Origin of the sequence: Kitasatospora sp. MMS16-BH015 (assembly GCF_002943525.1) — a bacterium.
Classification (GTDB): domain Bacteria; phylum Actinomycetota; class Actinomycetes; order Streptomycetales; family Streptomycetaceae; genus Kitasatospora.
The window spans coordinates 2807449-3268821 of the sequence record NZ_CP025394.1; the positions used below are offsets into that span (position 1 = coordinate 2807449).

Annotated in this window: 343 protein-coding genes, 7 tRNA genes, 9 rRNA genes, 1 other RNA gene, 3 pseudogenes and 1 riboswitch (2 of these 364 cut by a window edge); of the genes and pseudogenes, 136 read left to right on the forward strand and 227 right to left on the reverse strand. The window is 72.4% G+C overall.

Annotation, left to right across the window (positions count from 1 at the left end; all coding sequences use genetic code 11):
* Together CFP65_RS12175 and acnA are read right to left on the reverse strand one after the other, a co-directional pair.
* On the reverse strand, positions 1 to 171 hold the 5' end (the start) of the coding sequence (locus CFP65_RS12175) for a maleylpyruvate isomerase family mycothiol-dependent enzyme (protein WP_104816121.1). It extends 453 nt beyond the left edge of the window; only the first 171 of its 624 coding nucleotides appear in the window; the start codon lies at positions 169 to 171; the stop codon falls past the left edge of the window.
* A 72-nt stretch (positions 172 to 243) separates the two neighbouring features.
* Positions 244 to 2904 carry an aconitate hydratase AcnA gene (gene acnA, locus CFP65_RS12180; RefSeq protein WP_104816122.1) on the reverse strand — a complete coding sequence of 887 codons (2661 nt, stop codon included), beginning with the start codon at positions 2902 to 2904 and terminating at the stop codon, positions 244 to 246.
* A 1423-nt stretch (positions 2905 to 4327) separates the two neighbouring features.
* Here acnA and CFP65_RS12190 point away from each other — a divergent pair.
* Both CFP65_RS12190 and CFP65_RS12195 read left to right on the forward strand, forming a co-directional pair.
* Entirely contained in the window at positions 4328 to 4738 is a 411-nt protein-coding gene (locus CFP65_RS12190; protein ID WP_104820816.1) for a type II toxin-antitoxin system VapC family toxin, read from the forward strand.
* Between the two features lie 351 nt (positions 4739 to 5089).
* Positions 5090 to 5626 carry a superoxide dismutase gene (locus tag CFP65_RS12195; protein ID WP_104816123.1) on the forward strand — a complete coding sequence of 179 codons (537 nt, stop codon included), beginning with the start codon at positions 5090 to 5092 and terminating at the stop codon, positions 5624 to 5626.
* 94 nt (positions 5627 to 5720) lie between these two features.
* Here the strand turns inward: CFP65_RS12195 and argF are convergent, their stop codons facing one another.
* From argF to CFP65_RS12210, 3 genes are all read right to left on the reverse strand, one after another.
* Entirely contained in the window at positions 5721 to 6722 is a 1002-nt protein-coding gene (gene argF / locus CFP65_RS12200) for an ornithine carbamoyltransferase (protein WP_104816124.1), read from the reverse strand.
* Between the two features lie 259 nt (positions 6723 to 6981).
* Positions 6982 to 9741, reverse strand: coding sequence for a polynucleotide kinase-phosphatase (locus CFP65_RS12205; RefSeq protein WP_254552353.1), 2760 nt, complete (start codon positions 9739 to 9741; stop codon positions 6982 to 6984).
* Positions 9738 to 11588 (reverse strand): 3' terminal RNA ribose 2'-O-methyltransferase Hen1, encoded by a 1851-nt coding sequence (locus CFP65_RS12210; RefSeq protein WP_168219594.1) that lies wholly within the window; start codon positions 11586 to 11588, stop codon positions 9738 to 9740. The genes CFP65_RS12205 and CFP65_RS12210 overlap by 4 nt, the downstream gene beginning before the upstream one ends.
* Before the next feature lie 248 nt (positions 11589 to 11836).
* Between CFP65_RS12210 and dapD the strand changes: the two genes are divergently transcribed.
* Positions 11837 to 12826: a 2,3,4,5-tetrahydropyridine-2,6-dicarboxylate N-succinyltransferase gene (dapD, locus tag CFP65_RS12215; protein ID WP_104816125.1), complete on the forward strand. Its 990-nt coding sequence runs from the start codon at positions 11837 to 11839 to the stop codon at positions 12824 to 12826.
* A gap of 429 nt (positions 12827 to 13255) precedes the next feature.
* Here the strand turns inward: dapD and CFP65_RS42485 are convergent, their stop codons facing one another.
* The 9 genes and pseudogenes from CFP65_RS42485 to CFP65_RS12260 all read right to left on the reverse strand — a co-directional run bounded on the left by CFP65_RS42485 (position 13256) and on the right by CFP65_RS12260 (position 24797).
* Positions 13256 to 14467, reverse strand: coding sequence for a DUF6099 family protein (locus CFP65_RS42485; protein ID WP_158702147.1), 1212 nt, complete (start codon positions 14465 to 14467; stop codon positions 13256 to 13258).
* A 433-nt stretch (positions 14468 to 14900) separates the two neighbouring features.
* Positions 14901 to 15215: pseudogene (locus CFP65_RS40770) on the reverse strand (nucleotide pyrophosphohydrolase); the annotation flags it as partial.
* A gap of 228 nt (positions 15216 to 15443) precedes the next feature.
* On the reverse strand, positions 15444 to 16733 hold the full coding sequence (locus CFP65_RS12230; RefSeq protein ID WP_104816127.1) for an AAA family ATPase: 1290 nt from the start codon (positions 16731 to 16733) through the stop codon (positions 15444 to 15446).
* A 348-nt stretch (positions 16734 to 17081) separates the two neighbouring features.
* Positions 17082 to 17906, reverse strand: coding sequence for a putative RNA methyltransferase (locus tag CFP65_RS12235; protein ID WP_104816128.1), 825 nt, complete (start codon positions 17904 to 17906; stop codon positions 17082 to 17084).
* Positions 17907 to 18112: 206 nt separating this feature from the next.
* Positions 18113 to 18544: a fic family toxin-antitoxin system, toxin component gene (locus tag CFP65_RS12240; protein WP_104816129.1), complete on the reverse strand. Its 432-nt coding sequence runs from the start codon at positions 18542 to 18544 to the stop codon at positions 18113 to 18115.
* Positions 18541 to 18783 carry a toxin-antitoxin system HicB family antitoxin gene (locus CFP65_RS12245; RefSeq protein ID WP_104816130.1) on the reverse strand — a complete coding sequence of 81 codons (243 nt, stop codon included), beginning with the start codon at positions 18781 to 18783 and terminating at the stop codon, positions 18541 to 18543. The genes CFP65_RS12240 and CFP65_RS12245 overlap by 4 nt, the downstream gene beginning before the upstream one ends.
* A 434-nt stretch (positions 18784 to 19217) precedes the next feature.
* Positions 19218 to 20480: a sodium:proton exchanger gene (locus CFP65_RS12250; RefSeq protein WP_104816131.1), complete on the reverse strand. Its 1263-nt coding sequence runs from the start codon at positions 20478 to 20480 to the stop codon at positions 19218 to 19220.
* A gap of 376 nt (positions 20481 to 20856) precedes the next feature.
* Positions 20857 to 22197, reverse strand: coding sequence for a class I SAM-dependent RNA methyltransferase (locus CFP65_RS12255; protein WP_371682528.1), 1341 nt, complete (start codon positions 22195 to 22197; stop codon positions 20857 to 20859).
* 485 nt (positions 22198 to 22682) lie between these two features.
* Positions 22683 to 24797, reverse strand: coding sequence for an APC family permease (locus CFP65_RS12260; RefSeq protein ID WP_254552354.1), 2115 nt, complete (start codon positions 24795 to 24797; stop codon positions 22683 to 22685).
* Between the two features lie 283 nt (positions 24798 to 25080).
* Between CFP65_RS12260 and CFP65_RS12265 the strand changes: the two genes are divergently transcribed.
* Complete coding sequence (locus tag CFP65_RS12265; protein ID WP_104816132.1) at positions 25081 to 25749, forward strand: TrkA family potassium uptake protein; 669 nt, start codon at positions 25081 to 25083, stop codon at positions 25747 to 25749.
* Positions 25749 to 26420: a TrkA family potassium uptake protein gene (locus CFP65_RS12270; protein ID WP_104816133.1), complete on the forward strand. Its 672-nt coding sequence runs from the start codon at positions 25749 to 25751 to the stop codon at positions 26418 to 26420. The genes CFP65_RS12265 and CFP65_RS12270 overlap by 1 nt, the downstream gene beginning before the upstream one ends.
* Before the next feature lie 115 nt (positions 26421 to 26535).
* Here CFP65_RS12270 and CFP65_RS12275 read toward each other — a convergent pair whose 3' ends face one another.
* The 18 genes from CFP65_RS12275 to eccD all read right to left on the reverse strand — a co-directional run bounded on the left by CFP65_RS12275 (position 26536) and on the right by eccD (position 49903).
* A complete protein-coding gene (locus tag CFP65_RS12275) occupies positions 26536 to 27345 on the reverse strand; it encodes a DUF3159 domain-containing protein (protein WP_254552355.1) in 810 nt (269 codons plus the stop codon).
* Positions 27346 to 27347: 2 nt separating this feature from the next.
* On the reverse strand, positions 27348 to 27752 hold the full coding sequence (locus CFP65_RS12280; RefSeq protein WP_104816134.1) for an OB-fold nucleic acid binding domain-containing protein: 405 nt from the start codon (positions 27750 to 27752) through the stop codon (positions 27348 to 27350).
* Positions 27753 to 27849: 97 nt separating this feature from the next.
* Entirely contained in the window at positions 27850 to 28530 is a 681-nt protein-coding gene (locus CFP65_RS12285) for a response regulator (RefSeq protein ID WP_104816135.1), read from the reverse strand.
* On the reverse strand, positions 28527 to 31127 hold the full coding sequence (locus CFP65_RS12290; protein WP_104820822.1) for a sensor histidine kinase KdpD: 2601 nt from the start codon (positions 31125 to 31127) through the stop codon (positions 28527 to 28529). The genes CFP65_RS12285 and CFP65_RS12290 overlap by 4 nt, the downstream gene beginning before the upstream one ends.
* A gap of 340 nt (positions 31128 to 31467) precedes the next feature.
* Entirely contained in the window at positions 31468 to 32538 is a 1071-nt protein-coding gene (locus CFP65_RS12295; protein WP_158702148.1) for a hypothetical protein, read from the reverse strand.
* 16 nt (positions 32539 to 32554) lie between these two features.
* Complete coding sequence (locus tag CFP65_RS12300) at positions 32555 to 33202, reverse strand: SigE family RNA polymerase sigma factor (protein WP_104816137.1); 648 nt, start codon at positions 33200 to 33202, stop codon at positions 32555 to 32557.
* Positions 33203 to 33340: 138 nt separating this feature from the next.
* Positions 33341 to 33457, reverse strand: a 5S ribosomal RNA gene (gene rrf, locus CFP65_RS12305).
* An 84-nt stretch (positions 33458 to 33541) separates the two neighbouring features.
* A 23S ribosomal RNA gene (locus CFP65_RS12310) occupies positions 33542 to 36662 on the reverse strand.
* Between the two features lie 279 nt (positions 36663 to 36941).
* Positions 36942 to 38463: ribosomal RNA gene (locus CFP65_RS12315) — 16S ribosomal RNA — on the reverse strand.
* The 16S, 23S and 5S rRNA genes sit together here, the layout of an rRNA operon.
* 464 nt (positions 38464 to 38927) lie before the next feature.
* Complete coding sequence (locus CFP65_RS12320; protein WP_104816138.1) at positions 38928 to 40613, reverse strand: ribonuclease J; 1686 nt, start codon at positions 40611 to 40613, stop codon at positions 38928 to 38930.
* Positions 40614 to 40782: 169 nt separating this feature from the next.
* Positions 40783 to 41682 carry a 4-hydroxy-tetrahydrodipicolinate synthase gene (gene dapA, locus CFP65_RS12325; protein ID WP_104816139.1) on the reverse strand — a complete coding sequence of 300 codons (900 nt, stop codon included), beginning with the start codon at positions 41680 to 41682 and terminating at the stop codon, positions 40783 to 40785.
* Between the two features lie 237 nt (positions 41683 to 41919).
* Positions 41920 to 42654 (reverse strand): FAD-dependent thymidylate synthase, encoded by a 735-nt coding sequence (thyX, locus tag CFP65_RS12330; RefSeq protein ID WP_104816140.1) that lies wholly within the window; start codon positions 42652 to 42654, stop codon positions 41920 to 41922.
* Positions 42655 to 42685: 31 nt separating this feature from the next.
* Positions 42686 to 43141 carry a tetratricopeptide repeat protein gene (locus CFP65_RS12335; protein WP_104816141.1) on the reverse strand — a complete coding sequence of 152 codons (456 nt, stop codon included), beginning with the start codon at positions 43139 to 43141 and terminating at the stop codon, positions 42686 to 42688.
* A gap of 10 nt (positions 43142 to 43151) precedes the next feature.
* Complete coding sequence (gene dapB, locus CFP65_RS12340) at positions 43152 to 43898, reverse strand: 4-hydroxy-tetrahydrodipicolinate reductase (protein ID WP_104816142.1); 747 nt, start codon at positions 43896 to 43898, stop codon at positions 43152 to 43154.
* 30 nt (positions 43899 to 43928) lie between these two features.
* A complete protein-coding gene (locus CFP65_RS12345; protein ID WP_104816143.1) occupies positions 43929 to 45281 on the reverse strand; it encodes a pitrilysin family protein in 1353 nt (450 codons plus the stop codon).
* Positions 45282 to 45369: 88 nt separating this feature from the next.
* Entirely contained in the window at positions 45370 to 47577 is a 2208-nt protein-coding gene (locus CFP65_RS12350; RefSeq protein ID WP_104816144.1) for a polyribonucleotide nucleotidyltransferase, read from the reverse strand.
* 446 nt (positions 47578 to 48023) lie between these two features.
* Entirely contained in the window at positions 48024 to 48314 is a 291-nt protein-coding gene (gene rpsO / locus CFP65_RS12355) for a 30S ribosomal protein S15 (protein WP_104816145.1), read from the reverse strand.
* A gap of 131 nt (positions 48315 to 48445) precedes the next feature.
* Entirely contained in the window at positions 48446 to 49903 is a 1458-nt protein-coding gene (gene eccD, locus CFP65_RS12360; protein ID WP_104816146.1) for a type VII secretion integral membrane protein EccD, read from the reverse strand.
* A 368-nt stretch (positions 49904 to 50271) separates the two neighbouring features.
* Between eccD and eccCa the strand changes: the two genes are divergently transcribed.
* On the forward strand, positions 50272 to 54225 hold the full coding sequence (gene eccCa / locus CFP65_RS12365) for a type VII secretion protein EccCa (protein ID WP_104816147.1): 3954 nt from the start codon (positions 50272 to 50274) through the stop codon (positions 54223 to 54225).
* Between the two features lie 426 nt (positions 54226 to 54651).
* Complete coding sequence (locus CFP65_RS12370) at positions 54652 to 56061, forward strand: APC family permease (protein WP_104816148.1); 1410 nt, start codon at positions 54652 to 54654, stop codon at positions 56059 to 56061.
* Between the two features lie 81 nt (positions 56062 to 56142).
* Here CFP65_RS12370 and mycP read toward each other — a convergent pair whose 3' ends face one another.
* The 4 genes from mycP to eccB all read right to left on the reverse strand — a co-directional run bounded on the left by mycP (position 56143) and on the right by eccB (position 59986).
* Positions 56143 to 57402 (reverse strand): type VII secretion-associated serine protease mycosin, encoded by a 1260-nt coding sequence (gene mycP / locus CFP65_RS12375; protein ID WP_254552356.1) that lies wholly within the window; start codon positions 57400 to 57402, stop codon positions 56143 to 56145.
* Between the two features lie 144 nt (positions 57403 to 57546).
* Entirely contained in the window at positions 57547 to 57840 is a 294-nt protein-coding gene (locus CFP65_RS12380; RefSeq protein WP_104816150.1) for a WXG100 family type VII secretion target, read from the reverse strand.
* A gap of 86 nt (positions 57841 to 57926) precedes the next feature.
* Positions 57927 to 58232: a WXG100 family type VII secretion target gene (locus CFP65_RS12385; protein WP_104816151.1), complete on the reverse strand. Its 306-nt coding sequence runs from the start codon at positions 58230 to 58232 to the stop codon at positions 57927 to 57929.
* A 182-nt stretch (positions 58233 to 58414) separates the two neighbouring features.
* Positions 58415 to 59986 (reverse strand): type VII secretion protein EccB, encoded by a 1572-nt coding sequence (gene eccB, locus CFP65_RS12390; protein WP_104816152.1) that lies wholly within the window; start codon positions 59984 to 59986, stop codon positions 58415 to 58417.
* A gap of 340 nt (positions 59987 to 60326) precedes the next feature.
* Between eccB and eccE the strand changes: the two genes are divergently transcribed.
* The 3 genes from eccE (at position 60327) to CFP65_RS40775 (ending at position 64664) form a co-directional block, all read left to right on the forward strand.
* Positions 60327 to 61589 (forward strand): type VII secretion protein EccE, encoded by a 1263-nt coding sequence (eccE, locus tag CFP65_RS12395; protein ID WP_254552358.1) that lies wholly within the window; start codon positions 60327 to 60329, stop codon positions 61587 to 61589.
* Positions 61589 to 62353 carry a hypothetical protein gene (locus CFP65_RS12400; protein WP_104816154.1) on the forward strand — a complete coding sequence of 255 codons (765 nt, stop codon included), beginning with the start codon at positions 61589 to 61591 and terminating at the stop codon, positions 62351 to 62353. The genes eccE and CFP65_RS12400 overlap by 1 nt, the downstream gene beginning before the upstream one ends.
* Positions 62354 to 62579: 226 nt before the next feature.
* The gene (locus tag CFP65_RS40775) at positions 62580 to 64664 is read left to right on the forward strand and encodes a MinD/ParA family protein (RefSeq protein ID WP_104816155.1); all 2085 of its coding nucleotides are present in this window, start codon (positions 62580 to 62582) and stop codon (positions 64662 to 64664) included.
* A gap of 159 nt (positions 64665 to 64823) precedes the next feature.
* Here the strand turns inward: CFP65_RS40775 and CFP65_RS12410 are convergent, their stop codons facing one another.
* The 11 genes from CFP65_RS12410 to rimP form a co-directional block, all read right to left on the reverse strand.
* Entirely contained in the window at positions 64824 to 65765 is a 942-nt protein-coding gene (locus CFP65_RS12410; RefSeq protein ID WP_104816156.1) for a bifunctional riboflavin kinase/FAD synthetase, read from the reverse strand.
* Positions 65766 to 65830: 65 nt separating this feature from the next.
* On the reverse strand, positions 65831 to 66214 hold the full coding sequence (locus CFP65_RS12415) for a hypothetical protein (RefSeq protein WP_104816157.1): 384 nt from the start codon (positions 66212 to 66214) through the stop codon (positions 65831 to 65833).
* Positions 66208 to 69246 carry a S1C family serine protease gene (locus tag CFP65_RS12420; RefSeq protein WP_104816158.1) on the reverse strand — a complete coding sequence of 1013 codons (3039 nt, stop codon included), beginning with the start codon at positions 69244 to 69246 and terminating at the stop codon, positions 66208 to 66210. Before CFP65_RS12420 ends, CFP65_RS12415 begins: the two co-directional genes overlap by 7 nt.
* A gap of 292 nt (positions 69247 to 69538) precedes the next feature.
* The gene (truB, locus tag CFP65_RS12425; protein WP_104816159.1) at positions 69539 to 70444 is read right to left on the reverse strand and encodes a tRNA pseudouridine(55) synthase TruB; all 906 of its coding nucleotides are present in this window, start codon (positions 70442 to 70444) and stop codon (positions 69539 to 69541) included.
* Positions 70434 to 71546 carry a bifunctional oligoribonuclease/PAP phosphatase NrnA gene (locus tag CFP65_RS12430; RefSeq protein ID WP_104816160.1) on the reverse strand — a complete coding sequence of 371 codons (1113 nt, stop codon included), beginning with the start codon at positions 71544 to 71546 and terminating at the stop codon, positions 70434 to 70436. Before CFP65_RS12430 ends, truB begins: the two co-directional genes overlap by 11 nt.
* A 2-nt stretch (positions 71547 to 71548) precedes the next feature.
* Entirely contained in the window at positions 71549 to 71986 is a 438-nt protein-coding gene (rbfA, locus tag CFP65_RS12435) for a 30S ribosome-binding factor RbfA (RefSeq protein WP_104816161.1), read from the reverse strand.
* Between the two features lie 150 nt (positions 71987 to 72136).
* On the reverse strand, positions 72137 to 72433 hold the full coding sequence (locus CFP65_RS12440; protein WP_104816162.1) for a DUF503 domain-containing protein: 297 nt from the start codon (positions 72431 to 72433) through the stop codon (positions 72137 to 72139).
* A 133-nt stretch (positions 72434 to 72566) separates the two neighbouring features.
* The gene (gene infB / locus CFP65_RS12445) at positions 72567 to 75731 is read right to left on the reverse strand and encodes a translation initiation factor IF-2 (protein WP_104816163.1); all 3165 of its coding nucleotides are present in this window, start codon (positions 75729 to 75731) and stop codon (positions 72567 to 72569) included.
* Between the two features lie 208 nt (positions 75732 to 75939).
* Positions 75940 to 76230, reverse strand: a complete 291-nt coding sequence (locus CFP65_RS12450) for a YlxR family protein (protein ID WP_104820823.1) — start codon at positions 76228 to 76230, stop codon at positions 75940 to 75942.
* Positions 76231 to 76300: 70 nt separating this feature from the next.
* Entirely contained in the window at positions 76301 to 77314 is a 1014-nt protein-coding gene (nusA, locus tag CFP65_RS12455; RefSeq protein WP_104816164.1) for a transcription termination factor NusA, read from the reverse strand.
* A gap of 52 nt (positions 77315 to 77366) precedes the next feature.
* Positions 77367 to 77921 carry a ribosome maturation factor RimP gene (rimP, locus tag CFP65_RS12460; protein WP_104816165.1) on the reverse strand — a complete coding sequence of 185 codons (555 nt, stop codon included), beginning with the start codon at positions 77919 to 77921 and terminating at the stop codon, positions 77367 to 77369.
* Between the two features lie 256 nt (positions 77922 to 78177).
* Between rimP and CFP65_RS40780 the strand changes: the two genes are divergently transcribed.
* Together CFP65_RS40780 and CFP65_RS12470 are read left to right on the forward strand one after the other, a co-directional pair.
* Complete coding sequence (locus CFP65_RS40780; protein ID WP_104816166.1) at positions 78178 to 79185, forward strand: ferritin-like domain-containing protein; 1008 nt, start codon at positions 78178 to 78180, stop codon at positions 79183 to 79185.
* A gap of 200 nt (positions 79186 to 79385) precedes the next feature.
* The gene (locus CFP65_RS12470; protein ID WP_104816167.1) at positions 79386 to 80129 is read left to right on the forward strand and encodes an aminoglycoside phosphotransferase family protein; all 744 of its coding nucleotides are present in this window, start codon (positions 79386 to 79388) and stop codon (positions 80127 to 80129) included.
* Here CFP65_RS12470 and CFP65_RS12475 read toward each other — a convergent pair.
* The 5 genes from CFP65_RS12475 to dxr form a co-directional block, all read right to left on the reverse strand.
* Positions 80102 to 80686 (reverse strand): GNAT family N-acetyltransferase, encoded by a 585-nt coding sequence (locus CFP65_RS12475; RefSeq protein WP_104816168.1) that lies wholly within the window; start codon positions 80684 to 80686, stop codon positions 80102 to 80104. The genes CFP65_RS12470 and CFP65_RS12475 overlap by 28 nt on opposite strands.
* Positions 80687 to 80820: 134 nt before the next feature.
* Positions 80821 to 81696, reverse strand: coding sequence for a GNAT family N-acetyltransferase (locus CFP65_RS12480; protein WP_104816169.1), 876 nt, complete (start codon positions 81694 to 81696; stop codon positions 80821 to 80823).
* 124 nt (positions 81697 to 81820) lie between these two features.
* Entirely contained in the window at positions 81821 to 82981 is a 1161-nt protein-coding gene (ispG, locus tag CFP65_RS12485) for a flavodoxin-dependent (E)-4-hydroxy-3-methylbut-2-enyl-diphosphate synthase (RefSeq protein WP_104816170.1), read from the reverse strand.
* Positions 82982 to 83125: 144 nt separating this feature from the next.
* Positions 83126 to 84433 carry an RIP metalloprotease gene (locus tag CFP65_RS12490; RefSeq protein ID WP_104816171.1) on the reverse strand — a complete coding sequence of 436 codons (1308 nt, stop codon included), beginning with the start codon at positions 84431 to 84433 and terminating at the stop codon, positions 83126 to 83128.
* Positions 84434 to 84469: 36 nt separating this feature from the next.
* Positions 84470 to 85699 (reverse strand): 1-deoxy-D-xylulose-5-phosphate reductoisomerase, encoded by a 1230-nt coding sequence (dxr, locus tag CFP65_RS12495; protein ID WP_104820824.1) that lies wholly within the window; start codon positions 85697 to 85699, stop codon positions 84470 to 84472.
* 74 nt (positions 85700 to 85773) lie between these two features.
* On the opposite strand from dxr, the gene CFP65_RS41790 reads away from it, so the two are divergent.
* Complete coding sequence (locus CFP65_RS41790) at positions 85774 to 85899, forward strand: hypothetical protein (protein WP_256387271.1); 126 nt, start codon at positions 85774 to 85776, stop codon at positions 85897 to 85899.
* Here the strand turns inward: CFP65_RS41790 and CFP65_RS12500 are convergent.
* The 5 genes from CFP65_RS12500 to CFP65_RS12520 form a co-directional block, all read right to left on the reverse strand.
* Positions 85880 to 86281, reverse strand: coding sequence for a hypothetical protein (locus CFP65_RS12500; protein WP_104816172.1), 402 nt, complete (start codon positions 86279 to 86281; stop codon positions 85880 to 85882). The genes CFP65_RS41790 and CFP65_RS12500 overlap by 20 nt on opposite strands.
* Before the next feature lie 94 nt (positions 86282 to 86375).
* Positions 86376 to 87344, reverse strand: coding sequence for a hypothetical protein (locus CFP65_RS12505; protein ID WP_104816173.1), 969 nt, complete (start codon positions 87342 to 87344; stop codon positions 86376 to 86378).
* Between the two features lie 292 nt (positions 87345 to 87636).
* Complete coding sequence (locus tag CFP65_RS12510; RefSeq protein WP_104820825.1) at positions 87637 to 89079, reverse strand: aldehyde dehydrogenase family protein; 1443 nt, start codon at positions 89077 to 89079, stop codon at positions 87637 to 87639.
* Between the two features lie 293 nt (positions 89080 to 89372).
* On the reverse strand, positions 89373 to 90938 hold the full coding sequence (locus tag CFP65_RS12515) for a PucR family transcriptional regulator (protein WP_104816174.1): 1566 nt from the start codon (positions 90936 to 90938) through the stop codon (positions 89373 to 89375).
* A 171-nt stretch (positions 90939 to 91109) separates the two neighbouring features.
* The gene (locus CFP65_RS12520; RefSeq protein ID WP_104816175.1) at positions 91110 to 93068 is read right to left on the reverse strand and encodes an ATP-binding protein; all 1959 of its coding nucleotides are present in this window, start codon (positions 93066 to 93068) and stop codon (positions 91110 to 91112) included.
* A gap of 546 nt (positions 93069 to 93614) precedes the next feature.
* Here CFP65_RS12520 and gabT point away from each other — a divergent pair.
* Positions 93615 to 94955 carry a 4-aminobutyrate--2-oxoglutarate transaminase gene (gene gabT, locus CFP65_RS12525; RefSeq protein WP_104816176.1) on the forward strand — a complete coding sequence of 447 codons (1341 nt, stop codon included), beginning with the start codon at positions 93615 to 93617 and terminating at the stop codon, positions 94953 to 94955.
* A 397-nt stretch (positions 94956 to 95352) separates the two neighbouring features.
* The gene (locus tag CFP65_RS12530; RefSeq protein WP_254552359.1) at positions 95353 to 96117 is read left to right on the forward strand and encodes a phosphatase PAP2 family protein; all 765 of its coding nucleotides are present in this window, start codon (positions 95353 to 95355) and stop codon (positions 96115 to 96117) included.
* Between the two features lie 95 nt (positions 96118 to 96212).
* Here the strand turns inward: CFP65_RS12530 and CFP65_RS12535 are convergent, their stop codons facing one another.
* Positions 96213 to 96518, reverse strand: coding sequence for a DUF2218 domain-containing protein (locus CFP65_RS12535; protein ID WP_254552360.1), 306 nt, complete (start codon positions 96516 to 96518; stop codon positions 96213 to 96215).
* Positions 96519 to 96906: 388 nt separating this feature from the next.
* Between CFP65_RS12535 and CFP65_RS12540 the strand changes: the two genes are divergently transcribed.
* Complete coding sequence (locus CFP65_RS12540; protein ID WP_174805526.1) at positions 96907 to 97437, forward strand: MarR family winged helix-turn-helix transcriptional regulator; 531 nt, start codon at positions 96907 to 96909, stop codon at positions 97435 to 97437.
* Between the two features lie 91 nt (positions 97438 to 97528).
* Here CFP65_RS12540 and CFP65_RS12545 read toward each other — a convergent pair whose 3' ends face one another.
* The gene (locus CFP65_RS12545) at positions 97529 to 98515 is read right to left on the reverse strand and encodes an EamA family transporter (RefSeq protein WP_104820827.1); all 987 of its coding nucleotides are present in this window, start codon (positions 98513 to 98515) and stop codon (positions 97529 to 97531) included.
* A gap of 183 nt (positions 98516 to 98698) precedes the next feature.
* Here CFP65_RS12545 and CFP65_RS12550 point away from each other — a divergent pair, with 183 nt between their 5' ends.
* Positions 98699 to 99676, forward strand: coding sequence for a LysR family transcriptional regulator (locus CFP65_RS12550; RefSeq protein WP_104816179.1), 978 nt, complete (start codon positions 98699 to 98701; stop codon positions 99674 to 99676).
* On the opposite strand, the gene CFP65_RS12555 is transcribed toward CFP65_RS12550, so the two are convergent.
* Together CFP65_RS12555 and CFP65_RS42070 are read right to left on the reverse strand one after the other, a co-directional pair.
* Positions 99657 to 100451 carry a ZIP family metal transporter gene (locus CFP65_RS12555; RefSeq protein ID WP_104816180.1) on the reverse strand — a complete coding sequence of 265 codons (795 nt, stop codon included), beginning with the start codon at positions 100449 to 100451 and terminating at the stop codon, positions 99657 to 99659. The two genes, CFP65_RS12550 and CFP65_RS12555, sit on opposite strands and share 20 nt — an antisense overlap.
* Before the next feature lie 341 nt (positions 100452 to 100792).
* A complete protein-coding gene (locus CFP65_RS42070) occupies positions 100793 to 102352 on the reverse strand; it encodes a restriction endonuclease (protein WP_158702149.1) in 1560 nt (519 codons plus the stop codon).
* Here CFP65_RS42070 and CFP65_RS12565 point away from each other — a divergent pair.
* Positions 102341 to 102772, forward strand: a complete 432-nt coding sequence (locus CFP65_RS12565) for a hypothetical protein (protein WP_158702150.1) — start codon at positions 102341 to 102343, stop codon at positions 102770 to 102772. The genes CFP65_RS42070 and CFP65_RS12565 overlap by 12 nt on opposite strands.
* Before the next feature lie 256 nt (positions 102773 to 103028).
* On the opposite strand, the gene CFP65_RS12570 is transcribed toward CFP65_RS12565, so the two are convergent.
* From CFP65_RS12570 to CFP65_RS12625, 11 genes are all read right to left on the reverse strand, one after another.
* Entirely contained in the window at positions 103029 to 105077 is a 2049-nt protein-coding gene (locus CFP65_RS12570) for a hypothetical protein (RefSeq protein WP_158702151.1), read from the reverse strand.
* A gap of 612 nt (positions 105078 to 105689) precedes the next feature.
* Complete coding sequence (locus CFP65_RS12575) at positions 105690 to 106337, reverse strand: YigZ family protein (RefSeq protein WP_104816184.1); 648 nt, start codon at positions 106335 to 106337, stop codon at positions 105690 to 105692.
* Positions 106338 to 106687: 350 nt separating this feature from the next.
* Complete coding sequence (locus CFP65_RS12580) at positions 106688 to 107977, reverse strand: aldolase/citrate lyase family protein (RefSeq protein WP_158702152.1); 1290 nt, start codon at positions 107975 to 107977, stop codon at positions 106688 to 106690.
* Positions 107978 to 108170: 193 nt separating this feature from the next.
* Positions 108171 to 109850 (reverse strand): DUF2637 domain-containing protein, encoded by a 1680-nt coding sequence (locus CFP65_RS40795; RefSeq protein WP_254552361.1) that lies wholly within the window; start codon positions 109848 to 109850, stop codon positions 108171 to 108173.
* 165 nt (positions 109851 to 110015) lie between these two features.
* The gene (locus CFP65_RS12590; protein WP_104816185.1) at positions 110016 to 110678 is read right to left on the reverse strand and encodes a response regulator transcription factor; all 663 of its coding nucleotides are present in this window, start codon (positions 110676 to 110678) and stop codon (positions 110016 to 110018) included.
* Positions 110630 to 112042 carry a histidine kinase gene (locus CFP65_RS12595; RefSeq protein WP_254552362.1) on the reverse strand — a complete coding sequence of 471 codons (1413 nt, stop codon included), beginning with the start codon at positions 112040 to 112042 and terminating at the stop codon, positions 110630 to 110632. The genes CFP65_RS12590 and CFP65_RS12595 overlap by 49 nt, the downstream gene beginning before the upstream one ends.
* A gap of 276 nt (positions 112043 to 112318) precedes the next feature.
* Positions 112319 to 112435, reverse strand: a 5S ribosomal RNA gene (rrf, locus tag CFP65_RS12600).
* An 84-nt stretch (positions 112436 to 112519) separates the two neighbouring features.
* A 23S ribosomal RNA gene (locus tag CFP65_RS12605) occupies positions 112520 to 115641 on the reverse strand.
* Between the two features lie 281 nt (positions 115642 to 115922).
* Positions 115923 to 117444: ribosomal RNA gene (locus tag CFP65_RS12610) — 16S ribosomal RNA — on the reverse strand.
* Between the two features lie 560 nt (positions 117445 to 118004).
* Positions 118005 to 118685 carry a nucleoside/nucleotide kinase family protein gene (locus CFP65_RS12620; protein ID WP_104816187.1) on the reverse strand — a complete coding sequence of 227 codons (681 nt, stop codon included), beginning with the start codon at positions 118683 to 118685 and terminating at the stop codon, positions 118005 to 118007.
* 146 nt (positions 118686 to 118831) lie between these two features.
* On the reverse strand, positions 118832 to 119839 hold the full coding sequence (locus tag CFP65_RS12625; RefSeq protein WP_104816188.1) for an LD-carboxypeptidase: 1008 nt from the start codon (positions 119837 to 119839) through the stop codon (positions 118832 to 118834).
* 509 nt (positions 119840 to 120348) lie between these two features.
* Here CFP65_RS12625 and CFP65_RS12630 point away from each other — a divergent pair.
* Positions 120349 to 121455, forward strand: a complete 1107-nt coding sequence (locus tag CFP65_RS12630; protein ID WP_104816189.1) for an ABC transporter substrate-binding protein — start codon at positions 120349 to 120351, stop codon at positions 121453 to 121455.
* Positions 121456 to 121751: 296 nt separating this feature from the next.
* Positions 121752 to 122534 (forward strand): hypothetical protein, encoded by a 783-nt coding sequence (locus tag CFP65_RS12635; protein ID WP_104816190.1) that lies wholly within the window; start codon positions 121752 to 121754, stop codon positions 122532 to 122534.
* A gap of 22 nt (positions 122535 to 122556) precedes the next feature.
* Here the strand turns inward: CFP65_RS12635 and CFP65_RS12640 are convergent, their stop codons facing one another.
* Positions 122557 to 123048, reverse strand: coding sequence for an NUDIX hydrolase (locus CFP65_RS12640; RefSeq protein WP_104816191.1), 492 nt, complete (start codon positions 123046 to 123048; stop codon positions 122557 to 122559).
* A 101-nt stretch (positions 123049 to 123149) separates the two neighbouring features.
* Between CFP65_RS12640 and CFP65_RS12645 the strand changes: the two genes are divergently transcribed.
* Positions 123150 to 124028, forward strand: coding sequence for an ATP-grasp domain-containing protein (locus CFP65_RS12645; RefSeq protein WP_104816192.1), 879 nt, complete (start codon positions 123150 to 123152; stop codon positions 124026 to 124028).
* Between the two features lie 66 nt (positions 124029 to 124094).
* Here the strand turns inward: CFP65_RS12645 and CFP65_RS12650 are convergent, their stop codons facing one another.
* The 3 genes from CFP65_RS12650 to CFP65_RS12665 form a co-directional block, all read right to left on the reverse strand.
* A complete protein-coding gene (locus tag CFP65_RS12650) occupies positions 124095 to 125444 on the reverse strand; it encodes an MFS transporter (RefSeq protein WP_158702153.1) in 1350 nt (449 codons plus the stop codon).
* A gap of 480 nt (positions 125445 to 125924) precedes the next feature.
* Positions 125925 to 129776, reverse strand: a complete 3852-nt coding sequence (locus CFP65_RS12660) for an ABC transporter ATP-binding protein (RefSeq protein ID WP_104816195.1) — start codon at positions 129774 to 129776, stop codon at positions 125925 to 125927.
* A 453-nt stretch (positions 129777 to 130229) separates the two neighbouring features.
* Positions 130230 to 130886, reverse strand: coding sequence for a TetR/AcrR family transcriptional regulator (locus tag CFP65_RS12665; RefSeq protein WP_104816196.1), 657 nt, complete (start codon positions 130884 to 130886; stop codon positions 130230 to 130232).
* Positions 130887 to 131013: 127 nt separating this feature from the next.
* On the opposite strand from CFP65_RS12665, the gene CFP65_RS12670 reads away from it, so the two are divergent.
* The 4 genes from CFP65_RS12670 (at position 131014) to CFP65_RS12685 (ending at position 137457) form a co-directional block, all read left to right on the forward strand.
* Positions 131014 to 132723 carry a carboxyl transferase domain-containing protein gene (locus tag CFP65_RS12670; protein ID WP_254552363.1) on the forward strand — a complete coding sequence of 570 codons (1710 nt, stop codon included), beginning with the start codon at positions 131014 to 131016 and terminating at the stop codon, positions 132721 to 132723.
* Positions 132724 to 132847: 124 nt separating this feature from the next.
* Complete coding sequence (locus CFP65_RS12675; protein ID WP_104816197.1) at positions 132848 to 135145, forward strand: biotin carboxylase N-terminal domain-containing protein; 2298 nt, start codon at positions 132848 to 132850, stop codon at positions 135143 to 135145.
* Between the two features lie 71 nt (positions 135146 to 135216).
* Positions 135217 to 136152 (forward strand): hydroxymethylglutaryl-CoA lyase, encoded by a 936-nt coding sequence (locus CFP65_RS12680; protein ID WP_104820831.1) that lies wholly within the window; start codon positions 135217 to 135219, stop codon positions 136150 to 136152.
* 114 nt (positions 136153 to 136266) lie between these two features.
* On the forward strand, positions 136267 to 137457 hold the full coding sequence (locus CFP65_RS12685; RefSeq protein ID WP_104816198.1) for an acyl-CoA dehydrogenase family protein: 1191 nt from the start codon (positions 136267 to 136269) through the stop codon (positions 137455 to 137457).
* 240 nt (positions 137458 to 137697) lie between these two features.
* Here the strand turns inward: CFP65_RS12685 and CFP65_RS12690 are convergent, their stop codons facing one another.
* Positions 137698 to 138249 (reverse strand): universal stress protein, encoded by a 552-nt coding sequence (locus CFP65_RS12690; RefSeq protein WP_254552364.1) that lies wholly within the window; start codon positions 138247 to 138249, stop codon positions 137698 to 137700.
* Between the two features lie 653 nt (positions 138250 to 138902).
* Between CFP65_RS12690 and CFP65_RS12695 the strand changes: the two genes are divergently transcribed.
* From CFP65_RS12695 to CFP65_RS12725, 6 genes and pseudogenes are all read left to right on the forward strand, one after another.
* Positions 138903 to 139772: an HAD family hydrolase gene (locus CFP65_RS12695; RefSeq protein WP_254552365.1), complete on the forward strand. Its 870-nt coding sequence runs from the start codon at positions 138903 to 138905 to the stop codon at positions 139770 to 139772.
* 1402 nt (positions 139773 to 141174) lie between these two features.
* A pseudogene (locus tag CFP65_RS12705) lies at positions 141175 to 142305 on the forward strand (helix-turn-helix domain-containing protein); the annotation flags it as partial.
* Positions 142306 to 142973: 668 nt separating this feature from the next.
* Positions 142974 to 143576, forward strand: a complete 603-nt coding sequence (gene orn, locus CFP65_RS12710) for an oligoribonuclease (RefSeq protein WP_104816200.1) — start codon at positions 142974 to 142976, stop codon at positions 143574 to 143576.
* A gap of 127 nt (positions 143577 to 143703) precedes the next feature.
* Positions 143704 to 143779: transfer RNA gene (locus CFP65_RS12715), tRNA-His, on the forward strand.
* Positions 143780 to 144006: 227 nt separating this feature from the next.
* Positions 144007 to 144453 carry a DUF4442 domain-containing protein gene (locus tag CFP65_RS12720; RefSeq protein WP_104816201.1) on the forward strand — a complete coding sequence of 149 codons (447 nt, stop codon included), beginning with the start codon at positions 144007 to 144009 and terminating at the stop codon, positions 144451 to 144453.
* Between the two features lie 444 nt (positions 144454 to 144897).
* Positions 144898 to 145656, forward strand: a complete 759-nt coding sequence (locus CFP65_RS12725) for a hypothetical protein (protein WP_104816202.1) — start codon at positions 144898 to 144900, stop codon at positions 145654 to 145656.
* Positions 145657 to 145704: 48 nt separating this feature from the next.
* Here the strand turns inward: CFP65_RS12725 and CFP65_RS12730 are convergent, their stop codons facing one another.
* Complete coding sequence (locus tag CFP65_RS12730) at positions 145705 to 146664, reverse strand: fused MFS/spermidine synthase (RefSeq protein ID WP_104820834.1); 960 nt, start codon at positions 146662 to 146664, stop codon at positions 145705 to 145707.
* A 93-nt stretch (positions 146665 to 146757) separates the two neighbouring features.
* The gene (locus CFP65_RS12735; RefSeq protein ID WP_254552366.1) at positions 146758 to 147267 is read right to left on the reverse strand and encodes a hypothetical protein; all 510 of its coding nucleotides are present in this window, start codon (positions 147265 to 147267) and stop codon (positions 146758 to 146760) included.
* Positions 147268 to 147704: 437 nt separating this feature from the next.
* On the opposite strand from CFP65_RS12735, the gene CFP65_RS12740 reads away from it, so the two are divergent.
* Positions 147705 to 149195, forward strand: a complete 1491-nt coding sequence (locus tag CFP65_RS12740) for a transcriptional regulator (protein WP_104816203.1) — start codon at positions 147705 to 147707, stop codon at positions 149193 to 149195.
* 23 nt (positions 149196 to 149218) lie between these two features.
* Here CFP65_RS12740 and CFP65_RS12745 read toward each other — a convergent pair whose 3' ends face one another.
* Positions 149219 to 149860: a histidine phosphatase family protein gene (locus tag CFP65_RS12745; RefSeq protein WP_104816204.1), complete on the reverse strand. Its 642-nt coding sequence runs from the start codon at positions 149858 to 149860 to the stop codon at positions 149219 to 149221.
* Positions 149861 to 150138: 278 nt separating this feature from the next.
* Here CFP65_RS12745 and CFP65_RS12750 point away from each other — a divergent pair, with 278 nt between their 5' ends.
* The 7 genes from CFP65_RS12750 (at position 150139) to CFP65_RS12780 (ending at position 156813) form a co-directional block, all read left to right on the forward strand.
* Positions 150139 to 151356, forward strand: coding sequence for a hypothetical protein (locus CFP65_RS12750; protein WP_104816205.1), 1218 nt, complete (start codon positions 150139 to 150141; stop codon positions 151354 to 151356).
* The gene (locus tag CFP65_RS12755; protein WP_104816206.1) at positions 151353 to 152957 is read left to right on the forward strand and encodes a hypothetical protein; all 1605 of its coding nucleotides are present in this window, start codon (positions 151353 to 151355) and stop codon (positions 152955 to 152957) included. Before CFP65_RS12750 ends, CFP65_RS12755 begins: the two co-directional genes overlap by 4 nt.
* Complete coding sequence (locus tag CFP65_RS12760) at positions 152957 to 154333, forward strand: AAA domain-containing protein (protein WP_174805527.1); 1377 nt, start codon at positions 152957 to 152959, stop codon at positions 154331 to 154333. The genes CFP65_RS12755 and CFP65_RS12760 overlap by 1 nt, the downstream gene beginning before the upstream one ends.
* A 161-nt stretch (positions 154334 to 154494) precedes the next feature.
* Complete coding sequence (locus CFP65_RS12765; RefSeq protein ID WP_254552367.1) at positions 154495 to 154899, forward strand: hypothetical protein; 405 nt, start codon at positions 154495 to 154497, stop codon at positions 154897 to 154899.
* A 116-nt stretch (positions 154900 to 155015) separates the two neighbouring features.
* Positions 155016 to 155603 (forward strand): bifunctional DNA primase/polymerase, encoded by a 588-nt coding sequence (locus CFP65_RS12770; protein ID WP_371682408.1) that lies wholly within the window; start codon positions 155016 to 155018, stop codon positions 155601 to 155603.
* Between the two features lie 69 nt (positions 155604 to 155672).
* Positions 155673 to 155746 (forward strand) — tRNA-Lys (locus tag CFP65_RS12775).
* Positions 155747 to 155814: 68 nt separating this feature from the next.
* Positions 155815 to 156813 (forward strand): hypothetical protein, encoded by a 999-nt coding sequence (locus tag CFP65_RS12780; RefSeq protein ID WP_104816207.1) that lies wholly within the window; start codon positions 155815 to 155817, stop codon positions 156811 to 156813.
* A gap of 52 nt (positions 156814 to 156865) precedes the next feature.
* Here CFP65_RS12780 and pgi read toward each other — a convergent pair whose 3' ends face one another.
* Together pgi and CFP65_RS12790 are read right to left on the reverse strand one after the other, a co-directional pair.
* Positions 156866 to 158524 (reverse strand): glucose-6-phosphate isomerase, encoded by a 1659-nt coding sequence (gene pgi / locus CFP65_RS12785; RefSeq protein ID WP_104816208.1) that lies wholly within the window; start codon positions 158522 to 158524, stop codon positions 156866 to 156868.
* 267 nt (positions 158525 to 158791) lie between these two features.
* Positions 158792 to 160372 carry a Na+/H+ antiporter gene (locus CFP65_RS12790; RefSeq protein ID WP_174805528.1) on the reverse strand — a complete coding sequence of 527 codons (1581 nt, stop codon included), beginning with the start codon at positions 160370 to 160372 and terminating at the stop codon, positions 158792 to 158794.
* Between the two features lie 163 nt (positions 160373 to 160535).
* Here CFP65_RS12790 and CFP65_RS12795 point away from each other — a divergent pair, with 163 nt between their 5' ends.
* Positions 160536 to 161456, forward strand: coding sequence for an NADP-dependent oxidoreductase (locus CFP65_RS12795; RefSeq protein WP_104816210.1), 921 nt, complete (start codon positions 160536 to 160538; stop codon positions 161454 to 161456).
* A 52-nt stretch (positions 161457 to 161508) separates the two neighbouring features.
* Positions 161509 to 161582 (forward strand) — tRNA-Lys (locus tag CFP65_RS12800).
* 72 nt (positions 161583 to 161654) lie between these two features.
* Here CFP65_RS12800 and CFP65_RS12805 read toward each other — a convergent pair.
* Positions 161655 to 163343: a chitinase gene (locus tag CFP65_RS12805; RefSeq protein ID WP_104816211.1), complete on the reverse strand. Its 1689-nt coding sequence runs from the start codon at positions 163341 to 163343 to the stop codon at positions 161655 to 161657.
* A 102-nt stretch (positions 163344 to 163445) separates the two neighbouring features.
* Between CFP65_RS12805 and CFP65_RS12810 the strand changes: the two genes are divergently transcribed.
* Positions 163446 to 166739, forward strand: coding sequence for a S41 family peptidase (locus CFP65_RS12810; RefSeq protein WP_371682409.1), 3294 nt, complete (start codon positions 163446 to 163448; stop codon positions 166737 to 166739).
* 199 nt (positions 166740 to 166938) lie between these two features.
* On the opposite strand, the gene CFP65_RS12815 is transcribed toward CFP65_RS12810, so the two are convergent.
* Together CFP65_RS12815 and CFP65_RS12820 are read right to left on the reverse strand one after the other, a co-directional pair.
* Positions 166939 to 167145 carry a hypothetical protein gene (locus CFP65_RS12815; protein ID WP_104816213.1) on the reverse strand — a complete coding sequence of 69 codons (207 nt, stop codon included), beginning with the start codon at positions 167143 to 167145 and terminating at the stop codon, positions 166939 to 166941.
* Positions 167146 to 167219: 74 nt separating this feature from the next.
* Positions 167220 to 169217, reverse strand: coding sequence for a hypothetical protein (locus CFP65_RS12820; protein ID WP_158702154.1), 1998 nt, complete (start codon positions 169215 to 169217; stop codon positions 167220 to 167222).
* Between the two features lie 398 nt (positions 169218 to 169615).
* Between CFP65_RS12820 and adhE the strand changes: the two genes are divergently transcribed.
* From adhE to CFP65_RS12840, 4 genes are all read left to right on the forward strand, one after another.
* A complete protein-coding gene (gene adhE, locus CFP65_RS12825) occupies positions 169616 to 172279 on the forward strand; it encodes a bifunctional acetaldehyde-CoA/alcohol dehydrogenase (protein ID WP_104816215.1) in 2664 nt (887 codons plus the stop codon).
* A 126-nt stretch (positions 172280 to 172405) separates the two neighbouring features.
* Entirely contained in the window at positions 172406 to 174673 is a 2268-nt protein-coding gene (gene pflB / locus CFP65_RS12830; RefSeq protein WP_104816216.1) for a formate C-acetyltransferase, read from the forward strand.
* Between the two features lie 16 nt (positions 174674 to 174689).
* Positions 174690 to 175466, forward strand: coding sequence for a pyruvate formate-lyase-activating protein (pflA, locus tag CFP65_RS12835; RefSeq protein WP_104816217.1), 777 nt, complete (start codon positions 174690 to 174692; stop codon positions 175464 to 175466).
* 18 nt (positions 175467 to 175484) lie between these two features.
* Positions 175485 to 176297: a malonate decarboxylase holo-ACP synthase gene (locus CFP65_RS12840; RefSeq protein WP_104816218.1), complete on the forward strand. Its 813-nt coding sequence runs from the start codon at positions 175485 to 175487 to the stop codon at positions 176295 to 176297.
* A gap of 9 nt (positions 176298 to 176306) precedes the next feature.
* On the opposite strand, the gene CFP65_RS12845 is transcribed toward CFP65_RS12840, so the two are convergent.
* The 4 genes from CFP65_RS12845 to CFP65_RS12860 form a co-directional block, all read right to left on the reverse strand.
* On the reverse strand, positions 176307 to 178355 hold the full coding sequence (locus CFP65_RS12845; RefSeq protein ID WP_104816219.1) for a phosphocholine-specific phospholipase C: 2049 nt from the start codon (positions 178353 to 178355) through the stop codon (positions 176307 to 176309).
* Between the two features lie 227 nt (positions 178356 to 178582).
* Positions 178583 to 179236 (reverse strand): pentapeptide repeat-containing protein, encoded by a 654-nt coding sequence (locus CFP65_RS42075; RefSeq protein WP_104816220.1) that lies wholly within the window; start codon positions 179234 to 179236, stop codon positions 178583 to 178585.
* Positions 179237 to 179326: 90 nt separating this feature from the next.
* Positions 179327 to 180505, reverse strand: a complete 1179-nt coding sequence (locus CFP65_RS12855; RefSeq protein WP_104816221.1) for a low temperature requirement protein A — start codon at positions 180503 to 180505, stop codon at positions 179327 to 179329.
* A gap of 393 nt (positions 180506 to 180898) precedes the next feature.
* The gene (locus CFP65_RS12860; RefSeq protein ID WP_104816222.1) at positions 180899 to 182614 is read right to left on the reverse strand and encodes an ABC transporter family substrate-binding protein; all 1716 of its coding nucleotides are present in this window, start codon (positions 182612 to 182614) and stop codon (positions 180899 to 180901) included.
* A gap of 371 nt (positions 182615 to 182985) precedes the next feature.
* Here CFP65_RS12860 and CFP65_RS12865 point away from each other — a divergent pair, with 371 nt between their 5' ends.
* The 3 genes from CFP65_RS12865 to CFP65_RS12875 are packed head-to-tail and all read left to right on the forward strand — an operon-like array spanning position 182986 to position 186989.
* The gene (locus tag CFP65_RS12865) at positions 182986 to 183969 is read left to right on the forward strand and encodes an ABC transporter permease (protein ID WP_104816223.1); all 984 of its coding nucleotides are present in this window, start codon (positions 182986 to 182988) and stop codon (positions 183967 to 183969) included.
* 12 nt (positions 183970 to 183981) lie between these two features.
* The gene (locus CFP65_RS12870; protein WP_104816224.1) at positions 183982 to 184938 is read left to right on the forward strand and encodes an ABC transporter permease; all 957 of its coding nucleotides are present in this window, start codon (positions 183982 to 183984) and stop codon (positions 184936 to 184938) included.
* Positions 184935 to 186989, forward strand: coding sequence for an ABC transporter ATP-binding protein (locus CFP65_RS12875; protein ID WP_104816225.1), 2055 nt, complete (start codon positions 184935 to 184937; stop codon positions 186987 to 186989). The genes CFP65_RS12870 and CFP65_RS12875 overlap by 4 nt, the downstream gene beginning before the upstream one ends.
* Positions 186990 to 187030: 41 nt before the next feature.
* On the opposite strand, the gene CFP65_RS12880 is transcribed toward CFP65_RS12875, so the two are convergent.
* Complete coding sequence (locus tag CFP65_RS12880; protein WP_104816226.1) at positions 187031 to 187831, reverse strand: sirohydrochlorin chelatase; 801 nt, start codon at positions 187829 to 187831, stop codon at positions 187031 to 187033.
* 197 nt (positions 187832 to 188028) lie between these two features.
* Here CFP65_RS12880 and nirB point away from each other — a divergent pair, with 197 nt between their 5' ends.
* From nirB to CFP65_RS12925, 9 genes are all read left to right on the forward strand, one after another.
* The gene (gene nirB, locus CFP65_RS12885) at positions 188029 to 190581 is read left to right on the forward strand and encodes a nitrite reductase large subunit NirB (protein ID WP_104816227.1); all 2553 of its coding nucleotides are present in this window, start codon (positions 188029 to 188031) and stop codon (positions 190579 to 190581) included.
* Complete coding sequence (gene nirD / locus CFP65_RS12890) at positions 190581 to 190931, forward strand: nitrite reductase small subunit NirD (protein WP_104816228.1); 351 nt, start codon at positions 190581 to 190583, stop codon at positions 190929 to 190931. The genes nirB and nirD overlap by 1 nt, the downstream gene beginning before the upstream one ends.
* Before the next feature lie 70 nt (positions 190932 to 191001).
* Positions 191002 to 192114, forward strand: a complete 1113-nt coding sequence (locus CFP65_RS12895; protein ID WP_254552369.1) for an MFS transporter — start codon at positions 191002 to 191004, stop codon at positions 192112 to 192114.
* Positions 192111 to 194411 (forward strand): molybdopterin oxidoreductase family protein, encoded by a 2301-nt coding sequence (locus tag CFP65_RS12900; protein WP_104816229.1) that lies wholly within the window; start codon positions 192111 to 192113, stop codon positions 194409 to 194411. Before CFP65_RS12895 ends, CFP65_RS12900 begins: the two co-directional genes overlap by 4 nt.
* Before the next feature lie 5 nt (positions 194412 to 194416).
* A complete protein-coding gene (locus tag CFP65_RS12905) occupies positions 194417 to 195031 on the forward strand; it encodes a 4Fe-4S dicluster domain-containing protein (protein ID WP_104816230.1) in 615 nt (204 codons plus the stop codon).
* 134 nt (positions 195032 to 195165) lie between these two features.
* Complete coding sequence (locus CFP65_RS12910) at positions 195166 to 195735, forward strand: ubiquinol-cytochrome c reductase iron-sulfur subunit (RefSeq protein WP_254552906.1); 570 nt, start codon at positions 195166 to 195168, stop codon at positions 195733 to 195735.
* A complete protein-coding gene (locus CFP65_RS12915) occupies positions 195732 to 196103 on the forward strand; it encodes a DUF6755 family protein (RefSeq protein ID WP_104816232.1) in 372 nt (123 codons plus the stop codon). Before CFP65_RS12910 ends, CFP65_RS12915 begins: the two co-directional genes overlap by 4 nt.
* A gap of 53 nt (positions 196104 to 196156) precedes the next feature.
* On the forward strand, positions 196157 to 197575 hold the full coding sequence (locus tag CFP65_RS12920; protein WP_104816233.1) for a NarK family nitrate/nitrite MFS transporter: 1419 nt from the start codon (positions 196157 to 196159) through the stop codon (positions 197573 to 197575).
* Positions 197576 to 197653: 78 nt separating this feature from the next.
* Positions 197654 to 197727 (forward strand) — tRNA-Lys (locus CFP65_RS12925).
* A gap of 92 nt (positions 197728 to 197819) precedes the next feature.
* Here the strand turns inward: CFP65_RS12925 and CFP65_RS12930 are convergent.
* Genes CFP65_RS12930 through CFP65_RS40175 form a run of 3 tightly spaced genes read right to left on the reverse strand, consistent with a single transcriptional unit; the run spans position 197820 to position 201791 of the window.
* Positions 197820 to 199175, reverse strand: a complete 1356-nt coding sequence (locus tag CFP65_RS12930; RefSeq protein WP_104816234.1) for a hypothetical protein — start codon at positions 199173 to 199175, stop codon at positions 197820 to 197822.
* Positions 199156 to 199500 carry a hypothetical protein gene (locus tag CFP65_RS12935; RefSeq protein WP_104816235.1) on the reverse strand — a complete coding sequence of 115 codons (345 nt, stop codon included), beginning with the start codon at positions 199498 to 199500 and terminating at the stop codon, positions 199156 to 199158. The genes CFP65_RS12930 and CFP65_RS12935 overlap by 20 nt, the downstream gene beginning before the upstream one ends.
* Positions 199497 to 201791 (reverse strand): lantibiotic dehydratase C-terminal domain-containing protein, encoded by a 2295-nt coding sequence (locus tag CFP65_RS40175; RefSeq protein ID WP_217368158.1) that lies wholly within the window; start codon positions 201789 to 201791, stop codon positions 199497 to 199499. Before CFP65_RS40175 ends, CFP65_RS12935 begins: the two co-directional genes overlap by 4 nt.
* A gap of 578 nt (positions 201792 to 202369) precedes the next feature.
* Between CFP65_RS40175 and CFP65_RS12945 the strand changes: the two genes are divergently transcribed.
* Both CFP65_RS12945 and CFP65_RS12950 read left to right on the forward strand, forming a co-directional pair.
* Positions 202370 to 203152: a sensor histidine kinase gene (locus CFP65_RS12945; RefSeq protein ID WP_104816237.1), complete on the forward strand. Its 783-nt coding sequence runs from the start codon at positions 202370 to 202372 to the stop codon at positions 203150 to 203152.
* Between the two features lie 18 nt (positions 203153 to 203170).
* Positions 203171 to 203776 (forward strand): response regulator transcription factor, encoded by a 606-nt coding sequence (locus CFP65_RS12950; protein ID WP_104816238.1) that lies wholly within the window; start codon positions 203171 to 203173, stop codon positions 203774 to 203776.
* A 127-nt stretch (positions 203777 to 203903) separates the two neighbouring features.
* Here the strand turns inward: CFP65_RS12950 and CFP65_RS12955 are convergent, their stop codons facing one another.
* The 6 genes from CFP65_RS12955 to CFP65_RS12980 form a co-directional block, all read right to left on the reverse strand.
* Positions 203904 to 204572, reverse strand: coding sequence for a response regulator (locus CFP65_RS12955; protein ID WP_104816239.1), 669 nt, complete (start codon positions 204570 to 204572; stop codon positions 203904 to 203906).
* A complete protein-coding gene (locus CFP65_RS12960; protein ID WP_104816240.1) occupies positions 204572 to 205798 on the reverse strand; it encodes a sensor histidine kinase in 1227 nt (408 codons plus the stop codon). The genes CFP65_RS12955 and CFP65_RS12960 overlap by 1 nt, the downstream gene beginning before the upstream one ends.
* A gap of 121 nt (positions 205799 to 205919) precedes the next feature.
* Positions 205920 to 208244: a TOMM precursor leader peptide-binding protein gene (locus CFP65_RS12965; protein WP_104816241.1), complete on the reverse strand. Its 2325-nt coding sequence runs from the start codon at positions 208242 to 208244 to the stop codon at positions 205920 to 205922.
* Positions 208241 to 208666, reverse strand: a complete 426-nt coding sequence (locus CFP65_RS12970) for a hypothetical protein (protein WP_158702155.1) — start codon at positions 208664 to 208666, stop codon at positions 208241 to 208243. The genes CFP65_RS12965 and CFP65_RS12970 overlap by 4 nt, the downstream gene beginning before the upstream one ends.
* Positions 208667 to 208890: 224 nt before the next feature.
* On the reverse strand, positions 208891 to 209742 hold the full coding sequence (locus CFP65_RS12975) for an alpha/beta fold hydrolase (RefSeq protein WP_254552370.1): 852 nt from the start codon (positions 209740 to 209742) through the stop codon (positions 208891 to 208893).
* Complete coding sequence (locus CFP65_RS12980; RefSeq protein WP_104816243.1) at positions 209739 to 210470, reverse strand: DUF998 domain-containing protein; 732 nt, start codon at positions 210468 to 210470, stop codon at positions 209739 to 209741. The genes CFP65_RS12975 and CFP65_RS12980 overlap by 4 nt, the downstream gene beginning before the upstream one ends.
* Positions 210471 to 210574: 104 nt before the next feature.
* On the opposite strand from CFP65_RS12980, the gene CFP65_RS12985 reads away from it, so the two are divergent.
* Positions 210575 to 210648: transfer RNA gene (locus tag CFP65_RS12985), tRNA-Lys, on the forward strand.
* 238 nt (positions 210649 to 210886) lie between these two features.
* Here the strand turns inward: CFP65_RS12985 and CFP65_RS40805 are convergent.
* Together CFP65_RS40805 and CFP65_RS12990 are read right to left on the reverse strand one after the other, a co-directional pair.
* Positions 210887 to 211012: a phospholipase domain-containing protein gene (locus tag CFP65_RS40805; RefSeq protein ID WP_371682529.1), complete on the reverse strand. Its 126-nt coding sequence runs from the start codon at positions 211010 to 211012 to the stop codon at positions 210887 to 210889.
* A 229-nt stretch (positions 211013 to 211241) separates the two neighbouring features.
* Positions 211242 to 212619, reverse strand: a pseudogene (locus CFP65_RS12990) (alkaline phosphatase family protein); the annotation flags it as partial.
* Positions 212620 to 212994: 375 nt separating this feature from the next.
* On the opposite strand from CFP65_RS12990, the gene CFP65_RS12995 reads away from it, so the two are divergent.
* A complete protein-coding gene (locus CFP65_RS12995) occupies positions 212995 to 215391 on the forward strand; it encodes a transglycosylase domain-containing protein (RefSeq protein ID WP_256387272.1) in 2397 nt (798 codons plus the stop codon).
* Between the two features lie 100 nt (positions 215392 to 215491).
* Positions 215492 to 216529 carry a DMT family transporter gene (locus CFP65_RS13000; RefSeq protein WP_104816245.1) on the forward strand — a complete coding sequence of 346 codons (1038 nt, stop codon included), beginning with the start codon at positions 215492 to 215494 and terminating at the stop codon, positions 216527 to 216529.
* Positions 216530 to 216587: 58 nt separating this feature from the next.
* Here CFP65_RS13000 and lepB read toward each other — a convergent pair whose 3' ends face one another.
* The 3 genes from lepB to CFP65_RS13015 form a co-directional block, all read right to left on the reverse strand.
* Positions 216588 to 217547, reverse strand: a complete 960-nt coding sequence (gene lepB / locus CFP65_RS13005; protein ID WP_104816246.1) for a signal peptidase I — start codon at positions 217545 to 217547, stop codon at positions 216588 to 216590.
* Positions 217548 to 217677: 130 nt separating this feature from the next.
* Positions 217678 to 218028 (reverse strand): hypothetical protein, encoded by a 351-nt coding sequence (locus CFP65_RS13010; protein ID WP_104816247.1) that lies wholly within the window; start codon positions 218026 to 218028, stop codon positions 217678 to 217680.
* Between the two features lie 282 nt (positions 218029 to 218310).
* Positions 218311 to 218655: a chorismate mutase gene (locus CFP65_RS13015; protein WP_104816248.1), complete on the reverse strand. Its 345-nt coding sequence runs from the start codon at positions 218653 to 218655 to the stop codon at positions 218311 to 218313.
* Between the two features lie 297 nt (positions 218656 to 218952).
* Between CFP65_RS13015 and CFP65_RS13020 the strand changes: the two genes are divergently transcribed.
* Positions 218953 to 219378, forward strand: coding sequence for an OsmC family protein (locus CFP65_RS13020; protein ID WP_104816249.1), 426 nt, complete (start codon positions 218953 to 218955; stop codon positions 219376 to 219378).
* A gap of 338 nt (positions 219379 to 219716) precedes the next feature.
* Positions 219717 to 221960 (forward strand): bifunctional diguanylate cyclase/phosphodiesterase, encoded by a 2244-nt coding sequence (locus CFP65_RS13025; RefSeq protein WP_254552371.1) that lies wholly within the window; start codon positions 219717 to 219719, stop codon positions 221958 to 221960.
* A 118-nt stretch (positions 221961 to 222078) separates the two neighbouring features.
* On the opposite strand, the gene CFP65_RS13030 is transcribed toward CFP65_RS13025, so the two are convergent.
* The gene (locus tag CFP65_RS13030; protein ID WP_254552910.1) at positions 222079 to 223128 is read right to left on the reverse strand and encodes an LLM class flavin-dependent oxidoreductase; all 1050 of its coding nucleotides are present in this window, start codon (positions 223126 to 223128) and stop codon (positions 222079 to 222081) included.
* 677 nt (positions 223129 to 223805) lie between these two features.
* Here CFP65_RS13030 and CFP65_RS13035 point away from each other — a divergent pair.
* Entirely contained in the window at positions 223806 to 224405 is a 600-nt protein-coding gene (locus tag CFP65_RS13035; RefSeq protein ID WP_104816251.1) for a DedA family protein, read from the forward strand.
* A 380-nt stretch (positions 224406 to 224785) separates the two neighbouring features.
* Positions 224786 to 226057: a hypothetical protein gene (locus CFP65_RS13040; RefSeq protein WP_104816252.1), complete on the forward strand. Its 1272-nt coding sequence runs from the start codon at positions 224786 to 224788 to the stop codon at positions 226055 to 226057.
* Between the two features lie 201 nt (positions 226058 to 226258).
* Here CFP65_RS13040 and CFP65_RS13045 read toward each other — a convergent pair whose 3' ends face one another.
* From CFP65_RS13045 to CFP65_RS13075, 6 genes are all read right to left on the reverse strand, one after another.
* A complete protein-coding gene (locus tag CFP65_RS13045) occupies positions 226259 to 227227 on the reverse strand; it encodes an alpha/beta fold hydrolase (protein WP_104816253.1) in 969 nt (322 codons plus the stop codon).
* A 144-nt stretch (positions 227228 to 227371) separates the two neighbouring features.
* The gene (locus CFP65_RS13055; protein WP_104820842.1) at positions 227372 to 228487 is read right to left on the reverse strand and encodes a branched-chain amino acid ABC transporter permease; all 1116 of its coding nucleotides are present in this window, start codon (positions 228485 to 228487) and stop codon (positions 227372 to 227374) included.
* 122 nt (positions 228488 to 228609) lie between these two features.
* Positions 228610 to 229479: a branched-chain amino acid ABC transporter permease gene (locus CFP65_RS13060; protein WP_104816254.1), complete on the reverse strand. Its 870-nt coding sequence runs from the start codon at positions 229477 to 229479 to the stop codon at positions 228610 to 228612.
* Positions 229479 to 230378 carry an ABC transporter ATP-binding protein gene (locus CFP65_RS13065; RefSeq protein ID WP_104820843.1) on the reverse strand — a complete coding sequence of 300 codons (900 nt, stop codon included), beginning with the start codon at positions 230376 to 230378 and terminating at the stop codon, positions 229479 to 229481. The genes CFP65_RS13060 and CFP65_RS13065 overlap by 1 nt, the downstream gene beginning before the upstream one ends.
* A 155-nt stretch (positions 230379 to 230533) precedes the next feature.
* Entirely contained in the window at positions 230534 to 231274 is a 741-nt protein-coding gene (locus CFP65_RS13070; RefSeq protein WP_371682530.1) for an ABC transporter ATP-binding protein, read from the reverse strand.
* A gap of 218 nt (positions 231275 to 231492) precedes the next feature.
* A complete protein-coding gene (locus CFP65_RS13075) occupies positions 231493 to 232695 on the reverse strand; it encodes a substrate-binding domain-containing protein (protein WP_371682531.1) in 1203 nt (400 codons plus the stop codon).
* 558 nt (positions 232696 to 233253) lie between these two features.
* Between CFP65_RS13075 and CFP65_RS13080 the strand changes: the two genes are divergently transcribed.
* The 4 genes from CFP65_RS13080 (at position 233254) to CFP65_RS13095 (ending at position 239952) form a co-directional block, all read left to right on the forward strand.
* The gene (locus tag CFP65_RS13080; RefSeq protein WP_104816257.1) at positions 233254 to 234012 is read left to right on the forward strand and encodes a CoA transferase subunit A; all 759 of its coding nucleotides are present in this window, start codon (positions 233254 to 233256) and stop codon (positions 234010 to 234012) included.
* A 329-nt stretch (positions 234013 to 234341) separates the two neighbouring features.
* Positions 234342 to 235073 carry a 3-oxoacid CoA-transferase subunit B gene (locus CFP65_RS13085; protein WP_104816258.1) on the forward strand — a complete coding sequence of 244 codons (732 nt, stop codon included), beginning with the start codon at positions 234342 to 234344 and terminating at the stop codon, positions 235071 to 235073.
* A 720-nt stretch (positions 235074 to 235793) separates the two neighbouring features.
* A complete protein-coding gene (locus CFP65_RS13090; RefSeq protein WP_254552375.1) occupies positions 235794 to 237863 on the forward strand; it encodes a cellulose synthase catalytic subunit in 2070 nt (689 codons plus the stop codon).
* Positions 237864 to 237984: 121 nt separating this feature from the next.
* Complete coding sequence (locus CFP65_RS13095; RefSeq protein ID WP_104816259.1) at positions 237985 to 239952, forward strand: kelch motif-containing protein; 1968 nt, start codon at positions 237985 to 237987, stop codon at positions 239950 to 239952.
* A 7-nt stretch (positions 239953 to 239959) separates the two neighbouring features.
* On the opposite strand, the gene CFP65_RS13100 is transcribed toward CFP65_RS13095, so the two are convergent.
* From CFP65_RS13100 to CFP65_RS13115, 4 genes are all read right to left on the reverse strand, one after another.
* On the reverse strand, positions 239960 to 241087 hold the full coding sequence (locus CFP65_RS13100) for a glycoside hydrolase family 6 protein (RefSeq protein ID WP_254552376.1): 1128 nt from the start codon (positions 241085 to 241087) through the stop codon (positions 239960 to 239962).
* Between the two features lie 194 nt (positions 241088 to 241281).
* A complete protein-coding gene (locus CFP65_RS13105; protein ID WP_104816261.1) occupies positions 241282 to 241995 on the reverse strand; it encodes a uracil-DNA glycosylase in 714 nt (237 codons plus the stop codon).
* A 139-nt stretch (positions 241996 to 242134) separates the two neighbouring features.
* The gene (locus CFP65_RS13110) at positions 242135 to 243286 is read right to left on the reverse strand and encodes a low temperature requirement protein A (protein WP_104816262.1); all 1152 of its coding nucleotides are present in this window, start codon (positions 243284 to 243286) and stop codon (positions 242135 to 242137) included.
* A 208-nt stretch (positions 243287 to 243494) separates the two neighbouring features.
* The gene (locus CFP65_RS13115; RefSeq protein ID WP_104816263.1) at positions 243495 to 244274 is read right to left on the reverse strand and encodes an HAD-IIA family hydrolase; all 780 of its coding nucleotides are present in this window, start codon (positions 244272 to 244274) and stop codon (positions 243495 to 243497) included.
* A gap of 359 nt (positions 244275 to 244633) precedes the next feature.
* Between CFP65_RS13115 and CFP65_RS42080 the strand changes: the two genes are divergently transcribed.
* The 4 genes from CFP65_RS42080 (at position 244634) to CFP65_RS13135 (ending at position 248315) form a co-directional block, all read left to right on the forward strand.
* Positions 244634 to 245668 carry a lytic polysaccharide monooxygenase gene (locus CFP65_RS42080; protein WP_104816264.1) on the forward strand — a complete coding sequence of 345 codons (1035 nt, stop codon included), beginning with the start codon at positions 244634 to 244636 and terminating at the stop codon, positions 245666 to 245668.
* 65 nt (positions 245669 to 245733) lie between these two features.
* Positions 245734 to 246801: a Gfo/Idh/MocA family oxidoreductase gene (locus tag CFP65_RS13125; protein WP_104816265.1), complete on the forward strand. Its 1068-nt coding sequence runs from the start codon at positions 245734 to 245736 to the stop codon at positions 246799 to 246801.
* Positions 246802 to 247035: 234 nt separating this feature from the next.
* Positions 247036 to 247332, forward strand: a complete 297-nt coding sequence (locus tag CFP65_RS13130) for a DUF6412 domain-containing protein (RefSeq protein WP_104816266.1) — start codon at positions 247036 to 247038, stop codon at positions 247330 to 247332.
* Between the two features lie 263 nt (positions 247333 to 247595).
* Positions 247596 to 248315 (forward strand): YidC/Oxa1 family membrane protein insertase, encoded by a 720-nt coding sequence (locus CFP65_RS13135; RefSeq protein WP_104816267.1) that lies wholly within the window; start codon positions 247596 to 247598, stop codon positions 248313 to 248315.
* A gap of 5 nt (positions 248316 to 248320) precedes the next feature.
* On the opposite strand, the gene CFP65_RS13140 is transcribed toward CFP65_RS13135, so the two are convergent.
* The 3 genes from CFP65_RS13140 to CFP65_RS13150 form a co-directional block, all read right to left on the reverse strand.
* Positions 248321 to 248995, reverse strand: coding sequence for a hypothetical protein (locus CFP65_RS13140; RefSeq protein WP_104816268.1), 675 nt, complete (start codon positions 248993 to 248995; stop codon positions 248321 to 248323).
* 537 nt (positions 248996 to 249532) lie between these two features.
* Positions 249533 to 250582 (reverse strand): adenosine deaminase, encoded by a 1050-nt coding sequence (locus tag CFP65_RS13145; protein ID WP_256387273.1) that lies wholly within the window; start codon positions 250580 to 250582, stop codon positions 249533 to 249535.
* Positions 250583 to 250715: 133 nt separating this feature from the next.
* Complete coding sequence (locus tag CFP65_RS13150; RefSeq protein ID WP_254552919.1) at positions 250716 to 252023, reverse strand: DUF445 domain-containing protein; 1308 nt, start codon at positions 252021 to 252023, stop codon at positions 250716 to 250718.
* A gap of 213 nt (positions 252024 to 252236) precedes the next feature.
* Here CFP65_RS13150 and CFP65_RS38890 point away from each other — a divergent pair, with 213 nt between their 5' ends.
* On the forward strand, positions 252237 to 253514 hold the full coding sequence (locus CFP65_RS38890) for an acetylhydrolase (RefSeq protein WP_158702156.1): 1278 nt from the start codon (positions 252237 to 252239) through the stop codon (positions 253512 to 253514).
* On the opposite strand, the gene CFP65_RS13160 is transcribed toward CFP65_RS38890, so the two are convergent.
* From CFP65_RS13160 to CFP65_RS13180, 5 genes are all read right to left on the reverse strand, one after another.
* Positions 253502 to 254803 (reverse strand): nucleotide sugar dehydrogenase, encoded by a 1302-nt coding sequence (locus CFP65_RS13160; RefSeq protein ID WP_104816269.1) that lies wholly within the window; start codon positions 254801 to 254803, stop codon positions 253502 to 253504. The genes CFP65_RS38890 and CFP65_RS13160 overlap by 13 nt on opposite strands.
* 87 nt (positions 254804 to 254890) lie before the next feature.
* On the reverse strand, positions 254891 to 256042 hold the full coding sequence (locus CFP65_RS13165) for a glycosyltransferase (protein WP_158702157.1): 1152 nt from the start codon (positions 256040 to 256042) through the stop codon (positions 254891 to 254893).
* Positions 256043 to 256102: 60 nt separating this feature from the next.
* Positions 256103 to 257056, reverse strand: a complete 954-nt coding sequence (locus tag CFP65_RS13170) for an ATP-binding cassette domain-containing protein (protein ID WP_104816271.1) — start codon at positions 257054 to 257056, stop codon at positions 256103 to 256105.
* A gap of 25 nt (positions 257057 to 257081) precedes the next feature.
* Complete coding sequence (locus CFP65_RS13175) at positions 257082 to 257930, reverse strand: ABC transporter permease (protein ID WP_254552377.1); 849 nt, start codon at positions 257928 to 257930, stop codon at positions 257082 to 257084.
* Complete coding sequence (locus tag CFP65_RS13180) at positions 257923 to 258732, reverse strand: ABC-2 family transporter protein (protein ID WP_104816272.1); 810 nt, start codon at positions 258730 to 258732, stop codon at positions 257923 to 257925. Before CFP65_RS13180 ends, CFP65_RS13175 begins: the two co-directional genes overlap by 8 nt.
* Before the next feature lie 149 nt (positions 258733 to 258881).
* On the opposite strand from CFP65_RS13180, the gene CFP65_RS13185 reads away from it, so the two are divergent.
* Both CFP65_RS13185 and CFP65_RS13190 read left to right on the forward strand, forming a co-directional pair.
* Complete coding sequence (locus tag CFP65_RS13185) at positions 258882 to 261221, forward strand: transglycosylase domain-containing protein (RefSeq protein ID WP_104816273.1); 2340 nt, start codon at positions 258882 to 258884, stop codon at positions 261219 to 261221.
* A 146-nt stretch (positions 261222 to 261367) separates the two neighbouring features.
* Positions 261368 to 264208 carry a BTAD domain-containing putative transcriptional regulator gene (locus CFP65_RS13190; protein ID WP_158702158.1) on the forward strand — a complete coding sequence of 947 codons (2841 nt, stop codon included), beginning with the start codon at positions 261368 to 261370 and terminating at the stop codon, positions 264206 to 264208.
* Positions 264209 to 264400: 192 nt separating this feature from the next.
* On the opposite strand, the gene CFP65_RS13195 is transcribed toward CFP65_RS13190, so the two are convergent.
* On the reverse strand, positions 264401 to 264703 hold the full coding sequence (locus CFP65_RS13195; RefSeq protein ID WP_104820848.1) for a co-chaperone GroES: 303 nt from the start codon (positions 264701 to 264703) through the stop codon (positions 264401 to 264403).
* Between the two features lie 193 nt (positions 264704 to 264896).
* A complete protein-coding gene (locus tag CFP65_RS13200) occupies positions 264897 to 265244 on the reverse strand; it encodes a DUF3618 domain-containing protein (protein WP_254552378.1) in 348 nt (115 codons plus the stop codon).
* A gap of 136 nt (positions 265245 to 265380) precedes the next feature.
* Between CFP65_RS13200 and bcp the strand changes: the two genes are divergently transcribed.
* Positions 265381 to 265854, forward strand: coding sequence for a thioredoxin-dependent thiol peroxidase (bcp, locus tag CFP65_RS13205; protein WP_104816275.1), 474 nt, complete (start codon positions 265381 to 265383; stop codon positions 265852 to 265854).
* Positions 265855 to 265950: 96 nt separating this feature from the next.
* On the opposite strand, the gene CFP65_RS13210 is transcribed toward bcp, so the two are convergent.
* The 4 genes from CFP65_RS13210 to CFP65_RS13225 all read right to left on the reverse strand — a co-directional run bounded on the left by CFP65_RS13210 (position 265951) and on the right by CFP65_RS13225 (position 272364).
* On the reverse strand, positions 265951 to 266964 hold the full coding sequence (locus tag CFP65_RS13210; RefSeq protein ID WP_104816276.1) for an ABC transporter permease: 1014 nt from the start codon (positions 266962 to 266964) through the stop codon (positions 265951 to 265953).
* Entirely contained in the window at positions 266961 to 268520 is a 1560-nt protein-coding gene (locus CFP65_RS13215) for a sugar ABC transporter ATP-binding protein (RefSeq protein ID WP_104816277.1), read from the reverse strand. Before CFP65_RS13215 ends, CFP65_RS13210 begins: the two co-directional genes overlap by 4 nt.
* 34 nt (positions 268521 to 268554) lie before the next feature.
* Complete coding sequence (locus CFP65_RS13220) at positions 268555 to 269601, reverse strand: substrate-binding domain-containing protein (protein ID WP_104816278.1); 1047 nt, start codon at positions 269599 to 269601, stop codon at positions 268555 to 268557.
* Positions 269602 to 269871: 270 nt separating this feature from the next.
* A complete protein-coding gene (locus CFP65_RS13225; RefSeq protein WP_104820850.1) occupies positions 269872 to 272364 on the reverse strand; it encodes a chitinase C-terminal domain-containing protein in 2493 nt (830 codons plus the stop codon).
* A 246-nt stretch (positions 272365 to 272610) separates the two neighbouring features.
* Between CFP65_RS13225 and CFP65_RS13230 the strand changes: the two genes are divergently transcribed.
* Positions 272611 to 273279, forward strand: coding sequence for an HNH endonuclease signature motif containing protein (locus tag CFP65_RS13230; protein WP_104816279.1), 669 nt, complete (start codon positions 272611 to 272613; stop codon positions 273277 to 273279).
* Between the two features lie 59 nt (positions 273280 to 273338).
* Positions 273339 to 273423: transfer RNA gene (locus CFP65_RS13235), tRNA-Leu, on the forward strand.
* Between the two features lie 78 nt (positions 273424 to 273501).
* Here CFP65_RS13235 and rdgB read toward each other — a convergent pair.
* From rdgB to CFP65_RS13255, 4 genes are all read right to left on the reverse strand, one after another.
* Positions 273502 to 274104: an RdgB/HAM1 family non-canonical purine NTP pyrophosphatase gene (gene rdgB / locus CFP65_RS13240; RefSeq protein ID WP_104816280.1), complete on the reverse strand. Its 603-nt coding sequence runs from the start codon at positions 274102 to 274104 to the stop codon at positions 273502 to 273504.
* A gap of 22 nt (positions 274105 to 274126) precedes the next feature.
* The gene (locus tag CFP65_RS13245) at positions 274127 to 274516 is read right to left on the reverse strand and encodes a hypothetical protein (protein WP_104816281.1); all 390 of its coding nucleotides are present in this window, start codon (positions 274514 to 274516) and stop codon (positions 274127 to 274129) included.
* A gap of 182 nt (positions 274517 to 274698) precedes the next feature.
* Positions 274699 to 275433 (reverse strand): ribonuclease PH, encoded by a 735-nt coding sequence (gene rph, locus CFP65_RS13250; RefSeq protein ID WP_104816282.1) that lies wholly within the window; start codon positions 275431 to 275433, stop codon positions 274699 to 274701.
* A 96-nt stretch (positions 275434 to 275529) separates the two neighbouring features.
* Positions 275530 to 275820 (reverse strand): PTS glucose/sucrose transporter subunit IIB, encoded by a 291-nt coding sequence (locus CFP65_RS13255; RefSeq protein ID WP_104816283.1) that lies wholly within the window; start codon positions 275818 to 275820, stop codon positions 275530 to 275532.
* A gap of 244 nt (positions 275821 to 276064) precedes the next feature.
* On the opposite strand from CFP65_RS13255, the gene CFP65_RS13260 reads away from it, so the two are divergent.
* From CFP65_RS13260 to CFP65_RS13285, 6 genes are all read left to right on the forward strand, one after another.
* Complete coding sequence (locus CFP65_RS13260; protein ID WP_104816284.1) at positions 276065 to 277351, forward strand: PTS transporter subunit EIIC; 1287 nt, start codon at positions 276065 to 276067, stop codon at positions 277349 to 277351.
* A 263-nt stretch (positions 277352 to 277614) separates the two neighbouring features.
* The gene (locus CFP65_RS13265) at positions 277615 to 278862 is read left to right on the forward strand and encodes a PTS transporter subunit EIIC (RefSeq protein ID WP_104816285.1); all 1248 of its coding nucleotides are present in this window, start codon (positions 277615 to 277617) and stop codon (positions 278860 to 278862) included.
* Between the two features lie 223 nt (positions 278863 to 279085).
* Positions 279086 to 280351 (forward strand): PTS transporter subunit EIIC, encoded by a 1266-nt coding sequence (locus CFP65_RS13270; RefSeq protein WP_104816286.1) that lies wholly within the window; start codon positions 279086 to 279088, stop codon positions 280349 to 280351.
* A gap of 166 nt (positions 280352 to 280517) precedes the next feature.
* Complete coding sequence (locus CFP65_RS13275) at positions 280518 to 281129, forward strand: hypothetical protein (protein WP_104816287.1); 612 nt, start codon at positions 280518 to 280520, stop codon at positions 281127 to 281129.
* A gap of 150 nt (positions 281130 to 281279) precedes the next feature.
* Entirely contained in the window at positions 281280 to 283433 is a 2154-nt protein-coding gene (locus CFP65_RS42085) for an RICIN domain-containing protein (RefSeq protein ID WP_305778251.1), read from the forward strand.
* Between the two features lie 65 nt (positions 283434 to 283498).
* Positions 283499 to 284074: a hypothetical protein gene (locus CFP65_RS13285; protein WP_104816288.1), complete on the forward strand. Its 576-nt coding sequence runs from the start codon at positions 283499 to 283501 to the stop codon at positions 284072 to 284074.
* Positions 284075 to 284081: 7 nt separating this feature from the next.
* Here the strand turns inward: CFP65_RS13285 and CFP65_RS13290 are convergent, their stop codons facing one another.
* Both CFP65_RS13290 and CFP65_RS13295 read right to left on the reverse strand, forming a co-directional pair.
* Complete coding sequence (locus CFP65_RS13290) at positions 284082 to 284828, reverse strand: MBL fold metallo-hydrolase (RefSeq protein WP_104816289.1); 747 nt, start codon at positions 284826 to 284828, stop codon at positions 284082 to 284084.
* 156 nt (positions 284829 to 284984) lie between these two features.
* On the reverse strand, positions 284985 to 285179 hold the full coding sequence (locus tag CFP65_RS13295; RefSeq protein WP_104816290.1) for a MerR family transcriptional regulator: 195 nt from the start codon (positions 285177 to 285179) through the stop codon (positions 284985 to 284987).
* Positions 285180 to 285378: 199 nt separating this feature from the next.
* Between CFP65_RS13295 and CFP65_RS13300 the strand changes: the two genes are divergently transcribed.
* The 8 genes from CFP65_RS13300 (at position 285379) to CFP65_RS42095 (ending at position 300142) form a co-directional block, all read left to right on the forward strand.
* Entirely contained in the window at positions 285379 to 285777 is a 399-nt protein-coding gene (locus CFP65_RS13300; protein ID WP_371682410.1) for a type II toxin-antitoxin system PemK/MazF family toxin, read from the forward strand.
* 178 nt (positions 285778 to 285955) lie between these two features.
* A complete protein-coding gene (locus CFP65_RS13305; RefSeq protein ID WP_158702159.1) occupies positions 285956 to 288385 on the forward strand; it encodes a non-ribosomal peptide synthetase in 2430 nt (809 codons plus the stop codon).
* Between the two features lie 69 nt (positions 288386 to 288454).
* Complete coding sequence (locus CFP65_RS42090; protein ID WP_104816293.1) at positions 288455 to 293029, forward strand: non-ribosomal peptide synthetase; 4575 nt, start codon at positions 288455 to 288457, stop codon at positions 293027 to 293029.
* A 47-nt stretch (positions 293030 to 293076) separates the two neighbouring features.
* Positions 293077 to 294477 carry an FAD-binding oxidoreductase gene (locus tag CFP65_RS13315; protein WP_217368160.1) on the forward strand — a complete coding sequence of 467 codons (1401 nt, stop codon included), beginning with the start codon at positions 293077 to 293079 and terminating at the stop codon, positions 294475 to 294477.
* A 40-nt stretch (positions 294478 to 294517) separates the two neighbouring features.
* Positions 294518 to 295573 (forward strand): amino acid--tRNA ligase-related protein, encoded by a 1056-nt coding sequence (locus CFP65_RS13320; protein ID WP_104816294.1) that lies wholly within the window; start codon positions 294518 to 294520, stop codon positions 295571 to 295573.
* A 108-nt stretch (positions 295574 to 295681) separates the two neighbouring features.
* The gene (locus CFP65_RS13325) at positions 295682 to 296413 is read left to right on the forward strand and encodes a thioesterase II family protein (RefSeq protein ID WP_104816295.1); all 732 of its coding nucleotides are present in this window, start codon (positions 295682 to 295684) and stop codon (positions 296411 to 296413) included.
* A gap of 1 nt (position 296414) precedes the next feature.
* The gene (locus tag CFP65_RS13330) at positions 296415 to 297242 is read left to right on the forward strand and encodes an SDR family oxidoreductase (RefSeq protein WP_104816296.1); all 828 of its coding nucleotides are present in this window, start codon (positions 296415 to 296417) and stop codon (positions 297240 to 297242) included.
* Positions 297243 to 297277: 35 nt separating this feature from the next.
* On the forward strand, positions 297278 to 300142 hold the full coding sequence (locus CFP65_RS42095; protein ID WP_104816297.1) for an amino acid adenylation domain-containing protein: 2865 nt from the start codon (positions 297278 to 297280) through the stop codon (positions 300140 to 300142).
* A 149-nt stretch (positions 300143 to 300291) separates the two neighbouring features.
* On the opposite strand, the gene CFP65_RS13340 is transcribed toward CFP65_RS42095, so the two are convergent.
* Complete coding sequence (locus CFP65_RS13340; protein WP_104816298.1) at positions 300292 to 301137, reverse strand: sugar phosphate isomerase/epimerase family protein; 846 nt, start codon at positions 301135 to 301137, stop codon at positions 300292 to 300294.
* Positions 301138 to 301386: 249 nt separating this feature from the next.
* On the opposite strand from CFP65_RS13340, the gene CFP65_RS13345 reads away from it, so the two are divergent.
* Complete coding sequence (locus CFP65_RS13345) at positions 301387 to 301575, forward strand: MbtH family protein (RefSeq protein WP_104816299.1); 189 nt, start codon at positions 301387 to 301389, stop codon at positions 301573 to 301575.
* A gap of 64 nt (positions 301576 to 301639) precedes the next feature.
* Here the strand turns inward: CFP65_RS13345 and CFP65_RS13350 are convergent, their stop codons facing one another.
* From CFP65_RS13350 to clpS, 10 genes are all read right to left on the reverse strand, one after another.
* Positions 301640 to 304546: a condensation domain-containing protein gene (locus tag CFP65_RS13350; RefSeq protein ID WP_104816300.1), complete on the reverse strand. Its 2907-nt coding sequence runs from the start codon at positions 304544 to 304546 to the stop codon at positions 301640 to 301642.
* Entirely contained in the window at positions 304546 to 305823 is a 1278-nt protein-coding gene (locus tag CFP65_RS13355; protein ID WP_104816301.1) for an MFS transporter, read from the reverse strand. The genes CFP65_RS13350 and CFP65_RS13355 overlap by 1 nt, the downstream gene beginning before the upstream one ends.
* A 149-nt stretch (positions 305824 to 305972) precedes the next feature.
* Positions 305973 to 307256, reverse strand: coding sequence for a helix-turn-helix domain-containing protein (locus CFP65_RS13360; protein ID WP_104816302.1), 1284 nt, complete (start codon positions 307254 to 307256; stop codon positions 305973 to 305975).
* 151 nt (positions 307257 to 307407) lie between these two features.
* Positions 307408 to 308376, reverse strand: coding sequence for a PLP-dependent cysteine synthase family protein (locus CFP65_RS13365; RefSeq protein WP_104816303.1), 969 nt, complete (start codon positions 308374 to 308376; stop codon positions 307408 to 307410).
* An 80-nt stretch (positions 308377 to 308456) separates the two neighbouring features.
* Positions 308457 to 308735: a MoaD/ThiS family protein gene (locus tag CFP65_RS13370; protein ID WP_104816304.1), complete on the reverse strand. Its 279-nt coding sequence runs from the start codon at positions 308733 to 308735 to the stop codon at positions 308457 to 308459.
* A 107-nt stretch (positions 308736 to 308842) separates the two neighbouring features.
* Complete coding sequence (locus CFP65_RS42490; RefSeq protein WP_371682411.1) at positions 308843 to 308959, reverse strand: putative leader peptide; 117 nt, start codon at positions 308957 to 308959, stop codon at positions 308843 to 308845.
* 183 nt (positions 308960 to 309142) lie between these two features.
* Entirely contained in the window at positions 309143 to 309574 is a 432-nt protein-coding gene (locus CFP65_RS13375) for a Mov34/MPN/PAD-1 family protein (RefSeq protein ID WP_104820853.1), read from the reverse strand.
* A gap of 33 nt (positions 309575 to 309607) precedes the next feature.
* On the reverse strand, positions 309608 to 311053 hold the full coding sequence (locus tag CFP65_RS13380; RefSeq protein ID WP_104816305.1) for an amino acid permease: 1446 nt from the start codon (positions 311051 to 311053) through the stop codon (positions 309608 to 309610).
* A gap of 75 nt (positions 311054 to 311128) precedes the next feature.
* Entirely contained in the window at positions 311129 to 311704 is a 576-nt protein-coding gene (locus tag CFP65_RS13385; RefSeq protein ID WP_104816306.1) for a DUF2017 domain-containing protein, read from the reverse strand.
* Positions 311705 to 311761: 57 nt separating this feature from the next.
* Positions 311762 to 312055, reverse strand: a complete 294-nt coding sequence (clpS, locus tag CFP65_RS13390) for an ATP-dependent Clp protease adapter ClpS (protein ID WP_104816307.1) — start codon at positions 312053 to 312055, stop codon at positions 311762 to 311764.
* Positions 312056 to 312206: 151 nt separating this feature from the next.
* Between clpS and CFP65_RS13395 the strand changes: the two genes are divergently transcribed.
* Positions 312207 to 313520, forward strand: coding sequence for a nicotinate phosphoribosyltransferase (locus tag CFP65_RS13395; RefSeq protein ID WP_104816308.1), 1314 nt, complete (start codon positions 312207 to 312209; stop codon positions 313518 to 313520).
* Positions 313521 to 313674: 154 nt separating this feature from the next.
* Positions 313675 to 314265, forward strand: coding sequence for an isochorismatase family protein (locus CFP65_RS13400; RefSeq protein WP_104816309.1), 591 nt, complete (start codon positions 313675 to 313677; stop codon positions 314263 to 314265).
* A gap of 59 nt (positions 314266 to 314324) precedes the next feature.
* Here CFP65_RS13400 and CFP65_RS13405 read toward each other — a convergent pair whose 3' ends face one another.
* Positions 314325 to 315353, reverse strand: coding sequence for a hypothetical protein (locus tag CFP65_RS13405; RefSeq protein WP_104816310.1), 1029 nt, complete (start codon positions 315351 to 315353; stop codon positions 314325 to 314327).
* A gap of 315 nt (positions 315354 to 315668) precedes the next feature.
* Between CFP65_RS13405 and CFP65_RS39710 the strand changes: the two genes are divergently transcribed.
* Positions 315669 to 316121, forward strand: a complete 453-nt coding sequence (locus tag CFP65_RS39710) for a hypothetical protein (protein ID WP_168219562.1) — start codon at positions 315669 to 315671, stop codon at positions 316119 to 316121.
* Between the two features lie 606 nt (positions 316122 to 316727).
* Positions 316728 to 317171, forward strand: coding sequence for a hypothetical protein (locus CFP65_RS13410; RefSeq protein WP_158702160.1), 444 nt, complete (start codon positions 316728 to 316730; stop codon positions 317169 to 317171).
* 28 nt (positions 317172 to 317199) lie between these two features.
* Here the strand turns inward: CFP65_RS13410 and CFP65_RS13415 are convergent, their stop codons facing one another.
* The 7 genes from CFP65_RS13415 to CFP65_RS13445 form a co-directional block, all read right to left on the reverse strand.
* On the reverse strand, positions 317200 to 317508 hold the full coding sequence (locus CFP65_RS13415) for a hypothetical protein (protein WP_104816312.1): 309 nt from the start codon (positions 317506 to 317508) through the stop codon (positions 317200 to 317202).
* A gap of 21 nt (positions 317509 to 317529) precedes the next feature.
* Positions 317530 to 318063: a DinB family protein gene (locus CFP65_RS13420; RefSeq protein WP_104816313.1), complete on the reverse strand. Its 534-nt coding sequence runs from the start codon at positions 318061 to 318063 to the stop codon at positions 317530 to 317532.
* Between the two features lie 110 nt (positions 318064 to 318173).
* Positions 318174 to 318359 (reverse strand): hypothetical protein, encoded by a 186-nt coding sequence (locus tag CFP65_RS13425; RefSeq protein WP_104816314.1) that lies wholly within the window; start codon positions 318357 to 318359, stop codon positions 318174 to 318176.
* Positions 318360 to 318453: 94 nt separating this feature from the next.
* Positions 318454 to 319881, reverse strand: a complete 1428-nt coding sequence (locus tag CFP65_RS13430) for a S8 family serine peptidase (protein ID WP_104816315.1) — start codon at positions 319879 to 319881, stop codon at positions 318454 to 318456.
* A gap of 88 nt (positions 319882 to 319969) precedes the next feature.
* Complete coding sequence (locus tag CFP65_RS13435; RefSeq protein WP_104816316.1) at positions 319970 to 321352, reverse strand: WXG100 family type VII secretion target; 1383 nt, start codon at positions 321350 to 321352, stop codon at positions 319970 to 319972.
* A 7-nt stretch (positions 321353 to 321359) separates the two neighbouring features.
* Complete coding sequence (locus CFP65_RS38895; protein WP_158702161.1) at positions 321360 to 321866, reverse strand: WXG100 family type VII secretion target; 507 nt, start codon at positions 321864 to 321866, stop codon at positions 321360 to 321362.
* Positions 321867 to 322023: 157 nt separating this feature from the next.
* On the reverse strand, positions 322024 to 322704 hold the full coding sequence (locus CFP65_RS13445; protein ID WP_254552379.1) for an endonuclease V: 681 nt from the start codon (positions 322702 to 322704) through the stop codon (positions 322024 to 322026).
* Positions 322705 to 322965: 261 nt separating this feature from the next.
* Here CFP65_RS13445 and CFP65_RS39715 point away from each other — a divergent pair, with 261 nt between their 5' ends.
* Positions 322966 to 323208 (forward strand): hypothetical protein, encoded by a 243-nt coding sequence (locus CFP65_RS39715; protein WP_168219563.1) that lies wholly within the window; start codon positions 322966 to 322968, stop codon positions 323206 to 323208.
* A 22-nt stretch (positions 323209 to 323230) separates the two neighbouring features.
* On the opposite strand, the gene CFP65_RS42100 is transcribed toward CFP65_RS39715, so the two are convergent.
* Together CFP65_RS42100 and CFP65_RS42105 are read right to left on the reverse strand one after the other, a co-directional pair.
* Positions 323231 to 323923, reverse strand: coding sequence for an RDD family protein (locus CFP65_RS42100; protein ID WP_104816320.1), 693 nt, complete (start codon positions 323921 to 323923; stop codon positions 323231 to 323233).
* Between the two features lie 120 nt (positions 323924 to 324043).
* Positions 324044 to 325738, reverse strand: a complete 1695-nt coding sequence (locus tag CFP65_RS42105; RefSeq protein WP_158702163.1) for an RDD family protein — start codon at positions 325736 to 325738, stop codon at positions 324044 to 324046.
* Positions 325739 to 326095: 357 nt separating this feature from the next.
* On the opposite strand from CFP65_RS42105, the gene CFP65_RS13465 reads away from it, so the two are divergent.
* On the forward strand, positions 326096 to 326512 hold the full coding sequence (locus CFP65_RS13465) for an SsgA family sporulation/cell division regulator (protein ID WP_104816322.1): 417 nt from the start codon (positions 326096 to 326098) through the stop codon (positions 326510 to 326512).
* Between the two features lie 110 nt (positions 326513 to 326622).
* Here CFP65_RS13465 and CFP65_RS13470 read toward each other — a convergent pair whose 3' ends face one another.
* The 4 genes from CFP65_RS13470 to CFP65_RS13485 all read right to left on the reverse strand — a co-directional run bounded on the left by CFP65_RS13470 (position 326623) and on the right by CFP65_RS13485 (position 332083).
* Positions 326623 to 327999: a glycosyltransferase 87 family protein gene (locus CFP65_RS13470; RefSeq protein WP_254552380.1), complete on the reverse strand. Its 1377-nt coding sequence runs from the start codon at positions 327997 to 327999 to the stop codon at positions 326623 to 326625.
* A 129-nt stretch (positions 328000 to 328128) separates the two neighbouring features.
* Entirely contained in the window at positions 328129 to 329673 is a 1545-nt protein-coding gene (locus tag CFP65_RS13475) for a cellulose binding domain-containing protein (protein ID WP_104816323.1), read from the reverse strand.
* 269 nt (positions 329674 to 329942) lie between these two features.
* Entirely contained in the window at positions 329943 to 331301 is a 1359-nt protein-coding gene (locus tag CFP65_RS13480; RefSeq protein ID WP_104820855.1) for a HAMP domain-containing sensor histidine kinase, read from the reverse strand.
* Between the two features lie 77 nt (positions 331302 to 331378).
* The gene (locus tag CFP65_RS13485; RefSeq protein ID WP_104816324.1) at positions 331379 to 332083 is read right to left on the reverse strand and encodes a response regulator transcription factor; all 705 of its coding nucleotides are present in this window, start codon (positions 332081 to 332083) and stop codon (positions 331379 to 331381) included.
* A 145-nt stretch (positions 332084 to 332228) separates the two neighbouring features.
* Here CFP65_RS13485 and CFP65_RS13490 point away from each other — a divergent pair, with 145 nt between their 5' ends.
* The gene (locus CFP65_RS13490) at positions 332229 to 332774 is read left to right on the forward strand and encodes a hypothetical protein (RefSeq protein ID WP_104816325.1); all 546 of its coding nucleotides are present in this window, start codon (positions 332229 to 332231) and stop codon (positions 332772 to 332774) included.
* Here CFP65_RS13490 and CFP65_RS13495 read toward each other — a convergent pair.
* Positions 332771 to 333322, reverse strand: a complete 552-nt coding sequence (locus tag CFP65_RS13495; protein ID WP_104816326.1) for a VOC family protein — start codon at positions 333320 to 333322, stop codon at positions 332771 to 332773. The genes CFP65_RS13490 and CFP65_RS13495 overlap by 4 nt on opposite strands.
* Before the next feature lie 182 nt (positions 333323 to 333504).
* Between CFP65_RS13495 and CFP65_RS13500 the strand changes: the two genes are divergently transcribed.
* Complete coding sequence (locus CFP65_RS13500; RefSeq protein WP_104816327.1) at positions 333505 to 333987, forward strand: Lrp/AsnC family transcriptional regulator; 483 nt, start codon at positions 333505 to 333507, stop codon at positions 333985 to 333987.
* A gap of 22 nt (positions 333988 to 334009) precedes the next feature.
* Here the strand turns inward: CFP65_RS13500 and CFP65_RS13505 are convergent, their stop codons facing one another.
* From CFP65_RS13505 to CFP65_RS13525, 5 genes are all read right to left on the reverse strand, one after another.
* Positions 334010 to 334801: a S16 family serine protease gene (locus CFP65_RS13505; protein WP_104820856.1), complete on the reverse strand. Its 792-nt coding sequence runs from the start codon at positions 334799 to 334801 to the stop codon at positions 334010 to 334012.
* Positions 334802 to 334928: 127 nt separating this feature from the next.
* Positions 334929 to 335078 carry a hypothetical protein gene (locus CFP65_RS38900; protein ID WP_158702164.1) on the reverse strand — a complete coding sequence of 50 codons (150 nt, stop codon included), beginning with the start codon at positions 335076 to 335078 and terminating at the stop codon, positions 334929 to 334931.
* 49 nt (positions 335079 to 335127) lie between these two features.
* Positions 335128 to 335778 (reverse strand): IclR family transcriptional regulator, encoded by a 651-nt coding sequence (locus tag CFP65_RS13515; RefSeq protein ID WP_104816329.1) that lies wholly within the window; start codon positions 335776 to 335778, stop codon positions 335128 to 335130.
* Between the two features lie 334 nt (positions 335779 to 336112).
* Positions 336113 to 336766, reverse strand: coding sequence for a response regulator transcription factor (locus tag CFP65_RS13520; RefSeq protein ID WP_305778252.1), 654 nt, complete (start codon positions 336764 to 336766; stop codon positions 336113 to 336115).
* 170 nt (positions 336767 to 336936) lie between these two features.
* Positions 336937 to 337719, reverse strand: a complete 783-nt coding sequence (locus CFP65_RS13525; protein WP_104816330.1) for a sensor histidine kinase — start codon at positions 337717 to 337719, stop codon at positions 336937 to 336939.
* Positions 337720 to 337921: 202 nt separating this feature from the next.
* On the opposite strand from CFP65_RS13525, the gene CFP65_RS13530 reads away from it, so the two are divergent.
* Entirely contained in the window at positions 337922 to 338398 is a 477-nt protein-coding gene (locus CFP65_RS13530; RefSeq protein ID WP_254552381.1) for an SsgA family sporulation/cell division regulator, read from the forward strand.
* 61 nt (positions 338399 to 338459) lie between these two features.
* Here CFP65_RS13530 and CFP65_RS13535 read toward each other — a convergent pair whose 3' ends face one another.
* On the reverse strand, positions 338460 to 340289 hold the full coding sequence (locus tag CFP65_RS13535; protein ID WP_104816331.1) for a DEAD/DEAH box helicase: 1830 nt from the start codon (positions 340287 to 340289) through the stop codon (positions 338460 to 338462).
* A 384-nt stretch (positions 340290 to 340673) separates the two neighbouring features.
* Here CFP65_RS13535 and CFP65_RS13540 point away from each other — a divergent pair, with 384 nt between their 5' ends.
* The gene (locus CFP65_RS13540) at positions 340674 to 341093 is read left to right on the forward strand and encodes an SsgA family sporulation/cell division regulator (protein ID WP_104816332.1); all 420 of its coding nucleotides are present in this window, start codon (positions 340674 to 340676) and stop codon (positions 341091 to 341093) included.
* Between the two features lie 106 nt (positions 341094 to 341199).
* On the opposite strand, the gene CFP65_RS13545 is transcribed toward CFP65_RS13540, so the two are convergent.
* From CFP65_RS13545 to CFP65_RS13560, 4 genes are all read right to left on the reverse strand, one after another.
* Positions 341200 to 343716: a DUF2156 domain-containing protein gene (locus CFP65_RS13545; protein ID WP_104816333.1), complete on the reverse strand. Its 2517-nt coding sequence runs from the start codon at positions 343714 to 343716 to the stop codon at positions 341200 to 341202.
* Positions 343713 to 345053, reverse strand: coding sequence for an esterase family protein (locus CFP65_RS13550; protein ID WP_104816334.1), 1341 nt, complete (start codon positions 345051 to 345053; stop codon positions 343713 to 343715). The genes CFP65_RS13545 and CFP65_RS13550 overlap by 4 nt, the downstream gene beginning before the upstream one ends.
* 31 nt (positions 345054 to 345084) lie before the next feature.
* Complete coding sequence (locus CFP65_RS13555; RefSeq protein WP_104816335.1) at positions 345085 to 345702, reverse strand: class F sortase; 618 nt, start codon at positions 345700 to 345702, stop codon at positions 345085 to 345087.
* A 62-nt stretch (positions 345703 to 345764) separates the two neighbouring features.
* Complete coding sequence (locus CFP65_RS13560) at positions 345765 to 348269, reverse strand: phosphatidylglycerol lysyltransferase domain-containing protein (protein ID WP_104816336.1); 2505 nt, start codon at positions 348267 to 348269, stop codon at positions 345765 to 345767.
* A gap of 289 nt (positions 348270 to 348558) precedes the next feature.
* Here CFP65_RS13560 and CFP65_RS13565 point away from each other — a divergent pair, with 289 nt between their 5' ends.
* The gene (locus CFP65_RS13565; RefSeq protein WP_168219596.1) at positions 348559 to 349836 is read left to right on the forward strand and encodes a hypothetical protein; all 1278 of its coding nucleotides are present in this window, start codon (positions 348559 to 348561) and stop codon (positions 349834 to 349836) included.
* A 15-nt stretch (positions 349837 to 349851) separates the two neighbouring features.
* Here the strand turns inward: CFP65_RS13565 and CFP65_RS13570 are convergent, their stop codons facing one another.
* Positions 349852 to 351291 (reverse strand): MFS transporter, encoded by a 1440-nt coding sequence (locus CFP65_RS13570; protein WP_104816337.1) that lies wholly within the window; start codon positions 351289 to 351291, stop codon positions 349852 to 349854.
* Between the two features lie 88 nt (positions 351292 to 351379).
* Positions 351380 to 351694 carry a multidrug efflux SMR transporter gene (locus CFP65_RS13575; protein WP_104820860.1) on the reverse strand — a complete coding sequence of 105 codons (315 nt, stop codon included), beginning with the start codon at positions 351692 to 351694 and terminating at the stop codon, positions 351380 to 351382.
* A gap of 61 nt (positions 351695 to 351755) precedes the next feature.
* A riboswitch (guanidine-III (ykkC-III) riboswitch) is annotated at positions 351756 to 351817 on the reverse strand.
* Between the two features lie 239 nt (positions 351818 to 352056).
* On the opposite strand from CFP65_RS13575, the gene CFP65_RS13580 reads away from it, so the two are divergent.
* Positions 352057 to 352131 (forward strand) — tRNA-Cys (locus tag CFP65_RS13580).
* Positions 352132 to 352274: 143 nt separating this feature from the next.
* Here CFP65_RS13580 and CFP65_RS13585 read toward each other — a convergent pair.
* The 9 genes from CFP65_RS13585 to CFP65_RS13620 all read right to left on the reverse strand — a co-directional run bounded on the left by CFP65_RS13585 (position 352275) and on the right by CFP65_RS13620 (position 363247).
* Complete coding sequence (locus CFP65_RS13585; protein WP_104816338.1) at positions 352275 to 353801, reverse strand: WXG100 family type VII secretion target; 1527 nt, start codon at positions 353799 to 353801, stop codon at positions 352275 to 352277.
* 1 nt (position 353802) lies between these two features.
* Positions 353803 to 354138, reverse strand: coding sequence for a hypothetical protein (locus CFP65_RS13590; protein ID WP_104816339.1), 336 nt, complete (start codon positions 354136 to 354138; stop codon positions 353803 to 353805).
* A 142-nt stretch (positions 354139 to 354280) separates the two neighbouring features.
* Positions 354281 to 355645 (reverse strand): S8 family serine peptidase, encoded by a 1365-nt coding sequence (locus tag CFP65_RS13595; RefSeq protein ID WP_104820861.1) that lies wholly within the window; start codon positions 355643 to 355645, stop codon positions 354281 to 354283.
* A gap of 200 nt (positions 355646 to 355845) precedes the next feature.
* Positions 355846 to 358173, reverse strand: coding sequence for a xanthine dehydrogenase family protein molybdopterin-binding subunit (locus CFP65_RS13600; RefSeq protein WP_104816340.1), 2328 nt, complete (start codon positions 358171 to 358173; stop codon positions 355846 to 355848).
* On the reverse strand, positions 358170 to 359510 hold the full coding sequence (locus tag CFP65_RS42495) for a (2Fe-2S)-binding protein (protein ID WP_371682412.1): 1341 nt from the start codon (positions 359508 to 359510) through the stop codon (positions 358170 to 358172). The genes CFP65_RS13600 and CFP65_RS42495 overlap by 4 nt, the downstream gene beginning before the upstream one ends.
* Positions 359507 to 360376 carry a xanthine dehydrogenase family protein subunit M gene (locus CFP65_RS39975; RefSeq protein ID WP_174805638.1) on the reverse strand — a complete coding sequence of 290 codons (870 nt, stop codon included), beginning with the start codon at positions 360374 to 360376 and terminating at the stop codon, positions 359507 to 359509. Before CFP65_RS39975 ends, CFP65_RS42495 begins: the two co-directional genes overlap by 4 nt.
* A 300-nt stretch (positions 360377 to 360676) precedes the next feature.
* Positions 360677 to 362275, reverse strand: a complete 1599-nt coding sequence (locus CFP65_RS13610; protein WP_104816341.1) for a beta-N-acetylhexosaminidase — start codon at positions 362273 to 362275, stop codon at positions 360677 to 360679.
* A 72-nt stretch (positions 362276 to 362347) separates the two neighbouring features.
* The gene (locus CFP65_RS13615; protein ID WP_168219597.1) at positions 362348 to 362620 is read right to left on the reverse strand and encodes a DUF3039 domain-containing protein; all 273 of its coding nucleotides are present in this window, start codon (positions 362618 to 362620) and stop codon (positions 362348 to 362350) included.
* Positions 362621 to 362677: 57 nt separating this feature from the next.
* A complete protein-coding gene (locus tag CFP65_RS13620) occupies positions 362678 to 363247 on the reverse strand; it encodes a YqgE/AlgH family protein (protein ID WP_104816343.1) in 570 nt (189 codons plus the stop codon).
* Between the two features lie 280 nt (positions 363248 to 363527).
* Here CFP65_RS13620 and murA point away from each other — a divergent pair, with 280 nt between their 5' ends.
* Complete coding sequence (murA, locus tag CFP65_RS13625) at positions 363528 to 364880, forward strand: UDP-N-acetylglucosamine 1-carboxyvinyltransferase (RefSeq protein WP_104816344.1); 1353 nt, start codon at positions 363528 to 363530, stop codon at positions 364878 to 364880.
* 77 nt (positions 364881 to 364957) lie between these two features.
* Here murA and CFP65_RS13630 read toward each other — a convergent pair whose 3' ends face one another.
* The 10 genes from CFP65_RS13630 to ftsE form a co-directional block, all read right to left on the reverse strand.
* Entirely contained in the window at positions 364958 to 365239 is a 282-nt protein-coding gene (locus tag CFP65_RS13630) for an HU family DNA-binding protein (protein WP_104816345.1), read from the reverse strand.
* A gap of 523 nt (positions 365240 to 365762) precedes the next feature.
* Positions 365763 to 367238 (reverse strand): NAD-dependent malic enzyme, encoded by a 1476-nt coding sequence (locus CFP65_RS13635; RefSeq protein WP_104816346.1) that lies wholly within the window; start codon positions 367236 to 367238, stop codon positions 365763 to 365765.
* A 368-nt stretch (positions 367239 to 367606) separates the two neighbouring features.
* A complete protein-coding gene (locus CFP65_RS13640) occupies positions 367607 to 369898 on the reverse strand; it encodes a UvrD-helicase domain-containing protein (protein WP_104816347.1) in 2292 nt (763 codons plus the stop codon).
* 130 nt (positions 369899 to 370028) lie between these two features.
* Entirely contained in the window at positions 370029 to 371171 is a 1143-nt protein-coding gene (locus CFP65_RS13645) for a uroporphyrinogen-III synthase (protein WP_104816348.1), read from the reverse strand.
* Positions 371172 to 371368: 197 nt separating this feature from the next.
* Positions 371369 to 372700, reverse strand: a complete 1332-nt coding sequence (locus CFP65_RS13650; RefSeq protein WP_174805529.1) for a NarK/NasA family nitrate transporter — start codon at positions 372698 to 372700, stop codon at positions 371369 to 371371.
* 191 nt (positions 372701 to 372891) lie between these two features.
* Positions 372892 to 373263: a transfer-messenger RNA gene (gene ssrA / locus CFP65_RS13655) on the reverse strand.
* Between the two features lie 125 nt (positions 373264 to 373388).
* Complete coding sequence (smpB, locus tag CFP65_RS13660; protein ID WP_104816350.1) at positions 373389 to 373868, reverse strand: SsrA-binding protein SmpB; 480 nt, start codon at positions 373866 to 373868, stop codon at positions 373389 to 373391.
* Positions 373869 to 373938: 70 nt separating this feature from the next.
* Complete coding sequence (locus CFP65_RS13665) at positions 373939 to 375048, reverse strand: S41 family peptidase (RefSeq protein ID WP_104816351.1); 1110 nt, start codon at positions 375046 to 375048, stop codon at positions 373939 to 373941.
* 100 nt (positions 375049 to 375148) lie between these two features.
* The gene (ftsX, locus tag CFP65_RS13670) at positions 375149 to 376060 is read right to left on the reverse strand and encodes a permease-like cell division protein FtsX (protein ID WP_104816352.1); all 912 of its coding nucleotides are present in this window, start codon (positions 376058 to 376060) and stop codon (positions 375149 to 375151) included.
* A 50-nt stretch (positions 376061 to 376110) separates the two neighbouring features.
* Positions 376111 to 376800, reverse strand: a complete 690-nt coding sequence (gene ftsE, locus CFP65_RS13675) for a cell division ATP-binding protein FtsE (protein WP_104816353.1) — start codon at positions 376798 to 376800, stop codon at positions 376111 to 376113.
* A 272-nt stretch (positions 376801 to 377072) separates the two neighbouring features.
* Between ftsE and CFP65_RS13680 the strand changes: the two genes are divergently transcribed.
* Positions 377073 to 377267 (forward strand): hypothetical protein, encoded by a 195-nt coding sequence (locus CFP65_RS13680; RefSeq protein ID WP_104816354.1) that lies wholly within the window; start codon positions 377073 to 377075, stop codon positions 377265 to 377267.
* Between the two features lie 218 nt (positions 377268 to 377485).
* On the opposite strand, the gene prfB is transcribed toward CFP65_RS13680, so the two are convergent.
* The 3 genes from prfB to CFP65_RS13695 all read right to left on the reverse strand — a co-directional run bounded on the left by prfB (position 377486) and on the right by CFP65_RS13695 (position 382046).
* Positions 377486 to 378598, reverse strand: coding sequence for a peptide chain release factor 2 (prfB, locus tag CFP65_RS13685; protein WP_104816355.1), 1113 nt, complete (start codon positions 378596 to 378598; stop codon positions 377486 to 377488).
* Between the two features lie 30 nt (positions 378599 to 378628).
* The gene (locus CFP65_RS13690) at positions 378629 to 379933 is read right to left on the reverse strand and encodes a serine/threonine-protein kinase (protein WP_104816356.1); all 1305 of its coding nucleotides are present in this window, start codon (positions 379931 to 379933) and stop codon (positions 378629 to 378631) included.
* Between the two features lie 199 nt (positions 379934 to 380132).
* Positions 380133 to 382046: a serine/threonine-protein kinase gene (locus CFP65_RS13695; RefSeq protein WP_104816357.1), complete on the reverse strand. Its 1914-nt coding sequence runs from the start codon at positions 382044 to 382046 to the stop codon at positions 380133 to 380135.
* A gap of 315 nt (positions 382047 to 382361) precedes the next feature.
* Between CFP65_RS13695 and CFP65_RS13700 the strand changes: the two genes are divergently transcribed.
* Entirely contained in the window at positions 382362 to 385076 is a 2715-nt protein-coding gene (locus CFP65_RS13700) for an FHA domain-containing protein (protein WP_104816358.1), read from the forward strand.
* Between the two features lie 158 nt (positions 385077 to 385234).
* Here the strand turns inward: CFP65_RS13700 and CFP65_RS13705 are convergent, their stop codons facing one another.
* The 3 genes from CFP65_RS13705 to CFP65_RS13715 all read right to left on the reverse strand — a co-directional run bounded on the left by CFP65_RS13705 (position 385235) and on the right by CFP65_RS13715 (position 392805).
* Positions 385235 to 390175, reverse strand: a complete 4941-nt coding sequence (locus CFP65_RS13705; RefSeq protein ID WP_104816359.1) for an NAD-glutamate dehydrogenase — start codon at positions 390173 to 390175, stop codon at positions 385235 to 385237.
* A gap of 311 nt (positions 390176 to 390486) precedes the next feature.
* On the reverse strand, positions 390487 to 392034 hold the full coding sequence (locus CFP65_RS13710) for an aldehyde dehydrogenase family protein (RefSeq protein ID WP_104816360.1): 1548 nt from the start codon (positions 392032 to 392034) through the stop codon (positions 390487 to 390489).
* Between the two features lie 111 nt (positions 392035 to 392145).
* Positions 392146 to 392805: an HAD family hydrolase gene (locus tag CFP65_RS13715; protein WP_104816361.1), complete on the reverse strand. Its 660-nt coding sequence runs from the start codon at positions 392803 to 392805 to the stop codon at positions 392146 to 392148.
* A 68-nt stretch (positions 392806 to 392873) separates the two neighbouring features.
* On the opposite strand from CFP65_RS13715, the gene CFP65_RS13720 reads away from it, so the two are divergent.
* A complete protein-coding gene (locus tag CFP65_RS13720) occupies positions 392874 to 393410 on the forward strand; it encodes a GNAT family N-acetyltransferase (protein ID WP_104816362.1) in 537 nt (178 codons plus the stop codon).
* Positions 393411 to 393431: 21 nt separating this feature from the next.
* Here the strand turns inward: CFP65_RS13720 and CFP65_RS13725 are convergent, their stop codons facing one another.
* The gene (locus tag CFP65_RS13725; RefSeq protein WP_104816363.1) at positions 393432 to 393809 is read right to left on the reverse strand and encodes a hypothetical protein; all 378 of its coding nucleotides are present in this window, start codon (positions 393807 to 393809) and stop codon (positions 393432 to 393434) included.
* A 209-nt stretch (positions 393810 to 394018) separates the two neighbouring features.
* Between CFP65_RS13725 and CFP65_RS13730 the strand changes: the two genes are divergently transcribed.
* Entirely contained in the window at positions 394019 to 395326 is a 1308-nt protein-coding gene (locus tag CFP65_RS13730) for a YhgE/Pip domain-containing protein (protein WP_104816364.1), read from the forward strand.
* A 49-nt stretch (positions 395327 to 395375) separates the two neighbouring features.
* Here CFP65_RS13730 and CFP65_RS13735 read toward each other — a convergent pair whose 3' ends face one another.
* Both CFP65_RS13735 and CFP65_RS13740 read right to left on the reverse strand, forming a co-directional pair.
* Positions 395376 to 395879, reverse strand: coding sequence for a hypothetical protein (locus CFP65_RS13735; RefSeq protein ID WP_104816365.1), 504 nt, complete (start codon positions 395877 to 395879; stop codon positions 395376 to 395378).
* A gap of 73 nt (positions 395880 to 395952) precedes the next feature.
* Positions 395953 to 397005: a patatin-like phospholipase family protein gene (locus tag CFP65_RS13740; RefSeq protein WP_104816366.1), complete on the reverse strand. Its 1053-nt coding sequence runs from the start codon at positions 397003 to 397005 to the stop codon at positions 395953 to 395955.
* 349 nt (positions 397006 to 397354) lie between these two features.
* Between CFP65_RS13740 and CFP65_RS13745 the strand changes: the two genes are divergently transcribed.
* Positions 397355 to 397897, forward strand: a complete 543-nt coding sequence (locus tag CFP65_RS13745) for an Rv3235 family protein (protein ID WP_104816367.1) — start codon at positions 397355 to 397357, stop codon at positions 397895 to 397897.
* Positions 397898 to 398027: 130 nt separating this feature from the next.
* Here CFP65_RS13745 and secA read toward each other — a convergent pair whose 3' ends face one another.
* Positions 398028 to 400757: a preprotein translocase subunit SecA gene (secA, locus tag CFP65_RS13750; RefSeq protein WP_104816368.1), complete on the reverse strand. Its 2730-nt coding sequence runs from the start codon at positions 400755 to 400757 to the stop codon at positions 398028 to 398030.
* 252 nt (positions 400758 to 401009) lie between these two features.
* On the opposite strand from secA, the gene CFP65_RS13755 reads away from it, so the two are divergent.
* Positions 401010 to 402188 carry a winged helix-turn-helix domain-containing protein gene (locus tag CFP65_RS13755; protein ID WP_104820862.1) on the forward strand — a complete coding sequence of 393 codons (1179 nt, stop codon included), beginning with the start codon at positions 401010 to 401012 and terminating at the stop codon, positions 402186 to 402188.
* 1 nt (position 402189) lies between these two features.
* Here the strand turns inward: CFP65_RS13755 and CFP65_RS13760 are convergent, their stop codons facing one another.
* Positions 402190 to 402939, reverse strand: a complete 750-nt coding sequence (locus tag CFP65_RS13760; RefSeq protein ID WP_217368161.1) for a response regulator transcription factor — start codon at positions 402937 to 402939, stop codon at positions 402190 to 402192.
* Between the two features lie 153 nt (positions 402940 to 403092).
* The gene (hpf, locus tag CFP65_RS13765; protein WP_104816370.1) at positions 403093 to 403785 is read right to left on the reverse strand and encodes a ribosome hibernation-promoting factor, HPF/YfiA family; all 693 of its coding nucleotides are present in this window, start codon (positions 403783 to 403785) and stop codon (positions 403093 to 403095) included.
* 317 nt (positions 403786 to 404102) lie between these two features.
* Between hpf and CFP65_RS13770 the strand changes: the two genes are divergently transcribed.
* The gene (locus CFP65_RS13770) at positions 404103 to 404843 is read left to right on the forward strand and encodes a ComF family protein (RefSeq protein WP_104816371.1); all 741 of its coding nucleotides are present in this window, start codon (positions 404103 to 404105) and stop codon (positions 404841 to 404843) included.
* Here CFP65_RS13770 and CFP65_RS13775 read toward each other — a convergent pair.
* Genes CFP65_RS13775 through mtrA form a run of 3 tightly spaced genes read right to left on the reverse strand, consistent with a single transcriptional unit; the run spans position 404831 to position 409443 of the window.
* Entirely contained in the window at positions 404831 to 406684 is a 1854-nt protein-coding gene (locus CFP65_RS13775; protein WP_104816372.1) for an LpqB family beta-propeller domain-containing protein, read from the reverse strand. The two genes, CFP65_RS13770 and CFP65_RS13775, sit on opposite strands and share 13 nt — an antisense overlap.
* Complete coding sequence (gene mtrB, locus CFP65_RS13780; protein ID WP_371682413.1) at positions 406659 to 408707, reverse strand: MtrAB system histidine kinase MtrB; 2049 nt, start codon at positions 408705 to 408707, stop codon at positions 406659 to 406661. Before mtrB ends, CFP65_RS13775 begins: the two co-directional genes overlap by 26 nt.
* A gap of 58 nt (positions 408708 to 408765) precedes the next feature.
* Positions 408766 to 409443 (reverse strand): MtrAB system response regulator MtrA, encoded by a 678-nt coding sequence (gene mtrA / locus CFP65_RS13785; RefSeq protein ID WP_104816374.1) that lies wholly within the window; start codon positions 409441 to 409443, stop codon positions 408766 to 408768.
* Positions 409444 to 409647: 204 nt separating this feature from the next.
* Here mtrA and CFP65_RS39980 point away from each other — a divergent pair, with 204 nt between their 5' ends.
* From CFP65_RS39980 to CFP65_RS13815, 5 genes are read left to right on the forward strand one after another with little or no spacing between them, the layout of a single operon-like run.
* A complete protein-coding gene (locus tag CFP65_RS39980) occupies positions 409648 to 411144 on the forward strand; it encodes a hypothetical protein (protein ID WP_158702165.1) in 1497 nt (498 codons plus the stop codon).
* Between the two features lie 4 nt (positions 411145 to 411148).
* Positions 411149 to 411838: a DUF4129 domain-containing protein gene (locus CFP65_RS41800; protein ID WP_104816377.1), complete on the forward strand. Its 690-nt coding sequence runs from the start codon at positions 411149 to 411151 to the stop codon at positions 411836 to 411838.
* Positions 411835 to 413061 (forward strand): DUF4350 domain-containing protein, encoded by a 1227-nt coding sequence (locus CFP65_RS42110; protein ID WP_104816378.1) that lies wholly within the window; start codon positions 411835 to 411837, stop codon positions 413059 to 413061. The genes CFP65_RS41800 and CFP65_RS42110 overlap by 4 nt, the downstream gene beginning before the upstream one ends.
* A complete protein-coding gene (locus CFP65_RS13810; protein ID WP_104816379.1) occupies positions 413058 to 414035 on the forward strand; it encodes a MoxR family ATPase in 978 nt (325 codons plus the stop codon). The genes CFP65_RS42110 and CFP65_RS13810 overlap by 4 nt, the downstream gene beginning before the upstream one ends.
* Before the next feature lie 25 nt (positions 414036 to 414060).
* A complete protein-coding gene (locus tag CFP65_RS13815; protein ID WP_104816380.1) occupies positions 414061 to 415371 on the forward strand; it encodes a DUF58 domain-containing protein in 1311 nt (436 codons plus the stop codon).
* A gap of 431 nt (positions 415372 to 415802) precedes the next feature.
* Here the strand turns inward: CFP65_RS13815 and rrf (CFP65_RS13825) are convergent.
* From rrf (CFP65_RS13825) to CFP65_RS13845, 4 genes are all read right to left on the reverse strand, one after another.
* Positions 415803 to 415919: ribosomal RNA gene (rrf, locus tag CFP65_RS13825) — 5S ribosomal RNA — on the reverse strand.
* 86 nt (positions 415920 to 416005) lie between these two features.
* Positions 416006 to 419126, reverse strand: a 23S ribosomal RNA gene (locus CFP65_RS13830).
* A 279-nt stretch (positions 419127 to 419405) separates the two neighbouring features.
* Positions 419406 to 420927, reverse strand: a 16S ribosomal RNA gene (locus tag CFP65_RS13835).
* A 573-nt stretch (positions 420928 to 421500) separates the two neighbouring features.
* Positions 421501 to 422505: a stage II sporulation protein M gene (locus tag CFP65_RS13845; RefSeq protein WP_104816383.1), complete on the reverse strand. Its 1005-nt coding sequence runs from the start codon at positions 422503 to 422505 to the stop codon at positions 421501 to 421503.
* 177 nt (positions 422506 to 422682) lie between these two features.
* On the opposite strand from CFP65_RS13845, the gene CFP65_RS13850 reads away from it, so the two are divergent.
* Positions 422683 to 423561 (forward strand): RDD family protein, encoded by an 879-nt coding sequence (locus tag CFP65_RS13850; protein ID WP_104816384.1) that lies wholly within the window; start codon positions 422683 to 422685, stop codon positions 423559 to 423561.
* A gap of 9 nt (positions 423562 to 423570) precedes the next feature.
* On the opposite strand, the gene CFP65_RS13855 is transcribed toward CFP65_RS13850, so the two are convergent.
* Complete coding sequence (locus CFP65_RS13855) at positions 423571 to 424203, reverse strand: hypothetical protein (RefSeq protein ID WP_104816385.1); 633 nt, start codon at positions 424201 to 424203, stop codon at positions 423571 to 423573.
* Positions 424204 to 424312: 109 nt separating this feature from the next.
* Between CFP65_RS13855 and CFP65_RS13860 the strand changes: the two genes are divergently transcribed.
* Complete coding sequence (locus CFP65_RS13860; RefSeq protein WP_254552382.1) at positions 424313 to 424834, forward strand: SigE family RNA polymerase sigma factor; 522 nt, start codon at positions 424313 to 424315, stop codon at positions 424832 to 424834.
* Positions 424835 to 424842: 8 nt separating this feature from the next.
* A complete protein-coding gene (locus CFP65_RS13865; RefSeq protein WP_158702166.1) occupies positions 424843 to 425844 on the forward strand; it encodes a hypothetical protein in 1002 nt (333 codons plus the stop codon).
* Between the two features lie 76 nt (positions 425845 to 425920).
* Here the strand turns inward: CFP65_RS13865 and ahcY are convergent, their stop codons facing one another.
* From ahcY to CFP65_RS13895, 6 genes are all read right to left on the reverse strand, one after another.
* On the reverse strand, positions 425921 to 427369 hold the full coding sequence (gene ahcY, locus CFP65_RS13870; protein ID WP_104816388.1) for an adenosylhomocysteinase: 1449 nt from the start codon (positions 427367 to 427369) through the stop codon (positions 425921 to 425923).
* A gap of 285 nt (positions 427370 to 427654) precedes the next feature.
* Positions 427655 to 428623: a cation diffusion facilitator family transporter gene (locus tag CFP65_RS13875; protein ID WP_104816389.1), complete on the reverse strand. Its 969-nt coding sequence runs from the start codon at positions 428621 to 428623 to the stop codon at positions 427655 to 427657.
* A 120-nt stretch (positions 428624 to 428743) separates the two neighbouring features.
* A complete protein-coding gene (locus CFP65_RS13880) occupies positions 428744 to 429943 on the reverse strand; it encodes an SIS domain-containing protein (protein WP_104816390.1) in 1200 nt (399 codons plus the stop codon).
* 30 nt (positions 429944 to 429973) lie between these two features.
* Positions 429974 to 430156, reverse strand: coding sequence for a Trm112 family protein (locus tag CFP65_RS13885; RefSeq protein WP_104816391.1), 183 nt, complete (start codon positions 430154 to 430156; stop codon positions 429974 to 429976).
* A 119-nt stretch (positions 430157 to 430275) separates the two neighbouring features.
* Positions 430276 to 431664, reverse strand: coding sequence for a phosphomannomutase/phosphoglucomutase (locus CFP65_RS13890; protein ID WP_104816392.1), 1389 nt, complete (start codon positions 431662 to 431664; stop codon positions 430276 to 430278).
* A gap of 122 nt (positions 431665 to 431786) precedes the next feature.
* A complete protein-coding gene (locus CFP65_RS13895) occupies positions 431787 to 432149 on the reverse strand; it encodes a DUF3499 domain-containing protein (RefSeq protein ID WP_254552383.1) in 363 nt (120 codons plus the stop codon).
* Between the two features lie 130 nt (positions 432150 to 432279).
* Here CFP65_RS13895 and CFP65_RS13900 point away from each other — a divergent pair, with 130 nt between their 5' ends.
* On the forward strand, positions 432280 to 432729 hold the full coding sequence (locus CFP65_RS13900; protein WP_104816394.1) for a metallopeptidase family protein: 450 nt from the start codon (positions 432280 to 432282) through the stop codon (positions 432727 to 432729).
* A gap of 39 nt (positions 432730 to 432768) precedes the next feature.
* On the opposite strand, the gene CFP65_RS13905 is transcribed toward CFP65_RS13900, so the two are convergent.
* The 3 genes from CFP65_RS13905 to CFP65_RS13915 all read right to left on the reverse strand — a co-directional run bounded on the left by CFP65_RS13905 (position 432769) and on the right by CFP65_RS13915 (position 438935).
* The gene (locus CFP65_RS13905) at positions 432769 to 434460 is read right to left on the reverse strand and encodes a DUF5719 family protein (protein WP_104816395.1); all 1692 of its coding nucleotides are present in this window, start codon (positions 434458 to 434460) and stop codon (positions 432769 to 432771) included.
* A gap of 3 nt (positions 434461 to 434463) precedes the next feature.
* A complete protein-coding gene (locus CFP65_RS13910) occupies positions 434464 to 438357 on the reverse strand; it encodes a glycosyltransferase family 2 protein (RefSeq protein ID WP_104816396.1) in 3894 nt (1297 codons plus the stop codon).
* Positions 438358 to 438662: 305 nt separating this feature from the next.
* Complete coding sequence (locus CFP65_RS13915) at positions 438663 to 438935, reverse strand: WhiB family transcriptional regulator (protein ID WP_104816397.1); 273 nt, start codon at positions 438933 to 438935, stop codon at positions 438663 to 438665.
* Between the two features lie 813 nt (positions 438936 to 439748).
* Between CFP65_RS13915 and CFP65_RS13920 the strand changes: the two genes are divergently transcribed.
* The 5 genes from CFP65_RS13920 (at position 439749) to CFP65_RS13945 (ending at position 444551) form a co-directional block, all read left to right on the forward strand.
* On the forward strand, positions 439749 to 440294 hold the full coding sequence (locus tag CFP65_RS13920; RefSeq protein WP_254552945.1) for a cysteine dioxygenase family protein: 546 nt from the start codon (positions 439749 to 439751) through the stop codon (positions 440292 to 440294).
* A gap of 36 nt (positions 440295 to 440330) precedes the next feature.
* Positions 440331 to 441296, forward strand: a complete 966-nt coding sequence (gene cofD, locus CFP65_RS13925) for a 2-phospho-L-lactate transferase (RefSeq protein WP_104816399.1) — start codon at positions 440331 to 440333, stop codon at positions 441294 to 441296.
* A 38-nt stretch (positions 441297 to 441334) separates the two neighbouring features.
* Positions 441335 to 442675, forward strand: a complete 1341-nt coding sequence (locus CFP65_RS13930) for a coenzyme F420-0:L-glutamate ligase (protein ID WP_371682532.1) — start codon at positions 441335 to 441337, stop codon at positions 442673 to 442675.
* A 182-nt stretch (positions 442676 to 442857) separates the two neighbouring features.
* Complete coding sequence (locus tag CFP65_RS13935) at positions 442858 to 443787, forward strand: DNA-3-methyladenine glycosylase (RefSeq protein ID WP_254552384.1); 930 nt, start codon at positions 442858 to 442860, stop codon at positions 443785 to 443787.
* A gap of 347 nt (positions 443788 to 444134) precedes the next feature.
* A complete protein-coding gene (locus CFP65_RS13945) occupies positions 444135 to 444551 on the forward strand; it encodes a cupin domain-containing protein (RefSeq protein ID WP_104816401.1) in 417 nt (138 codons plus the stop codon).
* Here CFP65_RS13945 and CFP65_RS13950 read toward each other — a convergent pair.
* Complete coding sequence (locus CFP65_RS13950; RefSeq protein ID WP_104816402.1) at positions 444521 to 445531, reverse strand: peptidoglycan recognition protein; 1011 nt, start codon at positions 445529 to 445531, stop codon at positions 444521 to 444523. The genes CFP65_RS13945 and CFP65_RS13950 overlap by 31 nt on opposite strands.
* A 103-nt stretch (positions 445532 to 445634) precedes the next feature.
* Here CFP65_RS13950 and CFP65_RS13955 point away from each other — a divergent pair, with 103 nt between their 5' ends.
* The 4 genes from CFP65_RS13955 to CFP65_RS41805 all read left to right on the forward strand — a co-directional run bounded on the left by CFP65_RS13955 (position 445635) and on the right by CFP65_RS41805 (position 451142).
* Entirely contained in the window at positions 445635 to 446426 is a 792-nt protein-coding gene (locus CFP65_RS13955; protein ID WP_104816403.1) for a TIGR03089 family protein, read from the forward strand.
* 37 nt (positions 446427 to 446463) lie between these two features.
* Positions 446464 to 447750: an LCP family protein gene (locus CFP65_RS13960; protein ID WP_254552385.1), complete on the forward strand. Its 1287-nt coding sequence runs from the start codon at positions 446464 to 446466 to the stop codon at positions 447748 to 447750.
* Between the two features lie 102 nt (positions 447751 to 447852).
* Positions 447853 to 449280 carry an LCP family protein gene (locus CFP65_RS13965; protein ID WP_254552386.1) on the forward strand — a complete coding sequence of 476 codons (1428 nt, stop codon included), beginning with the start codon at positions 447853 to 447855 and terminating at the stop codon, positions 449278 to 449280.
* A 221-nt stretch (positions 449281 to 449501) separates the two neighbouring features.
* Entirely contained in the window at positions 449502 to 451142 is a 1641-nt protein-coding gene (locus CFP65_RS41805) for an LCP family protein (RefSeq protein ID WP_104816405.1), read from the forward strand.
* A 185-nt stretch (positions 451143 to 451327) separates the two neighbouring features.
* On the opposite strand, the gene CFP65_RS13975 is transcribed toward CFP65_RS41805, so the two are convergent.
* Positions 451328 to 451963, reverse strand: a complete 636-nt coding sequence (locus tag CFP65_RS13975; protein ID WP_104820865.1) for an acyltransferase — start codon at positions 451961 to 451963, stop codon at positions 451328 to 451330.
* Between the two features lie 73 nt (positions 451964 to 452036).
* The gene (locus CFP65_RS13980; protein WP_104820866.1) at positions 452037 to 453077 is read right to left on the reverse strand and encodes a glycosyltransferase family 2 protein; all 1041 of its coding nucleotides are present in this window, start codon (positions 453075 to 453077) and stop codon (positions 452037 to 452039) included.
* Between the two features lie 184 nt (positions 453078 to 453261).
* Between CFP65_RS13980 and CFP65_RS13985 the strand changes: the two genes are divergently transcribed.
* Positions 453262 to 454836, forward strand: a complete 1575-nt coding sequence (locus CFP65_RS13985) for an LCP family protein (protein ID WP_158702167.1) — start codon at positions 453262 to 453264, stop codon at positions 454834 to 454836.
* Positions 454837 to 454960: 124 nt separating this feature from the next.
* Here the strand turns inward: CFP65_RS13985 and CFP65_RS13990 are convergent, their stop codons facing one another.
* Both CFP65_RS13990 and CFP65_RS13995 read right to left on the reverse strand, forming a co-directional pair.
* Positions 454961 to 457528 carry an ABC transporter permease gene (locus CFP65_RS13990; RefSeq protein ID WP_104816407.1) on the reverse strand — a complete coding sequence of 856 codons (2568 nt, stop codon included), beginning with the start codon at positions 457526 to 457528 and terminating at the stop codon, positions 454961 to 454963.
* Positions 457529 to 457542: 14 nt separating this feature from the next.
* Positions 457543 to 458328 (reverse strand): ABC transporter ATP-binding protein, encoded by a 786-nt coding sequence (locus tag CFP65_RS13995; protein WP_104816408.1) that lies wholly within the window; start codon positions 458326 to 458328, stop codon positions 457543 to 457545.
* A gap of 501 nt (positions 458329 to 458829) precedes the next feature.
* Here CFP65_RS13995 and CFP65_RS14000 point away from each other — a divergent pair.
* Positions 458830 to 460248 (forward strand): LCP family protein, encoded by a 1419-nt coding sequence (locus CFP65_RS14000; protein ID WP_104816409.1) that lies wholly within the window; start codon positions 458830 to 458832, stop codon positions 460246 to 460248.
* A 176-nt stretch (positions 460249 to 460424) separates the two neighbouring features.
* On the opposite strand, the gene CFP65_RS14005 is transcribed toward CFP65_RS14000, so the two are convergent.
* On the reverse strand, positions 460425 to 461373 hold the 3' portion of the coding sequence (locus tag CFP65_RS14005; protein WP_104816410.1) for an acyl-CoA dehydrogenase family protein. The gene runs 209 nt beyond the window's last position; 949 of the gene's 1158 nt are visible here — the last part of the coding sequence; its start codon lies off the right edge, out of view; the stop codon is at positions 460425 to 460427.

Consider the following 461373-nt stretch of genomic DNA (forward strand, 5'->3'; position numbering starts at 1 on the left):
GAAGCCCGGCGGCGTCATCCGGGCCGTGGCGGCCAGGTGCGCCAGGGTGTCCCGCACCGACCGGCCCGCGCAGAGCGAGGGGGTGCGCCACTGCTCGGGGGTCAGCTGCTCGACATCGGCCAGCAGCGCCCGGCGCTCGGCATGGATCAAGGCCCACGGGTCCGTACTCATACCCTCGTGGTAGCACGCCGAGGGCCGGCCCGCTCTGGGAGCGGACCGGCCCTCGTCTGTCTAGCTCTGCACTCAGCCGATCAGGCTGCGCAGCACGTACTGCAGGATGCCGCCGTTGCGGTAGTAGTCCGCCTCACCGGGGGTGTCGATGCGCACGACCGCGTCGAACTCCGTGCTCGTGCCCGCCGGGCCGACGGCCTTGACCTTGACGGTCTTCGGGGTGCGGCCCTCGTTCAGCTCGGTGACACCGGTGAACTCGAAGGTCTCCTCGCCGGTCAGGCCCAGCGAGTCGGCGTTCTGGCCGGCCGGGAACTGCAGCGGCAGGACGCCCATGCCGATCAGGTTCGAGCGGTGGATGCGCTCGTAGGACTCGGCGATGACGGCCTTGACGCCGAGCAGCGCGGTGCCCTTGGCGGCCCAGTCGCGGGAGGAGCCGGAGCCGTACTCCTTGCCGGCCAGGACGACCAGCGGGATGCCGGCAGCCTGGTAGTTCTGCGAGGCGTCGTAGATGAACGACACCGGCGCGTCGGCCTGGGTGAAGTCGCGGGTGTAGCCGCCCTCGGTGCCCGGCGCGATCTGGTTGCGCAGGCGGATGTTGGCGAAGGTGCCGCGGATCATGACCTCGTGGTTGCCACGGCGGGAACCGTACGAGTTGAAGTCGCGCTTCTCCACACCGTGCTCGGTGAGGTACTGCGCGGCCGGGGTGCCCGGCTTGATGTTGCCGGCCGGGGAGATGTGGTCGGTGGTGACCGAGTCGCCCAGCTTGGCCAGCACGCGGGCACCGGCGATGTCGGTCACCGGGCTCGGGGTCTTGGCCATGCCCTCGAAGTACGGGGGCTTCCGGACGTAGGTGGACTCGGTGTCCCACTCGAAGGTGTTGCCGGTGGGGACCGGGAGCGACTGCCAGCGCTGGTCGCCCGCGAAGACGTCCTGGTAGCCCTTGTCGAACATCGCCTCGTCGATGGAGCCGGCGACGGTGTCGGCGACCTCCTGCTCGGACGGCCAGATGTCGGCGAGGAAGACGTCGTTGCCGTCGGCGTCCTGGCCCAGGGCGTCCCGGGTGATGTCGATGTTCATGTTGCCGGCGAGGGCGTAGGCGACCACCAGCGGCGGGGAGGCCAGGTAGTTCATCTTGACGTCCGGGTTGATCCGGCCCTCGAAGTTGCGGTTGCCGGAGAGCACCGAGACGACGGCGAGGTCGGAGGCGTTGACCGCGGCCGAGACCTCCTCGGGCAGCGGGCCCGAGTTGCCGATGCAGGTGACGCAGCCGTAGCCGACCAGGTTGAAGCCCAGCTTCTCCATGTACGGGAGCAGGCCGGCCTTCTCGTAATAGTCCATGACGACCTTGGACCCGGGGGCCAGGGTGGTCTTGACCCAGGGCTTGACGTGCAGGCCCTTCTCCACGGCCTTCTTCGCCAGCAGGGCGGCGCCCAGCATGACGGAGGGGTTGGAGGTGTTGGTGCAGGAGGTGATCGAGGCGATCACGACGGCGCCGTTGTCGATCTCGTAGGACGAGCCGTCGGGGGCGGTCACCGCGGTGGGCTTGCTGGCCTCGGCCGAGTAGGTCGGCAGCGCCTCGGCGAACTTCGCGGCGGCCTCGGCCAGGACCACGCGGTCCTGCGGGCGCTTCGGGCCGGAGATCGACGGGACGACGGTGGAGACGTCCAGCTCGAGGTACTCGGAGTAGACCGGCTCGACCGACGGGTCGTGCCAGAGGCCCTGCTCCTTGGCGTACGCCTCGACCAGGGCGAGCTGCTGCTCGTCACGGCCGGTGAGCTTGAGGTAGTTGATGGTCTCGGCGTCGATCGGGAAGATCGCACAGGTCGAGCCGAACTCCGGCGACATGTTGCCGATGGTGGCGCGGTTCGCCAGCGGGATGGAGGTGACGCCCTCGCCGTAGAACTCGACGAACTTGCCGACCACACCGTGCTTGCGCAGCATCTCGGTGATGGTGAGCACCAGGTCGGTGGCGGTGGTGCCGGCCGGGAGCTGGCCGTTGAGCTTGAAGCCGACCACGCGGGGGATCAGCATGGAGACCGGCTGGCCGAGCATCGCGGCCTCGGCCTCGATGCCGCCGACGCCCCAGCCCAGCACGCCCAGGCCGTTGACCATGGTGGTGTGCGAGTCGGTGCCGACGCAGGTGTCGGGGTAGGCCTGGCCGTTGCGGACCATGACCGTGCGGGCCAGGTGCTCGATGTTGACCTGGTGCACGATGCCGGTGCCCGGCGGGACGACCTTGAACTCGTCGAACGCGGTCTGGCCCCAGCGCAGGAACTGGTAGCGCTCCTTGTTGCGGCCGTACTCGATCTCGACGTTCTGGGTGAACGCGTCCTTGGTGCCGAACTTGTCGGCGATGACGGAGTGGTCGATGACCAGCTCGGCCGGGGCCAGCGGGTTGATCTTCGCCGGGTCGCCACCCAGCTCCTTGACGGCCTCACGCATGGTGGCGAGGTCGACGACGCACGGCACACCGGTGAAGTCCTGCATGATCACGCGGGCCGGCGTGAACTGGATCTCCTCGCTCGGCTCGGCCGAAGCGTCCCAGTTGCCGAGGGCGCGGATGTGGTCGGCGGTGATGTTCGCGCCGTCCTCCGTGCGGAGCAGGTTCTCCAGCAGCACCTTGAGGCTGTACGGCAGCCGCTCGGAACCCTCGACGGCGGAGAGCTTGAAGATCTCGTACGACTCGTCGCCCACCTGCAGCGAGCTGCGGGCGTCGAAGCTGTTCGCGGACACGACTGACTCCTTCTAGGTGCTTCGTGCGGTGCGTGGGGTTTGGGCGGACCACACGATCCGAGCCGATCCGGACGGCCGACGGCATCCGCTGGTAAGGTAACCCTTACTTGACTCGCACCGACCGGACTCGGCCGGGCGGAGCTGGATGACGTGCGCCTCTCGGCAAGTATCTTGACGTCAAGATAAACCCTAGCGCGGAGTTATCTCGATGTCGAGATAAACCATAGTGCATGCCCGTGTGAGTGTGGCGTCAGGCATGCCCTCGTGTGGGGCCCGCCGGCTTCTCTGTCAGCTCGACCTGGCCGTGCATCCACTCCTGACTCCGTCCTGACTCCGTCCTGGCCCGGCTTTCGCCCCGCGCGCGGTCTGCGGTCGGTTCGCCGGGGCCGGGGCCGCCCGGGTCCGGTCCGGCCGGGTCCGGTCCGCTCGGGTGGGGTCCGCCCGGGCGGGGTCCGCTCGGGTGGGGGTCGCCTGGGTCCGGTCCGCCCGGGCGGGGTCTGCTCGGGCCAGGGTCCTTTGGCTCCGGTCCGCCCGGGCGGGGGTCGCTCAGGCTCAGGGCGGGTCCGTTCCGGCGCGGCCGTCGCGTCGTCCTCCCCCACTCTCCCCCGACCGTCCGGCGTTGTCCCGCCGGGGCGGATCGCCGGAAACCGTCCGTAACGCGGGGCAGGGGGTCGGCGTCAAGTTCGCTGGACGCGGCGGACCGGCCGCGCGGCGGAACTCGGCCGGCACCTGGCCGCACCCTCCGGGGGGACGAGTGATCAGGACACTACGGCGACGGTCCACGGCAGCGCCATCCTCGCGGGCGCAGACACCTCGGCGGACCGGCCCTACACCGAATCCGTCAACGTCTCCTTCCGCACGGGCTACCGCCCCGGCCACGACCAAGGCCCGACGGACCCCTGGACGGGGACCGCCATCAGCCTGAAACAACCGCTGGACCACCTGCTCGACTGCGACCACCCCGGTCCGGACGGCTACCGCTCCTGCTCCGCGACCCGGCTGCCGGACGGCAGCCGGGTCCGCGTGAGCGAGGAGGTCACCGGCTACGGCATGGTCAGCCGTGACGCCTGGCTGCTCCGGCCGGACGGCACCCTGGTGGTGGCCTCCGCCGATCGCCTCACCTACCGCTCGGGCGAAGCCTCCGCCACCTCGCCCACCGCGCCGTCGCCCACCGCCCCGACCATCACCTTGGACCAGCTGAAGACGGCGGCGACCACCGTCGAACTCCCAAGCCTCTGTACCGGCGGACTCCGCCGCCAAGGCTCTCCAGCGGGTCTCGCCGCACCTCGACGGCGGCAACGTGACCGCTGCCCTCCCTCAGGCCAACCAGAACTGACGCCCCACCGGCGGGCGGCACCCGCCTCCCCACTACGGTGGGGAGGCCACCCATTCCGTGCCCGGCCGCCTCGCTTCGGAGACCACCGTGATCGTCGTCGACGCCTCCGCCCTGGTGCTCTCCCTCGCCGACCACGGCGCCCGGGGCGACGCTGCCCGCGCGGCCCTGGCCGCGGACCAGGACTGGGCCGCCCCGGAACACCTGCTCATCGAGGTGATGCAGTCCCTGCGCGGGCGCTACCTCGCGAAGGAGAACACCGCAGAGGAGGTCGCCACCATCGCGGCCACCCTGCCGAACCTGGTCTTCCACAAGGTAGCCCTCGGCCCGCTGCTCCCCCGGGTCTGGGAACTCAAGGACAACCTCACCCCGGACGACGCCGCCTACGTTGCCGTCGCCGAATCCCTCGGCGCCCCACTCATCACGGCCGATCTCCGCCTGGCCCGCGCCAGCGGGCCCCGCTGCGAGATCCGCGGCCTCGTCCGACCGGCCACAGCCTGAGCCGGCACGTGGGGTTCCGCCTGAGCCGGCGTCTGAGCCGACGCTCGGGGCTCCGCCCGCGCCGCCCTCGTTCTCCTCCGCCGCCCAGGACCGGCCCGTACGAAGAGCGGGCCCGCCCCACCCGAACGGACCGCTCGTCCGGGTGACTTCCCGGCACGGCACACCGCCCGACATCAGGCCGGACCACCACGGTGGGCGTTGGCCCTCCGCCAGACCCCAACGGTCGAACCGTCAGCCGCGCCACCAACCTCGGCCTCCCCCGGAGCTGTCGGCCACCAACCGGGCGACCATCCGTAGGAACGGCAGCGGGCCGCTCACACGCCTGCCCGCTCCTCGAAAGGCCCCACCGCCATGGCCCTGCCGCTGTCCGTCCCGGCCGCCCTGCTGCCGCTCGCGCTGCTGCCCTCGCTCGCCGCGCCCGCCACCACGGTGGACGCGGTCTTCGAACCGGCCTCGGCCTTCCTGCCGGCCACCGCGATCAGCTACGCCCAGGACCTCGTCCCCTACGGCTCGCGGGTGCACGTCCGGGTGGTCCGGGTCGACGGCCACACCGCGGTGGCGCTCCAGCTCTCCGGGGTGGCGCCCGGCCGCGTCTTCCCCGTGCACGCCCACACCGGCCGGTGCGGCGCGGCCCCGGCCGACTCGGGCCCGCACTACCAGGACCAGGCCGACCCGGTGCAGCCCTCCACCGACCCGGCCTACGCCAACGGCTCCAACGAGGTGCGGCTGGCCGTCAGCACCGACGCCCAGGGCACCGGCAGCGCAGACACCACCGTCGCGTGGACCTTCCGCGACGGTGGGGCCCACTCCCTCGTCCTCCACGCCGGCACGCCGTCGGGGGACCACGCCGCCGCCGACCGGGTCGCCTGCGTGAACGTCGGCTTCTGAGCCCCGGGGCGCTCCCGCTCCGCCCCGGGGGCGCCCACCCACAAGCGCCTCGCCTTCCGCCAGTGGGGCCGGGCCCTGAACCCAGGTGGGGGACTCAGGCGCCCAGCGTGGCCACCAGCACGGCCTTGATGGTGTGCAACCTGTTCTCCGCCTGGTCGAAGACCACGGAGTGCGCCGACTCGAAGACCTCGTCGGTGACCTCGAGCTCCGACATGCCCGTGGCCTCGTACATCTGACGCCCGATCGCGGTACCGAGGTCGTGGAAGGCGGGGAGGCAGTGCAGGAACTTGACGGCCGGGTTGCCCGTCGCCCGGATCGTCTCCATCGAGATCTGGTACGGCTTCAGCAGGTCGATCCGCTCGGCCCAGACCTCCTTGGGCTCGCCCATCGACACCCACACGTCGGTGTAGAGGAAGTCGGCCCCGGCGACGCCGGCCGCCACGTCCTCGGTCAGCGTGATCCGGGCACCGGTCGTCTCGGCGAGCGCCCGGGCCGCCTTCTGCACGTCCTCGGTGGGCCAGAGCTGCTTGGGCGCGACGATCCGGATGTCCATGCCGAGCAGCGCACCGGTGACCAGCAGCGAGTTCCCGGTGTTGCAGCGGGCGTCGCCGAGGTAGGCGAGGGAGACCTCGCCGAGTGGCTTCGCGCTGTGCTCCTGGATGGTCAGGACGTCGGCGAGCATCTGGGTGGGGTGCCACTCGTCGGTGAGCCCGTTCCAGACCGGGACCCCGGCGTAGGCCGCCAGCTCCTCGACCACCTCCTGACCGTGCCCCCGGTACTCGATCCCGTCGAACATCCGCCCGAGCACCCGGGCGGTGTCCTTGATCGACTCCTTGTGCCCCATCTGCGAACCTGCGGGATCCAGGTAGGTGGTGGTCGCCCCCTGGTCGTGCGCCGCCACCTCGAAGGCGCACCGGGTGCGGGTGGAGGTCTTCTCGAAGATCAACGCGATGTTCTTGCCCCGGAGCCGGGGCTGCTCCGTGCCGGCGTACTTGGCGGCCTTCAGCTGCGCCGAGAGGCCCAGCAGGAAGCGGAACTCCTGCGGAGTGAAGTCGAGCTCCTTGAGGAAGTGCCTGTTCCGAAGGTTGAACGCCATGCCGGGCTCCTGAGTACGAGAACTGGACGGACACCGAGACGGATGCCGAGGCGGGCACCGAGAAAGGGAAGTGTATACGACACTACGAATTTCTATGCACCGTCTCCTTTCCCCTCCCGGTTACTTTCCCAGCTCGCCGCCCAGACCTCCCATCCCTACCTGCCCCCATCCCTATCCCTACTTGTCCCTACGTGTCCCCCCTCCAGACCCGACCCACGTCCCGGCTCGCCGCCCGCCATGGACCTCCGCCACCAGGCGTCTACAGCCGGGGGTCGACGGGCTCCGACTCCAGTGCCAGTACGGCGAACACCGCTTCGTGCACCCGCCACAGCGGCTCCCCGGCCGCCAGCCGGTCCAGTGCCTCCAGGCCCAGGGCGTACTCCCGCAGGGCGAGCGAACGCTTGTGGCCGAGGAAGCGCTGGCGCAGCTGGTCCAGGTACCGGGTGTAGTCCGGACCGTAGATGATCCGCAGGTACTCCCGGCCGCGCACCTTGATACCCGGCTGGACCAGCCCGCCCTGGCCACCCTTGCCGGTCGCGCCGCGCACGAGCGAACCGAGCGGCTTCACCACCATGCCCTCGCCACCGGCGGTGGTGAGCCCCTCCCACCAGGCCACGCCGGCCCGGACGGACTCCTCGTCCGAGGTGTCCACCAGCAGGCGACCGGTGGTCTGGAGGATCGGCGCAGCCGGGTCGTCGGCCTCGACCAGGCGGTCGATCCAGGCCAGGTGCTCGTCGTGCGGGCGCACGGCGAGGTTGGCACCCTCGGCCGCCAGCACCTGGAAGGGCGCCAGGCGGATGCCGTTCAGACCCTCCGTCGGCCAGCAGTACCGGCGGTACGCGGCGGTGAACGCCTCGGCGTCAGCCGCTCGTCGCCGTTGACGCTCGGTCAGCTCGCCGAGGTCGAGACCCCGGGCGACGGCCTGGTCCAGCGCGGTCAACACCGTGGGCAGCGCCGCGCCGGCCGCGGCACCGACGGAGGCGTACTGCCGCCGGAGCAGCTCGACGGCCTTGAGCGACCAGGGCATCAGCTCGGCGTCGAGCAGCAGCCAACCGGTGGCGAGCTCCTCGAACAGTCCGGCCCGCTCGGCGGCAGCCCGGACCCGTTCCAGCACGGCGTCGGTCAACTCCTCGTCGTTGAGGAAGGCCCGGCCCGTCCTGGTCCAGATCGCGCCGGGGCCCGCCACCCCGAACCGCTTCTCCAACGCCGCCGGATCCCTGGCGACCAGTACGACCGCCCGCGAGCCCATGTGCTTCTCCTCGCAGACGACCTGCCGCACGCCGTCCTCCCGGTAGGCGGCGAACGCCTCTTCCGGGTGCTCCAGGTAACCCTCCCGCCGGGAGGTCGCGCTGGGCGCCATGGTCGGCGGGAGATAGGTGAGCAGCCTCGGGTCGAGCGCGAAGCGGCTCATCACCTCCAGCGCGGCCGCCGCGTTCTCCTCCCGGACGGAGATCCGGCCGTGCAGGGTCGTGTCGACCACCCGCCGCCCCGCGACGTCGGCCAGGTCGAGCGGACGACCCTCCCGACTGCCGGGGGCATCGCTGTGCAACGGCCGGACCGGGGCGTACCACTCCTGCTCGGCCTCGACGCTGACCAGCTCGCGCTCGGGGTAGCGCAGGGCGGTCAGGCTGCCGCCGAACACGCAGCCGGTGTCAAGGCAGATGGTGTTGTTGAGGAAGCTCGCGCTGGGCACCGGGGTGTGCCCGTAGACCACCAGCGCCCGGCCCCGGTACTCCTCCGCCCAGGGGTAGCGCACCGGCAACCCGTACTCGTCCGTCTCGCCGGTGGTGTCACCGTAGAGCGCGTGCGAGCGTACCCGGCCGGAGGCCCGGCCGTGGTACTTCTCCGGGAGACCGGCGTGGCAGACCACCAGTCGACCCCCGTCGAGCAGGTAGTGGCTGACCAGGCCGCGGATGAACTCCCGGACCTGCCGGCGGAATTCCTCGCTCTCCCCCGCGAGCTGGTCGATGGTCTCCTGGAGCCCGTACGAGACGGTGACCTTGCGGCCGTCCAGCCAGCGGCCGAGCTTGTTCTCGTGGTTGCCGGGGACGCAGACGGCGTGGCCGGCCGCAACCATCCCCATGACCAGGCGCAGCACACCGGGGCTGTCGGGGCCCCGGTCGACCAGGTCGCCGACGAAGACGGCGGTACGGCCCTGCGGAGGCACCGCGTCGATCGGGCGGCCCTGCTCGTCCCGGCCGAGGGTGTAGCCGAGCCGGGTGAGCAGCGTCTCGAGCTCGGCCCGGCAACCGTGGATGTCTCCCACGATGTCGAACGGGCCGGTGAGGTGGCGCAGGTCGTTGAAACGCTTCTCCAGGACCACCTCGGCGGCGGCGACCTCGGCCTCGCCCCGGAGGATGTGCACCTTCCGGAAGCCCTCACGTTCCAGGCCCTTGATCGAGCGGCGGAGCTCGCGCTGCTGACGCGGGATCACGTGCGGGGGCAGCTGACGGTCCAGCCGGTGCCGGTTGCGCTCCGCGCAGACGGCCGGCGGGATGTCCAGCACGATCGCGATCGGGAGCACGTCGTGCTCGCGGGCGATCCGGATCAGCTGCTTGCGCGCCTCGGGCTGCACGTTGGTGGCGTCCACCACGGTCAGCCGCCCGGCGGCGAGTCGCTTGCCGAGGATGTAGTGGAGCACGTCGAATGCGTCGGCCGAGGCCGACTGGTCGTTCTCGTCGTCGGCCACCAACCCACGGCAGAAGTCGGAGGAGACCACCTCGGTGGGCTTGAAGTGCGCCCGCGCGAAGCTGGACTTGCCCGCCCCCGTGGTGCCGATCAGCACCACGAGCGAGATGTCCGTAACGGCCAGCACCCGCGCCCGGACCGCCTCCGCCGTAGCACCGGCGGTCTCGGTGGTCTCGGTCCCGGGCGGCCCGGCGGTGGTCGCGCCGCCATCGGTCGCGTCAGGTCCGATCGAGTCATGTTCGATCGCGTCAACCGTGGTCTCCGCCTGGACTTGGGCATCGACGACCTCGTCCGGCTCCGGCGCTTCGTACGCTCTGGTCTCCTCGGTCATCGAGTCACACTCCCTTCGGTCACGGCGGATGCGGTGGTGCTACCGGCCGGTGCGGCGGCGGATTCGATGGTGGATTCGGTGGTGGTCACTGCAACTGCCCCGGCGACGGTCACAGCGGCCTGGGGGGCGGCTATGGCAGCCCGGGACTCAGCCACGCCCTTGCGGAACAGCGCCAGTTGGGTGGGGGCGCCCACCTCTTCGTCGTGGGGGCCGACCGGCCGGAGGGTGACGGTGTACCCGTAGGAGCGGCCGACCCGTTCGGCCCAGGCCCGGAAGGTTGCCCGGTCCCACTCGAAGCGGTGGTCGGCGTGCCGGACCTGCCCGGCCGGCAGGCTCTCCCAGCGGACGTTGTACTCGACGTTCGGCGTCGTCACGACCACGGTCGTCGGGGCGGCCGAGCCGAAGACGGCGTACTCAAGGGCGGGCAGCCGGGGCAGGTCGACGTGCTCGATGACCTCGGAGAGGACCGCGGCGTCGTACCCCTTCAGTCGGCTGTCGGTGTAGGTGAGCGCACCCTGGACGAGCTTGACCCTGGCGGCCATCCGCTCCGGCATCCGGTCCAACCGCAGGCGTCGGGCGGCCACCGTCAGTGCCTTCACCGACACGTCCACTCCGAGTACCTCAGTCACCCGGGTCTCCTTGAGCAGCGCCTCGACCAGCTCACCCTGCCCACAGCCGAGGTCGAGCACCCGCCCGGCGCCGGTCTCGGCCAACGCCACCAGGATCGCCCGTCGCCGCTGCGCCGTGAGGGATTCGGGCTTCCCGTCGAGCCGCGGGTCCGTGGCGTCCGACGTGTCGGGCTCCGTCGCCATGGCTGTCATCTCCTCTCTCACCTCCTCACCACGATCGTCGGTGGTGGCGCTCGCGGCACCACTACGGGCCGTGCTCGGCGTCCTGCCCTCGTCACCGACACCATCACCGTCACCGTCAGGCGCCGCCGCAGCGCCTGCTGCCCTGAGCGACTCGGCGGCCAGGTCAGCCAAATCCTCGTCAGCGAGCGACTCGGCCACCGCGTTGTCGAACTCCTCGGCCTCCCGGTCGTCCGCCTCGGCAAGCCTGGCCAACTCCAGCCTGGCCATCGCGGTCCGGGTCAGCGACCAACGACGAGCCAGGTACCGACGGGTGATCAGCGCCAGCTCCGGGTGCTCCCCGAGCCAGCCGCCACCGGCCGCGAGCAGCTTGTCCACCTCGTCCGGCGCGACCCAGTAGTGCTTGGAGCCGTCCAGTACGGGGAGCAGGACGTAGAGCTGCTGGAGGGCCTCCGCCAACCGGACCGTCCCTTGGAGCTCGACCCGGACGTACCGGGACGGGCCCCACTCCGGGAACGCCTCGTCCAGCGGGACGGGCTCCGCCGTCACCTGCCAGCCGAGCGGTTCGAAGAGCCGCCGCACCAGCGCCGCCGGGCTGCCGTCCGCCTGCACCTCAGCGCCCTCTCCTGCGGCCTTCACCGGTACTGCGGGTAGCGAGACCCGCAACGGCAGTGGCTGCTCGGCGAGGCCGGGCCGGTGCTCGCAGACCCCCTTCATCGCCGTACGGAACACCGTCCGCAGCGCGACTGCGAGCAGCGAGGACGCGGCGTAGGGGCGGTCGTTGACGTACTGGGCGAGCGCGAAGTCGGGCGAGCCGCCGCGCCCCTTGCCGCGGCCCCTGCGGACGAGCGCGATCGGGTCGATGTCCAACAGCAGGGCCGCTGTACAGGCCGTCTCGGTCGCCTCGGGGTAGAAGACGTGCGCTTCACCGTGCGAGGTGTCGAACCGCTGGACTCGGTCGGGGTGCTTGTGCAGCAGAAAGCCCAGGTCAGTGGCTGGGCGCTCGGCCGTACCGGTGGTGGAGATCGAGATGAACACCTCTCCGAGTATTGCCGAGCGGCACCACGGACGGTAACGGGTTTTCGTCCCGCCCTCGGGCCGTGAGGGCCCGTCTGCGGAGTACCCGGACCCGCTTGCGGGCTGCGCGGACCCGCCTTCGGCGACCGACCGGCGGCCGCCGGCCCCGCTCGCCGCGCCGCCGGCGGGCGGGCTCGGGACCCGGGCAACGGTGTCCGCACGGTGAGCGTGTTCGGCACCGGGCCCTGGGATTCGTTAACGTGCACGATGTGACTGCTGAAACCTCCACCCTCGCAAGCGGCGCTGTCGCCTCCGGCCTGGCGACCATCGCCGCTGACGGCACCGTCCTCGACACCTGGTACCCGGCGCCGAAGCTCGTCGCCGAGCCCGGCCCGGCCGGCACCGTGCGGCTGACCGCCGCCGAGGCCGACGCCGACCTCGGCCAGGGCGCCTCCGAGGCCCTGCGTGCGGACGCGCGTCGGGGCGTCGAGGTCGTCGCGGTGCGCACCACCATCGCCTCCCTCGACGAGAAGCCGATCGATGCGCACGACGCGTACCTGCGGCTGCACCTGCTGAGCCACCGTCTGGTCCGTCCGCACGGCCAGAGCCTCGACGGCCTCTTCGGCCTGCTGGCCAACGTCGCCTGGACGAGCATCGGCCCGGTGCCGGTCGACCAGGTCGAGCGCGCCCGCCTCGCGGTCCGAGCCCAGGGCGGCCAGCTGGCCGTGTACGGGATCGACAAGTTCCCGCGGATGACCGACTACGTCGCCCCGTCCGGTGTCCGGATCGCGCACGCGGACCGCGTCCGCCTCGGTGCCCACCTGGCCGTCGGCACCACCGTCATGCACGAGGGCTTCGTCAACTTCAACGCCGGCACCCTGGGCACCTCGATGGTCGAGGGCCGGATCAGCGCGGGTGTCGTGGTCGGTGACCACAGCGACATCGGTGGCGGCGCCTCGATCATGGGCACCCTCTCCGGCGGCGGCAAGCAGGTCGTCTCGGTGGGCGAGCGCTGCCTGCTCGGTGCCAATGCCGGCATCGGCATCTCCCTCGGCAGCGACTGCGTCGTCGAGGCAGGCCTGTACGTGACGGCCGGCACCCGAGTGACCACCCCGGACGGCAAGATCGCCAAGGCGGTCGAGCTCTCCGGCCAGGACAACCTGCTCTTCCGCCGCAACTCCCAGAGCGGCGCGGTCGAGGTCATCGCCCGGTCCGGCTCGTGGGGCGGTCTCAACGCCGAACTGCACGCTCACAACTGATCTCCTCTCGTTCCGGCGACACGGCCACTCCGTGCCTCTGGTTCTTTGATGTGCTGTCGGGAATCCCTCGGACTCGGGCCTCCCGAGCCCTTTCGACTCCCTTCCGCCGGCCCCTGGTTTCGTCGCTTCCGTGACGGGCCGGGGGTTTCGGCTATCCGGCAGCCCGCCGCTGGCACCGCCCTGTTCGAGTCGGCGGGACGGCCCGCACTGCTGGTGCTGACACGACCGTCTGCTCGTACTGCACTGCTACGGCCGTCCGCGCCGCTAGCCGAGCCGTTCGGCGCGCCGCAAACCCGAGGTCACTCCTGCGGCTGACCCCGGCGAGGGTTGGACCTCTACGAGTGGTCCGCCGTGACCAGGTGAGAAGCCGCTTCGTTGCACCACCGGGGCGGGTGGCCCGGGCGGCTGCCCGGTCACTGCCCTGACTACTCACACCGCGCTACCGAGCTGGAGGGGCCCCCTCATGTCCGAGCCCTGGTCCGAGACACCCGCTGTCCCCCGCGAGACCCCCGGCGTCCTCCCGGCGCCCACCGCGGCACCCAAGAGCCTGCTCGAACAGATGCAGGACCTGCTCAACTCCGTCAACGCCGACCTGGCCGGGCTCGACGCCGACCTGCAATCCTCCGGCACCAGGGCTGTCGAGGGCCGGGGACAGGCTGACAGCTCCGCCGGCCCCGCGACCTCCGGCTGGTAGCCCCGTCCCTTGACCGGCGGGCTGAGCGTCACCAGCAGTATCGGTACTCCGCCCTCGGCTCCCCGCTCCACAACCGGCCCGGGCCTCGAACGGCCCGGGCCCGGGCCTCGGCCCGCGGCGACCACCGTCGCCTCGTCGTCGTCCACCAGCGAGTCCGAGCCCGACTCCGAGGCCGAGGCCGAGCTCGAAGCCACTTCCGCCTCCGGTGTCGAGTCGGCGTCCTGCTCAAGATCCGGAGCCAGCTCCGAGTCTGAATCTGGTTCCGGATCAGCCGCCCGTGCGCCAGTCCGCGTCTTGCCGACGTCTGTGGTCTCGGCTTCCTGCCCACCGAGATCGTCCAAGCCCCTGGAGCGGCTGAGGTCCTCGATGGAGTCGAGGTCGACGAGATCGTCGAGGTCCAGCTCGTCGAGACCCAGCTCCGAGCGACCATAGAGGGCGGCAGCAGCCGTTTCGTCCGGCTGGCCCCTACGGACCGCTCTCATCAGCTCGGCCACCAGGTCTTTGCACTCGGAGCCGGCATCCACGCCGTCGATGCACCGCCAGTAGAGGCCCTCCCCTTCGGCGCCACAGGCCAGCACCACCAAGGAGTCAGCCACTTCGTGGAGCAGCCGCTCCAGCTCGGCCAGCACCGGGGCGAGCTCACCAAGCTCGGTCATCCGCCCCGCCCGCCCCTGGCCGCTCCAATCGGCCCGGTGCCAATCCGGCTCCGGTTCAGCATCGTCCGCCACGGCCATGGTCGGTTGGTCCACCGAGCTGACGGCGTGCGCGCCCGCTTCACAGAGCAGCTGGCCGAGCGCACCGAGCTCTCCCTCTTCGGCCTCGGCGATCCGGGCACCGATCAGCTCGGTGAGCATCCCGGTCTGCCAAGCCTCCGTCAGTACGTCACCCACGCTTCGGGCCTGGGCCAGAGCATGCCTACCGGTCTTGATCAGTCGCAGCGCTTCCATCTCTCGCCGCTCCCTTCGCTCACGTCGTGGCCGCCCTCGCGGACGGCTTCGTGGCCGCCCTCTCAGGCGGTCGTTCACGGCGTAAGCGTGCTGCGCGACCAAGCTTCGCGCAGCAACCAATTGAAAGCTGTGGACAACCCCGGCCTGTGGACAACCCTTGTCCCCCACATGGCCTACGGGGAGACACCCATTCGGCCTCCAAGGGGTGCTAGCCCACCCCAGTTATCCCCAGGTCTGAAAGAGTCCTCGGCCGAACCGGCCAACCTCAGTCATCCTCGTCACCACCGGCGCTAGCACCGGTATCGGTACCGGCGCCGGTGCTCGCGCCGGTACCGGCCCCCTTACCGGCACCGGCCCCCTTGCCGGCACCGGCCACCACATCAGTACTGGCTACCGCATCAGTACCGGCCGCCGCGCCGGTAGCACCCTCCGGCCCCCGCTTGGGCACCGGAAAGCGAAGCTCGTTCCGCTCGATCTTCTCCGCCAGCGCGACCACCGGATCCACCCCCACGGCCGTGCAGAACTGCAACAGGTACGCCAGTACGTCCGCGACCTCGTCCCGCACCCGGTGGGCGCGGTCAGCATCCGCCATCACGGCTGCGGCCTGCTCGGGAGTGAGCCACTGGAAGATCTCCAGGAGCTCTCCGGCCTCGACGCTCAGCGCCGCAGCGAGGTTCTTGGGGAGGTGGTACTGCTGCCAGTCCCGCGCCACCGCGAACTCGGTCAAGCGCTCCTGCAAGGCGCTCAGCGCGTCGCTCCGCCCGGCAGCCGCCGGCCGCGCTGCGCCCGCCCTCGCTGCTCCTGCCCACGCGGCCGGCTCCACCGACTCCGACCGCCCCGCCACCTCGATGTCCGTCTCTCGCTCGCTCACCCCCAAGGTCTACCGCACACGAGCCACCAGCTCACAGCCCCGGACCAGCCAAGGAGGCCCCCGTGCACACACCCAGCGCACCGACCACCCCCACCCGACGCCTGGTCAACTTCCCACTACCCCGGCCGCCTGGGCCGGCACCCGAGGCGTCTCCGGCCGCAGCACGCTGTGCCCGGTCGCCGGGTCCCTACGGCACTCGACCAACTCGATACCGCCGACCTCACGCGCAGCCGTCGGTTCCTGCAGAGCGCCGAGCAGCCGGACATCCTCCCGATCGCACACCTCCCGCGCGACCCGCAGCAGGGCGGCGACCTGGTCCGCCGCGAGGCCAGCCCCGAGGTCCTCGGCGAGCACGGTGAGTTGCCGGTGCGCCGCGGGCACCTCCACGGCCGGATCCACGTCCAACACACCCGCGCCGGTCAGCAGCACCGCCGCGAAGGCGAGCAGCCGCAGCATGCCGTCCGAGGCCTGGTCGGCAGTGGTCCGCCCGAGGACCCCCTCGTCGAAGACGGCCATCAACTGCTGACGTGCCTCCGGGCCACGGCGCGCGACGTCCAGACCGAGCAAGGGGTGCGGCGCAGCGGCCTGAACGGCCTTGAGCAGCTTCCCGTAGCGCCGGGTGCACTCGCCCTTCAACCGGGCCAGCACCGGCGAGATGTTGGCAGCCGTACCGAGCAGCCGCGCGTCGTTCTCGTGCTCCACCCAACCACGCATCTGCGCCGGCTCGGGGTGCAGCGGGAAGACCTCCCGCAGCGCGGTGAGCAGGTGCTCGCTCGCGGCGAGCACCATCCGCTCGCCCGCTGACGACCCAGCCACTCGCAGCGGGATCTGGCTGGTGATCAGCGAGCAGCTCGGGAAGGGCGCGCGGATGTCACCCTGCCGGGTGTCGTTGTGCCAGGTGACGTTGATCCGCCCGCGCGCCACGTCCTGCTCCCCGGTCTCCATGAGGGTCCGACCGTCGCAGGTCAGCCACTCCCGGGCCACCCGCACGGGACCGTCGGTGCGGACCACCAGCTCCAACCGGATGGGCCCGGCCGGGGAGCGCACGGTGCAACCGAGGATGATCGCGTTGCGGCCGTGCGGTACACAGCCCACCAGCCCACCCCGCACGGGCGTGGCGAGCGGGCCCGAGGTGCCGCCGACGCCATCGAGTGAAGGTGCGATGGGCTCGCCGAGCGCGAGGCGGGAGAGCACCGTCAGCGAGTCCATCGCATTGGACTTCCCCACCCCTGACGGCCCGTAGAGGACGGTCAGGGGAGAGAGCGGCAGGGAGGTCCGGCGGTACGACTTGAAGGAGGTGAGTCTCAGCTCCTCGACAGCGGGGCGGAAGACGGGACGGGTGGCGGGCGGCTGGGTTTCCCCCGACCGCAGGCCGGGCGAGGCTTCGCTGGTCACCCGGGGGACCTTAGCCGCCGTCGGAGGAGGCGAAACGTGCCTTCTCGCCAGGTTCATCCCATCGAGTCCCGGCCTGATCCCCTGGTCAACGCCGGTAATGCGCCTTACCGGCCAGGTCTCCGGGAGAGACGGTTCAGCAGACCCAAGCCACCGGGCTGCGGCGCGACGAGACCCGTGCGCGTGAGGTGGGTCCCGGGGAAGGCGACGACGCGGCAGGGGGTCAGCCGATCACCCGGTCGGGGAGGGCAGGTAAGCAGACAAGGAAGCGGCGGGTGGCGGGAAGGCGTGCGACGGAAGGCGGATGACGGAAGGCGTACGCCGGAACACGAGCGAGCAGGCACCGACGGTTCAGCGGGTGTAGGTCGTCACCCGCACCGCACCGGTCACCGACACCGGCTCACCCAACTCGGCGAGCGCCGCCGCCAGCCGCCCAGCGTCGGTGTGCCAGGCGTTCGGCCCCATCGCCACCACGGCCGCTGCCTCCGCCTGCGAGAGGGCCAGCCGGAAGTCGACCTCGACCTGCTCCGTCCGAGTGAGCCAAGGCCCGAGCTTCTCGTCGATCCGGCGGTCCTTGTCCTCGTCGACCGAGAGCAGGCCGAGCGCTGACACCAGTTCAGCCAGGTGACGGGAGGTCGGCGAGACCACCAGGAGCCGGCCACCCGGTCGGAGGATCCGCTGGATCTCCGGGCCGTTGCGCGGTGCGAAGACGTTCAGCACCAAGTCGGCGCAGCCGTCCTGGAGCGGCAGCGGGCGCCAGGCGTCGCAGACCACGGCACCGATCCTCGGATGGGCCTTGGCCGCGCGCCGCAGCGCGAACTTGGAGATGTCGAGCGCCGCACCGACCCCGCCGGTGTGCTCCAGGACGTGCGCCAGGTAGTGGCCGGTACCGGCCCCGAGGTCTGCCACCAGACCGTCGACCGGTCCGCCGGCGGCACCGGCCAGGGCTGCCACGATCGGCTGGTAGTGCCCGGCTGCCAGGAAGTCACTACGGGCGGCCACCATCTCGGCGGTGTCGCCGGTACCGGTGTGCGCATCGCCGGGCAGCAGGCTGACATACCCCTGCTTGGCCTGGTCGAAGCTGTGGCCTGCGGCGCAGCGCAGCGTCCGCCCGTCGAGGGCGAGCCGCTGGGTGCAGTGCGGGCAGGCCAGGTATCGCTCGATGTCCTGCAGCAACGTCAGTCGTTCCTCGCGTGGGGATGTGAACCCCCAGGGTACTCAGCGCATCCGTACCGCTCCCGCGCCCCCGCCGGTACCGCGCGCCCGGCCTCCACGCCACGATCCGCCCGGCTTCGGGTGATCACGCCCCCCGCGGAGGCGCCCCCACACCGAGGCGACCCTAATCGGAGGCGACCCTGCTTTGAGGCGACCCCGCTCGGAGCTCAGTCCGCGTCACCCTCCTCCCCGTCGTCCTCGCCACTCACCTCCTCGTCCTCCGGATCGTCCACCACCCAGGCGGCGAGGCGCTCCGCCACGCCCCCGACGCCGAGCTTGCCCTCGCGGATCGCCCGGGCCAGACTGCGCACCTCACGCGCCGTGGTGGCGACGGAGCACCCGCTCGCCGACAGGTAGGCGTAGGCGACGGCGGTGGCGAACAGCTCGTTGTTGCGTTCCAGTGCGGGCACCCGGATGAGCTGGTGCATCAGCGCCGCCGCGCGATCATGCGGCTCTGGGTAGACCGCGATGTCGAAGATGTCGGCCTGGTGACGGGCGACCGCGGCGAGCAGCGATCCGTAGTCGGTGACCTGCGGATCGCCCGGGGTGTACTGCTCGGCCGTCATCAGCAGCCAGGAGAGGTCGACCTCAAGTTTCAACGGCGCACGTCCTGGAGTTCGGCTTGGCCGCGCTCGCCGAACTCGGCGAGGAACGCCGTCTCGTACTCCTTCATGAACTGGGCCGCCTTCTCCACGAACAGCCGCCCCGACTCGCCCATGTCCTGCTGGACGAGCCGTTCGATGTACTGATTCATGCTGATCCCCTGCTGCTCCGCCCGCTCGCGGGCCATCTCGGCGGTGGTGGCGTCCACCCGGACATTCAGCTGCTTCTTGGCCATACTTCAAGCTAGCGCCGAGGTGCTAGCACAACAAGGGCGCATTCCAGCCTCCCCGCGCCACACACCCCCGACCGCGCGCTCTTCCCCCATACCCCGTACGTCACCGCGTACCCACACACCGTGGCCCCCGGCCGGCTCCACCTCCACATCCCCAACCCCGCGAACCCCGCTGACCCCCTACCGACCGCCATCGCCTCCACCTCGGCCAGCCAGCCCGCTCAGCCGCCGGGATCAGCCGCCGGGCACTCCCAGGCGTACCAGGGCACCCTCCAGCCACCTTCACCGCCGAACGAGTGAAATCGCCACTCTTCAGCATGAGCCTGCTTGACGCCCCTTCCCTTCGAACGTGCGTCGCCCTACGGTGATCTCAGATGACTCTCTGCGATCGATCCCGGGCTCGCTATCACCATCCGTAGGCACCGCCGGCACCACGACTAGTGGGGGTCCCCCTCCACCCGACCAGTCACCGCCACCGCAGTGGGTTTCAGCTCAGCCCACTTCCTGGTAAGCAGCACGACCGCCAACGCCAAGTACACATAACTCAGCGCCAACCGTGCGTTCTCTCCCGGCAGGACGAACTGCACCACAAAGAGACCGAACAGCAGCCCCGCCTTCCACGACAGGAACCGCAGGTCCAACAGCAACACCACGGCCAGCACCGTCTGAGCCGCAGTCAGCATCACCTCGTCCACCTGCCGCTCGACCAACGGCAGGGACCAGCCACCTCCACCCACCCCGTACGCCAGAGGGAGACAGGCAATGAGCAGCGTCCACTGATTGACCTTGCTGGAGAGCAGGGCGCCAAGACCGTCATCAGCGCGCAGCCGCCACGCGAACACCACCGCGACGATCAGCTCAGGTGCCTCCGAGGCCAACGGCGCCAGCCACTGCACCAGCAGGAACCGGTCGATGCCCAGCGAAGCGCCGGCGTCCACCAGCGAGGTGGCGAACGGCTCGGCGCAGGCGAAGACCACCCCCGCAGCCACCAGGAAGACGCACACCGTGGTCAGCTTCCGCCGCCCGGCCGGAAGTTGGGCCAGCCGGGCCGGCACCCCGACCAGCTCCTCCTCGTCCGTCTCGCTGCACCGCCCGATCCGATACAGATAGGAGCCGTACCAAGCGATCAACACCACGGCCACCACCCACGAGATCTCCCGCGTCAGTGGCATCACGAAGGCGAAGAGCGCCGCCGCTCCCAGAAAGGCCACATCGATCCGGCGGTGCTCCCGGAGCACGATCCCGGGCCGCTTCCCGGCTCGCCGCGCGGAGAAGTACGCCGCCAGCGCCACCAGTGGCCAGCCCACGCCCACCAGTAGCCGGTTCGCGCCCGTCATGTTGGCGGCAGCGTAGGCCGCGTACTCCGGCTTGCTGCCTGCGGTGTAGGCGAAGTACAGGTCGACGGCGTACTCCGGCAGCACCGCGATGAATGCGAGCAGGGCCAGTGCGAGCGGCCCGGAGATGTCAGCTCGAGCCGTCTCGGCCGCCCACATCAGCAACAGTGCAGCCGCCAGCACCCCGATCCCGAAGACCACCATCCCCGGCACCGGTTCCAGGTGCACCCCCGCCAGCCGCAACCCGACCGCAGGAGCCGCCCCGACACAGGCCACACCGATCCGCAGGGCCGTCGTCCGCCGACTGGGCGGTTCCGCCGACGGCACCTCCGCCTCCACCGTTCCGACCTCGGGCGCCGCACTCATCAGCCGACCTCACAAGCCTTCCTGGCCCCAGCTCGCCACAGCAGCAAACCCGCACCACCACAGCAGCAGCTCCCACCGACCATCGCCGGTACCAGGAGGCTAGGCGCCCCACCCCCACCACGCCCGCCGCAATAGACCGTTCAGCCCCCGCCCCTACTCCCCCATCCCCCGGGTTCGCAGCCCCGGTTCCCAACCCTGACCACCCAGCTCCCAACCCCGGCCATCCGCCTTCCCCGCGCAGTCCTCAAACGGCAGAGCGGGCGGCCCCGGCCGGGAAACCCCCAGCCGACACCACCCGCTCGTCCACCAGCTCGTCCACCAGCTCGTCCACCAGCTCGTGGACGTCACGCCGCCGTTGCGGCGGCGGTTGCTCCGGTCAGCCCTTCACCGGCTCCAGGATGGCCACGCACTCGAAGTGGTGGGTCATCGGGAACAGGTCGAAGGCCCGCAGCGAGACCGGCCGGTAGCCGTGCTCCTTGAAAAAGCCCAGGTCCCGGGCGAGTGCCGCCGGGTCACAGGCGACATACGCGATCCGCCGCGCCGAGAGTCCGGCGAGGTGGCTGACGGTCTCACGGCCGGCACCCGCGCGGGGCGGGTCCAGGACGACCAGGTCGGTCGAGGTGATGCCGGTCCGGGGCAGCAGGGTCTCGACCTTGTCGCACTCGATCCGGACGTTCTCCAGGGCCGCCAGGTTGTGCCGGGCGTCGACCACGGCCTGCTTGTTGGACTCGATGCCGAGGACGGCACCGTCCTCGCCGACCCGGTCGGCCAGCGCACCGGCGAACAGCCCGACGCCGCAGTACAGGTCGAGCGCGTTCTCGCCCCACTGCGGGTCCAACCCGGCGAGCACGGCGTCCACCAGGGTGTCCGGCGCCTCCGGGTGGATCTGCCAGAAACCGCCGTTGCTGACCCGCCAGGTCCGCCCGGCCGCCCGCTCACGGACGAAGGTACGGCCGTGCACCTGGTGGAAGTTGTCCTGCTCGTCGATCCGGGCGATCGCCACCGGCTTGTCCAGCTCCACCAGCGGCAGCTGCTCACCCGGCACCGGGGTGAGGATGAGCTGCCGGTCCGAGGAGCCGGAGGAGGCGATCACCTCGACGGAGCTCAGCCCCGTCCAGTCCTGGGTCTCCAGGCCCAGCTCGGCCACGCCGGCCGAGGCGATCAGGCACTGGTCGACCGACTGGATCTCGTGCGAGCGGTGCTTGCGCAGCCCGAGCTCGCCGCTCTCCGGGTCGACCGCGTACTGCACCCGGCTGCGCCAGCGCGGCACCTCGCCCGCCGGGAGCTTGCCCCCGACCGGCTCGACGCTGCCGTCCCAGCCGGCCTCGGCCGGGGTCAGCCCGGCGAGCTTGGCCAGCTGCTCGGTCAGCACCTGTCCCTTGAGCTTGCGCTGCCCGCCCGGCGTGACGTGCTGCCAGTCGCAGCCGCCGCACTTGCCCGGTCCGGAGAACGGGCACGGCGCAGCGATCCGGTCCTTGGACGGGGTCAGCACCTCCACCGCGTCGGCGCGAAGGAAGCGCGACTTGGTGGTGCCCTCGGTGACCTCGACGATCACCCGCTCGCCCGGCAGCGTGTGCCGGACGAAAAGGACCCGGCCCTCGTGCCTGGCGACACAGTGCCCGCCGCCGTGCGCGACCGGCCCGACCTCGACCTCGTAGCGCTCGCCGACCAGCGGATCACCGGCAGGCACCCGCAGCACCGGCTGCGCGGTCCGCACCGCCTTCGGCGGCCGGACCCCCTGCTTGCGCCCCGCCCGGGCCTGCTGCCCGCCCCGCCCCCGGCCCGCACCGGCACCGGCACCGGCACCGGCACCCGAGCCGGCAGCAGCACCGTCGCCAGCACCCGCAGCCTTCTTCGCCCGACCACCCGCACCGGAACCAGAAGCAGCGCCGGCACCTGCACCGGAGCCCTTCCCCGCCCCGGCGCCGCCACCCGAACGTCCGCCCGAACCCGGACGGCCATCCGCCCCAGCACCGCCGCCCGAGCGGCCGCCCGAGCCGGCCGCCCCCGACGGGGCAGCCGTCTCGCCCGGCGCCAGCGGAGCGGTCTGCGCGGTGTAGCCGTCCCGGTCGGTCGCGGCCGGACGGGCGGGCTTGGCCCCCCAGCGCGGCCGGGCGACCTGCCCGGGCTTGGTGCCGGACTTGCCGGGCTTCGCGCCGGACTTGCCCGACTTACCGGAGGGGCGGGGCGGGGTGTTGCGGCTCACGAGGATGCGTCCTTGCTGCGGTCGGCGGTGCCACTGCGGTCAGCGGCGGAGTCCGGAGTGCCCGGGCCGCTCGAGGTGCCAGATGCACCCGAGCCGCCCGAAACCCCGACCCGTACATTCTGCTGCCTCGGCTCACCACGCCGCACCGCGCCCGGAGCCGACCACGCCTTCTGCGGCTGCCGCCGCTCGGAGGACTCCAGCTGCCACGGCACCGAGGTGACCATCACGCCGGGCTTGAAGAGCAGTCGCCCCTTGAGCCGGAGCGCGCTCTGGTTGTGCAGCAGGTGCTCGTACCAGTGCCCCACCACGTACTCGGGGATGTACACCGAGACCACGTCGCGCGGGCTGCTCCGGCGCAGGTTCTTGACGTACTCGAGCACCGGACCGGTGATCTCGCGGTACGGCGAGTCGAGCACCTTGAGCGGCACCTCGATCCCCCGCTCGTCCCACTCCTTGCGCAGGGCGGCGGTGTCGGCCGGGTCGACGTTGACGGTGACGGCCTCCAGCGTGTGGGCCCGCGCCAGGCGGGCGTACGCGAGGGCGCGCAGCGCCGGCTTGTGCAGCTTGGAGACCAGGACGATGGCGTGCACCCGGGTGGGCAGCACCACGTCGTCCGGCTCCTCAGCGGCGACCAGCTCGGCCGAGACCCGGTCGTAGTGGCGGCGGATCGCCTTCATCATCACGAAGAGCACCACCATGGTGGCGATCGCGATCCAGGCGTGGCTGATCTTGGTGACCAGCACCACGATCAGCACGGCCATGGTCATCACCAGGCCGAAGGTGTTGATCGCCCGGCTGCGCTGCATGTGCAGGCGCTTCTTCGAGTCGGTCTCGGTCCGCAGCAGCCGCGTCCAGTGCCGGATCATGCCCGACTGGCTCATGTTGAAGGAGACGAAGACGCCGACGATGTAGAGCTGGATCAGCCGGTTCGGGTCGGCGCCGAAGGCCACGATGAAGAGGATCGCCGCGACGGCCAGCAGGATGATGCCGTTGGAGAAGGCCAGGCGGTCACCGCGGGTGTGCAGCTGGCGCGGCAGGTAGCGGTCCTGGGCCAGGATCGAGCCGAGCACCGGGAAGCCGTTGAAGGCGGTGTTCGCGGCCAGCACCAGGATCAGCCCGGTGACGCCGGCGATGAAGTAGAAGCCCGGGGTGAAGTTGGAGAATACGGCCTCGCTGATCTGGGCCAGCGCGGTCTTCTGGTGGTAGTCGGCGGGCGCGCCCAGCAGTTGCTCGGCCGGGTTCTCCGCCATCTGGGTCCCGGTCAGGTGGGCCAGGTAGATGATCCCCATGAACATCGCGACGGCGATGGTGGCCATCATCAGCAGCGTGGTCGCCGCGTTCTTGCTCTTGGGCTTGCGGAAGGCCGGCACGCCGTTGCTGATCGCCTCGACACCGGTCAGCGCCGCACAGCCCGAGGAGAACGCCTTGAGCAGCAGGAAGACCAGTGCGAAGCCCGCGAGCGAGCCGTTCCCCGGCGTCGCCTCCAGGTGGAAGCCCGCGCTCTCGGCGTGCATCTGCGCCCCGAAGCCGAAGTGCCGCACCAGCCCGTAGAGCAGCATCCCGATGACGCCGGCCATGAAGGCGTAGGTCGGCACGGCGAAGGCCGTGCCCGACTCGCGGACCCCGCGCAGGTTCATCCCCATCAGCAGGACCACCAGCGTGACGGAGAGCCCCAACTCGTGCCCGCGCAGCGCGGGCACCGCCGAGACCACGTTCGCCACGCCGGAGGTGGTGGAGACCGCCACGGTGAGGATGTAGTCGACCATCAGCGCACTGGCGACCACCAGGCCGGAGTTCGGCCCGTGGTTGACGGTGGCGACCTCGTAGTCGCCGCCACCGCTCGGGTAGGCGTGCACGTTCTGCCGGTACGAGGCCACCACCGCCAGCATGACGACGGCGACGACCACCCCGATCTGCCAGGAGAAGTGGATGGCCGAGGCCCCCGCCAGTGACAGCGTGAGGAGGATCTCCTCGGGCGCGTAGGCGACGGAGGACAGCGCGTCGGAGGCGAAGACGGGCAGCGCGATCCGCTTCGGCAGGAGCGTCTCTCCGAGCTTGTCGCTGCGGAGGGCGCGCCCGATCAGGATGCGTTTCGGTAGGTCGGCAGGCATAGGCACGTTAAGGAATCGTAGAGGCTGTTCTCCCGGGCGCCGACCTCCGTACCCACCTTTCATTCAGGCGCCTCCCAGACCGCGGTGCCCACCTTCGTCGGGACTGCGTTCGAGCGGTCGGCTAGCGTGTCGGATGATGAGCTTGTGGGCAACACCCTTGTTGCCCCGCCGCACCCGTCCGAGGGCGCGGCTCGTAGATCACCCCGTGACGCGGGGTGCGGAAGGCGGATGAACGGTGTTTGCGCAGGTCATGACCCCGACGGATTGGGTGAGGTAGCGTCCCGTGCACATCGTCATCATGGGCTGTGGGCGCGTGGGCTCCGCCCTCGCGAGAGCGCTCGAGAAACACGGCCACTCGGTGGCCGTCGTCGACCAGGACCCGACGGCCTTCCGCCGGCTGGGCGCCGGGTTCAACGGCCGCCGCGTCACCGGTGTCGGCTTCGACCAGGACACCCTGCGCGAGGCGGGCATCGAGGAGGCCGGCGCCTTCGCCGCCGTCTCCAGCGGTGACAACTCCAACATCATCGCCGCGCGGGTGGCCCGGGAGAACTTCGGCGTCGAGCACGTCGCGGCCCGGATCTACGACCCCCGCCGCGCCGAGGTCTACCAGCGCCTGGGCATCCCGACCGTGGCCACCGTCCGCTGGACGGCCGACCAGATGCTCCGCCGCCTGCTGCCCAGCGGCGCCGAACCGCTCTGGCAGGACCCGAGCGGCTCGATCCAGCTGGCCGAGGTGGCCTACGCCCCGTCCTGGATCGGCCACAAGCTGAGCGCGCTGGAGGAGGCCTCCGGCGCCCGCATCGCGTTCCTCACCCGCCTGGGCGAGGGCGTCCTGCCCACCCCCCAGATGGTGGTGCAGGAGGGCGACCTCGTGCACGTCACGCTGCGCCGGGCCGACCAGGCTGCGGTCGAGGCGGCCTTCGCGCAGGGCCCGCAGGAGGGTGAGCACTGATGCGAGTCGCAATTGCCGGAGCCGGTGCCGTCGGCCGCTCAATCGCGGGCGAGCTGCTGGAGAACGGCCACGAGATCCTCCTGATCGACAAGAACCCGAACTCCATCTCGGTGGAGCGGGTGCCGATGGCCGAGTGGCTGCTGGCCGACGCCTGCGAGATCACCTCGCTGGACGAGGCCGCGCTCCAGCGCTGCCACGTGGTGATCGCCGCCACCGGTGACGACAAGGTCAACCTGGTCGTCTCCCTGCTGGCCAAGACCGAGTACGGCGTCCCCCGTGTGGTCGCCCGGGTCAACAACCCGAAGAACGAGTGGCTCTTCAACGAGTCCTGGGGCGTGGACGTCGCCGTCTCCACCCCGCGCCTGATGTCCGCGCTGGTCGAGGAGGCCGTCAGCGTCGGTGACCTGGTCCGCCTGATGCGGTTCAGCCAGGGCAACGCCAACCTGGTCGAGCTCACCCTGGCCGCCGACACCGAGCTGGTCGGCACCCGGGTCGGCGACGTGCCGTGGCCCACCGACACCGCCCTGGTGACCATCATCCGCGAGGGCCGCGTCCTCGTCCCGGGCAAGGACGACACCCTGGAGGGCGGCGACGAGCTGCTCTTCGTCGCCGCCCAGGAGCGCGAGGAGGAGCTGGAGAGCCTGCTCTCCGCCGTCTCCGGCGCCCAGTAGCAGCCCAACAGCAGCACGGCAGCAGCCCCGGCAACAGCCGCGTAGCACTGCAGCCCAAGTACGAGGGCCGTACCCGGGAGACCGGGTACGGCCCTCGTGCGTTGCGGGGCGGGCGCTACTCCTCCTCGACCACGGCCTTGATCGGGGCCGGCGCCTTGAGCAGGATCCGCCAGGTGACGTACATGGCGAGCGCGAGGGCCGGGATGCCCAGGGCCGTCTTGAGCCAGCCGAGCAGCGTGGTGTTGTGGGTGAAGTAGAGCGGGAAGAGGATCACCGGCTTGATGCCCATGATCACCACCCAGGCCCAGGTGGCCTTGGTGTACGCCTTCAGCCGGCCCGGGTTCTGCGTGCGCCAGGTGAACATCTCGCCGGTCACCGGCCCGAGCATCAGCCCGACCAGCGGCCAGCGCACCAGGGCCGAGACGGCCAGCGCGACGCAGTAGCCGACGTTGTAGAGCAGGCCGGGCAGGTAGAAGTTCTCCGCCTTGCCGGTCTTCATCGAGATCCAGGCGCCGATCGCCACCCCGAAGACCCCGCTGAAGGCGTGCTGGATGGTCTCCCGGCGCAGCAGCCGCAGCACCACGAAGACGCCGGCCAGGCCGAGCGCCGCCCAGGCGGCCGTGGACACCTGGTGGGTGATGTTGAAGGTCAGGATGAAGACCAGGCCGGGCAGGGTCATGTCGACCATGCCCCGGATGCCGCCGAAGGCCTGCATCACGGTGTCCGCGGCCTCCTTGGAGGCGGCGGCCTCGCGGGCGGCGGCCTGCTCGGGGGTCTCCAGGACGGTTTCCGCAGCCCCGGGGGCTCCGGGCGCCCCGGTGTGCTCGACGGCCTCGGACATCTCGACAGCGTTCCCCTCGATCGTCCCGACCACCGAGGTCTCGGCGGTCTGGGCGGCGCGGTCGCCGCCGGGCAGGTTGCTCACGCTCACTCGCTCCCGTGTCCGGCCGGACGCAGCTCGTAGCGCGGGTTGAAGAGCACCCGGCGCCCGCGCGCGTGGCTGATCCGCCCGCTCGCGACGAGCCGGCGGCCCGGCTCGATTCCCACGATCGAGCGACGGCCGAGCCAGACCACGTCCAGCGCGTCGCTGCCGTCGAAGAGCTCCGCCTCCAGCGCCGGCACCCCGGCCCGGGGCCGGAGCGTCACCGTGCGCAGCGTGCCCGCGACGGTGACCAGCTCGCGGTCCCCGCAGCTGGCGATCGGGGTGCAGCCCGACTCCGCCGCGTCCTGGCGCAGCTCCTCGGCCTGGAGCTCCTCGGTGGAGGAGGTCAGCCGGCTGAACATCCGCCGGAAGCGGCCCTGCGGCTGGTCGCTGCTGTTGTCACCACTCATGCCCGAAGGGTACCGGTTCCGGGACGGACGGTGGCAGGTGCGAACGGCCGTCCGGTGGGCCCGGAGAGCCCCTGCGGACGGCCACCGACCCGGCCGGTCAGGCCTCGAAGCGGTAGCCCATGCCCGGTTCGGTGATGAAGTGGCGCGGATGCGAGGGGTCGGTCTCCAGCTTGCGGCGCAGCTGGGCCAGGTAGACCCGCAGGTAGTTGGTCTCGGTCCGGTACGCGGGCCCCCAGACCTCCTGGAGCAGCTGGGTCTGGCTGACCAACCGGCCGGCGTTGCGCACCAGCACCTCCAGCAGGTGCCACTCGGTCGGGGTGAGCCGGACGTCGGCGCCCTCGCGGTTGACCTTCTTGGCCGCGAGGTCGACGGTGAAGGTCTCGGTGGTCACCACCGAGTCGTTCTCCCCCGCCACCGGTTCGGCCCGGCGGACGGCGGCCCGCATCCGGGCCAGCAGCTCGTCCATGCCGAAGGGCTTGGTCACGTAGTCGTCCGCGCCCGCGTCCAGCGCCTCGACCTTCTCGTCGGAGGCGTGCCGGGCGGAGAGCACGATGATCGGCACCCTGGTCCAGCCGCGCAGGCCCCGGATCACCTCGACGCCGTCCATGTCGGGCAGCCCGAGGTCCAGCACCACCACGTCGGGGTGGCGGGCGGCGGCCAGCTCCAGGGCGCTCGCGCCGTCGTGGGCCGCGTCCACCTCGTACTTGCGGGCCTTGAGGTTGATCACCAGGGCGCGGACGATCTGTGGCTCGTCGTCCACGACGAGGACCCGGGTCATGCGGGTTCCGCCTTTCGGTCGTTGGGCTGTCGGGGGTGGTCGGGCAGGGTGACGGCGGGGAGGGTGACGACCATGGTCAGCCCGCCGCCCGGGGTGTCCTCGGCCGCGACGGTGCCGCCCATCGCCTCGACGAAGCCACGCGCCACGGCCAGGCCGAGGCCGACCCCGGCCCCGCGCGGGGCGTCGCCGTACCGCTGGAAGGGCGCGAAGATCCGTTCGCGCGCCTCCTCCGGCACGCCGGGCCCCCGGTCCACGATCCGGAGCTGGACCCGGCTGCCGCCCGAGGAGCCGGCTCCGGCCACCGGTGCCGCCGGCACGGTCAGCTGCTCGGCCTTCACCAGCACCCGGACACCCTCCGGGCTGTACTTGACGGCGTTCTCGATCAGGTTGGCCAGCGAGCGCTCCAGCAGCCCCGCGTCCGCGTGGATCATCGGCAGCGTCTCGGGCACGTCCAGCTGCACCGACTCCAGCGGCACCCCGCCGAGCGCGAAGGGCACCACCTCGTCCAGATCGGTCTCCTGGATCAGCGGGGTCACCGTGCCGGTCTGGAGCCGGCTCATGTCGAGCAGGTTGTTGATCAGGTGGTCGAGCCGGTCGGCGCCGTTCTCGATGCCCTCCAGCAGCTCGGCCTCGTCCGCCTCGTCCCACTCCACGTCCGCCGAGCGGAGCGAGCTGACGGCCGCCTTGATCCCGGCCAGCGGCGTGCGCAGGTCGTGCGAGACGGCGGCCAGCAGAGCGGTGCGGATCCGGTTGCCCTCGGCCTCCCGGCGGGCCGCCGCGGCCTCCCCCGCCAGTCGGCGGCGCTCCAGCAGGACGGCCGCCTGGGCGGCGAAGGCACCGAGCAGGCGCCGGTCGGCGGCGGGCAGCACCCGGCCGCGCAGCACCAGGGCCAGGTGCTCGCCCACCGGCACGTCCACGTCGCCCTGGTCCGGCCGGGCCGGCGGCTGCGGGCCGCTCGCCGCCGCCGTGTGCCAGGGCGAGAGCTCGTCGGGCCGCTCCAGCAGCGCCGCCGCGTCCTGCTGGAAGGTCTCCCGGACCTGTTCGAGCAGCGCCGTCAGCAGCCCGTCCCCGCTCGGGACGCCGCGCAGCACGGTGCCGGCCAGCGCGCTGAGCGTCTGGGCCTCGGTCTGGCTGCGGGCAGCCTGATGGGTCCGTCTGGCCGCCAGGTCGACCACCGAGGCGACCGAGATGCCGACCGCGGTGAAGATCGCCACCGCCAGGATGTTCTGCGGCGCCGAGATGGTGAAGGTGTGCAGCGGCGGGGTGAAGTAGTAGTTCAGCGTGGCCGAGCCGACCAGCGCCGAGGCGATCGCCGGGAAGAGCCCGCCGATCAGCGCCGCGCCGACCGTCACCGACAGGAAGAGCAGCATGTCGGTGGAGAGCCCGAGCCCGTGCAGCTGCACCAGCAGCACCGCGAGCAGCGGCGGCCCGGCCACCCCGATCAGCCAGCCGGCCACGGTACGGGTCCGGCCCAGGTCGGTGACCTTGCGGATCGGCACCCGGCCGCGCCCCTTGGCCGCGTGCTCGTGGGTGACGATGTGCACGTCGATGTCGCCGGAGTCCCGGGTGACCGTCGCGCTCACCCCGGGCCCGTAGATGTACTGCCAGGCCGCCCGGCGGCTGCTGCCGAGCACGATCTGGGTCGCGTTGACCCCCCGGGCGAAGTCCAGCAGCGCCGCAGCGGGGTCGTCCCCCAGCACGGTGTGGAAGCTGCCGCCCAGGCTCTCGAGCAGCGCCCGCTGCTCGATCAGCGCTTGCGGGGAGCCCGAGCCGGCCATCCCGTCCGACCGGGCGATGTGCACCGCCAGCAGCTCGCCCCCGGAGCCCCGGGCCGCGATCCGGGCCGCCCGGCGGATCAGCGTCGCCCCCTCCGGCCCGCCGGTCAGGCCCACCACGATCCGTTCCCTGGCCTGCCAGGTGCCCTCGATGCCCTGCTCGGCCCGGTACCGCTGGAGGTACTCGTCGGCCCGGTCGGCCGTCCAGAGCAGCGCGAGCTCGCGCAGGGCCGTCAGGTTGCCGGGCCGGAAGTAGTTGGCGAGCGCCGCGTCCACCTTCTCCGGCGCGTACACGTTGCCGTGCGCGAGCCGCCGCCGCAGCGCCTGGGGCGACATGTCGACCAGCTCGACCTGGTCGGCCCGCCGCACCACCTCGTCCGGCACGGTCTCGCGCTGGCGCACCCCGGTGATGCCCTCGACCACGTCGCCCAGCGACTCCAGGTGCTGGATGTTGACCGTGGAGACCACGTCGATCCCGGCCGCCAGCAGCTCCTCGACGTCCTCCCAGCGCTTGGCGTTCCGACTGCCCGGCACGTTGGTGTGGGCGAGCTCGTCCACCAGCGCCACCGCCGGGGCCCGGCGCAGCACCGCGTCCAGGTCCATCTCGGTGAAGAGCGCCCCCCGGTGGGTCAGCTCCTGGCGCGGTACGGTCTCCAGCCCCTCGGCCAGCGCCGCCGTCAGCGGCCGGTGGTGGTGCTCGACGAAGCCGACCACCACGTCGGCGCCCCGGCTGACCCGGCGCTGGGCCTCGGCGAGCATGGCGTACGTCTTGCCGACCCCGGGGGCCGCCCCGAGGTAGATCCGCAGCCTGCCGCGTGCCATGCGCACCATTCTTGATCCAGCCCGGGAGCTCCGCCCCCGGACACCAGTTCGCTGGTTTCGAGACTACGGCCTACCGGCCGGATATCCCCTGATCAGAGCAGTGAAGTGGCAGTTTTAGCAGCTTTTTGACGGTAAAGAACGCGAGACCGCCTGCGACCCCGGGGGTGGCCCGCCGGGCTGCGGAGTCCCCTGTGCTCCGCAGAACGTCAATGCCCCGCCCCCGGGGTCACGAAGGCGATCTCGCATCTTTGACGCGTGTCACGGGGGAAAGGTTGCACCCTCGGACCAAAAATCTGCAGATTTCTGAGAGGCGCCTGAGAACGGGGAGGTTCCGCCCCGTTCAGCCCCTGGTCGGTGCCCCTTGCAACGGCGTCGCGGACGGCGAGGCCGTGGGCGTGCTGCCCGGCGTGCTGCCGGCCCTGAGCTTCCGGGCCTGGTCGGCCAGCTGACCAGCCGCCTGGCGGAACGCTCCCTGGACGCTCACGTCGGCGGTCGGCTTGTCGCCCAGCCGCTCCACCATCATCACCACCAGCCGGTTGCCGACCACCTGACCGGTGATCTCCTCCACCAGCACGCGGTCGCTCTGCAGCCGCACCGCCACCGCGTTCGGCGTCCGGTCCTCCACGGTCCAGCCCGAACCGTCCGTCGTGCAGGCCCCCGCACTGGCCACGCCGGCCCCGGCGCTGGCAGCGGCCGCCGGCGAGTCGTACTCCACCAGGTACTGCTGCGCGAACGCACCCTGGCCGGCCAGCCCCGAGTACCTGAACTCCCAGTGCCGCAACGCGCCCGACCGCTCCACCAACGCCGCCGCGCACCCTTCGGAGATCGACAGCGGCACCGCTGACGCCCCGTTCGCCCGCTGGTCCGCCGCGGACAGCGGCGGCGCGAGGGGCGGGGCGAGGGGCGTGCCGGAAGCGGACGGCGAGGCCGAGGAGGCAGCCGAGGCCCCACGGTCGAGGACCGCCGTCGGATTCTCCGTCAGCCGCGTCCACGGACCGTACAGAGCCGCCGCCGTCGGCAGCTGCTCGGTCGGCAAGAGCATCGAGAACCCCGCCTGATCCAGCAACAGCCCCTGGGGCGTCGGAGTCGCCGCCGCGCTCCCCGAGGAGAGCGGCGCCGGGCCGGGCAGCTCGATCACCGGCGAGAGCGTGTGCTCGGCGCCCGAGCCCGAGGTCGACACCCCCGTGTCCGAACCGCCGGAGAACAGGCTCCAGCCGAGCAGCAGACTGCACGTCACGGCGCCCGTGAGCACCGTGATCCCGCCGTGCCGCAACCGTCGGCGCCGCGCCGCCCGCCGCACCAACTGAGCCGCCGGCGGGGGCCGCAGACCGGTGGTCAGCTCGGCCCGGACGCCGCTGAACATCTCCTCGAGTCGCGCCGCACTGATCGTCGGCCGATCCAGCTCGTCCATGATGAGTGTCGTCCTCTCAAGCATGAGCGTTCGCCGTCTCGGTCAACGCCGTCCCGACCGGACGAGTTTCCTTCCCCCCTCGTCGAGTATCCGCCCGGGCCGCCGACACCTTGGCCGGCTCGACCTTCCCGGACGCCGCACCCACCGGAGCCGCCTCCGTCGCCGGACCGCCCTCGGCCTCCTCGCCCAGCAGCAGCGCCAACGCCTGCCGCCCCCGGTGCAGCCGCGCCTTCACCGTCCCGACCGGCACGCCCTCCTCGGCGGCGATCTCCGCCACCGACCTACCCCCCATGTGATGCAGCACCAGCGCCGACCGCTGCGCCTCCGGCAACTTCCGCAGCGCCTCGACCAACGCCACCGACTCCGGCCCCGGCTCGGGCACCGGACTCGCCGCCCCGTGCCGCACCCAGCTCCGCAACGCCGTCCTGGTCCGCCGCCACCGACTGATCGCGATCCGCTGCCCGGTCAGCCTGATCCAGGCCACCGGGTTCTCGTACTTGGTGAGCCGGTCCCAGTGGTCCCAAGCTCGGACGAACGCCTCCTGGGCGGCGTCCTGCGCCTCCCCCAGGTCACCCGTCAGCGCGTACAGGTGCGCGACGAGATGACCGTAAGCACTCTCGTAGAACGCTCTGAACTCGTCCTCAGCCCCGCGGTCACCGCCCATGACGCGTCAGTGTGCCTTGGACCGGCTCAGGTGGCAACCGTTCGTGTCGTATCTCTTGGATTTAGGCCCGAACATCATCTTCCGGAAACGCAAAGAAGCCCCATCCGGTCTCCCGGATGGGGCTTCTCCACAATGATTGTTCGGCGGCGTCCTACTCTCCCACAGGGTCCCCCCTGCAGTACCATCGGCGCTGTGAGGCTTAGCTTCCGGGTTCGGAATGTAACCGGGCGTTTCCCTCACGCTATGACCACCGAAACACTATGAAACTATCCGACCGCACCACACTCTCCATGAGCATGGGGTCGTTGTTTCAGAACAACACAGTGGACGCGAGCAACTGAGGACAAGCCCTCGGCCTATTAGTACCGGTCAGCTCCACCCATTACTGGGCTTCCACATCCGGCCTATCAACCCAGTCGTCTACTGGGAGCCTTACCCTCTCAAGGAGGTGGGAACATTCATCTCGAAGCAGGCTTCCCGCTTAGATGCTTTCAGCGGTTATCCCTCCCGAACGTAGCCAACCAGCCATGCCCTTGGCAGGACAACTGGCACACCAGAGGTTCGTCCGTCCCGGTCCTCTCGTACTAGGGACAGCCCTTCTCAATATTCCTACGCGCACAGCGGATAGGGACCGAACTGTCTCACGACGTTCTAAACCCAGCTCGCGTACCGCTTTAATGGGCGAACAGCCCAACCCTTGGGACCTACTCCAGCCCCAGGATGCGACGAGCCGACATCGAGGTGCCAAACCATCCCGTCGATATGGACTCTTGGGGAAGATCAGCCTGTTATCCCCGGGGTACCTTTTATCCGTTGAGCGACGGCGCTTCCACAAGCCACCGCCGGATCACTAGTCCCTGCTTTCGCACCTGCTCGACCCGTCGGTCTCACAGTCAAGCTCCCTTGTGCACTTACACTCAACACCTGATTGCCAACCAGGCTGAGGGAACCTTTGGGCGCCTCCGTTACTCTTTAGGAGGCAACCGCCCCAGTTAAACTACCCACCAGACACTGTCCCTGATCCGGATCACGGACCCAGGTTAGACATCCAGCACGACCAGAGTGGTATTTCAACGATGACTCCACCATGACTGGCGTCACGGCTTCACAGTCTCCCACCTATCCTACACAAGCCGAACCGAACACCAATATCAAGCTATAGTAAAGGTCCCGGGGTCTTTCCGTCCTGCTGCGCGAAACGAGCATCTTTACTCGTAATGCAATTTCACCGGGCCTATGGTTGAGACAGTCGAGAAGTCGTTACGCCATTCGTGCAGGTCGGAACTTACCCGACAAGGAATTTCGCTACCTTAGGATGGTTATAGTTACCACCGCCGTTTACTGGCGCTTAAGTTCTCAGCTTCGCCGTGACGAATCACGACTAACCGGTCCCCTTAACGTTCCAGCACCGGGCAGGCGTCAGTCCGTATACATCGCCTTACGGCTTCGCACGGACCTGTGTTTTTAGTAAACAGTCGCTTCTCGCTGGTCTCTGCGGCCGGCCCCAGCTCACGGAGTAAATCCGATCACCAGCTCCGGCCCCCCTTCTCCCGAAGTTACGGGGGCATTTTGCCGAGTTCCTTAACCATAGTTCACCCGAACGCCTCGGTATTCTCTACCTGACCACCTGAGTCGGTTTGGGGTACGGGCCGCCATGAAACTCGCTAGAGGCTTTTCTCGACAGCATAGGATCATCCACTTCACCACAATCGGCTCGGCATCAGGTCTCAGACTATTGTTGTGCGGATTTGCCTACACAACGCCCTACACCCTTACCCCGGGACAACCACCGCCCGGGCTGGACTACCTTCCTGCGTCACCCCATCGCTCAGCTACTACCCTGTTGGGTCAGCGGCTCCACCACGTCCCTTCGTCCGAAGACTCCGGGCCGGCTTCACGGCTTTAGCATTCAGAGGTTCGCCGTTGGCGCTTCAAAGCGGGTACGGGAATATCAACCCGTTGTCCATCGACTACGCCTGTCGGCCTCGCCTTAGGTCCCGACTTACCCTGGGCAGATCAGCTTGACCCAGGAACCCTTGGTCAATCGGCGCAAGAGTTTCCCACTCTTGTATCGCTACTCATGCCTGCATTCTCACTCGTGAACCGTCCACAACTGGATTCCTCCGCTGCTTCACCCGGCACACGACGCTCCCCTACCCATCACAGCCCCCGTTGGGGGTATTGCTGCAATGACACGACTTCGGTGGTGTGCTTGAGCCCCGCTACATTGTCGGCGCGGAATCACTTGACCAGTGAGCTATTACGCACTCTTTCAAGGGTGGCTGCTTCTAAGCCAACCTCCTGGTTGTCTCTGCGACTCCACATCCTTTCCCACTTAGCACACGCTTAGGGACCTTAGTCGGTGTTCTGGGCTGTTTCCCTCTCGACCATGGAGCTTATCCCCCACAGTCTCACTGCCACGCTCTCACTTACCGGCATTCGGAGTTTGGCTAAGGTCAGTAACCCGGTGAGGCCCATCGCCTATCCAGTGCTCTACCTCCGGCAAGAAACACGTGACGCTGCACCTAAATGCATTTCGGGGAGAACCAGCTATCACGGAGTTTGATTGGCCTTTCACCCCTAACCACAGGTCATCCCCCAGGTTTTCAACCCTGGTGGGTTCGGTCCTCCACACGGTCTTACCCGCGCTTCAACCTGCCCATGGCTAGATCACTCCGCTTCGGGTCTTGGGCGTGCAACTCAATCGCCCTATTCGGACTCGCTTTCGCTACGGCTACCCCACACGGGTTAACCTCGCTACACACCGCAAACTCGCAGGCTCATTCTTCAAAAGGCACGCAGTCACGAGACACACAGCAAGCTGCATGTCCGACGCTCCCACGGCTTGTAGGCACACGGTTTCAGGTACTATTTCACTCCGCTCCCGCGGTACTTTTCACCATTCCCTCACGGTACTATCCGCTATCGGTCACCAGGGAATATTTAGGCTTAGCGGGTGGTCCCGCCAGATTCACACGGGATTTCTCGGGCCCCGTGCTACTTGGGAGAAGCTCAAGCGAGCCGTACAGATTTCGTCTACGGGGGTCTTACCCTCTACGCCGGACCTTTCGCATGTCCTTCGACTATCCATACGGTTTCTGACTCGCCCAACTGCCGGCAGACAGCTGAAGAACTTTCCCACGACCCCACATTGGCAACCCCTGCCGGGTCTCACACCAATATGGTTTAGCCTCATCCGGTTTCGCTCGCCACTACTCCCGGAATCACGGTTGTTTTCTCTTCCTGAGGGTACTGAGATGTTTCACTTCCCCTCGTTCCCTCCACACACCCTATGTGTTCAGGTGCGGGTGACAGCCCATGACGACTGCCGGGTTCCCCCATTCGGAAACCCCCGGATCAAAGCCTGGTTGACGACTCCCCGGGGACTATCGCGGCCTCCCACGTCCTTCATCGGTTCCTGGTGCCAAGGCATCCACCGTGCGCCCTTAAAAACTTGGCCACAGATGCTCGCGTCCACTGTGCAGTTCTCAAACAACGACCAGTCCCCCACCCTCGACCCGCACAAGGCGGCTCTCAAGTGAGACCGGCGATCACTGAAGCAACGACATCAAGCCGTTCCCTCAGGACCCAACAACGTGCCCGACCCACCAGACTCTGGATACGCTTTCCACGCCGAAGCAGTACTAACGAACCATCACCCAGTGTGCCGAATAGTCAACGTTCCACCCATGAGCTAGCACTCGAAGACATTCGCTCCGAGCTGCTGTGTGCTCCTTAGAAAGGAGGTGATCCAGCCGCACCTTCCGGTACGGCTACCTTGTTACGACTTCGTCCCAATCGCTGGTCCCACCTTCGACGGCTCCCTCCCAAGGGTTAGGCCACCGGCTTCGGGTGTTACCGACTTTCGTGACGTGACGGGCGGTGTGTACAAGGCCCGGGAACGTATTCACCGCAGCATGCTGATCTGCGATTACTAGCAACTCCAACTTCATGGGGTCGAGTTGCAGACCCCAATCCGAACTGAGGCCGGCTTTTTGGGATTCGCTCCGCCTCGCGGCATCGCAGCCCTTTGTACCGACCATTGTAGCACGTGTGCAGCCCAAGACATAAGGGGCATGATGATTTGACGTCGTCCCCACCTTCCTCCGAGTTGACCCCGGCAGTCTCCTGTGAGTCCCCATCACCCCGAAAGGCATGCTGGCAACACAGAACAAGGGTTGCGCTCGTTGCGGGACTTAACCCAACATCTCACGACACGAGCTGACGACAACCATGCACCACCTGTATACCGACCACAAGGGGGCGACTATCTCTAGCCGTTTCCGGTATATGTCAAGCCTTGGTAAGGTTCTTCGCGTTGCGTCGAATTAAGCCACATGCTCCGCTGCTTGTGCGGGCCCCCGTCAATTCCTTTGAGTTTTAGCCTTGCGGCCGTACTCCCCAGGCGGGGAACTTAATGCGTTAGCTGCGGCACCGACGACGTGGAATGTCGCCAACACCTAGTTCCCAACGTTTACGGCGTGGACTACCAGGGTATCTAATCCTGTTCGCTCCCCACGCTTTCGCTCCTCAGCGTCAGTAATGGCCCAGAGATCCGCCTTCGCCACCGGTGTTCCTCCTGATATCTGCGCATTTCACCGCTACACCAGGAATTCCGATCTCCCCTACCACACTCTAGCCTGCCCGTATCGAATGCAGACCCGGGGTTAAGCCCCGGGCTTTCACATCCGACGCGACAGGCCGCCTACGAGCTCTTTACGCCCAATAATTCCGGACAACGCTCGCACCCTACGTATTACCGCGGCTGCTGGCACGTAGTTAGCCGGTGCTTCTTCTGCAGGTACCGTCACTTGCGCTTCTTCCCTGCTGAAAGAGGTTTACAACCCGAAGGCCGTCATCCCTCACGCGGCGTCGCTGCATCAGGCTTTCGCCCATTGTGCAATATTCCCCACTGCTGCCTCCCGTAGGAGTCTGGGCCGTGTCTCAGTCCCAGTGTGGCCGGTCGCCCTCTCAGGCCGGCTACCCGTCGTCGCCTTGGTGGGCCGTTACCCCACCAACAAGCTGATAGGCCGCGGGATCATCCTGCACCGCCGGAGCTTTCCACCAACCCCCATGCGGAGGAAGGTCATATCCGGTATTAGACCTCGTTTCCAAGGCTTGTCCCAGAGTGCAGGGCAGATTTCCCACGTGTTACTCACCCGTTCGCCACTAATCCACTCCGAAGAGCTTCATCGTTCGACTTGCATGTGTTAAGCACGCCGCCAGCGTTCGTCCTGAGCCAGGATCAAACTCTCCGTGAATGTTTTCCGGACCAAGCCGGGTGACACTCGCGTTGAGCGGCACGGCAACCACCGGAATAGGGTGATCCCGCGCACTGCGTCCTCGCTGTGTTTTGTTACTAAAGGAATCTCCAACCCCGATCCCGAAGGACCAAGGCCGGGGATGTCAACATATCTGGCGTTGACTTTTGGCACGCTGTTGAGTTCTCAAGGAACGGACGCTTCCTTCGAGCCGCCTTCCGGCGAGGCCCTCCGGGCTTCGTTCTTTCGTGTTTCCCAGCTTACCAGATGTTTTCCGCGCGATTTCCGCCGGGCTCTTTCTGGTTTGCTTTCCGCCTTTCGGCGCTCCCGAACTCTATCAGAGTTCTTCGGCCGCTTTCCCGCTCTTCCATTCGAGTCAATCGAATTTCGGAGCGAGACCCACCGGCCGTGGGGCAACCCGGAGAACATTACGCACCGGGCCACCCCACGTCAAACCGGGTGGATCAGACCTCGACGACGACCGGCAGGATCATCGGGCGGCGGCGATAGTTGTCCGCGACCCACTTGCCGATCGTGCGGCGGACCAGCTGCTGGACCTGGCGGACCTCGAGGACGCCGTCGCTCGCGGAGCGGGCGAGTGCCTCCTCCAGCTTGGCGACGACGGGCGCGAAGGCCGCGTCCTCGATGCCGGAGCCGCGGGCCTGGATGGTGGGGCCGCTGACCATCTTGCCGCTGTTGGAGTCGACCACGACGAAGACGGAGATGAAGCCCTCCTCGCCGAGGATGCGGCGGTCCTTGAGCGAGGCCTCCGTCACGTCGCCGACCGAGGAGCCGTCGACGTAGACGTAGCCGGCCTGGACCTTGCCGACGATCTTGGCGACGCCCTTGTCCAGGTCGACCACCACGCCGTCCTCGGCGATGACCGTGCGGTTCTTCGGGATGCCCGTCTTGATGCCGAGGTCGGCGCAGGCGCGCAGGTGGCGCCATTCGCCGTGGACCGGCATCAGGTTCTTGGGCTTGCAGATGTTGAAGAAGTACAGCAGCTCGCCGGCCGAGGCGTGGCCGGAGACGTGCACCTTGGCGTTGCCCTTGTGCACGACGTTGGCGCCCCAGCGGGTCAGGCCGTTGATGACGCGGTAGATCGCGGTCTCGTTGCCCGGGATGAGCGAGGAGGCCATGATCACGGTGTCGCCCTCGACGATCCGGATCTGGTGGTCGCGGTTGGCCATCCGGGAGAGGGCGGCCATCGGCTCGCCCTGCGAGCCGGTGCAGACCAGGACGACGTCCTTCTCGGGGAGGTCGTCGAGGGTCTTCACGTCCACGATCAGGTTGCCGGGCACCTTCAGGTAGCCGAGGTCACGGGCGATGCCCATGTTCCTGACCATCGAACGGCCGACGAAGGCGACCTTGCGGCCGTACTCGTGGGCCGCGTCGAGCACCTGCTGGATGCGGTGCACGTGGCTGGCGAAGGAGGCGACGATGATCCGGCGCTCCGCGTTGGCGAAGACGTTCCGCAGGGCCGCGGAGATGTCGCGCTCGTGCGGGATGAAGCCGGGGACCTCGGCGTTGGTGGAGTCCACCAGCAGGAGGTCCATGCCCTCCTCCGCGAGCTTCGCGAAGGCCGGCAGGTCGGTCAGGCGGCCGTCCAGCGGGAGCTGGTCCATCTTGAAGTCACCGGTGGCGACGACCATGCCGGCCGGGGTGCGGATGGCCACGGCCAGCGCGTCCGGGATGGAGTGGTTGACGGCGATGAACTCGCAGTCGAAGGGGCCGATGCGCTCGCGCTCGCCCTCCTTGACCTCCAGCACGTAGGGCCGGATCCGGTGCTCGGCGAGCTTGGCCTCGATCAGGGCGAGGGTCAGCTTGGAGCCGATCAGCGGGATGTCCGGGTTCTCCCGGAGCAGGAACGGGACGGCACCGATGTGGTCCTCGTGCCCGTGGGTCAGGACGATGCCGTCGATCTTGTCCAGGCGGTCCCGGATGGACGAGAAGTCCGGCAGGATCAGGTCGATGCCCGGCTGCTCGGCCTCGGGGAAGAGGACGCCGCAGTCGACGATGAGCAGCCGGCCGGCGTGCTCGAAGACCGTCATGTTGCGGCCGATCTCGCCGAGACCGCCGAGCGGCGTGATCCGCAGCGCCCCTTCCTTGAGGGCGGGGGGCGTGCCGAGTTCGGGATGCGGGTGGCTCAAAGAACTCTCCTCACGACGCACGCCGTCTGCGGCAGAGGGTCCTCCCCTGAAGACATGTGGCGTGCGTGCTTTCGTTGGTTGCCTGCTTACCGGGTCTACTCGCGCCTTCCGTCCGGTCCAGCGGCGGCCCGGTGGGGGCCGGCGAGCCGGGGGCGCGCACGTCTCGTCGTTACAGGTGTACCCCGCCGGCGGCGAGATCCTCCTTCAGGCGGGCGATCTCCTCGGGCGTGGCGGAGACCAGCGGCAGCCGCAGCGGCCCGGCCGGGTGGCCCTGGAGGCCGAGGGCGGCCTTGCTCAGGATGACGCCCTGGGTGCGGAACATCCCGGTGAAGACCGGGAGCAGCGACTGGTGGATCGCGGTGGCCTCGGCCACCCGGCCCGCCGTGTACGCCTCGATCAGCGCGCGCAGCTGGGCGGCGGCCACGTGGCCGACCACGCTCACCACGCCGGCGGCGCCGACCGAGAGCAGCGGGAGGTTGAGGATGTCGTCGCCGGAGTACCAGGCCAGGCCGGAGCGGGCGATCGCCCAGGAGGCGGCACCGAGGTCGCCCTTGGCGTCCTTGTTGGCGACGATCCGCGGGTGCTCGCCGAGCCGGACCAGCGTCTCGTGGCTGATGGCCACCCCGCTGCGGCCGGGGATGTCGTACAGCATCACGGGCAGCCCGGTGGCGTCGGCCACGGCTGTGAAGTGCTGGTACAGGCCCTCCTGCGGGGGCTTGTTGTAGTACGGGGTGACCACCAGCAGGCCGTGGGCACCGGCGGCCTCGGCCTGCCGGGCGAGCTCCAGGCTGTGGTGGGTGTCGTTGGTGCCGCAGCCGGCCACGATGTGCGCCCTGTCCCCTACCGCCTCCACCACGGCGCGGACGAGCTGGGCCTTCTCGGCGTCGCTGGTGGTCGGGGACTCACCGGTGGTGCCGTTGAGGACGAGTCCGTCGTTGCCGGAGTCGACCAGGTGCGCGGCCAGGCGCTGGGCGCCGTCGAGGTCGAGCGCGCCGTCGGGCGTGAAGGGGGTCACCATCGCGGTGAGGACCCGGCCGAAGGGAGTCTGGGGGGTGGAGGTCGGAGCCATGGGTCCAAAACTACTCGTACGGGACGGGTCGACACCCAGGGCGGTCCAGGGTTCGGACAGCCGGGGGCTCCGCGAACCGGCCGTGGGCGCGGGAAAGGGGGCCGGACATGGGATTCCGGTGCTGCGTGCTCGGGGGTTCAGGCAGCACCGGAATCCTTGTCCTGAGGTTAGGGAGCGGCCAGGCGCGCTGCAATCCAGACATGCCAGAAGAGCCGCCCATATGCCAATCGACCCAGGTCAGGGAGCGACGCGACCGTGCTCGTTGAAGGCCGCATGGGTGAGGGGCATGAGCTTGGCCCACTCCTCCTCCATCGCCTCGGCGACCATCTCGATCTCCCGCTGGGGGAAGGACGGCACCTTGGCGTTCTCGGCCTTGGTGCGCAGCGAGAGGAAGTGCATCAGCGAGCGGGCGTTGCAGGTGGCGTACATCGAGGAGAACAGGCCGACCGGGAGGACGGCGCGGGCCACCTCGCGGGCCACGCCCTCGGCGAGCATCGCCTGGTAGGACGCGTAGGCCGCGGTGTAGGCCGACTCCATCTGCTCGGCGACCACGGCCTGCTGCTTGTCGGTGCCGTCGACGAACTCGTACCGGCCGGGGCGGCCCTGCTGGACGAGCTTGCGGTCGGCGCCGGGGACGTAGAAGACCGGCTGCAGCTCGCGGTAGCGGCCGGACTCCTCGTTGTAGGACCAGCCGCTGCGGTGCCGGTGGAACTCACGGAAGACGAAGATCGGCGCACTGATGAAGAAGGTCATCGAGTTGTGCTCGAAGGGGGTGCCGTGGCGGTCCCGCATCAGGAAGTTGATCAGGCCCTTGGACTTCTCCGGGTCCTGCTGGAGGGCCTCCAGGGACTGCTCGCCCGCGGTGGAGACCCGGGCGGCCCAGATCACGTCGGAGTCCTGGGCGGCGCTGCGGACCAGGTCGACGGTGACATCGCTGCGGAAGGTGGGGGCCTGCTCGACTGCGTCGTTCACGCGGTTGTTCCTCAGGTTCGGCGGCACGTAACTAGACACCAAGGGTAGAGCCCGTGGCGTGCAGCTTGATCGCGTGCTGCATGGTCTTGCGGGCGCGGGGCACGTCGCCGGCGTCGGCGTAGGCCACCGCGAGGCGGAACCAGACCCGCCAGTCGCCGGGGGTGGCCTCGGCCTCGGCCTGGCGGCGGGCGAAGACGGCGTCGGCGCTGGCGCGGTCGATCCGGCCTCCGCTGGTGCGCTTGAGCTCGTCCACCGGGAGGCCGCCCTCGGCCTCCAGCTCGCGGGCGAGCTGCTCGCTGGCCCTGCCGAAGCGGACGGTCTGGCGGAGGAACCAGACGCCGATGGCCGGGATGACGAAGGCGCAGAGGCCGATGCCGATGCCCAGCGGCTTGCCGGTGGCGATCAGCTGGACGCCCTCGCCTATGCAGATGAGGGAGACCAGCAGCAGGACGCCGGAGAGGATGAAGAAGCCGGTGCGCGAAGTCATCAGAGGGGTCTCACAGGTCCAGGAAGTGCTCGAGGCCGAAGGTCAGCCCCGGGGTGTCGACGACCTTGCGGGCGCCGAGCAGGATGCCGGGCATGAAGCAGCTGTGGTGCAGCGAGTCGTGCCGCAGGGTGAGCGTCTCGCCGGTGTCGCCGAGCAGCACCTCCTGGTGGGCCAGCAGGCCGCGCAGGCGGACCGAGTGCACCGGCACGCCGTCCACGTCGGCGCCGCGGGCGCCGGGCAGGCCGTGGGTGGTCGGGTCGGTCTGCCGGGGCAGGCCGGCCTCGGCGCGGGCTGCCGCGATCAGCTGGGCGGTCCGGGCGGCGGTGCCGGAGGGGGCGTCGGCCTTGTTGTTGTGGTGCAGCTCGACGACCTCGACGGTCTCGAAGTACTTCGCCGCGGTCTGGGCGAACTTCATCGCGAGCACGGCGCCGATGGAGAAGTTCGGCGCGATCAGCACGCCGACCTCGGGCGCGGCGGCCAGCCAGCCGCGCAGGGTGGCCAGCCGCTCCTCGGTCCAGCCGGTGGTGCCGGTGACCACGTGGATGCCGTTGGCCACGCAGTACTCGAGGTTGGCCATCACCGCGTCGGGGTGGGTCAGCTCGACGGCCACCCGGGTGCCGGCCTCGGTGAGCGCCGCCAGCTTGTCGGCCCGGCCCAGGGTGGCCACCAGGTCCATGTCCTCGGCCGCGCCGACGGCCTTGACGGCCTCCGAGCCGATCCGGCCGCTCGCGCCGATGACGGCGACACGCAGGGTCATAACAGGGGTCCCTTCGGCGAGTGGAGTCGCTCAGGCGAGCAGGTCGGCGAGCTTGGCGGCCCGCTTGTCGGTGATCGGGCCGATCAGGGCCAGCGAGGGGCGGTGGGCGCCCAGCACGTCCCGGGCCACGGCGTGCACGTCCTCCAGGGTGACCGAGGCGATCTTCGCCAGCATGTCGTCCACCGAGAGGTGGTGGCCGTAGGCCAGCTCGGCCTTGCCGATCCGGTTCATCAGCGAGCCGGTGTCCTCCATGCCGAGCACGGTGGAGCCGGAGATCTGGCCGATCGCGCGGCGCAGCTCCTCCTCGGTGATGCCCTCGGCGACCACCTTGGCGAGCTCCTCGCGGCAGATCCGCAGCACCTCCTCGACCCGCTTGGGCTGGCAGCCGGCGTAGATGCCGAACAGGCCGCTGTCGGCGTAGGAGGAGGAGTACGAGTAGACCGAGTAGGCCAGGCCGCGCTTCTCCCGGACCTCCTGGAACAGGCGCGAGCTCATGCCGCCGCCGAGGGCCGCGTTGAGCACGCCCATCGCCCAGCGGCGCTCGTCGTGCCGGGGCACGCCGGGCACGCCGAGCACCAGGTGGGCCTGCTCGGTCGGGCGGTTGAGCACCTCGACCTTGCCGGCCGTGCGCAGCGCCTTGACGCCGCGGCGGGCCTCGGCCGGGTGGCCCTCGGACTTGGCCAGCACCTCGGCGAAGGCCTTCTCGACCTGGCGGACGACCTTGGCGTGGTCGAGGTTGCCGGCGGCGGCGACCACCAGGTGCTCGGGCTTGTAGCGGCGCTTGTAGAAGCCCGCGATCTGGTCCCGGCTGAGGTTGGTGACCGTCTCCTGGGTGCCCAGGATCGGGCGGCCGAGCGGCGAGGAGCCGTAGATGACCTGGGCGAACAGGTCGTGCACCACGTCGCCCGGGTCGTCCTCGGCCATCGCCATCTCCTCGAGGATGACGCCGCGCTCGGCCTCCACGTCCTCGGGGCGGATCAGCGAGCCGGTGAGCATGTCGCAGACCACGTCGATGGCCAGCGGCAGGTCGGTGTCGAGCACCCGCGCGTAGTAGCAGGTGTTCTCCTTGGCGGTGAAGGCGTTCATCTCACCGCCGACGGCGTCCAGGGCGGCCGAGATGTCCAGCGCGCTGCGCCGCTCGGTGCCCTTGAAGAGCAGGTGCTCCAGGTAGTGCGTGGCGCCGTTCAGGACGGGCGTCTCGTCGCGCGAGCCGACGCCGACCCAGATGCCGAAGGTCGCCGAGCGGACCGTCGGCAGCGTCTCGGTGACGACCCGCAGGCCGCCGGGGAGCACGGTCCGCCGGACCGTGCCGGCGCCGTCGACGCCCTTGAGCAGCGTCCGGGTGGTGCCGGGGCGCTGGTGTGCTGCCGAGGCCTGAGCCACGAGGTGTTCCTCTCGAAAAAACAAAGACAACAGGGTGCGGCCCGTACGCCGCGAGGGGCGTACGGGCCGCGGAGAGTCAGTCAGGGACTCACTCGGAGGCGGCCTCGCCGCCCTCCTCGCCCTCGACGACCGGGATCAGCGAGAGCTTGCCGCGCGGGTCGATCTCGGCGATCTCGACCTGCACCTTGGCGCCGACGCCGAGCACGTCCTCGACGTTCTCCACGCGCTTGCCACCGGCGAGCTTGCGGATCTGCGAGATGTGCAGCAGGCCGTCCTTGCCCGGCATGAGCGACACGAACGCGCCGAACGTCGTGGTCTTCACCACGGTGCCCAGGTAGCGCTCGCCGACCTCCGGCATGGTCGGGTTGGCGATCTGGTTGATCGTCGTACGGGCAGCCTCCGCCGAGGGACCGTCGACCGCACCGATGTAGATGGTGCCGTCGTCCTCGATGGTGATGTCCGCGCCGGTGTCCTCCTGGATCTGGTTGATCATCTTGCCCTTGGGGCCGATGACCTCACCGATCTTGTCCACCGGGATCTTGATGGTGATGATGCGCGGCGCGTTCGGCGACATCTCGTCGGGCGCGTCGATGGCCTCGTTCATCACATCGAGGATGTGCAGACGGGCGTCCTTGGCCTGCTTGAGGGCGGCGGCCAGGACGGAGGCCGGGATGCCGTTCAGCTTGGTGTCCAGCTGGAGGGCGGTGATGAAGTTGCGGGTACCGGCGACCTTGAAGTCCATGTCACCGAACGCGTCCTCGGCGCCGAGGATGTCGGTCAGCGCGACGTAGTGCGTCTCGCCGTCGATCTCCTGGGAGATGAGGCCCATGGCGATGCCGGCGACGGCGGCCTTGAGCGGCACACCGGCGTTCAGCAGCGACATGGTGGAGGCGCAGACCGAGCCCATCGAGGTGGAGCCGTTGGAGCCCAGCGCCTCGGAGACCTGGCGGATCGCGTAGGGGAACTCCTCGCGGGTCGGCAGCACGGGCAGGATCGCCCGCTCGGCCAGCGCGCCGTGGCCGATCTCGCGGCGCTTCGGCGAACCGACGCGGCCGGTCTCGCCGACCGAGTACGGCGGGAAGTTGTAGTTGTGCATGTAGCGGCGACGCGTCTCCGGGGAGAGCGTGTCGAGCTGCTGCTCCATGCGGAGCATGTTGAGGGTGGTGACGCCCAGGATCTGGGTCTCGCCACGCTCGAACAGCGCGGAACCGTGCACGCGCGGGATGGCCTCGACCTCGGCGGCCAGGGTGCGGATGTCGGTGACGCCGCGGCCGTCGATGCGGACCTTGTCCTTGATGACGCGCTCGCGGACGATCTTCTTGGTCAGCGCGTTGTAGGCGGCGCTGATCTCCTTCTCGCGGCCCTCGAACTCCGGCAGCAGCTTCTCGGCGGCGATCGCCTTGACACGGTCCAGCTCGTTCTGGCGCTCCTGCTTGCCCGCGATGGTCAGCGCCTTGGCCAGCTCGCCCTTGACGGCGGTGGTCAGCGCGGCCAGCACGTCGTCCTGGTAGTCCAGGAAGACCGGGAACTCGCCGGTGGGCTTGGCGGCCTGGGCGGCCAGCTTGGTCTGCGCGGCGCACAGGACCTTGATGAACGGCTTCGCGGCCTCGAGACCGGCGGCGACGACATCCTCGGTCGGCGCCTCGGCGCCGCCCTCGACCAGCTTGATGGTCTTGTCCGTGGCCTCGGCCTCGACCATCATGATCGCGACGTCGCCGTCCGGCAGGGTGCGGCCGGCCACGACCATGTCGAAGACGGCGTCCTCGAGCTCGGTGTGGGTCGGGAAGGCCACCCACTGGCCCTTGATCAGCGCGACGCGGACGCCGCCGATCGGGCCGGAGAACGGCAGGCCGGCCAGCTGGGTGGACGCGGAGGCGGCGTTGATGGCCACCACGTCGTACAGGTGGTCCGGGTTGAGCGCCATGACCGTCACGACGACCTGGATCTCGTTGCGCAGGCCCTTGACGAAGGACGGGCGCAGCGGGCGGTCGATCAGGCGGCAGGTGAGGATCGCGTCCTCGGAGGGCCGGCCCTCACGACGGAAGAACGAGCCGGGGATGCGGCCCGCGGCGTACATCCGCTCCTCGACGTCCACCGTCAGCGGGAAGAAGTCGAAGTGCTCCTTCGGCTGCTTGGAGGCGCTGGTGGCCGACAGCACCATGGTGTCGTCGTCCAGGTAGGCCACGGCGGAGCCGGCGGCCTGACGAGCCAGGCGGCCGGTCTCGAAACGGATGGTACGGGTGCCGAAGCTGCCGTTGTCGATGACGGCCTCGGCGTAGAACACGTTCTCTTCCACCTGGAAGATCTCCTCTTTCGTACGTCTCCCGAGGAGCGCCCCTGCGCTCACCCACCTGCGGCCCGGGCAGTCTGGGCCGGTCTTCGATCGAAGCCCCCGGGCCGTCCGCTGTGGGGACTCCCGGCGGCCACTACCGAGGACCGGCGCCTCTCGGCTGCGGCGGTCGCGTGTGGACGCTCCTCCGGATGCGGGCGGCTTCCGTTTGAAGCCTTCGGCCCGCTGGGGTGATGTCGTGCTGCCTCACGTCTCGCGGCGTCGTGTCACACGGCGCCAAGAGCGGGCATGCCCCTCACCTTACAAATTCACACCCTACTCAGCGCGTCATTACCACGCGTGTGGAGTGCGCTTCCCGGGTCGTCCGGCATGTGGTCATGTCGCGGCCGGCGTCCCGGGGATGCAGCGAAGGGCGGCTCCCCGGAGAGGGGAGCCGCCCCAGCGCGGCGGTCTTAGCGGGCGCCGCCGGCGGCACCGCGACGGATGCCCAGGCGGTCGACGAGCGTACGGAAGCGCTCGATGTCCTTCTTGGCCAGGTACTGCAGCAGGCGGCGACGCTGGCCGACCAGGATCAGCAGGCCACGACGCGAGTGGTGGTCGTGCTTGTGGAACTTGAGGTGCTCGGTCAGGTCCGAGATCCGGCGGGACAGCATCGCGACCTGGACCTCGGGGGAGCCGGTGTCGCCCTCCTTGGTGCCGAACTCGGCGAAGATCTGCTTCTTGACAGCGGCGTCGAGGGCCACAGCAACTCCTTCAGTGGTGATCCGAGCGATCCTGGTCTACGGCACAGGATCTGAGAGGACTCGGTGTCGTACGCGGCGGGCGCGACCCGGGGGCCGCAGCACACGCCAAGAGGCAAGGGTACCAGCCGGGCTCAGCCGGTCGCGCCGCGGATCAGGCCGTACACGTCGAGCACGGCCAGCGCCAGCGGCACCAGGGCGATCAGCGTGAGGCCGTCCACCATGTCCAGGATGCGGCCCCAGAACGGCGAGACGCCCAGCTTGGGCACGATCAGCGCGATCGCGGTGAGGATCGCGGCGCCGGCCGCGATCGAGACGGCCAGCCAGACGGTGCGCATGTCCGCGGAGGTGCCGCCGGCCGCCTTGATGATGAAGAGCGGGGTGTGCAGCGAGAGGCCGACGATCAGCAGGGCCAGGCCGGCCAGGCCGGCGATGACCAGGCTGAAGACCTGCGCGGTGTAGCGGAACAGGCGGGCCCGCAGCATGGTGGCCAGGCCCAGGCTGAGCGCCAGCAGCTCGGCGTACATCCGGTCGCTGAAGCCGAGCACCACGCAGGCGCCGACGATGGTCGCGGCGCAGCCGCCGACCAGGCCGACCAGCACCTCGTGGCCGCGGCGGGCCTGGTGGGCGATCCGCTCGTACTGGACGGCCTCGGCGCGGCCGCTCTCCTCGGTGTAGGCGGTGCCGCGGGTGCGGGTCTGGCCGGGGGCGCTGAAGCCGACGGGCAGGCGGGCGAAGCGGGCCGAGAGGGCCGGCAGGAAGCCGATCACCGAGATGGCGGCCACACCGGTGACGGCGGCGATGTTGGTGGCCGGGGTGTCCGAGAGCAGCACGGCGGCGAAGGTGGCCAGCGTGCCGGCCACGGCCAGGAAGGAGGAGGAGACGAAGACCGAGTCCTTCTCCGGCAGCAGCCCGACCAGCAGGATCGAGACCACCAGCACGGCCACGCAGCCGACCAGCAGCTGGAGCCGGCCCGGGCCGTCGCCCACGTGGGCGACGGGCATGATGCCGGTGCCCGCGATCAGGGTGTGCGGCAGGGCGCCGAGGCCGAGCGCGAGCCCGGCGTCGTGGTCGCCGTAGACCCGGGCCCGGACGGCCGCGAAGGCCACCAGGGTGATCGCCGTCACACCGGAGAGGATGCCCGGCAGGCTGTGCATGTCGTGCCGCAGGTCGGAGTACCAGAGCGCGAAGCCGAGCAGCGCGAGCAGCACGCCCGCCCCGATCAGGCCGAAGCCGCGCATCAGGTCGGTGTTCCAGAACCGGCGGTCGGCCTCGACGGCGCTGGCGATCGCGTCGGCCACGTCGTCGTAGACGGCCGCGGACAGCGACTCGGCGAACGGACGCAGGCTCAGCAGGTCGCCGTCGCGCACCTGCTGGGCGGCCAGCGGCAGACCGCTGTCGAGCACGGTGCCGTCGCGCCGGACCAGGTGGAACCCGGTCGGTGCCCCGTCCACCTGGGTCTGGCCGGACAGCCGCAGCACCTCGGGGTAGACGTCCGCGAGCGGCACGTCCTCCGGCAGTGCGACGTCGATCCGGCTGTCCGGTGCCACGACGGTGACCCGGCAGAATCCGGTCGTTGCGTTTGCGCTCACCGGCGCTCCCCCTTGTTGACTGTGCCTGTACGTCAGCTCTCGCCCGACCGCCCCGGAACTGACACGGGCCGGCCAACAGTTGGCGCGGCGTTACCCTACCGCCCGGTGCGGCGCGCGTCCCTACGGGGCGGGGGATTACCGGTTCGGCCCTTTCGCGCACCCCCTCGGACAGGACCGGTCGGAAAGCGAAACCACCCCGTGCTGGATGTATCGGGGCCGACCAGTAGGATCGGCGCCTGCGCAAGGCGTACGGGGGCGGTTCAGCGCGAACACCCGGGGGCGCCTGCGGTCGACGGAGCGGGGGCGGCGTCAGTTCACAGGGCGACCTCACCCGCACGTATCCCAGTTGCGTGAGGGCTGATGCCGTAGTGAGCGTTGTTACTGTCAAGCGTCCGGCGCGGGCCTATCCGCCCGCCGTGCCGGACGAGCCGGTGGAGTTGGTGCCGCCGCCCGAGCTGCCCCGGTCGGGCGCCGAAGACTGGATGATGTCGCTGCTGCCCCTGCTCGGCATGGGTGGCTCGGCGGCGTTCTTCTTCTCCCCCGGTGCCCAGGGGCCGATGAAAATGATGGGCGTCCTGATGGTCGCCTCGACGGCCGGCATGGCCGTCGCGCAGATCGTCAAGGCCCGCAAGGGCGGCAACGCCGGCACCGCCGACGAGCGCCGGGACTACCTGAAGTACCTCCAGCAGATGCGCCGCCAGGTCCGGCGCACGGCGGAGCGCCAGCGGGGCGCGCAGCTCTTCCTGCACCCCGAGCCGGACCAGCTCTGGTCGATCGTGGCCGAGGGCCGCCGGCTCTGGGAGCGCCGGCCCACCGATCCGGACTTCGCCCAGATCAGGCTCGGCCAGGGACCGCAGCAGCTCTCCACCCCGCTGGTCGCACCGCAGACCGCGCCGATGGACGAGCTTGAGCCGCTGGCCGCCGAGGCGATGAAGAACTTCCTCACCTCGCACGGCACCCTGCAGGACCTGCCGCTGGCGGTCTCGCTGCGCGCCTTCTACCACATCACCGTCTGCGGCGACCCGGACACCGTCTACGGCAACGTCCGGGCGATGATCGCCCAGCTGACCACCCTGCACTCCCCCGACGACCTGATGCTCGGCGTGGCCGCCGCGCCGGGCGCGGTGGACGAGTGGGAGTGGGCCAAGTGGCTGCCGCACACCCAGCACCGCAAGGAGAACGACGGCGCCGGTTCGCGCCGTCTGATCGCCACCGAGCTCGGTGAGCTGGAGGCCCTGCTGGCCGACCAGCTGGCCGGCCGCAAGGGCTTCTCCCGGGATTCGGCCCCCTCGCCGGACCAGCCGCACCTGATCGTGATCATGGACGGCGCCGCCGTGCCGCCGGACTCGCTGCTGGCGGGGGCCGAGGGCGTCGAGGGCGTCACCGTGATCGAGGTCGTCCCGGGCGACCTGGACGAGCCGAGCGGGCACCTGATCGTGACCGTCACGCCCGACGAGCTGCTGCTCGAATCGGCCTCCGGCGCTTCCTACTCGGGCAAGCCGGACACCCTCTCCTCCTGGCAGTCCGAGGCGCTGGCCCGTCAGCTGGCCCCCTTCCGGGCCTCGGTGGGCGGCGACGACGGCGACCCGTCGCTCGTCTCGATGGACTTCACCGAGATGATGAACACCGGTGACCCGGGCGCCTTCGACCCGGCCCGGCACTGGCGGCCCAAGCCGATCTCCGAGAAGCTCAAGGTGCCGCTGGGCGTCGGCCAGAACGGCGAGTACGTCTGGCTGGACCTCAAGGAGGCCTCGCTCCAGGGCATGGGCCCGCACGGCATGTGCGTCGGCGCCACCGGTTCCGGCAAGTCCGAGGTGCTGCGCACCATCGTGCTCGCGCTCGCGGTGACGCACTCCTCCGAGGTGCTCAACCTGGTGCTCGCCGACTTCAAGGGTGGTGCCACCTTCGCCGGCATGGCGGAGATGCCGCACACCGCGGCCGTGATCACCAACCTGGAGGGCGAAGCCACCCTCATCGACCGCATGCGCGACTCCATCGAGGGCGAGATGAACCGCCGTCAGGAGCTGCTGCGTTCGGCGGGCAACTACGCCAACATCAACGAGTACGAGCGGGCCCGCGCCGCCGGTGCCGCGCTCGACCCGCTGCCCTCGCTGCTGATGATCATCGACGAGTTCTCCGAGCTGCTCACCGCGAAGCCGGACTTCATCGACCTGTTCATCCAGATCGGCCGGATCGGCCGTTCGCTCGGCATGCACATGCTGCTCGCCTCCCAGCGACTGGAGGAGGGCAAGCTCCGCGGTCTGGACACCTTCCTCTCGTACCGCCTGGGTCTGCGCACCTTCTCGGCCGCCGAGTCGCGGGCCGCGATCGGCGTGCCGGACGCCTACCACCTGCCGCCGATCCCCGGTGTCGGGTACCTCAAGTTCGGCTCCGACGTGATGGAGCGCTTCCGCGCCGCGTACGTCTCCGGCGCCTACCGCCCGCCGGGCCAGGTGCTGGCCAGCGGCGGCCGCAGCGTCACCGCGCAGCCGGTGCTGTTCACCGCCGCCGAGGTGGAGATCGTCGAGCAGGTCGTCGAGGAGGTGATCGAGGAGGTCGAGGAGATCGACGACTCGCTGCTCGACACCATGCTGGACGTCTTCGTGCAGCGCATGATCGGCCAGGGCCCGCCGGCCCACCAGGTCTGGCTGCCGCCGCTGGACGCCGCGCCCAGCATCGACCAGCTGGTGCCGCCGCTGCAGGTCACCGCCGAGCGCGGGCTCACCTCGCCCGAGTTCGGTGCGCTCGGCCGGCTCGTGGTGCCGGTCGGCATCGTCGACAAGCCGCGCGACCAGCGCCGCGACGTGCTCTACCAGGACTACTCCGGCTCGGCCGGTCACGGTCTGATCATCGGTGGCCCCCGCTCGGGCAAGTCGACGATGATCCGCACCACCGTGGCGGGCTTCTCCGTCACCCACACCCCGGCCGAGGTGCAGTTCTACCTGCTCGACTTCGGTGGCGGCGGCTTCCAGGCGCTGCAGGGCCTGCCGCACGTCGGTGGGGTCGCCGGCCGTCTGGACGTGGACAAGGTCCGCCGCTCGGTCAGCGAGGTGCAGGGGGTGCTCAACCGCCGCGAGGAGCTCTTCCGCACGGCCGGGATCGACACCATCGCCACCTACCGCACCCGCAAGGCGGCCGGCCAGCTGCCGGACGAGCAGTTCGGTGACGTCTTCCTGATCATCGACGGCTGGCTCACCTTCAAGCAGGAGTTCGAGGCGCTGGAGCCGGTCATCTCCGACATCGCCCAGCGCGGTCTCGGCTACGGCGTGCACGTGGTGATCACCGCCGCCCGCTACGCCGAGGTGCGCCCGGCGCTCAAGGACCTCCTGCTCAACCGCACCGAGCTGCGGCTCGGTGACGCGATGGAGTCCGAGATCGACCGCAAGGTCGCGCAGAACGTCCCGGCCGGCCAGCCCGGTCGCGGTCTGACCTCCGCCAAGCTGCACTTCCTGACCGGTCTGCCCCGGCTCGACGGCTCCTCGGAGATCGAGGACCTGGCCGACGGCGTGGCCGACCTGGTCGCCCAGGTGGACGCCGCCTGGCAGGGCCCGCGCGCCCCGCAGGTCCGGATGCTGCCGGCCGTGCTCGACGGCAACTCGCTGCCCAAGGGCTTCGAGCACCCCGAGCTGGGCATCGCCTTCGGTGTCGACGAGGTCGAGCTCGCGCCGACGTACCTCAACTTCGAGACCGACCCGCTGTTCATCGTCTTCGGTGAGAGCGAGTCGGGTAAGTCGGCCGTGCTGCGCATGCTGATCAAGCAGATCACCGAGCGGTACACCCCGGAGCAGGCCGGCATCGTGATCGGCGACTTCCGCCGCTCGCTGCTCGGCGTGGTGCCGCAGGAGTACCTGGTCGAGTACGCGGCGGCGGCGCCCGCCATGACCTCGATCGTGGACATGCTGCGCGGCGCCTGCTCGCGCCGCCTGCCCGGCCCGGACGTCACCCCGCAGCAGCTGCGCGACCGCAGCTGGTACAGCGGCAAGGACATGTTCGTGATCGTGGACGACTACGAGCTGGTCGCCACCGCCTCGGGCAACCCGCTGGCCCCGCTGGCCGAGTTCCTGCCGTTCGCCCGTGACATCGGCCTGCGCGTGATCATCGCCCGCAGCGCCGGTGGCGCCGGCCGCTCGCTCTTCGAGCCCGTCATGCAGCGCATGCGCGAGCTCGGCGGGCAGGGCTTGCTGCTCTCCGGCGACAAGGGCGAGGGCGCGCTGCTCGGCACCGTCAAGCCGCAGCCGCTGCCCGCGGGCCGCGGTGTGTTCGTGTCGCGCCGCATCGCGGCCGGCCAAATGGTCCAGACCGGTTGGCTGCCGACGCCCTGACCCGCGTGACCCTCTGTGACGAAAAGGCCCGGATCCGTCGGATCCGGGCCTTTTCGCGTACCGAATGCCGAAATGTTATCGACTTCTTTACGGCGCCTAGCTGCGGTTCTCGTTGTCAATCCCCCCTCCGGCGGGTTACTGGCACCGCCGGGGCGTCCCAGTGCCCCACCGGGGCGTCACCTTCGAATCAGTGGCGCAATATTCTGTTCACCTTCGATTCATATGCCATCGACCCAGGGTGGGCGCAGCGCCTCCGTACCGAACCAGCCGCTCCGCAACGGATTCCGCAGCGTTTCGCGCGTTGACTCGACCATTTCCGCAAGGTTCCATGGCGGCTCGGGAGCGACAGGACCAAGACGACGGAACGCTTCGGAGGCGATACCGCTCCCTCCCCCATGAACCGCATCAGAGTCGATCGGAACGCGCATGACCGACACGCTTCGCCCGCCAGTCACCGTCGCCCCCACGGCGGACGCGGGCACCACCGAGGCCCCTCGGAAGCTGAGCCGCTCGCTCGGCGTCGTCGGTGGCACGCTGCTCACGCTCTCCTGCGTGACGCCCGCGTCATCGCTGTTCGTGATCGTGCCGACGCTCTTCAACACCCTGGGCACCGCGACCGCGATGAGCATCGCGATCGGTGCCGTGCTCTGCATCGCGGTGGCGTTCTGCTACTCCGAGCTCGGCACCCTGGTGCCCAGCGCCGGCGGCGAGTACGCGATGGTCGGCACGCTGGCCGGGCGGTTCGCCGGGTGGCTGGTCTTCATCCAGTCCTTGATCGTCGTGATGATCGTGCCCTCGGTGATCGCCCTCGGCACCGCCGACTACCTGGCGCCGATCGTGCACATCGACCCGAAGGTGGCCGGCGCCGCAGTGATGCTGGCCGCCACCGTGGCCGGCCTGCTCGACCTGCGGGCCAACGCCTGGATCACCGGCGTCTTCCTGGTGCTCGAGGTCATCGCGGCCGGCGTGGTCTCGGTGCTCGGCTTCGCGCACAGCCAGCGCGGCGTCTCCAGCATGCTGCACGGCGTGGTGGCCGACTCCAGCGGCGCCGCCGGCCCGGTCGGGATGGGCGCGATCCTGGCCGCGATGGGCACCGCGCTCTTCGTCACCCAGGGCTTCTCCACCGCGGTCTACCTCTCCGAGGAGCTGGAGAACCCGCGCAAGAACGTCGCCCGCACCGTGCTGTGGACCCTGGCGCTCTCCGCCGTGGTCATCCTGGTGCCGGTGGTCGCCATCACCATGGGCGCCCCGGACCTGGCCACCCTCACCGGCGGCGACATCTCCGGCCTGGTGGCCGGCTGGAGCGACTCCGCGCTCGGCACCTTCATCAGCCTCTGCATCGCGCTGGCCATCATCAACGCCGGCATCGTGATGGTCATCCAGAACTCCCGGGTGCTCTTCGCCTCCGGCCGCGACAAGGCCTGGCCCGAGCCGATCAACAAGGCCTTCGGCACCCTGAACCGCTTCAACGCCCCCTGGATCTCCACCCTCGCGGTGGGCGTGCCCGGTGCCGTGCTCTGCTTCGTCCCCAACGACAAGCTGATCGGCATCACCGGTGTCGCCGTGGCCGCGCTCTACCTGCTGGTCGCCGTCGCCGCGCTGTTCTCCCGCCGGGGCCACCACAAGCACGCCCCGGCCTGGCGCCAGCCGCTCTGGCCGGTGCTGCCGGCGCTGCTGGTCCTCGCCCTCGGCTACACCCTGTTCCAGCTGGACACCGAGTCGCTGGTCTGGACCGGCGTGATCACCGCCCTCGCGAGCCTCTACTGGGTCTTCTACCTGCGCCCCCGGCAGGACACCCGCTGGGTGATCACCCTGCCCGAGGACGAGCAGGTCTGACCTCCCGGACCTGACGAAGCGGCCCCCACCATCGGTGGGGGCCGCTTCTTCGTGCCGTCGGGTGCGCCCGCGGGGGCAGTCTCAGCCGCCCTCGCCGCTCCGCGTCTTGCGGCGGTCGCGCAGCACCACGGAGCCGCCGCCCAGGCCGGCCACCGTCAGCAGGCCGACCGCGACCACGTAGAGCGCGGTGCGCCGGTCGCGGTCCTGCTGGGTCTCGGCCAGGCCGAGCGGCATGGCCACGATGCGGGCCGAGTCGATCTGCACCGCCGCGTCCGGGGTCGGCTCGTCGGCCGGCTCGGCGGTGCTCTGCACGGCCTTGACCGGGTCGACCACGCCCCAGCCGGTGTAGTCGTTGCGGTCCCGCCCGTTGCGCTCGGCGGTCTGCTCGATCCGGGTCCGGATCTGGCGGGGCGTCCACTTCGGGTACTTCTGCTTCAGCAGGGCCGCCACGCCCGCCACGTAGGGCGAGGAGAAGCTGGTGCCGTTGTCCACGCACTGCCCGTGCACCCGGGCGGTGGAGAGCATGTCGACGCCGGGCGCGGCCACGCCCACGAAGGAGCCGTACTGGGAGAACGAGGCCCGCTCGTTGTTGCGGTCGGAGGCGCCGACGGCGAGCACGGTCGAGAAGGCGGCGGGGTAGGTCTCCCCCTCCAGGCCGTCGTTGCCGGAGGAGGCCACCACGACCACGCCGGCCGCCTCGGCCTTCTTCAGCGCGTACTCCAGGTCGTCCTTGCCGTCGAACAGCTTGCCGCTGGAGTCGGTGCCCCGGACGTCCTGGGAGATGTTGATGACCCCGGCGCCCAGCGCGACGGCCCTGTTGATCGCCTGGACCAGGTGCGGCACGTCGCCGTTGCCCTCGGCGTCGTTCTGCCGGATGGCGATGATCTGCGCGCCCGGGGCCAGGCCCACGAAGCCGGTCTGGGCGAACGGACTGGCGGCGATGATGCCCGCGACCTTGGTGCCGTGGCCGACCGGGTCGCCGATGCCGCTGCCGTTGTCCTCCTTGCCGTCCTTCTTGATGTACGCGCCGCCGTCGATGACCTTGCCGGCGCCGGCCAGCTGCGGGTTGGCGTTGTCCACCCCGGTGTCGATGACGGCCACCTTGACGTTGGTGCCGTCGATCGGCTTGCGCTCGTTCACCGGGAGGCTGGTGTCCGGGAGCCAGAGCTGGTTCAGCAGCACCCGCTGCAGGGACCAGGGCACGCCCTGGACGTCCAGCGACGGCACGGCGCACTCGGCGGCGGCCGAGACCACCAGCGGCGTCCAGCGCGCGGTGCTCTTAGCCGAGTCGTCCGCGTAGGCGGGCCCGGCCGCCAGGCCGCCGACCACCCCCAGCGCCACCAAAGCCGCACCCGATCTGCGGTACCCACCCAACGACGGCACTGCTACTTCCCCTCCTGGTCCACCCGTGTGCGGTGCCCGGCCGCAGCCATGCACCAAGGGCGGGCGCCCGCACGGACGCCCGCCCTGTCGAGCCGTCGAGGCTCAGCCCCAGAGGCCGGCGTTCTTCTGCTCGGTCGCCTGGTAGCTCTGCGCCGCGTTGTCGAGCGAGGACGCGATCTGGCCGAGCGCCTGCTGCAGGTCGGCGGCCTTGGCGTCCCACTGCGCCTGGCGGGCCTGGTAGCCCTCCTGCGCAGCACCCTCCCAGCTGGCGGCGATGCGGGTCACGCCGGCCTTGAGCTCGTCCAGCTGCTGCTGGATGCGCGAGGCGGTCTGACGGACCTCGCCAGCCGCGTTCTGGATGGTGGAGAAACTAACGAGAATGTGGCTGTCGGACATGTCTGTCTCCTGTTCGATGTTGAAGCTACGTGTGGTGGATCGCTACGAGCGCCGAGCGGTGGAGCGGAGCTCCGCCGTCACGAGGCTCAGAACCCACCCGCGTGCGACATCGAGGACTGCTGCTCCTGCTCGGTGGCGGCGTACAGCTTGGTGGTGGCCTCGATGGCCTGCTTGATCTCGTCGAGGACCTTGTTCAGCGCCGTCGCGTCCTCGTTGAAGCGCGCCTGGAGCTGGCCGTACGCGGTGGCGGCCGCACCCTGCCAGCCGCTCTTGATCTCGTCGACGAGGGTGTTGAGACGCTGAATCTCACCCTGGACCTGCGCGTTCACCTCACCGATGCGGTTCGCGAACGCGTTCATTTCCTCAGCGGTCGTCTTGAACTGGCCAGCCATAATCCACCGTCCCCCATGAGACAGACTTCCTGACGGATGGTCCTGGCACGGCCCACCCGTCCGACGCCACCGGTGTGACGCCATCCAGCACTGTAGCTGCCGTGCGCAGGTCACCCAACACCGGGAGCAAGGTAGTTACCAGACCATGACACCGGCCTGCACTCCTGCCCCCTGAGCCACCGTCAGTAGTTCTGCGGCTTGGCCGCTGCGTTCACGTCCAAGACCGGGCCGGCGGGCACCAGGGCGGCCCAGGCGTTCGGCACCATGACCGGCTGGATCTTGTCGTAGCCCAGCCGGGCCTGCGCGCCGTCGCCCTGCTGGGGCGCCTGCTGCTGCCCGGTCGTACCGGTGCTCTTTGCCCCGTCGGCGGTGTTGGCCTTGAGCTGGTAGCGCAGGCCGGTCTCGGTGAGCAGGAAGTTGCTGCCCGAGCCGTTCTGGCCGCCCTCGGAGGCGCGGAAGACCAGGCCGGCGCCGGGCGAGACGTGGGCGCTGGAGGAGCCGCTGGCCACCTCGGCCGGGTACTGGGCGTCGGCGAAGACGGACTGGGCGGTGTTGCCGCTGTCGTCCATGCTCTCGAAGGTGGAGCAGAGCACCGTGCGGCCCTGACCGTCCGCCAGCACGTTCACCGGGTGGCCGGAGGGCTTCTCCCTGGGCAGGTCGCCCTTGGGCTTGAGCATGGTCTGCGAGTCGACCTGGCTGGCGTACTTGCCGTAGTCGGTCTGGCTGAGCTGAGCGGGCTTCACCTCGGGGACGTCGCCGTACAGCACGGCGGCCGCCGGGCTCTTGCCGATCATGTAGGCCTGGAACGGCGAGATCTCGAACAGCTGGTCCTTGCCGACCGCGTAGAAGCTGGTGCCCTGGTAGGTCAGCACCCGGCCGACGTACTGGTCGTCGGGGTTGGTCAGCTTGAGGCTGGAGGCCACCTTGCGGCCGGTGTACCCGGGCACCACCGGGTAGTCGATCCGCTCGCCGTCCTTCAGGGTGTCCAGCCACTCCTTGGTGACCTGCTGCGGCTTGGCCGCGCCGAACACCGCGCCGGCCAGCGCCAGGCGGTCGCCCGCGCTGGTGTCCACCCGGCCGATCGCGTGCTTGAAGCCGCCTGAGTCGACCAGGTACCAGGCACCGCGGTTGGCCGTGGTGTCCGGCTCGGCGACGAACAGCCACTCGCCCGCGGCCAGCTTCTTGCCCGGCTTCTCGAGCTGGGCGGCCTCCTTGTCGACCGTCACGAAGACCGACTGGTTGATGGTGGCCTGGGTGTTGTCCGAGCCCGCCTTGTCGCAGACCGACCACTTCTTGGCCGCGGCCGCCACGTCCGGGGTGGGCAGCTTGTCCGGGGCGTACGGGATGCCGATGGTCGGGCCGTGGTTCTTGTACGCGTCCAGCACGTTGTCGGCGACGATCACGATCTTCGCGTTGGCCGGGGTGACCAGGCGGGCCGAGGCCATGTTGAGCACCTGGTGGAGCTGCTTCTCCTTGGTCACCGGGTCGACCAGCACCACGTAACGGGTCGTCGAGTCGCGGCCCTGGATGATGTTCTTGGTGTCGTCCCAGCCCTGCGGGGCGGTCGGGCTGACCACCCCGAGCATGCCGAAGCCCGCCACCAGCACGGCCGCGACCACGACGCTCGGCAGCACGGCCTTGACCGGGCGCGGCGCGTCCTCGTCGTTGCCGCCCCCGCTCGGCTGGAGGAAGGCTCCCACCATGCGCTTGCGCGCGAAGGTGTAGGCGTTCAACTCGTCCCGGCGTGATGCCATGATCGTCGTCTCCCCTGTTGTGACGTCACGCGCGCCCGGGCTCCGGCACCTGTGCGTACGTCAGCACGATTCATCCCTGCATGAGTCTGCCACCCGACGGGCGGAACGTGGAGCCAACCCTCTACGATGCGGCAGCAGACGGTGAGTACCGTAGCGGCCCAGGTTCGCCCACCGGCCAACCGGGCTGCGACAACCGATTCAAGAGAGGGTCACTCGGGGGATGCCAAGCCAGACCGCTCCAGAGCGACGCAGTACCGGGCACGGCCGCCGCGGCGGCCACTCAGGGGGCTCCGGACGACGTGCCCAGCCCGCCCAGGGAAGCCCGACCGCGCCGGTCCAGGTGAAGCTCCACCCCCGCCCCGGCCTGCTCGGCTCCCGGCTCCAGCTGCAGCAACTCGTGCTGCTGGAGGTCGCGGTGGCCCTGGTCGCGGCCGGCTGGGCGATCAGCCCGGCGGTGGCCGCGATCTGCGTGGTGCCCGCCGTCCTGCTGCTGGTGATGGCCCTGCTGCCGCTCGGCGGCCGCAGCCTGCCCGAGGCGCTGCGGGTGCGCGCCGAGTACAACGCGCGCCGCAAGCGCTCGGCGGCCAACGTGCCGCCGCCCGGCACCGACCCCGCGCTCGCCCCCGTCCTGGAGGTCGAGCCCGCGCTGCGCACCTGCACCCACGCCACCGAGACCGACCTCGGCGGCGGGCGCCCGATGCGCCGCGAGACCGGCATGGTCGGCGACGGCACCTTCCTCACCTCCGTCCTGCTGGTGCAGGCCAAGGACCAGCCGCTGCGCCCGCACCGCACCGCGCTGCCGCTCCCGCTGGACGTGATCTGCTCGGCGCTCGAGGTGGACGACATCACGCTGGCCTCCGTCCAGCTGGTGCAGCACACCCAGCCGGCCCCCGCGCCGCACCTGCCCGAGCAGTCGCTGGCCGCCCGCGCCTACCACCAGCTGCCCGACGGCCTGGCCACCCCCGGCCTGCGGCTCACCTGGGTCGCCCTGCGGCTCGACCCGGAGCGCAGCGCCACCGCCGTGCTGGCCCGCGGCGGCGGCGAGGAGGGCGCCCGCAAGGCGCTCCAGCGCGTCACCGACCAGCTGGCCGGGCGCCTCAACGGGGCCGGCTTCACCGCCAACGCGCTGGACGAGCGCGAGCTGATCGCCGCCCTCTCGATCTCCACCTGCGCCAACCCGATCGCGGTGGCCGGCCGCCAGGGCACCGGCGGCGGTGGCGGCACCACCCGCCGCACCCAGGAGAGCCGCAAGTTCTGGCGGATCGACGACCGCTGGCACGGCACCTACTGGATCTCCAAGTGGCCGCAGCTCGGCCGCCCCGGCGGCGCCCCGGGCCGGATCGCCGCCCCCGACCTGGTCAACCTGGTCACCGGCACCCCCGCGCTGGCCAGCACCTTCAGCCTGACCGCCACCGCCGGCACCGGCGGCTCGCTCGCCATCCAAGGGCACGTCCGGGTCACCGGCCGCAGCGAGAGCGAGGTCGACCAGGTCGGCCGGCTCGTCGAGTCGCGCGCCCAGCACGCCGGGGCCGGCCTGACCCGCCTCGACCTGGAGCAGGCCCCCGGCCTGCTCGCCACGCTGCCCCTGGGAGGGACTTCCTGATGGCCTATCAGACCTACCCCACCCACGCCCCCGAGCCCGGCACCGAGCCGGGCCGCACCCCGCTGCTGCGCCCCGGCTTCGGCCTGCGCGGCCCGCGCCGCGAGCGCCACGTGCTGGCCCGCGAGGACCTGGCGGCGCTCTCCTTCCCGGTCGGCGACGACGGCGTGGTCATCGGCGTCGACCCGCAGCAGCAGCCCGCCGTGCTCGGCCTGTTCCGGCCCAACCCGTACGAGCTGGTGCTGGTCGGCGGCATGTGGACGGCCCAGATCATCGCGCTGCGGGCCGCCGCCACCGGCGCCCGGATCGCCGTGGAGACCGGCCGCCCGCAGGCCTGGGCCCCGATGGCCCAGGCGGCCGGCGGCGGCCAGCCCTGCGTGACGATCCACCAGGCCGGCCGGCTCGGCGCCCAGGGCGCCTCGGTGGCCTCCCCCGTCCTGGTGGTCCGCGACCTCGGTGCCCGTCCGCCGCGCAGCCGGCTCTCCGCCGCGCCCTGGCAGACCACCCTCACCGTGCTGCCCTACCTCGGCCCGAACGCCAATCGGGTGCTCGGCGCCGCCGATCTGGTCGGCATCCAGCGGGTCTCCCCGCAGGAGGCCGAGCTGCTGGCCCGTCTGCTCTCGCTGGGCGACCAGGAGGTGGCCGCGCTGCCAACTCTCGGCGACAACATCACCCTCTGGGCGACCCGGATGCGCCGCCAGTTCGTGATGACCAACCCCGGTGAGGCGGAGGCCCAGGTCCTCGGCCTCGCCCGACGGATGGACTGACGGCCCGACGGGCTGACCGGTCACCACCTGGCGTGCGACGACGCCCGTGCACCCCGGCCGGCGGCGGCCAGGGGCGCACGGGCGTCCTGCTCGTCCGCCCCGGGGCGTGCGGCCACCGGGGCAGCGGCGGTCGGACACCGCCTTCAGTCGGCCTTGATTGACGGCCTAGTCTTGATGTCGGCAGCACCGCGAACGAACACAGCGGCCGCAACACGAGGGAGCCCAAGTGAGCAGCGATCGGGACGGCGTCTACGTCGGCGACAACGCGGCGGAGGACGACGACGACTGGTCGGACACGCCCGACTACTCGCCCCCGTCCTGGTACACCCAGAGCTCCACCCCGCCCGCCCAGCAGGCCCCGGCCGCCCCGGCACCCGCGCCGGCGCCCGCTCCTGCCCCGGACCCGGTCGCGCCCGCCGCCGGCACCCCCGTCCCGGGCTCCCCGGTGACCCCGGCCGCCGGCACCCCGCTCTGGCCCGCGCCCGGCGAGGCTCCCGCCCCCGCCGCACCGGCCCCCGGGCCGGTCGAGACCCAGGCCCCGGCGGCGCCCGCAGCTCCGACGCACCTGGAGACCGCGGGTGCGGCCGCACCGGCCGCTCCCGTCGGGGGCACGCCGGCTGCCGGTACGCCCTCGCCGGCGACCCCGGCCGCCGGCACCCCGGTCTGGCCCGCGCCCGGCGAGGCTCCCGCCGCCCCGGTCACGCCCGCGGCCCCCGCTCCCACCGCCCCGGCCGCGCCCGCCGCGCCGCAGCCCGCCGCGCCGCAGCCCGCCGCCCCGCAGGCGGCCCAGCAGCCGCCGGCCCAGGGTGCGGCCCCCGCCCAGCCGTACCAGCAGCAGACCCCGCCCGCGCCCTGGCCGCCGCAGGCCGGCCAGCCCGGCGCTCCGCTGCCCGGCGGGGTCGGGCCCACCGGCGTCGTCCCGGTGCCGCCGGTCTCCGGTGCCCAGCAGCTGCCCCCGCAGGCCGTGCCGCAGCCCGGCCCGCAGCAGGGCCAGCCGGTCGACCCGCGCCAGGGCGGCTGGCCGCAGGCCCCGCAGCCGGGCGCCTACCCGCCGCCCCAGCAGGGCGGCGGCTACCCGCAGCAGGCGATGCCGCAGGCCCCGCAGGCCTTCCAGCAGCAGGGCGGCCCGCAGCAGCAGGTCGCGCACGGCGCCGCGCTCGGCTACACCGCCGCCGTGGAGCTCTCCTCCGACCGCCTGCTGCGCGGCCAGCCCAAGCAGCAGAAGGAGTCGCGCTTCAAGTTCGGCGGCAAGGCGGCCGAGGCCGACCGGGCCCGCAAGCTGGAGATCATCCGCACCCCGGTGCTGAGCTGCTACCGGATCGCCGTGATCAGCCTCAAGGGCGGTGTCGGCAAGACCACGACCACCACCTCGCTGGGCGCGACCCTGGCCACCGAGCGCCAGGACAAGGTCATCGCGATCGACGCCAACCCGGACGCCGGCACCCTCGGCCGCCGGGTCAAGCGGCAGACCGGCGCGACCATCCGCGACCTGGTGACGGCCATCCCGCACCTGCGCAGCTACATGGACGTCCGCCAGTTCACCTCGCAGGACCTGCACTCGGGCCTGGAGATCCTGGCCAACGACGTCGACCCGGCCGTCTCGACCACCTTCAACGACTCGGACTACCGCCAGGTCATCCAGGTGCTCGGCCAGCACTACCCGATCATCCTGACCGACTCCGGCACCGGGCTGCTCTACAGCGCGATGCGCGGGGTGCTCGACCTGGCCGACCAGCTGATCATCGTCTCCACCCCCAGCGTGGACGGCGCCAGCAGTGCCTCCACCACGCTGGACTGGCTCTCCGCGCACGGCTACGCCGACCTGGTGCAGCGCTCCATCACGGTGGTCTCCGGAGTCCGCGAGACCAGCAAGATGATCAAGGTCGAGGACATCGTCGCGCACTTCCAGACCCGCTGCCGCGGGGTCGTCGTGGTGCCGTTCGACGAGAGCCTGGCGGCCGGCGCCGAGGTCAACCTCGCGATGATGCGGCCCAAGGTCCGGGACGCCTACTTCGAGCTCGCCACCCTGGTCGGCGAGGACATCGCCCGCGCCCAGCACGCGGCGGGCGGCGGCTGGCAGCAGCAGCCCCAGCAGGGCGGCTACCCGGGCTACCCGGGCCAGCCCCAGCAGGGCTACCCCGGCTACCCCCAGCAGGGCGGCTACCCGCAGCAGGGCGCTCCGTGGGGGCAGCAGCCCCCGCAGCAGCAGTACCCGCCGCAGCAGCAGGGACAGGCACTCCCGCAGGAGTGGTCCCAGCAGGGACAGCAGCAGCAGCCGGGGTACGGCTACCCGCCCACCCAGCAGCAGTAGCACCACCAGGGGCGCGGGGAACGGCGCGGCCAACCCTGCAGCTCCTGCTGTCTTACATCGATGCCCACTTGCACTATCCGTTGACGGTGCAAGTGGGCATCTCTGCGAGCTGACGAGGCGCGCTTCTTCCGCTTCGCGCAGTTCCCCGCGCCCCTGGCTTTACGCCCCAGTGAGGTCGCGAGCCTGCTTCACGTCGTCGGCCATCCGGTCGAGCAGAGCCTCGATCGAGTCGAACTTCTCCATGCCGCGCAGGTAGGCGAGGAAGTCCACGGCCACGTGCAGGCCGTACAGGTCCAGGCCGACCCGGTCGATCGCGTAGGCCTCGACCGTGCGGGCGGTGCCGTCGAAGGTCGGGTTGGTGCCGACCGAGATGGCGGCCGGCATCCGCTCGCCCGCCGCCGTCAGCCAGCCCGCGTAGACGCCGTCGGCGGGGACGGCGCTGTGCGCCACCGAGTCCACGTTGGCGGTGGGGAAGCCGAGCTCGCGGCCGCGCTGCGCGCCCCGGACGACCTCGCCCTCGACCCGGTGCGGACGCCCCAGCACCTCGGCCGCCGCCGCCACGTCCCCCTCGGCGATCAGCCGGCGGACCAGGGTGGAGGAGAACGGCTCGCCGCCGCCCGCCGCACCGCGCACCTTCAGGTCGATCACCTCGACCTCGAAATCCGCCGCCCGGCCGAGCTCGGCCAGCAGGCCGACATTGCCCGCCGCCTTGTGGCCGAAGCGGAAGTTCGGGCCCTCGATGACCAGCCGCGCCTCGAGCGCGTCGACCAGCACCTGCTGCACGAACTCCTCGGGCGACTGCTGGGACAGCTCCCGGGTGAAGGGGATCACCAGCACCGCGTCCACCCCGAGCTCGGCCATCAGCTCGGCCCGCCGCGGCTGCGGCGCGAGCAGGGCCGGGTGGCTGCCCGGCCGCACGACCTCGCTCGGGTGCGGGTCGAAGGTCACCACGACGGCCTTCGCGCCCAGCTCGCGGGCGCGCTCCACGACCCGCCTGATGATCAGTTGGTGGCCTCGGTGCACACCGTCGAACGATCCGATGGTGACGACGCTGCGCCCCCAGTCCCCGGGGATCTCCTCCAGGCCAAGCCAGCGCTGCACCCTGACCGCTCCTCGTTCCGTACGTCGCGCACCCGCTGTGCGCTCAAACGCTCCTACCCGAACCCCTATAGCGTGCCATGCGCCCGTCCCGGCTTCGGCACCGGAAGGCCAGCTGCGCGCGGCGGGCGCTGCGCGGGCAGCGGGCCGGCCGGTCCGGCGGCTCCGCCGTCCGCCCCGCGCTCGGCCTCGGCGGCGGCGTACTGCGGGTCGCGGCCCTCGGCCACCAGCTCCCGCATCCGGGCCAGCAGCGGCCCGCCGCCCGGCTCCGGCTCCTCGGCCGGCCACTCCGCGAGCAGCCGGGCGAAGGCCGCCGACCGGCCCGCACTGCGCACCAGGGCGGCATCCAGCGGCAGTCCGCCGACCGCCAGCCGGCGCACCAACTCCCTCACCCGGCGCGGCTCGTGCTCCTCGCAGGTCTCGGCGGTGCGCTCCAGCACGGCGGTCAGCACCAGCGGGTCGCGCTCCCCCGCCAGCAGACCGTCCAGCGTGCTCGCCCGGGGGCGGGGCCGGGGCGGGCCAGCCGCGCCGCGAAGGCCCGGCGCACGGCCGGGGGCTGGCCACGCAGCGGGGCCAGCAGCGGGGTGACCCGGTGGCCCCGGGCCAGCAGCCGGTCCGCGTAGGCGGCCAGCCGGTCGGCCCGCTCGGGGTGGTCGGCGAGCAGTTCGGCGGCCAGCAACAGGCCCTGACGGACCGTCGCCGGGTCCTGGGCCTCGGCCAGCAGGCCGAGCGCCTCGGCCACCGCCCCGCCCGGCTCGGCCAGCCGCTCGCGCAGCGCCGCCAGCACCGGCTCCGGCTCGGCCGCCAGTGCCGGGGCCAGCGCCTGGGCGGTGACGAACGGGTCGTCCGCCCGGTACGCGGCCAGCGCCCGGGCCAGGTGCCGGGGGCGGCTCTCCGGGTACCGCAGCAGCAGCGCCAACGCGGCGCCGTGCAGGGCGGGTTCGCCCTCCCGGGCGAGCAGGGTGGCGGCGGCGAAGCGGAGCAGCCCGCCGCCCGAGCCGCTCGCGTACGGGGCCGCCCGGAGCCCGTGCACGGCCGCCGCGACGTGCCGCTCCGGGCGGGGGTCGTGGCTCCAGCGGTCCACCGCGCGGCAGAGCGCGGAGGGCTCCTCGACCGCCAGCAGCGAGAGCAGCGCGTCGGCCCTCGGGTGGGCCGCGTCGACCAGGCACTCCGTCAGGTTGTCCAGGGCGAGCCGGCGGTGGGCGTACAGCAGGTCGTGTGCGATGTCGGCGACCGTGGCGCCGGGGCGCTCCGCCGGGCGGCTGTCGTCCTCGAACCAGCCGCAGAGCAGTGGCAGCACCCCGGCCGGATCGGCCACCAGCAGCTCGGCGGTGGCGGCCCGGAAGCTCTGCTCGGGGCCGTCGGAGCGCACCAGCCGCCGCAGCAGCCCGAGCCGGTCGGCCAGGCCCAGCGGCAGCCCGGCCCAGAACGCCGGGCCGAACTCGCCTCCGCGCTCGCCCCGCTCGGCCAGCAGGCCGAGCAGCTCCAGGTGCTCCCCGGGCTCCGGCAGCCCGGCCAGCACCACCGCGAGCAGCCGCCCGGCCCACCACTGGCCCTCGCTCCCCGGTTCGGCCCCCTCCAGCGCCCGCCAGAGCCGCCGCAGCCACCAGTCCAGCGCCCGCGGCTCCCCCGCCACCCGCCGCAGCGCCGCCACCACCGGCCCCACCCGGTGCCGCGGCACCCCGTGCGACCGGGCTCCGCCCGCACCCGGCACCCCCCAGGCGTGCCCCACCCCGTCGGCCCCGGCCGGCGAGCCGGCCCGGTCCGGCTCCTCCCGCTCGGCCAGCAGCAGCCGCAGGGCGCCGTCCAGGTCCAGGTGCAGACCCTGGAGCCACTCGGCGAACTCCTCGTGCGCCAGCCGGTAGCCCGAGCCCGCCGGGACGAAGACGCCCTCGGCCAGCACCGCCGCCGCCCAGCCGCCCTCCTCCGGGAAGAGGCCCTCGAAGGCGGCCCGGCTCAGCCCCCCGTGGCCGACGGCGAGCATCAGCCGGGCCGATTCGTGCAGCCTCCCGGCCACCACCGCCGCCAGCCGCCGCACCTGCCCGGGCCGCTCGGCGGCCGGGCGGACCGCCCCCCGCCGGTGCGCCCCCGGCGGGCGGACCTGGGTGCCCGCCGCGAGCCGCCGGGCCACCCGCAGGCAGCAGAGGTCGAAGTGCCCCGCGAACAGCTCGCCCCGCCCGGGCGCCGGCCCCCGCACGCCCTCGCTCTGCAGCCCGCCGGCCAGCCGTAGCGCCAGCGGGTGCGGCGCCTCGGCCGGGCCGAGCCAGCCGCTCGGCAGCCCGTACCGCCGGGCGGCCCGGTCGGCCGCCTCGGCGGGCAGCGGGCCCAGGCCGTGCGGCCGGGCCTCCGGCAGCGCCGGGGCCAGCCGCTCCCACTCCTGGGGGCCGCAGGCCAGCAGCAGCCGGGCCCCCACCTCGGCCAGCCAGTCCCGGCAGGTGGTGAACCAGCGCTCGGTGAGCGCCGCCTGGGCCTCCTCGGGCGCGTCCAGCACCACCAGCAGTGGACGCCCGGCCGCCCCGCAGATCCGCGCCACCTCGTCCGGCTCCGGCGCCGCCACCTCCAGCAGCTCCGCCGCCCGGGCCAGCGCCCGGGCCACCGCCGGCACCGGCGAACCGTCCCCGGAGGCCAGATCGGCCCCCCGCAGCCAGAGCGTCGGCAGCGGCTGCCGCCCACCCGCCCGCCGCACGGTGAGCGCCGCCAGCTCGGTGGTCCGCCCGCTGCCCGCCGCGCCGACCAGCGCCGTCACCGCGCACTGCGGCTCCTCCCCGGTCAGCCCGTCCGGCCGGTCCACCCGGTCGGCCGCCAGATCGGCGATCCGCCCCGGCCCGGCCACCGCCGACCCGAGCTGCACCGAGGCCAGCTGGAGCACCCCCGCCAGATTGAGCGCCCGCCCGTACGCGGGCACCGTCGCCGCGTTACGGGCCAACAGCTCGGCCACCCCGGCCCCGCGCAGCGGCACCGCCGGTACGCCCTGCTGGTGCCCGCTGCGCAGCCCCGGCGCGACCACCGCCAGCACCGCCCCCGTCCCGGCGTCCAGCACCGGCGCCCCGGCGGTGGGGGGCGCCCCCAGCTGCGGCAGGTCCAGCAGCAGCGCCCCCTCCACCAGGTGGAACACCCCCTGCCACGGGTACACCGCCGCCCCGCCCGCCAGCACCCCGCCCTGGCTCAGCGCCGGCTCCTCGGCCTCCGCCCGCAGGTACGGCACCGCCACCAGCGGCCCGCCCGCCCCCACCACCGCCAGCGGGGGCACAGGCAGCCCCCCGACCCCGTCCGTCCGCAGCACCGCCAACCCGTACTCGGGCCACGGCTCGACCCTGCCCTCCCCCAGCACCCGGGTCTGCCCCCCGGGCACGTGCAGCACCACCCGCTCCAGCCCGGCCACCACCTCGTGCGCCGTGACGACCGTCCCCGACAGGTCGGCGACGAACCCCAGGCCCCTGACCCGCCCGTCCGGATCACACACCCGCACCACCGCGAGGCCCATCCACCCGCCTCCCACACCGCCGGCCACCTGACCACGCCGCCCGGGAGCCTGCCCTCACCCTCCGCCCACCCACACACCCCCTCACTCATCCGGGTGAAGTACACGCGCCAGGGGCGCTTTTCAGGGGCGCGGGGAACTGCGCGAACACGGAAGAAGCGGCCGGAAATCGCTCCGCAGTGAGCCAGTTGCACACGAAAAGGGGCGCGGGGAACTGCGCGACTGCGGAAGGCTCCGGTCTGGAGTCTCCCGACTTCGCGCAGTTCCCCGCGCCCCTGGCTAGTGCAACTACCGGTCAGCCGACGAAGACGGCCACCGGCTTCGCCTTGCCGCCGCTCTCCTCGATCAGGGCCAGGAACGTCCCGTCCGGCCCGAAGACCGCCACCGGACCGTCGGCGCCCAGCCCGGGCGCGGGCAGCCGCATGCCGTTCGACAGCAACTTCGCCTGCTCCGCGTCGATGTCCCAACGGGGGAACGCCGCGGCCGCCGCCTCGGCGATCGGCAGCACCTCGAGCTTCTCCTCGAGCTCCTCCAGCGTCCGAGCGCTCTGCACCTCGTACGGCCCCACCTTCGTCCGCCGCAGCGCCGTCAGGTGCCCGCCGACGCCGAGGTCGGCGCCCAAGTCCCGGGCCAGCGCCCGGATGTAGGTACCGGAGGAGCACTCCACCGTGACGTCCAGGTCGATCACCGGGGTGCCGTCCTCCGCCACCGCCGAGCGCTGGTCGTGGACGGTGAAGGAGTGGATGGTGGTCGGCCGGGCGGGGATCTCGAACTCCTCGCCCTCCCGTACCCGCGAGTACGACCGCTTCCCGTCGATCTTGATGGCGGAGACCTTCGAGGGCACCTGCATGATCTCGCCGGTCAGCTTGGCGATCCCGGCCTCGATCGCCTCCCGCGAGACGCCGGAGGCGTCCGTCGAGGAGGTCACCTCGCCCTCGCGGTCGTCGGTGACGGTGTCCTGGCCCAGCCGGACGGTGGCCTCGTAGGTCTTGGCGGTGAGCATCAGGTGCCCGAGCAGCCGGGTGGCCCGCTCGACCCCGATGACCAGCACGCCCGTCGCCATCGGGTCCAGCGTGCCCGCGTGGCCGACCTTGCGGGTGCCGGCCAGCCACCGCAGCTTCGCGACCACCCCGTGCGAGGTGATGCCCTCCGGCTTGTCGACGATGACCAGGCCGTCCGGCCCCGTGCCCTTACGCTTCATCGGTACTTTCCGTGCAGATGTGGGAGAGGAGTGCGGTGCGGAAGCGCCGGACCACCGCCGGCACCTCCTCCCGCACGGCGAACCCGGCCGCGAACCTGTGCCCGCCGCCACCGAGTTCGGCGCAGGCGGCGGCCACGTCCACGGCGCCCTTGGCGCGGCAGGAGCCGCGCAGGGTGCCGTCCGGGTCCTGCTTCAGGACGAGGGCCACCTCGGCCTCGGCGGGGCGCCGGAGCACGTCGATCAGGCCCTCGATCTCCTCGACCGTGACGCCGAACAGGGCCAGGTCCTGGTATGGCACCCAGGTCCACACCAGGCCGCGGCCGCCGGCGGCTTCGGGCTCGTAGACGGCCCGGTCGAGGGCGGCGGCGAGCACCTTGAGGTAGCCGAAGGAGGAGGTGTCCCAGAGGCGGCGGGAGATCAGGTCGTGCCGGATGCCGGTGGCCAGCAGGCGGCCCGCGAGCTCATGGGTGGCCGGGGTGGTGGCGGCGTACTTGAAGGAGCCGGTGTCGGTGGCCACGCCGGTGTAGAGGCAGGTGGCGAGCGCCTGGTCCAGCGGCACGCCGAGCCGCCGCAGCAGCTCGTCGACCAGCACGGCCGTGGCGGGGGCGCCCGGGTCGATCAGGCGGTGGGTGCCGAAGCCGGGGTTGGAGGCGTGGTGGTCGAAGACCACCATCGCCTTGGCCGCGAAGGCCTTGGCGTGCAGCAGCCCGAGCCGAGACTCGGCGGCCACGTCGAAGCAGAGCGCCAGCTCGGGGGCGTCGGGCACCTCGGCGGCGGGCACCAGCAGCTCCTGGCCGGGCAGGAAGCCCAGCGACTCCGGCACGATCTGCGGGTCGTCCCCGAAGGAGACCCGCACCTCGTGGCCGAGCGAGCGCAGCGCGAGCCCGGCGGCCAGCGCCGAGCCGAGGGCGTCGCCGTCCGGGCTGATGTGGCAAATCAGGTCGATCGAGGCGGCCGAGCCGATCAGCGCGACCACCCGCTGCCACTCCAGCTCGAGGCCGGAGGGCGGTTCGGTACGAGGGCCCGGAAGCACCGCGAGGGCACCCTCCACCGTGTCGGTGGTGGGTGCCCCCTGGCCGGTTCGGACCGGCTCCGCGGTCATGCTTACTCGTCCTCGTCGTCAGCCTTGGGGGTGCGGTACGGGTCCGCGTCCCCGGCGTAGCTGGCTCCGGCGGCGGCCGTGCGGACGGCGGCGTCGGAGAGCCGGGCCTTGTCCAGCAGGTCGTCGATGTTCTTCGCGTTGTCCGGCAGGGCGTCCGCCACGAAGGTCAGGGTCGGGGTGAACCGCACCCCGGTCTGCCTGCCGACCTCGGAGCGGAGCACGCCCTTGGCGCTCTCCAGCGCGGCGGCCGAGGCCTCGCGCTCCAGCTCGTCACCGTAGACGGTGTAGAAGACGGTGGCCTCGCGAAGGTCCCCGGTGACCCGGGTGTCGGTGATGGTGACGTAGCCCAGACGCGGGTCCTTGACCCGCCGTTGCAGGGTCTCGGCCACGACCACCTTGATGCGGTCGGCGAGCTTGCGCGCCCTTGCGGTGTCGGTCACGTTGCCTCCTCGTGCAGTGAGCGCGGTACCCGGGCGAGAAGTCCGCCCGGTGGGGCCCACGCCCCAAAATACCCGCCCGCGCCCAGCCTTGTGGGCGCTGTCGGTCCTCGTCGGTGTGACGGTGGTGACGTACCACCACCGCCCCCGCTCTCAATCATCGTCGTCGCCGTGGTAGCGCCTCCTCGCGGAGAGCAACTGCACCTCGGGGCGGCCGGCGACGAGCCGCTCACAGCTGTCCAGGACCTCGGTGACGTACCCGGCCTCGCCGGATACCACCGCCAGGCCGATCTCGGCCCGCCGGTGCAGGTCCTGGTTCCCGGTCTCCGCAGCGCACACGCTGTACTTGCGCTGCAGTTCGGCCACGATGGGCCGCACGATCGAACGCTTCTCCTTGAGCGAGTGGACGTCGCCGAGGAGCAGGTCGAAGGTGAGTGTTCCCACGAACATGTATGACAGGTCACGCCGACCTGAAGGCCTCGTAGAGATCCCCCTGGGGGGAACGTACGGCGACCCTACACAGCGAGACCGGGGCCGGTCGACGGGTTAACAGCACCCGTCGACCGGCCCCGGCTGACGCTACTTACGAGCGCGGCTTCTCGCGCATCTCGTAGGTCTCGATGACGTCCTCGACCTTGATGTCGTTGAACGACCCGAGGGTGACACCGGCCTCGAAGCCCTCGCGCACCTCGGTCGCGTCGTCCTTGAAACGACGCAGACCCTCGATGGTGAGGTTCTCCGTGATGACCTTGCCATCGCGGATGAGGCGGGCCTTGGCGTTGCGGCGCAGCAGGCCCTCGCGGACGATGACACCCGCGATGTTGCCGAACTTGGAGGAGCGGAAGACCTCGCGGATCTCCGCGGAGCCGAGGCGCACCTCCTCGTACTCGGGCTTGAGCAGGCCCTTGAGCGCCGCCTCGATCTCCTCGATCGCCTGGTAGATGACCGAGTAGTACCGGACGTCCACGCCTTCCTTCTCGGCTGCGGTACGGGCACGGCCTTCGGCGCGCACGTTGAAGCCGATGATGATGGCGTCCGAGCCCATCGCCAGGTCCACGTCGGACTCGGTGATGGCACCCACACCGCGGTGCAGGACCCGGAGCTCGACCTCCTCGCCCACGTCCAGCTTGACGAGGGCGTCCTCGAGGGCTTCCACCGAACCGGAGACGTCACCCTTGATGATGAGGTTGAGCTGCTCGATGGAGCCGGCGGCGATCGCCTTGTCCAGGTCCTCGAGCGAGATCCGGACCCGACGCTGCGCGAAGGCGGCGTTGCGGTCGCGGGCCGAGCGCTTCTCGGCGATCTGGCGGGCGGTGCGGTCCTCGTCGACGACGATGAAGCTGTCGCCGGCGCGGGGCACCGAGGTCAGACCGAGCAGCAGGACCGGACGGGACGGACCCGCCTCCTCCAGGTTGTTGCCGTTCTCGTCGAGCATGGCGCGGACGCGGCCGTAGGCGTCGCCGACCACGATCGAGTCACCGACGCGGAGGGTACCGCGCTGGACGAGGACGGTCGCCATGGCGCCGCGGCCCTTGTCGAGGTGGGCTTCGATCGCAATACCCTGCGCGTCCTGCTCCGGGTTGGCCCGCAGGTCGAGCGAGGCGTCGGCGGTCAGGACGACCGCCTCGAGCAGCTGGTCGATGTGCAGACCCTGGCGCGCGGAGATGTCGACGAACATGGTGTCGCCGCCGTACTCCTCGGCCACCAGACCGAACTCGGTCAGCTGACCGCGGACCTTGGTCGGGTCGGCGCCCTCGACGTCGATCTTGTTGACCGCGACCACGATCGGCACACCGGCGGCCTTGGCGTGGTTGAGCGCCTCGACCGTCTGCGGCATGACACCGTCGTTGGCCGCGACCACCAGGATCGCGATGTCGGTGGACTTGGCACCACGGGCACGCATGGCGGAGAACGCCTCGTGACCCGGGGTGTCGAGGAAGGTGATCGGGCGCTCTTCGCCGTTCACGACCGCCGACACCTGGTAGGCACCGATGTGCTGGGTGATGCCACCGGCCTCGCCCGCCACCACGTTGGACTTGCGGATGGCGTCGAGCAGGCGGGTCTTACCGTGGTCGACGTGACCCATGACGGTGACGACCGGCGGACGGGCCACCAGCATCTCCTCGTCGCCCTCGTCGGCGCCGAAGTCGATGTCGAACGACTCGAGCAGCTCGCGGTCCTCGTCGTCCCGGCTGACGATCTCCAGGACGAAGCCCATCTCGCCGGCCAGCAGCTCGAGGGTCGCGTCGGAGACCGACTGGGTCGCGGTGACCATCTCACCGAGGTTGAACATCACCGAGACGAGCGCGGCCGGGTTGGCGTTGATCTTCTCCGCGAAGTCCATCAGCGAGGCACCACGCGACAGGCGGACGGTCTGTCCGTTGCCGCGGGGGAGCATCACGCCACCCACGGACGGGGCCTGCATGGCCTCGTACTCCTGGCGACGCTGACGCTTCGACTTGCGGCCACGGGCCGGGCGACCGCCCGGGCCACGACCGAAGGCGCCCTGCGTGCCACCACGGGCACCCGGGCCGCCGGGACGGCCGCCGAAGCCACCGGGACGCGGGCCGCCGAAGCCGCCGCCGCCACCGGCACCACCCGGACGCGGGCCGCCGAAGCCGCCGCCACCGGCCGGGCGCGAGCCCGGACCGGCCGGACGACCCTGGAAGCCGGGACGGGCGCCACCGGCACCCGGGCCGCCGGGACGGCCGCCGGGGCCACCCGGGCCACGGCCGCCGGGGCCCGGACGCGGGCCGGCGCCCGGAGCGGGACGCTGCGGCATCATGCCCGGGTTCGGGCGGGGCATGCCGGACGGGCTCGGGCCACCGGGGCGCGGGCCGGCCGGACGCGGCATCCCGTCGGGACGCGGGGCACCGGGGCCACCGGGACGCGGCGCGCCACCGGGACCGGCGGCGGGACGCGGACGGTCGCCACCGGGGCGCGGGGCGCCACGGTCGGCACCCGGCCGTGCACCGGCGGTCCCATCGGGACGGGGGCCGCGGTCGCCACCGGGACGCGGCGCGCCACGGTCGGCACCCGGGGCACCGGCGGGACGCGGACGGTCGCCACCCGGACGGGGACGCTCGCCGGCGGCACCGGGAGCACCCGCGGGACGCGGACGGTCGCCCGGGGCGGCCGGACGACGGTCGCCGGGGCGGCCCATGCCGGTCGCGCTACCCGAGGTGAAGGGGTTGTTGCCCGGACGCGGGCCGGCCGGACGCGGGCCCGGACGGGCGCCGGAGCCCGGCGCGGCAGCGGCCGGACGGGCCGGCGGGGTGGCCGGACGGGCGGGGGCCTCGCCGGCCGGGGCCGGGGAGGAGAACTCGGCCGCCGGAGCAGCCGGGGCAGCCGGACGGGCCGCCGGGCGCGGGCCCGGGGTCACGGCGGGCTTCGGCGCGGCGGGCGCGGCCGGAGCGGCGGGAGCCGCAGCGGCGGGCGCGGCCGGAGCCGGGGTCGGACGGGGACCCGGGGTCGCGGCGGGGCGCGGACCCGGGGTGGGGGCACCCGGCTTGGGTGCGGAGGCACCACCGGCCGGCTGGGGCGCCGCGGGCTTGCGCGGGCCAGGCTTGGCAGCGGAACCACCCGTAGGGGCCACTCCCAGCGCGTCAGTCAACTTGCGAACGACCGGCGCCTCAATCGTCGAGGACGCCGAACGGACGAACTCACCGAGCTCGGTGAGCTTGGCCATGACGGCCTTGCTCTCCAAGCCAAGTTCCTTGGCGAGCTCGTATACCCGGACCTTAGCCACTTCACTCCTGTCTATGAGTCCGGGGCAATCGTCCGCCGGACTGTCGCTACTTCATGGGCGAACCCATCGCGTACTCATCGCGTACTCATCGAGTGCTCATCGCAATCTCGACCTACTTCCAACTCGCGAGGTATTTGATGTGGCGCGCGGCGCGCGACGATGCGCGAGCCGAGCTGTCTTCTACGGTGGTGCTTGTGCGTCTGAGTGATCAGAACGCCGAGGTGCCGCCTGCCTGTTCCACGTACGCACGGAGCACGTCCGTACCGAGCGCGCCCTGGAGCCGGAAGGCCCTGGGGAACGCCCGGCGGCGTACCGCGAGATCAAGGCAGGCCAAGTCGGGGTGCAGATGCGCGCCCCGGCCGGGCAGTGCGCCGCGGCCGTCGGGGACGCACTCGCCCTCGATGGCCACGACACGCAACAGCTGGTGCTTGGCCGCGCGCTTGCGGCAGCCCACGCAGGTGCGTTCCGGGCATGCTCGGACATGCGTCCGGCCAGACAACCTCAAGTCTACCCCTCCGAAGGGACCTGGCGCCGCCCCGTATGATCCGGCCGGGCGGCGCGTGGACGTACTACGCGTCGGCGGAGCCCTCGACGGGGCCGCCGTCGGCGGGCTCGGTGTCCGGTCGGATGTCGATCCGCCAGCCGGTCAGACGGGCGGCGAGGCGGGCGTTCTGCCCCTCCTTGCCGATCGCGAGCGAGAGCTGGTAGTCCGGCACGATCACCCGGGCGGAGCGCTGCGCGTAGTCGACGATCTCCACCTTCGTCACCCGCGCGGGGGACAGTGCGGCGGCGACCATCTCGGCCGGGTCCTCGGACCAGTCGACGATGTCGATCTTCTCGCCGTGCAGCTCGGCCATCACGTTGCGCACCCGGCCGCCCATCGGGCCGATGCAGGCGCCCTTGGCGTTCAGGCCCTGGCGGCGCGACCAGACCGCGATCTTGGTGCGGTGGCCGGCCTCACGGGCGATCGAGGCGATCTCCACCGAGCCGTCGGCGATCTCCGGCACCTCCAGGGCGAAGAGCTTCTTCACCAGGTTGGGGTGCGTACGGGACAGCGTCACCGAGGCGCCGCGGACGCCGCGGCGCACGGCCACCACGTAGCAGCGCAGGCGGGTGCCGTGGCGGTAGTCCTCGCCGGGCACCTGCTCCTGCGGCGGGAGGATGGCCTCCAGCTTGCCGATGTCGACCAGGATGTTCTTCGGGTCGTTGCCCTGCTGGACGACACCGGTGACGATGTCGCCCTCCTTGCCCGCGTACTCACCGAAGGTCTGGTCGTCGGCGGCGTCCCGCAGGCGCTGCAGGATGACCTGCTTGGCCGTCGAGGCGGCGATCCGGCCGAAGCCGCTCGGGGTGTCGTCGAACTCCTTCGGCTCGACGCCCTCCTCCAGCTCCGCGGCGTCCTCCAGGGCCCAGACCGTCACGTGACCGCTCTTGCGGTTCAGCTCGACCCGCGCGCGGCGGCGCGAGCCCTCGGTGCGGTGGTACGCGATGAGGAGGGCCGACTCGATCGACTCGACCAGCAGCTCGAACGGGATGTTCTTCTCGGTGACCAGCCCACGCAGGGCGCTCATGTCGATGTCCACGGCTACGCCTCCTCTTCCTTCGTCTTCTTCGTGCAGTTGATCATTTGCTCTGTCACTCGTCGTCTTCGTCGGAGGCGTCGTCGACAGTGTCTTCAGCGGACTCCACCGCTTGCAGGACGTGCTCGTCCTCCTTGCGGTTGAACTCGACCTGCACGCGGGCCCGGGCCACCTCGGCGAACTCCAGGCGGCGCTCCTTCGGCTTGCCGCGGCCCTTCACCGGCTGCACCTCGACCAGCGCGCCGTCCTCGTCGCTCTCCAGCACCCGGGCGACGATCTCGCCGCCGTCCACCAGGTGGATCTTCGCCAGCCGGCCCTCGGCCCGGGCCCAGTGCCGCGGCAGCGCCAGCGGGCGCTCGGCGCCGGGCGAGCCGACCTCGAGCACGTACGGGGCGTCGCCCATCAGGTTGGAATCGTCGAGCGCCTGGCTCACCAGGTGGCTGAAGTCGGCGACCGCGTCCAGGTCCACCCCGCCGTCGGCGTCCACGTCGACCTGCACCTGGCGACGGCTGCCCTGCTGGGTGACCTTCACGTCCTCCAGGTCGAGCCCCGCCGCAGCGGCCAGGGGCTCCAGCAATTCGCGCAACCGGTCGGTGGGGTTGGTGCTCATCCGGGTGACTCCTCGGCCGCGTGTGCTGTTGTCGGAAGGTGCAGCCCCCTCCCCTGGACGCGTCCAGGTCACGGCGGCTCGGCGGAAATCCTAACCGGTCGGGCGCCCAACCGCCGATTCCACGCAAACCGGACACACCGAGGGCCCGGCGCGGGGCGGCGTCGGCGCTTTCTGTAATGATGCACGGCGGGAGGGGGCCCGGCGGCTCCCACGCCCCAGCCGCCCCTCGACCCCCACCCCACACCGGAGCGTTCCGATGCTGTCGCCCAACCGGCGGACCTTCCTGGCCCTCGGCGTACTCACCGGTGCCCTGGTGGTCAGCGGCTGTTCCGGCGGCAGCGGCGGGGGTGGTGGCGGTGGTCACAAGGCCGACCCGGACCTCCCGCTGCGGGCCCGCGCCGTCGCGGCCACCGACACCCTGCTGGCCGGCTACGACGCCGTCCTGGCCGGCCCCGGCGCCGCCCAGGCCGAGCAGCTGAAGGCCCTGCGCACGGAGGTCGCCGCCCACCGCACCGCCCTGGCCACCGGCCTGCCGGCCCCCTCCGGCACCGCCGCGGCCTCCCCCAGCGCGCTGCCCGCCGCGACCGGTACCGGCACCGCCCCCGGCAGCGTCGCCGCACTGGCCGCCCTGGAGCACAGCACCGCCGAATCCCGGCTGGCCGACCTCGACGCCGCCTCCCCCGCGCTCGCCAAGCTGCTCGCCGCCGTCGCCACCTCCGACGCGCTGCACGCCGCCACCCTGGGCGACCAGTCCCCCGTCACCGCCCCCAAGGCCGACGCCCCCACCGCGGGCCCCGCCGCCTCCGCCTCCGCAGCCGCAACCACCTCCGCCAAGGCGGCCCCCAAGCCCTCCGCCGAGGCCACCGCCCTGCAGACCGCCCTGGCGGCCGAGCACGCCGCGGTCTACGGCTACGGCGTTATCGGCGGTCACCTCCCGGCCGGCGCCCAGCGCGAGGACGGCCACGCCTCCTACGCCGCCCACCAGGCCCAGCGCGACGCCTGGCAGCGCCTGCTCGCCGACGGCGGCGCCACCCCCACCGCCGCAGCCGCCGGCTACCGCCTGCCCACCGCCGTCACCAGCCCCGCCACCGCCGCCGACCTCGCCGTCCACATCGAGGCCCAACTCACCGCCGTCTACGCCGACTTGGTCGCCGCCACCACCGGCCCCCTGCGCCAGACCGCCGCCGAGGCCCTGCGCAACACCGCCTTCCGCGCCCGCCACTGGGGCGGCGCCCTGCCCGCCCTGCCGGGCGTGATCGGGTAGGCGACCAGGGGCGCGGGGAACTGCGCGAAATCGGAAGAAGCCGCCCAGCCAGCGCAGCCCGAGAGCCAGTTGCACCGTCAACGGACAGTGCAACCCGTTCACCTCGCAAGAGTGCGGCCACGCCCCCGGCCGGCCGCGCCGTTCCCCGCGCCCCTGAGGTGGTGCAACACAATGGTCAGAGGATCGACGGAGAGGCCGGCATGCTGGACGAATGGCTGGTGCGCTGGCAGCTGACCCTGGATCGGGTCTGCGTGCCCGGGCACCGAGGGGGCGTCACCGCCCTGGTGCGGCAGGCCGACGGCACCCCGGCCGTCCTCAAGCTGGGCCCGGCCGAGCACGAGGCTGCCGCACTGCGCCGCTGGAACGGCCAGGGCGCGGTCCTCCTGCTCAAGGCCGAGCCAGGAGCCCTGCTCCTGGAGCGCCTGCACGCCGACATCCCACTGCGCTCCCTGGCCGAGCCCAAGGCCGTGCTGGAGGCGACCAGCCTGCTGCGCCACCTCTGGGTGGAGCCGGACGGGGAGCACGTCTTCCCCGAGCTCGCCGAGCACCTCGGCCCGCTGGTCGAGGAGGCCCGGGAGACCGCCGAGGAGCTGCTGGCCGGCCAGGCCGAGCGGCTGCTGCTGCACGGCGCGCTCGACCACGGCCACGTGCTGGCCGCCGACCGGGCGCCCTGGCTGGCGATCTCCCCCGACCCCGTGATCGGTGAACGCGCTTACGACCTGGCCTGGTTGGCGCTCGACCGGCTGGAGACGCTGATCGGCTCCCCCGGCCCGAAGGGCGCGGCCAGGCGCCGGATCACCCGGCTGGCCGAGGCGGTGGAGGTGGACCCGGACCGCCTGCGCGGCTGGACCCTCTACCGGGCCACCGCCACCGGCCTGCGCCACCTCGGCGCCGACCAGGACCGCCTGGGCGAGCTCTACCTGGAGTTCGCGTCCTGGCTCTGAGGGGCGGCACCGCTGGGCGCGCCGAGCAGCGGCAGCCGGGCGCCCATCACCGCGTACGGCCGCACCGTGTTCGGGAACCGCACCGGCCGGGCCAGGTCGCGGTAGCCGAGCGAGCGGTAGAGCCGCCGGGCCGGGGTCTCGGCGTCGATCGCGGAGAGGATGCTGCGCGGCTGCCCGGAGCCCTCGCAGAGGCTGCGGATCAGCCGGGTGCCCAGGCCGCGGCCCTGGTACTCGGGGAGCACGTGCAGCTCGGTGACGGCGAACACGTCGTCCAGCCAGTCCCCGTGGCCCTGGGCCTCCAGGTGGGGCTGGATCACCGTGCTCCACCAGTGCTCGCGCTGGTTGGGCATGCCGTAGCCGAAGCCGACCAGCCGACCCTCGCTCAGCGCGCCGAGTGCCCGCACCCCCGGCTGCAGGGCGTGCCGCCCCACGATCTGGAGGCGGACGGCGACCTCCTCCGGGGTCAGCCCGAAGGCGATCGCCTGGACGTCCAGGGCGTACGGCGCCCAGGCCGCGAGGTCGATGGCCTCGATCGTCACCTCGGTCAGCTGCTCCATGCCCCCGGAGGTTACTACCCCGGAGGCCGGTCGGGGCCGACGAAACCGCAGAAAGGCCGGGTTGTCCCGGCCGCCCGGCCGCCTGCCGGACCACCCGCCCGAGCTGCCGCTCAAGCCCCCGGTCAAGCCCCCGGTCAGAACAGCACGCTCATGAAGGCGCCGACCTCGTGGAAGCCGACCCGGCGGTAGGCCGCCCGGGCCCGGACGTTGAAGTCGTTGACGTACAGCGAGGCGACCGGCGCCACGTCGGCCAGCGCGAAGTCGAGCACGGCGGCCATCCCGCCCTCGGAGATCCGCTGCCCGCGGTGCTCGGGGGCGACCCAGACGCCCTGGATCTGACAGGCCCCGGCGGTGACGGCGCCGATCTCGGCCTTGAAGACCACCTGACCGGCCTCGTCGAACCGGGCGAACGAGCGCCCGGCGCCGACCAGTTCGGCCACCCGGGCCTGGTAGAGCAGGCCGCCGTCCCCGGCCAGCGGGGAGATGCCGACCTCCTCGGTGAACATCGCGACGCAGGCGGGCATCACCGCCTCGACCTCGCCCCGCCGCACCCGGCGCACCAGCGGATCGGGGGCCACCTCGGTCGAGCGGCTGGAGGTGGCCATCAGCGGCTGGTGGGCGCGGACCTCGCGGGCCGGGCCCCAGCTGCGCTCGAGCAGCGCCCAGAGGGCGGCGGTGGGCTCGGCCGGGCCGACGATCGAGGAGCAGCGGCGGCCCTGCCGGCGGGCCCGCTCGGCGAAGGCCCGGACGGCCTCGGGGCCGGCGCCCACCAGCACCAGGTTGGCGCCGGCGTAGCAGAGCGACTCCAGCCGCCCGTCTGCGTCGAACCAGCCCCACATCTCGCCGCCGAGCCGCCAGGGGTCGAGCCCGACGGCCTCGACCCGGGTGGCCACGAAGGCGTTGGCGACCGGGTCGCGGTGCAGCACCTCCAGGGTGTCCACCAGGTCGGCGGCGTCGAGGACCCGGGTGGTCGCCAGGGCGCGCGCGACCTGGAAGGGGCCGGGGAGCATCACACCTCGATCGAGCACAGGCACCTCACCAATCAAAGCTCTTGCCGCACCCTACTCCGCCCCTCCCCCGGAGCAAGGGTTCGGGGCCGTCCGTGGACGGACGGCCCCGAACTCGGCGGTGGAATCAGCCTGCGGCGATGACCGTGGGCTCGCCGGACTCGACGCCCTCGGCCTGCATCGCCTCGGCGAGCTTGAGCGCCTCTTCGATCAGGGTCTCGACGATCTTCGACTCGGGGACGGTCTTGATGACCTCGCCCTTGACGAAGATCTGGCCCTTGCCGTTGCCGGAGGCGACGCCGAGGTCGGCCTCGCGGGCCTCCCCCGGGCCGTTCACCACGCAGCCCATGACGGCCACGCGCAGCGGCACCTCCATGCCCTCCAGGCCGGCGGTGACCTCCTCGGCGAGCTTGTAGACGTCGACCTGGGCCCGGCCGCAGGACGGGCAGGAGACGATCTCCAGGCCGCGCTGACGCAGGTTCAGCGACTCCAGGATCTGGATGCCGACCTTGATCTCCTCGGCGGGGGGAGCGCTCAGGGACACCCGGATGGTGTCGCCGATGCCCTCGGCCAGCAGCGCACCGAAGGCGACCGCCGACTTGATGGTGCCCTGGAAGGCCGGGCCGGCCTCGGTGACGCCCAGGTGCAGCGGGTAGTCGCAGGCGGCGGCCAGCTGGCGGTAGGCGTTGATCATCACGACCGGGTCGTTGTGCTTGACCGAGATCTTGATGTCGCGGAAGTCGTGCTCCTCGAAGAGCGAGCACTCCCAGAGCGCGGACTCGACCAGCGCCTCGGGGGTGGCCCGGCCGTACTTCTCCAGCAGGCGCTTGTCGAGCGAGCCGGCGTTGACGCCGATCCGGATCGGCACGCCGGCGTCCTTGGCGGCCTTGGCGATCTCGCCGACCTTGTCGTCGAACTGCTTGATGTTGCCCGGGTTGACCCGGACGGCCGCGCAGCCGGCCTCGATCGCGGCGAAGACGTACTTCGGCTGGAAGTGGATGTCGGCGATCACCGGGATGCCGGACTTCTTCGCGATGACCGGCAGCGCGTCGGCGTCGTCCTGGGTCGGCACGGCGACCCGGACGATCTGGCAGCCGGAGGCCGTCAGCTGCGCGATCTGCTGCAGCGTGGCGTTGATGTCGGCGGTCACCGTCGTGGTCATGGACTGCACCGAGACGGGCGCGTCGCCGCCGACCAGGACGTTGCCGACCTTGATCTGCCGGGAGACCCGGCGGGTGGCCAGCGGCTTGAGCGGCAGGGACGGAATACCGAGCGAGATCGCGGTCATGTGCGCAGGGTTCCCCAGATCAGGTGATGGGCCGGCCGGTGGCTCGGGCCGGAACGGGCGGCCGTGGGCGGCCGGACCGGCCTCCCACGGTACGCCACGCCCGGTGGCGGGAGCACATTCGATCGACCACTGTCCCCTTTCGGGTCAGTTGATCTTCACGGGGTTGACGATGTCGGCGACCATCACCAGCGCGGTGAAGCAGATGAAGATGCCCGCCACCACGTACGCCAGCGGCATCAGCTTCGCCACGTCGAACGGGCCCGGGTCGCTGCGGCGGAAGAGCTTGGCCGCGTGGCGGCGCAGCGACTCCCAGAGCGCACCGGCGATGTGCCCGCCGTCCAGCGGCAGCAACGGCAGCATGTTGAAGAGGAAGAGCGAGAGGTTGATGCCCGCGAGCAGCTGGACCATGAAGGCGAGCTGCTGGGTGGCCGGGAGGTCCATCGCGAACACGTCACCACCCAGTCGGGCGGCGCCCACCATGCCCATCGGCGAGTCGGCCGGGCGCGGGTCGTGGCCGACGATCGCGTGCCAGAGGCCGGGGATCTTGCCGGGCAGCGCGGCCAGCGAGGTGATCCCGTGCTTGGCCATGTCGGTCATCTGGGTGGCGCTCTCGCCCAGGCTCAAGTGCCGGACGCCGATGGCGGGCGAGAAGCCCAGGAAGCCGGCCGTGACGGTCTTGCCGTCGATCGGGCGGCCGTCCTTGTCCACGGCGGCGACGGTGTTGCTGGTGATGCCGGCCGTGAGGCTCTGCTGCTGCCCGCCGCGCTCGATCACGATCGTCACCTGCTTGCCGGGCGACTTGCGGATGTCGGCCTGGAGCTGGGTGTAGGTGGAGATCGCGTCCCCGTCGAAGGAGACGATCCGGTCGCCGGCCCGCAGGCCGGCCGCGTTGGCGGGCGACTTGGGCGCGTCGGCCGGGCAGACGTCGGTGCGGGCCGTGGCGGCCGGGACGACGCACTGGCTGACCGTGGAGACGGTGGGCACCGTGGTCTGGTAGCCGATGCCCATGAACCAGGCCAGGTAGAGCGCGACCGAGAGCACCAGGTTCATGAACGGCCCGGCGAACATCACGATGACGCGCTTCCAGGGCTTGCGGGTGTAGAAGAGCCGGTGCTCGTCCCCGGGCTGGAGCTCCTCGTAGGAGGCCTCCCGGGCGTCCTCGATCATCGAGCGCCAAGGCGAGCTGGAGCGCTTCGTTATCCGGCCGTCCGCCCCGGGCGGGAACATCCCGATCATCCGGATGTACCCGCCGAGCGGGATGGCCTTGATGCCGTACTCGGTGTCGCCCTTCTTGCGCGACCAGATGGTCTTGCCGAAGCCGACCATGTACTGCGGCACCCGGATGCCGAACAGCTTGGCCGTGGAGAGGTGGCCCAGCTCGTGCCAGGCGATCGAGAAGAGCAGCCCGACCAGGAAGAGCAGGATGCCGAGCACCCACATCACCATTGCCACCGCTCAGCCTCCGTCATCCCGCTCCGGTCCATCGATTCAGCCTGCGGCGAGCTGCCGCGCACGGGCCCGGGCCCAGCCCTCCGCGTGGAGGACGTCCTCCACCGTCAGGGAAGTTCCCGAGGCGGGGGCGCCGTGCTCGGCGACCACCTTGGCGACCGTGTCCACGATCGCGGTGAAGGCCAGGCGCCCCTTGAGGAAGGCGTCCACGCACTCCTCGTTGGCGGCGTTGAACACGGCCGGGGCCGTCCCGCCGAGCGTACCCACCTCGCGGGCGAGCGCCACGGCGGGGAAGGCCTCCTCGTCCAGCGGGAAGAACTCCCAGGTGGCGGCCTTGGTCCAGTCGCAGCCGGGCGCGGCATCCGGCACCCGCTCGGGCCAGCCGAGGCCCAGCGCGATCGGCATCCGCATGTCCGGCGGGCTGGCCTGGGCCAGCGTGGAGCCGTCCGTGAACTCCACCATCGAGTGGACGACGGACTGCGGATGGACCACGACCTCGATCCGGTCGAAGGGGATGTCGTAGAGCAGGTGGGCCTCGATGACCTCCAGGCCCTTGTTGACCAGGGTGGCCGAGTTGACCGTCACCACCGGGCCCATCGCCCAGGTCGGGTGGGCCAGCGCGTCCTCGACCGTGACGGCGGCCAGCTCGCTCTTCGTCCGCCCCCGGAACGGGCCGCCGCTGGCGGTGACCACCAGCTTGCGGACCTCCGCGCGGGTGCCGCCCGCCAGCGCCTGGAAGAGCGCGGCGTGCTCGGAGTCCACCGGCACGATCTGGCCGGGCCTGGCCACCGCCTTGACCAGCGGGCCGCCGACGATCAGCGACTCCTTGTTGGCCAGCACCAGCACCCGGCCGGCCCGCAGCGCGGCCAGCGTCGGGCCGAGGCCGATCGAGCCGGTGATCCCGTTGAGCACCGAGTGGCACTCCAGCCCGGCCAGCTCGGTGGCGGCCTCCGGGCCCGCCAGCAGCGTCGGCAGCGCGCGGCCTCCGGCCTTCGCGACGAGCGCCTCGCGCAGCGCGGGCAGCGCGGCCTCGTCGGCCACCGCGACGGTGTGCACGCCGAGCGCGAGCGCCTGCTCGGCCAGCAGCTCGACCCGGCCCCCGGCCGCCGAGAGGGCGACCACCTTGAACCGGTCGGGGTTGCGGAGCACCACGTCGATCGCCTGGGTGCCGATCGATCCGGTCGAGCCGAGGATGACCAGCTCCCGGGGACCGCTCGGGTCGGCGACCTTCGGAGTGAAGCGGGTGTGGGGGTGGGCGAGCTCGTTCATGGAGCCCATTGTGTCCTGCCGCACGGCCTCCGGTGTAGCGACCCCGCAGACTGCTCCGCCACCTGTTCCGCCACTTGCGCTACCGCCTGCTCTACCACCTGATCTACCGCCAGGTGCCGGTGTCGCCGACCTGGGCGCCCGGCAGTGTGCCGGAGGCCCGGGAGGAGCTCTCCACCGTCGTCAATTCGTCACCATCGTGACCTGCCAGTGCCGTCCGCCGAGCGTGCTGGCCAGCTCGGCGGTGCCGCGCCGGGCCGCCCGGAAGACGCCCGGGGTGACCCCGAGCGGGGCGGTCAGCCGGGCGGTGCCGACGGGCGCCAGCACGGCCCGGTCCGAGCTGACGGGCGCGGACCAGCGGCCGGCGGCGTCCCCGGTCAGGAACACCCCGACCTGGGCGCCGAGGGCCAGGCAGTACCGGCCCCCGTCCTGCTCGCCGAGCGTCCCGGCGGTCTGCGGCACCACGGGCTCCGGCAGGGCCCGGCAGGCGGGCGGAGGCGTGGCGGGGGCCGCCGGGGCCGCCGGGGCCGTGGGCGCCGCGCAGGCGGCCAGCAGCAGGAGCAGCGGGAGGAGGGTTCTGCGCACGGGCGGCCTTCCACGGTGGACCGGGGGCGTGCGGACTCGGCCGCACGCCCCCGGGTACGGGCTCAGTGCTGCTGGAACGGGCTGCGCCGCGAGCTCAGTGCTGGTTCGACGCGCTGGTGTACGCGCTCACGCAGCCGCCCGCGCCGCCGCCGAAGTTGTTGCTCCAGAGCGACTGGACCGCGAAGTTCGCGCCGTTCATGCCGACCACGGTCGAGGCGCCCTGCCCGCTGGAGATCCAGGCGCACTTGTCGCCGTTCTCCGCCCCCGCCGAATCCAGCCAGCCGCTGCTCGGCGCCGGGTCGGTGACCGTCTCGGCGTACTCGTGCCCACCCACGATGGTCACCCCCTCGTTGGTGGTGTCGATGCCCCCGCCGGAGACGAAGCCGGCGCCGCAGCCGCTGCCCGCGTCCGGCACGTACGGCATGTTGGTGTACGGCAGGTCGCCGCCGCCCGAGGCCGTGGTGTGGTCGTGCCAGGCGCAGTACTGGGTCTTGAAGCCCTGCGGGACGATGCCGTGCGGCACGTCCACGATGATCTGCACGTTGTCGCCCGAGACGCCGAAGTGCGCGGCGGCCCGGACGGCCTCGGCGGCGATCGCCGACTGGCCCGGGCGGTTGGGCGCCTTCACCCCGCTGTCCAGCCAGGTGCCCGCGACGGGGTTGCTCGCGGGGTGGCCGACCGCCGTGCCGGCGCCGTTGCACTGGGTGGTGCCGACGGCCACGCCCTGGCAGTACTGGGTGACCGAGTTGGACCAGGTGTCGCCGGAGCCGTAGGCGTGCTGGAAGAAGGAGAGCTGCAGCGGGGCCAGGCCGGCGGGGTCGTTGGTGATCGTGGAGCCGCTGCCCCACTGGCTGCCCCAGTAGACGATGTAGATCTTCGGGTCGGTGACGATGTTGCCCCCGCCGTAGGCGAGGTTGCCGCCGGTGGCGGCGGGCACGCCGCCGTGGGCGTGCATCGCGTGGCCGGCGGTCTCGGGAGGCTGCGCCCCGGCGGGGGCGGCACAGAGCGCGGCCGCGGCCAGGGCGGCGGCGGGCGCGGCGAGGTACTTGAGCGAACGCAGCAAGGCATAGCCCTTCGACTGAGGGTGATCGAAGAACGCGCTGATCCGTGGGGGTGGCCCGGTGGGTGTCCGGGGCGCGGCCGAGCGTAGTGAGGCTGACGAGTGGGGGTCAAGAGAACCAACGAGTAGGAAAATCAAGGGAGTTGAGCCCTGTACGCATGACGGAGCCCCCGTCTCCGCAGGGCGGTGACGGGGGCTCGGCGCAGGTCTGGTCAGCCTGGTCCGGCTGCCCCGAGGACCTCGGAGGATCCCAGAGGACTCAGAGGACTCAGAGGACTCAGAGCGCTCAGAGCGCTCAGAGGGAGAGGCCGGTGAGGACCATGACCTTCTCGTAGGTGAAGTCGTCCATCGCGTAGCGGACGCCCTCGCGGCCGACGCCGGAGTCCTTGACGCCGCCGTACGGCATCTGGTCGGCGCGGTAGGACGGGGCGTCGCCGATGATCACGCCGCCCACCTCCAGCTCGGTGTGGGCGCGGAAGGCCAGCTGCACGTCGTGGGTGAAGACACCGGCCTGGAGGCCGAACTTCGAGTCGTTGACCAGGGCGAAGGCCTCGTCGGTCGACTCCACCTTGTGCAGCGAGAGCACCGGGCCGAAGACCTCGGCGGTGGCCAGGATCGCGTCCTCGGGCAGCTCGGTGAGCACGGTCGGCGCGTACTGCGCACCCTCGCGGGTGCCGCCGGTGAGCACCTTGGCGCCCTTGGCCACGGCGTCCTCGACCCAGGACTCGACGCGCTTGGCGGCGTTCTCGTCCACCAGCGGGCCGACGTCGGTGGCGTCCTCGGACGGGTTGCCGGTGACCTGCTCCTTGACCTTGGCCACGACCTTCTCGACCAGCGCGTCGTAGACCGAGGCGTCGGCGATCACGCGCTGCACCGAGATGCAGGACTGGCCGCCCTGGTAGTTGGAGAACATCGCGATCCGGGTGGCGGCCCAGTCGAGGTCGGCCTCGGAGGAGTAGTCGGCCAGCACGACCGCCGCGGCGTTGCCGCCGAGCTCCAGGGTGACGTGCTTGCGCGGCACCGAGTCCATGATCTGGTAGCCGACCTTGTCCGAACCGGTGAAGGAGATCACCGGCAGACGGTCGTCCTGGACCAGGGCGGGCATCTTCTCGTTGGCGACCGGGAGCACGCTCCAGGAACCGGCCGGCAGGTCGGTCTCGGCCAGCAGCTCGCCCAGCACCAGCGCGGAGAGCGGGGTGGAGGGGGCCGGCTTGAGGATGATCGGGGCGCCGACGGCGATCGCCGGGGCGACCTTGTGGGCGACCAGGTTGAGCGGGAAGTTGAACGGGGCGATGCCCAGCACCACGCCGCGCGGGAAGCGGCGCACCACCGCGAAGCGGCCCACGCCACCCGGGTCGGTGTCCAGGCGCATGGTCTCGCCGTTGGTCCGGCGGGCCTCCTCGGCGGCCCAGCGGAACACCGAGGCGGCGCGGCCGACCTCGCCACGGGCCCACTTGATCGGCTTGCCGTTCTCGGCCGTGATCAGCCGGGCGATCTCCTCGGCGCGCTCGGTCAGCCGGCGGGACACGTGGTCCAGCGCGGCGGCCCGGACGTGCGCGGGGGTCGTGGCGAAGACCGGAGCCGCGGCGACGGCGGCGTCCAGCGCCTCCTCCACCTGCGCGTCGGTGGGCACGCTGACCTTGCCGACCAGGCTGCCGTCGAACGGGTGGTGGACCTCGAACTCCGTCTCGCCGCTCGCCCGGCGGCCGGCCAGCCAGAAGTCATGAGTGGTGGTCACGGTCACACCGGCCCTCTCGTCTGCGCCCCACGCGGGTCGTGAAGCCTCGGACCCAACGGTAGGGCGGAGCACCCGTCAGACGGATTGGACACGGTGGAGTGGTCACTCGTGTGACTTCGCCAAGTTGCAGAAAGCAGGGGCGCGGGGAACGGCGCGGCCCACCCCGCACTCTGCCGCTGTCTTACCTGCATGCCCTCGTTGCACTATCCGTTGACGGTGCAACTGACTGCGCGGGCGAGATGGCGACTCCGCTTCTCCCGACCTCGCGCAGTTCCCCGCGCCCCTGACCGTGCCTACTCCTCCCCGGCGCGGAGCGCGAGCCAGAGCTCCATCCGGACGTCCGTGTCGTCCAGCGAGCGCCCCAGGAGTTCCTCGACCCGCCGCATCCGGTACCGCAGGGTGTGCCGGTGCACGCCGAGGTCGGCGGCGGCCGCGTCCCACTGGCCGTGGCGGGAGAGCCAGGCCCGCAGCGAAGCGACCAGGTCGCCGCGCGAGGTGCGGTCGTGCTCGCGCAGCGGGCGGAGCAGGCCCTCGGCGAAGGCCGTCACGGCCTCCTCGCCGAGCAGCGGCAGCAGCGAACCCGCGCCGACCTCCTCGTGGTCGACCGAGCGCTTGCCGCCGCGCAGCGCCACCGCCAGGGCCCGCTCGGCCTGGGCGAAGGCCACGCCGGCCTCCTCCAGGGTGGTCGGGGCGGAGACGCCGACGGCCAGGCCCTCGTGCTCCTCCACCGCGCCGAGGCAGGCGCGGTGCGCGGCGCCGTTGTCGGCGGCCAGCACCACCAGGCGGGCGCCGTGCGGGCCCTCCTCGCGGGAGACCAGCAGCTTCTCGCCGACCCGGCCGCCGGCCTGCTCGGCCCGGTCGCCCAGCTCGCCGACCGCCTCGGTGGCGTCGGTGCCCGGGGCGGCCCCGGCGACCAGCACCCGGACGGTACCCTCCGGCAGCCCGCCGAACAGGCCCGAGGCGACCTGCCGGGCCGTCGGGACCTCCCCCGCCAGCACCATGCCGAGCAGCGCCGCGCCCATCCGCTCCTCGGCCTGCCGCAGCTCGCGGGAGCGCTCCAGGGTGAGGGTGAGCAGCGCCACGGCGGCGTTCAGCACGTACCGCTCGGTGGGGGTGATGCGGTCCTCGGTGCCGACGGCCAGGAAGCCGCGGGCCCGGCGGTCGGCGCCCAGCGACTGGACCACCACGTAGTCCTCGTCCGCGGTGTCGATGCCCGGGGAGCGGCCCTGCAGCGCGGCGCTCGACGGGGCGGGGCGACGGCGCAGCCGGTCGACCTCGGCCGCGAGCCGGCCCGCCCGGCGGGCGGCCCAGTCGGGGGCCACGGCAGAGAGGGCGCCGGAGCCGTCGTAGAGCGCGGCCCAGCCGCCGAGGCGGGCGGCGAGTCTGCGGACCACCGCGGTGGTGCCGTCCTTGCCGAGGGCGGCCCGGGTCAGCTCCTCCTGGGCCTCGAAGCTGGTGGTGACCGCCTCGTACTGCTCGGCGGCCAGCGCGGCCGAGACCGACTTGCTGATCGCGATGAACGGCGTGGCCTCCGGCACCCGCAGCAGCGGCAGGCCGCGCTGCGCGGCGGCGTCCACCAACGGCTGCGGCACCTCGGCGTGCGAGAGCCCGACCCCGAGGCCCAGCCCCACGACCCCCGCGTCGGCCAGCCGGTGCACGTACGCCTGCAGGCTCGCGGCGCTCTTGCCCAGCTTGATGCCGGTGGTGAGCAGCAGCTCCCCGCCCTCCAGGAAGGGGGTCGGATCGTCCAGCTCACTGGTGTGCACCCAGCGGACGGGCCGTTCTAGATGGTCCGCACCGGCCAGGACGGTCAGGTGGAGCGAGCTGTTGCGGACGACGGAGGCGAGAGTGGGGGGCATGGCACCTTCGATGGTTCGACCTGGTCGCCCCGTTGCGACCGGCGAGGGCTGAGCGTCTCCCCACCATTATGGACGCGCCGGACAACCGCCGGGACCGAATCCTCCGTAGCGGCGCCCTTACCCTCAGCTCCGCGGCCTCTCAGCTCCGCACCCTCTCGGCTCCGCAGCCTCTCAGCTCCGCAGGTCGACCAGGACGGGTGGCACCTGCTCACCCGCCACCGTGGTCAGCGAGATCACCGCGTGGCCGGTGGGCAGGGCGTGGGCCAGGTCGGAGGGGGACCAGCGGTGGCGCTCCACGTCGCGGGTGGTGATGCTCTCGGTCTGGGCGGTGGTGCCGGAGAGGGCCTTGCGGCCGGCCCGGCCGAGCTTGCGGAGGAAGCCGCCGGAAGTGTCGGGGGCGTGGGTGACGGCCTTCTCCTGGACCAGGTGGGTGCCCCAGGCCTCGGAGAAGAGCCGGCCATCCCAGGGGGCGATGCCCGGGAAGGCCATCCGGCAGCCGACCGCGCCGAACAGCGGGGCGCGCAGCGCCTCGGGCAGGTCCACCAGGGTGCGCAGCAGCAGCACCGCCCCGGCATTGGCCCCGCGCAGCCGCTGCAGGCCCCGCACGATCGGCGCGTCCACCGCCGCCGAGGCGTCGTCCACCACCAGGCCGGCGAAGAGCGAGCGGTCGGTGCGCACGGCGGTGGCCTGCAGGAACTGCCCCACCACCAGCCGGGCCAGGATCCGGGCCGCCTCCGGGTGGCTCTGCTCGGGCAGCTTGACCCGCACCCGCAGCGGGTGGTCCAGCGCCCGCATCGCGAAGGCGGGCCTGGCGCCCTCCCCGGCGGCGAACTGCCCGGCGAAGGCCGGGCGGTCGAGCAGGGCCAGGCGGTCGGCGAGCAGCGCGCCGGGGTCGTCGGCCCGGCCGCGCTGGCGCTCGCGGTGGTGCAGGTCGGGCTCGTGCTCGGCGTACCGGCCGGCCTTGCGGAGCGTCTCGGCCAGCACGGCCCAGCGCTCGGCGCCGTCCTCGCTGCCGCCCAGCAGCTCGCGCAGCTCGCGGACCCCGGGGTAGCGGCCGTAGGCGGCGTGGAACGGGCCGACGGTCTGCTGGAGCGCGATCCGGGCGCTCTCGGCGCGGGGGGCCAGCTCGTCGGGGAGCAGGGCGTCGGCCAGGCGGGCGGCAGCCTCGTCCACCTCGCGGGCGGCGCCGTAGAGGTCGAGCCCGTAGGCGGTGACCGGGTCGCCGGGGGCGATCACCACGTCGTACCAGGAGTCCGGGCCGAGGTTGGCCTCGGCGGCGCCGATCACCACGGCGCAGGCGGTGCCGGCCAGGGCCTGGAGGCAGAGCGCCTCGGCCACCGGGCGGGCCAGCCGGGCGGTCTTGCCGGTGCCGGCCGGGCCGACGGCGAGCAGCGAGGTGGCGAGCAGCGCGGGGTCGAGGGCGAAGCCGGCCGCGCGGTGGGCGGGCGGGTTCTTCACCACGTCCTGGGCGGTGCCGAGCCGCACCTGACGGGTCAGCAGGTCGTGCCCGGCGCCGCGGCCGGGCAGGTCGCGGGCCTCGGAGGGGTGCGCGCAGGCGGCGGCGCCCCGGGCGGCGACCTCGGCCAGGAACTCGGGCAGCCGGGCCGGTTCGCCGAGCACGCCCTCCCAGGCGCGCTGGATCCGGACGTAGTCCACGTCGCCGACGGCCGCCGCGTCCAGCGCGGCCGCGGCCTGCGGGGCGCCGCCGTGGCGCAGCCCGTACCAGGGGTCGGTGACCGGGGCGGGGGCGGGCGTCTGCGCTTCGGCGGGCTGCTCGTGGGTGACGGCGCGGGCGAGCAGCGGGGCGACCCAGCGCCGCCAGACCTCGGGCCAGCGGCCCATCCGGCCGAAGAAACGAATCGCCAGGATCACCGCGCCCAGCTGGAGCACCACCACCAGCAGGGTGGCCGGGGCCTCGGAACTCGGCGCCGGGATGCCGAACAGACTCATCAGGTAGTAGACGAGCACGGGGGCATAGAGCGCAGCCGGCCAGGCCACCAGCAGGTTGAGCGCCGCGCGCAGCAGCAGCGGCCCGGCCGGCACCTCGGCGTCCTTGCTCCGGGCCGGGTCGAGCGGACGGTAGCCGTAGCGCAGCACGCCGGGCGCGGCCTCCGGGCGCGGGGCGTACACCCAGCCGGCCAGGTCGAAGCCCGCTCCGAAGCCCGCTCCGGTGCCCGGTACGGCCCCGGGTACGGCGCTCGGTGCGGCCCCGGGCTGGGGCCCGAGGGCCCGCTGCGGCGGCAGGCCGCCCGGCCCGCCGTGCCCGCCAGGACCGCCAGGACCGCCAGGACCGCCAGGACCGCCAGGACCGCCAGGACCGCCAGGACCGTGACCGGCTTCCCCCTGAGCGCCCTGCCCCCGACCGGCCTGCCCCTGACCGGCCTGCCCGGCCTGCTGACCGTACGCGCCGTCCAAGCCCATCCCTGGCCCCGCTCTCTCGACACCCCGGCCGCCCGCGCGCCCCATGCGGCCCCGAAGCGGCAGATACCCACGCCGCCCTCGCGGCGACACGCCCGCGCTCAATCTAGTGGAGGGGAGGGCCCTGGCAGCCGATCTCCACCCGCTGGCCGCGCCGGACAAGTCGGACGGGCTACTGCTACCTAGTGGCGCATGCCCGGCGCCGGTACCCGGCCGTAGCCTTCGAAGGACGACGCCTTGAGAAATCTGGAGAACACCATGAGCGCTGTTACGCCGCTCCCGCAGGAGCGCCGCCTGGTCACCGCCGTGCCCGGCCCGAAGTCGCAGGAGCTTCAGGCCCGCAAGCTCGGCGCGGTGGCCGCCGGTGTCGGCACCACCCTGCCGGTGTACGTGACCCGCGCCAACGGTGGCGTGCTGGAGGACGTGGACGGCAACTCGCTTATCGACTTCGGCTCCGGCATCGCCGTGACCAACGTCGGCAACAGCGCCGAGGCCGTCGTCGCCAAGGCGAGCGAGCAGCTGGCCGCCTTCACCCACACCTGCTTCATGGTGACCCCGTACGAGGGCTACGTCGCCGTCGCCGAGCAGCTCAACGAGCTGACCCCGGGCGACCACGACAAGCGCACCGCCCTCTTCAACTCGGGCGCCGAGGCCGTCGAGAACGCCATCAAGATCGCGCGTGCCTACACCAAGCGCACCGCCGTCGTGGTCTTCGACCACGGCTACCACGGCCGCACCAACCTCACCATGGGCATGACGGCGAAGAACATGCCGTACAAGCAGGGCTTCGGCCCGTTCGCCCCCGAGGTCTACCGCGTGCCGGTGGCCTACCCCTACCGCTGGCTGACCGGTGCGGAGAACTGCGCCGCCGAGGCCGCCGCGCAGGCGATCGACATCATCAACAAGCAGATCGGCGCCGACAACGTCGCCGCCATCGTGATCGAGCCGATCCAGGGCGAGGGCGGCTTCATCGAGCCGGCCAAGGGCTTCCTGCCGGCCATCGTCGAGTACGCCAAGGCGAACGGCATCGTCTTCGTCGCCGACGAGATCCAGACCGGCTTCTGCCGCACCGGCCAGTGGTTCGCCTGTGACGACGAGGGCATCGTCCCGGACCTGATCACCACCGCCAAGGGCATCGCCGGCGGCCTGCCGCTGGCCGCCGTGACCGGCCGCGCCGAGATCATGGACGCCGCGCACGCCGGTGGCCTGGGCGGCACCTACGGTGGCAACCCGGTCGCCTGCGCCGCCGCGCTGGGCTCGATCGAGACCATGAAGGAGCTCGACCTCAACGCCAAGGCGCAGCGCATCGGCGAGGTCATGCTCGGCCGCCTGCGCGCCATGGCCGAGAAGTTCGACGTGATCGGCGAGGTCCGCGGCCGCGGCGCGATGATCGCCGTCGAGCTGGTCAAGCCGGGCAGCAAGGACCCGAACCCCGAGTTCACCGCCGCCGTCGCCAAGGCCTGCCACGCCGAGGGCCTGGTCGTGCTGACCGCCGGCACCTACGGCAACGTGCTGCGCTTCCTGCCGCCGCTGGTCATGCCGGAGCACCTGCTCGTCGAGGGCCTCGACATCATCGAGAACGCCTTCGCCACGGTCTGAGTCGTGTCCCGGGCCGTGGCCCGGGCCGTGGCCTGAGTCGTGGCCCGAGAGGGTGGTCCGAGCCCCGCGCAGCTACGTCTGTGCGGCTCGGGCCACCCTTTCGTACAGTCGTACTCCGCATCGGCTCCACCCGGTGAAGATGCTGTGCGAAAGCTCTGAAGTCCCTGGGAGTCGCAGCGCTCCTGACGTACCTTGGTAACAGATGGACAGCGAGCTGACACCCTCAGCGACACCGGCCGTCGCCCCGTCAGGGGCGGTGGCAGCCGAGGACCGATCGACCGGCCGTCCGGCCCACACCCCCCGGGCCACGCGGATCGGCGATCTTCCCAGCCGCCCTGGAGCTCTCCCCCCTGCTCCAGGGCGGCTCTCACATGCCCGGGCACAGCCCTGGCTGCCGGTGCTGCTGCTCGCCCTGCTGGTGTTGATCTCCTGGCAGGTCGCCGTCCACGGGCCACTGCTCGACCTGGACCTGCACGTCCGGTCCTTGGTCCACTCGACCCGGCTGAGCCTGGGCGGCCAACTGCCCCCGGGCGCCACCGACGCCGGCCTCGGCCACCTCCGTCCGGCCCACCCCGGCCCCGACGGCTTCTGGCTGGACCGCCTCGGCCGCGGCCTCTCCGACCTCGGCAACACCATCCCGGCCATCCCCGTCCTACTCGCCGCCGGCGCCCTGGCCGCCTGGCGGCACCGCCGCACGGGCCTGCGCCGTTGGTGGCTCCCGCTGCCGACGGCCGCCGTCACGGCCCTGCTCATCCCCGCCCTGGTGATCCCCGCCAAGAACTGGTTCGCCCGCCCCGGCCCGCTCGGCACCCCGCTGCACCCCGGCGAGTGGGGCTGGTACCCGTCCGGCCACACCGCCACCTCGGCCATCGCCTACGGCACCGCCACCTTGCTGCTCTGCCGGGCCTTCCCCGGCCCGGCCCTGCACCGCCGGCTGACCGCCCTCACCGCCCTGGCCTGCCTCGGCGTCGGCTGGGGCCTGGTCTGGAGCGACTTCCACTGGCTGCTCGACGTGCTGGCGAGCTGGTGCCTGGCGGGGTTGCTGCTCTGGACCCTCGCCCGCGCCACGGCCCCGGGCGGCCTCCTCAGCCCGGCCGGCCCGGCGAGCCAGGTACGGCCCCCGGCCGATCCGGACGCGACGCCGCCGCTGCCCGGGGCCTGACCGCTGCCCCCCGAGACCTGACCGCTGCCGACGGGCCACCCGCGCGCAAGCCACTCACCCTCGGCTCGCCCGCCCTCGACCCGCGCGCCCTCAGGTCACTCACCCTCGTGACGGTGGACCAGGCCGGGCTCGCCGCTGTCCCGCTGCCACTCGACGACCAGCTCGTCCCGGGCACCGAAGCGGACCAGGTGACGGCCCACCACGTCCTCCAACTGCGCCAGGTCGGCCGCCTCGCCCTCGACGGCGAGCGCCAGCACGCCCGGCTCGGCCACCAGGGTGGCCGTCCCGGCACGGAAGGCGACCTCGCCCCGACCGGTCTCCTCCGACCAGCTCGCCTCGACCTTGCGGCCGAGGTGCGCGGCCAACTGCTTGCCGTACCGCGCGGGGCGGTCGGTACTCACACGGGCTTCCGAACGGGCCATCGTGATCACTCCTGAATCGGTTCGTACGACTGTCTCTGCTGCACCGGCTGTCACTGCCGTCTTTACCTCACGCTAGCCCAGATACTGAGCTAAGCTCAAGGTGTCATTGACTCTGCATATCCGTCCGCCCATCCGCCCACACGCCCATCCACCCGTGGCCCACCGAGCCGTCCGCCTGTGACTCGCGCGCCCGTCCGCCCATTGCCCCACGTACCCACCACCCCGCGTACCCGCTGCCTCGCCCCGCCCGCCGGTGCGCCACCGACCGGCCCCCGGCCCGACCGGGGCGGGTAGCCTGGGCCCACCTCTCCCCCGGCCACCGCGGCCGGGGTCGTCCGCAGCCCAGCCCAGCCCGGGAGCCCCGACCATGACCACCCCGCCGCCCGAGACCGCCGCCGAGCTCGCCGACGCGCTGACCCGGGCGATGAAGCGGATCCGGCGGCAGACCATGTACCGGCTGGAGCCGTACGGGATCACCCCGGGCCAGGCCCGCGCGCTGCGGATGCTCGCCCACAACCCGGGCTGCAAGGGCAGCGAGGCGATCCGGCTCAGCGCGCTGGCCGAACGCCTCCACATCGCGCCGCGCTCGGCCACCACCGTGGTCGACGCCCTCGAAGAGGCCGGCCTGGTCGAACGGACGCCGGACCCGGCCGACCGCCGCGCCGTCCGGGTCACCCTCACCGAGGCCGGCCACGCCGCCCTCGAACGGATCGGCCGAGTCCGCCACGAGGTGGCCCAGGAGTACTTCGGCCCGATTGCCGGCCCCGAACAGGAGGCTCTCCTCCGGGCCCTCCGCACCGCCGAACTCGCCCACGAGGCCCGCCAGACCGGCGATCGGACCCCCGTCCCGATCGCCGCTCCGGCCACCTCCCCGGCATCGGCCGCCGACCTCGGCTGACACCCGCTCATCCCTGGACCGTCTGCATCCGCTGCGCCTCTCCGTCCCGCTCCGTTCCGTTCCGCTCCGTTCCGCTCCGTTCCGCTCCACGTCAGCGAGCCCGCAGCGCGACCCCGCCGACAGTTCCGTTGGCGGCCCCGGCCTGGGCTCCACCCTCGGCCTGACGGTCCCTCGAGCGCCGTGCCGGCGCAGCCATCCACCCCGGTCGGGCCAGACCGGCCATCAGGCCCGGCCGCAGCGCGGTCAACCCGATGCCGAGGACGACCAGGGCGGCTGCGCCGCCGGCCAGCGGGCTGATCCGCTCGCCGAGCAGCAGCCAGGAGGAGGACATCCCGAAGACCGGCACCAGCAACGAGTACGGCGCGACGGACGAGGCGTCGTAGGTGCGGAGCAGGAAGCTCCAGGCGACGAAGCCGAACAGGGTGGCCCCCAGGCCGACGAAGGCGATCGCGCCGAGGCCCGAGAAGGTGATGCCGGCCAGTGCGTGCAGGTCGGCCGAGGGACCCTCGACCAGCAGGGAGAGCGCGAGCAGCGGCAGCGGTGGGACGACGCTGACCCAGACCATCCAGCGCAGGGCATCCGGCGGGGCGGCCCGCCGGGTGAGCACGTTGGAGAGGCCCCAGAACACCGCCGAGACGATGACCAGCACGAACGCGCCGATCGGCCCGCCGATGCCACGGTCCACGGCGGCCAGGCAGATCCCGCCGAAGGCGATCGCCAGGCCCAGCACCCGACGGCCGCCCGGACGCTCGCGCAGCATCACCGTGGCGAACAGCGCCGTGAAGATCGCCTGACTCTGCAGCACCAGCGAGGAGAGCCCGGCGGGCATCCCCGCGTGCATGCCCAGGAAGAGCAGCCCGAACTTCACCACCCCGAGCGTGCAGCCGACCAGCAACACCCAGCGCCAGGCCACCCGAGGCCGGCCGACGAAGAAGACGGCGGGCACCGCCACGACGGTGAACCGCAGTGCGCAGAAGAGCAGCGGAGGGAAGTTCTCCAGGCCCACGTGGATGACCACGAAGTTGAGGCCCCAGACGGCGGCGATCAGGACGGCGAGGGCGATGTGACGCGGCGTCATGGCGCCGGTGGCGGACCGGGCGGTGCCGGACCGGGCGGGCATGGCGGTGGCGGGTGAGCTGCTGTTCCGTGGCATGTGACGAGCATCCCGGAGTACAACCGTGTAGCACCAGCGATGATTACTGAAGGCCATACTTCAGCATCACTACACAGTGACCGCCTCCGGCTGGCTACCATCAGGGTCATGATGGATCTCGGTCGACTGCGGGCGCTGCGCGCGGTGGCGGTGCACGGTTCGGTGGGCGGCGCGGCGGCGGCGCTGGGCTTCACGCCCTCGGCGGTCTCCCAGCAGATCTCCAAGCTGGAACGGGAGACCCGCACCGTGCTGTTGGAACGGCAGGGCCGGGGCGTGGTGCTGACCGACGCGGCCCAACAGCTCGCCAACACCGCGCAGCAGGTGCTCGCCCTGGTCGAACAGGCCGAGGTGACGCTGGAGGAGCAGCGCGGGCAGGCCGTCGGCCGGCTGATGGTCGCGACCTTCGCCACCGGCGCGCGGGGCCTGCTGCCCGGAGCCCTCGCCGAGCTGCGAGAGACCTGCCCCGAACTCGACGTCCGCCTGCTGGAGACCGACCCCTACCTCGCGGCCGAACTGGTCGCCCGGGGCGAGGTCGACCTCGCGCTGGTCCAGGACTGGCCGACCGTGCCGCTGCCGGTCCAGGACGGGCTGGCCCGGCTCGACCTCGGGCCCGACCCGGTCGACCTGCTGCTCCGCGAGGAGGACCCGCTGGCGGCCCTCACCGTGGTGCCGGTGGCCCGCCTCTGCGGACGGCGCTGGATCAGCGTGCCGCCGGGGAACATCTGCCACGACTGGCTGGTCCGCACCATGCGGGAGGCCGGCGAGGAGCCGGACGTCCACTACCAGGTCGGCGAGTTCGAGACCCAGATCGCCCTCATCGCGGCCGGCCTCGGCGTCGGCCTGGTCCCCCGGCTCGGCCGCGGCACCCTACCGCCCGGGGTGGTCGCCCGCCCGGTGGTGCCCGAACCCGCCCGCCGCGTCTTCCTCCTCTGGCGCAGCCAGGCCTCGCGCCGCCCGGCCATCACGGCCGCTCTGTCCGCCGTCCAACGCCACTGGCAGCCCCGCCCGACCGCTCCAGCCGTTCCAGCCACTCCAGCCGTTCCGGCAACGCCTGAGCACACCCGCCTCAGCCCGCGAAACCGATGACCAGCCAGAGGAAGCCCACGCCCAGCAGGGTGCAGAGCAACGTCGAACGGGACGGGTGGGGGCTGTGCGCCTCCGGCAGGATGTCGGAGGTCGCCAGGTAGAGCAGGAAGCCGGCGAAGAACCCGAGGTAGAGCCCCAGCACGTGCTCGGGGATGGTGAACAGCAGCGTGATCCCGGCCCCGGTGACGGGCGCCAACGCATCCGCCCCGAGCAGGGCCAACGCCCGACGCCGGTCGTTCCCGTACATCCGGGTGATCGTGTACGTGTTGAACCCGTCCGCGAAGTCGTGCGCCACGACGGCGATCGCCACCACCGTGCCGACGGTACTGCCAGCCTGGAAGGCCGCACCGATCGCGAACCCGTCCATCAGGCTGTGCCCCACCAGCGCACCGGCGGCCGCCAACCCGACCCCCTGCCGTCCGTGACTGTGAGCGTGACCATGGCCGTGACCGTGCCCATGGCCGTGGCTCTGTGACCGGCCGTGAGTGTGCTCGGCGTACTCGTCCTCGTGACTGCGGTGGATCGCCACCGCCCGCTCGATGATGTGGATGGTCAGGAAGCCCGCCGCGAACATCAGCAGCGCCTGCGGGACGCCGTGGATCTCGTCCGGCGCGGCGTGCAGGGCCTCCGGCAGGAGGTCGAAGGCGACCACCCCGAGCATCAGCCCGGCGGCGAACCCCAGCACCAGGTGCCGCCGGTCCCCGGTCCGCTGGGCGACGAAGCCGCCGATCAGCGTCATCATGAACGCTCCGGCGGCGACGAGTATCGCCGTCATCCACTTCCCTCCCGCTGCTTCCCTGACCGCCCCGGCCACCGGCCGTCGGTCAGCGGCCCCCGGAAGCTCCGGCTGCCGCCTGTACGGCAAGCCTCTGCGGCTCGCCCGACCATCGCCCCTGGGCCGGGGCCGTCGGAGTGACGAGTAACTGAAGCAGACCGGCAGACAGCACCGCAGGTCGGGGGGTGGGTCAGCCCACTCCGAGGCCACCCGGCACGACCGAGCAGAACTGCCTGGCTCCCGGACATCGGCGCCCCGGAACAGGCCGGTCGGGGCCGGTCGGGGCCGGTCGGGATCGCGGGAATCAAGCTGACAGGTTGACGGGTTGACGGGTCGACGGGCTATTCGGCGGGGGTGAAGGGCAGGCCGAGGTGGGTGCGGGTCAGCTCCTGGACCCCGTTGCCGTCCACGAGGTGGATCTGCTCGTAAGCCGGCTCGGCCGCCAGGTCGAGGGCCTCCTCGCTGAAGTGGCCGCAGGTCAGGCGCAGGCCACGGTCGGCGCCCTCCTCCGCCACGGCCTCCGCGAGGGTCTGCAACTCCTCGGAGCCGACCGGTGCGGCCCCGCGCGAAGCCCAGACCACCCAGCGCCCGGGAAGCGCACTGCCCCTGGCCCCCTCGCCGGTGGCCACCAGCCCGGCCTGCCCGCGCAACCGGACGCTCCACTCGGCCAGACCGCCCCTGGTCAGCAGCTCCCGGACCAGCTGGGCGAACTCGTTCGAGGACAGCTCGGCCGCCGACGGCACGGCCATCCCGGCCGTACCGCTCGGCTCGACCTGCGCCAGCCCGTACGGGTCGGGGGTCACCACGGCAGCCAGCTCCCGCAGCCTGACCAACGCCTCGTCCTGCTCGGCGGCGGCGTAGACGCCCTGACCGTCCGCCTCTTGCCCCGGTACCTGCCCCGGTACCTGCTCCTGTCCCCGGCCCTGCCCCGGCTGATCGGCTCCCCCGGTCAACGTCTCCTCGGCGGGGAACAGCCGGGTGCGGGCGAGGGCATTGCGATCCGCGTCAACGCTGAGCAGGCAGACCGGCTCGGCTGAGGCCACTCCCCCGGCGACCGGAGCGGCCGTCGCGACGGCCGCCGGACCGGGGCGCAGCCAACCGTTGAGGACCACCCCGGCCAGGATGTCCTCGGTGTCCACGGCGTCGACCGCCTGGAGGGCCCGCAAGGCCAGCCGAGCGGCCAGCCGGAGGTAGTCGGCAGCCCGGTCGGCAGCCGGACGGGGGATGGGCGTGATCTCGCCCTCCGGCGAAAGCCGGTAGCCGGACAGCGAGGGCACCACGTCGAGCGACGGCAGGTCAAGGTCGAGCACGGCCGTGCGGGTGAGCGGACGGAAGACTGCCCGGCAGGGGGCGGGCAGGTCCTGGGTCGCGCCCTCGGCGGCGGCGAGGGCACGCTCCAGCAGGGACTCGACGGCGGCAGGCTCGGCCAACCGGTAGGCCCGCCGGCACTCCTCCAAACTCTCGTTGTACTCCCGGACGGCCCGGGCCCGGGCCTGCTCCATCTCCTCGTGCGCCTGCCGGGCCGCCTGCTCCCCGCTGTCGGCCGCCTCGGCCTGGCGTGCCCGCCACTCCCGGAGGTCCCGCTGATGGCGCAGCCGGGCCGCGGCCAGCTCCCGCTGGTAGCCGGAGTCGAGCAACCGCCGGGACGGGGCCTCGTCCGGGTCGGCCAGCTCCGGCTGCGCCGGAGCGTAGTCGGCCCACCGAGGCTCGGCGCCCGCAGCGGAAGCCTCCTCACCATGCGGGTAGGGGCGCGGCTCGTAGCTGCGCAGCTGGCTCTCGAAGTCCATCGCGGAGACGGGCAGGGCGGCTCGACGGAGCAGGTCCGCCAGGCGCTCGTGCTCGGCCTGGACGGTGAGCGTCCGATGGTGGGTCAGTGCGGCGGCCCGCCCGTGGGCCGCCACGCCCGCGTCCGGCTCACCGAGACCCGGCTTCCTGCCGGCGCCACCGCCCACCGGACCGCCGTCCGCCAGACCACCACCCAGCAGACCACCATCCGAAAGACCACCACCCGAAAGACCACCGTCTGCCGGACTGTCGCCTGCCGAACCATCACCTACCGGGCCGGCGACGCCGGACTCGTCGAGGGCACCAATCGAGCCGGCGGCGTCGGCCTGGCCAAGCGGGCCGGTGAGGCCGGTGGGGGCGGAGACGGCCTGACCTGGGAGCTGGGCGGTCGGACCGTCGGCAGCTACCCTGGGCACACCGGGGGCGTCCTGGTCCGTACGCGGCTCCGGGACGTCGGCCCCCAGGTCTCGGAAGACCGAGGCCAGGAAGCCGGGCTGGAGCACCGCGGCCGTACCGTCCGGCTGACCCTCGGATGAGTGCTGCATCGGCGGTCGTTCCCCCAAGCTCGTCCGGTGTGCTCGCCGGGCCACACGGCCTGGCCCGGGCTTCATTCTCCACCGTACGGGCACTCCGGAACCGTCTCTCCGACCTTTCCTCCCTCCATTTGTGATTCTCCGTCGATTCCGGGCTCAACCGCCTTGCCGTCAACTGCGATTCGGCTAGCGCGCCCTGTCCGCTCGCTGCCTTCTCGTCACCTCCTCCCCCGCTCTGCGGCGTCTCTATTGCCCTTGCTCAGTTCGTGCGGGTGTTGGTCAGGTGCAGTCCGATGTAGCCGACGTAGATCCGGCCGCTGCCCGAGCAGTCGTCCAGGTAGTGCAGGCGGGGGGCGGTGCGGCCACCACCGATCCGCAGGTGTGCGCCCATGAACGCGCGCCGTGAGGAATCTACGCACGCCGGTACCGGGAGCATCCGCTCGCGCTTCCACTTGGTGTGGCTCTCGACCGTCCGGGACTCCCCTCGGACGGCCTTGCGCGGCGGGAAGCGGTGGCACCCGGGTGGTGTGTGCTCGCACCACTGCTTGAAATCCCCGTGCGCCTCACCACGGACAGCGGCGCTGGCGTACTCCTGCAGGGCCGTCAGCCCCTCCCAGGTGAGCTTCGCCCACCCCGTACCCGCGTACTGGCCGTCCAGTGCCAGGGCCTCCTTCTGGTCACCGGTGAACTCCAGTAGCGGGAACTCGTCGAACCGTCCGACCAGATCACCGAAGCTGGCCGGCGCATCGTCGTCCTGCTCCACCCCGTCCGCAGCGAGCCCGCCGAACCCGTCGGGACCAAACCCCTCAAGGCCGAAGAGCTCACCACCGAGCGGCTCGGCGCCGTACGCCTCAGCGGCGAAGCCACCGAGAGCGGGCGCACCGCCGCCGAACGCTCCAGACGTCAGCGGATCGGTGGTGAAGCGGAGCAAGTCTGCCGCTTCGACCCCGGTCATGGCACGCAATTGATCGGTGAGCGAGCGCACTTGGGCGTTGATCGCACGCAGTGCGGCGTGCTGCTCGGCGCTCTCCGCCCGCAGGCGCTGCTCCCGGCGACGGGCCAGGAGCAGACTGCGTTTGATGCGCTGGAGCTCGTCAGCCCGGACCTGCCGCTCGGCCTGGTCGGCTCGCCCGAGGTGGTCGGTCAGCTCGCCCTGCGCGCCCTGCTCGCCCGGACCGCTCGAGTCCGACAGAACCGTGGACTGGGTGTGCGCTGCGGCCAGCGAGTCGGTGCCCGGCTCCGCCACTGAGGGCAGCGCTCGGTCAGACCGTGGGCCGGGCAACTGCACTGTCTGGCCAGCTGCATCAGAACGGCCGACCTGACCAGGCCTGTCCGAGTGACCGGACTGCGCGGCCGACCCGGACGGCTCGGACGGCTCGGACGGGGCAGCCGGATCGGACAGTGCGGGCTGTGGGCGACGCTTGGACTCCGGCGGTGGCTGGAGGACCGGAACAGCGGCAAGCAGGGGCGGCAGCGGGAGCTCGGCGGCGGCCCGGCGCGGCTCGCGGGCGATCAGCGCGGCGGCCCGGCGGACGTCGTCCTCGATCCGGTGCCTGGGCATCACCGGGTGCCGTGAACTGTCCGCCCGGGAGGCGGGGTCGATCTCCGGCAGGTAGGTACGCACTGCTCCGCCGTAGACCTTGTGGTACTCCAACGCGACGTTGAAGTGCGGAAGCGCCGCATGGTCGAGAACGTAGAGGGCGGCCAGGCCGGTGAGGTGGCGCATCAGCGGGTGGACCACGCCGGCCAGCCAGGTGTCGAGCTGGGCGGCGGGCGGGACGCTGGCGACGACTGTGGGCAGGCTGCGGTCCGGGTCGCAGAGCTCGTCGATCAGGGCGTCGACCTCGGCCGGGGTGACCAGTCGGGGCAGCGGCTCGATCGCGGCGGTACCGTCCGTGGCGTCGATCAGCGTGAGGAGCGTGCGGGCCAGTTCGGGGACTGGAGCTCGCCCGGCCGGGCGAGCTCCCGCTCCGGCCGCGAGGTGCTCGGCTTCCACCCTGACCCAGGTCGGCTGCTCCGGCTCCCTGCGCGCCGGGGGCTTGCTTCGCTGCCGGCCGACGCTCGGGGTGCTCGGCCCGCCGACGGTCGCGGCGGCCCCCGTCGGACTGCCGGCGGGAGGACCGGCGGCCACCGGAGTGGTGGGAGAAAGACTGGTGGCAGCGGCAGCGGCAGCAGCAGCGGCAGCAGCAGGAGGCGGGCCGGTGGCGATGGTGATGGTGAGCTGGTGGGTGCCGTGCGGCACCGGGGTGCGGAGGCGACGGCGGGCATAGCGGCCCGGGGTGGCAGCCCGCTCGGGCGGGGCACCCACGTCAGGAGGGTCACCCACCTCGGGTGGTTGTTCGGGATCGGGGGGATCCAGCCGGAGCTCGCCGCTGTCGCGGTCGAGGAGGATACGCGGGCCGGGGCGGAACCGCTCTGCGCCCGGCGTGGCTGCGGCGGGCGGGGGCTCTTCGACCCCTTCCTGCTTCAACCAGGCGGTCAGCAGCTGATCGGCCAGGGCGACGACTTCGGGAAATGGACGCTGGGTGGTGACCGTCGTGCGGTAGGGCTCCGAATTGCCGAAATGACCTGCGGCGTCAGGGCTCTGACCGGGGGACGGAGTGTATGCCGATGTCATGCGAGGTACCTCCCGTGGGGTGGTGGGTGGGGTCTGAATTCCTCCATCGATGGGGTCGAGACTGTGGCTCCCGCTCCGGGAGACCGGGTGGGATTCCTTGTCGAGAAAACGCAAGAGCCCGGAGGGGAAGTTCCAACTCCGGGCATGGTTAATTCGTTCGGGTGTCACTCGGGCTTCTGCCGCCCGACGAATCATCGGATCCGCTACCGTCCCGGCAGGGGCACCCTGCCAAGCCGACGCCCGCGCGGCGGTCGGTGCGACGCGTGTCCGCCGCCGTGCTCGGGCGGACGCTCCGAGCCATGGTCAGACGAGGGCCTCGACGTAGCTGCGCCCCGCTTCGATCGCCTCCGCAGCGCCCCCGGTGACCTCGGCGAGCCAGGCGTGAAAGGCGGTCACCTCAGGCTCCGGCACACCGACTTCGATCAGCACACCGGTGGGCTCGTAGGAGAGCCCCCGCACCACGTGCCCGGCTGCTCGGAGGTCGTTCTCCAGTCGTCCGGCCCTGGTGTGGTCGGCGGAGACCGCCAGCAGGGTGACCGGCCGCCGCTCCAGCAACCCGATGGCGTCCACCGCCTCGGACACCGCGCTCCCGTATGCCCGGACCAGTCCGCCGGCACCGAGCTTGATCCCGCCGAAGTAGCGGGTCACCACCGCGACCGTGTCGGTCAGCCCGCGCCGGCGCAACACCTCCAGCATCGGCACCCCGGCCGTACCGCCGGGCTCGCCGTCGTCGCTCGACCGCTCGCGCGGGCTCTCCCCGCCGACCACGAACGCGGTGCAGTTGTGCCGGGCATCCCAGTACTTCTTCCGGATGCCCGCGATGAATGCCTGGGCCTCGTCCTCGTCTGCCACCCGAGCGAGGTGGCAGATGAACCGGGACTTCTTGATCTCGAGTTCGTGGGTGCCGGAGCCCCGGACGGTGAGGTACGGCTTCGCGCTCGGCTCCGACATCGCGCGGTGATCTCCAGACGTACGGGAAGAAGGCTGGCTACGGACGTGATCGCCCCCGCCAGCCTAACCGGCCCCACCGGCCAGCTCCGCCGACCCGTTCCGAGCCCGTCCAGATCGACACCGGACGCCCGACGCACCAGACCCCGGGAGCGCCGACGCCGCCGGCCTACCCGGGCACCGCGACTCGGCGGCTCGCAGGCTCGCAGGCTCGGCGGCGCCACGCGACCGTCGACCCGCGGCACCCCGGTGCGGCAATGCCCCCGGTCAGGCAGTGGAGCCTAGTCCAGCTCGGCTGAGCTCAGCCGAGCTGGGGCTCAGCCTGGCCCGGCGGTCCCGCCTCCCGAACCTGCTCAGCGACCGGCCAGGGCGTCGAGCTCGACGCGGCTGAGACCGGTGAGCTCGGTGACCTCGGCGGAGTCGACGGCGCCGCAGTCGAGGCCGCGCAGCAGGTACGCGCTGAGCGCCTTGGCGGTGGCGGGCTCGTCCATCACGTCGCCGCCGGCCTTGGCCACGTAGGCGGTCAGGCGGGCGGCCGCGGCGTGGAGGCCCTCGCGGTAGAAGGAGTAGACGGCGACGTAGCGGGTGGGCAGGTGGGCCGGGTGCATGTCCCAGCCCTGGTAGTACGCCCGGGCCAGCGAGCGGCGGACCAGGTCGTGGTGGAGCTTCCAGCCGGCGTGGACCTGCTCACGGCCACCGGTCGGGATCACGTTGGTCGAACCGTCCGAGAGCCGGACCCCGGTACCCGCCGCAGCCACCTGCATGACGGCCTTGGCGTGGTCGGCGACCGGGTGGTCCATGCTCTGGTAGGCCGCACTGACACCGCAGGAGGCGCTGTAGTCGAAGGTGCCGTAGTGCAGACCGGTGGCGCGCCCCTCGGCGGCCTCGATCATCCGGGCCACCGTCGCGCGGCCGTCGGCACCGAGGATGGCCTGGGTGGTCTCGATCTGGATCTCGAACCCGATCCGCTTCGCGGGGAGACCGGCCCGCGCCTCGAAGTCCTCCAGCAGCCGGACCAGCGCCGTGACCTGCTCGACGTAGGTGACCTTGGGCAGCGTGAGCACCAGGCCCTCGGGCAGGCCGCCCTCGGCGATCAGGGTGGCGAGGAAGAGCTCCAGGGTGCGGATGCCCCGGGCGCGGACCGCCGCCTCCATGCACTTGATCCGGATGCCGATGTACGGCGGCGCGGTGCCGTCGGCGACCGCAGCGGCCACCAGGCGGGCGGCCCGGACGGCGGCCTCGTCCTCCTCGGCGTCCGGACGCGGGCCGTAGCCGTCCTCGAAGTCGATCCGGAGGTCCTCGACCGGCTCGCGCTCCAGCTTGGCCCGGACCCGGGCATGCACCTCCGTGAGCAGTTCGTCGGCCGGAACACCCAGCGCCGCGGCCAGCTCGGCCGGCGTACCCGCATGGGTGTCGAAGACCTCCAGGGCCTCCCGACCCCAGGTCTGCACGGTGTCGGCGGCGAAGACGTCCGCCGGAACGTAGACGGTGTGCACCGGCTGACGGGTGCTCGGCTCCCCCGGGTAGCGGCGCGCCAGCTCGGCGTCGACGGGCGCCAGCAACGCGTCCACGGCGGCCCGGGCCTCGGACGAGAAGGACACTCCACCCTCGGACTTGGTACCGTCCACCTCGGCCTGGGACATCCTGGGACCCTCCATCACGCCACGGCTCTTCAACAATTTGTTGATGCCTGCTGGAGGTGAAGGTAACCTCGCAGGGCCCGGCCGTCAATGGCCGCCCACGTGCCGGACCACTGTCACCCTGCGGCCGCACCCACTGTGAAATTGTCCTCCGCCCCCGCTTTCAGCGCAGGGGCGCCGCGCCTCGTTCCGCTGCTCAGTCGCGCCCGCTGGCGACGTACTGGCGCTGCAGTCGCTCCCAGATCCGCCCCAGCTCGGACGGGCTCACCGAGCCGTCGGGACGGGTGCCCACCACCCCGTACTCGGTGGTCAGGTACTCGGCGAGCGCGGCGACGTCCGGCTGCCGCTCGTACTGGTCGATGTAGCTGACCAGCGCGGCGAAGCAGACCTCCGGGTCGAGCGGCGCGGCGACCGGGTGCCGGTCTTCGGCGTGCGAGGAGGCCGTGTGCTCCACGCCCTGCTGCGCGGCCCGGTGCTCGGCCGACTCCCCGTTCAGCGCCGCCGCTTCCTCTTCGAGTTCGAGGGCGACCGCTTCGGCGAAAGCCTCCTCGGTCCCGAGGTAAGGCTCGTTGTCCTCCTCCGCCACGGCCACCACCTGCCGTGCGCCCTCCGGGGCGAGCTGCTCGATCCGGACGGGGCGCGGACCCACCGGACGCGGCCGGACTCCACCGGGCACCGCACCTGCCGGAACGGGCGCCGGCATCCCGTGCTCGGGCGCCGCCGTCACGGGCGCACCCGCCATCGGAGCCCCCGCACCCTGTCCGCCGGTCAGCGCCCCATCGGCGGGGACCCCACCGGACACCTGCTCGCCCGGGCGCGACACGCGCGGCGGCTTGAACCAAGGCGACGCCTGCCCGGGCACCCTGGACTGGTACCCGTGCTGCGCCTGCTCCTGCTGCGTCCGGGCCAACCAGACGTTGAGCTCGGGCTGCGGCTGCGCCGGTGCCGCCGCGCCCTCCTCCTCATGCGAGGGCTCTTGTGCGTCCCGCAGTCGGACGGCGGCCAGCTTCGCCAGGGTGGGGACGGCCACCGCCGCCGTCACCGGGGCCTGGTCCACCGGCACCTGATCGCCCGTCGTGGGCAGACCTGCATGGCCCGACTGAACCTGCCGACCGACAGCGCCGGCGGCCTGGGGCAGCCCGCGCGACTCGGACCGACTCGCGCCCGGCGGAGTGGCCTGGGTCGGGGCCGCCTCCAACGGTCCGTCGATCCGGTCCAGGATGCCGGGATCGAGCGGCACGCCGTACTTGGCGAGCTTGAGCGGGAGCAACGCCTGGAACGGCGCCGACCGGCGCCAACCACGCCCGTACCGGAACCGCAGCTGCGCCCGGTACACCAGGCGGTTCTGCTCCAGCCGGACCGTCTCGTCGTAGGAACGCAGCTCCCAGAGCTTCATCCGACGCCAGAGCCGGAAGGTCGGCACCGGTGAGAGGACCCACCTCATCAGCCGGACGGACTCCATGTGCCGGTCCGCTGTGATCGCCGCGATCCGGCCGACAGCGTGCCGGGAAGCCTCGACCACGACCACGAAGAGCACCGGGATGACCGCGTGCATCGCCATCCCGAGGGCGTCGCCCCAGGAGGCCGCGGCGTTGAACGCGATCGTGGCCGCCGTCAGCAGCCAGGCCGTCTGACGCAGCAGCGGGAACGGTATTCGGAGCCAGGTGAGCACCAGGTCCAGCGCCAGCAGGACGACGATGCCGGCGTCCACGCCGATCGGGAAGGCATATGAGAAGGCGCCGAACCCCTTCTCCATCGCCAACTCGCGCACGGCGTTGTACGAGCCGGCGAAGCCGATGCCCGAGATCAGACAGGCCCCGGCCGCGACCAGCCCGAGCAGAGCCCGGTGGGCGCGGGTGAGGGATGGACGTGCCATTCGTTGATCAACCCCTGGGATTCGGCAGGTGCCGTACGTGTGCACGGTGCGGCCCAATCCACCTGCGTCGCCGCACCGGATCAGCGCCAGATCACCGCGTCCGCGACCGTCTCGGCCCACCGGATACTACTCGCACACGGGTTTGGCAATCGACTCAGCCCAGGGCTAGCGAGGCTGGGGCGGCGTGCCGTTGAGGTGCGCCAGCACCGCGAGAACACGGCGGTTGGCGTCCTCGGCAGGAGCCAGTTCCAACTTGGTGAAGATATTGGCAATGTGTTTGGCCACTGCCCCGTCACTGACCATCAGTCGAGCACCGATCGCCAGGTTCGAGCACCCCTCCGCCATCAGCTCCAGCACCTCCCGCTCCCGGGGCGAGAGCCGCTGCACCGGCTCCGACCCGGACCGGCTCTGCATCAGCCGGGCGATCACATCCGGATCCATCGCGGTACCACCGGCCGCCACCCGCCGCACCGCGTCGATGAACTGGTCGGCGTTGAACACCCGGTCCTTCAGCAGGTACCCGACCCCGCCGGAACCGTCGGCCAGCAACTCCCGTGCGTAGAGCTGCTGCACGTGCTGCGAGAGCACCAGGACCGGCAGGCCGGGTATCTCCCGTCGTGCCGCGAGCGCGGCCTGGAGACCCTCGTCGGTCAGGGTCGGCGGCAGCCGGACATCGACCACCGCCACGTCAGGCCGGTGCTCCAACAGCGCCTCGAGCAGCTCGGGACCCGTCTCGACCGCCGCCGCGATGGTGAACCCGTGCGCCTCCAGCAGCCGGATCAGACCCTCTCGGAGGAGGTAGAGGTCCTCGGCGAGGACAACACGCACGGCAGCTCCATCGTGATCGTCGTCGGGCCGCCCAGCGGACTGCTGAGCGAGAAGACCCCGTCGAAAGTCGCCAGCCTACGTTCGATCCCGCGAAGACCGCTTCCTCGCTCCGGAGCCGCGCCACCTCGGCCGTCGTCCGTCACGGATATTCGCAGCTGGCCGGCGCGGAAGAGGATGTCCACCCACACCTGCCCCGCGCCAGAGTGCTTCGCCGCGTTGGCCAACAGCTCGCTCACGCAGAAGTACGCCGCCGACTCCACCGGTGGCTCGGGACGGGCCGGCAGACTGACCGTCACCTCCACCGGCAAGGCGCTGTCGAGTGCCAACTCCCTTACCGCGTCACCGAGACCACGCTCGGCCAGGACCGGTGGGTGTATGCCCCGGACGAGGTCACGCAGCTCCTGCAGGGCTCGCGCCGACGACTGACGGGCCTCCGCCAGCAACGACCGAGCCGAGGAAGGGTCGGTCTCCATCAGGTGCTCGATGGTGCCGAGCGTCATGCCGATGGCCACCAGGCGCGCCTGCGCGCCGTCGTGCAGATCCCGCTCGATCCGGCGGAGCTCGGCGACCTGACTACCCACCGCATCGGCCCGCGTCGTGGTGAGGTGCTCGACCCGCTTCGTGAGTCGGACCTTCTCCTGCTTCGCAGAACTCTCCGGGTCCAGCAGCCGGCACGCCCACTCGCTGTGCATCCGAACGGCATGCGGAGCCACCAACAGCCCGAGCACCGCCACCCCCGCCCAGAAGATCGCCTGGACGAAGTCCTCGGGCGATCGCCCGAAGTAGGACCTCGCCAGACTGATCGTCATCTGCAGGCCGCCACCCACGAGCAGCCCGACGCTCGGCAGCGCCAACACACCCGCACTGACCGCGTTGCCAGCCAACCACCTGACATCGCGCCAAGTCGCCGGATCCGACACCCGCGTACGAGCGAGCAGGACCGACTCGGCCACCCGCTTGTCCCGGAAGTAGGAGTGTCCGGTCCACCAGTGCCCCCGCTCGTCCTGCACCAGCCCCGGAACCGAACGGTGGTACTCCCGCAGAAGCAGCCCGGACCACGCGGCAGCACGACTACGAGTGATCGCCGCATGCTGACGGCTCCACCAGAAGAAGGCGAGTGGCCAGGCCAGCAGGCCGGCGACCCCCAACAGCCCCGCGAGCGGCCCGCGGCCGAGGCCACCGGTAGCCACCGTGGCCGCAGCCAGGAGCCCGCTGTAGAGAAGGACCACCGGACCGATGCCGGCCTGGAGCAGGACGAGCGCGCACCGCCACTGCGCCTGGAGACCCATGAGCAGGCGTTCCCATGCCTGCTCGGCCCGCTGCACGGCAACACCCGGCTGGGCCACCTGACTCACCATGTCCATCTCCACACCTCAACCTCGTGGCAACTCACAGCTGCGCGTGTACTTGATCTGGCGCTGACTTGATCTGACGCCCGATCTGGGCACCAGTCTGTCCGCTGACGACCGAGTAGGCAGTGGCCCCTGGGCCCGACTTTGAGGTGGACCTAGGTCTACCTGTGAGCGGGTCATAGCTGGAGGGTGAGGTCGAAACCTTCTGGTGCTGCCGGCAGCTCATAAGCCCTGTAAACGCAAAGAAGCCCCATCCGGTCTCCCGGATGGGGCTTCTCCACAATGATTGTTCGGCGGCGTCCTACTCTCCCACAGGGTCCCCCCTGCAGTACCATCGGCGCTGTGAGGCTTAGCTTCCGGGTTCGGAATGTAACCGGGCGTTTCCCTCACGCTATGACCACCGAAACACTATGAAACTATCCGACCGCACCACACTCTCCATGAGCATGGGGTCGTTGTTTCAGAACAACACAGTGGACGCGAGCAACTGAGGACAAGCCCTCGGCCTATTAGTACCGGTCAGCTCCACCCATTACTGGGCTTCCACATCCGGCCTATCAACCCAGTCGTCTACTGGGAGCCTTACCCTCTCAAGGAGGTGGGAACATTCATCTCGAAGCAGGCTTCCCGCTTAGATGCTTTCAGCGGTTATCCCTCCCGAACGTAGCCAACCAGCCATGCCCTTGGCAGGACAACTGGCACACCAGAGGTTCGTCCGTCCCGGTCCTCTCGTACTAGGGACAGCCCTTCTCAATATTCCTACGCGCACAGCGGATAGGGACCGAACTGTCTCACGACGTTCTAAACCCAGCTCGCGTACCGCTTTAATGGGCGAACAGCCCAACCCTTGGGACCTACTCCAGCCCCAGGATGCGACGAGCCGACATCGAGGTGCCAAACCATCCCGTCGATATGGACTCTTGGGGAAGATCAGCCTGTTATCCCCGGGGTACCTTTTATCCGTTGAGCGACGGCGCTTCCACAAGCCACCGCCGGATCACTAGTCCCTGCTTTCGCACCTGCTCGACCCGTCGGTCTCACAGTCAAGCTCCCTTGTGCACTTACACTCAACACCTGATTGCCAACCAGGCTGAGGGAACCTTTGGGCGCCTCCGTTACTCTTTAGGAGGCAACCGCCCCAGTTAAACTACCCACCAGACACTGTCCCTGATCCGGATCACGGACCCAGGTTAGACATCCAGCACGACCAGAGTGGTATTTCAACGATGACTCCACCATGACTGGCGTCACGGCTTCACAGTCTCCCACCTATCCTACACAAGCCGAACCGAACACCAATATCAAGCTATAGTAAAGGTCCCGGGGTCTTTCCGTCCTGCTGCGCGAAACGAGCATCTTTACTCGTAATGCAATTTCACCGGGCCTATGGTTGAGACAGTCGAGAAGTCGTTACGCCATTCGTGCAGGTCGGAACTTACCCGACAAGGAATTTCGCTACCTTAGGATGGTTATAGTTACCACCGCCGTTTACTGGCGCTTAAGTTCTCAGCTTCGCCAACCCGAAAGTTGACTAACCGGTCCCCTTAACGTTCCAGCACCGGGCAGGCGTCAGTCCGTATACATCGCCTTACGGCTTCGCACGGACCTGTGTTTTTAGTAAACAGTCGCTTCTCGCTGGTCTCTGCGGCCGGCCCCAGCTCACGGAGTAAATCCGATCACCAGTTCCGGCCCCCCTTCTCCCGAAGTTACGGGGGCATTTTGCCGAGTTCCTTAACCATAGTTCACCCGAACGCCTCGGTATTCTCTACCTGACCACCTGAGTCGGTTTGGGGTACGGGCCGCCATGAAACTCGCTAGAGGCTTTTCTCGACAGCATAGGATCATCCACTTCACCACAATCGGCTCGGCATCAGGTCTCAGCCTTAATGAGTGACGGATTTGCCTATCACTCGGCCTACACCCTTACCCCGGGACAACCACCGCCCGGGCTGGACTACCTTCCTGCGTCACCCCATCGCTCAGCTACTACCCTGTTGGGTCAGCGGCTCCACCACGTCCCTTCGTCCGAAGACTCCGGGCCGGCTTCACGGCTTTAGCATTCAGAGGTTCGCCGTTGGCGCTTCAAAGCGGGTACGGGAATATCAACCCGTTGTCCATCGACTACGCCTGTCGGCCTCGCCTTAGGTCCCGACTTACCCTGGGCAGATCAGCTTGACCCAGGAACCCTTGGTCAATCGGCGCAAGAGTTTCCCACTCTTGTATCGCTACTCATGCCTGCATTCTCACTCGTGAACCGTCCACAACTGGATTCCTCCGCTGCTTCACCCGGCACACGACGCTCCCCTACCCATCACAGCAGGCGTTGGCCCTATAGCTGCAATGACACGACTTCGGTGGTGTGCTTGAGCCCCGCTACATTGTCGGCGCGGAATCACTTGACCAGTGAGCTATTACGCACTCTTTCAAGGGTGGCTGCTTCTAAGCCAACCTCCTGGTTGTCTCTGCGACTCCACATCCTTTCCCACTTAGCACACGCTTAGGGACCTTAGTCGGTGTTCTGGGCTGTTTCCCTCTCGACCATGGAGCTTATCCCCCACAGTCTCACTGCCACGCTCTCACTTACCGGCATTCGGAGTTTGGCTAAGGTCAGTAACCCGGTGAGGCCCATCGCCTATCCAGTGCTCTACCTCCGGCAAGAAACACGTGACGCTGCACCTAAATGCATTTCGGGGAGAACCAGCTATCACGGAGTTTGATTGGCCTTTCACCCCTAACCACAGGTCATCCCCCAGGTTTTCAACCCTGGTGGGTTCGGTCCTCCACACGGTCTTACCCGCGCTTCAACCTGCCCATGGCTAGATCACTCCGCTTCGGGTCTTGGGCGTGCAACTCAATCGCCCTATTCGGACTCGCTTTCGCTACGGCTACCCCACACGGGTTAACCTCGCTACACACCGCAAACTCGCAGGCTCATTCTTCAAAAGGCACGCAGTCACGAGACACACAGCAAGCTGCATGTCCGACGCTCCCACGGCTTGTAGGCACACGGTTTCAGGTACTATTTCACTCCGCTCCCGCGGTACTTTTCACCATTCCCTCACGGTACTATCCGCTATCGGTCACCAGGGAATATTTAGGCTTAGCGGGTGGTCCCGCCAGATTCACACGGGATTTCTCGGGCCCCGTGCTACTTGGGAGAAGCTCAAGCGAGCCGTACAGATTTCGTCTACGGGGGTCTTACCCTCTACGCCGGACCTTTCGCATGTCCTTCGACTATCCATACGGTTTCTGACTCGCCCAACTGCCGGCAGACAGCTGAAGAACTTTCCCACGACCCCACATCGGCAACCCCTGCCGGGTCTCACACCAATATGGTTTAGCCTCATCCGGTTTCGCTCGCCACTACTCCCGGAATCACGGTTGTTTTCTCTTCCTGAGGGTACTGAGATGTTTCACTTCCCCTCGTTCCCTCCACACACCCTATGTGTTCAGGTGCGGGTGACAGCCCATGACGACTGCCGGGTTCCCCCATTCGGAAACCCCCGGATCAAAGCCTGGTTGGCGACTCCCCGGGGACTATCGCGGCCTCCCACGTCCTTCATCGGTTCCTGGTGCCAAGGCATCCACCGTGCGCCCTTAAAAACTTGGCCACAGATGCTCGCGTCCACTGTGCAGTTCTCAAACAACGACCAGTCCCCCACCTTCGACCCGCACAAGGCGGCTCTCAAGTGAGACCGGCGATCACTGAAGCAACGACATCAAGCCGTTCCCTCAGGACCCAACAACGTGCCCGACACGATCAAGACCAACCAACCCGTTCCACGCCGAAGCAGTACTTGGAGAGGTGACCCTCATCGTGCCGAATAGTCAACGTTCCACCCATGAGCAACCGTGCGAGACATTCGCTCGCAACCGGCTATGTGCTCCTTAGAAAGGAGGTGATCCAGCCGCACCTTCCGGTACGGCTACCTTGTTACGACTTCGTCCCAATCGCTGGTCCCACCTTCGACGGCTCCCTCCCAAGGGTTAGGCCACCGGCTTCGGGTGTTACCGACTTTCGTGACGTGACGGGCGGTGTGTACAAGGCCCGGGAACGTATTCACCGCAGCATGCTGATCTGCGATTACTAGCAACTCCAACTTCATGGGGTCGAGTTGCAGACCCCAATCCGAACTGAGGCCGGCTTTTTGGGATTCGCTCCGCCTCGCGGCATCGCAGCCCTTTGTACCGACCATTGTAGCACGTGTGCAGCCCAAGACATAAGGGGCATGATGATTTGACGTCGTCCCCACCTTCCTCCGAGTTGACCCCGGCAGTCTCCTGTGAGTCCCCATCACCCCGAAAGGCATGCTGGCAACACAGAACAAGGGTTGCGCTCGTTGCGGGACTTAACCCAACATCTCACGACACGAGCTGACGACAACCATGCACCACCTGTATACCGACCACAAGGGGGCGACTATCTCTAGCCGTTTCCGGTATATGTCAAGCCTTGGTAAGGTTCTTCGCGTTGCGTCGAATTAAGCCACATGCTCCGCTGCTTGTGCGGGCCCCCGTCAATTCCTTTGAGTTTTAGCCTTGCGGCCGTACTCCCCAGGCGGGGAACTTAATGCGTTAGCTGCGGCACCGACGACGTGGAATGTCGCCAACACCTAGTTCCCAACGTTTACGGCGTGGACTACCAGGGTATCTAATCCTGTTCGCTCCCCACGCTTTCGCTCCTCAGCGTCAGTAATGGCCCAGAGATCCGCCTTCGCCACCGGTGTTCCTCCTGATATCTGCGCATTTCACCGCTACACCAGGAATTCCGATCTCCCCTACCACACTCTAGCCTGCCCGTATCGAATGCAGACCCGGGGTTAAGCCCCGGGCTTTCACATCCGACGCGACAGGCCGCCTACGAGCTCTTTACGCCCAATAATTCCGGACAACGCTCGCACCCTACGTATTACCGCGGCTGCTGGCACGTAGTTAGCCGGTGCTTCTTCTGCAGGTACCGTCACTTGCGCTTCTTCCCTGCTGAAAGAGGTTTACAACCCGAAGGCCGTCATCCCTCACGCGGCGTCGCTGCATCAGGCTTTCGCCCATTGTGCAATATTCCCCACTGCTGCCTCCCGTAGGAGTCTGGGCCGTGTCTCAGTCCCAGTGTGGCCGGTCGCCCTCTCAGGCCGGCTACCCGTCGTCGCCTTGGTGGGCCGTTACCCCACCAACAAGCTGATAGGCCGCGGGATCATCCTGCACCGCCGGAGCTTTCCACCAACCCCCATGCGGAGGAAGGTCATATCCGGTATTAGACCTCGTTTCCAAGGCTTGTCCCAGAGTGCAGGGCAGATTTCCCACGTGTTACTCACCCGTTCGCCACTAATCCACTCCGAAGAGCTTCATCGTTCGACTTGCATGTGTTAAGCACGCCGCCAGCGTTCGTCCTGAGCCAGGATCAAACTCTCCGTGAATGTTTTCCCGTAATCGGGAGGGACACTCGCGTTGAGCGGCACGGCAACCACCGGAATAGGGTGATCCCGCGCACTGCGTCCTCGCTGTGTTTTGTTACTAAAGGAATCTCCAACCCCGATCCCGAAGGATCAAGGCCAGGGATGTCAACATATCTGGCGTTGACTTTTGGCACGCTGTTGAGTTCTCAAGGAACGGACGCTTCCTTCAAGCCGCTCTCGCAAGCTCTCCGGGCTTCGTTCGTTTCGTTCTTTCGTGTTTCCAGCTTAGCAGATGATTTCCGCTTCGCTTTCCACTCGGTTTTCCCTGCCGGTCTGCGACCTGACGGCCCGTCCGACGTTTCAAACCTTAGCCGATCCCCGCTCCGAAAAGCGAATCCGACCGCAATCCGATAAACGCACACGACAATTCAAGCTGAGGCGTGTCAGAAGACACGACTCCGCTGAGCAGAAGTGGTGGTTCAGGAGGATTGGCCGCTCCGGGACCGTCCGCGCTGATGCGTGTCCGGTGCTCCCTGCCAAGCGACCAGGTAACACTACTCCCCATCAAGGGTGGGGGCAAATCATCCTGGCAAGACGTCCAGGCGGACCACCCAATCGCAGGTGGCTCGCAGCGCCTTCACGGCCTCGCCGTTGGGGTGGTCGTTGGTGCTGACGCGTCGTCGGGCCGTCGCGGGGTCGTCCCCGGAAGCCAGGTGGCGCTGGAGGAGACGCTCCTCTCGGGCGTCGTCGTCGGCCTCGACGTACCAGAGGGCGTGCAGGAGCGCGCGTGCCTCGGGCCAGGGGGTCTCGGTGTTGGCCAGGTAGTTGCCTTCGGTGACCACCAGGCGGGTGTGCGGGTGGATGACGTGTCGTGCCGCGACCGGCTCGTCGAGCGTGCGGTCGAAGTCCGGGGCGTAGATGTCATGGAACCGCTCGTTGGTGACCCGACGCAGCAGGGCCAGGTAGCCCAGGCCGTCAAAGGTAGTGGTAGCACCCTTGCGAGCTCGTAGGCCCAGGCGGTCAAGTTGCTGATTAGAGAGATGGAAACCGTCGAGTGGCAGATACGCGGCGGTCTCCGGGCCCTCCACTCGGTTGATCTGGGCGACCAGGTGGTGGGCCAGCGTCGACTTGCCGGCTGCGGGTGGGCCGGTGAGACCGAGTAGGACTCGTCCGGTGCGAGCTCCCTGTCGCCGGAGCAGGGCCAATATGTCGTCCACCAGTGAGGCCGAGGAGAAGGAGGGGGTGGTGGAGACAGCATCCATCGCGGCGGCGGTGTGAGCAGAAGGAGTACTGGAGGTATCAGAAGTACTGGAAGTACCAGTCTGGGCAGAGGCGCTGGAGGGAGGAGAGGCAAGCGACGGCGATGATGCCGTGGGACCGTCCGCGTTCATGGAGCGCACCTTACTCATCAGGCAACGGCATCGGCAGTGCGCCGAGAGTCGGCGAGGGCAGGGAGGTCGAAGGTCAGGGTGCCGGCATCGGCATCGAGGTGGGCCGGTACACCGAGCGGGACGGTGAGAGCGGCCGGCCCGTGGCCGAAGCCCAGCTCCCAGATGACCGGGACGCCAAGCGGTGCGAGGCATTCCTTCATCAGAGCGCGGACCTCCGACGGTGTGCCACAGCCTTCCCAGGAGCCAAGGGCGATCCCCCTGACTCCGTCGAGGGCGCCGGTGCGGATCAGCTGGGTGAGGATGCGGTCGAGCTGGTAGGGGTGTTCGCCGATGTCCTCGAGCAGCAGGATCATGCCGGCGAAGCTCGGGCGGGCGGTCGGGGTGCCCCGGTCCGAGGCAAGGACCGAGGCGCAGCCACCCGCCGTGATGCCGTGGGCGCGTCCGGAGATGAGTGGTGCGGCGGTGGGCGAGGTCAGGATCGTGGTCTCGGCCGGGCTGAAGAGCGTGCGCCTGAGGTGGTCGGCCAAGGCGTGATCGGTGGCGAAGGCCTGGGCGGCGACCATCGGCCCGTAGAGAGTGGCTACGCCCAAGCGCTGGGCAACGGTCTCGTGCAGCGTGGTGACGTCGCTGAAGCCGACCAGGGCCTTGGGTGTGGCCGGGCGGAGCCGGTCCCAGTCGATCAGGTCGACCATGCGCTGGACACCGTAGCCACCCCTGGCGCAGATGACGGCGGCGATCGTCGGGTCGAGCCAGGCCCGCTGGAAGTCAGCAGCGCGGTTCTCGTCCGAGCCGGCCAGGTAGGCGGCGGTCGGGTGGGCGTCGAGAAGGTGCTCGCTCGGTACGACCTCGAGGCCCCAGTCCTCGAGGATGCGGACTCCGGCGGCCAGGCGTTCTCGGTCGATCGGTCCGCTCGGAGCGATGACCGCCACCCGATCCCCCGGGGCGAGGGCGTGCGGACGGCGCAGCGCGGAGGGCCGACCGGCCACCGGGCTGGAGCCGTGTGAGGAAGTGGGAGTGGGCGGCATCGTCGGCCTCCTCCTTCGGTGCGGTGGCGAATGGGTTGTCTGGTGAGGGAGGTGGTGAGGTGCCGGCGCGACGGCCGCGAGCAGTCGGGCGGGGCAGGTCAGGTGCCTGCTGGTCCGGACAGTCGCCCTGGCGTCCTGCCGCTGCTGCCGGTCGGAACGGACAGTCGGGAGGACGAGGGGAATCGGGATTGCCGAGCAAGGAGGTGCGGGTGGTGTCCGGGGCAGCCTGGGCGGTCGTGATGGCGCAGCTGTTCACGGTAGCCGCGTTCTTGGCGGGTCGAGAAGGGCCAGGGTCGCCGCAGCGGCGGTGAGGGGAGCGTGGACCAAGGGGCGAGTGAGGCGAAAGGGGTCGGGTGGGAGGAGATGGAGGATCGATGTCGAACACGGAAGCGGAGGTCGAAGTGAAGGCGAGGTGATTTGTGACTGTTTGGGCCGTGATGGGAAGGCCTGGCGGATGGTGAGATAGGTTTGCCTTACCTAAGTTCGTTCTCGATCCGAGGAGCTCCCCCATGCCCGTCCCCAGCGCCTCCCGCCGCACGTTCCTCTCCGTCGGGCTGACCGGCGGTGCGGTGCTCGGGTTCGGCGGACTGCTCACCGCCTGCGGTTCGAGCTCCGGGGGTGGCAGCGGGAGTGTCCAGGGAAGCGGTGGCAGCGGAAACGGCAGCGGTGGGAAGAGCGGGAGTCAGAAGTCGATCGCCCAGGGCGGGGACGACTTCGCCGCCGTGATCGAGAAGATGAAGGGGTTCGGCACCGATGCCGACGCCGGGGTGTTCCCCAGGACGATCCGGCACGCCATGGGCAGCACGGAGATCCCGCAAAGGCCCACCCGGGTGGTCGTGCTGGACACCGGTGAGCTGGACAACGTCGTCTCGCTCGGGATCCAGCCGGTGGGTGTCGCCTACACCGACGGGTCGAAGACGATGCCCGGTTACCTCAAGGGGCAGGCCGGCAGCCCGGCGGCGGTGGGCACGATTTCGAGCCTCAACCTGGAGGCGATCGCCGGGCTCAAGCCCGACCTGATCCTCGGCAGCCAGCTCCGGGCCCAGGACCAGTACGCCGCGCTCTCGAAGATCGCCCCGACGGTCTTTTCGATCCGGCCCGGGTACCCGTGGAAGGAGAACTTCACGCTGAACGCGACCCCGTTCGGATTGGAGGCGGAGGCCAAGGCCAAGCTCGACGACTACCGGAGCCGGGCGCAGGCGCTCGGAGCGCAGCTGAGCTCGAAGCTCGGTGGCAAGCTGCCGACGATCACACCGCTGCGGTTCATGCCGGGGCGGATCCGGCTCTACGCGGAGTTGTCGTTCATCGGCACGTTGCTGGCCGACATCCCGTTGGCGCAGCCGAAGATCGAGCAGGTCAAGGAGCTGGCCGTGGAGGTGAGTCCGGAGCAGATCGACAAGGCGGACGCCGACTGGATCTTCTACGGGGTCTACGGCTCGCCCAGCGCCACCAGTCAGGACGCCGTGCTCGGTGGCGCGCTCTGGCGGACGCTCGGCGCGGTGAAATCGGGTCAGGCCCGGCCGGTGGCTGACGAGACCTGGTTCCTCGGGCTCGGGGTGATGGCGGCTGACGCGGTGTTCGCCGATCTCGCCGGCTTCGTCGCGCCCGGGGTCTGATCCGGAGCGGACAGACCGGCCCGGCGGGCCGCGCGGACGGGTCAGGCGGAGGGTCGGGGCGGCAACGGGCCGACGGGGGCCGTCCGTGGACGTTCGTTGGCAAAGGCAGCCCCATGGGCTCGTCAGGCTTGGGTCAGGGCTTGCGCGGTATGCAGAACACGAACGGCCCTTTGGCAGCAAGGGTTCTGCGGGCGTCAGCGGCCGCTGGAGACGGGTTCGGGAGCGGGCTCGACCCTTGGCCGACACCCGCTTCTACGGGAGGATCATCCGAAAGACATCTCGGAGGGCCCACACCGATGACCACGCTCGACCGGACCGCGCGGGACGACTCCAGGGGGGAGTCGTCCTCAGCCAGCTCGCGCGGGTTGGATGCCGAGGCCGTCACCGCGGCCAACCTGCTGTCGGGCCTGGCCACCCGATTGCGCGCGGCGTACGAGCGCGGGGCGGACATCGACGGGCTCGCGGTGGCCTCCCATCAGTCTCCGGCCGAGGTCCGGGAGTTGCTTCGATCGGCCGGGGTGCTGCTGCCGCCGGACGACCAGGACCCACAGATGCCACCGGCCTTGGAGCAGCTCCGACGGGTCCGACGGCCGACGCCGTCCCGGCGGCTCAGTCGGCTGCACCCGAAGGGCGACGGACCCGAGGGTACGGCCGCGCTGGCCGGGAGCTGGCCGGGCACGACACCCGCCACGGCGACGGTCGTCACCGTCACCACCCAGGTGGCCGGCGCGGCGGACGTGGCCGACTCCGCCGTCTCCGCCCCGCTGGGCATCCTGATCGGCGCCTCCCCCAGCTACACCGAGCCACCCGGCCAGCCCGAGCAGCGGGCGCCGCGCCGGGTGCAGGCCCAGGTGGTCCGGGTCGGTCGCGGCACCAGCCTGGTGGTGCTCCCCTCCTGGCGCGCCGCGATCGCGGTGTCGGTGCCGACCGAACTGCTGCTGCGCGAGACCGGGCTGCCCTCCGAACAGCTCCCGGGAGCCCGGCTGACCGTACGGATGAACCCGGAAGCGATGCACGACCGCGAGCTCGACCTGGCCGAGTGGCGCCCCGAACCCGCCGCGCGACGGACCTCCCGCTAGCGCCGCCGAACAGGCGGCGAGGTCAGGAGCGGTTCGGGATGTACCCCAGGTGGACGGGTGCGGTGCCGGTGGGCCACTGCTGCCGGGCTGCGGCGAGCAGGGTCGGCAGTTGTGGGGGCCAGAGGGCGTCGGCGTCCGGAGCGGTGAGTTCGGGCTCGGTCCACCAGCTCCAGCCGAGGATGCGGTCGGTCTGGTGGGCCTCGCTCAGGTCGCCGATGGGCGCGCGGTGGGGGCCGCGGGTCAGGTAGACGTGTTCGTGCTGGCGGACCGGGGTGCCGTGCCAGGTGAAGTCGTGCTCCCAGGTGCAGAGCAGGACGCCCGGGGCGAGGTCCTGCCAGCCGGTCTCCTCGGCGAGTTCGCGACGGGCGGCCTGGTCCGGGGTCTCCCCCGGCTTCATCCCGCCGCCGGGCGGGGCCCAGTGGACGCCGACCTCCACGTTGTCCGAGCGGAGCAGGAAGACGGCACCATCCGGCGCCAGGACGACGGTTCGCGCTGCCTGTCGGGGAGTTCGCATCCGGCCACCCTCCCAGAGCAGCGCAGCGGTGTCACTCGTCGGTGCGCGTCCGGGCGGCGATCGGCCCCGGTCGGACCGGTCGCCGCCCTACGCTGTGCCGCATGCCCGTACCGGTGATCCTGCTGCCCTCCGACCCGTTGGCCCCCAAGCGGCCCGATCCCCACTACGTGTGGGAGGCCCAACTGGTCCGCGAACTCGGCGGCCAGTACGTCCTGCTGGACCACGACGCACTGACCGCCGGCGCCGTCGCGGAGGCCGTGTCACGGGTGCCGAGGGGCACCGGGCCGCTCTGGTACCGGGGTTGGATGATGCCGACGGGCGCGTACGCCGCGCTCGCGGCGGAGCTGTCCGGCCGGGACTGCACCCTGCTGACCTCGCCGCCCTCCTACGCCGACGCGCACGAACTGCCCGGCTGGTACTCGGTGTTCGAAGGTGCGACACCCACGAGCACGTGGGCACCGGGCGGTGCGCCCGGGCCGGCGGCGTTGGCCGAGTTGGCGGCCCGGCTGGGCGGACGCGGCCCGGCCGTGGTGAAGGACTACGTGAAGTCGCGCAAGCACGAGTGGGCCGAGGCCTGCTACGTACCGGACCTGGCGGACCTGGACGGCCTGGCCCGGGTGGTCTCCCGGTTCGTGGCCCTGCAGGAGGACTCGCTCACCGGCGGAGTGGTGCTGCGCCGGTTCGAACACTACGTGCGGGACGAGGTCGGCCGGGCCGTGGAGGCACGGGTCTGGTGGCTGGACGGCGAGCCCGTGCTGACCGGTCCGCACCCCGACTGCCCCGGCAGCGATCCGGAGCCCGACCTCACCGAGGTGCGGCCGTTGGTCCGGCGGCTGGGCTGCCGGTTCGTCACCACCGACCTCGCGCAGCGGGCCGACGGGGGCGGTTGGCGGGTGGTCGAGGTGGGCGACGGTCAGGTGAGCGACCTGCCGCGCGGGGTGGACGCGACCGGGCTGTTGGCCTCGCTCATCGCCGCGTAGCGGTGAGGGTGACGGCTCGAGAGCAGAAAGGGGGGCAGAAAAGGGGTACTGCGGTGAGCGAGGTGGTCACGGGGTGACGGCGCTCCGGTGGGTGTGGAGACGGCCGAGTGCCCGGACCGGCAGGCCGGCTGCCGCAACGGAAGTGGGTTCAGGGGCTGGCTCGGGGACTGGTTCGGGGGGATTGGCCTGGCCGGTCTGACGGGGGATGAAGGGGTGGGGTGCCGAGAGCCGGTGTTCGGGCTCGGCCGACGGTTCGGCGGAGCGGCGGGCGACGGCGGTGAGGGGGACGGCGACCGCCGCGAGCAGCCCGTCGAGGGCCAACCCGGTGGCCGGGAACCCCGCCGTGCCGGCCAGCGCCGCCCCGGCCACCGGACCGCAGGCGACTCCGAGCGAGGAGGCCGCCCCGACCAGCACCGCCCACCGACCGGCCCGGTCCAGTGCGGCGGCGAGGCCGAGCAGATGGGTCAGGACGAGCGGGTACACCGAGTTCCAGAGCACCTCGCCGGTGGCGAACGGCACCGGCATCTGCGCACTGCCGGCGGTGGCCACGCAGAGCGCGATCACCGCCGTCCCGGCGCCGATCGGCACCGCCCGGCCCAGACGGGTGCCAAGGGCGGCCGCCGCGAGCACACCGAGCAGTCCGCCGCCGAGCGCGGCCGCGAAGACCAGCCCGAGCGTGGACTCGCTCAACCCCACGCGGTGCAGCCCGATCTGACTGCTCACTCCCCAGAGGGCGTTCTGTGCCATGGACCAGGCGGCCATGCCGAGGGCGAGGGCCGTGCCGGCGGCACGGCGGGGCAGGTGGGACGGGCACGGGAGAGACGGACACGGGAGAGACGGACACGGGAGAGACGGACGGAGGTCGGCGGGCTGGTCGGGGTCGCGCGTCCCACGGGAAGGGCTCGGGTGAGGAGGGGTGCCCGGGAGGCGGCCGAGGGTGGGGAGGGTGGCCGCGCCGTAGGTGGCGAGGGCCGCGAAGGGCAGGGCGTGGCCGCCCGGGAGGTGGGGCAGGGCGAGGAAGAGGCCGGCGGCGGTGGCCGAGGCGGCGAGCAGGCCGTGGGCGGAGAGGCGGTGCGGTTGGTCGGCCGCGGCGATGCCGACGCCCGCGACGGCGGCCACCGTGCCGGTGCCCAGGCCGCCGAGCAGGCAGCCGAGGATCAGGGGCGGCAGGCTCGGGGCGACGGCGGCCAGGGCGAAGCCGAGGATCAGCAGGGTCAGGCCGGCGCGGGCCAGGCGGCGGGCGCCGATGGTACGGACCCGCGTGGCGAGCAGCAGTCCGGCGCCGGCCGAGGCGAGCAGGAGGCCGCTGCCCACCGCGCCCGCCTGAGTGGCCGTCACCCCGAGGTCGGTGACCACCCGCGCGACGACCACCGGGAGCAGGTACGCCGGGAGGTAGCCGACGGAGAACAGTGCCACCAGCGCCAGTGGGAAGGCCGGGCGGGCGGTGGCGACCGGTCGGGCCCGGTGCACGCCCGTCCGCCGGACGCGCCGCCGCAACGACCCGGTCGGCCTGCCAGCCCTGCCCCGGTGGGAGCTGTCCGGACGGGACACGTCGACGCTCAGCGAGACGGACCGGGGCGCTGCGGAACGGGATGCGCCCGACCGCGACGAGGCGGAGCGCGCTGCGGTGGAGCGGGGAAACCTCGGGCGGGCCGTCCGGGAGTGGAGTGGGGCGGCCGGGGTGGGGAGTTGGTGCGCTGGTGGGCGCCCCGTCTCGCGGGAGCGCGAGGACATGGGGGTGGCCTCTCGACCGGGGGCGGTGCGGGGGATGCGCCCGGTGGAGGCCGGGTGTGCACGCACTGTCTACCAGCCCGCCCGGGCCCCTGGTGAGGGGTTCCGGGCGGGTCTGCGCAGTTGGGGCCCAGCCGATATCGCTCCGTGATCGAACGGCCCTGGTCAGGCCTGGTGGTGAGCCCCGTGGGCATCGCCTACGAAGGCGGCCCAGAGCTTGGCGTACGCGCCGCCGCGCGCCAGCAGTTCCTCGTGCGCGCCGTCCTCCACCACCCGGCCGTGGTCCAGTACGACGATCCGGTCGGCGCGCTGAGCGGTGGTCAGGCGGTGGGCGATCACCAGGGTGGTCCGGCCGCCGCTGAGCTGGTCGGCGGCGTGGTTGACGGCGGCCTCGGTCGCCAGGTCGAGGGCGGCCGTGGCCTCGTCCAGGAGCAGCACGTCCGGGTCGACCAGCTGGGCCCGGGCCAGGGCGATCAGCTGGCGCTGGCCGGCCGAGAGGTTGCGGCCGCGGCCGGTGACCTCGTGGTCGTAGCCGTCGGTCAGGCCGGTGATCATCTCGTGCGCGCCGACCGCCTTGGCCGCCGCCTCCACCTCGGCTGCGGTGGCCGTCGGCCGCCCGTACGCGATGGCCTCGCGGACCGTCCCGGCGAAGAGGTACGCCTCCTGCGGCACGACGCCGAGCCGGTGCCGGTACCCGGCGAGGTCGTACCGGGTGACGTCGGTGCCGTCGACCCGGACGGTGCCGCCGGTCGCGTCGTAGAACCGGGCGACCAGCTTGACCAGCGTGGACTTGCCCGCGCCGGTCTCGCCGACCAGGGCGACCGTCTGCCCGGCCGGCACGTGCAGGTCGATGCCGGAGAGCACCTCCGGGCTGCCCTCGGCCCCGCCGTTGTAGGCGAAGCTGACGTTCTCGAAGCGCACCTCGCCGCGCAGCTTCTCGACCGCGACCGGCTCCGCCGCGTCCGGGGTGCTGGAGGGGGTGCGCATCAGGTCCCGGATCCGGCCGAGGCCCACCGAGGCCTGCTGGTAGCCGTCGAAGATCTGCGAGAGCTGGTTGACCGGGGCGAAGAACAGGTCGATGTAGAGCAGGTACGCCACCAGGGCGCCGATGGTGAGGGTGCCGGAGTCGACCCGCGAGGCGCCGACGATCAGCACCAGCGCGGCGGCCACGCTGGAGAGGAACTGCACGAACGGGAAGTACAGCGAGATGTACAGCTGCGCCCGGACCCGCGCGTTGCGGTACTCGAGGCCGGAGGCGAGGAAGCGCTCGGTGTTGGTCTCCTGGCGGCGGAAGGCCTGGACGATCCGCATGCCCGCGACGTTCTCCTGGAGGCTCGCGTTGACGGTGCTGATCAGGTCGCGGGAGATCTGGTACTGCTGGGTCGACTTGCGGCGGAACACCAGGGTGGCGATCACCAGCGGCGGCAGCACCGCGAAGACCACCAGGGCCAGCTCCGGGTCGATCACCAGCAGCGCGACGAAGATGCCGAAGAAGGTCAGCAGGCTGACCACGGCGGTGACCACGCCGGTCTGCAGGAACGAGGAGATGGAGTCCACGTCGGTGGTCATCCGGGTCATGATCCGGCCGGAGAGCTCGCGCTCGTAGTAGTCGAGGCCGAGCCGGTTGAGGTGGGCGAAGATCTTGAGGCGGAGGGTGTAGAGCACCCGTTCACCCGTCCGACCACTCACCCGGGTCTCGGCGCTCTGCACCAGCCAGTCGAGCAGCACCACGACGAGGGCGGCCAGCGCCGCCACGGTCACCCCCGACATCGCGGCCTTGCTGACGCCGTCGTCGATGCCGTGCCGGATCAGCACCGGGATCGCCAGGCCGGCGGCGGCGTCCAGCGCGAGCAGCACCAGGGCGAGGCCCAGCTGGGCCCGGAAGGGGGCGAGCAGGCGGAGCAGGCTGAAGTCGCGGTCGGCGGCCTCCGCCTCGGCGACCGGGATGTCGGGCGTGTCGGTGGCGGGCGGAAGTGCCGCGACCTTGGCCAGCAGGTCGGTGTCGGCGCCGCCGGTGGCGGCCTTCTTGGCCTTCGCGGCCTCGGCCGACCTCGTCGCCGTCGCCGCCTTGGTCCCCTTCGTGACCGGCTCGACCGGTGCGGCACCGGCGGTGCCCGGGGCGGTCAGGCCGCCGTCGGGGTCGGTGATCAGCGCGCGGTACTGGGGACATCGGGCTTCGAGTTCGGCGTGGGTGCCGAGGTCGATCAGGCGGCCGTGCTCCAGCACGGCGATCCGGTCGGCGAGCTGGAGGGTGGACTGCCGGTGGGCGATCAGCAGGGTGGTGCGGCCGGCCATCACGGCGCGCAACGCCTCGTGGATCTCGGCCTCCACCTGCGGGTCGACCGCCGAGGTGGCGTCGTCGAGCAGCAGCAGGCCGGGGTCGCTGAGGATCGCCCGAGCCAGGGCTATTCGCTGCCGCTGGCCGCCGGAGAGGGTGAGCCCCTGCTCACCGACCTTGGTGGCATAGCCATCCGGGAGCTCCCGGATGAAGCCGTCGGCCTGGGCGGCGCGGGCCGCGGCCAGGATCTGCTCCTCGGTGGCGTCGGCCCGGCCGTAGGCGATATTGGCGCTGACCGAGTCGGAGAAGAGGAAGCTGTCCTCGGGCACGATGCCGATCGCGGCGCGCACCGAGTCGAGGGTGAGCTCGCGCAGGTCGTGGCCGTGCAGCCGGACGGCGCCGGCGGTCGGGTCGTAGAACCGCGAGACCAGCTGGGCGACGGTGGACTTGCCGGAGCCGGAGCCGCCGACCAGGGCGACCGTCTCCCCCGGTTCGAGGCGCAGCGTGAACTGCTGGAGCACCAGCGGCCCGTCGGCCGCCCGCTCCGCGCCGTACCGGAAGTCCACGTGGTCGAACTCCAGCGCGGCGGAACCCGCCGGGGCGGCGGTGGCGAGGTCGACGGCGCCGGGGCGCTCCTGGACGTACGGGCGCTCGTCCACCAGCTGGAGCACCCGCTCGACACCGGCCCGGGCCTGCTGGCCGACGGTGATCACCATGGTGAGCATCCGGACCGGGCCGACCATCTGGGCGACGTAGGTGGAGAAGGCGACGAAGGTGCCGAGCGATACCTGCCCGCGCACGGCCAGCCAGCCGCCGAGGGCCAGCACCGCGACCTGGCCGAGCGGCGGGATGGCCTGCATGGCCGGGGTGTAGCGGCTGTTGAGGCGGATCGAGCGGAGCCGGGAGCCGTAGAGCCCGCGCGAGGCGCGCTCCAGCTTGGCCCGCTCCTGAGCCTCCTGGCCGAAGCCCTTGACCACCCGGACGCCGCCGACGGCCTCGTCGACCACGCCGGCCACCACGGCGGCCTCCTGCTGGGCCGCCCAGGTGGCCGGGAAGAGCTTCTTGCGGCTCAGCGTGACGAACCACCAGAGCGCCGGGCCCATCACCACGGCGACCAGGGTCAGCGTCGGGGAGAGCCAGAGCATGACCAGCACGGACATGCCGAACATCAGGAAGTTGCCGGTCATCATCGGCAGCATCGAGAGCAGTCCGTTGACCAGCTGGAGGTCGGAGGTGGCCCGGCCGACCACCTGGCCGGTGTCCAGCGAGTCCTGCCGGGCGCCGTCCAGCCGGGTGAGCGAGCGGAAGAGGTCGGCCCGCATGTCGTGCTGCACGTCGAGGGCCAGCTGTCCGCCGTAGTAACGGCGGACCTGGGTACAGAGGAAGACCACGGCGGCCGCGAGCAGCAGGGCGACGGCCCACGGGGTGAGCGGGCGGGTGTGGCTGGTGATGACGTCGTCGATGATCACCTTGGTGATCAGCGGGACGACGGAGGTCACGGCCATGCCGATCAGCGAGGCGCCGAAGGAGAGCAGCACGTTGCGCCGGTAGCGCCAGCAGTAGCCGAACAGGCGGCGGAGCCACCCGGCGGCCTCGGGCGGGGCGGTGGGCGTCGGACGGTCGGACGGCGGGGTGGTCAGCGGCGTGGCCGGCCGGAGCTCCGAGGCGCGGTCGGAGACGTTGCCGGGGGCGCCGGTGCCTTGGGCAAGTTCGGCCGTAGATCCTTGAGTCTCAGGCATATTTAGGGATACTAACCATTCCGTCAGGGCCAGTCCACGGGCCCGGAAACGGACCGGCCGCCCGGGCCGCCGGAGCGGACCGGGACGCGGCGGGTCGGTCCGGAGCGGGCCGTGGACACGCGAACGACAGTGGACACGTAGACAAGCGAACAGCGCGGCGAGGTGCGAACTTCCCCGGCGGGGCCACTCCGCGACTACTCCGTCAGCCTCCCGCGCAGCGAGACCCGGGCGCACCGGGCCACCGGACCGGCCGACTCGGCACTTGGTCCTAGGCCCGGACTCTCCGACCGGCCGGTCGGACCGGCGACGCGGGAGCCGGAGGCGGCACGCCGACACGACGGATCTGCGCGGCGCGGGTGGCGCGGGTGGCGTGGCTGTCGTCGCTGTCGTGGCGCTGGCGGCCCGCTTGGCGCGCCGCGGGTGGCCCGGCTTGGCGCGGCGCGGGCGACGGGTTCATGCGGCGCGGGTGGCCCGGTCGGCCGATTCGGCGGCGGCCGCGAAGGCGCCCTGGGCGAGGTCGTGCAGGAGGGCTGCCATCGCCTCGCGGCGAAGGCCGCCGCGGTCGCCGTCGGTGGAGGTGGGGGCGGCGCTGTGCGGGGTCGAGTTGAGCAGGCCGAAGACGGCGTGGACGGCGGCGCGGGCGGTGGCGGCGGCCTCGGGGGTGGCCAGCGGCGGGAAGGCCTCGCGGACCACCTCGACCCAGAGCTCCACGTAGCCGCGCTGGAGGCGGCGGACCCGGCGGCGGTCCTCCTCCTTCAGGTGCAGCAGCTCGCGGTCGTGCAAGATGATCAGGTCGCGGTCGTTCAGCGCGAAGTCGACGTGGCCGCCGATCAGGGCGTCCAGCGCGCCGGTGGCGCTCCCGGCCTCACCCACTCGGCGGCGCCCCTCCTCCAGCAGACGCTCGCTGATGCCGACGAGGAGATCGGCGAGCATCGCGTCCTTGCCGGAGAAGTGCCGGTAGAGGCCGGGGCCGCTGATGCCCACGGCCTTGCCGATCTCGTCCACCCCCACACCGAGGAAGCCGCGCGCGGCGAACAGCCGGGCGGCCTCTCGGCGGATCTGGTCGCGGCGAGGGAGCGCGGACGCGGAGGCAGGCTGACCGTTCGACATGACATCCATCGTAGACACCTGGGTTATCGACCGTTAACCTGGTAGCACGAGTTAACGCTCACTAACTTGGTCGGCGGACCACCCGTCCGTCGGCTCAGCTGGCTCCGAGGGCAAGGGAGCTCTTGGGATGGTCCCCACCTTTTCCGGCACGGTCGTGAACCCGGCCGCCGGCCCGCAGCCGGCCTTCGGCGCCGCCCCCGGCGGGTACGACGCCGCGGCCGCACCGGCGCCCCGGTTGGAGAGCTCGGCCGACCCCGGCTCGGCGGCGTACGCGGCGAACACCGCCGCCCACAGGGCCCTGGTCGCCGAACTCCGGCAGAAGCTCGCGACGGCCGCCGAGGGCGGCGGTGCCAAGGCCCGGGCCCGGCACACCTCGCGGGGCAAGCTTTTGCCGCGCGAGCGGGTGGACACCCTGCTCGACCCGGGCTCCCCGTTCCTGGAGCTGGCCCCGCTGGCGGCCGACGGCCTCTACGACGGTGCCGCCCCGGCGGCCGGCGTGATCGCCGGGATCGGCCGGGTGGCCGGGCGCGAGGTGGTGGTGGTCGCCAACGACGCCACCGTCAAGGGCGGCACCTACTACCCGATGACGGTCAAGAAGCACCTCCGCGCCCAGGAAGTGGCGCTGGAGAACCGCCTCCCCTGCCTCTACCTGGTGGACTCCGGCGGCGCCTTCCTGCCCATGCAGGACGAGGTCTTCCCCGACCGCGACCACTTCGGGCGGATCTTCTACAACCAGGCCCGGCTCTCCGCCGCCGGCATCCCGCAATTGGCAGCCGTGCTCGGCTCCTGCACGGCGGGCGGCGCGTACGTGCCCGCGATGAGCGACCAGGCCGTGATCGTCCGCAACCAGGGCACCATCTTCCTGGGCGGCCCGCCGCTGGTGAAGGCGGCCACCGGCGAGGTCGTCACCGCCGAGGAGCTGGGCGGCGGCGAACTGCACTCCCGCACCTCCGGCGTGACCGACCACCTCGCCGAGGACGACGCGCACGCGCTCTCCATCCTGCGCACCATCGTCTCCGGGCTCGGCCCGCGCACCCCCGCCCCCTGGCCGCTCACCCCGGCCGAGCCCCCGGCGGTGGACCCGGCCGGGCTGTACGGCGCGGTGCCGGTCGACCCGCGCACGCCGTACGACGTCCGCGAGGTGATCGCCCGGATCGTGGACGGCAGCCGCTTCGCCGAGTTCAAGGCCGAGTACGGCGCGACCCTGGTGACCGGCTTCGCCAAGATCCACGGGCACCCGGTCGGGATCGTCGCCAACAACGGCGTGCTCTTCGCCGAATCGGCCGTCAAGGGCGCGCACTTCATCGAGCTCTGCGACCAGCGCGGCATCCCACTGCTCTTCCTGCAGAACATCACCGGCTTCATGGTCGGCCGCCAGTACGAGGCGGGCGGCATCGCCAAGCACGGCGCCAAGATGGTCACCGCGGTGGCCTGCACCCGGGTGCCGAAGCTGACCGTGGTGATCGGCGGCTCGTACGGCGCGGGCAACTACTCGATGTGCGGCCGGGCCTACTCGCCCCGGTTCCTCTGGATGTGGCCGGGCGCGAAGATCTCGGTCATGGGCGGCGAGCAGGCCGCCTCGGTGCTCGCCACCGTCCGCCGGGACCAGCTGGAGAAGCAGGGCGAGGAGTGGCCGGTCGAGGCGGAGGAGGAGTTCAAGCGCCCCGTCCGCGACCAGTACGAGCGGCAGGGCAACGCGTACTACTCCACCGCCCGGCTCTGGGACGACGGCGTGATCGACCCGATGGACACCCGGGCCGTGCTCGGCCTGGCCCTCAGCAGCTGCGCCAACGCCCCGCTGGCCGAGCCCCGGCCGTACGGCGTCTTCCGGATGTGACCGGTCGGCCGGCCAAGGGACCTGACGGCCCGTGGGCGGCCGGCCCGTCCGCTCCTCCCCCCTCTTCCTGCCCCACCCCTTGCCCCGCCCCCACCCTCGTCCTCGCCCTGGAGGGACGCCTCCCATGTTCGACACTGTTCTGGTCGCCAACCGAGGCGAGATCGCGGTACGGGTGATCCGGACCCTGCGCCGGCTCGGCGTCCGGTCGGTCGCCGTCTTCAGCGACGCCGACGCCGAGGCTCCGCACGTGCGCGAGGCCGATGTCGCGGTGCGACTCGGCCCGGCCGGGCGCAGCGACAGCACCGCGGTGGAGACCTACCTGCGCACCGAGCAGATCCTGGACGCGGCCCGCCGCACCGGTGCCCAGGCGATCCACCCCGGCTACGGCTTCCTCGCCGAGAACTCGGCCTTCGCCCGGGCCTGCACCGAGGCCGGGCTGGTCTTCATCGGCCCGCCGCCGGCCGCGGTGGAGCTGATGGGCGACAAGATCAACGCCAAGGAGGCCGTGCGCACCGCCGGTGTCCCGGTGGTGCCGGGCAGCCAGGGCGGCTCGCCGACCGACGCCGAACTCACCGCGGCGGCCGAGGAGATCGGCTACCCGGTGCTGCTGAAGCCCTCCGCCGGTGGCGGTGGCAAGGGCATGCGGCTGGTCCGCGACCCGGCCGACCTGCCGGCCGAGCTTGCGGCGGCGCGGCGCGTCGCCCGGACCTCCTTCGGTGACGACACGCTGCTGCTGGAGCGCTGGGTGGACCAGCCCCGGCACATCGAGGTGCAGGTCCTGGCCGACACCCACGGCCGGACCGTCCACCTCGGCGAGCGCGAGTGCAGCCTGCAGCGCCGGCACCAGAAGCTGATCGAAGAGGCTCCCTCCGTCCTGTTGAACCCGGAGACCCGGGCCGCGATGGGTGCGGCCGCCGTCCGCGCCGCCGAGGCGTGCGGCTACACCGGGGCCGGCACGGTGGAGTTCATCGTGCCGGGCATCGACCCGTCGGGGCCGACCCCCGAGGGCGTCCTGGACTTCTTCTTCATGGAGATGAACACCCGGCTCCAGGTCGAGCACCCCGTCACCGAGCTGGCCATCGCCGTGGGAGCGGACACCCCCGACCCGCAGCGGCTCGACCTGGTCGAGTGGCAGCTGCGCGTCGCGGCGGGCGAGCCGCTCTCCTTCGAGCAGTCGGACCTCTCCTTCCTGGGCCACGCGATCGAGGCCCGGATCTGCGCCGAGGACCCGGACCGGGACTTCCTGCCCACGGGCGGGCGCATCCTGGCGCTGGACGAGCCGCACGGCCCGGGCATCCGCGTCGACTCCGGGGTCGCCGTCGGCAGCGAGATCGGCAGCCTGTACGACCCCATGGTGGCGAAGGTGATCGCGTACGGGCCCGACCGCCCGACCGCGATCCGCCGCCTGCGCGCCGCACTGGCCGAGACCCGGGTGCTCGGCGTGACCACCAACGCCGGATTCCTCCGGCGGCTGCTGGCCCACCCGGACGTCGTCGCCGGTCGGCTCGACACCGGCCTGGTCGAGCGGACCGTCGAGGAGCGGCCGGAGCTGTTGGCCTCGCCCGCGGCGGTGCTGACCACCACGGTTGACGGTGAAAGGGCTGCCGAGGGTGCTGCTGATGGTGTTGCCGCCGAGGGGGGTGCTCCTTCCGTTGCGTCCGGTCTGGAACTGCTCTACTACGCCGCCGCGCTGACGCGGCAGCTGGCGCTGGCCCCGGCGGCCTCGGCCTCGGGGTGGACCAACCCGTTCGCCGTGCCCTCGGGCTGGCGGCTGGGAGGCGAGGCAGCCTGGACCCAGCACCGGCTGCGCCTCCCGGGACACGATCCGGCCACCGTGTCCGTCCGGCCCACGCGAACTGACAACACGTCAGACACCTTCGATATTCCCGCCGATGCCACCTCCCTGCTGGAGATCCGGCTGGGCGACGGGCCGGTCCGCACCGCCCGGGCCGGCCGGACCCCCGGCCGGCTCCACCTGACCGTCGACGGCCTGCAGACCACCTTCGCCCACGCCGCCGACACCACCCCCGGCGCCGCCGGTGCGGCGGGCGGCGCGGTGACCTGGCTCGGCATCGACGGCGACGCCTGGGCCGTCCACCCGCACGACCCGGTCACCGACCGGTCGGCCGCCGGCGGCGCCCACCACGGCGCCCTCACGGCCCCGATGCCGGGCACCGTGACGGTGGTCAAGGCCGCCCTCGGCGAGCAGGTGCGGCGCGGGCAGGCCCTGCTCGTCCTGGAGGCGATGAAGATGGAACACGTGATCACCGCGCCGCACGACGGCACGGTCACCGAGCTGCGGGCCACCGCCGGCGGCACCGTGGCGATGGAGGAGGTGCTCGCCGTGGTCACCCCTGCCGAGGAGCCCGCCGCGGACGCCCCCGCCGAGGCGGCCAAGGCCGGTCAGGAGGTGTCGTCGTGACGGACCACCAGGAGAGCGGCACGGCCGCCGAGGTCACCCGCGAGCCCGACGCGCTCGACCTGGGCCTGCCGATGGCGGTGCGCGCCGACGGCCTGCCCGCCCGGGTGCGGATCCACGAGGTGGGCGCGCGGGACGGGCTCCAGAACGAGAGCTCGCTCGTCCCGGTCGAGGTGAAGGCCGAGTTCATCACCCGCCTGGTGGCGGCCGGCCTCGGCACCGTCGAGGCGACCAGCTTCGTCCACCCCAAGTGGGTGCCGCAGCTGGCCGACGCCGAGCAGCTGGTGCCGCGCCTCGACGGCCTCCGCCAGGCCCACCCCGGGCTCCGGCTGCCCGTGCTGGTGCCGAACGAGCGCGGCCTGGACCGGGCGCTCGACCTCGGCGTGACCGACATCGCGGTGTTCGCGAGCGCCACCGAGACCTTCGCCCGCCGCAACCTCAACCGCTCGGCGGAGGAGGTGCTGGAGATGTTCCGGCCGGTCGTGGACCGGGCCGCGCAGGCCGGGGTACCGACCCGCGGCTACCTCTCGATGTGCTTCGGCGACCCCTGGGAGGGGCCGGTCCCGGCCGCCCAGGTGGTCGACTTCGGGGTGCGGCTGCTCGAACTCGGCTGCACCGAACTGAGCCTCGGCGACACCATCGGCGTCGCCACCCCCGGCCAGGTCACCGAGCTGCTGGACGGCTTCGTCCGGGCCGGGGTGCCGGTCGAGCGGATCGCCGTCCACTTCCACGACACCTACGGGCAGGCCCTCTCCAACACGCTGACCGCGCTGCGTTCCGGCGTGACCACCGTGGACGCCTCGGCCGGCGGCCTGGGCGGCTGCCCCTACGCCAAGAGCGCCACCGGCAACCTCGCCACCGAGGACCTGGTCTGGATGCTGCACGGCCTCGGGATCGAGACCGGGGTCGACCTCCGCTCCCTGGTGGCCACCAGCTCCTGGATGGCCCGCCAGCTCGGCCGCCCCAGCCCGTCCCGCGCCGTCCAGGCCCTCGCGGGCACCACCGACTGACCTCGCGTCGCGCCCTCGGCCGACCGCACGCTCCCACCCTCGGGCGCCCCCCTCAGCGCCCCCGCTCTCCCGTCGCGGCACGGCCGCACGGGCCTCGCACCCAGGAGACTGACCATGCTCGACCACCGCTTGGACGCCGAGTACGAGGATCTGCGCCGCACCGTCGAGGAGTTCGCCCAGGACTTCGTCGCGCCGAAGATCGGCGAGTTCTACGAGCAGGGCGAGTTCCCGTACGAGATCGTGCGCGAGATGGGGCGGATGGGCCTGTTCGGCCTGCCCTTCCCCGAGGAGTACGGCGGCATGGGCGGCGACTACTTCGCCCTCTGCCTCGCCCTGGAGGAGCTGGCCCGGGTCGACTCCTCGGTCGCGATCACCCTGGAGGCGGCCGTCTCGCTGGGCGCGATGCCGATCTACCGCTTCGGCACCGAGGAGCAGAAGCGGGAGTGGCTGCCGAAGCTGACCTCCGGCGAGATGCTCGGCGGCTTCGGCCTGACCGAGCCCGAGGGCGGCTCGGACGCCGGCGCGACCCGGACCACGGCCCGCTACGACGCGGAGACCGACGAGTGGGTCATCAACGGCACCAAGTGCTTCATCACCAATTCGGGCACGGACATCACCGGCCTGGTCACGGTGACCGCACTCACCGAACCGATCGCTCGTTCGAGTGAAGACGGCGGAAAGGTCTCGCCCACCCGCGAAATCTCCTCCATCATCGTGCCTACCGGGACCCCGGGGTTCCAGGTGTCGAAGAAGTACTCGAAGGTCGGATGGAATGCATCCGACACCCGCGAACTGTCCTTTACCGAATGCCGTGTCCCCGCCGCCAATCTCCTCGGAGAGCGCGGTCGTGGATATGCCCAATTCCTGCGGATCCTCGACGAGGGCCGCATCGCCATCGCCGCCCTGGCCACCGGCCTGTCCCAGGGCTGCGTCGACCAGTCCGTCCAGTACGCCAATGCCCGCCGGGCCTTCGGCCGGACCATCGGCGCCAACCAGGTGATCCAGTTCAAGCTCGCCGACATGGAGACCCGCGCGCACATGTCCCGCATCGCCTGGCGGGACGCGGCCTCCCGGCTGCTGCACTCCGAGCCCTTCAAGAAGGAGGCTGCCATCGCGAAGCTCTACTCCTCCGAAGCAGCCGTCGACAATGCCCGCGAGGCCACCCAGATCCACGGCGGCTACGGCTTCATGAACGAGTTCCCGGTCGCCCGCATGTGGCGCGACTGTAAGATCCTGGAGATCGGCGAGGGCACCTCGGAGGTTCAGCGCATGCTGATCGCCCGCGAGCTGGGCATCACGTCCTGAATTTCCCGCCCTGAATTCCCGGGCATCAATTCCCGGGCAATCGGCTCCCGGGCGATCGGCTCCCGGGTGCCGATCGTCCGGATCCGCTGGTCGGGATCCGGTGGTCGAATACCGAGGTCGGGTGTGGCGGCGGCAGCAAGGCCGCTCCGCCGCCGCACCTGACCCGGGGGATCGCTCCCTGGCCCGGGGCATCGCTTCCTGGTCCGGGCGCTCGCTCCCCGATCCAGGGGCTCGCTCGCGCTACGGGATGACGATGACCGGGCGGTTGGCCCGGCGGGCCAGCCGGCCGGAGACCGAGCCGAAGAGCTTGCCGAGGATGCCGTGCGTGGAGCCCACCACGATGGCGTCGGCGGCGTACTCCCGGCCGACCTCCTCGATCTCGTGGCAGATGTCGCCGCCGCGCTCGACCAGGATCCACGGCACGCCCGACAGGTAGTCGGCGCAGGCCAGTTCGAGGCCGAGGATCTCCGTGCGGTGGTCCGGCAGGTCCACGAAGACCGGGGGCTCGCAGCCGGCCCAGACGGTCGTGGGCAGTCGGTTCGCCACGTGCACGATCACCAGCCCGCAGCGGGACCGGCGGGCCATCCCGACCGCGTACGCGAGCGCGCGCTCGCTCGACAGCGAGCCGTCGAACCCGACCACCACGCCGTGCTGGAACACCGGGTCGCAGGCCCGCAGGGCCTGTCCCTCGAGCACCGGGTCACCGGCGCCGCCGGCCTCGCCCCGGGCGGCACCGCCACTCCCACCGACCCCGCCGGACCTGCCGACCGTCGACCCCGTACCGTCCGTCACCGCACCCTCCGTGCGCTCTTCCCCAGGGCTGCCCTTCCGCTGTCGTGGGCGCCAGCCGCGGCGCACCACGTCGCGGACGAACGCGGCCGCAGGCCGCCGGTCTCGCGGGTCAGCGGGGGGAAACTCCTCGACCGGCCTGGCAGCATCCGCTCCGGCCGACTTGGGGGGCTCAAAACCAGCCATGGCTCAAAGCTCTTCGAGTGAGATGGGCCGACAGGAAAGGACGACGCTGCCCAGGCAACAGGTCCACCCATGACATCGAGCCGGTCTCCGCCGAGCACCACCGAATGCGACCTGTTCCTTTCAGAGTACGACGGGGGCGGGGTCCAGCCCAGCAGTGAGCCTCGAATCGCTCATCTATCCCGCGATCGGAGGATGCGCGCGCCGCCCGTTTCACGCCCCGTTCCGGGCGCTGTGCGCTCGCCCGTCCGAGGAGTTCCCTGGAGCTTGACCGAGGCCGCCGATTCGCGCAACAGGGCAGACACACAACGTGATCCGACTGTCATCCACCAGCCACCCCGCGCGCCCACCGGCGAAACCCTCGACCAGCCCGCACCTCCCGTGACGCTCCGCTTTCGGCCACTTACGGCAGTTCGGGCCGTCAGCTGGCAAATGCCTCATGCATAGGCGGGCCCGCTGGCACCATGCAGCGCATGCCGCTGCTGCTGCTGGACCTCGACAACACCCTCCTCCCCCGGGACGCCGCGTTCCTCGGGTGGGCCCGGGACTTCCTGGCCGACCACCGGTTGCCCGCCGACGAGCTGAGCTGGTTCGCCACCCTCGACGGCGGCGGGTACGTCCCCCGCTCCACCGTGCTCGGCGCCGTGAAGCGGCGCTACGAGCTGGACCACTCCCTCGAGTTCCTGCTGGCCCACTACCGACGGGGCATCAACTCGCACATCCAGTGCCCGTCCTCGCACATAGCCGCACTCCGGGCCGCCCGGGCCGCCGGTTGGACGATCGGCATCGTCAGCAACGGCGGCACCCGGCCGCAGTTGGAGAAGATCCGCCGCACCGGGCTCGCTCCGCTGGTCGACGGCTGGGTCATCTCCGAAGAGGCCCGATGTCTCAAGCCGGACCCGTTGATCTTCGAGATCGCCGCCCGCCGGTGCGGCTACCCGCTGACCCCCGACTGGACCTCCCACGCCTGGATGATCGGCGACCACGCCCCCGCCGACATCGCCGGCGCCGAACTCGCCGGCCTCAGCAGCGTCTGGCTCCATCACGGCCGCCCGTGGGCCGAGCCCGGCTACCGCCCGACGTTCACTGCCCCCGGACTACCGGAGGCGGTCGGCCAGGTGCTCGCCGCCCGCCCCGCCCCGGGTGCCCGCTCGCTCGCCCGAGCCCGCTCGGCGGTGGCCGGACGTGCGGGCCAGGGGACACCTACGGGTACGGGTACGGGTACGGGTGCGGTGCTGAGTGCAGCGGCCGGCGGCGCCGAGGGCTTAGCCGTCCGCTTGGGCACCGGCGCCCGCCTGAACTCGGGCGGCACCGGCGCCGGGCTCCGCGCCGTGGCTCCGTAGCCCCGCGCACGCCGACCCGACCGGGCCCGACCGGCACCGGCCAGCGCGGCCTCCGCACCGAGCGGCCAGCACGAGGTGACCGGCGCCGAACGATCAGCGCGGGGCGCGGCAACAAAGTGACGAGCCGACCCGGACATGGACCCCCGTGGCGACCCACCTGGCAACTTCCGGGGCGACTTTCGGGGGCGACTCTCCGGGGTCGGCCGAGGGACGCCGGTCGGTGGGGCATCGGTGCCGACGGCGACGGGTGCACCGATGGCCAGTTCGAGTCGGCGTGGCGTAGGGGGGTGGCTCGGGGCGGCTGCTCCCTGGGAGGGCCGGAAAGGCCGTGACAGAGCGCTTTGGGGGCTCGCGGAGGCGCACGCCGCTACCTCGCGCGCCCTCCCGCGAACCGCTCATTTTCAGTCAATCTCGCTTCGGACAAGTCAGGTTGGGGAAAGCTCCAGCCCAGACGCCTTGTCGGGGATCGACTTGTCACACAGGCGTCCGGTGGGTCGTGCAACAACAAGCCACCGTTCCTCAGGCCCCCTTCCCAGAGGGGTCGACGGGTGCCACGCTTCGTGATCGAATGCATCACGCCAAATTGCCATGTCGACATAGCGTCGGATGGTGAACTTGTCACAACGGGAACGGTCCACCCGATAGATTCGATCTTGGCGAGCAGTGCGGCACCACCACACCACACCACCGAGGGGGCTGGAACGCCTTGAGCAGGGTGAGCAGGAGCGACACGGGTCCTGACGGGAGCCAGTCACCGACCGGCCCCGTGAGCCAGGCCCCACGAAGCGCCGGACCCGGGCCGCGCGTGGAGAACTCCTCGGCACACAGACTGAACTCGCCTTCCAGCCACCAGACTTCAGTCCCGCTCGGCGGCAAGCCCGGCGGCCCGCTCAGCTCCCCGACCGGAGGTTCGGCCATCGCAGCCGCTCAGCCGCCCACTCCGCACGGCAGGCCTCACCTGCCGACCCATCAGCAGGCTTACGGCCAGCCCCCGGTACACCACCAGCCCCACCCGCTGGGCCACGGTTCCTCGTCCGGTGGCCCGCACCACCCCGCCGCACTCTCCCAGCAGTCGGCCCACCTCGGCCAGGGCCATTCCGGCCAGGGGCACGCCGCGCAGAGCCAGGCACTGCAAGCCCACGCAGCTCAGGCCCACGCAGCTCAGGGCCACACGACTCAGGCGCACGCAGCGCAAACGCACCTCGGCCAGGGCGGTTTCGGCACGGGCGGCTTCGGGCCGGGCAGCCTCGGACAGAGCGGCCTGAGCCAGGGCGGCTCGGGGCTGGGCGGCTCCGCCCAAGGCGGCGGGCCCGGTCAAGCCGGCTACGGGGCAGGCGGGTTGCTGACCGGTGCGGCGACGGCCGGTTCGGCGGGGGCGAGCGGTGGGGCCAGTGGCCCCGGTGTGCTGACCGCGCCCCGGAAGCTCTCCGGGCGGCGGCGCCGGGAGACCGTGGCCGTATTGATCTTCGGTGGGGCGCCGATCTTCGAGAGTTCGATCCCGCTCTCCGTCTTCGGGGTGGACCGCCAGGACGCGGGCGTGCCCCGGTACCGCCTGCTGGTCTGCGCCGGTGAGGACGGCCCGCTGGCCACCACCGGCGGCCTCACCCTGAGCGCCCCGTACGGCCTGGAGGCGCTCGCCCGGGCCGGGACGATCGTGGTGCCCGCCTGGCGTTCGATCTCGCAGCCGCCCCCGGTCGAGGCGATCGCCGCGCTGCGCAAGGCCCACCACGAGGGGGCCCGGATCATCGGCCTCTGCACCGGTGCCTTCGTGCTCGCCGCCGCCGGCCTGCTCGACGGCCGCCCCGCGACCACCCACTGGATGTACGCGCCGACGCTGGCCAAGCGGTACCCCCGGGTGCACGTCGACCCGCGCGAGCTCTTCGTCGACGACGGCGACGTGCTGACCTCGGCCGGCACCGCCGCCGGCATCGACCTCTGCCTCCACGTGGTCCGCAGCGACCACGGCGCCGAGGCCGCCAACGCGCTCGCCCGCCGCCTGGTGGTGCCGAGCCGACGCGGCGGCGGAGGACAGGCCCAGTACATCGATCAGTCTTTACCTGAAGAGATCGGCAACGACCCGCTCGCCGAGGTCGTGACCTGGGCCCTGGAGAACCTCAACCAGCAGTTCGACGTAGAGGTGCTGGCGGCCCGCGCGTACATGAGCCGTCGCACCTTCGACCGGCGGTTCCGCACGCTCACCGGCAGCGCGCCGTTGCAGTGGCTGATCACCCAGCGGGTGCTCCAGGCACAGCGGCTGCTGGAGACCTCGGAACTCTCGGTGGACGACGTGGCGCGCCGGTGCGGCTTCCGCTCGCCGGTGGCCCTGCGCGGTCACTTCCGGCGGCAGCTCGGGGTCTCCCCCGCCACGTACCGGACCAGTTACCGGGCGCGGCGGCCGGTGCCGAGCGCGGCCGTGCCCGCGCAGGCGCTCTCGGGCGAGCGGCAGGCCGGGCTGGTCGGTGCCGTCGGCGCGGGCCTGGGCCTGTCCGGGGCGGCCGCATCGGCCGGCGGCGCCGGGCTGCCGGGCAGCGGCGGTCCGGGCGTCGGGGCAGCCGGTCAGGGCGGCGTGGTCTCCGGTGCCGTCGGACCGGCAGGCGCCAAGGGCCAAGGCGGTCAGGGACGCGGCCGGGCCCTGGTGCCCCCGCAGTCCGGCCCCGGGGCCCGGCGCCGCGGTCCGGAGTCGGAGGGTCGGCCCCCGGCCGGCCAGCACTCCGCCGGTCAGCAGCACGCCACCGGCCACCCGGCCGGCCATCAGGTGAGCGGGCATCAGTCCGCGAGCCCGGTGGGGGCCGGTCCGTTCGGCGACGGGCACCCCGGCGGCGAGCACCCGACCGGGGGCCACCCCGGGCAGCTCGGCGCGCCGTACGCGGGCTCGGGGCACCCCGGGGTCGGGCGCGGCCTCGGCGCGGGTACCGGCCCGGGGTCCGGGCCGACGGCCGGTCGGGTGGGCGAGCAGTCCGGCGAGCCCGTCGAGCGGCAGGCCGGAGAGCAACAGGCCGTCGAGCACGCCGTGGCCGAGGAGGAGGGCCACGGTCAGCCGACGGCCCGTGACCTGGGGCAGGGCCACCGGGCGGACGGAGCCGTCCAGTCCGGCGGTCGCAGCGGTGCGGGCAGCACCGGGGCGGCCGGGGCGACGGAGCGGCCCGCCGATGACGGGCGGGAGCTGTCGGGTACCCGGGATCGCGCCGTAGGGTGAGTGGTGTGAACGACCGTTTGGTATGGATCGACTGTGAAATGACGGGGCTCGACCTCGACCGGGACGCCCTGGTCGAGGTCGCGGCCCTCGTGACCGACTCCGATCTCAACATCCTCGGCGAGGGTGTCGATGTGATCATCCGACCCCCCGCCGAGGCGGTGGAGGGGATGCCGGAGTTCGTCCGCACCATGCACACCACCTCGGGGCTCCTCGACGAGCTCGAGCACGGTGTGACGCTGGCCGAGGCCGAGGCGATGGTGCTGGCCTACATCCGGGAGCACGTGCCCGAGGCGGGGAAGACCCCGCTCTGCGGCAACTCGGTGGCCACCGACCGCGGCTTCCTGGCCCGGGACATGCCCGCCCTGGAGAGCCACCTCCACTACCGGATCGTGGACGTCTCCTCGATCAAGGAGCTGGCCCGCCGGTGGTTCCCGCGCGCCTACTACAACAGCCCACAGAAGGGCGGCAGCCACCGCGCCCTGGCGGACATCCGCGAGAGCATCGCGGAGCTCCGGTACTACCGCGAGGCCGTCTTCGTCCCCCAGCCCGGCCCGGACACCGACTCCGCCCGGGCGATCGCGGCGAAGTACCAGCTGCCCTCCTCCTGAGTCCGCGCCGGGCGCCCGTCGTCCGGCCGGCAGCCCCTGACCGGGGCTGAGCTCGAAACCCTGGCGCGAGCACCCGCTCCGATCCTGTAGAGTTCTTCTTGTCGGAGCGGGAACGCCCCGAAAGATGGTGGGTATAGCTCAGTTGGTAGAGCACCTGGTTGTGGTCCAGGTGGCCGCGGGTTCGAGTCCCGTTACTCACCCCAACAGCCTTGTGGGGCTGGTCTTCAAGAGACCAGCCCCACAAGGCTTTTCTGCGTCCGTGCGGCGGGCTCCGACCCAAGGGCAATCGGAGGCCGGTCAGTTCGACCACCGGCGGGTGTGTCCCGCGTCACTCTACGATCGACGCCCGCACCACGGCTCCCGGTGTGACTCCGGCACGAATTGCCGCCACCCCCTTCCCAATGGGCTACCAGCCAGTAACATCGTCCGCATGACCACACCTTCGATCGGGCAGCTGCTCGACTCCACCGTGCCGATGGCCCACACCCTCAAGCTCGAGTACCTGGAGACCAGCGCCGAGCGGGCGGTGCTCCAGCTGCCGGACCAGCCGGAGTTCCACAACCACGTGGGCGGCCCGCACGCCGGTGCGATGTTCACCCTGGCCGAGTCGGCGAGCGGCTGCATCGTGCTGGCCGCCTTCGGCGACCAGCTCTCGCGCGCCGTGCCGCTCGTGGTGAGCGCCGAGGTCGCGTACAAGAAGCTGGCGATGGGCGTGGTCACCGCCACCGCCACCATCGGCCGCCCGATCGAGGAGGTCGTCGCGGAGCTGGACAAGGGCGAGCGGCCCGAGATCCCGGTCACCGTCGAGATCACCCGCGCAGACGGCGCCGTCACCGGCGTGCTGACGATCCTCTGGACGCTGCGCCCCAACTCCTGAGCCACCGCCCTCCGGCGGGGCCCTGCCCTCCGCACCGGGCAGCGCCGCACGCAGTACCCGAAGAGCCGCCGCCCGGCTCGGGTCCCCCACCGACGGGCCCGGGCCGGGCGGTCCTCCCTAGGGCGAGCTCCGTTGCGACGGCCCTTCCGTAGGACGAGCTCCGCTACGACGGCCCTCGGTACGCCGGCTCCCCGCGGACGGCCTTCCGAAGCACGGCGGGGCTCGCACGCCTCCCGTCGCCGTTCGGCGGCCGGACACCGGCAATCGACCGAAAACCGCTCCCCCACCGCGGTGCACCGTGGACAGGCCACTGAGAAGCCCACAGGACCGGGGTGCCTGGACCGGGCGGGCGTTAGGCCCGGGCGGGTGAACGGTGACACCCCGTCATCACCCGCGTCACTCCCCGGCGTGACTTCACCCCGTGGGCGCTCGTTCTCTCCTCACGTGCGAGCCAATCACGCGACCGAGCCCGAAGCCACCGCCGCCCCGAGCGTCGGCCGCCCGGGCGGCCGGCTGCCCCGCCCCCGAGCCCTGGCGGCCGGTGGCGCCGTGCTCGCACAGGTCTGGGGGCTGGGCTTCGGCCTGTGCCCCGCGTACGCGGCCGTCGGCGACCCCACCACGGACCTGGTCAGCCGGGCCGACACCCCCGCCCTGCTCGACCAGCTGACCTCCGACGCCGTACCGCTGGTGGAACGCCAGACCGAGCCGGTCGGCCGGGTGCTGCACGAGCGGATCCGACAGGGCGGCCTCCCACTGCCCGGCCAGGCCACCACCGTGCCGGACGCCTTCGCGATCGCGGCCGTGCTGCTCCCCTCGGTGCCGCCACAGCCACGGGGTGACGACCCCGCCCGGGCCTCCCGTTCGCTGCAGACCGGCTCCGACAGCCGTCGGCCCACCGACCAGGCAGCCGCCGCACCGCGTACCGGCGAGGGTGCGGGCACCCAGGCCGACCCGGCGGTCGGCGCACCGGCACCGACCTCCGACGGGGCGCCGAGGCCGGCGGCCTCCCCCGTCCTGGTGCCCGCGCAGTACCCGGTCGGGTCGGTCGGGCCGGCCGGGCCGCAGGACCTCACCCTGGCCACCACCGCCACTCCGGTGGAGCGCGGCGACGACTACACCGCCGTCCTGGTGCCGATCGCGGCCGGCCTGCTGCTCACCGGCGCGGCGATGTACAAGCACCGGGGACTCCCCCGGGGTCACTGAAAGCCAGGACTGCGTCAGGCCCGCACCGAGCCGGCCAACGGAAGACGGTCAGCGGAAGACGGTGGGCGGGGGCGCCGGGGACGGGGCGGCCGTGGCGTCGGTGGCCGGGGTGGCGCCGGCGGTGAAGTCGGCCAGGGCGCGGCCGTGTTCAAGGCGGCCGAGGTAGGAGTCAGAGGCGACCCGGCGGCCCAGTTCCTCGATCGGGAGAGGTTGGTGGGCGGCGGCCAGGATCAGGTTGCCGAAACGTTTCCCTCTGAGCACGGCCGGGTCTGCCACCAGGACGACCTCCGGGAAGACCGCCCGTAGGGTGGCCACCTGGGAGCGGGCGAAGGCAAGCGGGCCGCCGTCGGCGATGTTGACGGCGTACCGGCCGCCGGGGGCGAGCGCCCGGGCGGCCAGGCCGGCGAACTCCAGGGTCGCGCAGTGGGCCGGCACCCGGGCTCCGGCGAAGACGTCGACGATCACCAGGTCGACGCTGCCCTCCGGGGTGCGTTCCAGCACCGCGCGGGCGTCCGCGCCACGCACCTTGATCTGCCAGCCGCGCTCCAACGGCAGCTCCGCGCGGACGAGTTCGGTGAGCTGCTGGTCGATCTCGGCCACCTGCTGGCGGGAGCGCGGCCGGGTGGCCGCCACGTACCGGGCCAGGGTCAGCGCGCCGCCGCCGAGGTGCAGGGCGGTGATCGGCTTGCCGGGGGCGGCCGCGAGGTCTATCAGGTGGCCGAGGCGGCGCTGGTACTCGAAGCCCAGGTGCGCCGGGTCGGCGAGGTCCACCAGTGACTGCGGGGCGCCGTCCACCAACAGCGTCCAGGCCTGCGGACGGTCGCGGTCGGGCATCAGCTCGGCGAGCCCGGAGGAGACTGGCCGGGCGAGGGGGCCCTGGGCGTGGGTGCGCGGTCCGTCGGCGCGGACCTCTTCGGTGCGGGCACCACGGCCGTTGCGGGTGGCCGTACCGGTGGTCGTCGGTGCCGGCTCTTGACGGCCTCGACCGGCCCGGTTGCTGCGTCCCATGGCGACCATTATCGCCCGGACGTTCGATCGCACCCGCGCTGAGCTGGCAGGCAGGGGCGAGGACGGGCTGCGTACGGGGAGGAGCGGGGAGGGTCAGAGCAGCGGGCCGAGGCCGCCGGCGGTGAGGGTGCAGGCGGCCTCGCAGAGGGCCGAGCGGAGCACCCAGGCGTCGGTGGGGCGAACGGCGGCGCCGGGGCCGGCCGGGGGCATGACCCAGAGCGGGTCGGTCGGGGAGAGGGCGGGGGCGCCCGCGGTACAGGTACTGCCCGGGAGGTGCCAGCGGTCGACCGTGCCGGCCGGGACGAGGAAGGCGATGGCCGTGCCGCCCGCGCTCTGCAGGACGGAGCCGCAGGCGCGGCGGAGTCGGAGGATGTCGACCGTCTCCAGGCCGTGCCGGACCGAGACGGTGACGGTGTCGTACCGCTCCTGGGCGAGCCGGCCGACCGGGAGCGGCGGCCCGACCGGAGCGGTCGGGGAGACGGGCGGGGCCACCTCGCGGCGGGCACCGCCCGGATCGGAGAGTGCGCGCTGCATGGCCGGCACGGCGAGGGGGAACGCGCCCGCGAAGGCCGGACGGCTGAACTGCGGCACTCCGATGACCATGGAACTCTCCTGCCACCTCGTCAACTCGGAGGCCGCCCCGCTCGATCGGGTGGGGGTGCGGGTGGTGGCCTCCACGTATCAGGACAACGCCGATGGTGCCCGCGAGGCCACGGGGAGCCGTACAGCAAGCCATGGCATTTCATGGCGGAACTCGGCAACAGCGCCCGATACCTACCGGTTTGACCCCACATGATCCGGGAACTCGCTGTGGTCGATCGGTGACTCCGGGTACTGTCACCGGTCAGCAGTCCCCCCGCAGCACCAGGCTCATCCACCGCACCCACGGTCTTCACCGGACCACAGCAGGATCGGCGCCAACAGGCCGCCAACAGGCACGGACTCGGAGCGCAGACATGGCAGCCACGAGATCAGCCGGGTCCCCCCAAGCACCCGGACCTGTCCCCCCGCAGTCGACCACGCCCGCCCCCAACACCGCGATGCGCCTCCTCCGCGGGGACCTCTCCCCGGGCGAGTTCGCCACCGCGATCCGGCGGGCGGCCCGGGAGATCGGCGAGCACGTGTCCTGCGACGCCCGGTACGTCGGCCGCGTCGAGACCGGCGAGATCCGCTGTCCGAACTACGCGTACGAGCGGGTCTTCCGGCACATGTGGCCCGGCCGCTCCCTGACGGACCTGGGCTTCGCACCCCGCACCGAGGTCCGGCGCCGCGCGGCGGCCGGCGGCCCGGCCACGGGGGCCGGCCCGGCCACGGGTGCCGGTCCGGCCTCCGGTGCCCCCGGTATCGGCGCGCTGCTGCCCCACGAGGCGCTGCGGCTCAACGATCCGCACCATCCTGACGAGGAGAACGACGACGTGCGTCGCCGTACGTTCCTGAACAGCGGCCCCACCGCCCTGGCGGCGGTGATCGGCCTGGACGGGCCGGCCCGGGTCGCGTCCCCCTTCGCCCCCGGCCTCCCGGCCCCGGGCGCCCTCGCCCCCACCGGCGCCTCCCCTTCCGGTCTGCCGGCCGCCGACGACGCCTCCCCCGGCACCCTGCTCGCGCTCCGCCGGCCCGCGCCGGCCCGGCGCAAGGTCGGTGCCGCCGAGGTGCTCAGCGTCGAGCAGGCCGTCCGGGACATCCGGCTGCTCGACGACGCCCGCGGCGGCGACGCGCTCTTCGAGCTGGCCGGACAGTCCCTGCGCAACGCCTACGTGCTGCTGAACGACGGCGACTACGGCCGGGCCACCGAGAAGCGGCTCCAGGCCGGGGCGGGCGAGCTGGCCATCTCGGTCGGCTGGCTGGCCCACGACTCCAACCGGCTGGGCGACGCCCGCTCCTTCTACTCCGAGGCGCTCGCCACGGCCCGGATGGCCGACGACTCGGCCCTGGAAGCGCACGTCTTCTGCAACAGCGCCTTCCTGGCCCGGGACGCCGGCCGGCCCCGCGAGGCGCTGCGCGCCGCGCAGGCCGGGCAGTCCGCCGCCCGGCACCTCGACTCGGACCGGCTGCTCTCGCTGCTCGCCCTCCGGGAGGCCGGGGCCTGGGCCCTGCTCCAGGACCGGGGGGCCTGCGAGCGGTCGCTGGGCCGCGCGCACACGCTCTTCGAGCGCGGCGAGTCGGAGGCCGATCCGGAGTGGATGTCCTTCTTCGGCGAGGCCGAGATCGCCGGGCTGGAGGCCCAGTGCTGGTCCGCGCTCGGCGAGTGGGACCGGGCCAGCGAGCGGGCCGAGCGGGCGATAGCGCTCCAGGGCAGTCAGTTCGTCCGGAACCGGGTGCTCTACACCGCCGAGCTCGCCCACGACCGGCTCGGCCGGGGCGACCTCGCCGGGGCCGCCCACCACGCCTCGACGGCGGTGGCCCTGCTCGGTGAGGTCCGCTCGGCCCGGATCCGCGGCATGCTGGCCGACACCGCCCGCCACCTGCGCCCGCACCACGCGGTGCCCGAGGTCGGGGCCTTCCTGGTCCGGTTCGAGGAGGCGGCGGCGTAAGGCCCGTCTTCGGGCCCCCGGGGTCAGCCCTGGAGGTGGCTGGTGTCGTTCCAGATCTCGACGGCGGGCAGGCCGTACTCCCAGGAGAGGACGGAGAGTGCGGCCGTGCCGAGCTTGAAGCGCTGGGCGTACTCCGGCGCGAGGCCGAGCCAGCGGGCGGTGAGGATGCGCAGCAGGTGGCCGTGGGCGAAGACCACCACGTCCTGGTCGGCGCAGTGCATGGTGGTGGTGTCCGGGTGCGGGGTGCCGTGGTCCTCGTTGAGGTCGGCGAGGAAGCCGTCCACCCGGGCGGCCACCTCGGCCAGCGTCTCGCCGCCGGGCACGCCGTCCCGCCAGATCAGCCAGCCGGGGTGGTCGGTGGCGCGGATGTCGGCGCCGGTGCGGCCCTCGTACTGGCCGTAGTCCCACTCCAGGAGCTCGGGCCGCTCGATCGCGCGGTCGCCGAGCCCGGCCAGCTCGCAGGTCTCCTTGGCCCGGGAGAGCGGGCTGGTGTAGACCACCGCGCCCGGCAGCCCCTCCCACGGCGCCTTGGCCAGCCGCTCGCCGAGGGCGCGGGCCATCGCGCGGCCCTCCTCGGTGAGCGGGATGTCGGTGCGGCCGGTGTGCTGGCCGCTGGCCGACCAGGCGGTCTCGCCGTGGCGGACGAGCACGATACGGGCGGGCATGGAGGTCTCCTCGCAGCTGGGGTGGCGGTGGTGCCGAGGGGTCGTACCGAGGGGTGGTGCGGCGGGCGGGCTCACCGTCGAGTGCCAGTTCCCATGATCGCGCACCACGGGCCGGCGCCGCCCCGGCGGTCCGGAATCAGTGCGGCCGGGGGCCGGGTCGGCGCCGCCCGTGGTCCGACGATCCGCCCGGCCGTGCCCCGTCCTCCCGGGCCGGGCGGGGCTCGTTCGGGGCGTATGGCCACGGAGTGTCAGCGGTGGATGCGACACTGGGCCGCACCATGAACGTCTCGCACCTCGGGCAGGCCGACCCGCTTGCGCAGCGGCTCGCCGTCCTGCGCGGCCCGGCGCCGCAACGCAGTCTCGATGCCCGTGCTCTCGCCGCGCTCGCCGCCAATCCGGGTTGCCGCCGTCGGGCCGTGCTCGACGCCGTCGGCGTGGACAAGGCGGCGGTGGCGCAGCGGCTGGGCCGCCCGGCGCCGTTCGGGCAGTCGCCGTTCGCGATCTCCCGAGGCAACGTCTTCGAGCGGCGGCTCAAGGAGAACGGGTACGCCGCACTGCTCGAACCGCTGCGGCGCCACCTCGCGCTGCCGGGAGCGCTGCCGGCCGAGGCCGGGCCCCCGCTCGCCGTACCGGACCTACTGCCGAGCGCCGGCCCGGCGGTGCGGGCCGAGCGGACCAGGCAGGCGCTGGCCGAGGCCGCCGCCGATCCGACCGGGTGGACGCTGCTCGACCACCCGATGCTCCGCCTGGTGGTGGCCGGCAGCCCGGCCTACCTGGAGCCGGACGCGGTGCTGGTGCACGGCGGCCGCTGCACGGTGGTGGAGATCAAGTCCTTCCCGATCCTGGACGGCGCGGCCGATCCGGCCAAGGTCGGCGCCGCCGCCCGGCAGGCCGCCGTCTACGTGCTGGCGCTGCAGGAGACGGCCGCCGCGCTGGCCGGGCGGGAGCCGAGCCGTTCGCCGTACGCCACCGCCGAGCTGCCTGGCAGCCCCGAGCCAAGCGTGCTGCTGGTCTGCCCCAAGGACTTCGGCAACCGTCCGACGGCCGCCGTGGTCGACGTCCGCCGCGAGCTCGCCTCGACCCGGCGCCGGCTCACCCGGCTGACCGGGATCGACCAGCTGCTCGCCGCGCTCCCGTCCGGCACCACCTTCGACCTCGCCCCGGACGAGGCGGGCGCCCCGACCCGGCCCGCCGAGGCGCTGGCCGAGGCGGTCGAGACGGTGCCCGCCGCCTACCGTCCGGACTGCCTCTCCACCTGCGAGCTCGGCTTCCACTGCCGGGCGCAGGCCCGGTGCAGCGACTCGGTGGGCCAGCTCGGCCCCGGCGTCCGGGGCGAGCTGGGCAGCATCGACACGGTGACGGCCGCCCTGGCGGCGGCCTCGGGGCAGACCGCCGAGGGCGAGGACACGGACGAGGCCGCCGAGCGGCTGGCGTACGCGGCGGCGCTGCGGGCCGAGGCGCTGGCCTCGGCCGCCGGCGTGGAGGGGGCGGCATGAGCCTGCTCGGTACGCTCGCCCGGCTGGAGGCGGTCCGCAGCGGCCGGGCCGAGCCGACGGCCACCGTGCTGCACCGGCACCTGGCCGAGCGGCCCATGGTGGTGGTGCCGTTGGCGGCGGCCGGCGAGGCGGGGGCGCCACTGGCCGTGATGCTGGGCACCGACCGGGCGGCGCCCCGGCTGCACCTGGTGCCGCAGCCGCTCAACCGCACCCAGCGGTTCGACTTCCTGGCCCGGTTCGCCGCCGAACTCCTGCCCTACCTGGAGGAGTTCGGCACCGAGGTGGAGCAGCGGGAGGGCTCGGAGACCGACCGGGAGACCGGCGAGAAGAGCCAGGTCTTCCGTGAGCTCTGCCTGGATGCCCCGCAGTTGATCGTGCCGAACTCGGCCGCGATCCGGCACCTCGCGCTGATCGGCCGGTCCACCCGGTTCCGCCGCACCGCCGAGGACGCCGATCCGGGCCTGTACCCGGCGCCGACCCGGGTGCCGCTGCTCGGGCGCTGGTTGACCCATCTCACCGAGCGGGCCCAGGTGCCCGGCTCCAGCCTGCTGCTGCCGATGACGGGCCTGCTGGGCCGGCACTGGGCGACCGGGCAGAGCCACCTGGAGGACCAGCACCTGGCCGCCCAACTCGCCTGGCACCACCCGCCGGTGGGCCTGACCGGCGCCGAGGCGGCCGAGCTGGCCGAGAGCGGGCGGGACGAGCTTGGCCAGCTGCTGCACCCGCCGGCCGGGCCGACCACCGATCCGCGCTTCGACGAGGCCGTGCTCGCCCCGGCGATCACCCGGCACGATGCGGCGCTGGCCGCCGCGCAGGCGGCCGACCCAGGCCGGCGCGACCGGGCCGAGCTGCAACTCAAGGTGGCCGCCGAGCAGTTGACCACGGCCCTGGAGAGCGTCCTGTTGCCCACCTGGCGGGACGTCTGGGCCGGGCTCGACCTGCTGCGGGCGCTGCCGCGCGCCGCGCACCTGGCCGAGCGCTGGGAGAGCGACCGCTGGTCGTACACCGGCCACCGGGACAGGTTGGCCGCCGGCGAACCCCCGCAGCCGAAGCAGGACGACGCGGTGACGGCCGCCCGCAAGCTGGCCCAGCGCGAGCGGGAGCAGACCCGGGTGGACGTCCAGGAGGCGCTGGACGACCCGCTCGCGATGGCGGAGTACCGGCTGGCCGGCGAGGCGTTCAGCGGTGCGGTCGAGGAGGTGGTGCCGGAGTACGACACCACCGGCCGCTCGCCGAAGCCGCGCCCCCTGGTCACCGTCCGGACGGCCGACCGGCCGCACGCCGATCTCGGCCGCGAGGTGCACCGGGTCGGCGGCCCCACCGCCCAGCGCGCGGAGATCGTCGCCGTGACCGGCGGCGAGGGGGGCGGCAGCCTGGTCACCGTCCGGGTGCTGAGCGGCATGGGCCGGAAGAAGGAGCCGGAGCCCGGCAGCCTGCCCGAGCCGGGCGAGACGGTGACGTTCACCCTGTTCGAGCTCGCCCCGCGCCAGTCGGCCCCGCTGCCCGAGCCGGAGGAGACGCCGTGGACGCACGGCGGCCCGCCCGGGGCGCTGGCGGAGCAGACCGGCCCGGCCGTGCTCGCGAACGAGGAGTGGGAGTAGTGGCGGAGCTCACCGAGGAGCAGCGGGCGGAGGAGGGCTGGTCCCCCGGGGCGGCGGCCGATGCCGCCGTGGCCGGGATCCTGGCCGCGGTCTCGCGCCCCGCGCCCGGCGCGCCGCGCGGGGTGGTGGTCGATTCGCCGCCCGGGGCGGGCAAGTCGACGCTGGTGGTCAAGGCGGCCCGGGAGCTGGTGGCGGCGGGCGAGCGGCTGATGATCGTCGCGCAGACCAACAGCCAGGTGGACGACCTGGTCGACCGGCTCGCCGCCAAGGGCCCCGACCTGCGGATCGGCCGGCTGCACGCGAGCGACTCCCGCCCGTCCGCCGAGGCCCTGCGCCACCCCGGCGTCACCCCCTCCGCGAAGGTCGCCGACCTGTTGGAGCAGGACGTGGTGATCTCCACCGCCGCCAAGTGGCAGTGGGTGAAGGCCGAGGCCCCCTGGCGGCACGCGATCGTGGACGAGGCGTACCAGATGCGCTCGGACGCACTGCTCGCGGTGGCCCGGCTGTTCGAGCGGGCGCTGTTCGTGGGTGATCCGGGCCAGCTCGACCCCTTCACCGTGGTCGGCACCGAGCAGTGGGCCGGGCTCAGCTACGACCCGTCCAGCAGCGCGGTGGTCACCCTGCTCGCGCACAACCCGGCGATCCGCCCGCACCGGCTGCCGGTCTCCTGGCGGCTGCCGCACTCGGCGGCCGGGCTGATCTCGGACGCCTTCTACCCCTACACCCCGTTCCGCTCCGGCACCGGCCCGGGCGAGCGGCGCCTGACGGCGACCGTCCGGCCGGACGGCTCGGCCGTGGACGCGGCGATCGAGGAGGCCGCCGAGCACGGCTGGGCCCTGCTCGAACTGCCCGCCCGCCGGTCGGTCCGGACGGATCCGCAGGCGGTGGCGGCGGTGGCGGCCACCGTCCGGCGGCTGCTCGACCGGGGTCTCACCGCCCACTCCGAGCTCGGCGCCCAGCCGGTCGGCCCGGAGCGGATCGCCGTCGGCACGGCCCACCGCGACCAGGCGGCGGCCGTCCGGGCCGCGCTGGTGGGGCTCGGCGTGCCGGTGGACGAGACGGCCGGCCCGGCCGTGACGGTGGACACCGCCAACCGGCTCCAGGGCCGGGAGTACGACGTGACGGTCGTGCTGCACCCGCTCTCCGGCCGCGCCGACGCGACGGCCTTCCACCTGGAGACGGGCCGGCTCTGCGTGCTCGCCTCCCGGCACCGGCACGCCTGCATCGTGGTGGCCCGCGAGGGCATCGCCGAGGTGCTGGCCGAGCACCCGGCGGCGGAGCCGGTGTCGCTGGGCGTCACCGTGCAGTTCCCGGACGGCTGGGAGGCCAACCACGCCGTGCTCGAGCACCTGGGGCGGCACCGGATCCGGCTCTGAGGCGCCCGGGCACCACCACAGGGGCGTGCGGCGGGGGAATAGCGCCCGCCTGCGCACCGTTCCGTTACCGGCTGCCGTGGCGCGACAATGGACGGCGGCCCTGTCTGGCTGCCCGGGCACACTCGGGCGGCCTGAAGCCGCGACCTCGGAGGTGCCCGCACATGCCCGACCGCCAACCCCCGCTCTCCGACCAGGGCGGCAGCCCCGCCGCACCGGCCGTCCCGGGCTCTGGCACCCCCGTCCGCCGGTTCCGCCCCGCCCAGCTGCTCTTCGAGCCGCAGGCCGACACCCCCGAGCCGGAACGGTTCTTCAACCTGGAGTCCATCGACGACCCGGCCGAACTGCTGCGCCGTTCCACCGAGTTGACCCTCGCCTTCCGCGCCGCCGCCGACCGCGCGGCCGACTTCCAGGCCGTGGCCGCCGCCCAGCTGGCCGATCCGCGCCGCTTCGACGCCCTCTCCCCCGCCGAGATCGCCGACCGCGCCGACTGGACCCCCGACTACGCCGTCCGGATGGTCGAGCACGGCCGTGGCCTGCTGAAGCAGCAGCGCAACCCCGAGCACTGAGCCCGCACCCCCGGGGTGCCCGCCCGGCCGCTCGATCGCCACTGGCATATGCGGGTGGGAAGGGTACGCCCCTCCCCCCGCCGGTGTCCGGCAAACCGGGGTTTCGCTCCGCTTCGGTGGCGCCGCGCGCCACGCTGCTGGGCGTGGACATCTGGACGTATCAATCCGTGGAGTACGTCACCGTCGCGGGCGAGGCCTGGCTCGCCTCCGCGAGCGAGTACCCGCGCAGCATGCGAGCCCTCTGGCACTCCCGCCCGTGGGCGCCCACCGTCCTGCCCTGCGGGCGTGTCTTCGACGTGATCAGCATGCCCTCGCTGTTCGGGCGCCGGGTGCTGGACGAACTCTGGGCCTCCGGCCCCGGCTGCGGCCCGGTGGCCGCGTACCGGGGTCGGACGCTGCTGTTCGTGCAGCCCGGCGCGGCAGCGCGGCTGCGCACCCTGCTGGCCTGGGAGGAGTGGGCCCGGGAGGTGCCGCCCCTGCTCTGCCACGGCCGGGGCGACGCCGTCACCGTCCCCCCGGTCCAGCGCATGGTCGACGCCCCGGACTCCCCCGGCCAGGGCGCCGGCCGCTGGATCGTCGCCCCCGACAGCAAGGACCCCTGGCTCCCGGGCGCCGCCGTAGTCCTCTGGGCCGCCGTCCGCGCCGCCCGCACCCGCCCCACCCCCCAGGTCCCGGCCGTCCCCCAGCCCTGCCCCTCCGCCTGACCCCGCCCCCGGCAGGTATTCGATTTTGGCTGCACCCGGAGCCACTGCTAGAGTCTCCTCTGTCAGCAGGCGCCGCTAGCTCAGTTGGTTAGAGCAGCTGACTCTTAATCAGCGGGTCCGGGGTTCGAGTCCCTGGCGGCGCACAGACAGGCCGAAGGCCCTTCGCGAAAGCGGGGGGCCTTCAGTCGTTTGCGGAGACGGGGGAACAGGGATGACCGCTGGGCGGAAGTTCGCCGATGCCGAGGGGCTGGCTCCGGTGGTGCGGGAGGTGTTCGGGACGGATCGGCGGATCAGTGGGGTGGAGCGGCTGGTCAAGGGGACGAAGAAGGGGGTTTACCGGGTCGGGCTCGACGACGGGACCAGCACGATCGTCTACGTCTGGAGTGCCGACGAGGACTACTGGGACGGGCTGCTGCCGGAGGGGCACGACGACCCGGCGAATCCGTTCGCCCATGCCTCGGGGCTGGACTTCTTCGAAGGGGCCACCCGGCGGCTGGCGGCCGTGGGGGCCCGGTCGCCGCGGCTGCTGCTGGCGGACCGGAGCAGGCGGCTGTACCCGGAGGACATCGCCGTCGCGGAAGACGTCCGGGGCGGCACGCTGGAGGCGCTGCTGGAGCGGGATCCGGCGGCGGGGCGGCGGACGCTGGGGCAGTTGGCTCAGATGCTGCGCGGGATGCACGCATACCGGGGGCCGGCCTTCGGGCGGGTGGCCTGGATCGACGGCGGGGGCGCACCGCCCTCGCAGAGCTGCGAACGGGCTTACCTGGAGCGGTCGTTGACGCACATCGCGACCGCCGTGCCGCGCGACGCCCGGGCGGCGGAGGGCGAGGGGCAGCTGGTGGAGAAGCTGCACGCGCTGTACGAGGCGCTTGAGCCCCGGGCCGAGTTCGGCGTGGTGCACGGCGAGCTGTGCGCCGAGCACACCCTGGTCGGGCCGGACGGGGAGCCGGTGATCATCGACATCGAGGGGTTGATGTACACCGACGTGGAGGTGGAGCACTGCTGGATGCGGATGCGCTTCGGCCCGCACTACGAGGCCCTGCGCAACCCGGACTTGGACCCGCGACGGCTCGCGTACTACCAGTACGTGATGCACCTGGACCTGGTCGGCGGCCCGCTCCGGATCGCCGAGGGCGACTTCCCGGACCGCGACTGGATGCTCGGCGTGGCGGACCACCACCTCCGGCAGGCACTGGCGTACCGGGTGTGAGACCGGCCCCTCGCCGGGCGGCGAGGGGCCGGACCAGAAAGCCTACCGACCGTCAGCGATTGCGCAGGGAGCGGTAGTTGGCGACCAGGGCGGCGGTGGAGCCGTCCAGGGTCTCGGTGCCCTCGCCGGTGAGCAGGATGGGCTCGATCCGCTTGGCCAGCACCTTGCCGAGCTCGACGCCCCACTGGTCGAAGGAGTCGATGTTCCAGACCGCGCCCTGGACGAACACCTTGTGCTCGTACAGGGCGATCAGCTGGCCGAGCACCGAGGGGGTGAGCTCGGCGGCCAGCACGGTGGTGGTCGGGTGGTTGCCCTTGAAGGTCTTGTGCGGCACCAGGTGGGCCGGGACGCCCTCGGCGGCGACCTCCTCCGGGGTCTTGCCGAAGGCCAGCGCCTGGGTCTGGGCGAAGAAGTTGGCCATCAGCAGGTCGTGCTGGGCGGTGAGGGCCGGGGAGAGCTCGGCGGTGGGCCGGGCGAAGCCGATGAAGTCGGCCGGGATCACCTTGGTGCCCTGGTGCAGCAGCTGGTAGTAGGCGTGCTGGCCGTTGGTGCCGGGGGTGCCCCAGACCACCGGGCCGGTCTGCCACTCGACCGGGTCGCCCGCGCGGTCCACCGACTTGCCGTTGGACTCCATGTCGAGCTGCTGGAGGTAGGCGGTGAACTTGGAGAGGTAGTGCGAGTACGGCAGCACCGCGTGCGCCTGGGCGTCGAAGAACGCGCCGTACCAGACCCCGAGCAGGCCGAGCAGCAGCGGCACGTTCTGCTCCGCCGGGGCGGTGCGGAAGTGCTCGTCGACCAGGTGGAAGCCGTCCAGCATCTGCCGGAAGTTCTCCGGGCCGATCGAGATCATCAGCGACAGGCCGATGGCCGAGTCGTAGGAGTACCGGCCGCCGACCCAGTCCCAGAACTCGAACATGTTGGCCACGTCGATGCCGAAGTCGGCCACGCCCGCCGCGTTGGTGGAGAGCGCGACGAAGTGCTTGGCCACGGCCTCCTGGCCGGCGCCCAGCTGGTCGAGCAGCCAGCCGCGCGCGGAGGTCGCGTTGGTGACGGTCTCGATGGTGGTGAAGGTCTTGGAGGCGACGATGAAGAGCGTCTCGGCGGCGTCCAGGTCGCGGACGGCCTCGTGCAGGTCGGCGCCGTCCACGTTGGAGACGAAGCGGACCTCGATGCCGCGGTCGCTGTACGGGCGCAGCACCTCGTAGGCCATCGCCGGGCCGAGGTCGGAGCCGCCGATGCCGATGTTGACCACGGTGCGGATCCGCTTGCCGGTGTGGCCGGTCCACTCGCCGGAGCGGACGCGGTCGGCGAAGGCGGCCATCTTGTCGAGCACGGCGTGCACGGCGGGCACCACGTTCTCGCCGTCCACCTCGATCACGGCGCCGCGCGGGGCGCGCAGCGCGGTGTGCAGGACGGCGCGGTCCTCGGTGATGTTGATCTTCTCGCCGCGGAACATCGCGTCGCGCAGCCGGGCGACCCCGGTGGCGGCGGCCAGCTCGCGCAGCAGGCCGAGCGTGTCGTCGGTGACCAGGTGCTTCGAGTAGTCGACCAGCAGATCGCCCACCCGCAGCGCGTACCGGGTGCCGCGCTCGGGGTCGGCGGCGAAGAGCTCGCGCAGGTGCCGCTCTCCGAACTCCGCACGGTGCTTGGCCAGGGCGTCCCACTGCGGCAGCTGGTTGAGCTTGGCGCCGCCTGCCTGGGTCTGCGACATGTCGGTGTCTCTCCTTGGGTCGTCCGGTGCGCCCGCCCGGTCTGTGGTCCGGTGCGGCGCGGTCGGTCGGTGCGGGTACCGGTACGGCGGTGCGGAGGGTCGCGCGAGGCCGGGCCGGGCAAGGGGGCGCACTGCCGACTCCGTTGACGGCCGCTGCCCGGGCGCCAGCCTACGCGTCCTGGCGTGCCGTCAGCGGACACCTCGACGGACGGCGGGCGCATCCAGTCAGGTCAGCGGCGGGCCGGGTCGGGTCAGCCACCGGGCGGGTCAGCGGCGGGCCGAGCGGAGGTCGAGCCCGCGCAGCACCTCGTCGACGATCTCCGGGTCGGCGCCGGGCTCGGTGCGGGCGCGCAGCACCTCGCGGCGGCCGGCGGCGATCATCTCCTGCTCGATCTTGGCGGCCTCCCGCCACTGGACCAGGCGCAGCTTGGCCTCGGCGGCCTCCTGCTCCTCGTACTTCTCCGGGCAGAGCCGGGCCAGCCGGTCGTGCTGGCGCTCGCGGAGGCGTTCCACCATCTCGGCGGGGAGCTTGTCCTGCTCCTCCAGCTCGGCGAGGCGGTGCAGCCCGGCCTTGGCCGAGCGCCACCAGAGCTGCTTGACCGCCGCCTCGTGGTGGTCCTGGCTGTCGTCCAGGCGCAGCCGCCGGACCAGCCAGGGCAGGGTGAGGCCCTGCACCAGCAGGGTGAAGAGCACCACCCCGAAGGCGACGAAGACGATCTCGCTGCGGCCGGCGAACGGCTCGCCGCTGTGCAGCGCGTACGGGATGGCGAGGGCGAGCGCCACGGTGGCCACCCCGCGCATGCCGGACCACCAGAGCACGACCGTCTCCTGCCAGGTGAGCGGGGTGTCCTCCTCGCCCTTGGTGACCCGCTTCGAGATCCAGGAGGCCGGCAGCAGCCAGGCCAGCCGCACCAGCACCACGGTGGCGATCACCCAGGCGGTGTCGCCGAGCATGTCGCGCCAACTGCTGCCCACGTCCCGCAGCACGGTGGCCAGCTCGAGACCGATCAGGCCGAAGGCGACGCCGGTGATCAGGATCTCGACGATCTCCCAGAACGCGTTGCCGACCAGCCGGTACGAGACCTCGTCGGCGTCGGCGGCCCGGTCGGCCAGGTAGAGCGCGCAGACCACCACGGCCAGCACCCCGGAGCCGTGGCCCTCCTCGGCCAGGGTGTACGCGGCGAAGGGCACCAGCAGGTTGAGCGCGACCTGCTGGGTGGGGTCGTCCAGCATCGCGGCCAGCTTGGTGGTGAGCCAGCCGAGCACGATCCCGATCACCACCGCGACCACGGCCGAGAGCACGAACCGCAGCAGGGCGTGCGGCACCGAGAAGTCGTGGCTCACCACCGCGTCGATGGCCAGCGAGTAGACGACGATCGCCGTCACGTCGTTGAACAGCCCCTCGCTCTCCAGCACCGCCACCAGCCGCCGGGGCAGCCCGATGCTGCCGGCCACCGCGACGGCAGCCACCGGGTCGGGCGGCGAGACCAGCGCGCCGAGCGCCACGGCCGCCGCCACCGGCAGGGTCGGGGTCAGCCAGTGGAACACCCCGGCCACGGCGGTGGTGGTCACGATCACCAGGGCCACCGCGAGCAGCAGGATCGAGCGGATGTTGGCCTTGAAGTACCCGACCGAAGAGCGCCGGGCCACGGCGAAGATCAGCGGCGGCAGCACCAGCGGCAGGATCAGGTCGGGCTCGATGGTGACGTCCGGGATCTGCGGCACCACCGCCATCACCAGGCCGAGCACCGTCATCATCACCGGTTGCGGCACGCCGGTGCGGCGGGCCAGCGGCATCGTCACCACCGAGGCGAGCAGCACCAGGAAGAGCAGGGACAGCTGGGCCACGTCCGGACGTCCTCTCAACGGAATTCGGGGGATACCGACGTCGGGCCCAGGATAAATGTGACAAAACGTCATGTTGGGGCGGCTCGCCGCAGACGGTTGACCTCAAGCCGACTTGAAGTTGCAGACTGGTGTCCGAAGAGATAACCGACGGGGGAGAGACCTGATGCTGGCTTCGCTGTTCCGTACGCCGGGTGGGCCCGAGGTGCTCGAACTCGCCGAGGTACCGGTGCCCGTACCCGGGCCCGGGGAGGTGCTGGTGCGGGTGCTGGCGGCCGGGGTGCAGCCGGCCGACGCGGCGGTCCGGCGCGGGTGGAGCCCGCCGGGCACCACCGTCGAACTGCCCGCGATCCCCGGCAACGAGTTCGCCGGGGTGGTCGAGCGGCTGGGCCCGGGCAGCCACGGCTGGTCGCCGGGGGACGAAGTGCTCGGCTTCCGGCTGCTCGGCGGGCACGCCCAGTACGTGACCGCGCCCGCCGACCAGCTGGTGGCCAAGCCCGCCACGATGAGCTGGGCCGAGGCCGGCTCGCTCTCCGCCTCCGGCCAGACCGCCCACGTCGCCCTCACCGAGCTGGGCGTGGGCCCCGGCGACACCCTGCTCCTGCACGGTGCCTCCGGCGGCGTCGGCACGGTGGCCGTCCAGCTCGCCCGCCACTGGGGCGCCACCGTGATCGGCGTGGCCAGCGCCCCCAACCACGACCACCTCCGCGCCCTCGGCGCCACCCCGGTCGCGTACGGCCCCGGCCTCGCCGACCGCATCCGCGCCGCCGCCCCCACCGGCGTCACCGCCGTCCTGGACGCGGCCGGCCACGGCTCCCTCGACGCCTCCCTCGACCTCGGCGCCCCACTCGACCGGATCGGCACCATCGTCGACTACCCCGCCGCCCTGCGCCTCGGCCTCCGCACCCTCCGCGGCCCCCGCACCGCCACCCGCCTCGCCGAACTCACCGACCTCCACACCGCCGGCGCCCTCCACCTCACCATCGCCGCCACCCTCCCCCTCTCCCGGGCCCCCGAAGCCCACCACCTCGTCGAAGCCGGCCACACCCGCGGCAAGCTCGTCCTCACCCCCTGGCCGACCGGGTGACCTCGATTTCTGCTTTCGCCCGCTGACCAGGTAATGTTCTCGACGTCAGCAAGCGCCGCTAGCTCAGTTGGTTAGAGCAGCTGACTCTTAATCAGCGGGTCCGGGGTTCGAGTCCCTGGCGGCGCACAGACAGACTGAAGGCCCTTCGCGAAAGCGGAGGGCCTTCAGTCGTTCATCAGGACCGTGAGCCTGCTTCGGTCAGCCGAAGTAGCTGTGGAAGGTGTTCGAGAACTCCTTGCCGCCGTACTGGTCCCAGTTGATCGACCAGGTCATCAGGCCGCGGAGGCTCGGCTGGGGGCCGCTGAGGGGGACGTAGGTGCCGCAGTTGGTGGCCTTGGTGAGGCAGTCGAGGGCCTTGTCGACCTCGGTGGGGGTGACGTAGCCGTTGCCCGCGTAGGAGTTGGCGGGCATGCCGATGGCGAGCTGGGAGGGGGCCAGGGGCGGGAACATGTTGGCGGTGTTGCCGGCGACCGGGAAGCCCTTGAGGAGCATGTCGGTCATCGCGACGTGGAAGTCGGCGCCGCCCATCGAGTGGTACTGGTTGTCGAGGCCCATGATCGAGCCCGAGTTGTAGTCCTGGACGTGCAGCAGGGTGAGGTCACCCCGCATGGCGTAGATCACCGGCAGGAACGCCCCCGCCCGCGGGTCCTGGCCGCCCCAGGGGCCGGAGCCGTAGTACTGGTAGCCGAGCTGGACGAAGAAGGTCTCCGGCGCCATGGTCAGCACGAAGCCCGAGCCGTACCTGGCCTTCAGGGCCTTGAGCGCCGAGATCAGGTTGACGATCACCGGCGTGGTCGGGTTCTTGAAGTCGGTGTCGCCGGTGTTGAGCGAGAGCGAGTGGCCCTCGAAGTCGACGTCCAGGCCGTTCAGGCCCCACTTGTCGATGATCGCGGAGACCGAGGAGACGAAGGCGTCCCGGGCCGCCGTGGTGGTGAGCTGGACCTCGCCGTTCTGGCCGCCGATCGAGAGCAGCACCTTCTTGCCCTTGGCCTGCTTGGCCGCGATCGCCGCCTTGAAGTCGGCGTCGGACTCGGCCGTCGGGCACTCGGTGGTGGAGCAGCGGTTGAAGTGGATGGTGCCGGAGGTCACCGAGTCGGGCTCGCCGAAGGCGAGGTCGATCACGTCCCAGCTGTCCGGCACGTCCGCCATCTTCAGGTACCCGGCGCCGTTGGCGAAGCTCGCGTGCAGGTAGCCGACCAGCGCGTGGGCGGGCAGCCCGCCGGAGGGCGGCGGGGTGGTGGTCGGCGAGGAGGAGGGGGACGAGGACGGGGAGGAGCTGGGCGAGGAGGACGGGGACGAGGAGGGCGAGGAGGACGGCGAGCTGGACGGGGAGGGGGAGGCCGAGGTGGACGGCGACGGGGAGGGGGACGGGGCGCCCGGGCCGTCGAGGGAGACGTCGTCGGCGTAGTAGGTGCCCTGGCCGTACCAGCCGTGGGTGTAGACGGTGGCCGTGGTCTGGGTGGCGGTGGTGGTGAAGGTGGTGGAGAGCTTCTGGTAGGCGCCGCCGGTGCCGGGGGTCCAGGTGCTGCTGCCGCCGTTGACGCCGAGGTAGACGTAGGCGCCGTTGACGTAGGCGCTGAGGGTGTAGGTGGTGTTGGGGGCCACGGTCACCGTCTGCGAACACTGGGCGGAGTCACTGGCCGAGGCCGCGCCGGCCAGGGCGTAGCTGCCGCTGTGGGCGTGGCCGGTGACCACGCTGCCGGTGGCGCCGGTGCAGCTCCAGGGGGCGAGGGAGCCGGATTCGAAGCCGCCGTTGGTGAGGAACTCGCCCGCCGAGGCGGAGGAGGCCAGGCCGAAGCTGAGGGCGACGGCGCCGGTGGCGGCCAGCGCGAAGGCGGTGCCGGCCGCGAGGGCCGATCTGGGAGTGCGCAGGTGGGAGGTACGCATGTGGGGGTGTGCTCCTGCCGAGAGTTGTGGGGGAACGTCCGACACGTGGTGGGGGAGCCCGGCTGGACTAGACCACTGAAGCGAAGAGCCAACACCGTGTCAATGGGGATGTCAGGTGCTGAGCAGCCGTCAGGCAGACCTCCGGTTGCGGCCCGCCAGGGCCCACCGCACCGTGGAGTGGTGACCGCACCCGCCTACCTGAGGTACCCCCACCTGCGCGACGGGCTGCTCACCTGCACCGCCGAGGACGATGTCTGGGCCGCCCCGCTGCACCCGGACGGCAGCGTCGGCCGGGCCTGGCGGGTCAGCTGCGACCGCACCCGGGTCAGCCACCCCCGCCTCTCCCCCGACGGCGCCACCGTCGCCTGGACGAGCTGGCAGACCCTCACCCCGGAGGTGTTCACCGCGCCGGTCGACGGCGGTGAGGCCGTCCGGCTGACCTACTGGGGCAGCCAGGACACCCGGGTGCGGGGCTGGCTGCCGGACGGCGAAGTGCTCGCCGTGACCTCGTACCACGAACCCTTCGCCCACTACACCTGGGCGTACGCGCTGCCCCCGGACGGCTCCCCCGGCCACCGGATGCCCTGGGGGCCGGTCAACGACGCGCAGGCCGACCGCGAGCACACCGTGCTGCTGACCGCCGCCGCCCCGCACGAGCCGAGCGCCTGGAAGCGGTACCGGGGCGGGGCCACCGGGCGGCTCTGGCGGGACACCACCGAGCTGCTGCCGGGGCACCGGGGCCACCTGGCCTCGCCGATGCCGGTGGGCGGCCGGATCGCCTTCCTCTCCGACCACGAGGGCGTGGGCAACCTCTACTCCTGCCGCCCGGACGGCTCCGACCTGCGGCGGCACACCGACCACGCCACCTACTACGCGCGCGAGGCCGCCACCGACGGCACCCGGGTGGTCTACCAGCACGCGGGCGACCTCTGGCTGCTCGACAGCCTGGACTCCCCCGCGCCGCGCCGCCTCGACGTGCCGCTCGGCGGCACCCGGGCCGGGCGGCGGCCCTACCCGGTGGCCACCGCCGGGCAGGTCAAGGACCTGATCTGCGACTACACCGGCCGGGCCAGCGCGATCACCGTCCGGGGCAGCCTCTACTGGCTCACCCACCGGGACGGCCCGGCCCGGGTGATCGCGGACACCCCCGGCGTCCGGGCCCGGCTGCCCGTGCTGCTCGGCGCCACCGGCCGGCTGGCCTGGCTCACCGACGCCGAGGGCGCGGACGCCGTCGAGCTCGCCCCGCTGCCCGGGCGCGGCGGCGCCGACGGCCCGCACCGCCGGTTCGCGGCCGGCGAGCTCGGCCGGGCCCTGGAGCTGGCCGCCTCCCCCGACGGGCACACCCTGGCCGTCACCTCCGCCGACGGCCGACTGCTGCTGGTCTCGGCCGAGGACGGCGAGGTCCGCGAGGTCGCGGCCTCCGCGTACGGGCCGGTCACCAGCCCGGCCTTCTCCCCGGACTCGCGGTGGCTCACCTGGTCGCAACCGGTGGCCGGCCGTTCGCTTCGCAGCATCAAGTTGGCCCGGGTGGACGCGCCCGCGCTGCACCTCGACGTGACCGGCGGACGGTTCGAGGACGAGCACCCGGTCTTCACCCGGGACGGCCGCTTCCTGGTCTTCCTCTCCTGGCGCGGCTTCGACCCGGTGCACGACGTGCACACCGGCGACCTCTCCTTCCCGCTCGGCTGCCGCCCCTACCTCGTCCCGCTGGCCGCCGACACCCCCTCCCCGTTCGCCTCCCCCGCCGAGGGCCGCCCGCCGGTGGGCCTCGACCCCGAGGAGGCGGGCGGCGACGGCACCGTGACGGTCGAGCCGCAGGGTCTCGCCGAACGGCTGGTGCCCTTCCCGGTGATGGCCTCCAAGTACTCGGCCACCACCCCCGTCCGGGGCGGCGTGGCCTGGCTGCGCTGGCCGATCTCCGGCGCGCTCGGCGAGACCTTCGTCAACCCGGCCGACACCTCCGGCCGCCCCTCCCTGGAGTACTTCGACCTCGCCCGCGGCACCCGCTCCACGGTGGTCGACAAGCTCGACGGCTTCTCCGTCTCGGGCGACGGGAGCTGCGTCGCGGTCTTCCACGCCGGATCCCTGATGCTCCATCAACTGCCCAGCGGTGGATCGCCTTTGTCGGTCGACCTACGGCGGATCAGCCACACCGTGCACCCGGCGGCGGAGTGGCGGCAGTCGTACCACGAGGCGGCCCGGATCGTCCGGGGCGAATTCTGGGACGCCGGGATGTGCGGGCTGGACTGGGACGCCCTGGTCGCCCAGTACGAGCCGCTGCTCGACCGCATCGCCGGGCCGGACGACTTCGCCGACCTGCTACGGGAGTTGCTCGGCGAGCTCGGCACCTCGCACGCCTATGTGACCCCCTCGCGGCGCGGCGAGGGCCCCCAACCGGTGCAGCAGGCCCTCGGGTTGCTCGGCGCCAACGTCCACCGCTCCCCGGACGGACGGTGGTTGGTCCGACGAATCCTCCCTGGTGAGTCCTCCGACCCCCGGGCCCGGGCCCCGCTCGCGGGCTACGGCCTGCGCGACGGCGACGAGTTGCTGGCCATCGCCGGGCGCCCGCCGGACCCGGTCCGCGGCCCCGCCCCCCTGCTCGCCGGTGCCGGCGGCTCCACCGTCGAACTCACCTTCCGGCGCGGCCCCGGCGGCCCGTCCCGGCGGATCGCCGTCACCCCGCTCACCGACGAGCGCCCGATCCGCTACCAGGACTGGGTGGTCGGCCGCCGCCGCCTGGTCCGCGAGTACAGCGACGGCCGGTGCGGCTACCTGCACATCCCCGACCTGGGCGGCTCCGGCTGGGCCCAGTTCAACCGCGACCTGCGTCGTGAACTCGCCTTCGACGCCGTGGTGTTGGACGTGCGGGGCAATGCGGGCGGCAATGTCTCGGAGCTGGTGCTGGAGAAGCTCTCCCGGCGCGTCCTGGCCTGGGACTTCGCGCGGGGACGGCTGCCCGTCCGCTACCCGCGGGACGCCCCGCGCGGCCCGGTGGTGGCCCTCGCCGACCACGCGACCAGCTCCGACGGCGACGTGATCATCGCCGCCGTGAAACTGCTCGGCCTCGGCCCGGTGGTCGGCACCCGCACCTGGGGCGGCGTGGTCGGCATGACCGGCCGCCACACCCTGGGCGACGGCACCCAGATCTCCGTCCCCAAGAACGCCTCCTGGTTCACCGGCGGCACCGGCTGGAGCATCGAGAACCAGGGGGTATCCCCCGACGTCGAGGTCCTCCGCACCCCCCACGACTGGGCCCGCCGCAGTCACCCCGACCTCATCGAAGCCGTCCGCCTGGCGCTCCACCTCGCCGACACCCACCCCCCGGCCACCCCGCCTCCGGCGGACACCCCACGGCCGGATCTTCGACGCCCACCTCTGCCACCCAGGAACAGGTAGGGGCGCGGGGAACGGCGCGGCCAGCCATGCACCTCCCGCTGTCTTACGCAGATGCCCACTTGCACTATCCGATGACGGTGCAAGTGGGCATCTGTACGGCAGTGCGGCGAGTTCACTGGCTGGTGGCGCAGTTCCCCGCGCCCCTAGATAGTGCAACCGCGCCCCGGATGGACAGCACCACCGGTCCCTGGGCTGAGGATCAGTCCCAGGGATCGCCTTCGGCGGTCATGTCCGCCGCTGCCTGGCGGTCTTCCTCCGTCATGGCGGTGCCCGCCGCCGGTGGGGCGGAGCGTTCCACGCCCGGGGCGAAGGCGTCCGCTGCTTCGTCGTGGGCGAGGGCCGCGCGTTCGGTCGGGTCGGCTGCCGGCTGGTGGGAGCGGCCCAGGAGTCGGTCCAGGATGCCCATGTCTCCTCCTCGTGCTGCGTCGGGCTACGGGCACCCCCCACTGTCACACTACGCCGCAGGGGGTGCCACCGGGCTCAGCCGAGGGTGGCGGTCTGGCCGCCGTTGTCCAGGCGGCCGGTGAGGCGGACCGGGCCCGGGCCCGGTCCGTGGGCGGGGAGGGCGAGCGGATGGCCGTCCGTCCGGGTCTCGGGCAGGGGGTAGCCGGCGGCGCCGGTCACGGCCACCACCTTGCGGCTGCCCGCGACCAGCAGGTACGCCGTGCCGGAGCGCGCCCGCCACCAGGTGGCGCCGAGCACGTTCTGGTCGAAGCGGCTGCAGGCGCGGCTCTCGGCGGCCTCCGCCGTCCGGATCGGGGCGGCGGTGCCGGGCGGCAGCAGCTCGGTCGCGGCGGTGCCGCCGCCGTCCCAGCGGTCGCTCCGGAGGCAGACCCAGGTGGCGGGGCCGGCGTTCTCCGGGAGGGGCTGCTCGGCGAAGACCCAGGCGTTGACGGCCTTGGTGCCGGGCTGGGCGGTGGTGAGGGTGCAGGCGGTGCGGGCCCAGGTGAGCAGGGCGTCGGTGCCGGTGGCCTCGCGCGGGGCGCGGGCCGGGCCGGCCTGCGGGGGCGGGGTGTAGGTGAGGTGGACGGGCAGCAGACCGCCGAGGTCGGCGAGCAGGAAGGCGTGCTGCTCGGCCACCACCGGCGAGGAGCGCAGCTGCAGCACCTGCCTGGCCGCACAGTCGGCGGCGCCGGCCGGGACGGGGGCGGTGAGGCCGTCCGGGTGCGGCAGGGCTGCCGCCGGCTGGTCGGGGCGGCGCAGGTCGCGGGTCTCGGCGGTGTCCACCCAGGGGGCCAGCAGCAGGCGGGCGCCGGCGGCCGTGCGGTGCAGCACCACCGCGGCGGCCGTGGTGACGTCGGCCTGGTCGGTGCGGGCCAGGGCCAGCCCGGGGCCGGTGGTGGCGCCCTCGGTGTAGCGGGCCAGCCGGCCCTCGCCCTGGAGCAGCACCACCGTCTCGCCGTCCACCCGTCCGGCGTAGAGCAGCCGGGGTGGACCGGCGGGCGGGCCGGGCGGGGTGCCGGGTGCGACCTCGGCACCGGCCAGGCCGGTGGCCCAGGCGCGGCGGGCCCGGTCGACCAGGGCGTGGTCGGTGCGGAGTTCGCCCCGGGCGGGCCAGACCTCGAAGTCCAGGCGGGCGGTGTGCCGCCAGGCGTCGGGAGCTGCCATCACCGGCGCGGCGAGCGCGGCCGGCCCGGCGGCCGGGGGCGGCGGGAGCGGGTGGGCCGGGCCGGTGCCGGCGCCGGTGCCGGTGCCGGTGCCGGGGAGGAGCAGCACCGCGGCGAGGGCGGCGGCGCCCAGGGCGGTGAGGGAGCCGCGTATCCGGAGCCGACGCCGCATCAGGTCGGCCGGCTGGGCCCGGACGGCGCAGGGGTCGAACTCGGCCGATCCGTTGAGCACCCGGCCGGCCTCGGGGTGCGCGGTGAGCAGCAGCTCGGCCTCGGCCAGCGCTCCGGCGGGGGCCGGGGCCCCGGCCGCGGCGAGCAGCCCCAGCACCTCCGTCTCGGTCAGCCCGGCGGTCAGTCGCAGCCCGCAGGCCGCCCGCCCGGCCGGCGACAGGCGGGCCAGGGCCTGGTCCACCGTCAGCGCCTCGGCCTCCCCGGCCTCGGTGTACAGCCGCAACCCCCACACCTGCGGCAGCCCCACTCCCCGCCCCCGGGCCACCCGCAGTGCCCGCCGCACCACCCGCCCGCGCACGGCCGCCACCACCTCGGCCTCACCGTCGAAGCCGGCCGCCGACCCGTCCGGGACCTCGACCTGCCCGTCGACCGGAACGACCGGAGCAATCGGAGCGGCCGGAGCGATCGGAACGGCCGCTCGCCGGCCGCCGGCCGGGCCGGCCAGGGAGCGCTGGACGATGCGGTGGGCGGCGAGCACCCGGTGGTGCCGGTCGCCGCTGCCGGCCAGCACCAGGTAGGCCAGCCGGGCGAGTTCGCGGTAGTGCGCGACCAGCACCGCCTCCCGCTCCGCCAACCGGGCCCGCCGCCCCCGCCCGGCCCGCAGCCGGAACCCCCGACCGGTACCCCGCCGCTCGGCCATCCCCCACACCTCACTCCCCCGGGACCACCCGGGCACGCCGCCGTCCGAGGCCGCCCGGTATCCGCCGGCGGCCCACCGCCGTGGCCAACGAAGCGATCATGGGATGGTCACTCCGCCCCCGGGCACCCCACCCACCACGCGCCGCCCGCCCCGACCCGCACGCCGCCCCCGCGACGCGGCCGCCGGCGGCCGCCTCACTCGGACGGGCGAGCCGCACCCCGCCCCCGCCCCGCGCGGTGATGTCCGTACGGCCGCCGGGGGTTGAGACTTTGGTCCCCGGGAGAGGCGCCGTAGGGCCGTAGCGGCCTCATCCGGTGCGGACGGAGGGTGGAGCTGTCAGCCGGTCCCGGCAGCGCCGCCGGGCCGCACTCCGCCGCCGACCCCCCGAGGTGAGCGAAATGGCCCGCCAGCAAGCCCCGACCGCAGCCGCGACTCCCGTCGACACGCCCGTCGACACCCCTTCCGAGGCCGCGTCAGCGGTCGACCTGCTGGTGCGGAACGGGCAGAAGGCCCTGCAGGAGTACGCCGGGTTCACCCAGGAGAAGGTGGACCACATCGTCAGGAAGGCCTCGCTGGCCGCGCTGGCCGCGCACACCAGACTGGCCGTCATGGCGGTGGAGGAGACCGGCCGCGGGGTGTTCGAGGACAAGGCCGTCAAGAACATCTTCGCCTGTGAGCACGTCACCCACTCGATGGCCGACATGAAGACGGTCGGGGTGGTCCGCCGGGACGAGATCGACGGGATCGTCGAGATAGCCGAGCCGGTCGGCGTGGTGGCGGGCGTGACGCCGGTGACCAACCCGACCTCGACCACGATCTTCAAGGCGCTGATCGCGCTGAAGACGCGGAACCCGATCGTCTTCGGCTTCCACCCCTCCGCACAGCGCTGTTCGGCCGAGGCGGCCCGGATCGTCCGGGACGCGGCGATCGCCGCGGGGGCGCCCGCGCACTGCGTGCAGTGGATCGAGCAGCCCTCGATGGCGGCGACCGGCGCGCTGATGAACCACCCGGGGGTGGCCACCATCCTGGCCACCGGCGGCAACGCGATGGTGCGGGCGGCGTACAGCTGCGGCAAGCCGGCGCTGGGCGTCGGGGCGGGCAACGTGCCCGCGTACATCGAGAAGAGCGCGGACCTCAAGCGGGCCGTCAACGACGTGGTGCTCTCCAAGTCCTTCGACAACGGGATGATCTGCGCCTCCGAGCAGGCCGTGATCCTGGACCAGGAGGTCTACGGGCCGGCGCTGGCGGAGTTCAGGAAGCTCAAGGCGTACCTGGCCACCGAGGCGGAGAAGGCCAAGCTGGAGGAGTACGTCTTCGGCGTCACCGGCGAGGACCGGAACTGTGCGGGCGCGAAGCTGAACGCGGCGGTGGTCGGCCAGAGCCCGGTGAAGATCGCCGAGGCGGCGGGCTTCGAGGTGCCGGCCGACACCTCGATCATCCTGGTGGAGGTCGGCGAGGTCGGCGAGGACGAGCCGCTGACCAGGGAGAAGCTCTGCCCGGTGCTGGCCGTGCTGAAGGCGGGCACCCGGCGCGAGGGGCTGAAGCTGGCCACGCAGATGGTGGAGTTCCACGGGCTGGGCCACTCGGCCGCCGTGCACACCGAGGACGAGGCCTTCGCCGAGGAGTTCGGCCACGCCGTCAAGGCCTGCCGGGTGATCTGGAACGCGCCGAGCTCGCAGGGCGGCATCGGTGACGTCTACAACGCGTTCATGCCCTCGCTGACCCTGGGCTGCGGCTCCTACGGCCACAACTCGGTCTCGGGCAATGTGAGCGCTCTCAATCTGGTCAACATCAAGCGGATCGGGCGGCGCAACACCAACATGCAGTGGTTCAAGATCCCGCCGAAGGTCTTCTTCGAGCGCAACTCGATCAAGTACCTGGCCGACATGCGGGGTGCCCGCAAGGTGGTGATCGTCACCGACCGCACGATGGTGGAGATCGGGCACCTGGAGCGCGTCCGCGGCATCCTGGGCCGCCGCACCGAGCCGGTCGAGATCCGGGTGATCGACTTCGTCGAGCCGAACCCGAGCATCGACACGGTGGAGAAGGGCGCCGAGCTGATGCGCGGCTTCCGGCCGGACACCATCATCGCGCTCGGCGGCGGCTCGCCGATGGACGCGGCCAAGGTGATGTGGCTGATGTACGAGCACCCGGAGACGGTCTTCGCGGACCTGAAGGAGAAGTTCTTCGACATCCGCAAGCGCGCCTTCACCTTCCCCGACCTGGGCGAGAAGGCCAAGCTGGTCTGCATCCCGACCACCTCGGGCACCGGCAGCGAGGTGACCCCGTTCGCGGTGATCACCGACTCGGAGACCGGCCAGAAGTACCCGCTGGCGGACTACGCGCTGACCCCGAGCGTGGCGATCTGCGACCCGGCGCTCACCACCCACCTGCCGAAGGCCGTCACCGCCGACTCCGGCTTCGACGCGCTGACGCACTGCATCGAGACCTACGTCTCGGTCTACGCCAACGACTTCACCGACGGGCTGGCCCTGCAGGGCATCAAGCTGATCTTCGAGAACCTGGAGCAGGCGGTCGTCGACGGCCCGAACTCCCCGGTAGCCCGGGAGAAGATGCACAACGCCGGCACCATCGCCGGCATGGCCTTCGGCTCGGCCTTCCTGGGCGTGGTGCACGCGATGGCGCACACCCTGGGCGCCACCTTCCACGTGGCCCACGGCCGCACCAACGCGGTGCTGCTGCCGCACGTGATCCGCTACAACGGCTCGGCGCCGACCAAGGTGACCAGCTGGCCCAAGTACCGCAGCTACGTGGCCCCGGAGCGCTTCCAGGCGATCGCGCAGCTGCTGGGCCTGGAGGCGGCCACCCCGGAGCAGGGCGTGGAGTCGCTGGCCCGGGCGGTGGAGGAGCTGCGCGACAAGGTGGGCATCCCCGCCTCCTTCAAGGCGGCCGGCGTGGACGAGGGCGCCTTCCTGGCGGCCCTGCCGCAGCAGGCGATGAACGCCTACGAGGACCAGTGCGCCCCGGCCAACCCGCGGATGCCGATGATCGCGGACATGCAGCAGCTGATGCGCCAGGCCTACTACGGCGACCAGGTCTGAGCCGACCGGCCGGGGACCGAGTGACCTTGGTCCCCGGCTTTCGGGACTTTCCGAGCCCATGTGACTTTGTGAATCGATTCACAATGTACGGGTAGGGCATCGAGACGAGGCGGGAGCAGCAACACCATGAGCACCCAGCAGTTCGAGAAGACCGGCAGCGGCGCCTGGGAGGGCTTCAAGGGCGGTCTGTGGCGGGACGCCATCGACGTCCGCGACTTCATCCAGCAGAACTACACCCCGTACGAGGGCGACGCGGCCTTCCTGGCCGGCCCCACCGAGCGCACCACCGAGGTCTGGCGGCAGATCACCGCCCGCTTCCCCGAGGAGCGCGCCAAGGGCGTGTACGACGTCGCGTACGACATCCCCTCCACCATCACCGCGCACGCGCCGGGCTGGATCGACAAGGACCGCGACCTGATCGTGGGCCTGCAGACCGACGCCCCGCTCAAGCGGGCGATCATGCCCTACGGCGGCTGGCGGATGGTGGCCGGCGCGCTGGAGACCTACGGGTACCCCGTCTCCCCCGAGCTGGAGAAGGTCTTCACCGAGTACCGCAAGACCCACAACGCCGGGGTCTTCGACGCCTACACCCCCGAGATCCGGGCCGCCCGCAAGGCCGGCGTCGTCACCGGGCTGCCCGACGCCTACGGGCGCGGCCGGATCATCGGCGACTACCGCCGGGTGGCGCTGTACGGCGTGGACCGGCTGATCGAGGTCAAGCGCGAGGAGAAGGCCGAGCTGGACGCGCTGCCCAGGGAGCCGGGCCGCCTGGAGGAGGTCATCCGCCAGCGCGAGGAGATCTCCGAGCAGATCCGGGCGCTGGACGAGCTCAAGCAGATGGCCGCCGCCTACGGCTACGACATCGCCGGGCCGGCCCGCACCGGGCGCGAGGCCATCCAGTGGCTGTACTTCGCCTACCTGGCCGCCGTGAAGGAGCAGAACGGCGCGGCGATGTCGCTGGGCCGCACCTCCACCTTCGTGGACGTGTACCTCCAGCGGGACATCGAGGCGGGCACCCTGACGGAGTCCGAGGCCCAGGAGCTGGTCGACGACTTCATCGTCAAGCTGCGGATCGTCCGCTTCCTGCGCACCCCCGAGTACGACGAGCTGTTCTCCGGCGACCCGACCTGGGTCACCGAGTCGATCGGCGGCATGGGCACCGACGGCCGCCCGCTGGTCACCCGCACCTCCTTCCGCTACCTCCAGACGCTCTACAACCTCGGCCCGGCCCCCGAGCCGAACATGACCGTCTTCTGGAGCCCGCAACTGCCCCAGGGCTTCAAGGAGTTCTGCGCCCAGGTGTCGATCGACACCTCCAGCGTGCAGTACGAATCGGACGAGCTGATGCGCCCGCGGTTCGGCGACGACACCGCGATCGCCTGCTGCGTCTCGGCGATGGCCGTGGGCAAGCAGATGCAGTTCTTCGGCGCCCGGGTCAACCTGGCCAAGACCCTGCTCTACGCGATCAACGGCGGCCGGGACGAGAAGTCCGGCGCCCAGGTCGGCCCGGAGACGGGCGCGCTGACCGAGGAGGTGCTCGACTACGACGCGGTGCTGGCCAAGTTCGACCAGCAGATGGAGTGGCTGGCCGAGACCTACGTCCACGCCCTCGACGTCATCCACTACATGCACGACCGCTACGCCTACGAGCGGATCGAGATGGCCCTGCACGACCGGGACGTGCGCCGCACGATGGCCTGCGGCATAGCCGGCCTCTCGGTGGCCGCCGACTCGCTCTCCGCCATCAAGCACGCCACGGTGCGGCCCGTCCGGGACGAGACCGGCCTGGCCGTGGACTACGTGATCGAGGGCGAGTACCCCGCGTACGGCAACAACGACGACCGGGCCGACTCGATCGCCGTCTGGCTGGTCGAGGAGTTCATGAAGAAGGTGCGCAAGCACCCGACCTACCGGAACGCCGAGCACACCCAGTCGGTGCTGACCATCACCTCCAACGTGGTCTACGGCAAGAAGACCGGCTCCACCCCGGACGGCCGCCGGGCCGGCGAGCCCTTCTCCCCCGGCGCCAACCCGATGAACGGCCGGGACAGCCACGGCTACGTGGCCAGCGCCCTGTCGGTGGCCAAGCTGCCGTACGAGCACGCCGAGGACGGAATCTCACTGACCAACACCGTCACCCCCGACGCGCTGGGCCGCACCCCCGAGGAGCGGGTGCGCAACCTGGCCGGCGTGCTGGACGGCTACATGGCCGGCGACGGCTTCCACATGAACGTCAACGTGCTCAACCGGGACACCCTGCTGGACGCGATGGAGCACCCGGAGAACTACCCGCAGCTGACCATCCGGGTCAGCGGCTACGCGGTCAACTTCGTCCGGCTGACCCGCGATCAGCAACTGGACGTGCTGAACCGCACGTTCCACGGCTCGCTCTGACCGGAAGGTGACTGCCATGGCCGTCCTGCTCGGTACCGACATCCCCCTCGGCGCGCCCGACGCGCACACCGGCTCGGTGCACTCCTGGGACCTGTCCACCGGCCTGGACGGCCCCGGCACCCGGTTCGTCACCTTCCTGGCCGGCTGCCCGCTGGCCTGCCTCTACTGCCACAACCCCGACACCATGTCCATGCGGGGCGGCCGCCGGGTCTCGGCAGACGAGGTGGTCGCGGAGGCGGCGAAGTACACCACCTTCATCCGGGCGGCCGGCGGCGGGGCGACCGTCAGCGGCGGCGAGCCGCTGCTCCAACCCGCCTTCGCCGGCGAGCTGTTCCACCGCTACAAGCACGAACTCGGGCTGCACACCGCCCTGGACACCTCCGGGTTCCTGGGCGCCCGGGCGAGCGAGGAGCTGCTCGCCGACGTGGACCTGGTGCTGCTTGACATCAAGTCCTGGGACCGCGAGCTCTACCGGCGGCTCACCGGGCAGGAGTTGGCGCCGACCCTGCGCTTCGCCCGGCGGCTCGCCGAGCTGGGCAAGGAGGTCTGGGTGCGGTTCGTGCTGGTGCCCGGGCTGACCGACCCGGCCGAGAACGTCGAGGGCGTGGCCGCCTTCGCCGGCTCGCTCGGCAACGTCTCCCGGGTGGACGTGCTGCCCTTCCACAAGCTGGGGGCGGCCAAGTACGAGGCGCTCGGCAAGGACTTCGCCCTCGCCGACACCCCCTCGCCCACGCCCGAGCAGGTCGCCGCCGCGCGCGCGATCTTCGCCGGGCACGGGCTCCACGCGATCTGATTCGAGAGGTACCCCGCCATGCCCACCGCCGCGCCGCGCCGCCGCTCCCGCCGGGAGCACCTCACCGAGGACCAGCTGGGCCGCCCCCGCCGGGTGGTCGGGCCGGTCACGGCGCTGGACACCCGCACCCCCACCGCGCACGACCTGCTGCTGCTGCACTGCCCCGACTCGCTGCGCCGCAGCGTGGCCCGGCACGAGCCGATGCCGGACTGGACCAAGGCCGTGCTGCGCGGCAACCCGTGGGTGACGGTGCGGCGCGCGCCGGTGCTGGCCGGCGGCCCCGCCGGGGACCGGCCGGTGCGCTGCCGCCGGGACGTCACGGCGGCGCCGGAGAGCTGGATCCCGATCGCCCTGCGCGGCGCCGAGCGCGAGCAGCGGGCCACCGGCTACGCCCCCCGCTCGGCCGTGGCCGTCGCCCTGCGGCCCGAGCAACTGCCCGGCCGCCTGGCGCAGTTGCCCGAGGAGCGGCGCGAGCACATCCCGGCCCTGGCGGCGCTGCCGAAGGTCGGCGAGATCATCGGCGACTACCGGCTGATCTGGGGCCCGATCGGCGCCGTCGGCTGCGAACTCGCCACCGGAGCACCGGCGGTGGGCCCGACCAGCCCGCTGCGGCTGCTGCTGCGCAGCCCGATGCCGCTCAGCCGCCGGGACGCCCTGCTGCTGCGCCGTGCCCTGCGCAAGCTGCCGGTCTGGGTGGAGGCCGAGCTGGAGACCAGGCACGGAGCCGTCTCGCTGGCCGAGTACTCGACCTCCCCGCAGGTGATCACCCTGCACACGCCCGACGGCCCCCGTGTGGTCGCCGATCCCTGGTACGCCACGGGAGCCGCCTGAGCGGGTCGTTCAGCCGCTGATGCTGGGCGCGCCGGTCTCCAGGTGGCCGGTGAACCGCTGCGACCAGGTGGAGTCGGAGCTCACCGTCACCGTGAAGTCGTACCAACCGTTCTGGTACGCCACCGCGTTGAAGTAGTCGCTGGTGGTGGCGCCCGGCTGGACGGTGTAGGTCCAGGTGCCGGTGCGGTACTGGTTGGAGGTGACGGTGAAGGTCACCGCCGAGGTGCCGGTGTTGGCCAGGGCGAACCAGAGCGCGAGCTTGCCGGTGTCCGGGGCCGGGGCGTAGGAGGCCGTGCAGGCGGCGAAGCGGCCCGCCTGGGTCAGGTCGCCGGTGAAGCGGCGCAGGAAGCGGTTCGGGCCGACCACCGTGAGGTCGTACTTGCCGTTGCCGAAGCCGTTGGTGCCGCAGTTGAAGAAGTCGGTGACCGGGCTGCCGGAGTCCACGGTGTACTGCCAGGGGCCGCCGCTGCGGTAGGCGTTGGCGTACGCGGCGAAGTGCGCGGAGTTCGCCGCGCCGTCGTTCGCCATCTTGAGGTAGACGTGCATGACCCCGCTGGTGTTGGTGTCCCAGTGGTCGAGGTTGGCGTTCGGCTGGTACGGCAGCGCACGGGCCGGGCGGGTGCCGGGCTCCTGCGCGGGCAGCGCGTTGTTGGCCGGGGAGGGGTTGGACATCGGGCCGCAGGTGGCCAGGCCGATGGTCTGCGAGGTGTCGGGCAGCGCGGGCATGCCGTACACCGGGCTGGTGAAGTCGAAGACGCCGGTCAGGTCGCCGCAGACCTTGCGCCGCCAGTCGCTGATGTTGACGCACTTGGCCGGCTTGCCGATGGCGGCCGTCCACTTCTCCAGGAAGCGCAGCACCGAGGTGTGGTCGAAGACCTCGGAGTTGACCCAACCACCGCGCGACCAGGGCGAGATGGCGATCATCGGGACGCGGAAGCCGAGGCCGATCGCGGTGCCGTTGTAGTACTCGCCCGCGACCCCGGCGGCCGGGGAGGGCGGCGGCACGTGGTCGAAGAAGCCGTCGTTCTCGTCGTAGTTGAGGAACATGATCGAGGAGTTGAAGACGTTCGGGTCCGCGTTCAGCGCGTCCATCACCAGGTGCACGAAGTGCGCGCCGTCCTCCGGGGTGGCGTACGGGTGCTCGGAGGACTGCTGGTCGGCGACGATCCAACTGACCTGCGGCAGCGTACCGTTCAGCACGTCGGCGCGGATCGCGGCGGCGATGTCGTCGGGGGTGCGGCCGGTGACCTTGGGCACCGAGCCCATGCCCTTGACGGCCAGCGCGCTGCCGGCCGGGGCGGAGGAGAACTGGGTGAAGTACGCGAGCGCGTTGTCGCCGAAGTTGTCGGCGGCGTTCTGGTAGACCTTCCAGCTGACCCCGGCGGCCTCCAGCGCCTCGGCGTAGGTCTGCCAGCGCAGGCCGGACTCGTCGCCGCCGTCGTAGGCCGGGCCGCCCGCGGTGCCGTTCGGGTCGATCATGCCGGACCAGTGGAAGGTGCGGTTCGGGCCGGTCGCGCTCAGCGTGGAGCAGTGGTAGGCGTCGCAGATGGTCCAGTTGTCGGCCAGCGCGTAGTGGAACGGGATGTCGCCGCGCTGCAGGTAGCCGAGGGTGCGGACGGTGCCCTTGGCGGACACCCAGGAGTCCATCTTGCCGGTGTTCCAGGCCTTGTGCTGGTCGGACCAGGCGTGCGAGAGGTCGCCGTTGCACTGGGCGGTGGTCTCGGGCGAGCCCGAGGCGCCGCTGGGGTTGAAGGCCCAGGGGTACTGGCGGGAGAAGAGGCCGTTCGGCTGGTTGAAGACGCTGTAGCCGCCCGCGATCTGGATCGCGCTGCGGTCCGCGAAGCCCCGGACGCCCTTGAGGGTGCCGAAGTAGTGGTCGAAGCTGCGGTTCTCCTGCATCAGGATGACGATGTGCTGGGCGTCCGCGATGGTGCCGCTGGTGCCGAGCGTCACCGCCGAGGCCGGGGCGGCCCCCTCGGTGACCGATCCGGCGACCGCGGCGCCCGCCGCCGCGCTCGCCGACAGCGCCATGAACTTTCTCCGACTGAGCTCGGACATCCGCCAGCCCGTCCCTTCGCGATAGGGATGTTGTGCACACACGTTGTGTCCACGCCACCCGACGCGGAGCATCTTTGCGCAGGCCCGGCGGGCTGACCATAGGTCGGGAGGAAGGCTTGGCGAGCTGTTCGCCCACGCTTCGCACGGCGACGGGCAGGTGAACGGCGGGGAGGGCCGCTGAGCTGGCTTCCTTCACAGCGGCGGGCAGAGGGAGGCCCGACCCGGCCTCAGGAATCCTTGACGGTGATCCCCAGCGCCTGGGCGAACTGCGGAGCCAGCTCGAAGAGTTGTCCGGTGCCGATGGTCGCGCCGCGCAGGCCCTGCGGGCCGTCCGGCAGGCCGAGCCGGACGGCCCCGCGCAGGTCCACGTTCTTCAGGGTGGCGCCGTTCAGCCGCACCTCCTCCAGCGTGGAGCCGGGCACCGAGACATCGGTGAGCTTGGCCCCGCCGAAGTCCACGTCGCGCAGCAGGCAGTCCTCGAAGACCACCTCGCGCAGCAGCGCGCCGCGCAGGTTGACCGCCTCCAGCTTGCACTGGCGGAAGACCACCCGGCGCAGCGCCGCCCCGTACCCGGAGATGCCCGCGAACACACTGGCCAGCACCGCGCTGTCCTGCCAGTCGCTCTCGGCCAGCTCCACCGCCACCCAGCGGGCGCCGTGTACCCAGACCTCGTTGAACCGGGCCTGCCGCAGCTTGGTCTGCTGGAGCTCGACCCCGGTCAGCGCGCACTCCAGGAAGCTCGCGCCGTTCGCCCGGCCCTCGAAGGCGAGGCCGTCGAAGTGGGCGGTGTCGTAGCTCTCGTCCGGGCGCAGCGGCCCGGCGTGGGGCTGGAGCAGGTGCGCGTACGGGAGGTCGGCGAGCTGGTCGGGGGCGGCGGGCACGGGCGGTCTCCTTCGAAGGGGCGGGTACCCCTCAGTCTCACCTGCGGGTCCGACAACGGGCCTGGCCGGCCCCGGGTGCGGCCGGCCCGGTCAGCCCCGGGCGCGGCGGGCGCGGAAGGTGAGCCCGGCGGCCACCGCGGCGGCGCTGACCAGGCCGGTCGGCAGCACGGCGTGCTCGCCGGCCGCCGTGCAGGCCAGCGTGGCGGCGGCGGCCAGCGGGAGCACCGCCTGGGCGGCGCCGGTCTTGACGTGCCGGGCGTGCAGGACCCAGACGGTGAGCAGGTAGAGCGCGGTGGGCACGGTGACGGTGGCGGCGGCCACCGTGCCGGAGACGTGCGCCTGGCCCACCGCGTGCTCCACCGCCACCTCAAGGCCGGAGCCGATCGCGGCGGCGCCCAGGAAGACCAGGTAGTGGCCGTAGCCCCAGACGAACGCCTGGCGGTTGGAGCGCAGGTGGTCGTGGATCGGCTCGGCGAAGTAGACCCACCAGGCGCTGAAGCAGATCAGCAGGCCGCCCGCCGCGACGGCGATCAAGCGGCCCAGCGCCTCGTGCTCGTCGAGGCCGGACTGCACGGCCACGGTGGCGGCGGCCACCGTCTCGCCGAGCACGATCAGGGTGAAGAGGCCGTACCGCTCGGAGATGTGGTGCGGGTGCCAGCTCGTCTGGGTGCGCCGCTCGGCGATCACCGGCACGCTCAGCTCGGCCACGATCATCACCAGCGCGGCCACCGTCCGCCCGGCGCCGTCCGGCACCAGCAACAGGGCGGGCCACCAGCCGAGTTGGCAGAGCGCGACGCCGCCCGCGTAGCGCAGGGTCATGGTGCGCTCGGGCCCCGCGCAGGCCTGGGCGGCGCGCAGCCACTGGGTGACCAGGGCCAGCCGCATCACGGCGTAGCCGATCACGAAGAGCGCGTAGTCATGGCTCTCGAAGGCCCGCGGCACCCCGGCGGCGAGGATCAGCACGCCGGCGATCTGCACCAGGGTGGTGACCCGGTAGGGCACGTCGTCCACGTCGTAGGCGGAGGCGAACCAGGTGAAGTTCATCCAGGCCCACCAGATGGCGAAGAAGCTAAGCAGGTAGCCGGGGATGCCGACCCCGTAGTGGCCCTCGGCCAGCGAGCCGGCCAGCTCGCGCCCGGCCTGGCCGACGGCGACCACGAAGCAGAGGTCGAAGAAGAGCTCCAGCGGGGTGGCCACCCGGTGGTGCTCGGCCCGGTCGCGGGCGGTCATCCGCCGGACGGTTCGGAACGCGGCTGGGTCGCTGGTCATCGGGTGCCTCCACGGCTCGGGATCAGAGGTGATCCTGGCACCGGAGAGGCCCGCTGGCACGTAACCGGGGGTGCTCGGCGGGGGCGGGTTGCGCCCGATCTGCCCGGCTGTCAGCCAGCGTTGACGTGGCAGTGCGCGAACCGGGTGACACGGTGGGCCAGCCGGGCGGCGGCGGCCGTGCGCGCCGCCGCCCGCCGGTTAGATTCCTCAGCGGACACGAGGACGCGGGCGGTCCGCGGGCACCGTGCGGAAGGTCAAGACCGGCGATGGGGTGCAGGGGGGCGGTTGTCCACCGCCCCACTGCACCCCGTCGCCGGCCTCGTGATCACCGCGCGGCCCGCCGCGCCGCCGGTCGTCCGTCAGCTCGACGGGCGCGCGGCGCGGCGGATTCGGTCACTTCTGCCAGCCGACCTTGAGGATGTCGGTGTCGGCCAGGCTGCCCGCCCCGAAGTTGGCCAGGCCCTTGCGGACGGCGACGATGCTCGGGCGCTGGTAGAGCTCCAGGGTGTGGCCGAGCTCCCAGATCTTGGCGTCCGCCTGGTTGTAGAGCTTGTCGGCGGCCTTCGGGTCGAGGGTGCCGGCGGCCTGCTTGAGCAGCGAGTCGATCTCCGGGGTGCTCAGCTTGGAGTAGTTGCCGAACACGTTGTCGCCCTCGGGGGCGCGGAAGTTGGCCACACCCGTGGAGAGCGGGAAGGAGCCGGTGTTGCGCCAGCTGGCCAGGTCGAACTTGCCCAGGTTGACGTACTTGGTGAAGTACTCCTTGCTGGCCACCTTGTCCACGTCGAGCTTCACGCCGATCTGGCCGAGCATGTTCTGCACGGCGGTGGCGATGTCGCTCTGCGCCTGGGTCGAGCCGTCGCTCATCACGTAGTGCAGCTCGAGCTTCTGGCCGTCCTTGGTGCGCGGCTGCCCGGCCCCGGCGTCCTGCCAACCGGCCTTGGTCAGCAGGTCCTTGGCCGCCGCCGGGTCGAACTTGGCCCAGTCGCCGGAGTTGTTCTGGTACCCCGACTGGTTGGTCATGTAGAGGTGGTTGTCCAGCGGCTTGAAGGTGACCGGCACGCCCTGGTTGGCGATCTTGATCAGCGAGCTGCGGTCGATCGCCTTGCCGAGCGCCTGGCGCACGCCCTGGTCGGCCAGCGGGCCGTTGCCGCCGAAGGAGATGTGCACCTCGTCCCACGGGGTGCCGGTGCGGATCACGCCGTCCTTGGCGTCCTTGAGCTGGCCGTAGGCGGTGGCCGAGCCGGCCCCGGCGTAGTCCACCTCGTTGTTGAGGAAGGCCTGGGTGATCGCCGGGGCGTCCAGCACCCGGTAGGTGATCTTGTCGAGCTTGGGCTTGGGGCCCCACCAGTCCGGGTTCGGCACCAGGGTGATGGTCTGGGCGCTCTTGTCCAGCGCACCGATCTTGAACGGGCCGCCGAAGACCGGCACCTTCTCGATCCAGCCGGTGTTGAAGGTGTTCGGGTCGGTCAGCCCGGAGGCCGGCAGCAGCGGGTTGAACAGGTTCTGCCAGTCCGCGTACGGCTTGGCGAAGGTGACCTTGACCTCCTGGTCGTCGGCCCCCTTCTCGACACTGGCGATCTGCTCGTACCCGGAGGAGTCGGCGATGTTGTACGCCGGGTTCTTGCCGTTGGAGGTCTCCCAGACGGCCTTGAAGTCCTGGTAGCCGATCTGCTTGCCGTCGGACCACTTGGCCTTCGGGTTGACCTTATACGTGACCACCTGGGGCGACTGCGAGGTGACCTCCGCCGAGACCAGGTACTCGGGCGTCGGGTGGAAGACGCCCTTGGCGTCCGAGTGGAAGAGCTTCGCCTCCAGGTAGCCCATGGCCTCGACGGCGTCGCCGTAGCGGCCGTCCACCTGGTACGGGTTCCACTGGGTGATCCACTGCTGCAGCGGCTCGCGCAGCTCGCCGCCGTCCTTGATGTTTTCCAGCGGCTGCGGGTTGTTGTCCTCCGCGTCCTGGGTGGGCACCACGTTCTTGGCCACATCCCCCGAGCCCGAGCTGCCGGAGCTGCACGCGGTGACGGTCAGCGCCAGCGCGATGGCGAGCACCGCGGCCCGGCCGAGACCCCGGGCCGTGGCCGACCGGGCTGTGGTGGATGCGTCCATGAGGGGTGCCCCCAAGTTGGTGTCGTGGATTCGGGGTCGCCAGGTGTGGCGACTGTTGAGCATGGGCAGCCAAGTGGGTGCCTACGCGAGCAGAACGTAACAGCGCTTCAACCGCTCCACCAGGGTCCTGAGTTCACTTCTGATCGAAACGAAACACCAGGAAACGTCACCGCAATACTCCGTCAGTAACCGACTGATTCACTCTGACCTGCGGGTTTCTGTGCGACAACGGATCACCGGCCGTCCGACCCCTGGACGACCGACCGTCCGGTCGCGTAGAACTGCTGCCCGAAGTTGTGTCAACTCCCCCATTTGCGAAGGCTTGTGATCATGTCTCCCAGGTACACGAACCGTCTTCCGGGCGGTAGGCGGTGATCCGGTACCTGGCCAAGCGCTTCGGTTACTACCTCGCGCTGATGATCGTCGCCATCTTCCTGGCCTACGCCCTCTCCTCCTCCGCGCTCGGTCCGCGCACCTACTTCGAGGCCAAGCAACCCCGGCCCTCCGCCGCCTCGGTGGACCGCCAGCTGACCGCGCTGAACATCAACGACCACACCCCCGTGGTCGAGCGGTTCGGGATCTGGGCCAAGGACCTGGTGGTGCACGGGGACTTGGGGCGCACCATCCACAACACCTCGGTGAACGAGGACTTCGGCCGCCGGATCTGGGTCTCGCTGCGGCTGCTGCTGGTCGGCAGCGTGCTCGGCATGGTGCTCGGGGTCGCCGCCGGAGCCTGGAGCGCGGTCAAGCAGTACCGGATCTCGGACCGGACGATCACCCTGGTCTCCTTCGTGCTGCTCTCCACCCCGGTCTTCCTGCTCGCACTCTTCCTCAAGAACGGCGCGATCGCCGCCAAGGACGCCACCGGGCACGAGGTGATCCCGTTCACCGGCTACGAGACCCCCGGGCTGGCCGGCGGGATCGGCGCCCACCTGGCCGACTGGTCACTGCACCTGCTGCTGCCGACCCTCTCGCTCGCCCTCGGCGGCCTGGCCGTCTACAGCCGCTACCAGCGCGGCACCATGCTCGACGTGCTCGGCTCCGACTACCTGCGCACCGCCGAGGCCAAGGGGCTCACCCGCAATCAGGCGCTGCTCAAGCACGGGCTGCGCACGGCGGTGATTCCGATGGCCACCATGTTCGCGTACAGCTTCCTGGGGATCCTGACCGGCGCGGCCTTCACCGAGACCATCTTCGGCTGGCACGGGATGGGCGAGTGGTTCATCCAGGCGATCAACGAACAGGACGTCAACTCCGTGGTCGCCGTCAACCTGTTCGCCGCCGTGGTGGTGCTGGCCTCCGGCTTCCTGGCCGATGTGCTCACCGCCGCACTCGACCCGCGTGTCCGGTACTGAGAGGGCCCCGCCATGACCGCCGTGCTCACCGAGGCCCCCCTGCCCGCCGCCCCCGTGGCCGCCGCCCCCGGCCGGCTGCGGATCGTGCTGCGCCGCCTGCTCGCCGCCAAGGGCGTGCTGGTCGGCGGGGTGATCGTGCTGCTGCTCTTCCTGCTCGCCTTCGGCGGGCCGCTGATCACCAAGTGGGACTACGCCACCCCCGACTACCTCGCGCTGCGCCAACCTCCGTCCGCCGAGCACTGGTTCGGCACCAACGGGCTGGGCCAGGACGTGTTCGCGCAGACCGTCCGCGGTCTGCAGAAGTCGCTGGTCATCGGGCTCCTGGTGGCCGTCTTCTCCACCGTGGTCGCCTCGCTGGTCGGCGCCTGCGCCGGGTACTTCGGCGGCTGGACCGACCGCGCGCTGACCTTCCTGGTCGACCTGCTGCTGGTCTTCCCGAGCTTCCTGATCATCACGATCATCTCGCCCAAGCTGAAGGGCGCCGGCTGGGTGGCCTTCGTCTTCCTGCTGGCCGCCTTCAACTGGATGATCACCGCCCGGGTGATCCGCTCGATGACCCGGTCGCTGCGCGAGCGCGAGTTCGTCCGGGCCGCGCAGTTCATGGGCGTGCACAGCTTGCGGATCATCGTCCGGCACATCCTGCCGAACGTCGCCTCCTTCCTGATCACCGACGCCACGGTGGCCGTCGGCGGGGCCGTGATGAGCGAGACCGCGCTCTCCTACTTCGGCTTCGGCGTCCGTTCCCCCGACGTCTCGCTGGGCACCCTGCTCGCCGCCGGCACCGACCAGGCCCCGGTCTTCCCCTGGCTGTTCTACTTCGCGGCCGGCCTGCTGGTGCTCTTCGTGCTGGCGATCAACCTGATCGGCGACGGGCTGCGCGACGCCCTCGACCCCACCACCGAGGCGGCCCGGCCGGCCCGTACCGCTCGCACCGCTCGCACCGCCCGGACCGTTCGGAGCACGAAGTGACCACCGACCTCGACGCCGCCGTCGACCTGCTGACCGTGAGCGAGCTGACCGTCGACTTCGGGCCGGCGCCCGCCGTGCGCGGGGTCGACCTGCGGCTGCGGCGCGGCGAGACGCTCGGCATCGTCGGCGAATCCGGCTCCGGCAAGTCCGTCACCGCGCTGGCCGTGCTCGGCCTGCTGCCCGGCACCGCCGCCGTCAGCGGCTCGGTGCAGCTGGAGGGCCGCGAGCTGGTCGGCCTGCCCAACAAGGAGATCGCCAAGATCCGGGGCAACAAGGTGGCGATGGTCTTCCAGGACCCGCTCTCCGCCTTCACCCCGGTCTACCGGATCGGCGACCAGATCGTCGAGGCCCTCCGGATCCACCAGCGCCTGGACAAGGCCGCCGCCCGCACCCGGGCCGCCGAACTGCTCGACCTGGTCGGCATCCCAGACCCGCAGCGCGCCCTGGACAGCTTCCCGCACGAGTTCTCCGGCGGCATGCGCCAGCGCGCGATGATCGCCATGGCGATCGCCAACGACCCCGACATCCTGCTCGCCGACGAGCCCACCACCGCCCTGGACGTCACCATCCAGGCCCAGGTGCTCGAGGTGCTGCGCCGGGCCCAGCGCGAGACCGGCGCCGCCCTGGTGCTGGTCAGCCACGACCTCGGGGTGATCGCCGGGATGGCCGACCGGGTCGCCGTGATGTATGCCGGGCGGGTGGTGGAGACCGCCCCCGTGGACGAGCTCTTCGCCCGCCCCCGCCACCCGTACACCCTCGGCCTGATCGGCGCCGTCCCCCGCCTGGACGCCGGCGGCGGCCCGCTGGTGCCGATCCCCGGCACGCCGATCCCGCTGGCCGAGCTGCCCGGCGGCTGCCCCTTCGCCGCCCGCTGCCCGCTGGTCGAGGACCGCTGCCGCACGGTCGAGCCCCCGTTGACCGGGGCAGGCGACCACCTGGCCGCCTGCGTCCGCGCCGAGGAACTCGCCGAGCGGGCGCCCGCCCCCGGCGAGGTCTACCCGCTGCCCGTGGTGCCGCCGCCCGCCGTGGCCGCCCCGCGCGCGGAGCGCTCCGCCGTGCTCACCGTCACCGGCCTCGGCAAGACCTTCCCGGTGCTCAAGGGCTCCGTCTTCAAGCGCAAGGTCGGCGAGGTCTACGCCGTGGACGGCGTGGAGCTGGACATCCGCCAGGGCGAGACGCTCGGTCTGGTCGGCGAATCCGGCTCCGGCAAGTCCACCACCCTGTTCGAGATCCTCAACCTGGCCGCCCCGCAGACCGGCCGGATCGAACTCCTCGGCCAGGACACCGCCGGCCTGGACCGCGCCGCCGCGCACCGGCTCCGCTCGGACCTGCAGATCGTCTTCCAGGACCCGATGGCCAGCCTGGACCCCCGGATGCCGGTCAGCGACATCATCGCCGAACCCCTGCTCGCCCAGCGCGCCCCGCGCGAGCTGATCACCCAGCGGGTGCCCGAACTGCTCCGCCAGGTCGGCCTCGACCCGGCCCACGCCGGCCGCTACCCGCACCAGTTCTCCGGCGGCCAGCGCCAGCGGATCTCGATCGCCCGCGCCCTGGCCGTCCAGCCCAAGCTGCTCGTCCTGGACGAGCCGGTCTCCGCATTGGACGTCTCCGTCCAGGCTGGCGTGCTCAACCTGCTCCAGCAGCTCAAGGCCGAGCTCGGCCTGGCCTACCTCTTCGTCTCGCACGACCTCTCGGTGATCCGCCACCTCTCGGACCGGGTCAGCGTGATGTACCTCGGCCGCACCGTCGAATCCGGCACCGTCGCGTCCGTCTTCGCCGCACCCCGCCACCCCTACACCCGCGCCCTGCTCTCCGCCGTCCCCCTGCCCGACCCCGCCGCCGAACGCGCCCGCGAGCGCATCCTGCTGGCCGGCGACCCGCCGTCCGCCACCACCCGGCACACCGGCTGCCGCTTCCGCACCCGCTGCAACGTCTACGCCGCACTCGACGCTTCGCGTCGGACTCTCTGCGAGGAGTCCACCCCGGCGCTGGAGCAGGCTGACCCGGGAGTCGACCACGCCGCAGCCTGCCACTTCGGTGAGTTGCAATAAGGGGCGCGGGGAACTGCGCGAAATCGGAAGCGGCGGACGCGTCATCTCGCCTCGGTAGCCAGTTGCACCGTCAACGGATGGTGCAACTGGGCATCCGGGTAAGACAGCAGACGCTGCATGGTCGGCCGCGCCGTTCCCCGCGCCCCCAATAGGTAGCGTCGCAGGACCAGCCTGGCGATCAAGGGATGGTCCGCCAGCGGTGCGCCCACCGCCCACGCTCCCGAGTCCGCCAGGGATTCCGTGAACCGGCCGGGGGCCAGCAGGTGCGTCGCGATGCTCACCCGCCCGTACCCCTCGGCCCGCAGTTCGGCCATCGCCTCGGCCACCGACGGCCGGCCGGGGCCGCTGCAGGAGCAGTAGCCGAGCCGTACCGGAGTGTCCCGGAGGAGCCCCCGCAACTGCGCCGCCGCCTGCCGCGCGCCGTCATTGCCACCCTCCCGCGCCGACCCCGCCGCCGCGACCACCACCGCCTCACTCGCCCCGCCGGCCGTCTCCTCGGCCTCCCGCAGCCGTCCGTAGAGCGCGACCGCGACCGCCCCGGCGCCGCTCAGGCCGGGCGTCAGCACGGCCCGGTCGCCGACCAGCGCCGGCAGGTCCACCCGCCGGTGGTAGCCGTCGCCGAGCAGCACCGGCACCACCACCGCGGGCCCGCCCAGCGAGTCCAGCACCTCGGCCGGCCCGGGCCGCCGCACGTCCAGGTACCCGACAGCCGGCAACTCCCCCAGCCACGCGCCGAGTTGCCCGCGCAGGCGACCGATCACGGCCTCCGCCCCGGCCGCCGCACTGCCGTGCACCGCCAGCACCAGCGGGGGCGCCTCCGCCACCAGCCCGAGCTCCGTCATCAGTCCGCTCCTCTCCGTCCGCTCCTCTCCGTCCGCCTTCCACGCTAGGCAGCCCCCGGCCACCCCGGGAGACGCCACCGGCCACCAGCCGCCGGGCCGAAAGTCCCTGCTGATCGGGCCTTTCACTCACTCCCGGGGCCCGGCCGGCGAACGTAGCGTCGAGCACAGCCAGCAATGCCACCGGAGGAGCAGCCGTCATGACAGAGACCCTGGTCGTCGTCGGACACGGAATGGTGGGCCAGCGCCTGCTGGAAGCCATGGCCGAGCGCGGGGCCTTCACCGACAGACGCTGGCAGGCCGTGGTGCTCGCCGAGGAGACGACCCCCGCGTACGACAGGGTGCAGCTCTCGGCGAGCTTCACCGGCACCACGCCCGAGCAACTCACCATCGCCGAGCCGGAGTTCTTCACCGCCCACGGCATCGAGCTCTGCCTGGGCGAGCCGGCCGCCCGGATCGACACCAGCACCCGCACGGTCACCACCGCGCAGGGCCGCGCCGTCCGGTACGACGCCCTGGTGCTGGCCACCGGCTCGTACCCGTACGTGCCGCCGGTGCCCGGCGCCGACGCGGCGGGCTGCTTCACCTACCGCACGCTGGCCGACGTCGAGGCGATCACCGCCCACGCGGCCGGGGCGAGCACGGGCGTGGTGGTCGGCGGCGGGCTGCTCGGCCTGGAGGCGGCCGGGGCCCTGCGCAGCCTGGGGCTGCGCACCAGCGTGGTCGAGTTCGCACCCCGGCTGATGCCGCTGCAGGTGGACGAGGGCGGGGCCGCCGCACTGCGGGCCACCATCGAGCGGATGAGCGTCTCGGTGCACACCGGGGTCGGCGCCGCCGAGGTGGAGCGCGACGAGGCCGGGGCCGTCCGGCGGCTGCGGCTGAGCGACGGCAGCAGCGTCGAGGCGGAGCTGGTGGTGTTCTCGGCGGGCGTCCGCCCGAGGGACGGACTCGCCCGTGCGGCCGGCCTGCTGGTGGGCGACCACGGCGGGGTCGCGGTGGACCGGTACTGCCGCACCACCGACCCGGCGGTGTACGCGATCGGCGAGTGCGCGCAGACCTGCGACGGCAAGGTGTACGGCCTGGTGGCCCCGGGTTACCAGATGGCCGAGACGGTGGCCGCGCGGCTCTGCGGCGACCGGGAGTCGGCCTTCACCGGCGCGGACACCGACACCAAGCTCAAGCTGCTCGGCGCCGACGTGGCCAGCTTCGGCGACCCGTTCGGCGAGGACGAGCACACCGTCCGGGTGCTGTTCTCCGACTCCCGCGCGGGCGTCTACAAGAAGCTGGTGCTGGGCGCGGACGGCCGGCTGATCGGCGGCATCCTGGTCGGCGACGCCGCCGCCTACGGCTCGCTGCGACCGCACGCGGGCAGCGAACTCCCGCTGCCGGCAAGCCCGGAGAGCTTCCTGCTGCCCGCCGGCGGCGAACCGCTGCCCGGCGCCGACCTCCTGCCGGAGGAGGCGGCGGTCTGCAGCTGTCACAACGTGACCAAGGGCGCCGTCCACCGGGCGGTGGCCGAACACGGGCTGACCGACCTGGCCGGGGTCAAGCGCTGCACCAAGGCCGGCACCGGCTGCGGCGGCTGCGCGGGCACCCTCCAACAGCTGCTCGACGGCCTCGGGGTCGAGCAACTCCCGGGCCTGTGCGAGCACTTCGCATTCTCCCGGAGCGAGCTCTACCAGCGGATCGCCACCGAGCGGCTGACCTCCTTCGAGCAGATCGCCGCCCGCCACGGCAGCGGCGACGGCTGCGCCGTCTGCAAGCCGGTGGTGGCCAACATCCTGGCCACCCTCTCCCCCGAACTGGGCCTGGCCCATGTGCTCGACCCCGGGCAGGCCGGGCTCCAGGACAGCAACGACCGCTACCTGGCCAACCTGCAGAAGGACGGCAGCTATTCGGTGGTGCCGCGCATCCCGGGCGGCGAACTCACCGCCGAGCAGCTGATCGTGATCGGCGAGGTGGCCCGCGACTTCGGGCTCTACACCAAGCTGACCGGCGGCCAGCGGATCGACCTGTTCGGCGCCCGGGCCGATCAACTGCCTGCAATCTGGCGGCGGTTGGTGGCGGCCGGGTTCGAATCCGGGCACGCCTACGGCAAGTCGCTGCGCACCGTGAAGTCCTGCGTGGGCAGCCGCTGGTGCCGGTTCGGCCAGGGCGATTCGGTGCAGCTGGCGATCGACCTGGAGCTGCGCTACCGGGGGCTGCGCACCCCGCACAAGATCAAGGGCGGGGTCTCCGGCTGCCTGCGCGAGTGCGCCGAGGCCCGCGGCAAGGACCTCGGGGTGATCGCCACCGCCAACGGCTGGAACCTCTACGTCGGCGGCAACGGCGGCACCACCCCGCGCCACGCCGACCTGCTGGCCGCCGACCTGAGCACCGAGGAGCTGATCCGGCTCACCGACCGCTTCCTGATGCACTACGTGCGCACCGCCGAGCGGCTGGAGCGCACCGCCGCCTGGATCGAGCGGGTCGGCCTGGAGTCGGTGCGGCGGGTGGTGGTCGAGGACGCCGAGGGCACCGCCGCCGAGCTGGAGGCCCAGCTGGCCCGCCACGTCGCGGCCTACCGCGACGAGTGGGAGGCCGTGCTGGCCGACCCAGCCCGGCTGCGCCGCTTCGCCCCCTTCGTGAACGCCCCCGCCGACATCGCCTTCACCGACCCCACTTCCGCCGACCCCACTTCCGCCGACCCCACTTCCGCCGACGGCGCCCCGGCCGCCGCCACCCCGTCCACCCCCGAACTCCAGGAGAGCTGATGCGCACCACCGACCTCGTCCAGCTCCGCACCCCCACCGACGGCTGGGTCACCGTCTGCCGCTACGCGGCGCTCGAACCGGCCTGCGGGGTGACCGCCCTGCTCCCGGACGGCGGCCAGGCCGCGGTCTTCCGGCTGCCCTCCGGCGAGGTGCTGGCCGTCGGCAACCGCGACCCGTTCTCCGGTGCCGGCGTGATCGCCGACGGCATCACCGGCAGCGTGGACGGCGTGCCGATCGTCGCCTCCCCGATGCACAAGCAGACCTTCGACCTGCGCACCGGCCACTGCCTGGACGACCCCGAGCGGGCCCTGCCCAGCTACCCGACCCGCCTGGTCGCCCCGGCCGGCTGACCAGGTGACCCTTCACCCGGACGGCCCGTCCGGAGCGCGGGCCCGACGGGCCGTCAGTAGCGTCCGGGCCATGGATCCGACCACCCCCACCGACGCGCTCGGCGCCGATGAGACCCTCGGCGCCGGGCCGCCGGAGGCCCCGCCCACCCCGGGCCGCTCCGTCGCCACCAGGGCGAGCCTGTGTGCTGCCGGGGTGGCGGCGCTGCTGCTGGTGGCCATCGTGCTCGGCAGCCGGGGCCTGCGGGACTTCGACTCCGCCCTGGTGCCCTACACCGTGGCCACCGTCTTCCTCGCCTTCGGCGTGACCTACCGGTACGTGGTGTGGATCTCCGCGCCCGGCGCCCGCCGGCTCTTCCGCCAGGGCTGGCGCACCGCCCTCTCCTGGCAGAACCTGCGCTCCACCCCCACCGCGCTGCCCCGGCTGGCCGTCACCTACCTGGGCTTCCAGAAGTTCCTCGGCGCCCGTTCGCACGCCCGCTGGGCCGCCCACCAGCTCATGTTCTGGGGCTGCCTGCTGGCCGCGGCCATCACCTTCCCGCTGACCTGGGGCTGGTTCACCTTCACCGCCTCCAGCGCCACCGGCCCCGGCTACGCGATGCGGATCTGGGGCTTCAAGGTGCTCGGCTTCGACTCCGGCAGCTTCTTCGGCTGGGCCATGTACCACGGCCTCGACCTCGCCGCCGTGCTGGTCATCGCGGGCGCCGGCTACTTCCTCTGGCGCCGCACCCGCGACCGCGAGGCGATCACCGGCCAGCGCTTCGGCTACGACTTCCTGCCGCTGCTCGCCCTGATCACCATCTCGGTCACCGGCCTGCTGCTCACCTTCTCCACCGTCGCCCTGCACGGCGGCGGCTACGAGTTCCTCGCCCTGCTGCACATGGCCTCGGTGGTGTTCACCCTGGTCTACCTGCCCTTCGGCAAGTTCTTCCACATCGTGCAGCGCCCGGCCGCCGTCGGCATGCAGCTCTTCAAGTACGTCTCCCGGCGCGGCCCGGAGGCCGAGGTGCGGGTCTGCCGCCGCTGCTCCGAGCCGATCGACACCGCCGCCTACGTGGACAACCTCCGCGCCACCATGCGCGACCTGCGGCTCGACTTCGACGAGTGGGCCGAGTACTGCCCGCGCTGCAAGCGGGCGCTGCGCGGCAGCGCCTACCTCTCCCAGGTGAAGCGAGGCTTCAAGTGAGTGACCGGTTCGACCGGGTCGACCCGGTGATCGCCCCGCCCGGCACCCGGCGCTTCCGCGACGCGGGCGGCCTGCCCGCCGACCGCTGGCGGGCCGACCAGACCGGCGAGCGCCTGGTGCCCACCCACTGCTGCTTCTGCGGCGTGCAGTGCGGGATGTACCTGCGGGTCAACGGGGCCGGCCAGGTCTTCGGCGTCGAGCCGCGCAACCACGACATCAACCGGATGCGGCTCTGCCCCAAGGGCATCAACGCCTACCAGCAGGTCAACCACCCCGACCGGCTCACCGCCCCGCTGCTGCGCCGCACCCGCACCGAGCCGTTCCGCGAGGTGACCTGGGAGGAGGCGCTCTCCTACACCGTCTCGGAGATCCGCCGGATCCAGGGCGAGCACGGCGCGGACTCCTTTGGGCTGCTCGGCGGGGCCAGCCTCTTCTCGGAGAAGACCTACCTCGTGGGCAAGTTCGCCCGCGTGGCACTGAAGACCCGGCACGTGGACTACAACGGACGGCTCTGCATGGTCAGCGCGGCCGGGGCCAACAAGCTGGCCTTCGGCATCGACCGGGCCGGCAACCCGTTCTCGGACATCCTGCAGACCGACTGCCTGCTGATCGCCGGCTCCAACGTCGGCGAGTGCTTCCCGGTGATGACCCAGTACGTCTGGGGCGCCCGGGACCGCGGCGCCAAGCTGATCGTGGTCGACCCGCGCGAGACGGCGGTGGCCCGGACGGCCGACGTGCACGTGGCGCTCAAGTCCGGCACCGACTCGGTGTTCTTCAACGCGCTGCTGAACGTGGTGATCGAGGACGGCCTGACCGACGAGGCGTTCATCGCCGCGCACACCACCGGCTGGGCCGAGGTCAAGCAGACCGTCAAGGCCTACCCGCCCAGCCGGGCGGCCGAGGTCTGCGGCATCCCGGAATCCCAAGTCGTCCAGGTGGCAAGGATGTTCGCCACCGCACACCGGGCGATGGCCTGGCACGCGCGCGGCATCGAGCACCACACCCAGGGCGTGGAGAACTGCCTGAGCGTGATCAACCTCTGTGCCGCCACCGGCAATCTGGGCGAACCCGGCCGCGGCTACGGCACCATCACCGGCCAGGGCAACGGCCAGGGCGGCCGCGAGCACGGCCAGAAGTCCGACCTGCTGCCGGGCGGCCGCTCGATCAGCAACCCCGAGCACCGCCGGCAGATCGCCGAGATCTGGGGCATCGAGGAGGCCGAACTCCCGAAGGCCGGCACCTCGATGATGGAGATGGTCTGGCAGATGCAGCGCCGCGAGATCCGCGGCCTGATCGGCCTGTGCAACAACCCCTTCGTCTCACTGCCCAACTACGCGACGGTGAAGGACGGTTACGACACCCTGGAGTTCCACGCCCAGCTGGACTTCTTCCTCTCCGAGACCGCCGCCAACGCCCACGTGGTCTTCCCGGTCACCACCTGGGCCGAGGACGAGGGCGTGATGGCCAACGCCGAGGCCCGGGTGGTCAAGCACAACAAGGCCCAGGAGCCCCCGCCGGGCGTGCGCACCGACACCTGGGTGCTCTGCGAACTGGCCCGCCGGCTCGGCGTCGGCGAGAAGTTCGACTTCCCCGGTTCGCGCGAGCTCTTCGACGAGCTGCGCCTCGCCTCGGCGGGCACGGTGAACGACTACTTCGGCATCACCTACGAGCGTCTGGAGCAGACCGGCGGCATCGCGTGGCCCTGTCCGACCCTCGAACACCCGGGCACGCCAAGGCTGTTCGAGGGCGGCAAGACGTACCACCCGGACGGCAAGGTGCACCTGCAGACCGTCGAGTGGCACCCGCCGGCCGACCCGTACAGCGAGGAGTACCCGATGACGCTGACCACGGGACGGACCGTGGCGCACTTCCTCTCCGGCAACCAGACCCGCCGGCTCGGCGCCCTGGTCGAGCAGACCCCGCGCCCCTGGGTCGAGGTGCACCCCTCGCACGGCTTCCGCAACGGCGACCCGGTCCGGGTGGTCACCCGGCGCGGCAGCCAGGTGCTGCCCGCCCTGGTCACCGAGGCGATCCGGGCCGACCACGTCTTCGTCCCGTACCACTGGCCCTACCCGGTGGCCGCCAACGCGCTCACCGTGGACGCGCTCGACCCGCGCTCGAAGATCCCCGAGTACAAGGTCTGCGCCGTCCGGATCGAGCGGGCCGCCTCGCTGGACGAAGTCCCCGCGCCGCCGACCCCACCGGGCCGCACGGCCTACCCGGAGGCCCAGGCCTCCCGCACCGACCCGCTGCCGCCGACCTCCCCCCAGGGGCGCGGCACCGCCGAGAGGGGCTGAGGCCCGTGCTGGGCAGAACCATCTTCATCGACCCCGGCCGCTGCATCGGCTGCCAGGCCTGCGTCTCGGCCTGCCGGGAGTGCGACTCGCACCGGGGCAAGTCGATGATCCACCTCGACTACCCCGACGAGGGCCACTCGGTGGCCTCGCTCCCCTCGGTCTGCATGCACTGCGAGGACCCGGTGGCCCCCTGCGCCGAGGTCTGCCCGGCGGACGCCATCCTGATCACCGCCGACGGGGTGGTGCAGCAGGCCGACGCCACCCGGTGCATCGGCTGCGCCAACTGCGTCAACGCCTGCCCCTTCGGCATCCCCAAGATCGACCTGGACGCCAAGCTCCAGATGAAGTGCAACCTCTGCTACGACCGCACCGCCTACGGCCTGGCCCCGATGTGCGCGACGGTCTGCCCGACCGGGGCCCTCTTCTACGGCACCCTGGAGGAGCTCCAGGCCGAACGCCCCGGCGTGGACGTCTCCACCGCCTTCGCCTTCGGCCCGGTGACCGTCCACACCGGGGTCGCCATGGTGGTGCCCGCCGAGCAGCGCACCAGCGTCCCCGGCGGCCTCCCGATCATCGAGGTCAACGGGCGCCCCACGCCCGGGAACGGAGCCCCCGCGTGAACGGCGCACCACCCTCGGACACTCCGGACGGGCTCCCCGGACTCCCCGGACTCCCTCACGAGCATGCCGAACTCCCCCTCGGGAATGTCGGACTCCCGCTCGGTGATGCCGGACTCCCGCCCGACCAGGCCGCGTTGGTCGACCGGATCAGCGCCGATTCGCTGACCACCCGGCGGGACTACCTGCGGATCGTGGCCACCGTCTCCGGCGGCCTGGTGGTCGGCTCCACCATGGTCGCGGCCGGGGTGCTGCACCGGCACGGCGACGGCAGCGCGCCGCCGCTCCGGGTGGCCGAGAAGCTGCCCCCGGGTGAGGCCGTGGCCTTCAACTACCCCGGCGAGCACGACCGGGCGATGGCCATCCGGCTGGCCGACGGCACCCTGGTCGGCTACTCCACCGTCTGCACCCACCTGGCCTGCGGGGTGCTCTGGCGCAAGGAGCGCGGCACCGAGGGCGAGCTCTACTGCCCGTGCCACGAAGGCGTGTTCAGCGCCCGGACCGGCGAGGTGACGGCCGGCCCGCCGCCCCGCCCGCTCCCCCGGGTGGTCATGGTCGAGGACGGCCGGGGCGCCGTCTGGGCGATCGGCACCGCCCGCTCCGGCGAGAGCGACGAGAGCGGCCTCTGCCGCCAACTGAACGACCGCGACCCAGACTTGGCGGCCCGGGCCGGCTGCAACGCGATCCGCCGCGGCGGTGCGTCGTGACCACTCCGGATCCGGTGCACTTCCCGCCCGACTACCACCCCGGCAGCGACGAACCCCGGCTCAACCGCCCACTGTCCGACCGCTACCCGCAGATCCGCTCCACCAGCGGCTACGGCGACCCGCGGATCCGCCACACCGGGCCGGGCCTGGGCGCCGGCGGCGAGCACGAACCCGAGCGCTCGGCCGTCCTGACCGCCAGGGTGCTGCTGGTCATCACCATCGTGATCGGCCAGCTCTGGGCGCTGACCGTGGCCACCAACGCCTGGATGAAGGGCGACACCAGCACCGCCTGGTGGTGCACCGGCTTCTCGGCGGCCTCCTTCCTGGTCGTCCTGCTGGCCTGGTGGATCTCCCCCCGCGACCGCTGACTCCACCCGCATTCCTGGCACCACCCGCCGAACTCCTACCGAGGCAGGCCGAGTTGAGCACCACCGAAGAGAAGGCCCCCGACCACCGCCGGGAGAACTACGGCCCCGGCCGGACGATCTCCACCTGGGAGCCGGAGGACCCGGGCTTCTGGGCCGCCACCGGCAGCAAGGTCGCCAACCGCAACCTCTGGGTCTCCGTGCCCGCCCTGCTGCTCGCCTTCGTGGTCTGGCAGGTCTGGTCGGTGACGGTCGTCCAGCTGAGCAAGGTGGGCTTCACCTTCAGTGAGTCGCAGAAGTTCTGGCTCACCGCCATCCCGGGCCTGACCGGCGGCACCTTCCGGCTCGTCTACACCTTCGTCGGCCCGGTGGTCGGCCAGCGGCGCTGGACCACCTTCAGCACGATCATCCTGATCGGGCCGCTGCTCTGGCTGGGCTTCGCGGTGCAGGACACCTCGACCCCGTACTGGGTGATGGTGGTGATCGCGGCCCTCTGCGGCATCGGCGGCGCCAACTTCGCCTCCTCGATGGTCAACATCGGCTTCTTCTACCCCAAGGCCCGGAAGGGCAACGCCAACGGCATCAACGGCGGCCTGGGCAACCTGGGTGTCAGCGTGGTCCAGCTGGTGGCCCCGATCGTGATCACCGCGGGCATCCTCGGCCCGCCGGCCGGCGGGCCGCAGAAGCAGAAGGACGGCACCGAGGTCTGGCTGCAGAACGGCGCCTTCCTCTGGATCCCGCTGCTGGTGGTGATGACGCTGGCCGCCTGGTTCCTGATGAACGACCTCAAGGTGGCCGCCGCCCCGTTCAGCCGCCAGAAGATCATCTTCCAGCGGAAGCACAACTGGCTGATGACCGTGCTCTACGTGGGCACCTTCGGCTCCTTCATCGGCTTCGCCTCCGCCCTCCCGAACCTCATCAACAACACCTTCACCCCGATCAACTCCGCCTACTCCGCCACCAAGTACGCCTGGGTCGGCCCCTTCATCGGCGCCCTCACCCGCTGGCTCGGCGGCTGGCTCGGCGACAAGGTCGGCGGCGCCCGGTGCACGATGATCTCCTTCGTCGGCATGGCCGCCTCGATCATCGTGGTGATCAACGCGCTCCCCTCCGGCGGCGACAACGGCAACTTCTGGGTCTTCTACGCCGGCTTCCTCTGTGCCTTCCTCTTCTCCGGCATCGGCAACGGCTCCACCTTCCGCCAGATCCCGGTGATCTTCCTCAACCAGCACCGCACCGCCGCCGGCCCCGACCCGCAGGCCCAGGAGGAGGCCCGCCACCAAGCCGAGATGGAGGCCGGCGCCGTCACCGGCTTCTCCTCGGCGATCGCCGCCTACGGCTTCTTCTTCATCCCCGCGATGTTCGCGCTCTTCCCCGTCACCAGCTCGCTCTGGGTCTTCGTCGCCTTCTACGTGGTCTGCCTGGGCGTCTGCTGGTGGTTCTACGCCCGCCCGGGCGCCGAGGCCCCCAGCTGACCTCGGTCACCTTCCGTGCTGACCCGGTGACGATTCGGAGATCCAGCCGAAGTCGCGTACAGTCTTCCAGGTCAGCAGGCGCCGCTAGCTCAGTTGGTTAGAGCAGCTGACTCTTAATCAGCGGGTCCGGGGTTCGAGTCCCTGGCGGCGCACAGACAGGCTGAAGGCCCTTCGCGAAAGCGAGGGGCCTTCAGTCGTTCCCGGCTTCGGTCGTTCCCGGGCCTCGGTCGTTACGAGCCCTGGGTCAGTCGGCGTGGTGGCAGCTGTAGGCCTTCGTCCGGCCGGCGGCCGGGGTGTGCTCGACGATCAGGCCCGGACGGGCGCCACGCCCTATCCCCGCGCCGGTGTGCACCAGCTCGGCGACCACCAGCGCGGCCAGCAGATCCATGTCCACCGTGCTGCTCGCAAGCCCGGGCGCCCCGGCCACACAGGCGGACCGCCCGCGCCGATCGGCGTGGCAGACCACGCACTCGAGCTCGCCCTCCGGTGTCCACGGCCCAATCGACACCGTGCCGCCCCAGCTCAACACCGGCAGCCGGGCCCCGACGGCTCGGCCGGCAGCTCGGCCGGCGGCACCATTCTCGGCTTCGAGCCCCTCGGACCGATCCGCCACGGGCGGCGCCGCGCCGTCGACCAGCACCAGCAGCTGCTCGGCGCCCTCCTCCGTGGCGGGCCAGCCGAGCGCCAGCTCCCGGACCAGAGCCCGGGCCAGTGGTGAATCGCCGACCACCACCGGGCGGAGCTGCCGCCAGGCCGCGAGGGATTCGGCGCCGGAGCCGTGCCGCCGGGTGGTCGGAGCCCAACGGCCGCAGAAGCGGAGTGCCCCGGCGGTGACGTCGGTGTCCACGAAGGCGGTGCGCTGGGCCGCCGCCAACTCGGGGTCGGCCGTCTCCCAGAGGCCGAGCGTGTGCAACAGCTCCGCCTCGGCGGCCTCGGCCTCCCGCTGACCCAGCAGTATCTCGCCGAGCCGGGTGCCCGCCTCGCCGCTGAACCGCCAGGTGCGCGGGCCTCCGACCACCACCGAACCGCTCGAGTCGTACTGCACCCCGAGCCCGGCGGAGGGCCGCCCCTGCACGGCCGGGGAGAACTCCTCAGCCGCCGGCTCCGCCTCTTCCTCCGGCGGGAGCGGCAGCACACTGGGCCACCGCGGGGCCGGGACGGAGGGCGTCAGCCGGGGCGGGACCGTCGCCGACGGCGCGCCGCTGCCCGGCCGCTCCGCCGAACCGGGCTGGGCGGGCCGCGCCTGACTCGGTTCGGCGAAGCGTGTCCGGTGGGGGCCGGACACCGCCCGTAGGGCAGCGGGCGGGGTGGTGTCGCAGCGCGCGGCACCACCGGTGGTGGAGATGGTCTTGGTACCGGAAGCGCCCGGGGCAGCGGGCTTGGCACTGCCGGGAGCAGCGCCGCCCGGCTTCGCTGCCGACCTGGCGGCGGAGGGCTGCGCGGTGGGCTTGCTGACGGTGGGCTTGCTGACGGCGGACTTGGTCACGGCAGGCTTGGTCACGGCAGGCTGGGCCGGGGCGGGCTTCACCGGCGTGGCTGCGGGGGCCGTGGTGGTGGCAGCGCCGGCGGCCGTCAGGTGGTCAGCGGAGATCAGGGACACCGTGGCCTCCTCGCAGGCTCAATCCGTCCAGGTCGAAGGCGTACCACTCCCCCGGGGCACCGGTCAGCCGCCGGAGCAGGCCGGCCACCACGGCCGCGTGGTGCGGCAGGGCACCGGTCGGCACCGGAGCCGCCTCCTCGACCAGCGCCACGTCACCGGCCAGCAGCCAGCCGGCCCGCTCGACCACCGCGTGCCGGGCCTCGGCCCGCCGCTCCCGGTCGACGAAGCAGTGCCCGGCGGCGCGCTCGACCAGCAGGGCGCGCAGATCGGGGTTCGGCACCACCACGGTGGCGGTGGGCCTGGCGGTGGGCCGGATGGTGATCATGCGGCCGCCCCCAGGGCCACCAGGCACAGCGGCTGAGTCGGCCGACCACCGCCGCCCGAGGCGAGCGCCAGCTCGTCGTACCCGCCGCAGACCGTGACGGCCCGCAGCTCCAGCGCGGCTGCGGTGAGCAGCAGGCTCTGTGTCAGCCGGCCGGCCTCCAGCAGGGCCGAACGGGCTCCGCGCGGGCCGTACCGGAGGGTGCTCACCCCGGTCTCGGTGCCGAGCATCAGCAGGACCGGGGCCTGCTCCGCCGCCGTCGGCCGGTGCCAGGCCGGGCGCGGGGCCGCGTACGGCGCGGTGGAGAGCAGGGCTGCGGTGTCCACCGCCGGACGGGGCGAGAGCAGGTGCTCGCCCGGGAGGTAGCGGTAGCTGCCGGCGGGGATCCCGGACACCCGCCGGACCACTACATCGAGAAGGAGGGGGTGGGTGGTCGCTCCCACCCCCGACCGCTCCGGGCCGGGTGCTGCCGGCCCGGAGACGGCCCCGGCCGCGAGGCCGAGCAAAGTGGCCAGGCGGGCCGGGTCCAGCTCGCCTGTGCAGACCCCGGGCTCCCCGTCGGCCTCGCCGCCCGGGCCGCCCTGACCGGCGCCCCCGAGCAGCGCGAGCAGCTCGGGCAGGGCCGGGGCACCCATCAGCGCCACGTCCACCGCGGGGAGCGGGACGGGGCGGAGGCGGGGCGGGGCGGAACGGTGCGCGGGGCGGGGGACGGCGTGGAGCGGAACGGGGGTGAAGTGCTCGCCGGCCGCGTAGGTGTGGTCGGACTCTCCGGCGGCGGGCGGGACGGGGGCGTACGACCGGCGGCCGGCGACCACGGGGTGATCGAAGACCGGCCATTCGAAGACCGTGTGATCGAAGACCGGGCGGCGGGCCGGATCGGCCGGACGGTGGACCGGGCGGGGCGGGAAGGCCGAGTCGGTCTGGCGGTGGGCGGTGTCGGCCGCGCGGTGCGCGGTGCCGGCCGATCGGTGGGCGGTACCGGCCGCACCGTGCGCGATGTCGGCCGCACGGCGGGCGGTGTCGGCCCGGTCCTGCGGGTGGCCGGCTCGGGCCGGGCCGTCGACCAACGGGCGGTCGAGTGCGGGGCCGGAGATGGTCGGGCCGGAAACGGCCGGGCCGGCGGGCTCGCCCTCGGCGTGGGCGTGGGCGGTGTGCTCCGGAGCGGACCGGTGCGGGCGGGCGCCGAGGGACTCGCCGAGGGACTCCCGGTGCACCTTGACGGCCTTGAGGAACTCGCCGGTGGCCCGGGCGGTGCGGACCCCGGGGAGCGCCGGGCCGATCGGCTGGTCGAAGCTGGTCAGGGAGCCGGAGAGCGTCAGCCCGGCGAGCCAGGTGAGGAAGGACTCGTCGGCCACCGAGACGCCGAGCCGGTTGGCCAGCATGTGCCACTGGCCGGTCAGTGCGGGCCAGGGGCCGGACTCCTGGCCCCGGCCGGGCTCCGCAGCGCGGGCGCCGAGAGCGCCCGGGGTGCCAGGCATGCCGAGTGCACCGGGCGCACCGAGCACCTGCAGCCGGCGGGCGTAGTCGTGCACGGCGACGGCCCAGCGGCCGGCCAGCCCGGTGGGGCGGCCCGCCTCGGCGCGCAGCCGGGCGACCGTGGCCCGGAACCGCTCGGGCTGCTGCTCGTACTCCTGCTCCGCCCGGGCGCGGGCCGCCGGGACCTCCACCCGGGGGGCGCCGGGGCGGGCGGCGGCGGCCAGCGCGTACCGGCGCAGCGCGGTGCCGACGGTGGTCTCGTCGAAGCCGGCGTCGATCAGGCCGGCCACGTGGCCGGCCAGCAGGGTCAGGGCGGTGCCGGTGCGGGAGGCGCCGGCGATGATCGCGGGGAGGGCCTCGGCGGCGATCTCGCTGGAGAACTGGAACATGTCCTCCCCGAGCGGCATCGCCTCGGGGCCGCCGTACCGGGCCGTCTCCGGTCGGTAACCCGGGCGCAGCACGGTGCCGGTCGGCTGCCAGCCGATCGCCTCGGCGGAGCGCCGGGTGCCGGGCCGGAAGCCGCCGCTCTGGAGCGGGAAGGAGGGGAAGGGCTCGGTGCCGGGCAGTGTGCTCGTCCTGGCCGCCAGCCGCTCGGCCACCCCGTCCGCCAGCCCCGGGAGGGTGTCGCGCAGGCGCAGCCGGATGTGCGGGCCGCCCTCCCAGTACCGCAGGGCGAACCAGCCACTGGCCAGACCCGCGTCAGTGGCGCGGCGGCCTTCCTCGGCTGCCGCGAGGTACAGGTGGTCGGCGGTGCTGCGGTCGCCGTGCGCGAAGACGTGCAGCGACTCCCACTCGGGCGCGATCGTGGTGGTGGACATGGGGCTTCCTCTGGAACGGCACAGGAGCGGACCTCTAGACCTCCAGGTCCTGGCCGGCGAAGCCGATGCCGCGGGGGAGAACGGCATCCGGAGTGGTGACTGATCGCCACCCCTGACGGGAAATGACCCGACGGGGAATTCAGGAGATCAGGATCCGCTCCCTTCGATCGACCGGTGGCATATTTTTCGCACTCCATCTCCGCATTCGTCAACCTTTTGCGAAATAGACGTGACAACTGTCAGATGAGCCCGGTGACAGACCATCCAAACCTCATGGGGGACCCATGACAGTTGTCATGACACCCAGGGGCACCAGGGGCGATAACCTCCCTGCAGCACACCAGAGTTACCGCTAGCACCCGGAGCGTCATGACAACTGTAACGACGCATCAGCGACAAGTAACCCTGGGCGTCCGCATACCGGGCCGAATAGGATCGCAGCGGTTCCACCCGCCGACGCGTGCAGAACGGAGCATCGTCATGACGTCAACGACCCCAGCGCGCGCCGGGAGAAATTCATCGCGGCCCCCGAATTCCCCCAGCCCCCTGGCCTCCCACAGCCGACCCGGGCGGTGACAGTGGCACGTTACGCACTCTGGCCCTTCCGCCCCGCCCCTTCGGCCGCCCTCGCCGGTGCCGCCGCCTCCGGTGTCACTGCGGGCGGCGTCACCGCAGGCGGGGTCTCCACGGCCACCTCCCCCAGTCTGGCCGGGAAGCTCGATCAGACGGACCGTCGGCTGAGCGCGCTCAGCACCCGGCTCCGCGAGGTCCAGGCGGCCGGCGAGCACGCCCAGCTCTTCTCACTGGAGCACGAGTTGCGGGCCGCCCTGCACGAGGTGCGGTTCACCGCCCCGGGCTACCGCCCGGTGTCGCTCAGCGCCGCCCTGGTGCGGGCGGCCGACACCCTGCGCGCCGTGGGCATCGAGCTGGACATCGCCGCCGCTCTGGAGACGGCCTCCGCCTGGGTCGCTGGCGCGCCCGGCTGGAGCCCGCAGGCCTGTGACGCGCTGGGCTGGGTGCTGCGCGAGTGCACCGCCAACATCCTGCGGCACAGCACCGCCCACCGGGCCTGGATCTCGCTCTCGCCGACGGCCGACGGCCTCCGCCTCGCGATCGGCAACAACGGCGTCCCCCGGCGCCGCGGCGGCCCGGAGCGGAGCGGTTTCGGCGAGGAGCGTTCCGGCAGCCGGCACCGGCCCCTCGGGCCCGGTAGTGGGAGCGGTATCCCCAGTATGCTGGCCCAGGTCTCGGTGATGGGCGGCACCCTGCGGGTCGACCGTAGCGACTCCCGCTTCGAGCTCGTCGCGGTCGTGCCGACCACCCCCCGGTCGGGGGTGCGGGCGACGGCAGGGAGTGTCTGACGGAGAAGGGGGCGCCCAGTGATCACAGTGGTTCTGGCGGACGATCAGCGCATCATCGCCGACGCCTTGGGCCAGTTGCTGGCCCAGGAGGACGACATCGAGGTCCTCGCCGTGGTCGGCGACGGTGACCAGGCCCTCGCGGCGATCCGTCAGCACCGGCCCGCAGTGGCCCTGTTGGACATCGACATGCCCAAGCAGGACGGCCTCACCGTGACGGCCCAGGTCAAGCAGGAGCTGCCGCAGATCAAGGTGGTCATCCTGACCTCCTTCGGCCAGCCCGGCTATCTCACCCGCGCGCTCAACGCCCAGGCCGACGGCTTCCTCGCCAAGAACTCCCAGGTCGAGGAGATCATCGACACGGTCCGTCAGGTGGCCGCCGGCCGCCGGGTGATCGACCCGGCCCTCGCGGTCACGGCCCTGACCGCCGCGCCCAATCCGCTCACCGGCCGGGAGCGCGAGGTGTTGGAGGCCGCCGAGCACGGCGCCCCGCTCTCCGACGTGGCCTCCCGGCTGCACCTGGCCCACGGCACCATCCGCAACCACCTCTCGGCGGCCATGGCCAAGACCGGCACCCGCACCCGGGTCGAGGCCGCCAAGGCCGCCCGCGAGCGCGGCTGGCTCTGAGCGGCGGTCAGCGCGGTCAGGCCTGACCGTCCAGCCCGACCGAGCGGGGTCTGACGGAGTCCGGCCCGACCGGGTGGGGCCCGACCGGAGTCCGGCCCGACCGGGTGGGGCCCGACCGGAGTCCGGCCTAGGAGATCCAGCCCGCCTCGCGGGCGATCCGGATCGCGTCGATCCGGTTCCGACCGCCGACCTTGACCACGATCGAGGTCAGGTAGTTGCGCACCGTCCCCTCGGAGAGGTGCAGGGCCCGGGCGATCTCGCCGACCTCGGCTCCCGGCGAGGCCAGCTGGAGCACCTCGCCCTCACGCGCCGTCAGCGGGCTCTCCCGGCTCTCCCAGACCGACATCGCGAGCTGCGGGTCGATCACCCGCTGCCCGGCGGCCACCGAACGGACGGCCGCAGCCAACTGCTCCGGCAGCGCGTCCTTGAGCAGGTACCCGCTCACCTGGGCGTCCAGCGCCCGCCGCAGCGTGCCCGGTCGGCCGAGGCTGGTCAACATCAACGCCCGGCAGGACGGCAGCTGCTCGGCCAACTGCGCGGCGGCGGCGAGGCCGTCCATCCCGGGCAGGTCCACGTCCAGCACGGCCACGTCGGGCCGGTGCTCCAGGGCCGCGGGCAGGATCGCGTCCCCGCGGTCCACGTCCACCACGACCTCGATGTCCGGCTCCAGCTGGAGCAGCGCGATCAGCGCACCGCGCACCATGTGGGCATCCTCGGCCAGCAGTACGCGCAGCTTGCGCCCCTCGGCCTCCGGGGCCGCGGCGGTCTCGGGTACGGCGCTACCGGGCCGCACCATCAGACCGCCACCTTCCGGGAGAGCCTGCGCAGCGCTCTGAGCGGCTGGATGTCCAGCCCCACCGCCTCGGGCGCAGCCTCCACCGGGACGGTGGCCACCAGGTGGAACCGCCCGTCCGGGCGCAGCCCGGCGCTGAGCGTGCCGCCCATCGCGCGGACTCTCAGGGTCAGGTTGCCCAGGCCGCTGCCACCGTGCGGGTCGACGGTGGCCACGCCCGGATCCACGCCGTCGTTGACGACCGAGAGCTGGACGGTGTTGTCCTCCTGGACCGCCTCGATGGTGCAGGAGCGCACCCGGCTGTGCCGCAGCAGGTTGGTCATGCCCTCGCGCAGTACCGTCGCCAGCACGGTGTCCACCGCCGGCGGCAGCTCGCCCACCGAGACGGTCAGCGCGGCGTCCACCTCGGCGGCCCGCAGCACCTCCCGCGCCGATGCGCACTCCTGCACCAGCGACATCTCCCGGTACCCGCTGGCCACCAGCCGGACATCGGCCAGCGCCTGCCGCGAGATGTCCAGCACCTCGGACACCTCCTCGCGAGCCCGGTCCGGGCTGGCGGGGAGCAGACGGCGGATCAGCTCGCTCTTGAGCGAGATCGCGGAGAGGCTGTAGCCGAGCAGGTCGTGGAGATCGCGGGCGAATCGCAGCCGCTCGTTGGAGACGGCCATCCGGGCGAGTTCACCACGGGTCTCGTGCAGCACTGTGACGAGTTCCGCCAGTCGGGAGATCCCGTACACGACAAGACCGCTGAGCCAGGTGGACTGGCCCATATAGACCGTGTCCACCACGCTCATTCCGGCGATTCCGCCGTAGACCATCATGCTGAGACCGGTCAGGCCGTAAAGGGTCCAGGCCCAGCGGGCAGGCAGGATGAGCAGGAAGGATCCGGCCAGGAACGAGCCCATGCCTCCCCAGCCGCGGTGGAAGACGATGAGCGGCAGGAAAGTCAGCAGGGCCTGGCTCCCCAGGCTCAGGGTTTTGACCCGCACCGTCGCCTGGCGCATTCGAGGATTCGAATGGAGGAGCTGGAGCATGAAAATGACCAGCACCCCCACCATGCCGGCGATAATCGTCGGAATATCCCGAATGAAGGTCAGGATATTGAGGTAGGTAATGACGAGATAAGCCACGAGAACCGCGTAGAGCATCCCCCGGGCAAGCTTCGGAGCGAGCACCTCCGCCGTGTCCGCCAGACGCTGCGGCGGCTGGGCGGGCTGACCATCCCTCATACCGGCTCCCATGGGTCCTACTCGACTCCGGACGGAGCATATGACATCGACCCCGCTCAAGGAAAGGATGATATCTCTATCCTTTCCGCCCCCTGACCAGGGAACTCGGTGCGAGCTGCGGCTAGACAAAAAGCGGGATCGGATTGAGCTCCTCGAAGGGTGTGGCGCTCTTCACGCGGCCGAGGGCCAACGGCACGTCGTAGAGCCGGCCGGGGGCGAAGCGGGCCCAGAAGTGCCGCAGGCCCGGAACGATCACCCGGACCACCGGCAGGCCTATGTCCGGCCTGGTTTGGTCGAGCACCAACAGTTCGAGGCCATGGCGGCTGAGCAGCTGTATCGCGCCCTCGACGTCGTCTTTCAGGTCCGTGGTCCGCCGACACTCCCAGGCCTCCGGGCCGCGAGCGGGGACGCCCTCGTCCGACCGCAGGTACGGCTGGCGGGCCACCGTCGCGGTCCGCCACCAGGCGACCGCGGTGCGGTCCTGCACGGCGTACCCGCCGTCGCGGGCTGTGGCATCCGCCACAGCGGGAAGCAGTTGGTTCAGCTCCGTCAGCGCCCGGCGCAGCGCCACGGCCGGATCGAGGTGTGCACCGAACCCGAAGATCACGTCCTCGGCCGGCTGGTCCGTCCGGCGGGAGAGTGCCGCCATCACCGGGATGCCCAGGTCGGCGGTGAGGTCGAGCACCCAGACCTCGCGGCCCATCCCCCGGTGGCCCGCGCGCATGGCGGGCAGCCACGACTCGGTGGCCGCGAAGGCGTCCAGGTCCACGGCGGGCTGCCGGGTGCGGTTGTACCACCAGAGGGCGACGGCATCCCGCTCGACGAGCTCCAGGAAACCCTGCAGCACCGCATCCTCCAGGCTGGCCCCCGCCGCGTTGCCGTTGGAGTCGGCCACCGGCAACCCCTCGTCGGGGGCGGTGGCCGAGTAGTAGAGGAGCGAGGACGGCACCAACCGGCGCTCGCCGGCCGTGAGCGACCAGACCGGAGTCCAGTCCACCACGCGCTGCTCGTCGAACGGTTCGGGCACCTGCTGGAACGAGGAGTCGGCGTGCTCGGCGTTCCACTGGGCCCGGCCGGAGTGCTGGCGGTCGTGGAAGAGCTGGATCCGAGCCGGGTGGACCGCGGACTTGCCGAGCTCCCGGTAGCTGGCGCGCACCACCGGCTCGTCGCCGTGCCAGGATCCGCTGTAGCGCTCGACCGCCTCGCAGAGCGCACTCACCCGGGCCTCCTCGTCGGTCAGCCCCTTGCCGCCGGAGAGGGAGCGCAGGCCACTGCGCAGGCCGCCGAGCGTGCCGGGGGCCAGGGCCAGGTTGTGGCCCGAGAGGTAGCTGTGGGCGAACTCCGGGCTCCGCGGGTCACGGCGGAGCTCCCGGACCACCCCGGTGATCGGGTCGACGAGATGACCGTAGGCCGCCAGCATCTGCCCCGGGGTCAGCGCGCGGTGACCGTTGGCCGCACCGGGCGCCTTGGGCCGACTGGTGAGCACCACGGGCCGGCGGACCAGACGGGCCACCAGGGCGCCGTCACCGCACTCGGTGCACTGCGGGCGACGGGTGACGGGATGAGAGCTGCCGGCAAGGGTGAGGGTGTCGAGGGCGTACACGGCGTCCTGGCCTTCGTAGCGCAGGCCGCTCAACCACTTGGCGGCTTCCAGTACGGCGGTCTGCACCCCGATGGCGCGACCGGCGGCCAGCGAGGCCTCCGCGCGCGGAAGCGGCGCGCCGCCCGCGCCGGGCGGGCTCGCCGGAGCAACGGGCGGCTGACGGAGGTCGGCATGCAGGAGCGGAAGCTCGGAGCGGCGGTGACCACGCAGCCGGTTGGCGAGGCAGTGCCAGCAGGCGCTCTCCCCCGGCCGGAAGATCGGTCCGATCCACGGGTCCGGTCCGGTCGGACGAGCCAGCAGCCACGGTCGGCGGGCGGCACGCTGACGAGCGTCGATCTCGGCGAGCGCGGGATCGAGGTAGTCGTTGCAGAGCATCAGGGTGAGCGCGGCGGACCGGCCTTGGACGAGCCTGAGCCCGGAGTCACGGCAGGCCTGCTCGACGGCCTCCTGGTCGATCCCGCCGAGCGTCACCACCCGGATCCCGTCGCGGGCCAGGTCTGCTGCGGCCTGACCGCCGTTCAACCCCGCCAGGTCCCAGTAGGCCTCCGCCGCAGGATCGACGGTGTCCGTCCTGGTCCGCACCAGCCCGGTCTCGACGAGGGCCCGGAGCCCTTTGATCGCTTGGTCGGCTGAGAGCCGACCCGCGACGGCCGCGAGGATCTCGACTCCGGTGCGGGTGCCGTCCAGGAACGGCGCGAGGATCTCGACCTCCGGACCGCGCAGCGCGGTGACCGAGCGGGGCGAGACGAGGTAGGTCGCCTCGCCAGGCACCACGCGGACGCGCAGGTGCGCCTTGAAGCCGAGGCGCGCCTCGCCGGCCGCCCCGGCCCCGACCGCAGTCATGCGGCGCGCTCGACGCCCGGCGCCCCTTCGACGCGGTTGCAGAGGCAGAACATGGTCACCGTGTTCGGATCGGGCTCGTCCAGTTCCTCGATCACGAAGCCGACGCCGGTGCGGGCGGTCCCCTCCACTGTCCGCACCGGCGTTCTGCGACCCGCATCCCGGCGGACGGCCAGGACCGACGCGCCGGTGATGCCCAGGTCGTCGAGGAGCAGGTCCTCGAGGTCCTGGTCGAGCCGGTCCAGGTCGCGCGGGACCCGGCCGGTGATGCCCAGGTCGTCCAGCTGCGGGTCGTCGAGCGTCAGGACGCTCGAGGACCCCAGCTGTGCGGACAGGGCATCCAGCACGTCGGACGCATCAGGGGCATACCGATGTGTAGCCTTCGCCGCCCGGGCAGAGGCTGCGGTGGGCGTGTTGGCGTTCATATGTAAATCCCCCAGATGGCGGTGGCCTGTCGGGTAGCGGGCCGTTGTCTCTGTGCTCGTGGAGAGTGTTCACGACGGACGGCCTCGATCACCAGTTCATGCGTTCACCAGTCAAGTATGAATTCTTCATACTCCAATCGGCTACAGACCGTAACCGCTGCCGCCTGCGGGCTGCCAAACTGTCGCCTTCCCGGGCGGCCCGAGGGCCTGCTCCGACGACTGTCTCAGGAACCGTCGAGCACCGCGCGGGCCACCAGGTCCGGCCGGTCGTACATGACCAGGTGACCGGCCGGGGCGGCCACCCGGAAGGCGGCGCCGAGCAGGTCGGCCAGTTCGCGCTGGCGGGTGAGCCAGCGGGCGGCGGCCCGGGTGCCGCGGCCGCGGTCGGCGGCCAGCACGGTGACCGGGACGGCGGGCAGGGGGGCGTGGGTGCGGAGGGCGGCGAGCTCGGCGGCCACGTCGAGGTAGCCGGCGTTCTCGCGCAGGGCCGCGCGCAGCGCCCGGGTGGGGCGGTAGCTGCGGCGGACCAGGGCGGCGGGGGCCGGGGCGGTGCGGCCGACGGTGCTCAGCGCGGCCACCAGGCGGCGGCCGGGCGGGCCGAGCAGGTACGGGAGGGCGAGCGCGCCGGCGGTGGCCGCCGCCGCCCGGGCCGCCAGGTCGCGCGCGGCGGGGGCCGGACGCGGACGGGGGCACGGCTCCGCACTGGCGTCCACCAGGACCAGCCCGGCCGTCCGGTCCGGGTACAGCCGGGCGAAGGCCTCGGCGTGGAAGCCGGCCAGGGAGTGGCCGACCACCGTGCAGCGGCCCGGCAGACCGAGCGCCGTCAGCAGCCGGGCGATCCGGTCGGCCTCCCCGGCGGCGGTCGGGGCCGCCCGTCCTGGGGCACTCAGGCCGTAGCCGGGGCGGTCGAAGCGGACCACCGTGCGGTGCGGTGCGAGCAGCGGCACCACCGGCTCCCAGTCGAACCAGGCCATCCCCAGCCCCGCGCTCAGCACGCAGACCGGCCCGCTCCCCTCCGCCCGCACGTGCAGGGCCCGGCCGTCCAGCCGGACGAACCGTTCGCCCGGTCCGTTCACCGGGTGCTCCGGACGGTCCCCGCACTCCGTGGGCTCCGAGCGGCCGCGTCGCCACGGGCGGAACCGACCGCCGGCGCCAGGACAGCCAGGCTGACGGCGACCAGCAGGACCTGCAGCCGCTGTCCGGCACCGAGCGACCAGGTGCCCCGGCCCGCCTGGAAGGCGGCGATCGCGGCGAGGCTCCAGCCGGTGGCGAGCAGCTCGGCCCCGAGCAGCCAGGGCCCGAGGCGGGCGAACCGGGGCCACCAGCCGTAGCGGCGCGCGGCGATGGTGAGGGCGGTCAGGGCGGCGAGTGCGCCGATCATGGCGAGGGTGCTGCTGACCGCGTGCGCGGTGTGGGTGGCCGGCACCAGGCCCGCCGTCTCCCGGGCGGCGCACTCCGGGTCCAGGGTCGGCTTGCAGCTGAGCGGCAACCGGGAGTCGGCCACCGTCGCGGCCCCGAACAGCGCGAGCGCCGACCACCCCGTGGTCGCCCAGGCCCGCCGCTCCAACCCCACCAACGCCAGCACGGCCGCCACCAGCACCGCCGCCCCCGCCACCAGATCCGTGGCCCGGAAGAGCCCCCCGAGCGGCTGGTCCTCGGCGGCCAGCTCACTGACGTACGCCTGCACCGGATCGAGCCCGGTCCCGATCACCACCTCCAACACCCACGCGGTGTACGCGAGCGCACTGACCGACAGCAGGACGGCGATGACCCGCGACTGCGGGCTCGCGGCGGCGCGGCGCATCACCCCCTCACCCTAAAGCCGCCAACCAGCACAAACCGGTCACCCCTCGGACGACGTGGCGCATGGCACCCCTTCGGACCGTGTATTGTTTTCCAGGTCAGCAAGCGCCGCTAGCTCAGTTGGTTAGAGCAGCTGACTCTTAATCAGCGGGTCCGGGGTTCGAGTCCCTGGCGGCGCACAGACAGACTGAAGGCCCTTCGCGAAAGCAGAGGGCCTTCAGTCATTCCCGGCCACTCACCGGGTCAGCCCGAACCAACCGACGCCGCCCCTGACCGACCCGCCCCGCAGCGACTCGGGGTCCGGGGTTCGAGTCCCTGGCGGCGCACAGACAGGCCGAAGGCCCTTCGCGAAAGCGGAGGGCCTTCAGCCGTTCCCGGCCACTCACCGGGTCAGCACGGGTCGCTTTGTCGACATCCTCACGGCTGGAGGCGGCCCGCGAAGCGGCGTTCGAAGCCGTCGGCGGCGGTGACGGTGTAGTCGTAGCGGTCGGCCGGGGTCGGGGGCAGGGTGGTGGTGAGGGTGGCGCCGGGGGTGACGGTCAGGGTCTGGGCGGGCTGGCCGGTGGCGGGGTGCGCCCGGGGCGGCGTTGGGGGCGATGGTGAAGGTGGCGGGCTGGGCGCCCTGGTTGGTCAGGGTGAGGTGGAGGGCCTGGGGGTGTTCGACGGAGCCGGCCTCGGGGTGGGGCTTGGCCGGGTCGGACCAGGTGCGGACGTCGCCCTTGAAGCCGCGGAGGAAGCCGTCCGGCCCGTGGGCGTCGATGTCGTAGGGGCCGCCGCTCACGCCGAGGGCGCTGAAGTAGTCGGTGACCTGCCCGCCCACCGGGAGGGTGTACTGCCAGGCGCCGAATGCGCGGAAGTTCACCGTGTACATCGAGATGCCGGCGCCGAGCCGGCCCAGGTTGTCGAGGGTGATCCAGAGCAGGCCCTTGGCCGGATCGGTCCGGGAGGAGGAACCGAATCGGTAACCGAGCGGCAGTGACGGCCGGTCACCCGGCTCGATCTCGGGGGCGTGCTGGACGAGCGGCGGAAAGAGCGGCGGGAGCACTTTCTTGTCCTGCTCGGCGAGATCGGCGAGCAGTTTCCCGGTGTCGGGGAGCGCCGGGAAAGTGCGATTGCTGACGGTGAAGTCGAATGCCAACATCAGATCGCCGCACACGGTGCGGCGCCAGGCGGAGATGTTGGGCTCGCGCACCCCCGTCCAGTTCTCCAGGAATCGCAGCACCGAGGTGTGGTCGAAAACCTCCGAACAGACTTTGCCGCCCCGGCTCCACGGCGAGATGACGATCATCGGCACCCGCGGCCCGAGCCCGATCGGCGCGCCGCCGATGAACTCGTCCGGCGTGCCGGCCGGCGCGGTCGGCGGCACCACGTGGTCGAAGAAGCCGTCGTTCTCGTCGTAGTTGAGCAGCACGACGGTCTTGGCCCAGACCTCGGGGTGCGCGGCCAGCGCCTGCAGCACGTACGAGGAGGTGAAGTCGGCCCCGGCGGCCGGCGGGTGGTTCGGGTGCTCGGACTGCGCCTCTGGGGCGACCACCCAGCTGACGGCGGGCAGCCGTCCGGCGGCCACGTCCTGGGCGAAGTCCTCGGCGCCGCGCCGGGCCATGCCGTTGAGGTACAGCGGGGAGTCGGTCGGGGCGGTCTGGAAGGACTTGAACCAGGCCAGGGCGTTGTCGTCGTAGTTGTCCTGCTGCTGGTAGACCTTCCAGGAGATGCCCGCCGCCGAGGCCGTGCGGGTCGACGGTGCCGGACCAGAGGTAGAGCCGGTTCGGGTCGGTGGAGGCCATGGTGGAGCAGAAGTACTGGTCGCAGAGGGTGAAGGCGTCCGCGAGCGCGTACTGGAACGGGATGTCCTGGCGGCGGTAGTAGCCCATCGTGTACCAGGTCTTGGCGGAGATCCAGTTGCTGTACCGGCCATTGGCCCAGGCGCTGTGGGTGCCGCCCCAGGAGTGGTCGAGGTCGAAGATGCGCTGGGCGTCGCTGGTGGCGGTGTCCAGGTGCCAGGGCAGCAGGGTGGTGCCGCCGACCGTGCCGAGCATCCGCTGGTGCAGCACGTCGGAGCCGCCGGGGAAGCGCACCCGGGAGGTGTCGCCGTACCCGCGCACGCCGTTCAGGGTGCCGAAGTAGTGGTCGAAGGAGCGGTTCTCCTGCATCAGGACGACGACGTGCTCCACGTCGTCCAGCGTGCCGCGCGCGGCCGGGGCGGCGAGCGCCTACTGGAGCGTGCCGGGCAGCACGCCGACGCCGAGCGCGGCACCGGAGGCGACGGCCGAACCCAGCAGGGCGCGGCGGGAGATCGGGGACATGAGGGTCTCCTGACGAGAGCTCAGTTACCGGGGAGTAGGGATGATTCCAGCGGCACGTGAACAGGGGAAGGCCTCCGGACGGCCGTCGAGCTGTACGGACAGGTCGGCCGGATCCCGCCGCCGAGGGGCGCGCCCCGCCCTCGGACGGAACGGGACAAAGGTCCCTAACGGGTGACAAGTCGCTCAGGCAGGCTGGCACGGACCGCCATGGATCCGGAACGCGTGAGCAACCGTCACGGGGCTCGCTGGAAAGGCCCGCTGTTGCCCCGCCGCCCCTCGCCCCGCTCCCTCCCGTCCTCTCCCCGCGACCGTGCCCGCAGCACGGGCCGGGCCGGGTCCACGAGTGCGGCCGGCCGACGCGCCCGGCGCCGGGCCCGCCTCGCCCGGCGGACCGGCTGGCGGCGGCTGGTGCCGACCTGGCGGATGACGCTCGGCGGGCTGGTGACGGCGGTGCTGCTGGGGATGACGCTGTTCGGGCTCGGGATCGCCTTCGTGCAGGTGCCCGACGCCCACGCGGCGGCCGTGGCGCAGAGCAACACCTGGCTGTACCGGGACGGCAGCGTGCTCGCCCGCACCGGTGAGACGGACCGGCAGATCGTGCCGATCGACCGGATCTCCCCGGCCGCGCGCGAGGCCGCGCTGGCCGCCGAGGACCGAAACTTCTACCACGAGGGCGCCGTCAACCTGAAGGGCCTGGCCCGGGCCGCCTTCACCACCGCCACCGGCGGCGGCACCCAGGGCGGCTCGACCATCACCCAGCAGTACGTGAAGAACACCTATCTGACCCAGAAGCAGACCGTCACCCGCAAGGTGCAGGAGCTCTTCATCTCGCTCAAGGTGGACGCCACCAAGAGCAAGGACGAGATCCTCGCCGGCTACCTGAACACCTCCTACTACGGCCGGGGCGCGTACGGCATCCAGGCCGCGGCCCAGGCGTACTTCGGCGTGGACGCGGCACGGTTGGACGCCGCCCAGGGCGCCTACCTGGCCGCGCTGCTGAACGCACCGAGCGCCTACGACGTCTCGACCGCGACGGCGGCGGGCAGGCAGAACGCGCTCGACCGGTGGAACCACGTGCTGGACGCGATGGTCAAGGAGGGCTGGCTCCCGGCGGGCGACCGGGCCGCCGCGGCCTTCCCCCAGGTCCGCGAACCGCAGAGCCCACCCGGTCTCTCCGGGCAGGCGGGCTACCTGGTGCGGGCGGCCACCGACTACCTGACCTCGCACGGGATCGTCAACGAGGCCGCGCTGGCCCAGGGCGGGTACACCGTGCGGCTGACCGTCGACCCGCAGCGCGAGCAGCAGCTGGAGACGGCGGTCAAGGCGCAGCTGACCGACCGGCTCGACCCGGCGCAGCGGAGGAAGGACGCCGACGCGCAGGCCGGGGCCGTCTCGGTCGACCCGAGCACCGGCGAGGTGCTGGCCCTGTACGGCGGCACGGACGCCACCAAGCACTGGATCGACAACGCCACCCGGCGGGACTACCAGGCCGGTTCGACCTTCAAGGCGATCGCGCTGGCGGCCGCGCTCGACAGCGGCGCCAAGACCCAGGGCGGGCAGCGGATCACCCCGTCCACGGTGTACGACGGCACCAGCGGCCGTCCGGTCCGCGGCGGCACCGGCACCCCGTACGCCCCGCCGAACGAGGGCGGCCGCAGCTACGGACCGGTCACCCTCCGGCAGGCCACCGACTGGTCGGTGAACTCGGCCTTCGCCCAACTCGCCCAGGACACCGGGCTGGAGAAGGTGCGGCAGACGGCGGTGGACCTCGGGCTGCCGGCGAGCACCCCCGGGCTGACGGCCGACCCGGCCATCCCGCTGGGCGTCTCCACCCCGAGCGTGCTCGACCTGGCCGGGGTGTACGCCACCCTCGACCACGGCGGCCGACGGATCGAGCCCCGGCTCGTGGCCGAGGTGCGGCACGGCGGCGAGGGGCTCAGGCTGCCGCAGCCGGCCACCACCCGGGCCGTCTCCGAGCGGACCGCCGCCGAGGTCACCGACCTGCTGCGCGGGGTCGTCGACGATCCCGGCGGCACGGGCTACCGGGCCAAGGAGCTGGGCCGCCCCTCGGCCGGCAAGACCGGCACCACCGACGACTCGCGGTCGGTCTGGTACGCGGGCTACACCCCCGAACTGGTCACCGTCGTCGGGCTCTTCGGCCAGGATCCGAAGACCGGTGCTCAGGTCACCCTGGACGACGTGGGCGGCACCGGGAGCGCGGCGGGCGGACGGTACCCGGCGCAGATCTGGACCGCCTACATGAAGGCGGCACTGGACGGACAGCCCGTCACGCCGTTCCCGAAGGCCCCCGCCGACCCGGCCGCCTCCTCCCCCTCCCCCACCGCCGACCCGTCCGCCACCGGCGCCACCCCGAGCCGCGGCCCGAGCCCGAGCTCCTCCGCGACCGCCTCCTCGCCCGCCGGCACCGGCACCGGGCGACCGGCGACGCCGCCCGCGCCCTCCGCCACCCCCACCGGCGACCGGCCCACGCCCACACCGACCCCTTCCTCCTCGCCTTCGAGCTCGCCGCCCCCGCCCCCGTCGCCCTCCCCCTCGCCGTCCGGATCGCCCTCCCCCGGCCCCTCCCCGTCGGGGGATCCGGACCGTGCGCGGGGGTGAACCGGTGCAAGGTCCGGGCCGGACAGTGACGGCGGCCAACCAGGACCAAAGGGCGAGATTGCCCCTTACTGGGATGTCGACAAGCTGACAGAATGCGTCGATGCACAGCTCACCCTCCCGCCCCCGGGGCCAGGTGCGGGCGCTCGGACTGCCCCTCGCGCTGGTCTCGGCGTTCGCCTTCGGCGGGTCCGGCACGGCGGCCAAACCGCTGATCGAAGCCGGGCTCTCACCCCTGCACGTCGTCTGGCTCCGGGTCACCGGCGCAGCCGTGGTGCTGCTCCCGCTGGCCTACCGGCACCGGGCCGTCGTGAAGCAGCGCCCCTGGCTGCTGCTCGGTTTCGGCCTGCTGGCGGTCGCCGGAGTCCAGGCCTGCTACTTCGCGGCGATCTCCCGGATCCCGGTGGGGGTCGCGCTGCTGCTGGAGTACTTCGGCCCGCTGCTGCTGCTCGGCTACATCAAGTTCGTCCAGCGGCGGCCGATCACCCGGGCCGCCGCGATCGGCACGGGCGTGGCGGTGGCCGGGCTGGCCTGCGTGGTCGAGGTCTGGCACGGGCTGAACTTCGACCCGCTGGGCGTGCTGTTCGGCCTCGGCGCGGCCTGCTGCCAGGTCGGCTACTTCGTGCTGGCCGACGCCGGACGCGAGGGCGAGCACCCGGTCGACCCGCTGGCGCTCAGCGCCTACGGGCTGCTGACCGGGGCCGTGGTGCTCACCGTGCTCACCCGCCCCTGGGAGGCCGACTGGGGTCTGCTGGCCGGCCGGGCCGTGATGAACGGGCACAGCCTGCCCGCCCTGATACCGGCGGCTTGGATGGTGCTGATCGCCACCGTGCTCGCCTACCTGACCGGGGTCGTCTCGGTCCGCCACCTCTCCCCGCAGGTCGCGGCCGTGGTGGCCAACCTGGAGGCCGTGGTCGCGGCCGTCTCCGCCTGGTTCCTGCTCGGCGAACACCTCGGGACGGCCCAGGTGATCGGCGGGTTCCTGGTGCTGCTCGGCGCCTTCGCCGCCCAGACCAGCAAGCCCGCCGCCACCACCGCGGATGCGGCGAGCGCCACGGGCGGGGTGGGCACAGCGAGCGTGGCCGAGGACGGCGGGGCGCTGGACGCCGTGGCCGGCAGCGGGAGCGCTCGGCGCGACTGACCTCGGTCGGGCGGCCCCGGTCCCGGCTACGCCAGGCAAGCTTCCGGAGTGGTACCCGTCAGCGACCGGTGGCCCCGAACCAGTCCAGGTGGTTGAGCGGCCAGACCACGGCCGAGACCGGGCCGACCACGTCGGTGACCGGGACGGCGCCGCCGGCCGGGCCCTCGCGGTGGTACCGGGAGTCGGCGGAATCGCTGCGGTGGTCGCCCTCGACCCAGACATAGCCCTGCGGGACCTTCACCGGGCCGAAGTCCAGGCCGGCGCAGGAGTCGTCGCCGACGTGCAGGTACGGCTCGGCGACCGGGTGGCCGTCCACCCGGAGGGTCTTCGCATTGCACTGCACGGTCTCGCCGCCGGTCGCGATCACCCGCTTGACCAGGTAGTTGTCCCCGCTCGGCGGCAGCAACCCGATGAAGCTCAGTGCCTCACCGACCGGCCCGGACGAACCACCCGCCTGCGGCGGGAGCCAGCCACCCGGGTCCTTGAACACCACCGGCTCGCCCGCCTTCGGCTCCCAGCCGAACAGCGGGGCCAGCTTGTTCACGGCCACCCGGTCGCCGATCCGCAGGGTGTTCTCCATCGAACCGGACGGGATGGTGAACACCTGGAACAGACAGGTCTTGATCAACAGTGCGGCGGCCAGCCCGGCGGTCACCATCACCGGGAACTCCGCCCACCACGGCCACCGCCGCCGACCACCCTGCCCGCTCCGCCGCGCGGCGCGGGCACGCCAGAACCCACGGACCGACCGCCGCGCCGCCCCCGGCTCACCGTGGCCACCCTGGACATGGCCGGGCTCAGCACGGCCGGCCTGCTCCGAGGGGGCGCTCTCGTACTCCTGGCGGGCGGCCCCACCGTGGTGCGCGCCCGGCGCCGTCCCGGTCGGCCCGACCCACCCGCCGTCCGGCGGGTCCTGCTGTCCCGGCCGGTCCTGCCGGTCCTGCCGTTCCTGGTCGGCCGATCCCTGCGCCGCTCGCCCCTGACCCACCAGCTCGTGCCCCACGCGCTCGTACCCCACCAGTTCCCGATCCGCTCGCAGCTGCGGCGGTCCGTACGACTCCTGAACTGGACCGTACCTCTCCTGCCTGAGTACTTCCTCGGACGGGCGTCCGCCCGGGGCGCCGTCGCCCTGCTCCGGTCGCACCGGGTCAGGCCGCCTGCGAGCCGGAGCGGACCGCGTCCCGAGCCGGCTGCCGACGCCTGATCACGACCACCGAACCGACGCCGCCGGCCAGGGCGGCGAGTGCGGCACCCGTACCAGCCGCGTCCCAGTCCGCCACGGCGAACGGGACGCTCTCGCCGACCGCGGCGAGCCGGCTGACCCCGGCGGAGACCTCCGCCACCGGGCTGTGCCCCGCGAACCCCGCCAGACCGGCGGCGCCCGCCGCGACGGCTGCAGCCCCGAGGACCGCCCCACCCGCGCGCCGAGGCCCGCCGGTCCGCCCGCCGGTCACCCTGCCGTTCTGCCGCGTGCTGCTCCGCTGCTGCTTGCGTGCCATCACTGCACCGCCTCTCCTGTGACCGCGGGGCGAACGCCGACCGGCCGTCCTGGCCGGGGCACACCACGGTCGATCAGATCCGACGACCTGGGGAAGACAGCACGCTAACCCCGCCACGAGACGGCACGAAATCAGACATTTAGCTGCTACACACACCTCACGGGCACTGCCCGGGGTCGCCCGCCCGCGTCACCGCTTCACTCCTTCGAGCGAGATCCGGCCCCGGCGCGGAACCGCACTGCCGCGCCACTCGGGAGCGCGTCTGTCCAGGAGCGCGTCTCTTCAGGAGCGCGCCATCGCCTCGTGGTGGCGGATGACCTCGGCAATGATGAAGTTCAGGAACTTCTCAGCGAAGACCGGGTCGAGGTGGGCCCCGGCCGCGAGTTCCCGCAGGCGCCGGATCTGGTCGCGCTCGCGCTCCGGGTCGGCCGGGGGCAGCTTGTGCTCGGCCTTGAGCTTGCCGACGCGCTGGGTGGCCTTGAAGCGCTCGGCCAGCAGGTGGACCACGGCGGCGTCGAAGTTGTCGATGCTCTCGCGCAGGCAACGCAGCTCGTCCCGGACGTCGGGGGCGACCTCGTCGAGCGAAGTGTGCGCGGCGGCGGCGGAGTTCGTGGGCTGATCAGTCATCGAAAGGGCTCCGGGGCTTGCTGAGTGAATGGCACCCGGACGACCCACGGGCCGGGCTCGGGCCCCGGCAAATCTAACAGGGGCACCCCGGCGGACTCCCCATATTCACCTGCCCGTCCGGCATGTGGACGGGAGGCCGCTCCCCGGTGCCCGTCGGGCGTGGTTCACCGACCGCGGGTCGGCGAACCGCCGGACTACCCGGGAACGGGGGCCACTGGCCGTAGGCTGGCCGGGCACGGCCGGACGTGACGAAACGTGACGAAGCAGCAGTTCCCCCAACTCAGGAGGTACCTGATCGTGGCAACCACTCGCACCGCACGCACTGCTTGGGAAGGCAACCTGGTCGACGGCAACGGCCTGGTGACCTTCGCGTCCTCGGGGATCGGCGAGTACCCCGTCTCCTGGCCGTCCCGCGCGGAGGCGGCGAACGGGAAGACCAGCCCGGAGGAGCTGATCGCGGCCGCCCACTCGGCCTGCTTCTCGATGGCCCTGTCGCACGGCCTGGCCGGCGCAGGCACCCCGCCCACCAAGCTGGACACCCAGGCCGACGTCACCTTCCAGCCCGGCACCGGCATCACCGGCATCCACCTGACGGTCACCGGCCAGGTGCCCGGCCTGGACGAGGCCGGGTTCGTGAAGGCCGCCGAGGACGCCAAGGCGAACTGCCCGGTCAGCCAGGCCCTCACCGGCACCACCATCACGCTGACCGCCCAGCTGGCCTGACCCGTCACCCGTTCGGGAGACCCGTGTCCGGCGCGTGCCCCCGAGTGCGCGCCGGACACTCACACGCAACACAAAAGCGCACAGCCGCTCGAAATGCGCACCTACTCGCGCAGTTGCTCACGCGTTTACTGACGAAACCTGGCGAATCACCCTGGCGGCGGTCGCCCCGACTCAGAGCGCGTCCTATGATCAGCCCCAGTGCCCTGTGCTCTGCCGGACTTTCCAGTTGAACGTTCCCGCACTGCTTTCCGGGCCCTTCGCACAGAGCGGGATGCCGGTGGGTGCCGCAACACGGTCGGCCGGCCGGGACTAGCGTCAGCAACGGACGGGAGTGTGCCGTGCCGGGCCGGAACGAGGGGGCCGACGCACATCACCGGCGCGCCCTGAACGACGGCCACGCGCCCGCCGCCCCCGAGCAGACGCCGGCCGCCGCCGCGGTCGCCCCGAGCGGCTTGATCGACGGCTCGGCGGACAGCCCGGCGGACAGCTCGGCCGACGGCCACGAACGCGAGCCCGCCGAGCCCGGCACCGTCGGCGGACGCGAGCACCACGCCCACCCGACGCTCGACCGGCACCCGGCCACAGAGCCCCTCGGCCGATCGGCCGCCGGAGCCACGGAAGCCGCCACCACCGCCGAACCCGCCGCCCCGGCCGGGCCCGCCCGGCAGCACCCGGGCCACCCCGGCCCCGTTCCGGGGGCCTTCACCGGGCTCTCCGACCTCCCCGACTCGGTCTGCCCGCTCTGCTCGGCACCGACCGAAAGCGGCACCGAGCAACTCCTCGCCGCCCTCCGGGCCAGCGAGTCCCGCTTCCGCGCGGCCTTCGCCGACGCGGGGATCGGGATGCTCCTGGTCGGCCCGGACGACCTGATCATCGAGGCCAACCCGGCCTTCGCGGCGATGATTGGCCATGAGGTGCCGGACCTGGTCCGGACCCACATCCACGAGATCATCGACCCCGAGGACACCCCGCGCCGGCTCTACCGCGAACTCGTCCGGGGCGAGCGTGACCGCATCCGGGTCGAGAAGCGCCTCAAGCACCGCGAGGGACGCGAGATCTGGAGCAACGTGACGATCTCGCTGATCCGCGACGGCTCCGGACGCCCGCTCTACACCCTGGCCATGGTCGAGGACGTCACCGAACAGCGCATGCTCGGCGACCGCCTGGCGTACCAGGCCATACACGATCCGCTCACCCGCCTCCCGAACCGCGCGCTCTTCTTCGAGCAGCTCAACGCGGCCTTCGCCAGGACGGCTGACGAATCGTCAATCCCACCGGGGGCCGCCACCCCCGGCACCTTGCCCACCACGAACGGCGACTCGTCCAACCCTCGCCGGGTCGGGCTCTGCTACGTCGACCTGGACGGCTTCGCGGCCATCAACGAGACACTGGGGCACCACGTCGGCGACCAGCTGCTGGTCGCCGTGGCGGCCAGGCTGGAGCGTGGATTCGCCCGGGGCGAGGGCCGGCTGGTGGCGCGGCTCGGCGGCGACGAGTTCGCCGTCCTGGTGCCGGACAGCGACGGGCACGACCAACTCACCTCGCTCGCCGCCGAACTGATCAAGGCTCTGGAGCAGCCCTTCGACATCGCGGGCCAGCAGCTGGTGGTCACCGCGAGCATCGGCGTGGTCGAGCGGCCCGTGCTCGACACCACGCCCACCGACCTGTTGAAGGACGCCGACGCCACCCTGTACTGGTCGAAGGCGGACGGCCGGGCACGCTGGACGCTTTACGACCCGGATCGGGGCGCCCACCAGCTGACCCGTCAGCGGCTCGCCACGGCGCTCCGACCGGCCTTGGAGCGGGGCGAGTTCACCGTCGAGTACCAGCCGCTGGTGGGGCTGGCCGATGGCGCGGTGCACGGCGCCGAGGCGCTGGTCCGGTGGCGTCACCCGCGCTACGGGACGCTCTCACCGGACCGGTTCATCCCGCTGGCCGAGGAGTCCGGCGCGATCGTGCCGCTCGGCAAGTGGGTGCTGGAGGAATCCTGCCGGCAGGCGCAGCGCTGGCTGACGGAGTCCCCTGCGGCTGAGGCGTTCGTGAGCGTCAACCTGGCGGCCCGGCAGATCTGGGACTCCGACGTGGTGGCGGACGTGGCCGAGGTGCTCGAACGCACCGGGCTGCCACCCCGGCTGCTCCAGCTGGAACTGACCGAGAGCGCCGTCCTGGGCCCGGGCGGCCGACCGGTCCAGGCGCTCCAGGCGCTGGCCGACATGGGCATCCGGATCGCCATCGACGACTTCGGCACGGGCTACTCGAACCTCGCCTACCTCTCCCGACTGCCGGTCCACGTGCTGAAGCTGGACGGCAGCTTCGTCGAAGGCTTCCGCGACCCCGTGCCCGGCGGCCGGCCGGACGGCCGGTTCCGGCGGGCCGACGCGGACGAGCAGATCGTCGGAGCGATGGTCCAGCTCGCCCACGCGCTCGGACTCACCGTCACCGCCGAGGGCATCGAGAACGCCGCCCAGGCGGAACGCCTCCGCCAGACCGGCTGCGACACCGCCCAGGGCTGGTACTTCGCCCGCCCCGGCCCGGCCGAGGCCGTGGCGGCCATGCTGCGCAACCACCACAACCCCGCCTGACGGCTGGTGCCGCTCGGCTCGGATCAGCTCGGATCAGCTCGGCTCGGATCAGCCAACGGCGTAGGGCCCGTCAAGGGCAGGGCAGCGGAGCCACCGTCGCCATGCGAGGGTGCGAGGCTCAGGAGGCCGCGGTCAGGCCGTACGCCTCGGCGATCAGGCCGTAGGAGCGGTGCCGCACCTCGTGGCCGTGCACGTGCGAGGTGACCATCAGCTCGTCCGCGCCGGTCCGGTTGCGGAGCGCCTCCAGGCCGTCGGCCACCTCACCGGGGGTGCCGAGCACCAGGTTGCCGATCCAGGACTCGACGAAGTCGGCCTCCGCCGCGTTGTACGGGTACGCCTCGGCCTCCGCCAGGGTGGGGATCGGCCCCGGGGTGCCCAGGCGCAGGCGGAGCATGCCGAGCGCGGCGGTGCGGGCGTGGCGGTGGGCCTGCTTCTCCTCCTCGGTGGCGACCGCGCCGACGCCGATCAGCGCGTACGGCGTGTCGAGGACGGCCGAGGGGCGGAAGCTCGACCGGTAGAGCTCCAGGGCGGGCTCGGTGTTGGCCGCGCTGAAGTGGTGGGCGAAGGCGAAGGGCAGGCCGAGTCGGCCGGCCAGCTGCGCGCTGAAGCCGGAGGAGCCGAGCAGCCAGATCGGCGGGCGGCCCTCGCCCTTGGGTACGGCGGTGAGGCGCGCGTAAGGGTGGTTCGCGGGGAAGCTGCCGTCCAGGAAGTGGGTGAGCTCGCTGAGCTGCTCGGGGAAGTCCTCGGCGCCGTCGGTGCGGCCCCGCCGGAGGGCGCGGGCGGTGGCCTGGTCGGTGCCCGGCGCGCGGCCGAGCCCCAGGTCGATCCGCCCGGGGTTGAGCGCCTCGAGGAGGCCGAACTGCTCGGCGATCACCAGCGGGGCGTGGTTGGGCAGCATCACGCCGCCGGAACCGAGGCGCAGGGTGGTGGTGTTCGCGCCGAGGTGCGCGATCAGGACGGCCGGGTTGGAGCTGGCCACGCCCGGCATGCCGTGGTGCTCGGCCACCCAGAACCGGTGATAGCCCCACCGCTCGGCGCTCTGCGCGAGCGCCGTGGTGGCCGCGAGGGCCTGCGCCGGGGTGTAGCCGGCACCGATGGTCGCCAGGTCGAGGATGGAGAGCGGGGCCGGGGCAGTGCCGCGGGCCACGCCACGGATGGGGTCAACCACGAGGGCGCTGGAGGCGTGGACCGAACCGGAGTCCGCGGTGTCAGCCGAGGCCGGGCCCGGAGTGGCGGCCGAAGCGGGGCCGGTGGCCGGGGTGGCGCCGGACCCCTCGGGTCCCTGGTCGGCTCGCTGCGGCGCGTCGCTGGTGCTCATGGGCGCTCTGTCCTCCTTGTCGGCCACGGGAGACCGCTCCCGTTCGTCTCGTCCTCCGTAAGCAAGCGACCTCCTCGCCGCCGTGTTCCCGATTCAACGGTCCCGATTCACCGCAAATCGGGGGAGTGACACACAACGGCTCCGCACCCCGTCAACCCCGGTCAACCCGCGACACTCCCGCAGACACCGTCACGGAACGCCGCGAACCGGTGTCAGCGAGTGGCGACATGACGCCAGCGCCTGAACCCGCCAGCCCGGATGCTCGCGGAGCCGACCCGCCGTCCGGCAATCTTGGTCACCGACGGAAGCCGCACACCACGGCCCACGTCACCGAGCACGGCCGCAATGCTGGACCAGCGCCGTCGGCCCCTGCGAGCCCCTGGAGCGGCACCCCGCCCCGGGGGCTTTCGTACGCCCTGTGATCCACGGCATACAGGGGGTCCTTAATGGCATGAAAGGTCCACCGGCTAGCGTTGTACTTCGCAGCCACCTGATTCTCCCCAGGGCGGCCTGGAGGGAGTTGTCACATGGAAGCCGTATCGATCATCGGCCCGGCCTGGATCTGTGGTCTGGCGCTGTGCGCCGTCCTCGGTGACGCCTTCCTGCCGTTCCTGCCGAGCGGCACCCTGGTGATCCTCGCCGTGCTGCGGACCTCGCACTTCAACGGCGCTCCGCTGCTGCTGGCCCTCGGGGTGGCCCTCGCCTCCTTCCTCGGTGACCTGGCACTGCTCAGCCTCGCCCGCAAGGGGGCTCCGATGGTGCACCGGCGCCTGGAGCACCGCCCGAAGCTCGCAGCCAGCGTGGAGCGGGTACAGGCCCACCTGTCCGGCAAGACCAGCCGGGCCGCGGCCCCCCTGGTGATCATCGCCCGGTTCGTGCCGGCCGGCCGGACCGTCCTGGACCTCGCGATGGGCCACTCACCCGAGCACCCGCGGACCTTCCTGCGCTGGTCGGCGCTGGCGGCCGTGGTCTGGGCCGCGTACATCGTGACCTTGGGCTGGCTGAACAGCCACTGGTTCAACACCGCCTGGCTCAGCTTCGCGGTGTCCTGCGCCGCTGCCACGGCGATCAGCTCGGCCGTGGCCCAGGTGGTCCGCCGACGCCGTCGCCTCGCCACCGCGGTCTGACACTCGAGCGGCGAGCCCGCGTTCCCACGATCCTGCGGGTCGGATTCGATCCTGCGAGTCGGATTCGGGGGGCGGGGCCCGGAGTCACCGTCGGAGTCCGACCGTCGAGAAGGCGTTGAACAGTAGGGCAACGCGCCCCTTCCGACCGGTCACGCGCAGTACTGTCTCAGGACGGCAACAGAAGCGCCGAACATGCATCCGCACGGCCCCGCCACGGTGTCCTGATTGGCAGGGGAGCGGGCTGCACCGCACCCCTCGCGCATGACATGCTGAAGGCGAAGTATCTAGCAAATGTCCGTTTTCTCCTGAGCGTCCGGGCGCCCCTCCACAGGGCCTCCGGATGTTTTGTGAGGCCCGGACTCAACCTGGCAGGGGAGACCATGAGCAGGATCTCGCGCAGGACTGTGCTGAGTGCCACCGCGGCCACCGCGGCCCTCGGGGCCGTCGCGGCCTGCGGGAGCGGCAAGTCGGGTTCCGGTGGCTCCGGGACCGCTTCGGACACCGCCGGTTCGGGCCACTCGGGCACGCCCGGCAGCAGCTCGTCCTCGAAGGCCAAGGGCACCCTGATCGGTGACGGCTCCACCTCCGACACCGGCCCCCAGCCCAACCAGCCGAAGCCGGAGAAGCTCAAGCCGGGCGAGCGCCCGCCGCAGTTCGTGGTCTTCTCCTGGGACGGTGCGGGCGGCACCGACGACGGCCAGTTCCCCCGGTTCCTGAAGCTCGCCCAGGACTACAAGGCGACGATGACCTTCTTCCTGTCGGGCATCTACGCGCTGCCCAAGGGCAAGTCGTCCCTGTACCACCCGCCGAAGCACTCGGTCGGTGCCTCCGACATCCCGTTCCTGTCGGACGGCGCGGTCAAGAACACCCTCAAGCTCATCAGCCAGGCCTGGCTGGCCGGCCACGAGATCGGCACCCACTTCAACGGCCACTTCTGCTCGACCCGCTCCGACGGGAACGGCGTCAACAAGTGGAGCTCCGAGGACTGGCAGAGCGAGATCGACCAGGCGATCTCCTTCGTCACCCAGTGGAAGACCAACACCGGCTTCACCGACGTCGACCCGCTGCCCTTCGACTACAAGAAGGAGCTCATCGGCGGCCGCACCCCGTGTCTGGAGGGTCAGAAGGCCCTCCTCCCGACGGCCGCCAAGCTCGGCTGGAAGTACGACGCCAGCTCGCCGGGCGGCCTCCAGATCTGGCCGCAGAAGGTGCAGGACGGCAAGATCTGGGACTTCCCGCTCCAGGGCATCCCGTTCCCCGGTCACACCTTCCAGGTGCTGTCCATGGACTACAACATCCTGTTCAACCAGTCCGGGGGCACCACCAAGGGCGACGCGTCCAAGTACGCGGACTGGCGCAACCAGGCCCGGGACTCGTACCTGGCCGGGTTCGACCGCGCCTACACCACCAACCGTGCGCCGTTCTTCGTCGGGAACCACTTCGAGCAGTGGAACGGCGGCATCTACATGGACGCGGTCGAGGAGACGATCAAGGCCATCGCGGGCAAGCCCGAGGTCCGGCTGGTCTCCTTCCGTCAGCTGGTGGAGTGGCTGGAGGTCCAGGACGAGTCCACCCTGCGCAAGCTGCGCACGCTGGGCGTGGGCAAGGCTCCCACCGGCGGCTGGGAGTCCTTCCTCGGCGCGGCGGGCTGACCTGGTCCGTAGCCGGGTGGGATCCACCCGCTGCAAGCCGGCCGCTCCGGCGGCCCTGGCTGCCCCTGGCTGCCCCGGTTCCAGTCGGGGCAGCCAGTCTGCGTTTCGGGGTGATGGGAGCAGGTGCGGGGTGGGGGGCGGAGGTGGGGCTGGTCACGATCGATCACGGTCGATCGGGGTGGGTCGAGGTCGGTTGGGGGGTCAGGAGTCGGCCGTGGCGGTGCCGAGCAAGTGGGCAGCCAACCTGGCCGCCCCGCGTGGGCCGGCGAGGATCGAGTAGTGGTTGGTGTCGGGGACCGGTGCCACGCTCACCCGGTCCGGGTCGAGCCGGGCGAGCTTGAGGCGCTGCTCGTCGTAGAGGCCCTGCGGGTCGTCGAGAAGGCCGCGTTCGGCCCAGAGCAACTCGGCCGTGCAGGGCAGTCGGTGGATCGCCCCGGCCGCGTCGGGGTCGAGCAGGACCTGGCCGCCGTCCGTCCGTACCGCCTCCAGCACGCAGGAGGAGCGCAGTTCGGGCTCCTCCCCCACCAGGTCACGCTGGGTGTAGGCGTCGGTGGCCTCGGACCACTGCCCCACGAAGGCCGGGTGCCGCTGCCAGAACACCCGGTACTCGCTCCGGTCGGTGAAGGTCATCGAGAGCCGGGCCAGGGCCGGCCCCAGCACGGCCGCCAGGACATCGTCCTGCGACACCTCGGCGGGGAGCGGGAAGGTGACCGCACCATCCACCAGGAGCAGCCGTTCGACGAGTTCCGGATGCCGGACGGCCGTCAGCGCCGCTACCCAGGCCCCCATCGAGTGGCCAGCGAGGACCACCCGCCCGAGCCCGAGGGCTCCGATCAGCTCGGCCGTGTCGTCAGCGTGCCGGGCCAGACCGTACGGCCCGGACACGGCCCGGCTGGCGCCGCGCCCGCGCAAGTCCGGGGCCACCAGCTCGGCCCGCCCCGCAAGCTGCCGAGCCACCTCGCCCCAGGCTAGGGCGTTCGCCGTGATGCCGTGGACAGCGACCACTATGGGAGCACCCGCCACGGTGGCAGGCCACCTCAGCAGCGCCAGCTCCCCGCCGGGCACCGGCACGCTAAGTTCCTCGTACACGGGCTGGCCGGCGGTGCCCGCTGGCTGGTTCGAATTCGGGCTCGAGTCCAGGTCCGGACCCGGGTGCTGAGAATCGGTCATGCAAGACCCCTTCGGGGGAATCGCGCCACCGTCGGATCGGTGGCGGCAGCCGTCGGCGGTTCGGGCTCGGGTTCGGGCTCAGGTCCGGGTTCGGGCTCGGGTTCGGGTTCGGGTTCGGGTTCGGGCTCGGGTTCGGGTTCGGGCTCAGGTCCGGGTTCGGGCATCGGCTGCGGCGTCGGTGAGGGACCGAGCAACCCGCCGTACGCGGCCGCGCAACCGCGCCGGGAGGCCGGCCAGGCCGCCGGGCAGCAGGTAGACGACCGCGACGAACAGGCTTCCGAGTAGGAAGAGCGGCTGCGAGAGCGGCACCCGGAGAACGGCCGGCAGATCGGCGACAGCCGTGGAGTTGGCCAGGTCACCGAGTCGGTGGCTCGCCCAGGTGTAGAGCACGCCACCGAGCAGCGGGCCCCACCGGCTGCCGGAGCCGCCGAGGACGACCATCACGAGCAGGGACAGGGTCGTGTCGGAGCTGGCCGCTTGCGGGGTGGCACCGCCGGTGAGCAGCAGGTACACCACTCCCCCGGCGCCGGCGAGGCCGCTGGCCAGCACGAACGCGAGCAGCTTGAAGCCGTACGGGCGCAGACCGAGCACCTCCACGCGGCGCTCGTTCTCGCGGATGCCGGTCCACACCCTGCCGACCGGGGACCTGGCGGCCCAGTGGATCACCGTGATCGTCAGGACGAGGTAGGCGAGGGCGATCCAGTACAGGTTCGGGGTGTTCTCAATGCCGACCAGTGCCGAGGGGAGCCGGTCGGCGGGGGCTGCCCGGCCCTCCTCCCCGCCGGTGAGGCCGGCCGGGTTGCGTTGGACCAGGATCGAGCCGGCCTGGGCGAACGCGAGGGTGACCATGGAGAAGCCGATGCCGGTGACCCGAAGGCTCACCGAACCGAGCAGCAGGGCGAGCAGGGCGGATCCGGCAACACCGCAGAGTGCGGCGGCGGCGAAGGGCAGCCGTAGTTCGAGCATCGCGAGATCGGTGACGTAGAGGCCGGTGGCGAAGTAGAGCGCGTGGCCGAAGGAGAGCAGACCGGTGCGGCCGAGGAGCAGGTCGTAGCCCGAGGCGAGAGCGCCGTAGACCAGGCAGAGGGCGATCAGCTGCAGACTTCCGGGGCTGCCGAGTGGGCCGTCGAGCACCCCGGGTATGGGAAGCGCACTGTATGGGGCGACAAGGAGCAGGATCAGCAGAGCGATCGGCCACCAGCGTAGCGCTCGCCTACGACCTGTCGAGCTTTCAGCAAATGATTCACCTGTTCGAGGGATTGTGCGAACACGATCTCCTGGAGCAGAGTGATCGTCAGCGGGACTGTCCGACAGGGCAGTAGCGGCATCCGACGCCGGTTCGGTCGCCCCTCCGCCGGTGCTCGTGGACGAGGTGCTGGTGCTCACGCGAGCCTCCCGGTGAGTCCGCGGTGCGGCCGTACCAAGAGCAGGACGGCCAGGAGCACGACGACCGAGAGGTCGCCGAGCCCGGCGGCGGTGTAGTAGTTGGCGAACTGCTGGACGAGACCGACCGCGACGGAGGCCACTGCCGCTCCCGTGACGGAGCCCATGCCTCCCATGACGACCACGACGAAGGCGAAGATGAGCAGGCTCGTCCCCTGGCCGGGGTGGACGGAGCCGAAGTAGAGCCCGCTGAGGGCACCTCCCAGGGCAGCCACGGCCCCGCCGAGGGCGAAGACGAGAGTGAACGCCCGCCGGACGTCGATCCCGAGGGCCGTGACCATGGCCCGGTCCTCGACGCCGGCTCGGACCACCAGGCCGTACCTGGTGCGGCCGAGGAACAGCCGGAGCCCGAGCAACACCAGGCCGGCCGCACCGATCAGGACGAAGCGGTTGACCGGGACGATCGCCCCCAGCATCCGCACCGTGCCTGCCAAGGCGGCGGGTTGGGGGAAGGGTCGGGCATCCGCACCCCACACCCCCATCAGCAAGGCCGGAATCGCGAGCCCCACGCCGACGGTGGCCAGGATCTGATCCCTGGGCCGCTGGTAGAGGGGCCTGATCAGAAGGAGTTCGAGCAGGACTGCCGCCACCGTACCGACGGCGGTGCCGAATCCGACCGCCCACCAGAAGCCCATCCCAACCTGAGTGCCCGCCCACCAGGTGCCGTAGGCGCCGACGGAGAGCAGCGCTCCATGGGCGAAGTTCAGCACGTCCATCAACCCGAAGATCAAGGAGAGCCCGGAGGCCACCAAGAAGTACAACGCCCCCAACCCGAGTCCCGTACAGACCAGGAGGATCACCGTGTTCATCAGAGCTCCACCGCCCTCTCGTCGCCGGGTCGTCGGCCGCCAGTCCGAGCCCCGCCCTCCCCCACCGCGAGACCACCCCGCGCCTCGCCTCCGCGACCGCCTCGCCCGCCGACCCCGAGCAGTCGGCGAGCAGCGGCCTCGTCGGCCAGCAGTTCGGCGGTCTCCCCGGCGTGGGCCGTGAGCCCGTCGGCCAACACGACGCACCGGCCGGCCAGCCTGCGGACCAAGGCGAGGTTCTGCTCGACGAGGAGTACGGGCACCGCCTCAGCCACCCGGGCCAGGGCTTCGGCCACCTCGGCCACGATCTTCGGGGCGAGCCCCTTCGTGGGTTCGTCCGCGATGATCAGACGGTTGCCGTTGAGGAGGGTCCGCCCGATGGCCAGCATCTGCTGCTGCCCGCCGGACAGGGTCCCTGCCAACTGGCCTGCTCGGCGCTTGAGTTCGGGAAAGATCTCATGCACCAGCGGATAGGCGGGAGTGGCGTCCCGTTCGGCGAGACGGAGGTTCTCCGCGACCGTCAGGCCCGCGAAGATCCCGCGGTCCTCCGGCGCGTACCCGATGCCCTGTCGGACGATCAGGTGAGTCGGCAGCCCGATGAGTTCGAGCTCCGTCCCACCTCCGCCCGCAGTACCTCCGCCCGCAGTACCTCCGCCCGCGGCGTCGGCGCAGGCGCCTGTGCCGACGCCCGAATTGGCAGCGGACCCGGATCCGAGGTCAGAACTGGCGCCGACCAAGCGGACGCTGCCCGTCCGAGGTACCAAACCCATCACGGCCCGGACCGTGGTGGTCTTCCCCGCCCCGTTCCGACCCAGCAACGCGGTGACGCCGGTCGGCGCCACCTCGAACTCGACCCCGTGGAGGATATGCACCCCGTCGATCACGACCCGCAGATCACGGATGCTCAGCAGTGCCGCCGAGCCGGCCTGGCCGGCAACAACGGAAGCGGAAGCACCGGCTTCAGCACCGCCAGCACCGCCAGGGCCGCCACCTCCGCCAAGAGTCGACGGTGACACCGGAGTCAGCGGTCGCCCACCGACCAGAGAGGAATCGCCCATCACAGTGCCTCACCGAGATATGCCTGTTGCACGGTGGCGTCCGCCATCACCGCGTCGGGGGTGTCCAGCGCCAGCAGGGTGCCGTGGTGCATCACCGCCAGCCGGTCGGCGAGGCCGAGCAGCACGTCCATGTGGTGCTCGACCATCAGGACGGTGCGACCAAGGTCCCGGTGCACCGACCGGATGAGGGCCACGAGGGCCGGCACCTCTTCCGCACTGACCCCGGCCATGGGCTCGTCGAGCAGGATGAGCCTGGGGTCGGAGACCAGCAGCACGGCGAGCTCGAGCTTGCGCTTCTCAGCGTGCGAGAGGGAGCCTGCCAAGACTTCGGAGCGGTGGGCGAGTTCGGTGCGCTCCAGGGTCTCCGCGACCTGGGACGTGAAGCTGCCGGCACGGCGCCAGAGTCGGTACGAGGCGCGGGGCGGCATCGCGGCCTGCGCGGCGAGCCGGACGTGCTCGGCGACCGTCATGCCGTTCCAGAGCGAGGACGTCTGGAAGGTCCGCCCCAACCCACGGCGTGCCCGCCCGTGGACGGACTCGCGTGTCACATCGACACCGTCGAGTTCGAGCACCCCATTGGTCGCCGGGTAGATCCCGGAGATCAGGTTGAACAAGGAGGTCTTACCGGCCCCGTTCGGACCGATGAACGCGATGAACTCGCCTTCCCTCACAGCAAAGGAGACATCTTCGACGATCGGCACCCCACGTACCGACCACCCGAGCCTTTCCAGGCACAGCACCGGCGGGCGTTGAGTCGGCCGGCACTGAGTCGGCGGGCGCTGCGACCGTGAGCTCTCCGTCGACGGACGTTCCGCCACGGGGCCGTCCGCCTCCAGATGCTCCGACAACCGCGATGCGGTCCGGCTCGGCTCCGACTGGCCCCGGGCGGGCGGGCCCGGCTCGGGCGGGGCGGTCCGTGCGGCGCCGCCCGCCTCGGGTTCCTGGTACGTCATCGGTGTCAGCCCGCGATGGTGGCGGTGGGCGGCGCCACCTGGTCGGCGGCGAGGGTCTGCTCGACAGCCGGCTTCGCCGAGGCGCCGGTGCCGGTGCTGGTGCTGGTGCTGGTGCTGGTCAGGCGGACCTGGAACATCGGCTGGAGCAGCGCGTGGTCAGCGGCGCGGACGGTCAGCCGGCCCTTGACCCCGTCGAAGCTCCACCCCTCCAGCGCCTTCACCAGCGCCGAGGTGTCGTCGGTGGAGCCGTGGGCTTCCTCCACCGCGTGCACGATCATCTGGGCGGCGGTGAAACCGTCCGGAGTGAAGATGTCCGGCTTCGAACCGGCCTTGGTCACCGAGTCGGTCATCGTCTGCTCGACCTGGGTGCCCGCCGCCCCCGCGAAGTAGTGGTTCAGGAAGGAGATCTTCTCGGCCGAAGGGCCGAAGAGCGGGTAGGAGGCCGCGAGGTCGAGGCCGGTCACCACCTTGGTGGAGGCGAAGACGTCCTGCTGGCTGAGCGAGGTCCAGAGGGCCGCTGCGGTGTCGCCCGCCCAGGCGACGAACAGCAGGTCCGGCTTGGCAGACTTGGCCTGGGTGGCGAACGGGGTGAGGTCGGTCGCGCTCGGCGGCGCCAGCACCGCGTCCACGATGGCGCCCTGGGCGCCGAGGACTGCCTTGACGGCGGCCACGTTGGCCTGCCCGAAGGCGCTGTCCTGGGCGAGCACCGTGACCCGCTTGCCCTTGGCGTCGCCGACGAAGGTCGCGGCGGTCCGGATGTCCTGGTACGACTGGCGGCCGGAGCGGAAGGTGTAGCGGTTCAGTCCGGTGATCTTGTCGGCGGCAGCCGGGCCACTGATGAAGAGCACCTTGTTCTGCGCCGCGATCGGTGCCACCTGGAGGGCCACCCCCGAGGCCGTCGAGCCGGCCAGGATCTTGTACCCCTTGCCGATGAGGTCCTTCGCCCCCGAGACGGCCTTGGCCGGATCGCCCGCGTCGTCCTCCTCCGACAGCTCGATCCGGTGCCCGTCCACCGCACCGGTGCCCTTGGTCGCGTACTCGAGCCCCGCCCGGAACCCCTCCACATACTGCTTGCCGTACGCCGCCAGCGGTCCGGTCTTCGAGTAGAGCAGCCCGACCTTCACCGCCCCCTTCGCGGCCGCCCCGTCACCACCGCCCGCAGCCGAGGTCCCGGCCGTACCGGCCTTGGCGCAGCTCACCGCAAGCAGCGCACAGGCCGCGAGCACGGCCGTTCGACGGAGACTCCCGCCGGTTGCGGCGCGAGCGGGGAGGGTGCCGTGAGCAGAACCGGGGGTGGGTGTGGCGGGAGGGCTGACGGTGTGTCGGAGAGGGCGACGGGCTGCGGCATTCGGACGGGGCATGGCGGCGGTCTCCCGAGGGTTGCGGCGTGCGGTGGTGGATTCCGGAACCGTAGGGGGACGGGTACGGCCCGGACATGTGACCGGGCGACGCATCCGGGCGTCCTCTTGTGTGACGGGACCCCATGTCGCCCGCGCCGTCGAGGGGCGGTGTGCATCGCGACCATGGTGCGGCGCGTTCGCATGTCAGCAGCCACCATGGCCTGGCCGAGGCGGGCCGGTGAGGGTGGTTCGGGCCCGACCCGCGCCGACCCGCGCCGCGCCGCGCTGCGCCGTGCCGTGCCGTGACGCCGATGAACGGCCACGGTCCCTCGCTCTGACCGGCGGGGTCGGCTTCCTCGGCGTCCAGTGCCACGTGCCCGACGCCCGACGCCCGTTCGTTCCCCCACCCCCGATGAGGTGCCTCCCTTGGACAAGGTCATGGACTCGCCCGCCCACGCCGTGGCGGACATCCCCGACGGTGCGACGCTCGCGGTCGGCGGTTTCGGCCTCTGCGGCATCCCCAGCGGGTTGATCTCCGCGCTGGCTTCCGCCGGCACCGACCGGCTGCACGTGGTCTCCAACAACTGCGGCGTCGACGACTGGGGGCTCGGCCTGCTGCTCCGAGCCGGCCGGATCGCCCGGATGACCTCCTCGTACGTCGGCGAGAACAAGGCGTTCGCCCGGCAGTACCTGACCGGGGAGTTGGAGGTCGAGCTCACCCCACAGGGTTCGCTCGCCGAGCGGTTGCGGGCCGGTGGCGCGGGCATCCCGGCGTTCTTCACCCCCGCCGGGGTCGGCACCCAGGTGGAGGAGGGCGGGTTGCCCTGGCGGTACGCGGCGGACGGCACCGTCGCCGTGGCCTCTCCCGCCAAGGAGGTCCGGGAGTTCGGCGGGCGGCGGTACCTCATGGAGGAGGCGATCACCGCCGACTACGCCTTGGTCCGGGCCGCCGTGGCCGATCGGCACGGGAACTGCGTCTTCCACGCCACCGCCCGCAACTTCAACCCGCTCTGCGCGATGGCCGGACGGCTCACCATCGTCGAGGCCGAACGGATCGTGGAGCCCGGCGCCCTCGGTCCGGACGCCGTCCACCTGCCCGGCATCCACGTCGACCGGGTCGTCCCCGCCGATCCGGACGATCGTCGGATCGAGCGCCGCACCGTCCGCCTGAAGGTCGATCTGTAGATCACCCCTGACCGGGCAGACGCGCTGGGGGCTCGGCCGCGCTGGAGGCTGGCCGCTCCGAGACGGCTCGCTGGGAGATCGGTCACCCCGGAAGCCCACCGCACGGCCACGCCTAGGCCCCCGGGCGGACGCCCACCCCGCGCCCGGTTCACGTTCCAGCCCGCCGCACCCTCGTCACCCCGCCCTCGTCGCCACGCCCCCGCCGCCCCGCCCTCGTCACCCCGCGCTCAGTCGCACCACTCAGCACCACGCCACGCCACGCCGCCGAGCCACCCCACTCGGGCTGGCCAGCGGACACCCCGCACCCATCACCCAAGGAGGTCCCACCGATGCCGCCCACCAGCGCCACCAACGCCACCGCCACCAACGCCACCGACACCACCGACCCCGCCGAGCCTGCCACCCCACCAACTCGCCTGCCCAGAAAACCCAGTGAGCTACGTGAGTTGCTCGCGGCGCGGGCCGCGCGCGAGCTCCGTGACGGGGAGTACGTCAACCTCGGGATCGGGCTGCCGACGCTGGTGCCCGGTCATCTGCCGCCGGGCGTCGAGGTCGTGCTGCATTCGGAGAACGGCGTCCTCGGCGTCGGCCCCTACCCGGTCGAGGGTGCCGAGGATGCCGATCTGATCAATGCGGGGAAGGAGACGGTGACGGCCGTCGCCGGGGCGGTGTACTTCGACTCGGCGCAGTCGTTCGGGATGGTCCGGTCCGGGCGGATCGACGTGTCGGTGCTGGGGGCGATGGAGGTCTCGGCCGATGGCGATCTCGCCAACTGGATGATCCCCGGGAAGATGGTCAAGGGGATGGGCGGCGCGATGGATCTGGTGCACGGCGCCGGGCGGCTGGTCGTGGTGATGGAGCACACCACGCGCGAGGGAGCTCCGAAGATCGTGAAGCGGCTCTCGCTTCCGGCCACCGGCAGGCGAGTCGTGGACCGGATCGTCACCGAGCTGGCCGTCATCGACGTCACGCCGGACGGTCTGCGGCTGGTCGAGGTCGCCGAGGGGTACACCACTGCCGACGTACAGGCCCGTACCGAATCGGAGTTGCTCACCGACTGAGGTTCACCCCCCAGCAGCAGGTGATGTCGTTGCAGCGCCACCACTGGCCGGGTCGCCCACCCCTCGGGCGGCCCGGCCGAGCATATTCACGTCAATCGAACTTGCGTCCTTCCAAATATCACTTCTCGGTCGCCCCGAGTGGCAATTCCGCCACATCTTCACTCTCCGGCATTGATCATTTCGCGGATCGGTTGCGATCACCCGGACGCTTCGGGAGAGTTGGTCACCTGGGGATCAGTCAGTCGAACGGTCAACACGCCAAGTGGCAACACAGGATGGGCTGATGGGGCGAAGACTATCGCAGCCATCGGTCACCGGGCGCCCGGGGAATGCCCGGCCGCCCGCGTGACAAGCTGCAACTGAGCGGCAGGCTGCAACGAGCTGCATTGACCGCTAGGAAACGCTGCGGAATTCGAGCGTTTATTCGGCGGTGTTCTGATGTAAGGCGTCGGTACGTCCGGGGGGAGGCCGACGCCGTCGGAGTCGCGCGCATGCGGGGGCATGCGGCAGCAGAAGCACGAGGTCACACCGGTCTCAGGGCAGTCGAGCGGCTCCTCGGCACGCTTCCATCAGGAACCCGGCGCAACCGGACCGCCGGCTCATCGTCGGGACCCACCGACGAACCGGCGGTCCGGTCGGCCGTTCCTCCCCTCGGATTCACGACGTACGCATAGTCGGCTTCGGCCCAAAAGCCGCAGCCCTCGGGGGGATTTCACGATCATGAGCACAACGGACGTATTCGCGGACAGCATTCGCCCTGGCACCGACACCGCCGAGGCCATGGCGACCGTGGCCACCGCCGGCGCCGTCGACACCGTGGACGGCACCACCATGGACGTCGACACCGACACCACGGGCACCACCGCACCCGGCGATGCGAGCAGCCTCACCGGACGCAATGCCAAAGGCACCGTTCCGATTCCACGAATACCCGCACACGGCCCCCGAAAGGGGAACGCGCCGGCGAATACGGACGGCAGTACGACGATTCTCGCGCCGGCGCGGACGGACGCCCAGAGCGCACCGGCCCCCCAGGGCACTCAGCCAGAATCCAGTCCCAGCCCCAGCCGCACCCCCAGCCGCACCCCCAGCCCCGACGGGCGGTACGACTACAGCAGGTTCAGCCGGCTGGCCGGCCCGCTCACCGAGCCGCCCGCCGACCCGGCCGAGTACCGGGTGGCGTACCGGAGTCTGCTGAGCAGCGAGCCGCACCGGCTCCGCGCCGCCCTGCTGATGGCGTTGGCACCGCTGGTCGAGGGCGTGCTGCTGGTCTGGCTGCTCCAGCCGAGCCACTGGCCGGTGCGGCCGGGCGAGACGCATCCCTGGCTGCTGGTGGGTGACAAGGTGATGATCGCCATCATCGCGCTCATCGAGGTGTTCCGGCTGGTCAACGTGGTCTCGAACGCGCACGCCACGCTGGTTGCCCGTGATCCGGTGCCGGTGACCGCCGAGACCGGCACCAGGGTGGCCTTCCTCACCACCTGCGTGCCCGGCAAGGAGCCGCCCGCCATGGTCCGGGCCACCCTCGCCGCCGCGCTCCAGGTGCGGCACGACGGCCCGTACGAGGTCTGGCTGCTGGACGAGGGGGACGACCCCGAAATGCGTTCGATCTGCGCCGAGTTGGGCGTGCGGCACTTCACCCGCCGGGGCCGCGAGGAGTGGAACACACCGCGCGGCGGCTTCCGGGCCAAGACCAAGCACGGCAACTACAACAGCTGGCTGCAGGCCCACGGCACCGACTACGACTACTGGGTCTCGGTGGACACCGACCACGTCCCGCTGCCCGAGTTCTGCGAGCGGATGCTCGGCTACTTCCGCGACCCGGACGTGGCCTTCGTGGTCGGCCCGCAGGTCTACGGCAACTACGCCTCCGCCGGTTCGGCCGTCACCAAGTTCTCCGAGAGCCAGCAGTTCCTCTTCCACGCGCTCATCCAGCGGGCCGGGAACCGTTACGGCGCACCGATGTTCGTCGGCACCAACAACGCCGTCCGGCTCAGCGCGCTCCGGGAGATCGGCGGGCTGCACGACTCGATCACCGAGGACATGGCCACCGGCCTGGAGTTCCACCACCGCCGCAACCCGCGCACCGGCGAGCGGTGGAAGTCGGTCTACACCCCGGACGTGCTGGCCGTCGGCGAGGGACCGTCCTCCTGGACGGACTTCTTCTCGCAGCAACTCCGGTGGAGCCGCGGCACGTACGAGACCCTGCTGACCCAGTACTGGAAGGCCGGCCGGCGGCTCTCCCCCGGCCGGCTGCTCAACTACACGCTGATGATGTGCTTCTACCCGATGGCCGGGCTCACCTGGCTGCTCGGCGGGCTCTCCAGCGTGCTCTACCTGGGCTTCGGGGCCTCCGGCGTGCACGTCTCCTCGCAGATCTGGATGATGCTCTACAGCGACGCCGCCGCCCTCCAGGTGCTGCTCTACACCTGGAACCGCAAGCACAACGTCAGCCCGCACGAGCCGGCCGGCTCCTCCGGGGTGGCCGGGATGGTGATGTCCGCGCTCTGCGGCCCGATCTACGCCGCCTCGCTGCTCCAGGCGCTGCTGCGCCGCAGCAGTCGGTTCGTGGTGACCCCGAAGGGCGACTCGGCCAGCCCGGACCGGCTCTGGACCTTCCGGATCCACCTGTTCTGGGCCGCCGTCTTCGGAGGCGCCCTCGCTGCCTCGTACGTGACCGGCAACGGCCATGTGGCGATGCGGACTTGGGCTTGCATCGCGCTCTTCTTCAGCCTGCTGCCGCTGCTCGTCCGCGCCGTCGACCGCCTGCGCGCCCGCCGGGCCGGCTGAACAGCCCCCGGCCGACCCGAACACCCAGCGAACCCGAAAACCCGAAACCCGAACGTCCGGATGCCCGAACACCCGGACGTCCGGGCCATCTTCCACTGTGCACCGAGGGGGACGAACACCCATGAGGATCAAGCGGTCCAGGCTCGCCGCACCGGGCCGGACCAAGCGCTTCGCGCTCGGCAGCACCGTCGCCCTGGTGGTGGCGAGCATGAACGCCCCGGCCGTGCTCGGCTTCGCCGGCGACCAGTACCACCACTACGTGATCAACCAGCCGGGCTACAAAGCGGAGTTCGGGCACTGGCAGACGCTGGTGCTGCCGACCGCGTTCCGGGTGAACGCGATCCACGCGACGCTGCTGCGGACCGGCAAGATCCTGATCATCGCGGGTTCGGGCAACGACCAGAGCAGCTTCGACGCGGGCACCTTCAAGAGCCTGCTCTTCGACCCGGTGCGCAACAGCTACAAGTTGGTGCCGACCCCGAAGGACATGTTCTGCGGCGGGCACACTTCGCTGCCGGACGGCCGGGTGCTGGTGGCCGGCGGGACGCTGCGCTACGAGCAGTTGGACGGCGCGGTGAAGAAGGCCGCGGGCACCATGCGGGTGCGCAACGAGAACCCGGACGGCCCGCGGACCTTCCCCAAGGGCACCACCTTCACGGCCCCCGACGGACGGGCGTACGTCTCCACCGCCGAGGTGACCGTGCCGGCCGCCACCAAGACGGTCACCCCGGCGAGCAGGCCGGGCGGCCCGGGCAAGGTCACCGTGACCGCCGGCGAGCAGCACGTCTTCGTGGAGGCGGCGGCCGAGGGCAAGAGCTATGTGAACGACCAGCCCGCCCAGTACGCGATCAAGGGACTGACCGGAGTCGACGCCGACAACCTCTACGGCATGGCCGACCGGATGTCGCTGGACAAGCAGGACTTCCAAGGCATCCGCAGCGCCTACGAGTTCAACCCGGACACCGAGACCTACGAGCAGGTGCCGGACATGGCCTACGCCCGGTGGTACCCGACCCTCACCGGGCTCGGCAACGGCGACGTGGTGACGGTCTCCGGGCTCGACGACACCGGGCAGATCCTCTCCGGCAACGACAACGAGGTCTACCACCCGGCCACCAAGACCTGGTCGAAGGCGCCGGACCGCTACTTCCCCACCTACCCCTCGCTCTTCCTCACCGCCGCCGGCAAGCTCTTCTACTCCGGTTCCAACGCCGGTTACGGACCGGCCGACAGGGGTCGCACCCCTGGCCTGTGGGACCTGCGGGACAACAGCTTCCAGGCCGTCCAAGGGCTGCGCGACGGTGACCGGTTGGAGACCTCCTCCTCCGTGCTGCTGCCGCCGGCGCAGGCGCAGAAGGTGATGGTGCTCGGCGGTGGCGGGGTGGGCGAGTCGCCGCTCTCCACGGCCCGGACGGCGGTGGCCGACCTCTCGGTGGCGCAGCCGAAGTTCACGGCCGGGCCGGACCTGCCGGCCGGCGGCACCCGCTACCTCAACAGCGTGATCCTCCCGGACGACACCGTGTTCACCACCGGCGGCTCAAGTGACTACCGGGGCAAGCACCGTAGCGATCTGCTGAAGGCGCAGACCTATCACCCGGACAGCAACAGCTTCACCGTGGCCGCGGCGCCGACGGTCGGCCGGGACTACCACTCCGAGGCGCTGCTGCTGCCCGACGGACGGGTGGTGGTGCTCGGCTCCAACCCGCTCTTCGCCGACAAGGCCGACACCGAGCCGGCCTCCTTCGAGCAGCGGATCGAGATCTACTCGCCCGCCTACCTCTACCACGGCACCCGGCCCGAACTCACCGCCGCTCCAGGCGCGGTGCAGCTCGGCAACGCCGTCACGGTGGCCACCCCGGACTCCGCCGCGATCGCCACCGCCAAGCTGATCCGCCCGAGTTCGGTCACCCACGCGACCGACGTGGAGCAGCGCTCGGTGGCCCTGCCGATCACCGCCCGCACCGACGGCGGCCTCACCTTCACCGTGCCCGGCAACCCGAACCTGGTGCCGCCGGGCTGGTACATGCTCTTCCTGACCGACCACAACGGCACTCCCTCGAAGGCCAGTTGGGTGCAGGTGAAGCCCTGAGCGGGGCTCAGTGAGAGCCGGCGAGTCCGAGGGCGTACGGGAGCCAGAAGCTGCCGGCCGGGGGTTCGCCCCGGCCGCAGTCACCGTCGGACTCGCCGGGGTTCTTGATCCAGAGGTAGGCGTCCACCCCGGCCCGGCCGGTGGCCGTGGTGGGCGGCTCACCGAGCGCGCGGCCGGGCGGGTTGCACCAATCCTTGTCGCTCAGAGGGCCGTTGCCGTTGCGGCTGGTGTCGATCACGAAGTGCTTGCCGCCCAGGACCGCCGAGAGTTCGGATCCGAAGGCCGAACTCTGGTCTGTGGTGTAGAAGTTGGAGACGTTGACGGCGAAGCCGTCGGCCTGGTCGACGCCGGAGCGGCGCAGCGCCTCGGCCAGCTGGCCCGGGTCCTTGACCCAGCCCGCGTTGCCCGCGTCCAGGTAGACCCTGGCCTTGGGATGCTGCTTCAACTGCCGTACCGCGTAAGCGAGGAGGTCGTACCGCTCGGCCGCCTCCGCCGCCGGTACAGCGCAGCTGTCCAGGGTGTGCGCGACGGCGTCCGGCTCCAGCACGATCCAGGCGGCGCGGTCGGCCAGGGCGGCCGAGAGGTCGTCGATCCAGGCCCGGTAGGCGGTGGCGGTGGCGGCGCCGCCGGCCGAGAACTGCCCGCAGTCGCGGTGGGGTATGTCGTAGGCGACCAGCAGGGCGGTGCGGCCGGCCGCCTCAGCGCGGATGGTGAGGTCCTCGACCTTGGCCCGGGCGTCCGCTCCGGCCAGCCAGAGGGCCGAGGGCTGGTGGGCGATCCGACCGAGGGCCGCCAGCCGAGCGCGGTCGGAAGCCTGCCCCGGAGCCTGGCCTGCGGCCTGATCCGAGGCCTGATTCGAAGCCCGCCCCGGGGCCTGGCCAGGGGTCGGCACACCGGCCGGGGCGCTGACCGGGGTATCGGCCGGTGCACCGGCCGTGAGCGCGGCCAACTCCTTTGCGGCGGAGCTCTGGTCGTCCACGTAGAAGGTCTGCCCGGCGGGTTGGGCGAGACCGGCTCCGACCGCCGGGCCGGACGGTCTCGGCACGGCTGCCGGGGCTGCCGTGCAGCCCGCCGCCGCACCAGCCGTCAGCGCGGCCGCCCCGGCCGCCATCACGCCCCGCCACCACCGACGCACGGAATCGCCTTCCCCAGGGCCCCGCCCGGACCCCGTGCCTGGAGCCCTACGGACGGAGCCCCACTCCAGGAGCACCGAGCCCGGCGCCGAGCGGAAGCATCGGCACCGCACCACGGAACACCACCGTCACGGTCGGCACTCAGCTTCGCACACTGGGTGCCGACCGCGTCCGGAGATCGGCGGGGTGGTGGGGCTCAGCCCTGCGGGAGGGCCGGGATCCGCCAGTCGATCGGCTCGCCGCCGAAGCCCTCCAGGGCCGCGTTGATCTGCGAGAACGGGCGGCTGCCGAAGAAGAGCCGGGCGGAGAGCGGCGAGGGGTGCGCGCCCTCGACCACCACGTGGCGGGTGGTGTCGATCAGCGGGAGCTTCTTCTTGGCGTAGTTGCCCCAGAGCACGAAGACACACGGCTCCTCGCGGTCGCTGACCGCCTTGATCACCGCGTCGGTGAACTTCTCCCAGCCCTTGCCCTTGTGCGAATTCGCCTCGTGGGCACGGACGGTGAGCACCGCGTTGAGCAGCAGCACGCCCTGCTCGGCCCAGTGCATCAGGTAGCCGTGGTCGGGGGCCGGCACGCCGAGGTCCGCGTCCAGCTCCTTGAAGATGTTCCGCAGCGAGGGCGGGATCTTGATCCCGGGCTGGACGGAGAAGCTCATGCCGTGCGCCTGGTTGTCGTCGTGGTACGGGTCCTGCCCGAGGACGAGGACGCGGACGCCCTGGTACGGGGTGGCCGCGAGCGCGGCGAACTCCTGGCCGCTCGGCGGGAAGACCTGGTGCTCGGCCCGCTGCTCGGCGACGAACTCCGCGAGCTTCGCAAAGTACGGCTTCTCCAACTCGCCCGCCAGCGCCGCCCGCCAGGACTCGGGCACCTCGAACTCCGTACCCACGGTCACCTCTGCCAGCTCCGTCACGACCCCACTGCCTTCCCGTACATCGCTCTCCGCCCCCGACTTCACTCCGAACGCTACACAGCGCCACCGACACAACGAGAATCCGGCGGGACGGACCGCCGGCCCAGGACGCCGGCGGCCTCAGAGCAGCCCGGCGGCCTCAGAGCAGTTCGGTGGCCTCGGCCGCCTCGTCCAGGTGCCGGGCCCGGCTCACCCGGCGGTACTCGACCAGGTTGAGCACCCCGAGCACCACGGCCAGCACCACCAGCGCCCCCAGGGCCGGCAGCCGGACCATGGCCGGCACCAGGCCGATCACCACTCCGGCCGCCACCAGCCGGGTCGGCGAGACCATCCGGAACATCATCCAGCGGGTGTAGCTGAAGGCCGTCAGGTAGAGCACGCAGCCGCCGTAGAGCAGCCCGAGCGGCCCGGCGGCCAGCGATTCGCCCGGGTCGGCCACCGTCTCGCCGAAGCCGACCGCCACCGCGATCACCCCGGCGATCAGCGCGAAGTGGCCGTAGCTGAACACCCGGCGGATCACGTCCCGACGGGAGGCGGAGGTGGCCACGGCGTACCGCATCGCGTCCGCCGCGTAGTTGAAGTAGAGCCACCAGAGCTCGCAGGTGATCACGAACGCCGTTGCCACCGAGACGAGTTCGGCCGCCGTGAGGTGCTCGGCGGCGGCCACCGGGGCGCCGATGCCGACGATGGACTCGCCGAGCGCGATCAGCAGGAAGCAGCCGAACCGCTCGGGCAGGTGGGCCGGGTGGTAGGTGACCTTGGCGAGCCGGCGGCGGAAGACCACCGGCGCGGAGAGGTCGCAGAGCGCGGCCACCGTCCAGAGCGCCGTCCGGGCCCAGCCGTCGAGCAGCCCGCCGTCCAGCAGGCCGCCCGCGAGCAGGAGCGGCCCGCTGACGAACGCGCCCACCCCGTACGGCCCGATCCAGGCCTTCCGGGTGCGCTGCGGCCCGGTGGTGATCAGCAGGAGCAGCACCAGTCGGGCGTACCAGTACGCGGCGCCGAGCAGCACCCCGCGCGGGCCGTCTGCCCCGGGCACGGCCAGCGCCATGAAGAGGCCGCCGAGCCCCACCGCGAAGATGCCCAGCCTGTCCCGGGTGTTGTCCACCTGGCGGACGTTGGCCTGCACCGTGGTGCCCACCCAGCACCAGTACACCGGTACGAACACCACGGCGGCCCGGGCGAGTTCGGCCCAGCCGTGCCGGTGGTGCAGCAGCGCGGAGACCTGCGTGACGGCGAAGACGAAGACCAGGTCGAAGTACAGCTCCGCCCAGGTGACCCGCTTCTCCTCCACCGCACCGCCCGCCTCGGGCCCAGCAGTTGACGATGCGGACGTGCCAGTCGAGTCCACCGAACGGATCCCCCCGTGAAGCCGTACAGAGAAAGCGGGCAGAGAAAGCGCGCAGAGAATGCATGCAGAGAAGACGTGCAGAGAAAAGCGGCCCCCGGCCGCACGTGCGGCCGGGGGCAGGAGCGTTGCAGCGAGACTAGACCAACCGGGGTCAGACCAGCTCGATCAGGTCGGCCACGGAGGTGACCACCCGGGTCGGCCGGTACGGGAACCGCTCCACGTCGCCGGCGGCGGTGAGGCCGGTGAGCACCAGGATGGTCTCCATGCCGGCCTCCATGCCCGCGACGATGTCGGTGTCCATCCGGTCACCGATCATCACAGCGGTCTCCGAGTGCGCCCCGGCAGTGTTGAGCGCCTCGCGCATCATCAGCGGGTTGGGCTTGCCGACGAAGTACGGCTCCACGCCGGTCGCCTTGGTGATCAGCGCGGCGACCGAACCGGTGGCCGGCAGCACGCCCTCGGTGGACGGGCCGGTCTCGTCCGGGTTGGTGCAGATGAACCGGGCCCCCGCGTTGATCAGGCGGATCGCCTTGGTCAGCGCCTCGAAGCTGTAGGTGCGGGTCTCGCCGAGCACCACATAGTCGGGGTTGTTGTCGGTCAGCACGTACCCGGCCTGGTAGAGCGCGGTGGTCAGACCGGCCTCACCGATCACGTACGCGGTGCCGCCGGGGCGCTGGCCCTTGAGGAACTTGGCCGTCGCCAGCGCCGAGGTCCAGATGCACTCCTCCGGCACCTCCAGGCCCATCCCGGCCAGGCGGGCGCTCAGGTCGCGCGGGGTGTAGATCGAGTTGTTGGTGAGCACCAGGAACGGCTTGCCGGACTCGCGCAGGCGCGCGATGAACTCCTTCGCGCCGGGGATCGGGGTGCCCTCGTGGATGAGGACACCGTCCATGTCGGTCAGCCAGGACTCGATGGGCTTGCGGTCTGCCACGTGCGTGTCTCCCGAAGTCGTGCGGTGGCCGTACGGCGTGCGGTGGCCGTACGGGATTTGCTCTCGCCCCACCGCCGGACACGCCGGTCGGCCGGGGTACTGCCGGCTGCCCCAACACCCTCAGCCTAATCCGCACGCCTGCCCGACGGCAGCACCGCCCGCCCACCGGACACGCCCCGCCGCACCCCGCCGCGAGCCCGGCCGATGCCCACCCGGGGCCGGACCCGCATCCTCAACGGCTCCTTAAATCGCCCCTAGTCAGAGCTGATTTCACGTCAACTCACCTACCCCACACGGCTAGCGTCCCTCTCAGGCCGCCCCCGAAGGCCCACCCTCGAAGCCGTACCAGGAGCCCCGACATGCGCCGTCCCGTCACCGCCCTCGCCGTCCTGCTCGCCGCGACCGCCGCCGTCACCGCCTCGGGCAGCGGCGCCGCATACGCCCACGGCTCGATGCAGAACCCCCTCAGCCGGCTGGAGGGCTGCTACCTGGAGGGCCCGGAGCACCCCGTCACGGCCGCCTGCCAGGCCGCCGTGGCGGCCGGCGGGACGGCGCCGTTCTACGACTGGATGAGCCTGCGGATCGGCGACGCGGCCGGGCGCCACCGCGAGCTGATCCCGGACGGGCAGCTCTGCAGCGCCGGCCAGGCCGCCTACCGCGGGCTCGACCTCCCGCGCGCCGACTGGCCCGCCACCAACCTGCCGGCCGGCGCCGACTACACCTTCCGCTTCCGGGCCACCGCCCCGCACCGCGGCACCTTCCAGCTCTACCTCACCAACGCCCACTACTCCCCCACCAAGCCGCTGACCTGGGCCGATCTGGACGCCGCCCCCTTCCTGACGGTCACCGACCCCCAGCTGAGCGAGGGTCAGTACCTGCTCCCCGGCCGCCTCCCGGCCGGCCGGACCGGCCGTCAGCTGCTCTACGCGATCTGGCAGCGCTCCGACAGCCCCGAGGCGTTCTACTCCTGCTCCGACGTGGTCTTCGACGGCTCCGGCAGCACCGGCGGCACGGCTCCCGTCCCCAGCACCCCGCCCACCATGAACCACTCCCACCCGGCCACCACCCCGAGCCCGGCGCAGCCCGCAGCGCAGCCCCCGGCGCAGTCCCCGGCGCAGCAGGCCACCCCTTCCCACGCCGCCCTGGCCAACGCGAGCCTCCCGGGCAGCACCACCACACCGAGCCGCACGCCCGCGCCCAAGCCCGCCACCGCCCCGGACGGCACCCCCGTCGCCGCCAGCCTGGCCCAGACCGGCACCGGCCGGGCCACCATCCTGGTCAGCGCCGTCGGCACCGCCTTCGTGCTGGCCGGGGCCGCCACCGCCTTTCTCCAGCGCCGCCGCCACGCGGCCGGTGCGCACGCCCGCCGCACCGGCGGCGCCCACGCCCGCTGACGGCTCCCCGCGACGCCCGCGCCCACCGACCGCGCCGGCGGGCGGCCGCGTGATTGAGTGGGGCCATGAGCACCGAGCCCCGCACCCCGTTCCGCGTCGGACTGATCGGCTACGGCCTGGCCGGGTCCGCCTTCCATGCCCCGCTGATCGCCGCCACCCCCGGGCTGCGGCTGGACGCGGTGGTCACCGCCAACCCCGACCGCCGCGCCCAGCTGCACCAGGAGCACCCGGACGCCCGCCCGCTGGACACCCCCGGCGACCTCTTCGACCAGGCCGACCGGCTCGACCTGGTGGTGGTCGCCTCCCCGAACCGCACCCACCTCCCGCTGGCCCGGGCCGCGCTGGAGGCCGGCCTGGCCGTGGTGGTGGACAAGCCGCTGGCCGGCACCGCCGCCGAGGCCGCCGAGCTCTGCGCGCTCGCCGAGCGCACCGGCACCCTGCTGTCGGTCTTCCAGAACCGCCGCTGGGACGGCGACTTCCTCACCGCCCGCCGCCTGATCACCGAGGGCGCGCTCGGGCGGGTGCACCGGTTCGAGTCCCGGTTCGAGCGCTTCCGGCCGAAGCCCAAGGCCGGCTGGCGCGAGCTGGCCGACCCGGCCGAGGTGGGCGGCACGCTCTACGACCTCGGCAGCCACCTGGTCGACCAGGCGCTCGCCCTGTTCGGCCCGGTCGACTCGGTCTACGCCGAGATCGACGTCCGACGGGACGGCGCGGTGGTGGACGACGACGCCTTCCTCGCGCTCACCCACGCCTCGGGCGTCCGCTCGCACCTGTGGACCAGCGCGCTCGCCCCGCTCGGCGGCCCGCGCCTGCGGGTGCTCGGCGACGCCGCCGGCTACGTGAAGTTCGGCATGGACCCGCAGGAGTCCGACCTGCGCAGCGGCCGCCGCCCCGGCGACGGACTGCCCTGGGGCGCCGACGACCAGGCCGCGTACGGCACCCTCGGCACCGACGAGGCCGCCACCCGGCTGACCACCGACCCCGGCGACTACCCCGCCTACTACGCCGGCATCGCCCACTCACTGCTCACCCGCACCCCGCCGCCGGTCGACCCGCGGGACGCCGTGGCCACCCTCGCCGTGCTCGAGGCGGCCCGCGGCTCGGCCGCCACCGGCACGGTGGTGCGACTCTGACCCCGGCCGAGTCCGGCCCGCTCGGATCGGCCCCGGCCGGATCGGCCCCGGTCGGATCCGGGCAGCTCGGATCCGGGCAGCTCGGAATCTGACGGAGCCCGTCCCGGTTGCGGCACTCAGGGGAAAGTCAGGGTGTCGCAACCGAGGGACGTGCGCCTACGATGCGGACGTGGCCGTGAGTTCGGTCCCGTCAGTCGTCAGCCGTCCACCGTCAGCCGGAGAGGAGCAGCCCTCGTGTTCGTGGTCGTCGCCGCGCTGCTCGGGCTGTTCCGGGTGCTGACGGGTGAGCTCGTGGTGAGCCCCGCCGGGCTGACGATGGTGGCTGCGGCCGCGGCGCTGGTGCTGGTCGCCGGGGTCGCCGCCGCCACGTTGGCCACGGCGCGGGTGCTCGGGGCCCGGGCGCCCGCCTTCGTGCGGAGCGGGACACTCCGCCGCCACGCCTTCCGCACGGCCTTCCTGCCGCAGCGCGACCCGGACGCCCGGGGCCGCCGGCGCCCCAGGGCACCCGGCGCCGCCCCGGCGGCCGCGTAACCCGCAGGTCGAGCCCCCGGTCACCGGAGTGACGGTCACCGGCCCCACGGTCGGCGACCCAGGTCACTCTGACCTCCCACGCACGTGTTCGCGCTCACATCCCCGCATTGTTCGCGCTCACGTTCCACCCGTGTTCACGCTCACACTTCGCCCCATGTGCGCGCTCACATCCGCGTGACCAGCTCGCATTCCTGCCCCACCCCGGCCGCCCTCCGACGCCGTGCGACCCACTCGTCTCCCGAGACCCCCGGAGGGCTCACCCCATGTCGCTGTTCGCCGTGCTCGACCCCGCCGTCCGCCTGGCCCACCAGGTGGTGGCCGGCCTCGCCCAGGTCGTCCCGACCGCCCTGGCGATCGTGCTGTTCACCGCCGCCGTCCGGCTGGCCCTGCACCCGCTGGCCCGCTCCGCCGCCCGGGCCGAGAAGACCCGGACCCGGCTGGCCCCCAAGGTCGCCGCTCTGCAGAAGAAGCACGGCAAGGACCCGGAGCGCCTCCGCACCGCCCTCGCCGAGCTGTACCGCGCCGAGCAGGCCTCCCCCTTCGCGGGCTTCCTGCCGCTCCTGGTCCAGCTGCCGTTCTTCTCGGTGATGTACCGCCTCTTCACCACCCCGAACGACCTGCTCGGCCACACCCTGTTCGGCGTCCCGCTCGGCCTGCACGTGGGCTCGGCCCACGGCCCGGCCCAGTGGCTGGTCTTCGCCGCCCTGTACGCGGCCCTGGCCGGCGTCGGCTACGTCGGCTTCCGCCGCGCCCGCCGGGCCGCCGCCCAGGCCAAGGCCCAGGGCACCACCCCGCTCCCGGGCACCGACCTGATGTCCTACCTGGCCTTCGGCACCGTGCTCTTCGCCGCCCTCGTCCCGCTCGCGGCCGGCCTCTACCTGCTCACCACCACGGCCTGGACGGCCGCCGAGCGCGCCCTGCTGCACGGCGACGTGGACGTGAAGCAGCTGTTGAACCCCCACCGGCGCGGGGCACTGCACTGAGCGACCTACTCGCCCGCCTTGGCCGCCAGTATCTGAGCCTGCGCTTGCGCGAGCGTGAGGGTGCCGTTGCACACGGCGGTGTGCAGGCGAGTTTCGACGACGTCGTCCCGAGCGGCCCGGCCGCTCGGCACCGGCCGCAGGTTGGCCAGGTCCATCGGTGCGCCGCCGAGCTCCAACGGCACGATGTGGTCCTCCTCGTAGTGCGACGGGTCCTGGTCGGCCCTGCCCGAGGCCGCGAGTTGCCCGATCTTGAGCGCGTCCGTGTAGGAGACGGGCGGACGGACGGTCGCGGTCCAGCCGGCCACGCAGATCGTCGACCTGATGGTGGTCTGCGTGACGGCCGGGTTGAGGCTGCCGCCCCCGGCGGCAGGAGCGGTGGGAGCGGTGGGAGTGGTGGGCCCGCCTCCCGTTCCGGTCAGGTGCACCGAGGCACCGGTGATCTCACCGTTCACGACGGTGTACGAGCCCGCGTAGTCGGCGCTGGTCCCGTCGCTGTGCTCGGCATGGAGCCGGACGTTCACGGTGTTGCCCTGGACACCGTCCACGAGGAGGGTGTCGGCGGTCGTGCCCGCGAAGCCGTCCGCGAAGGTGGCGTAGTCGGCCGCCAGGTTCTCGCCCCCCAGGGCCCAAGCCGCCCGGTAGTCACCGGCGTTGATCGCGGCGTAGTACTGGCGGACCACCGTGGCCGCATCGGCCGCGGCACGCGTGGTGGGCGTAGCCGGAGCGGCGGGGGTGGCGGGAGCGGCAGGGACGGCGGGGACGGCGGGGGCGGAAGGCGAGCTGACGGAAGGGACGGACGACGGCGCGGGGACCGACGGTGACACCGGGACCGAGGACGGCGCGGGGACGGCCGGTGGCGTGGCCGGGTGCTGTGCGCCCAACACACCCGGCGTACCGGAGGTATTCGGCGCACCCGATGTACCGGACGTACCCGGCGCACCCGCCCCGCCGCAGGCGGCAAGCAGCGCCAACGCGGCCGCCCCGAGCCCGGATCGCAGCCTGGAGGCTCTCATGGCCACCTCCCGGAGGGGTTGTGGGCCACACCACCAGTCTGCGCTCCGAAGCTCTCCGCAGCCCGCCGCAGCTCGCCGCAGCACCGCCAGAGCGCTCCGCAGCCCGCCTCGCCCGGCCGTCAGGCCCGGGGCCAGGCCAGCCCTGGCGGCAGGCCAGCCCTGGCGTCAGGGCACCTCTGGCGCCAGATCAGCCCTTGCGTCAGGTCAGCCCTGGCGCCAAGCCGCCAGGTAGGAGTCGATCTCGCCGGTCAGGCGGGCCTTGCCCGGGGCGTCGAGGAAGGAGGCTTCCACGGCGTTCCGGGCCAGGCCGGCCACGCCCGACTCGTCCAGGCCGAGCAGGCGGGCGGCAACCGCGTACTCGGTGTTGAGGTCGGTGCCGAACATCGGCGGGTCGTCGCTGTTGACGGTGACCAGCAGGCCGGCGTCCACCATCTGCTTGATGGGGTGCTCCTCCAGCCGCTCGACCACCCGGGTGGCGAGGTTGGAGGTCGGGCAGACCTCCAGCGCGATGCGGTGCTCGCCGAGGTGGTCCATCAGGGCCGGGTCCTTGACCGACTGGGTGCCGTGGCCGATCCGCTCGGCGCCGAGCACCCGCAGGGCGTCCCAGACCGTCTCCGGCCCGGTGGACTCGCCCGCGTGCGGGACGCTGTGCAGGCCGGCCGCCCGGGCCCGGTCGAAGTACGGCTTGAACTGCGGGCGCGGCACGCCGATCTCGGGGCCGCCGAGGCCGAAGCTGACCAGGCCCTCGGGGGCCAGGTCGACGGCCAGCCGGGCCGTCTCCTCGGCGGCGGCCAGCCCGGCCTCGCCGGGGATGTCGAAGCACCAGCGCAGCACCACGCCGAAGTCCTTCTCGGCCGACTTCCGGGCGTCCTCGATCGCCTCCATGAAGGCCACGTCCGGGATGCCCCGGTTGGTGGAGGAGTACGGCGTGACGGTCAGCTCGGCGTAGCGGATCTGCTGCCGGGCCATGTCCTCGGCCACGCCGTAGGTGAGCGCCCGCACGTCCTCGGCGTCGCGGATCAGGTCGACCACGCTCAGGTAGACCTCGATGAAGTGCGCGAAGTCGGTGAAGGTGAAGTACTCGGCGAGCGCCGCAGGATCGGTCGGCACCTTCGACCGGCCCTCGTAGCGGGCGGCCAGCTCGGCCACCACCCGGGGCGAGGCGGAGCCCACGTGGTGCACGTGCAGCTCGGCCTTGGGCATCCCGGCGATGAACGCCTCGATCCCCCGCGTACCCGTCTCCAGACCAGACACCCCAGCACTCCTTCGTCCGTAGCTCCAGCAGCCGACTCCGCATCATGCCACGCCCCGGGCGCCCACCCGTCTACGCGCGTCCGACACCACGGACGGCCGACGTCACCCCGCAGACCGGCTACCCGCAGACCGGCTACCCGCCCAGCGCCACCGCCACGGTGTGGATGAGCAGGCCGGCCAGCGCACCGACCACCGTGCCGTTGATCCGGATGAACTGGAGGTCGCGGCCCACGTTGGCCTCGATCTTGCGGGAGGCGTCGGCGGCGTCCCAGCCGGCCACGGTGTCCGAGATCAGGGCGGTGATCTCGGAGCGGTAGGTCTCCACCACGTACTGGGCGGCGTCCTGGAGCCAGCCGTCGGTCTTCGACTGAAGCTTGGCGTCGGTGGCCAGCCGCTGCCCGAAGGAGCGCAGGCCGTCCCGGATCCGGCGGCGCAGCTCGCTCTGCTCGTCCTCGGCGGCGGAGACCACCAGCTGCCGGACGGCCGTCCAGGAGGAGGCGATCAGCTCCTGCACCTCCGCCCGCTCCAGCAGGTCGTTCTTGGCCCGTTCCACCCGGGCGATGGTCGCCGGGTCCTGCTGGAGCTCGGTGGCGAAGTCGCCGAGGAACTTGTCCACGGCGCCGCGGGCGGCGTGCAGCTGGTCGTCCCGGACGTCGGTGACGAAGCGGAGCAGCTCCTTGTAGACGCGTTCGCCGACCTGGTGGTCGAGGAAGCGCGGGGTCCAGCCGGGGGTCTTCTGGGTGACCCGGCGCACCACGTCCTCGTGGTTGGCCACCAGCCAGTCGTGCGCGCGGACCACCACCAGGTCGACCACCCCGCGGTGGCCGCCGTCGGCGACCACCTTGCCGAGCAGCCGCCCGGCCGGTTCGGCCACCGAGGTGGCGGCGGCCCGGCGGGTGACGGCCTCGCTCACCACGGCCTGCACGTCCTCGTCGCGCAGCACCGCGAGCACCCCGCGCAGCGCGGCGGCCGCCTCGGTGGTGACGCGTTCGGCGCTGCCGGGGGCGGCCAGCCACTCGCCGAGCCGGCGGGCGATGCCGATCCGGGCCAAGCGGTCCCGGACCACCGGGGCGGAGAGGAAGTTGTCGCCGACGAAGTCGCCCAGCGAGCGGCCGAAGGCGTCCTTCTTGGTCGGGATGATCGCGGTGTGCGGGATCGGCAGCCCGAACGGCCGCCGGAACAGCGCGGTGACGGCGAACCAGTCGGCCAGCGCGCCGACCATCCCCGCCTCGGCGGCGGCCGCCACGTACCCGGCCCAGGCCCCGGCCCCCGCCGCCTTGGCCCAGGTGGCCAGCGCGAAGACCAGCGTCGCGAAGGCCAGCAGCCCGGTGGCGATCCGCTTCATCCGGCGGACGCCCCGGGTCTTCGCCTGGTCGGCCTCGGTGAAGCTCACCCCAGCCCCGGGTCGGGCTCGACCGGCCCCGGAAGCGGTCGAGCCCACCGGTCCGTTCTTCGTATCGACACTCACCCCGACAGTCTGCCCCGCCGGGCCGCCCGAACGGTTCAGCCCCAAGGCTGACTCAACCCTGAGATGTAGATCCGTGGGCGAATGCGGGTGCCCGCCGACCCCTACGACGGATGGATGTGGTCCGTGCGGTCCGCGTGACAACGTTCCAGCTGACGGAAGATCAGTGACCGATCCTGGGGAGGACCCGTGACCACCACACCGACCACCAGCCGCGAGGCCCTGTCACGCCGCCGCCTGCTGGGCACCGCCCTGACCGTCGGCGCGGCCGGCGCGGTGGGCGCCGCCCTGCCACTCGCCACCACCACCCCCGCCCGCGCCGCCACCGCCCCCGCCGCAACCGCCCCCGCCCGGGCCGCCACCACCCCCGCCCGGTCTGCCGCCGCCACCGCCACGGGCTCCCCGTTCGCCCTGCCCGAGCCCACCGGCCCGCACCCGGTCGGCACGGTCGAGCTGGAGCTGGTCGACGGCTCCCGCCCGGACCCGGACAACCCCGGCCGGTTCCGCCGGCTGATGGCCAGCGTCTGGTACCCGGCCCGTGGCGACGTCGACCGCTACCCGCTCGCTCCCTGGATGCACCCCGACCTGCTGCGGGTCTTCCTCGCCGACGGCGGCTACCCGGCCGACCTCGTCGGTCCGCTGACCTCCGGTCACCTGGGCGCCCCGGTGCACCGCACCGGCCGGGGCCTGCCGGTGGTCCTGTTCTCGCACGGCGCGCACGACCACCGCGCCGACCACACGGTCATCGTGCAGGAGCTCGCCAGCCACGGCTTCGCCGTGGTCACGGTCGACCACACCTGGGACGCGTACAGCCGCCTGCCCGACGGCCGCCTCCTCACCCCGGTCTTCGACCGGCAGCACATGATGGGCCCGAAGGAATTCGCGGCCGACCTGCACTTCCTCGTCGACTGCGTCGAGCAGCTCGCCGCCGGGCAGAACCCCGACGCCGAGCGGCGCCCGCTCCCGGCCGGGCTCACCGAGGCGCTGGACGCCTCCCGCATCGGCGCCTTCGGCTGGTCCAAGGGCGGCACCGCCACCGCCTACGCCATGCTCGGCGACCAGCGCATCAAGGCCGGCCTGAGCCTGGACGCCCCGATGCAGCCCCTCATCACCGCCGACCTCGACCGGCCGTTCCTGATGATGACCGCCAGCTTCCCGCGCGCCCAGGACCCGGCGGCCGAGCAGTTCTGGGGCCACCTCAAGGGCTGGCGCCTCAACGTCCAGGCCGAGGGCGCCGTCCACAGCTCCTACGGCGACACCGAGGTGTTCGTGGCCCAGGCCGCCACTCTGCTCGGAATCAGCCCCGACCAGGTACCGGAGCTGATCGGCACCATCGACCCGGCCCGCGCCGTGAGGATCCAGCAGGCGTACCCGCTCGCCTTCTTCGGCCGGCACCTGTGCGGCCACCGCTCTCGCCTGCTCGACGGCCCGTCCCGCGACTTCCCGGAGGTGACCTACCTGCCCTGACCCCCGCCGCCGAGCACCAGGTGCCGCACGCCGCCCCACCGCGCCGGATCCGTGCACCGCCGCCCGTCCAGGAAGACCCGCACCCCCGGCAGGTCGGCCGGCTCCAGCGAGCGGTACTCGGGGTGGTCGGCCTGCAGCACCGCCGCCACCGCCGGCTCGCCTCGGTACGGCGGCAGCCCGAGCGCCGCCAGCTCCGCCGCCGAGTACAGCGGATCGCTCACCCACGGCTGCGCCCCGGCCGCCCGCAGCGCCTCGACCAGGGGGAAGACGCCCGAGTACGCGGTCTCCTTGACCCCGCCCCGGTAGGCCGCGCCGAGCACCCGCACGCCCACCCCCGCCAGCGAGCCGCCGAGGGCGCCCGCGAGCAGCCCGGCCGCGTACGCGGGGACGGTCTCGTTGGCCTCCCGAGCGGCGCGGACCACCGTGGCGGCCGGGTCGTTCCAGAGGTAGAGCCGGGGGTAGACCGGGATGCAGTGGCCGCCGACCGCGATGCCGGGGCGGTGCAGGTGGCTGTAGGGCTGCGAGTTGCAGGCCTCGATCACCTCGGCCAGGTCGACCCCGCACCGGTCGGCGTACCGGGCGTACTGGTTGACCAGGGCGATGTTGACGTCCCGGTAGGTGGTCTCGGCCAGCTTGGCGAACTCGGCCGCCTCGGCCGAGCCGAGCGCCCAGACGCCGTTCTCGCGTTCCAGGTCGGGCCGGGGGTCGAAGTCGAGCACGGCCCGGTAGAACTCCACGCCCTGCCGGGTCGAGCGGGCGTCGATCCCGCCGACCAGCTTGGGGTAGCGCCGCAGGTCGGCGAAGACCCGGCCGGTGCGCACCCGTTCGGGGCTGAAGACCAGCCCGAAGTCGCGGCCGGCCACCAGGCCGGAGCCCTGCTCCAGGCGGTGCGCCCAGCGGCTGCGGGTGGTGCCCACCGGCAGGGTGGTCTCGTACGCGACCAGGGTGCCCCGGCGCAGCCCGGCGGCCACGGCGTCGGTGGCGGAGTCGAGCAGGGTGAAGTCGGGGGTGCCGTCGGCCGCGGTGACCAGCGGGACGACCAGCACCACGGCCTCGGCCCGGTCCACGGCGCGGGTGGTGTCGGTGGTGGCGGTCAGCCGCCCCTCGGCCACCACCCGCTTGAGCCGCTCGTCCAGCTCGGCCTCCCGGGGGAAGGGCGGGCGCCCCTCGTTGACGGCCGCCACCACCCCGGGCGCGCAGTCCGCACCGGTGACCCGGTGGCCCTTGGCGGCGAACTGCACCGCGAGCGGCAGACCGAGCTTGCCCAGCCCGACCACACAGATGTCCATCTCAGTTCCTTCGATCAGCGCCCGCGGGCCACGCTGCCCACGGGCCTCCCTGCCCCGGCGTCGGGGCCTGGCATCAGTGCCCCGGTGTCAGTGCCCCGGCGTCAGCGCGTCCCGGGCAGCCGGCGGCTCGGCGAACACCCAGTCCGGCAGCGCGAGCCGGCGGTTGCGGAAGAGCGGGTACGCGGCGTGGCCGTCCCGGATCGGCGGGCTGCCGTGGGCGAGCTCGTACTGGACCAGCCCCTGCAGCGCGGCGAGCCGGCCCTGGGCGGCGAGCACCAGCCGCAGGCGGTCGGCCACCTGCAGCCCGGCCAGCAGCTCCCGGTGGGCGTACGCCCGGACCAGGTGGCCCACCCCGGTGCAGACCCGCTGCCGCACGGCCGGGTCGAGCTCGAAGAGCGGGGCCTGGAGCAGCTGGGGCAGCTCCCAGCCGAAGTGGCGGGCCCGGATGGCGTCGCGCTGCGGGCCGGGGGCGGTGAGCCGCTCGACCACCTCCTGGACGGCGCCGATGCCGTGCAGCCGCTCCAGCGGGCGGGCCCGCTGGGTGACGTTGCCGCCGTCGGCGCGCCGCACCAGGTGGTAGTAGTCGTAGTCGGCCAGCACCGAGACCCGGCGGGCCCGCAGCAGTGCCTCCAGCGTGAACGGCTGGTCGGAGTGGACCGGCAGGTCCTCGCGGCGGTGCAGGCCGCGCAGCAGGGAGCGGCGGAAGAGCTTGGTGTCGGCCAGGGCCCAGGCGAGGGCGGAGTCGGTGAAGCCCACCTCGCGGGCCGTCCGGGCGAAGATGCCCTGCGGCACCAGCCGCCCGTTCTCGCCGACCTGCCGGGGCACCACCACGTCGGCGTCCCAGCCGTCGGCGGCTGCCACCAGCCGTGCCAGGGCCTGCGGGCCGAGCCAGTCGTCGGCGCCCAGGTAGAGCACGTACCGCCCGCGCGCCAGCGCCGTCCCCCGGTTGGTGGGCACGGCCGGCCCGCCGGAGTTGGCCTGCCTGCGCAGGGTGAACAGCCCCGGATGCGCCTCGGCGTACCGCCGCAGCTCAGCCCCGCTGCCGTCGGTGGAGCCGTCGTCGACGGCGACCACCTCCATCCGGGCGGGCCCGATGCTCTGCCCCACCAGCGAGTCCAGACAGGCCGTCAGGTACGGCATGGTGTTGTACACCGCGATCACCACACTGACGTCCGGCACCCCGGAGGCTCCCGGCGCGGGGCGGGCGGCGGGCAGGGCGGCGAGGCGGTTCGGTGTCACACGGTGTCAACTACGGTTGCCGCCCGAGGGTTACGCAGCCCGGGTGAGGAGCCGCACCCGCTAAAGGCCCTCCGTGTACATCCGGGCGATCACGTCCTCGATGGCGGGCTCCTGCAGCGAGAGGTCGAGCAGCGGGTACCCGGCCGCGACCGCCGAGACGATCGGCGCGGCGCTGGCCTGGTTGGGGAAGGCCAGCCACTGCCGGGGGCCCTCGACCCGGACCACCCGGGCGCCGGGCACCTCGATCGGCGGGCGGGGTTCGGCGAGGTCGACCACCAGGGTGCGTTCGCTCTCGCCGGTGGCGTGCAGGCCCTCCAGGCCGCCGTCGTAGACCAGGTGGCCGTGGTCGATCACCATAACCCGGCCGCAGAGCTGCTCGATGTCGGTGAGGTCGTGGGTGGTGAGCAGCACGGTGGTCTTCTGCTCGGTGTTGACCTCGCGCAGGAAGTCGCGGACCCGGCTCTTGCTGATCACGTCCAGACCGATGGTGGGCTCGTCCAGGTAGAGCACCTGCGGGTCGTGCAGCAACGCCGCCGCGAGGTCGCCGCGCATCCGCTGACCGAGCGACAGCTGCCGCACGGGGGTGTCGAGCAGCCCGCCGAGGTCGAGCAGCTCGACGCAGCGGTCCAGGTTGCCCCGGTAGCGGGCCTCAGGGAGGCGGTAGATCCGGCGGGCCAGCTCGAAGGAGTCGCGCAGCGGCAGGTCCCACCAGAGGGTGGTGCGCTGGCCGAAGACCACGCCGATCCGGCGGGCCAGCGCGGTGCGGTCCCGGGCCGGGTCGACCCCGGCCACGCGCAGCCGACCGGCGGAGGGCACCAGGATGCCGGTGAGCATCTTGATCGTGGTGGACTTGCCGGCGCCGTTGGGGCCGATGTACCCGACGCACTCGCCGGCCTCCACGGTGAAGCTCAGCCCGTCCACGGCCCGCACCTCGCGCCGCTCGCGCCGCAGCCGCCCGGTCTTGGCGCGCACGGTGAACGTCCGGTGGACGTCCTCGACCTCGATCAGTGCCACGCGTCGGTCCTTTCCGTGGAGGGTCTCAGCTGCCGGTGCCCCGGTAGGCCCGCAGGCCGCGCCGCCAGACCAGCCCGGCCGCGGCGCAGGCGAGCACGGCGGCGACCGGGGAGGCGTACTGGAAGGCGGTGGGCAGGCCGAGCGGGTCGGGGTGGCCGAGGATGTGCAGGGCGGGCAGCCAGTTGACGAAGGCCAGCGGGACGCCGAAGACGGCGCCGGCCACCAGCTCCTTGGCGAAGATGGTCGGCGGGTAGTGCAGCAGGGTGGCGCCGCCGTAGGTGAAGGAGTTCTGGATCTCGCCGACCTGGCCCCACCAGAACTGCAGGCTGGCGAAGCCGACGAAGACGGCGCAGAAGATCGCGGTGCCGCAGACCAGGATCACCGGCACCAGCAGCAGCCGGCTCGCCGTCCACTGCACCGGCAGCCGCTGCAGGGCCCAGCCGAGCACCAGCACCGACTGGATCGGCCGGGCCACCCGGCGCGGCGAGAAGCGCTCGGCGCAGAGCTGGGCCAGCGCGGGGGCCGGCCGGATCAGCACGGTGTCCAGCGTGCCGGCCCGGACGCGGTCGCCGAGCGCGTCGATGCTGCCGACCAGCATGTTGGCGGCGCCCAGGCAGAAGGTGGAGGTGCCGTACAGGAAGGCGAGGTCGGGCAGCGCCCAGCCGCCGAGCTGGTCGGTGTGCTGGAACATCAGCAGGATCACCACGAAGTCCAGCGAGCTGACGGCCAGCGAGGCGAGCAGCAGCAGGGCGAAGGAGGCCCGGTAGCTCAGCGCGGCCTTGGTCCACATCCCGGCGATCAGCCACCAGCAGCGCAGGGCCCACCAGACCCGCCGGGGCAGCGACTCACGGACCAGGAGCACGGGCTCAGCCACCCTGCACCACCACCTTGCGGGTGGCCAGCCCCTGCACCAGCCGGCCGAGCAGCAGCAGTGCCACCGCCCAGCCGAGCTGGAAGCCCAGCGCCGCCGCGGCGGCGCCGCCGGTGCGGCGCTCCAGCAGGATGTCGGCGGGCAGCTGGATCAGCGCCGCCCAGGGCAGCACGGGGGCGACGGCGCCGAGCAGGCCGGGGAAGAGCGTGATCGGCAGCAGCATGCCGGAGAAGAACATCGAGACCACCAGGGCCAGGGAGCGGATGCCGTCGGAGTCGTGCAGCCAGAAGCCGGTGAGCGAGACCAGGAAGCGCAGGCCGAAGCTGACCACCACGGCGAGGGTGACCGAGAGCAGGAAGAGCGCCCAGACCCGCGGGTCGGTGGGCAGCCGGGTGCGGTAGACGGCCATCCCGACCAGGGTGGGCGCCACGCCCCGGGCGAAGAGCTGGAAGGCGGCCCGGCCGAGGTCGGTGGCCAGCCACCAGAGCTGGAAGTCGACCGGGCGGTAGAGGTCGATGGCGATGTCACCGGTGCGGAACCGCTCCTGGAGGTCGTCCTGGAAGCCGCCGCCCCAGACCGCCACGGTGACCAGCAGCGCCTGGCTGATCCAGATGTAGGTGACGGCCTGCCGGGCGTCGTAGCCGCCGAGGCCGGGGCGGGCGTGCCAGAGCGCGAGGAAGGTGGAGGCGAGGATGAGGCCGAAGACGGAGTTGGTGAAGACCCCGGCGAGGGTGGCTCCCCGGTAGGTGGCGAACCGGCGGAACGAGCCGGCGGCGACGGCCAGGTAGAGCCGCGCGGCACCCATCGAGTCTCCTTGTCGACACATGAGCCCGGCGCTCGCCACCCCGGCCCCCCGGAAAGTCACCCGACCCTAGCGGCAGGACGGCTGATGGGGCATCGGTTTTCCGCTCCCCCTCCCCCCGAATACGGACGAACTGACTCATAATCACTCCCATGAACGAGGAGCCCCCAGACCGGCAACCCGAGGCCGCCCCCGACAGCCGGGACGGCTCCGCCCCCGACCTGGAGGCGGAGGACCGCACCGAGGGCTCCCGCCGCGACCGCCACCGCGCCAAGCGGGCCGCCCGCAAGGGCCGCCGCCGGGCGATGCCCTGGTGGCGCCGGGTGGTGCCCACCTGGCGGATGGTGGTCGGCGCCCTGCTCGGCCTGCTGCTGCTCGGCATCGCGGCCTTCGTGACGCTCTACCTCACCGTCTCGGTGCCCGACCCGAACGCCCACGCGGTGGCCCAGAGCAACGTCTACTACTACGCCGACGGCACCACCGAGCTGGCCCGCACCGGCTCGGTCAACCGCGAGGACGTGCCGATCCGGCAGATCCCGCTGGACACCCAGCACGCGGTGGTCTCCGCCGAGGACCGCAGCTTCTACCGCAACAAGGGCGTGGACCTGCGCGGCATGATCCGCGCGGCCTGGAACAGCGCCACCGGCAAGGGCCTGCAGGGCGGCTCCACCATCACCCAGCAGTACGTGAAGAACTTCTACCTGACCCAGGAGCAGACCTACACCCGCAAGATCAAGGAGTTCTTCATCGCCCTCAAGGTGGACCAGCAGGAGAGCAAGGAGGACATCCTCGCGGGCTACCTCAACACCAGCTACTTCGGCCGCGGCGCGTACGGCATCCAGACCGCCGCCAACGCCTACTACGGCGTGGACGTCTCCCGGCTGACCCTCCCCCAGGGCGCCTACCTGGCCACCCTGCTGCAGGCCCCGAGCGCCTACGACGTGAAGAACACCAGCGCGGCCGGCCGGGCCAGGGCGATGGCCCGGTGGAACTACGTGCTGGACGGCATGGTCTCGCTCGGCTTCCTGGACGCGAACGCCCGGGCCGCCGTCACCTTCCCCGAGCCGCTCGACCCGCAGCCGGTCAAGGGTCTCAGCGGCCAGGCCGGCTACCTGGTGGACATCGCCGACGACTACCTGGCCGCCACCGGGGTGCTGGACACCGCCACCCTCAAGTCCGGCGGCTGGAAGATCACCACCACCTTCGACAAGGGCAAGCAGGACTCCTTCGTGGCCGCCGTCAAGGACGAGCTGACCTCCGAGCTGGACACCTCGGCCCGGCCCAGGACCGACACCGACGTGCGGGTCTCCGGCGCCTCGGTCGAGCCCGGCACCGGCCGGGTGGTGGCCGTCTACGGCGGGCCGGACTACGCCACCCAGCCGTTCAACGACGCCACCCGCGAGGACAACCAGGTCGGCTCCACCTTCAAGCCGATCGACCTGGTCGCCGGGCTGAACGGCCGGCACACCACCCAGGACGGCCGGGTGATCACCACCCAGACCACCTACGACGGCACCAGCCGCCGCCCGGTGGTCGGCGGCCCCACCGCCTACGCGCCGCCGAACGAGGACGACGTGGACTACGGCACCATCACGCTCCGGTACGCGATGCAGAAGTCGGTCAACTCGGTCTACGCCCAGGAGGGCGTGGACGCCGGCCTGGCGAACGTGCGGGCCACCGCCGTCAAGCTCGGCCTGCCCGACTCGATCGACGGCATGACCGCCTCCAACACCTCGATGACGCTCGGCACCGCCACCCCCAGCGCCCTCGACCTGGCCTCGGTCTACGCGACCCTGGCCAACCACGGGCAGCACCTGGCGCCCTGGTCGGTGCTCAAGCTGGAGAAGCCCGGCGCCGAGGACGTGCCCAAGCTGCCCGAGCACCAGGCCACCGAGGCCGTGGCGCGCAGCGCGGCCGACTCGGTCACCGACGTGCTGGAGGACGTGGTGACCAGCGGCACCGGCACCGCCGCGCTGCGGCTGAACCGCCCGGCGGCCGGCAAGACCGGCACCACCGACAACAACCTCTCCGCCTGGTTCGCCGGCTACACGCCCGAACTCGCCACCGCCGTCGGCCTGTTCCGGGAGAACCCGAAGACCCACGCCAAGGAGTCGCTGGCCGGCACCGCCGGGTACTCCCGGATCAACGGCGGCGCCTTCCCCACCGCGATCTGGACCAGCTACATGCGCGGCGCGCTGCGCGGCACCGGGATCCAGCAGTTCGACCTCGCCCCCGGTAGCAGCGTGACCCAGCCCGCTTCCCCGACCGCCACCGCCTCGGCGAGCGCCACCGCCTCCGGCTCGCCCTCCCCCTTCACCACCCCCAGCCCGACGCCCACCCCGAGCCCCACCCGCTCGCCCTCCCCGTTCGCCACCCCGAGCCCCAGCCCGTCCCGCAGCAGGACCCCCTCGCCCAGCCCCTCGCCCGCCGGCTCGCCGCCGGCGGAATCCCCGGGGATCAGCATCCCCAGCGCCACCACCGGCCCGTCCTGACCCCGGCACCACCGCTGACCGACCGTCAACTGACATGGTCTCAACCACTCCCCGGGAAGTCCCTCCGGAGCCCACCGCCCGGGCGCTAGCCTCGGCCGGTACACGCCACGGCGGCCCCTGGCCGCCCGGACGGACGGGGAGCAGTGGTGAGCACGCGGCTGGCGTTCGGCGTCCTGGGCCCGGTCCGGATCTGGACGGACGAGGGCGAGCTCGGCGTGTCCGCCGTGAAGCTGCGCAGCCTGCTGGCCCTGCTGGTGCTGCGCGCCGGCACGGCGGTGCCGGTGGACGAGTTGTACGAGGTCGCCTGGGAGGGCAGCCCGCCCGGGCGGGCCCGGGCCGCGCTGCACACCGCGATGACCAGGCTCCGGCACAGCGTCGGCCCCCACGCCGCCCGCCGGCTCGTCTCCAGCCACCCCGGCTACCTGCTGGAGGCCCGCGCCGAGGAGACCGACTGCGGGCGCTTCCTGCGCGAGTGCGAGCGCGGCCGGCTGGCCCTGCGCGGCGGCCGGCCTGCCGAGGCGGCCGCCCTGCTGGAGCAGGCGCTGGGCCTGTGGCGCGGCGACTTCCTCACCGACGTGCCCGGCCCCTACCTGCACGACCACTACGGCCGCCACCTGGGCGAGGCCCGGCTGCAGGCCGTGGAGTGGTCCGGCGAGGCCGAGCTCGCGCTCGGCCGCCAGGAGCGGCTGCTGCCCACCCTGCGGGCGCTGGCCGCCGCCCACCCGCTGCGCGAGCGCTTCCACGGCCAGCTGATGCTCGCCCTCTACCGCTCCGGCCTGACCGCCGAGGCCCTGGAGGCGTACCGCAGCTGTCGCACCACCGTGCGCGCCGAGCTGGGCGTCGAACCCAGCCCCCAGCTGCGCGAGCTGCACCAGCGGATCCTGCACGCCGACCCCACCCTGGCCCTGACCGCAGCCGCCGGCCCGACCGGCCACAGCCGGCCCCGCCCCTTCCCCACCCCGGCCCAACTCCCCTACGACCTCGCCGACTTCACCGGCCGATCGATGGACGTGGCCCGGCTGCACGAGGCGCTCGACCCGGTGGCCGGCGCCGCCGTCGCGGTGGTCTCCGGCCCCGGCGGGGTGGGCAAGACCAGCCTGGCCGTGCACGTGGCGCACCGGGCCCGGCACGCCTTCCCGGACGGGCAGCTCTACCTCGACCTGCGCGGCGCCGGCCCCGAGCCGCTCCACCCGCACGCGGTCGCCGCCCAGGTGATCCGCAGCCTGGGCCTGGCCCCCGCCCTGGTGCCCACCGACGAGGCCGAGTGCTACGCGCTCTACCGCAGCCTGCTCGCCCAGCGCCGGGTGCTGCTGGTGCTCGACAACGCCCGGGACACCGCCCAGCTGCGCCCGCTGCTGCCCGGCGGCGCCACCAGCTCGGTGCTGGTCACCAGCCGCGACCGCCTCGCCGGGCTGCCCGCCACCGAGCGGATCCAGCTGGCGGTGCTCACCGAGCCCGGCGCCCGGGAGCTGCTCGACCGGATCCTCGGCCCCCGGCGGGCCGCCGCCGAGCCCGCCGCCACCACCGAGGTGCTGCGCGCCTGCGCCGGCCTGCCGCTGGCCCTGCGGGTGGCCGCCGCCCGGCTCACCGCCCACCCCGACTGGACCATCGCCACCCTGGCCGACCGGATCGGCGGCCAGCTGCGCCGGCTCGACGAGCTGGCCGTGGACGACCTGGCCGTCCGGGCCAGCCTCGGCCTCGGCTACGCGGGCCTGCGCGGCACCCACCCCGAGGCCGCCCGGGCGCTGCGCCTGCTCGGCCTCTGGCAGGGCGCCGACCTGCCGCTGCCGGCCGCCGCCGCCCTGCTCGGCGGCCCGGCCTCCACCGCCCAGGCGCTGCTGGCCGCGCTCACCGACGCCCACCTGCTGGAGGAGAGCGCCCCCGGCCGGTACCGCTTCCACGACCTGGTCCGGCTCTACGCGGCCGAACGGGCCGAGGCCGAGGAGCCCGCCCCCTCCCGGGCCGCCGCCGTGCAGCGGCTGGTCTCCTGGTACCTGCACGCGGGCGCGGCGGCGGTGGACGCCCTGCCGCCCGAGCTCCAGACCCCCGGCGACCACTGCCCGGCCCCGCACCTGCCCGAGCCGCCCCCGGCCCTGCCCGGCCAGGGCGCCGCACCCGAGTTCACCGGCCAGGACGAGGCGCTGGCCTGGTACGACACCGAGCGGGACAACCTGCTCAGCGCCGTCCAGCACGCCTGGGACGCCGGGCTGCACCGGCTCTGCTGGCAGCTGCCGGTCACCCTGCTCGCCTTCGACCGGCTGCGCCGGACCTGGCCGCAGTGGCTGACCGGGCACGAGCTGGCGCTGGCCGCCGCCCAGGCGCTCGGCGACCAGGCGGCCGAGAGCAGGGTGCTCGGCGGCCTCGGCCTGGCCCACCAGGTGGCGCAGCGGCACGAGCGGGCCGTCCCGGCCCTGGAGCGGGCCCTGCTGATCCGCCGGGAGAGCGGCGACCGCCCGGCCGAGGCCCGGGCGCTGCGCGCGCTGGCGGCCAGCCTGCGCCGGCTCGGCCGGCACGAGGAGGCGCACGAGTACTCCCGCTGCCACCTGGAGCTGGTCCGCGAGCTCGGCAGCCGGGCCGAGGAGACCGTCGGGCTGACCAACCTGGCCTGCCTGCTCCAGGATCTCGGCCGGTACGAGGAGGCGGTGGCCCACCTGCACCAGGCGCTGGCACTGGCCCGGGCGAGCGGACACCGCCACCACGAGGGCGTGGTGCTCTGCCGGCTCGGCGACGTGCACAACGACATGCGCCAACTGGTCATCGCCGAGGGCTACTTGCGGCCGGCCCTGGCCGCCCTGCGGGAGAGCGGCGACCGGCACACCGAGGCGCTCGCCCTCGGCCACCTGGCCCGCAGCCTCACCTGCAGCGGCCGGCACGAGCAGGCCCAGGCCCTGCTGCACGAGGCACTGGCCATCCTCACCGAACTGGACGCCCCCGAGGCAGCCGAGATCCGGGCCCGGCTCGGCGAGCACGCCCCGTCCGCGCACTGAGCGGCACGGGAGGCTGAAAGCGAGCGGTAAGCGGGCGGTAAGCGCCCACCGGCAGGATCGTCCGCACACTCCGGGGTCCACCCCTCGGACTCCGGGGTGAACGGGGGGTGGCCCGTGTCCGGCGGCGGCCGGGCACGGGCCGTACCCGCCTGACGGTGCTACAGCCGACGCCCGGTCACGGCCGCGAGCCGGTCACAGGTACAGGCCGGTCGAGCCCTCGGCATCGGTCAGCCGTTCGGCGGCCACCGCGTGCAGGTCACGCTCACGCAGCAGCACGTACGTGGCGCCCCGGACCTCGACCTCCAGCTTGTCCTCCGGGTCGTAGAGCACCCGGTCACCGGGCTCTACCGCACGGACGGACTGGCCGACCGCCACAGCTTCCGCCCAAGCGCACCTTTTACTTAGCTCGGCGGTGGCGGGGATCAGGATGCCCCCGGTGGAGCGACGCTCGCCCTCGCTGCCCTCGGTCTTCACCAGGACGCGGTCGTGCAACATCTTGATCGGCAGCTTCTCGCCCAGCCGGTCGTGGCGTCGGGCCTGCTGGGTCTCGTCGTCGGTACTCACGCCCCCGACGGTACCGGGCCCCGGCGCGCCGCGTGCGGCTGGCCCGGCATCCGGGAGCGCGGCCCCGAGCACGCCGAAGGGGCCGGTGACGCAGGCCCCGGCCCCTTCCGCCCGCTCGTACCGCTCAGCCCTTGCGGCGGCGGCGCCGCGCGGCCATCAGCAGCAGCACCCCGCCGCCCACCAGCGCGGCCGGCACGATCCGGTCGGGGCGCGGCTGCCCCTTCTCGTCGGTGAACTGCGCCTTGACCTGCTCGACGGCCCCGCTGGCCGCCACGTACGCCCGGGCCGCCTGCTGCTCGACCGTGGCGCGCAGCTTGGCCTTGGTCTGGGCGGCCACCGTGCTGGGGTGCACCCGGACGGCCAGCTCGTCCAGGGTCGCCGCCAGCTGCTCACGGGTGCGCGCGATGTTCGCCTCGATCTCGGCGGTCGAGCGCGCCTTGTCCTCTGTCCCGGCCTTGCCCACGCGGGCCACCCCTTCACTGAATGTTGTCCTGTGCGACAGGAGCCAGTCTGTCAGCTGGCCCGGGCAGCCGCGCGGCCCCACCCACCAAAGGGTCTATGTTTGCGGTGGTACGACCACCAGTCCACGCCCGAGGAGAAGATCCACCGTGAGCGAGCGCCTCCAGCCCGGCGACACCGCCCCCGCCTTCACCCTGTACGACGCCGACGGCAAGCAGGTGTCCCTCGCCGACCACCTCGGCCGCAAGGTGATCGTCTACTTCTACCCGGCCGCCCTCACGCCTGGCTGCACCAAGCAGGCCTGCGACTTCACCGACAACCTCGAGGTCTTCGCGGGCGCCGGCTACGACGTCATCGGCATCTCCCCCGACAAGCCCGAGAAGCTCGGCAAGTTCCGCGAGGCCGAGGACCTCAAGGTCACCCTGGTCTCCGACCCGGACCACGCCGTCATGGAGGCCTACGCCGCCTGGGGCGAGAAGATGAACTACGGCCGCACCTACCAGGGCGTGATCCGCTCCACCGTCATCGTCGACGAGCAGGGCAAGGTCGAGCACGCCCTCTACAACGTCAAGGCCACCGGCCACGTCGCCAAGCTGCTCCGCGACCTCAAGATCGAGGCCTGACGGCCCGTCCGACCGCGGGAACTGCTGGTGCCCCCGGCCCGTCCGCCGGGGGCACCAGCCCCACAGTCCCGGCGCCCCTACGCCGGGAGTCTCCGGTTACGCGGGCAGGCCGATCGCCCGCTCGCCGCTGCGGCGCTGCTGGATGACCACCGCCACCACGAGCAGCAGGCCCTGCGCGACGTTCTGCCAGAAGGCGTTGATGTTCTGGCCGGTCAGGCCGTTCTCCAGGGCGCCGAGCAGAGCCACGGCCAGCAGCGTGCCGCCGATGCCGCCCTTGCCGCCCTTGAGCGCGCAGCCGCCCAGCGCCGCCGCCGTGATCGCCTTGAGCTCCAGGCCCTCCGAGCCGGAGACCGGCTGGCCCGAGCCCGTCCGGGCGGTCAGCAGGATGCCGGCCACCGCCGCGACCACGCCGACCAGACCGTAGGCCGACACCAGGTACTTGTTGATCGAGATGCCCGCGAGCCGGGCCGCCGTGTCGTTGCCGCCGAGGGCGTAGACGTTGCGGCCGATGTCGGTGTACTTGAGCATCACGTGCACCGCCGCCGCGACCAGCAGCAGGATCCAGATCATCACCGGCAGCCCGGCGATCTTGCCGCGGGCCAGGAAGATGAAGATGCCGTCGTTCAGCACGTAGCCCTGCGCCCGGCCGTCCGAGAGCAGCTGCGCCACGCCCTTGTACGCGGCCAGACCGGCCAGGGTCGCGATGGTCGGGTTGACCCGGCCGTAGACGATCACGACACCGTTGAGCAGACCCACCAGCAGGCCGACCCCGACCGCCCCGGCCATGCCGACCAGCGCGTTCGAACCGGAGGAGGTGAAGACCATCGCGCTGACCACCGAGGCCAGGCCCGCCTGCGAGCCCACCGAGATGTCCAGGCCGCCGCAGATGATCACCACGGTCTGCACCACGGCCAGCAGGCCGGTGATGGTGACGGCCTGGCCGATCACCTGGATGTTGTTCCAGCTCAGGTAGTTGCCGTTGAGCGACCCGAACAGGGCCAGTACCACGACCAGCGCGCCGATCAGGCTGAGGTTCTGACCGCCGATCCGGGCGATCCAGGCCGGAGCCTTCTTCTTCGCCGGTACCCCGGCGGCGGTGGTGGTGGTCATGCCGTCCTGCCTTCCTGTGCCGTCCCGGCCGGGTCGCCTGCCGACCCGGCCAGATCGTCTGCCATCGCCAGCGAGAGGATCGCCTCTTCGGTCGCCTCCGCCCGGCCCAACTCCCCGGTGATGCGGCCGTTCTGCATCACCAGCACCCGGTCCGAGAGCCCGATCACCTCGGGCAGCTCGGAGGAGATCACCAGCAGGGCCACGCCCTGCTTCGCCAGGTCGGCGATGATCTGGTAGATCTCCGCCTTCGCCCCGACGTCGATGCCCCGGGTCGGCTCGTCCAGGATCAGCACCTTGGGCTTGCGGGCCAGCCAGCGGGCCAGCACCACCTTCTGCTGGTTGCCGCCGGACAGTTTGCGCACCTCGTGCTCGATCGAGGGGGTGCGCACCCGCAGCCGGTCCACGTACTCCTGGGCCAGCTCCTTCTCGGCGGTGCGGTTGACGAACCGCCAGCGGCGCAGCCGCTCCAGCACCACCAGCGCGGTGTTGTCCCGGATCGAGCGGTGCAGGAACAGCGCCTGCGCCTTGCGCTCCTCGGGGGCCAGGCCGAGGCCCGCCCTGATCGCCGCGCCCGGCCGGCCGCCCTTGAGCGGCTGCCCGTCCAGGGTCACGGTGCCGCCGTGGATCGGCAGGTCGCCGGCCAGCGCGAGCGCCAGCTCGGAGCGCCCGGCCCCGATCAGGCCGGCCAGGCCGACCACCTCGCCGGCCCGGACCTGGAGGTCGATGCCGTGCACCGCGTCCGTCTCCAGACCGCGCACCTCCAGCACCACCCGGTCGGTCGCGACGTCCTGACGCACGAACATGGCCGAAAGGTCACGCCCCACCATCATCCGGACGATTTCTCCCTCGTCCGTGGCCGCCGCGTCCAGCACCCCGGCCAGGGTGCCGTCCCGCAGGACGGCGATCCGGTCGGCCAGCTGGAAGATCTCCGCCATCCGGTGCGAGACGTAGACCACCGCCTTGCCCTCCTCCCGCAGGCGGCGGATCAGCGCGAAGAGCGCGTCCACCTCCTGTTCGGAGAGCGAGGAGGTCGGCTCGTCGAAGGCGATCACCTTCGCCTCGCCGGTGAGCGCCCGCAGGATCTCGACCAGCTGGCGCTGGGCCGGGGTCAGCTCGGAGCCCAGCAGCTCCGGGTCGAGCACCCGGTCGAAGCCGAGCCGGGCCAGGTCGGCGCGGATCCGCCGGTCCAGCTCGGCCCGGTCCAGCCGGCGCCCCGCCTTGTGGGGCAGCGCGCCGGCGTACACGTTCTCGGCGACCGAGACGTGCGGGATGATCTCGGGCTCCTGCGGGATGATCCGGATGCCCGCCGCCTGCGCCTGGGCCGGGGAGTTCAGCGTGACGGCCTTGCCGTCCACCACCACCTGGCCCGTGCTCGGCGGCTGGACGCCCGCGAGGATCTTGAGCAGGGTGGACTTCCCGGCCCCGTTCTCCCCCATCAGGGCGGTCACCTGGCCGGCCGGGAAGTCCAGCGTCACTCCGTCGAGCGCCTGGACGGCGCCGAAGCGCTTGCCCAGCTCACGCACCCCGGTGCCCGGCGGAGTGCTCTCACTGCTCATCTTTGCCATGTCAGTTCAACTCAGCCCTGTTCGCTCAGCTGCACTTGACGCCGGCGGACTGCCAGGTCGCGGCGTCCACCATCTTGGTGGGGGCGAAGGCCTCCTTGGGGAAGTCCTTGCTGCTCTTGAGCTTGTCGTACATGGTCTGGACGGCCAGCGCGCCCACGTCCGAGCCGTTGATGAACAGCGCGGCCTTCATGCCCGACGGCTTGCCGCTGCCCCAGTCCTTGCAGGCCAGGTACGCGCCGAGGCCGACGCCGATCACGTTGTCGGCGCTGAAGCCGGCGTTCTGCAGGGCGGTGACGCCACCCTGGACGTTCTCGTCGTTGCAGCCCCAGACGATCCAGTGCTTGACGCCGGCGTTGGCGGTGACGGTCGCCGCGATCTTGTCCTGGGCGCCGGTCGGGGTGTTGTCGGTGGCCACGTCGATGTTCTGGACGGTCGCGCCGGCGCCGGTGTTGAAGGCCTCCTTGGCGGCCTTCACGCGGTCACCGCAGACCGTCACGTCCTGCTTCCAGGCCGAGATGATGCGGGTGTCGGCGGCGTTCCAGCCGGCCTTCTTGAACTCGTCGGCGGCACGCTTGCCGACCTCGCCGCCCATCTGGGCGCCGGAGAATCCGATCCGGGCCACCAGGTCCGAGGGGCCGCACTTGGACGGGTCCGGGCCGGAGGTGCAGATCTGGTCGTCCGAGGTGAGCAGCGGGATCTTGGCGTCCTTGGCGGTCTGCGCGACCTGCGGGCCGACGGCCGGGTCCGGCACGACGATGATCAGGCCGTTGGACTTCTGCGCGATGGCCGACTGCACCTCGCTGACCGTCTTGTCCGCGTCGCTGCCGAGGTTGACCACCTTGAGGTCGACGCCCAGCTCGGCGGCCTTGGCCTTGGCACCGGCGGCCTCGCCGATGAAGTACTCCTGGTCGCCCTGCTTCTGGAGGTACGTCATCGAGATCTTGCCGCTGACGGTGGCCGTACCGGAGTCGGCGGTGCCGCTGGACTGGCCGGTCGAGCAGGCCGTGAGGCCGAGGGCCAGGACGAGGCCGGCAGCGGCGGCGACGCGGCGGCTGTGACGCGAAGTGGTCATGCGGGGGCTCCCCTTGGAGATGCAGAGGGTGGTGCCTGAGCGGGGGCTCAGAATCCATCAAAATCAAACAGGATCGAACTCGCTGGTGGATATGACACCCCGAGCGCAACCCCACGGTCAAGAGCTTCGTAGGACACATCTCGGCTACGCCCACGCCATCGTGGCTAAACACGACCGCACACATCCGGACAAAACAGAGGCGGTGACGGCGCACCCCCCGACCGGGTGCACCGCCACCGCCGTTCGCTACCTCAGCGACCTGCGCTTATGTCAACAGGGACCGAGGTCGTTCCACACTCCCCACGCACCCGTGGTGCTCGGGTCCTCACCCGTGGTCCACCACTTGTTGCTGTAGGTGTGCCCCTTCCAGGAGACCTTGGTGCCGGTCGTGGCGTAGACCGCGCCCGCGCTCCAGCTGGGGGCCGTGCAGGTGCCGCCCGGCGGCGTGCTGGGGCTGCCGGACGGGCTGCTGCTGGGGCTGCCGGACGGGCTCGGGGAGCTGCTCGGGCTGCTCGACGGGGAGCTGCTGGGGGACGAGCTCGGGGAGCTGCTCGGGCTGCTCGACGGAGAGGAGCTCGGCGAGGAGCTCGGGGTGGCGCTCGGCGTCGGGGAGGGGGTGCCCCCACCGCTCACCGCGCCCCTGCTGAGGTCACCGGTGAGGCCGTACAGGGTGCCGGCCACGTTGACCGTCCAGTTCGACGGGGTGGAGACCGGCAGGTAGTAGACGAAGTCCACGTCCACCGAGGCGCCGGGGGCCAGCGACTGCCAGGTCGGCAGCTTCAGCGAGACCCGGTTGTAGGTGCCCTTGAGTCCGCCGAGGTTGCCCGAGGCCGGGTTGTCCGCCCGGACGATGGTGGAGTTGAAGCCCGACTGGTCGTGCGCGTTGTTCGGCGCCGAGTTGGCGTAGTCGAACTGGAACTCGGTGCCGCCCGGCAGGGTGACCGTCGAGTTGTTGACGATGTGGATCTTCGGGTTGATCGGGTAGTTGTTGTCCCCCAGCGCGAAGTTGGTGAAGGACACGTCGATCGGCAGGGTCTGGGCCGGCAGCGCGATGGTCGAGCGGGTCGCCCCGTACGGCGCGGCCGTCTTGAACTTGTTGTACAGGTCGGTGGTCAGGGTCGACCCGGCCACGTACTCGCCCTTGCCGCCGTTGGCCGCCGCGTTCCACTGGTAGTCGCCCGCGAGCTCCCAGATCATCGCGCCGCCGACGCCCTGGTTGACCAGGTAGTCCGCCTTGGCGTTGACCGACTGCTCGTCCTCGGTCGAGAGGAAGACCTTCTTGGCGTCGTTCCAGAGCCAGGGCGCGACCAGCGCGGAGCTGTAGTTGCGCGCGTAGGTCCCGCTCAGCGCGGTGTCGGTCAGGCCGTACTTGGACAGGTAGTCCGGCAGGATGCCGTTCTGCAGGTTCATCGCGTGCCACATCGGGTTGGAGCCCGCCGGGGCCTCCTTGCCGTTGGTGTCCAGGTCGTGCCAGAGGTTGTCGATGCCGACGGCACCGTCCCCGCAGGTGGTCAGCCCCGCCCCGGCCGGGCAGGTGGTGGTGGACGCGGTGCCCCAGAGGCCGTTCGTCCCGCCCTGCACGTTCTTGAACCCGCGGGTGTAGTACGGCAGGCCCAGGTTGATCCGGCCGGCCGGCATCGAGCCGCGGAAGTAGTGGTAGGCCCAGTCGCCGTTCAGGTACCCGATCCCGCCGTACTGCGAGGTGCCGTAGACGTTGGCGGCCTTGAGCTCGGCGTCGTTGCCGTCGTCGAAGAGCGAGGCGTTCGGGCCGACGTACTGGTTCCAGGCGCCGTGCAGGTCGTAGGACATGATGTTGACGTAGTCCAGGTACTTGGTGACCTGGAAGGTCTCCATGCCGCGCAGCAGGTAGCCCGAGGAGGGCGCCGCGACCGAGAGCAGGTAGTACTTGCCGTCCGCCGCGCTGGCCGTGTCCAGCTTCTGCCGCATGGTCTGCAGCAGCGCCGCGTAGCCCTTCATCAGCGAGCCGCGCTTGGAGTTGGCGATCGTCGCGTCCAGCGGGTTGCCCGCGTTGTTCATCGAGGTCGGGTACTCGTAGTCGAGGTCGACCCCGTTGAACCCGTACTTCTCGATGAACTTCACCGCCGAGTCGGCGAAGGCGTTGATGCCGACCTGGTTGACCGAGCCGTCCGCGTTGGTGGTCATCGAGTAGAAGCCGCCGGAGGCCACCCGGTTGCCCGAGTCGTCGAAGTACCCGCCGGTCTCGGCCCAACCGCCGACCGAGATCATCGTCTTGACGTTCGGGTACTGCTTCTTGAACCTGCTCAGCAGGTTGAAGTGCCCCTGGTACGGCAGCGTCGGGTCCAACTCGGCCCCGGCCACCCCGGGGAAGGTCATCCCGGTCGCCGCGTTGTTCGGCCCGTCGGTGCCCACCGAGATCGTGTTGTCGCTCGCCACGTGCGCGAACGCGTAGTTGAGGTGGGTGACCTTGTCCCAGGGGATGTTGTTCACCAGGTAGGCCGGCGTCCCGTCCTTGCCGGTCCGCCACCCGGTGAAGTACCCGATGACCCGCCGCTGGTGGTCGGCACCCATCATCTCGCGCCCGCTGCTGTCGTACACGTTGCAGTACGGCACGTTCACGCCGGGCGTGGTGTACATACCGTCCGGCCGACAGCTCTGGTTGTCCACCGCGGCAGCCGCCTGCGAGGGCAGCGCCCCGAGCGTGGCCACCAACAGCCCGGCCAGGCCGACACCGGCCACCGCCGCCGCGGTCTTCGTACGGCGAGCAGCGGTGGGACGCCGCATCGCCAGGTTTCGGATCAACACTCGGTCCTCCTGGAGAGAGTGCCGGGCACACGCCGTGGGATGCGCGCACCTGTGGGGGATGTGGCCGAGAAGCTATGTGGTCCAGACCACACAGGTCAATAGGTCTGTACCAATCGATAGCCCACCGAGACCACCCCCATGCCGTGACTCTCATCACGTTTTCATCTTCCGCACCCCGTTTCCCCCAGGGCTCATCACTCGTTCGTACCAGTAGGAGGTGATCTGATGCCCACTCAGGTCAAGTACACCCAGGAAGCCCTGCTCGCCGCCGCGCAGCAGGCACAGTCGATCGACGAGGCGCTGGTCCTGCTCGGCAAGGAGCCGAATCACCAGACCCGGCACTACCTGCGCCGACGGCTCACCGCCTTCGGCATAGCCACATCACACTTCGAACAGCGCGGCACCGTCTACACGCGGGAGGTCCTCCAGGCAGCCGTCACGGCCTCGTGCAGCCTGGCCGACGTGATGCGCCGCCTCCACCTCCGCCCGGCCGGCGGCACGCACGCCCACATCGGGCGGCGGATCAAAGCGTTCGACATCGACACGTCCCACTTCACCGGGTCGGGGCACAACCGGGGCAAGCCCTCCCCTCGAAAGCTGCCCCCCGAAGAGATCCTGGTGCAGCGCCCGGCGGAAGCCAGACGACTGCCGGGCTTTCGGATCCGCCGGGCCCTGGCCGAGCTCGGCCGACCGGAGCTGTGCGAGGGCTGCGGCACCGGCCCCGAGTGGCAGGGCCGCCCGCTCACCCTCGAAGTCGACCACGTCAACGGCGACTGGTCGGACAACCGCCCGGACAACCTCCGCCTGCTCTGCCCCAACTGCCACGCCACCACCGACACCTACTGCGGCCGGAACAAGCCGCGATCGGCCCGACCGGAGCCGCGGCCCCAGTGATCGAATACCTAGGTGCAGGCACGCCTCACTGCCAAGTAGCATGAGGACCGGAAGCCCAGGCGGCCGTGGCGCAATGGCGACGCAAACGGTTTAGGTCCGTTGGCCCGTGAGGGCTTGAGGGTTCGAATCCCTTCGGCCGCACCAGGTTTTACCGAAGAAACGAAGGCCCGCCCGGAGGGCATGCTCTCCGGGCGGGCCTTCGTCGCGTCAGTTGACTCCCCCTCAGCCGAGCAACTCCCGGACCACCGGCGCCAGCGCGCGGAAAGCCTGCCCCCGGTGGCTGATCGCGTTCTTCTCGGCGGCCGTGAGCTCCGCGCAGGTCCGCGTCTCCCCCAGCGGCTGCAGGATCGGGTCGTAGCCGAAGCCGCCCTCGCCCGCCGGGGCGGTGCGCAGCGTCCCCAGCAGGCGCCCCTCGACGACCCTTTCGGTGCCGTCCGGGAGGGCCAGGGCGGCCGCGCAGGCGAAGTGGGCGCCGCGGTGGGGGTCAGCGATGTCGGAGAGCTGGGCGAGCAGCAGCTCCAGATTGGCGCGGTCGTCGCCGTGCTTGCCGGCCCAGCGGGCGGAGAAGATGCCAGGGGCGCCGCCGAGGACGTCCACGCAGAGGCCGGAGTCGTCGGCGACGGCGGGCAGGCCGGTGGCCCGGGCGAGCGCGTGGGCCTTGAGGAGGGCGTTCTCGGCGAAGGTCACGCCGGTCTCCCGGACGTCCGGGATCTCGGGGTAGGCGTCCGCGCCGACCAGGTCGAAGTCCGCCGCGCCGAGGATGTCGCGCAGTTCCGCGACCTTGTGCTGGTTACGGGTGGCGAGGACGAGGCGTCGGGTAGTCATGGGCCCAACCCTACTGACTGCCTCAGCCGGTGCAGACCTTGGAGAGCTGGGCGGCGGCGTCCCCGAGCGGCTTGAGGTCGGGCACCTGATTGGCGTTCACGGCCTGCTGCGCCTTGTCGACCTGGGTCTGGAGGTCTCCGACGGCCTTGGTGAGGTCGGTGTCGGAGGAGTTGCGACCGAGCTGGTCGAGGTCCTTCTTGAGCTTCGAGAGGGCCTTCCCGGCGGTGGCCGGGTCCTTGTCCGCGCTGTTGAAGGCGGTGCCGGCGTCGGCCACGTCGGAGGTCACCCGGACGGCGGTGTTGCCGCAGTCGATGGCCTTCTGGGCGGCCGAGCAGCTCACCGCGGAGAGCGGGAGGACGAGGATGAGCGCGGCCACGGCGAGCGTGGTGGAGCGGTTGATGCTGTACGGCATCGAGGAGTCCTCCGGGGAAGGCACGGGCGGTACCGGCTATAGGAGAGGGACGAAGAAGCGGGCTTCAGCGGTTCCCAAGCCGGACCCATGGCCGGAACGGTACGGCTTCAGGCCCGTCCGTGTACAGCGGCGCGGCCCAGCTGCCTTCTCCGGTCCGTCCCCGGCCTTCCCCGGAGAGTGGCTCAGGACTCCAGCGCCTTGAGGGCCTTGCGCTGGATGGAGTCCAGCTCGGCGCAGCCGAGGGTGCCGAGGTCGAGCAGCTGGTCGAGCAGGGCGCGGTCGAAGGGGGCGCCTTCGGCGGTGCCCTGGACCTCGACGAAGCGGCCGTCGGAGGTGCAGACGATGTTCATGTCGGTCTCGGCCCGGACGTCCTCCTCGTAGCGGAGGTCGAGCATCGGGACGCCGTCGATGATGCCCACACTGACGGCGCTGACGCCGCCGGTGATCGGCTGGCCCTTGGCGCGCAGGATCTTCTTCTCGCGGGCCCAGGCGACGGCGTCGACCAGAGCGACGTAGGCACCGGTGATCGCGGCGGTGCGGGTGCCGCCGTCGGCCTGGAGCACGTCGCAGTCGAGCACGATGGTGTTCTCGGCGAGGGCGCGGTGGTCGATCACGGCGCGCAGCGAGCGGCCGATCAGGCGGCTGATCTCGTGGGTGCGGCCGCCGATCTTGCCGCGGACGGACTCGCGGTCGCCGCGGGTGTTGGTGGCGCGCGGGAGCATGGCGTACTCGGCGGTGACCCAGCCCTCGCCGCTGCCCTTGCGCCAGCGGGGGACGCCCTCGGTGACGCTGGCGGTGCAGAGCACCTTGGTGTCGCCGTAGCTGACCAGGACGGAGCCTTCGGCGTGCTTGCTCCAGCCTCGTTCGATGGTGATGGGGCGGAGCTCTTCGGGGGTGCGGCCGTCGATGCGTGACATAGCCACCGAGGGTAGTGCCTCCGGGGGCGCGCCCGGGTACGCGAGGGCCCGCCGACCGGTGCTGTGGTGGCGGGCCCTGCGGGGGTGAGCCTCAGCTCACATCATGTCCTCGATGTCGGCGGCGATCGGGTCGGCGTCGGTGCCGATGACGACCTGGATCGCGGTGCCCATCTTCACGACGCCGTGGGCGCCGGCGGCCTTGAGCGCGGCCTCGTCGACCTTGGAGGGGTCGATGACCTCGGTGCGCAGGCGAGTGATGCAGCCCTCGACCTCTTCGATGTTCTCGATACCGCCGAGACCGGCGACGATCTTCTCAGCCTTGCTGGCCATGTCCTTCTCCCTCTGTGCCCTCGTGCTGTGCGGTCGTGCTCTGCCGTGGACAAGCATCGCCCGTCTCCCGACGGTCTGCCACGTTAGTTCACATTTGGCCCATTTCCGCGCGCGCACTGCGGAGCGTCATCCGAAGATGACGATCAGTGGGGTCCAGGACCCGTCGCGCCCAGCTCAGCGCCAAAGTGGTCTACACCAATACTAGGTGCACTTCGGACAACGCCGAGCTCGAGCCCGGTGTTCCTGACACCCACCATCGGGCAGGTGGCCCCCGCCACACAGCACCCTCGGAGGGCGACGGATGAGTTCGGCAGGCGCTGCGGTACCGCAGAACACGTGGTGGCACACCTTCTACGGTGGTCTGCAGAAGATGGGCCGCAGCCTCCAACTGCCCGTCGCCGTACTCCCGGCGGCGGGCATTCTCAACCGCCTGGGCCAGCCGGACATGTTCGGCAAGGACGGGCTCGGCTGGGACAACGTCTCCGCCGCCCTCGGCGCCGCCGGCGGGGCGCTGCTGAACTCGGCACTGGGCCTGCCACTGCTGTTCTGCATCGGCGTGGCGATCGGCATGGCCAAGAAGGCGGACGGCTCGACCGCGCTGGCCGCCGTGGTCGGCTTCCTGGTCTACTACTCGGTCCTCCAGGCCTTCCCGGAGAGCTGCCACGGCGCCGTCCTCAAGGGTAACCAGTGCGTGGACTTCGCCGCGAAGACCTCGAAGCCCGCCACCTACCAGAACCCCGGGGTGCTCGGCGGCATCCTGATGGGCCTGATGTCGGCCAATCTCTGGGTCAGGTTCCACCGGGTGAAGCTGGTCGACTGGCTGGGCTTCTTCAACGGCCGCCGCCTGGTGCCGATGATCACCGCGGTGGTCGGCCTGCTGTTCGGCGCACTGATGGTCTGGGTCTGGTCGCCGATCGGCTCGGGCCTGAACGACTTCTCCAAGTGGCTCTCCGACCTGGACGCCTGGGGCGCGGGCATCTTCGGCCTGGCCAACCGCTCGCTGCTGCTGGTCGGCATGCACCAGCTGCTGAACACCTTCCTCTGGTTCCAGTTCGGCTCGTTCACCAAGCCCGACGGCACGGTGGTCAACGGTGACATCAACCGCTTCCTGGCCGGCGACCCGACGGCCGGTCAGTTCACCTCGGGTTTCTTCCCGATCATGATGTTCGCGCTGCCCGCCGCCGCGATGGCGATCGCCCACACGGCCAAGCCGCACCGCCGCAAGGAGATCTACGGCCTGATGACGTCGGTGGCGCTGACCAGCTTCGTCACCGGCGTCACCGAGCCGATCGAGTACTCCTTCGCCTACATCGCCCCGGCGCTGTACGGGGCGCACGCGGTGCTGACCGGCGCCTCGATGGCGATCACCTGGGCGCTGGGGGTGCACGACGGCTTCAGCTTCTCGGCCGGCCTGATCGACTACGTGATCAACTGGAGCCTGGCCACCAAACCCTGGCTGATCATCCCGATCGGGCTCTGCTTCGCCGTCGTGTACTACGTGACCTTCAGATTCATCATCATCAAGTTCGACCTCAAAACACCCGGCCGCGAGGACGAGGACGAGGTCGAGGACGTCACCAAGGCCTGATCCCGCCGCAAACCGCGACTTCGCACACGGTCGACCCTCCCGAAGGCCCTCCGGCTCCCCCGCCGGAGGGCCTTCGCCCTGCCCGGGACAGGACCAAGGACCCTGTCGGATTTTGCGGCCGCATTACCCGCCTGACCAACCGTCCGATTTATTTCAGCCCCCTGTGAAGAGCGTGTTAGAACGGTTTTGCACCCCTAGTGGTGTAGACCAATCGGCCTTCCGCCGAGAGGTGCGCAACGCCGCCCACCGCCGAAGGACACGCCATGAGTACGACGACCGCCCCTGCGGCCGCCCCCACCAAGAAGCCAGGCTCCGGCCTGCTCCAGGGCCTCCAGAAGATCGGCCGCAGCCTCCAGCTCCCGGTCGCCGTCCTCCCCGCGGCGGGCATCCTGCTGCGCCTGGGCCAGGACGACGTCTTCGGCAAGGACGGCCTGCATTGGGGCAAGGTCGCCACCGTCTTCGCCACCGCCGGCAACGCCGTCTTCGCCAACCTCGCGCTGCTGTTCTGCGTCGGCGTGGCGATCGGCTACGCCAAGAAGGCCGACGGCTCCACCGCACTGGCCGCCCTGGTCGGCTACCTCGTCTTCAAGAACGTGCTGACCGCCTTCCCGATGGCCGGCTCGGTCACCGAGGCGCTGCCGGCCGGCAAGCCGCAGGACCCGGGGGTCTTCGGCGGCATCGTCATCGGTCTGCTCTCCGCGGTGATCTGGCAGAAGTACCACCGCAAGAAGCTGGTCGACTGGCTCGGCTTCTTCAACGGCCGCCGGCTCGTCCCGATCATCATGGCCTTCGTCGGCACCCTGGCGGGCGTCGTGTTCGGCCTGGCCTGGGGTCCGATCGGCACCGGCCTGACCCACGCGAGCGACTGGCTGACCGGGCTCGGCTCGGCCGGCGCGGGCATCTACGGCGTGGCCAACCGCATGCTCATCCCGGTCGGCATGCACCAGTTCCTGAACACCTTCTTCCAGCAGCAGGTCGGCAGCTTCACCGACGCCGCCGGGCACGTCTGGACCGGCGACATCCCGCGCTTCTTCCACGGTGACCCGACGGCCGGCCAGTTCATGTCCGGGTTCTTCCCGATCATGATGTTCGGCCTCCCGGCCGCCGCCCTGGCCATCGCCCACTGCGCCCGCCCCGAGCGCCGCAAGGCCGTGCTCGGCATGATGATCTCGCTCGCCCTGACCAGCTTCGTCACCGGCGTGACCGAGCCGATCGAGTTCTCCTTCATGTTCATCGCCCCGGCGCTCTACGCGATCCACGCGGTGCTCACCGGCCTGTCGATGGCCGTCACCTGGGCGCTGGGCGTGCACGACGGCTTCGCCTTCTCGGCCGGCCTGATCGACTACCTGCTCAACTTCAACCTGGCCACCAAGCCCTGGATGATCATCCCGATCGGCCTGGTCTTCGCGGCCCTCTACTACGGGCTCTTCCGCTTCGCGATCCTCAAGTGGAACATCCCGACGCCGGGCCGCGAGCCCGAGGAGGAGATCGAGGACGTGACCAAGGCCTGACCTCCCGGCGGTTTTGTTGAGCCACTCGCCAAAAGACCGCTAATCCTCAAGAAGGTTTCGATTTCATAGCACTTGCCGCCCGCACGGCTCACGAGGGTTTCCCCCCTCCTCGGCACATGCTAGAAAACTGGTCTACACCACTAGTGGTGTAGACCAGTTTGCGGTTCGGATCCCCGATGCACCTCCCCCGACCGGGCCGCCCCTGCCGTTAGGAACCACCCCCATGAGTACGACCGCGCAGGCAACGCCGCCCGCCACGGCTCCCAGCCCGCTCAAGCAGGCCGGGCAGAACCTCATCCAGGGCCTTCAGAAGATGGGCCGCAGCCTCCAGCTCCCCATCGCCGTGCTCCCGGCGGCGGGCATCCTGCTGCGCCTGGGCCAGGACGACGTGTTCGGCAAGGACGGCCTCGGCTGGCTCAAGGTCGCGGCCGTGTTCGCCACCGCCGGCCAGGCCGTCTTCAGCAACCTGCCGCTGCTCTTCGCGGTCGGCATCGCGATCGGCTACGCCAAGAAGGCCGACGGCTCCACCGCGCTGGCCGCCCTGGTCGGCTTCCTCGTCTACAAGAACGTGCTGACCGCCTTCCCGATCACCGAGGCGGTGGTCAAGGACGGCAAGTACACCGCCGCCACCTACCAGGACCCGGGCGTGCTCGGCGGTGTGGTGATCGGTCTGCTGAGCGCCGTGCTCTGGCAGAAGTACCACCGCACCAAGCTGGTCGACTGGCTCGGCTTCTTCAACGGCCGGCGCCTCGTCCCGATCATCATGGCCTTCGTCGGCACCGCCGTCGGCGTCTTCTTCGCCTACACGTGGGGCCCGGTCGGCGACGCCATCGGCAGCATGAACGACTCGCTGATCGGTGCGGGCGCCATCGGCGCCGGGGCCTTCGGCCTGGTCAACCGCGCGCTGCTGCCGGTCGGCATGCACCAGTTCGTCAACTCCTACGCCTGGTTCCAGGCCGGTGACTACACCAAGGCCGACGGCACCGTGGTGCACGGCGACATCACCCGCTTCTTCGCGGGCGACCCGAGCGCCGGGCAGTTCACCTCGGGCTTCTTCCCGATCATGATGTTCGCGCTGCCGGCCGCCGCCCTGGCCATCGCGCACTGCGCCCGCCCGGAGCGCCGCAAGGTGGTCCTGGGCATGATGATGTCGCTCGCGCTGACCTCCTTCGTCACCGGTGTCACCGAGCCGATCGAGTTCGCCTTCGTCTTCATCGCCCCGGCGCTGTACGTCGTCCACGCCGTGCTGACCGCCGTCTCGATGGCCGTCACCTGGGCCCTGGGCGTGCACATCGGCTTCAACTTCTCGGCCGGCGCGATCGACTACGGCCTCTCCTGGCACCTGGCCACCAAGCCCTGGCTGATCGTGCCGATCGGCCTGGTCTTCGCGGTGGTCTACTACGTGGTCTTCCGCTTCGCGATCACCAAGTTCAACCTCCCGACCCCCGGCCGCGAGAGCGACGAGGAGATCGAGGACATCACCAAGTAAGCCTGGTTCCAGGGTTACTGGACGGTACTCCCGAGGGGCGTGCGGAACTCTTCCGCACGCCCCTCGGCGTCACCGGTCCTTGGTACTACGGTGGTTGACTGACGGTGGTCAGCCAGCCACCCCCTCCACTCCGTCTCGTGTACGGCCCCGCCCCCGAGGAGCCCCCGTGCCGCCGACCCGTAGCAGCCTGGCCGCGTTCGCCCTCGCCCTACCGTTCGCCGTCCTGCCCTTCACCGTGCTCTCCCTCGCCCTGCTGTCCCTCGCCGTGCTGCCGGCCGCCCCGGCCGCCGCCGCACCCGCCGTGCACGGCGGCTCCGTGCACCTGCTGGTGGCCAACTCCGGCGGCGGCCAGCCCCGCACCGTCCCGACCTGGGAGCGCGACGGCGACCCGGTCACCGAGCCGCTCCGGGGCACGCTCAGCGCCGACTCCCTCGACGGTCGGCACGCCGGGCCCTGGCGCCTGCTGGTCTGCGCCGACGGCAGCTACCGCACGGCCGAGTCGCTGGCCCCCGGCCACTGGCACCTGACCGTCGAGGCCGCCGCCCCGGCCCTCGGCCGGGGCGAGGCCGATCTGGTGGTCGCCGCCGCCGCGACCGACACCCGCACCCCCACCGCCCGGCCGCCCTACACCCTGGCCCCCGACGCCCCCGCGCTGGCCGAACCAGCCCGGCCGCGCTCGACGGGCCTGCGGGTGCTGGCCGCCGGCGCGGCGCTCGGCGCGGCCGGGCTGCTGCTGCTCCGGCTCGGCCGGGGCCGAGGCCCGGGTCGCGACTCCTGAGCGCGGCCGACGTGACTGCGGCCGACGGCTCGTGACCACGGTCGACGGCTCGTGACCGCGGTCGGCCACAACAACCGTGCGAATTTCTGTTATCCGCGCCCCGCTCCCCTTTCTCCCAGGTGACCGACCCGGACCGAAGGGGAGCGCCGCATGGGCAACAGGGGCATCAGGAAGACCGACCACCGCCGTCGCAAGCGCGGGCAGCGCGGACGAATAGCCCTGGGGGCGGGCATCGCCGGGGCGCTGCTGGCCGGGGTGGTCGGGATCGGCTCGGCGATGGAGGGCTCGGCGCCGCGTACGGTGGCCGAGCCGCCGGTGGCCGCCGACGTGCTGCGGATGATCGGCGACCCGGCCGCCGCGCCGGAGCACTTCGAGGTGCCCGCCCCGATCAAGACCGTGCCCAAGAGCGAGCCCGCTCGCGGCCTGGTCTACAGCGGCCTCACCCCCGCCGACAAGGGCGACAAGTGCGCGGGCGTCTACAAGGTCTCCGCCGCCTCCCTCTGCACCCACGGCCCCGACGTGCCGCCCAAGGGCGTGGACATCCACCGGGCCACCGCCCCGGTGGCCGCCACCGGCCAGGCCCCCACCCTGCCCACCCCCGACGGCACCCCGACCACCTCCGACCTGGTGAACGCCCAACTGCCGGTGCTCGACGCCACCGCCGCCGTCACCGGTGCCCTCGCCGAAACCGCACCGGCCGCCGCCACGCCGAGCGGCGCCCCGGCCGCCGCCGCCGGCACCACCGTGGTCTGCGACGGCGACGGCTCCACCGGCAACCGCGTCCAGGTGCTCTACGTGCACGCGCCCGGCCAGGACCGCTTCGGCCAGTACCGGGGCTCGTTCCAGCAGTGGGCCTCCGACGCCGACACCATCTACGACGCGAGCGCCCAGGAGACCGGCGGCGACCGGCACATCCGCTTCGTCACCCAGCCGGACTGCACCGCCGCCGTGCTGGACGTGGAGCTGCCCTCCAGTGCACTGAGCGAGTTCGGCGCCACCAACGACGCCCTCGCCAAGCAGGGCTTCAACCGCCGCGACCGCAAGTACATGATCTTCGCGGACGCCCAGGTCTACTGCGGCATCGGCACCTTCGCCGGCGACGAGCGGCCCACCCAGGACAACATCAGCAACTTCGGCCCCTCCTACGGCCGCACCGACAACGGCTGCTGGGGCGGCTCCACCGCCGCGCACGAGCTGGGCCACAACCTCGGCGCCGTCAACAACAGCGCGCCCAACTCCAGCAAGGCCGGCCACTGCGTCGACGAGTGGGACATCATGTGCTACTCCGACGCGCCGAACTACCCGCAGATGCAGATCCACTGCCCGGACCGCGCCCACGACGACCGGCTGGACTGCAACCACGACGACTACTACAACACCAACCCCGCGCCCGGCAGTTACCTCACCACCCACTGGAACGTGGCCAACAACCAGTTCCTGATCGCGGGCAACGGCGGCTCCACCAACCCGACGCCCACGCCCACTCCCACCCCGACTCCGACGCCGACCCCCAGCTCGACCGCGAGCCCGACCGGCACGCCCACCCCGACCCCGACCCCGACGCCCACGCCGACCCCCACGCCCACCCCGACCCCGACCCCGACCGGCGGTGCCGGGCCGAAGGTGACCACCAGTCAGCTCACCGCCGACTCCGTGGTGGCCGGCTGGCCGCAGGTCTCCGGCGCGGCCGGCTACGAGGTCCGGCTGAACGGCCGGGCGCTCGGCGTGGTCCGGGCCACCGCCGTCCGGATCGTCCGGCTCCAGCCGGACACCGCGTACACCGTCGCCGTGGCCGTCAGGGACGCCGCCGGGCACACCGGTGCCCCGGGCAAGGCCGCCGCCTTCCGCACCAAGGCCGCCGGCAACGGCCCGACCAAGCCCGGCGCCCGCTACCAGCTGCTCAACGGCCTCACCGGCCAGGCCGCCGACCTCTGGGGCAGCTCGGCCGACAACGGCACCGTGCTGATCGCCTACCAGAGCACCGGCTACGCCAACCAGCAGTGGCTGTTCGAGGACGCCGGCAGCGGCTCCCTCCGCCTGCGCTCGGCCCTCACCCAGAAGTGCCTCCAGGTCGGCGGGGCGCTGCTGCCCGGCCAGTACGTGGCGCAGCAGCCCTGCGGTGACACCGACGCCCAGCGCTGGCAGCTCACCGCCACCGGCGGCAGCTGGACGCTGGCGGCCAAGGGCTCCGACCTCGTGCTCGGCATCAGCAAGCGCTGGTACTACGGCGGTTGGCTGCTCGAACTCCAGCGGCCCGACACCTCCGCCGCCTACCAGCGGTGGGCCGTCCAGCCCGCCTCCTGACCCCACCCCTCACGCACGGCCCGGCCGCCTCGGCCGGGCCGTCGCCCATTGTCCGAGGAGTCCCCGTGCCACGCACCCACCACCGACCGGCCGTGCTCGCCCTGACCGTTCTCGCCCTGCTGGCCTCGGCCGGGCCGGCCGTCGCCCATGGCGACTCCGTCCACCTCGCGGTCAGCAACCCTGCCGGCGGCCAGCCGCACACGGTGGCCACCTGGGAGAACGACGGGGATCCGGTCACCGAGCCGCTGGCGGCCACCCTCACCGCCGTCTCGCCCGACGGCCGGCGGGTCGGCCCCTGGCAGCTGGTCCACCAGCCCGACGGCAGCTACGCCACCGCCGACCTCCTCCCGGCCGGCCGCTGGCACCTCACCGTGGAGGCCGGCTTCCCGGCCCTGGGCCGCACCGAGACGGACCTCACCGTCAGCGCCCAACTCACCGACCCCAGCACGGCTTTCACCCCGACGGCCACGGCCGCCCCGACGCCGACGGCCACGCCGAAGACGCCGACCCCGACCACCGCCGCGACGGCCCCGGGGCCCGCCCGGCAGCAGCGGGGGGCCACCGGCTGGCTGGTGCTCGCCGCCGGGGCGGCGCTGGGCGCCGTCGCCCTGCTGGTGATCCGGCGACGCAGGCGGAGCTGACGATCCGTCAGAACTCGTAGACCGCCCCGGCGCGGGCCACCTCGACGGGGCCCGGGAAGGCGGCGGCGGCGTCACGCAGGTTGGCCCCGGCGTCCGTCCACGGCGGGATGTGGGTCAGCACCAGGCGGCCGACCCCGGCCGCCTGTGCGTGCTCCCCGGCCTGACGGCCGTTCAGGTGCACCGCCTCGATGTTCTCCCGGCCGTGCGTGTAGGCCGCCTCGCAGAGGAACAGGTCGGCGCCCCGGGCGAGTTCGACCAGCTCGGGGCTGACGCCGGTGTCGCCGGAGTACACCAGGCTGCGGCCCGCGTGCTCCACCCGGAAGGCGTACGCCTCCACCGGGTGGTTGACCGGGATGGCGGTGACCCGCAGCGGGCCCAGGTCGAAGGTGCCCTCGGTCAGGGTGTGGAAGTCGAAGACCTCCTTCATCCCCGGGTCCGCCGGCATGTCGTACGCGCGGGCGAGCCGCTCGGGCGTGCCCTGCGGCCCGTACACCGGGAGCGGGTCCGGGCAGCCCTCGAAGCGGTAGTTGCGGGCCACCCAGTACGCGCACAGGTCGATGCAGTGGTCGGCGTGCAGGTGGCTGAGCAGCACGGCGTCGAGCTCGTAGAGCCCGCAGTACTGCTGAAGCGGGCCGAGCGCGCCGTTGCCCATGTCGAGCAGGGCCCGGTAGCCCTCGGCCTCGACCAGGTAGCTGGAGCAGGGCGAGTCGACGGACGGGAAGCTCCCCGAGCACCCCACCACGGTCAGTTTCATGCCGAGCCCCTCCGCCCCACTGGGTCATGGTCCGCGACTGCCCGCGGCTACCGACAGGTAGCGCGGTCTCTGCGAGATGAGAGTAAGGGCGGAAGGGCACTTTGCCTCCGTCTCCGTGCCGTGCTGTGGCTGGAATCACCAGAACGGGGCGGGCCCTCAGCGGTGGCCGGGGCGGTTGCGGGCCCAGGTGCGGATGGTGTCCGGATACCAGCGCGGATGCCCGTTCGAATCGGTCAGGTCGGGGTCCGGCAGCAGGCCGTGCCGCCGGTAGTTCCGCACGGTCTCGGTCTGGACGTTGATGTGGCGGGCGATCTCGGCGTAGGACCAGAGGTCGGTGCTGCGAGCGCTCATCGGGGGCCACCTTCGGGGGAGGGTTCCGAGGCTGGTTCTGCTGTGGCCAGCTTTTCCGGCCCAACGAGGAGCTTTAGGGCGGAACGGACCTTGTGGATGTTCCGTGACGAACCAGCAGCCGCAGACGGACAAATCCCCGAATGTCACGGCGGCCGGTACGGTCTGGCGTACGAATTCGGACAGCGCGAGGAGTGGTGTGGTGCAGGGCTTGCTCTGGGTGGCGGCGGTACTGGTGGCGGTCCTGGCGGCGGCCGCTCTGGCCGTCGCGCTGCGACGGCGGCGGACCCCGCCGGGCGGCCCGGCCGCCGGGGAGATCTGGTGGGCCGAGGTGCCCTTCGAGGACGGCCCGGGGGCCAAGGACCGACCCTGTCTCGTGCTCGGCGTCCGCGGCCGCACCGCCACCGTCGCCAAGATCACCAGCAAGCACCACGCCGAACGCCCCGGCGTTCTCCGCCTCCCGGCCGGCTCCGTCGGCGACCGGGAGGGCCGCACCAGCTGGCTGGAGACGGAGGAGCTCCGCCGGGTGCCGCTCGGGCACTTCCGCCGCAGGGTCGGCCCGGTGGACGCCGCCACCTGGGCCCGGGTCGGCCGGCGCTGACCACCGGCACCCGGGCCGCCGCCAACTGCCGGTGAGCTGCCTGAGCACCTGCCGCCGAGGCGGATGACCAGCTCATAGCGTGGCAGCGTTGCAGGGTGGCCGACGAGGAAGGGATCGTCGCGCGCCAGTCGGATCCGGCTCCCGGAGCCCGCCCCTGCTCCATCGACACGGATGAGCGGTGAGGGAACCTATGGGCAGCTCGGACGGACTCGGCGACCTGATCGGGGACGAGGGCGCGGTGCCCTCCCGGCTCCCGTTCGGTGGCCGCTGCCCGGAGCCGGGCCCCTGCCCGGCCGAGCGCCGCTCCCTCGCCCTCCCCAGCCCCACGGCCGACGGCACCCCCGACGAACTCCCGGTCGCCGCCCTGCTGTTGCTCGCCCAGCGGTACGCCGACGCCCCGGCCTTCCGGCTCGGGGTGCGCCACGCCGCCGCCTCCGGCGCGCACCCGGCCACCCTGCCGGCCTCCGCCACCCCGGGCGAGCGCACCGCCGCCGCGCACCTGGCCACCGTCCGCGCGGCCCTGGAGCTCCCGGCCGAGGCGGCGGAGGAGGCCCCGCAGCTGCTCTGCGTGCTCGGCGGCCCCGCCGACGGCGGCCTGCACGGCGCCGACCTGGTGGTCTCCTGGGAGGACGCGGCGGGGGAGCTACTCCTCCACCTCGATCTGCACCGGCACGTCCACGGCGCCGCGTTCGCCGACCGGATGCTCGGCCATCTCGCCCGGCTCATCGGTGAATTGACCAGCCGCCCACAGGAGCCGGTGCGCTCGCTGCGGATGCTCACCGCGCCGGAGTGGGACGCCCAGCTGGCGGCCAACGCCACCGGGCGCCCCTACCCGCGGCAGGCGACGATCCACCGGCTGTTCGCCGAGCAGGCCGCCGCCGGCCCGGAGCGGACCGCCGTCCGCTGGGACGACGGAGAGCTGACCTATCGTCAACTTGACGAGCAGTCACGGGAGTTCGCCGAGGCACTGCAGCAGCTGGGGGTGCGCCGGCACAGCCGGGTCGCCCTGCTGCTCGACCGGACGCCCCGGCTGGTGGTCGCCCTGCTGGCGGTGCTCCGGCTCGGCGCCGCGTACCTGCCCCTGGACGCCGGTCTGCCGGCCGCCCGCCGGGACTTCCTGCTCGCGGACAGCGGCGCGCAGCTGCTCGTCACCGACGACGCCACCGTCCGGGCCGCCGTCCCGGTGCTCGACCTCACCGCCCCCGGCCCGCTCGCCCGGAGCCCGCTGGGGCCCGAGGCGGGCTCGCCGCAGGACACCGCGTACGTGATGTACACCTCCGGCACCACCGGGCAGCCCAAGGGCGTGCCGATCGACCACCGCGCCGTCCTCCGGCTGGTGCGCGGCACCGACTTCGCCGCACTCGGCCCGGACACCCGGATCCTGCAGACCGGGGCGCTGGCCTTCGACGCCACCACCTTCGAGTTCTGGGGCGCGCTGCTGAACGGCGGGGCGGTGGTGCTCACCCCCACCGCCTCCGTGCTCGACGCCGCCCGGCTGCGCGCCGTGATCTCCCGGCACGGGGTCAACGCGATGTTCCTGACCGCCGCGCTCTTCAACCAGCTGGTCGAGCAGGACCCGACGGTGTTCGCCGGCTGCCGGACCCTGGTCGGCGGCGAGCCGATGTCCGGCCGGCACGCCGCGCAGGCCATGCGGGCCTGCCCGGACGCCGTGTTCGTCAACGCCTACGGCCCCACCGAGAACACCACCTTCTCCGTCACGCACCGCCTGACGGCCCTCCCCGAGGGGCGGGTGCCGATCGGCACGCCCATCGCCAACTCCACCGCCTGGGTGCTCGACCGCGAGGGCAACCCCCAGCCGGTCGGCGTCCCCGGCGAGCTGTACGTGGGCGGCGACGGGCTCGCGGCCGGCTACCTGAACCGGCCGGAGCTGACCGCCGCGGCCTTCCTGCCCGGCACGCCCGCCGTGTCCGAGCGCCTCTACCGCACCGGCGACCTGGCCCGCTGGACGGAGGACGGGCTGCTGGACTGCCTGGGGCGCCGGGACAACCAGGTGAAGATCCGCGGCTACCGGATCGAGCTGGACGAGATCGAGCACCAGCTGGCGCGGCTCCCCGGGGTCGGCGAGGCCGTGGCCGTGGTCTCGCACCGGGGGGACACGGCGGTGCTGCGCGCCTTCTGGACCTCGACGACCACCCTCGACCCGGCCGCGGTCCGGGCCGGACTGGCCCGGCAGCTGCCGCCGTACATGGTGCCGCAGGTGCTCGAACAGATCGCCGCGCTGCCCCACGGACGCACCCTCAAGGTCGACCGCTCGGCCCTGGCCCGGCTCCCGCTGCCCACCGGGGACGGGCCGACCACCGGGGACGGGCCCGCCCCCGAGGAGGAGGACCCGCTCCGGCGCCGGGTCGCGGAGGTGTTCGCGGAGGTGCTGAAGGTGGACCGGGTGGGCCCCGGGGACGACTTCTTCGCCCTGGGCGGCAACTCGCTGCTCGCGATGCGCCTGTGGAACCGGCTGCGGGCCGTCACCGGCGCGGCCCTCGACCTCCGGCAGGTCCTCGCGGCACCGACCGTGGCCGCCGTGGCCGAGGCCGTCCGGCAGGCGCCGGCCGGTGCCCCGGCCCGGCCGAGCCTGGCCCGCCGTTCCTGACCCTGCCCGGCAGGGCCCGCCCGCGATCTGGGAAGGTCGCCCGCCATCTCGGAAAGTAAGGAGTCAACCGTGTACCCGTTGTCGTTCGCACAGCAGGGGATGTGGTTCCTCAACCAGCTCGAAGGCCCCGACGCGACCTACAACGTGCCGGTCACGGCCAGGCTCCGCGGCCCGCTGGACACCGCCGCCCTGCAGGCCGCGCTGCTGGACGTGGTGACGCGGCACGAGGCCCTGCGCACGGTCTTCGGCGAGGCCGACGGCACCCCCCACCAGCGGGTGCTGTCCCCCGCCGAGGCCGGCCCGGCCCTGGAGCTGCTGGAGGTGGCGCCGGCCGAGCTCGACCGGGTGCTGGACGAGACCGCCCGCCGACCCTTCGACCTCGCCCGCGACCTGCCCGTGCGCGCCCGGCTGCTCCGCACCTCCCCGCAGGAGCACGTGCTCGCCCTGGTCCTGCACCACGTGGCCTGCGACGGCTGGTCGATGCCGCCGCTGCTGCGGGACCTCTCCACCGCCTACGCCGCCCGCACCGCCGGGCAGGAGCCGGGCTGGGCGCCGCTGCCGGTCCGGTACAGCGACTACACCCTCTGGCAGCGCGAGCTGCTGGGCAGCCGGGAGGACCCTGCCAGCCTGATCAGTGGTCAGCTGGCCTTCTGGCAGGGCGCGCTGGCCGGCCTGCCCGAGGAGCTGCCGCTGCCCTGCGACCGGGCCGTGCCGCCCGCCGCCGCGACCTCCGCCGGGGCGACGCTCACCCTGGCCGCCGACGCCGGGCTGCACGCCCGGCTGCTCACCCTGGCCCAGGACAACGGCTGCACCCTGTTCATGGTGCTGCAGGCGGCGCTGGCCACCCTGCTGACCCGCCACGGCGCGGGCGAGGACGTGCCGCTGGGGATCCCGACCGCGGGCCGGACCGACGAGGCGCTGGACGAGCTGGTCGGCTTCTTCGTCAACACCGTGGTGCTGCGGGCCGACACCGGCGGCAACCCGACCTTCCGTCAGCTGCTGCTGCGGCTGCGGGACGCCGCCACCGACGCCTACGCGCACCAGGACGTGCCCTTCGACCAGGTGGTGGAGGCCCTCAACCCGCCGCGCGGGGCTGCGCGCCACCCGCTGTTCCAGGTGATGACCGCCCTGGCCGAGCAGCGCCCGGCCGACGGCCTGAAGCTGACCGGGCTCACCACCACGATGCTCCGCCGCCCGGTGGACACCGCCAAGTTCTCGCTCTCGGTGGACTTCGAGGACCGCCGTGACCAGGGCGGCCGGCCCGCCGGGCTGGGCATCGGCTGGGAGTACGCGACCGACCTGTTCGAGGAGCGCACCGTCGAGGCCCTCGGCGACCGCCTGCTGCGGCTGCTGGCCGGCGCCGCCGACGACCCGGACCGGCCCGTCCACGAGCTCCCGCTGCTCTCGGCGGCCGAGCGCCGGCAGCAGCTGGTGACCTGGAACGGCCCGGCCCGCGCGGAGTCCTTCGTCGACCTGCCGCAGCTGGTGCGCCGCTGGGCCGCCGAGCGGCCGGAGGCCGTCGCGGTCTCGGACGGCGCCGTCCGGTACACCTACCGGGAGCTCGCCGAGCGGGTCGAGCAGCTGGCCGGCGCGCTGGCGGCGGCCGGCACCGGCCCGGACGACCTGACCGCCATCCTCTCCGACCGGAACGCCTGGTTCGTCACCGCCGCGCTGGGCGCCCTCGCCGCCGGGAGCGGCTACCTGGCCCTGGACGCCACCGTGCCCGAGGCCCGCGTCCGGCAGATGCTGGCGGACAGCGGCGCCGGGCTGCTGCTCACCGCGCCCGACCTCGCCGAGCCCACCCGCGCGGTGGCCGGGCGCCTGCCCGCCGGCGTGCGGCACGTGCGGCCCGGCCGCGACACCGCTCCGGGCCGCCCGGCCGGCGGGGTCGGCCCGGAGCACCTGGCCTACGCGGTCTTCACCTCCGGCTCGACCGGCCGCCCCAAGTGCGTCCTGGTCCCGCACCGCGGCCTCTCCAACCACCTGCTGGCGGTGGCCGAGCTCTACGGCCTCACCGAGCGGGACACCATGGCCTTCAACGCGCCGCTCACCTTCGACGTGGCCGTCTGGCAGGCACTGACCACCACCCTGGTCGGCGGCCGGGTGCACGTGATCGACGAGGACACCACCCGCGACCCGCGCTCGCTGGTGCACTGCGTCGCCACCGAGCGGATCACCGTCCTCCAGATCGTGCCCCAGGTGCTGCGGGCCATCCTGGACATGTGGGACCTGGACCCGTCCACCGTGCCCGGCCTCGCCGGCCTGCGCTGGATGCTCGTGCACGGCGAGGACCTCCCGCCCGACCTGGTCGACCGCTGGTTCGCCCGGCACCCCGACATCCCGCTGGCCAACGTCTACGGCCCCGCCGAGTGCTCGGACGACGTCTCGATCTCGGTCATCACGGCCCAGGACGACTTCCGGCGCCGCCGGGCGCCGATCGGCCAACTGCTGCGCAATATGCAGGCGTACGTGCTCGACGACCACCTCCAGCTGCTCCCCGCGGGCATCCCGGGCGAGCTGTACGTCGGCGGCGCCGGCCTGGCCCGCGGCTACGCGGGCCGCCCCGAGGTGACGGCGCAGCGCTTCGTCGCCAACCCCTTCGGCGAGCCCGGCGATCGGATGTACCGCACCGGTGACCTGGTCCGCTGGAACACCGTCGGCGAGCTGGAGTTCCTGGCCCGCGTCGACCACCAGGTCAAGATCCGCGGCTTCCGGGTCGAGCCCGGCGAGGTCCAGGCCGTCCTGGAGCAGCACGACCTGGTCCACCAGGCGTTCGTCGCCGCCCGCGAGGACCTCCCCGGCGACAAGCGCCTGGTCGCCTACGTCGTCCCCACGGCCGCCGGCGAGCCGGTGGACGGGGAGGAGCTCCGGCGGCACGCCGCGCTGCTGCTGCCCCCGCACATGGTGCCCGCCGCCGTGGTGCACCTCGACGCCCTGCCGGTGACGGCCAACGGGAAGATCGACCGGAAGGCGCTGCCCGCGCCCTCGGCCGGCCCCGCCACCGCTGGCCGGCCGCCGCGCACGGCCGAGGAGCGCGCCCTGTGCGGGCTCTTCGCCGAGGTGCTCGGCCGGCCCGAGGTCGGGGTGGACGAGGACTTCTTCGCGCTGGGCGGCCACTCCCTGCTCGCCATGCGCCTGGTCAGCCTGATCCGGAGCTCGCAGGGCCTGGAGCTGGGCGTGCGGACGCTGTACGCCGCACCGACGGTGGCCGGCCTGCTGGCCACAGCCGGGCGCGGCAGCGCCGGACCCGCAACCGCCGGGTCGCCAGCTTCCGCCCCTGCATCGACCGCCGCTTCCGCTTCCGGCGCCTCCGACCCTGCTGCCCCAGCCTTCGCCTCGGCTTCCGGCGCCTCCGACCCTGCTGCCGCCACTGCCGGCCCCGCTGCTGCCGCCGCCTTCGCCTCGGCTTCCGGTGGCTCCGACCCTGCTGCCGCTGCTGCCGGGACCGCTTCCGACGCTGCGGCCTTGGCCTTGGCTTCCGCCCCCGCCGGCACGGCCTCCGACGCTGCCGCCTCCGCTGCCGCCGCCTTGGCCGAGGACTTCGCGGTGCTGCTGCCGCTGCGGCCGGGCACCGGTGGGCGGCCGCTGTTCTGCGTGCACCCCGCGACCGGGCTCGCCTGGAGCTACACCGGGCTGGCCGGACTGCTGCCGCCGGAGGTGCCGGTGCACGGCCTGCAGGCTCCCGGGCTCGCGGACCCCGCCGAGCTGCCCGCCGACCTGGAGACCATGCTGGACCACCTGCTGGCCCGGATCCGGGCGGCCCAGCCGACCGGACCGTACCGGCTGCTCGGCTGGTCGCTCGGCGGCAACATCGCGCACGCCCTGGCCGCCCGGCTGGAGGCCGAGGCCGAGCAGGTCGAGCTGCTGGCACTGGTCGACTCCTTCCCCGGCCCGGCCTGGCCCTACCCCGACGGAGTGGCGCCCGAGCTGTGGGACGAGTGGAGCCTGCTGGCCACCCTGCTCCCCGCCGCAGCCGACCCGACCGGCGGGGCAATGCGCACGGTCGCGGCCGACCCGACCGGCAGAGCCGTGCCCACGGGCGCGACCGACCCCACCGGCGGGGCAATGCCCACCGGCGCAGCCGACCCGACCGGCGGAGCCGTGCCCACGGGCGCGACCGACCGCACCGACACGGCCGACCCCGCCGGGACGGCTGGCTCCACCGACACGGCCGACCCCGCCGGGACGGCTGGCTCCACCGACACGGCCGACCCCGCCGGGACGGCTGGCTCCACCGGCGCAGCCGACCCCACCGACAGAGCCGTGCCCGCCGACACGGCCGGCCCCGCCGACACGGCCGACCCCACCGGCGCGGCCGACCTGCGGGTCCGCCTCACCGAGCTGCGCGCCACGGCGGCGGAGCACACCGGCCTGGCGCCCGAGGTGCTCGACCGGCTGGTCGCGGTCGGCGTCAACGCGAGCCGGCTGATCGCCGAGTACCGGCCGGTGCCGGTGCGGGCGCCGGCCCTGCACTTCACCGCCACCCTCGGCCACGGGCCCGGCCGCCCGGGGCCGGAGACCTGGCTGCCGCACCTGGCGGAGCTCGACCGCCACGAGCTCGCCTGCCGCCACGAGGAGGCCATGGGCCCGGAGCCCCGGGCCCTGGTCGCGGCCGTGGTCGGCGCCCTGCTGGCCCGTTCCTGAACCCCTCTCACCTGCCCTACCTGCCCCACGGAAGGCTGCCACTCCCCATGACCGAAATGCTGGCCCCGGTGGACCACAGCGCTCTCGCGCAGCTGCGCGCCGAGTTCCGCGGCGCCCTCGTCCACCCCGGTGATGCCGAGTTCGACCGCGTCCGTGCCGTGTGGAACGGCATGCACGACCGCTCCCCGCACCTCGTCGCCCGCTGCGTCGGCGCGCCGGACGTGGCCGCCGCGCTGCGCTACGCCGCCGCCGCGGGGCGAGCCGTGACGGTGCGCGGCGGCGGCCACAACGTGGCCGGCACCGCCGTCGCCGACGAGGCCGTGATGATCGACCTCTCGCTGATGCGGCAGGTCCGGGTGGACCCCGAGGCGCTGACCGCCGAGGCCGACGGCGGCTGCCTGCTGGGCGACGTGGACGCCGCCACCACCGCGCACGGGCTGGCCTGCCCGGCCGGGGTGGTCTCGCACACCGGCCTGGCCGGGCTGACCCTGGGCGGCGGCTACGGCTGGCTGGCCCGCACCTGGGGCCTCACCTGCGACCACCTGGTCTCGGCCGAGGTGGTGCTGGCGGACGGCAGCATCGTCGAGGCGAGCGAGGAGAGCCACCCCGAGCTGCTCTGGGGCCTGCGCGGCGGCGGCGGCAACCTCGGCGTCGTCACCCGCTTCACCCTGCGCCTGCGGCCGGTCGGCGAGGTGTTCCACCGCACCGGGGTCTTCCCGCTCGACCAGGCGCCGGCGGCGCTGGCCCGCTACCGGGAGTTCGCCGAGGCGCAGGACAACGCCATGCACGCCGTCGGCACCCTGAAGGTGGCCGGGCAGCAGGAGTGGGTCCCGGCCGAGCTGCGCGGCACCCCGGCGCTCTTCCTCACCGCGGCCTGGTTCGGCGAGGCGGCCGAGGGCCCGGCCCGCACCGACGCGCTGTTCGAGCGGGCGGCCGGGGGCCGGACGCAGCTGATGTCCTACGCGCAGCTGCAGGCGCTCGGCGACTTCGGCGAGCCGCACGGCCACCGCTACTTCACCAAGTCCTGCTACCTCACCGAGCTGTCCGAGGGCCCGGTCGAGCAGCTGGTCGAATCCGCCCGGCAGCTGCCCTCCACGCTGTCCGCCATCGACTTCGAGTACCTGCGCGGCGCCATCAGCGACGACCCGGGCGCCGACGCGGCCTTCCCCCGCCGGGACGCCCCGTACATCTGCACCGTCTCGGCGCAGTGGACGGACCCCGCCGAGGACGCCGCCTGCGCGGCCTGGAGCCGCACGGGTGTCGAGCGGCTGACGCCGTGGCAGTTCGGCGGCGCCTACGTCAACTACCTCCAGGACGAGGCGCCCGGCAAGGTCGCCGAGGTCTACGGCAGCGAGCGCTACGAGCGGTTGGCCGCCCTGAAGGACCGCTACGACCCCCAGAACGTGCTGGCTGGCAACCAGAACATCGCACCGGCGACGCGCCGGTAATCCCTGACAGACGCCCCAGACGAAGAGAGAGCCGTCGGCCATGCCCCCCCTTGTCTACGCCCCCGAGAAGATCACCGCCCCCGGCACCTTCGCCGCCAACGAGCCCGGCGCGTTCCTCGCGGCGCTGCGCTCGCCCTGGTACGCGCTGATCGCCGAGCTGCACGACACCGTGCTGTCGACCACCGTCAACTACGGCGCCTCGCGCGGCCTGCGGTCGCTCTACCTGCCGCTGACCACGCGCACCATCACCTGCCCCTCGGGCCTGGGCAGCGACACCCGCCCGGTGCCCGTCACCGTCAACGGGGTGGACACCTACCTGCCGGACTCCATGCAGTTCCTGCTCGAGTGGGGCTGCCAGGTCAGCCCGGGCGGCGGCTACACCATCATGCCCTCGTTCCGCGACGAGGTCCCCGACAAGACCCACCTGGGCCAGTTCACCCACAGCGAGGCCGAACTGCCCGGTGGCCTCGACGACCTGATCCGCTACGTGGAGGGCTACGTCAAGGCGCTGGCCGCGACCATCCTGGACCGGCACGGCGAGCAGCTGGCCCGCAGCCGCGGCGACATCTCGCACCTGGAGCGGATGGTGGCCGCCGGCGGCTTCTCCCGCCTCACCTTCGACGAGGCCGTGGACGTGCTGGCCGACGAGCCCGGCTGCATCAGCGACCAGGGCAAGGGCCGCAACCTGACCCGCAAGGGCGAGCGGCTGCTGATGTCCCGGATCAGCGAATTCCTCTGGGTGACCCACTTCGACCACCTGACCGTGCCCTTCTACCAGGCCTTCGGCGACAGCGAGGGCCGCACCGCGCGCAACGCCGACCTGCTGTTCGGGATGGGCGAGGTGGTCGGCTCCGGCGAGCGGCACACCCACGGCGCCGAGGTCCGCAAGGCCCTGGCCATGCACGACGTGCCGGAGAACGAGTACGCCTGGTACGTCCAGATGAAGGACGAGATGCCGCTGCGCACCAGCGGGTTCGGCATGGGCGTCGAGCGCTTCCTGATGTGGGTGCTGAACCACGACGACATCCGCGACATGTCGCTGGTCTCCCGCGTCGACGAGCCGGCCTCCTGGCCCGCGGCCGTGCTGCGCCCCTGACGGCCCGTCCGTCACCGACCGCCCGTCACCACCTGTCCGTCCGTCACCGGCCGTCCATCACCGACCATCCGTCACCGTCCGTCCTCCGCCGAGTCGATCCGAGGTGCCATGAGCTCCCAACCGCTGCCCCTGCTCTGCCTGCCCTTCGCGGGCGCCGGGGCCGGCTTCTACCGGCCCTGGCAGCAGCAGGCCCCCGCCGGGCTGCAGCCGGTGCCCCTCCAACTGCCCGGCCGCGAGGAGCTGGTCGCCGAGGAGCCGCACCGGGAGGTGGCGGCGGCCGTCCGCGCGCTGCTCCCCGAGGCGGTGGCGGCGGTGCGGGGCCACCACCGGGTGGCCGTGTTCGGCCACAGCCTGGGCGCCGCGCTGGCCTTCGAGCTGACCCGGGCGCTGGAGGAGCGGACCGAGATCGAGGTCGTGGAGCTGTTCGTCAGCGGCTCCCCCGCCCCGCACCTGGGGCGGTCCGGGCACTCCGCCGACCTGGACGACGACGCCTTCCTCGCCCAGGTCGAGGTGCTGGCCGGGTACCGGCACCCCGCCTTCGACTCCGCCGAGTTCCGGGAGCTGATGCTGCCCGGGCTGCGGGCGGACGTGGCCATGCACGAGGCCTACCGGCCGCTGGCGGCCGGGCCGGTCGAGGCCCCCGTCACCTGCCTGCTCGCCGACCAGGACACCCTGGTCGACGAGCAGGACGCGCGGGCTTGGGAGAGCGCCACCACGGGCGGCTTCCGGTACGTCACCATGCCCGGCGGGCACATGTACCTCACCACCGAGGCCGGGCGGATCCTCGACCTGATCGCGGACGTCTGCGCCGGTCCGGCCGCCGTCGGCCGGGAGGCCTGAGGTGTCGCGCCTGCAGGGCAAGACGGTCCTGGTGACCGGCGCCGGCCGCGGGCTGGGCCGGATCTGCGCCGTGCGCTGCGCCGAGCAGGGCGCCGACCTGGTGCTGCTGGACATCGCCGCCGACCGCCCCGGCGTCCCCTACCCGCTGGCCAGCGCCGACCAGTTGGAGCGCACCGCGGCCCTGTGCCGGGAGGCGGGCGCCGCCACCCTGACCGTGGCGGCCGACGTCAGCAGCTCCGAGCAGGTCGCCGGGGCGGTCGAGGCCGCCCTGGCCCGGTACGGCCGGATCGACGTGCTGGTCAACAACGCCGGCATCGCCGCGCCCTCGGGGCGGGCCGTGCACGAGATCACCGACGACGAGTGGCAGCTGATGCTCGACGTCGACCTCTCCGGGGCCTGGCGCATGATCCGCGCCGTGGCCCCCGGCATGCTGGCCCGGCGCAGCGGCAGCATCGTCAACATCGCCTCCACGGCGGGGCTGGTGGGCTACCGCCACTTCGCCGCGTACGTCGCCGCCAAGCACGCCCTGGTGGGGCTCACCAAGGCGGCAGCCCTGGATTTCGCGCCCCTGCGGGTCCGGGTCAACGCGGTCTGCCCGGGGTCGGTGCGCGACGCCACGCACGTGGAGGGGCGGATGCTCACCGAGATCGCCCGCTGCCTGGACGTGGACGTGCGCGATCACGAGGAGGCGTTCGTGACCCAGCAGCCGATGAACTCGCTGGTGGAGCCGGACGACGTCGCGGGGGCCGTGCTGTGGCTGGCCGGCGAGGAGTCGCGCCAGGTCACCGGCACCACGGTGACCGTCGACGGGGGGTTCACCGCACGATGACAGCCACCCCGAACACCGCCGGAGCGGACGCAGAGATGACCCAGCAGCCCACGCCCACCACCGGGGCGCCGACCATCCCGGGCCCCTGGGCCACCCACAGCCTGGTGCTGCGGCTGACGGAGGCCGACCGGATCCGTGCCGCCGCGGCCGGCGTGGGGCGGGCGGCCCCGGCGGCCGGCTTCCACACCCAGGCCGTCCACGCCCCCGCCGACTCCGCCCTGGCGGACGGCCTGTGCCGGCGGGAGCTCGCCCGCCCGCTCGGCCCGGCCGGGCCGGGCCTGCGGGTGGTGCTGCTCCGGTACTCCGACGGGCAGGCCGACCTGGTGGTGCTGGCGTGCCGTCAGGTGCTGGACCACCGGGGCCTGCGCGCACTGGCCGGGGCCCTGGCCGCTCCGGACGGCGCGGCCCTCGCCCTGGCCATGCCGGACGGCGAGGCCCTCACCCTGGTCACCCCGGACGGCGGGGCGCTGGCCCTGACCGCCCCGGACGGCGGAGCCCTCGCCCCGGCGCCCGACCGGGCCGGGGCCAACGGCTGGACGCCCGCCGCCGCACCGGGCTGGGGCCTGGCCGAGGACCGGGCGCCCGCGCCTTCGGCCGCCGCCCCGGCCGGCCACACCCCCCTCCCCGAGGAGGTCGTGGTCGCGGCGGCCGCCGTCGTGCTCTCCCGCTACGAACGCGCCGACCAGGTGCGGTTCGCCGTGCTGACCGCCGCCGCCGGGGAGCGGTCCGGGGACACCCTCCGGCTGCTCTCGCTCGACCTCGACGCCCAGGCGCCCCTCACCGACCTGCTCGCCTCGGCCCGGGCGGCGCTGGCCGCCCCGGCCACGGCGGCCGGCGGCGCCCTCCCGGCCCTCGCCCTCGCGCTGAGCCCGCGCCGCCCGGGCGAGGAGTACGCGCCGCTGGCCCCCGGCGCCGTCCCGCTGCTGCTGGCCTGGCACCGGTCCGCCACCGGGCTCTCCTTCGCCCGCCACGACCACGCCCCCACCGTCCACCCCGCCGTGGCCGAGGCCTTCGCGCGCCGACTGCTCCACGTGGCGGCCCAGCTGACGCAGCGCCCGGCCGGCCGCCGGCTCGAGGACCTCACCCTGCTGGACGAGGCCGGCACCGCCGAGGTGCTCGCCCTCACCCGCCCTGCGGCGCCCGTCCCGCTGCCGGTGGCCTCGCTGCCCGCCGCCGTCGCGGGCCACGCCGCCGCCACCCCGGAGGCGGTCGCGGTGGGCGACGGCCGCCGCTCCCTGACCTACCGCGAGCTGGACCGGCGCGCCACCGCCTGGGCCCGGGTGCTCGCCGACCGGGGAGCGGGGCCCGGCACGTACGTGGGCGTCTGCATGAAGCGCACCACCGACCTGGTGGTGGCCCTGCTGGCGGTGCTGAAGACCGGCGCCGCGTACGTCCCGCTGGACGTGCAGGCCCCCGACGACCGGCTGCGGTACATCGCCGAGGACGCGGGCCTGGGCCTGGTGCTCACCTCGCTCTCCACCTTCCCGGCCGGCCCCGGCACCGCGCTGCTGACCCCGGCCGAACTGGACGCGGCCGCCCCCTCCCCGGCAGCCCTGCCGGAGGTCCGGCCCGAGCACACCGCGTACGTCATCTACACCTCCGGCACCACCGGGCGCCCCAAGGGCGTGGCCGTCACGCACGGCAGCGTGCTGGCCCTGATCGGCGCCACCGCCGAGGAGCTGGCCCTGGGGCCGGCGGACGTCTGGACCTTCTTCCACTCCGTCGCCTTCGACTTCTCGGTCTGGGAGATCTGGGGCTGCCTGCTGACGGCGGGCCGCCTGGTCGTCGTCCCCTACCTGACCTCCCGGGAGCCGGAGGAGTTCTACGCGCTGCTGCTGCGCGAGCGGGTCACGGTGCTGAGCCAGACGCCCTCCGCCTTCGCCGGCCTGCTGGAGACCGACCTCGGCGCCCGGGGCACCCACGGCGCGGTGGTCGCCCCGCGGCTGGTCGTGTTCGGCGGCGAGGCGCTGGACCCGCGGATGCTGGGCGCCTGGTTCCGCCGCCACCCCGACAGCCACTGCCGCATGGTCAACATGTACGGCATCACCGAGACCACCGTGCACGTCACGGCCCGCGTCCTCACCTCCTGGGACCTGGACGCGCGCCCGCACTGCGTCGGGCACCCGCTGGCCGGCTGGTCGGTCTCCGTCCGCGACGGCCTCGGCCGGCCGCTGCCCCCGGGCGCGGTCGGGGAGATCACCGTCGGCGGCCCCGGCCTCGCCCGGGAGTACCTCAACCAGCCCGAGCTGACGAGCCGTCGTTTCGTCGAGGACCCGTTCACCGGCGAGCGCCTCTACCGCAGCGGCGACCTGGGCCGGCTGCGGCTGGACGGCGCCGTGGACCACCTGGGCCGGCTCGACGAGCAGGTCAAGATCCGCGGCTTCCGGATCGAGCTGGGCGAGATCCGGTCGGTGCTGCTGGCCGCCCCGCACGTGGCCGACGCGGCCGTGGTGGTGGAGGGCGAGGGCGAGGCCCGGCACCTGGTGGCCTACCTGGTACCGGCCGCCGGCGGCACCACCGCCGACGCCCGGCGCCACTGCGCCGGCTTCCTGCCCGACTACATGGTGCCCGCCGAGCTGGTCGCCCTTCCGGCGATCCCGCTCACCATCAACGGCAAGCTCGACCGCGCGGCGCTCGCCGCCGCCCGGGCCGCGCAGCGCCCCGCCGCACCGGCCGGCACCGGCACCGGCTCGGCCGACGGCTCGATGGCGGCGCTGTGGAGCCGGGTGCTCGGCACGGCCCTGGGCCCGGACGACCACTTCTTCGAGGTGGGCGGCAACTCGCTGTCGGCCGTCCGGCTGATCAGCGCCCTGCGCGAGGCCGGCCACGGCCAGGTCGGCCTGCGCGACCTCTACCGGCACCCCACCCCCGCCGCCCTGGCGGCCCGGCTCGGCGGCTAGCCTCCGCGGCCGAGTACGAAGGAGGGGCGGTCCGTCACGGACCGCCCCTCCTTCGTACTCCGGGTGAGAGTCCTTCGTACTCCGGCCGGGTGGAAGCCTTGAGGGCCGGCCGCTCGCGGCCGGCCCTCAAGGCTTCGGGTACCTCCGGATCAGACCGGCAGCAGCGCGTCGCTGTTCCACAGGCTGGTGAGGTAGTCGAGACCGAGCTGCACGCTGGCGTTGCGCGTCTCGAAGGCGATCAGGCCGCGCCAGTCGGCGGCCTTGATCAGCCGGGTGATCTCCTCCATCGACAGCGTGCCCTCGTCGAGCGCGAGGTGCGCGTCCTGGTCACCGGCGTTGTTGCTCAGCGAGAGCGCCGCGATCGAGGAGGCGTACTTGGCCAGGGCGGGCTGCGCCAGCTCCTGGTTCACGTTCGCGTGGCCGATGTCCAGGATGAACTTCAGCTCGGGGATGGCCTCCAGCGCCGCGGCGAAGTCGGTCTCCCGGGTGAAGACGTAGGAGAACGGACGGTACTTCGGGTAGTACGAGAGGTTCTCCAGCCAGACGGCCACCCCTCGCTGCTCGGCCTCGCGGACCGTCACGGCGAGCAGGTCGAGGAACCGCTCCAACGCGGCGTCGCGGTGCGCCTTCGTCGGCCTCGGCTCCACGAACACACCGCCGTGGATGATCAGAGCGGTGGCGCCGAGGTCCTCGGCCAGGTCGATCTCCCGGCGCACGTACTCCAGGGAGGCCACCTGCAGCTCGGGGATCTCGGTGGCCAGCGGGGCCCGGAAGTTGCCGTGCAGCAGGGGGGCCATGCCCTGGTCGGCGGCCGCGGCGGCGAGCTCCTTGCGGCGCTGCGCGGACCAGTTGTGCGGCATGTCCGACAGGATGCTCGCGTCGATGTACCAGTGGCTGCACCCTTCGTCGCGCGCGGCGACCAGCCCCTCTTCGGCCCGGAGGTAGCGCTGAGCGGCTACGCCGGTGACATAGGGCAGGAATTCAGTGGAGTTCAAGCGTGACAAATTGCACCCGTCTCAGGGAAGGCTGGCTTTTTGGCCGCCGATTGAAAGGGCTCGACCGCGCCCATGGAATCGTGCACGCGCGATCGCGGATAACGTCTTTCGACTCTAAAGTCCCGCTCCCGGCCCTCGCGGCACGAACGGCGGCACATCGCCGGAAGTTTTCCCGGCCCACTGGTCACCGCCTCGCACCGGCGGGTTAACTCTCCGCAGCAGGTAATTCGTGAAAACGAGGTGTGCATTATGGCGAACGTGTTCGATGATTCCCGGGGCCGGTTTCTGGTGCTCGCCAATACGGCCGGCCAGTATTCGCTCTGGCCGGCCACCGTGGCTGCCCCGGCCGGCTGGGCGCGGGTGTACGGCGAGGCCGACCGCGAGGCGTGCCTGGCGCACGTCCGGGAGCACTGGACGGACCTGCGCCCGCACGCCTGAGCCCGAACGCCCTCGCCCCCGGCCGGTCGGCCGGGGGCGAGGGCGTTCGAGGGGACGGGACGGGCTAGTGACGGGCCAGGTCGAGGCCGTTGACCCTGCGCGGCCCCTCGGGCATGCCGAAGGTGAAGGTGAGGGCCGCCCGGGCCGCCTCGATGGTGCGGGCCACCTCGGCGTGGCTGTCACCCACGCCGGAGAGCGCGTCGAGCGTCAACGTGGAGGTGCCGCCCGGGAGTTGATCGCCCATCCGGACGAAGCTGCGGTAGCCGGTCACGCCGGGCAGGCTCCGGACGGCCTCGGCGCCGTCCACCGCCTCGATGGTGCAGGCGGTGAGCGGGGAGAGGTTGTTGTACTGGAAGTGGACCTTGCCGCCGAAGTCGAAGGGCGCCAGCTGCGGGTCCTCCCCCAGTGCGAGCAGGCCGGTCGCCCGGACCAGGTCGGTGCCGCAGGACTCCCGGGCCATCATGTTGACGTGGCCCGAGATCCGGCCGTTGAGCTCGATCAGCTTCGGCCCGCGGGCCGTCAGCTTGAGCTCGGTGTGGGCGTGGCCGTGATCGGCCCCCACCGCCTCCAGCGCCGCGGTGACCAGGTCGAGGACCTCCGCCTCCTCCGCCGCCGGCAGGTGGCTCGGCCAGATCCGGCCGGTGCCGCGGAACGGCGGCATCACCGGGGTCTTGCCGGTGAGCACCAGGTGGGTGATCCCCGAGGGCGTGCAGAGGCTCTCGACCGAGACGTAGTCACCGAACGGCTCGCTCGGCCGCCCCTCGTGGTACTCCTCGACCACGAAGGGCTCCCAGAGCCCGGCCGCGGCGATCCGCTCGAGCCGCTCCCGGACGGCCTCGGCCTCGGCCGGGTCGCGGAAGGAGTAGGCGTCGCGGCTGCGCGAACCGGTGACCGGCTTGACGATCGCCGGCAGGCCCACCGCCGCGACCGCCTCCGCCCAGTCCGTGGGCGCGGCGAGCAGGAACGTCCGGGTGGTGTCCACCCCGGCCTCCCGCAGGATCCGGCGCTGCATCCCCTTGTCGGTGAAGACCCGGGCCGCGTGCGGGGACTGGCCCGGCAGGCCCAGCGCTTCGGCGAACTCGGCCGCCGGGCGCAGCAGGTCCTCGCAGAAGGTCAGGATCCCGTCCGGGGCGAGGCCGCGCACCAGCCGCAGATCGGCCTCCTGGTCCCCCGTCAGCTCGTGGACCTCGCCGAGCAGCTCCATCACGGACCGCAGGTTGTCCACGTGGGCGGAGTGCCTCGGCACCAGGAAGAGGATCTCGCCCAGATCGGCCAGGCCCGCACCGATCTCCCCGGCGGGCACGGCCCCCGCGTCGTACAGCACCGCGAACCGGGGCCGGGCGACGGCCAGCGCCTCGACCGGACCGACGGCCTCGGCGGAATCGGCCGGATCGGCCGGCCCGGCCAGCTCGCGGACCACGGCGGCCAGCGCCCCGGCCAGCAGCCCCGCGTAGCTCTCAGCCCGCTCCTGGGGCAGGTGGGCGGGGTCGTGGCCGATCCGCAGCTGGCCGCGCCCGCCGGTGATCTCCAGGTTGACGTGGAAGGGGAAGCTGGGCTTGCCGCGCCGCCGCCACCGGCTGGTCGGCGCCGCCGTCAGGTCGGCCAACTCCTGCTGGTCGCGGAAGTTCATGAAGTTGAAGGTCACGTCGAAGGCCGGGCGGCCGAGCCGCTCCACCAGGGCCGCCTGCGGGTACGCCTGGTGCGGCGCGCCCTCGCGCTCCGCCTCGGCCGCGGCCCGGACCAGGTCGGCCCAGTCGTCGCCGACCCGCGCGAAGCGGACCGGCAGCGTGTTGAGGAACAGCCCGACCGCCAGGTCGGAGCCGGGCTCCGGCGGGCGGGTGTTGAACACCACGCCGGTGACCACGTCCTCCTCCCGGCCGGCCAGGGCGCCCAGGGCGCGCGCGTGGGCGGCGAGGGCGACCGACTTCACCGAGGTGCCGAGCCGCCGGGCCACCCGGTGCAGCCCCCGGACCAGCTCCGGCTCCAGGTCCAGGACGTGCCGGGCCGAGGCGTCCGGGATGCCGGCGCCGTGGTCGGCGAAGAGCAGCGGCGGGGCGTCCGCCTGCGCCAGCCAGTGCTCGGCCGCGGCGGCCGAACCGAGGGCCTCCTGCTCGGCCCGGACGAAGGCGCGCTGCACCGGCCCGGCCGGGGCCGGCAGCTGCCCGGCCGCCGTGCCGTGGGCGTAGAGCGTCATCAGTTCCACGGCCACCCGGCTGTAGCTCCAGCCGTCCAGGATCGCGTGGTGCGCCGCGAAGGCGACGTGGAAGGACTCCGGCCGCACCGCCACGTGCACCCGGACCAGCGGGGCCTCGGCCCAGTCGTGCACGCCGCCCCGGCCCGAGTCGCGCCAGTGCCGCAGTGCGGCCTCGGCCTCCTCGGCGGTGGCCGCGGGCTCGATCTCCACCACCGGGTCGGCCTGCTCCCGGACGAGCTGCACGGGCACCGAGTACTCGGCGAAGTCGAAGCAGGTGCGCAGGGCCGGGTGCCGGCGCACCAGCTCCGCCAGCGCGGCGCGGAAGGCCGGCTCGTCGAAGGGCGCCTCGACCTCCCAGTCGTCCATCACCTGGTAGAGCTCGCGGTCCTGGCTGAGCTCGCACAGGTAGAGCATGCCGACCTGCAGGGCGGAGGCCGGCAGGGCCTCGACGACCCCCGCCGGGAGGCGGTCCCGGTCCTCGGCGGCGAGCAGGTCGAAGGGGGCCCACGCGGTGTCGCCGGCCGCCGGGCGCTCGGCCGTGGCCTGCTCGGCGAGGGCCTGCACGAAGGTCGGCGCGCTCACGATGGCGCGCACGGACTGGTGCACCATCAGGTCGCGCAGGGTGAGCGGGAGCCCCTCGGCCCGGGCCGTGTTGACCACGCGCACGGCGGTGAGCGAGTCCCCGCCCTGGGCGTAGAACTTGCCGTCCAGGTCCAGCCCGGGAGCGGCCAGCTGCTCCCGGAGGATGCGCAGCAGGCGGGAGGCGGGGTCGACCATCACTGTCCTTCGGAGTTCGGGGCGGGGATGTCGCGCATCGTGCGCAGCGGGGAGAAGACCACGAAGAGGCAGGCGCTCCACATGCCGAGCGCGCACACCAGCAGGGCCGGGCGCAGGCCCGCGAGGGCGCCGAGCGTGCCGCCGAACAGGGAGCCGAGCGGGATGACGCCGTAGGCGATCCAGAGGTAGACGGCGTTGACGCGGCTCAGCAGGCCGGGCGGGCAGACGGCCTGCCGGTAGGAGACGGCGGCCGTGTTGAAGAGGATGGAGTTGGCGGAGAGCGCGGCCAGTGCCGCCGCGTACATCCACACGCCCCAGCCGGGCAGGGCGGCGGGCATCAGCAGGTAGAGCGGCCCGGGGGTGAGCATGGCGAGCCAGATGACTCGGGCGCTGCCCACCCTGGCGGAGATCCGCGGGGCTAGCGCCCCGGTGGCCAGGCCGCCCAGCGATCCGGCCGTGAAGACCAGGCCCACGGTGGACGGGGAGGCGTGCAGGGTGCGCAGCATGAAGGTGACGGCGATCGAGGAGGCCGCGACCACGAAGAAGTTGGACACGCTGGTGCACCAGAGCAGCCGGCGCAGGATCGGCTGCCGGCGGACGAAGGTGAGGCCCTCCCCCATCGCGGCGCGGAACGGCACCCGTGCGACGGCGGGGCGGGGCTCCGTCTCGGGCACCCGGATCAGGCCGAGGGTGACGGCGCTGACGGCGTAGGTGAGCACGTTGGCGACCAGCGCGCGCGAGGCGCCGACCAGCCCGACCAGGGTGCCGCCGAGCGCCGGGCCGGCCAGCTCGGCGAGCGATTCGCACATGCCGAGCTTGGCGTTGCCCTCGATCAGCTGGGTGGCGCCGACCAGCCTGGGCAGCTGCGACCGGTAGGCGACCGTGAAGAGGACGGTCAGCGCCCCGGAGACGGTCACCACCAGGTAGAGGTACCAGAGCGTCAGCCCGCCGGCCAGGGCGATCAGCGGGACGCTGGCGAGCAGCACGAGGCGGACCAGGTCACAGGTGACCATGATCTTCCGCTGGTCCAGCCGCTCGGCGAGCACGCCGGCCGGCAGCGAGAGCAGGGCGTAGGGCAGCCAGCTCAGCGAAGTCAGCAGCGAGACCTGGAAGGTGCTGGCGTGCAGGACCTCCAGGGCCAGCAGCGGTAGCGCCACCAGCGCCACCCGGGGGCCCAGGGTGCCGGCGCCCTGCCCGAACCAGAGCAACATGAAGTTGCGGTTGCGCCAGAGCGATTCCTTCGGGCCAGCCGGGGTGACCGGTGCGGTCTGCGTCACTGTGCCTGCCTTGCTCGTACAGATTCCGTACAGATGGTGCGGCCGGCCGGAGGGTGGGGCGGCCCGCGGAACACCTTGCCAGCAGCGGCCCGGCCGCTCGGCGTCCCCCCGGGGAACTGCCCCTCAAGTGCCGATCGCGGGCCTCGGGGTCAGACCGGGACGACCGGGTTGGCCAGGTAGGCCCGCACGGCGTGCAGGACGGCCAGCTCGGAGCGCGCGCCGGTGGCAGCGGCCGTCTTGCGGATCAGTCCGCACTGCACCAGGCGGTAGACGGCCGCGGCGGTCTCCGTCCGGGTGCGCCCCAGGGTGGCGGCCACCGCCTCCACCGTCCACGGCCCCGGCCGGCTCGCCAGCCGGGCCAGCAGCTCGCGGTGGGAGGGCGGCTGCACCGCCACCGCCTCGTGCACGGCCAGGCCCAGGCCGGCCGGGCTGCCGGGGTGGGTGGCGAGCAGCAGCGGCTCCTCGCGCGCCATGGTCAGCAGCTCGTCCAGCGAGGCGATCATGGACCAGGAGGCGGCCGCCTCCAGGGCCCGGGGCACCCCGTCGAGCCGGCGGCAGACCTCCGAGAGCAGCGGCATGACGGCGGGCCCGGGCGCGAAGCCCGGCTGGCGGTCGGCGATCAGCTGCACGAGCAGCGCCTCCGCCTCCCGGGTCGGCAGGCCCTCCCCGCCCTCGGCGGCCGCGCCCAGGGGCTGCAGCGGCAGGTGGAACTCCTCGACCGCGCCCTGCGGAGCGCGGGAGGTCTCCAGGATCCGCAGGTTCGGACAGAGCCGGGCCAGCGAGCGCAGCTGCTCCCGGGGGATCGGCCCGCGGTCGTTGCCGTCCACGACCAGCAGGGCGGCCCGTTCGCCGACCAGCCGGGCCAGCTCGCCGAAGCCTTCCTCTCCCGAGGCCAGCAGCTCGGTGACCCGGCCGGCGGGCTGGCCGGGCCGGGCGGCGCCGGCCGCGGCCGGGCCGGCCCACAGGGTGGGGACGCCCCGGGCCCGGAGCCGGGTGGCCACCGCCGCGGCGAGGTGGGTCTTGCCCACCCCGGCGAACCCGGTGATGGCGGTGATGCCCCGGTGCTCGCCCGCCAGCAGCCGGTGGAGCACCTCGGTCTCGCGCTCGCGACCCAGCAGCGGCTTGGCCGGCGGCGCCTCCACCAGCGACTCGAAGAGCGCGTCGCCGCTCTGGCAGCCGGCCGCCACCTCGAACTCGGCCCGCTCGTGGGCGGTCAGCCGCAGCGCATCGGAGAGCAGCCGCACGGTGTCCGTCCGGGGGACGGCCACCTGGCCCTTCTCGAGGTTCCTCAGGGCCCGCACGCTGACGGCAGAGAGGTCGGCGAGCTCGGTCTGGGTCAGCCGGCGGCGCGTGCGGTGCTGCTGCAGCTGCCGGGCGAAGTCGTCACCGGTACGGGGAGAGTCACCGGTACGGAGAGAGGGGAGGAGCTCCATCGTCAGCCCTTCGTTCGCCCGCGTTCCCGGGAGGGACGCGTACGGGACTTGTCCACGGGCACACCGTGCCCGGAGCAGCTTCGCACACGCCCGAGTGTTCACCCGAGGGGCCGACGAGGGTGCCGATGGAGCCCATCGACCGGGTCGATGCTCAGGCCCAGAGCTGTCCCTGCAGGGCCTCGACGGCCGCCTCGGTGGACTCGGCGGTGTAGATGCCGGTGGACAGGTACTTCCAGCCGCCGTCGGCGACCACGAAGACGATGTCGGCGGTCTCGCCGGCCGCGGCCGCCTTGCGGGCGGTGCCGAGGGCGGCGTGCAGGATGGCGCCGGTGGAGACGCCCGCGAAGATGCCCTCCTGCTGGAGGAGCTCGCGGGTGCGGCGAACGGCGTCGGCGGAGCCGACGGAGAAGCGGGTGGTGAGCACCTCGGCGTCGTAGAGCTCGGGGACGAACCCCTCGTCGAGGTTGCGCAGGCCGTAGACCAGGTCGTCGTAGCGCGGCTCGGCGGCCACGATCCTGACGCCGGGAATCTTGTCCCGCAGGTAGCGGCCGACGCCCATCAGGGTGCCGGTGGTGCCGAGGCCGGCCACGAAGTGGGTGATGGTGGGGAGGTCGGCGAGGATCTCGGGGCCGGTGGTGGCGTAGTGCGCGCCGGCGTTGTCCGGGTTGCCGTACTGGTAGAGCATGACCCAGTCCGGGTGCTCGGCGGCGATCTCCTTGGCGATCCGGACGGCGGTGTTGGAGCCGCCGGCGGCCGGGGAGGAGATGATCTCGGCGCCCCACATCCGGAGCAGCTCTCGGCGCTCCTCAGAGGTGTTCTCGGGCATCACGCAGACCATCCGGTAGCCCTTGAGCTTGGCGGCCATCGCGAGCGAGATCCCGGTGTTGCCGCTGGTCGGCTCCAGGATGGTGCAGCCGGGGGTGAGCCGGCCGGCCGCCTCCGCCTGCTCGATCATGTGCAGGGCCGGCCGGTCCTTGATCGACCCGGTCGGGTTGCGGTCCTCCAGCTTGGCCCAGAGGGAGACCCGGCCGTCCTCGTTCCCGGGCACGGCGGCCGAGAGGTTCGGCAGCCGGACCAGCGGCGTGTTGCCGACGGCTTCGAGCGGACTGTCGTAACGCAAGGGAGCCTCCGGCGGAGGTCGAGGGTGGGCAAGGAAGCGGGGGCGGCTCCGGCGGGAGCCGCCCCCGGGCGGGGCTCAGGTCAGCGGGAGCCGCCGGCCACGGCCGGGAGGATGGTGACGCTGTCGCCGTCGCCGAGGGCGGTGGTGACGCCGCCGAGGAAGCGGACGTCCTCGTCGTTCAGGTAGACGTTGACGAAGCGGCGCAGCTCACCGTTGTCGAGCAGCCGGCCGGCGATGCCGGGGTGGCGGGCGTCGAGGTCGGTGAACAGCTCCGCGAGGTTGGCGCCGCTGCCCTCGACGGCCTTGGCGCCGTCGGTGTAGGTGCGGAGGATCGTGGGGATGCGGACCTCGATGGCCATGGCTGCGCTCCTGTGGGATGAGAGGGGTGGCCGCTCGGGCGCGGCTCGGAAGGCGGAGGGGTGCCCCGGGGCGGAGGTGGGGCATGGGCGTGGTGGCGCCGGAGGGATCAGCGGGCGTCAGCCGTGCCGGGACAGATGGCGCTGGCGAGCCGGCACAGGTCGACGTGCAGGCGCGCCACGAGGCGGGTGCCTGGGGCCCGGAAGCTCACATCGACGGAACGCATGCACTCATCGTATAGATTCCCGCCCCTGCTCCGACATCCTCATCTCGCCATCCGGTCCGATCCGTCTCACATTCCGTCACACCGGCCGCGCCGGCTTGCCCCGGCAGGCCGCTGACCACCACGGAGGGAGCCCGGCGCCCGCCGGGGCGGCGGGGCGCCGGGCTCCGGAGGGGTGCGTTCCGATCAGGCGGAATACTCCTCGACGATCTCGACGTCTTCCTCCGTGATCACTCCGTCCACGATGCGGAACGATCGGAACTGGTACGGACTGTCCGCCTCGGCGCCCTCGGCGGTGGAGACCAGCACGTAGTGGGCGAAGGGCTCGGAGGCGTAGCTGACGTCCGTGCGCGAGGGGTAGGCCTCGGTGGCGGTGTGCGAGTGGTAGACGATCACGGGCTCCTCGTCCCGGTCGTCCATCTCGCGGTAGAGCTTCAACAGGTCGCCGGAGTCGAACTCGTAGAAGGTGGGCGAGCGGGCGGCGTTGAGCATCGGGACGAACCGCTCGGGCCGGCCGGTGCCGGCCGGGCCGGCGACCACGCCGCAGGCCTCGTCCGGGTGGTCGGCCCGGGCGTGGGCGAGGATGGCGTCGCGCAGTTCACGGGTGATGGTCAGCATGCCGGTCAGGATAGCCATCCGCCGCCCGGCGTCTCACTCCTCGGACGGCGGCACGTGCAGGTGGTCGTGCGGGGTGCCGTGCAGGGCCTCCGGGCGGCGGCGCTTGAGCACCTGGTAGCCGATCAGCAGCAGCACGGCCCAGACGGGGAAGACGTAGAGCGAGATCCGGTTGTCGGCGTCGAAGCCGATCAGCACCACCACCAGGCCGAGGAAGGCCAGCGCCACCCAGCCCGTCCAGCCCCCGCCGGGCGAGCGGAAGCTCGGCGGCGGCAGGTGGCCGCGACGCCAGGCGGCCCGGTAGCGCAGCTGGCAGACCAGGATCACCGCCCAGGTCCAGATCCCGCAGACGGTGGCCACCGAGGTCACGTACTCGAAGGCCTTGCCGGGCGCCACGGCGTTGAGCAGCACGCCCAGGCCCATCAGCAGCGCGGAGACGGTGATCGCCGCGGCCGGGCTGCGGTGGCCGTTCAGCCGGGTCACGGCGGCGGGGGCCTGGCCGCGCAGGGCGAGGTCGCGCAGCATCCGGCCGGTGGAGTACATCCCGGAGTTGCAGGAGGAGAGCGCGGCGGTGAGCACCACGAAGTTGATGATCCCGGCCGCCGCCGGGATGCCGATCTTCCCGAAGGCGGCCACGAAGGGGCTGACCCCGGGCTGGAACTCCGTCCAGGACACCAGCGAGAGGATCACCGTGAGCGCGCCGATGTAGAACAGCACGATCCGGGCGGGCAGGGTGTTGATCGCCCGCGGCAGGGTCTTCTCGGGGTTCTCGCTCTCGCCCGCCGTGACGCCGACCAGCTCCACGCCCAGGTAGGCGAACATCACGATCTGCAGGGTCATCAGGGTCGCGTGCAGGCCCCGGGGGAAGAAGCCGCCGTCCCGCCACAGGTGGGTGACCGAGGCGGTGTCACCGGCCTTGCTGAAGCCGAAGACCAGCACCCCGACGCCGATCAGGACCATGCCGAGGATCGCCGTCACCTTGACCATCGAGAACCAGAACTCGATCTCGCCGAAGAGACTTACCGAGATCAGGTTGGCCCCGTAGAGGATCACCAGGAAGACCAGTGCGCTCAGCCACTGCGGGATGCCCGGCGCCCAGTACTTGACGTAGACCGCCGCCGCCGTGGTCTCGGCCATCCCGGTGACCACCCAGAACAGCCAGTACGTCCAGCCGGTGACGTAGCCGGCGAACGGGCCGAGGAACTCGCGGGCGTACTCGGCGAAGCTACCCGAGACCGGACGGTAGGTGAGCAGCTCGCCGAGCGCCCGCATGATCACGAAGATCACCACCCCGGCCACCGCGTAGCTGAGGATCAGGCTCGGGCCGGCCTTGGAGATCGCGGTGCCGGCGCCGAGGAAGAGGCCGGTGCCGATCGCGCCGCCGATCGCGATCATCTGGATCTGACGGCTGTTCAGACCCCGCTCGTAGCCCTCCTCGTCCGGAGTGGGGTCGACGACCTCGTCGTACCGGGGCGCTGCCATGGTCGTGCCTTCCTTACGTGGAGTAAGGCAGTCGTACCACGGAGTGACGCGCCGTCAGCGGTCAGGCGCGCGGCCTCAGCCGGTCATCGCCTCGATGAGGGACTCCTGCATGCCGCCGAGCCAGAGGTAGGCCATCACCAGGGGCTTGCGCTCGTCGCCGTCGGGCAGCGCGTAGAGGCCCTCCTCGTCCTCCTCGGTGACCTCGAGACGGCTGCCCAGGGTGAGCCGCAGGTCGTTGAGCGCGCCGAGCCAGCGCGGGCAGTCGCCCGCCTCCAGTTCGAGCTTGCCGCCCTCACCGCCGAGGCCGTCGATCGCCTTGACCACGGCCAGCGCGTCCTCCCGCTTGCGGGCCCGCAGGTCGAGCTCGGTGTAGCGGCGGAACTCCGAGGCGGCCGCCCTGGTCTCCTCGTCGGCGGCGGTGCCGGGCTCGCCGTAGGCGTCCGGGAAGAGCCGCCGCAGCGCCGGGTCGCTGGGCGCCTCGGTGGGGCCCTCGGCGAACAGCGCGGCCAGCGGGTCGTCGCTGTCCGCGCCCGGGCCGGGGCCGATCAGCTCCAGCATCTGCACCTCCAGCGAGCGGAGGATGGACGCCTCGATCTCGTCCAGCGCGATCGCGGCACTGCCTTCGCCGGTGCTCTCGAACAACCCAGCCATGAGTCTTGGATCAGCCTGTCTTCGTCGGGGTAACGGGTGGCCGCGGGTGGCCGGTGATCAGTCGTGCTGGAGGGTGGCCCACAGGCCGTAGCCGTGCATGGCCTGCACGTCCCGCTCCATCTCCTCGCGGGAGCCGCTGGAGACCACGGCCCGGCCCTTGCCGTGCACCTCCATCATGAGCTGCCGGGCCTTGTCCTTCGGGTACCCGAAGTAGGCCTGGAACACGTGCTGCACGTAGCTCATCAGGTTGACCGGGTCGTTGTGCACGATGGTCACCCAGGGCGTGTCCGGCTCCAGCGACGGGAGACCCTCGACCTCCGGGCGCTCGATCTCCACGGGCGCGACACTCACGGCAGACACTCCTCGCTGCGCCGCCGACGGTGCGGGCGGCTCACTGGGGCACACGGATTGCGCCTCTCACTCTTCCATCCGAGCGACCTCGGAGCGAATCCGCCCCGGAGAAATCGTCAAACTGACGCTAAGTGGTAGTAGCATCATCCCCATGGACGCCAACACCGCGCGCCGCTCCACCGCGCTGCTCACCGACCGTTACGAGCTCACCATGCTCCAGGCCGCGCTCCGCAGCGGCGCCGCCCACCGTCGCTCGGTCTTCGAGGTGTTCACCCGGCGGCTGCCGAACGGCCGTCGCTACGGGGTGCTGGCGGGCACCGGCCGCCTGCTGGACGCCGTCGAGGACTTCCGGTTCACCTCCCCGCAGCTCGACTGGCTCAGCGACCAGGGCGTGGTGGACGAGGAGACCCTGCGCTTCCTGGCCGACTACCGGTTCACCGGCGACATCCACGGCTACCCCGAGGGCGAGATCTACTTCCCCGGCTCCCCCGTGCTCACCGTGGAGGGCAGCTTCGCCGAGGCGGTGATCCTGGAGACGCTGATCCTGTCGATCCTCAACCACGACTCCGCGATCGCCGCCGCCGCCTCCCGGATGACCAGCGCCGCCGGCGAGCGCCCCTGCATCGAGATGGGCGCCCGCCGCGCCCACGAGAGCGCCGCCGTGGCCGCCGCCCGGGCCGCCTACCTGACCGGCTTCACCGCCACCTCCGACCTGGAGGCCGGCTTCACCCACGGCATCCCCACCACCGGCACCGCCGCGCACGCCTTCACCCTGCTGCACGACAGCGAGCGGGACGCCTTCACCGCCCAGGTCGAGTCGATGGGCCGGGGCACCACCCTCCTGATCGACACCTACGACCTGGCCGAGGCCGTCCGCACCGCCGTGGAGGTGGCCGGGCCCTCGCTGGGCGCCGTCCGGATCGACTCCGGCGACCTGACCCTGCTGGCCCACCGGGTGCGCCGCCAGCTCGACCTGCTCGGGGCCGAGAAGACCCGGATCATCGTCACCTCCGACCTGGACGAGTACGCCATCGCCGCGCTCGCCGCCGCCCCGGTGGACGGCTACGGCGTCGGCACCAGCCTGGTCACCGGCAGCGGGCACCCCACCTGCGCGATGGTCTACAAGCTGGTCGCCCGGGCCACCACGCCGGGCGGACCGCTGGAACCGGTGGCCAAGCGCTCGGCCGGCGGCAAGAGCAGCGTCGGCGGGCGCAAGTGGGCCGCCCGGCGGCCCGACGAGGAGGGCGTGGCCGAGGCCGAGGTGGTCGGCACCGGCGCGATGCCCGAATCGCTCGCCCCGCACCTGCTCCAGGTGCCGCTGGTGCTCGGCGGCGAGGTGGTCGGCCGCGAGCCGCTGGCCGTCGCGCGCGAGCGCCACCTGCGCAGCCGCGCCGCGCTGCCGCTCTCGGCCACCCAGCTCTCCAAGGGCGAGCCGGTGCTCCCCACCGAGCTGCTGCTGGGCTGAACGGCCCCGCACCGGGCCGCGGCCGGGCCGAACGGCCGCGCGCCGCTGCGCCGACCCTTCCGCCTACGCGCGTCACTGCCTACAGTGGCCCCGCACCTCGTACCCGCCGGACCATCCCGTCCGCACCATCCCGACCCGACCAAGGACGCACCCCATGCACCGGGCACTCATCGTCGTCGACGTGCAGAACGACTTCTGCGAGGGCGGCAGCCTGGCCGTCGCCGGGGGCGCCGAGGTGGCGGCCGCGATCACCGACCTGATCGCCGACTCCACCGCCGGCTACACCCACATCCTCGCCACCCGGGACCACCACCTCGACCCGGGCGACCACTTCTCGCCCACCCCGGATTACGTCCACTCCTGGCCCCGGCACTGCGTGGCGGGCACCGAGGGGGTCGGCTTCCACCCCAACTTCGCGCCCTCGGTCACCTCGGGCGCGATCGAGGCGGTCTTCGACAAGGGGGCCCACTCGGCCGCCTACAGCGGGTTCGAGGGCGTCGACGAGCACGGCGGCTCGCTGGCCGACTGGCTGCGCGAGCGCTCGGTCACCGAGGTGGACGTGGTCGGCATCGCCACCGACCACTGCGTCAAGGCCACCGCGCTGGACGCCGCCCGGGAGGGGTTCACCACCCGCGTCCTGCTCGACCTCACGGCCGGGGTCGCGGCCGCCACCACCGAGGCGGCCCTGGCCGAACTCGCCGCCGCCGGAGTCGAGTTGACCGGCACCCCGGTGGTCCAGGCCTGACCTCGGGCTGACCTCGGGCTGGCCTCGGACCAGCCTGGGGCCGACCGCCACCGACCCGCTCAGCGCTCCGTCACCAGCAGCTCGACCACGTCCGCGCCGCCCGCGCGGAACGCCTCGCGCAGCTCGCCGCCGACCGCGTCCGGGTCGGCGGCGACCCGCGCACCCGACACGTACACCACCCGGATGCCCAGGTACTCCATCCGGTGCTGGCCCGCCCGCACCCAGGCGGCCTCGCCCTCGCTGACGCAGCGCAGCTCCGAATCCACCTCCACCGCGACCCCGGCCTCCGGCCAGTAGAGGTCCGGCACGGCCACGTAGGTGCCGCCGCGCATCCGCAGCTCGGGCCCGGTCAGCGGCACCGGCAGCAGCCACTCGTCCACCAGCTCGCCCAGCCGGTCGAGCACCGACTCCCTTTCGGCGGCAAGGAGTTCGTCGAGCGCGGCCCGCACCCGCTCCTCGGCCAGCAGCCCCGCCTCGCCCAGCTCGGCCACCAACTCGGCTACCGTGCAGCCGCTTTCGCCCCGGCCGACCGCCTCGGTCAGCAGCGCCCGCACCAACGCGGGCGGCACCAGGCCGAGTTCGAAGGCGCCCTCGGCCGCCCACTCACGCAGCGCGTCCGCCACCGCCCGGGCCACCGGGGCGCAGGCCAGCCCGTGCACCGAGCGCGCCTGCGGCGCGCGGCCGGTCCGCCGAATCCGCACCTCGCCCGCGTCCTTGAGCCGGCGCTGCCGGGGTACCAGCACGTCCACCTCGGTCACCGCGGGCAGCCGGGGCACCGAGGTGAAGCCGTAGAGCGCCAGCGCCGCCGACCCGGTGATCACCGCACCCTCGCGGCGGCCCGTCTCGCAGCCGTCCTGGGCCGCGTAGAGCAGCGCGGCCCACATCCGCTGCTCGGGCGTCGGCACGCCGTCCTGGAGCAGGTACACCCGGGGCAGCAGCCGCTGCCAGGGGCCGCCCCGGCGGCAGTGCTCGGTGACCACCCGAGCCGGCACGCCCCGGGCGCGCAACTGGCTCGCGGTGATCACGTTCTGCTGGCGGCGGGCCAGCTCCTGGAGGGACGGTGCGGGCGAGGGGATCTGGTAGCTCATGCCGACACCCTCCCCAACCGGCCCGCCCTCACATCCACGACCTGACGCACCGTTACCCAACCGTCGCGAAACCGGGACTGCCCCGCACTAAAGTCCTCATACCCTCACCCATTCGGCGTAAGGGACGTTCGGCCAGTTGCCGGATTAGATCGCAGTTGGCCTGTACCATCCGATTTTCCGCATTTCATCTCGGTCACGGTGACACCCGGGCCGGGTCCGTGAACTGCGGCTTCTGACCGAGAGTGACGAGGACCATACCGAGAAGCACCGTTCCGGAGTCACAGCAGCCCCTCCGGATTGCCTACCATCGGCTTCATGTCACGTGACGACTCCACCGGCCTGCGGGCCGCCCAACTGCGTCTTGGCCGCCTGCCCGGCTACGTCCGCCAGCCGGACCTGGCCCGCCGCAGCGGCGAGGACGGCCACACGTACAAGAAGGGCTGGGAGGTCCGCTTCACCGCTCGCAACGAGCAGGAGATAGCGGAGATCCGCGAGGTGGTGATCGCCGCCGGCTTCGTCCCCGCCCGGCCGTTCTTCAAGGGCCACCAGCTGATCCAGCCGGTCTACGGCATAGCCGCCGTCCAGGCCTACCTCGCCGCCAAGGAGGCCGCCGAGGAGCTGGCCACCCGCCGCGCCCCGCGCCCCGCCATCCCCGAGCAGCCCGGCCCCGACCGCGCCGCCGCCGCGCCGGCCGCCGCAGCCGCCGGAGCAGCCGCAGCCGCCGCAGCGGCCCGGGCCGCCACCCGCCGCAAGACGCCCGAGGACTAGCCCCGCCCGGCCGCCCGGCCCCCCGGGGGCCGCTGGGCCCCGGGGCGGCCGACGGCGGCCGGCAGCGGCTGACGGCCGCCGACAGTGGCTACGCGAAGGCGAAGCTCGGCGCGTAGGCCGCCAGCACGAGCGCCGCAGCCAGCACCGCCAGAGCCACCACCGCGAGGCGCCGCCCCGGCCTCGGTGCGGATCGAGCGGCCCACGGTGCAGCCGGCCTCGGCGCCGATCGCCCGGCCGACCGAAGGGCGGGGCGCCGCGCAGGGCGCCGGATGGGGCGCGGGCCCAGGGCGAGCCGGCGGGCGGAGTTCGCAAAGTTCTGGTCCATGCACCGAGCGTCTCGCCTGCGGCCATACGCGAGCTATGGCGCCGCCTTGGCGGCCCGCTGCGCCGATCCAGGCCACCCCTTCGTCGGCTCCGGTCGATCGAACCCCTAGCGCCTCGCTTGGCCCGCCGACTGACGACCAGTCACATATCGTCTCAATCACACCCCCCGTCCGGACTTCGACACGACATTGTCACTCAAAGCATCTGTCCGAGGCCCTAGAGTGAGCGCTACGCGCCACCCGCCCTCCCCCGCCGTCGACCCACCCAGATCGCGAGGCCGATGTGACCAGTCGTCATATCCCGCCCGCCGACCGGACCGGCGCCACCCGGGACACACAATCCCCCGCACTGTCACTGGAGTTCATGGCCTTCCGGGAGCTCCACCTGCCCCGTTACCTGAGCTACGCGCGGGTCTGGTTCCGCGAGCCCGGCCGGGCCGCCGAGGCCGTCGAGCACGCCTTCCGGGCACTGGCGGCGGTCTGGCCTGAGATCCTGGTCAGCTCGAACCCGACGGCCGCCGCCTGGCAGATCGTCCGGGGCGCCGTCACCGAACACACCACCCGTCCCGCCGGCCCCACCGATCCCGGGGCGGTGGACGAGGATCTGGCCATCCTGCACTACGTGGTCGGCCTGGCCACACCCGAGATCGCCGACGTGGTCGGCACCGACACCGCGAGCGTGGCCAGCCAGCTCCGGCACGCCCTGCGCCACGACACCGAGTGGTGACGGGCGCGGGGCGCGGCCGGCGCCGGGGTCAGTACGCCTGGTAGCCGAACACGTCGACCACCACGTCGACGGTGCCGTAACTCCCGTTGTGGAACGAGACCTTGCCGCCGGGGCCGGTCTTGACCACGACCTGGTTCGGGATGGTCCGGCCCGCCGTCCAGTTCAGGTTGGAGACGCCCGGCCGGGCACTGCCGGTCGGGAAGACGGTCAGGAAGCCGCTGTTCTGCGGCCGGGTCACCGTGACGTTGAGCGTCACCGCGTGCGGGGGGCGGCCGCCCGGCAGCACGCCCACGTCCAGGGTCTGGCCGGGGCCGATCGGAGCCGCCGTGCGGATCAACTCGCCCTCGCGGTAGGTCTCCTACCGCCGGACGCCGGTCACGTCGTAGACGTGGTGCACCGGGTCGTGGATCAGGTAGCGGGCGAAGGACTCGACCGTGAAGCGGGCGCCGTCGCTCCGGCTGCCCGTCCGCTGCCACTGCTCACCGGTCACGGCCGCGAAGGCCTCGGCCAACACCGCACCGGCCTCGGCGAGTTCGACGGCCACCCGGGCCGGGTCCTGCTCACCGTAGCGCTCGGCCAGCGCCGTCTCGTCCTGGTCCCAGTTGGCGAACAGCGGGCCGTCCTGAGTGAGCATCAGCCCGAGCCGCAGGTCGAACAGCCGGTACACGTCGCGCACGTGGCAGGCGTACTCCAGCGGCGCCCAGATCTCCGGGGCCGGCCGCCGCCGCAACTCCTCCACCGGAGTACCGGTGAGCAGCCCGACCCAGAACTCCGCGTTCTCCCGCAGCATCCCGGCGACCTCCTCCCGGACGACCGCCGGAGTGTCCAACCCGCAGTCGGGGCAGGCGCGTTCGAGGACCCAGGTCCAGTCCTTGGTGTCAGGTGTGATCATGCCCCTCAGCATGCCGCCCCGACGCCGGCCCCGGACAGGCCCGGGGCCGCCAGCCGGCACCAAGATGCTGCCAACCCCGTGGCCGGCAGCCCTCTCGGGAGCCCGTCAGCTCAGTCGTCCTCGCCCTGCACCGCGCAGACCGCACCCAGCGGCACCTTCGGCAGCAGCGCGCCCAGCACCTGCGAACACACGGCGGACTCCTTCGCGTTCTTCGGCCCGTCGGCCGCAGCCGGCCCCGCCCCCAACCCCAGGGACGCCGCGAGCACCACACCCAGCACGACCAGCTTCTTCACCATGGCTCAGCCCTCCAGAACAGTCGACGGACGAACCATCCCTACCCGAAGGACCCCCGCCGGCGCCCGGATTGTCCGCCATCCGTGGGCGCGTCTCTCACTGCTGGTACGGGTTGCCGCCCCCGGCGGCCGGCCCCTGCTGCGGGTACTGTCCCGGCTGGCCGGGCTGCGAGCTCTGCCCCGGCTGGCTCGGCTGGCCGTACGGCTGCTGGCCGTACGGGTTCGGCGCGGTGCCGGGCTGCGGCTGCTGGTACTGGCCCGGGTACTGCGGCGCCCCCTGCGGAGCAGCCGGCTGCGCTACGCCCCGGCGCGAACGGCGCGCCAGCAGCACGCCCCCGACCACCGCGAGCACCACCACGACACCGCCGGCCCCGATCACGTACCCCGGCACCCCGCCGCCACCGCTGCTGCTCCCGCCGGAGGCCACCGGCGTGGCAGCCGCCGGCGCCGAGGAGGCAGCGCCACTCGGCGCGGCGGAGGTCCCGGCCTCCGGCCCGCCCTGCGACTCGGCCCGCCCGGCCAGCGGGTTGTCCTTCGGGCCCTGGTCCACCGCCGGGTTGGCGGCCAGCGCCTTGGACGGCGAGGCGATCCCGTACCCGTACTTGTCGTTCGGGACGGCCCCGGCCCCGTCGGGCATCTTCGCCGTCTTGATCATCCGGTTGATCACCTGACCGGCCGACAGCTGCGGGTACTTGGCCCGGATCAGCGCCGCGATCGCCGAGACGTACGCGGTGGCCGCCGAGGTGCCCGTCCCGTTCCCGTAGCTGGTGTCCGACTTGTTGCTGGCCCCGTAGATCCCCACCCCGGGCGCCACCAACGTGGTCTCCGGCCCGGAGTTCGACTTGGCCCACACGGCGCCGGCTTGATCCACCGCACCGACGGCGACGACGCCGGGGAAGGCGGCGGGGTAGGTGACGGGAGCCTGATGATCACCCTGGTTGCCGGTGCCGCCGACCACCACGATGTCCTGGGAGAGCGCGTACTCGACCGCTGCGCGCACCTGCGGATCGGTGCGCAGCCCGGCCGAGGCGAGCGACATGTTGATCACCTGGACGTGGTGGTCTACCGCGTACCGGATCGCGGGCGCCAGGTTCGTGCCACCGAAGTTCCCGATGTCGTCCCCGCCGTCCAGAGCGACCCGGACCGGGAGGATTTTCGCCTTGGGAGCCAGGCCGGTCACGCCCGCCTGGTCGCCGTGCCCGTGCGCCGCGATGATGCTGGCGATCTCGGTGCCGTGTCCCGCCGTGTCGACCCGGCCGTCCGACTTCTCCCCCGAGAAGTCCGCCCCCGCCAGGACCTGACCGGTCAGGTCCTGGTGACTGGCCTGCACGCCGGTGTCGATCACCGCGACGGTGACGCCCTCACCCTGGCTGACCGGCCAGACCACGCCCGCCGCGTCGTACTTGGTGATGGCCCACTGGCCCTGACGGATGCTGTCGGCGGCAGCCGGTCCGGCGGCCAACCCCCAGCTCAGCGCACCCGCCGCGAGCACCGCCGCACCACGCAAGCCTCGACTGGTCGTCAAGCCCGGTCACCCCATCTGTCGAAGGTGGGTGCCCCGCAGGCCGCGCCCACGGGACACCCTCAGGTCCAGCCACCCTACGGGCGGCGGATCAGTCCACCACGTTCGGGTTGGCCCGCTGCCCGGTCATCCAGGTCTCCTCGTCCTCGACGAGGTAGTCGGGCCGCTTCCCGTCCTTCTTCTTGTCCTTGTCCTTCTTACCGGCCTGCGAGCCACCGGGCATCCCGTGCTGGCCGTCCTTGCCGCGCTGTCCGGCGCCGCCCTGACCCGCCTGACCCGCCCGGCTCTTGCCGAGGCCCGAACCGCCCTCGGTGAAGCTCTTCCGGCTCGCCGCGCCGTGGCCGGACTCCCCGGCCACGCCACCGCTGCGCCCCGCACCGCCGGCTCCGGCCCGGCCACCGGCCCCGGCCGTGCCCTCACCGGCCGCCAGACCGCCCAGGCCGCCCGAGCCGAAGCTCCCGGGCCGGCCGCCGCCTCCGGCCAGTCCGCCACGGCTGCCGAGGCTGCCGGTGGAACCGGAGTTGCCACTGCCGAAGACCCCGCCGCCGAACCGGCTGCCGCCCTCGCCGGGCCCGCCGGTCTCGGTCCCGAACCCGGGCGCACCGGTGCCGGTGGTCGGTTTGGGGCCCGTGATCACGCTGTCGATGCCGGTCCCGGCACCCGGGCCGGGCGTCGGACCGACGCCGACACTGCCGCCACCACCGGGCGGAGCCGGGCGGGGCACGGGGTTGGCCGTACCGCCCTTGATCCCGGGATCGGTCGGTGCCACCCCCTGCTTCGGCGGCAGCGGAGCCCGCTGGGAGCCACCGCTGACGGACCGTGAAGTAGTCGACATCTCGACATTGCGCGCACCGCCACCGTTGGCAGCGAGCCCCATCCCGCCACCCATGATCAGCGCACCGATCGCGGTGGCCCCTGACGGGTCGTCCGGCGGGTTGAGCTGGTCGATGTTCTCCACCGACACGGTGTTCGGCGGCTTGAGCACCTGCGCCGCCGTCCGGTACTTGGTCGCCAGCGTCTCCATCACCGCGACGGCCTTGGCCTTGCGCTCGTCGGTGATGGTGGTGCGGGTGTTCTCGTTGTCCACGCCGACGGCCGTCTCGGCGGTGTCGCCGATCGCGTCGCCCACCTTGTCGAGGAAGCTGGGCTCCTCGGGCATGTCCCGCTTCGCCTGGTCGATCGCCTCGGACATCATCTTCATCGTGATGGCCGCGTCGTTCGCGTACGCGGAGACGTTGTTGACCGTGTTGGCGAGCTTGGTCATCTTCGAGTAGAAGGCGTCGCTGCTGGTGCCCTCCCAGCTCGAGGTGGCATCGCCGGAGGCGGTCTGCAGGGTGGTCCGGATCTGCTTGAGGCAGTCGGCCGTGCGGCGCCACGGGTCGCTCGCGGACATCACGCCGCCCGAGTCCATGCTCTGCACCATCTTGCGCAGGTCACCGTGGCTGTAGGCGTCGAAGTTCGTGAAATCGCTCATGCCGCGCTCACCAGGTCTCGTTCGGGGTGCCGGTGACGGGTGGGGTGCCGGCGCCCGGGTCCTTCGGGCTGGAGACCGGGCCGGTCACGACCGTGGTGGTGGGCCGGACGGCGGTGGTGTAGGTGGTCGGCGTGACGGTGTTCGGGTTGCCGACCGACCAGCCGTCCGAGGCCACCTTGAGGTGGCGGGAGGTCTCGTGCTCCTGCTCCTCGTAGTTGGTCGCCGTCAGGTCGGCCTTCCGCTGGGCCTCGTCGATCGCGTCGTGCAGGGCGAACAGGACGTCCCGCAGGCCGTCCCGCATCGTCTCGTACTTCTCGTGCAGCGTCTGCGCCTCGGCGAAGGTGCCGAAGGCGCTGCGCCCGACCCCGCTCTGGATGTGCGCCTTGCCACCGTCCGCGTGGGCCTGGAACTCGTCCAGTAGTTTGCGCACCTGCCCGGCGAACGCCCTTAGGCCGTCCACCTCCACGCGGTACCCGGCTCCCGGGCCGCCGCTCGACCCGCTCCCCGTGCTCACGACCTCGTGCCCCCGTACTTCGTCGTCTACCTGCCGCCCCGGCCTGGGCTGCGCGCTCAAGGCCAGGGAAATCCAACTCACATGTCTAACACATGCCCACGGCCGACAGAACGCCCCACTCCCCCCTTCCCCTACCCCGGAGCCGCCTGACGGAATCTCACCCGAGTTCCGTCAGGGCCCGCCGGCAGAGCGAATCCGCGCGCCGGGTGGTCTCGGGCAGCCGGTAGTCGGGGGCCAGGGCCAGCGTGGTGGCCACGGCCTCGGCCAGGCCGATCCGGTGACCGACCGAGACGAAGACCGGCTTGACCCCGACCCGGGTACGCACGGCCCGCCCGACCTCCTCCCCCGAGTCGGTGTCCACCAGCGGCGCCGAGTCGCCCCGCCCCGGCCCCGGCTGCTCGTACCCGAAGGTGAACGGGGTCTTGGCCACGCCCATGGTCCGCAGGCCCGTCAGCACGCCCAGATGGCTGGCCAGTCCGAGCCGGCGCGGGTGGGCCAGGCCGTAGCCGTCGCAGACCACCAGGTCGGGGACGTGCCGCAGCTCGGCCAGCGCGTCGAGCACGGCCGGCACCTCACGGAAGGCCAGCAGCCCGGGCACGTACGGGAAACTGATCCGCCCCACGGCGGTGGCCTCCTCGACCACGGCCAGCGTGCCGTGCTCCAGCAGCACCGCCGCCGCGACCACCAGGTCACGCTCGTCGTCGTAGGCCACGTCCACCCCGGCCACCAGCGCTCCCGGGGCGGGCACCGGCCCGGCCGGCTCGACCAGGGCGCGCAGCCGGTGCTGCTCGGCCAGGGCTTGGGTCTCGGTTGCGGGCCAGTCGGCCGGTGCGGGCAAGGCTCCCCCAGGTGCGGTGTGCGGGTGGTCCGTCCACACCGTACCGACCGTCAGGGCGCGGGCCGCACGGCGTCGGTGAGCCCGTGCGCCCCCCGTGCCCCGGGCTCCCGGAGTTAGGCTGTACTTACCGACCCGCCCCCGTGGGTAGACCTCCGGTACGACAAACCGCACCCGGTACGAGAGCACCCGGTCCGCAGCGCCGCCCCCGAGGCCGTGACCGTCCGCGCTCCCGCACCGGCCTCGCGCGAAGGACGGACCGCCATGCCGCGCCCCACCATCGCCCAGCTGCTCACCGGCACCCTCACCGTCGTCGCCGCCACCGTGGCGCTGCTGGCCGTCTCCCATGCGACGGGGGTGTTCGAGATCGCGGTCCTGGCCACCTTCGCCGTGGCGCTCGGCACCCTCGCCACCGCACTCCAGATGGCCGCCGCCCGCCGCCGCCCCGACCGGAGCCCGGCCCCGGCACCGGCCGCACCACCGGTCCCGGAGTACGCCCGGCACTGACCCACTGGGAGACGACGGGCCGTCACACGGCGATGGAGACCACGACCGTCTTGGCCGCCTTGTCGTGGATGCACTGCCGGTACGGCCGGTCGAAGATGCCGAAGACCCCGTCGATCAGCCACCAGAGCAGCGAGCAGCAGAGCAGCGCGGGCGCGATGAACACGGCCGCCCGCGTCCAGGCCGCGGCGGGCGTCGGGCTGCTGCCGTCCACCAGCATGGCCACCCGCAGCCGCATCGCCTTCTTGCCGAGCGTCTGGCCGTCCCGGCTGAGCATCAGGCCCTCGTAGACGATGTAGAGCGCGTAGCCGAGCCAGACGGCGCCGACCACGCCGTTCTCGTGCTTCAGGCTGACGAACGGCAGCACCACCAGCGTCGCGATCACCTGCACCATCAGGTAGTCGATCAGCCGGGCGATGATTCGGTTGCCCCAGCTGCCCAGCGGCGGCATCCCGGGCACCGGCCCGGGGTCCGCCTGGTACGGCGGCGTCCCGTACCCGGGCGGAGTGCCGTACCCGGGCGGCGGCGGGGGCGCGCCGTACGGGCCGCCGTACCCACCGGGGGCGTCGTACGGGCTGCCCTGGGGTGGCGGCGGCGGGGGTGTGCCGTACGGGTCGGCGCCCCCGTTCGCGGGCCCGCCCGGCGGGGGCGGCTGCTTCTCGAAGGAGGGCTTGCCGCCCCCTTCCGGCTCGGTGCCTGACGGGTCATAGGTACTCATACGTCGAGTAGAACATCACTTTTAGTACGAGCTTGGGATATTTCGTCCGTTTTGGGGAGCCAGGCTGACCCCACCTCAGGAGCGGACCGCTCGGGCACGGACCGCTCAGGCTCGGACCGCTCAGGCGCGGACCACCCGGGTGCGCGCCGCCCGGTCGTGCCAGGCCCGCCGCTGCTCCGAGTCCGCGAACGGCCAGAGCGCTCCGACCACCAGCACCGCCCCGGCCTGGCCGACCAGCCACCGCGCCACCGACCGCCCCAGCGCGGGCGGCTCCGCCGTCCCGGCCCGGACCACCCGCACCCCGACCAGCCGCTTCCCGAAGGTCTGGCCGGTGCGCGCCGTCGGCAGCACCTCGTACACCACCCCGACCAGCAGCAGCACCCCCAGCAGCACCCCGGTCTTCCCCAGCACCACCGGGTCCACCAACCAGACCTGCACCTGACGCCCCGTCGCGTCGGCCGCCGCCTTCGCCTGGTCCAGCTTCGTCTGGAGGTGGTCCACCGCCGAGGCCACCAACGGCACCCCGGCCCCGACCCCCACCACGGCCACCACGACCCCGTCCACCACCCGGGCCACCACTCGCCGCCCCATCCCCGCCACCCGAGGCACCCCGGCCCCCGCACCGGCAGGCACCACGGCGCCGGCGGAGGACGGGGACGTGACGGCCCGCTTCACCGGCACCGCCTGCGGCGCCGCCGCCGCAGGCTCGGGTACGGCCACCACACCGACCGCACCCAACCCGTCGACCGGTGCCGCCGGCGGAACCGACGCAGCGATCACCACCGGCGCCACCGGCGCCACCGCCCCACCGCCCACCGCCATCGGCGCAGCCACCGCACCCACGGCTCCCGCCGCCGAACCGGCCGGGCCCACCGGCGCCACCGCACCCGCCGACGCGACCACCCCGACCGCACCCCCCGATCCCGCCCCGGCTTCGGCCCCCGCCCCAGCCGCCAGCGGATCAGCAGGCCCAGCCGCCGCCCCACTCCCCTGCGCGGCAGCCCCACCGCTGCCCTGCGCCCCAGGCGCAAAAGACCCTCCACCCCATACCGCCGCCGTGCCCGCTCCCGCCCCCGCGGGCCCGGCGGAGCCACCGTTCGCCTCGACCGCCCCACCCCGGGGCCCGGGCACCACCGAAGCGGCTCCACCCGCCTCTGCGCCCGCACCCCAGGACACCCACCGCGGCTCGGCCGACTCCTCCAGCAGGCCCCGCTGCGCCCGCGGGTCCACCTGCCAGCCCGAGGCGGCCCCGGGGGCCTCGCCCTGTACGGTCTCGGCCACCGCCGGCTCCGCCTCCGCCGCGCGGAACGTGAAGGAGCGCCCGGCCGAGGTCTGGTCGAAGTACACCGGGCCGGTCTCCCCGACCGCCGCCGCCTGCCGGACCACCGCGTCCGGTGCGCTCGCCGGCCCCGGCAGGTCGACCCCGGCCGCCGCGTCGGCGGCCGCACGGAGCGGCGGCGCCGAGTACGGGGCGAACACCGCCCCACCCAAGGTGCCCTGCCCGGGCAGCACCACGGCCCCCGTGCCCCCCGCCACCCCCGCCACCGGAACTCCCGCCACCGGTGCCTCCGCCGCCGGCTCCACCACCGGCGGCGGCATGTACCGTGCCGCGACCGGGGGCGCCGCCGCGTGGCGGCCGACGAAGCTGGGCGGGACGAGCTCCTCGCCGGCGGCCGGCGCGGGGCGGCTGGTACCGGGCACCCAGGCGGTGCCGCCCCAGTAGCGGACGAAACCGGGGACCGACGGGTCCGGGTAGTACCCCGGCGTCGGGCCGGCGGCGGTGGACGTGCTGCCGTCGACCGGCCGTTCCGTCATCTGGTCTCTCCTGAAGTCTCCGCGGGCCGTCCGCCGCCCGCCGAGGCCGTGGGCGCGGTCCATCCACCGCGCACCCCCAGCGGCCCCACAGGGCCGGGGCGGACAGTCGCGAGGCAGTCACAAAGGGTAGTGCCTTCAGGCCACACCGGATGCCAGATCGGCAATCACCACCGGAACAGCCCCCACCGGAACCCTCGACGGGGGAGAATCCGCCCTCCCGCCGCCCCGCCCCCAGGGCCACCCGCCAGAAATTCTCGACCGATCCGCGAAATGTGTGTAAGACCGTGTCAGCACCACGCTCTCTCTCCACAAAGGGCCCCGGAGGACGGGCCCGAGGAGATGAGAGAGGTACCGGCCATGGAGCGTTCCACGAGCGTCGTCGAGCACGAGCTCGACCTCAACCTGGTGCTGTCGCCCGAGCGCAGCGTCCCCGTCCCGGCCCGGCTGTCGTACGGGATCCACGACCCCTTCGCCGTGCACATCACCTTCCACCTGGACAGCGGCACGCCGGTGACCTGGGTGTTCGCCCGCGAGCTGCTGGTGGAGGGCACCTTCCGCCCGTGCGGCCAGGGCGACGTGCGGATCTGGCCGACCCGGTCGGGCCGGAACAGCGTGCTCTGCCTGGCGCTCAGCTCCCCGGGCGGCGACGCCCTGCTGGAGGCGCCGCTGCCGGCGGTGGCCTCCTGGCTGGAGCGGGCGCACCGGCTCGTCCCGCCCGGCGCCGAGCTGGCCGCCCTCGACCTGGACAACTCGCTGGCCGAGCTGCTGGCGTGACGGCGCCCCTCGAGGAGGCCCCCGTCAGGGAGGACACCGATGGCGAGGCCCCCGTCAGGGAGGTCCCCGTCACGGAGGCCCCTGTCAGGGAGGACACGACGGAGAAGACGTCAGCGCACGCCCGCCCGGGCGGGCTGCTCGGCCCGCGGCCGGGGCACCCGGCCGAGCGGCGCGCCCCCGGCGAGCCGGCGGGCCCGCACCCGCACGGCGGCCAGCGCGAGGAAGCAGAGGCCGACCACGGGGTAGATCGAGGCGGGCAGCTGGTGCAGGGCGGGCAGGTGGCTGTCCAGGTCGCCCTTGTGGGGGACGAGCCACATCGCGTAGGAGAGGAAGGCCAGCAGGGTGGCCCAGAAGACCGGCCGCCAGCGCAGCCGACGGACGGCGGCCGGGCGTGAGCGCTCCTGGGCCGCCTCGGCGGCCAGCAGCACGAGCAGCGGCACGCAGCACCACCAGTGGTGGGTCCAGCTGATCGGGGAGATCAGCACGGCGGTGACCGAGGCGCAGCAGACGCCCCAGGCCTCGGAGCGCGGCAGCCAGGGCTCGCTGCGGTGCGCCCAGACGGCGGCGGCCAGGCCCGCGACGGCGACCAGGGCCGCCACGGCGGTGGCCAGGCTGCCGGGGTCGGCGGTGTGCATCAGCCGGGCGACGGCGCCCCGGATCGACTGGTTGTCGACGATCTCGGTGCGGCCGACCCGGGAGGAGTCGTAGAGGTACTTGGTCCAGAAGCCCCAGGTGGCGTCCGGCAGGGTGACGGCGCCGATCGCGAAGGTGGCCAGGAAGGTGAACCCGGCCACGAGGGCGGCCCGGACCCGGCCGGTGATCAGCAGGTAGACGGCGAACAGGCCGGGGGTGAGCTTGATCCCGGCGGCGATGCCGATGGCCACGCCCTTGGAGCGGTGGCCGTCGGAGCGGGTGAGGTCCCAGAGGACCAGGCAGGCCAGGGCCAGGTTGATCTGGCCGTACCGCAGGGTGGTGAAGACCGGCTCCAGCCAGACGCCGAGCCCGGTGACCAGCACCACCCCGACCGGCCGGAGTTCCCGGCGCGGCCAGCCGGTGAGCTTGAAGGAGAGGTGCGCGAGCACCGCCAGCAGCACCAGGTTGCCCGAGGTGATCAGCACCCGGAGCAGCCCGACGCCGACCCAGGTGGTCGGCACGAAGAGCATCGCGGCGAACGGGGGGTAGGTCGCGGGCAGGTTCCACTCGGTGACCCGCAGGGCGTAGAGGTCGTGACCGTCGGCGACGGCGGCCCCCTCCGCCCGGTAGACGATCATGTCCACCATCGAGGTGCCGACGAGGTGGCGCACCACCGCGTAGACCAGCAGCGAGAAGACGGCCACCGCGGCGGCGACGGTCATCTGCCCCCGGGGCGCCTCGCGGACGGCCCGGACCAGCTGCCCGGGGTACGCGCTCACCCGTTCGGCCCACCCGGCGGGGTGCTCCGGCGCGGGGGCCCGGGCCGCCTCGCGCTGCTTCTGCGCCGCTGTCACGTCTCTCTCCGTCCGCCGGTGGACCAGCTAGCGACCATACCCGACGGAGTCGACGGGCTCAGGTCGGCGAACCGGCCCACCGGGCGGCCCCGAGCGGCCCGGCGGGCCGCCCCGGACCCGGCTCGGTGCTCAGCCCGTGTAGGCGCCGAGGGCCCGGGTGAAGTCCAGCGGCTGCTGGTCGATCGAGCTGCAACTGGCGTCGGCGTACGGCTTGGCGCCGCCCGCGCAGGGCTTGTCCCGGGTGCCGGACCACATGGCCAGCCAGGCCAGGTGCTTGCCGCCCGCGAAGGCGGCCAGCTGCTTGGCGTCGGCCACCGTGAACACCTCGGAGGAGACGTCGTTCACACCGATCATCGGGGTGACGGCGGTCTTGGCCCAGGCCTCGGCGTCGGAGAGGCCGAGCACGCTCTTCACCTGGGCCTGGGTCGCGGTGGCGGCGTCGATCGCGTAGGCGCCCATCCGCCCGGCGGGGTTGGGCGCCACACCGTCGCCGAAGTCCATCGCCATGATGTTGACCGCCCCGACGGCCACCCCGGCGCCCTTCGCCCCGGCCACCAGGTCGATCCCGTCCTGGGTCAGCCCGCTGGGCAGCGCGGGCAGGGTGAAGGAGACGTCCAGCGGGTGGCCCTTGGCGGCGGCGTTCTTCTCCAGCTGGGCGATCGCCTGGGCCCGGCGGCCGTTGGCGGCGGCGTCGGCGAGCGCCCCGCCCTCCACGTCGAAGTCGAGCTTGGTCAGCCCGTACGCGTCCACGGCCCGCTGGTACGCGGCCGTGAGCTCGGCCACCGAGGTGCAGGCGCCGGCCAGCTCGGTGCCGTTGGCCCCACCGAAGGAGACCCGGACGTCACCGCCGGCCGCCCGCAACGCCCCGATCTGCCCGGCCACCGCATCGCTCGCCAGATCGCTCACCCCGCCCCACTTCGGCACGCACCCGCCGCCGGAGACGATGAACGCGAGGGTGAAGTCCTTCACCCCGGTCGCCTTGGCGGTGGCCACCAGGTCGTACGCGGGGTAGAGCGAGGTGTCCACGTACGGCGCGAACCGGCCGTCGGCCCCGCCCGGCACGGGCGGCACGGTGGTGGGGGTCGCCGTCGGCGTGCTGGTGGGCGTGCTCGTCCGGGTGGCCGTGGGGGTCGGAACCGTCGTCGGGGTGGCGGTGGCCGTGGCGGACGGGCTCGGGCTCGCGGTGGTGGGGCGGCCGGAGGGGGTGGGTATCGGGCCGGTACCGCCCTTGCAGGCGGTGTCGTTGATCAGACAGTTGCCCGGCTCGGCCTGGGCCGGGCCGACGGCGGCCTGGACCACGAAGCCGACCTCCACCGAGCGGCCGGCCTCGATCCGCTGGTTCCACGCCTGGGGCTTGACCGTCACGTGCTGCCCGCTGGCGCTGAACGTCCCGTTCCAGAGCGAGTCGATCTTCGCCCCGGCCGGCAGGTCGAAGCTGAGCGTCCACCCGTCGAGCGCGGCGGAGTCGGTGTTGGTCACCACGTACTGCCCGGTGTACCCGGTCTGCCAGGTACTGGTCGCGGTGTAGACCGCCCCCAGCGAAGCGGCACTCGCCGACCCCGCCAGCACGGCCACCCCGCCCGCCACCACGGCGGTGGCCACGGCCGAGGCCCCGAGCACCAACCCCTTCCGACTCCGGCGGTGCAGACCCACTCGACGGCTGTGCTGCGGCATGGCGCGACTCCCTGGAGGTTCCGGAAAACGTGTCGCCGACGCTAGCCGGGCCCCACGGGGCCGGACCCCCTCCCAAGCGGGCCGTACGGCTCCCTTATTGGGGCTTTAACCTCCGGGGGCGCGGGGAACTGCGCGACCAGCCAGTGAGCTCGCCTGAAGCTCGCAGAGATGCCCCGTTGCACCATCAACGGATAGTGCAACATCGGCATCCGCGTAAGACAGCGGCAGAGTGCAGAGCTGGCCGCGCCGTTCCCCGCGCCCCCGAGGGGTCAACGTCGCAACTTACGGCGACCCACTCTCGGGGCCACCGCCGCCTGCGTCCCCAGCCGGAGCCGCAGTTCGGCTCCGCCCAGGACCGAACGTCCCAGCGCCAGATCGCCCCCCGTCGACTCCGCGAGTTTGCGGACGATGTCCAGCCCGAGGCCCGTCGAGCCCTCGCCGCCCTGCCCGACGCCGCGCCGCACTGCGCCTGCCGGGTCGGCGAAGCCGGCCCCGGCATCGCCGACCAGCACGATCACCGCCCCCTCCGCGACGTGCACGTCCACCGCGAAGGCGGTGCCGATCGGGGTGTGGCGGAAGACGTTGCCGAGCAGCGCGTCCACGGCCGCCGCCAGATCGCCCCGCTGCACCGGCACCGGTGCCGTGGCCGAGCCGTCCACCCCGGCCAGCTGCCAGTCCCGGCCCTCGTCCTCGGCCAGGGCCGACCAGAAGCCGACCCGCTCCCGGATCACCTCGGCCGCGTCGCAGCCGAGCGCCACCGCCGGCAGGTCGTCCGGGGTGCGCCGGGCCGAGCGGATGATCTGGTCCACCTCGCGCTCCAGTTGGGCCACGGCGTGCCGGGTGGCGTCGGCGGCGTCGCCGGAGCCGAGCGAGGCGGCGTTGAGTCGGAGCACCGTCAGCGGCGTCCGCAGCCGGTGCGAGAGGTCGGCGGCCAGCTCCCGTTCGGCCGCCAGCAGGTGCACCACCCGGTCCGCCATCGCGTTGAACGCCCGTGCGGCCTCGCGGAGTTCGTCCGGGGCTCCCTCGGCCTCGCGGCCGGCCAGCGGCACCCGGACGGCGAGGTCGCCGCCGCCGAGCGAGCGGGCGGCGGCGGCCAGCCGGCGGGCCGAGCCGACGATCCGGGCGCCCATCCGATCGGCCACCAGCACGGAGATCGCCACCAGCGCGAGGGCCACCAGGGAGAGCACCAGCCAGGCGGTGGCCACGCCCCGGGTGAGGTCGCCCTCGGGCACGTACACCTCGACCACGGCCACCCGGCCGCCGTCCACGGTGACCGGCTGGAGCAGGGCGAAGCCGCCGGGGGCGCGCACGGTGAAGGAGCGGTTCTCCCCGCTAGCGGTGGCCACGGCGGTCACCTCCACCCGGGGCTTGCCGACCACCTCGGTGCTGGGCAGGTGGACGGCGATCCGCTCCCGCGCACCGCCGTCGGTGCTGGCCAGCGCGCGGGCGATGGCCTCCTGGTCGGTGGTGATGGCCAGCGCCGGGCCGAGCGCGGCGGCCTGCCGCTCGGCGGCGGTGAAGGCCCGGTCGCGGGCGGTCTGCTGCACCATCAGCCCGAGCGGGATGAGGAAGGCGAGCGCCACCATGGTCGTGCCCGCGACGGCCGCCTTGACCATCGCCCACCGCAGGGGCGTGCCCTCCGCCCGACTCCCGGCAGCGGCCCGGCTCCCGGCAGCAGCCGGACTCCCGGCGGCCTGACGCCTCCTCACCTCGGGCTCTCCGGGGGCAGCGGCGGCGCCTCCAGCCGGACCCCGACCCCGCGCACGGTGTGCAGGTAGCGCGGCTGGGAGGCCGTCTCGCCCATCTTGCGGCGCAGCCAGGAGAGGTGGACGTCGATGGTCTGGTCGCCGCCGTAGGTCTGCCGCCAGACCTCGGCGAGGATCTCCCGGCGCGGCACCACGACCCCGGGCCGGGCGGCCAGGAAGGCCAGCAGGTCGAACTCGCGCCGGGTCAGGTCCAGCGGCTGCCCGTCGAGCACGGCCTCCCGCCGCTGCACGTCCACGGTGAGCCCGCCGACTCTCAGCTGCCGGGGCGCCGGGGCCGCGCCGCCGCCGAACCGGCGCAGCACGGCCGTCATCCGGGCCGTCAAGTGCTCGACCGAGAACGGCTTGACCAGGTAGTCGTCGGCGCCGTCGTTGAGCAGCCGGACGATCTCCGCCTCCTCGTCCCGGGCGGTGGAGATGATCACCGGCACGTTGGTCACGCCCCGGATCATCTTGAGCGCCTCACCACCGTCCAGGTCCGGCAGGCCGAGGTCCAGGATGACCAGGTCGCAGCCGACCTGGGCGACCTCGCGCAGCGCCTCCAGGGCGGTGCCGACGCTGCGCACGGCGTGTCCGGAGTCGGCGAGGTGCCGGATGAGGGCGGAGCGTACGAAGGGGTCGTCCTCGACCACGAGCACTGTTGCCATGGGGCTGCACGGTACGCCATCCGGTCGAATTGGTCTGTACCTCGGGTGCCCGGTGATCGACTCCGGCGGTCTCCGGGCACGTTACCGGTCGATTGCGCGGGCCACTGACCAGCCGATCGCCCCCGTACGGCAGGATGTGCACGCGATGCGGAACGGACTGGTACAACTCGGCGCCTGGGCGGCGGCCACCGGCGCGGCGGTGCTGCTGTCCTGGCTCGGCGTGCACGCGGTGCTCAGCGACGCCTCCTCCGCCCACCCCGTCCCGCTCCCGCTGCCCACCGCCCGGCCGGCCACCGGCCCACCGCCGCCCGGCGGGCCGCACTCTCCCGAGCCCGCCCCGGCCGATTCCGGCGCCCCTTCGACCGGCAGCCCTTCGGACGGCCCGCCAAGCCCCTCCGGCACCACCGCCCGGCCCACCCCGCACCCGACCGCGTCCCGCCAAGGCACCGGCACCGGCACGCCGAAGCCCTCCTCGGTGCGCAGCTACCTGGTGCCGGGCGGCCGGGTCGCGCTGGACATCCGTCCGGACGCGGCCGAGCTGGTCTCGGCCACCCCGGATTCGGGCTGGCAGCTCCAGTACTGGACCGGCGACCAGTGGATGCGGTTCGACTTCACCAAGGACGGCGCGACCAACTCGGTCTTCGTCACCTGGAACGGGCACGCCCCGGACGTCCAGACGGTGGTGCGCTAGAGCACGCCGGGGGGCGGCGGCAGGAAGCCCGGCAGGTACGGGCCGGGGTAGGCGGTGCGGTCGACCAGGGTGTGGCGGCCGGCCGGGGTGGCGATCACGGCGATCACGGCGATGCCGTAGCGGTCCTCCACCTCGTAGGGCTCGGTGACGGGGGTGGCGCCGCGGTCCACGGCGTAGTCGTAGGCGGCGTAGGCGTCCGGCACCTCCACGGCCAGGTCGAACACGCCGTCGCCGTGGGCCGCGACCCGGGCGGCCAGCAGCCGGCCGTGCTCGGTGAGCGGCTGGAGCACCGAGGTGACCACGAACCGCAGGTCACCGGCCTCCAGCACGTAGGCGAGGCTCTCCGGGTTGCCGGTCTCGGGGCCGGAGTAGGCGGTACATCGCAGGGCCAGCGCGGTGGCGTAGTGGCGGGCGGTGCGGCGGGCGTCGGAGACGGCGAGCACCACGGCGTCGGCGCGGTGGGCCCGGGGCGGGCCGGCCTCGTCGGGGTGGGCGGCCGGTGGGGCGAACGGGCCGGTGGTGAAGAGATCGGCGAAGACGTCGGTCAAGTGAACCTCCCCGGTCGGCCCCGCGGCCCGGCGTGGGGGCGCGGCGCCACGGGGTGCTGGAGGGAGCGTGGCCCCCGCCACACCGTTGCGCAACTGTTCCGATTCCTCCTGGGCAAGCTGCGGGCTGGGGCCCGAAAATGGCTCTCCCAGCTGTGCACTCTGCTCACCCCTACGGAGCCCCCGTGCCTTCACCCAACGACGCGATCGACGCCCTGGACGGCAAGTTGATCAGACTACTCAGCGCCGAGCCGAGGATCGGGGTGCTGGAGTGCTCGCGCCGGCTCCAGGTCGCCCGGGGCACCGTGCAGGCCCGGCTCGACCGGCTCCAGGCGCGGGGCGTGATCGGCGGCTTCGGCCCACAGGTCGACCCGGCGGCACTCGGCTACCCGGTGACGGCCTTCGCCACCCTGGAGATCTCCCAGGGCCAGGGCGCGGACGTGCGGGCGCACCTGGCCTCGGTGCCGGAGGTGCTCGAACTGCACACCATCACCGGGCAGGGCGACATGCTGGTGCGGATCGTGGCCCGCTCCAACGCCGACCTCCAACGGGTGATCGACCGGGTGGTCGACTTCGACGGGATCGTCCGCGCCTCCACCGCCATCGCGCTGGAGAACCCGGTGCCCTACCGGGTGCTGCCGCTGGTCGAGCAGGCCGCCGGGGAGTGAGGCCCCGCCGGCCGGCCCGGCGTCAGCAGCTGGGCACCTGACCGCCGGACTTGAGCGCCTTGAGCGCGTCCACCGCCCCGGCCAGGGTGGTGACCGGCACCAGGCGCAGCCCGGCCGGGGTGTTCACCTTGGCGTCGGTGCACTCGCCCTTGGGCACCAGGAAGACGGTGGCGCCGTCCCGGGCCGCGGCCTGGGTCTTCAGCGGCACCCCGCCCACCGCGCCGACGGTGCCGTCCGCGTCGATGGTGCCGGTGCCCGCGATCACCTTGCCGCCGGAGAGGTCGCCGCCCTGCCCGTCGCCGGCCAGCTCGTCCACGATGCCCAGCGCCAGCATCTGCCCGGCGCTCGGGCCGCCGATGTCGCCGAGGTCGACGGTCACCTTCACCTGGTCCGACGAGAGATGCAGGTACGCCAGCGCAGCCACCGTGGCGCTGTCCTGGGACTGCGTCATCTGCTGGGCCGTCACCTGCTCGGCCTTGGCCGGGTCGGACTGCGGGTAGACCGCCTCGGAGGGCAGCACGGCCTCGCCCCGGTCGAACCAGGCGCTCATCGCCTTCCACAGGGTGGTCCGCTCACCGGGGTTGGTCGCGGAGATGGTCACCATCCGCAGCTGCCCCTCGGTGCTCCGGGCCGGCGCCCCGGTGACGGTCAGCACCGGCTTGCCCTGGTACTGCCCGAGCACGTCGGCCGTGGTGCCGGGCCAGGTGAGCGTGTACGGCAGCGGCACCAGCCCGGCCACCGCGAACAGCGCCGCCGCCAGCACCCCGCAGAGCGCGAGCGCCCGGGTGCGCGGAGCGGTCAGCCGGGCGCGCAGCGGGGAAGCGGCGGGCGCCTTCGGCGCGGCGGAGAGCGGGGGCTGCTTCAGCGGATCAGACACACCGGCATCCAAACACACCAGGCCGCCCCACCGACGCAACACGTCCCCGCCGCCACGGGACACGTCAGCCGTGGCCACCCGCCACCGCGACCACCGGGCAGCCCGCCACCGCGACCGCGACCACCGGGCGGCCCGCCACCGCGACCGCGACCGCGACCGCCGAGGCGGCCGGCCCGCGCCGGAGGCGCCGGCCCGGACTGCCCGCCCCGGTCACACACCACCCCGATCACACACCACCCCGTCGCACCGCCCCGCCGGAGGCGTCAGCGCAAGGCGTCCGCCACCTCGGTCGCGGCCTCGACCACCCGGGGGCCGACCCGCTCGGGGACGAGTCCGTTGAGCATCACCACGCCGACACTGCCCTCGATGCCGCTCAGGCCGATCAGGGCCGCCGCCGCGCCGCTCGCGCCCGACTGCTCCTCGGCGCGGGTGATCACGAAGCCCTGGTCGGGCCGCCGCTGGCCGGGGAAGGCCCGGGCCTCCAGGATCGCCCGGCCGGCCGCGCTCTCCTCCAGCGGGTGCCGCAGGCCGGTCCGGTACGCGACGTGGAAGTCCGTCCAGCTCGGCTCGACCACCGCCACGGCCAGCGCCTCCGCGCCGTCCACCAGGGTCAGGTGCGCGGTCGCCCCCAGGTCCTCGGCCAGGCTGCGCAGCGCGGGCAGCGCGGCCTCCCGCAGCAGCGGGTGGACGCGGTGGGCCAGCCGGAGCACGCCGAGGCCGACCCGGGCCCGGCCGCCGATGTCGCGACGGACCAGGCCGTGCTGCTCCAGGGTGGCGAGGAGGCGGTAGACCACGGTCCGGTTGACGGCCAGCCGGGCGGCCAACTCGGTGACGGTGAGGCCGCGTTCGGAGTCGGCGAGGAGTTTGAGCACGCGGACGCCACGGTCCAGCGTCTGGGAGGTCTCGGCAGTCACGACGCGCGTTTTCCTTTCTGCGGCAGCCGCGGCCGGGCATGGGGGTGCCGGGGCCGGGCATGGGGAGACGCGCAGGGGGTGGCTGCGAAGATCCACTCGGCCCGAGGGGTGGTCGGCCGAGAGAGCGTGGGGAGAACGTAGTCAGCGGGGGCCGCGCTGCGGAAGTGTTTGTCCAAAATTCGGGCGCGATCGCAATGATTCCGTTCCCCCAAATCGGGGCAAGGAGCTCATTTTCGAACCTTGCACGGGAATGTTTGTTCGATTATTTTCCGGAGTGCGGACACCGACCGTCCGGTAACTCTGCACTCCCTGGAAGCAGACTCCCAGCGAATTCTCAGCCGACCCGGAGCAGCCCGTCGCGCAGCGCCACCGCCACCGCGGCGCCGCGGCTCTCCACCCCGAGCTTGGTGTAGATGTTGGTCAGATGGCTCTTGGCGGTCGCCTCGCTGATGTGGAGCCGCACCGAGATCTGCCGGTTCGAGAGCCCGTCCGCGAGCAGCTGGAGCACCTCCACCTCCCGTCTGGAGAGCACCGGCGCCCCGGACCGCATCCGGCGCAGCAGCCGCCCCACCGCCGCCGGGCCGAGCACCGACTCGCCGCGGGCCACCGCGCGCACCGCCGAGACCAGCTCCTGCGCCGCGCTCTCCTTGCCCAGGAAGCCCATCGCCCCGGCGTCGATCGCCGCGAAGACGTCCTGCTCGGAGCTGTACGCGCTGAGCACCAGCACGGCGGGCGGACGCTCCCGGTCGAGCAGGGCCCGGATCAGCTCGGCCCCGCGCAGCAGCCCGGTGCCCAGGTTGAGGTCCAGCAGTACCACGTCCGGCCGCTCGGCCGCCGGGGCCTCGGCCAGCTGCCGCAGCGCCGCCTCGTCGCCCCCGGCCTCGCCGACCACCCGCAGGTCGGGCTGGTCCTCCAGCATCATCCGCAGCCCGAGCCGCATGGCCGGGTGATCGTCGACCACCAGCACCCGGACGACCGCGGCCGTCACGACCCCGCCCCGCGCCACCGCACCGCCATGCCCACTCCCCCAGCCGAGAAATCCGCTCCTCGGCACAGCAACCGACGGGCGGGTTCAGTATGCCAGCACGCATCCGAAGAACCGACAAATGGGGTGGCTGGCAGCCTATCCGGCCATCCCCTCCCAAAACCGACGGACCGTCAGCCCGGGAACTCCACCGCCACCACCGTGCCCCCGCCCGGCGCCGGCTCCACCCGCAGCCGCCCGCCGGCCCGGCCGACCCGCTGCGCCATCCCGGCCAGCCCGACCCCGACCCCGACCCCGACCTCGGATCCGAGCGGCTCGGCCAGCCCGGCGCCGTCGTCCCGTACCAGGACACGCACCCGGTCGGCCGCCAGTTCCAGCTCCACCGCGATCCGCTCCGCCCCGGCGTGCCGCACCGCGTTGGTCACCGCCTCCTGCACCACCCGCAGCGCCGCGCTCGCCACCGGCAGGGCCGGCCGGCGCACGGGCCCGGCCACCCGCAGGGTCAGCTCCGGCACCGGCCCGCAGCGCCCCGGCTCGGCCCGCTCCGCGCGGAGCTGACGGAGCGTCGCCAGGTGCCGCCCGGCCAGGTCCACGTACCGCTCCAGGGCGGGCACCAGGCCGCCCTCGGCGAGCTGGGTCATCGCCACCCCGCCGATCAGGTCCTGCGCCTGCCCGAGCCCGAACAGGGCCGTCTCGTACGCCACTTCGAGCCGCTCCCGGGCCCGGTCGGCCCCGGCCGGCAGGGCCTGCTCGGCGGCCCGGATCATCAGGGTGAGCGCCGACAGGGTCTGCGCGACGGTGTCGTGGGTGTCCCGGGCGATCCGGGAGCGCTCCTCCAGCCGGCCCTGCTCCCGCAGCGCCTCGTCCCGGGCGCGGGCCGATCGGGGGGATTGCCCGTCCTTTACCGTTCCGGTCCCCACCGGCCCGCTCGGGCGCCGCTCAGTACCACTTGCCATACCGGGAGTCCACCGCCAGACGGTTGGTTTTCTTGTCCCTCAAGTGGCGAACCCCCAGCCCACCGCACGACGGTTGCCACCGTCGCGACCGGAAGGGGAATCTGGAGACTCGGGCCCCGTGCGGCCCGCGCTCCACAGGATTGACACTTGACGGACACAGGAAGAACCGATGGCGCGTCAGGCGCCACCGACGGGGGACATTATGCGATTCCACGACCAGCCGGAAGACGTCGAGGGCCACCATCCGGGCCCCGACCGCCCCGGTCTCCGGGCCCACCTGACGATGGAGCTGGCGACGACGCCCGGCCTCGTCCACCAGCTCCGCACCGACCTCGACTACGACCCGGCCGACCCGCTCGTGGTCAGCCTCACCTTCCACCTGCCCGGCGACCACCCGGTGGTCTGGACGGTCGCCCGCGGCCTGCTGCTCGACGGGCTGCGCGGCCCGGTCGGCGAGGGTGACGTGCAGGTGCGCCCGCACCCCGGGCAGCCCGACCGGATCGAGCTTCAGCTGCACTCCCCCACCGGCTCGGCCTTCCTCGGCGCGAGCCGGGCCGCCCTGCAGGAGGTGCTGCAGCGCACCACCCTGCTGGTCCCGGTCGGCGCGGAGCTGCCCGCCGAGGAGCTGGACGGCGCCCTCACCCGCCTCCTGGACGGCGCGGCGGCCGGCGAGGGCTGACCCACGGAGAAGGACGGCGGGCGCCCGTAGGCACCCGCCGCCCTTCCGTCCGCCCTGCGGCTCAGGCCGTGGTGTTGGCCCACTCCCGGATCCGGGCGATCCGGGCCTTCAGCTGATTGGCCGTCGCCTGCGCGGTGAGCGGCCCGCCGCACTGGCGGCGCAGCTCGTTGTGCACGGTGCCGTGCGGCTGGTTGGTGCGGTGGTGCCAGGCGGCCACCAGCGAGTTGAGCTCCTTGCGCAGGTCGCGCAGCTCCTGGTGGGTCACCACCGGCCGCTGCTCGGCGGGCAGTTCGAGCAGGTCGGCCTCCTCGGCCGGCTTGCTCTTGGAGCGCTGGATCTGCTTGGTCTGCCGCTTCTGGAGCAGCATCTGCACCTGGTCCGGCTCCAGCAGGCCCGGGATGCCGAGGTACTCCTCCTCCTCCTCGGAGCCCGGGTGCGCCTGCATCCCGAACTCCATGGCGTTGTAGAGCACCCGGTCGAAGACCGCGTCCGAGCCGAGCGCCTCGTAGGAGAGCTCCTCGCCGCCGCCGTCCGGCCCGTCGTTGGCCTTCTCGGCCTCGGCGAGCAGGCGGTCCTCCTCGTCGAAGAGGCCCTCCTCGCCGTCCTTCTTGGGTCGGTCCAGCACGTGGTCGCGCTGCAGCTCCATCTCGTTGGCGAAGCCGAGCAGCATCGGCACCGAGGGCAGGAAGACGGAGGCCGTCTCGCCGCGCTTGCGGGCGCGCACGAAGCGGCCGACGGCCTGGGCGAAGAACAGCGGGGTGGAGATCGAGGTGGCGTACACCCCGACCGCCAGCCGCGGCACGTCGACGCCCTCGGACACCATCCGGACGGCGACCATCCACCGGTCGTCGTTGGCCGAGAAGTCGGAGATCCGCTGCGAGGCCTCGGCCTCGTCGGAGAGCACCAGGGTGGCCTTGGTGCCGGTGATCTCCCGGATCATCTTGGCGTAGGCCCGGGCCGCGTTCTGGTCGGTGGCGATCACCAGTCCGCCCGCGTCCGGGATGGCCTTGCGCACCTCGGTGAGGCGCTTGTCGGCGGCCCGCAGCACGTTCGGGATCCACTCGCCCTGCGGGGCCAGCGCGGTGCGCCAGGCCTGGGCGATCAGGTCCTTGGTCATCGGCTCGCCGAGCCGCGCCTCCAGCTCGTCGCCGGATTTGGTGCGCCAGCGCATGTTGCCGCTGTAGCTGAGGAAGATCACCGGCCGCACGACGTGGTCGGCCAGCGCGTGCCCGTAGCCGTAGGTGTAGTCGGCCACCGACTTGCGCAGCCCGTCGGTGTCCTGCTCGTAGGTGACGAACGGGATCGGGTTGGTGTCGGAGCGGAACGGCGTACCGGTCAGCGCGAGCCGCCGGGTGGCCGGCTCGAAGGCCTCGAAGCAGGCCTCGCCCCAGGACTTCGAGTCACCGGCGTGGTGGATCTCGTCCATGATCACGAGGGTCTTGCGGGCCTCGGTCCGGTTCCGGTGCAGCATCGGGTTGACCCCGACACCCGCGTAGGTCACCACGATGCCGTGGTAGTCCTTCGACAGCGGCCCCGAGGAGTACGCCGGATCCAGCCGGATGCCTATCCGGGCGGCGGCCTCGGCCCACTGCTTCTTGAGGTGCTCGGTCGGGGCGACCACGGTCACCTGCTGCACCAGGTGGTTGTGCAGCAGGTACGAGGCCAGGGTGAGCGCGAAGGTGGTCTTGCCTGCGCCCGGGGTCGCGACGGCCATGAAGTCGCGGGGCTGCTTCTCGATGTACCTGTCCAGCGCGCCCTGCTGCCAGGCCCGCAGCTTGCCCGCCGTGCCCCAGGGGGCACGGCCGGGGAAGGCCGGGGAGAGGTGGTGCGAGGGTGCGGCGGAGGCACGCACGGCGGCGTGCGGCTGGGCGTCCGAGAACAGCGGAGTCATCGGGGAAGCGGCGGCAGTACTCACGGTCTCCGAGGGGGTCGTCGCAGGTCAGGGCCATGATCACGGCCAACGCTGCGGTCGGTTGACGGTCGGACAACCCGCCTAGCCTACCGGGCCGCCCCCGCTCCCGGAGTTCGACACGAGCCCCCCGCCGACCCCCGCGCGGCCCCTCGTGGCGCTGACCTGCGGCGTCCCCGCGGGCCCCCGATTCGACTCCCGGGGGACGCGAACGTCACACTGGCCGGGGCTGTGACGGCCGTCACTCGATTGCCCAGCCGAAACCCGGTAAGAGTTCCGCCCCCGCCGACTCTCAAGGCTGCGAGAGCTTCATCCGGCGCAGCCGTCCCACGCGGCGCGCGCCCCACGGCCCCCCGGGAGGAACCCATGTCCAAGGTTGTCGAGCAGGTCGTCCAGGCCCGGCTGATCCTGTCCGCCCAGCGCTCCGCCCTGCTGCGGGTCACCCTCCACTACCGCGGCGAGGACCCGCTGGCCGTCCGGATGCTCTTCCCCGCCGAGTACTCCCTCGACGCCGAGACCGACGGCCAGGAGATCGAGTGGGTCTTCGCCCGCCACCTCCTCGCCACCGGCCTCGACACCCCCTCCGGCCTCGGCGACGTCCACATCCGCCCTACCCGAGGCCACCGCACCATGATCGAACTCCGCGCGGCAGAGGGCATCGCCCTCCTCCAGTTCGAGGCCGCCGCCCTCCGCCGCTTCCTCTGGCACAGCTACGTCGCCGTCCCCGAGGGCAACGAACACCTCTACTTGGACGCCGACGGCGCCTTGGCCCAACTGTTCGGGTAACCCCTTGGGGGCGCGGGGAACTGCGCGCGCAACCGCCCACGAAGCTGCACGGTTGCGCGCGCACGCAGTTAATCAAGAGGGGCCCCGCGCCCCTGCTGTGGTTGCTCTAAGCCGAAAGCTTCCGCATCAGGCGGACCCCCTGCCCCGCCGTCATGTGCGGCAGGTAAGCCTTCCCGATCGCCCTCGTGATACTTCCGAGCGCCGCCGGATCCGGATACACCATGTACATCGGCCGGTACTCCGGCTGGAACTTCGCCTTGAAGGCCAGCAGCGACCGGAAGCCGTACACCGGCTCCAGCGCCTTCCCCATCCAGTCGAGCATCCGCTGCAGCGCCGTGGCCGTCTCCCCCCGCTCGGCCCGGGCCAGTGGCGCGCCCGACAGGCTCAGGAACCGCGCACCTTCCTCCTGGAAGCCGAGCGCCGCCGAGGCGATCAGGAACTCCGTCACGCCCCGGAAGCCGTCGCTGCGCCGCCGCATGAAATCCAGCGTCCAGCCGACGGCCGCGCCGTCCTCGTACACCGGCATCCAGCTGGTCAGCCCGTGCACCGTGCGGTCGCCGTCCACGGCGACCAGCACCCGCACGGCCGGGTCCTCCAGCTCGGCCAGCCCACCGAGGGTGAAGCCCATCTCGGGCAGGCCCTTGTCGGCCACCCACTCCTCGGAGATCGAGCGGACCTGGTCGCGCAGGCCCAGCGGCGCCTCGGGGTAGCTCCACCACTCGGCGGTGATGCCCTGCTTGGCGGCCTTGTTGAGCGAGGTGCGGATGTCCTGCCACTTCTTGCCGGTGAAGGCGAGCTCGGCCAGCGGCACCACGGTGTCCTCGGCCACCTGCAGCGAGCGCCAGCCGAGCGCCTGGGCGGCGGCAAGCGTCTGCGGGGTGACGCTGTAGAAGCAGGGCGTCCAGCCCCGCGCGTCGCAGTACCGGGCGAACCCGGCCACCGCCCGCGCCCGGGCGGCCGGCTCGCCGAACGGGTCACCGGTGGTGAGCGCGACGGTGGCGAAGACCCGGTAGGCGACGGCCGCCTCGCCGCCCTCCTCGAACCAGTAGTGGTTGCCGTCCCAGGTGGTCAGGAAGGAGAGGGTGGAACCGCCGTACTCGGTGAGCAGCCCCCGGGCCCGGGCGGCGTCCTCGGCCGCCACGTGCACCACCGGCCGCCGGAAGGCCAGCAGCAGGGCCACCAGGGCGACGGCCCAGAACAACACTCCGCAGTAGATCTCCAACGACTGCGCCGTGCCGCCGGCCGCGATCGGGTAGTCCGGCACCAGGTCGTTGTAGGCAGGCGGCAGCAGTTCGGAGGGCAGCCCGCGCAGCAGCGCGCCCAGGGTCGCGTCCGGCTCGTACTGGTCGCGGACCAGCCAGCCGATCCCGACGTACGCGCCGCAGGCCAGCAGCAGGGCCGCCCCGACCACCACCGCGAGCCGCCGCAGGTCGCGCCGGGGCAGCCGCTGGTCGAACCGGCGGTGGGTCACCAGCAGCAGGACGAGCATCAGCACCGGGAGCAGCAGCGCCTCGCCGATCAGCTCGAAGAGGTAGCGGGTGCCGCCGTCCTGGGCGAAGTCGTCGTAGTTCAGCGCCAGCACCCAGCAGAGCACCGCGATCCAGGCCAGCTCGGTGACGGCGGTGACCCGCCAGGCGAACCGCAGGCCGCGCCGCAGGCCCTCGGCCAGCACCAGCAGCAGGGCCGGCACCAGGGCGGCCATCAGCAGGCCGGGCGAGTGGAAGAACCGGTGGGTGGAGTGGGCGCGGGCGCAGGCCCGGGCCGACTCCTCGCAGGCGGCGGCGACCTCGTCGCCGGTGGGCACGTGCGAGTAGTAGAGGTCGCTGAAGCTGGTGAACGGGCCGGCGGCGTCCGCGTAGAGCGAGGCGATCAGCGGCCCGAGCGCGGTGGCGGCCAGGCAGAGCGCCACCAGCACCCGGGTCTCGGTCCAGGACACCGCCCGGGGCGCCCGCGGCTGCCCGCGCCGCAGCCAGGCCCCGATGCCCAGGCCCACCAGCACCGCGAAGACCCGCTGCACGGACTGGAGGTGCCCCACGTACAGCAGCATCACCAGCGGCACCAGCACCACCAGCAGCAGCACCCGGCGGCGCCAGAGCACGGTGAGCCGGGCGGCCACCGCGGCCGCCAGTGCGAAGACGCCCACGGTGGGGCCGACGGCGATGTGGTCCTTGATCGTCTCGGTCCACTCCAGGCCGGCCCCGATGCCGAGGCGGACGGCGCCGGTGCCCAGCAGGCTGCCGAGCACCTGGCCGAGCAGCAGGGTCAGCACGGTGAGCGGGCGGCCGAGCCGGTGCTCGGCGAGCGGGCCGAAGACCAGCAGCAGCAGGGTGGTCACCACGTACGAGCCCAGGCCCGAGCACCAGAGCAGCGAGGTGACCGGGGTCCACCAGTGGCCGGGCAGGGTCGGGATGCCCACCCCGACCTGCTCCAGCAGGTGCTGCGGCGGGCCCGCGCCGAGGCTGCCGGTGAGGCCGCCGACCACCCAGAGGGCCACCACCAGGGCGATGGTGAGCGGGGCCGCCCGCAGCTGGGTCCAGAGCGGGGCCAGACCCCGGGCCCAGCGGAGCCAGCCGCGCTCCGGGCGCGGGGTGGTGGGGCGGGCCTCGGCGGCCGTGCCGGTCATCGGATCAGTCCCGTCTGCTGGGCGAGCCAGGTGAGGTTGTCGCCGAGCCCGGCGCGGAAGGTGTTCCAGTCGTGGCCGCCGGGCACGGTCATGAACTTCGCCTTCATCCCGGCCTTCACGGCGGCGGCGTAGACCTTCTCGGCCTGCGGCTTGTACTCGCCGTCCCCGGCGCCGACCACGAAGGCGGCGGCGGTGTCGGGGAAGCGCTGCCGGGCCATCACGTGCAGCGGGTCGACGGCGTCGAAGGCGGCCTCGTCCCCGCCGAAGGCGGCCTGCACCGTCTCGCCGTGGCTGCCCAGGGTGGGCTCCTCCTGGCCGGAGATGTCCAGGAAGGAGCCGTAGACCTGGGGCGCGTTGACGGCCAGTTGGAGCGAGCAGGTGCCGCCCAGCGAGAGCCCGCCGATCGAACGGGCGGTGCGGCCGGTGGCGGTCTGCAGGTGGGCGGTGATCCAGTCCGGTACGTCCTCGGCCAGGTAGGTCTGCCCCTTGGCGATCCGCGAGTCCATGCAGAGGTTGTTGCCCCAGGTGGAGCCGGTCTGGTCGACCACCAGCACGATCGGGGCCAGCCCCTCGTGCGCGGCGGCGAAGGCGTCCAGCTGCTCGGGCAGCGAGCCGGAGTTGATCCAGTCGGCGGGCGAGCCGGGCTGACCGGCCATCAGCACCAGCACGGGCAGCAGCGGCCGGGGCTCGGCCTGGTAGGCGGGCGGCAGGTAGACGTAGGCGTCCCGGGCCTGGAAGCCGGACTTCACCCCGGGCACGGGCGTGGTGGAGACGGTGCCCTTGGCCGGCAGGCCGGCCGGCCGGTGCCAGACCTCGGCCAGCACCTTGCCGGGCGGGGTGGTCACCACGGCCGAGGCCCGGCCGGTGCTGAGCTTGCCGGTCTTGTCCAGCCAGGGCGCGAGCAGCACCCGGCCGGTCGGGTACTGGTCGTAGAACCGGTTGACCTGCGAGGCGGACATCAGCAGCACCAGCGCGGCGGCCAGCAGGGTGAGCCCGCGCCGGCGCCAGGACTGCCGGCGCAGCCGCAGCGCCGCCAGGCAGAGGCCCAGCACGCCCAGGCCGACCCAGAAGGTCACCTTGTGCGGCAGCCCGTCCGGCCAGGGCTGCCACCAGTCGTCCACCGTGAACTGGAGCAGCGTGGTGATGCCGGCCGCGAGCAGCAGCGCGAGCGGCAGCCGCACCAGCCACCAGCGCGGCGAGCGGGAGCAGGCCAGCGCCGCCAGCGCGGCGAAGCCCACCACCAGCACCAGCGCGGGGATCACCCCGTGGGTCAGCGGCCAGTCCAGCGGGTTCCACCCCGCGAGCGAGCGGGTCGTCCTGCCTTCGGGCCCGGTCATCCCGGCGCCTCCGTCCTCGTTCGCGTGCCCCTCATGCCGACACCCCCCGGACCAGGTGGGCGAAGACGACCACGTTGCCGTCGTAGCCCTCGCCCTCGCGGTAGCTCCCGCCGCAGGTGATCAGCCGCAGCTGCGAGCCCCGGCCGGGGCCGTACACCTTCTCGTCCGGGAAGTCCTTCTTCGGGTACACCTCCACCGCGTCCACCACGAACCAGGAGGCGCCCCGGTCGGCTCCGGCCACCTCCAGCTGGTCGCCGCGGCGCAGGCTGCCCAGGCCGTAGAAGACGGCCGGGCCCTCCCGGGTGTCCACGTGGCCGGCCAGCACGGCGGTGCCGCGCTGGCCGGGCGTCACGCCCTCCCGGTACCAGCCGGCCAGGTTGCGGTCGGTGTCCGCGGGGGCCTCCAGCCGGCCCTCCCGGTCCAGGCCGAGGGTGGTGACGGGGGCGTCCACGCCGAGCCGGGGGATCCTGACCCGGGTGGGCACCGCCCGGGGGCGCGGCGGCGCGTAGACCTCGGAGCCGACTGCGCCCAGCGCCTGCTCGGCGCCGGGCAGCGGCGGCAGCGTGCCGCCCTGGAGCAGCCAGGCTCCGGCCACCAGCGCCAGCCCGGCCGCGATCGTGCCCGGCCAGAGGCTCCTGCCCTCCCGCACCCGCCGCTCCTTCCGCTGCCAGGGCCCAGCCTGACCGGCCGGGCGGCGGGCGGCACCCGCACCTACCCCGACCGGGTGAGCGAGCCCCGGCGCAGCTGAGGCCGGGTCAGGAAGCCCTCGGCCATCGCGTTGGCCACCGCGACGGCCGGCAGCTCGGAGGACTTCTCGTACAGCAGGAAGCGCGGCTCCCAGGCCGGCTGGTACTTGGCGTTGGCCCGGTAGAGCGACTCCAGCTGCCACCAGCGGGAGAGGAAGCGCAGCACCGAGCGGAGCAGCCGCAGCACCGGCCCGGCGCCGATCCGGGCGCCCTGCTCGAAGACGTAGCGGAACATCGCGAAATTCAGCGAGACCCGCACCACCGCCAGCTGCCCGGCGCTCGCCCGCAGCAGCAGCTCGCAGACCAGGTACTCGACCAGCCCGTGGTCGGATTCGCGGTCCCGGCGCATCAGGTCCAGCGAGAGGCCGTGCGCGCCCCAGGGCACGAAGCTGAGCAGGGCGCAGGTGCGGTCGTGCTCGTCCCGGCACTCCAGCAGCAGGCAGTCGCCGTCGGCCGGGTCGCCGAGCCGGCCGAGCGCCATCGAGAAGCCGCGTTCGGTGCGGCCGTGCCGCCAGGCGTCGGCCAGCCGGGCCAGCTCGGCGAACTCGGCCTCGGGCACGTCCCGGTGACGGCGCACCACGGCCCGGTAGCCGGCCCGCCGCACGCGGTTGTGGGTCTGGCGCAGGGTGCGCATCGAGCGGCCCTCCAGGGTGAAGCCGGCCGTCTCCACCACGGCCTCGTCACCCAGCTCGAGCGCGCGCAGCCCGACCCGCCGGTACGCCTCCCCGGCCCGCTCGCCGGCTCCGGTGACGGCCGGCACCCAGCCGTGCTCGCGGGCCAGCTCGCGCCAGCGCTGGATGGCCTGCGGCCAGGCCTCCGGATCGCCCAGCGGGTCGCCGGAGGCGAGCGAGACGCCGTTGACCACCCGGTGCAGCACGGCGGCCTTGCCGCTGGGCGACCAGACCACCGACTTGTCCCGGCGCAGCCCGAAGTAGCCGAGCGAATCCCGGGCGCCGTGCCGCTCCAGCAGGGCCCGCAGCCGCTCCTCGTCCTCGGGGCCGAGCCGTTCGGCGGCCCGGGCGGAGCGGAAGAAGACCCGCAGGGTGACCAGCAGCAGGGCGGCGCCGAAGCCGTTGATCAGCAGGTCGACCCAGCCGGGCACGTCCAGGTCCACGTACTCGACGATCCCGGAGAGGGTGACCAGCCGCAGGCCCACGTAGGTGGTCGCCTCGCCCCAGTCCGGCACGTAGCCGCTGTAGGTGTCGCGGACCAGCAGCGCGCCGATCAGCACCAGCGCGGCCCCGCCGAGCAGCAGCACGGCCAGGCCGAGCACGATGTTGCCGCGCCCGCCCTTGGCGTGGAAGGCCCGGCGGCCGAGCAGCAGCACGGCCAGCAGGCCCAGGGTGAGCCCGGCGGAGATCCAGTTGAAGGGGTGCGCGCGGTCCTCCGGCAGGGCGATCAGGGCGAGCAGGAAGATCCCGGCGTAGCCGGTGGTGACGACGGTGGCGACGATCCAGGCGGCCCGCTTGCGGCGGCGCAGCATCACCGCGAGCAGCCCGGCGAAGAGCGCGGCGGTGAAGCCGGCCGTCATCAGCACGGGGGTGAAGTACTCGCCCCGGTTGGCCCGCTGCACCTGGTCGCGGAAGGGCGCAATCCAGCCCGCGACCAGGTTGAGCAGGGTGGCGATCCGCAGGTACCACTCGGCGGCGCTCGCGCACCGGCCGCGCCAGGCGGGCAGCGGCGGCGGCACGTACGGCTCCCAGACCTCCGGCTCGGGCGGCGGCTCCGGGGAGCGGTCGGGGGTGCCGGCGATCGCGTCGAAGACGCTGGTCTTGACGGCGACCAGCCGACGGTGGATCCGGGCCTCGCGCCGCTCGGCCCGGGCCAGCCGTTTGGGGCGGGAGCGGTAGCGCCAGCGGGCCCAGGGGCTGCGCGGGCGGGCGAGGCGGATCGCGCCGACGGCGGCCAGCGGCCAGAGCATCACGCCGAGCAGGCCGGTCCAGAGCTTGCCCTTGACCAGACAGACCATCACCAGCGCCAGCACCAGGGCCGCCACCGCGAGCTGACCGGGCCGCAGCCCGCCCTCGAACCCACCGAACGGCACCTCGCCGAGCAGCAGCAGGCCGATCAGCGCGGCGGTGAGGATCACCGCGTCCACCGACTTGCGGCCCTGCTCCTTCCAGTAGACGTCCTCCAGGTGCAGCACCAGCGCGAACTCGTCCAGCACCAGCCCGGCCCCGATCCCGAAGCCGAGCGCCAGGCCGTCGCGTAGCGCCCCGCCGTCGCCCCGGACGGCGAAGGCGCCGACCCCGCCGACCAGCATCAGCGCCTGGCCGAAGACCACGTGGTGGATGTGCAGGCCGCCGGGCGTGACGTTGCCGGGCCACCAGCTGGTGCCCCGGCGGATCATCCGGACGCTGAACCGGATGAACAGGAACGCCCCGATCAGCCCGCAGAGCAGCAGGAAGAGCGGCTGCCGACCGGTGTCGTAGATCCGCTCCCGGTAGGTGTCCACGACCGACTGCCACATCGCTGGCCACCACCTCCGCACGCCCGGGCCCTTCCCAGCCGACGGTACCCGAGCAAGATCCGGCTACGCGGCAGCCACCCGGCGCGATCCGTGCGAGGCCCTGGGCCGAACAGGCCAAACCGTTGGCGCAAACCGGTACGAGTGCCGAACGGACGGCCGCGTCCTGCCCGACGAACCGTCAACCGCATGTCATGCTCAACCACTCATCACTCGATCACTCATCTGATTTCTCGATCGGTTCTCCCGATCACTCATCTGACTTGTTGCGGGCCCCGGAACGGACGTGACCATGGACGCACTCTCCCGCAGGACCCTGCTCACCGCCGGGGCCGCCACCGCCGCCACCCTCGCCGCCGGCTGCGGCTCCGCCAACACCAGCGAAGGCGAACAGGCCGGCCCCAGCGCCGCCGCCGTACCACCCTCTGGCCACCCGGCCGCGCCCAGCCCGGCCCCCAAGCCACCGGCTACCCTGATCGGCGACGGCTCCACCTCCGACACCGGCCCGCAGCCCGGCCAGCCCAAGCCGGTGGCCCTCAGGCCGGGCGAGCAGCCGCCGCAGTTCGTGGTCTTCTCCTGGGACGGCGCGGGCGAGCTCGACAACAGGCTCTTCACCCGCTTCCGCCAGCTGGCCAAGGACCACAAGGCCTCGATGACCTTCTTCCTCAGCGGCATCTACACCCTGCCCGAGGGCAAGAAGGACCTCTACCACCCGCCCCAGCACCGGGTCGGCGCGAGCGACATCGGCTACCTGAGCGACCAGCACATCCACGACACGCTCCAGCAGATCGGCGCGGCCTGGCTGGAGGGCCACGAGATCGGCACCCACTTCAACGGCCACTTCTGCGGCGCGAACGGCGGCGGCCGCTGGTCGCCCGAGGAGTGGGACAGCGAGATCCAGCAGGCGATGGACTTCGTGATGAACTGGAAGACCAACACGGGCTTCACCGACCTGCCCGCGCTGCCCTTCGACTACCGCAAGGAGCTGATCGGCGGCCGCACCCCGTGCCTGGAGGGCCAGCGCGGCCTGCTCCCGACGGCCGCCGCGCGCGGCTGGAAGTACGACAGCAGCGGCCCGGGCGGGCTCCAGGTCTGGCCGCAGAAGTTCCAGGGCGGCGCGCTCTGGGACTTCCCGCTGCAGTCCATCCCCTTCCCCGGGCACACCTTCCAGGTGCTCTCGATGGACTACAACATCATGTACAACCAGTCCGGCGACAACACCAAGGGCGACCCGGCCAAGCACGCCGCCTGGCAGACCCAGGCCCGCGACGCGCTGCTGGCCGGCTTCGACCGCGCGTACCACTCGAACCGGGCGCCGTACTACATCGGCAACCACTTCGAGCAGTGGAACGGCGGCATCTACATGAACGCCGTCGAGGAGGCCCTCACCGCGATCGCCGCCCACCCGGACGTGCGCCTGGTCTCCTTCCGCCAGCTCACCCAGTGGCTGGAGGCCCAGGACCCGGCGGTGCTGCGCAAGCTCCAGGGCCTCAACCCCGGCGAATCCCCCACCGGCGGCTGGGAGACCTTCCTCGGCACCCCGGCCGCAGCCCCCTCCGCCAAGGCCTGACTTCTACGGCTACGGCTACGGCTTGGTGCGGACCGCGAGCACGGCCCCGGCCAGCGCCACGCCCGTCATCACCAGGAAGATCACCGCGAACGCCGCCGCGGGCACCGCACCACCGCCTGCGGCGGCCGCCGCCGAACCGCCGCCGAGCGCGGAGAACAGCACGCCGGCCAGGCCGATCAGCAGCACGTTGCCCAGCGCGTCGCTCATCTGGAGCGAGGCCGAGTTGGCCCCGGCGTCCTCAGGCGCGGAGAGCTTCATCATCAGCACCGAGATGCTCGCCACCGCGAGGCCCATGCCGATGCCGCCGACCGCCCAGAAGACCGCCGCCACCCAGACCGGCGCACCCGGCACCAGCACCAGCGCCGCCCCGGCGATCGCCACCGCCGTCAGCACGAAGCCCAGCCGGATCAGCGCCTCCCGGTGCCGGTCCGCCCCCGGGCGGCCCTGCAGCCAGGAGCCGAGCGCCCAGGAGAGCCCGCCGCTGGTCAGCGTCAGCCCGGCCATCGTCGGCGAGAGCCCGCGCTGGGTCACCATCATCAGCGGGATGAACGCCTCCGCCGCGAAGAACGCCCCGGCCGCCACCCCGCGCAGCAGGATCACCGTCGGCAGCCCGCGGGCCGCCCGCAGCGCCCCGGCCGGCAGCAGCCGCACCACGGCCGGGAAGAGCAGGCCCGCCCCTGCCGCGGCCGGCACCAGCGCCCACGGGTCCAGCCGCTGGCCGGCGTACTGCAGCAGCCCGGCGCCCAGCGCCGCCATCGCGGCCAGACCGGTCCGCCGCCGGTCGATCTCCGCGCCGAGCCCGCTCGGCTGCCGCTTCTCGGCCCGGCGCAGCGCCGGGCCCATCACGGCCAGCGGCAGCACGATCAGCGCGGGCACCGCCAGGAAGACCCAGCGCCAGCCGAGGTGCTGCGTCACGGCCCCGGAGACCACCGGCCCCACGATCGAGGGCAGCACCCAGGCCGCCGAGAAGGCCGCGAACACCTTCGGCCGCAGCCGCTCCGGGAAGGCCCGCCCGACCACCACGTACAGCGCGACGATCACCAACCCGCCGCCGAGGCCCTGGATCGCCCGCCCGGCCACGAACAGCCACATGTTCACCGCCGTCCCGGCCACCACCAGCCCGGCCCCGAACACGGCTATCCCGCTGAACAGCGGCGCCATCGGCCCGCGCCGGTCACACCACTGCCCGGACACCACCAGCGCGAACAGCGTGGAGGTGAAGTACCCGGAGAACGCGAACGCGTACAGCCCAAGACCGTCCAGCTGCCGCGCGGCCACCGGCATCGCGGTGTTCACCGCCGTGGCCTCGAAGGCCAGCAGCAGCACCACCGAGACGATCCCCAGGGTCAGCGCCCGGTACGGGCCGCTGAGCACCCCGCCCTCCTCGCCTTCCTCGGGCGGCGCGATGGCGCGGGACGGATCGGCCGAGGTGGCGGCGGAGGAGGTAGTGGACATGCCTCTCATGGTAAGTCCCGAACGCTCCGGTGACTCCTGACCTACGGGCTGAACTCTTCTCCCCCGCAGGCCCTGGTCCCCTGCCCGGTCAGTGCAGCACCTTGAGCCCCACCACACCCGACACGATCAGCAGCAGGCACCCGATCCGGGCCACCGTCGCGGCATCCCCCATCGCCGCCATCCCGTACACCGCCGTGCCGATCGCCCCGATCCCGACCCACACCGCGTACCCCGTCCCCAACGGGATGCTCTTCATCGCGTACGCGAGCCCGCCCATGCTCAGCACCAGCGCCACCGCGAACACGGCACTCGGCACCAGCCGCGAGAACCCCTTGGACGCCTCCAGCGCCACCGCCCACACGGTCTCCAACAGACCGGCGACCACGAGCACGACCCAGGCCATGACGACAACCTCCGCAGCAGCGACCGGCGTGGCCGCCTCTTGCCGCCACTGCCGGATTCCCACTGCGTCGTCTTGTCGTGCCGGGTACGACGCACTCGTCCGGAGATGGCCGTTCCACGCGCCATCTGTCTTCGACCGTAGCACACCGCGAAACACAGAATTCATACAAGAACGTTGACGCACCCCTCCCCCGTCCCCCTATGATGAATTCACCGAAACAGCGAGAGCCCGAAAGAGGTGGAACATGAACAGCAAGACGGCGGCCCAGCAGACGCCCCGCACCTGTCCCACCTCCCTCCGCTGTTGTCGCGGCTGACGCCCCCGCCGCACCACCCCTTGTCCCACCCTGCCCCACCCTTCACGGCCGTGTGCCCGAGTGGCTTAGGGAACCGCCTGCAAAGCGGTTTACACGGGTTCGATTCCCGTCATGGCCTCCACCGACGAAATTCCCGACCGGCATTCTCCACCACACGCCGGCCGGGATTTCGCCATTTCCTTTTCCTGCTTTCGTTGCATGAAAAAGCCCGGCCGGCTCGCCATTCCAGCGAACCGACCGGGCTTCTTCTCTTCCCCTACCCGATTACTCGATCACGGGCGGGTTGGCCCCGCCGCCGGTACGCCAGGTGTCCTCGTCCTCGACCAGGTAGTCCGGGCGGTGGCCCTTCGTCCCGTTCTTCTTCTTGTTCGCGGCGCCATGGCCACCCATCCCGGGCTGGCCGTTGGCACCGTTGCGCCCCTTACCCAGGCCGGAACCGCCCTGGGTGAACGCGCTCCGACCGGCACCGGCCTTAGCCCCGCCGACAGTGCCACCGGCCCGCTTGGTCAGGCCGCTGCCCTTGCCGGCCGCGCCACCCTTGGCCCCACCGGCACCGCCGAGCCCACCGGGCGCATGCATGCCGCCGGCCCCGGGAGCACCGGCCTTACCGGCTCCAGCACCACCGGCCCCAGCGCCACCCGCGCCGGTCCCGAGGCCGCCGGCCCCGCCGACCTTACCCGAGCCGCCCAGGCCACCGCCGGCGCCGCCACCACTCCCGAGCCCGGCCAGCCCGCCACCAGGCAGCCCACCGAACCCACTACCACCACCGACGATGCCGCCACCGCCCCCGAGGCCACCCCCGAGACCGCCGCCACCACCGCCCATGTCGAACCCACCGCCCCCACCACCGGGCATCCCGGTGATCGGCCCAGGCGAGACGACCGGCGGGTTCACCCCGTCGATCCCCAGCTTCGGCGGCGGCACGACCGTCCCGATCGGATCCGGCATCGGATGCCCCGGCCCGATCGGATGCGTCACCGGCGGAGAGTACGGCGGCACCACAGGCCCGGGACCCGGGTGCGTGATCGGCGGCTGCGGGAAGCCGACCGGCGTGATGGGCACGGGGTTCCCCCCGCCCGGCGGAGTGTGCACCGGCGGGTTACCGCCACCGCCCGGCGGGATCACGGGCATGTGCGGGTTCGGCACCGTGCCGGGCGGGGTGGGCGGAGTGCTGATGGGCGGGTTATCTGGCGGAGGAGGGAAGCGCTTCTCGCCACTAACGCCACCTCGATCCGGCGGGTCCATCAGCTTTGCAGCCTCGATGTACTGCGGAGACAGGTTCTCCATGACGGCGATCGCGTTCTGGTGCGCGACCTCGCCGGCCGAGAGCTGGTCCTTGTTCTTCTCCAGCGCCTGGAGGCGCGGCATGCCCGCCGCGAGGTCGGCCTTGAACTGAGCGTCCGAGCGGTCGCCACCGTCAGAGACCCACTTCCAGCCACTGTCCCAGGTGCTCGGGTCGTGGATGGAGTCCATCGCCGTCTTGGTCTGCTCCAGCGCCTTGCCCGCGTACGCCATCGCGGCGGACGTGTTCTTGGCGTGGGCAGCAGTGTTGACCATGCTGACGTGGATGTCCTGGGCCCGATTGGAGAAGCCCTGGGCCGAGTCGCCCTGCCAGTTCTGCATGGCGTGCGCGACGGCGGACTTCAGGTCCTCGGCCGCGGACTGGAGCTCGTCGTGGACGGCGCTCCAGTGGTCGGCGATCTCGGTGAGCCGGCTGTGGTTCGAGCCGTCGACCATGCCCTTGAGATGGTTCAGGTTGTACTGCTCGAACTCGGTGTTCTGACGAGCCATGTCAGACGGCCCTCCCGTTCGGGTGCTGGGCGTTCATGGTGACCCGGCCCTGCTCCTCGAGGTCCCGGTACGAGGTGGTGACGGTGTGCGTCTTGTCACCGAACTCGCCGATCAGCTGGTTGAGCTTGAGGCAGGTGTCGTCCAGGAACTGCTTCATGTTGTCGTGGGCCGTGAAGAGGGTGTGGGCCTCGGTGAAGTCGCCACCGAAGTCACCCTGGCTGGCGACCGTGTTGTACTTCGACTTGTCAGCAGTCTGGCCGACGTTCTGCTGGAGGGTGCGCAGTCGCTTCACGACCGCCTCCAGCTCGTCGGTGTTGACCCGGTATCCGTCTGACATACGGCTCTCTCCCCCTGGAGTGTCGATACTTCCCCGTCTGGTACTGGCTCCGGCGGGTGTGCTGGCGGCCCGGGTGAGCGGGCCTCAGCGGGCAATCAGAGCATTCGATCGTAGCGCTTGGGCCGAGGGTGCTGACACACCCTCAACGCTGATCGTTACCGCCCTGGTTGTACGGGTTCTGGTACGGCTGCTGCAGCGGGTAGCCCTGGGGCGGCGCCTGGTTGCCGTAAGGCTGGTTCGGGTACGGCGGCTGCTGCTGGTACTGCCCCGGGTACTGCGGCTGCTGGGGCTGCCAACCGGGCTGGCCGCCGTGCGGAGCCGGCGGCGCGGGCGGCGGCGTCTTCTTGCGGCGGGCCACCAGGATGATCACGACCACGAGGACGATGAGCACTACCAGGCCGATGCCCGCACCGATCATGAGCCCACTGGTGCTCTTGCCGCTCGATACCAGCTTCGGCGGTGTCGGGCTGTCCGGTGTAGCACCCGTGGGAGCGACGCCCCCCTGGGTTGTCGCCGAGCCATCCACTGCACCGGTGGGCTTCGCGAGCGGACCCTGCGCCGGCCCAGTCGGGATGTCCTGAGTCAATGCCTCATACGGGCGAAGGATGCCGTACCCATAGTGCGTGTCAGGCAGCTTGGCCCCCTTGAGTGCAGAGGGGACAAGTGCTGACTTGATCAGCCGGTTAGCCACCTGCCCCGCCGTCAGCTTCGGGAATTTGGCTCGCACCAGTGCCGCAGCTGCAGAGACGTACGCAGTTGCGTTGGATGTCCCGTCACCGATGCAGTACTGGCCACCATCGCAAGGCCCTGTGGACACAATGTCGACGCCAGGGGCGGTCAGCATGATCTCGGGCCCATAACTGGACTTGTTCCAGATAGCGTTCGTCTTGTCCACAGCACCAACAGCCAGAACTCCCGGCTCATTGGCCGGGCTCAGGACATGACCACCGTCGTTCCCTGAACCAGCCACGATGAGCACATCATGTTGGGCAGCGTAGGAGACCGCATCCGCGAGTTTGGCGTTCTGATTGTCGCTGGCCAACGAGATGTTGATGACCTTGGCATTGTGATCGACAGCCCAACGGATGTCCTCGGGGACCGCATCGCGGTGTCCCTCAGACGACTTGAAGATCGGTAGGACCTTCGCTCCGGGCGCCAGACCGAGCGCACCCTCACGGCTCCCGTGCCCGTGACCGACGATCAGACCCGCCATGCCGGTCCCGTGCGGGTCCGTCGGATTGGTGTTGAGTCCTTCACCATCCGGGTCATACCCCGGGAGGACGCTGCCGGACAAGTCCTGGTGGTTCGCTTCGACCCCGCTGTCGATGACAGCGACGATCACGCCGTCACCCTTGCTCACCGACCAGACCTTGTCCAAGTCGAAGTACTTGTTCGGCCACTGCGCGTCCCGCACCTGATCGGCCGAAGCCGCCGGCACGCCCGCGAGCAGCAGGCCCCCGACGAGTGTTGTGGCACCGAGTGCGCGCACGAACCTGGTCAGCGTCATCCCTACCCCGTCACCCGTCAAAGCCTTCATGGCCGTCAGTACCGCTCCCCGTGATCCGCCCCGTACGGCGGGGCGGTCCCGGTGCGATCGTATCGCCCCCTCGTCTGACGCGGGCACGCCCCCACCGACCCACACGGGGTCCTCACCCGGGAGTTGAGGTTCTCCTGAGCTTCGGCCGGGGCCGGGGCTGGTCAGAGCGGTCAGGGCAGGACGGTGGCGTCCTCGGGGAGGATCGGGAGGCGGCCGACCGGGAGGCCGGTGGCGGCGCGGACGGCGGCGGCCACGGCGGCGGGGGCGACCACGGCGGGGACGGCGGAGACGGCCTTGGCGCCGAAGGTGGCGACCACGTCGCGTTCTTCGAGGAGGGCGGCGATGTGGAGGGCGGGGGTGTCGAGGGCGGTGGGGAGGCGGTAGCCGGTGAGGGAGGGGTTGAGGAGGCGGCCGCCCTCGGTGCGGAGGTCCTCGAGGAGGGCGAGGCCGATGCCCTGGGCGACGCCGGCCTCGATGCGGTCCTCGATCTGGCGGGGGTTGAGGGCGCGGCCCACGTCCTGGGCGACCGTCACGTCGACGACCCGGACGGCGCCGAGCTCGATGTCCACGTCGACGACGGCCCGCATGGCGCAGAAGGCGACCGAGACGAAGGCGTCGCCCTGGCCGTTCTCGTCCAGCGGCTCGGTGGGGTGCGGGCGGCACTGGGCGGTGGCCCAGAGCTCCTTGCCCTCCAGGGCCTCGGTGACCGGCATGCCGAGCACGCCGTCGTAGGAGGTGATCTTGCCGTCGGCGATCGAGAGGAGTTCGACGGACATGCCGAAGTTGGCCGCGATCGGCTGGAGCAGCTGGTGGCGGACCATCAGCGCGGCCCGCTCCACGGCCCCGCCGGAGACCCAGGTGTGCCGGCCGCGCGCCGAGGGGCCGGCGATCGACTGGTCGCTGTCGACCGGGGCGATGTAGACCTCGGAGACGCCGAGCACGCTCTGGACGATCTGCCGGGCGAGGGTGGCGAAGCCCTGGCCGGCGTCCACGGCGGCGCAGATGACGGTGGCGTGGTCGCCGCTGACCCGTACGGTGGCGGTGGAGACCTCGTCCTCGCCCTCGGCACCGAGCATGTGCACCATGCCGACGGCGTAGCCGATGCCGCGCCGGACGGCGGCCGGGTCGCCGGCCCCGCCCGGGCCGCCGGGCAGCAGCCACTCGCCCTCGGGCGCGTCCACCGGCAGGGCCGGCAGCGGCTGCGCGGAGACGGCGTCGATCAGCGCGGCCACCGGGGCCGGGCAGGTGACGGCCTGTCCGGTGGGCATCGGGTCACCGGTGGCCATCGCGTTGCGGCGACGGACCTCCAGCGGGTCGAGGCCGAGCCGCAGGGCCAGCTGGTCGAGCTGGGACTCGTACGCGAAGCAGCTCTGCAGGGCGCCCTCGCCGCGCATCCGCCCGGCCGGCGGGTTGTTGGTGCGCACGGCCCAGGCGTCCACGAAGACGTTCGGGCAGGTGTAGGGGCCGACCGAGAAGGCGGTGGCGGCGGCCAGCGCCTCGGCCGAGACGTCGGCGTAGGCGCCGCCGTCCAGCAGGATCTGCGCCTCCACCTTGACCAGCCGGCCCTCGGCGTCGGCGTGGTGGCGGTAGCGCAGCAGGGCCGGGTGCCGGGCGGTGTGGGCCTGGAAGGACTCCTCGCGGGTGAGGGTCATCTTCACCGGGCGGCCGGTGCGCAGCGCGAGCAGCGCGAGGGTGACCTGGAAGGAGAGGTCCTCGCGGTCGGTGGTGGCCCCGGGCACGCCGGTGACGACCAGGCGGACGCGGTCGGGTTCGAGGCCGAGGCAGGCGGCGGTGCGGTCGCGGTCGCCGTGCGGGTCGGTGGAGGAGAGGTGCAGCTCGACGCCGCCGTCCGGGCGGGGCACGGCGAGGCCGGCCTCGGCACCGATCGGGGCCGAGTCCTGGCGGCCGACCTGGTACAGGCCCTCGACCACGATCTCGCCGACCGCCTCGGGGTCACCGGTGCGCAGCGGGATGTGCCGGAAGAGGTTGCCGTCGGGGTGCAGGGCCGGGGCGTTGAAGGCCTGCTCGGGGTCGGTGACGGGTTCGAGCAGCTCGTACTCGACCAGCACGGCGGCGGCGGCCAGCCGGGCGGTGTCGGGGTGGTCGGCGGCGACGGCGGCGATCGGCTCGCCCTGGTGGCGGACGAGGCCGGCGGCCAGGATCGGGCGGTCGGCGACGATCGGGCCCTGCGGGGCGCCGTCCACGGCGCCCTCGGGGCCGGGCGGCAGGTCGTCGGCGGTGATCACGGCGTGCACGCCGGGGATGGCGAGCGCGGCGGAGAGGTCGACCGAGAGGATCCGGGCGTGCGGGTGCGGGGAGCGCAGCACGGCGCCCCAGAGCAGGCCCTCGGCCCAGAGGTCGGCGGCGTACGGGTAGATGCCGAGCGCCTTGGGCAGCGCGTCGCTGCGCGTGGGGCGGCTGCCGAGGCCGTACGGTTCGGCGGCCGGCGCCTCCTCGACGGCGGCCGGGGCCGGGGCGAGGTCGGTGGGCGAACTCATGCGTGGTCGTCCTCGGGGGCCGGAGGCTGGGCGTGGGCGGCGGCCGGGAAGTCCGTACCGTAGGCGGGCGGCACCGGGGTCCCGTAGGCCGGGGTGCCGGAGTCCGCGGCGCCGTGGCCGGCGGCCGGGACACCGTGCGGCGGCGTGGCCGGGTACGGGGTGCCGTGGGCGGGGGTGCCCTCGTGGCCGAGGCCGTCGTGGGCGGTGCCGTGGGCCGGGGTGGCCTCGTAGCCGGAGGGCTCGAAACCGGCCTCGTAGAAGGCGGGGAAGCCGGCGCCCGGGTGGGCGTCGGCGGCGGCCACGGCGGCCTCGAAGGCGCCGGGCTCGAAGACCCCGGTGTCGAAGCTGCCGGTGAGGAAGGCCCCGGCGTCGAAGGTGCCGGTCTCGTACACCGCGTCGTACCCGGAGCCGTAGGCCGGCTCGGGCGCGGCGGGGGCCGGGTAGCCGTAGCCGGCCGGCTCGTAGACGCCGGTCTGGTGGGTGGTGTCCGCGAAACCGTCGACCTGCCCAGGGGCCTGCGCGGCGGGCTGCCCCTCGGGATCGAACCCGACCACGCCGACGCCGGTGCCGGCGGCGGTGGGCTGGGCGGGCGGCTCGGCCTCGACCCAGAGCTCGGAGTCGGCGTAGAGCGGGAGCTCCCCGGCCAGCGGCAGGTCGCCGGCGGACTGGGCCGGCAGCAGCGGAGCGGCACCCTCGACCGGAGCGGAAACAGCGGCGGGAGCGGAATCAGGGGCAGGCGCCTCGGTCTGGGCCTCCTCGACCGGCTCCTCCTCCACCGCGCGGGCGTCGGCCACGGTCTGGACGGCGGCCAGCACGCCCCGGTAGCCGGTGCAGCGGCAGAGGTTGCCGCAGAGCGCCTGCCGGGCCTCGACCTCGCTGGGGCGGTGGTTGCGCTGGAGCAGGTCGTGCACGGCCATCGCCAGGCCGGGGGTGCAGTAGCCGCACTGCACCGCGCCCGAGTCGGCCAGCGCCTGCTGCACGTCGCTCGCGGTGCCGTGCGCGGAGAGCCCCTCCACGGTGGCGATCTCGCTGTCGCTGGCCAGCGCGGCGGGCACCAGGCAGCCGGCCACCAGCTGGCCGTCCACCTGCACCGAGCAGGCCCCGCACTCGCCCTGCTCGCAGCCGTCCTTGGCCCCGGCCAGGCCGAGGCGCTCGCGCAGCACGTAGAGCAGGCTCTCGCCGATCCAGGCGTCGGTCACCGGCCGCTCGACGCCGTTGACCCGCAGCGTGTACGAGGCGCAGGGCCGCGCCTCGGGCCCGCCGAAACCACCAACCGTGCCGGCCCCGCCCAGCGGGTCCAGGTCCACGTGGCCGAGGCCGATCGAGTCCGTCGTCACTTCAGCGCCCTTCCCAGAGCCCGTCGGGCCAGCACCGATACGGTACGCCGCAGCCTGGCGGCCACCGCCGCCCGCCCCTCGTCCGGCACCAGCCCCTCCGGGGGGTCGGGGACGCAGGCGGCGGCCACGTACTCGCCGAAGGCGGCGGCGGCCGCCGGGTCGATCAGGGTGGCGCCCTCCTCGCCGCGGGCGTCCCAGTCGATGCAGCCGGCCACCCAGGCCTCGGCCTCCAGCGGCCGCAGCGGGACGGGGGCGACGGCGCCCACCGCGCAGCGGACGGCGCGCCGGGCGGGGTCGAGCACCAGGGCGACGGAGGCGGCGGCGCGGGCCGGGCCGCTGCGGCCGGTGGCCTTGAGGAAGACCTGCGGGGCGTGCAGCAGGGGTACCCGGACCCAGGTGAGCAGCTCGCCGGGGCGCAGCGGGTCGAGGCCGGTGAGCAGGTGGCTGACCGGCACCTCGCGGGTGGCGCCGGCCCGGGCCAGCGTGACGGTGGCCTCCAGGGCGGCCAGCACCGGGAGGGTGTCGCCGGTGGGGGCGGCGGTGGCGATGTTGCCGCCGAGGGTGCCCACGTTGCGGATCTGCGGCGGGCCGGCGGTGCGGGCGGCGTCGGCGAGGGCGGGGATGAGCGCGGCGAAGTCGGGGCGGTCCATCCGGGCGTGGGTGAGGCCGGCGCCGAGCACGGCGGTGCCGCCGTCCTCGTAGCGCCAGCCGCGCAGTTCGTTGATCCGGCCGAGGCCGAGCAGCGAGCCGGGGCGCAGGCGGCCGGCGTTGACGGCCTCCATCAGGTCGGTGGCCCCGGCCACCGGCACCGCCGAGGGGGTGGCCGCGAGCGCCTCGACGGCCTCGTCGAGCGAGGCCGGCAGCATGATCGTCCGGTTCACCAGGATTCCACCGTGCTCCAACTTGCCCATCGCCTGCCCCGCCCCGGCCCTACCGATCGCGCCGGCCCAGCCGAACGCTCTGGCCCGTAGGGTACGGGCGATCGGTGCGGGTTGGGCAACTGTGGCACACAATGCGCGGTGATCAGCGCCGGGGTCACCTGCAAGTGGGAAGAATCCCGGACGAATCCGGGCGCCGTCCACCCCACCCGGTCCGAACGGGACCAGATGTTCACCTGTTCTTGACGTTCCGCCCGGTAGCCAGGTTCCCACCTGCCCGGATCGGCCTCAGTCGATCGGGCGGCCGACCACCCCGGGGCGGCGCTGCCAGGGGCGCGGCCCGTCCGGGTGGCGGTACTCCACGCCGAGCGCGTCCAGCCGCCGGTAGTGGGTGGCCATCCGCCCGGCGAAGCCGGCCCAGTCACGGGCGGCCGGCTCGCGCGGCAGGTCGGACCAGGCCACCTCGGCGAAGGCCGCGAGCCGGGGGAAGGCGCGGTAGTCCACGTCCCGGGCGTCGTTCATGAACTCGGTCCACAGGTTGGCCTGGGTGCCGATCACGTGGGCGGCGGCCGGGGTGCCGGCCAGCTCCGGCGGCACCGGCTCGAAGCGGTAGACGTCCTCCAGGGTGCGCACGTAGCCGACCGGGATCGGCTCCTCCTCCCCCGCCGCCTGCCGGTGGTCCAGGTAGACGTGCTGCTCGGGGCACATCACCACGTCGTGCCCGGCCTTGGCGGCGGCGATCCCGCCCTCGTACCCGCGCCAGGAGGAGACGGCCGCACCCTCAGCGAGCCCTCCCTCCAGGATCTCGTCCCAGCCGATCAGCCGACGCCCACGCGCGGCCAGCCAGCCGTCGAAGTGCCGGATGAACCAGCTCTGCAGCTCCTCCTCGTCCTTGAGCCCGAGCTCGGCGATCCGGGCCTGGGCGGCCGGGCTGGCCTTCCACTGGTCCTTGGGGCACTCGTCCCCGCCGAGGTGCACGAACTCCGAGGGGAAGAGCTCCAGCACCTCCTCCAGCACCTCCTCGAAGAACCGCAGGGTGGCCTCGGAGACGTTGAGCACGTTGGGGTTGATGCCCCAGTCGGTCCAGACGCCGAGCGCGGCGGTGTCCACCACGTCGGTGTTGCCGAGCTCGGGGTAGGCGCAGATGGCGGCCTGGGCGTGGCCGGGCAGGTCGATCTCGGGGACGACGGTGATCTGCCGGTCGGCGGCGTAGGCGACGATCTCGCGCAGGTCGTCCTGGGTGTAGTAGCCGCCGTGCGGCTGGTCGTCCCGGCGGTCGGCGGCCCGGAAGCCGACCATCGAGCGCTCGCGCCAGGCGCCGGCCTCGGTCAGCCGAGGGTGGCGGCGGATCTCGATCCGCCAGCCCTGGTCGTCGGTGAGGTGCAGGTGCAGGACGTTGAGCTTGTGCGCGGCCATCAGGTCGAGGAAGCGCAGCACGTCCGCCTTGGGCAGGAAGTGCCGGGAGACGTCCAGCAGCACCCCGCGCCAGCCGAACCGCGGCGCGTCGCGCACCTCGCCGACCGGCAGCGCCCAGCCCTCGCGGCGCAGCGGGGCGCGGCGCAGGGCCTCGGGGCCGAGCAGCTGGCGCAGGGTCTGGGCGCCCCAGAAGACCCCGGCCGAGGTGCCGCCGGCGATGGTGGCCCGGCCCTCGCGGACGGTGAGCCGGTACTCCTCGGCGGCCAGCACCGGGTCGAGCGCCAGGACGATGCCCGACCCCTCCGGGGCACCGGGCGGCAGCGGCAGGCCGGTGGCGGCGGTCAGGGCGGCGCGCAGCCAGGCGGCGACCGCCTCGGTGCCGGGCCCGGCGGTCAGGGTGGTGGCGGGGCCGAGGGGCAGTGCCTCACCCTCGGCGTACTGCGCGGCGAGCGGAGCGGGGAGGAGGTCCATGCGGACATCCTGCCCCGCCCACCCGCAATTGGCATAGACCAATGCACGCGGCCGGCCCCGGTCAGGGGCGGCCTACTTGTCCTTGTCGCCGTCCGGCTGCTCGATGCCGTCGAAGATCTCCTTGCACATCGGGCAGACCGGGTACTTCTTCGGGTCGCGCCCGGGCACCCAGACCTTGCCGCAGAGCGCGACCACCGGGGTGCCGGAGAGCGCGCTCTCCATGATCTTGTCCTTCTGGACGTAGTGCGCGAAGCGCTCGTGGTCGCCGTCCCCGTGCGAGGTCTGGGGGACGGGCTCGACCAGGGTGCCGGTACCGAGGCCGCGTTCGGGCTCAAGAGTGCTCATGGCTGCCAAGTCTATGGGCGCCCCTCGGGGACGGGCCAGCACCGGCGGGCGGCACCGTCAGTTCAGCGTCGGGTCGTCCGGGTAGGTGGCCAGCAGCGCCAACGGCCCGCGCTGGCGGCGCAGCACCGCGCGCCAGAGCCGTTCGGGTTGCGGGTCGAAGACGTCGCCGGGCTCGCAGTCCACCACGTACCAGGCACCCTCGGCGATCTCGGCCTCCAGCTGGCCGGGCGACCAGCCGGCGTAGCCGGCGAAGACCCGCAGGCCGCCCAGCTCCCCGGCCAGCACCTCGGGCGGGGCCTCCAGGTCGACCAGCCCGATCGCGCCGTGCACCCGGCGCCAGCCGAGCGGCTCGGCCTGGCCCGGCTCACCGGGGACGACGGCCACCGCGAGCGCCGAGTCGAGACCGACCGGCCCGCCCTGGAACACCACCGACGGACGCCCGGCCAGCGCCGCCCAGCCGTCGAGCACCCGCTCGACCTCCACCGGGGTCGGCCGGTTCAGCACCACCCCGAGCGCCCCCTGCGCGTCGTGGTCGAGCAGCAGCACCACCGCCCGGGCGAAGTTCGGGTCGGTCAGCACGGGAGTCGCGACGAGGAGTCGGCCGGTGTGGGAGAGGGCCCCGGTCATGCCGCCATAATCCCCCACGGCGGCGCCCTCGGCGGCCCCAACACGAAACCCGCACTCCGGTCCGTTCCCCCGGCGCGGCCTCACCCGGACGGCCGTACCCGGCGGTCGACGCGCCCGAGGAGAGAGCACGATCACTATTAGGGCGCAAAGGAACCATTCGCCCGGCCATTACCATCTACAGGTGGTGGTGTGCCTTCGATCCGGTCACTGTCGACCGTGCCCAGCCGCGCGCCCGCCCGATCCCCAGCCCCTTCCCTTGGCATCCCGGATTGCGAGAACGATGACCGACGACGTCCTGCTGGTCCACGGCGGAAACCCGCTCGAAGGCGAGATCCGCGTCCGCGGTGCGAAGAACCTGGTCCCCAAGGCCATGGTCGCGGCCCTGCTCGGCACGGGCCCCAGCAGACTGCGCAACGTCCCGGACATCCGCGACGTCAAGGTCGTCCGCGGCCTGCTGCAGCTGCACGGCGTCACCGTGCGCACCGGTGACGAGGACGGCGAGCTGATCCTCGACCCCTCGCACGTGGAGAGCGCCAACGTCGCCGACATCGACGCGCACGCGGGCTCCTCGCGGATCCCGATCCTGTTCTGCGGCCCGCTGCTGCACCGCCTCGGCCACGCCTTCATCCCGGGCCTGGGCGGCTGCGACATCGGCGGCCGGCCGGTGGACTTCCACTTCGAGGTGCTCCGCCAGTTCGGCGCGACCATCGAGAAGCACCCGCAGGGCACCTACCTGGTGGCCCAGCAGCGCCTACGCGGCACCAAGATCGAGCTGCCCTACCCCTCGGTGGGCGCCACCGAGCAGGTGCTGCTGACGGCCGTGCTGGCCGAGGGCGTCACCGAGCTGGCGAACGCGGCCATCGAGCCGGAGATCGTCGACCTGATCTGCGTGCTGCAGAAGATGGGCGCGATCATCTCCATGGGCACCGACCGCACCATCCTGATCACCGGGGTGGACGAGCTCGGCGGCTACAACCACAAGGCCCTCCCGGACCGCCTGGAGGCGGCTTCCTGGGCCTGCGCGGCGCTGGCCACCAAGGGCGACATCTACGTCCGCGGCGCCCGCCAGCTGGAGATGATGACCTTCCTCAACACCTTCCGGAAGGTCGGCGGCGCCTTCGAGGTGGACGACGAGGGCATCCGGTTCTGGCACCCGGGCGGCGAGCTCAAGGCGATCGCCCTGGAGACGGACGTGCACCCCGGCTTCCAGACCGACTGGCAGCAGCCGCTGGTGGTCGCGCTGACCCAGGCCAGCGGGCTCTCCATCGTCCACGAGACGGTGTACGAGTCGCGGCTGGGCTTCACCTCGGCGCTCAACCAGATGGGCGCGCACATCCAGCTCTACCGCGAGTGCCTGGGCGCCACCCCGTGCCGCTTCGGCCGCCGCAACTTCCTCCACTCGGCCGTGGTCTCCGGCCCGTCCAAGCTGATCGGCGCCGAGCTGGTCATCCCGGACCTGCGGGGCGGCTTCTCGTACCTGATCGCCGCGCTGGCCGCCGAGGGCACCTCCACGGTGCACGGCATCTCGCTGATCAACCGCGGCTACGAGAACTTCATGGAGAAGCTCCGCGACCTCGGCGCCCACGTGGAGCTGCCCAGCGAGGAGCCCACCGGCGAGCTCGTCCCGGCGTAACGCTCCCCGATACGGCCTGTGGCCGGTCCCCCGCGAGGGCGACCGGCCACAGTCGTTGGTACAGAAGCCCAGGGGACTTACTTGCCCTTGGCGGCTTCCTTGAGCTTCGAGCCCGCGCTGACCTTGGCGCTGTAGCCGGCCGGGATCTGGATCGGGTCGCCGGTCTGCGGGTTGCGGGCGGTGCGGGCGGCGCGGTGGGTGCGCTCGAAGGTCAGGAAACCGGGGATGGTGACCTTCTCGTCGCCCTTGGCGACGACCTCGCCGACGACCTCGGCGAAGGCAGCCAGAACGGCGTCGGCGTCCTTGCGGGTCACCTCGGCGCGCTCGGACAGAGCGGCCACCAGCTCACTGCGGTTCATGTGTACTCCTGTGGTCTGTTCGCGTTGCGCGTGCGGGGGCCCCATCGGTCGTCCCTCCGGGGGCACCCGGCTGGGCCGCTGGTCCGCACGCTGTTGCTCGTTCAGGCGAGGGGGTTCGGTCCGGGGCCGGACTTGCACCCCGTAGCGCCTCGAAACCGCACTGCCTGGGTACGAATCCTGCCCCGACCGGCACTGAGAAAGCCAATCGGGCCCTGGCCGACGGCCCCGAACGGCGCCCGCCGGACGGAGTTGTGACACTCCGTCGGCTCCGGAGGGCCGGAGCGGGCATCCGTCGCGGCGACATGCCGAGAGGCCGAGGGGGACGTTCCGTACTTGTCGGACACGCCCACCCCGTTCAGGGCTACCGTACGCCCTGGCACCGACAAGCCCAAACACGCCCCTTCCCCTTGTGTCGCAAGGGGAAGGGGCGTGTCACGCCGAGCGGGGGTGCCAGTCGGTCAGACGAGCGATCGGCGGGGTGCCCACGGCGACGCTCCGGAGCGCTGCGGAGCGTCGCGCCGACTCAGAGCCGGACGGCCGGGAAGGCCGCCGTGTCGAGCGTGCCGACGATGCCCGGGGTGGGGCGCGCGGGGGCCTGCTCGGCCTCGCCACGGGCCGCCAGGGCGGCTTCCCGGACGGCTGCGGCCACCGTCTTGGCCACGTCCGGGTGGAAGACGCTGGGGATGATGTAGTTGGCGTTCAGCTGGTCGTCGGCCACGGTGGTGGCCAGCGCCCGGGCGGCGGCGATCATCATCTCGGTGTTGACGGTCTTGGACTGGGCGTCCAGCAGACCGCGGAACACGCCGGGGAAGACCAGCACGTTGTTGATCTGGTTCGGGAAGTCGCTGCGGCCGGTGGCCACCACGGCGGCGGTCTGCCGGGCCACCGCCGGGTCGACCTCCGGGTCCGGGTTGGCCAGCGCGAAGACGATCGCGCCCTCGGCCATGGTGGCGATGTCATCGCCGTCCAGCACGTTCGGGGCGGAGACACCGATGAAGACGTCGGCCCCGGCCACCGCCTCCTTGAGCGAGCCGGTGCGGCCCGAGCGGTTGGTGTGCTCGGCGATCCAGCGCAGCGAGTCGTTGAGGTCGTCGCGGCCGCTGTGCACCACGCCGCGCACGTCGGCCACGGTGGCGTGCTCCACGCCGGCCGCCAGCAGCAGCTTGAGGATGGCGGTGCCGGCCGCGCCGGCACCGGACATCACCACCCGGATGTCGGAGATCTCCTTGCCGACCACCCGCAGCGCGTTGGTCAGCGCGGCCAGCACCACGATCGCGGTGCCGTGCTGGTCGTCGTGGAAGACCGGGATGTCCAGGGCCTCGCGCAGCCGGGCCTCGATCTCGAAGCAGCGCGGGGCGGAGATGTCCTCCAGGTTGATCCCGGCGAAGCCCGGGGCGATCGCCTTGACGATGGCCACGATCTCGTCGGCGTCCTGGGTGTCCAGGCAGATCGGCCAGGCGTCGATCCCGGCGAACCGCTTGAACAGGGCGGCCTTGCCCTCCATCACGGGCAGCGCGGCGGCCGGGCCGATGTTGCCCAGGCCCAGCACGGCCGAGCCGTCGGTGACCACCGCGACGCTGTTGCGCTTGATGGTCAGCCGGCGGGCGTCCTCGGGGTTCTCCGCGATCGCCAGGCAGACCCGGGCCACGCCGGGGGTGTAGATCATGCTGAGGTCGTCACGGTTGCGGATCGGCAGCTTCGAGGACATCTCGATCTTGCCGCCGAGGTGCATCAGGAAGGTGCGGTCCGAGACCTTGCCGATGGTCACGCCGTCGATCGCCCGCAGCTTCTCGACGATCTCCTCGCCGTGCGCCACCGAGCCGGCGGCCACGGTGACGTCGATCCGCAGGGCCTCCTGGCCGGAGTCGGTGACGTCCAGACCGATGACCGAGCCGCCGGAGGACTCGACGGCGGTGGTGATCGAGCTCACCGCGTTGCCCGTGGCCGGGACCTCAAGGCGCACCGTGATCGAGTTGGAGACGCTAGGCACCGTGGCCATCGGCCGTTCCTTCTTCCGTCAGCTGGAGGATTCAACAATCTGTTGAAGCGCTTGCTCAGCGCATGCTAGACCTCGATCGTCGCACCTACCAGCGAGTACGCAGAAATAACGTTCATTGATTGCACGGACCCGACAAAGAGCTTCCGGCCCACCCGTGAAGGTTCGTGAAAATCCTCCGCGCCGGGCTGCCTCACCGGGCGGATGCGTTACATTGGACGAGACACCGGCTCGATCCAAGCCCCCGGGCCCAACCTTAGTCGCTTCGAGCGACCACTTGCCGCGAGGCGAGCATGGCGGGTCGGTGTCACCAACGTAGGGCCGAGGCCCCCACCGCAGCGCGGTGGGGGCCTCGGTCGTCCCCGTGGGGATCAGCCCCGCAGCAGCGCCGGGCGGCCCTCGGAGTCCGGCAGGTCGTCCGGGCCGGAGAGCACGGTGAGCCGCTGGGTGGCACGGGTCAGCGCCACGTACAGCACCCGCAGGCCGGCCTCGGACTCGCCCGCGATGCCGGTCGGGTCGGCCACCACGGTGGCGTCGTACTCCAGGCCCTTGGCCTCCAGGCTGCCGAGCGCGACCACCCGCTCGCCGAGCCCCGCGATCCAGCCTTCGGCCTCAGCACGGCGGTCCATCGGCACCACCACGGCCACCGTGCCGTCCACCTCGGCGAGCAGCTTGGCCAGCTCGGCCCGCGCGGCCTCGCCGAAGGCGGCCGGCTCGGTGGAGGAGACGGCCGCGAAGCGCGGCTCCACGCCGGTGGAGCGGACGGCCCGGGGCGAGGGGGTGCCGGGGGCGGCCAGCTCCAGGACGGTCGCGGCCACCTCGGCGATCTCGGCCGGGTTGCGGTAGTTCACGGTCAGCGTGTGGCGGCGGCGCGGCTTGCCGGCGAGCACCTCGTCCAGCGCGGCCTGCGCCTCCTGCGGGTACGGCCAGGAGCTCTGCGCCGGGTCGCCGACGATGGTCCAGGTGGCCATCCGGGCCCGGCGGCCGATCATCCGCCACTGCATCGGGGTGAGGTCCTGGGCCTCGTCCACGATCACGTGCGCGTACTCGGTGCGCTCCACCGGCCCGCGCTCGCGCTGGCGGCTGTTGCGGTCGGCGAAGGTGGTCACCTCGTCCAGGCCGCTGAGCAGGTCCACCGCGTCCACCTCGCGGACCTTCGGCCGGGCCGGCTCGCCGAGCAGCACCGACAGCTCGTCCACCAGCGCCACGTCGTGCGCCGAGAGCTCGCCCTCGCCGCGCGGGCCCAGGTGGCGCCAGGAGGCGGCCAGCAGCCTGGACTCCTCGGGGGTGACGGCGCGGCGGGCGATCCGGTTGGTGTGCCGGGGCTGCTTGAGGGTGGCCAGCACCCCGCGCGGGGTGACCACCGGCCACCAGGCGTCCAGGAAGTCCAGGAAGACGGCCTCGTCCGAGACGTACTCGTCGAAGCTCTCCTTCTCCTCCTGGCGCTGCTCGCGCTGGTAGTGGTCGGTGACCTTGGGCAGGTGCTTGACCAGCTCCGACCAGAGCGCGTCCAGCAGCAGTCGGCGGGCCCGCGGGCGCAGCAGGTTGAGCGGGGTGCCGCCGCTGCCGATCACGTTGGCCCGCACCGCCTTGAGCCGGCCGGCGTCCAGGCGCAGCGCCTCGCCGCGGGCGAAGACCTTGAGCTCCTGTGGGGCGTTCAGCTCCAGCGCGCCGCGGGCGGCCCGGCGCAGCAGCTGCGCCATCCGGGCCGAGCCCTTGACGTGCGCCGTCTCCGGGGTGTCGTACCGGCCGGCCTCGATGCCCGCCACCAGCGAGCCGACGGCCCGGATCGCGACCTGGCCCTCCTCGCCGAGCGAGGGCAGCACGCCCTCGGTGTACGAGACCAGCAGGGCGGTCGGGCTGACCACCAGGATGCCGCCCGCGTAGCGGCGGCGGTCCTGGTAGAGCAGGAAGGCGGCGCGGTGCAGGGCGACGGCGGTCTTGCCGGTGCCGGGGCCGCCGGTGACCAGGGTGGCCCCGGCGGCGGGGGCCCGGATCACCTCGTCCTGCTCCTTCTGGATCGAGGAGACGATGTCGCGCATCGAGTGGCTGCGGGCCCGGCCGAGCGAGGCCATCAGCGCGCCGTCGCCGACCACGGCCAGCTCGGCGCCGTCCAGGGTGGGGGTGAGGTCGGGGCGCAGCAGGTCGTCCTCGACGCCGATCACCTTGCGGCCCTTGGAGCGGATCACCCGGCGGCGGATCACCCGGCCGGGCTCCACCGGGGTGGCCCGGTAGAACGGCGCGGCGGCGGGGGCCCGCCAGTCGATCACCAGCGGGCCGAACTCGGCGTCCAGCACCCCCAGCCGCCCGATGTGCAGGGTCTCGGCCACGGCCGGGTCGGCCGGGTCCAGCGGGGTGTTCGACGGGATCCCGTGCTCCTCTGGGGCGTCGGCCTGCTGGAGGTCGATCCGGCCGAACAGGAAGTCCTCGAACTCGCTGTTGAGCCGGTGCAGGTGGGCGCCGGCCCGGTAGACCTGGGCGTCGCGCTCGGCGAGCGCGCCCGGGGTGCCGACCTGCACCTTCCGGACGGCGTCCTCCAGGATGTACTCGGCCTCGGCCAGCTTCTCCTCCAGGCGGTGGTAGACCACGTCGAGGTGGCGCTGTTCGCCGGCGATCTCGCGATCCCGGACGGTGTCGGCGTTGGTGCTGTCTGTGCTGTGCATGGCCTCGGTGGTTGCGGCGGTGCGAAGAAGCGGACAGATGATCCTACGCCCTCACCGCCGCCCCGGCCGAGGCCCCCGGCCGGATCGGTGCTCCGCACCCGGCCGGGCCGGTCCGCACCACTCGGCCGGATCAGTACTTGTCGCCCGGATCGGCCGCCAGCCGGTAGCCCCGCTTGACCACCGTGCCGACCAGGCCGGGCACGCCCAGGGCGGTGCGCAGCCGGGCCATCGCGCTCTCCACGGCGTGTTCGTCCTCACCCCCGCCGGGCAGCGCCCGGAGCAGCTCGGCCCGGGGCACCACCCAGCCGGGTCTGCGGGCCAGCGCCCGCAGCAGGGCCATCCCGGCGGGCGGCACCGGCCGCAGCACGCCGTCCACCAGGGCGGCCTGGCCGCGCAGCTCCACCCGGTGCCCGGCCACCGCGAGCCGGCGCGACCGTTCGGGTAGCCGGGAGGCGAGCAGCTGGACCATCCCGCCCAGGCGCATCCGCTCGGGCCAGACGGTGGGCACCCCGCGCTCCTCCAGCGGCGCGGCCGTCACCGGCCCGACGCAGACCGGCAGCACCTCGCGGCGCAGCGCCTCCAGCAGCGGCTCGGTCAGCCCGCGCTCGGCGGCCCGCTCCAGCAGGCTGAGCACGGCGGGGGCGCTGGTGAAGGTGACGGCGTCCAGCGCGCCCGCGCACAGCGCGTCCAGCAGCCGGTCCAGCGGGGCCAGGTCCACCGGCGGCAGCCAGCGGTAGACCGGCACCTCGACCACCTCCGCCCCGGCCTCGGCGAGCGCCTCGACGAACTCGCGCAGCGGCGCGCCGTGCAGCTGGACGGCGATCCGCCGCCCGGCCACGCCCCGGGCCAGCAGGTGGTCGAGCACCTCCGCCGAGGACTCCGACTCGGGCGACCACTCCTCGCGCAGCCCGGCGGCCCGGATCGCCCCCTTGGCCTTGGGGCCCCGGGCGAGCACCACGGCCCGGCCGAGGCCCGCCAGCAGCTCGTCGCCCAGCCCCCAGCCCTCGGCGGCCTCGATCCAGCCCCGGAAGCCGATCCCGGTGGTGGCCACCGCGAAGTCGGGCGGGGCGGCGGCCAGCGCGCGGGTCGCGGCCAGCAGTTCGGTGTCGTCGGCCAGCGGCACGATCCGCAGCGCCGGTGCGCGCAGCAGGGTGGCGCCCCGGCGCTCCAGCAGGGCGGCGAACTCGTCGGCGCGGCGGGCGGCGGTGATCCCGACGGTGTACCCGGCCAGCGGCGGCACGGGGTCGGTGGTCACCTGAGCGACGTCGTCCATGGTGATGGTCCTTGTACGGCTGTGGGTGGGAGGTCATCCTCACGTCCCGCCGTCACACCGACGGGTCGCGAGGATTTCCTGGGAGTTTCCGACTGGGCGTCACCTGGCCGCCCTCAGGCTCCGGCGGCCGCCTGCCCGCACTCAGGCTCCGGCGGGCACCTGCCGGCCCTCAGGCTCCGGCGGGCACCTGCCGGCCCTCAGGCTCCGGCGGGCACCTGCGCCGGGGCCGCCGTCCGGGCCGGCCGCCGCAGGTAGACCGCCCGGGTCAGTGCGGCGCAGCCGGCGTAGCCGACCAGGAAGGCGGCGAAGGCCGGGGCCCCGCTGTGCACCCGCAGGAAGGACTCCCGGAAAGCCAGGTTGATCAGCAGCCCGCCCGCCGCGCCGACGGCGCCGATCACCCCGATCGCCGCCCCGCCGGTGCGCCGGGCCCAGTCGGCCGCCGCCGCGGGGCTCTCCCCGGCGGCGATCCGGTCCTGCGCCTTGGCGTCGAACACCCCGGGGATCATCTTGTACGTGGAGCCGTTGCCCAGCCCGGCGAAGACGAACAGCGCGGCGAACCCGACCAGGAAGACCGGCAGCGAGCGCAGCACCGAGGCGTAGGTGACCAGCAGCCCGGCCAGTGCCATCGCGCCGAAGTTCCAGAAGGTGATCCGGGCCCCGCCGAACCGGTCCGCCAGCCGGCCCCCGACCGGGCGGATCAGCGAGCCGAGCAGCGGGCCGAGGAAGGTGAGCTGGGCGGCCTGCAGCGGGGTGCGGCCGAACTGGCTCTGCAGCACCAGGCCGAAGGCGAAGGAGAAGCCGATGAAGGAGCCGAAGCTGCCCACGTAGAGCACCGCGAGCAGCCAGGTGTGCCGCTCCCGGCAGGTGGCCCGCAGCGCGCCGGTGTCGCCCCGGGTGACGGCCAGGTCGTCCATGAACAGCGCCGCGCAGAGCGCCGCGAGCACGATCAGCGGCAGGTAGACGGCGAGCACCAGCCGCGGGTGCCCGGCCCCGGCCCAGCCGATCACGCCCAGCGCCACCAGCTGGATCACCGGCACCCCGAGGTTGCCGCCGCCGGCGTTCAGCCCGAGCGCCCAGCCCTTGTGCCGGGCCGGGAAGAAGGCGTTGATGTTGGTCATCGAGGAGGCGAAGTTGCCGCCGCCCACCCCGGTCAGCGCAGCCACCAGCAGGAGGGTGCCGTACGAGGTGCCGGGGTGCATCACGGCGGCCGCCGCCAGCACGGGCAGGAGCAGCAGCAGCGCCGAGACCACCGTCCACCGCCGCCCGCCGAACCGGGCCACCGCGAAGGTGTACGGGATCCGGACGAAGGCCCCCACCAGGGTGGGCAGCGCGACCAGGAAGAACTTGCCGGCCGGGTCGATCCCGTACTCCTTGCCCATGAAGAGCACGAGCACCGACCAGAGGCTCCAGATCGAGAAGCCGACGTGCTCGGAGAGGATCGAGAACCAGAGATTGCGGTGCGCCGTCCTCCGCCCCTCCCGCGCCCAGAATTCCGCGTCCTCCGGGTGCCACTCCTGAATGCGGGCCATCGCCACTCCCCTGCCTCGGCTGCTCGGTGCGGCCGACGCTAGGCAGCGGGGGTTTCGGCCACCGCCGCGCCCGGTGACGCGGGCGGAACCGTCCGCTCACCCCGCCGGGCGGGGGCCTGTGAGCCGGGGAAAGCCCGAGAGCCGCCGACCCCTGAAGGTCGGCGGCTCTCGGGTACTGCATGAACATGGGGTGGTGGAGATGCCGGGAATCGAACCCGGGTCCAGTGGAGTGGATTCAGGACTTCTCCGAGCGCAGTCCGCTGTGCTTTTCTCGGCCCTGGCAGTCACGCGGACAAGCCGCCAACGGGCCCAGCTACTGTTTGATTTCCCATCCTCCCCCGTAACCGGGGAGGGCGGTTGAGTTCCCTAGATTATGCCAGGCTCCGGGTCGGGAACTCCCCGGTCTGACACCTTGGCTACTCGCTGATCAGGCAGCGAGCGCGAAGGACTCGCGCTTAGTATTGGCGATTATTTTTTTGCGACAAAGGGTTAACGAGGTCAGTGTCGCCTTTCTCGGCTCGCTTCTCCTGTTTCGACGTCCCCTGTCGAAACCGATCATCCCCATGTTTTTTTGAGAAACATCATCCGCACTGGCTTTCAACCCGGTGCGGTGTTGCTGGGACCATGGTACGCGCTGCGACCGCCGAGGGTCCAGCCCATTAACCCGTGGCTGTCAACGCCGCTGCCGTCAACGCTGCTGCCGGCGGCGGGCGGCCGCGACGGCGCGGGCCGTCTCGCGGGTGTCCTGCTTCTCGCGCAGGGTCTGCCGCTTGTCGTACAACTTCTTGCCGACCGCGAGGGCGAGCTCCAGCTTGACCCGGCCGTCCTTGAAGTACATGGACAGCGGGACGAGCGTGTGGCCGGTCTCCTTCGTCTTCGCCTCCAGCTTCCGGATCTCCATCTTGTGCAGCAGCAGCTTGCGCTTGCGCCGCGCGGAGTGGTTGGTCCACGTCCCCTGGGTGTACTCGGGGATGAAGACGTTGTCGATCCAGACCTCACCGCCCTGGGTGTAGGCGTACCCGTCGACCAGGTTGGCCCGGCCTTCGCGCAGCGACTTCACCTCGGTGCCGGTGAGCACCATCCCGCACTCGTAGGTATCGAGGATGGTGTACTCGTGTCGCGCCTTCTTGTTCTGCGCGATCAGCTTCTGTCCCGTTTCCTTTGCCATAGCGTCGGCCATTCTCGCATCCCGGTACGGCGGCCGTCAGCCCCATTTGTCCGGTCGCCGGCCGCGCCGGTCAGCCGCGCCGCCCGAGGCCGGCCAGCACCCGCAGCGCGAGCGTCTCGGCGCGCTCCCCGGTGGGCACGGGCACGTCCGGGGTGAAGCCGGTGCCGTCCGGGCTGCGGCCGGCCGGGGTCTGGTAGCGGCCCACGGTGAGCTCGAGCACCGAGCCGTCGGCCAGCCGGCTGGGCTGCTGCACGGTGCCCTTGCCGAAGGTGCGCGAGCCGATCAGCACGGCCCGGCAGCGGTCCTGGAGGGCGCCGGCCAGCAGCTCGGCCGCGCTCATCGTGCCGCCGTCCACCAGCACCACCAGCGGGGTCGCGGTGTCGCCGCCGGGGGCCGCGGTGAGCCCGCGGCGCTCGCCGCCGGCCTGGTAGGAGCCGATCTCGCCGCCGTCCAGGAAGACCCCGGCCGTCTCGGCGGCCTCCTCGACCAGCCCGCCGGAGCTGCCGCGCAGGTCGAGCACCACCGCGCGGGCACCCCGGGCCGCCGCCCGGACCCGCTCGGCCACCCCGTCGGTGAAGGCCGCCACCCCGATCCGCACCACCCCGGGGGCGAGCTCGCCGACCGTCACCTCCTGGGTCTCCAGCACGGCCCGGCGCAGCACCACCTCGCGGACCGGGCCGTCGGCCCGCTGCACCGCGAGCGAGACGGTCGAGCCGGGCCGGCGCTGGGCGCCCTCGCCGCGCAGCCGGGCCACCACCTCGGTCACCGGAAGCCGGTCGGCCCGCACCCCGTCCAGGCGCACCAGCCGGTCGCCGACCTCCACCCCGGCCGCCGCGGCCGGGCCGGCGGGCCGCACCTGGGAGACGGCCGTGGAGCCGTCCCCGGACCGCCCGATCGAGAGCCCCACGCCCAGATAGCGCCCGAGCAGGAAGTCGGCGTACTCCTGCGGGCTGTAGTACGCGGCCCAGCGGTCGCCGCTGGCGCCGAGCAGCCGCTCGGCCTCGGCCCGCGAGAGCCGCGCCCCCGCCAGACCCGGCCCGGCCGCACCGGGCGCCGCGTCCTGCGCGGGCGTCCGCGCCGCCACCTCGGGCTCCCCCCAGGCCCCGGCCAGCGCCCCACCCAGCAGCACTACCCCGAACACCAGCGTGAGCGTGGCCCCCTGCCGCACCTGCCGTGACATGACTGACGAGTCTAGGCGCCCGCCCGCCGACGACGACAGGGGCGCGTGTCCCGCTCCGTCGAGCGGGACACGCGCCCCTGTCAGGTCGCGCGGAGGCCACTCAGACCTTGAGGTACTTCCGCAGGGTGAAGAAGGCCGCGATACCGGCCATGGCCATGCCGATCACGACCAGCAGCGGGATCACCTGGAGCACCGAGGAGAGCCCGATGAACTGGATGAACTGGACGCGCTGGGCGAGGAAGTTCTGCACGAAGTAGTGACCGGCCAGCAGCAGCCCCGAGGCCAGCACCGCGCCGAGCAGCGCCGCGAAGGCAGCCTCCGCGATGAACGGCATCTGGACGTAGAAGTTGGAGGCACCGACCAGGCGCATGATCCCGGTCTCCCGCCGTCGGCTGAACGCGGACACCCGGACGGTGTTCACGATCAGCAGCAAGGCGACGAAGAGCATCAGCACCATGATCACGAAGGCGGCGGTCTGCAGGCCGTTCAGCAGGCCGAACAGATTCTCCAGGATCTTCCGCTGGTCCTCGACCGACTTCACGCCCGCCTTGCCGGCGAAGGCGCTCTGGATCACGTCGTACCGGGTCGGGTCGTTGAGCTTCACCCGCCAGGACTGCGGCATGGCCTCCGGGCCCACCGCCTGGATCAGCGGGTTGTCCGGGTTGGTGTCCTTCCAGCGCTTGAACGCGTCCTGCGAGCTCTCGAAGGTGGAGCTCTGCACCAGCTGGGTCATCGAGTCCAGCTGGGTCTTGACGTCCTTGATCTGCTGGTCGGTGGCCGCGCCGGAGGCGCACTGCGGCGAGGCCTTCTGGTCCGCCTTGGTGCAGAAGTAGATGCTCACCTCGACCTTGTCGTACCAGTAACCCTTCATCGAGTTGACCTGGTCGCGCACCAGGAGGCTGGCACCGGCGAGGGCGAGCGAGAGCGCGACACTGACCACGACAGCGATGGTCATGGTCAGGTTGCGGCGGAGACCGACACCGATCTCCGACAGAACGAACTGGGCGCGCATGCTTTTCTCACTCCAGGGTTTGCGGGTGGGGCGACGAGGCGGGCGGAGGTCTAGTGCTGGTAGCCGTAGACACCGCGGGCCTGGTCGCGGACCAGCAGCCCCTTGTCGAGCTCGATGACTCGCTTGCGCATCTGGTCGACGATGGCCTGGTCGTGCGTGGCCATCAGGACGGTCGTCCCGGTGCGGTTGATCCGGTCGAGCAGCTTCATGATGCCGACCGAGTTCTGCGGGTCGAGGTTACCCGTGGGCTCGTCGGCGATCAGGAGCATCGGACGGTTGACGAAGGCCCGGGCGATCGCCACGCGCTGCTGCTCACCACCGGAGAGCTCGCCGGGCATCCGCTCCTCCTTGCCGCCCAGGCCGACCAGGTCGAGCACCTCGGGCACGACCTTGTTGATCGCGCTCTTGGGCTTCCCGATCACCTCCAGGGCGAAGGCCACGTTCTGCGCGACGGTCTTGTTCGGGAGCAGGCGGAAGTCCTGGAACACCGTCCCCAACTGGCGCCGCATGTGCGGCACCTTCCAGTTGGAGAGCTTGCCCAGGTCCTTGCCCAGCACGTGCACCTCGCCGGTGCTCGGCCGCTCCTCCCGCAGGCAGAGCCGCAGGAAGGTGGACTTGCCCGAACCGGAGGAGCCGACCAGGAAGACGAACTCGCCCTTCTCGATCTCCAGCGAGACGTTGTCCAGGGCCGGACGGTTCTGCTTGGGATAGGTCTTGGAGACGTTGTCGAATCTGATCACGGCTGCATCACGGGGGCCATCCTAGGCCGAACGCCTCCTGGTGCCGGGGGTCGTCTTCCGCAGAAGCCTGGTTTTGGTCGGTTTTTGTCCTGGTTTGACCCGATAGATGCGAGCCAATTCACAGAATCCGTCCCCGGTTTCCCAGCCCCGACCACCACCGACTGCCCCAGCCCGGGCGCCGGACCGCCGCAGACCTGGCACAGTGGTAACAGCAGAGGCAGGAACCGAAAGCCCGCCCGGCGCGTTGGCTGTAGCAGCGAGGAGGAGATCGCATGACCTGCGACCATCTGGTGTGCGCCAACTGCAACGGCCGCGTGAGCGAGGGCCGCTGCCCGGTCTGCCGCGCCAACCGTGCCCGGCTGCAGGAGCAGCAGGGTCCGTTCGCCGCGCTCAGCCCCACCACCCTGCTGGCCCTACTGGTCGCGCTGCTGGCCATGGCCTTCATCGCCCGCCAGGTCCTGGCCTGAGCATCCGCCGACGCGAAAGTGCCCCGAGGAGGTCTCCTCGGGGCACTTTTACGCTCGGGCAAGTCTTACGTCCGGGTAAATCTTACGCTCGTGCAAGTTCTACGCCCGGGCAACACTTACGTCCGAGCAAGTTTTACGCTCGGGCAAATCTTGCACTCGGGCCAAGCTTACGTTCGGGCGAACTTTACGTCCGCCCGAACTTTGCGCTCGCAGAAAACCTACTCTCCGCTGGTCTCGCGCTGCTTGCGCCAGCGGATGCCCGCCTCGATGAAGCCGTCGATGTCGCCGTCCAGCACGCCCTGCGGGTTGCCGACCTCGAACTCGGTGCGCAGGTCCTTGACCATCTGGTACGGGTGCAGCACGTAGGACCGCATCTGGTTGCCCCAGGAGCTGCCGCTGTCCTTGAGCGCGTCCATCGCGGCCCGCTCCTCCTTGCGGCGCAGCTCCAGCAGCTTCGCCTGGAGCACGTTCATCGCGGAGGCCTTGTTCTGGATCTGCGAGCGCTCGTTCTGGCAGGAGACCACCACACCGGTCGGGATGTGCGTGATGCGCACCGCCGAGTCGGTCGTGTTGACGCCCTGGCCGCCGGGGCCGGAGGCGCGGTAGACGTCGATGCGCAGCTCGGACTCGTCGATCTCGACGTGGTCCGACTGCTCGACGACCGGCAGCACCTCGACGCCCGCGAAGGAGGTCTGACGACGGCCCTGGTTGTCGAAGGGCGAGATGCGCACCAGGCGGTGGGTGCCCTGCTCGACCGAGAGGGTGCCGTAGGCGTAGGGCGACTTCACGGAGAAGGTCGCGGACTTGATGCCGGCCTCCTCCGCGTACGAGGTGTCGAGCACCTCGGTCGGGTACCCGTGCCGCTCGGCCCAGCGCAGGTACATCCGCATGAGCTGCTCGGCGAAGTCGGCGGCGTCCACGCCACCGGCCTCGGCGCGGATGTTGACCAGGGCCTCACGCGCGTCGTACTCGCCGGAGAGGAGCGTGCGCACCTCCAGCTCCTCGACGGCCTTCTTGACGGAGTCCAGCTCCGTCATGGCCTCGGCCAGGGTGTCCGCGTCGTCCTCGGCCTCGGCCAGCTCGAAGAGCACGCCCAAGTCGTCGACCCGGCCGCGCAGCGCGGTGACCTTGCGGAGTTCGCCCTGCAGGAAGGAGAGCCGACTGGTGACCTTCTGCGCATTGGCGAGGTCGTCCCACAGGTTCGGGGCGGCTGCTTCCTCCTCCAGAATCGCGATGTCGGCCCGGATCTTGTCCAGGTCGAGGACGGCCTCGATCGACCCCATGGTCGTTTCGAGGGACTTGAGCTCTTCGGAAGGATCGACGGCTGCCACGCCACCAGCCTAATGGACAGGGAAGGGAGGTCAGATACGCAGGCAGCCAGTTGCAGCACCCAGGGGCGCGGGGAACTGCGCCAAACCGGAAGAAACGGCGCCGCACCCGGCAGCAGCAGCCCGCCTCGCCCCCCGGTGATCCGCCGCGAACGCCGCATACGCCGCAGCCGCCCCGGCGACGAGCAACACCACGGCAAGAAGCACCGCCAGCATCCGCCGCCGGCGGACCAGCGCCTTGCGCCCCTTCCGGTGCCCCACCGGCGCCGCCGCGCGCTGCGCCTGCGACTCCGCCGCGTAGGAGGCCAGCTCCTGCGGCGAGGGCCGCCGCAGGCTGGTGTGGGTGTCCCGGGTCGAGTCCGGGGAGGGCACCGGCACCAGCGGGACGGCCGGGCCGCGTCGGCGGCGGTGGACGCCCGTGCCGGTCTCGGCCTCGGCGTAGACGGCCTCGCCGGGGCTGAGCACCTCCTCGGCCGGCGCCTTGCCCTGGGCCGGTACGGCCAGCGGCGGCAGGCCGGCCAGGGCCGGCAGCTGCTCGCGCAGCCGGTCGGCCAGCTCGGCCGCCCGCAGCCGGGAGGCCGGGGCCTTGGCCAGGCAGCCGGCGATGATCCGCCAGAGGTCGTCCGGCAGGCCCGGCACCGGCGGCACGCTCTCGGTGACGTGCCGGCGCAGCACGGCGCCGGTGTGCCCGCCGCCGAAGGGGGTGAAGCCGGCCAGCAGTTCGTACAGCACGGTGGCCAGCGCGTAGATGTCCACGGCGGCCCGGGGCTCCAGGCCCTCGATGATCTCGGGGGCGAGGTAGTCGGGGGTGCCGATGATCCGGGTGGCCCGGGTGCGGCGCGGGGCGTCGACCAGCCGGGCGATGCCGAAGTCGGTGAGCTTGGCCCGGGGCGCGCCACCGGGGCCGGGCGGGGAGACCAGGTCGAGCATGACGTTCTCGGGCTTGACGTCCCGGTGCACGATCCCGGCCGCGTGCGCGGCGGCCAGGCCGTCGGCCACGTCGGCGATCACCGAGACGGCGGCCTGCGGGGTGAAGACGCCCTCGCGCTCCAGCCGGGAGCGCAGGTCGGTGCCCTGCACCAGCTCCATCACCAGCGCGAGGTCGTCGCCGTCCACCACCATGTCGCGGACGCCGACCACCCGGGGGTGGTCCAGGCTGGTGAGCGCGGCGCGCTCCTGCACGAAGCGCCCGACGAGCACCTGATCGGAGGCCAGGTCCTCGCGCAGCAACTTGACGGCCACCGGCCCGTCCGGCCCCTCACCGAGCCAGACGGTGCCGGCGGAGCCTCGGCCGATCACCTGGTGGACGGTGTACCGGCTGCCGATCTTGCGTGCCAATGCTGCTGCTCCGTAGGCGGCGGGAGCGCACGGCCCGACGGGTGCGCTCGGTAGGTCGGTCAGTCACCGACCAACCTACGCGCCCCGGAGGGCTCCAGGACCCGCCAGAGGCCCTCCGGGGCCGGGAAAAATCGTGAACTGTCGACAAAGCGACAAGATCACCATCCACCCGGCCGGCCGAGCGCTCCCCGACGGCCCGTCAGCCGCCGGCCTTGTGCACCCAGTTCATCGCCGTGTGGAACCAGCTCTGCACCTGGGCCCAGTAATCCGGCAGCGGCGTGAAGTTCCACAGTGCCACCACGGCCACCGCCAGGATCAGCAGCACCATCAGGCAGCCCTTGAGACAGCCCAGGCCAGGGATGTACATCCGGTTCCGGCTGCGCGGCCGGGGCTCGCGCTCCCGCGCGCGCGGCGCGGGCTCCGGCTCGCGGTAGGCCGGCTCGCGCCGCTGCGGCGGGGCCGGCTCCCGGTGCTGCGGCACCGGCGGCTCGGCCCGGCGCTGCGGGGCGGGGGCCGCCACATAGGGCTGCGGCGGCGGCGCCTGCTGGTACCCGGGCTGCGGGGGCTGCGGCGCCTGGCGGCCGTACGGCGCGCCCTGCCCCGGCCCGCCCTGAGCGTTCTGACCGTACGCCGGGCCCCGCCCCTGACCGCCCTGGCCGGGGCCGCCCTGGCCGTAGCCGCCGCCGTTGCCCTGGCCGTACCCCTGCCCCTGCCCGTACGCCTGGGCCGAGCGGCCCGGCGGGTTGCCCTGGCCGTACTGGCGGCCACCCTCGTACGGGCCGGGCTGCCGGTAGGGCTGCGGCGGCTGGTACTGCGGAGCGGGACCGCCCTGGTAGGGGCGCGGGGCGACCTGGGGCTCGCCGAAGTCCTGCGGGTCGAAGTAGCCGACCTCGGTCTGCTGGTTGCGGTCGCGGGCCGCGCTCAACTGGGCCTGCCACGGGTGCGGCGACTCGGAGGCCGAGGCGCCCGAGGCACCCGGGCCGGCCGGGGGCGGCGGCGGGACGGCGGTGGGCGGCATCACCTGGGTGCGGTCGGCGGCCGGCGGCCCGCTCATCACCTGGGTACGGTCGGCCGCGCCGACCGCCTCGGCGGGCAGCGCCTGGGTGGCGGCCGAGGGGTCGTAGCCGGCCGCGCCGGAGGGCAGCACCTGGGTCGCGGCGGCCCAGCCCTGCGCCTCGGCCGGGGCCTCGGCGGCGAGCAGGGGGTCCGGCAGCAGAAGGGCGCCGACGGCCAGCGCGGCGTCCACGGCCGCCGGGGAGGCGTGCACCCCGACCCCGGCCGCGACCACCCGCAGCGCGTTCGCCAGCGAGACGGCGCTGGGCCGCTGCGCCGGGTCCTTGCGCAGGCAGCGCTCGATCACCGTCCAGAGCGGCTCGGGCATGGTGCGCGGCCGCTCAGGGTCCTGCGCGAGGTGGGCGTGCAGCACCGCGATCGGGCTGTCGCCCTGGAACGGCGGACGGCCGGTGACCAGCTCGTACAGCATGATGCCGGCGCCGTAGACGTCCACGGCGGAGGTCTGCGGGCGGCCGTCGGCCGACTCCGGCGCGACGTACGCCGGGGTGCCGACGAACTCGTGGGTGCGGGTGATCCCCGGGGAGTCGGCCAGCCGGGCGATGCCGAAGTCGGTGAGCATCGGGTGCATCTGCTCGGTGCCGTCCACCGCGAGGGTGGCCAGCATGACGTTGGCCGGCTTGAGGTCGCGGTGCACGATGCCGTCCGCGTGGCTGGCGGCCAGCGCGTCGGCCACCTGCGCCATCAGCAGGGAGGCGGCGATCGGCGAGAACGGCCCGTTCGAGCGCAGGTAGCGGAACAGGTCCGGCCCGTCCACCAGGTCCATCACCAGGGCCAGCAGCTCGCCCTCCACCACCAGGTCGCGGACCCGGACGATGTTGGGGTGGTTGAGCCGCAGCAGCACCGAGCGCTCACGCAGGAAGCGCATCACCACGTCCGGGTCGGCCGCCAGCTCCTCGCGCAGTATCTTGATCGCGACCGGGCGGCCCGGCTCGATCCCGGGCACGGCGATGTCCTCGCGCACGCTCGCGCGCCAGACGGTGCCGGTGGCACCGCGCCCGAGGCTCTCCTCGAGCAGATACTTGCTGCCGACTGGCCGCACCTGTGCACTCCTGTTGTCGCCGGGCTGCCGGGCCCGTGTTTCCGGCAACTCTAACCGCGTACGGCGGCGAATCCGAGGTGCGGCGAGGGGCACCCGAGGGCCCTGACGGGGGGCCACCTGGGCAGACCTTGACCTGACTGGGCGTCGGCTCCACCATGTCGATCATCGCAAGATCGTCAAATCCGGTACCGTGCGCGGACGGTCGGTGCCGGCTGGCAAGATGGCAGCACCACACCTGCAGGCTCAAGGGCCTGTCCGGCGGATCTTGCCGGACAGGCCCTAGCCGAGCGGTACGAAGAAGGGACCACGGGCGAGATGCAGATCCGGCTGACCGTCCTCCGCCCGCGCACCGGCCCGGCCGGGGCCGGGCCCGCCACCGACGTGCTGGTCACCGCCCCGGTGGGCACACCGCTGGGCACCGTCGCGGGGGCGCTCGCCGGCGCCGTGGGCGTACGCGGACCGCGCTCCGCCACCCACGTGCACCTCTACGCCGGGGCCCGGCGCCTCGACGACCAGGCCCTGCTCGGCCACCCCCCGCTGCTCGACGGCGCCGTGCTCTCGCTCAACGAGCCCGACCCGGACGCCGAGGAGGCCGACCGGCCCGCCGAGGCCGAGCTCCGCGTGGTCGGCGGCCCCGACGCCGGCGGCGTGCACCGCCTGCACGGCGACCAGATCCGGGTCGGCCGCTCCAGCGAGGCCGACGTACCGCTGGACGACCCCGACGTCTCCCGGCTCCACCTCGCCCTGCAGCTCGGCCCCGACGGCCAGGTCACCGTCCGCGACCTCGGCTCCACCAACGGCACCACCCTGGACGGCCGCTTCCTGCGGGCCGAGCCCGCCGAGCTGCCCGAGGGCGCCCTGCTCCGGGTCGGCGAGTCCACCCTCCAGCTGGCCCGCCCCGAGCCCGCCGAGCCCCGCCCGGCCGCCCCCGACGGCCAGGGCCACCTCCGGCTGGCCGCCGCCCCGCCGGCCTCCCGCCCCTCCGCCGCGCCCGCCCCGGCCCCCGCGCCGGCCACCGAGCCCGAGAGGCCCGCCACCGCCGGCCGGGCCCGCTCCCTGCTCTCGCTGCGCCGCCCCCGCACCCCCGAGCCCACCGCCACCGGCACCGCCGACACTGCCCAGGCCGCCGCCCGGCGGCAGGCGGCCGTCCGCCGCGAGCGCTGGCCCGACCCGGCCACCCTGCTGCTCGCCGCGCTGACCCCCGGCCCCCGGCTCTGGGAGCGCCACCCCGCCCACCCCGACTCGCTCACCCTGCGCCTGGGCACCGCCGCCCTCCCCGGCGGCCCCGGCACCACCCCCGGCACCCTGCTGCCCGACGTGCCCGCCACCGTCGACCTGCGCGCCGTCGGCAGCCTCGGCCTGGCCGGCCCGCGCGAGCGGCTGGCCGGCCTGGCCCGGGCCGCCCTCGCCCAGCTCGCCGCCCTGCACCCGCCAAGCGCGCTCAGCCTGGTCGTGGTGAGCGCCGCCGACCACCCGGTGGCCGACTGGTCCTGGGCGCTCTGGCTCCCCCACCTGCTGCCCACCCACGGCCAGGACTGCCGCCGCCTGGTCGCCCTCGACCCGGCCCAGGCCGAGGCCCGGCTCGCCGAGCTCGCCTCCCTGGAGCCCGCCGCCCGGCCGCCCGCCACCGTCCTGCTGATGGACGGCGACCCCGGCACCCCCGAGGGCCGTCGCCTGCTCGACCTGCTGCTCCGGCGCGGCCCCGCCCTCGGCGTCTTCCCGCTCTGCCTGGCCGAGCACCCCGAGGAGCTGCCCGCCACGGTGGCCACCGCCGTGATCACCGGCGAGGTCGCCACCCGGCTCAGCCTGGCCACCCCCGAGGGCCGCACCGAGGACATCGCCCTCGACGCCGTCTCCCCCGCCTGGGCCGAGCGCCTGGCCCGGGCGCTCGCCCCACTCCGCGAGGCGGCCCCCACCAGCCGGGGCCCGCTGCCCGAGGCGCTGCGCCTGCTCGACCTGCTCCACCTGGACAGCGTCACCCCCGGCAAGCTCTCCGCCCGCTGGGCCGCCCTCCCGGTCACCCCCGGCACCGCCACCGCCCTGCTCGGCACCACCCGCGACGAGCTCTGCACCGTCGACCTGGCCGACCCGGATCTGCTCACCGCCCCCGACGGCGGCCCGCACCTGCTGGTCGGCGGCGCCAAGGGCTCCGGCAAGACCGAGCTGCTGCGCACCCTGACCGCCTCGCTCGCCGTCTCCGAACGGCCCGAGCGGCTCGCCGTCCGGCTGATCGAGGGCCGCGGCCCGGCCGAGTCCGGCGGTCTCCAGGGCTGCGCCGACCTCCCGCACGTCACCGAGCACCTGGACGCGGCGGCCGACCCGCGCCGAGCGATAGTCCTGGCCGAGGCCCTGCTGGACGAGCTGACCCACCGCGAGGCCCTCTTCGGCGAGCTCGACTTCACGGCCTGGCAGTCCGCGAACGCCGTGCGGGTCAGTCCTGCCCCCTCCCTCGTGACGGCGGGCAGCGGCACCCCCGCCTCCCCCACCGTCACCGCCCCGCGCAAGGCCCCCGAGGCCCGGGGCGACGCCCCCGCCCGCCAGGTCATCGTGGTCGACGACTACGACGCCCTGCTCGCCCCCACCTCCCCGGCCGGCCGTCCGCTGGCCCGCGCCCTGGCCGCCGTGGCCCGCCGCGGCGGCCGCCTCGGCCTCCACCTGGTCGCCACCACCGGCTCACCCGAGGAGACCGCCGGCAGCGAGGTCGACGAGCTGGCCCTGCTCCGGATCGCCCTGCGCAGCGCGGACCCGGCCGACTCCGACCTCCTGATCCACCTCTCGGACGCCGCCGCCCTCCCCGCCGACACCCCCGGCCGCGGCTACCTCCGCCGTCCCGACGGCGGCGTGACCGCCTTCCAGACCGCCCGGATCAGCGGCCGCATCCCCCGCACCGCCACCCTGCGCCCCACCGTGGTCGCCATAGACCCCACCCAACTGGGCACCCCGCCGACCCACCGCCCGGTGAGGGAACTCGGCAACGGCCCGACCGATCTGGCGCTCTTGGCGAGCGCACTGGACCGGGCAAGCCGATAAGGGGCGCGGGGAACTGCGCGCCCAGCCCGGTAGCTCGCCGCAGATCGCAGAGATGCCCACCTGCACCATCAACGGACGGTGCAAGTGGGCATCTGCGTAAAACACCTTCAGAGTGCAGGGCTGGCCGCGCCGTTCCCCGCGCCCCTGGTTAGTGCAACTTAGCGGGCAGCGCGGAGCAGGGTGCGAATGACCCTCATCGCCACCGACAGGCTGGACAGCTCGTAGTTGTCCGAACCCCTTATGTCGTCGAGCGTGGTCTTCGCCCGACCCAGCAGGGTCGAGTTGAGCTCGGCCCAGGCCTCGTAGCGCTCCTCCGGGGAGGAGCCTTCCGTGCCGCAGCCGAGGATGTCGGCGGTCAGGGCGGCGTGGGCCGCGAAGAGGTCCTCGCGGATGGCGGCGCGGGCCATCGAGGACCAGCGGTCGGTCCGCGGGAGGTCGATGATCCGGTCGAGCAGGTGGGTGATCTGGAGGCGGTCGGCGAGGTCGTAGTAGAGCTCGGCGACCTCGGTGACCTCGGCACCCGTGCGGTCCGCGACATTGACGATGTCGAGGGTCGGGAAGGTGGAGGAGAGGCCCGCGATCCGCGTCGCCAGGGCGTCCGGCACGCCGGCCTCGGCGAGCTCCTGGTAGACCGACTCGAACCAGGTGAGGTCCTCGCCGCGGAGCGGCTTCGGCAGGCTGCCCCAGACGGTGTTGACGCGGTCGCGGAAGAACTCGATGGTGCCGGCGATGTCGAGCGGCTGACGCCGGTTGTTGAGCATCCAGCGGGTGGCCCGCTCGACCAGTCGGCGCGAGTGCAGCCGCATCTTGGTCTGCGCCTTGGCGGAGACCACGTTGTCCAGGCCCTCGACCTCGTCCCAGATCTGCTCCAGGCCGAAGACGGCGCGCGCGGCCGCGTGGGTGCGGGCGACCTCCTCGTAGGTCGCGCCGGTCTCCTCGCGGAGGCGGAAGGCGAAGGTGCAGCCACCGCGGTTGATCGTGTCGTTGACGATCAGGGTGGTGATGATCTCGCGGCGCAGCGGGTGCTTGTCGATGGCCTCGGCGAAGCGGGCCCGCAGGGCGGACGGGAAGTACTCGTGCAGGGTGGTGCGGAAGTACGGGTCGTCCGGCAGGTCGGTGGCGAGCAGCTCGTCGGCCAGCGTGATCTTGGTGTAGGCGAGCAGCACGGAGAGCTCGGGCTGGGAGAGCCCGCGCCCGGCCTGCTGGCGCTCGCGGATCTGCTTGTCGGCGGGCAGGAACTCGATGCCGCGGTCGAGCTGGCCGGCGGCCTCCATCCGGTTGATCATGCGGGCGTGCACGTCCACCATGCTGGCGGCCTGGGCGACGGCGTTGGCCAGCACCACGTTCTGCGCGTAGTTGTTGCGCAGCACGAGGTGGCCGACCTCGTCGGTCATCTCGGCGAGCAGGGTGTTGCGCTGCTTGACCGTCATGTCGCCGTCGGCGACCACCTGGTTGAGCAGGATCTTGATGTTGACCTCGTGGTCCGAGGTGTCCACACCGGCGGAGTTGTCGATCGCGTCGGTGTTGATCCAGCCGCCGGCACCCTCGGGGCCGCCGGCCGCCGCGTACTCGATCCGGCCGAGCTGGGTGCAGCCGAGGTTGCCGCCCTCGCCGATGACGCGGGCCCGGACGGCGGAGCCGTTGACCCGGATCGGGTCGTTGGCCTTGTCGCCGACCTCGGCGTTGGTCTCGGCCGAGGACTTGACGTAGGTGCCGATGCCGCCGTTCCAGAACAGGTCCACGGGGGCCTGCAGGATGGCCTTCATCAGCTCGGCCGGGGTGAGGCGGGTCTCCTCGATGCCGAGGACGGCGCGCACCTGCGAGGTGAGCTGGATCGACTTGGCCGAGCGGGGGAAGACGCCGCCGCCGCTGGAGATCAGCGACTTGTCGTAGTCGTCCCAGGAGCTGCGCGGCAGGTCGAAGAGGCGGCGGCGCTCGGCGTAGGAGGCGGCCGCGTCCGGGTTCGGGTCGAGGAAGATGTGGCGGTGGTCGAAGGCGGCGAGCAGGCGGATGTGCTCGCTGAGCAGCATGCCGTTGCCGAACACGTCACCGGACATGTCGCCGATGCCGACCACGGTGAAGTCCTCGGACTGGGTGTCGACGCCCAGCTCGCGGAAGTTGCGCTTGACCGACTCCCAGGCGCCGCGGGCGGTGATGCCCATGCCCTTGTGGTCGTAGCCGGCCGAGCCGCCCGAGGCGAAGGCGTCGCCCAGCCAGAAGCCGTAGGACTCGGCCACGCCGTTGGCGATGTCGGAGAAGGTCGCGGTGCCCTTGTCGGCGGCGACGACCAGGTAGGTGTCGTCCTCGTCGTGGCGGACCACGTCGACGGGGTGCACGACCTCGCCGGCGACCAGGTTGTCGGTGATGTCGAGCAGCGCCGAGATGAAGGTCTTGTACGAGGCGATGCCCTCGGCCAGCCAGGCGTCGCGGTCCACCGACGGGTCCGGCAGCTGCTTGGCGACGAAGCCGCCCTTGGCGCCGACCGGGACGATGACGGTGTTCTTGACCATCTGGGCCTTGACCAGGCCGAGGATCTCGGTGCGGAAGTCCTCGCGGCGGTCGGACCAGCGCAGGCCGCCGCGGGCGACCTTGCCGAAGCGCAGGTGCACGCCCTCGACCTGGGGAGAGTAGACCCAGATCTCGAAGGCCGGGCGGGGGGCGGGGAGGTCCGGGATGGCCTGCGGGTCGAACTTCATCGACACGTAGGAGTGCCAGTCGCCGCTCTCGGCGTGCTGGAAGAAGTTGGTCCGCAGGGTGGCCTTGATCAGGTGCAGGAAGGAGCGCAGGATGCGGTCCTCGTCCAGCGAGACGACCTCGTCCAGGGCGCCGGCCAGCTCCTCCAGGATGCCCTCCGTCAGCTCGGCCGAGCCCAGCTGGTGGCCGGGGCTCAGGCGGGCCTCGAAGAGGTTGACCAGCAGGCGGGTGGCGTGGACGTTGTTGCGGAGGGCGTCCTCCATGTAGTCCTGGGAGAACGTGGAGCCGGCCTGGCGCAGGTACTTGGCCAGCGCGCGCAGCACCACGGCCTGGCGCCAGGTCAGCCCGGCGGACAGGACCAGCTCGTTGAAGCCGTCGTTCTCGGCCCGGCCGGTCCAGGTAGCCGCGAAGGTGTCCTGGAAGCGCTCGCGGGCCTCGTCGGTGAGGCCGGTGGCCTCGCGCAGCTTGAGGCCGAAGTCGTAGACCCAGGCGGTGGTGGCGTCGGAGCGGGTGAGCGCGTACGGGTGCTCGTCGAGCACCTCCACGCCCAGGCGCTGGAGGACGGGCAGCACCTCGGTGAGCGAGATCGGGCCGCCGACCCGGTAGATCTTGAAGCGGCGCTCGTCGTCGCCGGCGCCGACCGGCTGGTAGAGGTTCAGGCGGAAGTCGCCCTCGCCGCTCAGCGACTCGATCTGCTTGACGTCGGCCACGGCGGCCCGGGCCGGGAAGTCGGCGCGGTAGCCGTCGGGGAAGGCGGTGGCGTACTTGCGGCCGAGCTCGGCGGCCAGCTCCTCGCCCAGCTCCACGTGCAGCTGGTCGTGGAAGTTGTCCATCCAGAACCGGGCGGCCTCGGCCAGCTTGGCCTCGATCTGCTCGATCTCGGCCTCGGTCAGCTGCTGGAGCTCGCTGCCCTTGGCGACCCGCACCACGAAGTGCAGACGGGTCAGCACCGACTCGGTGGAGTAGATCGTGTAGTCGACGGTGTCGCCGTTGAGCTCGTCCTTGAGGATCTTGGTGAGGCTCTCGCGGACCCGGGTGTTGTACCGGTCGCGCGGCAGGTAGACCAGGGCCGAGAAGTAGCGGCCGTACTCGTCCTGACGCAGGAACAGGCGCAGCTTGCGGCGCTCCTGGAGGTACAGCACGCTGGTGGCGATCGAGCGCAGCTCGTCGGCCGGGGTCTGGAAGATCTCGTCCCGGGGGAAGGTCTCCAGGATCTGCAGCAGGTCGCGCCCGTCGTGGCTCTCGCTGGAGAAGCCGGAGCCGTCGAGCACCTCCTGCACCTTGCGGCGGACCACCGGGATGCGGGAGACGGACTCGGTGTACGCGGCGGAGGAGAAGAGGCCGAGGAAGCGGCGCTCGCCGATCACGTTGCCGGCCGCGTCGAACTTCTTGACGCCGACGTAGTCGAGGTAGGCCGGGCGGTGCACGGTGGCGCGGCTGTTGGCCTTGGTCAGGACGAGCAGCTTCTTCTCGTGCGCCTTGGCCCGGACGGGGGCGCTCAGGCGGCCGAAGGCCTCGCTGACCGGGTGGTGGTCGGTGTCGTGGCTGAGCGGGTCGGAGCGCAGCACGCCGAGGCCGGTGCCGGGAACGGCCCGCAGCACCTCCTCGCCCTCGTGCTCGGCGAGGTCGTACTCGCGGTAGCCGAGGAAGGTGAAGTGGTCGTCGGCCAGCCAGCGCATCAGCTCCCAGGCCTCGCCGACCTCCTGCTCGGCCAGGTGGGCCGGGGGCTGCTCGGCGAGCTCGTCGGCCAGGCGCAGGGCCGAGTCACGCATCTTGGACCAGTCCTCGACCACCTCGCGGACGTCGCCGAGCACCCGGCGCAGGCCGGTCTCGATGGCGCGCAGGTCCTCGCGGTCGGTCTCCCGGTCGATCTCGATGTGCATCCAGGACTCGACCACGGCGTCGGCGGGCCACTCCACACCGGCGGCCTGCTGGCGCGAGCAGGCGTCGATGTCGAGGATCTCGAGCAGCTTGCCGGTGATGTCACGGCGCACGGCCAGCTGGGGATGGATCACCACGTGGATGCCGCGGTCCTGGCGGGTCAGCTCGTTGGTGACCGAGTCGACCAGGAAGGGCATGTCGTCGGTGACGACCTCGACCACCGTGTGGCCGCAGGACCAGCCGTTCTCCTCGACGCTCGGGGTGGAGACCCGCACCTCGGCGGTGCCCTGCGGGCGCTTGAGGCCCAGCCGGTAGTGCGAGGCGGCCGCGCCGTAGACGTCCACCGGGTCGCGGTCGACCAGGTCCTCGGGGGCGGTGTGGAGGTAGTAGTGGTGCAGGTACGCGGCCAGGGCGCCGTTGCTCAGCCCCTCCCCGGGCGCCGCACCCCCCACCTGGCTGTTCTCAGCGGCAGCCGCTGCCTTCGTGAGCAGGTCTGCCTTGGCTGCGTCCAGCTTGGTCTGCATGACTTCTTGGCTCCTGTCGCGCGCCGTTGCGTGACTCGGTGGTGGTGGGTGATCACCGCCGGGTCTGCCGCAATCCTCCCTCACGGATCGGGCGAAAACCGCGCATGCCACGCATGGAACGACCTTCGACCGGGTACGTGAAGGCTTTTGCCCTGCGGAGCCAACCCGACGACGCCAGTCAGCCTAACCGGATGAAACGAAGGTGTCAGGGGACAGGGAGGCACAAACCCGTAGGAAGATCGATCCGCCTTGGACACCTTGTCCAATCCGCACCAGAACGGTGTCAGTCTCTGTCAGCTCCTCGGACGGTCTCAGCCCAGGTGGGCGTAGCGGTGACCGGCGGGCGGGCCGAACTCCTCCCGGACAGTCCGGGTGCGGGCCCAGGCCCGCAGCCCCTCCACCGGGGCCACCGCCACCGGCCGGTCGTTGACGTGCAGCGCGTCCGCGGCGAACCGCAGCCACTCCACCGCCGAGGCGATCGCGCCTCGGTCCCGGGCCAGCAGCACCCCGGCCGGCGCGTACGGCGAAGCGGCCGCCGCCGCCAGCGCCTGCTCCCAGTCCTCGTAGGCGTGCACGGCGAGCACCGGGCCCGGGCAGCCGTGCCGGAACAGCTCGTGCGCCGGGTCCGGGCAGAGCAGCACGGTGGGCCGGACGAACCAGCCGATCGCGTCGTCGTACTGGCCGCCGGCCACCAGCTCCACCGCCGGATCGGCCTTCGCCCGCTCGATCAGCGCGGTGGCCCGGTCGAAGGCGGCGCGGTCGGGCAGGGCGCCGAGGAAGTTGGTCAGGTCGGTGACGTCGCCCACCGGCAGCGCGTCCACCTCGGCGAGCAGCTCCTCGGCGATCAGCCGCCAGAGCCCGCGCGGCAGGTGGGCCCGGGCGATGGCCGGGGCGGCCGGGCCGCGGTGCTCGAAGGCGCCGCGCAGCAGCGCCGAGCGGACGGCGGCCGGCTCGGCACCGGGGTGCGCCAGCAGGAAGGCCCCGCCGTCGGGCGCCCCCACCACCCGGGGCGGCCCACCGGGCCTGGCGGCCAGCGCGGGCCAGAGCCCGGGCAGCTCGGCGGCCGGCCCGTGCACCCCGGCCAGCGCCGGTTCGGCCAGCAGCACCTGGGTGCTCGGCTGCCCGTCCCCGGTCAGCAGGTTGACCACCCCCGGCGGCAGCCCGGCCGCCGCGAGCAGCTCCGCCAGGTGGTGGGCGGCCAGGGTCTGCGCGGGGGCGGGCCGCCAGACCACGGTGTTGCCCAGCAGCGCGGGCAGGGTGGGCAGCAGCCCGGCGGCGGCGGTCGACACGGCGGGGCTCACCGCGTGCACGAACCCGGCCAGCGGCCGGATGTCCGCCCGCCGCCACTCCCCGGGCGCCGAGGCCGGCTGCTCGGCCAGCAACTCCCGCCCCTGCGCCACGGCCCGCCGCCAGCCGTCCACCAGCGCGCAGACCTCCAGCTCCGCCTGGCGCACCGTCAGCGACTGCCCCAGCACGGTGGCCGCCACCACCGTGGCCCGCCAGGGCCCGGCCAGCAGCTCGGCGGCCCGCAGCAGCACGGCCGCCCGGTCCTGGTAGCCCAGCGAGCGCCACTCGGGCCCGGCCGCCAGCGCCGCCGCCACGGCCGCCTTCGCGTCCTCCCGGGTCGCGTTCCCGTACTCCCCCAGCCGGGCCGCGTGGTGGTGCGGCTGCACCACCGCCACCCGCTCGCCGCCGCCGAACCGCCGCTCCCCGCCGATCACCATCGGCAGTGGCCCGGCCGCCGCCACGAGCTCGTCCACCCGCCGCTCCAGCGCCGCCCGCTCCGCACTGCCGGGCCCGTACTCCCGCACCACCTCGTCCACGGGCTCCGGCACCCTGCTCACGGCATCGCTGGTCACGTTCGGGGCTCCTCGTTCCGGTGGCGCGTCAACCCAGATTGACCCGCGCCCGCCCGATCCACCCCCCGCCGACACGCCCGCCGGCGGCGTTGCCCCGTCGGAGCGGCCGACTCAGGCGGCCAGCCGCTCCGCCAGCTCCACGGCCTCCGCCAGGCTGTCCACCACCGGGACGCCGAGGCCCTCCAGCTTGGCCCGGGTGTGCGAGCCGCCGGTGTACAGCACCGCCCGCGCGCCCGCCGCCAGCGCGGCCCTGGCGTCGTCCGAGGCGTCACCGATCAGCACGGTGCGCCGGGCGTCCACCGAGGGGCCGAGGGCCGTCAGGTGGCGGCGAAGCCAGTCGGCCTTGCCCGTGCCGTCGGAGGGGCCGGTGCGGCCGTCCACCCGCAGGAAGTGCGCCTCGATGCCGCGGTCCCGCACCTGCGGCACCAGCCGCTCGTGCTCGTGCATCGACAGCAGCGACTGGCTGCGCCCCGCCGCGCCCCAGGCGGCCAGCAGCTCCGCCGCCCCCTCGGTCAGCCCGCAGGCCGGGCTCAGCTCGGCGTACCGCTCCTGGAAGGCCGCGTCCAGCACCAGCCACTCCTGAGCGGTGGGCTGGCGCCCCAGCAGCAGCTCGTAGAAGCGCGGTATCGGGAAGCAGTACAGCTCCCGGTAGGTCTCCAGGGTGATCGGCGCGACGCCCAGCGTCGCGAAGGCGGCGTTGCTCGCCTCCACCACCGCACCCATGTCGTGCAGCAGCGTGCCGTTCCAATCCCAGACGATGTGTGTCCCCATCCGGCCAACGTTAGTCGGCGCGGCAAATCCCCTTGCCGCCGCCCGGCGGGGCCGGGTAGGAAGTTCGCATGCTACGAGGCGAGAAGGTCGGGCTGCGGGCCCGGCACGAGGAGGACGGCCCCGTCCTGCGGGCCGAGTTCTACGACGACCCGGTGCACTGCGCCCGGACCGAGAGCGCCCCCTGGCGGCCCGTGCCGCCCACCGCCCCGGACCGCCGGGTGATGGCCGAGGGCGGCGACCAGAACAGCGTCCAGTTCTCCGTGGTCGAGCTGGCCGGCGGCACCCTGATCGGCGCGGCCACCGTGTGGGGCATCGACACCCACCACCGCCAGGCCCACCTGGGCCTCGGCGTGTTCCCCGCCGCGCGCGGCCAGGGCTACAGCACCGACATCGTCGCCGTCCTGCTCGACTACGCCTTCACCGTCCGCAACCTGCACCGCATCCAGCTGGAGACCCTGGCCGACAACACCGCCATGCTGCGCGCCGCCGAGCGCAACGGCTTCCGGCGCGAGGGCGTGCTGCACCGCGCGACCTGGGTGCTCGGCGAGTACATGGACGAGGTGCTGCTGGCCCTGCTCGCGGAGGAGTGGCGGGCCGCCCGCTGACGGGCCGCCCGCCGGGGCGGGTCAGCGCGGGTTGCCGGTGAGGCAGCTGGTGGTGCGGGTGGCCGTGGTCTGGGCACCGGTGGCGTCGGTGACGCGGGCGGTGACGGTGACCGCAAGGCCGAGGCGGTTGCAGGTGAGGTCGAGCTCGGAGGGGTCCGAGGCGACGATCGCGTAGTAGCTGGTGGCCGACCAGGAGACCGCGTACGGCGCCGCGCCCGAGGCGTTCAGCGTGCAGCTGATCGAGCCGAGGTTGCTGTTGATCGGCTCGGCGAAGCAGCTCAGCGAGGCCGAGACGGCGGCCGGCCGCACCTGAGCGGCCTGGGCCGCCGGGGCGGCGGCGACCGCCGTGGCACAGAGCAGGGCAGCGGCGGCACCGCCGAGGCGAACGGAAAGACGCATGGGGTGACTCCCTGGGGAAGGTGTGGAGTGTCGGACAGCTGCCCAGCGACTCTGGCAGCTGCCTGACGCCCCGTACAGAGATCAGCTGATGTGATTTCAAGCCAAATCTGAATCCACCTCAGCTGCAACCCTGGCGTCCGGTTCACCACGATTCCTCCCCTGACGTGTCGCCACCGGCCCCGCCCGGCACCGGCCGCTATGGTCGGCCCATGCCCGACGCCGCGCCCCCGGCTAGCCCCCCTGCCCGCCCCACGGTCCACGTGGGCCCCCTGCTCGGCCGCTGGCAGCTCTGGCTGGTGCCGGCCGTGCTCGCCTCCCTGGTGGCTTTCTGCCTCTCGCTGCTCTACATGGGCGGCATCCTCGACCCGACCGGCACCCTGCACCGGCTGCCGATCGCGATCGTGAACGGCGACACCGGCGCCCCGCTGCCCGGCCAGCCGCAGAACCTCGGCACCCGGCTCACCGACACCGTCACCGGCTCCACCGCCCCGGGCACCGTGGACTGGCGCCGGCTCGGCCTGGCCGAGGCCCAGGACCAGCTCGGCTCCGGCAAGGTCTACGGCGCGCTGATCATCCCGGACGGGTTCACCGCCGAGGTCGCCGCCCTCACCACCCCGGGCGCCACCAAGCGCCCCACCCTGACCACCCTCACCAACCCCGGCGCGGGCAGCCTCGCCTCCTCGCTGGCCGGCCAGATCACCCAGAAGGCCGCGCACAGCGCCTCCCTGACCATCGGCAGCCAGCTCAGCGCCTCCGGCACCACCCCCACCACCCGGCTGCTGCTCACCGACCCGGTCACCGTCACCACCGCCGTCGGCCACCCGATCGGCCGGCACACCGGGCTCGGCCTGAGCGCGTTCTACTACACGCTGCTGCTCGTCCTGGCCGGATTCGTCGGCGGCAACCTGGTGCACAGCGGGGTGGACACCGCCCTCGGCTACGCCGACAGCGAGCTCGGCCCCTGGCACAGCCGCCGCCCGACCGTGCCGGTCACCCGCACCGACACCCTGCTGCTCAAGATGGTCATGACGGCCGGGATCAGCCTGGCGACCACCGCCCTGGTGCTGCTCGCCACCGCCGGGCTGCTCGGGATGGACACCCCGCACCCGGCCCTGCTCTGGCTCTTCTCCTACTGCGCGACGCTCTCGGTGGGCCTGGGCGTGCAGGCGATCAACGCTGCCTTCGGCGGGATCGGCCAGCTGGTCTCGATGTTCGTCTTCATCGCCCTCGCCCTGCCCTCCTCCGGCGCCACCGTGCCGCTGGAGGCCACCCCCGGCTTCTACCGCTTCCTCGCCTCCTTCGAGCCGATGCGGCAGCTGGTCGGCGGCACCCGGGCCATCCTCTACTTCGACGCCAAGGGCGACGCCGGCCTCACCCGGGGTTGGCTGATGATCGCCCTCGGCTTCGTCGGCGCCCTGGTCTTCGGCTTCGCGATGACCCGCTACTACGACCGCCGCGGCCTGCGCCGCCTCACCCCGCAGCCCGAACCGGATACCGAGCCGAGCCCGGCCGCCTGACCGCCCCGGCCGGCTGACGGCCCCTGCTGCCCGACCGCCTGACGGCTGCTCAGCCCAGCAGGCCCGGGATCTCCTGGGTGGCGTACCAGAGCAGCTCGTGGTCCTCGGCCCCGTCCACGGTGTACTGCGCGTCCGCGTCGCCCCCGTCGGCCGCGGTGATCGCCCCGGCGGCCGCCGCCACGTCCGACTCCGCCTCGGCCACGTCCGCGTGCACCGCCGCCGCCTTGGCCAGGCGCAGCGGGCCCTTGAGGCTCACCCGGCCGAGCGAGGACTGGTGCTCGTACTCGTCGCCCTCGTACGCCAGCACCACCCCGTCGGCCACGTCGGCCGCGACCACCACCCGCCGGCGCGGCGCGCCCTCGGCCGCCGCGAGCAGCCGCAGCGAGGCCTCCGCCGCCCGGCCCAGCGCCGCGTACTCCAGCTCCTCCAGGTCCTCGCTGACGTACCACTCGCGCAGCGCCGGGGTCACCGCGTACGCCGCCGTGCCCTCCAACGACCCCTCGGCGTAAGCCGTGGCCAGACCGTCCAGGGTGGTGGGCACGTACACGCGCATCTGAGCTGCTCCGGTTCTACGGCGGATCCTGACCGCACAAGGTTATCGCCGGGGCCGGCCACCGGGGCCGCCCCTAGCCCGCCCGCACCAGCGTGGTGCGCAGCGCCGTCTCCAGCACGTCCCGCCGCCGGGCCGAATCCATCATGTTCGGCCCGATCACCGCGAGGTCGGCCAGGGTGGGCGCCAGCAGCTGCACCCGGATCCCGGCGGCCCGCAGCACCGAGGCCTCGCGGAGCAGCTGGCGGGTGACCGCCCGGCGGTAGCGGCTGGCCAGCTGGGCCAGCACGCCCTTGGGGCGGTCGCGCTCGCGCCAGCCGCGCAGGGCGGCCAGCGCTCCGGTGGGGCGGCCCGGCTCGGGCCACTCGGGGCGCAGGGCCATCGGCGCCAGCACGTAGACCTCGTCCAGGCCGCGGGCCACCATCAGGTCGGCGTTGGTGGCCGACCAGCAGCCGCCGTCCACGTACCGGCTGCCGGCCACCTCGACCGGGGCGAACCAGCCCGGGATCGCGCAGGAGGCCATCACCGCGTCGGCCACGGCCGCGCGCGGCGCCTCCGGGTCGCCGAAGGTGACGCGGCGTCCGGTGCGGTAGTCCACCGCCGTCACCCGCAGGCCCGAGCCGGGCAGCCAGCCGTCCCCGCCGACCAGCCGGCGGACCAGCTCGCCGACCCCGGCGATCGAGCCCCGGCCGGTCGGCACGGCCGCCGAGACCATGGTCAGGAACGGGTAGTCGCGCGGGTGCCGCACGGCGTCCCGCAGCAGGCCGGGCGAGCCGATGTTCGGGTGCGGGCGCGGCGGCAGCGCCCCGCCGACGGCCGTCTCGTAGTCGAAGTCCACCCCGACCAGCGGGCCGGTGGTCACCGGCAGCCCCAGGTGGTGGTCCCGCAGCTCGGCGGGGCCGACCCCGGCGGCCAGCAGGGTGCCCAGCAGCGAGCCCGCCGAGGTCCCGAGGATCACCTCGGCCCCGCCCGGCCGCCACCCGGTGGCCTCCTCGATCGCGCAGAGCGCCCCGATCGTCCAGGCCGCGCCCAGCATCCCCCCGCCGCCGAGCACCAGCCCGCGCCGCGGCCCACTCCTCCCGGCCGCCACCACTGAGGTGGCCACCGCCTCCGCCGACCGACTCGCCATGCCGCCCGCCTCTCGGATCGCGCCTCCCCCGATGGTCCGCCATGCTCCCCCGAAAACCGGCCACCCCACCGGCCAGCCGCGAGAATGTCGCCCCTGGTTCGTCACCTCCGACCGTCCGCCGCGTGCCGCCGTCCGGGCCCGCGCCCCGTCCCCCTTCGTGCACCCCCGCCCGGCGCAGCCCCGTCAACCGGGTGCCGCGCCCCCGGCCCCGCGCGGGCCCGCCCCGGCGCCACCCTCACACGAATAGGTGACACCGCACCGGCCCGCCGACCCCGCCGCGGCCTTCGTTGTCACCCCTCCCCGCCCCGGGTACCAAGGAGGCGAGCCGCCAGCCCCCCGGAGGTACCCGATGCTCGAACCCGGCACCGTACGGCACCTGACGACCCGGCAGACCCCGCGCGTACGCCCGCTCGTCCACCAGCCCGGACGCCCCACCGCCCGCCGCCCGGTCCGCACCCCGCACCCACTCGCGGCGCCGCAGCAGACCGCCGCGCCGCAGGCCCCGCACCACCCCGGCCGCCCCGAACCCCGGCAGCCCCGCCACCCCCGGGCCGCCTGCGCGCCGCCGCGCGGCCAGCAGGGCGACCTCGCGGCCCGCTTCGCGCTGCGCCTGGTCGAGGTCCTCACCGGCCTGCGCCCGCCCGGCCAGCTCCAGCGGCACACCACCGTCCCGGCCTACCGCCAGCTCACCACGCTGGCCCGCAGCGGCCCGCTCCGCAGCCACCGCCACACCCACCGGCTGGGCCGGGTCCACGACTCCGCCCCGGCCCCGGCCACCCTGGAGGCCTGCGTCCGGGTCGAGCTCGGCCCCCGCCACCACATGCTCGCCTTCCGTCTGGAGCGCCACCCGCGCACCGAGCAGTGGCAGTGCACAGCGCTGGAGGCGCGCTAGAAAGGCAAACGCCCCAGTCGCACCATCGGGGGCGCGGGGAACTGCGCGACCGACCACGCACCTCCGTAGAGGGCTGATCGCGCGGTTCCCCGCGCCCCAGCAGAGTGCAACTGGGGCGCCGTACGAACGGTTACTTCTTCTTGCGCAGCTTCCCGGCCTTGCGGCGCTCGGCGCGGGTCATCCCGTCACCCTCGTCCTCCGAGAAGTCGCCCTCGACGACCGTCTCGTCGCCGTCCACCGACGGGGCGGTGTAGTGCAGGCGCTGCGGCTTCGGGGCCTCCAGGCCCTTGGCCTTGATCTCCGGGCGGACGCCCTCGGGGGCCTCGCCGAGCACGCCGTCGGCCACCGGGACCTCCTCGACCTGCTGCTCGACCTGGACCTCCAGGTTGAACAGGTAGCCGACGGACTCCTCCTTGATGCCCTCCATCATGGCCCCGAACATGTCGAAGCCCTCGCGCTGGTACTCGACCAGCGGGTCGCGCTGGGCCATCGCCCGCAGGCCGATGCCCTCCTGGAGGTAGTCCATCTCGTAGAGGTGCTCGCGCCAGCGGCGGTCCAGCACCGAGAGCACGACCCGGCGCTCCAGCTCGCGCATGATCTCGGCCCCGAGCTGGTCCTCCCGGGCGCCGTACTGGGCCTGGATGTCCTCCTGGAGCACCTTGACCAGGTAGTCCGGGGTGAGGCCGTCGCTGCCGCCGGCCTCCTCCTCCAGGGTCTCCAGGTCGAGGGTCATCGGGTAGAGCTGCTTGAGGGCCGTCCAGAGCTTCTCGAGGTCCCAGTCGTCCTCGAAGCCCTCGCCGGTCGCGGCGGTGACGTACGCCTCGACGGTGTCGTCCATGAAGTGGCCGACCTGCTCCTGCAGGTCCTCGCCCTCCAGGACGCGGCGGCGCTCGCCGTAGATGACCTCGCGCTGGCGGTTGAGGACCTCGTCGTACTTGAGGACGTTCTTGCGGATCTCGAAGTTCTGCTGCTCGACCTGGGTCTGCGCCGAGGCGATCGCGCGGGTCACCATCTTCGACTCGATCGGCACGTCCTCGGGCACGTTGGCCATCGAGAGCACGCGCTCGACCATGCCGGCCTTGAAGAGCCGCATCAGGTCGTCGCCCAGCGACAGGTAGAAGCGGGACTCGCCCGGGTCGCCCTGACGGCCGGAGCGGCCGCGCAGCTGGTTGTCGATCCGGCGGGACTCGTGGCGCTCGGTGCCGAGCACGTACAGGCCGCCCAGCTCCTGGACCTCGATCTGCTCGGCCTTGACGGCCTCCTTGGCCTTCTCCAGGGCCGAGGGGAAGGCCGACTCGTACTCCTCCGGGGTGTCCACCGCGGTCAGGCCGCGCTGGGCCAGCTCGGCGGCGGCCAGGTGCTCGGCGTTGCCGCCGAGCATGATGTCGGTGCCGCGGCCGGCCATGTTGGTGGCGACGGTGACGGCGCCCTTGCGGCCGGCCTGGGCGACGATCTGCGCCTCGCGCTCGTGGTGCTTGGCGTTGAGCACCTCGTGCGGCACGCCGCGCTTGCGCAGCTCCTGCGAGAGGTACTCGGACTTCTCGACCGAGACGGTGCCGACCAGGACCGGCTGGCCCTTCTCGTGCTTCTCGACGATGTCCTCGACCACGGCGGCGAACTTGGCCGGCTCCGACTTGTAGATCAGGTCGGGCTGGTCGATGCGCAGCGGCGTCTTGTTGGTCGGGATCGGGACGACGCCGAGCTTGTAGATCTGGTGGAACTCGGCCGCCTCGGTGGTGGCGGTACCGGTCATGCCGGAGAGCTTGTCGTACAGGCGGAAGAAGTTCTGCAGGGTGATGGTGGCCAGCGTCTGGTTCTCGTTCTGGACCTCCACCCCCTCCTTCGCCTCGATGGCCTGGTGCATGCCCTCGTTGTAGCGGCGGCCGGCCAGGATGCGGCCGGTGTGCTCGTCGACGATCATGACCTCGCCGTTGATCACGACGTAGTCCTTGTCCACCTTGTAGAGCTCCTTCGCCTTGATGGCGTTGTTCAGGAACCCGACCAGCGGAGTGTTGACCGACTCGTAGAGGTTGTCGATGCCGAGGTAGTCCTCGACCCGGCTGACGCCCTCCTCGAGGACGCCGACGGTGCGCTTCTTCTCGTCGACCTCGTAGTCGCGGTCGATCTTCAGGCGCTGCACCAGCTTGGCGAAGTCGCTGTACCACTTGGTGGCCTGGTCGGCCGGACCGGAGATGATCAGCGGGGTGCGGGCCTCGTCGATGAGGATCGAGTCGACCTCGTCGACCACGGCGAAGTTGTGGCCGCGCTGGACGAGCTCCTCCTGCGACCAGGCCATGTTGTCGCGCAGGTAGTCGAAGCCGAACTCGTTGTTCGTGCCGTACGTGATGTCGCAGGCGTACTGCTCGCGGCGCTCGGCGGGCGACATGTTGGCCAGGATGCAGCCGACCTTGAGGCCGAGGAAGCGGTGCACCCGGCCCATCCACTCCGAGTCGCGCTCGGCGAGGTAGTCGTTGACCGTGATCAGGTGCACGCCCTTGCCGGTCAGCGCGTTCAGGTAGGTCGGCAGCGTGCCGACCAGGGTCTTGCCCTCGCCGGTGCGCATCTCGGCCACGTAGCCGAGGTGCAGCGCGGCGCCACCCATGATCTGCACGTCGTAGTGGCGCTGGCCGAGCACCCGCTTGGCCGCCTCGCGGACGGTCGCGAACGCCTCGGGGAGGATGTCGTCGAGCGTCTGCCCCTCGTCCAGACGGCTGCGGAACTCGTCGGTCAGGGCGCGCAGCTCGTCGTCCGTGAGGTTGACGAAGTCCTCTTCGATGGAGTTGACCTGGGCGGCAATCCGCTGCAGCTTGCGAAGGATCTTGCCCTCGCCTGCGCGCAGGATCTTGTCGAAGACGGACACTAGGGCGGGCTCCTTGCCTGGATCGGCTCTGGACGACTGCGAGTGGGGTTACCCCACCGTACGGGTCATCGTATGCGAGGAGGCCAACGCGCCGGGAGGTGCGTCAGCACGGTATTCCCGTGTCACTCCTGAGAGCACATGCGCAGATAGCAACGCCGGTCGGGGCAAAACGGTCACCCACGACTTGGGACGATCCGCGTTCCCGGAAGGTTCCCGGCCCGATTGTCGGTGCCGACCCGTACCCTGCCCGCCATGACCGCGCCCTCCCGCCCCGCCCCCGCTGCCGCTGCCGCCCTCACCGCCGACGAGGCCCGCCTGATCGCGCTGCGCGCCCAGGGCCTGCTCGGCGCGCCCGACCGCCGGGCCGGTGTGCCCGGGGTGGTCCGCGCGCTGGGGGCCGTCCAGCTCGACACCATCTCGGTGCTGGCCCGCTCGCACGAGCTGGTGCCGTACGCGCGTCTGGGCGCGGTGGGCCGCCCGGCGGTGGAGCAGGCACTCTGGGGCTCGGGGCAGACCTTCGAGTACTGGTCGCACGCGGCCTGCGTGCTGCCGATCGAGGAGTGGCCGCTGTTCGCCTTCCGCCGCCGGGCCTACCGGGCCAAGGGCGGGCTCTGGGAGTTCCGGGTCGGCCCCGAGGCGTACCGGGGCGTGCTCGACCGGCTGCGCGCCGAGGGCCCGCTGACCTCCACCGACCTGGGCGGGGCCAAGCGCACCGGCGAGTGGTGGGACTGGTCCGACACCAAGATCGCGGTGGAGCGCGCGCTGGCCTTCGGCGACGTGGTCTGCACCGACCGGCGCAGCTGGAAGCGGGTCTACGACCTGGCCGAGCGGGCCGTCCCGGCCGGGCTGTACGGGCAGGAGCCCACCGACGCCGAGTGCGCCCGGCAGCTGATCGCCCAGGCCGGCCGGGCCCTCGGGGTGGCCACCCGCTCCGACCTGATGGACTACTACCGGCTCAAGGCCGGCCTGTTCGACCAGGCCCTGCCGGAGTCCGGCCTGGTGCCGGTCGAGGTCGCGGGCTGGCCGGCCCCCGCCTGGGCCGACCCGGCGGCCCTGGCCACCGCCCCGCGCGGGCGCCACCGCACCACGCTGCTCTCGCCCTTCGACTCGCTGGTCTGGGAGCGCCCGCGCACCGAGCGGATCTTCGGCATGACGCACCGCCTGGAGGCGTACACCCCCAAGCACAAGCGCGAGCACGGGTACTTCGCGATGCCGCTGCTGGCCGGCGGCCGGCTGGTCGGCCGGGTCGATCCGGCCCGCGAGGGCCGGACCCTGGTGGCCCGTCAGGTCTCCCTGGACGCCCCCAGGCACCTGCCCGCGCTGGCCGCCGCGCTGCGCGAGGCGGCCGAGTGGGTCGGCTGCGACGACGTACGGGTCGAGCGCCTCGCGGACGAGGCCCTGCGCCCGGCCCTGGCGGCACTGCTCGCCTGACTCACCCTATTTCGAGGATCTTCTCCCGCATCGCGTAGACCACGGCCTCCATCCTGGAGTGCAGCTGCAGCTTCTCCAGGATGTTGCGCACGTGGTTCTTCACGGTGTTCTCGCTGATGAAGAGCTCCTTGGCGATCTCCCGGTTGTTCATCCCGGTGGCCACCAGCTTGAGCACCTCCAGCTCGCGGTCGGTCAGCCGCGGCGCGGGCACCAAGTCACGGTCGTCGGACCGCCGTTGGATCATCGACTTGAACTCGGTGAGCAGCTTCGAGGCCATCGAGGGGCTGATCTGGGACTGGCCGTCGGCCACCGCGCGGATCGCGGTGGCCACCTCGTCCGTGGAGATCTCCTTGAGCAGGTAGCCGGTGGCCCCCGCCTTGATCGCCTCGTAGAGGTCGGCCTCCTCGTCGCTTATCGTCAGCATGATGATCTTGGCGCTGGGCGCCACGTCCTTGATCGCCGTGCAGGCCTCGATCCCGCTGCGCCGGGGCATCCGCACATCCATCAGGATGATGTCCGGCAGCAGGTCGGCCGCCTTGAGCACGGCCTCGGCCCCGTCCCCGGCCTCGCCGACGACCTTGATGTCCTCTTCCTCGGCCAGCACGATCTCCAGGCCCCGGCGGAAGAGCGCGTGGTCGTCGACCACCAGGACGCGGATCGGCTCGGCGCGGTGCGCGAGGTGCTCGGAGCGCTCGAAGCCGTCCTCCCCCGCCTCGGCCCCTGCCCCCTGGCCCCGCGTGGTCTCCCCCATCCGCCCCTCCCGGTCACCGGTCGCTGTCGGGCCATCATTCCACGGCCGACCCGCCCTGTGATCACCCTCCGGCATCGCGCCGCCCAGCTGGGTGACCCCGGAGCCTCCAGGCCTCCGGGGTCACCCGTCACTGTCGGTGCGGCAGATCAGCCGTCAGCTCGCGTCGGTCTCCCCGATCGCGCCACCGGCGCCGGCCGCCTCGTCGGAGATCGTGCCGTCGGTCGCCAGGTGGATGACACCGTAGTGGTAACCGTGCCGGCGGTAGACCACGCTGGGCAGACCGCTGTCCTTCTCCACGAACAGGTAGAAGTCGTGGCCGACGAGCTCCATCTCGTACAGCGCCTGGTCCAGCGCCATCGGCCCGGCGTGGTGCGTCTTCTCGCGGACGACGAGCGGGCCGTCGCCCTCCACCTCCAGGGAACCCATCTTGATCTTCTTGACCGCGCCGTTGACCCCGGCGGGCCGCGGGCCCTCGTCCAGGCCGGCCAGCGCGGCCGTCGCCTCCCCGACGCTGATCGGGGCGTGGCTGCCGGTGGCGCCCTTGTGCACCCGCCGCCGGTCGGCGGACTTGCGCAGCTGCGCGTCCAGCTTCGCCGAGGCCAGGTCGAGCGCCGCGTACGGGTCGGCGGCGGCGGCCTCGGCCCGGATCACCGGGCCACGGGTACGGAGAGTGATCTCGACCCGCTCGGACCGGTCGGCCTGGCGCGGGTTGTGCTCCTTGGACACCTCGACGTCGAGGCTGATCACCTTGCCGTCGAACTTCTGGACCTTCTCCAGCTTCTCGGCCACGTGCTCGCGGAACCTCTTGGGCACCTCGGTCTTGCGGCCCTTGACGACGATGTCCACGCAGAACTCCGATCCCTCGTGCTGACGCCGATCCGGACGACCGGATCGGGCTGAGACCAGCCGGACCAGCCCGCTGGCCCTCACCTCACTTCCTCCCCACCAGGGACGCGTGAAACCCCTTGTGGCCTCATGGAACACCTCACACGGGGATTTCGCCTCCCCAGTCGAACGGCCTGGCGCCCGGAGGCCGACTGTCCGGCTGTTCCCCACTGTTTACCCCCCGGCGGGTGAAATACCAGTAAAGATCTGGACAACACACCCCAGACGGCCCACCGTTTGGCTCACTCCCCGTACCCACCCGACTCCAGGGAGCAGCCATGGCCCCGCCGCACCCCCAGGCCGCCCTGCTCGCCCTGCTCGACCTGGTGCTTCCCGCGCCCTGCGCGGGGTGCCGGGCCGGCCGCAGCCCGCTCTGCCCCGGCTGCGCCGAGGCGCTCACCGCGCTGCGCCCCGGCCCCGCCGGGCCGATCCCGCGGCCGGCCGGGCTGCCGGAGCTGCACGCCGCCGCCGCGTACGCCGACCCGGTGCGGCGGCTGCTGATCGCCCACAAGGAACGCGGGGCCCTGCGGCTGGCGCACCCGCTGGGGCTCGCGCTGGCCGGGGCCGTGCACTCCGCGCTGCACGCCCGGGGGTGGGACGGGCCGGTGCTGCTGGTGCCGATGCCCTCCACCCGGCCCGCCGTCCGGGCCCGCGGGCAGGACGCCACCCTGCGGCTGGCCCGCCGGGCCGCCCGCGAACTGCGCCGCCGGGGCCGCCCGGCCGAGGTCGCGCCCGTGCTGCGCCACGCGCGCGCGGTGGCCGACCAGGCCGGCCTGAGCGCGGCCCAGCGCCGCCGCAACCTGCACGGCGCCCTGACCGTCCGACACGCCTCGCTGCCCCCGCACCCCTTGGTGCTGGTCGACGACCTGGTCACCACCGGCGCCAGCCTCGCCGAGGCCGCCCGCGCCCTGCGCGCCCACGGCCACCCGCCGCACGCGGCGGCCACGGTGGCCGCCGCCGGGCGGCGGAGCCGGCCCGGGCACCGGCCCGGGCACCGGCCCGGGCCTCAGCCCGGGTAGACGAACAGCGCGCCGGTCTTCCCGGTCTGCAGCTCCCGCCACTGACCGGCCGACAGCCGGTAGATCTGCGAGTCGGCGGAGGTGGCCAGCACCGGCGGCGCCGCGTCCCCCGTCCCCTGTACCTCCGTCGCCGAGACCGAGACCATCGAGTCGGCCCCGATCAGCGGCGCGTCCGTGCTCTGCGACCCGTCCGTGCTCACGTAGTGCAGCGCCTGCACCTGATCCCGCTCCTTGCCGAGCACCAGCAGCTGGTCGCTGTCGGCCCAGGCGAAGGAGAGGATGCCGGTCAGCTGCGGAGCCAGCGGGCGCAGCCCGCTCAGCGAGATCCGGGCCTGCGCTCCGGAGCCCGAGCGGGTGACCAGGCCCAGCTGGAGCGAGGCCGCGCCGCTGCTGTCCTCGGTCAGCAGCGCCACCCGGGTGCCGTCCGAGGAGACCCGCAGCTCCACCGGCACCTTGCCGTCCAGGCCGGGCAGGACCACCTGCTGCACCGTCTTGTCCCGCACCACCAGCACCTGACGGTGCGCCGGGTCACGGTCGATCACCCAGAGATTCTGCCGGCCGTCCCAGCTCGGCGTGGAGAGCCCGTGGTCGCCGCTGCCACCGACCGGCAGGCCGTCGTGCGAGGTCACCAGCGGCTCGCCCGCCTTGGCGTCCACGTCCATCGCCGTCACGCTCAGCGTCCGGCGGTCCGTGCTCACCACCGCCGCCGCCGCGCCGTCCCGCCGCACCGCGAGCGCGGCCGGGCGCTGCGCCGCCGCACCGAGCGGGCCCGGCACCGGCTTGCCGCCATCCTCACCCTGGGGCTGCATCAGGTGGCCGTTGGTCAGCAGGTAGTAGGCGTCCCCCGTGCCGGCCAGGCGCCACGGCGCGTACGAGGAGGCCTGGGTCGAGTCCACCGCGCAACTGCCCTTGGCCCCGGCCAGGTTGAGCTGGCTGAGCTGCCGCTTGGGCTGCTGGTCGGCCAGCGTGAAGAAGAGCTGGTCGGCCATCTGGAGGCAGAGCGAGGGCTTGCTGGTGAAGTCCTCCACGCTCACCTTGACCGAGGCCACCAGATTGTCACCGACCGTCACCGGCCCGGTGACCCGCACCCCGTGGGAGAACCCGGACCTGACGGCGGGCGACAGCCAGTCGGACGGACCGTCTGCCAGCGCCTGGGCGGCAGCCGTCAGCGGGTCTATTCGGCGCCGCACATAGATCGGGTCGGCCACCAGAGTCTGGCTCTGGTCGCCGCCCGCGCTGTCCGGCACCGTGTAGAAGTACCGGTGCACCTGGCGGTAGCCGTTCTTGAAGTTCGTCTGGTCGACGATCAGGCCGTCCGGCAACTTGGCGATCCGCCACTCGCCCTTGTCCCGCCCGTCGGTCTCCTTCACCAGGGTGAACGAGACCGAGTAGCCCTTGGCCGAGGCGTAGTCGCGGTAGGTGTGCTTGGCGTCCAGCCCGGCCACCTGGCCGCCCGAGAGCTGGAACTCCGCCGTGCCGTCGCCCGGGGTACCGGTCGCCGCCGGGGTCCGGTGGTCCAGCACCGCCACCCCGGCGTCGGGGTTCCACCGCTTGCGGGCGTCGGCGGTCAGGTACTTGAGCGCGGTGCCGTAGTCGGCCTCGTCCGCGATCGAGGCGTCCAGGAAGCCGGTCAGCACGTCCATCGGCTCGGCGCCCGCGCGGGGCTCCACCGGGAAGACCCGGACCTGGAGGTTCTCCGCCGAGGTGCCCTGCTGCTGGTCCACCGCCTGCGGCGCCCCGTCGTCGGGCATAGCCACGCAACCCGGGACGAGCAGCGCCGCCAGGCCGGCCCAGGCCGCCCGGAGCAGCCGTCGGTCAGCCCTGCCGGTCGTCCTCCCCATCACGGGCCCCCTCCGTCTCGCTCTGCTCCGCCGGAGCCGCCGCACCCATCACCACGTGAGCTCCGGTGGCACCGTACCCCGCCGACACGGCCCGCAGGTCCGAGGGGTCGGAGACCGGTGCCGAGGGCAGCTTGCCCAGGCCCGGGCCGATGCTGAGCACCCCGCCGAGCCCGCTGCCGAAGCCCGTCTGCGGGGTGTCCGGGGTCTCCGGGCTGTCCACCGGCTGGCCGGGCTCGCCGGCCGCCGTGAGCGCCGTCGCCCCGGCCGGGCGGTGCGCCCGGCGGTAGGGGCTGCTGGCCGAGGCCAGGCCCCGGTTGTGCCGGGAGTCCTCCGGCTCCAGCCGGAACGGCGCACGGCTGATCTCCCCGCCGCGGGTGCGCGGCAGGGTCAGGCGGAAGTGCGAGCCGCCGCCCGGCTCGCCCCAGGCCTGGAGCCAGCCGCCGTGCAGGTGGGCATCCTCCACCGCGATGGAGAGCCCGAGGCCGGTGCCGCCGGTGGTCCGCACCCGCGAGGGGTCGGCCCGCCAGAACCGGTGGAACACCCGGGAGGCCTCGCCGGGCTTGAGCCCGATGCCGTAGTCGCGTACGCCGACCGCCACCGCGCCGTCCCGCGAGCCGAGCTGGACGACCACGTCCCGCCCCTCGCCGTGCTCCAGCGCGTTGACCACCAGGTTGCGCAGGATCCGCTCGATCCGGCGCGGGTCGACCTCGGCCACCACCGGCTCCTCGGCCCCGCGCACCACCACGGCGCTGCCCTTGGCCTGCGCCAGCGGGTCGGCCGCCTCGATCACCCGGTGCACGATGTCCCGCAGGTCCACCGGCTCGGCGTCCAGGATCGCCGCGCCCGCGTCGAACCGGCTGATCTCCAGCAGGTCCGCCAGCAGCGACTCGAACCGGTCCAGCTGCCCCTGGAGCAGCTCGGCCGAGCGGGCCGCCATCGGGTCCAGGTCCTCGCGGCTGTCGTAGATCAGGTCCGCCGCCATCCGGACGGTGGTCAGCGGGGTGCGCAGCTCGTGCGAGACGTCCGAGACGAACCGCCGCTGCACCCGGGAGAGCTCCTCCAGCTGGCGGATCTGCGCCTGCAGGCCGTTGGCCATCCGGTTGAACGCGTCGCCGAGCCGGGCGATGTCGTCCGTGCCGGTGACCTTCATCCGCTCCTCCAGGTGGCCGGCGGCCACCCGTTCGGAGATCCCGGCGGCCATCCGCACCGGCGTCACCACCTGGCGCACCACGACCCAGGCGATCCCGCCCAGCAGGATCACCACGAACACCCCGGCGGTGGCCAGCGTGCCGGTGACCAGGCCGAGGGTGTCGGTCTCCTGGCCGAAGGAGAACACGTAGTAGAGCTGGTACTTCGTCCCGTCCGGGCCGGAGAACTGCTTGCCGACCACCAGACCGGGCTCGCTGTGCGGGGCCTTGCCGCCCTCCGCGCCGCGCTGGATCCGGGTGGTCTGCTCGTGCGCCCGGCTCGGATCGTCCATCACCTGCTGGCGCAGCTCGGCGGAGATCGAGCTGGGCAGGATGTTGCCCGAGTACCAGGCGCCGCGCAGGCCGGGGCTGGCCGCGCCCTCCTCCTGGTCGGTCTGCGGCACCAGCGCGATCACCGAGTACACCCCGGAGCCGCCGCTGGCCAGGTCGGAGACCTGCTTGATCAGCCAGGTGCTGATCTCGTCCTTGGTCGGGTCACCACCCGCGCCGACCTTGGCCTGGAGGTTGATCGCCTCGTTGATCTTCTCCTGCTCGATCTGGAACCCGCCGTTGGCCTGGCTCACCGAGGCCCCGCGCTTGGTCCCGAGCAGGCCGGCCCGCACCTGGGCCACCACGACCACGCCGAGCACCAGCACCACGGCCAGCGAGAGCAGCAGCGTCGCCGCCACCACCCGCACCTGGATCGAGCGCTGGTAGGTCTCCCGCAGCCGGCTGAACGGACGGCGCACCTGACGTCCCACCAGCGTGAGCAGCGCCGCCGGACCGCGCCGGGGCCCCCGGCCCTTGGTGGTCGAGCTCAGCACGTCCCCGCGCACAGCGGACTCCCCGTCGGCCGGTGCACCCGACGGGGAGTCGTCAGTCCCGTACGTCACGTCAGCTGGGCCCGGCCTTGTAGCCGACGCCGCGGACCGTCACGACGATCTCCGGACGCTCCGGATCCTTCTCGATCTTCGAACGCAGGCGCTGCACGTGCACGTTGACCAGGCGGGTGTCGGCGGCGTGCCGGTAGCCCCAGACCTGCTCCAGCAGCACCTCGCGGGTGAACACCTGCCAGGGCTTGCGGGCCAGCGCGACCAGCAGGTCGAACTCCAGCGGCGTGAGCGGGATGCCCCGGCCCTCGCGCTTGACGGAGTGACCGGCCACGTCGATCACCAGGTCGCCGATGGTCAGCTGCTCCGGCGTCGGCTCCTCCGCCCGCCGCAGGCGCGCCCGCACGCGGGCGACCAGCTCCTTCGGCTTGAACGGCTTCACCACGTAGTCGTCGGCACCCGACTCCAGGCCCACCACGATGTCGACGGTGTCGGTCTTCGCTGTCAGCATCACGATCGGCACCCCCGACTCCGACCTGATCTGGCGGCAGACGTCGATGCCGTCCCGCCCCGGCAGCATCAGGTCGAGGAGGACCAGGTCAGGCTTGGTCTCCCGGAACGCGGCTAGCGCCTTGTCCCCATCCGCGACGAAAAACGGCTCAAAACCCTCACCACGCAGCACGATGCCCAACATCTCGGCCAGTGCGGTGTCGTCATCAACGACGAGGACGCGTCCCTTCATGACCCCATCCTCTCATTACCGGATTGTGACCTGCCGCACAGCCGTGCCATTTCGGCGAGATCCGCCACCCCCACTCGGTCATACCGTCGCAAACCCCCCGCCCACCGCCGCCACCCCACCACACCCCTCGGCCCGCCGTTCCCCCCATGGCACGATGGGCGCACACGGGCCTCCGAGCCCCCTCCCCGCCCCCCAGGAGCAGTGATGACCGACACCCCGAGCTGGTCCCCACCCAGCTCGCCCGAGCCCCAGAACGAGGCCACCGGGTCGTCGGCACCACCACCCACCCCCTCGGCAACGGTCACCCCGCCCCCCGGCCCGGTGCCGCCGCAGGCGGGCGCCCCGGCAGCAGGCGGCTTCGCTTCGCCCGGCAGCACGCCGCAGGCGGGCGCCCCGGCAGTACCCGACTACTCCTGGCGCGGGAGCGCCCCGGCACCGACCAGCTCCGCCTCGCCCACCGGCAGCTCGCCGCAGGCGGCTGCCCCGGCCGACTCCACCGCCCCCGCCGACGCCTCGCCGCAGGCAGGCACCCCGGCAACCGGCGGCTTCGCTTCGCCCGGCAGCTCGCCGCAGGCAGGCACCCCGGCCGATTCAGCTTCCCCCCACAGCACCTCGCCGCAGGCGAGCACCCCGGCCCCCGGCAGCATCCCGCCCCCGTACTCCTACCCCCTCCCCCACTCCCACCCCGGGGTGCCGCCGCAGGGCGGCTGGGGGCCGCAGCCCGGGTGGGGCCAGGCGCCTGCCTGGGGGCACGGCGGCTGGGCCGCGCCGCCCAGCCCCAAGCCCGGGGTGATCCCGCTCCGGCCGCTCGGGCTCGGCGAGATCCTGGACGGCGCCGTCTCCACCGTGCGCGCCCACTGGCGCACCGCCTTCGGCCTCTCCCTCGGCGTCGCCGTCCTCGTCCAGACCATCAGCGCCCTCACCCAGCTCTGGCAGTACGCGCAACCCGACGACACCCTCGCCCAGGTCGCGTACTACCTCGCCCTGCCCCTCGCCAGCCTGATCGGCATCTTCGCCGCCGGCCTGCTCACGATCGTGGTCAGCAAGGCCGTGGTCGGTCAGCCGATCACCATCGGCGAAGCCTGGAAGGGCGCCCGCCCCCAGCTCGGCCGCCTGGTCGGCCTCACCGTGATCGTCATGCTGATCACCCTCGGCGTGATGCTGGTCGGCGGCCTCCCGCTGCTCCTCACCGTGATCGCCGGCGACCCCGGCCCCGGCACCATCGCCCTGCTCTTCCTGCCGGTGCTGGCCGCCGCGCCCGTCGCCATCTGGCTCAACGTCCGCCTCAGCCTGGCCGCCCCGGCCCTGATGCTGGAGCGCCAGACCGTCCGCGCCGCCCTCGCCCGCTCCCGCAAGCTGGTCAACGGCGCCTGGTGGCGGATCCTCGGCATCACCATGCTCGGCCAGGTGCTGATGTTCATCGTGAGCATGATCATCGTCACCCCGTTCACCCTCATCGCGATGGCGATCTCGATCAGCGGCTCGACCGGTCTGTTCACCCCCGACAGCCTGATCAGCCCGGCCACCATCCTGCTCGGCGCCCTCGGCGGCATCATCTCCTCGACCGTCACCATCCCGGTCACCGCCGCGCTCAACGCCCTGCTCTACGTCGACCAGCGGATCCGCCGCGAGGCCCTCGACCTCGAACTCGCCCGCGCGGCCGGCCTGCCCGGCCACGCCGACACCCCGCCCGGAGCCTGACGGAATGCCGGCCCAGGGGGGATGGGCCGCACTCGCGGGCGGCGCCCCGGTCACCACGGACCGGGACGCCGCCCGCGAGGCCGCCCGCGAAGAACTGCTCAACCCGGCCTACCACCGGCACGACCCGAACCTGCTCCAGCGCGCCATGAACTGGCTGAACGAGCAGCTCAACCACCTGCTCGCCGGCGTCGGCTCCGCCGCGCACAGCGGCACCACCGGCCTGGTCCTGCTGCTGATCGCGGCCGCCGTGCTGGCCCTCGTGCTGCGCCACCGCCTCGGCTCCCCGCGCCGCCAGGCCCGCTCCGCCGCGCTCTTCACCCCCACCGGGCCCCGCACCGCCGCCGAACACCGCGCGACCGCCGCCAGGCACGCCGCCGAGGCCGCCTGGCCCGAGGCCGTCCGCGAACAGATGCGCGCCCTGGTCCGCGCCCTCGAAGAGCGCACCCTGCTCGACCCCCGCCCCGGCCGCACCGCCGACGAGGCCGCCGCCGAGGCCGGCCGCTCCCTCCCGGCCCACGCCGCCGAACTCACCGCCGCCGCCCGCGCCTTCGACGCCGTCGCCTACGGCCACCACCCCGCCGACCAGGCCACCTACCAACGCCTCGTCACCCTCGACCACACCCTCACCACCACCCGCCCCACCCTCACGACGCACCCCACACCCATATCCCCCACCGCCGGAGGCCCCGCATGACCACCGGCACCGAAACCCCCACCCCTACCCCTGCCCCCTCCGGTACCTCACTCGCCCCCACCGCCCGCCGGCTCTGGGACCGCACCCGCTGGTACCTCCTCGCCACCGCGGTCCTGCTGCTCGCCGCCCTGCTCATCACCGGCCTCGGCACCCACCGCAGCTACCCGCCGCTCGACCCCCGCTCCACCGACCCCGACGGCACCCACGCCGCCGTCCAGCTGCTCCGCACCCAGGGCCTGACCGTCCGCCAGGACACCGACCTCGAGGACGCCCTGACCACCCCGGACAGCACCCTCGTCCTGGTCGCGCCCGACCGGCTCAGCCCCGCCGAACTCGCGCAGATCGCCTCCACCCGCCGGGGCGACCGCACCCGCCTGGTCCTGATCGCCGCCGGCCCCGCCGCACTGGACGCCCTCGCCCCCACCGTCACCCTCCCCACCGACGAGAACGGCCTCCCGGCCGGCCTGCCCTCCGCCGAGGTGCCCGCCGACTGCGCCCTCCCCGAGGCCCAGCGCGCAGGCCCCGCCGAACTCGGCGGCTACCTCTACCACCCCGGCCCGGCCGGCCTCGGCTGCTACCCCCGGCCCGGCGGCACCCCGCTCGTCCGGGTCGCCGACGGCACCGACCGGGACACCGTCCTGCTCGGCAGCGGCCGCCTGCTCACCAACGAACGCCTCGCCAAGAGCGGCAACGCCGCCCTCACCCTCGGCCTGCTCGGCGCCCACCAGAACCTCATCTGGTACCTGCCCGACCCGGCCGAGGGCGGCGCCGCACCGGCCGCCGACCAGCACACCCTCGGCGACTACCTTCCCCGCGGCTGGTACTGGGCGGGCCTCCAACTCGCCGTCGCCGCCGTGCTCGCCGCCCTGTGGCGGGCCCGCCGCCTCGGCCCGGTGGTCACCGAAGAGCTCCCGGCCGTGGTCCGCGCCACCGAGACCACCGAGGGCCGCGCCCGGCTCTACCAGCGCGCCCGCGCCCGGGGCCGCGCCGCCGAGGCACTGCGCACCGCCGCCCGCCACCGCCTGGCCCTGGCCCTGCGCCTCCCGCTCACCCACGGCGCCCCGGACCCGACCGCCCTGGTCGCCGCCACCGCCGACCGCACCACCCGCCCGGCCGCCGAGCTCCACACCCTCCTCTACGGCCCCGCCCCCGCCGACGACACCGCGCTGCTGCGCCTCACCGACCACCTCGACGCCCTCGAAAGACAGGTACGACAGCCGTGACCGAGCCCACCGACGCCACCGCCCCCAGCTCGCCGCACCAGGCGCTGAGCGCCCTGCGCGCCGAGATCGCCAAGGCCGTGGTCGGCCAGGACGCCGCCGTCACCGGCCTGGTCGTCGCCCTGCTCTGCGGCGGCCACGTGCTGCTCGAAGGCGTCCCCGGCGTGGCCAAGACCCTGCTGGTCCGCGCCCTCTCCACCGCCCTCGCGCTGGAGACCAAGCGCGTCCAGTTCACCCCCGACCTGATGCCGGGCGACGTCACCGGCTCCCTGGTCTACGACGCCCGCACCGCCGAGTTCTCCTTCCAGCCCGGGCCGGTCTTCACCAACCTGCTGCTCGCCGACGAGATCAACCGCACCCCTCCCAAGACCCAGGCCTCCCTGCTCGAGGCCATGGAGGAGCACCAGGTCACCGTGGACGGCGACCCGCGCCCGCTCCCCGAGCCCTTCCTGGTCGCCGCCACCCAGAACCCAGTCGAGTACGAGGGCACCTACCCCCTCCCCGAGGCCCAGCTCGACCGCTTCCTGCTCAAGCTCGTCCTCCCGCTCCCCACCCGCGAGCAGGAGTACCAGGTGCTGGCCCGCCACGCGGCCGGCTTCGACCCGCGCGACCTCGCCGCCGCCGGAGTCCGCCCGGTCGCCGGGGCCGCCGACCTCGCCGCCGCGCGCGCCGAGATCGCCAAGCTCACCGTCTCCCCCGAGGTGCTCGCCTACGTGGTCGACCTCTGCCGTGCCACCCGCACCTCCCCCTCCCTTTCGATCGGCGTCTCCCCGCGCGGCGCCACCGCCCTGCTCGCCACCGCCCGTGCCTGGGCCTGGCTGGCCGGCCGCGACTACGTCACCCCGGACGACGTCAAGGCCCTCGCCCTCCCCACCCTCCGCCACCGCGTCCAGCTCCGCCCCGAGGCCGAGATGGAGGGCCTCACCCCCGACTCCGTCATCCAGTCCGTGCTGGCCCAGACCCCCGCCCCCCGCTGACCCCCTCCCCCACCCAAGGAGTCCCATGGCCCTGACCGGCCGCACCGCCCTCCTCGCCGCCCTCAGCGCCTTGGTCGTGGGGTTCCTGCTGCCCTCCTGGGCGGGCCTCGGCACGGTCGGGCTGGTCCTGCTCCTCGGCGTCCTCACCGACCTCGCGCTCGCCGCCCCCGTCCGCACCCTCCGCCTCACCCGCAGCGGCGACACCACCACCCGCCTCGGCGAACCCGCCGACATCCACCTCACCCTCCACAACCCCTCCGCCCGCCCCCTCCGCGCCACCGTCCGCGACGCCTGGCCGCCCTCCGCCTGGGCCCCCGGCACCTCGTACACGGCCTCCCGGCACACCCTCACCATCCCGGCCGGCGAAGGCCGCCGCCTCACCACCCACCTCACCCCGACCCGCCGCGGCGACCACCACGCCCACCGGGTCACCATCCGCTCCACCGGCCCGCTCGGCCTGGCCGCCCGCCAGGGCTCCCACCACAGCCCCTGGACACTCCGCGCCCTGCCGCCCTTCCTCAGCCGCAAGCACCTCCCCTCCCGGTTGGCCCGCCTGCGCGAACTGGACGGCCGCACCTCCACCCTGATCCGGGGTCAGGGCACCGAGTTCGACTCCCTCCGCGAGTACCTGCCCGGCGACGACGTCCGCTCCATCGACTGGCGCGCCAGCGCCCGCCGCCAGACGGTCGCCGTCCGCACCTGGCGCCCCGAACGCGACCGCCACCTGCTCCTCGTCCTCGACACCGGCCGCACCTCCGCCGGCCGGGTCGGCGACGCCCCCCGCCTGGACGCCAGCCTGGACGCGGCCCTCCTGCTCGCCGCCCTGGCCACCAAGGCGGGCGACCGGGTCGACCTGCTCGCCCACGACCGCCACCACCGCGCGGCCGTCCTCGGCCGCTCCCCCGCCGACCTGCTCCCCGCCTTCACCAACGCGATGGCCGGCCTCCAGCCCACTCTGGTCGAGACCGACCTGCGCGCCCTCGTCTCCACCACCCTCCGCACGGCCCCCCACCGCTCCCTGGTGGTCCTCTTCACCGGCCTGGACGCCCACCCGATCGAGGAGGGCCTGCTCCCGCACCTCCCCCTCCTCACCAAGCGCCACCAGGTCGTCCTCGCCACCGTCGCCGACCCCCGCCTCGACGAACTGGCCACCACCCGCGGCACGGTCGCCGACATCTACCACGCAGCCGCCGCCGAACAGACCCGAGCCGACCGCCGCCGCACCGCCGACCTCCTCACCCGCCACGGCGTCACCGTCCTCGACGCGGCCCCCCATGCCCTCCCCCCGGCCCTCGCCGACACCTACCTCGCCCTCAAGGCCGCCGGCCGCCTGTAGCGGCCGCGCTCCCCCTGCCACCATGGCGCGATGAGCACAGACACCACCTTCTTCCTGGCTCGACCTTCATCCTGGCCCGCGAGGACCGCAGGGCCGCCATCGCCCACCGAGGCGGCCCCCAAGGCTTCCCCTCCACAAGCGGCCACTTCTCCTCCGGGGCCGACGCCGACGCCGAGTGAGATGCCTTCCTCGCAGCGTCAGCCCCGTCACCGGACCTTCCCTCCCAGACTGACCCGCTCCCTCTCCGAAGCCACCCCCGAGCAACTCAACGACCTCGCCGCTGGCTGGGCCGCGAAACTGCACAGCGAAGACGGCGACGACATACCCGACGACGATCTCCTGTACTGCTGGTTCTACTGATCCCCCGGTTTTGCCCGGAAACGCAAAGAAGCCCCATCCGGTCTCCCGGATGGGGCTTCTCCACAATGATTGTTCGGCGGCGTCCTACTCTCCCACAGGGTCCCCCCTGCAGTACCATCGGCGCTGTGAGGCTTAGCTTCCGGGTTCGGAATGTAACCGGGCGTTTCCCTCACGCTATGACCACCGAAACACTATGAAACTATCAACCGCACCACGCATGTCTTTCCATGCGCGGGGTCGTTGTTTCAGAACAACACAGTGGACGCGAGCAACTGAGGACAAGCCCTCGGCCTATTAGTACCGGTCAGCTCCACCCATTACTGGGCTTCCACATCCGGCCTATCAACCCAGTCGTCTACTGGGAGCCTTACCCTCTCAAGGAGGTGGGAACATTCATCTCGAAGCAGGCTTCCCGCTTAGATGCTTTCAGCGGTTATCCCTCCCGAACGTAGCCAACCAGCCATGCCCTTGGCAGGACAACTGGCACACCAGAGGTTCGTCCGTCCCGGTCCTCTCGTACTAGGGACAGCCCTTCTCAATATTCCTACGCGCACAGCGGATAGGGACCGAACTGTCTCACGACGTTCTAAACCCAGCTCGCGTACCGCTTTAATGGGCGAACAGCCCAACCCTTGGGACCTACTCCAGCCCCAGGATGCGACGAGCCGACATCGAGGTGCCAAACCATCCCGTCGATATGGACTCTTGGGGAAGATCAGCCTGTTATCCCCGGGGTACCTTTTATCCGTTGAGCGACGGCGCTTCCACAAGCCACCGCCGGATCACTAGTCCCTGCTTTCGCACCTGCTCGACCCGTCGGTCTCACAGTCAAGCTCCCTTGTGCACTTACACTCAACACCTGATTGCCAACCAGGCTGAGGGAACCTTTGGGCGCCTCCGTTACTCTTTAGGAGGCAACCGCCCCAGTTAAACTACCCACCAGACACTGTCCCTGATCCGGATCACGGACCCAGGTTAGACATCCAGCACGACCAGAGTGGTATTTCAACGATGACTCCACCGTGACTGGCGTCACGGCTTCACAGTCTCCCACCTATCCTACACAAGCCGAACCGAACACCAATATCAAGCTATAGTAAAGGTCCCGGGGTCTTTCCGTCCTGCTGCGCGAAACGAGCATCTTTACTCGTAATGCAATTTCACCGGGCCTATGGTTGAGACAGTCGAGAAGTCGTTACGCCATTCGTGCAGGTCGGAACTTACCCGACAAGGAATTTCGCTACCTTAGGATGGTTATAGTTACCACCGCCGTTTACTGGCGCTTAAGTTCTCAGCTTCGCCGTGACGAATCACGACTAACCGGTCCCCTTAACGTTCCAGCACCGGGCAGGCGTCAGTCCGTATACATCGCCTTACGGCTTCGCACGGACCTGTGTTTTTAGTAAACAGTCGCTTCTCGCTGGTCTCTGCGGCCGGCCCCAGCTCACGGAGTAAATCCGATCACCAGTTCCGGCCCCCCTTCTCCCGAAGTTACGGGGGCATTTTGCCGAGTTCCTTAACCATAGTTCACCCGAACGCCTCGGTATTCTCTACCTGACCACCTGAGTCGGTTTGGGGTACGGGCCGCCATGAAACTCGCTAGAGGCTTTTCTCGACAGCATAGGATCATCCACTTCACCACAATCGGCTCGGCATCAGGTCTCAGGCTATTGTTGTGCGGATTTGCCTACACAACGCCCTACACCCTTACCCCGGGACAACCACCGCCCGGGCTGGACTACCTTCCTGCGTCACCCCATCGCTCAGCTACTACAGACTTGGTTCACCGGCTCCACCACGTCCCTTTGTCCGAAGACTCCGGGCCGGCTTCACGGGCTTAGCATTACCTGGTTCGCCGTTGGCGCTTCAAAGCGGGTACGGGAATATCAACCCGTTGTCCATCGACTACGCCTGTCGGCCTCGCCTTAGGTCCCGACTTACCCTGGGCAGATCAGCTTGACCCAGGAACCCTTGGTCAATCGGCGCAAGAGTTTCCCACTCTTGTATCGCTACTCATGCCTGCATTCTCACTCGTGAACCGTCCACAACTGGATTCCTCCGCTGCTTCACCCGGCACACGACGCTCCCCTACCCATCACAGCAGGCGTTAGCCCTATAGCTGCAATGACACGACTTCGGTGGTGTGCTTGAGCCCCGCTACATTGTCGGCGCGGAATCACTTGACCAGTGAGCTATTACGCACTCTTTCAAGGGTGGCTGCTTCTAAGCCAACCTCCTGGTTGTCTCTGCGACTCCACATCCTTTCCCACTTAGCACACGCTTAGGGACCTTAGTCGGTGTTCTGGGCTGTTTCCCTCTCGACCATGGAGCTTATCCCCCACAGTCTCACTGCCACGCTCTCACTTACCGGCATTCGGAGTTTGGCTAAGGTCAGTAACCCGGTGAGGCCCATCGCCTATCCAGTGCTCTACCTCCGGCAAGAAACACGTGACGCTGCACCTAAATGCATTTCGGGGAGAACCAGCTATCACGGAGTTTGATTGGCCTTTCACCCCTAACCACAGGTCATCCCCCAGGTTTTCAACCCTGGTGGGTTCGGTCCTCCACACGGTCTTACCCGCGCTTCAACCTGCCCATGGCTAGATCACTCCGCTTCGGGTCTTGGGCGTGCAACTCAATCGCCCTATTCGGACTCGCTTTCGCTACGGCTACCCCACACGGGTTAACCTCGCTACACACCGCAAACTCGCAGGCTCATTCTTCAAAAGGCACGCAGTCACGAGACACACAGCAAGCTGCATGTCCGACGCTCCCACGGCTTGTAGGCACACGGTTTCAGGTACTATTTCACTCCGCTCCCGCGGTACTTTTCACCATTCCCTCACGGTACTATCCGCTATCGGTCACCAGGGAATATTTAGGCTTAGCGGGTGGTCCCGCCAGATTCACACGGGATTTCTCGGGCCCCGTGCTACTTGGGAGAAGCTCAAGCGAGCCGTACAGATTTCGTCTACGGGGGTCTTACCCTCTACGCCGGACCTTTCGCATGTCCTTCGACTATCCATACGGTTTCTGACTCGCCCAACTGCCGGCAGACAGCTGAAGAACTTTCCCACGACCCCTTGAGCGCAACCCCTGCCGGGTCTCACACGCTCAAGGTTTAGCCTCATCCGGTTTCGCTCGCCACTACTCCCGGAATCACGGTTGTTTTCTCTTCCTGAGGGTACTGAGATGTTTCACTTCCCCTCGTTCCCTCCACACACCCTATGTGTTCAGGTGCGGGTGACAGCCCATGACGACTGCCGGGTTCCCCCATTCGGAAACCCCCGGATCAAAGCCTGGTTGACGACTCCCCGGGGACTATCGCGGCCTCCCACGTCCTTCATCGGTTCCTGGTGCCAAGGCATCCACCGTGCGCCCTTAAAAACTTGGCCACAGATGCTCGCGTCCACTGTGCAGTTCTCAAACAACGACCAGTCCCCCACCCTCGACCCGCACAAGGCGGCTCTCAAGTGAGACCGGCGATCACTGAAGCAACGACATCAAGCCGTTCCCTCAGGACCCAACAACGTGCCCGACCCACCAGACTCTGGATACGTTTTCCACGCCGAAGCAGTACTAACGAACCATCACCCAGTGTGCCGAATAGTCAACGTTCCACCCATGAGCAACCGTGCGAGACATTCGCTCGCAACCGGCTATGTGCTCCTTAGAAAGGAGGTGATCCAGCCGCACCTTCCGGTACGGCTACCTTGTTACGACTTCGTCCCAATCGCTGGTCCCACCTTCGACGGCTCCCTCCCAAGGGTTAGGCCACCGGCTTCGGGTGTTACCGACTTTCGTGACGTGACGGGCGGTGTGTACAAGGCCCGGGAACGTATTCACCGCAGCATGCTGATCTGCGATTACTAGCAACTCCAACTTCATGGGGTCGAGTTGCAGACCCCAATCCGAACTGAGGCCGGCTTTTTGGGATTCGCTCCGCCTCGCGGCATCGCAGCCCTTTGTACCGACCATTGTAGCACGTGTGCAGCCCAAGACATAAGGGGCATGATGATTTGACGTCGTCCCCACCTTCCTCCGAGTTGACCCCGGCAGTCTCCTGTGAGTCCCCATCACCCCGAAAGGCATGCTGGCAACACAGAACAAGGGTTGCGCTCGTTGCGGGACTTAACCCAACATCTCACGACACGAGCTGACGACAACCATGCACCACCTGTATACCGACCACAAGGGGGCGACTATCTCTAGCCGTTTCCGGTATATGTCAAGCCTTGGTAAGGTTCTTCGCGTTGCGTCGAATTAAGCCACATGCTCCGCTGCTTGTGCGGGCCCCCGTCAATTCCTTTGAGTTTTAGCCTTGCGGCCGTACTCCCCAGGCGGGGAACTTAATGCGTTAGCTGCGGCACCGACGACGTGGAATGTCGCCAACACCTAGTTCCCAACGTTTACGGCGTGGACTACCAGGGTATCTAATCCTGTTCGCTCCCCACGCTTTCGCTCCTCAGCGTCAGTAATGGCCCAGAGATCCGCCTTCGCCACCGGTGTTCCTCCTGATATCTGCGCATTTCACCGCTACACCAGGAATTCCGATCTCCCCTACCACACTCTAGCCTGCCCGTATCGAATGCAGACCCGGGGTTAAGCCCCGGGCTTTCACATCCGACGCGACAGGCCGCCTACGAGCTCTTTACGCCCAATAATTCCGGACAACGCTCGCACCCTACGTATTACCGCGGCTGCTGGCACGTAGTTAGCCGGTGCTTCTTCTGCAGGTACCGTCACTTGCGCTTCTTCCCTGCTGAAAGAGGTTTACAACCCGAAGGCCGTCATCCCTCACGCGGCGTCGCTGCATCAGGCTTTCGCCCATTGTGCAATATTCCCCACTGCTGCCTCCCGTAGGAGTCTGGGCCGTGTCTCAGTCCCAGTGTGGCCGGTCGCCCTCTCAGGCCGGCTACCCGTCGTCGCCTTGGTGGGCCGTTACCCCACCAACAAGCTGATAGGCCGCGGGATCATCCTGCACCGCCGGAGCTTTCCACCAACCCCCATGCGGAGGAAGGTCATATCCGGTATTAGACCTCGTTTCCAAGGCTTGTCCCAGAGTGCAGGGCAGATTTCCCACGTGTTACTCACCCGTTCGCCACTAATCCACTCCGAAGAGCTTCATCGTTCGACTTGCATGTGTTAAGCACGCCGCCAGCGTTCGTCCTGAGCCAGGATCAAACTCTCCGTGAATGTTTTCCGGACCAAGCCGGGTGACACTCGCGTTGAGCGGCACGGCAACCACCGGAATAGGGCGGCCCCGCGCACTGCATCCTCGCTGTGTTTTGTTACTAAAGGAATCTCCAACCCGAACCGATCGGTTCAGGCCGGGGATGTCAACATATCTGGCGTTGACTTTTGGCACGCTGTTGAGTTCTCAAGGAACGGACGCTTCCTTCGAGCCGCCTTCCGGCGAGGCCCTCCGGGCTTCGTTCTTTCGTGTTTCCAGCTTACCAGATGATTTCCGCTCCGTTTTCCGGAGTTTCGATTCTTCTGATTCCCACTGGGGGGATTTCTTCGACTTCGAGATAAAGCGTATCAAACGCTTTTCACTGGTCAGTCTCAGGGGATTGGCCTTGCCGGGCCGACATCCATCCGGACGCCCTCGCCTCAGCTTGGCTCTGCCGTAGACCTTAACGCCTGGTGGCGACTGTGTCCAGTCGGTCTCAACCGTTCAAACCTACTAGCTCGTCAAATCCAGGTCAATGGTTTTTCCGGGCTGACGAGAAGACTAGCAGGTCAGCGGCATGATCCGCACACGTGTGCTCAGGCGGCGACCGGTTGGAGGTCCTCCCGGTCCGACTCCGGTACGTCACCGTGTTCGCCCTGGGCGGCGGCGTGGCGGCCGAGGAGGAGGGCGTAGAGGAGGAAGAGGGTCTCGGCGACGGCACCGATGGTGATGCGGGCCCAGGTGGGGAGGGGGGACGGGGTGACGAAGGCTTCGAGGATGCCGCTCACAAAGAGGGTGGTGGCCAGGCCCACGGCCATGCCGATGGTGGCGCGGCCCTCTTCGGCGAGGGCGGTGCGGCGCAGGCGTGGGCCCGGGGAGATGACGGTCCAGCCGAGGCGCAGGCCCAGGCCGGCGGCGACGAAGACGGCGGTGAGTTCGAGGAGGCCGTGCGGGAGGAGGAGGCCGAGGAAGAGGTCGAGGCGGCCCGCGGAGGCCATCAGGCCCAGGCCGACGCCGAGGTTGAGGATGTTGGTGAGGAGGACCCAGAGGACGGGGATGCCGAGGAGGACGCCGAAGATCAGGCACTGGGCGGCGACCCAGGCGTTGTTGGTCCACACCTGGGCGGCGAAGGAGCTGGCGGGGCGGTCGGTGTAGTAGGTCTCGTACTCGCCGCCGGGCCGGGTCAGCTCGCGGAGGTGGTCGGGGGTGGCCAGGGTGTCGCGGACCTCGGGGTGGGCGGCTATCCACCAGGCGATCAGGGCCGAGGCGAGGACGGAGATCACCGCGATCGGGAGCCACCAGCGGCGCGAGCGGTAGAGGGCCGCCGGGAAGCTCACCGTGTAGTAGCGGGAGACGTCGCGCCAGGAGGCCTGGCGGCTGCCGGTGACGGCGCTGCGGGCTCGGGCGACCAGGGTGGTGAGGCGGCCTTCGAGGGTGGGGTCGGGGGCTGCGGACTGGACCTGGGCCAGGTGGGCGGTGGCGCGCTGGTAGAGGGTGACCAGTTCGTCGGCCTCCTCGCCGGTGAGGCGGCGCCGGCGGCTGAGGGTCTCCAGGCGGTGCCACTCGGGTTGGTGGGCGGCGACGAAGACGTCGAGGTCCATGCGGCTCGCTCCCGGAGATCTGCTCGGTCGGCTGGGCGGTTACGGCGGGGCCGGGCCAGCTTGCCAGAGGAGGGGCGGCGTCTTCCCGGTGGAGGGGGGTCACCGTACTGTGAACCGCTGGGCCGGCGGGGGAACGGCCAGGTGGTGAACGGTGGAGCGGGGAACGGACGGGGTGCTGTGAGCGGACTGGTCACGGGTGAGGCGGTCGCCCTCGGGCTGCGGGCGGCGAAGCTGCCCAGCCGGGCGCTGGCGCTGCTGCTGGATCTGGCGGTGGAGTGGGCGGGCCTGGCCGGCGGGCTGATCGTGCTCGCCTTCGCCGCCCCCGGGCTGGACGGTGCCGCGGCGGCCGCGATCTCGCTCGGGATGACCGTGGGATTCCTGGTCGGGGTGCCGGTGCTGGTGGAGACGCTCAGCCGGGGGCGCTCGCTCGGGAAGCTGGCCCTCGGGCTGCGGGTGGTGCGGGCGGACGGCGGGCCGGTGCGGTTCCGGCACGCGCTGGTGCGCGGGCTGGTCGGGTTCATCGAGCTGCTGATGCTGATGGGCGTGCCCGCCGTGATCTGCTCGCTCGCCTCGGCCGAGGGGCGGCGGCTCGGTGACGTGTTCGCCGGCACGCTGGTGGTCCGCGAGCGGGTGCCCGGGGCCGGTCGGCCGGTGCTGCCCGCGCTGCCGCCGCAGCTGGCCCACCTGGTGGGCGCCGAGACGGCGGGCCTCGACCTGTCGGCCGTGCCGGACGGGCTCTGGCTCGCGCTGCGGCAGTACCTCGGCCGGCTGGGTCAGCTGGACCAGGCCGTGGCCGCGCGGATGGGGCAGCAGCTGATCGGCGAGGTGGTGGCCCGGACCGGGCGCGAGGTGCCGTACGGGGTGCCCCCGGTCGCGTACCTCGGGGCGGTGCTGGCGGAGCGTCAGCGGCGTGAGTGGGCCCAGGCGGTGGGCCGCCCGGCCGCTCCCCCCGTGTACCAGCAGCAGCAACAACGGCAACAGCCGTACGCAGCGGCTCCGGCTCCGGCCCCCGAGGTGGAGCAGCGGACCGAGGGTGGGTTCGCGCCGCCCGCCTGAGCGCTGGGGCTAACTCGGGTCCAAGCGGCGCGGGTTGGGCGGGGTGTCGAGTTCCTCGAGTTCGATGCCGGGGGCGGAGAGGACCACGTCGCCGGCCAGGTGGACGATGCCCTGCTCGCCGGTGGCGAGGTCGGCGACCTGGTACTGCTCGACCAGCAGCGGGCCACTGTCGGTGGAGTGGGTCTCCACGGATTCGAGCAGCCAGGCCTGGTCGAGGGTGCGCGGGGCGAGCACCGGGTCGGTGAAGGCGACCAGCCGCACCTTGGCGCTCGCGCCCGGCTCCAGACGGAGCAGGCGGGCGGTGGCGATCAGAAAGCCCGGGGAGCTGCCGGTGAAGGCGTGCGCCTTGTCGTAGCCCTCCTGGGCCTCCGCGCCCGCCGGGTCGGCGGCGTCGGTGCGGACCCAGGCGACGCCGTCCACCGCTCCCCCGCGGACCTGCCAGCCGCCGGCCCGCAGCTCCAGCCGGAGCGGGCGGGAGCGGGAGTCGAGGGTGAGGTCGGTGGTGGCGAGCAGCGCGCCGTCCGGGGCGTAGGTCTTGGAGACGTACCGCCAGCCGGCCGGGCCGGGGGCGCAGCTGAAGCGTTCCTCCCCGATCGGGAGTCGGTCGTGGCTGTCGTGCAGCGAGTAGCGGCCGTTGGGCATGGGCGAAAGCCTACGGGCACGGGGATGCAACCTCCCGGGGGTGTCCGGCATCAGTGATGCGGGTGGTGCCGGGGACCGGGGCCACCGGGGGAGGACGGAGGGAGGGCCCTTGTCGACGGGGGAACAGTCGCGCGACGCGGAGTTCGCCGAGTACGTGGCGTCCAGGGGCGGGTGGCTGCGCAAAGTGGCCTACCTGCTCTGCTCGGACTGGCACCGGGCGGACGATCTCGTGCAGGAGACCATCACCAAGCTCTACACCAACTGGCACCGGGCCGGTCAGGCGACCAGTCGGGACGCCTATGCGCGGGTGGTGCTGGTCAACACCTTCTTGGCCGAGCAGCGCTCGCCCTGGTGGCGGCGCCGGGCTGAGGAGCCGGCCTCGGGCGAGTTCGGGGCCATAGAGGCGCCACCGGACGTGGCGGCCGCGGTGGACCTGCGGCGGGCGCTGACCGGTCTGCCGCCGCGGCAGCGGGCGACGGTGGTGCTGCGCTACTACTGCGACCTGACGGTGGAGCAGACGGCGGAGGCCCTCAGGTGTTCGTCGGGCAATGTGAAGAGTCAGACCTCGCGGGGGCTGGACGCACTGCGGCGCAGCCTCGGGGTCAACCGGCTGGGGGGTGTCGAGGCGTGAACCGGGAGATGGATGAACTGACGCTGTTGATGGACGAGTTGGTGAGCGGTGAGGCGCCGGCCACTGCGGTGGACGCCGGAGCGGCGATCCGGGCGGGGCGGGGACGGATCCGCCGCCGGCGGTTCGCGATGGGGGCGGCGGCCCTGGCGGTGGTGACGGTGGCCTGCGGCGTGCTTGCCCAGACCACTCCGGGTCGGACTCCCGTGCTGCCGACTGCCCCCGCGACGGCCTCCCCGGCACCGAGGACGGGTACGGATCCGCTCGTCGCCCCGGCGCGCTTCGGGTGGCTGCCGAGCTGGGCCGTGAAAGCCACCTTCACTGCGATCGGTGTGGGGACGGGGGTGCGGGCCGAGGACGGCTCGCCCGGACCGGGCGGCCGGGCCGTGATCTTGAAGCGGTACAGCTCGGAGCAGATGCCACCTGAGGCAATAACCGGCTCCTGGCAGCACCTCGACCGGATCAACGGTGGGGAGGCCTATCTGAGCAGTCCGTCCACCAACGGCGGGCCGAAGCGGACGCTGATGTGGCGGACAGTTCACGGCGACTGGGCCACCCTGCTCGCAGAGAACCTGAGCGCGGCCGAACTGGCGGACTTGCCGCAGATCGCGGCAGACGTGGTCTTCGGCGATGCGCCGGTGCCGCTGCCGCTGACGCTGCCGAAGCTGCCCGCCGACTTCAGGGTCCTCACCGTCACCCTCGACCTGGCGGTGAACAGCGCCACCCGTATCGACGCCGCCACCGGCCGACGGACCAGCCCTTGGGCGTTCAGCGCGCATTGGACCGGGGCGAGCGGCGAGGTCGCGGTGACCGTCGACCCCGCGTCCCGTGCGGAGATCTTGCCGGCGCGGCCGGGCCGGGCCTGCCGCCTGGACGCCGGGATGAGCATCTGTGCGTACTGGTCCGGCAGCGAGGACCCGCTGGCGCCCGTCGGCGGTGCGGCGGCTTGGCTGAAGCAGGTCACCCTGCTGGGCGACGACCAGCGGAACTGGACCACCCAGGCCTTCGGCTGATCGGACAGGCCGATGGCCGGCACCCCCGTGCGGGGGTGCCGGCCATCGACTGGCACCGACTGGCGCTGACTGGGGATCAGTAGCGGTACTGCTCGGGCTTGTACGGGCCCTCGACCGGGACGCCGATGTAGTCGGCCTGGTCCTTGGAGAGGACGGTCAGCTTCACGCCGAGGGCGTCCAGGTGGAGGCGGGCCACCTTCTCGTCCAGGTGCTTCGGGAGCACGTAGACGCCGACCGGGTACTCCTCGGTCTTCGTGAAGAGCTCGATCTGCGCGATCGTCTGGTTCGCGAAGGAGTTGGACATCACGAAGGACGGGTGGCCCGTCGCGTTGCCCAGGTTCAGCAGGCGGCCCTCGGACAGCATGATGATCGTGTGGCCGTCCGCGAAGCGCCACTCGTGGACCTGCGGCTTGATCTCGGTCTTCACGATGCCGGGGAGCTTCGAGAGACCGGCGATGTCGATCTCGTTGTCGAAGTGGCCGATGTTGCCGACGATCGCCTGGTGCTTCATCTTCTCCATGTGCTCGGCAAGGATGATGTCCTTGTTGCCCGTGGTGGTGATGAAGATGTCCGCGATTCCGACGACCTCCTCCAGGGTGGTCACCTGGTAGCCGTCCATCGCCGCCTGCAGCGCGCAGATCGGGTCGATCTCGGTCACGATCACCCGGGCGCCCTGGCCGCGCAGCGACTCCGCGCAGCCCTTGCCCACGTCGCCGTAGCCCGCGACGACGGCGACCTTGCCACCGATCAGCACATCGGTCGCCCGGTTGATGCCGTCGATCAGCGAGTGACGGCAGCCGTACTTGTTGTCGAACTTCGACTTGGTCACCGCGTCGTTGACGTTGATCGCCGGGAACAGCAGCTTGCCGTCACGGTGCATCTCGTACAGGCGGTGGACACCCGTGGTGGTCTCCTCCGTCACGCCCTTGATGGTGGCCGCCATCTCGGTCCACTTGGAGGGGGCCTCGACCAGGGTGCGGTTGAGGAGCTCCAGGATGATGCGGAACTCGTCGTTGTCGGCGGTGGACGGGTCCGGCGCGGCGCCGGCCTTCTCGAACTCGACGCCCTTGTGGATCAGGAGGGTGGCGTCGCCGCCGTCGTCCAGGATCATGTTCGGGGTCTGGCCGTTCGGCCAGGTGAGCGCCTGCTCGGTGCACCACCAGTACTCGTCCAGGGTCTCGCCCTTCCAGGCGAAGACCGGGACACCGGTCGGGTTGTCGACGGTGCCCTCGGGGCCGACGGCGATGGCGGCGGCCGCGTGGTCCTGGGTGGAGAAGATGTTGCAGGAGCACCAGCGGACCTCGGCGCCGAGCGCGGTGAGCGTCTCGATCAGCACGGCGGTCTGGATGGTCATGTGCAGCGAGCCGGTGATGCGGGCGCCGGCCAGCGGCTGGGAGGCCGCGTACTCCTTGCGGATGGCCATCAGGCCCGGCATCTCGTGCTCGGCCAGCTGGATCTCCTTGCGACCGAACGACGCCAGGGAGAGGTCGGCGACCTTGAAGTCACCGGTGATGTTCGACGACATGCGTCTTGGCTCCTCGCTGAGGGGTGGGATGAGTCTCGTCCGGGTGTGCTCGACGGCAGAGTGCCCGACGGCTCGGCACCCTGCTGCGGCACAATCCGTCGGAGGACCTCTCTCCCTCGACCGGGTGCCCGGGGTAGCCGGGCAGGACCGATCGACCGCCATCAGCAGCGACGTTTGGCTCTGGAGACGAATCTACACCGACGGCGTATTCGCACGGGCTCCGTACGGCCGATTCGGGGGCGCGAACTGCCGCCCGGGGGGCTCGGAAGGGGCTCGGACCGGAGGTCAGTGCTGGGCCGGGCCGCCGGGGGTGGCCTCGCGGTCCGGGCCGGCGGCGGCCTTCTCGGCGCTGAAGATGTCAGGTTCGAGGTAGATCGCGCGGGCGATCGGGACGGCCCGGCGGACCCGGACCTCGGCGGCGTCGATCGCCTCGGCGACCTGGGCGGCGCTGTCCTCCGCGTTGACCGCGATCTTGGCCGCGACCAGCAGCTCCTCCGGGCCGAGGTGCAGGGTGCGCATGTGGATCACGTCGGTGACGGTGTCGTGGTCGACCAGCGCGTCGCGGATCTGGGCCACCACCTCCTTGTCGGCCGACTCGCCGATCAGCAGCGACTTGGTCTCCAGGGCCAGCACGATGGCGATGGCCACCAGCAGCAGGCCGATGCAGAGCGTGCCGACGCCGTCCCAGACCCCGTCGCCGGTGATCACGGTGAGCGAGACGCCGAGCAGGGCGAGCACCAGGCCGATCAGCGCGCCGGCGTCCTCCAGCAGCACCACCGGCAGCTCGGGCGCCTTGGCCCGGCGGATGTACTGCACCCAGCTGTGGCCGCCCTTGGCCTTGCCGGCCTCCCGGAAGGCGGTGAGGAACGACCAGCCCTCCATCAGGATCGCGAAGACCAGCACGCCGACCGCCCAGCCCCAGCCGTGCAGCTCGTGCGGGTCGTGGATCTTCTCGTAGCCCTCGTAGCAGGCGAACAGCCCGCCGACGCTGAACAGCACGATGGCGACCAGGAAGCCGTAGACGTACCGCTCGCGGCCGTAGCCGAAGGGGTGCTGGCTGTCGGCCTCGCGGGCGGCCCGCTTGCCGCCGACCAGCAGCAGCACCTGGTTGCCGGAGTCGGCCAGCGAGTGGACGCCCTCGGCGAGCATCGAGGAGGAGCCGGTGAAGGCGAAGGCGGTGAACTTGCTGACCGCGATCGCCAGGTTGGCCGAGAGGGCCGCCACCAGTGCTTTGGTGCCGCCTTCGGTGCTCATGCTGGGCCCTCCCGCTGGGCTGGGTTGTCGGTACGGCTGGTGCCGAGCGGACACGTTATCCCGTGACGGGGAGTTTGCTGAGCTTTGGTCAGGGCTTGGGACGGTCTTGGCCGCGCCGGCTCAGCCCGCCGGGGTGGCCAGGGCCAGGTAGACGGCGGCGAAGTCGCCCAGGGCGATCAGCTCGGCAAGCGCCCTGAGCGGGTCGGCCTCGGGGGTGGTGAGGTCGCTGGTGCGGATGCCGTGGGCGTCCGCCAGGCGGCGGGCCCGGCTGATCGCGTACCCGGGGTCGGTGTACTCGTCCTCCTCGGCGGCGGCCCGGCGCAGCAGCACCACCTGGAGCAGCAGCGGGTCGGGCTCCTCCACCCGGTCGCGGAAGAAGTCGTCCGGGTCGGCGGCGGCGCCGAGCTTGGCCACCAGCATGCCCCGGTGGGCGGTGAGCACCTGCGGCAGCACCCCGGGCAGCGCGGGGCGGCCGGCCCGCTCGGCCAGCATCGCGGCGAAGCGCTCGGCGGCCACCGCGCTGAGCGGGCCGTCGGCCCAGAGCAGCGGAACGGTACCGGAGAGCCGGGCGGCCAGGTCCTTGGCGGGGTTGGTGTACGCGGCGGCGTCCGGGCGGCAGCGGACGGCGAGCTCGTCCAGCAGGTCGGCGGCGCCCGCCAACGAACCCTCGGGCAGCTGGGTGACGCCGAGCTCCTCGGTGAGCGCGAGCAGCGGGGTCAGGAAGGCCCAGAGCGCGCCGACCTCCTCGGCGGGCAGGTCGGCCTCGGCCGGGCCGCTCTCCTCCTCGGCCTCGTACGGGGCGGCGGCCACGTACGGCAGTGGCAGCGCGCGGACCTGGAGCGCGGCATCGGCCAGCAGGCTGCCGGCCGGGGCGATCACGGCGATCGCGCAGCCCCGGGCGTAGGCCTGCTGGGCCAGGCTCACCAGGCCCTGCTCGCCGCCGTCGGCGGTGGCCAGCACCACCAGGTCCAGCGGACCGGCCCAGCCCGGCAGCTGCCAGACCAGCCCGGCGGTGAACGCGGGGGTGGCGAGCCGGCCGTGCTGGACGGGGGCCACGTCGTGCGGGGCCAGGGTGTCGATCTGACTGCTCGTCGCGGTCAGCGCGGCCAGCGCCTGCCCTGCCGTCAGCGCGGCGCCGTGACCGGCCACCAGCACCGTGCGCGGGCGGCCGTCGGGCCGCAGCTGGGCGATCCCGGCCGCCTCGGCGAGCCGCAGCGCGTTCCGGACACGGGCCCCCGCGCCGGCCAGGCGGAGCAGGGCGTGCTCGTGGTCGGCGCGCTGGAGGGCGGCCGGGTCGTCGAGCAGGGAGTCGTCGAGCATGCGGCTGTCCTCCGGGAGAGGGCGTGCGGGTCAGGAGGGGCGGCGGGCCTCGTCCACCAGGAGGACCGGGATGCCGTCGCGGACGGGGTAGACCAGGCCGCAGCTCTCACCGGTGCAGCGCAGCTCGGTGTCCGCACCCTCGGTCTGCTCTGCGAGGGCCGAGTGGCACTGGGGGCAGACCAGGATGTCGAGCAGGAAGGACGGCAGGCTCATGGCTCTGGGCTCCAGGTTCGTACGGGTGCTGCGGGGAGCTGATCGAGCCCCGACCGGGGATCAGCCTACCGGTCGGGGCTCGGGGTGTGGCAGAAAGCGGGTGCGGCGGGGAGTGAGTCTCAGGCGCGGACGGTGGCCAGCACGCTGTCACGCAGCTCCGCCATCCGAGCCGGGTCCTTCGCCTCCACGTTCAACCGCAGCAACGGTTCGGTGTTGGAGGCGCGGAGGTTGAACCACCAGTCGGGGCCGGCGACAGTCAGGCCGTCGAGGGTGTCGAGGGTGACCCCCGCCTGGCCTTCGTAGGCGGCGCGGACCTCGGCGACCTTGGCGGTCTGGTCGGTGACGGTGGAGTTGATCTCGCCGGAGGCCGCGTAGCGGTCGTACTCGGCGGTCAGTGCGGAGAGGGTGCCGTGCTGGCCGCCCAGGGCTGCCAGGACGTGCAGGGCGGCGAGCATGCCGGTGTCGGCGCGCCAGAAGTCCCGGAAGTAGTAGTGCGCGGAGTGCTCCCCGCCGAAGACGGCGTCGGTGGTGGCCATCTCCTGCTTGATGAAGGAGTGCCCCACCCGGGTCCGCACCGGCTTGCCACCCAGCTCCCGCACCACCTCCGGCACCGTCCACGAGGTGATCAGGTTGTGGATGACCGTCGGCTCCGCCTCGCCGGCGGCGCGGGCGCGGGCGATCTCGCGGGCCGCGACCAGCGCCGTGATCGCCGACGGCGAGACCGGCTCACCGCGCTCGTCCACGACGAAGCAGCGGTCCGCGTCGCCGTCGAACGCCAGCCCCAGATCCGCACCGACCTCCCGCACCCGCGCCTGCAGATCCACCAGGTTCGCCGGGTCCAACGGGTTCGCCTCGTGGTTGGGGAACGTGCCGTCCAGCTCGAAGTACAGCGCGTCCACCTCCAGCGGCAGACCCTCGAAGACCGTCGGGACGGTGTGCCCGCCCATGCCGTTGCCCGCGTCCACCACGACCTTCAACGGCCGGATCCCCGTCAGGTCCACCAGCCCCAGCAGGTGGTCCGCGTAGCCGCGCAGCGTCTCCGCCTGCGAGAGCGAGCCGGGCTTGACGCCCTCCAGCGGCGGGACGGTGACGGTGCCGTCCGCGGCCGTCCAGGACTCGACGAGCTCGCGGATCTCGGACAGGCCGGTGTCCTGGCCGACCGGGGCCGCGCCGGCCCGGCAGAGCTTGATGCCGTTGTACTGGGCCGGGTTGTGGGAGGCGGTGAACATCGCACCGGGCAGGTCCATCGACCCGGAGGCGTAGTACAGCTGGTCGGTCGAGCAGAGCCCGATCTCGACCACGTCCGCACCCGAGGCGGCCGCGCCCTCGGCGAACGCCCGCGACAGCGACGGCGAGGACGGGCGCATGTCGTGGCCCACCACGACCGCCGCGGCCCCGACCACCCGCACGAACGCCGCACCGAACGCCCGCGACAGGCCCTCGTCCCACTGGTCCGGGACCACGCCACGCACGTCGTACGCCTTCACCAACTGCTTCAGGTCCCGCACTACCGCTCCATCAGGTGTTGGGGGTTCGGCCCGTCGCACAGGCCCCGCATCGGACGTAGGCAGCGTACCGGGCCTGATGCGGCGGGAGGGTGAACCGCAGCTGACGGGCGGGGAGGTGAAGGTCAGTTGTCCGGGGAGCGCAGCACCCGCAGGTGGCCCCGGCGGCCGGCCTCGGGCTGGCCGGGCTGGGGCTGACGGGGGGTCGAGGGCTGCGGGCGGGCGGCCTCGCGGACGGCGTTGGCCAGGGCCTCGAGGTCGTCGCTGCTGCGGCGGAGCGGGCCGGCCTCGGCGGCCAGGCGGACGACCTCCCAGCCGCGGGGGGCGGTGAGGCGCTCGGCGTGCTCGGCGCACAGGTCGTAGCAGTGCGGCTCGGCGTAGGTGGCGAGCGGGCCGAGGACGGCGGTGGAGTCCGCGTAGACGTACGTCAGCGTCGCGACGGCCGGTCGGCCGCACGCGGTCCGCGAACAACGACGTACAGAGCTCACGAGGGTGGACGGTACAGCACGGACGACCGGGCCGCGAAGACCCGGTCCCCCCGAGTGGGGTGTGTCGGCGGCGCGAGGGTGGTCGAGGTGGTCCACTTCCGGGCTCCCAAGGGCTAGGCTCGGTGGTGACATGGAGAGTTCCGCACACCGATCCCCGGCAGAGCCGCCGCTACGCCGTCGCCACCGCGACCGGCACGGCCGTGGCCTGCGCGGCCCGCTGGCGCCGCCTCAGGTGCCGATCTCGCTGACCCGGTCGGAGCTGTTCGACGACTACGTCCGGGAGTCGGTGGAGCGGCTGGAGCGCCGCTGGCCGCAGCTGGCCGAGGTCGAGTTCGCCGTGCAGGAGGTGCCCTCGCCGGAGGACGGCGAGGGCGATCCGGAGAGCGTGCCGCTGGGGCGGCTGATCCCGGCCACGCAGGGCGGCAAGAGCCGGATCGTGGTGTACCGGCGGCCGGTCGAGATCCGCTTCAAGTCGCGGGACGACCGGGCCGCCCTGGTGCACGAGATCCTGATCGAGCAGGTGGCCGACCTCCTCGGGCTCTCGCCCGACGCGATCGACCCCCGTTTCGACGAAGAGTGACCAGGTAGGGGTGCGGGTCGGCCGCACCCCTGGCGCGGGTCACCGCAGCAGGACTCCCGGGTCGGCGGCGGCCTGCGGCACCTGGACGGTGCTGTGGTCGTCGCGCAGCGCCTGGATGGTGAACATCGGGACGTTGTTGGTGGTGATCGCGAGCATCCGGGCCGCCACCACCGGGCCGCCGGAGAGGGTCTCCACGGTGAGGCCGTAGCTGCCGTTCAGTCCGTTCGGCTCGGGGCTCGGCAGGCTGACGGTGGCTCCGGCCGGGATCGGGAGCTCCTTGGTGGCCGGGGTGCCGCCGTTGATGCCCGCCGAGGCGGTGATCCGGACCTTGGCGGCCTCGCCGGCGGAGGTGAGGTAGAGCGTGCCGGAGCCGCCGCCCCGGTTGTCGGCCACCGAGGCGCGCTGGCCGACCGGCGCGGAGCCGGAGACCCAGGCCACGTCGGACTTGCCGTTCTGGCTGCGGTCGATCCGCAGGCCGGCCACGATCGGGGTCTGGTGCGCCGGGTCGCTCGGGGTGAGCCGGAGTGCGCCGACCTCGCCCCGGGTGACCTGGCCCAGGTCGACCGCGCTGACCATGCCGGACTTCACGTGGATGCTCTCGTGCCCGGCCGGGGTGAACCAGCCGTTCTTGCCGGAGACCTGGATCTTGAGGTCGGCGTCGTCGTCTCCGGGCGCGGCCACCACCAGGTGGGCGTTGGTGGCGTCGGCGGGCAGACCGGGCAGCACCGCCGTGGGCGCCGGCTCGACGGAGGCGGGCAGCCAGTCGGCGCCCTTGGTGCCGTCGGTGGTGTGCAGGCCCGCGCCGACCCGGCCGTTGCGGACCACGGCGTGCACGGTGAGGTCCTTGACGCCCGGGGCGAGCGTCTTGAGCCGGATCGCCTGCGAGGTGCCGGGGGCCAGCGTGATGCCGTTGGCCGCGTCCACGTCGATCGGGCCCTTGTCGCCGTACAGCTTGAGGTCGACCACGGCGCCGGTGCTCTCGGCGTTGACCAGGCTGACGTAGTCGACCCGGTCGCCGTCGGTGCTCGCGCCGGCGAACCAGAAGCTGGTGCCGGCCGGGGTGCAGGTCAGCCCGGACATCCCGGTGCCGGCCTGGTCGGTGACGATGCTGGTCTGGCCGACCGTGAAGCCCGGGGCGTAGCCGCCGGTGGCCACGGCCGCCGTGCCCGGGGCCTGGTCGGCCCCGGCCGCCTGGCCGATGGCCGGCACGCCGGGCTTGACCAGCAGCGCGCGGGCGCCGGGCGGCACCTGGGCCGCCGGGGCGCCGCTGCCGCTCGGGGCGGGCGCGGGGTTGGCGGGCTGGGCCGGGGGCGGCGCCACGTCGGCGAGCACGGCGCTGCCGCCGGTGGCCTTGGCCCCGACCGGGCTGTAGAGCGTGTAGGCGGTGCTGCCGGTCAGGCCGTGGATCGGCTGCGGGCAGACCGCGGCCACCCGCTCGACCTGGGTGGTGGTGACGGCCCCGCCGGTGGCCGCGGCGGCCGGGGCCACCGGCGGGCGCAGCTCGGCGATGCCGAACACCACGGCCAGCACGGCCGCCGCGGCGAGCAGCGACTGGGTGGTGCGGGTGACGCCCCCGGGCAGCGTGCGGCCCCCGGCGGGCGCGGCGCCGCCGGACGCGGTGGCGTCACCGGGCTCGCCGTACCCGGCGCCGCCCTCGGCCGGGGCGCCCGAACCTGAGCGCTTGAGCTGGGGTGCCTTGAGCTTGGGCGCCTTGATGCTGGGCTTCTTCATGGGTCAGTGCCCCGTTCCGTGGTGGTGCGGGTGACCGCCGGTGCCGTACGGGTCCTCGGGGTCCTGCGTCGGGTCGTAACCGGGGGCGTAGCCCGGCTGCTGCTCGTAGCCCTGCGGCTGCTGCTCGTACGGGGACTGCTCGTACGGCTGCTGGCCGGGCACCCAGGCCTGCTGCTGGTGCTCGGGGGCCGGGTAGCCGGAGTACGGGTCGTAGTACTGGCCGGGCTGCGGGGCCTGCGCGTACGGGTCGCCGTACTGCTGCGGCTCGGCGTAGGCCTGCTGGGCGTACGGGTCGCCGTACTGCTCGGCGTACGGCTGCTCGCCGTACGGGTCGCCGTACTGCTGCTCCGCGTAGGGGGCGCCGGCCGGCTGGGGGGTCGGGTACTCGGCGTAGCCCTGGTCCGGGCCGGGGTGGCCGGGCTCGGGCTCGGTGCCGGTCTGGGCCGGCACGGCGGCGTAGACGCCGGTGGCCTCCTCGCCGGTCTCGCCCTCGCCGCGCTCGGCCATCCGGCGGGCCCGGCGGCTGCCGGGCACCGGGGCCTGGGCCTGCGCCTGGGCGGCCAGTGCGGCGGCGGCGACCACGTCCTCGGGGAGGTCGTCGTCGTTGTGGTTGCGCCGGCCGGGCAGGGCAAGCACCAGCACGGTGAGGCCGAGCAGCAGTTGGGCGGCGATCCACCCGCTGTGCAGCAGGTCGGTGCTGCGGGTGACCTCCAGCTTGCCGCCGCCGGCCGGCAGGGCGAAGCCCTGGGCCCAGCCGTCCACCGGGTCGGTGGCCGTCAGCGGGGTGCCGTCCAGGGTGGCCTGCCAGGAGCTGTCCGCGCTCTCGGCCAGCCGCAGCACCCGGCCGGCCGGGCCGGCCGGGATGTCCACGTAGATGTCGTGCGCCCCGGCGGCCACCGGCACCGGCTGGCCCTTGCCGCCGGTGATCACGGCCCGGGCGACGGGGGCGCCGCTGACCTGCCAGAGGGCGGCGCCGCCCTCCTGGTTGAGCTTGGTGAGGCCCGGGGTGGTGTCGAGCACGTCCCGCACCTTGGCGATCATCGGGTCCTTGACCTCGACGTAGCCCACGCCGTACCCGGCCAGCGCCTTGGCCTGCTCGCCGCCGGAGCCCGCGAGCAGCCCGCCGACCAGCTTGGTCAGCCCGGCCTGGGCCGGGTCGGAGCTGTCCACGGTGCCCTCGGCCTGGCCGAGCGTCAGACCGGCGCCCCGGACCAGGGCGAAGCGCACGTCGGTGGCGCCGGCGTCGCCGGTGAGCACCAGGGTGCGGGGGCGGGAGACGGTGTCGGCCTCGGCGGCGACGAAGGCGGGCACCTGGGCCTCGGTGGAGCGGCCCAGCGGGCCGGCCGCCCCGGTGACGGCCCACCAGACGGCGGTGCCGAACGGGGCCAGCACGGCCCCGGCCACGATCACGGCGGCCACCGGCTGGCGCCAGCCGAAGGAGATCCCGGCGACGCGGGCGTTGGCGCCGTCGGCGCCGATCGCCGCGGCAGCGAGCAGCGCGACACCGGCCAGCAGGGTGGCCGGGCCGGCCCAGGCGGGCTCGGCCGGGCCGCCGGAGGCGGGGGTGACGGCGGTGCCGGCCACGGCCACCGCGAAGAGCAGGCCGGCCCCGGCGGCGCCCCAGGCGGCGAGCACCGCGCGGCGGCGGTCGGCGCGCAGCAGCGCGGCGAGCGCGGCCAGCACCACGCCGGCGGAGAGCCAGACCGGCGGCACCCCGGCGCCGCCGGGGTTGACCAGCACCAGGCCGGCGGCGGTGGCGGGCGAGCCGGTCAGGCCGGGCAGCCCGGCCTCCAGCAGCAGTCGGGAGGGGTGGGAGAGCACGCCCAGCGACCAGGGGGCGAGCACCAGCACGGGCACCCCGAGGATCACCAGCACGCGCAGGCCGAGCAGCCGGACGGCCTCGGCGCCGGAGCCGAAGGCCCCGCCACGCAGCACCGCGTGGGCCAGCGCGGCCAGCGAGAGCGGCACCGCGATGGCCCAGGTGAGCGGCACGAACGCGGTACAGACGGTGAGCATCAGCACGGTCATCCAGGTGGACCGCCAGCCGGGGCGGCCGCCCCGGGCGGCGGTCTCGGCGCGGATGCCGAGGCCGGCGGTGACCGCGGCGGCGCGGGCCAGCGGCGGCAGCAGCACGGCCAGCACCAGGGTGCCGATCCGGCCCTGGGCGAGCGCGCCGGCGGTGGCGGGCAGCAGCGCGTACGCGGCGCTGGCCCAGGCGCGGACCAGCTTGGACTCGATCAGCGGCCGGGAGACCAGGTAGGCGCTGACGGCCGCGAGCGGCACGGCGAGCACCACCAGCAGGGTGACGGCGAGGTCGGCGTGGCCGAGCAGCACGCTGGAGAGCACGGCGAGCACGGCCAGGTACGGCGGGGAGCCGGCGGTGGAGCCGGTGCCGACGGGGTGCCAGCCCTCGGCGTACATCCGCCAGAGGCCGGAGGCGCCCTCGGAGGCGGGCAGCAGCGCGCCGCCGAGCAGGTCGCCGCTACCGAGCAGGCCGCGGCAGGCGAACAGGGCGAAGACCAGCAGGGCGGTGAAGAGCAGCGGGGCCGGGCGCCGGGCGAGCTTCTTGAGCAGTGCGAACTGCTCGATCACCAGGTCGTCGGCGTCCTCGTCGCCGGGGCCGGACTCGGCGGTGCCGTGCCGGCCGGCGCCGGATTCGTCGCCCCCGCCGCCGATGCCGAGGGAGCTGACGGCCTGTTCGACCGCGAGCCGGGCGGTGGCGCCGGGGGCGGGGAAGAGCGAGCGGTCGTCGAGCGGGTCGCCGCTGCGGGTGCGGGCCCGGCGCTTGCGGGCGGCCAGGATCCGGGGCAGCCGGACGAGTTCGTGGCCGAGGCCGGCCAGCTCGTCGAAGGCCCGGCGCGGGTCCTTGCCGACCAGGTCGGCGATCACCCGGAAGACGGTGCCGAACACCAGCCGGAGCAGGACGTAGGGGAAGAGCGAGCCCTTGGAGTTGGCGAGCAGGGTGAAGACGGCGCCGGCCTTGTCCACCCGGTGCGGGTGCGTGGTGCCGGTGTCGATCGAGCGGCGCTCGCGGCTGGCCGCCTCGGCGTGCCGGAGCACGGCGTCGGGGGCGACCACCACGCGGTGGCCGGCGGCGTTGACCCGCCAGCAGAAGTCGGTGTCGTCGCGCATCAGCGGGAGCGCCTGGTCGAAGCCGCCGAGCTCCTCGAACACGTCCCGGCGCACCAGCATGCCCGCGGTGGAGACGGCGAGCACCGGCCGCACCTGGTCGTGCTGGCCCTGGTCCTGCTCGCGGCGGTCCAGACCCGTCCAGCGCCGGCCGGAGCGGGCGATCGTCACGCCGACCTCGAGGAGCTGGCGGCGGTCGTACCAGCTGCGCAGCTTGGGGCCGATCACGGCGGCGCTCGGGGTGGTGTCGGCCACCTGGAGCAGCCGGCGCAGCGCGTCGGTCTGCGGTTCGCAGTCGTCGTGCAGCAGCCAGAGCCACTCGACCGGCCGGGTCTCGCGCGGGCCGCTGCGGCCGAGTTCGTCCTCGGCGCCGAGCGGGTCGCCGAAGTCGTCCCAGCCGCCGGTGACCGGGTCGTAGCCCGAGGGGTCCAGGCTGTACGGGAGGTCCTCGGGCCGCAGCGGGGGGGCGCTTTGCACGGCCTGGCCCACCGCGTTGCCGAAGCCGGCCCGGCGGCCGAGCACCAGCGGGCCGCTCTCCGGCAACCAGTCGCCGAGGGTGTCCCGGAGCAGCTGGGGGGAGGTGTCGGTGGAGCCGGTGTCGACGGCGAGGATGCGCTGCACCTGGCGGTCCTGGCCGAGCAGGCCGGCCAGGGCCTGCGGCAGCCAGCGGGCGCCGTCGTGGGAGACGATCACCGCGGTGACCAGGTGGCGCGGGTAGGCGGGAGGCCTGGCGGCGGCGAAGCCGCTCTGGTGGCTGTGGACAGTCATCGAGTGCGCAGGCCCCAGTGTTCGGTGGATGCAGCTTCCGGCGGCCGAGGTGCGGTGCCGCATCGGGGGATGCGATCGGGCATCTGGCTGGCGCACCACACTAACGGCTCCCGGTGCGGCCGTTGCCCTCGGGCCGCTGCGTGCAGCGGCGGATCCGGGCCCGGGCGGGAGTGGATCGTGCGCGCGGAATATGTCGGAATGGTGCCGGGAATGCGAAAGCGCCCCACCATTCCTCATGGTGAGGCGCTGAAGTGCGCGGGCCGGAGCCCGGAGTGCGGCCGGTGCGCTGTCCGTACGGACGACGCTCAGACGGCGCTCTTCTTGAGCCGACGACGCTCGCGCTCGGAGAGACCGCCCCAGATACCGAAGCGCTCGTCGTTGGCGAGGGCGTACTCGAGGCACTCGGAACGGACCTCACAGGCGAGGCAGACCTTCTTGGCCTCGCGGGTGGAGCCGCCCTTCTCGGGGAAGAAGGACTCCGGGTCGGTCTGGGCGCACAGCGCGCGCTCCTGCCAACCGAGCTCTTCCTCTTCCTCCTCGATGCCCTCACCGATCAACAGCTCAAAGAGCTCGCTCATTTGGCGCGCCTCCTCTGCCCCTTGTGGCGTCCCCGTGGTGTTGCCGTTGCCTGGAGCGGCGGAACGACACGAGTGAAATTACATGTGCGTCACTCTGGCCCAGTCAAGCCGAGCTCTGGTATTGGGCCGAGGATTCACTCCCCGGCACCAAGGCGCTACGATAAGTGTACATATCCGGACATTCGGAACTTCCCGCATCTTCAGCCCGAATCGGACGCAATCGCCCACAAACACCCACCGGCTGACTAGCAGTCAACACGGGTCACCGCCGGCCTGACCACCCCCCGAACGGGGGGACGCGGTGGAGCGGTGGCCCGGTTGCCGGGTCCTTGGGCTGCCTTCCCGGCGATTTTCGCATCGAAACCTAGAGGGTGATTTATCACCCCATCAGGTAGTTCCGGTGTGATCTGCCCCGAATGTCCGGAACGACGCTTGACACCGCACACCCTGTTGCGCTCTGCTTGGTGCTATGTCAGAGTTCGCCACCCACCGGAGCCGCCAGGCCGTGCTCCGTCGTGCCGCGAGCTCGCTCTGTTGTCGCCTCTGTTCCAGCTGTACCTAGGCGCTCGCGTCCCACCGCGCGCCGCCCGCAGCAGACAGAGGCCGCCCGCGAGACAGTCCCCCCTTCCGCGGTCACCGGCTGACCCCTTCCGCACCAGCCGCCCGAGGACTCCTTCCATGCGACTGCCCCGCATCCGCCGCCGTAACCGCGACCGCGCCCGCCAGGCCCGTGCCCTGGCCACCGAGCTCCGGGTCGCCGAGCTCCAGGTCACCGAGCTCACGGTCACCGCCGCCCCGGGCTGGGGCGACGGCCTGAGCGACATCAGCATCGCCGGTGACCCGCTGGCCTTCCCGCACCTGGCCCGCACCGACCTGCCCGCCCACCCGACCACCGTCGCCGGGTACGCCCGGCTGGTCCGCGAGATCGCCGCCGACACCGAGCGGTGGGCCCCGCTGGTCCGCTACGACGCCCTGACCCGCTGGTACGCCCGGCTGGAGACCGGCCCCGGCTACGAGGTCTGGCTGCTCAGCTGGCTGCCCGGCCAGAGCAGCGGCTTCCACGACCACGGCCCGGCGGCCGGCGTGATGACCGTCGTCCAGGGCGAGCTGGTCGAGCGCTCGCTGACCGAGGCCGGCGAGGGCGTGCGGACGCTGCGGCCCGGCGCACAGCGGGTCTTCTCCACCGGGTACCTGCACGAGGTGGTCAACCCCGCGCTGGAGCCCGCCGTCTCGATCCACCTCTACTCCCCCGGCCTGGTCGAGATGAACCAGTACGGCGCGCAGGCCGCAGGTTCGCAGGTCGCAGGTTCGCAGACCACCGATGCGCACGCCGAGGGCGTCGGCGAGCCCCGGGTCTGATCCGGCGTCACCGGCCCGCCTGGCAGGATGGGCGCCATGCGCATCGTGGCACTGGCAGGCGGGATCGGTGGGGCGCGTTTCCTGCGCGGCCTCAAGGACGTGATCACGCCGGACGACGAGATCACCGTCATCGGCAACACCGGCGACGACATCCACCTCTACGGGCTCAAGGTCTGCCCCGACCTCGACACCCTGATGTACACCCTCGGCGGTGGCATCCACGAGGAACAGGGCTGGGGCCGGGCCGAGGAGACCTGGTCGATCAAGGCCGAGATGAAGGCGTACGGGGTCGGCCCCGAGTGGTTCGGCCTCGGCGACAAGGACTTCGCCACCCACATCGTCCGCACCCAGATGCTGGCCGCCGGCTACCCGCTGAGCGCCGTCACCGAGGCGCTCTGCGACCGCTGGCAGCCCGGCGTCCGGCTGCTGCCGATGACCGACGACCGCGTCGAGACGCACGTGCGGATCACCGAGCAGGGCGCCCTGCGGGTCGTCCACTTCCAGGAGTACTGGGTCAAGCTGCACGCCGCCGTGGACGCCGAGGCGATCATCCCGGTCGGCGCCGAGACCGCCAAGCCCGCACCCGGCGTGCTGGAGGCCATCGCGGCGGCCGACGTGATCCTGCTGCCGCCGTCCAACCCGGTGGTCTCGATCGGCACCGTGCTCGCCGTCCCGGGCATCCGGGCCGCCGTGGCCGCCGCCCCGGCCCCGGTGGTCGGGCTCTCCCCGATCGTCGGCGGCGCCCCCGTGCGCGGCATGGCCGACAAGGTGCTGGCCGCCGTCGGTGTCGAGGCCACCGCGGCGGCCGTCGCGCTGCACTACGGCGCGGAGCTGCTGGACGGCTGGCTGGTGGACACCGCCGACGCGGCCGCCGTCGAGCCGGTCACCGCCGCCGGGATCACCTGCCGGGCCGTCCCGCTGCTGATGACCGACGCCGAGGCCACTGCGGCGATGGCGCGGGCCGCGTTGGAGCTCGCCGAGCAGGAGCGGGGCGCCCGGTGAGAGGGGCTGCTGGGTCGGCGGCCGGGGCTGACGGTGTGGTGGCCAGGGCCGACGGTGTGGGGGCTGGTCGGGGTTGCGCGGAGCTGACCGGGCTTCAGGTGGTGCCGGTGCTCGGGCTGCCGGAGGTGGTGGCCGGGGACGATCTGGCCGAGCTGATCGCCAAGGCCGACGAGTACCGCGACGGTGACGTCCTGCTCGTCACCTCGAAGATCCTGAGCAAGGCCGAGGGCCGGCTGGTGCAGGCCGAGGACCGCGAGGCCGCGATCGACGCCGAGGCCGTGCGGGTGGTGGCCCGGCGCGGGCGGACCCGGATCGTGGAGAACCGGAACGGCCTGGTGATGGCCGCCGCCGGGGTCGACGCCTCCAACACCCCGCCCGGCACCGTGCTGCTGCTGCCCGAGGACCCGGACGCCTCGGCCCGCGCGCTGCGCGCCGGGCTGCAGCGGCTGACCGGCCGTCGGCTCGCCGTGGTGGTCACCGACACCTTCGGCCGCCCCTGGCGCAACGGCCTGACCGACGTGGCGATCGGCGCCGCCGGCCTGCGGGTGCTCGACGACCACCGGGGCCGCCGGGACAGCCACGGCAACGAGCTGGTGCTCACCGTCACCGCCACCGCCGACGAACTGGCCGCCGCCGGCGACCTGGTGAAGGGCAAGGCCACCGGCACGCCCGTCGCCGTGGTCCGGGGCCTGGCCGGCGCCGTCACCGAGGAGGACGGCCCGGGCGCCGCCGCCCTGGTACGGCCCTCGGCCGACGACCTGTTCCGTCTCGGCACCTCCGAGGCCGTCCGGGAGGCCGTCACCCTGCGGCGCACCGTCCGCTCCTTCACCCCCGAGCCGGTCGACCCGGGCGCCGTCCGGCGCGCCGTGGCGGCCGCCGTCACCGCGCCCGCCCCGCACCACACCACGCCCTGGCGGTTCGTGCTGGTGGAGTCCGCGGAGGTGCGGACCCGGCTGCTCGACGCGATGCTCGACGCCTGGCGGCGCGACCTCGCCGAGCTGGACGGTTGGGACGAAGCCAAGATCGCCCGCCGCACCGCCCGGGGCGAGGTGCTGCGCGGAGCGCCGTACCTGGTGGTGCCCTGCCTGGTGATGGACGGCTCGCACACCTACCCCGACGCCCGGCGGGCCGCCGCCGAGCGCGAGATGTTCGTGGTGGCAGCCGGGGCCGGCGTGCAGAACCTGCTGGTCGCGCTGGCCGGGGAGGGCTACGGCTCGGCCTGGGTCTCCTCGACGATGTTCTGCCGCGACACCGTGCGGGCCGCACTCGACCTCCCGGCCGGGTGGGACCCGATGGGCGCGGTCGCCGTGGGGCGGCCGGCCGAACCGGCTGCGGCGCGGGCGCCGCGTGGGGTCGAGGCCTTCATCGAGGTGCGGTGACGGGTGACGGGTGACGGGTGACGGGTGACGGGTGGCAGGTGACAGCTGACGGGTGGCAGGTGACGGGTGGCAGGTGACGGCTGACGCTCGGCAGATGACAGCTGACAGATAACGGATGGCTGTCAGCCGATGACAGGTGACGGATTACGGGTGGCGGGCGACGGGTGACGGGTGGTGCGGCCGTGACTGCAGATCTGACGGGGGCGGCCGTGCGGCGGTGGCGGCCGGGGTATCCGTTGGACCTGGCCCGGACGCTGCTGCCGCTGCGGCGCGGGCCGGGTGATCCCTCGTACCGGAGGGCCGGGGACGGTTCGCTCTGGCGTGCCTCGCGGACGCCGGCCGGGGTGGGCACCCTGCGGTTGCGGATGGTCGACGGTGAGGTGGAGGCCGCCGCCTGGGGCCCCGGTGCGGAGTGGCTGCTCGAACGGGTGCCGCAGTGGCTCGGGGCCGCCGACGAGCCCGAGGCACTGGTGCTGCCGCCCGGGCCGCTCCGCGAGGCGCAGCGGAGTTTCGCCGACGTACGGCTGCCCCGGACTGGGCTGGTGCTCGAATCGCTGGTGCCCGCGATCCTGGAGCAGAAGGTCACCACGGCGGAGGCGTACCGCTCCTACCGGGAGCTGCTGCTCCGCTTCGGCACCGTCGCGCCGGGGCCGGAGGCGGCGGCGGGCCTGCGGGTCGCGCTCTCCGCGCGGGAGTGGGCCCTGCTGCCGAGTTGGGAGTGGCACCGAGCCGGGGTCGACCCCAAGCGTTCGGCCACCGTGGTCCGGGCCGCCCGGCTGGCCGCGCGGCTGGAGGAGGCGTCGGGTTTCGACCACGAGGCGGCCTTCGCCCGGCTGACCGCCGTGCCCGGGATCGGGATCTGGACCGCGGCCGAGACCCTGCAGCGCAGCAACGGCGACGCCGACGCCGTGTCGGTGGGTGACTTCCACCTGCCCAACCTGGTCGGCTGGGCCCTCGCCGGGCGGGTCCGGAGCGACGACGCCCAGATGATGGAGCTGCTGGAGCCGTACCGGCCGCACCGCTACCGCGTCTGCCGCCTACTGGCGCTGGCCGGGGCACATGCCCCGCGGTTCGGCGCCCGGCTCGCTCCGAATGATCACCGTGGGCGCTAGGACGTACCCCTCCAGGGGCGCGGGGAACGGCGCGGCCGACCATGCACCACCTGCTGTCTTACTCACATGCCCGGTTGCACTGTCCGTTGCTGGTGCAACTGACTATCGGCGCGAGATGACACGGAGGCTTCTTCCGATTTCGCGCAGTTCCCCGCGCCCCTGGTGGCGACCCTCGCAGTCCCCCGCGCCCCCGGTGGTGCAAGGTCACCAAATAGGCCGCACCGGGCCGGCGGGGGCGATCCGGGTCAGGTCCGAGACCAGGGCTCCGAACCGCTCCTCCCCCAGTGCCTCTCGCCAGGGCGCCACCGCCTCGCGCGCGGGCACGCGCGCACTTCCGGGGGTTGACCATGCCGTTCATCCGCGCCCACGAGGCCACCGTGTACGAGATCCACGGAGCCACCTTCACCTCCTACGCCCGACCCGCCGGCGGCAGCCGCAGCCTCGCGGCCTGGCGCGGCGAGCTGCCGCCCAGGCTGGTCGCCCCGGCGCACACGGTCAGCCACGAGGAGGTGTTCTACGTGCTCTCCGGCCGCCCGCGCCTGACCATCGACGGCGAGTGCGCCGATCTCGTCGCCGGAGATGCGGCAGTGGCGCCGGCGGGCTCCACCCTCTCGGTCGAGAACCCGCTGGACGAGCCGGCCCGGCTCTGGGTCACCACCGAGATCGGCCTCAGCGCCACCCTGGCCGACGGCACCGTGCTCACTCCGCCGTGGGCCAACCACCCGAGCGGGGCTCAGCCCCGGAGCGCGGGCAGCGCCGCGTAGAGGACGTCACCGGGGCACTCGGTGTTGAAAGCGTCGCGGTGGCCGGAGATCGCGTTGAAGGAGACGGCCGTGCCCTTCTTGTAGCGGCTGCCGTCGGAGGCGGAGGTGAGGGTGGCGGTGCCGGAGGGCGGCTGGTGGGCGAAGGCGAGTTTCCAGGCGGCGGTGCGGGCGAGGGCGTCGGCCTGGGGTTGGGGGACGGGGGCGGAGACGTAGGTGCCGAGGGCGGCGATGCCGGCGGAGTCGGTGTTGAAGCCGAGGGTGTGGGCGCCCAGGACGGGCTTGTCGATGCCGCCGGCGCGGCCCTCGTAGACGGTGCCGCAGCGGTCGACCAGGAAGTTGTAGCCGATGTCGCGCCAGCCGTTGGTCTTGACGTGGTACTGGTAGATCGCCCTGATCAGGGCGGGTGCGTCCGAGCAGGCGTAGTCGTTGCCGGTGTCGGTGTGGTGGATGAAGACGACCCGGACGGGGCCGGTGTAGCCGAGCTCGGGTTCGCGGAGGGATTCGTCGGCGCCCCAGCCCGCGCGGGTGACGATGCCCTGTTCGGTGGTGGAGCGGTGGGACGGGGAGCGGCCGGGGTCGACCAGTTCGGCGCGGAGGCCGGCCGGGCGGGGGCCGAGGACCCGCAGGGCCACGCCGTCACTGGGGCCGACCCAGAGCGGGGCGGTGCTGCCGCGACCGCGGGGGCCGTCGGGGCGGTCCTCCGAGTCGAGCTGCAGCGGGCGCCAGGCGCTCCAGTGGCCGGTGGCGGTGGAGCGGGTGCGGACCTCCACGCCGGCGGGGGCCTGGGCCGGGTCGTCCCAGCTGACGCCGATCAGGGCGAAGGGCGTGGTGTCACTGGGCGTCAACTCCCGGGCCTCCGCGGCCAGCGGGAGGGTGCGGACGCCGCTGGCGAGGGCAGGGTGGGCGGTGGCGGGCGGGGCGGCGAGGGCCGCGCAGACGGCCAGCGCGGCGCCGGGGGCGGCGTACCGGGAGAGGCGCATAGTTGTGATGATGCGACCGGAGCGGAGCTGACGCCACGCCAGTTCGCCAGCCGTGCCCTCCCCTCCCGGGGTGGCCGTCGGAGGTCGTAGGCTGGGGTGCACCATGACTGCGCCTTTCGCTGCCGACGCCCGCACCCCCGCCGAGCTGCTGCACGCATACCTGCGCGCGGGGGCCTCCGACGCGGACCCCTCCCGTCCCCTCGTGACCTTCTACGACGACGCGACCGGCGAGAGAGTCGAGCTCTCCGCCAAGACCTTCGACAACTGGGTGGCCAAGACCGCCAATCTGCTCCAGGACGAACTCAACGCCGGGCCGGAGGACCGCGCCGCGCTGCTGCTGCCCGCGCACTGGCAGAGCGCGGTCTGGCTGCTGGCCTGCTGGTCGGTCGGCGTCACGGCGGTGCCCTGGGGCGACCCGGCCGACGCCGACCTGGTGGTCAGCGGGCCGGACGGCCTGGAGGCCGCCCAGGCCTGTTCCGGCGAACGGGTGGCGCTGGCGCTCCGTCCGCTGGGCGGGCGCTTCCCGCAGCGGCCCGAGGGCTTCCTCGACTACGCGGCCGAAGTGCCCGGCCAGGGCGACCGGTTCGCGCCGTACTCCCCCGTGCACCCCGACGCCGCCGCCCTGGAGACCCAGGTCGACGGCCTGCCGCTGAAGCTGACGGGCCGCCAGACGGTGGAGTTCGCCCGCGAGGGCGCGCAGCGGCTCGGGCTGACCACCGGCAGCCGGGTGCTCTCCACCCTCGGCTACCAGGACTGGTCGGGGCTGGAGGCCGGGCTGCTCGCGCCGCTGGCCGCCGGCGCCTCGGTGGTGCTCTGCCGCAACTCCGAGGGCCTGACCGAGGAGCAGTGGGAGAAGCGGCTCGAATCCGAACGGGTGACTCTCCGGCTGAGCTGACCGCGCCCGGGGCCCGGCCGGGGTAATGATCACCGCCATGGCCGCCGACGAAGAACCCCCGTACGAAAGAGCCCCGTACGGAGCAGACCAGAGCGAGCGCCCCCCGGCCCCACCAGGCGGGGGGCGCCGCCGCTTCCGGTTCGGCCGCCGGTTCCTGCTGATCGGCTCCGGGGTGCTCGCCTTCCTGCTGATCGCCGCGGGCGGGCTGCTCTGGTACGGCTACCAGAAGCTGGACGGCAACATCGGCCGGGACACCCGCACCGGCGAGCTGCTGCGGCAGCAGGAGTCGGAGCGGCCGAGCCGCAGCGCGGCGGCCGGCAGCGCGCAGAACATCCTGCTGATCGGCAGCGACGACCGCAGCGGGGCCAACGCCGCGTACGGCGCGGCGGGCGGGCAGCGCTCGGACACCACGATCCTCTTGCACCTGGCGGCCGACCGGCGGCACGCGACGGCGGTGAGCATCCCGCGCGACCTGATGGTCACGGTGCCGCCCTGCCGGCTGCCGGACGGCACCCGCTCGGGCACCCGGTTCATCCAGTTCAACTGGGCCTTCGAACTCGGCGGCGCGGCCTGCGCCATCCGGGCGGTGGAGAAGATGAGCGGGATCCGGGTGGACCACCACCTGATCCTCGACTTCACCGGCTTCAAGAAGATGGTCGAGGCGGTGGACGGGGTCGAGGTCTGCGTGCCGCACGCGATCCACGACAAGGACGCCCAGCTCGACCTGCCCGCCGGGCGGCAGACCCTGAACGGCGAGCAGGCGCTCGGCTACGTGCGGGCCCGCGAGACGCTCGGGGACGGCAGCGACACCCAGCGGATGGGCCGGCAGCAGCTGTTCCTCGCCTCGCTGATCCGCAAGGTGCAGTCGCAGGGGGTGCTGCTCGATCCGACCAAGCTCTGGCCGCTGCTCTCCGCCGCGACCTCGGCGATCACCGCCGACGAGGGGCTGAGCCACCTGAGCGCCCTCTACGACCTGGCCCAGGACCTGCGCTCGACCGACCCGGAGTCGATCGTCTTCCTGACCGCCCCGCGCCGCCCGTACCCGAGCGACTGGAACCGCGACGAGCTGGTGCAGCCCCAGGCCGACCAGCTCTTCGCCGCGCTGCGGGCCGACCGGGTGGTGGAGGTGCGGCCGTACCAGTCGGCCTCCCCCACCCCCACCCCGGCGCCGGCGCCGAGCCCGGTGGACGACCCGAGCGGCGACCCGAGCAGCGGACCGACACCCGATGGTGGGTCCCCGTCAGCCTCGGTCACCGCCCTCCCCGAAACGAGTCCGACCCTGGAGGGGCAGCGGGCGACGCAGGAGGTCTGCCCGATGCACTGAGCCGCATCCCGCGCCGGTTTGCCCGGTTCTGTCAGGGATCGTCTCCGTGGGGGTGATCACACCGTGCCCGAACCATCTCGACCGCTCGTCTAGGGTGTCCGGGTGAACAGCCGACAGGCCCTCAAGTGGGCCGCCGGGGGCACCGCCCTGCTGCTCGCCGTCGGGTGCGGCGGCGCGTACTACGCCTACCAGCACTTCAACCGGAACATCTCCGCCGTCGAGGTGCACCTCGGCGATGCCGCCGAGCGCCCCCAGGCCGCCACCGACGCGCTCAACGTGCTGGTGATCGGCACCGACAGCCGCGAGGGGCTCGGCCGCGCGTACGGCGACGAGGGCAGCACCGGGCACGCCGACACCACCCTGCTGTTCCACGTGGCCAAGGACCGGGGCAGCGCCACGGTGCTCAGCATCCCCCGCGACCTGATGGTGCCCATCCCCGAGTGCCGGGCCGGCGCGCGGACCATCCCCGGCGAGGTCCGGGCCATGTTCAACAGCAGCCTCGGCGAGGCCGGCCGCGACGCGGGCTGCACCTGGAAGACGGTCGAGAAGCTCACCGGCGTCCGGGTGGACCACTTCCTGATGGTCAACTTCCAGGCCGTGAAGTCGCTCTCCACCGCCGTGGGCGGGGTGGAGGTCTGCGCGGGCAAGGACATCGACGACCCGGGCTCGCACCTGGTGATGCGCAAGGGCCGGCACCTGGTGCAGGGCGAGGAGGCACTGGCCTTCGTCCGCACCCGGCACGCCGTCGGCTACGGCGGGGACCTCACCCGCATCCCGCTGCAGCAGCAGTTTCTCGGCTCGATGATCCGCAAGGTGAAGAGCACCGACACCCTGACCAGCCCGACCCGGCTCTGGCAGCTCGCGGACGCCGCGACCAAGGCGCTCACCGTGGACTCGGCGATCGGCAGCGTGGACCGGCTCAAGGACCTGGCCCTGGACCTGGGCCGGGTCGACCCCAAGGGCATCACCTTCACCACCGTGCCGGTGCTCGACGACCCGCGGAACCAGGACCACCTGGTGCTGCGCCAGCCGGACGCCGGGCAGCTCTTCGCGATGATCGCCACCGACCGACCGCTGACGGCGGCCCCGGCCGCCGCGCCCGCCCCGACCACCCCGGCTTCCCCGGCTTCCCCGACGGAGGCCCCCGCCTCCCCGGCAGTCGACCCCGGCTCCGTCGCGGTCACCGTCCGTAACGGGACGGGGATCGGCGGGCAGGCCGGGAAGGCCGTCGCCACCCTCCGGGGCAAGGGCTACGACCGGGCGACCGTCGGGTCGGACGCCGAACCGGCCGCCACCGGCACCGTCTCCTACCCGAGTGGGCACGGCGCGGAGGCGGCGGCCCTCGCGGCGGCCCTCGGCCTGCCGCCCGATGCGGCCCGGGAGGGCGGCGGGGACACCCTGGTGGTGGTGCTCGGCCGGGATTCCGGCGGTACGGTGGCGAGTTCCGCCGTACCGACCGCCGCACCGACGGGAGTGCCGGCCGACCTGCAACGGCTCCAGGCGGACGACGAAGCGGCCTGCGCGAAGTAGCGGCGACCCGGCCAAGTATCCGGCCGCCACCAGCTCTTGACCGGCCCGGCGGCCACCCCCGTCAGGTCGACAGCCGGCCATCCCACGGCCACACCAGTGTCAAACCCTTGCCCCCAAACAGTTCTGATTATGTAACAAATTCTGGTACTCACCGTGATGTCAGGTAGGTTCCGGTAGCAGCGGCCGACGGGGGCCCGATCACGAGAGGCGGCGGAACCGCGATGTCCAACAGCGTCGATTCGATATCCGACGACCAGTCCTCGACCGGCTCCCAGCCGCTCCCCGGCGGCCGCGCGGCGGCCCGCCAGCAGGCCAAGAAGGGCAGCCGCCGCAAGCAGAAGACCGGCTGGAAGCGCTGGGCCAAGCCGGTGGGCATCGGGGTCGCGCTCACCATGGTGGCCGGCTGCGGCGCCGCGTACTTCTACTACCAGCACCTCAACGGCAACATCCAGGCCGGGACGAACAACCTGAGCGACGCGCACGGCGTGAAGACCGCGCCGAACGCCGCCGGGCAGACCCCGATCAACATCCTGATGATCGGCACCGACAGCCGGGGCTCGGCCGCCAACGTCGCCCTCGGCGGCGCGGCCGACGACTCCGGCCGCCCCGGCCTGGCCGACGTCCAGATGCTGCTGCACATATCCGCCGACCGCAGCAACGCCTCGATGATCAGCATCCCCCGCGACACCATGGTCGACATGCCGGCCTGCCACAGCGAGGACGGCAAGCAGCAGTACCCCGCCCAGAAGCGCGTCCAGATCAACGAGGCGCTGGCCCGGGGCGGCCCGGGCTGCGTGGTCGGCACCTGGATCTCGGTCACCGGCCTGGAGATCGACCACTACATGATGGTCGACTTCGCGGGCGTGGTGAACATGGCCGACGCGGTCGGCGGCGTGCCGGTCTGCGTGGACCGCAACATGTACGACCGCCAGATCCCCGGGATCGGCGGCACCGGCCTCAAGCTGCCCAAGGGCACCACCTCGGTCAAGGGCGAGGAAGCCCTCCAGTGGCTCCGGATGCGCGACGCCTGGGGCTCCGACCTCGGCCGCACCCAGGCCCAGCACATGTACCTCAGCTCACTGATGCGCGAACTCAAGAAGAGCGGCTCGCTGAGCGACCCGGGCAAGCTGATGTCGCTGGCCGAGGCGGCCACCAAGTCGATCAGCGTGGACAAGCCGATCGCCGACATCAAGAAGCTCTACGACCTCGGCAACGACATCAAGGCGGTGCCCGCCGAGCGGACCACCACCCTGACCGTCCCGGTCCTGGCGGACCCCAAGGACAAGAACCGCCTGATCTTCCAGCAGCCCGACACCCAGGACATCTGGAAGCGGCTGATCGCCGACTCCCCGCTGGACTCCAAGGGCACCCCCTCCTCCGGGGCCTCCCCCTCCAGCGGCACCACGGCCGCCGCCGCACCGATCCGCGAGCTGGCCAAGGAGGCCATCGCGGTCACCGTGCAGAACGGCACCACCACCCAGGGCCGGGCCGCCGAGGTCAAGGGCGCCCTGGTCTCGGCCGGCTTCGCCAAGGCCGTCGCCGCCCCCGGCGGTGGGGCCCACACCTCCACCGTCCTCACCTACGGCAGCGGCCAGCAGGCCGACGCCCAGGCGGTGGCCGCCGCCCTCGGCCTGCCCGGCAGCGCCCTCAAGCAGGGCACCGCCAAGGGCATCACCGTGATCATCGGCGCCGACTGGCCGAGCGGCACCACCTTCCCCGCCGCAGCCGGCTCCGCCGGTTCCAGCGCCCCCTCGGCCCCCGCGCCCTCCGGTGCCCCGAAGTCGGCGGGCGACCTCGACACGGCCGACAACGACAAGAGCTGCATGCACGTCAACCCGCAGGGCGGCCGCTACACCTGGTGATTCTCAGGGGCGCGGGGAACCCACCAGGGGCGCGGGGAACTGCGCGAGAGCGGAGGAAGCGGAGTCGCCATCTCGCACGCGTAGCCAGTTGCACCAGCAACGGACAGTGCAACCGGGCATGCATGTAAAGCAACAGATGGTGCACGGCTGGCCGCGCCGTTCCCCGCGCCCCTGGGTAGTGCAACTCAGTCAGCGAAGGAAAGGCGCCCGTCCGTCTCGACGTACTCCTCGCCGGTACGCGGGCAGCGCCAGCGCCCTTCACCCGCCGGCTCCAGTGGCTCGCCCGCGCGGCCGACCCACTTGATCCGGCGGGCCGGCACCCCGGCCACCAGGGCGAAGTCGGGGACGTCCCGGTGCACCACGGCCCCCGCCGCGACCAGCGCCCAGCGGCCGACGGTCACGCCGGCCACCAGCACGGCCCGCCCGCCGATCGAGCAGCCCTCGCGCAGGGTCACGCCCTTGGCGTGCCAGTCGTCGCCGCGCTTGAGCTTGCCGTCCACGTCCACCGAGCGCGGGTACATGTCGTTGGTCAGCACCGCCGCCGGGCCGACGAACACGCCGTCCTCCAGCACGGCCGGCTCGTACACCAGCGCGTGGTTCTGCAGCTTCACCCGGTCGCCGATCCGCACCCCCGGGCCGACGTACGCGCCGCGCCCGATGATGCACTCGGCCCCGATCTCGGCCTCCTCCCGCACCTGCGCGAGGTGCCAGACCGTGCTGTCCGGGCCGATCACCGCCCGCTCGTCCACGTCCGCCGTCTCGGCGATCCGTACCCGGTCCCGGAGGTCACCCCGGGCCGCCCCACCCTCAGTGTTCGTCATGGCGCCGAACATAGCGGCGAAAGGCCGACTCCCGAGGGGGAATCGGCCTTGTCGTCGGTACGGCTCCCAGCGGTTACTTGGCCTCGGCCGCCGCGGCCGTCCGCTTGCCCGGGGTACTCGCGATGACCTTGCGGGCCAGCTTGCGGGGGGAGGTGAGGAAGCCGAAGCCCCAGCTCAGGTGCATGGTGGCCAGGGCCACCGGCAGCTGCGGCCAGGCCTTGGCGGAGAGGCTGCGGCCCTCGACCACCGAACCGCCGATGATGCCGAGCAGGTAGCCGCCGGGCAGCACGAAGAAGGCGGGGTGCACGGCGGCGCCGAGCACCAGGCCGCCGACCACGCCGAGCAGGGCGGCCGGGGGCGCGAGGTAGCGCAGGTTGACCGAGCCCCGGTGGTAGCGGGTGACGACGCGGCGCCAGCGGCCGTAGTCCTTGTACTGCTTGGCGAGCGCGCGGACGCTCGGCCGGGGGCGATAGGTGACCCGCAGCTGGGGGGTGAACCAGATCAGGCCGCCGTCCTGGCGGATGCGGTAGTTCAGCTCCCAGTCCTGGGCGCGGATGAACTCCTCGTTGTAGCCGCCCTGCTTCTCCAGCACCTCGCGGCGGAACACGCCGAGGTACACGGTGTCGGCCGGGCCGGCCAGGCCACCGGTGTGGAAGGCGGCGTTGCCGACCCCGATCTTGGAGGTCATGGCCGCCGCGACGGCCTTCTCCCACTCCGTCTCGCCCTCGGCGTGCATGATGCCGCCGACGTTGGCGGCCTCCATCTCCCCGAGCAGCCGGACGGCCGTGGTGATGTAGCCGGGGGTGAGCAGCCCGTGGCCGTCGACCCGGACGACTATCGGGTGGCGGGAGCCCTTGATCGCGGCGTTCAGCCCGGCGGGGGTGCGGCCGGTGGGGTTGGCGACGGTGCGGACCCGCGGGTCCTCCGCCGTCAGCGCGGCGGCGATCTCGTCGGTGCGGTCCGTGGACGGCCCGAGCGCGATCACCACCTCCATCTCGCCCGCGTAGTCCTGTTCGAGGATGTGCCGGACGGCGGCGCGCAGGTGACGTTCCTCGTTGAGCACCGGCATGATCACGGAGACCGCCGGCAGCTCCTCAGCAGCCTGGGTGTTCATGGTGTTCATCGGGGCAACCGTACCGGCGCCCGGTCGGGCTTGTCAGGTCCGGGTACCGGGGTGCGCGGCCGTCCGGGGCGGAGGCGTCCGCAGCGGCCGCACGGCGGAACGTTTCGGCTGGTCGGTCTGCGTGTCCCGGCGCGTCCCGGCGGCCCGGCCCGGCACCCGGCCTACCATCCGGAAGATGGCTCCCCAACGCGTGCGCCTGCTCGCCGTCCCGCCCCGCCGACGCTGGGGGCGGTGGCTGGCCGGCGCGCTCTCGGTAGCGGTGCTGGCCACCTCCTGCGGTGGCTGGGCGGTGCTCAACGGGGTGGACACCTCGATCGGCCGGGTCGACGCCTTCGGCTCCGCGGACTCGGCCGACCGGCCAGAGGACGACGGCGCGACCACCTTCCTGGTGGTCGGCACCGACGAGCGCGAGGGCATCCCCGAGGACGTCCTGAAGAACGTGCTGCACGCGGGCGGCGAGTCCTGCCACTGCACGGACACCATGATGCTGGTCCAGCTATCCCGGGAGGGCGACCGGGCGAGCGTGGTGAGCATCCCGCGCGACTCGTATGTGACCATCCCGGCCCACCGGGACGCCGCCACCGGGCGGCAGGTGCCGGTCGGGAAGGGCAAGATCAACGCGGCTTTCGGGATGGGCGGTGCCCCGCTCACCGTCCGTACGGTCGAACAGGCCACCGGGCTGCGGATCGACCACTACCTCCAGGTCAACTTCCTGGGCTTCGTCTCCACCGTGGACGCCCTCGGCGGGGTCGAGGTCTGCACGGCCAAGCCGCTCAAGGACGACTACTCCGGGCTCGACCTGCCCGCCGGGACGACCAGGCTCGACGGCGCGGGGGCCCTCAAGTACGTCCGGGCCCGGCACGTGGACGGCAGCTCGGACCTCGGCCGGATGCGGCGGCAGCAGAAGCTGGTGGCCCAGCTGTTGCACCGGGCCGTGAGCAGCGGCACGCTGCTCAGCCCCGGCAAGCTCGGGCAGGTGCTGGACAGCGTGCTGCGGTCGGTCAAGGCCGACCAGGAGCTGACCTCGGCGGATCTGCTGGCGCTGGCCACCCGGCTCAAGGACCTCTCGACGGCGAACGCGGACTTCACCACCGTGCCGCTGGCCGACGTGGACTACCAGGTGCCGGGGTGGGGGTCGACTGTGCGGTGGGACGAGGCCGGGGCGAAGGCGCTGTTCGACGCGGTGCGGGCCGGGCGGCCGCTCGGGGCGCGGACGGGGAGCGGCGGCGCGGCCGCCCCGGCTGCTGCTGGGGCCGGGGCTGCGGCGGAGCCGTCGGCTGCGGGTGCGGCCCCTGCGTCCGCGGGTGCGGCGGCGGTGCCGGCCGGGCAGATCAGGGTGCAGGTGTTGAACGGGGCCGGGGTGGTGGGGCTCGGGGCACGGGTGGACGGGGATCTGCGGCGGCTGGGCTTCGCCACCACGGGGGTGCCCTCGAACGCCGGGGGTGGCAGTGCCGCGCGGACGGTGATCCGGTACGACCCGCGCTGGGACGAGTCGGTCAAGACGCTGGCCGCCGCGCTGCCCGCCGCCCAGCTGGTCCGGACCCCGGGGCTCGGACCGACCATGCAGGTGATCGCGGGCAGCGACTACCTGGGGGTGACCGCTCCGAAGGCGGCTGCCCAGACGGCGTCGGCGAGTCCGGCGGCCCCGGCAGCTCCGGCGAGTCCGGCGGCTCCGGCAGCCCCCGCGAATCCGGCGGCCCCGAAGCCGGTGGTGACGGCGACGAGCGGGGACGAGTTCAGCTGCCCCTGAGGGCGCACGGGAGGGCAGGGGGCGGACCGGGGCCGACACGGCGAGCTCCCCGCCGCCCCGAGGTACGGGGTGACGGGGAGCTCGGTGGTGCGAGGTGGTGCGAGGTGGTGCGGGACCGGGGTGGTCAGTCGGTGGCGATGGCGGCCAGGACGTTCATCCGACCGGCGCGGAAGGCCGGAAGGAGGGCGGCGAAGAGGCCGACCAGGGCCGAGGCGATCAGGATGCCGATGATCGTGCCGGTCGGGATGGCGAGGGTGTTGAGGCCCTGGCCGGAGAGGACGCGCTGGGCGGTGATGCCCCAGCCGAGGCCGAGGCCGGTGCCGAGCACCGCGCCGAAGACCGCGATCACCACGGACTCCAGGCGGATCATCCGGCGCAGCTGGCGGCGGGAGAGGCCGATGGCGCGGAGCAGGCCGATCTCGCGGGTGCGCTCCACCACCGAGAGGGCCAGCGTGTTGATCACGCCGAGCACCGCCACGATGATCGCCAGGCCCAGCAGGCCGTAGATCATGTAGAGCAGGGTGTTGAGCTGGCTCTGGACGATCTTCTTGTAACCCGCCTGGTCCTTGACCGTGAGCTGCGGGTACGCCTCCAGCGACTTCTGCAGGGCTTCGAGGGTCTTGGCCTTGTCGCTGCCCGCCGCGGCGGTGCCGAACAGGCCGGCGTCGGCCGGGATCTGGTCGGCCGGGAGGGCCTTCGCGACGGTGGAGATGCCGACGAAGAAGTTGCCGGCGAAGAGCGAGTCACCCTTCGCCATGATCAGGCCGACCGGGAGGGCCTGGGTGTGGCCGTGGCCGTAGTCGACGGTGAGCTTGTCGCCGACCGCGATCCGGTGCTTGGTGGCGAAGTCCTCGTCGACCGTGACGCCGCCGGTGGCGATCGTGTCGGTGCTGCCGGACTTCACCGGGAGCCGGAAGTCGCTGGTGAAGCTCGGCGAGACCGCCGTCAGGCCCCGCTCGCTGGTGGTGCCGTCCGGGCTGGTGATGACGGCCGGGACGTTCTTCTGCTCAGTGAGGTGGGACAGGCCGGGCGTGGACTGGGCTGCCTTGACCATGGCCGGGGTGAGCGGGGCGCGACCGGCGGAGACGATGTAGTCGGCGCCGACCGACCTGTCGATCTGGGCGTTGGTCGAGCTGACCGTCGAGGAGGTGAAGATCGAGGCGCCGGTGACCAGGGCCAGGCCGATCATCAGGGCGGCGGCGGTGGCGCCGGTGCGGCGCGGATTCCGCATGGCGTTGCGCTGGGCCAGCCGGCCGGAGGGGCCGAACAGGGCGGGCAGGAAGGCGCCGAGCACGCGGATCACGCCGGTGGCCAGCAGCGGACCGAGCACCACGAAGCCGATCAGGGTGAAGAGCACGCCGCCGCCCAGCAGCGACCCGCCCTTGGCCGCGTCGGTGGAGGCGGCCGCGCCGAAGAGCAGGGCGGCGCCGCCCGCGGTGAGCACCAGGCCGATGGCGGCGCGGATCCGGTTGGCCTTGGCCTCGGCCGGGGTGCCGTGGTCGCGCAGGGCCGCGATCGGGGAGATCTTCCCGGCCCGGCGGGCGGGGAACCAGGCGGCCACCAGCGTCACGATGATGCCGACGGCGTACCCGGCGGCCGGGACCGACCAGTCGATCTCCAGGGTGGCGGCCGTGAGGTCCATCCCGGCGGCCTTCATCAGCAGGATGAGCAGCTTGGCCAGGCCGAGGCCGGCCCCGATGCCGAGGGTGGAGCCGACCACGCCGAGCAGCAGGGACTCGACCATCACCGACTGGTTGACCTGGCTGCGGCTGCCGCCGATCGCCCGGAGCAGGCCGATCTCCCGGGTGCGCTGGGCGACCAGCATGGAGAAGGTGTTGACGATCAGGAAGCCGCCGACCAGGGCGCTGACCGCGGCGAAGCCGAGCATGGCCCACTTCATGAAGCCGAGGAAGCCGCCGACGCCCTTGGCGTTGTCGTCCTTCTGCTCCTGCGCCGTCTTGACCTGGAAGCCGGTGCCGAGGGTGCTCAGGGCGTCGGCCTTGAGCTGCTCGTCGCTCCGGGTGCCGTCGCCGTAGACCTCGACCGAGGTGTAGGCGGTGGCGCCGATCAGGTCCTTCTGGGCCGTCTCGGTGTCGACGAAGGCGAGGGCCGCACCCGGGTTGGTGGTCTTGAAGGTGGCGATGCCGGAGATGGTGAAGTCGTAGTTGCCGCTCTCGGTGATCACCCGGAGCTTGCTGCCGAGCTGGAGCTTGGCCTTCTTCGCGGTGTCGGCGTCGAGCACGATCTGGTCGGCGCCCTTGGGGGCCGAACCGGAGGTGATGTCCAGCGACTTGCGCGGGGTGTCCACCCAGTTACCCGTGATGGTGGGGGCGCCGGTGGTCGGGCCGACCGCCTTGTTGGTGGTCGGGTCGACCAGGGTGGCGTTCTGGGTGAAGACCTGGCCGACGGCCGTCTTCACCCCGGGCAGGGCGGCGATCTTCTGGGCGGTGGCCGGCGGGATGACCGAGGGCTTGCCGGCCTGCTCGGCGTCCTTGGTGACCTTGTCCTCGGCCGCCTGGACCGAGATGTCGGAGGCGGTGGAGGCGAAGAGCTTGTCGAAGGTGCCCGTCGCCGTGTTGGAGAAGACCAGGGTGCCCGAGACGAAGGCGACGGACAGCACGATGGCCAGCAGGGAGAGCACCATCCGCCCCTTGTGGGCGAAGAAGCTCCGTAGGGAGGTCTTGAGCAGCATCTCGACGCCCCCGCTCAGCTCGTGCGCTTGCCGTCGAAGCGGCGCATGCGCTCCAGGACGGAGTCGGCGGTGGGGGCGTGCATCTCGTCGACGATCCGGCCGTCGGCCAGGAAGAGCACTCTGTCCGCGTAGGAGGCGGCGACCGGGTCGTGGGTGACCATGACGATGGTCTGGCCCAGCTCGTCGACCGAGCGGCGCAGGAAGGTGAGCACCTCGGCGCCGGAGCGGGAGTCGAGGTTACCGGTGGGCTCGTCACCGAAGATGATCTCGGGGCGGGCGGCCAGGGCGCGGGCCACCGCCACGCGCTGCTGCTGGCCGCCGGAGAGCTGGGTGGGGCGGTGCTTGAGGCGGTCGGCCAGGCCGACGGTGGCCACCACCTGGTCGAGCCAGGCCTGGTCGGGCTTGCGGCCCGCGATGTCCATCGGGAGGGTGATGTTCTCCAGCGCGTTGAGCGTGGGGAGCAGGTTGAAGGCCTGGAAGATGAAGCCGATCTTGTCTCGGCGCAGCTTGGTGAGCTGCTTGTCCTTCAGGCCGGTGATCTCGGTGTCGCCGATCCGGATCTGGCCCGCCGAGACCGTGTCCAGCCCGGCGAGGCAGTGCATCAGGGTCGACTTGCCGGAGCCCGAGGGGCCCATGATCGCGGTGAAGCGACCACGCTCGATGTCGACGTCGACCGAATCCAGCGCGGTGACCCTCGTCTCGCCCGCGCCGTACGCCTTCGTCACCTGCCGTGCGGAGGCCGCCGGGGCGCTCGGGCCCCCGGGAAGAGGGGCATGCACGGCCGTCGTTGCCGTCGTCACTGGAATCTCCTCGATGCTGTGGTCCACCCGTTGAGCTCCAGGGTGACGGGCGACGCCTGTCCCCCGACATGGTGCTGCCACCCGTCTTTCCCTGGAGCTGTCCCCACCGTGCTGCCCCCCGTGCGGCAGCGCCGCCAGGCTCAGGGGTGGGATAAGAAATACGTTAGGAGCCGCTCGGCGCCAGATCGTCATCCGCCGGGAGGAAGCCGTACGGCGGTGGATGTACGGGATCGGGGGCCCTCCCCCTAGGGGTCGGCGACCGGCAGGTCAGGGTCCGTCGGAGTCCGTCGGAGTCCGTCGGGGCAGTCCGTACCGGGACCGTCGGGGCAGTCCGTACCGGGACCGTCCGGGCAGCCGGTGCCGGGGCCGGTGGGGCAGCCGGGACGGGGCGTCCGGGCCACGCCACCGAACCGTCCGGCCCGTGCATCAGAATTGCTACAAGCAGCCTGGTGGGGACCCCGGGCGTCGTACCGCGGGACGCTTTCGGGCATCCTTCCCCACATGAACACGTGGCAGGAGGGCCGCCCGAGCGGCGGCGGCAGCTCGTACGGTCAGGGCCAGGGCCAGGGGTACGGCCAGGGCGGCGGCAGCGGTGCCGAGCCGCCGCTGCCGCCCGGCCTCAACCCGCGCGGCCCCGGTGCCCGCCCCCGTCCGCAGGCCCGGCCCCAGCAGCCGGGCCAGGGCCGGCCCGAGTACGGGCAGCCCGAGTATGGCCAGCCGGAGTACGGCCAGCAGCAGCCCGGCTACGGCCGGCAGGGGTACGGCCAGCCCCAGTACGGCCAGCCCCAGCCCGGCTACGGCCAACCCCAGGAGCAGGGGTACGGCCAGCCCCAGCAGTACGGCGAGGGCCCCGGCGCCCCCGGGCAGCCGGGTGGTCCGGGACGGCCGGGCGGGCCCGGTGGTCCGGGACGGCCGGGGGCTCCGGCGCGCTCGCGCTGGCCGCGGAAGCGGATCGTCAAGGTCACCGCGCTCGGGCTGGTGACGGCGCTGCTGGTGACCGGGGTCAGCACCTGGTTCTGGGCCGACAGCAAGCTCAACCACGAGAACGTGCTGGCCTCGTACCCGGGCAAGCCGGCCGCCGGGAAGGGCACCAACTGGCTGATCGTCGGTTCGGACAGCCGGGACGGCCTGACCGACGGCCAGAAGGACGCGCTGCACACCGGCTCGGACTCGGGCAAGCGCTCCGACTCGATGATGGTGCTGCACATCGGCGACAACGGGAACACGCTGATGTCGATCCCGCGTGACTCCTGGGTGCCGATCCCCTCGCACCTGAACACCGACGGCAGCGGCAAGACCGTCCCGCAGACCACCTCGAAGATCAACGCGGCCTTCAACAACGGCGGCGGCAAGCTGCTGGTGCAGACCGTGGAGACCAACACCGGCATCCACATCGACCACTACGCGGAGATCGGCTTCGCGGGGTTCGTCGGCATCGTGGACTCGGTGGGCGGCGTGGACATGTGCATCGACAAGGACATCTCCGACAAGGACTCCGGCCTCAACCTCAAGGCCGGCTGCCAGACCCTGAACGGCGCCCAGTCGCTCGCCTTCGTCCGTGAGCGGCACCAGCAGGCCGACCAGGACCTCGGCCGGATGCGCAACCAGCAGAAGTTCCTCAGCGCGCTGGCCAAGCAGGCCGCCTCGCCGGGCACGGTGCTCAACCCGTTCACCTTCTACCCGCTGGTCAGCTCGGGCCTGGGCACCCTGATCGTGGACGACGACGCCGGCCTGACCGACCTCGGCTCGCTCTTCATGGCGATGAAGTCGGTGACCGGCGGCAGCGGCAAGTCCATCACCGTGCCGATCAGCAACCCGGACTACCGCACCCCGACCGGCGAGTCCGCCGTGAAGTGGGACCAGACCAAGTCGAAGCAGGTCTTCGACGCGATCAAGAACGACACCCCCATCCCGGGGTAGCCACCGGAACCCCCCGATGACCCATTCGGGGGGCTTGCGACACCTCTCCGTGCGCCTCCGGTGCGAAAAGCACTCCGGGGGCGCACTCTGATCCCGAGTGGCAGTGGTTGGTGCAGGAGGAAGGCCCCGAGTCGCAGGGACTCGGGGCCTTCGCACGTCATCCTGCCCAGTCGGCCTTACGGCAGGTTGCGGGCCATGACGATGCGCTGCACCTGGTTGGTGCCCTCGTAGATCTGGGTGATCTTCGCGTCGCGCATCATGCGCTCCAGCGGGTAGTCACGGGTGTAGCCGTAGCCGCCGAGCAGCTGGACGGCGTCCGTGGTGATCTCCATGGCCGCGTCGGAGGCGAAGCACTTGGCCGCGGCACCGAAGAAGGTCAGGTCGGAGTCCGTGCGCTGCGACTTGGCGGCCGCCGCGTAGGTCAGCTGGCGGGCGGCCTCCAGCTTCATCGCCATGTCGGCGAGCATGAACTGGATGCCCTGGAACTCGCCGATCGGCTTGCCGAACTGCTTGCGCTCCTTGACGTAGCCGGCGGCGTAGTCGAGGGCGCCCTGGGCGATGCCGATGGCCTGGGCCGCGATGGTGACGCGGGTGTGGTCCAGGGTCTTCATCGCGGTGGCGAAGCCGGTGCCCTCCTCGCCGATCATGCGGTCGGCCGGGATCCGGACGTTGTCCAGGTAGACCTCGCGGGTCGGCGAGCCCTTGATGCCGAGCTTCTTCTCCGGGGCGCCGAAGGAGACGCCCTCGTCGCCCTTCTCGACCACGAAGGCCGAGATGCCCTTGGAGCGCTTCTCGGGGTCGGTCACGGCCATCACGGTGTAGAACTCGGAGACGCCCGCGTTGGTGATCCAGCGCTTGACGCCGTTCAGCACCCAGAAGTCGCCGTCGCGCACCGCGCGGGTCTTCATGCCGGCCGCGTCCGAGCCGGCGTCCGGCTCGGAGAGGCAGTACGAGAACATGCCCTCGCCACGGGCCAGCGCGCCCAGGTACTTCTGCTTCAGCTCCTCGGAGCCGGAGAGCTGCACCGGCAGCGAACCCAGCTTGTTCACGGCCGGGATGAGGGAGGAGGAGGCGCACACGCGGGCCACCTCCTCGATCACGATCACGGTCGCCAGCGCGTCGGCG

Excerpts from the sequence above, each read along its gene's own strand:
- CFP65_RS12195 (WP_104816123.1), top strand. The coding sequence starts at position 5,090 with ATGGCCCTGCCGCTGTCCGTCCCGGCCGCCCTGCTGCCGCTCGCGCTG.
- argF (WP_104816124.1), bottom strand. The coding sequence starts at position 6,722 with ATGGCGTTCAACCTTCGGAACAGGCACTTCCTCAAGGAGCTCGACTTC.
- CFP65_RS12205 (WP_254552353.1), bottom strand. The coding sequence starts at position 9,741 with ATGACCGAGGAGACCAGAGCGTACGAAGCGCCGGAGCCGGACGAGGTC.
- CFP65_RS42485 (WP_158702147.1), bottom strand. The coding sequence starts at position 14,467 with ATGGAAGCGCTGCGACTGATCAAGACCGGTAGGCATGCTCTGGCCCAG.
- CFP65_RS12245 (WP_104816130.1), bottom strand. The coding sequence starts at position 18,783 with ATGGCCAAGAAGCAGCTGAATGTCCGGGTGGACGCCACCACCGCCGAG.
- CFP65_RS12250 (WP_104816131.1), bottom strand. The coding sequence starts at position 20,480 with ATGAGTGCGGCGCCCGAGGTCGGAACGGTGGAGGCGGAGGTGCCGTCG.
- CFP65_RS12260 (WP_254552354.1), bottom strand. The coding sequence starts at position 24,797 with ATGCCTGCCGACCTACCGAAACGCATCCTGATCGGGCGCGCCCTCCGC.
- CFP65_RS12270 (WP_104816133.1), top strand. The coding sequence starts at position 25,749 with ATGCGAGTCGCAATTGCCGGAGCCGGTGCCGTCGGCCGCTCAATCGCG.
- CFP65_RS12280 (WP_104816134.1), bottom strand. The coding sequence starts at position 27,752 with ATGAGTGGTGACAACAGCAGCGACCAGCCGCAGGGCCGCTTCCGGCGG.
- CFP65_RS12285 (WP_104816135.1), bottom strand. The coding sequence starts at position 28,530 with ATGACCCGGGTCCTCGTCGTGGACGACGAGCCACAGATCGTCCGCGCC.
- CFP65_RS12290 (WP_104820822.1), bottom strand. The coding sequence starts at position 31,127 with ATGGCACGCGGCAGGCTGCGGATCTACCTCGGGGCGGCCCCCGGGGTC.
- CFP65_RS12295 (WP_158702148.1), bottom strand. The coding sequence starts at position 32,538 with ATGGACGAGCTGGATCGGCCGACGATCAGTGCGGCGCGACTCGAGGAG.
- CFP65_RS12300 (WP_104816137.1), bottom strand. The coding sequence starts at position 33,202 with ATGGGCGGTGACCGCGGGGCTGAGGACGAGTTCAGAGCGTTCTACGAG.
- dapA (WP_104816139.1), bottom strand. The coding sequence starts at position 41,682 with ATGGCTCCGACCTCCACCCCCCAGACTCCCTTCGGCCGGGTCCTCACC.
- CFP65_RS12335 (WP_104816141.1), bottom strand. The coding sequence starts at position 43,141 with ATGACTTCGCGCACCGGCTTCTTCATCCTCTCCGGCGTCCTGCTGCTG.
- dapB (WP_104816142.1), bottom strand. The coding sequence starts at position 43,898 with ATGACCCTGCGTGTCGCCGTCATCGGCGCGAGCGGCCGGATCGGCTCG.
- CFP65_RS12370 (WP_104816148.1), top strand. The coding sequence starts at position 54,652 with ATGACCGACACGCTTCGCCCGCCAGTCACCGTCGCCCCCACGGCGGAC.
- CFP65_RS12380 (WP_104816150.1), bottom strand. The coding sequence starts at position 57,840 with ATGTCCGACAGCCACATTCTCGTTAGTTTCTCCACCATCCAGAACGCG.
- CFP65_RS12385 (WP_104816151.1), bottom strand. The coding sequence starts at position 58,232 with ATGGCTGGCCAGTTCAAGACGACCGCTGAGGAAATGAACGCGTTCGCG.
- eccB (WP_104816152.1), bottom strand. The coding sequence starts at position 59,986 with ATGGCATCACGCCGGGACGAGTTGAACGCCTACACCTTCGCGCGCAAG.
- CFP65_RS12400 (WP_104816154.1), top strand. The coding sequence starts at position 61,589 with ATGGCCTATCAGACCTACCCCACCCACGCCCCCGAGCCCGGCACCGAG.
- CFP65_RS12420 (WP_104816158.1), bottom strand. The coding sequence starts at position 69,246 with ATGGGCCTCGCGGTGGTGCGGGTGTGTGATCCGGACGGGCGGGTCAGG.
- truB (WP_104816159.1), bottom strand. The coding sequence starts at position 70,444 with ATGAAGCGTAAGGGCACGGGGCCGGACGGCCTGGTCATCGTCGACAAG.
- CFP65_RS12430 (WP_104816160.1), bottom strand. The coding sequence starts at position 71,546 with ATGACCGCGGAGCCGGTCCGAACCGGCCAGGGGGCACCCACCACCGAC.
- CFP65_RS12440 (WP_104816162.1), bottom strand. The coding sequence starts at position 72,433 with ATGTTCGTGGGAACACTCACCTTCGACCTGCTCCTCGGCGACGTCCAC.
- rimP (WP_104816165.1), bottom strand. The coding sequence starts at position 77,921 with ATGAGCACCAACCCCACCGACCGGTTGCGCGAATTGCTGGAGCCCCTG.
- CFP65_RS40780 (WP_104816166.1), top strand. The coding sequence starts at position 78,178 with ATGCTGTCGCCCAACCGGCGGACCTTCCTGGCCCTCGGCGTACTCACC.
- CFP65_RS12470 (WP_104816167.1), top strand. The coding sequence starts at position 79,386 with ATGCTGGACGAATGGCTGGTGCGCTGGCAGCTGACCCTGGATCGGGTC.
- CFP65_RS12475 (WP_104816168.1), bottom strand. The coding sequence starts at position 80,686 with ATGGAGCAGCTGACCGAGGTGACGATCGAGGCCATCGACCTCGCGGCC.
- CFP65_RS12480 (WP_104816169.1), bottom strand. The coding sequence starts at position 81,696 with ATGCTCCCCGGCCCCTTCCAGGTCGCGCGCGCCCTGGCGACCACCCGG.
- ispG (WP_104816170.1), bottom strand. The coding sequence starts at position 82,981 with ATGACCGCGATCTCGCTCGGTATTCCGTCCCTGCCGCTCAAGCCGCTG.
- dxr (WP_104820824.1), bottom strand. The coding sequence starts at position 85,699 with ATGAACGAGCTCGCCCACCCCCACACCCGCTTCACTCCGAAGGTCGCC.
- CFP65_RS12515 (WP_104816174.1), bottom strand. The coding sequence starts at position 90,938 with ATGCCCCCCACTCTCGCCTCCGTCGTCCGCAACAGCTCGCTCCACCTG.
- gabT (WP_104816176.1), top strand. The coding sequence starts at position 93,615 with ATGAGCGCTGTTACGCCGCTCCCGCAGGAGCGCCGCCTGGTCACCGCC.
- CFP65_RS12540 (WP_174805526.1), top strand. The coding sequence starts at position 96,907 with ATGACCACCCCGCCGCCCGAGACCGCCGCCGAGCTCGCCGACGCGCTG.
- CFP65_RS12545 (WP_104820827.1), bottom strand. The coding sequence starts at position 98,515 with ATGACGCCGCGTCACATCGCCCTCGCCGTCCTGATCGCCGCCGTCTGG.
- CFP65_RS12550 (WP_104816179.1), top strand. The coding sequence starts at position 98,699 with ATGATGGATCTCGGTCGACTGCGGGCGCTGCGCGCGGTGGCGGTGCAC.
- CFP65_RS12555 (WP_104816180.1), bottom strand. The coding sequence starts at position 100,451 with ATGACGGCGATACTCGTCGCCGCCGGAGCGTTCATGATGACGCTGATC.
- CFP65_RS12575 (WP_104816184.1), bottom strand. The coding sequence starts at position 106,337 with ATGTCGGAGCCGAGCGCGAAGCCGTACCTCACCGTCCGGGGCTCCGGC.
- CFP65_RS12580 (WP_158702152.1), bottom strand. The coding sequence starts at position 107,977 with ATGTCCCAGGCCGAGGTGGACGGTACCAAGTCCGAGGGTGGAGTGTCC.
- CFP65_RS40795 (WP_254552361.1), bottom strand. The coding sequence starts at position 109,850 with ATGGCACGTCCATCCCTCACCCGCGCCCACCGGGCTCTGCTCGGGCTG.
- CFP65_RS12595 (WP_254552362.1), bottom strand. The coding sequence starts at position 112,042 with ATGGACATGGTGAGTCAGGTGGCCCAGCCGGGTGTTGCCGTGCAGCGG.
- CFP65_RS12620 (WP_104816187.1), bottom strand. The coding sequence starts at position 118,685 with ATGGATGCTGTCTCCACCACCCCCTCCTTCTCCTCGGCCTCACTGGTG.
- CFP65_RS12625 (WP_104816188.1), bottom strand. The coding sequence starts at position 119,839 with ATGCCGCCCACTCCCACTTCCTCACACGGCTCCAGCCCGGTGGCCGGT.
- CFP65_RS12630 (WP_104816189.1), top strand. The coding sequence starts at position 120,349 with ATGCCCGTCCCCAGCGCCTCCCGCCGCACGTTCCTCTCCGTCGGGCTG.
- CFP65_RS12635 (WP_104816190.1), top strand. The coding sequence starts at position 121,752 with ATGACCACGCTCGACCGGACCGCGCGGGACGACTCCAGGGGGGAGTCG.
- CFP65_RS12640 (WP_104816191.1), bottom strand. The coding sequence starts at position 123,048 with ATGCGAACTCCCCGACAGGCAGCGCGAACCGTCGTCCTGGCGCCGGAT.
- CFP65_RS12645 (WP_104816192.1), top strand. The coding sequence starts at position 123,150 with ATGCCCGTACCGGTGATCCTGCTGCCCTCCGACCCGTTGGCCCCCAAG.
- CFP65_RS12660 (WP_104816195.1), bottom strand. The coding sequence starts at position 129,776 with ATGCCTGAGACTCAAGGATCTACGGCCGAACTTGCCCAAGGCACCGGC.
- CFP65_RS12665 (WP_104816196.1), bottom strand. The coding sequence starts at position 130,886 with ATGTCGAACGGTCAGCCTGCCTCCGCGTCCGCGCTCCCTCGCCGCGAC.
- CFP65_RS12670 (WP_254552363.1), top strand. The coding sequence starts at position 131,014 with ATGGTCCCCACCTTTTCCGGCACGGTCGTGAACCCGGCCGCCGGCCCG.
- CFP65_RS12675 (WP_104816197.1), top strand. The coding sequence starts at position 132,848 with ATGTTCGACACTGTTCTGGTCGCCAACCGAGGCGAGATCGCGGTACGG.
- CFP65_RS12680 (WP_104820831.1), top strand. The coding sequence starts at position 135,217 with ATGGCGGTGCGCGCCGACGGCCTGCCCGCCCGGGTGCGGATCCACGAG.
- CFP65_RS12685 (WP_104816198.1), top strand. The coding sequence starts at position 136,267 with ATGCTCGACCACCGCTTGGACGCCGAGTACGAGGATCTGCGCCGCACC.
- CFP65_RS12695 (WP_254552365.1), top strand. The coding sequence starts at position 138,903 with ATGCCGCTGCTGCTGCTGGACCTCGACAACACCCTCCTCCCCCGGGAC.
- CFP65_RS12720 (WP_104816201.1), top strand. The coding sequence starts at position 144,007 with ATGACCACACCTTCGATCGGGCAGCTGCTCGACTCCACCGTGCCGATG.
- CFP65_RS12730 (WP_104820834.1), bottom strand. The coding sequence starts at position 146,664 with ATGGGACGCAGCAACCGGGCCGGTCGAGGCCGTCAAGAGCCGGCACCG.
- CFP65_RS12735 (WP_254552366.1), bottom strand. The coding sequence starts at position 147,267 with ATGGTCATCGGAGTGCCGCAGTTCAGCCGTCCGGCCTTCGCGGGCGCG.
- CFP65_RS12740 (WP_104816203.1), top strand. The coding sequence starts at position 147,705 with ATGCGCCTCCTCCGCGGGGACCTCTCCCCGGGCGAGTTCGCCACCGCG.
- CFP65_RS12745 (WP_104816204.1), bottom strand. The coding sequence starts at position 149,860 with ATGCCCGCCCGTATCGTGCTCGTCCGCCACGGCGAGACCGCCTGGTCG.
- CFP65_RS12750 (WP_104816205.1), top strand. The coding sequence starts at position 150,139 with ATGAACGTCTCGCACCTCGGGCAGGCCGACCCGCTTGCGCAGCGGCTC.
- CFP65_RS12755 (WP_104816206.1), top strand. The coding sequence starts at position 151,353 with ATGAGCCTGCTCGGTACGCTCGCCCGGCTGGAGGCGGTCCGCAGCGGC.
- CFP65_RS12765 (WP_254552367.1), top strand. The coding sequence starts at position 154,495 with ATGCCCGACCGCCAACCCCCGCTCTCCGACCAGGGCGGCAGCCCCGCC.
- CFP65_RS12780 (WP_104816207.1), top strand. The coding sequence starts at position 155,815 with ATGACCGCTGGGCGGAAGTTCGCCGATGCCGAGGGGCTGGCTCCGGTG.
- pgi (WP_104816208.1), bottom strand. The coding sequence starts at position 158,524 with ATGTCGCAGACCCAGGCAGGCGGCGCCAAGCTCAACCAGCTGCCGCAG.
- CFP65_RS12795 (WP_104816210.1), top strand. The coding sequence starts at position 160,536 with ATGCTGGCTTCGCTGTTCCGTACGCCGGGTGGGCCCGAGGTGCTCGAA.
- CFP65_RS12805 (WP_104816211.1), bottom strand. The coding sequence starts at position 163,343 with ATGCGTACCTCCCACCTGCGCACTCCCAGATCGGCCCTCGCGGCCGGC.
- CFP65_RS12810 (WP_371682409.1), top strand. The coding sequence starts at position 163,446 with ATGGGGATGTCAGGTGCTGAGCAGCCGTCAGGCAGACCTCCGGTTGCG.
- CFP65_RS12815 (WP_104816213.1), bottom strand. The coding sequence starts at position 167,145 with ATGGGCATCCTGGACCGACTCCTGGGCCGCTCCCACCAGCCGGCAGCC.
- CFP65_RS12820 (WP_158702154.1), bottom strand. The coding sequence starts at position 169,217 with ATGGCCGAGCGGCGGGGTACCGGTCGGGGGTTCCGGCTGCGGGCCGGG.
- adhE (WP_104816215.1), top strand. The coding sequence starts at position 169,616 with ATGGCCCGCCAGCAAGCCCCGACCGCAGCCGCGACTCCCGTCGACACG.
- pflB (WP_104816216.1), top strand. The coding sequence starts at position 172,406 with ATGAGCACCCAGCAGTTCGAGAAGACCGGCAGCGGCGCCTGGGAGGGC.
- pflA (WP_104816217.1), top strand. The coding sequence starts at position 174,690 with ATGGCCGTCCTGCTCGGTACCGACATCCCCCTCGGCGCGCCCGACGCG.
- CFP65_RS12840 (WP_104816218.1), top strand. The coding sequence starts at position 175,485 with ATGCCCACCGCCGCGCCGCGCCGCCGCTCCCGCCGGGAGCACCTCACC.
- CFP65_RS12845 (WP_104816219.1), bottom strand. The coding sequence starts at position 178,355 with ATGTCCGAGCTCAGTCGGAGAAAGTTCATGGCGCTGTCGGCGAGCGCG.
- CFP65_RS12855 (WP_104816221.1), bottom strand. The coding sequence starts at position 180,505 with ATGACCAGCGACCCAGCCGCGTTCCGAACCGTCCGGCGGATGACCGCC.
- CFP65_RS12860 (WP_104816222.1), bottom strand. The coding sequence starts at position 182,614 with ATGGACGCATCCACCACAGCCCGGTCGGCCACGGCCCGGGGTCTCGGC.
- CFP65_RS12870 (WP_104816224.1), top strand. The coding sequence starts at position 183,982 with ATGACCGCCGTGCTCACCGAGGCCCCCCTGCCCGCCGCCCCCGTGGCC.
- CFP65_RS12880 (WP_104816226.1), bottom strand. The coding sequence starts at position 187,831 with ATGACGGAGCTCGGGCTGGTGGCGGAGGCGCCCCCGCTGGTGCTGGCG.
- nirB (WP_104816227.1), top strand. The coding sequence starts at position 188,029 with ATGACAGAGACCCTGGTCGTCGTCGGACACGGAATGGTGGGCCAGCGC.
- nirD (WP_104816228.1), top strand. The coding sequence starts at position 190,581 with ATGCGCACCACCGACCTCGTCCAGCTCCGCACCCCCACCGACGGCTGG.
- CFP65_RS12895 (WP_254552369.1), top strand. The coding sequence starts at position 191,002 with ATGGATCCGACCACCCCCACCGACGCGCTCGGCGCCGATGAGACCCTC.
- CFP65_RS12935 (WP_104816235.1), bottom strand. The coding sequence starts at position 199,500 with ATGATCACCATCCGGCCCACCGCCAGGCCCACCGCCACCGTGGTGGTG.
- CFP65_RS40175 (WP_217368158.1), bottom strand. The coding sequence starts at position 201,791 with ATGTCCACCACCACGATCGCGCCCGAGTGGGAGTCGCTGCACGTCTTC.
- CFP65_RS12955 (WP_104816239.1), bottom strand. The coding sequence starts at position 204,572 with ATGGTGCGGCCCGGTAGCGCCGTACCCGAGACCGCCGCGGCCCCGGAG.
- CFP65_RS12960 (WP_104816240.1), bottom strand. The coding sequence starts at position 205,798 with ATGAGGGATGGTCAGCCCGCCCAGCCGCCGCAGCGTCTGGCGGACACG.
- CFP65_RS12965 (WP_104816241.1), bottom strand. The coding sequence starts at position 208,244 with ATGACTGCGGTCGGGGCCGGGGCGGCCGGCGAGGCGCGCCTCGGCTTC.
- CFP65_RS12970 (WP_158702155.1), bottom strand. The coding sequence starts at position 208,666 with ATGAACGCCAACACGCCCACCGCAGCCTCTGCCCGGGCGGCGAAGGCT.
- CFP65_RS12980 (WP_104816243.1), bottom strand. The coding sequence starts at position 210,470 with ATGCGCCGCGCCGCCGCGAGCCCGCAGTCGCGGGTCATCGCCGTCCTG.
- CFP65_RS13000 (WP_104816245.1), top strand. The coding sequence starts at position 215,492 with ATGCACAGCTCACCCTCCCGCCCCCGGGGCCAGGTGCGGGCGCTCGGA.
- CFP65_RS13010 (WP_104816247.1), bottom strand. The coding sequence starts at position 218,028 with ATGGCACGCAAGCAGCAGCGGAGCAGCACGCGGCAGAACGGCAGGGTG.
- CFP65_RS13015 (WP_104816248.1), bottom strand. The coding sequence starts at position 218,655 with ATGACTGATCAGCCCACGAACTCCGCCGCCGCCGCGCACACTTCGCTC.
- CFP65_RS13035 (WP_104816251.1), top strand. The coding sequence starts at position 223,806 with ATGGAAGCCGTATCGATCATCGGCCCGGCCTGGATCTGTGGTCTGGCG.
- CFP65_RS13040 (WP_104816252.1), top strand. The coding sequence starts at position 224,786 with ATGAGCAGGATCTCGCGCAGGACTGTGCTGAGTGCCACCGCGGCCACC.
- CFP65_RS13045 (WP_104816253.1), bottom strand. The coding sequence starts at position 227,227 with ATGACCGATTCTCAGCACCCGGGTCCGGACCTGGACTCGAGCCCGAAT.
- CFP65_RS13060 (WP_104816254.1), bottom strand. The coding sequence starts at position 229,479 with ATGAACACGGTGATCCTCCTGGTCTGTACGGGACTCGGGTTGGGGGCG.
- CFP65_RS13085 (WP_104816258.1), top strand. The coding sequence starts at position 234,342 with ATGCCGCCCACCAGCGCCACCAACGCCACCGCCACCAACGCCACCGAC.
- CFP65_RS13090 (WP_254552375.1), top strand. The coding sequence starts at position 235,794 with ATGAGCACAACGGACGTATTCGCGGACAGCATTCGCCCTGGCACCGAC.
- CFP65_RS13095 (WP_104816259.1), top strand. The coding sequence starts at position 237,985 with ATGAGGATCAAGCGGTCCAGGCTCGCCGCACCGGGCCGGACCAAGCGC.
- CFP65_RS42080 (WP_104816264.1), top strand. The coding sequence starts at position 244,634 with ATGCGCCGTCCCGTCACCGCCCTCGCCGTCCTGCTCGCCGCGACCGCC.
- CFP65_RS13125 (WP_104816265.1), top strand. The coding sequence starts at position 245,734 with ATGAGCACCGAGCCCCGCACCCCGTTCCGCGTCGGACTGATCGGCTAC.
- CFP65_RS13135 (WP_104816267.1), top strand. The coding sequence starts at position 247,596 with ATGTCGCTGTTCGCCGTGCTCGACCCCGCCGTCCGCCTGGCCCACCAG.
- CFP65_RS13160 (WP_104816269.1), bottom strand. The coding sequence starts at position 254,803 with ATGGACATCTGTGTGGTCGGGCTGGGCAAGCTCGGTCTGCCGCTCGCG.
- CFP65_RS13180 (WP_104816272.1), bottom strand. The coding sequence starts at position 258,732 with ATGGGTGCCGCGCGGCTCTACCTGGCCGTCGCCGCCGGCTCGTTCCGC.
- CFP65_RS13185 (WP_104816273.1), top strand. The coding sequence starts at position 258,882 with ATGAACGAGGAGCCCCCAGACCGGCAACCCGAGGCCGCCCCCGACAGC.
- CFP65_RS13195 (WP_104820848.1), bottom strand. The coding sequence starts at position 264,703 with ATGTTGCACGACCGCGTCCTGGTGAAGACCGAGGGCAGCGAGGGCGAG.
- CFP65_RS13210 (WP_104816276.1), bottom strand. The coding sequence starts at position 266,964 with ATGACCACCACCACCGCCGCCGGGGTACCGGCGAAGAAGAAGGCTCCG.
- CFP65_RS13215 (WP_104816277.1), bottom strand. The coding sequence starts at position 268,520 with ATGAGCAGTGAGAGCACTCCGCCGGGCACCGGGGTGCGTGAGCTGGGC.
- CFP65_RS13220 (WP_104816278.1), bottom strand. The coding sequence starts at position 269,601 with ATGACCACTTCGCGTCACAGCCGCCGCGTCGCCGCCGCTGCCGGCCTC.
- CFP65_RS13225 (WP_104820850.1), bottom strand. The coding sequence starts at position 272,364 with ATGCGGCGTCCCACCGCTGCTCGCCGTACGAAGACCGCGGCGGCGGTG.
- CFP65_RS13230 (WP_104816279.1), top strand. The coding sequence starts at position 272,611 with ATGCCCACTCAGGTCAAGTACACCCAGGAAGCCCTGCTCGCCGCCGCG.
- rdgB (WP_104816280.1), bottom strand. The coding sequence starts at position 274,104 with ATGACTACCCGACGCCTCGTCCTCGCCACCCGTAACCAGCACAAGGTC.
- CFP65_RS13245 (WP_104816281.1), bottom strand. The coding sequence starts at position 274,516 with ATGCCGTACAGCATCAACCGCTCCACCACGCTCGCCGTGGCCGCGCTC.
- rph (WP_104816282.1), bottom strand. The coding sequence starts at position 275,433 with ATGTCACGCATCGACGGCCGCACCCCCGAAGAGCTCCGCCCCATCACC.
- CFP65_RS13255 (WP_104816283.1), bottom strand. The coding sequence starts at position 275,820 with ATGCTTGTCCACGGCAGAGCACGACCGCACAGCACGAGGGCACAGAGG.
- CFP65_RS13260 (WP_104816284.1), top strand. The coding sequence starts at position 276,065 with ATGAGTTCGGCAGGCGCTGCGGTACCGCAGAACACGTGGTGGCACACC.
- CFP65_RS13265 (WP_104816285.1), top strand. The coding sequence starts at position 277,615 with ATGAGTACGACGACCGCCCCTGCGGCCGCCCCCACCAAGAAGCCAGGC.
- CFP65_RS13270 (WP_104816286.1), top strand. The coding sequence starts at position 279,086 with ATGAGTACGACCGCGCAGGCAACGCCGCCCGCCACGGCTCCCAGCCCG.
- CFP65_RS42085 (WP_305778251.1), top strand. The coding sequence starts at position 281,280 with ATGGGCAACAGGGGCATCAGGAAGACCGACCACCGCCGTCGCAAGCGC.
- CFP65_RS13290 (WP_104816289.1), bottom strand. The coding sequence starts at position 284,828 with ATGAAACTGACCGTGGTGGGGTGCTCGGGGAGCTTCCCGTCCGTCGAC.
- CFP65_RS13295 (WP_104816290.1), bottom strand. The coding sequence starts at position 285,179 with ATGAGCGCTCGCAGCACCGACCTCTGGTCCTACGCCGAGATCGCCCGC.
- CFP65_RS13315 (WP_217368160.1), top strand. The coding sequence starts at position 293,077 with ATGACCGAAATGCTGGCCCCGGTGGACCACAGCGCTCTCGCGCAGCTG.
- CFP65_RS13320 (WP_104816294.1), top strand. The coding sequence starts at position 294,518 with ATGCCCCCCCTTGTCTACGCCCCCGAGAAGATCACCGCCCCCGGCACC.
- CFP65_RS13325 (WP_104816295.1), top strand. The coding sequence starts at position 295,682 with ATGAGCTCCCAACCGCTGCCCCTGCTCTGCCTGCCCTTCGCGGGCGCC.
- CFP65_RS42095 (WP_104816297.1), top strand. The coding sequence starts at position 297,278 with ATGACCCAGCAGCCCACGCCCACCACCGGGGCGCCGACCATCCCGGGC.
- CFP65_RS13345 (WP_104816299.1), top strand. The coding sequence starts at position 301,387 with ATGGCGAACGTGTTCGATGATTCCCGGGGCCGGTTTCTGGTGCTCGCC.
- CFP65_RS13350 (WP_104816300.1), bottom strand. The coding sequence starts at position 304,546 with ATGGTCGACCCCGCCTCCCGCCTGCTGCGCATCCTCCGGGAGCAGCTG.
- CFP65_RS13360 (WP_104816302.1), bottom strand. The coding sequence starts at position 307,256 with ATGGAGCTCCTCCCCTCTCTCCGTACCGGTGACTCTCCCCGTACCGGT.
- CFP65_RS13370 (WP_104816304.1), bottom strand. The coding sequence starts at position 308,735 with ATGGCCATCGAGGTCCGCATCCCCACGATCCTCCGCACCTACACCGAC.
- CFP65_RS42490 (WP_371682411.1), bottom strand. The coding sequence starts at position 308,959 with ATGCGTTCCGTCGATGTGAGCTTCCGGGCCCCAGGCACCCGCCTCGTG.
- CFP65_RS13375 (WP_104820853.1), bottom strand. The coding sequence starts at position 309,574 with ATGCTGACCATCACCCGTGAACTGCGCGACGCCATCCTCGCCCACGCC.
- CFP65_RS13380 (WP_104816305.1), bottom strand. The coding sequence starts at position 311,053 with ATGGCAGCGCCCCGGTACGACGAGGTCGTCGACCCCACTCCGGACGAG.
- CFP65_RS13385 (WP_104816306.1), bottom strand. The coding sequence starts at position 311,704 with ATGGCTGGGTTGTTCGAGAGCACCGGCGAAGGCAGTGCCGCGATCGCG.
- CFP65_RS13395 (WP_104816308.1), top strand. The coding sequence starts at position 312,207 with ATGGACGCCAACACCGCGCGCCGCTCCACCGCGCTGCTCACCGACCGT.
- CFP65_RS13400 (WP_104816309.1), top strand. The coding sequence starts at position 313,675 with ATGCACCGGGCACTCATCGTCGTCGACGTGCAGAACGACTTCTGCGAG.
- CFP65_RS13405 (WP_104816310.1), bottom strand. The coding sequence starts at position 315,353 with ATGAGCTACCAGATCCCCTCGCCCGCACCGTCCCTCCAGGAGCTGGCC.
- CFP65_RS39710 (WP_168219562.1), top strand. The coding sequence starts at position 315,669 with ATGTCACGTGACGACTCCACCGGCCTGCGGGCCGCCCAACTGCGTCTT.
- CFP65_RS13420 (WP_104816313.1), bottom strand. The coding sequence starts at position 318,063 with ATGATCACACCTGACACCAAGGACTGGACCTGGGTCCTCGAACGCGCC.
- CFP65_RS13425 (WP_104816314.1), bottom strand. The coding sequence starts at position 318,359 with ATGGTGAAGAAGCTGGTCGTGCTGGGTGTGGTGCTCGCGGCGTCCCTG.
- CFP65_RS13435 (WP_104816316.1), bottom strand. The coding sequence starts at position 321,352 with ATGAGCGATTTCACGAACTTCGACGCCTACAGCCACGGTGACCTGCGC.
- CFP65_RS39715 (WP_168219563.1), top strand. The coding sequence starts at position 322,966 with ATGCCGCGCCCCACCATCGCCCAGCTGCTCACCGGCACCCTCACCGTC.
- CFP65_RS42100 (WP_104816320.1), bottom strand. The coding sequence starts at position 323,923 with ATGAGTACCTATGACCCGTCAGGCACCGAGCCGGAAGGGGGCGGCAAG.
- CFP65_RS42105 (WP_158702163.1), bottom strand. The coding sequence starts at position 325,738 with ATGACGGAACGGCCGGTCGACGGCAGCACGTCCACCGCCGCCGGCCCG.
- CFP65_RS13465 (WP_104816322.1), top strand. The coding sequence starts at position 326,096 with ATGGAGCGTTCCACGAGCGTCGTCGAGCACGAGCTCGACCTCAACCTG.
- CFP65_RS13475 (WP_104816323.1), bottom strand. The coding sequence starts at position 329,673 with ATGCCGCAGCACAGCCGTCGAGTGGGTCTGCACCGCCGGAGTCGGAAG.
- CFP65_RS13485 (WP_104816324.1), bottom strand. The coding sequence starts at position 332,083 with ATGGCAACAGTGCTCGTGGTCGAGGACGACCCCTTCGTACGCTCCGCC.
- CFP65_RS13490 (WP_104816325.1), top strand. The coding sequence starts at position 332,229 with ATGCGGAACGGACTGGTACAACTCGGCGCCTGGGCGGCGGCCACCGGC.
- CFP65_RS13525 (WP_104816330.1), bottom strand. The coding sequence starts at position 337,719 with ATGGCAAGTGGTACTGAGCGGCGCCCGAGCGGGCCGGTGGGGACCGGA.
- CFP65_RS13530 (WP_254552381.1), top strand. The coding sequence starts at position 337,922 with ATGCGATTCCACGACCAGCCGGAAGACGTCGAGGGCCACCATCCGGGC.
- CFP65_RS13535 (WP_104816331.1), bottom strand. The coding sequence starts at position 340,289 with ATGACTCCGCTGTTCTCGGACGCCCAGCCGCACGCCGCCGTGCGTGCC.
- CFP65_RS13540 (WP_104816332.1), top strand. The coding sequence starts at position 340,674 with ATGTCCAAGGTTGTCGAGCAGGTCGTCCAGGCCCGGCTGATCCTGTCC.
- CFP65_RS13545 (WP_104816333.1), bottom strand. The coding sequence starts at position 343,716 with ATGACCGGCACGGCCGCCGAGGCCCGCCCCACCACCCCGCGCCCGGAG.
- CFP65_RS13550 (WP_104816334.1), bottom strand. The coding sequence starts at position 345,053 with ATGACCGGGCCCGAAGGCAGGACGACCCGCTCGCTCGCGGGGTGGAAC.
- CFP65_RS13560 (WP_104816336.1), bottom strand. The coding sequence starts at position 348,269 with ATGTGGCAGTCGGTCGTGGACACCTACCGGGAGCGGATCTACGACACC.
- CFP65_RS13565 (WP_168219596.1), top strand. The coding sequence starts at position 348,559 with ATGGACGCACTCTCCCGCAGGACCCTGCTCACCGCCGGGGCCGCCACC.
- CFP65_RS13570 (WP_104816337.1), bottom strand. The coding sequence starts at position 351,291 with ATGTCCACTACCTCCTCCGCCGCCACCTCGGCCGATCCGTCCCGCGCC.
- CFP65_RS13575 (WP_104820860.1), bottom strand. The coding sequence starts at position 351,694 with ATGGCCTGGGTCGTGCTCGTGGTCGCCGGTCTGTTGGAGACCGTGTGG.
- CFP65_RS13585 (WP_104816338.1), bottom strand. The coding sequence starts at position 353,801 with ATGGCTCGTCAGAACACCGAGTTCGAGCAGTACAACCTGAACCATCTC.
- CFP65_RS13590 (WP_104816339.1), bottom strand. The coding sequence starts at position 354,138 with ATGTCAGACGGATACCGGGTCAACACCGACGAGCTGGAGGCGGTCGTG.
- CFP65_RS13595 (WP_104820861.1), bottom strand. The coding sequence starts at position 355,645 with ATGACGCTGACCAGGTTCGTGCGCGCACTCGGTGCCACAACACTCGTC.
- CFP65_RS13600 (WP_104816340.1), bottom strand. The coding sequence starts at position 358,173 with ATGAGTTCGCCCACCGACCTCGCCCCGGCCCCGGCCGCCGTCGAGGAG.
- CFP65_RS39975 (WP_174805638.1), bottom strand. The coding sequence starts at position 360,376 with ATGCTGCCGGCCTCGCTCGACGAGGCCGTCGAGGCGCTCGCGGCCACC.
- CFP65_RS13610 (WP_104816341.1), bottom strand. The coding sequence starts at position 362,275 with ATGGACCTCCTCCCCGCTCCGCTCGCCGCGCAGTACGCCGAGGGTGAG.
- CFP65_RS13615 (WP_168219597.1), bottom strand. The coding sequence starts at position 362,620 with ATGAGCACTCTTGAGCCCGAACGCGGCCTCGGTACCGGCACCCTGGTC.
- CFP65_RS13620 (WP_104816343.1), bottom strand. The coding sequence starts at position 363,247 with ATGACCGGGGCCCTCTCCCACACCGGCCGACTCCTCGTCGCGACTCCC.
- murA (WP_104816344.1), top strand. The coding sequence starts at position 363,528 with ATGACCGACGACGTCCTGCTGGTCCACGGCGGAAACCCGCTCGAAGGC.
- CFP65_RS13630 (WP_104816345.1), bottom strand. The coding sequence starts at position 365,239 with ATGAACCGCAGTGAGCTGGTGGCCGCTCTGTCCGAGCGCGCCGAGGTG.
- CFP65_RS13635 (WP_104816346.1), bottom strand. The coding sequence starts at position 367,238 with ATGGCCACGGTGCCTAGCGTCTCCAACTCGATCACGGTGCGCCTTGAG.
- CFP65_RS13640 (WP_104816347.1), bottom strand. The coding sequence starts at position 369,898 with ATGCACAGCACAGACAGCACCAACGCCGACACCGTCCGGGATCGCGAG.
- CFP65_RS13645 (WP_104816348.1), bottom strand. The coding sequence starts at position 371,171 with ATGGACGACGTCGCTCAGGTGACCACCGACCCCGTGCCGCCGCTGGCC.
- CFP65_RS13650 (WP_174805529.1), bottom strand. The coding sequence starts at position 372,700 with ATGGCCCGCATTCAGGAGTGGCACCCGGAGGACGCGGAATTCTGGGCG.
- smpB (WP_104816350.1), bottom strand. The coding sequence starts at position 373,868 with ATGGCAAAGGAAACGGGACAGAAGCTGATCGCGCAGAACAAGAAGGCG.
- CFP65_RS13665 (WP_104816351.1), bottom strand. The coding sequence starts at position 375,048 with ATGTCACGGCAGGTGCGGCAGGGGGCCACGCTCACGCTGGTGTTCGGG.
- ftsX (WP_104816352.1), bottom strand. The coding sequence starts at position 376,060 with ATGCGCGCCCAGTTCGTTCTGTCGGAGATCGGTGTCGGTCTCCGCCGC.
- CFP65_RS13680 (WP_104816354.1), top strand. The coding sequence starts at position 377,073 with ATGACCTGCGACCATCTGGTGTGCGCCAACTGCAACGGCCGCGTGAGC.
- CFP65_RS13700 (WP_104816358.1), top strand. The coding sequence starts at position 382,362 with ATGCAGATCCGGCTGACCGTCCTCCGCCCGCGCACCGGCCCGGCCGGG.
- CFP65_RS13705 (WP_104816359.1), bottom strand. The coding sequence starts at position 390,175 with ATGCAGACCAAGCTGGACGCAGCCAAGGCAGACCTGCTCACGAAGGCA.
- CFP65_RS13715 (WP_104816361.1), bottom strand. The coding sequence starts at position 392,805 with ATGGGGACACACATCGTCTGGGATTGGAACGGCACGCTGCTGCACGAC.
- CFP65_RS13720 (WP_104816362.1), top strand. The coding sequence starts at position 392,874 with ATGCTACGAGGCGAGAAGGTCGGGCTGCGGGCCCGGCACGAGGAGGAC.
- CFP65_RS13725 (WP_104816363.1), bottom strand. The coding sequence starts at position 393,809 with ATGCGTCTTTCCGTTCGCCTCGGCGGTGCCGCCGCTGCCCTGCTCTGT.
- CFP65_RS13730 (WP_104816364.1), top strand. The coding sequence starts at position 394,019 with ATGCCCGACGCCGCGCCCCCGGCTAGCCCCCCTGCCCGCCCCACGGTC.
- CFP65_RS13735 (WP_104816365.1), bottom strand. The coding sequence starts at position 395,879 with ATGCGCGTGTACGTGCCCACCACCCTGGACGGTCTGGCCACGGCTTAC.
- CFP65_RS13740 (WP_104816366.1), bottom strand. The coding sequence starts at position 397,005 with ATGGCGAGTCGGTCGGCGGAGGCGGTGGCCACCTCAGTGGTGGCGGCC.
- CFP65_RS13745 (WP_104816367.1), top strand. The coding sequence starts at position 397,355 with ATGCTCGAACCCGGCACCGTACGGCACCTGACGACCCGGCAGACCCCG.
- CFP65_RS13755 (WP_104820862.1), top strand. The coding sequence starts at position 401,010 with ATGACCGCGCCCTCCCGCCCCGCCCCCGCTGCCGCTGCCGCCCTCACC.
- CFP65_RS13760 (WP_217368161.1), bottom strand. The coding sequence starts at position 402,939 with ATGGGGGAGACCACGCGGGGCCAGGGGGCAGGGGCCGAGGCGGGGGAG.
- CFP65_RS13770 (WP_104816371.1), top strand. The coding sequence starts at position 404,103 with ATGGCCCCGCCGCACCCCCAGGCCGCCCTGCTCGCCCTGCTCGACCTG.
- CFP65_RS13775 (WP_104816372.1), bottom strand. The coding sequence starts at position 406,684 with ATGGGGAGGACGACCGGCAGGGCTGACCGACGGCTGCTCCGGGCGGCC.
- mtrA (WP_104816374.1), bottom strand. The coding sequence starts at position 409,443 with ATGAAGGGACGCGTCCTCGTCGTTGATGACGACACCGCACTGGCCGAG.
- CFP65_RS39980 (WP_158702165.1), top strand. The coding sequence starts at position 409,648 with ATGACCGACACCCCGAGCTGGTCCCCACCCAGCTCGCCCGAGCCCCAG.
- CFP65_RS41800 (WP_104816377.1), top strand. The coding sequence starts at position 411,149 with ATGCCGGCCCAGGGGGGATGGGCCGCACTCGCGGGCGGCGCCCCGGTC.
- CFP65_RS42110 (WP_104816378.1), top strand. The coding sequence starts at position 411,835 with ATGACCACCGGCACCGAAACCCCCACCCCTACCCCTGCCCCCTCCGGT.
- CFP65_RS13815 (WP_104816380.1), top strand. The coding sequence starts at position 414,061 with ATGGCCCTGACCGGCCGCACCGCCCTCCTCGCCGCCCTCAGCGCCTTG.
- CFP65_RS13845 (WP_104816383.1), bottom strand. The coding sequence starts at position 422,505 with ATGGACCTCGACGTCTTCGTCGCCGCCCACCAACCCGAGTGGCACCGC.
- CFP65_RS13855 (WP_104816385.1), bottom strand. The coding sequence starts at position 424,203 with ATGCCCAACGGCCGCTACTCGCTGCACGACAGCCACGACCGACTCCCG.
- CFP65_RS13865 (WP_158702166.1), top strand. The coding sequence starts at position 424,843 with ATGGATGAACTGACGCTGTTGATGGACGAGTTGGTGAGCGGTGAGGCG.
- ahcY (WP_104816388.1), bottom strand. The coding sequence starts at position 427,369 with ATGTCGTCGAACATCACCGGTGACTTCAAGGTCGCCGACCTCTCCCTG.
- CFP65_RS13875 (WP_104816389.1), bottom strand. The coding sequence starts at position 428,623 with ATGAGCACCGAAGGCGGCACCAAAGCACTGGTGGCGGCCCTCTCGGCC.
- CFP65_RS13880 (WP_104816390.1), bottom strand. The coding sequence starts at position 429,943 with ATGCTCGACGACTCCCTGCTCGACGACCCGGCCGCCCTCCAGCGCGCC.
- CFP65_RS13885 (WP_104816391.1), bottom strand. The coding sequence starts at position 430,156 with ATGAGCCTGCCGTCCTTCCTGCTCGACATCCTGGTCTGCCCCCAGTGC.
- CFP65_RS13900 (WP_104816394.1), top strand. The coding sequence starts at position 432,280 with ATGGAGAGTTCCGCACACCGATCCCCGGCAGAGCCGCCGCTACGCCGT.
- CFP65_RS13905 (WP_104816395.1), bottom strand. The coding sequence starts at position 434,460 with ATGAAGAAGCCCAGCATCAAGGCGCCCAAGCTCAAGGCACCCCAGCTC.
- CFP65_RS13910 (WP_104816396.1), bottom strand. The coding sequence starts at position 438,357 with ATGACTGTCCACAGCCACCAGAGCGGCTTCGCCGCCGCCAGGCCTCCC.
- CFP65_RS13915 (WP_104816397.1), bottom strand. The coding sequence starts at position 438,935 with ATGAGCGAGCTCTTTGAGCTGTTGATCGGTGAGGGCATCGAGGAGGAA.
- cofD (WP_104816399.1), top strand. The coding sequence starts at position 440,331 with ATGCGCATCGTGGCACTGGCAGGCGGGATCGGTGGGGCGCGTTTCCTG.
- CFP65_RS13945 (WP_104816401.1), top strand. The coding sequence starts at position 444,135 with ATGCCGTTCATCCGCGCCCACGAGGCCACCGTGTACGAGATCCACGGA.
- CFP65_RS13950 (WP_104816402.1), bottom strand. The coding sequence starts at position 445,531 with ATGCGCCTCTCCCGGTACGCCGCCCCCGGCGCCGCGCTGGCCGTCTGC.
- CFP65_RS13955 (WP_104816403.1), top strand. The coding sequence starts at position 445,635 with ATGACTGCGCCTTTCGCTGCCGACGCCCGCACCCCCGCCGAGCTGCTG.
- CFP65_RS13960 (WP_254552385.1), top strand. The coding sequence starts at position 446,464 with ATGGCCGCCGACGAAGAACCCCCGTACGAAAGAGCCCCGTACGGAGCA.
- CFP65_RS41805 (WP_104816405.1), top strand. The coding sequence starts at position 449,502 with ATGTCCAACAGCGTCGATTCGATATCCGACGACCAGTCCTCGACCGGC.
- CFP65_RS13975 (WP_104820865.1), bottom strand. The coding sequence starts at position 451,963 with ATGACGAACACTGAGGGTGGGGCGGCCCGGGGTGACCTCCGGGACCGG.
- CFP65_RS13980 (WP_104820866.1), bottom strand. The coding sequence starts at position 453,077 with ATGAACACCCAGGCTGCTGAGGAGCTGCCGGCGGTCTCCGTGATCATG.
- CFP65_RS13985 (WP_158702167.1), top strand. The coding sequence starts at position 453,262 with ATGGCTCCCCAACGCGTGCGCCTGCTCGCCGTCCCGCCCCGCCGACGC.
- CFP65_RS13990 (WP_104816407.1), bottom strand. The coding sequence starts at position 457,528 with ATGCTGCTCAAGACCTCCCTACGGAGCTTCTTCGCCCACAAGGGGCGG.
- CFP65_RS14000 (WP_104816409.1), top strand. The coding sequence starts at position 458,830 with ATGAACACGTGGCAGGAGGGCCGCCCGAGCGGCGGCGGCAGCTCGTAC.